443 protein-coding genes, 1 tRNA gene, 1 other RNA gene and 1 pseudogene (2 of these 446 only partly in view) are annotated in these 461,373 nt (G+C 41.2%); 206 read left to right on the top strand and 240 right to left on the bottom strand.

Annotated elements, in window-relative coordinates; all coding sequences use genetic code 11:
• Positions 1–24: the 3' end of a replication restart helicase PriA gene (priA, locus tag J0654_RS06450; RefSeq protein WP_207026889.1), read on the top strand. The gene continues 2,433 nt to the left of window position 1, outside the view; the window shows 24 of its 2,457 coding nt (coding positions 2,434–2,457); the start codon falls outside the window, past its left edge; its stop codon occupies positions 22–24.
• On the opposite strand, the gene J0654_RS06445 is transcribed toward priA, so the two are convergent.
• Positions 25–717 (bottom strand): LytR/AlgR family response regulator transcription factor, encoded by a 693-nt coding sequence (locus J0654_RS06445; RefSeq protein WP_207026886.1) that lies wholly within the window; start codon positions 715–717, stop codon positions 25–27.
• 236 nt (positions 718–953) lie between these two features.
• Here J0654_RS06445 and rpsF point away from each other — a divergent pair, with 236 nt between their 5' ends.
• From rpsF to rplI, 3 genes are read left to right on the top strand one after another with little or no spacing between them, the layout of a single operon-like run.
• Positions 954–1,292, top strand: a complete 339-nt coding sequence (gene rpsF / locus J0654_RS06440; protein ID WP_207026884.1) for a 30S ribosomal protein S6 — start codon at positions 954–956, stop codon at positions 1,290–1,292.
• 4 nt (positions 1,293–1,296) lie between these two features.
• Entirely contained in the window at positions 1,297–1,593 is a 297-nt protein-coding gene (gene rpsR / locus J0654_RS06435) for a 30S ribosomal protein S18 (RefSeq protein WP_014031368.1), read from the top strand.
• Between the two features lie 13 nt (positions 1,594–1,606).
• Positions 1,607–2,059, top strand: coding sequence for a 50S ribosomal protein L9 (gene rplI, locus J0654_RS06430; RefSeq protein WP_207026882.1), 453 nt, complete (start codon positions 1,607–1,609; stop codon positions 2,057–2,059).
• 73 nt (positions 2,060–2,132) lie between these two features.
• On the opposite strand, the gene J0654_RS06425 is transcribed toward rplI, so the two are convergent.
• Positions 2,133–2,597, bottom strand: a complete 465-nt coding sequence (locus J0654_RS06425; RefSeq protein ID WP_207026880.1) for a DUF4168 domain-containing protein — start codon at positions 2,595–2,597, stop codon at positions 2,133–2,135.
• A gap of 184 nt (positions 2,598–2,781) precedes the next feature.
• On the opposite strand from J0654_RS06425, the gene J0654_RS06420 reads away from it, so the two are divergent.
• A complete protein-coding gene (locus tag J0654_RS06420) occupies positions 2,782–3,255 on the top strand; it encodes a DUF6495 family protein (protein WP_207026878.1) in 474 nt (157 codons plus the stop codon).
• Between the two features lie 176 nt (positions 3,256–3,431).
• Positions 3,432–4,820: a histidine--tRNA ligase gene (gene hisS, locus J0654_RS06415; RefSeq protein ID WP_207026876.1), complete on the top strand. Its 1,389-nt coding sequence runs from the start codon at positions 3,432–3,434 to the stop codon at positions 4,818–4,820.
• Here hisS and J0654_RS06410 read toward each other — a convergent pair.
• Together J0654_RS06410 and J0654_RS06405 are read right to left on the bottom strand one after the other, a co-directional pair.
• Positions 4,804–5,352, bottom strand: a complete 549-nt coding sequence (locus tag J0654_RS06410) for an NUDIX hydrolase (RefSeq protein ID WP_207026875.1) — start codon at positions 5,350–5,352, stop codon at positions 4,804–4,806. The genes hisS and J0654_RS06410 overlap by 17 nt on opposite strands.
• A gap of 85 nt (positions 5,353–5,437) precedes the next feature.
• Complete coding sequence (locus tag J0654_RS06405) at positions 5,438–6,526, bottom strand: M42 family metallopeptidase (protein ID WP_207026873.1); 1,089 nt, start codon at positions 6,524–6,526, stop codon at positions 5,438–5,440.
• A gap of 102 nt (positions 6,527–6,628) precedes the next feature.
• On the opposite strand from J0654_RS06405, the gene J0654_RS06400 reads away from it, so the two are divergent.
• Entirely contained in the window at positions 6,629–7,348 is a 720-nt protein-coding gene (locus tag J0654_RS06400; RefSeq protein ID WP_207026871.1) for a DUF4294 domain-containing protein, read from the top strand.
• Here the strand turns inward: J0654_RS06400 and J0654_RS06395 are convergent.
• Positions 7,345–7,581 carry a DUF6095 family protein gene (locus tag J0654_RS06395; protein WP_207026869.1) on the bottom strand — a complete coding sequence of 79 codons (237 nt, stop codon included), beginning with the start codon at positions 7,579–7,581 and terminating at the stop codon, positions 7,345–7,347. The two genes, J0654_RS06400 and J0654_RS06395, sit on opposite strands and share 4 nt — an antisense overlap.
• A 57-nt stretch (positions 7,582–7,638) precedes the next feature.
• Between J0654_RS06395 and J0654_RS06390 the strand changes: the two genes are divergently transcribed.
• Positions 7,639–8,961: a GntP family permease gene (locus tag J0654_RS06390; protein WP_207026867.1), complete on the top strand. Its 1,323-nt coding sequence runs from the start codon at positions 7,639–7,641 to the stop codon at positions 8,959–8,961.
• A 69-nt stretch (positions 8,962–9,030) separates the two neighbouring features.
• Here the strand turns inward: J0654_RS06390 and J0654_RS06385 are convergent, their stop codons facing one another.
• From J0654_RS06385 to J0654_RS06350, 8 genes are all read right to left on the bottom strand, one after another.
• Positions 9,031–9,927 carry a DUF4249 family protein gene (locus J0654_RS06385; protein WP_207026865.1) on the bottom strand — a complete coding sequence of 299 codons (897 nt, stop codon included), beginning with the start codon at positions 9,925–9,927 and terminating at the stop codon, positions 9,031–9,033.
• Positions 9,928–9,931: 4 nt separating this feature from the next.
• Positions 9,932–12,331: a TonB-dependent receptor gene (locus J0654_RS06380; RefSeq protein ID WP_207026864.1), complete on the bottom strand. Its 2,400-nt coding sequence runs from the start codon at positions 12,329–12,331 to the stop codon at positions 9,932–9,934.
• 148 nt (positions 12,332–12,479) lie between these two features.
• The gene (locus J0654_RS06375; protein WP_207026862.1) at positions 12,480–14,699 is read right to left on the bottom strand and encodes an NADP-dependent isocitrate dehydrogenase; all 2,220 of its coding nucleotides are present in this window, start codon (positions 14,697–14,699) and stop codon (positions 12,480–12,482) included.
• 621 nt (positions 14,700–15,320) lie between these two features.
• Complete coding sequence (rplS, locus tag J0654_RS06370) at positions 15,321–15,671, bottom strand: 50S ribosomal protein L19 (protein ID WP_207026859.1); 351 nt, start codon at positions 15,669–15,671, stop codon at positions 15,321–15,323.
• A gap of 132 nt (positions 15,672–15,803) precedes the next feature.
• A complete protein-coding gene (trmD, locus tag J0654_RS06365; protein ID WP_207028000.1) occupies positions 15,804–16,481 on the bottom strand; it encodes a tRNA (guanosine(37)-N1)-methyltransferase TrmD in 678 nt (225 codons plus the stop codon).
• Positions 16,482–16,580: 99 nt separating this feature from the next.
• Entirely contained in the window at positions 16,581–17,186 is a 606-nt protein-coding gene (locus J0654_RS06360; protein ID WP_207026856.1) for a tRNA (guanine-N1)-methyltransferase, read from the bottom strand.
• Between the two features lie 108 nt (positions 17,187–17,294).
• Positions 17,295–18,743 carry a glyceraldehyde-3-phosphate dehydrogenase gene (locus tag J0654_RS06355; protein WP_207026854.1) on the bottom strand — a complete coding sequence of 483 codons (1,449 nt, stop codon included), beginning with the start codon at positions 18,741–18,743 and terminating at the stop codon, positions 17,295–17,297.
• Positions 18,744–18,872: 129 nt separating this feature from the next.
• Complete coding sequence (locus tag J0654_RS06350) at positions 18,873–20,273, bottom strand: S1C family serine protease (RefSeq protein ID WP_207026852.1); 1,401 nt, start codon at positions 20,271–20,273, stop codon at positions 18,873–18,875.
• 133 nt (positions 20,274–20,406) lie between these two features.
• Between J0654_RS06350 and dapF the strand changes: the two genes are divergently transcribed.
• The 4 genes from dapF to J0654_RS06330 all read left to right on the top strand — a co-directional run bounded on the left by dapF (position 20,407) and on the right by J0654_RS06330 (position 23,550).
• Positions 20,407–21,189 (top strand): diaminopimelate epimerase, encoded by a 783-nt coding sequence (gene dapF / locus J0654_RS06345; RefSeq protein ID WP_207026850.1) that lies wholly within the window; start codon positions 20,407–20,409, stop codon positions 21,187–21,189.
• Positions 21,177–21,710: a GNAT family N-acetyltransferase gene (locus J0654_RS06340; protein WP_207026848.1), complete on the top strand. Its 534-nt coding sequence runs from the start codon at positions 21,177–21,179 to the stop codon at positions 21,708–21,710. Before dapF ends, J0654_RS06340 begins: the two co-directional genes overlap by 13 nt.
• Complete coding sequence (gene mltG, locus J0654_RS06335) at positions 21,700–22,743, top strand: endolytic transglycosylase MltG (RefSeq protein ID WP_207026846.1); 1,044 nt, start codon at positions 21,700–21,702, stop codon at positions 22,741–22,743. Before J0654_RS06340 ends, mltG begins: the two co-directional genes overlap by 11 nt.
• A 159-nt stretch (positions 22,744–22,902) precedes the next feature.
• Positions 22,903–23,550, top strand: coding sequence for a lysozyme family protein (locus J0654_RS06330; protein WP_207026845.1), 648 nt, complete (start codon positions 22,903–22,905; stop codon positions 23,548–23,550).
• Between the two features lie 49 nt (positions 23,551–23,599).
• Here J0654_RS06330 and J0654_RS06325 read toward each other — a convergent pair whose 3' ends face one another.
• The 3 genes from J0654_RS06325 to dnaA are packed head-to-tail and all read right to left on the bottom strand — an operon-like array spanning position 23,600 to position 26,229.
• The gene (locus J0654_RS06325; RefSeq protein WP_207026843.1) at positions 23,600–24,328 is read right to left on the bottom strand and encodes an SAM-dependent methyltransferase; all 729 of its coding nucleotides are present in this window, start codon (positions 24,326–24,328) and stop codon (positions 23,600–23,602) included.
• 4 nt (positions 24,329–24,332) lie between these two features.
• Complete coding sequence (locus J0654_RS06320) at positions 24,333–24,785, bottom strand: low molecular weight protein-tyrosine-phosphatase (protein ID WP_207026842.1); 453 nt, start codon at positions 24,783–24,785, stop codon at positions 24,333–24,335.
• Positions 24,786–24,804: 19 nt separating this feature from the next.
• Positions 24,805–26,229 (bottom strand): chromosomal replication initiator protein DnaA, encoded by a 1,425-nt coding sequence (dnaA, locus tag J0654_RS06315; protein WP_207026839.1) that lies wholly within the window; start codon positions 26,227–26,229, stop codon positions 24,805–24,807.
• Between the two features lie 202 nt (positions 26,230–26,431).
• Here dnaA and J0654_RS06310 point away from each other — a divergent pair, with 202 nt between their 5' ends.
• Complete coding sequence (locus J0654_RS06310; protein WP_207026837.1) at positions 26,432–26,830, top strand: acyl-CoA thioesterase; 399 nt, start codon at positions 26,432–26,434, stop codon at positions 26,828–26,830.
• Here the strand turns inward: J0654_RS06310 and J0654_RS06305 are convergent, their stop codons facing one another.
• From J0654_RS06305 to ribD, 4 genes are read right to left on the bottom strand one after another with little or no spacing between them, the layout of a single operon-like run.
• Complete coding sequence (locus tag J0654_RS06305; RefSeq protein ID WP_207026835.1) at positions 26,831–27,445, bottom strand: IMPACT family protein; 615 nt, start codon at positions 27,443–27,445, stop codon at positions 26,831–26,833.
• Positions 27,445–28,308, bottom strand: a complete 864-nt coding sequence (locus tag J0654_RS06300; protein ID WP_207026833.1) for a DMT family transporter — start codon at positions 28,306–28,308, stop codon at positions 27,445–27,447. Before J0654_RS06300 ends, J0654_RS06305 begins: the two co-directional genes overlap by 1 nt.
• Positions 28,309–28,911: an HAD family hydrolase gene (locus tag J0654_RS06295; RefSeq protein ID WP_207026831.1), complete on the bottom strand. Its 603-nt coding sequence runs from the start codon at positions 28,909–28,911 to the stop codon at positions 28,309–28,311.
• Positions 28,904–29,956 carry a bifunctional diaminohydroxyphosphoribosylaminopyrimidine deaminase/5-amino-6-(5-phosphoribosylamino)uracil reductase RibD gene (gene ribD, locus J0654_RS06290; RefSeq protein WP_207026829.1) on the bottom strand — a complete coding sequence of 351 codons (1,053 nt, stop codon included), beginning with the start codon at positions 29,954–29,956 and terminating at the stop codon, positions 28,904–28,906. The genes J0654_RS06295 and ribD overlap by 8 nt, the downstream gene beginning before the upstream one ends.
• A 31-nt stretch (positions 29,957–29,987) precedes the next feature.
• Between ribD and J0654_RS06285 the strand changes: the two genes are divergently transcribed.
• The 4 genes from J0654_RS06285 to J0654_RS06270 are packed head-to-tail and all read left to right on the top strand — an operon-like array spanning position 29,988 to position 33,701.
• On the top strand, positions 29,988–30,473 hold the full coding sequence (locus J0654_RS06285) for a GNAT family N-acetyltransferase (RefSeq protein ID WP_207026827.1): 486 nt from the start codon (positions 29,988–29,990) through the stop codon (positions 30,471–30,473).
• Positions 30,473–31,414, top strand: a complete 942-nt coding sequence (gene prmC / locus J0654_RS06280; protein ID WP_207026825.1) for a peptide chain release factor N(5)-glutamine methyltransferase — start codon at positions 30,473–30,475, stop codon at positions 31,412–31,414. The genes J0654_RS06285 and prmC overlap by 1 nt, the downstream gene beginning before the upstream one ends.
• Positions 31,411–33,411, top strand: a complete 2,001-nt coding sequence (ligA, locus tag J0654_RS06275) for an NAD-dependent DNA ligase LigA (RefSeq protein ID WP_207026823.1) — start codon at positions 31,411–31,413, stop codon at positions 33,409–33,411. The genes prmC and ligA overlap by 4 nt, the downstream gene beginning before the upstream one ends.
• A complete protein-coding gene (locus J0654_RS06270; protein ID WP_207026821.1) occupies positions 33,408–33,701 on the top strand; it encodes a hypothetical protein in 294 nt (97 codons plus the stop codon). The genes ligA and J0654_RS06270 overlap by 4 nt, the downstream gene beginning before the upstream one ends.
• Positions 33,702–33,720: 19 nt before the next feature.
• Here the strand turns inward: J0654_RS06270 and J0654_RS06265 are convergent, their stop codons facing one another.
• Together J0654_RS06265 and J0654_RS06260 are read right to left on the bottom strand one after the other, a co-directional pair.
• On the bottom strand, positions 33,721–34,632 hold the full coding sequence (locus tag J0654_RS06265; protein WP_207026818.1) for a metallophosphatase: 912 nt from the start codon (positions 34,630–34,632) through the stop codon (positions 33,721–33,723).
• Positions 34,633–35,454: a 5'-nucleotidase C-terminal domain-containing protein gene (locus tag J0654_RS06260; protein ID WP_207026816.1), complete on the bottom strand. Its 822-nt coding sequence runs from the start codon at positions 35,452–35,454 to the stop codon at positions 34,633–34,635.
• Between the two features lie 7 nt (positions 35,455–35,461).
• Here J0654_RS06260 and J0654_RS06255 point away from each other — a divergent pair, with 7 nt between their 5' ends.
• The 13 genes from J0654_RS06255 to J0654_RS06195 all read left to right on the top strand — a co-directional run bounded on the left by J0654_RS06255 (position 35,462) and on the right by J0654_RS06195 (position 47,857).
• Entirely contained in the window at positions 35,462–35,995 is a 534-nt protein-coding gene (locus J0654_RS06255; RefSeq protein ID WP_207026814.1) for a DUF6913 domain-containing protein, read from the top strand.
• 4 nt (positions 35,996–35,999) lie between these two features.
• Entirely contained in the window at positions 36,000–36,890 is an 891-nt protein-coding gene (gene dapA, locus J0654_RS06250; protein WP_207026812.1) for a 4-hydroxy-tetrahydrodipicolinate synthase, read from the top strand.
• A gap of 108 nt (positions 36,891–36,998) precedes the next feature.
• The gene (locus tag J0654_RS06245; protein WP_207026810.1) at positions 36,999–37,835 is read left to right on the top strand and encodes an outer membrane protein assembly factor BamD; all 837 of its coding nucleotides are present in this window, start codon (positions 36,999–37,001) and stop codon (positions 37,833–37,835) included.
• A gap of 24 nt (positions 37,836–37,859) precedes the next feature.
• Positions 37,860–38,186, top strand: a complete 327-nt coding sequence (locus J0654_RS06240; RefSeq protein ID WP_119608194.1) for a DNA-directed RNA polymerase subunit omega — start codon at positions 37,860–37,862, stop codon at positions 38,184–38,186.
• A 3-nt stretch (positions 38,187–38,189) separates the two neighbouring features.
• A complete protein-coding gene (gene coaBC, locus J0654_RS06235) occupies positions 38,190–39,395 on the top strand; it encodes a bifunctional phosphopantothenoylcysteine decarboxylase/phosphopantothenate--cysteine ligase CoaBC (RefSeq protein WP_207026808.1) in 1,206 nt (401 codons plus the stop codon).
• Positions 39,388–40,278 carry a type IX secretion system protein PorD gene (gene porD, locus J0654_RS06230; protein WP_207026806.1) on the top strand — a complete coding sequence of 297 codons (891 nt, stop codon included), beginning with the start codon at positions 39,388–39,390 and terminating at the stop codon, positions 40,276–40,278. The genes coaBC and porD overlap by 8 nt, the downstream gene beginning before the upstream one ends.
• Before the next feature lie 46 nt (positions 40,279–40,324).
• Positions 40,325–41,977 carry a DNA repair protein RecN gene (gene recN, locus J0654_RS06225; RefSeq protein WP_207026804.1) on the top strand — a complete coding sequence of 551 codons (1,653 nt, stop codon included), beginning with the start codon at positions 40,325–40,327 and terminating at the stop codon, positions 41,975–41,977.
• Positions 41,978–42,050: 73 nt separating this feature from the next.
• Positions 42,051–42,863 carry an enoyl-ACP reductase FabI gene (locus J0654_RS06220; protein ID WP_207026802.1) on the top strand — a complete coding sequence of 271 codons (813 nt, stop codon included), beginning with the start codon at positions 42,051–42,053 and terminating at the stop codon, positions 42,861–42,863.
• A gap of 55 nt (positions 42,864–42,918) precedes the next feature.
• Positions 42,919–43,926: a glycosyltransferase family 2 protein gene (locus J0654_RS06215; protein ID WP_207027998.1), complete on the top strand. Its 1,008-nt coding sequence runs from the start codon at positions 42,919–42,921 to the stop codon at positions 43,924–43,926.
• Between the two features lie 42 nt (positions 43,927–43,968).
• Positions 43,969–44,886, top strand: a complete 918-nt coding sequence (locus tag J0654_RS18395; RefSeq protein ID WP_207026800.1) for a CdaR family protein — start codon at positions 43,969–43,971, stop codon at positions 44,884–44,886.
• A complete protein-coding gene (gene coaE / locus J0654_RS06205) occupies positions 44,883–45,476 on the top strand; it encodes a dephospho-CoA kinase (protein WP_207026799.1) in 594 nt (197 codons plus the stop codon). The genes J0654_RS18395 and coaE overlap by 4 nt, the downstream gene beginning before the upstream one ends.
• Positions 45,477–45,540: 64 nt before the next feature.
• The gene (locus J0654_RS06200; RefSeq protein WP_207026798.1) at positions 45,541–47,130 is read left to right on the top strand and encodes a sensor histidine kinase; all 1,590 of its coding nucleotides are present in this window, start codon (positions 45,541–45,543) and stop codon (positions 47,128–47,130) included.
• 10 nt (positions 47,131–47,140) lie between these two features.
• Positions 47,141–47,857 (top strand): response regulator transcription factor, encoded by a 717-nt coding sequence (locus J0654_RS06195; protein WP_207026797.1) that lies wholly within the window; start codon positions 47,141–47,143, stop codon positions 47,855–47,857.
• 49 nt (positions 47,858–47,906) lie between these two features.
• On the opposite strand, the gene J0654_RS06190 is transcribed toward J0654_RS06195, so the two are convergent.
• The 9 genes from J0654_RS06190 to J0654_RS06150 form a co-directional block, all read right to left on the bottom strand.
• Positions 47,907–49,241 carry a GntP family permease gene (locus J0654_RS06190; RefSeq protein ID WP_207026796.1) on the bottom strand — a complete coding sequence of 445 codons (1,335 nt, stop codon included), beginning with the start codon at positions 49,239–49,241 and terminating at the stop codon, positions 47,907–47,909.
• A gap of 6 nt (positions 49,242–49,247) precedes the next feature.
• Positions 49,248–49,739, bottom strand: coding sequence for a gluconokinase (locus tag J0654_RS06185; RefSeq protein WP_207026795.1), 492 nt, complete (start codon positions 49,737–49,739; stop codon positions 49,248–49,250).
• A complete protein-coding gene (miaA, locus tag J0654_RS06180; protein WP_207026794.1) occupies positions 49,732–50,655 on the bottom strand; it encodes a tRNA (adenosine(37)-N6)-dimethylallyltransferase MiaA in 924 nt (307 codons plus the stop codon). The genes J0654_RS06185 and miaA overlap by 8 nt, the downstream gene beginning before the upstream one ends.
• Entirely contained in the window at positions 50,652–51,503 is an 852-nt protein-coding gene (locus J0654_RS06175) for an ion transporter (protein ID WP_207026793.1), read from the bottom strand. The genes miaA and J0654_RS06175 overlap by 4 nt, the downstream gene beginning before the upstream one ends.
• A gap of 3 nt (positions 51,504–51,506) precedes the next feature.
• Positions 51,507–52,838, bottom strand: a complete 1,332-nt coding sequence (locus J0654_RS06170; RefSeq protein ID WP_207026791.1) for an exonuclease domain-containing protein — start codon at positions 52,836–52,838, stop codon at positions 51,507–51,509.
• A gap of 12 nt (positions 52,839–52,850) precedes the next feature.
• The gene (locus J0654_RS06165; protein WP_207026789.1) at positions 52,851–53,510 is read right to left on the bottom strand and encodes a YggS family pyridoxal phosphate-dependent enzyme; all 660 of its coding nucleotides are present in this window, start codon (positions 53,508–53,510) and stop codon (positions 52,851–52,853) included.
• 80 nt (positions 53,511–53,590) lie between these two features.
• Positions 53,591–54,826 (bottom strand): DUF1015 domain-containing protein, encoded by a 1,236-nt coding sequence (locus tag J0654_RS06160; RefSeq protein ID WP_207026787.1) that lies wholly within the window; start codon positions 54,824–54,826, stop codon positions 53,591–53,593.
• Between the two features lie 6 nt (positions 54,827–54,832).
• Complete coding sequence (locus J0654_RS06155) at positions 54,833–55,720, bottom strand: 3-hydroxyacyl-CoA dehydrogenase family protein (protein WP_207026785.1); 888 nt, start codon at positions 55,718–55,720, stop codon at positions 54,833–54,835.
• A gap of 54 nt (positions 55,721–55,774) precedes the next feature.
• Positions 55,775–56,740 carry a Gfo/Idh/MocA family protein gene (locus J0654_RS06150; RefSeq protein WP_207026783.1) on the bottom strand — a complete coding sequence of 322 codons (966 nt, stop codon included), beginning with the start codon at positions 56,738–56,740 and terminating at the stop codon, positions 55,775–55,777.
• Between the two features lie 114 nt (positions 56,741–56,854).
• On the opposite strand from J0654_RS06150, the gene J0654_RS06145 reads away from it, so the two are divergent.
• Positions 56,855–57,496, top strand: a complete 642-nt coding sequence (locus tag J0654_RS06145) for a protein-L-isoaspartate(D-aspartate) O-methyltransferase (RefSeq protein WP_207026782.1) — start codon at positions 56,855–56,857, stop codon at positions 57,494–57,496.
• Here the strand turns inward: J0654_RS06145 and smpB are convergent.
• Positions 57,493–57,954: an SsrA-binding protein SmpB gene (gene smpB, locus J0654_RS06140; RefSeq protein ID WP_207026779.1), complete on the bottom strand. Its 462-nt coding sequence runs from the start codon at positions 57,952–57,954 to the stop codon at positions 57,493–57,495. The two genes, J0654_RS06145 and smpB, sit on opposite strands and share 4 nt — an antisense overlap.
• An 80-nt stretch (positions 57,955–58,034) precedes the next feature.
• Between smpB and J0654_RS06135 the strand changes: the two genes are divergently transcribed.
• The gene (locus J0654_RS06135; RefSeq protein ID WP_237685894.1) at positions 58,035–58,772 is read left to right on the top strand and encodes a DUF6503 family protein; all 738 of its coding nucleotides are present in this window, start codon (positions 58,035–58,037) and stop codon (positions 58,770–58,772) included.
• 4 nt (positions 58,773–58,776) lie between these two features.
• On the opposite strand, the gene J0654_RS06130 is transcribed toward J0654_RS06135, so the two are convergent.
• Positions 58,777–59,301: a SixA phosphatase family protein gene (locus J0654_RS06130; protein WP_207026769.1), complete on the bottom strand. Its 525-nt coding sequence runs from the start codon at positions 59,299–59,301 to the stop codon at positions 58,777–58,779.
• 71 nt (positions 59,302–59,372) lie between these two features.
• On the opposite strand from J0654_RS06130, the gene J0654_RS06125 reads away from it, so the two are divergent.
• The gene (locus tag J0654_RS06125) at positions 59,373–60,776 is read left to right on the top strand and encodes a PorP/SprF family type IX secretion system membrane protein (RefSeq protein ID WP_207026768.1); all 1,404 of its coding nucleotides are present in this window, start codon (positions 59,373–59,375) and stop codon (positions 60,774–60,776) included.
• Positions 60,777–60,967: 191 nt separating this feature from the next.
• Here the strand turns inward: J0654_RS06125 and J0654_RS06120 are convergent, their stop codons facing one another.
• Together J0654_RS06120 and clpB are read right to left on the bottom strand one after the other, a co-directional pair.
• On the bottom strand, positions 60,968–61,564 hold the full coding sequence (locus J0654_RS06120; RefSeq protein ID WP_207026767.1) for a TetR/AcrR family transcriptional regulator: 597 nt from the start codon (positions 61,562–61,564) through the stop codon (positions 60,968–60,970).
• Between the two features lie 120 nt (positions 61,565–61,684).
• Positions 61,685–64,285: an ATP-dependent chaperone ClpB gene (gene clpB, locus J0654_RS06115; RefSeq protein WP_207026766.1), complete on the bottom strand. Its 2,601-nt coding sequence runs from the start codon at positions 64,283–64,285 to the stop codon at positions 61,685–61,687.
• A 142-nt stretch (positions 64,286–64,427) separates the two neighbouring features.
• On the opposite strand from clpB, the gene ytxJ reads away from it, so the two are divergent.
• Positions 64,428–64,817, top strand: coding sequence for a bacillithiol system redox-active protein YtxJ (gene ytxJ / locus J0654_RS06110; RefSeq protein ID WP_207026765.1), 390 nt, complete (start codon positions 64,428–64,430; stop codon positions 64,815–64,817).
• Between the two features lie 31 nt (positions 64,818–64,848).
• Here the strand turns inward: ytxJ and J0654_RS06105 are convergent, their stop codons facing one another.
• Positions 64,849–66,033: a hypothetical protein gene (locus tag J0654_RS06105; RefSeq protein WP_207026764.1), complete on the bottom strand. Its 1,185-nt coding sequence runs from the start codon at positions 66,031–66,033 to the stop codon at positions 64,849–64,851.
• Positions 66,034–66,284: 251 nt separating this feature from the next.
• Between J0654_RS06105 and glyA the strand changes: the two genes are divergently transcribed.
• Complete coding sequence (gene glyA / locus J0654_RS06100; RefSeq protein ID WP_313783336.1) at positions 66,285–67,559, top strand: serine hydroxymethyltransferase; 1,275 nt, start codon at positions 66,285–66,287, stop codon at positions 67,557–67,559.
• 16 nt (positions 67,560–67,575) lie between these two features.
• On the opposite strand, the gene J0654_RS06095 is transcribed toward glyA, so the two are convergent.
• The 8 genes from J0654_RS06095 to J0654_RS06060 form a co-directional block, all read right to left on the bottom strand.
• Positions 67,576–68,283 carry a hypothetical protein gene (locus J0654_RS06095; RefSeq protein ID WP_207026762.1) on the bottom strand — a complete coding sequence of 236 codons (708 nt, stop codon included), beginning with the start codon at positions 68,281–68,283 and terminating at the stop codon, positions 67,576–67,578.
• Between the two features lie 120 nt (positions 68,284–68,403).
• Positions 68,404–69,072, bottom strand: a complete 669-nt coding sequence (locus J0654_RS06090; protein WP_207026761.1) for a response regulator transcription factor — start codon at positions 69,070–69,072, stop codon at positions 68,404–68,406.
• A 29-nt stretch (positions 69,073–69,101) separates the two neighbouring features.
• A complete protein-coding gene (locus J0654_RS06085; protein ID WP_207026760.1) occupies positions 69,102–71,201 on the bottom strand; it encodes a tetratricopeptide repeat-containing sensor histidine kinase in 2,100 nt (699 codons plus the stop codon).
• 73 nt (positions 71,202–71,274) lie between these two features.
• The gene (locus J0654_RS06080) at positions 71,275–71,490 is read right to left on the bottom strand and encodes a hypothetical protein (protein WP_207026759.1); all 216 of its coding nucleotides are present in this window, start codon (positions 71,488–71,490) and stop codon (positions 71,275–71,277) included.
• A gap of 36 nt (positions 71,491–71,526) precedes the next feature.
• Entirely contained in the window at positions 71,527–71,691 is a 165-nt protein-coding gene (locus J0654_RS06075) for a hypothetical protein (RefSeq protein ID WP_207026758.1), read from the bottom strand.
• Between the two features lie 138 nt (positions 71,692–71,829).
• A complete protein-coding gene (locus tag J0654_RS06070; RefSeq protein WP_207026757.1) occupies positions 71,830–72,564 on the bottom strand; it encodes a LytR/AlgR family response regulator transcription factor in 735 nt (244 codons plus the stop codon).
• Between the two features lie 373 nt (positions 72,565–72,937).
• Positions 72,938–73,330 carry an acyl-CoA thioesterase gene (locus J0654_RS06065; RefSeq protein WP_207026756.1) on the bottom strand — a complete coding sequence of 131 codons (393 nt, stop codon included), beginning with the start codon at positions 73,328–73,330 and terminating at the stop codon, positions 72,938–72,940.
• Positions 73,327–74,373: a glutaminyl-peptide cyclotransferase gene (locus J0654_RS06060; protein WP_207026755.1), complete on the bottom strand. Its 1,047-nt coding sequence runs from the start codon at positions 74,371–74,373 to the stop codon at positions 73,327–73,329. The genes J0654_RS06065 and J0654_RS06060 overlap by 4 nt, the downstream gene beginning before the upstream one ends.
• 99 nt (positions 74,374–74,472) lie before the next feature.
• On the opposite strand from J0654_RS06060, the gene ffs reads away from it, so the two are divergent.
• From ffs to fsa, 3 genes are all read left to right on the top strand, one after another.
• Positions 74,473–74,571: signal recognition particle sRNA small type (gene ffs, locus J0654_RS06055), an RNA gene on the top strand.
• A 24-nt stretch (positions 74,572–74,595) separates the two neighbouring features.
• Positions 74,596–75,405, top strand: a complete 810-nt coding sequence (locus tag J0654_RS06050) for an SDR family oxidoreductase (protein WP_207026754.1) — start codon at positions 74,596–74,598, stop codon at positions 75,403–75,405.
• A 39-nt stretch (positions 75,406–75,444) separates the two neighbouring features.
• On the top strand, positions 75,445–76,101 hold the full coding sequence (fsa, locus tag J0654_RS06045; RefSeq protein ID WP_207026753.1) for a fructose-6-phosphate aldolase: 657 nt from the start codon (positions 75,445–75,447) through the stop codon (positions 76,099–76,101).
• A 55-nt stretch (positions 76,102–76,156) separates the two neighbouring features.
• Here fsa and J0654_RS06040 read toward each other — a convergent pair whose 3' ends face one another.
• Positions 76,157–77,545 (bottom strand): TlpA family protein disulfide reductase, encoded by a 1,389-nt coding sequence (locus J0654_RS06040; RefSeq protein WP_237685893.1) that lies wholly within the window; start codon positions 77,543–77,545, stop codon positions 76,157–76,159.
• Between the two features lie 172 nt (positions 77,546–77,717).
• Between J0654_RS06040 and J0654_RS06035 the strand changes: the two genes are divergently transcribed.
• Positions 77,718–79,346: an ABC-F family ATP-binding cassette domain-containing protein gene (locus tag J0654_RS06035; RefSeq protein ID WP_207026751.1), complete on the top strand. Its 1,629-nt coding sequence runs from the start codon at positions 77,718–77,720 to the stop codon at positions 79,344–79,346.
• On the opposite strand, the gene J0654_RS06030 is transcribed toward J0654_RS06035, so the two are convergent.
• The gene (locus J0654_RS06030; protein WP_207026750.1) at positions 79,343–80,062 is read right to left on the bottom strand and encodes a hypothetical protein; all 720 of its coding nucleotides are present in this window, start codon (positions 80,060–80,062) and stop codon (positions 79,343–79,345) included. The genes J0654_RS06035 and J0654_RS06030 overlap by 4 nt on opposite strands.
• A 213-nt stretch (positions 80,063–80,275) precedes the next feature.
• On the opposite strand from J0654_RS06030, the gene J0654_RS06025 reads away from it, so the two are divergent.
• On the top strand, positions 80,276–80,803 hold the full coding sequence (locus J0654_RS06025) for a fasciclin domain-containing protein (RefSeq protein WP_207026749.1): 528 nt from the start codon (positions 80,276–80,278) through the stop codon (positions 80,801–80,803).
• Here the strand turns inward: J0654_RS06025 and pheT are convergent, their stop codons facing one another.
• Entirely contained in the window at positions 80,804–83,215 is a 2,412-nt protein-coding gene (gene pheT, locus J0654_RS06020; protein WP_207026748.1) for a phenylalanine--tRNA ligase subunit beta, read from the bottom strand.
• Positions 83,216–83,344: 129 nt separating this feature from the next.
• Between pheT and J0654_RS06015 the strand changes: the two genes are divergently transcribed.
• The gene (locus tag J0654_RS06015) at positions 83,345–84,604 is read left to right on the top strand and encodes a peroxiredoxin family protein (protein WP_207026747.1); all 1,260 of its coding nucleotides are present in this window, start codon (positions 83,345–83,347) and stop codon (positions 84,602–84,604) included.
• Here the strand turns inward: J0654_RS06015 and leuB (J0654_RS06010) are convergent.
• Both leuB (J0654_RS06010) and J0654_RS06005 read right to left on the bottom strand, forming a co-directional pair.
• Entirely contained in the window at positions 84,597–85,715 is a 1,119-nt protein-coding gene (gene leuB, locus J0654_RS06010; RefSeq protein ID WP_207026746.1) for a 3-isopropylmalate dehydrogenase, read from the bottom strand. The genes J0654_RS06015 and leuB (J0654_RS06010) overlap by 8 nt on opposite strands.
• Positions 85,716–85,729: 14 nt before the next feature.
• Positions 85,730–86,902, bottom strand: coding sequence for a 2-isopropylmalate synthase (locus J0654_RS06005; RefSeq protein ID WP_207026745.1), 1,173 nt, complete (start codon positions 86,900–86,902; stop codon positions 85,730–85,732).
• 147 nt (positions 86,903–87,049) lie between these two features.
• On the opposite strand from J0654_RS06005, the gene J0654_RS06000 reads away from it, so the two are divergent.
• Positions 87,050–88,594 (top strand): hypothetical protein, encoded by a 1,545-nt coding sequence (locus J0654_RS06000; RefSeq protein ID WP_207026744.1) that lies wholly within the window; start codon positions 87,050–87,052, stop codon positions 88,592–88,594.
• Here the strand turns inward: J0654_RS06000 and J0654_RS05995 are convergent.
• The 3 genes from J0654_RS05995 to panB all read right to left on the bottom strand — a co-directional run bounded on the left by J0654_RS05995 (position 88,584) and on the right by panB (position 90,574).
• The gene (locus tag J0654_RS05995; RefSeq protein ID WP_207026743.1) at positions 88,584–89,309 is read right to left on the bottom strand and encodes an RluA family pseudouridine synthase; all 726 of its coding nucleotides are present in this window, start codon (positions 89,307–89,309) and stop codon (positions 88,584–88,586) included. The genes J0654_RS06000 and J0654_RS05995 overlap by 11 nt on opposite strands.
• Positions 89,306–89,656 (bottom strand): four helix bundle protein, encoded by a 351-nt coding sequence (locus tag J0654_RS05990; RefSeq protein ID WP_207026742.1) that lies wholly within the window; start codon positions 89,654–89,656, stop codon positions 89,306–89,308. The genes J0654_RS05995 and J0654_RS05990 overlap by 4 nt, the downstream gene beginning before the upstream one ends.
• 99 nt (positions 89,657–89,755) lie before the next feature.
• Entirely contained in the window at positions 89,756–90,574 is an 819-nt protein-coding gene (panB, locus tag J0654_RS05985; protein ID WP_207026741.1) for a 3-methyl-2-oxobutanoate hydroxymethyltransferase, read from the bottom strand.
• 70 nt (positions 90,575–90,644) lie between these two features.
• Between panB and J0654_RS05980 the strand changes: the two genes are divergently transcribed.
• Positions 90,645–91,124, top strand: coding sequence for a nuclear transport factor 2 family protein (locus J0654_RS05980; protein WP_207026740.1), 480 nt, complete (start codon positions 90,645–90,647; stop codon positions 91,122–91,124).
• Here J0654_RS05980 and J0654_RS05975 read toward each other — a convergent pair.
• Positions 91,121–92,545 carry an L-serine ammonia-lyase gene (locus J0654_RS05975; RefSeq protein ID WP_207026739.1) on the bottom strand — a complete coding sequence of 475 codons (1,425 nt, stop codon included), beginning with the start codon at positions 92,543–92,545 and terminating at the stop codon, positions 91,121–91,123. The genes J0654_RS05980 and J0654_RS05975 overlap by 4 nt on opposite strands.
• A gap of 232 nt (positions 92,546–92,777) precedes the next feature.
• Between J0654_RS05975 and dnaK the strand changes: the two genes are divergently transcribed.
• Positions 92,778–94,703 (top strand): molecular chaperone DnaK, encoded by a 1,926-nt coding sequence (dnaK, locus tag J0654_RS05970; protein ID WP_207026738.1) that lies wholly within the window; start codon positions 92,778–92,780, stop codon positions 94,701–94,703.
• A gap of 72 nt (positions 94,704–94,775) precedes the next feature.
• Here the strand turns inward: dnaK and J0654_RS05965 are convergent, their stop codons facing one another.
• The 4 genes from J0654_RS05965 to J0654_RS05950 form a co-directional block, all read right to left on the bottom strand.
• Complete coding sequence (locus J0654_RS05965; protein WP_207026737.1) at positions 94,776–95,420, bottom strand: response regulator transcription factor; 645 nt, start codon at positions 95,418–95,420, stop codon at positions 94,776–94,778.
• A gap of 695 nt (positions 95,421–96,115) precedes the next feature.
• A complete protein-coding gene (locus J0654_RS05960) occupies positions 96,116–96,964 on the bottom strand; it encodes a TolB-like translocation protein (protein ID WP_207026736.1) in 849 nt (282 codons plus the stop codon).
• 277 nt (positions 96,965–97,241) lie between these two features.
• On the bottom strand, positions 97,242–98,273 hold the full coding sequence (locus tag J0654_RS05955; protein ID WP_207026735.1) for a DUF4421 family protein: 1,032 nt from the start codon (positions 98,271–98,273) through the stop codon (positions 97,242–97,244).
• Positions 98,274–98,321: 48 nt separating this feature from the next.
• Positions 98,322–98,705 carry a DoxX family protein gene (locus J0654_RS05950; RefSeq protein ID WP_207026734.1) on the bottom strand — a complete coding sequence of 128 codons (384 nt, stop codon included), beginning with the start codon at positions 98,703–98,705 and terminating at the stop codon, positions 98,322–98,324.
• 155 nt (positions 98,706–98,860) lie between these two features.
• Between J0654_RS05950 and J0654_RS05945 the strand changes: the two genes are divergently transcribed.
• Entirely contained in the window at positions 98,861–100,051 is a 1,191-nt protein-coding gene (locus tag J0654_RS05945) for a TlpA family protein disulfide reductase (protein ID WP_207026733.1), read from the top strand.
• Positions 100,052–100,136: 85 nt separating this feature from the next.
• On the opposite strand, the gene J0654_RS05940 is transcribed toward J0654_RS05945, so the two are convergent.
• From J0654_RS05940 to J0654_RS05915, 6 genes are all read right to left on the bottom strand, one after another.
• On the bottom strand, positions 100,137–101,099 hold the full coding sequence (locus tag J0654_RS05940) for a DUF4382 domain-containing protein (RefSeq protein ID WP_207026732.1): 963 nt from the start codon (positions 101,097–101,099) through the stop codon (positions 100,137–100,139).
• A gap of 163 nt (positions 101,100–101,262) precedes the next feature.
• A complete protein-coding gene (locus J0654_RS05935; protein ID WP_207026731.1) occupies positions 101,263–102,201 on the bottom strand; it encodes a TolB family protein in 939 nt (312 codons plus the stop codon).
• An 84-nt stretch (positions 102,202–102,285) separates the two neighbouring features.
• Complete coding sequence (gene arsB / locus J0654_RS05930; protein ID WP_237685891.1) at positions 102,286–103,338, bottom strand: ACR3 family arsenite efflux transporter; 1,053 nt, start codon at positions 103,336–103,338, stop codon at positions 102,286–102,288.
• Positions 103,338–103,955, bottom strand: a complete 618-nt coding sequence (locus tag J0654_RS05925) for an arsenate-mycothiol transferase ArsC (protein ID WP_207026730.1) — start codon at positions 103,953–103,955, stop codon at positions 103,338–103,340. The genes arsB and J0654_RS05925 overlap by 1 nt, the downstream gene beginning before the upstream one ends.
• A gap of 15 nt (positions 103,956–103,970) precedes the next feature.
• On the bottom strand, positions 103,971–104,435 hold the full coding sequence (locus tag J0654_RS05920) for a DUF6428 family protein (RefSeq protein WP_207026729.1): 465 nt from the start codon (positions 104,433–104,435) through the stop codon (positions 103,971–103,973).
• Positions 104,436–104,484: 49 nt separating this feature from the next.
• Entirely contained in the window at positions 104,485–104,814 is a 330-nt protein-coding gene (locus J0654_RS05915; protein ID WP_207026728.1) for an ArsR/SmtB family transcription factor, read from the bottom strand.
• A 149-nt stretch (positions 104,815–104,963) separates the two neighbouring features.
• On the opposite strand from J0654_RS05915, the gene J0654_RS05910 reads away from it, so the two are divergent.
• Genes J0654_RS05910 through J0654_RS05865 form a run of 10 tightly spaced genes read left to right on the top strand, consistent with a single transcriptional unit; the run spans position 104,964 to position 113,357 of the window.
• Complete coding sequence (locus tag J0654_RS05910; protein WP_207026727.1) at positions 104,964–106,118, top strand: cysteine desulfurase family protein; 1,155 nt, start codon at positions 104,964–104,966, stop codon at positions 106,116–106,118.
• Positions 106,115–107,269, top strand: a complete 1,155-nt coding sequence (locus tag J0654_RS05905; protein ID WP_207026726.1) for an XdhC family protein — start codon at positions 106,115–106,117, stop codon at positions 107,267–107,269. The genes J0654_RS05910 and J0654_RS05905 overlap by 4 nt, the downstream gene beginning before the upstream one ends.
• Positions 107,266–107,871 carry a nucleotidyltransferase family protein gene (locus J0654_RS05900; protein ID WP_207026725.1) on the top strand — a complete coding sequence of 202 codons (606 nt, stop codon included), beginning with the start codon at positions 107,266–107,268 and terminating at the stop codon, positions 107,869–107,871. The genes J0654_RS05905 and J0654_RS05900 overlap by 4 nt, the downstream gene beginning before the upstream one ends.
• A complete protein-coding gene (locus J0654_RS05895; protein ID WP_207026724.1) occupies positions 107,868–108,104 on the top strand; it encodes a MoaD/ThiS family protein in 237 nt (78 codons plus the stop codon). Before J0654_RS05900 ends, J0654_RS05895 begins: the two co-directional genes overlap by 4 nt.
• Positions 108,101–109,114, top strand: a complete 1,014-nt coding sequence (locus J0654_RS05890) for a HesA/MoeB/ThiF family protein (RefSeq protein WP_207026723.1) — start codon at positions 108,101–108,103, stop codon at positions 109,112–109,114. The genes J0654_RS05895 and J0654_RS05890 overlap by 4 nt, the downstream gene beginning before the upstream one ends.
• Positions 109,107–109,550: a molybdenum cofactor biosynthesis protein MoaE gene (locus J0654_RS05885; RefSeq protein WP_207026722.1), complete on the top strand. Its 444-nt coding sequence runs from the start codon at positions 109,107–109,109 to the stop codon at positions 109,548–109,550. Before J0654_RS05890 ends, J0654_RS05885 begins: the two co-directional genes overlap by 8 nt.
• Complete coding sequence (gene moaCB / locus J0654_RS05880) at positions 109,551–110,447, top strand: bifunctional molybdenum cofactor biosynthesis protein MoaC/MoaB (protein ID WP_207026721.1); 897 nt, start codon at positions 109,551–109,553, stop codon at positions 110,445–110,447. It abuts the gene before it with no gap.
• The gene (gene moaA, locus J0654_RS05875; protein ID WP_207026720.1) at positions 110,440–111,432 is read left to right on the top strand and encodes a GTP 3',8-cyclase MoaA; all 993 of its coding nucleotides are present in this window, start codon (positions 110,440–110,442) and stop codon (positions 111,430–111,432) included. Before moaCB ends, moaA begins: the two co-directional genes overlap by 8 nt.
• Positions 111,432–112,598, top strand: a complete 1,167-nt coding sequence (locus tag J0654_RS05870; RefSeq protein ID WP_207026719.1) for a molybdopterin molybdotransferase MoeA — start codon at positions 111,432–111,434, stop codon at positions 112,596–112,598. Before moaA ends, J0654_RS05870 begins: the two co-directional genes overlap by 1 nt.
• A 3-nt stretch (positions 112,599–112,601) precedes the next feature.
• A complete protein-coding gene (locus J0654_RS05865) occupies positions 112,602–113,357 on the top strand; it encodes a sulfite exporter TauE/SafE family protein (protein ID WP_207026718.1) in 756 nt (251 codons plus the stop codon).
• Here the strand turns inward: J0654_RS05865 and J0654_RS05860 are convergent.
• The 3 genes from J0654_RS05860 to J0654_RS05850 form a co-directional block, all read right to left on the bottom strand.
• On the bottom strand, positions 113,354–113,701 hold the full coding sequence (locus J0654_RS05860) for a winged helix-turn-helix domain-containing protein (RefSeq protein ID WP_207026717.1): 348 nt from the start codon (positions 113,699–113,701) through the stop codon (positions 113,354–113,356). The two genes, J0654_RS05865 and J0654_RS05860, sit on opposite strands and share 4 nt — an antisense overlap.
• Before the next feature lie 67 nt (positions 113,702–113,768).
• A complete protein-coding gene (locus tag J0654_RS05855) occupies positions 113,769–114,893 on the bottom strand; it encodes a DUF4932 domain-containing protein (RefSeq protein ID WP_207026716.1) in 1,125 nt (374 codons plus the stop codon).
• Positions 114,894–114,979: 86 nt separating this feature from the next.
• Positions 114,980–116,059 carry a helix-turn-helix domain-containing protein gene (locus J0654_RS05850; RefSeq protein WP_207026715.1) on the bottom strand — a complete coding sequence of 360 codons (1,080 nt, stop codon included), beginning with the start codon at positions 116,057–116,059 and terminating at the stop codon, positions 114,980–114,982.
• A gap of 555 nt (positions 116,060–116,614) precedes the next feature.
• Between J0654_RS05850 and J0654_RS05845 the strand changes: the two genes are divergently transcribed.
• On the top strand, positions 116,615–118,048 hold the full coding sequence (locus J0654_RS05845) for an MltF family protein (protein ID WP_207026714.1): 1,434 nt from the start codon (positions 116,615–116,617) through the stop codon (positions 118,046–118,048).
• A gap of 401 nt (positions 118,049–118,449) precedes the next feature.
• Here J0654_RS05845 and J0654_RS05840 read toward each other — a convergent pair whose 3' ends face one another.
• Positions 118,450–119,226 (bottom strand): hypothetical protein, encoded by a 777-nt coding sequence (locus J0654_RS05840; protein ID WP_207026713.1) that lies wholly within the window; start codon positions 119,224–119,226, stop codon positions 118,450–118,452.
• Between the two features lie 1,090 nt (positions 119,227–120,316).
• Here J0654_RS05840 and J0654_RS05835 point away from each other — a divergent pair.
• From J0654_RS05835 to J0654_RS05795, 9 genes are all read left to right on the top strand, one after another.
• Positions 120,317–120,784 (top strand): hypothetical protein, encoded by a 468-nt coding sequence (locus J0654_RS05835; protein WP_163624464.1) that lies wholly within the window; start codon positions 120,317–120,319, stop codon positions 120,782–120,784.
• 445 nt (positions 120,785–121,229) lie between these two features.
• Positions 121,230–121,499 (top strand): helix-turn-helix domain-containing protein, encoded by a 270-nt coding sequence (locus J0654_RS05830; protein ID WP_207026712.1) that lies wholly within the window; start codon positions 121,230–121,232, stop codon positions 121,497–121,499.
• 75 nt (positions 121,500–121,574) lie between these two features.
• On the top strand, positions 121,575–122,780 hold the full coding sequence (locus tag J0654_RS05825; RefSeq protein ID WP_207026711.1) for a primase-helicase family protein: 1,206 nt from the start codon (positions 121,575–121,577) through the stop codon (positions 122,778–122,780).
• A gap of 205 nt (positions 122,781–122,985) precedes the next feature.
• A complete protein-coding gene (locus tag J0654_RS05820) occupies positions 122,986–123,888 on the top strand; it encodes a CHC2 zinc finger domain-containing protein (RefSeq protein ID WP_207026710.1) in 903 nt (300 codons plus the stop codon).
• Between the two features lie 45 nt (positions 123,889–123,933).
• The gene (gene mbpA / locus J0654_RS05815; RefSeq protein ID WP_207026709.1) at positions 123,934–124,230 is read left to right on the top strand and encodes a mobilization protein MbpA; all 297 of its coding nucleotides are present in this window, start codon (positions 123,934–123,936) and stop codon (positions 124,228–124,230) included.
• A 5-nt stretch (positions 124,231–124,235) separates the two neighbouring features.
• Positions 124,236–125,096 carry a relaxase/mobilization nuclease domain-containing protein gene (locus J0654_RS05810; protein ID WP_237685890.1) on the top strand — a complete coding sequence of 287 codons (861 nt, stop codon included), beginning with the start codon at positions 124,236–124,238 and terminating at the stop codon, positions 125,094–125,096.
• A 10-nt stretch (positions 125,097–125,106) separates the two neighbouring features.
• Positions 125,107–125,562: a DUF6730 family protein gene (locus J0654_RS05805; protein ID WP_207026707.1), complete on the top strand. Its 456-nt coding sequence runs from the start codon at positions 125,107–125,109 to the stop codon at positions 125,560–125,562.
• A 195-nt stretch (positions 125,563–125,757) separates the two neighbouring features.
• The gene (locus tag J0654_RS05800) at positions 125,758–126,549 is read left to right on the top strand and encodes a type IV toxin-antitoxin system AbiEi family antitoxin domain-containing protein (RefSeq protein WP_207026706.1); all 792 of its coding nucleotides are present in this window, start codon (positions 125,758–125,760) and stop codon (positions 126,547–126,549) included.
• Positions 126,546–127,337 carry a nucleotidyl transferase AbiEii/AbiGii toxin family protein gene (locus J0654_RS05795; protein WP_207026705.1) on the top strand — a complete coding sequence of 264 codons (792 nt, stop codon included), beginning with the start codon at positions 126,546–126,548 and terminating at the stop codon, positions 127,335–127,337. The genes J0654_RS05800 and J0654_RS05795 overlap by 4 nt, the downstream gene beginning before the upstream one ends.
• Positions 127,338–127,595: 258 nt before the next feature.
• On the opposite strand, the gene J0654_RS05790 is transcribed toward J0654_RS05795, so the two are convergent.
• The gene (locus J0654_RS05790; protein WP_207026704.1) at positions 127,596–128,825 is read right to left on the bottom strand and encodes a site-specific integrase; all 1,230 of its coding nucleotides are present in this window, start codon (positions 128,823–128,825) and stop codon (positions 127,596–127,598) included.
• Between the two features lie 251 nt (positions 128,826–129,076).
• A tRNA-Ser gene (locus J0654_RS05785) sits at positions 129,077–129,161 on the bottom strand.
• Between the two features lie 154 nt (positions 129,162–129,315).
• Here J0654_RS05785 and J0654_RS05780 point away from each other — a divergent pair.
• Together J0654_RS05780 and J0654_RS05775 are read left to right on the top strand one after the other, a co-directional pair.
• Positions 129,316–130,122 carry a sulfite exporter TauE/SafE family protein gene (locus J0654_RS05780; RefSeq protein WP_207026703.1) on the top strand — a complete coding sequence of 269 codons (807 nt, stop codon included), beginning with the start codon at positions 129,316–129,318 and terminating at the stop codon, positions 130,120–130,122.
• A 21-nt stretch (positions 130,123–130,143) separates the two neighbouring features.
• Positions 130,144–131,337, top strand: a complete 1,194-nt coding sequence (locus tag J0654_RS05775) for a DegT/DnrJ/EryC1/StrS family aminotransferase (protein WP_207026702.1) — start codon at positions 130,144–130,146, stop codon at positions 131,335–131,337.
• Here J0654_RS05775 and ribB read toward each other — a convergent pair.
• From ribB to J0654_RS05735, 8 genes are all read right to left on the bottom strand, one after another.
• Positions 131,334–132,473: a 3,4-dihydroxy-2-butanone-4-phosphate synthase gene (ribB, locus tag J0654_RS05770; RefSeq protein WP_207026701.1), complete on the bottom strand. Its 1,140-nt coding sequence runs from the start codon at positions 132,471–132,473 to the stop codon at positions 131,334–131,336. The two genes, J0654_RS05775 and ribB, sit on opposite strands and share 4 nt — an antisense overlap.
• The gene (locus J0654_RS05765; RefSeq protein ID WP_207026700.1) at positions 132,470–133,969 is read right to left on the bottom strand and encodes an LptF/LptG family permease; all 1,500 of its coding nucleotides are present in this window, start codon (positions 133,967–133,969) and stop codon (positions 132,470–132,472) included. Before J0654_RS05765 ends, ribB begins: the two co-directional genes overlap by 4 nt.
• Before the next feature lie 3 nt (positions 133,970–133,972).
• Positions 133,973–134,620 (bottom strand): outer membrane lipoprotein periplasmic chaperone LolA1, encoded by a 648-nt coding sequence (lolA1, locus tag J0654_RS05760; RefSeq protein ID WP_207027994.1) that lies wholly within the window; start codon positions 134,618–134,620, stop codon positions 133,973–133,975.
• Positions 134,621–134,624: 4 nt separating this feature from the next.
• The gene (locus J0654_RS05755; RefSeq protein WP_207026699.1) at positions 134,625–137,012 is read right to left on the bottom strand and encodes a DNA translocase FtsK; all 2,388 of its coding nucleotides are present in this window, start codon (positions 137,010–137,012) and stop codon (positions 134,625–134,627) included.
• Between the two features lie 62 nt (positions 137,013–137,074).
• The gene (locus J0654_RS05750) at positions 137,075–137,440 is read right to left on the bottom strand and encodes a diacylglycerol kinase (protein WP_207026698.1); all 366 of its coding nucleotides are present in this window, start codon (positions 137,438–137,440) and stop codon (positions 137,075–137,077) included.
• Positions 137,441–137,630: 190 nt separating this feature from the next.
• Positions 137,631–139,127 carry a Na+/H+ antiporter NhaC gene (nhaC, locus tag J0654_RS05745; protein WP_207026697.1) on the bottom strand — a complete coding sequence of 499 codons (1,497 nt, stop codon included), beginning with the start codon at positions 139,125–139,127 and terminating at the stop codon, positions 137,631–137,633.
• Between the two features lie 195 nt (positions 139,128–139,322).
• Positions 139,323–140,030 (bottom strand): DUF4386 domain-containing protein, encoded by a 708-nt coding sequence (locus J0654_RS05740; RefSeq protein ID WP_207026696.1) that lies wholly within the window; start codon positions 140,028–140,030, stop codon positions 139,323–139,325.
• A 96-nt stretch (positions 140,031–140,126) separates the two neighbouring features.
• Positions 140,127–141,347, bottom strand: coding sequence for an aminotransferase class I/II-fold pyridoxal phosphate-dependent enzyme (locus tag J0654_RS05735; RefSeq protein WP_207026695.1), 1,221 nt, complete (start codon positions 141,345–141,347; stop codon positions 140,127–140,129).
• Positions 141,348–141,498: 151 nt separating this feature from the next.
• Here J0654_RS05735 and J0654_RS05730 point away from each other — a divergent pair, with 151 nt between their 5' ends.
• A complete protein-coding gene (locus J0654_RS05730; protein ID WP_207027992.1) occupies positions 141,499–141,957 on the top strand; it encodes an Lrp/AsnC family transcriptional regulator in 459 nt (152 codons plus the stop codon).
• A gap of 269 nt (positions 141,958–142,226) precedes the next feature.
• A complete protein-coding gene (gene lpdA / locus J0654_RS05725) occupies positions 142,227–143,630 on the top strand; it encodes a dihydrolipoyl dehydrogenase (protein ID WP_207026694.1) in 1,404 nt (467 codons plus the stop codon).
• 58 nt (positions 143,631–143,688) lie between these two features.
• Here lpdA and J0654_RS05720 read toward each other — a convergent pair whose 3' ends face one another.
• Positions 143,689–144,945 (bottom strand): heparan-alpha-glucosaminide N-acetyltransferase domain-containing protein, encoded by a 1,257-nt coding sequence (locus J0654_RS05720; protein WP_470299776.1) that lies wholly within the window; start codon positions 144,943–144,945, stop codon positions 143,689–143,691.
• A 70-nt stretch (positions 144,946–145,015) separates the two neighbouring features.
• Here J0654_RS05720 and J0654_RS05715 point away from each other — a divergent pair, with 70 nt between their 5' ends.
• From J0654_RS05715 to J0654_RS05690, 6 genes are all read left to right on the top strand, one after another.
• Positions 145,016–145,549, top strand: coding sequence for an NADPH-dependent FMN reductase (locus J0654_RS05715; RefSeq protein WP_207026693.1), 534 nt, complete (start codon positions 145,016–145,018; stop codon positions 145,547–145,549).
• Positions 145,550–145,556: 7 nt separating this feature from the next.
• The gene (locus J0654_RS05710) at positions 145,557–146,840 is read left to right on the top strand and encodes an anthranilate synthase component I family protein (RefSeq protein ID WP_207026692.1); all 1,284 of its coding nucleotides are present in this window, start codon (positions 145,557–145,559) and stop codon (positions 146,838–146,840) included.
• A gap of 22 nt (positions 146,841–146,862) precedes the next feature.
• Entirely contained in the window at positions 146,863–148,170 is a 1,308-nt protein-coding gene (tilS, locus tag J0654_RS05705; protein WP_207026691.1) for a tRNA lysidine(34) synthetase TilS, read from the top strand.
• Positions 148,167–150,146: a protein-disulfide reductase DsbD family protein gene (locus tag J0654_RS05700; RefSeq protein WP_207026690.1), complete on the top strand. Its 1,980-nt coding sequence runs from the start codon at positions 148,167–148,169 to the stop codon at positions 150,144–150,146. The genes tilS and J0654_RS05700 overlap by 4 nt, the downstream gene beginning before the upstream one ends.
• Positions 150,147–150,227: 81 nt before the next feature.
• Positions 150,228–152,615, top strand: a complete 2,388-nt coding sequence (locus tag J0654_RS05695) for a penicillin acylase family protein (RefSeq protein ID WP_207026689.1) — start codon at positions 150,228–150,230, stop codon at positions 152,613–152,615.
• 106 nt (positions 152,616–152,721) lie between these two features.
• Positions 152,722–154,257, top strand: coding sequence for a YifB family Mg chelatase-like AAA ATPase (locus J0654_RS05690; protein ID WP_207026688.1), 1,536 nt, complete (start codon positions 152,722–152,724; stop codon positions 154,255–154,257).
• A gap of 2 nt (positions 154,258–154,259) precedes the next feature.
• Here the strand turns inward: J0654_RS05690 and J0654_RS05685 are convergent, their stop codons facing one another.
• Complete coding sequence (locus tag J0654_RS05685; RefSeq protein WP_207026687.1) at positions 154,260–155,687, bottom strand: M20 family peptidase; 1,428 nt, start codon at positions 155,685–155,687, stop codon at positions 154,260–154,262.
• Between the two features lie 209 nt (positions 155,688–155,896).
• Between J0654_RS05685 and J0654_RS05680 the strand changes: the two genes are divergently transcribed.
• On the top strand, positions 155,897–156,307 hold the full coding sequence (locus J0654_RS05680; protein WP_207026686.1) for a hypothetical protein: 411 nt from the start codon (positions 155,897–155,899) through the stop codon (positions 156,305–156,307).
• On the opposite strand, the gene J0654_RS05675 is transcribed toward J0654_RS05680, so the two are convergent.
• Positions 156,304–156,747 (bottom strand): hypothetical protein, encoded by a 444-nt coding sequence (locus tag J0654_RS05675; RefSeq protein WP_207026685.1) that lies wholly within the window; start codon positions 156,745–156,747, stop codon positions 156,304–156,306. The two genes, J0654_RS05680 and J0654_RS05675, sit on opposite strands and share 4 nt — an antisense overlap.
• 180 nt (positions 156,748–156,927) lie before the next feature.
• On the opposite strand from J0654_RS05675, the gene J0654_RS05670 reads away from it, so the two are divergent.
• From J0654_RS05670 to J0654_RS05625, 10 genes are all read left to right on the top strand, one after another.
• Entirely contained in the window at positions 156,928–158,124 is a 1,197-nt protein-coding gene (locus tag J0654_RS05670; RefSeq protein WP_207026684.1) for an Nramp family divalent metal transporter, read from the top strand.
• Positions 158,124–158,867, top strand: coding sequence for a 5-oxoprolinase subunit PxpA (pxpA, locus tag J0654_RS05665; protein ID WP_207026683.1), 744 nt, complete (start codon positions 158,124–158,126; stop codon positions 158,865–158,867). The genes J0654_RS05670 and pxpA overlap by 1 nt, the downstream gene beginning before the upstream one ends.
• Positions 158,864–159,598, top strand: a complete 735-nt coding sequence (gene pxpB / locus J0654_RS05660) for a 5-oxoprolinase subunit PxpB (protein WP_207026682.1) — start codon at positions 158,864–158,866, stop codon at positions 159,596–159,598. The genes pxpA and pxpB overlap by 4 nt, the downstream gene beginning before the upstream one ends.
• Positions 159,591–160,430, top strand: coding sequence for a 5-oxoprolinase subunit C family protein (locus tag J0654_RS05655; protein WP_207026681.1), 840 nt, complete (start codon positions 159,591–159,593; stop codon positions 160,428–160,430). The genes pxpB and J0654_RS05655 overlap by 8 nt, the downstream gene beginning before the upstream one ends.
• Positions 160,431–160,792: 362 nt before the next feature.
• Entirely contained in the window at positions 160,793–162,469 is a 1,677-nt protein-coding gene (ilvD, locus tag J0654_RS05650; protein ID WP_207026680.1) for a dihydroxy-acid dehydratase, read from the top strand.
• A 36-nt stretch (positions 162,470–162,505) separates the two neighbouring features.
• Positions 162,506–164,239, top strand: a complete 1,734-nt coding sequence (gene ilvB / locus J0654_RS05645) for a biosynthetic-type acetolactate synthase large subunit (protein WP_207026679.1) — start codon at positions 162,506–162,508, stop codon at positions 164,237–164,239.
• Between the two features lie 67 nt (positions 164,240–164,306).
• The gene (gene ilvN / locus J0654_RS05640) at positions 164,307–164,834 is read left to right on the top strand and encodes an acetolactate synthase small subunit (protein ID WP_207026678.1); all 528 of its coding nucleotides are present in this window, start codon (positions 164,307–164,309) and stop codon (positions 164,832–164,834) included.
• 24 nt (positions 164,835–164,858) lie between these two features.
• Positions 164,859–166,334, top strand: coding sequence for a ketol-acid reductoisomerase (gene ilvC, locus J0654_RS05635; protein WP_207026677.1), 1,476 nt, complete (start codon positions 164,859–164,861; stop codon positions 166,332–166,334).
• A gap of 19 nt (positions 166,335–166,353) precedes the next feature.
• Positions 166,354–167,619, top strand: a complete 1,266-nt coding sequence (gene ilvA, locus J0654_RS05630; protein WP_207026676.1) for a threonine ammonia-lyase — start codon at positions 166,354–166,356, stop codon at positions 167,617–167,619.
• Positions 167,620–167,779: 160 nt separating this feature from the next.
• Positions 167,780–169,372 (top strand): NADP-dependent glyceraldehyde-3-phosphate dehydrogenase, encoded by a 1,593-nt coding sequence (locus J0654_RS05625; RefSeq protein ID WP_207026675.1) that lies wholly within the window; start codon positions 167,780–167,782, stop codon positions 169,370–169,372.
• Positions 169,373–169,446: 74 nt separating this feature from the next.
• Here J0654_RS05625 and leuB (J0654_RS05620) read toward each other — a convergent pair whose 3' ends face one another.
• From leuB (J0654_RS05620) to recG, 5 genes are all read right to left on the bottom strand, one after another.
• A complete protein-coding gene (leuB, locus tag J0654_RS05620) occupies positions 169,447–170,505 on the bottom strand; it encodes a 3-isopropylmalate dehydrogenase (protein ID WP_207026674.1) in 1,059 nt (352 codons plus the stop codon).
• A 41-nt stretch (positions 170,506–170,546) separates the two neighbouring features.
• On the bottom strand, positions 170,547–172,064 hold the full coding sequence (locus J0654_RS05615; RefSeq protein ID WP_207026673.1) for an alpha-isopropylmalate synthase regulatory domain-containing protein: 1,518 nt from the start codon (positions 172,062–172,064) through the stop codon (positions 170,547–170,549).
• A gap of 31 nt (positions 172,065–172,095) precedes the next feature.
• The gene (gene leuD / locus J0654_RS05610) at positions 172,096–172,692 is read right to left on the bottom strand and encodes a 3-isopropylmalate dehydratase small subunit (protein WP_207026672.1); all 597 of its coding nucleotides are present in this window, start codon (positions 172,690–172,692) and stop codon (positions 172,096–172,098) included.
• An 82-nt stretch (positions 172,693–172,774) separates the two neighbouring features.
• Positions 172,775–174,187 carry a 3-isopropylmalate dehydratase large subunit gene (gene leuC / locus J0654_RS05605; protein ID WP_207026671.1) on the bottom strand — a complete coding sequence of 471 codons (1,413 nt, stop codon included), beginning with the start codon at positions 174,185–174,187 and terminating at the stop codon, positions 172,775–172,777.
• A 201-nt stretch (positions 174,188–174,388) separates the two neighbouring features.
• Positions 174,389–176,494, bottom strand: a complete 2,106-nt coding sequence (recG, locus tag J0654_RS05600; RefSeq protein WP_207026670.1) for an ATP-dependent DNA helicase RecG — start codon at positions 176,492–176,494, stop codon at positions 174,389–174,391.
• Positions 176,495–176,540: 46 nt separating this feature from the next.
• On the opposite strand from recG, the gene J0654_RS05595 reads away from it, so the two are divergent.
• Both J0654_RS05595 and J0654_RS05590 read left to right on the top strand, forming a co-directional pair.
• The gene (locus J0654_RS05595; RefSeq protein ID WP_207026669.1) at positions 176,541–178,631 is read left to right on the top strand and encodes a M1 family metallopeptidase; all 2,091 of its coding nucleotides are present in this window, start codon (positions 176,541–176,543) and stop codon (positions 178,629–178,631) included.
• Complete coding sequence (locus tag J0654_RS05590) at positions 178,628–179,542, top strand: patatin-like phospholipase family protein (protein WP_207026668.1); 915 nt, start codon at positions 178,628–178,630, stop codon at positions 179,540–179,542. Before J0654_RS05595 ends, J0654_RS05590 begins: the two co-directional genes overlap by 4 nt.
• Position 179,543: 1 nt before the next feature.
• On the opposite strand, the gene J0654_RS05585 is transcribed toward J0654_RS05590, so the two are convergent.
• From J0654_RS05585 to J0654_RS05565, 5 genes are all read right to left on the bottom strand, one after another.
• Positions 179,544–180,065, bottom strand: a complete 522-nt coding sequence (locus J0654_RS05585) for a DUF7935 family protein (protein ID WP_207026667.1) — start codon at positions 180,063–180,065, stop codon at positions 179,544–179,546.
• Between the two features lie 74 nt (positions 180,066–180,139).
• The gene (locus J0654_RS05580) at positions 180,140–180,913 is read right to left on the bottom strand and encodes a hypothetical protein (protein WP_207026666.1); all 774 of its coding nucleotides are present in this window, start codon (positions 180,911–180,913) and stop codon (positions 180,140–180,142) included.
• A gap of 38 nt (positions 180,914–180,951) precedes the next feature.
• Positions 180,952–182,526, bottom strand: coding sequence for an FMN-binding glutamate synthase family protein (locus J0654_RS05575; protein ID WP_207026665.1), 1,575 nt, complete (start codon positions 182,524–182,526; stop codon positions 180,952–180,954).
• 112 nt (positions 182,527–182,638) lie between these two features.
• Positions 182,639–183,919, bottom strand: a complete 1,281-nt coding sequence (locus J0654_RS05570; RefSeq protein ID WP_207026664.1) for an amidohydrolase — start codon at positions 183,917–183,919, stop codon at positions 182,639–182,641.
• A 12-nt stretch (positions 183,920–183,931) separates the two neighbouring features.
• Positions 183,932–184,432 (bottom strand): DsrE family protein, encoded by a 501-nt coding sequence (locus J0654_RS05565; RefSeq protein ID WP_237685888.1) that lies wholly within the window; start codon positions 184,430–184,432, stop codon positions 183,932–183,934.
• Between the two features lie 179 nt (positions 184,433–184,611).
• On the opposite strand from J0654_RS05565, the gene J0654_RS05560 reads away from it, so the two are divergent.
• Both J0654_RS05560 and J0654_RS05555 read left to right on the top strand, forming a co-directional pair.
• Positions 184,612–186,942, top strand: coding sequence for an ATP-dependent helicase (locus J0654_RS05560; RefSeq protein ID WP_207026662.1), 2,331 nt, complete (start codon positions 184,612–184,614; stop codon positions 186,940–186,942).
• 141 nt (positions 186,943–187,083) lie between these two features.
• Positions 187,084–189,300, top strand: a complete 2,217-nt coding sequence (locus tag J0654_RS05555; RefSeq protein ID WP_207026661.1) for an alpha/beta hydrolase — start codon at positions 187,084–187,086, stop codon at positions 189,298–189,300.
• An 11-nt stretch (positions 189,301–189,311) separates the two neighbouring features.
• On the opposite strand, the gene J0654_RS05550 is transcribed toward J0654_RS05555, so the two are convergent.
• Positions 189,312–190,550, bottom strand: a complete 1,239-nt coding sequence (locus tag J0654_RS05550; protein WP_207026660.1) for a hypothetical protein — start codon at positions 190,548–190,550, stop codon at positions 189,312–189,314.
• A gap of 82 nt (positions 190,551–190,632) precedes the next feature.
• The gene (locus J0654_RS05545) at positions 190,633–191,244 is read right to left on the bottom strand and encodes a hypothetical protein (protein ID WP_207026659.1); all 612 of its coding nucleotides are present in this window, start codon (positions 191,242–191,244) and stop codon (positions 190,633–190,635) included.
• Between the two features lie 237 nt (positions 191,245–191,481).
• On the opposite strand from J0654_RS05545, the gene J0654_RS05540 reads away from it, so the two are divergent.
• Positions 191,482–192,102 carry an L-threonylcarbamoyladenylate synthase gene (locus J0654_RS05540; protein WP_207026658.1) on the top strand — a complete coding sequence of 207 codons (621 nt, stop codon included), beginning with the start codon at positions 191,482–191,484 and terminating at the stop codon, positions 192,100–192,102.
• A gap of 55 nt (positions 192,103–192,157) precedes the next feature.
• Here J0654_RS05540 and J0654_RS05535 read toward each other — a convergent pair whose 3' ends face one another.
• The 3 genes from J0654_RS05535 to J0654_RS05525 form a co-directional block, all read right to left on the bottom strand.
• Entirely contained in the window at positions 192,158–193,030 is an 873-nt protein-coding gene (locus tag J0654_RS05535) for an OmpA/MotB family protein (protein ID WP_207026657.1), read from the bottom strand.
• Positions 193,031–193,125: 95 nt separating this feature from the next.
• A complete protein-coding gene (locus J0654_RS05530; protein ID WP_207026656.1) occupies positions 193,126–194,127 on the bottom strand; it encodes a glycosyltransferase family 2 protein in 1,002 nt (333 codons plus the stop codon).
• 12 nt (positions 194,128–194,139) lie between these two features.
• Positions 194,140–194,586: a type I restriction enzyme HsdR N-terminal domain-containing protein gene (locus J0654_RS05525; RefSeq protein ID WP_207026655.1), complete on the bottom strand. Its 447-nt coding sequence runs from the start codon at positions 194,584–194,586 to the stop codon at positions 194,140–194,142.
• Positions 194,587–194,612: 26 nt separating this feature from the next.
• Between J0654_RS05525 and holA the strand changes: the two genes are divergently transcribed.
• The gene (gene holA / locus J0654_RS05520) at positions 194,613–195,614 is read left to right on the top strand and encodes a DNA polymerase III subunit delta (RefSeq protein ID WP_207026654.1); all 1,002 of its coding nucleotides are present in this window, start codon (positions 194,613–194,615) and stop codon (positions 195,612–195,614) included.
• 1 nt (position 195,615) lies between these two features.
• Here the strand turns inward: holA and J0654_RS05515 are convergent, their stop codons facing one another.
• The 6 genes from J0654_RS05515 to J0654_RS05490 form a co-directional block, all read right to left on the bottom strand.
• On the bottom strand, positions 195,616–195,993 hold the full coding sequence (locus J0654_RS05515; RefSeq protein WP_207026653.1) for a DoxX family protein: 378 nt from the start codon (positions 195,991–195,993) through the stop codon (positions 195,616–195,618).
• Positions 195,994–196,091: 98 nt separating this feature from the next.
• Positions 196,092–198,503, bottom strand: a complete 2,412-nt coding sequence (locus J0654_RS05510) for an alpha-ketoacid dehydrogenase subunit alpha/beta (protein ID WP_207026652.1) — start codon at positions 198,501–198,503, stop codon at positions 196,092–196,094.
• Between the two features lie 158 nt (positions 198,504–198,661).
• Positions 198,662–201,496 (bottom strand): gluzincin family metallopeptidase, encoded by a 2,835-nt coding sequence (locus J0654_RS18265; protein ID WP_313783283.1) that lies wholly within the window; start codon positions 201,494–201,496, stop codon positions 198,662–198,664.
• 10 nt (positions 201,497–201,506) lie between these two features.
• The gene (locus tag J0654_RS05500) at positions 201,507–202,193 is read right to left on the bottom strand and encodes an LOG family protein (RefSeq protein WP_207026651.1); all 687 of its coding nucleotides are present in this window, start codon (positions 202,191–202,193) and stop codon (positions 201,507–201,509) included.
• A gap of 23 nt (positions 202,194–202,216) precedes the next feature.
• The gene (gene uvrA / locus J0654_RS05495) at positions 202,217–205,078 is read right to left on the bottom strand and encodes an excinuclease ABC subunit UvrA (RefSeq protein ID WP_207026650.1); all 2,862 of its coding nucleotides are present in this window, start codon (positions 205,076–205,078) and stop codon (positions 202,217–202,219) included.
• 104 nt (positions 205,079–205,182) lie between these two features.
• On the bottom strand, positions 205,183–206,931 hold the full coding sequence (locus tag J0654_RS05490) for an APC family permease (RefSeq protein WP_207026649.1): 1,749 nt from the start codon (positions 206,929–206,931) through the stop codon (positions 205,183–205,185).
• Between the two features lie 83 nt (positions 206,932–207,014).
• Here J0654_RS05490 and J0654_RS05485 point away from each other — a divergent pair, with 83 nt between their 5' ends.
• A complete protein-coding gene (locus tag J0654_RS05485; RefSeq protein ID WP_207026648.1) occupies positions 207,015–207,542 on the top strand; it encodes a hypothetical protein in 528 nt (175 codons plus the stop codon).
• Here J0654_RS05485 and J0654_RS05480 read toward each other — a convergent pair whose 3' ends face one another.
• Both J0654_RS05480 and J0654_RS05475 read right to left on the bottom strand, forming a co-directional pair.
• A complete protein-coding gene (locus tag J0654_RS05480) occupies positions 207,543–208,319 on the bottom strand; it encodes a TIGR03915 family putative DNA repair protein (protein WP_207026647.1) in 777 nt (258 codons plus the stop codon).
• A gap of 31 nt (positions 208,320–208,350) precedes the next feature.
• Positions 208,351–209,613: a putative DNA modification/repair radical SAM protein gene (locus J0654_RS05475; protein WP_207026646.1), complete on the bottom strand. Its 1,263-nt coding sequence runs from the start codon at positions 209,611–209,613 to the stop codon at positions 208,351–208,353.
• A gap of 157 nt (positions 209,614–209,770) precedes the next feature.
• Here J0654_RS05475 and J0654_RS05470 point away from each other — a divergent pair, with 157 nt between their 5' ends.
• A complete protein-coding gene (locus tag J0654_RS05470; protein WP_207026645.1) occupies positions 209,771–210,523 on the top strand; it encodes an XRE family transcriptional regulator in 753 nt (250 codons plus the stop codon).
• Between the two features lie 4 nt (positions 210,524–210,527).
• Here J0654_RS05470 and J0654_RS05465 read toward each other — a convergent pair whose 3' ends face one another.
• From J0654_RS05465 to J0654_RS05455, 3 genes are read right to left on the bottom strand one after another with little or no spacing between them, the layout of a single operon-like run.
• Positions 210,528–211,445, bottom strand: coding sequence for an ATP-grasp domain-containing protein (locus J0654_RS05465; protein WP_207026644.1), 918 nt, complete (start codon positions 211,443–211,445; stop codon positions 210,528–210,530).
• A gap of 10 nt (positions 211,446–211,455) precedes the next feature.
• The gene (gene ggt / locus J0654_RS05460) at positions 211,456–213,141 is read right to left on the bottom strand and encodes a gamma-glutamyltransferase (RefSeq protein ID WP_207026643.1); all 1,686 of its coding nucleotides are present in this window, start codon (positions 213,139–213,141) and stop codon (positions 211,456–211,458) included.
• Positions 213,129–213,722, bottom strand: a complete 594-nt coding sequence (locus tag J0654_RS05455; RefSeq protein ID WP_207026642.1) for an acyl carrier protein phosphodiesterase — start codon at positions 213,720–213,722, stop codon at positions 213,129–213,131. The genes ggt (J0654_RS05460) and J0654_RS05455 overlap by 13 nt, the downstream gene beginning before the upstream one ends.
• A 91-nt stretch (positions 213,723–213,813) precedes the next feature.
• Between J0654_RS05455 and glmM the strand changes: the two genes are divergently transcribed.
• Positions 213,814–215,202 (top strand): phosphoglucosamine mutase, encoded by a 1,389-nt coding sequence (glmM, locus tag J0654_RS05450; RefSeq protein ID WP_207026641.1) that lies wholly within the window; start codon positions 213,814–213,816, stop codon positions 215,200–215,202.
• Here the strand turns inward: glmM and J0654_RS05445 are convergent.
• Positions 215,199–216,116 (bottom strand): lysophospholipid acyltransferase family protein, encoded by a 918-nt coding sequence (locus J0654_RS05445; protein ID WP_207026640.1) that lies wholly within the window; start codon positions 216,114–216,116, stop codon positions 215,199–215,201. The genes glmM and J0654_RS05445 overlap by 4 nt on opposite strands.
• Before the next feature lie 53 nt (positions 216,117–216,169).
• Here J0654_RS05445 and J0654_RS05440 point away from each other — a divergent pair, with 53 nt between their 5' ends.
• Positions 216,170–216,820, top strand: coding sequence for a rhomboid family intramembrane serine protease (locus tag J0654_RS05440; protein ID WP_207026639.1), 651 nt, complete (start codon positions 216,170–216,172; stop codon positions 216,818–216,820).
• Positions 216,821–216,883: 63 nt separating this feature from the next.
• On the opposite strand, the gene J0654_RS05435 is transcribed toward J0654_RS05440, so the two are convergent.
• Positions 216,884–218,005 carry a TlpA disulfide reductase family protein gene (locus J0654_RS05435; protein ID WP_207026638.1) on the bottom strand — a complete coding sequence of 374 codons (1,122 nt, stop codon included), beginning with the start codon at positions 218,003–218,005 and terminating at the stop codon, positions 216,884–216,886.
• A 97-nt stretch (positions 218,006–218,102) separates the two neighbouring features.
• The gene (locus J0654_RS05430) at positions 218,103–218,600 is read right to left on the bottom strand and encodes a hypothetical protein (protein WP_207026637.1); all 498 of its coding nucleotides are present in this window, start codon (positions 218,598–218,600) and stop codon (positions 218,103–218,105) included.
• Positions 218,601–218,687: 87 nt separating this feature from the next.
• Here J0654_RS05430 and J0654_RS05425 point away from each other — a divergent pair, with 87 nt between their 5' ends.
• Positions 218,688–221,603, top strand: a complete 2,916-nt coding sequence (locus J0654_RS05425) for an FAD-binding and (Fe-S)-binding domain-containing protein (RefSeq protein ID WP_207026636.1) — start codon at positions 218,688–218,690, stop codon at positions 221,601–221,603.
• Here J0654_RS05425 and J0654_RS05420 read toward each other — a convergent pair.
• Positions 221,574–222,491 carry a UDP-2,3-diacylglucosamine diphosphatase gene (locus J0654_RS05420; protein ID WP_207026635.1) on the bottom strand — a complete coding sequence of 306 codons (918 nt, stop codon included), beginning with the start codon at positions 222,489–222,491 and terminating at the stop codon, positions 221,574–221,576. The genes J0654_RS05425 and J0654_RS05420 overlap by 30 nt on opposite strands.
• Positions 222,492–222,685: 194 nt before the next feature.
• On the opposite strand from J0654_RS05420, the gene aroC reads away from it, so the two are divergent.
• On the top strand, positions 222,686–223,750 hold the full coding sequence (gene aroC / locus J0654_RS05415) for a chorismate synthase (protein ID WP_207026634.1): 1,065 nt from the start codon (positions 222,686–222,688) through the stop codon (positions 223,748–223,750).
• A gap of 56 nt (positions 223,751–223,806) precedes the next feature.
• Complete coding sequence (locus J0654_RS05410; protein ID WP_207026633.1) at positions 223,807–225,132, top strand: dicarboxylate/amino acid:cation symporter; 1,326 nt, start codon at positions 223,807–223,809, stop codon at positions 225,130–225,132.
• Positions 225,133–225,192: 60 nt separating this feature from the next.
• Here J0654_RS05410 and J0654_RS05405 read toward each other — a convergent pair whose 3' ends face one another.
• The 20 genes from J0654_RS05405 to J0654_RS05310 form a co-directional block, all read right to left on the bottom strand.
• A complete protein-coding gene (locus tag J0654_RS05405) occupies positions 225,193–227,247 on the bottom strand; it encodes a DUF4139 domain-containing protein (RefSeq protein ID WP_207026632.1) in 2,055 nt (684 codons plus the stop codon).
• Positions 227,248–227,357: 110 nt separating this feature from the next.
• Complete coding sequence (locus J0654_RS05400; protein ID WP_207026631.1) at positions 227,358–227,765, bottom strand: thiol-disulfide oxidoreductase DCC family protein; 408 nt, start codon at positions 227,763–227,765, stop codon at positions 227,358–227,360.
• A gap of 63 nt (positions 227,766–227,828) precedes the next feature.
• Positions 227,829–228,374 (bottom strand): hypothetical protein, encoded by a 546-nt coding sequence (locus J0654_RS05395; RefSeq protein WP_207026630.1) that lies wholly within the window; start codon positions 228,372–228,374, stop codon positions 227,829–227,831.
• 150 nt (positions 228,375–228,524) lie between these two features.
• Entirely contained in the window at positions 228,525–229,268 is a 744-nt protein-coding gene (locus J0654_RS05390; protein WP_207026629.1) for a DUF2268 domain-containing putative Zn-dependent protease, read from the bottom strand.
• 199 nt (positions 229,269–229,467) lie between these two features.
• The gene (locus tag J0654_RS05385) at positions 229,468–231,303 is read right to left on the bottom strand and encodes a phytoene desaturase family protein (protein WP_207026628.1); all 1,836 of its coding nucleotides are present in this window, start codon (positions 231,301–231,303) and stop codon (positions 229,468–229,470) included.
• Between the two features lie 151 nt (positions 231,304–231,454).
• A complete protein-coding gene (locus J0654_RS05380) occupies positions 231,455–232,093 on the bottom strand; it encodes a hypothetical protein (protein ID WP_207026627.1) in 639 nt (212 codons plus the stop codon).
• A 207-nt stretch (positions 232,094–232,300) separates the two neighbouring features.
• On the bottom strand, positions 232,301–232,783 hold the full coding sequence (locus tag J0654_RS05375) for a hypothetical protein (RefSeq protein WP_207026626.1): 483 nt from the start codon (positions 232,781–232,783) through the stop codon (positions 232,301–232,303).
• 4 nt (positions 232,784–232,787) lie between these two features.
• Positions 232,788–233,531, bottom strand: a complete 744-nt coding sequence (locus J0654_RS05370) for a DUF6090 family protein (RefSeq protein WP_207028059.1) — start codon at positions 233,529–233,531, stop codon at positions 232,788–232,790.
• A gap of 119 nt (positions 233,532–233,650) precedes the next feature.
• Entirely contained in the window at positions 233,651–234,688 is a 1,038-nt protein-coding gene (locus tag J0654_RS05365) for a methyltransferase (protein ID WP_207026625.1), read from the bottom strand.
• Positions 234,689–234,783: 95 nt separating this feature from the next.
• A complete protein-coding gene (locus tag J0654_RS05360; RefSeq protein WP_207026624.1) occupies positions 234,784–235,551 on the bottom strand; it encodes a DUF6090 family protein in 768 nt (255 codons plus the stop codon).
• Between the two features lie 206 nt (positions 235,552–235,757).
• Positions 235,758–236,648 carry a hypothetical protein gene (locus J0654_RS05355; protein WP_207026623.1) on the bottom strand — a complete coding sequence of 297 codons (891 nt, stop codon included), beginning with the start codon at positions 236,646–236,648 and terminating at the stop codon, positions 235,758–235,760.
• A 126-nt stretch (positions 236,649–236,774) separates the two neighbouring features.
• Positions 236,775–237,161, bottom strand: a complete 387-nt coding sequence (locus J0654_RS05350) for a VOC family protein (protein WP_207026622.1) — start codon at positions 237,159–237,161, stop codon at positions 236,775–236,777.
• 70 nt (positions 237,162–237,231) lie between these two features.
• The gene (locus J0654_RS05345; protein WP_207026621.1) at positions 237,232–237,732 is read right to left on the bottom strand and encodes a hypothetical protein; all 501 of its coding nucleotides are present in this window, start codon (positions 237,730–237,732) and stop codon (positions 237,232–237,234) included.
• A 102-nt stretch (positions 237,733–237,834) separates the two neighbouring features.
• Positions 237,835–239,037 (bottom strand): serine hydrolase domain-containing protein, encoded by a 1,203-nt coding sequence (locus tag J0654_RS05340; protein WP_207026620.1) that lies wholly within the window; start codon positions 239,035–239,037, stop codon positions 237,835–237,837.
• Between the two features lie 109 nt (positions 239,038–239,146).
• Positions 239,147–239,740 carry a hypothetical protein gene (locus J0654_RS05335; RefSeq protein WP_207026619.1) on the bottom strand — a complete coding sequence of 198 codons (594 nt, stop codon included), beginning with the start codon at positions 239,738–239,740 and terminating at the stop codon, positions 239,147–239,149.
• 149 nt (positions 239,741–239,889) lie between these two features.
• Positions 239,890–240,363, bottom strand: a complete 474-nt coding sequence (locus tag J0654_RS05330) for a hypothetical protein (protein WP_207026618.1) — start codon at positions 240,361–240,363, stop codon at positions 239,890–239,892.
• A gap of 16 nt (positions 240,364–240,379) precedes the next feature.
• Complete coding sequence (locus tag J0654_RS05325; protein ID WP_207026617.1) at positions 240,380–240,862, bottom strand: hypothetical protein; 483 nt, start codon at positions 240,860–240,862, stop codon at positions 240,380–240,382.
• A 79-nt stretch (positions 240,863–240,941) separates the two neighbouring features.
• On the bottom strand, positions 240,942–241,634 hold the full coding sequence (locus J0654_RS05320) for a hypothetical protein (protein ID WP_207026616.1): 693 nt from the start codon (positions 241,632–241,634) through the stop codon (positions 240,942–240,944).
• Positions 241,635–241,730: 96 nt separating this feature from the next.
• A complete protein-coding gene (locus J0654_RS05315; RefSeq protein WP_207026615.1) occupies positions 241,731–242,642 on the bottom strand; it encodes a nucleotidyltransferase domain-containing protein in 912 nt (303 codons plus the stop codon).
• Positions 242,639–243,580 carry a pentapeptide repeat-containing protein gene (locus J0654_RS05310; protein ID WP_207026614.1) on the bottom strand — a complete coding sequence of 314 codons (942 nt, stop codon included), beginning with the start codon at positions 243,578–243,580 and terminating at the stop codon, positions 242,639–242,641. The genes J0654_RS05315 and J0654_RS05310 overlap by 4 nt, the downstream gene beginning before the upstream one ends.
• Before the next feature lie 360 nt (positions 243,581–243,940).
• Here J0654_RS05310 and J0654_RS05305 point away from each other — a divergent pair, with 360 nt between their 5' ends.
• Positions 243,941–244,246, top strand: a complete 306-nt coding sequence (locus tag J0654_RS05305; protein ID WP_207026613.1) for a hypothetical protein — start codon at positions 243,941–243,943, stop codon at positions 244,244–244,246.
• 164 nt (positions 244,247–244,410) lie between these two features.
• Here J0654_RS05305 and J0654_RS05300 read toward each other — a convergent pair whose 3' ends face one another.
• From J0654_RS05300 to J0654_RS05260, 9 genes and pseudogenes are all read right to left on the bottom strand, one after another.
• Entirely contained in the window at positions 244,411–244,635 is a 225-nt protein-coding gene (locus J0654_RS05300) for an SHOCT domain-containing protein (RefSeq protein WP_207026612.1), read from the bottom strand.
• A gap of 62 nt (positions 244,636–244,697) precedes the next feature.
• A complete protein-coding gene (locus J0654_RS05295; RefSeq protein WP_207026611.1) occupies positions 244,698–245,111 on the bottom strand; it encodes a hypothetical protein in 414 nt (137 codons plus the stop codon).
• A gap of 426 nt (positions 245,112–245,537) precedes the next feature.
• Positions 245,538–247,214, bottom strand: a complete 1,677-nt coding sequence (locus J0654_RS05290) for a hypothetical protein (protein WP_207026610.1) — start codon at positions 247,212–247,214, stop codon at positions 245,538–245,540.
• A gap of 96 nt (positions 247,215–247,310) precedes the next feature.
• Complete coding sequence (locus J0654_RS05285; protein WP_207026609.1) at positions 247,311–248,231, bottom strand: leucine-rich repeat domain-containing protein; 921 nt, start codon at positions 248,229–248,231, stop codon at positions 247,311–247,313.
• A gap of 69 nt (positions 248,232–248,300) precedes the next feature.
• A pseudogene (locus tag J0654_RS05280) lies at positions 248,301–248,477 on the bottom strand (DUF6090 family protein); the annotation flags it as partial.
• Complete coding sequence (locus J0654_RS05275; RefSeq protein WP_207026608.1) at positions 248,461–249,225, bottom strand: DUF6090 family protein; 765 nt, start codon at positions 249,223–249,225, stop codon at positions 248,461–248,463. The pseudogene J0654_RS05280 and the gene J0654_RS05275, both read right to left, overlap by 17 nt.
• Positions 249,222–249,998, bottom strand: a complete 777-nt coding sequence (locus J0654_RS05270) for a DUF6090 family protein (protein ID WP_207026607.1) — start codon at positions 249,996–249,998, stop codon at positions 249,222–249,224. The genes J0654_RS05275 and J0654_RS05270 overlap by 4 nt, the downstream gene beginning before the upstream one ends.
• A gap of 4 nt (positions 249,999–250,002) precedes the next feature.
• Positions 250,003–251,049, bottom strand: coding sequence for an FG-GAP repeat domain-containing protein (locus J0654_RS05265; RefSeq protein WP_207026606.1), 1,047 nt, complete (start codon positions 251,047–251,049; stop codon positions 250,003–250,005).
• Between the two features lie 192 nt (positions 251,050–251,241).
• Positions 251,242–253,134 carry a tetratricopeptide repeat protein gene (locus J0654_RS05260; protein ID WP_207026605.1) on the bottom strand — a complete coding sequence of 631 codons (1,893 nt, stop codon included), beginning with the start codon at positions 253,132–253,134 and terminating at the stop codon, positions 251,242–251,244.
• A 313-nt stretch (positions 253,135–253,447) separates the two neighbouring features.
• Between J0654_RS05260 and J0654_RS05255 the strand changes: the two genes are divergently transcribed.
• Entirely contained in the window at positions 253,448–255,061 is a 1,614-nt protein-coding gene (locus tag J0654_RS05255) for a thiol-activated cytolysin family protein (protein WP_207026604.1), read from the top strand.
• Between the two features lie 67 nt (positions 255,062–255,128).
• Here J0654_RS05255 and J0654_RS05250 read toward each other — a convergent pair whose 3' ends face one another.
• From J0654_RS05250 to J0654_RS05235, 4 genes are all read right to left on the bottom strand, one after another.
• Positions 255,129–256,349 carry a permease gene (locus tag J0654_RS05250; protein WP_207026603.1) on the bottom strand — a complete coding sequence of 407 codons (1,221 nt, stop codon included), beginning with the start codon at positions 256,347–256,349 and terminating at the stop codon, positions 255,129–255,131.
• Positions 256,350–256,520: 171 nt separating this feature from the next.
• Positions 256,521–257,987 (bottom strand): Gfo/Idh/MocA family protein, encoded by a 1,467-nt coding sequence (locus tag J0654_RS05245; protein ID WP_207026602.1) that lies wholly within the window; start codon positions 257,985–257,987, stop codon positions 256,521–256,523.
• A gap of 131 nt (positions 257,988–258,118) precedes the next feature.
• Positions 258,119–259,327, bottom strand: coding sequence for a serine hydrolase domain-containing protein (locus J0654_RS05240; protein ID WP_207026601.1), 1,209 nt, complete (start codon positions 259,325–259,327; stop codon positions 258,119–258,121).
• Positions 259,328–259,623: 296 nt separating this feature from the next.
• Positions 259,624–261,795, bottom strand: a complete 2,172-nt coding sequence (locus J0654_RS05235; RefSeq protein ID WP_207026600.1) for an endonuclease MutS2 — start codon at positions 261,793–261,795, stop codon at positions 259,624–259,626.
• Between the two features lie 239 nt (positions 261,796–262,034).
• On the opposite strand from J0654_RS05235, the gene J0654_RS05230 reads away from it, so the two are divergent.
• Positions 262,035–262,700: a uracil-DNA glycosylase gene (locus tag J0654_RS05230; RefSeq protein ID WP_207026599.1), complete on the top strand. Its 666-nt coding sequence runs from the start codon at positions 262,035–262,037 to the stop codon at positions 262,698–262,700.
• Positions 262,701–262,842: 142 nt separating this feature from the next.
• Here J0654_RS05230 and J0654_RS05225 read toward each other — a convergent pair whose 3' ends face one another.
• The 5 genes from J0654_RS05225 to J0654_RS05205 all read right to left on the bottom strand — a co-directional run bounded on the left by J0654_RS05225 (position 262,843) and on the right by J0654_RS05205 (position 267,012).
• Complete coding sequence (locus J0654_RS05225) at positions 262,843–263,691, bottom strand: substrate-binding domain-containing protein (protein WP_207026598.1); 849 nt, start codon at positions 263,689–263,691, stop codon at positions 262,843–262,845.
• A gap of 71 nt (positions 263,692–263,762) precedes the next feature.
• Positions 263,763–264,650, bottom strand: coding sequence for a nucleoside phosphorylase (locus J0654_RS05220; protein ID WP_207026597.1), 888 nt, complete (start codon positions 264,648–264,650; stop codon positions 263,763–263,765).
• Positions 264,651–264,653: 3 nt separating this feature from the next.
• On the bottom strand, positions 264,654–265,586 hold the full coding sequence (locus J0654_RS05215; protein WP_207026596.1) for a DUF1835 domain-containing protein: 933 nt from the start codon (positions 265,584–265,586) through the stop codon (positions 264,654–264,656).
• A gap of 143 nt (positions 265,587–265,729) precedes the next feature.
• Complete coding sequence (locus J0654_RS05210; protein WP_207026595.1) at positions 265,730–266,059, bottom strand: translation initiation factor; 330 nt, start codon at positions 266,057–266,059, stop codon at positions 265,730–265,732.
• 2 nt (positions 266,060–266,061) lie between these two features.
• Entirely contained in the window at positions 266,062–267,012 is a 951-nt protein-coding gene (locus J0654_RS05205; RefSeq protein WP_207026594.1) for an isopenicillin N synthase family dioxygenase, read from the bottom strand.
• Between the two features lie 110 nt (positions 267,013–267,122).
• On the opposite strand from J0654_RS05205, the gene J0654_RS05200 reads away from it, so the two are divergent.
• From J0654_RS05200 to J0654_RS05170, 7 genes are all read left to right on the top strand, one after another.
• Positions 267,123–269,102 (top strand): alpha-ketoacid dehydrogenase subunit alpha/beta, encoded by a 1,980-nt coding sequence (locus J0654_RS05200; RefSeq protein ID WP_207026593.1) that lies wholly within the window; start codon positions 267,123–267,125, stop codon positions 269,100–269,102.
• Between the two features lie 87 nt (positions 269,103–269,189).
• A complete protein-coding gene (locus tag J0654_RS05195; protein WP_207026592.1) occupies positions 269,190–269,675 on the top strand; it encodes a lipocalin-like domain-containing protein in 486 nt (161 codons plus the stop codon).
• Between the two features lie 4 nt (positions 269,676–269,679).
• Positions 269,680–270,372 carry a YiaD family glycine zipper/OmpA-like lipoprotein gene (locus tag J0654_RS05190; protein ID WP_207026591.1) on the top strand — a complete coding sequence of 231 codons (693 nt, stop codon included), beginning with the start codon at positions 269,680–269,682 and terminating at the stop codon, positions 270,370–270,372.
• 164 nt (positions 270,373–270,536) lie between these two features.
• Positions 270,537–270,854: a hypothetical protein gene (locus J0654_RS05185; protein WP_207026590.1), complete on the top strand. Its 318-nt coding sequence runs from the start codon at positions 270,537–270,539 to the stop codon at positions 270,852–270,854.
• Between the two features lie 94 nt (positions 270,855–270,948).
• Positions 270,949–271,866 carry an EamA family transporter gene (locus J0654_RS05180; RefSeq protein WP_207026589.1) on the top strand — a complete coding sequence of 306 codons (918 nt, stop codon included), beginning with the start codon at positions 270,949–270,951 and terminating at the stop codon, positions 271,864–271,866.
• Between the two features lie 68 nt (positions 271,867–271,934).
• Positions 271,935–272,492 carry a DUF4251 domain-containing protein gene (locus tag J0654_RS05175; protein ID WP_207026588.1) on the top strand — a complete coding sequence of 186 codons (558 nt, stop codon included), beginning with the start codon at positions 271,935–271,937 and terminating at the stop codon, positions 272,490–272,492.
• Between the two features lie 95 nt (positions 272,493–272,587).
• Positions 272,588–273,787, top strand: coding sequence for a PQQ-dependent sugar dehydrogenase (locus J0654_RS05170; RefSeq protein WP_207026587.1), 1,200 nt, complete (start codon positions 272,588–272,590; stop codon positions 273,785–273,787).
• A 3-nt stretch (positions 273,788–273,790) separates the two neighbouring features.
• Here the strand turns inward: J0654_RS05170 and J0654_RS05165 are convergent, their stop codons facing one another.
• Positions 273,791–274,027 (bottom strand): hypothetical protein, encoded by a 237-nt coding sequence (locus J0654_RS05165; RefSeq protein WP_207026586.1) that lies wholly within the window; start codon positions 274,025–274,027, stop codon positions 273,791–273,793.
• Between the two features lie 547 nt (positions 274,028–274,574).
• On the opposite strand from J0654_RS05165, the gene J0654_RS05160 reads away from it, so the two are divergent.
• The 8 genes from J0654_RS05160 (at position 274,575) to J0654_RS05125 (ending at position 281,356) form a co-directional block, all read left to right on the top strand.
• The gene (locus J0654_RS05160) at positions 274,575–275,120 is read left to right on the top strand and encodes a carboxymuconolactone decarboxylase family protein (protein ID WP_207026585.1); all 546 of its coding nucleotides are present in this window, start codon (positions 274,575–274,577) and stop codon (positions 275,118–275,120) included.
• A gap of 29 nt (positions 275,121–275,149) precedes the next feature.
• A complete protein-coding gene (locus J0654_RS05155) occupies positions 275,150–275,617 on the top strand; it encodes a YHS domain-containing (seleno)protein (protein WP_207026584.1) in 468 nt (155 codons plus the stop codon).
• Positions 275,618–275,687: 70 nt separating this feature from the next.
• Entirely contained in the window at positions 275,688–276,104 is a 417-nt protein-coding gene (locus tag J0654_RS05150; protein ID WP_207026583.1) for a nuclear transport factor 2 family protein, read from the top strand.
• 88 nt (positions 276,105–276,192) lie between these two features.
• Positions 276,193–277,077 carry a helix-turn-helix domain-containing protein gene (locus tag J0654_RS05145; protein WP_207026582.1) on the top strand — a complete coding sequence of 295 codons (885 nt, stop codon included), beginning with the start codon at positions 276,193–276,195 and terminating at the stop codon, positions 277,075–277,077.
• 9 nt (positions 277,078–277,086) lie between these two features.
• Positions 277,087–277,464 carry a DUF302 domain-containing protein gene (locus J0654_RS05140; protein ID WP_207026581.1) on the top strand — a complete coding sequence of 126 codons (378 nt, stop codon included), beginning with the start codon at positions 277,087–277,089 and terminating at the stop codon, positions 277,462–277,464.
• Positions 277,465–277,707: 243 nt separating this feature from the next.
• Positions 277,708–277,998, top strand: a complete 291-nt coding sequence (locus J0654_RS05135; RefSeq protein ID WP_207026580.1) for a WYL domain-containing protein — start codon at positions 277,708–277,710, stop codon at positions 277,996–277,998.
• Entirely contained in the window at positions 277,995–280,322 is a 2,328-nt protein-coding gene (locus J0654_RS05130; RefSeq protein WP_207026579.1) for an AAA family ATPase, read from the top strand. The genes J0654_RS05135 and J0654_RS05130 overlap by 4 nt, the downstream gene beginning before the upstream one ends.
• Complete coding sequence (locus J0654_RS05125; RefSeq protein WP_207026578.1) at positions 280,319–281,356, top strand: hypothetical protein; 1,038 nt, start codon at positions 280,319–280,321, stop codon at positions 281,354–281,356. The genes J0654_RS05130 and J0654_RS05125 overlap by 4 nt, the downstream gene beginning before the upstream one ends.
• Here J0654_RS05125 and J0654_RS05120 read toward each other — a convergent pair.
• Together J0654_RS05120 and J0654_RS05115 are read right to left on the bottom strand one after the other, a co-directional pair.
• Positions 281,353–281,973 (bottom strand): JAB domain-containing protein, encoded by a 621-nt coding sequence (locus J0654_RS05120; protein ID WP_207026577.1) that lies wholly within the window; start codon positions 281,971–281,973, stop codon positions 281,353–281,355. The two genes, J0654_RS05125 and J0654_RS05120, sit on opposite strands and share 4 nt — an antisense overlap.
• Positions 281,974–282,107: 134 nt before the next feature.
• The gene (locus J0654_RS05115) at positions 282,108–284,303 is read right to left on the bottom strand and encodes a transferrin receptor-like dimerization domain-containing protein (protein ID WP_207026576.1); all 2,196 of its coding nucleotides are present in this window, start codon (positions 284,301–284,303) and stop codon (positions 282,108–282,110) included.
• A gap of 388 nt (positions 284,304–284,691) precedes the next feature.
• Here J0654_RS05115 and J0654_RS05110 point away from each other — a divergent pair, with 388 nt between their 5' ends.
• Positions 284,692–285,066 (top strand): group I truncated hemoglobin, encoded by a 375-nt coding sequence (locus J0654_RS05110; protein ID WP_207026575.1) that lies wholly within the window; start codon positions 284,692–284,694, stop codon positions 285,064–285,066.
• A 76-nt stretch (positions 285,067–285,142) separates the two neighbouring features.
• Positions 285,143–286,420, top strand: coding sequence for an aminotransferase class V-fold PLP-dependent enzyme (locus J0654_RS05105; RefSeq protein ID WP_207026574.1), 1,278 nt, complete (start codon positions 285,143–285,145; stop codon positions 286,418–286,420).
• Between the two features lie 70 nt (positions 286,421–286,490).
• Here J0654_RS05105 and J0654_RS05100 read toward each other — a convergent pair whose 3' ends face one another.
• A complete protein-coding gene (locus J0654_RS05100) occupies positions 286,491–289,883 on the bottom strand; it encodes an amidohydrolase family protein (protein ID WP_207026573.1) in 3,393 nt (1,130 codons plus the stop codon).
• An 89-nt stretch (positions 289,884–289,972) separates the two neighbouring features.
• Positions 289,973–292,036 carry a helix-turn-helix domain-containing protein gene (locus tag J0654_RS05095; protein ID WP_207026572.1) on the bottom strand — a complete coding sequence of 688 codons (2,064 nt, stop codon included), beginning with the start codon at positions 292,034–292,036 and terminating at the stop codon, positions 289,973–289,975.
• 222 nt (positions 292,037–292,258) lie between these two features.
• Here J0654_RS05095 and J0654_RS05090 point away from each other — a divergent pair, with 222 nt between their 5' ends.
• The 9 genes from J0654_RS05090 (at position 292,259) to J0654_RS05050 (ending at position 301,194) form a co-directional block, all read left to right on the top strand.
• On the top strand, positions 292,259–292,846 hold the full coding sequence (locus J0654_RS05090) for an ankyrin repeat domain-containing protein (RefSeq protein WP_207026571.1): 588 nt from the start codon (positions 292,259–292,261) through the stop codon (positions 292,844–292,846).
• 20 nt (positions 292,847–292,866) lie between these two features.
• Positions 292,867–293,958 carry an acyltransferase family protein gene (locus tag J0654_RS05085; protein WP_207026570.1) on the top strand — a complete coding sequence of 364 codons (1,092 nt, stop codon included), beginning with the start codon at positions 292,867–292,869 and terminating at the stop codon, positions 293,956–293,958.
• A 105-nt stretch (positions 293,959–294,063) separates the two neighbouring features.
• Positions 294,064–295,497, top strand: coding sequence for an amidohydrolase family protein (locus J0654_RS05080; protein WP_207026569.1), 1,434 nt, complete (start codon positions 294,064–294,066; stop codon positions 295,495–295,497).
• A gap of 129 nt (positions 295,498–295,626) precedes the next feature.
• Positions 295,627–296,055, top strand: coding sequence for an FKBP-type peptidyl-prolyl cis-trans isomerase (locus tag J0654_RS05075; protein WP_207026568.1), 429 nt, complete (start codon positions 295,627–295,629; stop codon positions 296,053–296,055).
• 281 nt (positions 296,056–296,336) lie between these two features.
• Positions 296,337–298,034, top strand: coding sequence for a gamma-glutamyltransferase (gene ggt, locus J0654_RS05070; RefSeq protein WP_207026567.1), 1,698 nt, complete (start codon positions 296,337–296,339; stop codon positions 298,032–298,034).
• Between the two features lie 162 nt (positions 298,035–298,196).
• Entirely contained in the window at positions 298,197–298,787 is a 591-nt protein-coding gene (locus J0654_RS05065) for a Crp/Fnr family transcriptional regulator (RefSeq protein WP_207026566.1), read from the top strand.
• 64 nt (positions 298,788–298,851) lie between these two features.
• Positions 298,852–299,952, top strand: a complete 1,101-nt coding sequence (locus tag J0654_RS05060) for an alkene reductase (protein ID WP_207026565.1) — start codon at positions 298,852–298,854, stop codon at positions 299,950–299,952.
• A gap of 31 nt (positions 299,953–299,983) precedes the next feature.
• Positions 299,984–300,406: an OsmC family protein gene (locus J0654_RS05055; protein WP_207026564.1), complete on the top strand. Its 423-nt coding sequence runs from the start codon at positions 299,984–299,986 to the stop codon at positions 300,404–300,406.
• Positions 300,407–300,522: 116 nt separating this feature from the next.
• Entirely contained in the window at positions 300,523–301,194 is a 672-nt protein-coding gene (locus J0654_RS05050) for a ferredoxin reductase domain-containing protein (RefSeq protein WP_207026563.1), read from the top strand.
• A gap of 75 nt (positions 301,195–301,269) precedes the next feature.
• Here the strand turns inward: J0654_RS05050 and J0654_RS05045 are convergent, their stop codons facing one another.
• Entirely contained in the window at positions 301,270–302,130 is an 861-nt protein-coding gene (locus J0654_RS05045; protein ID WP_207026562.1) for a sigma-70 family RNA polymerase sigma factor, read from the bottom strand.
• A 286-nt stretch (positions 302,131–302,416) separates the two neighbouring features.
• Between J0654_RS05045 and J0654_RS05040 the strand changes: the two genes are divergently transcribed.
• Entirely contained in the window at positions 302,417–302,800 is a 384-nt protein-coding gene (locus tag J0654_RS05040; RefSeq protein ID WP_207026561.1) for a hypothetical protein, read from the top strand.
• A gap of 114 nt (positions 302,801–302,914) precedes the next feature.
• On the opposite strand, the gene J0654_RS05035 is transcribed toward J0654_RS05040, so the two are convergent.
• Together J0654_RS05035 and J0654_RS05030 are read right to left on the bottom strand one after the other, a co-directional pair.
• A complete protein-coding gene (locus J0654_RS05035; RefSeq protein ID WP_207026560.1) occupies positions 302,915–304,129 on the bottom strand; it encodes an FG-GAP repeat domain-containing protein in 1,215 nt (404 codons plus the stop codon).
• Between the two features lie 117 nt (positions 304,130–304,246).
• On the bottom strand, positions 304,247–304,474 hold the full coding sequence (locus tag J0654_RS05030) for a hypothetical protein (protein WP_207026559.1): 228 nt from the start codon (positions 304,472–304,474) through the stop codon (positions 304,247–304,249).
• Positions 304,475–304,665: 191 nt separating this feature from the next.
• Between J0654_RS05030 and J0654_RS05025 the strand changes: the two genes are divergently transcribed.
• The 7 genes from J0654_RS05025 (at position 304,666) to J0654_RS04995 (ending at position 309,142) form a co-directional block, all read left to right on the top strand.
• The gene (locus J0654_RS05025) at positions 304,666–304,869 is read left to right on the top strand and encodes a helix-turn-helix transcriptional regulator (RefSeq protein WP_237685887.1); all 204 of its coding nucleotides are present in this window, start codon (positions 304,666–304,668) and stop codon (positions 304,867–304,869) included.
• Between the two features lie 628 nt (positions 304,870–305,497).
• Positions 305,498–306,091 carry a hypothetical protein gene (locus J0654_RS05020; protein WP_207026558.1) on the top strand — a complete coding sequence of 198 codons (594 nt, stop codon included), beginning with the start codon at positions 305,498–305,500 and terminating at the stop codon, positions 306,089–306,091.
• Positions 306,084–306,848: a hypothetical protein gene (locus J0654_RS05015; protein WP_207026557.1), complete on the top strand. Its 765-nt coding sequence runs from the start codon at positions 306,084–306,086 to the stop codon at positions 306,846–306,848. The genes J0654_RS05020 and J0654_RS05015 overlap by 8 nt, the downstream gene beginning before the upstream one ends.
• A gap of 2 nt (positions 306,849–306,850) precedes the next feature.
• A complete protein-coding gene (locus tag J0654_RS05010) occupies positions 306,851–307,375 on the top strand; it encodes a hypothetical protein (protein WP_207026556.1) in 525 nt (174 codons plus the stop codon).
• Positions 307,368–307,778, top strand: a complete 411-nt coding sequence (locus J0654_RS05005; RefSeq protein WP_207026555.1) for a hypothetical protein — start codon at positions 307,368–307,370, stop codon at positions 307,776–307,778. Before J0654_RS05010 ends, J0654_RS05005 begins: the two co-directional genes overlap by 8 nt.
• A gap of 579 nt (positions 307,779–308,357) precedes the next feature.
• Positions 308,358–308,648: a type II toxin-antitoxin system TacA family antitoxin gene (locus J0654_RS05000; RefSeq protein ID WP_207026554.1), complete on the top strand. Its 291-nt coding sequence runs from the start codon at positions 308,358–308,360 to the stop codon at positions 308,646–308,648.
• Positions 308,645–309,142, top strand: a complete 498-nt coding sequence (locus tag J0654_RS04995) for a GNAT family N-acetyltransferase (protein WP_207026553.1) — start codon at positions 308,645–308,647, stop codon at positions 309,140–309,142. The genes J0654_RS05000 and J0654_RS04995 overlap by 4 nt, the downstream gene beginning before the upstream one ends.
• A gap of 372 nt (positions 309,143–309,514) precedes the next feature.
• On the opposite strand, the gene J0654_RS04990 is transcribed toward J0654_RS04995, so the two are convergent.
• Together J0654_RS04990 and J0654_RS04985 are read right to left on the bottom strand one after the other, a co-directional pair.
• Positions 309,515–310,885: an aldehyde dehydrogenase gene (locus J0654_RS04990; protein WP_207026552.1), complete on the bottom strand. Its 1,371-nt coding sequence runs from the start codon at positions 310,883–310,885 to the stop codon at positions 309,515–309,517.
• A 103-nt stretch (positions 310,886–310,988) separates the two neighbouring features.
• Positions 310,989–311,777, bottom strand: coding sequence for a hypothetical protein (locus J0654_RS04985; protein WP_207026551.1), 789 nt, complete (start codon positions 311,775–311,777; stop codon positions 310,989–310,991).
• Positions 311,778–311,922: 145 nt separating this feature from the next.
• On the opposite strand from J0654_RS04985, the gene J0654_RS04980 reads away from it, so the two are divergent.
• A complete protein-coding gene (locus tag J0654_RS04980; RefSeq protein WP_207026550.1) occupies positions 311,923–312,393 on the top strand; it encodes a hypothetical protein in 471 nt (156 codons plus the stop codon).
• A gap of 6 nt (positions 312,394–312,399) precedes the next feature.
• Here J0654_RS04980 and J0654_RS04975 read toward each other — a convergent pair whose 3' ends face one another.
• The gene (locus J0654_RS04975; protein WP_207026549.1) at positions 312,400–313,986 is read right to left on the bottom strand and encodes a trehalase family glycosidase; all 1,587 of its coding nucleotides are present in this window, start codon (positions 313,984–313,986) and stop codon (positions 312,400–312,402) included.
• An 86-nt stretch (positions 313,987–314,072) separates the two neighbouring features.
• Here J0654_RS04975 and J0654_RS04970 point away from each other — a divergent pair, with 86 nt between their 5' ends.
• Together J0654_RS04970 and J0654_RS04965 are read left to right on the top strand one after the other, a co-directional pair.
• Positions 314,073–314,711 (top strand): GntR family transcriptional regulator, encoded by a 639-nt coding sequence (locus tag J0654_RS04970; RefSeq protein WP_207026548.1) that lies wholly within the window; start codon positions 314,073–314,075, stop codon positions 314,709–314,711.
• A 57-nt stretch (positions 314,712–314,768) separates the two neighbouring features.
• Positions 314,769–314,915, top strand: coding sequence for a hypothetical protein (locus J0654_RS04965; RefSeq protein WP_207026547.1), 147 nt, complete (start codon positions 314,769–314,771; stop codon positions 314,913–314,915).
• Here J0654_RS04965 and J0654_RS04960 read toward each other — a convergent pair.
• Both J0654_RS04960 and J0654_RS04955 read right to left on the bottom strand, forming a co-directional pair.
• The gene (locus J0654_RS04960) at positions 314,912–315,541 is read right to left on the bottom strand and encodes an NTP transferase domain-containing protein (protein WP_313783259.1); all 630 of its coding nucleotides are present in this window, start codon (positions 315,539–315,541) and stop codon (positions 314,912–314,914) included. The two genes, J0654_RS04965 and J0654_RS04960, sit on opposite strands and share 4 nt — an antisense overlap.
• 16 nt (positions 315,542–315,557) lie before the next feature.
• Positions 315,558–315,809: a MoaD/ThiS family protein gene (locus J0654_RS04955; protein ID WP_207026546.1), complete on the bottom strand. Its 252-nt coding sequence runs from the start codon at positions 315,807–315,809 to the stop codon at positions 315,558–315,560.
• Between the two features lie 216 nt (positions 315,810–316,025).
• Between J0654_RS04955 and J0654_RS04950 the strand changes: the two genes are divergently transcribed.
• Positions 316,026–317,108 (top strand): vWA domain-containing protein, encoded by a 1,083-nt coding sequence (locus tag J0654_RS04950; RefSeq protein WP_207026545.1) that lies wholly within the window; start codon positions 316,026–316,028, stop codon positions 317,106–317,108.
• 72 nt (positions 317,109–317,180) lie between these two features.
• On the top strand, positions 317,181–318,128 hold the full coding sequence (locus J0654_RS04945; RefSeq protein WP_207026544.1) for a 3-keto-disaccharide hydrolase: 948 nt from the start codon (positions 317,181–317,183) through the stop codon (positions 318,126–318,128).
• Between the two features lie 59 nt (positions 318,129–318,187).
• Here J0654_RS04945 and J0654_RS04940 read toward each other — a convergent pair whose 3' ends face one another.
• The 7 genes from J0654_RS04940 to J0654_RS04910 are packed head-to-tail and all read right to left on the bottom strand — an operon-like array spanning position 318,188 to position 324,261.
• A complete protein-coding gene (locus J0654_RS04940; protein WP_207026543.1) occupies positions 318,188–318,787 on the bottom strand; it encodes a 3-keto-disaccharide hydrolase in 600 nt (199 codons plus the stop codon).
• A gap of 44 nt (positions 318,788–318,831) precedes the next feature.
• The gene (locus J0654_RS04935; protein ID WP_207026542.1) at positions 318,832–319,296 is read right to left on the bottom strand and encodes a hypothetical protein; all 465 of its coding nucleotides are present in this window, start codon (positions 319,294–319,296) and stop codon (positions 318,832–318,834) included.
• Positions 319,297–319,336: 40 nt separating this feature from the next.
• On the bottom strand, positions 319,337–320,782 hold the full coding sequence (locus tag J0654_RS04930) for a M14 family zinc carboxypeptidase (protein ID WP_207026541.1): 1,446 nt from the start codon (positions 320,780–320,782) through the stop codon (positions 319,337–319,339).
• Positions 320,779–321,447: a peptidoglycan recognition protein family protein gene (locus J0654_RS04925; RefSeq protein WP_207026540.1), complete on the bottom strand. Its 669-nt coding sequence runs from the start codon at positions 321,445–321,447 to the stop codon at positions 320,779–320,781. The genes J0654_RS04930 and J0654_RS04925 overlap by 4 nt, the downstream gene beginning before the upstream one ends.
• Positions 321,444–321,881, bottom strand: a complete 438-nt coding sequence (locus J0654_RS04920; protein ID WP_237685886.1) for a 3D domain-containing protein — start codon at positions 321,879–321,881, stop codon at positions 321,444–321,446. The genes J0654_RS04925 and J0654_RS04920 overlap by 4 nt, the downstream gene beginning before the upstream one ends.
• Positions 321,878–323,365, bottom strand: a complete 1,488-nt coding sequence (locus tag J0654_RS04915; RefSeq protein WP_207026539.1) for an FG-GAP-like repeat-containing protein — start codon at positions 323,363–323,365, stop codon at positions 321,878–321,880. Before J0654_RS04915 ends, J0654_RS04920 begins: the two co-directional genes overlap by 4 nt.
• Before the next feature lie 23 nt (positions 323,366–323,388).
• Positions 323,389–324,261, bottom strand: coding sequence for a pirin family protein (locus J0654_RS04910; RefSeq protein WP_207026538.1), 873 nt, complete (start codon positions 324,259–324,261; stop codon positions 323,389–323,391).
• 51 nt (positions 324,262–324,312) lie between these two features.
• Here J0654_RS04910 and J0654_RS04905 point away from each other — a divergent pair, with 51 nt between their 5' ends.
• Together J0654_RS04905 and J0654_RS04900 are read left to right on the top strand one after the other, a co-directional pair.
• A complete protein-coding gene (locus J0654_RS04905) occupies positions 324,313–325,647 on the top strand; it encodes a serine hydrolase domain-containing protein (RefSeq protein WP_207026537.1) in 1,335 nt (444 codons plus the stop codon).
• A 720-nt stretch (positions 325,648–326,367) separates the two neighbouring features.
• The gene (locus J0654_RS04900) at positions 326,368–327,528 is read left to right on the top strand and encodes an ATP-grasp domain-containing protein (protein WP_207026536.1); all 1,161 of its coding nucleotides are present in this window, start codon (positions 326,368–326,370) and stop codon (positions 327,526–327,528) included.
• Here the strand turns inward: J0654_RS04900 and J0654_RS04895 are convergent.
• Positions 327,525–328,367 carry a 1,4-dihydroxy-2-naphthoyl-CoA synthase gene (locus J0654_RS04895; protein ID WP_207026535.1) on the bottom strand — a complete coding sequence of 281 codons (843 nt, stop codon included), beginning with the start codon at positions 328,365–328,367 and terminating at the stop codon, positions 327,525–327,527. The two genes, J0654_RS04900 and J0654_RS04895, sit on opposite strands and share 4 nt — an antisense overlap.
• A gap of 174 nt (positions 328,368–328,541) precedes the next feature.
• Here J0654_RS04895 and J0654_RS04890 point away from each other — a divergent pair, with 174 nt between their 5' ends.
• From J0654_RS04890 to J0654_RS04875, 4 genes are all read left to right on the top strand, one after another.
• The gene (locus tag J0654_RS04890) at positions 328,542–329,513 is read left to right on the top strand and encodes a carbon-nitrogen hydrolase family protein (protein ID WP_207026534.1); all 972 of its coding nucleotides are present in this window, start codon (positions 328,542–328,544) and stop codon (positions 329,511–329,513) included.
• 94 nt (positions 329,514–329,607) lie between these two features.
• A complete protein-coding gene (locus J0654_RS04885) occupies positions 329,608–331,257 on the top strand; it encodes an AMP-binding protein (RefSeq protein WP_207026533.1) in 1,650 nt (549 codons plus the stop codon).
• A 325-nt stretch (positions 331,258–331,582) separates the two neighbouring features.
• Positions 331,583–331,966, top strand: a complete 384-nt coding sequence (locus J0654_RS04880) for a hypothetical protein (protein ID WP_207026532.1) — start codon at positions 331,583–331,585, stop codon at positions 331,964–331,966.
• Between the two features lie 70 nt (positions 331,967–332,036).
• On the top strand, positions 332,037–332,660 hold the full coding sequence (locus J0654_RS04875; RefSeq protein ID WP_207026531.1) for a class I SAM-dependent methyltransferase: 624 nt from the start codon (positions 332,037–332,039) through the stop codon (positions 332,658–332,660).
• A gap of 64 nt (positions 332,661–332,724) precedes the next feature.
• Here J0654_RS04875 and J0654_RS04870 read toward each other — a convergent pair whose 3' ends face one another.
• Entirely contained in the window at positions 332,725–335,139 is a 2,415-nt protein-coding gene (locus J0654_RS04870) for a glycoside hydrolase family 3 C-terminal domain-containing protein (RefSeq protein WP_207026530.1), read from the bottom strand.
• A gap of 83 nt (positions 335,140–335,222) precedes the next feature.
• Here J0654_RS04870 and J0654_RS04865 point away from each other — a divergent pair, with 83 nt between their 5' ends.
• The 4 genes from J0654_RS04865 to J0654_RS04850 all read left to right on the top strand — a co-directional run bounded on the left by J0654_RS04865 (position 335,223) and on the right by J0654_RS04850 (position 339,463).
• Positions 335,223–335,936 carry an NUDIX hydrolase gene (locus J0654_RS04865; RefSeq protein ID WP_207026529.1) on the top strand — a complete coding sequence of 238 codons (714 nt, stop codon included), beginning with the start codon at positions 335,223–335,225 and terminating at the stop codon, positions 335,934–335,936.
• Between the two features lie 70 nt (positions 335,937–336,006).
• Positions 336,007–337,689 (top strand): N-acyl-D-amino-acid deacylase family protein, encoded by a 1,683-nt coding sequence (locus J0654_RS04860; protein ID WP_207026528.1) that lies wholly within the window; start codon positions 336,007–336,009, stop codon positions 337,687–337,689.
• A 16-nt stretch (positions 337,690–337,705) separates the two neighbouring features.
• Positions 337,706–339,019 carry a serine hydrolase domain-containing protein gene (locus J0654_RS04855; protein ID WP_207026527.1) on the top strand — a complete coding sequence of 438 codons (1,314 nt, stop codon included), beginning with the start codon at positions 337,706–337,708 and terminating at the stop codon, positions 339,017–339,019.
• Positions 339,020–339,073: 54 nt separating this feature from the next.
• Positions 339,074–339,463 (top strand): hypothetical protein, encoded by a 390-nt coding sequence (locus J0654_RS04850; protein WP_207026526.1) that lies wholly within the window; start codon positions 339,074–339,076, stop codon positions 339,461–339,463.
• A gap of 37 nt (positions 339,464–339,500) precedes the next feature.
• Here the strand turns inward: J0654_RS04850 and J0654_RS04845 are convergent, their stop codons facing one another.
• The gene (locus J0654_RS04845; RefSeq protein WP_207026525.1) at positions 339,501–340,736 is read right to left on the bottom strand and encodes a glycosyltransferase; all 1,236 of its coding nucleotides are present in this window, start codon (positions 340,734–340,736) and stop codon (positions 339,501–339,503) included.
• A 138-nt stretch (positions 340,737–340,874) separates the two neighbouring features.
• Positions 340,875–342,386, bottom strand: coding sequence for a DEAD/DEAH box helicase (locus J0654_RS04840; RefSeq protein WP_207026524.1), 1,512 nt, complete (start codon positions 342,384–342,386; stop codon positions 340,875–340,877).
• A 243-nt stretch (positions 342,387–342,629) separates the two neighbouring features.
• Here J0654_RS04840 and J0654_RS04835 point away from each other — a divergent pair, with 243 nt between their 5' ends.
• Positions 342,630–343,493, top strand: coding sequence for a sigma-70 family RNA polymerase sigma factor (locus tag J0654_RS04835; protein ID WP_207026523.1), 864 nt, complete (start codon positions 342,630–342,632; stop codon positions 343,491–343,493).
• Positions 343,494–343,903: 410 nt separating this feature from the next.
• Here the strand turns inward: J0654_RS04835 and J0654_RS04830 are convergent, their stop codons facing one another.
• On the bottom strand, positions 343,904–344,263 hold the full coding sequence (locus J0654_RS04830) for a hypothetical protein (RefSeq protein WP_207026522.1): 360 nt from the start codon (positions 344,261–344,263) through the stop codon (positions 343,904–343,906).
• Positions 344,264–344,275: 12 nt separating this feature from the next.
• Positions 344,276–345,079, bottom strand: a complete 804-nt coding sequence (locus tag J0654_RS04825; RefSeq protein ID WP_207026521.1) for a hypothetical protein — start codon at positions 345,077–345,079, stop codon at positions 344,276–344,278.
• Positions 345,080–345,179: 100 nt separating this feature from the next.
• On the opposite strand from J0654_RS04825, the gene J0654_RS04820 reads away from it, so the two are divergent.
• Entirely contained in the window at positions 345,180–346,463 is a 1,284-nt protein-coding gene (locus J0654_RS04820) for a dipeptidase (protein ID WP_207026520.1), read from the top strand.
• On the opposite strand, the gene J0654_RS04815 is transcribed toward J0654_RS04820, so the two are convergent.
• The 4 genes from J0654_RS04815 to J0654_RS04800 form a co-directional block, all read right to left on the bottom strand.
• Positions 346,460–346,879 (bottom strand): acyl-CoA thioesterase, encoded by a 420-nt coding sequence (locus tag J0654_RS04815; RefSeq protein ID WP_207026519.1) that lies wholly within the window; start codon positions 346,877–346,879, stop codon positions 346,460–346,462. The genes J0654_RS04820 and J0654_RS04815 overlap by 4 nt on opposite strands.
• Before the next feature lie 172 nt (positions 346,880–347,051).
• Positions 347,052–347,936 (bottom strand): DUF72 domain-containing protein, encoded by an 885-nt coding sequence (locus tag J0654_RS04810; protein WP_207026518.1) that lies wholly within the window; start codon positions 347,934–347,936, stop codon positions 347,052–347,054.
• Positions 347,937–348,098: 162 nt separating this feature from the next.
• Positions 348,099–348,482: a hypothetical protein gene (locus tag J0654_RS04805; RefSeq protein ID WP_207026517.1), complete on the bottom strand. Its 384-nt coding sequence runs from the start codon at positions 348,480–348,482 to the stop codon at positions 348,099–348,101.
• A 329-nt stretch (positions 348,483–348,811) separates the two neighbouring features.
• Entirely contained in the window at positions 348,812–349,207 is a 396-nt protein-coding gene (locus J0654_RS04800; protein WP_207026516.1) for a hypothetical protein, read from the bottom strand.
• 424 nt (positions 349,208–349,631) lie between these two features.
• On the opposite strand from J0654_RS04800, the gene J0654_RS04795 reads away from it, so the two are divergent.
• Complete coding sequence (locus J0654_RS04795) at positions 349,632–349,895, top strand: hypothetical protein (RefSeq protein WP_207026515.1); 264 nt, start codon at positions 349,632–349,634, stop codon at positions 349,893–349,895.
• Here J0654_RS04795 and J0654_RS04790 read toward each other — a convergent pair.
• Both J0654_RS04790 and J0654_RS04785 read right to left on the bottom strand, forming a co-directional pair.
• Complete coding sequence (locus J0654_RS04790; RefSeq protein WP_207026514.1) at positions 349,892–350,518, bottom strand: hypothetical protein; 627 nt, start codon at positions 350,516–350,518, stop codon at positions 349,892–349,894. The genes J0654_RS04795 and J0654_RS04790 overlap by 4 nt on opposite strands.
• 15 nt (positions 350,519–350,533) lie before the next feature.
• Entirely contained in the window at positions 350,534–350,995 is a 462-nt protein-coding gene (locus tag J0654_RS04785; protein WP_207026513.1) for a hypothetical protein, read from the bottom strand.
• Positions 350,996–351,161: 166 nt separating this feature from the next.
• Here J0654_RS04785 and J0654_RS04780 point away from each other — a divergent pair, with 166 nt between their 5' ends.
• The gene (locus J0654_RS04780) at positions 351,162–351,395 is read left to right on the top strand and encodes a hypothetical protein (RefSeq protein WP_207026512.1); all 234 of its coding nucleotides are present in this window, start codon (positions 351,162–351,164) and stop codon (positions 351,393–351,395) included.
• 83 nt (positions 351,396–351,478) lie between these two features.
• Positions 351,479–352,054, top strand: a complete 576-nt coding sequence (locus J0654_RS04775; protein WP_207026511.1) for a hypothetical protein — start codon at positions 351,479–351,481, stop codon at positions 352,052–352,054.
• A 308-nt stretch (positions 352,055–352,362) separates the two neighbouring features.
• Here the strand turns inward: J0654_RS04775 and J0654_RS04770 are convergent, their stop codons facing one another.
• On the bottom strand, positions 352,363–353,214 hold the full coding sequence (locus J0654_RS04770) for a hypothetical protein (RefSeq protein WP_207026510.1): 852 nt from the start codon (positions 353,212–353,214) through the stop codon (positions 352,363–352,365).
• A 1,063-nt stretch (positions 353,215–354,277) separates the two neighbouring features.
• On the opposite strand from J0654_RS04770, the gene J0654_RS04765 reads away from it, so the two are divergent.
• The 4 genes from J0654_RS04765 (at position 354,278) to J0654_RS04750 (ending at position 356,196) form a co-directional block, all read left to right on the top strand.
• A complete protein-coding gene (locus J0654_RS04765) occupies positions 354,278–354,997 on the top strand; it encodes an SOS response-associated peptidase (RefSeq protein WP_207026509.1) in 720 nt (239 codons plus the stop codon).
• Positions 354,997–355,149, top strand: a complete 153-nt coding sequence (locus J0654_RS04760) for a hypothetical protein (RefSeq protein ID WP_207026508.1) — start codon at positions 354,997–354,999, stop codon at positions 355,147–355,149. Before J0654_RS04765 ends, J0654_RS04760 begins: the two co-directional genes overlap by 1 nt.
• A gap of 227 nt (positions 355,150–355,376) precedes the next feature.
• A complete protein-coding gene (locus J0654_RS04755; RefSeq protein ID WP_207026507.1) occupies positions 355,377–355,604 on the top strand; it encodes a hypothetical protein in 228 nt (75 codons plus the stop codon).
• A gap of 139 nt (positions 355,605–355,743) precedes the next feature.
• Positions 355,744–356,196, top strand: coding sequence for a hypothetical protein (locus J0654_RS04750; protein ID WP_207026506.1), 453 nt, complete (start codon positions 355,744–355,746; stop codon positions 356,194–356,196).
• A gap of 21 nt (positions 356,197–356,217) precedes the next feature.
• On the opposite strand, the gene J0654_RS04745 is transcribed toward J0654_RS04750, so the two are convergent.
• From J0654_RS04745 to J0654_RS04730, 4 genes are all read right to left on the bottom strand, one after another.
• Positions 356,218–356,763 (bottom strand): tyrosine-type recombinase/integrase, encoded by a 546-nt coding sequence (locus J0654_RS04745; RefSeq protein ID WP_207026505.1) that lies wholly within the window; start codon positions 356,761–356,763, stop codon positions 356,218–356,220.
• Positions 356,764–356,928: 165 nt separating this feature from the next.
• Positions 356,929–358,659 carry a recombinase family protein gene (locus J0654_RS04740; RefSeq protein WP_207026504.1) on the bottom strand — a complete coding sequence of 577 codons (1,731 nt, stop codon included), beginning with the start codon at positions 358,657–358,659 and terminating at the stop codon, positions 356,929–356,931.
• A gap of 83 nt (positions 358,660–358,742) precedes the next feature.
• Positions 358,743–358,925 (bottom strand): hypothetical protein, encoded by a 183-nt coding sequence (locus J0654_RS04735; RefSeq protein WP_417948592.1) that lies wholly within the window; start codon positions 358,923–358,925, stop codon positions 358,743–358,745.
• A gap of 44 nt (positions 358,926–358,969) precedes the next feature.
• Complete coding sequence (locus J0654_RS04730) at positions 358,970–359,986, bottom strand: hypothetical protein (RefSeq protein ID WP_207026503.1); 1,017 nt, start codon at positions 359,984–359,986, stop codon at positions 358,970–358,972.
• A gap of 204 nt (positions 359,987–360,190) precedes the next feature.
• Between J0654_RS04730 and J0654_RS04725 the strand changes: the two genes are divergently transcribed.
• Positions 360,191–360,604, top strand: a complete 414-nt coding sequence (locus tag J0654_RS04725) for a glyoxalase (RefSeq protein ID WP_207026502.1) — start codon at positions 360,191–360,193, stop codon at positions 360,602–360,604.
• On the opposite strand, the gene J0654_RS04720 is transcribed toward J0654_RS04725, so the two are convergent.
• On the bottom strand, positions 360,590–361,273 hold the full coding sequence (locus tag J0654_RS04720; protein WP_207026501.1) for a DUF2461 domain-containing protein: 684 nt from the start codon (positions 361,271–361,273) through the stop codon (positions 360,590–360,592). The genes J0654_RS04725 and J0654_RS04720 overlap by 15 nt on opposite strands.
• 92 nt (positions 361,274–361,365) lie before the next feature.
• On the opposite strand from J0654_RS04720, the gene epsC reads away from it, so the two are divergent.
• From epsC to J0654_RS04705, 3 genes are all read left to right on the top strand, one after another.
• Entirely contained in the window at positions 361,366–362,157 is a 792-nt protein-coding gene (gene epsC / locus J0654_RS04715) for a serine O-acetyltransferase EpsC (protein WP_207026500.1), read from the top strand.
• A complete protein-coding gene (gene cysM, locus J0654_RS04710) occupies positions 362,150–363,034 on the top strand; it encodes a cysteine synthase CysM (protein WP_207026499.1) in 885 nt (294 codons plus the stop codon). Before epsC ends, cysM begins: the two co-directional genes overlap by 8 nt.
• A 150-nt stretch (positions 363,035–363,184) precedes the next feature.
• The gene (locus tag J0654_RS04705; RefSeq protein WP_207026498.1) at positions 363,185–363,667 is read left to right on the top strand and encodes a hypothetical protein; all 483 of its coding nucleotides are present in this window, start codon (positions 363,185–363,187) and stop codon (positions 363,665–363,667) included.
• Position 363,668: 1 nt separating this feature from the next.
• Here J0654_RS04705 and J0654_RS04700 read toward each other — a convergent pair whose 3' ends face one another.
• From J0654_RS04700 to J0654_RS04595, 22 genes are all read right to left on the bottom strand, one after another.
• The gene (locus J0654_RS04700; protein WP_207026497.1) at positions 363,669–365,138 is read right to left on the bottom strand and encodes a magnesium chelatase; all 1,470 of its coding nucleotides are present in this window, start codon (positions 365,136–365,138) and stop codon (positions 363,669–363,671) included.
• A gap of 8 nt (positions 365,139–365,146) precedes the next feature.
• Positions 365,147–366,310: a vWA domain-containing protein gene (locus J0654_RS04695; RefSeq protein ID WP_207026496.1), complete on the bottom strand. Its 1,164-nt coding sequence runs from the start codon at positions 366,308–366,310 to the stop codon at positions 365,147–365,149.
• A 63-nt stretch (positions 366,311–366,373) separates the two neighbouring features.
• A complete protein-coding gene (hisIE, locus tag J0654_RS04690) occupies positions 366,374–366,970 on the bottom strand; it encodes a bifunctional phosphoribosyl-AMP cyclohydrolase/phosphoribosyl-ATP diphosphatase HisIE (RefSeq protein ID WP_207026495.1) in 597 nt (198 codons plus the stop codon).
• A gap of 1 nt (position 366,971) precedes the next feature.
• Positions 366,972–367,727: an imidazole glycerol phosphate synthase subunit HisF gene (hisF, locus tag J0654_RS04685; RefSeq protein WP_207026494.1), complete on the bottom strand. Its 756-nt coding sequence runs from the start codon at positions 367,725–367,727 to the stop codon at positions 366,972–366,974.
• Positions 367,727–368,251 carry a DinB family protein gene (locus tag J0654_RS04680; RefSeq protein WP_207026493.1) on the bottom strand — a complete coding sequence of 175 codons (525 nt, stop codon included), beginning with the start codon at positions 368,249–368,251 and terminating at the stop codon, positions 367,727–367,729. Before J0654_RS04680 ends, hisF begins: the two co-directional genes overlap by 1 nt.
• Positions 368,244–368,975: a 1-(5-phosphoribosyl)-5-[(5-phosphoribosylamino)methylideneamino]imidazole-4-carboxamide isomerase gene (hisA, locus tag J0654_RS04675; RefSeq protein ID WP_207026492.1), complete on the bottom strand. Its 732-nt coding sequence runs from the start codon at positions 368,973–368,975 to the stop codon at positions 368,244–368,246. Before hisA ends, J0654_RS04680 begins: the two co-directional genes overlap by 8 nt.
• A gap of 3 nt (positions 368,976–368,978) precedes the next feature.
• Positions 368,979–369,395, bottom strand: coding sequence for a GNAT family N-acetyltransferase (locus J0654_RS04670; protein ID WP_207026491.1), 417 nt, complete (start codon positions 369,393–369,395; stop codon positions 368,979–368,981).
• A gap of 1 nt (position 369,396) precedes the next feature.
• A complete protein-coding gene (gene hisH, locus J0654_RS04665; protein ID WP_207026490.1) occupies positions 369,397–369,981 on the bottom strand; it encodes an imidazole glycerol phosphate synthase subunit HisH in 585 nt (194 codons plus the stop codon).
• Between the two features lie 264 nt (positions 369,982–370,245).
• Complete coding sequence (hisB, locus tag J0654_RS04660; protein WP_207026489.1) at positions 370,246–371,382, bottom strand: bifunctional histidinol-phosphatase/imidazoleglycerol-phosphate dehydratase HisB; 1,137 nt, start codon at positions 371,380–371,382, stop codon at positions 370,246–370,248.
• A complete protein-coding gene (gene hisC / locus J0654_RS04655) occupies positions 371,382–372,428 on the bottom strand; it encodes a histidinol-phosphate transaminase (protein WP_207026488.1) in 1,047 nt (348 codons plus the stop codon). The genes hisB and hisC overlap by 1 nt, the downstream gene beginning before the upstream one ends.
• Positions 372,428–373,711, bottom strand: coding sequence for a histidinol dehydrogenase (hisD, locus tag J0654_RS04650; RefSeq protein WP_207026487.1), 1,284 nt, complete (start codon positions 373,709–373,711; stop codon positions 372,428–372,430). Before hisD ends, hisC begins: the two co-directional genes overlap by 1 nt.
• Positions 373,711–374,568, bottom strand: coding sequence for an ATP phosphoribosyltransferase (gene hisG / locus J0654_RS04645; protein WP_207026486.1), 858 nt, complete (start codon positions 374,566–374,568; stop codon positions 373,711–373,713). Before hisG ends, hisD begins: the two co-directional genes overlap by 1 nt.
• Positions 374,569–374,768: 200 nt before the next feature.
• Positions 374,769–375,584, bottom strand: coding sequence for a prohibitin family protein (locus J0654_RS04640; RefSeq protein WP_207026485.1), 816 nt, complete (start codon positions 375,582–375,584; stop codon positions 374,769–374,771).
• A gap of 12 nt (positions 375,585–375,596) precedes the next feature.
• Positions 375,597–377,633, bottom strand: coding sequence for a VWA domain-containing protein (locus J0654_RS04635; protein WP_207026484.1), 2,037 nt, complete (start codon positions 377,631–377,633; stop codon positions 375,597–375,599).
• A gap of 4 nt (positions 377,634–377,637) precedes the next feature.
• On the bottom strand, positions 377,638–378,387 hold the full coding sequence (gene fabG / locus J0654_RS04630) for a 3-oxoacyl-[acyl-carrier-protein] reductase (protein ID WP_207026483.1): 750 nt from the start codon (positions 378,385–378,387) through the stop codon (positions 377,638–377,640).
• A 193-nt stretch (positions 378,388–378,580) separates the two neighbouring features.
• On the bottom strand, positions 378,581–379,453 hold the full coding sequence (sucD, locus tag J0654_RS04625) for a succinate--CoA ligase subunit alpha (protein WP_207026482.1): 873 nt from the start codon (positions 379,451–379,453) through the stop codon (positions 378,581–378,583).
• 62 nt (positions 379,454–379,515) lie between these two features.
• A complete protein-coding gene (locus J0654_RS04620) occupies positions 379,516–380,451 on the bottom strand; it encodes a UDP-3-O-(3-hydroxymyristoyl)glucosamine N-acyltransferase (protein WP_207026481.1) in 936 nt (311 codons plus the stop codon).
• A 5-nt stretch (positions 380,452–380,456) separates the two neighbouring features.
• On the bottom strand, positions 380,457–381,023 hold the full coding sequence (efp, locus tag J0654_RS04615; RefSeq protein WP_207026480.1) for an elongation factor P: 567 nt from the start codon (positions 381,021–381,023) through the stop codon (positions 380,457–380,459).
• Positions 381,024–381,027: 4 nt separating this feature from the next.
• A complete protein-coding gene (lpxA, locus tag J0654_RS04610) occupies positions 381,028–381,813 on the bottom strand; it encodes an acyl-ACP--UDP-N-acetylglucosamine O-acyltransferase (RefSeq protein ID WP_207026479.1) in 786 nt (261 codons plus the stop codon).
• A complete protein-coding gene (locus J0654_RS04605) occupies positions 381,814–383,226 on the bottom strand; it encodes a bifunctional UDP-3-O-[3-hydroxymyristoyl] N-acetylglucosamine deacetylase/3-hydroxyacyl-ACP dehydratase (RefSeq protein ID WP_207026478.1) in 1,413 nt (470 codons plus the stop codon).
• The gene (gene lpxD / locus J0654_RS04600) at positions 383,210–384,244 is read right to left on the bottom strand and encodes a UDP-3-O-(3-hydroxymyristoyl)glucosamine N-acyltransferase (RefSeq protein WP_207026477.1); all 1,035 of its coding nucleotides are present in this window, start codon (positions 384,242–384,244) and stop codon (positions 383,210–383,212) included. The genes J0654_RS04605 and lpxD overlap by 17 nt, the downstream gene beginning before the upstream one ends.
• Positions 384,245–384,267: 23 nt before the next feature.
• On the bottom strand, positions 384,268–385,491 hold the full coding sequence (locus J0654_RS04595; RefSeq protein WP_207026476.1) for an HD domain-containing protein: 1,224 nt from the start codon (positions 385,489–385,491) through the stop codon (positions 384,268–384,270).
• A gap of 37 nt (positions 385,492–385,528) precedes the next feature.
• Between J0654_RS04595 and porX the strand changes: the two genes are divergently transcribed.
• From porX to J0654_RS04565, 6 genes are all read left to right on the top strand, one after another.
• A complete protein-coding gene (gene porX, locus J0654_RS04590) occupies positions 385,529–387,073 on the top strand; it encodes a T9SS response regulator signal transducer PorX (RefSeq protein WP_207026475.1) in 1,545 nt (514 codons plus the stop codon).
• Between the two features lie 7 nt (positions 387,074–387,080).
• On the top strand, positions 387,081–387,497 hold the full coding sequence (tsaE, locus tag J0654_RS04585) for a tRNA (adenosine(37)-N6)-threonylcarbamoyltransferase complex ATPase subunit type 1 TsaE (RefSeq protein WP_207026474.1): 417 nt from the start codon (positions 387,081–387,083) through the stop codon (positions 387,495–387,497).
• A 403-nt stretch (positions 387,498–387,900) separates the two neighbouring features.
• Positions 387,901–388,449, top strand: coding sequence for a hypothetical protein (locus tag J0654_RS04580; RefSeq protein WP_207026473.1), 549 nt, complete (start codon positions 387,901–387,903; stop codon positions 388,447–388,449).
• 44 nt (positions 388,450–388,493) lie between these two features.
• Positions 388,494–389,693 carry an alanine dehydrogenase gene (locus J0654_RS04575; RefSeq protein WP_207026472.1) on the top strand — a complete coding sequence of 400 codons (1,200 nt, stop codon included), beginning with the start codon at positions 388,494–388,496 and terminating at the stop codon, positions 389,691–389,693.
• A gap of 5 nt (positions 389,694–389,698) precedes the next feature.
• On the top strand, positions 389,699–390,076 hold the full coding sequence (locus J0654_RS04570; RefSeq protein ID WP_207026471.1) for a DUF4258 domain-containing protein: 378 nt from the start codon (positions 389,699–389,701) through the stop codon (positions 390,074–390,076).
• A 101-nt stretch (positions 390,077–390,177) separates the two neighbouring features.
• A complete protein-coding gene (locus J0654_RS04565) occupies positions 390,178–390,666 on the top strand; it encodes a helix-turn-helix domain-containing protein (RefSeq protein ID WP_207026470.1) in 489 nt (162 codons plus the stop codon).
• Here J0654_RS04565 and J0654_RS04560 read toward each other — a convergent pair.
• From J0654_RS04560 to J0654_RS04520, 9 genes are all read right to left on the bottom strand, one after another.
• Positions 390,663–391,523, bottom strand: a complete 861-nt coding sequence (locus J0654_RS04560; protein WP_207026469.1) for a CPBP family intramembrane glutamic endopeptidase — start codon at positions 391,521–391,523, stop codon at positions 390,663–390,665. The two genes, J0654_RS04565 and J0654_RS04560, sit on opposite strands and share 4 nt — an antisense overlap.
• Positions 391,524–391,634: 111 nt before the next feature.
• Positions 391,635–391,784 carry a hypothetical protein gene (locus tag J0654_RS04555; RefSeq protein WP_207026468.1) on the bottom strand — a complete coding sequence of 50 codons (150 nt, stop codon included), beginning with the start codon at positions 391,782–391,784 and terminating at the stop codon, positions 391,635–391,637.
• A gap of 22 nt (positions 391,785–391,806) precedes the next feature.
• Positions 391,807–391,983, bottom strand: a complete 177-nt coding sequence (locus tag J0654_RS04550; protein ID WP_207026467.1) for a hypothetical protein — start codon at positions 391,981–391,983, stop codon at positions 391,807–391,809.
• Positions 391,984–392,121: 138 nt separating this feature from the next.
• Positions 392,122–393,393 (bottom strand): hypothetical protein, encoded by a 1,272-nt coding sequence (locus J0654_RS04545; protein ID WP_207026466.1) that lies wholly within the window; start codon positions 393,391–393,393, stop codon positions 392,122–392,124.
• 597 nt (positions 393,394–393,990) lie between these two features.
• On the bottom strand, positions 393,991–394,131 hold the full coding sequence (locus J0654_RS04540) for a hypothetical protein (RefSeq protein WP_207026465.1): 141 nt from the start codon (positions 394,129–394,131) through the stop codon (positions 393,991–393,993).
• 12 nt (positions 394,132–394,143) lie between these two features.
• Entirely contained in the window at positions 394,144–394,308 is a 165-nt protein-coding gene (locus J0654_RS04535) for a class IIb bacteriocin, lactobin A/cerein 7B family (RefSeq protein ID WP_207026464.1), read from the bottom strand.
• 131 nt (positions 394,309–394,439) lie between these two features.
• The gene (locus J0654_RS04530) at positions 394,440–394,613 is read right to left on the bottom strand and encodes a hypothetical protein (protein ID WP_207026463.1); all 174 of its coding nucleotides are present in this window, start codon (positions 394,611–394,613) and stop codon (positions 394,440–394,442) included.
• Between the two features lie 655 nt (positions 394,614–395,268).
• Positions 395,269–395,910 (bottom strand): hypothetical protein, encoded by a 642-nt coding sequence (locus J0654_RS04525; protein ID WP_207026462.1) that lies wholly within the window; start codon positions 395,908–395,910, stop codon positions 395,269–395,271.
• Positions 395,911–396,019: 109 nt separating this feature from the next.
• Positions 396,020–397,192 carry a proline dehydrogenase family protein gene (locus J0654_RS04520; protein WP_207026461.1) on the bottom strand — a complete coding sequence of 391 codons (1,173 nt, stop codon included), beginning with the start codon at positions 397,190–397,192 and terminating at the stop codon, positions 396,020–396,022.
• Between the two features lie 91 nt (positions 397,193–397,283).
• Between J0654_RS04520 and aroB the strand changes: the two genes are divergently transcribed.
• Positions 397,284–398,339 (top strand): 3-dehydroquinate synthase, encoded by a 1,056-nt coding sequence (gene aroB, locus J0654_RS04515; RefSeq protein ID WP_207026460.1) that lies wholly within the window; start codon positions 397,284–397,286, stop codon positions 398,337–398,339.
• Between the two features lie 94 nt (positions 398,340–398,433).
• Entirely contained in the window at positions 398,434–398,760 is a 327-nt protein-coding gene (locus J0654_RS04510) for a hypothetical protein (protein ID WP_207026459.1), read from the top strand.
• 1 nt (position 398,761) lies between these two features.
• Here J0654_RS04510 and J0654_RS04505 read toward each other — a convergent pair whose 3' ends face one another.
• The 3 genes from J0654_RS04505 to J0654_RS04495 form a co-directional block, all read right to left on the bottom strand.
• Entirely contained in the window at positions 398,762–399,280 is a 519-nt protein-coding gene (locus tag J0654_RS04505; RefSeq protein WP_207026458.1) for a DinB family protein, read from the bottom strand.
• Between the two features lie 12 nt (positions 399,281–399,292).
• Entirely contained in the window at positions 399,293–399,772 is a 480-nt protein-coding gene (locus J0654_RS04500) for an Lrp/AsnC family transcriptional regulator (protein ID WP_108246105.1), read from the bottom strand.
• Positions 399,773–399,871: 99 nt separating this feature from the next.
• The gene (locus J0654_RS04495) at positions 399,872–400,972 is read right to left on the bottom strand and encodes a M14 family metallopeptidase (RefSeq protein WP_237685884.1); all 1,101 of its coding nucleotides are present in this window, start codon (positions 400,970–400,972) and stop codon (positions 399,872–399,874) included.
• Positions 400,973–401,257: 285 nt separating this feature from the next.
• Between J0654_RS04495 and J0654_RS04490 the strand changes: the two genes are divergently transcribed.
• From J0654_RS04490 to J0654_RS04480, 3 genes are read left to right on the top strand one after another with little or no spacing between them, the layout of a single operon-like run.
• Complete coding sequence (locus J0654_RS04490) at positions 401,258–401,647, top strand: helix-turn-helix transcriptional regulator (RefSeq protein WP_207026457.1); 390 nt, start codon at positions 401,258–401,260, stop codon at positions 401,645–401,647.
• 32 nt (positions 401,648–401,679) lie between these two features.
• Positions 401,680–402,057: a DNA topoisomerase IV gene (locus J0654_RS04485; RefSeq protein WP_207026456.1), complete on the top strand. Its 378-nt coding sequence runs from the start codon at positions 401,680–401,682 to the stop codon at positions 402,055–402,057.
• A 2-nt stretch (positions 402,058–402,059) separates the two neighbouring features.
• A complete protein-coding gene (locus J0654_RS04480; RefSeq protein WP_207026455.1) occupies positions 402,060–402,878 on the top strand; it encodes a TerC family protein in 819 nt (272 codons plus the stop codon).
• On the opposite strand, the gene J0654_RS04475 is transcribed toward J0654_RS04480, so the two are convergent.
• The 7 genes from J0654_RS04475 to J0654_RS04445 all read right to left on the bottom strand — a co-directional run bounded on the left by J0654_RS04475 (position 402,875) and on the right by J0654_RS04445 (position 412,578).
• Positions 402,875–403,837: a sterol desaturase family protein gene (locus J0654_RS04475; RefSeq protein ID WP_207026454.1), complete on the bottom strand. Its 963-nt coding sequence runs from the start codon at positions 403,835–403,837 to the stop codon at positions 402,875–402,877. The genes J0654_RS04480 and J0654_RS04475 overlap by 4 nt on opposite strands.
• Positions 403,838–403,907: 70 nt before the next feature.
• Positions 403,908–406,535: a DNA gyrase/topoisomerase IV subunit A gene (locus tag J0654_RS04470; protein ID WP_207026453.1), complete on the bottom strand. Its 2,628-nt coding sequence runs from the start codon at positions 406,533–406,535 to the stop codon at positions 403,908–403,910.
• 15 nt (positions 406,536–406,550) lie between these two features.
• Positions 406,551–408,419: a DNA topoisomerase IV subunit B gene (locus J0654_RS04465; protein WP_207026452.1), complete on the bottom strand. Its 1,869-nt coding sequence runs from the start codon at positions 408,417–408,419 to the stop codon at positions 406,551–406,553.
• A 102-nt stretch (positions 408,420–408,521) separates the two neighbouring features.
• The gene (locus J0654_RS04460) at positions 408,522–409,424 is read right to left on the bottom strand and encodes a DMT family transporter (protein ID WP_207026451.1); all 903 of its coding nucleotides are present in this window, start codon (positions 409,422–409,424) and stop codon (positions 408,522–408,524) included.
• Positions 409,425–409,504: 80 nt separating this feature from the next.
• On the bottom strand, positions 409,505–410,842 hold the full coding sequence (locus tag J0654_RS04455; protein ID WP_207026450.1) for a fibronectin type III domain-containing protein: 1,338 nt from the start codon (positions 410,840–410,842) through the stop codon (positions 409,505–409,507).
• A gap of 54 nt (positions 410,843–410,896) precedes the next feature.
• Positions 410,897–411,991 (bottom strand): redox-regulated ATPase YchF, encoded by a 1,095-nt coding sequence (gene ychF, locus J0654_RS04450; RefSeq protein WP_207026449.1) that lies wholly within the window; start codon positions 411,989–411,991, stop codon positions 410,897–410,899.
• A 233-nt stretch (positions 411,992–412,224) separates the two neighbouring features.
• Positions 412,225–412,578, bottom strand: a complete 354-nt coding sequence (locus J0654_RS04445) for a 4Fe-4S dicluster domain-containing protein (RefSeq protein ID WP_207026448.1) — start codon at positions 412,576–412,578, stop codon at positions 412,225–412,227.
• 85 nt (positions 412,579–412,663) lie between these two features.
• Here J0654_RS04445 and J0654_RS04440 point away from each other — a divergent pair, with 85 nt between their 5' ends.
• The 8 genes from J0654_RS04440 (at position 412,664) to J0654_RS04405 (ending at position 420,684) form a co-directional block, all read left to right on the top strand.
• Positions 412,664–413,710 (top strand): acyl-CoA reductase, encoded by a 1,047-nt coding sequence (locus tag J0654_RS04440; protein WP_207026447.1) that lies wholly within the window; start codon positions 412,664–412,666, stop codon positions 413,708–413,710.
• A gap of 70 nt (positions 413,711–413,780) precedes the next feature.
• Positions 413,781–414,845, top strand: coding sequence for a 3-phosphoserine/phosphohydroxythreonine transaminase (gene serC, locus J0654_RS04435; protein WP_207026446.1), 1,065 nt, complete (start codon positions 413,781–413,783; stop codon positions 414,843–414,845).
• A gap of 33 nt (positions 414,846–414,878) precedes the next feature.
• Positions 414,879–415,214 (top strand): four helix bundle protein, encoded by a 336-nt coding sequence (locus J0654_RS04430; protein ID WP_207026445.1) that lies wholly within the window; start codon positions 414,879–414,881, stop codon positions 415,212–415,214.
• 26 nt (positions 415,215–415,240) lie between these two features.
• On the top strand, positions 415,241–416,197 hold the full coding sequence (locus J0654_RS04425; RefSeq protein ID WP_207026444.1) for a D-2-hydroxyacid dehydrogenase: 957 nt from the start codon (positions 415,241–415,243) through the stop codon (positions 416,195–416,197).
• Positions 416,198–416,270: 73 nt separating this feature from the next.
• On the top strand, positions 416,271–416,912 hold the full coding sequence (locus tag J0654_RS04420; RefSeq protein WP_207026443.1) for a DUF937 domain-containing protein: 642 nt from the start codon (positions 416,271–416,273) through the stop codon (positions 416,910–416,912).
• A 69-nt stretch (positions 416,913–416,981) separates the two neighbouring features.
• Positions 416,982–417,440 carry a DUF6146 family protein gene (locus J0654_RS04415; RefSeq protein WP_207026442.1) on the top strand — a complete coding sequence of 153 codons (459 nt, stop codon included), beginning with the start codon at positions 416,982–416,984 and terminating at the stop codon, positions 417,438–417,440.
• Positions 417,441–417,471: 31 nt separating this feature from the next.
• Entirely contained in the window at positions 417,472–417,987 is a 516-nt protein-coding gene (locus tag J0654_RS04410) for a DUF6787 family protein (RefSeq protein ID WP_207026441.1), read from the top strand.
• A 438-nt stretch (positions 417,988–418,425) separates the two neighbouring features.
• Positions 418,426–420,684, top strand: a complete 2,259-nt coding sequence (locus tag J0654_RS04405; protein WP_207026440.1) for a TonB-dependent receptor — start codon at positions 418,426–418,428, stop codon at positions 420,682–420,684.
• Positions 420,685–420,713: 29 nt separating this feature from the next.
• Here the strand turns inward: J0654_RS04405 and J0654_RS04400 are convergent, their stop codons facing one another.
• Genes J0654_RS04400 through msrA form a run of 3 tightly spaced genes read right to left on the bottom strand, consistent with a single transcriptional unit; the run spans position 420,714 to position 422,200 of the window.
• The gene (locus tag J0654_RS04400; protein WP_207026439.1) at positions 420,714–421,010 is read right to left on the bottom strand and encodes a hypothetical protein; all 297 of its coding nucleotides are present in this window, start codon (positions 421,008–421,010) and stop codon (positions 420,714–420,716) included.
• A 40-nt stretch (positions 421,011–421,050) separates the two neighbouring features.
• On the bottom strand, positions 421,051–421,650 hold the full coding sequence (folE, locus tag J0654_RS04395) for a GTP cyclohydrolase I FolE (RefSeq protein WP_207026438.1): 600 nt from the start codon (positions 421,648–421,650) through the stop codon (positions 421,051–421,053).
• Complete coding sequence (gene msrA / locus J0654_RS04390) at positions 421,637–422,200, bottom strand: peptide-methionine (S)-S-oxide reductase MsrA (RefSeq protein WP_207026437.1); 564 nt, start codon at positions 422,198–422,200, stop codon at positions 421,637–421,639. Before msrA ends, folE begins: the two co-directional genes overlap by 14 nt.
• A 231-nt stretch (positions 422,201–422,431) precedes the next feature.
• Here msrA and J0654_RS04385 point away from each other — a divergent pair, with 231 nt between their 5' ends.
• The 3 genes from J0654_RS04385 to J0654_RS04375 are packed head-to-tail and all read left to right on the top strand — an operon-like array spanning position 422,432 to position 424,533.
• Positions 422,432–423,100: an ABC transporter ATP-binding protein gene (locus tag J0654_RS04385; protein ID WP_207026436.1), complete on the top strand. Its 669-nt coding sequence runs from the start codon at positions 422,432–422,434 to the stop codon at positions 423,098–423,100.
• A 2-nt stretch (positions 423,101–423,102) separates the two neighbouring features.
• Positions 423,103–423,867 carry a TIGR02757 family protein gene (locus tag J0654_RS04380; protein ID WP_207026435.1) on the top strand — a complete coding sequence of 255 codons (765 nt, stop codon included), beginning with the start codon at positions 423,103–423,105 and terminating at the stop codon, positions 423,865–423,867.
• A 30-nt stretch (positions 423,868–423,897) separates the two neighbouring features.
• Positions 423,898–424,533: a transglutaminase-like domain-containing protein gene (locus J0654_RS04375; RefSeq protein ID WP_207026434.1), complete on the top strand. Its 636-nt coding sequence runs from the start codon at positions 423,898–423,900 to the stop codon at positions 424,531–424,533.
• 18 nt (positions 424,534–424,551) lie between these two features.
• Here the strand turns inward: J0654_RS04375 and J0654_RS04370 are convergent, their stop codons facing one another.
• A complete protein-coding gene (locus tag J0654_RS04370) occupies positions 424,552–425,691 on the bottom strand; it encodes a Gfo/Idh/MocA family protein (RefSeq protein WP_207026433.1) in 1,140 nt (379 codons plus the stop codon).
• A 130-nt stretch (positions 425,692–425,821) separates the two neighbouring features.
• Here J0654_RS04370 and J0654_RS04365 point away from each other — a divergent pair, with 130 nt between their 5' ends.
• The 11 genes from J0654_RS04365 to J0654_RS04315 all read left to right on the top strand — a co-directional run bounded on the left by J0654_RS04365 (position 425,822) and on the right by J0654_RS04315 (position 438,865).
• The gene (locus J0654_RS04365; protein WP_207026432.1) at positions 425,822–427,306 is read left to right on the top strand and encodes a S10 family peptidase; all 1,485 of its coding nucleotides are present in this window, start codon (positions 425,822–425,824) and stop codon (positions 427,304–427,306) included.
• Positions 427,307–427,416: 110 nt separating this feature from the next.
• Positions 427,417–428,109 carry an SGNH/GDSL hydrolase family protein gene (locus J0654_RS04360; RefSeq protein WP_313783224.1) on the top strand — a complete coding sequence of 231 codons (693 nt, stop codon included), beginning with the start codon at positions 427,417–427,419 and terminating at the stop codon, positions 428,107–428,109.
• A gap of 150 nt (positions 428,110–428,259) precedes the next feature.
• On the top strand, positions 428,260–430,041 hold the full coding sequence (locus tag J0654_RS04355; protein WP_207026431.1) for a tetratricopeptide repeat protein: 1,782 nt from the start codon (positions 428,260–428,262) through the stop codon (positions 430,039–430,041).
• A 78-nt stretch (positions 430,042–430,119) separates the two neighbouring features.
• A complete protein-coding gene (locus tag J0654_RS04350) occupies positions 430,120–430,893 on the top strand; it encodes a sterol desaturase family protein (protein WP_207026430.1) in 774 nt (257 codons plus the stop codon).
• 10 nt (positions 430,894–430,903) lie between these two features.
• A complete protein-coding gene (locus tag J0654_RS04345) occupies positions 430,904–431,353 on the top strand; it encodes a hypothetical protein (protein ID WP_207026429.1) in 450 nt (149 codons plus the stop codon).
• A gap of 31 nt (positions 431,354–431,384) precedes the next feature.
• Entirely contained in the window at positions 431,385–432,392 is a 1,008-nt protein-coding gene (locus J0654_RS04340) for a glycosyltransferase family 2 protein (protein ID WP_207026428.1), read from the top strand.
• Positions 432,393–432,922: 530 nt separating this feature from the next.
• Positions 432,923–434,875 (top strand): BatA domain-containing protein, encoded by a 1,953-nt coding sequence (locus tag J0654_RS04335; protein WP_207026427.1) that lies wholly within the window; start codon positions 432,923–432,925, stop codon positions 434,873–434,875.
• The gene (locus J0654_RS04330; protein ID WP_207026426.1) at positions 434,872–436,125 is read left to right on the top strand and encodes a dihydroorotase; all 1,254 of its coding nucleotides are present in this window, start codon (positions 434,872–434,874) and stop codon (positions 436,123–436,125) included. The genes J0654_RS04335 and J0654_RS04330 overlap by 4 nt, the downstream gene beginning before the upstream one ends.
• Complete coding sequence (locus J0654_RS04325) at positions 436,125–436,448, top strand: hypothetical protein (RefSeq protein WP_207026425.1); 324 nt, start codon at positions 436,125–436,127, stop codon at positions 436,446–436,448. Before J0654_RS04330 ends, J0654_RS04325 begins: the two co-directional genes overlap by 1 nt.
• 9 nt (positions 436,449–436,457) lie before the next feature.
• On the top strand, positions 436,458–437,117 hold the full coding sequence (locus tag J0654_RS04320; protein ID WP_207026424.1) for an alpha/beta hydrolase: 660 nt from the start codon (positions 436,458–436,460) through the stop codon (positions 437,115–437,117).
• Between the two features lie 245 nt (positions 437,118–437,362).
• On the top strand, positions 437,363–438,865 hold the full coding sequence (locus J0654_RS04315; RefSeq protein ID WP_207026423.1) for a BspA family leucine-rich repeat surface protein: 1,503 nt from the start codon (positions 437,363–437,365) through the stop codon (positions 438,863–438,865).
• A 299-nt stretch (positions 438,866–439,164) separates the two neighbouring features.
• Here J0654_RS04315 and J0654_RS04310 read toward each other — a convergent pair whose 3' ends face one another.
• Both J0654_RS04310 and J0654_RS04305 read right to left on the bottom strand, forming a co-directional pair.
• Positions 439,165–439,656 (bottom strand): hydrolase, encoded by a 492-nt coding sequence (locus tag J0654_RS04310; protein ID WP_207026422.1) that lies wholly within the window; start codon positions 439,654–439,656, stop codon positions 439,165–439,167.
• 5 nt (positions 439,657–439,661) lie between these two features.
• Positions 439,662–440,426 (bottom strand): MBL fold metallo-hydrolase, encoded by a 765-nt coding sequence (locus tag J0654_RS04305; RefSeq protein WP_207027975.1) that lies wholly within the window; start codon positions 440,424–440,426, stop codon positions 439,662–439,664.
• Between the two features lie 89 nt (positions 440,427–440,515).
• Between J0654_RS04305 and J0654_RS04300 the strand changes: the two genes are divergently transcribed.
• Positions 440,516–441,967 carry a TonB-dependent receptor gene (locus J0654_RS04300; protein ID WP_207026421.1) on the top strand — a complete coding sequence of 484 codons (1,452 nt, stop codon included), beginning with the start codon at positions 440,516–440,518 and terminating at the stop codon, positions 441,965–441,967.
• A gap of 34 nt (positions 441,968–442,001) precedes the next feature.
• Here the strand turns inward: J0654_RS04300 and bcp are convergent, their stop codons facing one another.
• On the bottom strand, positions 442,002–442,454 hold the full coding sequence (gene bcp, locus J0654_RS04295) for a thioredoxin-dependent thiol peroxidase (RefSeq protein ID WP_207026420.1): 453 nt from the start codon (positions 442,452–442,454) through the stop codon (positions 442,002–442,004).
• A 55-nt stretch (positions 442,455–442,509) separates the two neighbouring features.
• Here bcp and J0654_RS04290 point away from each other — a divergent pair, with 55 nt between their 5' ends.
• Positions 442,510–443,172 carry an endonuclease III domain-containing protein gene (locus J0654_RS04290; RefSeq protein WP_207026419.1) on the top strand — a complete coding sequence of 221 codons (663 nt, stop codon included), beginning with the start codon at positions 442,510–442,512 and terminating at the stop codon, positions 443,170–443,172.
• Positions 443,173–443,204: 32 nt separating this feature from the next.
• Here the strand turns inward: J0654_RS04290 and J0654_RS04285 are convergent, their stop codons facing one another.
• Positions 443,205–443,375 carry a hypothetical protein gene (locus tag J0654_RS04285; protein WP_207028054.1) on the bottom strand — a complete coding sequence of 57 codons (171 nt, stop codon included), beginning with the start codon at positions 443,373–443,375 and terminating at the stop codon, positions 443,205–443,207.
• A gap of 50 nt (positions 443,376–443,425) precedes the next feature.
• Positions 443,426–444,010: an RNA polymerase sigma factor gene (locus J0654_RS04280; RefSeq protein ID WP_207026418.1), complete on the bottom strand. Its 585-nt coding sequence runs from the start codon at positions 444,008–444,010 to the stop codon at positions 443,426–443,428.
• Positions 444,011–444,261: 251 nt separating this feature from the next.
• Here J0654_RS04280 and uvrA (J0654_RS04275) point away from each other — a divergent pair, with 251 nt between their 5' ends.
• The 5 genes from uvrA (J0654_RS04275) (at position 444,262) to J0654_RS04255 (ending at position 453,679) form a co-directional block, all read left to right on the top strand.
• Complete coding sequence (uvrA, locus tag J0654_RS04275; RefSeq protein ID WP_207026417.1) at positions 444,262–447,042, top strand: excinuclease ABC subunit UvrA; 2,781 nt, start codon at positions 444,262–444,264, stop codon at positions 447,040–447,042.
• Between the two features lie 298 nt (positions 447,043–447,340).
• Entirely contained in the window at positions 447,341–449,401 is a 2,061-nt protein-coding gene (locus J0654_RS04270; RefSeq protein ID WP_207026416.1) for a gliding motility-associated C-terminal domain-containing protein, read from the top strand.
• 23 nt (positions 449,402–449,424) lie between these two features.
• Entirely contained in the window at positions 449,425–450,405 is a 981-nt protein-coding gene (locus J0654_RS04265; RefSeq protein WP_237685883.1) for a PorP/SprF family type IX secretion system membrane protein, read from the top strand.
• A gap of 10 nt (positions 450,406–450,415) precedes the next feature.
• A complete protein-coding gene (locus J0654_RS04260; protein WP_207026415.1) occupies positions 450,416–452,347 on the top strand; it encodes an OmpA family protein in 1,932 nt (643 codons plus the stop codon).
• A gap of 117 nt (positions 452,348–452,464) precedes the next feature.
• Positions 452,465–453,679: a hypothetical protein gene (locus J0654_RS04255; RefSeq protein WP_207026414.1), complete on the top strand. Its 1,215-nt coding sequence runs from the start codon at positions 452,465–452,467 to the stop codon at positions 453,677–453,679.
• Between the two features lie 51 nt (positions 453,680–453,730).
• Here the strand turns inward: J0654_RS04255 and J0654_RS04250 are convergent, their stop codons facing one another.
• From J0654_RS04250 to J0654_RS04235, 4 genes are read right to left on the bottom strand one after another with little or no spacing between them, the layout of a single operon-like run.
• Positions 453,731–455,191, bottom strand: a complete 1,461-nt coding sequence (locus tag J0654_RS04250; RefSeq protein WP_207026413.1) for a lipopolysaccharide biosynthesis protein — start codon at positions 455,189–455,191, stop codon at positions 453,731–453,733.
• The gene (locus tag J0654_RS04245; RefSeq protein WP_207026412.1) at positions 455,191–456,459 is read right to left on the bottom strand and encodes a glycosyltransferase family 4 protein; all 1,269 of its coding nucleotides are present in this window, start codon (positions 456,457–456,459) and stop codon (positions 455,191–455,193) included. Before J0654_RS04245 ends, J0654_RS04250 begins: the two co-directional genes overlap by 1 nt.
• Positions 456,459–458,891, bottom strand: a complete 2,433-nt coding sequence (locus J0654_RS04240; RefSeq protein WP_207026411.1) for a YfhO family protein — start codon at positions 458,889–458,891, stop codon at positions 456,459–456,461. Before J0654_RS04240 ends, J0654_RS04245 begins: the two co-directional genes overlap by 1 nt.
• A gap of 24 nt (positions 458,892–458,915) precedes the next feature.
• Complete coding sequence (locus J0654_RS04235) at positions 458,916–459,176, bottom strand: DUF4834 family protein (RefSeq protein ID WP_207026410.1); 261 nt, start codon at positions 459,174–459,176, stop codon at positions 458,916–458,918.
• 87 nt (positions 459,177–459,263) lie between these two features.
• Between J0654_RS04235 and J0654_RS04230 the strand changes: the two genes are divergently transcribed.
• Together J0654_RS04230 and J0654_RS04225 are read left to right on the top strand one after the other, a co-directional pair.
• Positions 459,264–460,247, top strand: a complete 984-nt coding sequence (locus tag J0654_RS04230) for a transporter (protein WP_207026409.1) — start codon at positions 459,264–459,266, stop codon at positions 460,245–460,247.
• A 66-nt stretch (positions 460,248–460,313) separates the two neighbouring features.
• Positions 460,314–461,373: the 5' portion of an N-acetyltransferase gene (locus tag J0654_RS04225; RefSeq protein ID WP_207026408.1), read on the top strand. The gene runs 59 nt beyond the window's last position; the window shows 1,060 of its 1,119 coding nt (coding positions 1–1,060); the start codon lies at positions 460,314–460,316; the stop codon falls past the right edge of the window.

Below are 461,373 nucleotides of genomic sequence, written 5' to 3'. Positions count from 1 at the left end.
GTCTACAATGTGGACCACATATAATTATACATTGGCCAGCGCTTCTGCTAGTTCTGTCTTTTTGTTTCTACTTAAAGGAATCTGTCTGCCCCCTACTTCAACATTTTTACTGTTGAATTTTTCAATCTTCTCCAGATTCACAATGTAAGATTTATGGATACGAAGAAATTTTTCGGAAGGTAATTGCTTTTCGAAAGATTTCATGGTGGAAAGGATTACGATATTGGCCTCATCTGTGACCAATTTAATGTAATCTCCCAATGCCTCGATCCATTTGATGTCATTTAGGATCACCTTACGTTTTTTAAGGTTACTCTTAACAAAGATGTGCTCTTCGTCCTCATCTACCCTGTTCATTTGTTCGTATTTGGCAACGGCTCTTTTTACAGAGGCTTCAAAACGTGCCAAAGTAATGGGTTTATGAAGGTAATCGGTAACGTCGTAATCGAACGCTTTAAGCGCATAATCAGGTTTTCCGGTGATCAGAATAACCTGTGGTGGGTTCTCTAGGGCCTCTAAAAGGTCAAAACCGCTGATGATTGGCATTTCAACATCTAAAAAGATAAGGTCAATTTCATGGTTTTTCAGGCCATTTTTGGCTTCAATGGCGTTGCTGTACTCAGCAACCAAAGCTAGGTGTGGATGATTGTTGACCAACTTTGCAACAGCCATACGCTGCATCGAGGAATCGTCTACAATTATACTTTTTAATTTCATAGAATGGGGTGATTTGTAGGGTTTTAAATCATCGGCAAATTACATAAAAAAGCCGTTTAAGAGCAACAAAAGATGTAAACATGGTATATTTTGTTGTGTAAATTGCCATATGTGTTATTTAGGTTCATTAGGTTTTTTATTGTTGATAACTCTTGTACTTAAACGAAGTTTTTTTACTTTTCTTGCAGGATGAAAGAAATAATGTTAATTTTGCGCTCCTTTAAAAATATATTATAATGAACCATTACGAAACTGTTTTCATTTTGAATCCCGTTCTATCTGAGACCCAGATAGAGGAAACAGTCAAGAAATTTGAAGATTTCTTGATTAAGAATGGTGCCAAAATGGTCTCCAAAGAAGATTGGGGACTTAAGAAATTGGCCTATCCCATTCAGCACAAGAAAAGTGGATTTTACCACTTGTTCGAATTCCAGGCTCCAGGTGAGGCTATTGGCCCATACGAGTTGGAATTGAGAAGAGATGAGCGCGTTATGCGTTTTTTGACCGTTAAATTGGACAAGCATGCGATTGCTTGGGCGGAAAAAAGAAGAAACAAACTAAAAGCAAAGGCATAAGGGTATGGCATCTATTGAGCAACAAGCAAAATCGAAAAAAGACGGGGAAATCAGATACTTGACCCCGCTTAACATTGAAACCAGCAAGCAAAAGAAGTATTGTAGGTTCAAGAAATCAGGAATCAAGTACATTGATTACAAAGACCCGGATTTCTTGATGAAGTTGGTAAACGAGCAAGGTAAATTGCTACCAAGAAGACTTACAGGTACTTCCTTGAAATACCAAAGAAAAGTGGCGCAGGCCGTAAAACGTGCCCGTCACCTAGCGTTAATGCCGTATGTTGGCGATATGTTGAAATAAAAAACACCAGAGAATGGAACTTATTCTAAAAGAAGATGTACAGGATTTGGGATTTAAGGATGATATCGTCACCGTAAAGAACGGTTACGGAAGAAACTTCCTTATCCCTCAAGGGTTGGCCGATTTGGCTACTCCTTCTGCCAAAAAAGTTTTGGCGGAGAACCTTAAGCAAAGAGCTCACAAGGAGAAAAAAGTTATTGATGAGGCTACTAAGATTGCCGATGCATTAAAGCAATTGGAAATTAAAATTGCTGCAAAGGTTGGTGCAGGCGACAAACTGTTCGGATCTGTAACAAACATCGACCTTGCTGCTGCCTTGGACAAAGAAGGACACCAAATTGATAGAAAATTCATCAACATTAAAGGTGGAGCCGTCAAAAGAGTTGGTCCTTACGAAGCTATTATCAGATTACATAGGGAAGTTATTGTAGAATTCCCTTTTGAAGTGGTAGCTGAGGCAAAATAAGCTTTACATCCTATGATATAAAAAAGCCCTCCAAAATTGGAGGGCTTTTTTTATGCAAAGTTTTTCACTTGCCTTATTGTTGCTGTTCCAAAGCGGTTCGTAATCTACCTTGGAGGTCGGCATCTGTTTGCAAGGCCATAGCTATTTTTTGGTAGCGTTCCATGGTCAAGCCTTCGTTTCCAATTATTTCTTCGATCTGTTGGGTGAAACCAACCTGCATTTGTTGAATCTTGTTCATTAGCATGCCAAAACGTTCTTTTTCCTCATCACTGGCATCAACTGTTTTTTCGGGAGAAGCCGAGGCTTGGTACATTTCGTTGAATCGGTTGGGGTCAAACCCACTCTCCTTAACAGTTTGCATTACCTGTTGCTGGGCTTCCATATTTACTTTTTGAATATCTTGAAAAGCAGAAGCTATTTTATTCAGTTCGGCATCGCTAACCTCCACCTGCTCTTGCGCGTTCACATGCGAAAAACCACATGCACCAATGGCTGCTATACAAACCACTAAAGTTTTAAATGATTTTAAAAATCTCATTCTCTACGTATTTTATTAATAATGTTAGTTTCCGAAACTACAATAAATAAAAGGGCTTGCCAAAAATCAAAGCCAATAAGGATGTTAATCTAAACTTAAAGGAAATGCCGTAAAATCAGGTATTTCATGGTTTTCTTAATGTAAAAACAAGGCTGTTCTCCCTAGCCTTTTATATTTTTGCAGCATGAAGTACAGACGATTGACAAAGGAGCAATTAGAGGAGCTCCATCCTGAATTTATCAACTTTTTGGCGACCCAATCCATCACGGCAGAAGAATGGGATACCCTAAAAAAAGAAAAGCCTGAAGTTGCCGAGGAGGAGATAGATGTTTTTAGTGATTTAATCTGGGAAGGTGTGTTGAGCAAAGTGGAATATTTGGAAAATGTATCCGAGCGGCACATGAACCTATTTCATTTGACAGAAAAGGAAATGAAATTATTGTCGGTAAAGATTTTGAATCCTGAAATTGATTTAAGGACCGAGGTGGGCTTCGGTTGGTTCAAGCGTAATTACCAATCCGATTTTGTAGAATATCTGTCCGCTTCCAAGGCCTATAGTGAAGACAAGAACGTGGATAAGTTTGAGTTGATCAAACAGGGTGCTGTAATCACAAAAGGGGAGCTGTACCAATGGTTTGAGCAGATCATGGAACATTGATGGATAATATTTTATAAGTAATATTATCCGGTGAAAGTTAAGCGACCATAGAACCCTAAACCCTTTCACCTTTCACCCTCGACCTATGGTCCTTGACCTATGGTCCTTGACCCTTGACCTCTTCACCCTATTGACATCGACCAAAAACGTATATTTGCACGAGAATTTAAAACCACATGGCAAAGAAACCATCTATACCCAAAGGAACCCGCGATTTTTCACCTGCAGAGGTAGCCAGGCGCAACTATATTATCCAAACCATAAAAAAGCATTTCGAAACTTACGGTTTTCAACCGATCGAGACCCCTTCTTTTGAGAATTCGGAGACCCTGATGGGCAAATATGGGGATGAAGGTGACCGTTTGATATTCAAAATCTTGAATTCAGGGGACTTTATCTCCAAGGTGGATGATGTAACCTATAGTTCCAAGAACTCAGCCTCTTTAACTCCTAAGATTTCAGAAAAAGCCCTGCGTTACGATCTTACCGTTCCTTTTGCCCGTTATGTGGTCATGCACCAGAACGAGATAGATTTTCCGTTCAAGCGATATCAAATTCAGCCTGTGTGGCGTGCGGACCGTCCACAAAAGGGGCGTTTTCGTGAGTTTTACCAATGCGATGCCGATGTGGTGGGAGCGGACTCCTTACTTCAAGAAGTGGAGTTCGTACAGCTATATGATGCTGTTTTTGCTGATTTAGGACTAAACGGGGCAACCATTAAAATCAACAACCGAAAAATATTATCGGGTATTGCCGAAGTGATCGGGGCCAAACATTTGTTGGTGGACTTTACCGTGGCATTGGACAAATTGGACAAGATAGGAGAGGAGAAGGTAAAAGCGGAAATGATGGAAAAAGGTATTTCCGAAGCAGCCATTGCCAAAGCGCAGCCTTTGTTCGAAATGACCGGTACCGCTTCCGAGCAATTGGGAAAGCTAAAAACCATCCTTGCCGACTCTGAGGTCGGAATGTTGGGTGTCTCCGAATTGGAAGAGATTATCTCCACCGTTGATATGGTTGGTCTGCAATCTTCTAGTCTTCAATTGGATGTGACGCTCGCCCGTGGCTTAAACTACTATACCGGAGCCATTTTTGAAGTCGCTGCTCCTGAAGGAGTGAAAATGGGTTCTATTGGTGGTGGAGGCCGTTACGATGACCTTACTGGTATTTTTGGACTCAAAGATGTGAGCGGCGTAGGCATATCCTTCGGACTGGACCGTATTTACTTGGTTTTGGAAGAATTGAATCTGTTCCCTGACAGCTTGGATACATCGTTGGATGTACTTTGCCTCAATTTCGGAAAGAAAGAAGGGACAGCGGCCTTAAAACTGGTGTCTGGACTGCGTAAACAAGGTCTAAGGGCTGATCTGTACCCTACGGACACCAAAGTGCAGAAGCAGTTCAAATATGCGGATAAAAGGGGAGTGCCTTACGTGATTCTTTTGGGAGACCAAGAGTTGACCAATGGTAAATTTGTGGTCAAAAATATGAAGACAGGCGACCAGAAGGACTATTCTTTGGATGCAACCGAAGTGTTTGTGGAAAAGGTCAAGTCCGGTTTTTAATCTCTTTTATGATGGTTTTGTAATACGTAGGTCCGTGTGGCACATATTTGCCCATGCTGGCCAAGCCCCAAGTTTCCTCAGCGAATTTAAATAAAGGAACCAAGGCCAGATCCGCCACCTCATTTTCCTGTTTTTTAAGTTGATTCAAGGGCACCTGCAACTTGCACAAAAAAATGTGATGCAGTTCGGCATCAATAAAATTTTCTGAGATTTTGTGAATGGCCTTATAAGTGCCCAAGGGCTCCAAATCGGATTCCGAGATGGTCAGGCCCACTTCTTCCTCGACTTCTCGAATGGCCGCGGTAATAACTTCCTCTCCTGCAGAAACGTGCCCAGCGACCGAAACATCCCAAAGTAGGGGATGGGAGGCCTTGTTTTCGCCCCGTTGTTGAATCAAAACTCGGCCATCTGGAGTGTAGAGCCAAACATGGATGGTCGGATGAAGCAAACCATTGCGGTGCGCTTCCGATTTTAAACAGGACTCTCCTGTTGGTTTTCCTTGTTCGTCCAAAATGTCAACCCGCTCATCCATATTACATAAAGATAAAAAAAAGTCACCCTGAAGATGTTTCAGGGTGACATAATTTTAAATCTGATCAAGGATGATGCTTGTTCAGTTAATCAAAATAACTGAAGGTTTCTCCTTCTTTAATGTTCAATAAGGTTTCGTAAATCAAACGGATAACGTTCTCTACGTCATCTTTATGGACTGTTTCCACCGTGGTGTGCATATAGCGCAAAGGCAACGAAATCAAAGCGGAAGCTACACCTCCGTTGCTATAGGCAAAAGCATCGGTATCCGTTCCCGTGTACCGTGACGATGCATTGCGCTGGAATGGAATTTTATGGGACTCCGCGGTTTCCAAAATACGCTCGCGCAATTTGTTCTGTACGGCAGGCGCATAGGAAATTACGGGACCATCTCCAATTTTGGTCTCGCCCTCGGTCTTTTTATTGATCATAGGGGTAGTGGTGTCGTGGCACACATCCGTTACAATAGCCACATTGGGTTTAATGGTCTGTGTGATCATTTCGGCACCCCGCAGTCCTATTTCTTCCTGTACCGAATTGGTAATGTACAACCCAAAAGGAAGTTCTTTTTTATTTTCTTTGAGCAAACGGGCCACCTCGGCGATCATGTAGCCTCCCATTCTGTTGTCCAATGCCCTGCAAACAAATTTGTCCTTGTTCAATATCTGGAATTGGTCGGGGTAGGTAATCACACAACCTACGTGTACGCCCATTTTTTCCACTTCTTTCTTGTCCTTGGCACCTATATCTATAAAGATGTTGTCCAATTTCGGTGGTTCCTCCTTGGACTTGTCCCTGGTATGGATGGCCGGCCATCCGAACACACCTTTTACAATACCCTTTTTGGTATGAATGTTCACCCATTTGGAAGGTGCTATTTGATGGTCGCTTCCTCCGTTTCGGATAACGTAAAGTAAGCCTTCATCAGTGATATAATTAACGTACCAAGAAATTTCATCGGAATGCCCTTCGATCACAACCCTGTATTTTGCATCTGGATTAATGACTCCTACGGCAGTTCCATACGTGTCCGTTATAAACTCGTCCACATAGGGTTTCACGTAGTCCATCCAAATTTTTTGCCCTTCCCATTCATAACCTGTGGGAGAGGGGTTGTTCAAATATTTTTCTAAAAACTCGAGGGATTTTTTCGTGATGATTTTCTCTTTTGCCATGAATCTGATTTAGTACACAAACATAAGAATATTCACTTTTATTTAATAACCAAATCATACCTTTATACGTACTTTTGGCAAGACTATTGAGGAAGAAATGTTATGCTGCGTAACTGTTTTCTTATTGTTTTTCTGGCATGTACGGCCCTTGGGTTTGCTCAGGAACCGCAAAAGGATTCCATTGTAAGCCAAAGGGATTCCATTGCCAATGATTCCATAGAGGATTATTACGTTCGGTTCGAAGGCGACTCTATTTTGATGAGCTCCATTGAATTGGATGAAGTGTACCTTTTTGGCAAGCTCGATTTTGCCAACCGAAAGGATAAATTGCGTTACTACATTCTCCGTAGAAAAACTTTAAAAGTGTATCCCTATGCCAAATTGGCCGCTGAACGATTGGTAGAGTTGAACGATAGTCTACAACATATCAAAAAACGTCGGCACCAAAGACGATACACCCGAAAGGTTCAAAAGTATATTGAAGGTGAATTTTCTGAAGAGCTCAAAAAACTGACCCGTACCGAAGGACAGATATTGGTGAAATTAATTCATCGTCAAACAGGAACGACCGCCTTTGATCTGGTCAAGGATTTGCGGAACGGATGGCGCGCCTTTTGGTACAACACTACGGCAAGTTTTTTCAAAATCAGTTTAAAGGAAGAATTTCTTCCGGAAGAAGTGCACGAGGATTATTTGATAGAGGATATTCTACAACGTGCCTTTGCGGCAAGTAGGTTGGAGCGACAAAAATCAGTACTGGATTATGATTACGCCCAGCTTACAAACAAATGGAACAACCGACCGCCAAGTACGGGCAATTAGTTTTTGGATTTTTTTCCAAAAACGGCTTGCATGACAATGCTAACGGACCTAAACCCTAAATATATGGCTAAAATGGCACAGATAAAGCCCAAGATCAAAACAGGCCAATAAAAGGGGTGTCCTTCATTTTTAAATGCTTCGTAGATTAAAAATGGTCCCATAAACATGGCTAGCACCGTGTATCCAAACGATTTTATTCCTTTTACAAGAAGTTCCTTGTTAGTTCGCTTCATAGGACCAAAGTAGGAATATTAGCTTATATTTAGGGGATATTGCACTAAAAATCAACCATGGAAATATTAGTTCTGGGGGTAGTGGTCCTCTTCATTATTGTTGCTACCGTAAAATTTAAAATGCACCCCATTTTCTCCCTCACCATCGCTGCTATAGCTTCTGGTTTTTTATTGGGGATAACACCAAAAGATATCATGTCTACCATGGCCGAAGGTTTTGGAAATACCCTATCGGGCATAGGATTGGTAATTGCTTTCGGGACAGTTATCGGTATTTATCTTGAAAAAACAGGGAGTACGCAAGTTCTCGCCAATAGTATTTTAAAAGTAATTGGCCTAAAACGTTCTCCTTTGGCACTGAATTTGGCAGGATTTGTCATTTCCATACCAGTATATTGTGACTCGGGTTACATCATACTTTCTTCCTTGAACAAAGCTATCAGTAAAAAAACGGGTATTCCCGCCTTGGTTTTTGCCATCGCCTTGGCTACCGGATTATATTCTGCCCACGTTTTTGTACCGCCCACACCGGGACCATTGGCCGCAGCTGCCATCTTGGATGCTGATTTGGGAATGGTACTGATCTTTGGGTTAGTGGTGGCCATCCCTGTTTCCATTTCAGGATATTTTTGGGCACGGTTCATTGGAAAATCATTACAAGAGGATTTAACTGCCCAGGATGATGTTGAAGAAACGGAAGAGGTTTTGTCCTCTGTAAAGCCATTTCAAGCTTTCCTGCCCTTACTTGTTCCCATAATTTTGATTGCGATGAAATCCGTAGTGGATTATCCGACCCACCCTTTGGGTGAAGGTTTGGCATTCAGTATTTTTAATTTTCTGGGCAGCCCTATAATTGCATTGTTAATCGGTGTTTTCTTTGCCTTTGCCTTGGGTGGAAAAGTTCCTGCTGAAGATAAAAAGGGATGGGTTCCAGAAGCTTTTAAGCAAGCCGGGGCCATTGTATTGATCACAGGTGCGGGTGGAGCTTTTGGGGCCATTCTTCGTACCATGGACATTGCCTCCATCATCAATTTGGAATCCAGTACTGGTATTGGAGGGCTTTTGATCGCCTTTGTGATTTCTGCTGTACTAAAAACTGCTCAGGGATCATCAACAGTTGCCATTATCACCACTTCGGCCATAATTGCCCCTTTACTGGAAACCTTCGGCTTGGTTTCCATTACCGATAAAGCGTTGGCTGTTCTTGCCATTGGAGCAGGAGCCATGACGGTCTCCCACATTAATGACAGTTACTTTTGGGTAGTTTCACAGTTTTCCAATATGAAAGTGAAAACCGCTCTACGAGGACATACGCTAGGTACATTGGTTCAGGGTACCGTTGGTATTTTGATGGTACTATTGCTTTATGCAATTGTGTAATGGTCGATTATTGAATGGCCCGTGTTAAGCAAGATCTTAATTCACCCATTAAGGTTATTCTTAAAAGAACTACTCAGTAATGGTCAAGGTTCTGGAAAACTCTTGAACTACTGCAAAATATCCCAGTGCATAATCGTTGGGGCGCTCCACATTATCCAAAACGGTTACATTGTCGAGCCCTGTTATATCAAAAACATTACCTCGAACAGTGGCAACGGGCGTTTGAAAAACACCGCCATTGTTTTCTGTTTGCTCCAATATTAAATCCATGTAATTGTAGAAGTCTTCGGTAGCCCCCAATATGCTCACGGTAATATCTTGTCCTACCTCTAAATTTTCATCATAGAAATAGGAAAACTCAAATTGTTGTCCCTGAAAAAATTCATCTTCGACAGTTTGAAATTCACTGTTCATAAAATCGAACACGTAAAAGTTGTCATTGTCCCCATCATCGGTAAATGTTACGATGATTTCTGTTTCCTCTTCATCAAAAAGCGTATCGTTTCCCTGTTCCAAATTATCCAATGGAACGGTTGGGGCATATTTTGTCTGGGCAAAATATTGTTTTCCTTTATGGGTGACCTGCAAAATAAATGTCACGTCAGGTTCGGCTGCAGCGGTCCTGATGCGTTGGTCTGTTGTAAAATCGGGGTCCGGAACATAAACTCCTGTCCCTGGCGATTCTTCGGTAAGGTTCGAGAACGCTAGGCTTTCAAACAGTCCGTTATCGTTGAGCACTCCATAAACAATTACGGCACTTTCAACTTGTGTGGGTTGGTTCTCATCGAAAAAAACACTGGTTTCGCGCATGGTAATCCTCACATCCACAAACTCTTCACTTTTATCCACGCGCAAGAGCCCATCCACAACCAATCTGGTCTCCACTTCCGGCAAATCTACATCCACAACGTCTTCACAGGAGCCGAGGAACAAAACGATAAGCATATAAGCCATTAGATTCTTCATACCCTTAAAATTTAAAGTTATAGGTTACCGATGGGATAATGCCAAATATCGAAGTCCGTATGGCCTCGTTTCTTCCCGTATCTTCATTTTCCCTAAAATTAATGGATGCTGCATTTCTACGACTATAGGCATTGTAAATGCTGAACACCCATTCCGATTGTATTTTTTTACGTTTGTTGCGTTTAGGGGTTAAAATTGCGGAGATATCCAGTCGATGGTAGTCTGGCAGCCTTTCTTTGTTTCTTAATCCATAATAAGGAACATTTACGCCTTCAAACTCAAATTGGCCTATGGGATAATTGGTGGGTTGTCCTGTTTGATAGATGAAATTGGCATTAAAGCTCCATTTTTCATTCAACTCAAAACTTCCGTATAAGGATAGGTCATGTGTTTTGTCGTAAGGAGTACTGTACCAGTCGCCCAGATTGATCCCTGTTTCCAAATTGGAACGACCGGTATCAAAGTCTTGGGTTCGTCCCGGTGTTCTTTGTTCCGATCGGGACAGCGTATAGGCCAGCCAACCCTGAAAGCGGCCTTGATTTTTTCTAATAAGAAGTTCCAGCCCATATGCTCTTGCCTGGCCATTCAGTATGACTTGTTCAATGGCATTGTTGGCAATGAGGTTGGCCCCATCAATATAGTCTATCCTGTTTTGGATATCCTTGTAAAAGACCTCTGCCTCCAAACTATACGCTCCGCTATTTATATTTCTAAAATAACCAAGTGCATATTGATCTAACAACTGTGGTTCCACAAAAGGCCCGCTGGGTGTCCAAACATCCAGTGGGGTAGGGGAACTAGTATTGGAAAGTAGATGAAGATATTGTGCCAATCGGGTATAACTGGCTTTAATGGAGTTGTTTTCCTTAAAGCTATATGACATGGAAATCCGAGGTTCCAAATTGAAAAAGCTTTTGAGCGTATTACCTCTTCCCGGATTGATGGTGTCAATGGGCTCACCTTCTCGATACGTTAATGTAAAGGGGTCAAACTCGACAGGGTTGTCGTTTTCGTAAACAAAGAATTCGTCTTGCCCCAATCTGGTAAACTGACTTGCCCTTAATCCATATTCAACACTTAAATTATCCGTAATTTGATGTTCAATATCTACATAGGCCGCATTTTCGTTGGCATATTTTTTTGTGAGTTGTTCTTCCACAATTCCTGAATCTGGACTGTTAGGAACTATTTTACCTGGATTAAACACATAGTAAATGCTATTAATGCCATAGTTAAGCTGAAATTTATCGTTCAGGTAGTGTTTTAAATCGTATTTAACATTGAAGTTTTGGATTCCTGAATTCCACTCAAATCCAACAAAATCGAGTTCTAAGCCATAGTAATAATCCGAGTAGATCAGGGAAAGGTTGGAGAATAACCTGTCGGAAAACAAATGGTTCCATCGAAAGTTCCCAACCGCATTTCCATACACATTCACAAATCTATCACTAACATTAAAAAGGTCTCTTCCGAAGTAGCCTGATAGGAAAACACTGTTGTTCTCGTTGATTTTATGGTTGATTTTGGTATTAAGATCGTAGAAATAGGCTTTGTTGTTCACATCGAACAATGGCAAAAATAAATGTGCGTAAGAGGCCCTGCCACCTACCAAAAAAGCGGTTCTATCTTTTTGGATCGGTCCTTCGATCAACAATCTACTTGCCACAGCCCCAATTCCTCCATTCACTTTTAATTCTTTACTGTTTCCTTCTTTCTGAAAGATTTCAAGAACAGATGAAACCCTACCTCCGTACCTCGCGGGAATCCCCCCCTTAAATAGTTTGACATCTTTTATGGCATCGGGGTTGAAAACCGAAAAGAAACCGAATAGGTGGGAAGAGTTGAAGACGGTGGCTTCATCCAATAAAATAAGGTTCTGGTCTGCGGCTCCGCCCCTTACATTAAATCCGGAAGATGCCTCCCCCGCACTAGTTACTCCAGGCAATAGGACCAAGGATTTTATGACATCCGCTTCGCCCAAGACCACAGGGATTTGCTTGATGGTTTGGGAAGCCAGCGAGGTAACGCTCATTTGTGGTTTTCGAATATCCAATTTTTCGACATCGTCTGTCACCACGACTTCCTGCAATTCTTCCGTTTTCTCTATGAGGTTAAAATCCAACTTTAGGTTTTTATCAAGGGTAATGGTTTTTACAACTTCTTGGAAACCTAAATAACTAACAATTACTTGATATTCTCCTTCGGGAAGGGTGATGGAATAAAAACCGTATTCATTTGTGGTTGTTCCCGTTTTTAGTTCGGAAATGGCAATGGTTACGCCAATTAATGATTCGTTACTGGTAGCTTCGGAAACAGTGCCACTAAGTGTATGTTTTTGTTGGGCCTGTAGTATGAAAAAATGCCCAAACAGGGCTAGCAAAAATGCAAGATAATGTCTGGACATTTGATTGGTTTCTTTAAAAATACATATTTATGGAGTAGAGAAAAAATCTAAGTTCTGGCCAGAGCATATTTTAACATATGGTGTTATAAAAAATTAAGGCAGTCAAATCAATGACTGCCTTATTAAACTATTGCTCTCTTGTTCTTGATTATCCAATAGAACTCAAAATACTGTTCAAAGTTTCGCTTGGCCGCATAGCTTTTGATGCCATTTCTGGATTTGGAAGGTAGTACCCCCCAATATCTACAGGCGAACCTTGGGCATCTATCAATTCTTGAGAAATTTGATCCTGGTTGGAGGACATTGTTTCGTGAGCTTTGCTAAATATTGCTTTTAACTCCTCATCCTTGTCTTGATTTGCCAATTGCTCAGCCCAATAAAGTGCGAGGTAGAAATGGCTTCCACGGGTATCGATCTCGTTTACCTTTCTAGATGGTGATCTATCTTGGTTCAAGAACTCCTCGGTTGCTTTGTCCAACGCATCGGCTAGTACCTGAGCTTTTTTGTTGTTGTTTTTTTCTCCGAAGAATTCTAAAGAAACGGCCAATGCCAGGAATTCACCAAGGGAATCCCACCTCAAGTGACCTTCTTCCAAGAATTGTTCAACGTGTTTTGGAGCGGAACCACCGGCGCCGGTTTCGAACAACCCACCACCGTTCATCAAAGGAACGATAGAAAGCATTTTTGCACTGGTTCCCACTTCTAAAATAGGGAAGAGGTCGGTCAAGTAGTCTCTTAATACGTTACCGGATACAGAAATAGTATCTTTTCCTTCCTTCATGCGCTTCAAGGTGAACTTGGTCGCTTCAATTGGTGAAAGGATTCTAATGTCCAATCCTTCAGTATCGTGGTCTTTTAGGTAAAGGGTTACTTTTTTGATCAATTCGGCGTCGTGCGCCCTGTTTTCATCCAACCAGAAAACGGCCGGAGTATCTGTGGCCCTTGCTCGAGAAACCGCCAATTTGACCCAATCCTGAACGGGGGCATCTTTAACTTGGCACATTCTCCAGATATCACCCTCTTCAACTGGGTGCTCTATTAATGTTTCACCTGCTGCATTCACCACTTTTACCGTTCCGCCTTTCTCAATTTCGAAAGTTTTGTCATGGGAACCATACTCTTCGGCTTTTTGAGCCATTAAACCAACATTGGGCACCGTTCCCATGGTTTTGGGATCAAAAGCTCCGTGTTCTTTGCAAAAATCGATAGTGGCTTGATAAACCCCGGCATAACTGCTATCAGGTATAATGGCCTTGGTATCTTGAAGTTCTCCGTTCTTGTCCCACATTTTACCGGAATTCCTGATCATGGCGGGCATGGAGGCATCAATGATCACATCGCTGGGTACATGAAGGTTGGTAATGCCCTTATCGGAATTTACCATGGCCAGGTCAGGTCCGTTTTCAATACTTTCCTTTATGGCCCCTTCAATCTCTTTGTGTTGATCTTCGGGCAATTTTCCAATTTTATCCAACAAGGTTTCCAATCCATCATTTGGATTGATTCCCAGTTTTTCGAAGGTGTCCCCGTAGTTTTTGAACAATTCCGAAAAGTAAACTTGTAAAGCATGACCAAAAATGATAGGGTCGGAAACCTTCATCATGGTCGCTTTAAAGTGCAATGAAAGTAAGATGTTGTTTTTCCTTGCATCGGCAATTTCTTTGGTCAGGAATTCGACCAATGCTTTTTTGCTCATTACCGTGGCATCGATGACCTCTCCTTTTAAAAGGGAGAGCTTGTCTTTTAATACGGTTGTACTTCCGTCTTTACCTATCAACTCAATACGGATTTCATCCGGATTGGTCATGGTCAAGGATTTCTCGTTCGATTTAAAATCACCATGAGACATGGTGGCCACATGGGTTTTGGAGTCCGAAGACCATTCGCCCATACTATGCGGGTGTGCCTTGGCGTAATTTTTAACGGCCTTGGGTGCGCGCCTGTCCGAGTTTCCTTCTCGAAGTACTGGGTTTACCGCACTACCTTTTACTTTATCGTATTTGGCCTTAATTTCTTTTTCTTCGTCGGTTTTAGGTTCGTCCGGGTAGTCTGGTAATTTATATCCTTTTCCCTGAAGTTCCTCAATGGCTTCTTTTAGCTGAGGAATGGAAGCGCTGATGTTGGGAAGTTTGATGATGTTGGCCTCAGGGGTCTTGGCAAGTTCGCCCAAAATGGACAAATCGTCCGGAACTTGCTGTTCCTTGGTCAACAATTCTGGAAACACAGCGGCAATTCTACCGGCCAAAGAAATGTCTTTGGTCTCCACTGAGATATTAGCGGTTTCGGTGAATGATTTTACAATAGGTAAGAAGGATAACGTTGCTAAGGCAGGAGCCTCATCTGTTTTGGTATAATAAAGTTTAGCCATTTATATGTATTTGTTTGAGCGATTGCAAATATACAATTTATGGACGGTGAAGTATGGATGGAAATAACTAAAAGTGTGGGTTTTTAATGAGAATTTGTTAAAAAACAAAAGCCATATCTATGTTTTCACTTAGATATGGCTTTCAGAATGGGATCAAGTTTTCTTTGTATTGCTACAAAACCAAACAATCTATTGATTGCCCTTGAAGCCCTTCGACGTTTACTCTGCTATGTTCTTAATTTTTCAACTAAACTACATTCTGCAAAGTGTACTGTTGTATTCCTAAACTTTATCAAAACAGGAAATTGCTCTCCTGTTCGCACATAAAATTTATTATTTCTCATCAGATGTCGCCGAAGCTAGACCTCACTTGAAATTCCTTTTGTGATCAGTAGTGTTACCAATTAAAAGGGAATCCACAGTTTTAAAGAACGTCAACTTTAAATCGACATAATCGTGATGGTATCACTATCATATCTTCGACTAAAATAGAACGCAAAACTAAAATTTGCAACTTTTCAAAGGATTAGAAATCAACATGATATGAACCATGGTTATGAACAATTGTTCATAAAAAAAGCACCCTTTTGAGGTGCTTTTTCCTGTTGTATGGAATATGGATTATCCCTTAACTTCTTTGATACGGGCCTTTTTACCGGTAAGACCTCTAAAGTAGAAGATTCTAGATCTACGTACTTTACCTTTTTTGTTTACTTCAATTCTTTGCAAAGCCGGCATGTTTACTGGGAAAATTCTTTCCACACCTACTGTACCTGATATTTTGCGAATGGTGAAAGTTTCGGTGGCACCGCTTCCTCTACGTTGTATCACTACACCCTTAAAGAACTGGGTACGTGTTTTTTCACCTTCCTTAATTTCGTAATAAACAGTGATGGTGTCACCAGCTGAAAATTTTGGAAATTCTTTTTTTGGAACAAATTCGTCTTCAACAAATTTTACTAAGGATTCCATTTTTGTTTTTTTTAGTGTTTTTACAAGACCAACTTTCACGGATTTCGTCAGAGGTTGATTTTGAGATTGCAAAAGTAATGCAATATTTAGAAATAGCAAGCAGTTTTTTGCGTTTTTGAATTTTGAGCGGCCTTATTCTTCCAAAAGGTCGGGTCTTCTTTCTTGAGTGCGCTCCAAAGCCTTTTGTTCCCGCCACTTTTCAATCTTAGGGAAATTACCGCTAAGCAATATTTCTGGGACCTTGAAACCCTTATAATCCGCAGGTCGTGTGTAAACGGGCGGAGCCAACAAATTATCTTGAAATGTATCGGTAAGGGCAGAGGTTTCATCGTTCAGAACACCTGGCAACAGTCGGATTACGGCATCGCACAATGCGGCGGCGGCCAATTCACCTCCCGACAATACATAATCACCAATGGAAATCTCACGGGTAACGAACATATCCCTCACCCGTTGATCCACCCCTTTATAATGTCCGCAGAGAATTATAATGTTCTTTTTCAGTGATATCTCGTTGGCCATGCCTTGATTAAGGGTATTGCCATCGGGTGTCATGTAAATGATTTCGTCGTAATCACGTTCGGACTTGAGCTTTGAAATACACTTGTCAATAGGTTCGACCATCATCACCATGCCGGCGCCACCGCCAAACTGGTAGTCGTCCACTTGCTTATAGTTCCCGATTGAAAAGTCTCTTAAATTATGAAGATGCACTTCGACCAATCCCTTTTCGATGGCACGTTTTAAAATGGATGCTTCAAATGGGCTTTTTAAAAGTTCGGGCAGTACGGTGATAATGTCTATCCGCATGGACATTGTTGCTGTCTATTGATTTGCCGCAAAAGTAAGGAATGCTAGCACAATTATGGCATAAAAAAGAAAGGCTTCCTTTTTTGGAAGCCTTGATTCTTATTTTTTCTGCTTGTTCAGCTCATCCTGAAGCTGTCGGCTTATTTTCTGTTCCCGCTCCAAGGCTCTTCGTCTATGGTTCTGGTATTCTTCCTCCAAATCTGCAAGGGCGGATTTGGCCTGCTGTGTCAAGAAATTACTATTTCTAAACCTGTATATAAAGAACAACAACAGCAATAACAGTCCAAAAATAATGGACCACAATATAAAATTGTAGGTTCCTTTACTGATCATAGCACCAAAAAATGAGATACTATCCTTTTCTTCGGTAACCGCATTTAAGTTGTTGGTAGTTTCCTGCAACTTATTGTTAAGGTCTTCTATTTCGGCGTTGTTTGCGGAAATAGTGGAAGAAAGGTCTTTAATGGTCTTATTGGCCGTATCAAGGGAATCGAATATGTTGTTCTTGGTTTCATAAAGATCCGATAATTTGATGACCTCATAACGGATGCCATTGGCCCGATAGTTTCCGGACTTTCTTTCCAACTCTTCAAATTGTCCTCTAAGGGTGTTGTCCGTTTCATCGGAGGACCCATCTTCTTGAGCTTGGATTGCCAAGGTCGGGATAAGTAAGGCTAAGACGAATAAAATGCGTAAATACTTCATGTTCAATAATGTTCTCGTATTAAATTTAGATTAAGGGCGGGACGAAATTACATCAATATACCAAATTTCAAAAAAAGAAAACAGGTTCTTTGAACAAATCGCACTCCACTAATAATACGTATAACGCCTAACTTTCGCTATATATTTCGCCAAACGGATAACTTGATGGGAATATCCATACTCATTATCATACCAAATATAGAGCACCACATTTTTTCCACCGGGAGCTACAATGGTGGCCTTGCTGTCATAAATTGATGGCGCTGTGGTTCCTACGATATCGGAAGAGACCAATTCATTGCTCAGTGCATATTTTATTTGCTCTACTAAATCGCCCTCCAAAGCATACTTTTTAATTATGGTATCAATACTTTCTTTGGATGTCTTGTTCTTCACTTCCAAGTTTAGAATTGCCAAAGAGCCATTGGGAACGGGAACCCTAATGGCATTGGAAGAAAGTTTTCCTTTTAAAGACGGCAAAGCTTTGGCAACGGCAGAACCTGCTCCTGTTTCCGTTATTACCATATTGAGGGCCGCTGCACGCCCACGACGGTACTTTTTGTGCATGTTGTCCACCAAGTTTTGATCATTGGTGTACGCGTGAATGGTTTCCAAGTGCCCTTTTTTAATTCCGAGCGAATCCTCTATTACCTTTAGGATAGGGGTAATGGCATTGGTGGTGCAAGAGGCTGCGGAATAGATTTTGGTCTTGTCCGGGTCAAAGTCCTTGTGGTTTACACCGTGAACAATGTTGGGGACTTCTTTTCCGGGAGCGGTCAACAATACCTTGCTGGCACCTTTGGATTTTAAATGTCGGGACAATTCCTTGTTATCCCTAAACGCACCGGTGTTATCTATTATTAAAGCATTGAAGATGCCATATTTGGTATAATCAATGTCTTCGGGTTGATTGGCACTAATAAACTTTACTGTTGTTCCATTAATGATGAGTGCTTGTTTTGCCTCATCAATATCCACGGTACCCGTAAAGGGACCATGGACGGAATCGGTTTTTAGCAATGCGGCTCTTTTTTCCAGAACTTCTTTGTTCAATTCACCTCGGATTACAATGGCACGCAATCGCAACTGACTTCCACGACCTGTTTTTGCCATTAGCTCCCTTGCTACCAAACGACCAATACGTCCGAAACCATAAAGAACCACATCTTTTGGTTTTATGGCTTTGGAAGATTGTGCGCCCTTGAGCTTATCAATAACAAATGCTTTTACATTAAGGTGGGAGTTCTCATTGGAATTGTACTCATAGGTCATTTTTCCTATATCCAACTTTGCTGGAGGTAGGTTAATATCGTTGATCGCCCTAAGGATTTCAACGGAATCAAAAATCGACATTGGTTTTTGTACAAATTCCCCCGCATATTCGTGCAGGTTAATGATATCGCTTACATTTTTATCGATGATCTGGTTTTTGAACAGGACCACTTCAATGGCCTTGTCGTACCATAGGTCGCTGATAATTTTTATGAATTCTGTAGTTGCTTTTCGTCTATCTGCCTGAAAGGCAAGCTCTTTTTCGTAAGATGAAATATCACTCATGGGTTATGGTTGTGATTGTGTCGTTTATTTTGCGGCTAAATTATATATTTCAAACGTTTTCGTAAAACATATTCGATATAAAAAAAGCGCCTTTTTAAAGGCACTTTTAAGTGTTTCTTCAGCACTTTTTTACTGAAGTATCATATGTTCCTTCTCACCATTTTCGTTGATCATGGTAAAACTGGTTCTGCCATATCTGGATAATTGCCCAAAACGTTCCTTGGCATCATCAATATCATTGATCGGCTCACCATCCAATTCAACAATGACCTTGTTCTTCAAACCGTATCTGGAATAGCTTTCAGGCACATTTGTGATTTTCACGCCTTTTGAGATTCCGAATTTTTTCATATCCGCTTTGGATAAGTTTTTGACGGTAAATCCAGTGGAGGGCAAAACAACGCTAAGCTGCTTTTTAAGCACCACATTTTTAACAAGGCTTTTTCCGTCCCTGCTCAATGTAACCTCTACTTTATCACCGGGTCTTTTGGATGAGAGGTATCCTGAGAGCTCAGAAAATTTACTCACTTGGATGTTGTCTATTTGCTTTATGATGTCACCTTCCTTTAAACCGGCTTCAGCAGCTCCGGATTCTTCTTCCACACTGGCAATATAAACCCCTTCCAGGTCATCTATTCCCATTTCGGTCGCAGCTTCTGGATTAAGGTCTCCGCCTCTGATTCCCAGGAGTCCTTTTTGAACATTGCCGAACTCCATAATATCCTCGACTACCTTTTTGGCAATATTACTGGGTACTGCAAAGGCATAACCCACATAAGAACCGGTCTGTGATGTTATAGCTGTGTTGATACCGATAAGGTCACCATTGGTGTTTACTAAGGCACCACCGCTGTTCCCAGGGTTTACGGCAGCATCGGTCTGTATAAAGGATTGTGACCTTCTTGGCGATAATGACCTAGCTTTCGCACTTACAATCCCTGCTGTTACTGTGGACGTAAGATTGAAAGGGTTGCCTACCGCAAGCACCCATTCTCCGATTTTGGCATTGTCCGAATCACCGAAAGCTAAATAGGGAAGTGCTTCTTCAGCATCTATTTTTAATAGGGCGATATCGGAATCGGCATCGGTTCCAATGACTTCTGCCTCATAGGATTTATTGTTGTTCAAGGTCACTTCCAACTGACTGGAGTTGGCGATAACGTGATTATTGGTCACAATATATCCATCCGGAGATATGATAACCCCGGAACCTGTCCCCACTTGCGGGGTTTGTTGACGTTCATACCCATAAAAGAATTCAGCTATACTGGAAGGGCCTCTACTACTAAGGGTCATATTTTTGACATGTACCACGGAATTGACGGTTTTTTCAGCCGCCAATGTAAAATCAGCTTCATTGATTCCGGCCCCTCTTGCAGAAGTATGCAGATTGCTGGTGGTCACCAAAGGGGTTTCTTGCTCCGAAGTGACCCATCTGTAGCTTTCTTTCTCAAAAAATAATTTGTAAGATCCTAGTGTAATTGCGCCTGCAAATACAGATACTAGGAATAAACTCGCTATTTTCTTCATAATTCTATAATTATTTAACATTTAGCTTTACCAAAATTAAAGTTTTCAATTTTTGATCAGGTCGGTTTAACGCTGTTTTAACTCCAAAAAAAACCTTAAAGAATCCCATATATTTGTTCCTTTGCAGATAATCATGGAACTACAGTTTTTTAAATATCAAGGAACGGGAAACGATTTTGTAATCATTGACAATCGTCAACAGATATTTCCCAAAAACAATACCAAGCTTGTTGCAGCACTTTGTGACCGAAGATTTGGCATAGGGGCGGATGGTCTGATACTGCTCGAAAATGACAATATGGCGGATTTTAGAATGGTCTACTATAATGCGGATGGCGCGGAGAGCAGCATGTGTGGTAACGGAGGTCGCTGTTTGGTGGCCTTTGCCCATTATTTAGGGGTTATTGAAAAAGAGGCCAAGTTCAATGCAGTCGATGGACTGCACCATGCTACGGTTGAAGGAGACATCGTTAACTTGAAGATGATCGATGTGGACAAAATCCACGAAAAACAAAACCATAGCTTTTTGGATACAGGTTCCCCGCACCATGTGCAAATGGTCAAAGAACTGGAAAAATTTGATGTACAAAAGGAAGGGAAAAAACTCCGCTATGGAATTTATGGCGAATCTGGTAGCAATATCAACTTTGTGGAACAGACAAACGACAATACTTTTGATGTCCGTACTTACGAAAGGGGAGTGGAAGGCGAGACTTTTTCATGTGGAACTGGCGTAACGGCCGTTGCCTTGGCCATGCACGAGTCGGGCAAAACCGCTGCCAACGAGGTGCATATACATACGATTGGAGGCGATTTGACCATTTCTTTTGAGAAAAAGGATGGGAAGTACAGTAATATCTTTTTAAAAGGACCTGCCATACAGGTATTTAAAGGAACCATAGAATGCTCAGTCTAAAAGGAGAACAAATCTATTTAAGAGCTTTGGAGCCTACCGACCTCGATTTCCTTTACAACTTGGAAAACGACACATCGGTTTGGGAGCTGAGCGGTACATTGAAGCCCTACTCCAAAAAAGTACTCCAATTGTATTTGGATAATGCCCACAGGGATATTTATGATGTAAAACAGTTACGTCTTTGCATCAGCAATCACCAAGATAATTGTATCGGTCTGATCGATTTATTCGATTTTGACCCCAAACACCGTCGAGCGGGCATTGGAATCATCATAGTCGAACCTGGGGATCGAAACAAAGGTGCTGGAGCGGAAGCATTGTCACTATTGTGCGATTATGCCTTTTCCACATTGGACATGCATCAGTTGTATGCCAATATCTTGGAGGAAAATGAGGCAAGTATCCATTTGTTCCAAAAAATGGGTTTTGAGGAAATTGGTGTCAAAAAAGAATGGATAAGAACCAGTCAAGGGTTCAAGAACGAAATAATGTATCAAAAGATCAATACGGATGAATCTTAAAAAAGTACTTTGGGCAACGGCCATTCTAGGTCTTGTGGTTTGTGGTTTTATTGCCTATCAAATTTATAGCGCGATATTTAGTCCCAATACCCAATTCAATAATAATGAGGCATATGTGTACATTGCTTCGGACGCTACTTTTTCCGATGTAAAATCTTCTTTGGAGCCTTTGCTGAAGGATTTGTCCTCTTTTGAAGCTGTTGCCAAACGTAAAGGCTACATTTCCAACATAAAAGCAGGTAAGTATGCACTGAAAAAGGGGATGAACAACAACGAGATTGTCAACACCTTGCGCAGTGCCAACATTCCTGTTCAGGTATCTTTTAATAATCAGGAATCACTGGCCTTGTTGGCGGGTAGGATATCGGAACAGATTGAGGCCGATAGCTCATCGCTGCTCAAAACATTCAACGATACTAGTTTTTTAAAGGATTCCAAGTTTGATGAAGATACCAAACTGGCAATGTACATTCCCAATACTTACGAGTTTTTTTGGAATACCGATGCAGAGCGTTTCCGCGACAGGATGAAGACCGAGTACGATCGTTTTTGGAACGAGGAACGCCTGCAAAAAGCAAAAAACTTGGGCTTAACTCCTAATCAAGTTACTTCCTTGGCGGCCGTAGTACAAAAGGAAACCGCCAAAGTGGATGAGCGTCCACGCGTTGCGGGCGTATATTTAAATAGAATTAGAAGAGGAATGTTGCTCCAGGCAGACCCCACTGTTATCTACGCTATCAAAAAAGAAACGGGCAATTACGATACTATTATAAAAAGGGTCCTTTTCCGCGATTTGGAAATGGATTCGCCCTACAACACTTATAAATACGCAGGGGTTCCACCTGGTCCGATTACTATGCCGGATATCTCATCCATTGATGCGGTTTTAAACCCCGAAAAGCACGACTATTTATATTTTGTTGCTGATGTTTCCAACTTCGGATATCACATTTTTGCCAAGTCTTTAGCGCAACATAACCGAAATAAAGTGCAATATACCCGTTGGTTGAACCAACAAAAGGTACTTCGATAGTGTTCTTTACCGTTGATTTTCATCACTTTAACGGATTTTAGGCCTGATTTATGAAATCTTTAAGAGCTTTAGGGTACCCATTAACTTATCTCCACCTATATTTGCCGGCCAAATTGATTTTTGATACATATATGTATCGAGATCACAAATATGAACATTATGAAAAGATGGATAGGTTTTATACTGCATCTTGCCATGATCGTAGTTTTGACAAGTTTTGGTTCTTATACCGTAATGAAAAAAGGGGATGTTGAAATTCCTGAATCATTGAAGGTAACAACCAATTTGGAATTCTTTGCACCGCAAGATTCCATTGCACTTCTTGACGAGGACGAGGTTACACCACCTCCTTTTCTGGGTAAAGCTTTTAATGGCTTTAAGGAAGCACTTGCTTTTAAAGAATCCCAGGGTAAATATCATAGCGTAAACACATTGGGTTATTTAGGGAAATACCAGTTTGGTAGCAGTACCTTGCATTTGATGGGAGTTTATGATATGGATGAATTTTTGGACAACCCAGAACTTCAGGAAAAGGCCTTTGAGGCCAACATTGCCCGTAACAAATGGATTCTTAGAAGGGATATCAAGCGCTTTAACGGAAAAACTATCGGAGGAATAAAGGTAACGGAATCAGGTATTTTGGCTGCGGCGCATTTGGCTGGGGCCGGAAACGTGAAGAAGTATCTAAGATCATATGGACAAAACGATGTAACTGATGCTTACGGAAGTAGTATCTCGTATTATATGAACAAATTTGCGGGCTATGATATTTCCAACATCAAGCAGCAGAAAAACGCCAAAGTATAATTGGTAAAAGGATTGTTACTAAAAAAAGCCCCGAAGTTCGGGGCTTTTTTTATGCTTGAATAACGTATATCGTTGGTCTTTTATCCAGATCTATTTCTATTTCACTCCATTCGTGTACACTTTTCGTGCGGATAAATTCAGTGGGTAAAGTAATGTCGCAAGCTATGCACAAACGGGTGGATTTTTGCAAGGTTCTTAAAAGCTCTTTGACCAATTTGTTGTTCCGGTAGGGGGTCTCCATAAAAATTTGGGATTGTCCTTTATCACGGGACAATCGTTCCAAACTTTTTACCATCTTTTTACGTTCGGAATTGTCAATGGGTAAATAACCGTTAAAAGCAAAGTTTTGACCGTTCATCCCACTGCTCATCATAGCCATTAAAATAGAGGAAGGGCCTACCAAGGGAACGACCTGTATCCTTCTTTCGTGGGCAACCCGAACCACATCTGCACCGGGATCTGCAATTCCTGGGCACCCGGCCTCGGATAAAACCCCAATATCGAAACCGTGTATGCATGGATCTAAAAACGAAGGTATTTCTTCAGGATTCGTGTATTTGTTCAGCGATTGTAAATGGAGTTCAGGTTGGGGCTTGCTCGGGCTTACCCGTTTAATAAATCGTCTGGCGGTCTTTTCATTTTCCACAATATAGTGGTCGATACGTTCGATGGTCCCTTTTACGGAGATGGGCAGTACCTCCAAAGGGGCGTTGTCTCCCAAGGTGGTGGGAATCAGATAGATTTTCCCCATGACCAAACCAGGTTTTTCCTCTTCCATGGGCTTAATTTAGTTTTTTCGCAATTGCCTCACAAGCCCTGTCGATCATTTGATAGACATTTTCAAAACCATCATCGCCGCCATAATAGGGGTCGGGAACTTCCTTGATGCCCAATTCCACTTCGCTTAACAACAGTTTTACTTTACCGGCTTCTTCTTGATTTTTGGCAAGACTGGCAACATCGGAAAAATTGCTTCGGTCCATCACGTAAATAAGGTCGAATTCCGTAAAATCCTGTTCAGAAAATTTTCTGCACTTCTGATGGGTGATGTTTAAACCATATTTACGCGCCACTGCAATGGAACGTTTATCGGGAGGATTACCAACATGGTATCCAGCCGTACCAGCGGAATCCACAAAAACGGAATCAGCATCCACTTTGGATTGTAGAATACCTTCTGCCAATGGTGACCTGCAAATATTTCCCAAGCAGACCATCAAAACTTTGGTTTTCATAAAATATGTTGTGAGGTAATTAAGAGAATTTCTTGTTCAAATCCTCGATGTACTTTCTGAATTGCTTATCGGTTTCCGCCAGATTGTCCACAGTTTTGCAGGCATGGAGTACGGTCGCGTGGTCGCGTTTTCCTATTTGTGAACCAATGCTGGCCAACGATGCCTTGGTAAACTTCTTGGCAAAGAACATGGCCAACTGCCTAGCTTGAACTATATGGCGTTTTCTGGTTTTGGATTGAAGCGTTGCCACATCCATTTCAAAGTAATCCGAAACTACTTTTTGGATATAATCAATGGAAACTTCACGTTTGGTATTCTTTACAAACTTCTCTACCACTTGTTGTGCCAGTTCCAGGGTAACCTCACGTTTATTGAACGAAGATTGGGCAATCAACGAAATGATAGCACCTTCCAGCTCACGAATATTGGTTTTGATGTTCTTGGCCACGTGGTCGACGATTTCCTCTGGCATCTCAACCCCATCGCGGTACAACTTGTTCTTTAATATGGATACCCGGGTTTCGTAATCAGGACTTTGCAATTCTGCGGATAGGCCCCATTTGAAACGGGACAATAAACGCTGCTCAATATCCTGCATATCCACGGGAGCTTTGTCCGATGTCAAAATTACCTGCTTGCCATTTTGGTGCAAGTGGTTGAAAATATGGAAGAACACATCCTGCGTTCCAGATTTACCGGATAAAAATTGTACATCATCAATAATGAGTACATCGATCAATTGGTAAAAATGTATAAAATCGTTTCGGGTATTCTTTTTTACCGACTCTATATATTGTTGGGTAAATTTCTCCGCCGAAATGTAGAGTACGGTCTTTTCCGGATACTTGTCTTTTATCTCAACACCAATGGCGTGGGCCAAGTGGGTTTTTCCCAAGCCTACACCCCCAAAAACCAATAAGGGGTTAAAGGATGTTCCACCAGGTTTATTGGCCACAGCCATACCTGCAGATCTTGCCAAGCGGTTGGAATCACCTTCTAGAAAATTGTCAAAATTATAATTGGGATTTAACTGGGACTCGATTTTAATATTTCGAATTCCAGGAATCACAAATGGATTTTTTAGTTCAGGACTTTTGGAAGTAATGGGCACGTCCAATTCCTGAGGCCCCACAGCGGTGCGGTTGGAACTTGGAATCTGTTCCGTAAAAGGTTCCTTGTTACCGTACTTGTTTTCCATTTTTATAACGTAGATCAGCTTTGCATTGGTCCCCAACTCACGTGTCAAGGCAACTTTTAAAAGCTTTACATAATGTTCCTCGAGCCATTCGTAGAAAAACTTACTGGGCACCTGGATACTGAGTGCCTTATCGGTCAACTTTATAGGTTTGATAGGTTCAAACCATGTTTTGAATGCCTGCGGTTGGATGTTATCTTGGATAAAAGCCAAACAGTTTTTCCATACGGAATTAGCAGTAGCACTCATAGAAGTTTTTCCTTGTTTTAATGGTTAGCTTTAATATTTAAGAGTAAACATCTAAAGGGTTATAAGATGCTTATTGGATGCGACAAATATGTGAACAAATCTTTTAAAAAAAAAATCAAATTGTCATTGAAAGTTTTATTTTTTTTTCGCATGTTACCCTCAAAATAAGCAAGCCTCTAAATATATAATTTTTCAGTTAAAAATGGGTCTAAATTCATATTCTTTTCGGGTTCGATATGCAGAAACTGATCAAATGGGGGTTGTTTACCACGGGAATTACGCACAGTATTTTGAATTGGGCAGAGTTGAGTGGTTAAGAGCCATGGGGATCACCTACAAGAGCATGGAAGATAACGGTATCATGTTGCCCGTAATTTCCTTACATATTGATTACAAAAAGTCTGCGTTATATGATGATTTACTTACTGTACGCACGCACTTAAAATCCAAACCTTTGGTGAAAATTGAATTCGATTACGAATTGATCAACGAGTCGGGTGAATTATTGGCCACTGCAAACACCGTTTTGGCATTTATGGATAAAAAAACGGGCAGACCTATTAAGTGTCCTCATTATATTTTGGAAAAATTGGAAGACTGATCAATCCAATTGAGAAATTTCCACATGTTGCATTTCATCGAAAATTTGAAGTGTTTCCTCTGATTCGGTCATACGGACCGAAATAACAAGTTCACAATCCAACTCCATTTTTTGGGAAATAATGTTCAGGTTTTTCTGTTTGATGATGCGCATGACTTTGTCCATTTCCGGATATCCAAATTGCAATCGGAATTTAGCTTTAATGGTTTTCTTGACAATTTTGGCACTTTCCAAGGCCAATTGAGCCGCAGTTTTGTAGGCCTGGATCAATCCACCGACCCCAAGTTTAGTACCGCCAAAGATTCGGGTTACGGTAATCAGAACATTGGTGACATCAAAAGATTGTATCTGCCCATAGATTGGCATTCCCGCAGAATTGTTTGGTTCACCATCATCGTTGGCCCTGTAAACTGGGTTTTCGGTTCCCAATTGCCATGCGTAACAAACGTGGTTGGCCGTATGGTACTTTTTTCGGAGTTCTTCGACGATTGGTTTTACATCATCTTCCGAAGCAATGGGATGGATCTGGGCATAAAATTTACTCTTTCGGTCCTTATATAAAATCTCGGGTGAAGTTTTGGTTACTGTTCTGTAAACATCTTCTTTTTTCTCCATCAGAACAAAGCTACCAATATTATGCTCAAAACGGCCAATGCAACACCGCTCCAGTTTTTAAGGCTTAATTTTTCTTTAAACAACAATATCCCGAAAAGGGTAGAGAACATCACAATGGCAACATTATTTAAAGTAAAGATGGCAGCACTGCTTAAAATGTCCGCCCGCAGTGCACGAATCAAAAAATAAATGGAGAAATAATTGGGAATACCAAGGGCAATTCCTCCTAATATATTTTTCAGGTTGATTTTCAATGGTGTTTTTATCGCTTTTGTACCAATAAATATGAATCCAGTCAGGGCCGCAAATCCAAATATCATGGAAGAGAACACGGGAATCTCCTGGTCGGTCAAATGAATCTCTTCAAAATATTGGATGCTCGTATCAATAATGCCAGAGCCCAGAAACACAAGTAAAGGAAGAACAAGGGCTTTTCGGTTTATTCGTATGCTCTTTTCTTTGATGGAAGCCAAATACACGGCGACCAAGGCCAAAACAATTCCTATGATTTGCAGTGAGCTTAAATGTTCATTGTATAACAGAACCCCCATCATTACGGGAATGGCCAACGACATTTTAGTGGCCACCGAGGCTACGGACACACCAGAGACCTGTGCTGTTCGGGCCATTAAATTGAAGATGACAATAAAAAGGACCCCTAATAATATAGGGCCGATCAACCATGGTTTGTTAGTGAGGTCGTCCACACCGACCGGGCCGTCGTACAAAAAGAAACCAACCGTGCAGGCCACCACATAATTGGTGATGATGGCGTAAAGCGTCTGGATTTTAAAGACATCAAATAGCTTGAAGACCACAAAAATCAGGGTGGAGCTAAGTACGCTCAGTACAAGGTATATCATTTACAATTTTGATTTTAATTGGGTTATTTCCTCTTTGCCCACCTGTAGGTTCCATACCTTAATACCCAAAGTAGCTGCAGAATTGGTGTTCTCTTTTACATCATCCACAAAAAAGGTTTCTTCAGGTGTTAGCTGGTTCTCTTGCAGCACAAAGTCAAAAATCTCCGTATCCGGTTTCCGCATTCCCATTTCGTAACTCAGATAAAACACATCAAAAGCATTTTTAAACCTGTTGTACCGTTCTATTCCCATTTGTGCTTTAACACATTTGATATGTAAGTCGTTGGTATTGCTCAGCAGTATCATTTTATACTGATTCTCTGCGGCGAGCTGTTCAATAAATTCCAGCCTGTGCTCGGGGAAATCCAATAAAATGGAATTCCATGCTTCCGTTAAATATTCCCTGCTGGCCTTGGGGAAGTGTGTAGATACTTTATCCAAAAAATCCGAAGATGTGATAAGTCCTTTCTCATAATTTTGAAACAAACCTTCCAGATTTGGGGTCACTTTGGTAAACCCGTGCTGTACCATAGCTTTTGCTGTCGCAGGTTTGTCCAGGTTGATGAGCACATCACCAAAATCAAGAATAATGTTTTTAATCATTGCCGTAAATGGATAAGGTATCGGTCAATATCTTTTTTTGATGCTGTAAAGTTCCTTTTAATTTAGGAGCTGGCAAACCATGTTTAAAGCAAAGGGTGCCTTTAAAAACCCACGCTTCGTCCCACAAGTTTTCATCCATAAAGGTTTGAAGCGTTTTTGCCCCACCTTCAATGATCACGCTAGTAATGTTGTGTTGATGTAGCACATCGCAGATTTGTTGTCCCAAGTTCTTCGAATAGTCGATTACTGCATAATCAACACCTTCCATATATTTTGATGTGTCCCCTACCGCTGTCAAAATAAGGGTTTGCACGGATTTGTCCAAAATGTGATAGCTTGAATCAATTTTTAAATCCCTATCCAAAACAATACGAATCGGGTCTTTGCCTGTCCAGTTTCGGGTGGTTAGTTTGGGGTTGTCCTCCAAAACGGTTTTGGTTCCAACCAAAATGGCCTGTTCTTGGCTTCGCCATTGATGTACCAATTGTTTGGAATAGGAGTTGGTTATCCAGAAAGGCTCAGGGGCGTTGCTTCGGAAGGATGTATCGGGGGCCAAAAACCCATCATCCGATTCTGCCCATTTTAAAATAATGTACGGACGATTCTTCTCTTGAAAGGTTAAAAAGCGTTTATGGTGTTCCCTACATGCATCTTCCAGAACGCCTACCGAAACAAGGCAACCTGCATCCTTCAATTTTTGGATGCCTTTGCCGGATACTTTATCATGTGGGTCCTGTAGGCCTATCACAACTTCTTTGAGCTGGTGTTTGGCGATCAAATCTGCACACGGAGGCGTTTTTCCGTAATGGGAGCAAGGCTCCAAAGTGACATATAGCGATGCGTCTTTGAGCAAATCCTTGTCCTTTACCGAGTCAATGGCATTGACCTCGGCGTGCGGACCTCCGTAGGGACTAGTGAAACCTTCGCCAATAATTTTATTGTTGTGTACGATCACACATCCCACCATAGGATTAGGGGCTGTTGTTCCCAGTCCTTTTTTGGCTAGTTCTATGCAGCGAAGGATGTATTTTTGATGTATATTCACCCCGCAAAAATAGAACAATAAAAACACAATAATGGGAGATACGGTGATTCGTGAAATAACCCCCGAAGACAACGCACAGGTGGCCCAGGTAATCCGAAAAGTTTTTGAGGATATGGGCGTTCCCAAGGTAGGCACGGCTTATGCCGACAAAGCTTTGGATGATATGTATTCCAATTATAACGTGCCAAAGGCCGCTTATTTTGTGGTAGAGCACAAGGGCAAGATAATCGGTTGTGCCGGCGTGGCGCAATTGGACAATTATGAAGGAAACGTCTGTGAGCTTCAAAAAATGTACTTTTTGGAAGAAGCCAGAGGTAAGGGACTTGGTGCCAAAATGATCAAGGCCTGTTTGGACAAGGCGAAGGAATTCGGGTTCGAAGCCTGTTATCTGGAAACGATGCCCTACATGGAAGCTGCCCAAAAATTATATAAAAAGAACGGTTTTGAATATATAGATGCTCCAATGGGAAATACGGGACATTATTCCTGTCCCGTTTGGATGCTTAAAAAACTGTAATGCTCCTAAAAGAAATCAAAAATATTTTCCATAAGGAGTTGGGCACCATCTATCCCAAAGAGGAAATTGATTCCTTTTTCTACGCCTGTATTGAGCATTACTTGAAACTGGAACGGTTTATATTGGCCATTCGACCAGGCATTACATTGACCAAAGAAGAGGAGCAACCTCTTTTTGAAGCATTGTCGGAGTTGAAACTGGAAAAACCCCTTCAATATATTTTGGGAACCACCCATTTTATGGATTTGGAGCTTCAGGTCGATGAAAATGTGCTGATACCACGTCCGGAGACGGAAGAATTGGTGCAATGGATTTTGGATGACACCAAAAGTGGGATGTCAGAAGTTAGAAGTCAGAAATCAGGAGTAAAGAACCTAAAATCAGGAGTTAAAGATCAACATGGGGATGATGCAAACCTTCACATTTCACCTTTGAACATTTTAGACATTGGAACCGGAAGTGGTTGTATAGCCATAGCTTTGGCAAAAAACCTTCCGGATGCTAACGTATTTGCTTTGGATGTTTCCGAAGATGCGCTGTTGGTTGCTCGAAAAAATGCAGTATCAAACGGAGTGGATATCGGTTTTTTGCATCAGGACATCCTCAATGCTCAACTTGATACTACACTTGTTTTTGATGTTATCGTATCCAACCCGCCCTACGTCAGGGAGCTGGAAAAGAACCGAATCCAAAAAAACGTTAAGGATTTTGAACCCGATACGGCCTTATTTGTGCCGGACGAAGACCCGTTGTTGTTTTACAGGGCTATCATTGAATTTTCAGAAAAGCATCTATCCAAAAACGGAAAGTTGTATTTTGAGATCAACCAATATTTGGGAGAGGAAACCAAAGCACTTTTCAATACCCGTAATTTTTCAGAAATTGAACTTAGAAAAGATATTTTTGGCAACGACAGAATGCTAAAAGCAATTAAAAAATGAACATCAAAGATAAAATAACCTCCTTACGTGATGAGCTAAGGGAACACAATTATAAATATTACGTGCTCGATGAGCCGTCCATTTCGGATTACGAGTTTGACATGAAACTCAAGGAACTTCAAAGATTGGAGGCGGAGCACCCTGAATTTCAAGACCCGACCTCGCCAAGTTTGCGAGTGGGGGGGATGGTCACTAAAAATTTCGAGACCGTAGTCCATGAGCATCGCATGTACTCCATGGATAATTCATACTCCAAAGAGGACTTAGAGGATTGGGAGAAGCGTATTCAGCGAATTTTAGGGGGTGTTGATGTACAGTTTACGTGTGAGATGAAGTATGATGGAGCTTCCATAAGCCTTACTTATGAAGACGGGAAATTGATAAGAGCCGTTACTCGTGGGGATGGCTTTCAAGGGGATGATGTGACCAACAATATAAAGACTATAAAATCGGTTCCTTTGCAGTTGAAAGGGGATTATCCGCCAAAATTTGATATTCGAGGAGAGATTATTTTAACGCTGGAAGGTTTTACAAAAATGAACGCGGAGCGTGTTGAAGCGGGAGAGGATCCCTACATGAACCCACGGAACACGGCATCGGGAAGCTTAAAACTCCAAGACAGTGCCATGGTGGCCCAAAGACCTTTGGAATGCCTATTGTATAGTATAGCTGGCGATAATTTAGGAGTAACATCCCAGTTCGAAGTACTGGAAAAAGCAAGGTTGTGGGGTTTTAAGGTGCCAACGGTGGCCAAGCTTTGCAAATCAACCGAGGAAGTGATGCAGTTCGCGGATTATTGGGAGGTAAACCGCCACAATCTACCTTATGAAACGGATGGGGTTGTGGTAAAGGTGAACAGTATCCAACACCAAGAGGAACTCGGATTTACTGCCAAATCACCAAGGTGGGCCATGGCGTATAAGTTCAAAGCTGAGCAAGCCATCACTACCTTGAACAAAATAACATATCAGGTCGGCCGTACCGGAGCCATAACTCCTGTGGCCAACCTAGAGCCCGTTTTATTGGCAGGTACTACGGTAAAGCGAGCCTCTTTGCACAATGCAGACCAAATAGCAAAGCTCGATGTTCGCGAGGGAGATACCGTTTTTGTGGAGAAGGGCGGGGAGATCATCCCAAAAATTGTGAAGGTTGATTTTACCAAACGAGATGCTGATTCCCAAACCACGGAGTACATTACCCATTGTCCTGAATGTGGCACAGAGCTGATTAGAAAAGAAGGGGAAGCGCAGCATTTTTGCCCTAATGACATTGGTTGCCCACCCCAAATTACGGGAAGAATTCAACATTTTATATCCAGAAAGGCCATGGATATTGAAGGCTTGGGCGCGGAAACGGTAGAATTGCTTTTCAATGAAGGGCTGATTGACGATTACGCGGACCTTTACACCTTGACCAAAGAACAGATTTTGCCTTTGGAACGAATGGCGGACAAATCGGCCGAGAATTTGGTAAATGGCGTTCAAGCATCAGTTAAAATCCCGTTTGAACGCGTGCTTTTTGCATTGGGTATACGGTATGTGGGGGAAACGGTGGCCAAAAAATTGGCCAAAGCCTTTAAAAATATCGATGCTTTAATCGCAGCTTCACAAGAGCAATTGATGGCTGTAGACGAAATAGGGGAGCGTATCGCAGAGAGCGTTGTCAACTTTTTCTCTGAGCCTAAGAACATGGATATTATTAATCGTTTAAAATCCCATGGATTGCAGTTCTCCCTATCCGAGGAACAACTGGAAAATCAAACCGAATTGCTCAAGGGGCAGACGTTTGTGGTGTCCGGGGTATTCGAGACCATCAGTAGGAATGATTTGAAGAAAATGATAGAGGACAATGGTGGTAAGGTGGCATCATCGGTATCTTCAAAAACCAGTTTTTTGGTGGCCGGCGATAAAATGGGGCCCAGCAAGCGGACGAAAGCGGAAAGCTTGGGAGTGCCCATTATTTCAGAACAAGAATTTTTACAAAAATTGGAATCATGATACCCAAAACTTACGAGGAATTTGTATCAACATTGAATCAAAGCACGCCTCCGAAGGAATGGTCTGAACCCTTAAAATCGCTTTGGTTTGATGCAAAAGGGGATTGGGAAGCATCGCATGACATTGCCCAGGATCTCCGTTCCCCAATGGGCAGTTGGATTCATGCTTACTTGCACCGTAAAGAAGGGGATAAGTGGAACGCAGGCTATTGGTACAATAATGCGGGCAAGCCTTTCCCGGAATATAGTTTGGACGACGAACTGAAAGTTCTCGTGGAGGCCAATCTATAAACCATCCCCAGCCCCGATACTAAACAGTGATGCTTACGCCATTGGCCGAAGCATTTTTATCCGAATCAAAATAAAAATCAATTCTACCTAGGTTTATTCCGTAACAGCCTACTTGGTTTACGAGCACAGAATTTCCGTTTTGGTTGGTTCGCACATCTGGTTTGTCCAAAAAGGTATGGGTGTGTCCACCGATAATCAGATCAGTATGGAAGGTTTGTTGTGCCAAACGGGTGTCGCATGGCCTTTCTGGATTTTTGTAATCGTATCCCAAGTGTGAAAGACAAACGATCAAATCACATTTTTCTTCTTCCTTGAGTTGCTTTTCCGTATCCAAGGCAATCTCATAAGGATTCAGATATTGGGTCTCTTTGTACAATCTTTTGGTCACCAAGCCATCTAGCTCAATGCCAACGCCATAAACTCCGATTTTAATCCCATCAACCATATAAATCTTATAAGGCTTTACGTAACCATCCATTACCGTATTGGAAAAGTCGTAGTTGGCGCTGATCATCTCAAAAGTGGCATATGGCATTTGGGCCAACAAACCATTAATTCCATTGTCAAAGTCGTGGTTTCCAATGGTAGCTGCGTCATAGTTCAGCTTGCTCATCAACTTAAACTCCAACTCACCTCCATAAAAATTGAAATAGGGCGTGCCTTGGAAAATATCCCCAGCGTCAAAAAGTAGCGTGTTTGGGTTTTCATTCCTAATCTGTTCCACCAAGGTGGCCCTTCTGGCAATTCCACCCAAATTTGGATACCTGGAGTGGGAAGATGGGAATGTGTCGATATGGCTGTGCACGTCGTTGGTGTGCAGAATGGTGATTTGCTTTTTTCCAAGATTGGCGCACGAGCTCAAACTTAGCCCCCCCAAACCGATTAGGGTAGAAGCCGCTGTGGTATTGGTAATAAAATCCCTTCTTTTCATCTAATTCAATTGTTTTATGCGATCATCTGCCACTGCCTTTAGGGTGTCCACTTTTTTAAAGTAGTCGATCAAAGCATTTCTTAATAGGTAATCGGTTTCCGTTGTTGAGATAATTTCGTCAAAAAATCCTACACTTGGGCCTCCGTTTACTAGGTAGTCGGAAGTGGCCACATAGTAATTTCGGTTCTCGTCAAAAGGTTGCCCCTGAATGTTTACCGATTCCAGCGAACGGTTTTTACCAATTACAATCTGAATACCGGACACAGGATGCCTACGGGAAGACTTGGCTACAAAATTGATTAATTGTCTTGTGGCCGAACCGCTAAGTTCCACCACTTCTATATAATTTTCAAAAGGCATTACTTCATAAGCGTTACGAGCGCTTACATCGCCCTCTGAAATTACGGAACGCACCCCGCCGGCATTAAGCACTACAAAATCCAATTCCTTGCCCGACCTGGAAGTAAAAACGGTAGCGGTTTGCTCAAAAACAATATCCGCCATAAGGTTACCCATGGATGAGGTACGTTCACCATCCTTTAATAATAATGGGTTGGGTGCATATGCCAACGTACTGTCCAGCACCTCATTAATTCTGTTTCTATAGGGTTCCACAAAACTGGCAATGGAATCCGTTTCAGTTATGGTGGAATCAATGGGAATTTGTCTGCCCTCAATTTCAGTGAGTTTCTCTGTGTCGGTTTTACAGGAAATCAAAAAACAAAAAGTTGTAAATACAACAAATTGTTTGAATTTTAGATTGTTCACGTGCGTATATTTGTTAAGTCGTCTTGGTAGATTATTTACCTTTGTAAAAATCATCAAAAATATGTTTTTGAAAGGACTCCAAGACAAATTTAAGGTTAAATCCGGGCTTAAATATTTAAAGGAGGAGATGGAAAAGCCTCCAAAGTCCGTGGCCAGGGAACAGGGGATTACCAGCATCGGTTGTATTGTAGATGTGGATAATTTTCAGAAAGCAGAGGCCTTTTACGAACTTATTGATGAGTTTGACTTGCGCCCCAATGCTATAAAAATAATAGGATACAAGCGCGAATACGACAAAAGTTCACCTTATGCCATCCAAATGTTTTCCGATAAGGACCTGGGATGGAAAGGTCAAATTGAAAATGGTTACGTACTTGAGTTTTTGGGCAGGGAGTATGATATGTTGATCAATTATTATGAAGATGATAATTTAATGATGAAGCTATTGTCGGTTAAAACCCGAGCGCGTCTCAAGGTAGGTCTTGGCGCACAAGACCCCAAGGTCAATGATTTGATTTTAAATACGCCCTTAAATGATTTTGAGTTGTTTAAGAGTGAATTAAAAAAATATTTAAAGGTCTTAAAAGAAATTTGAACGAATGGAACAATTGATCGGAACAGGAGTGGCACTGGTAACTCCGTTCAGAGAAGATTTAACGGTTGATGTAGAAGCTTTGGAAAGCGTGGTGGAGCACAATATTCAAGGCGGTGTGGATTATTTGGTGGTGTTGGGAACAACGGCCGAATCGGCAACACTCTCACCTGCAGAAAAGCAGTTGGTGGTCGATGTTGTGGTGCGTACCAATGCAGGAAGACTTCCGTTGGTACTGGGTGTAGGAGGCAATAATACCATGTTAGTGGCAAATGAGTTGAAAACATTGGATTTATCCGATTTTGATGCTATTCTATCCGTTTCTCCCTATTACAATAAACCTACGCAGGAAGGAATATACCAACATTTTAAAGTTATTTCAGAGGCATCACCAATCCCAATCGTGTTATATAATGTGCCGTCAAGGACCGGGAGCAATATGTTGCCCGAAACCACCTTGCGGTTAGCTCATGATTTTTCCAATATAGTAGGGATAAAAGAAGCTTGCGGTGATTCTTTACAAACGGATAAGATCATAAAAAACAAACCAGATGGCTTCTTGGTGATTTCTGGAGATGATGGTACTGCTTTGCCTACTGTTTTGGCGGGCGGTGCCGGGGTTATTTCGGTCTTGGGGCAGGGACTGCCCGCACTTTTTTCCGAGATGATCAAGTTGGGCCTGGAAGGCCATGTCAAGGAAGCATACGCGATCCATCACAACCTATCGCCTTTAATGGCCTTAATTTTCGAAGAAGGTAACCCAGCAGGCATTAAAAGTATTTTTGAAAGCAAGGGCATTTCTAGAGCAACCGTAAGATTGCCATTGGTAGAGGCAACTTCTGGTTTAAAGGGAAAAATCGCATCTTCCTTGAAGACGTTAGGCAGGGCACATGCATAAAATTCGTTAAATGTTGCCCAATTTATTGGGCATTGGTATTGCTGCCCTTTACATTTGAATGGTGAAAATTCTTTTTTTATATCCATTCAATATCACTAATTTTGCAAAATGTTTTTGAAAATGAGGTCAATACTCCTTTTTTGTTGTGCAACACTGCTTCTCTTGTCCTGTAGCGAGTACCAAAAGGTACTCAAGGAAACCGATGCGAAGGCTAAATACGATATGGCCGAAAAGCTCTATGAGGAAGGTGATTATAAGAGAGCGGTTCGCTTGTTTGAGCAAATTGCGCCTAAATATGTAGGGAAACCTCAAGGGGAGCGTGTAATGTTCTTCTTTGCGGACAGTTACTTCAAGAACGGCGATTATTATTTATCGGGTTACCAATTCGAAAGATTCATAAAGTCCTATCCAAGAAGTGATAAAATCCAAGAAGCAAGTTTTTTGGGAGCAAAAAGTTACTATATGCTTTCTCCCAGGTATTCATTGGACCAGTCGGAAACCGACAAAGCCTTGTTAAAGCTCCAAACATTTATAAATAATTATTCTGAATCGGAATATTTTGATGAAGCCAACAACATGGCAAGGGAGTTGACCACCAAAAAAGAAAAAAAAGAGTTGGAAATTGCCAAGCAATATGGTAAAATCGGTTCTTGGGATTTGCCAAGACTTATTTCTGCCATAACTGCTTTTGACAATTTTCTTTTGGATAATCCAGGTTCCATTTACACGGAAGATGCCTTGTATTATCGGATTGAAGCAGCTACCAATTTGGCTGTGAACAGTACAGAGGACAAGAAGAAAGAGCGATTGGAAGATGCTCTTGACTCATATAACAATTTATTACGTTATTTTCCAGAATCGAAATTTAAAGAAGAGGCAGATAAACTAGCCGAAACAATTCAAAAGGAATTGAGCGTATATAACACTACTTCCGTATCCAAATAAAAACAAGTTTTTAAACCACTGCATATGCAAGATTTGAAAAACACAAAGGCCCCAGTTTCCACGGTAACACTCAATAGAAACGAGTTTGACGAAAAAACTGGCAATATTTATGAAGCCATTTCCATTGTGGCAAAACGAGCTATCCAAATCAATTCTGAAATAAAAAAGGAATTGTTGGAGAAGCTAGAGGAGTTTGCCACTTACAGCGACAGCTTGGAAGAGGTATTCGAAAACAAAGAACAGATCGAGGTTTCCAAATTCTACGAAAAGTTGCCAAAACCACACGCTTTGGCGGTACAAGAGTGGTTGGAAGACAAAATCTACTACAGGAATACAGAGAAAGACGCTTAAGAAATGCTTAGCGGTAAAAATATCCTTTTGGGAATTTCCGGGGGAATTGCCGCGTACAAGACCACATTTCTTGTTCGTTTACTGATTAAAGCTGGCGCCCAGGTCAAAGTTGTTATGACCCAGAGCGCCAGTTCTTTTGTTACGCCACTTACACTTTCCACACTCTCTAAAAATCCAGTTTTGATGGATTTTATCAACGAGGAAGATGGAAGTCTTTCTTGGAACAATCATGTGGAGCTTGGTCTTTGGGCCGATATCATGCTGATTGCCCCGGCAACGGCCAATACACTTTCCAAAATGGCCAACGGGACGTGCGACAACCTTCTTTTGGCCACCTATTTGTCCGCAAAATGCCCCGTTTATTTTGCTCCTGCTATGGATTTGGATATGTACAAGCATCCATCCACTAAGAACTCTTTGGATAAACTGGAATCTTTTGGCAATACCATGATTCCTGCAGAATCAGGAGAACTCGCCAGTGGATTGCATGGGGAAGGACGTATGGCTGAGCCTGAGAATATTTTGGCCTTTTTGCAAGAGGATTTGGCCAAAGGCTTACCGCTATCAGGAAAAAATGTGCTCATTACTGCCGGGCCAACACAAGAAGCTATTGATCCCGTTCGATTTTTGGGGAACCGTTCCACGGGCACCATGGGATTTGAATTGGCAAAGAAGGCGGCCAATTTAGGTGCAAATGTAATCTTGGTTTCAGGACCGACCCACTTGAGCATTGACCATTATAATATTCAATTGATTCGCGTGACCTCTGCACAGGAAATGTACGATGCCTGTCGTGAACACTACGCGGACACGGATATTGCCATATGTGCTGCTGCTGTGGCGGATTATCGACCTAAAACCATTGCTTCGGAAAAAGTGAAAAAGCAAGAGGGTGATATGAGGATCGATTTGGAACGAACCCCGGATATTCTAATGTCCCTTGGGGAGGCCAAAAAGAATCAGTTCTTAGTAGGGTTTGCTCTGGAGACCCAAAATGAGCTGGAAAATGCCAAAGGCAAGCTAAAAAGAAAGCATTTGGATGGCATTGTGCTCAACTCGCTCAAAGATGATGGCGCTGGGTTTGGCGGAAGCACGAATAAAATCACCTTTATAGATAAGAATTCGGAGATAAAAACGTTTGATGTAAAAACGAAGCCCGAAGTGGCTTCCGATATTTGGGAAGAAATCATCTCCAGAATCCATGCGTAACATACTTTTTTCCGTTTTTCTTTTATTTACTGCCTTCGGGACGTGTGCACAGGAACTGAATTGTGAGGTGACCGTGAACTCGGATCAAGTAGGGCAGACCAATCAACAGATTTTTAGGACTTTGGAGCGTTCGCTCAACGATTTTGTGAACAAAACCAAATGGACAAACCGGACCTATCGTGAAAATGAACGCGTGAACGCGCGAATGTTCATCACGGTAACCCAATACGAATCGGACCGTTTTGAAGCCAATATCCAGATACAGTCCACACGCCCCGTTTATAATACGACCTACGAAAGCCCTGTATTCAACTATAAGGACAATGCTTTCAATTTTCAATATCAGGAGTTTCAGCCTTTGGTGTACAATCCGAACAATTTCAATTCCAATTTGGTGGGCGTTATTTCGTACTACGTTTACGTTATTTTGGGATTGGACGCCGACACATTTTCTTTGGAAGGCGGCAACGATTTCTACCGACAGGCCCAGAATATCGTCACTCAGGCACAAAGTTCCAGCTACAGCGGCTGGAGTCAGGAAACTGGGGACCGCAGTCGTTTTGAATTGGTGGATAACCTATTGAGCAATTCTTTCAGGGAATATCGGATTGCCATGTACAATTACCACAGAAAAGGGCTCGATATATTGGCGGACAACAACAGTACGGGCAAGCAAATCATTATGGGAAGTCTTCGCTTGTTTGAAACACTCATTAGCCGTAGACCCAACGCCTTCTTGATTCAGACCTTTTTTGATGCCAAATCTGAGGAAATACAGAATATATTCTCCGATGGTCCCAAGGTGGACATTGTAAAACTCAAGGAAACCCTCAATAAAGTGGCCCCATTTTATTCTACTACGTGGAATGAAATAAATTACTAGTGCAGTTCTCTAAAGAAATTTATCTTTACGGGTAAATTCTTCAATATTGCTAGCAAATCTATCCATCCAAAATTATGCACTCATTGATGACGTAAGTGTGTCTTTTTCCAATGGTTTCACAACTATAACTGGGGAAACCGGTGCTGGAAAATCCATACTGTTGGGAGGTCTTTCCCTGGTTTTGGGAAAGCGTGCCGATCTATCGTCCCTTAAGAACCAAGAACAAAAGTGCGTAATAGAGGCAGAGTTCGATGTTTCAAAATACCAACTCCAATCGTTTTTTGAGGAAAACGACTTGGATTATGAAGAAACTACGATACTTCGGAGGGAAATATTGCCCAGCGGTAAATCCAGGGCGTTTGTAAACGACTCTCCCGTTACTTTGGATGTGATGCGGGCATTGGGCGATCAATTGGTGGATGTACACTCACAGCACCAGACGATGCAGCTTACCGATAATGATTTTCAGATGAAAGTGCTTGATGCTTTGGCAGGGAATACCGAAAATCTTTCCGGATACGCCCAAGAACTGGAAACGTTGAGAACAGCCTCGAAAGAGCTTCAAAAGTTGGAGGATTTTCAAGCGGACGCCGATAAAGAACATGACTACAATAGCTTTTTGTTGAAGGAGCTGGAGGATGCAAAGCTCAAAGAAGGTATGCAGGAAGAGTTGGAAGAGGAGTATGAGCAGCTGAGCAATGTGGAGCAGATCATGGAGCAGTTGTCCGCGGGGCATCAGTTGTTGAACGATGAGCAATTGGGTATTGTCGGCCGGCTTACAGATTTAAAACGAGCGTTCCAAGGGCTAACCGATTTTGGGTCGGACTACAAATCTTTGTATGATCGGATTCAATCGGTTTTGATTGAAACTGATGACATCGCTTCAGAATTGGAGCGTTTACAGGAAGGGGTAGAGGCCAACCCTGAACGATTGGAAGTGGTCAATGGACAATTACAGCAACTGTACGACCTTCAGAAAAAGCACCAGACCGATTCAGTTTCGGAGTTGATGGATATTCGCGAAGATTTGGCCCAAAAAGTGGATGCCGTGGCCAATATCGAGTCCAAAATCAAGGAAAAACAAGAAGAGGTCGATGCCATCACCGAAAAAGTGAATGTATGGGCCAACAAAATAAGCGATGGCAGAAAATCTGTTATCCCCAAATTAAGCGAAAGACTTCAACAGAACCTGTCATCTTTGGGAATGCCATCCGCTACTTTTAAAATTGAGGTAAACCCGTCTAAGTCATTCAAAACCAACGGGAAAGATGATTTGGTGTTCTTGTTCTCTGCCAACAAGGGTTCCAGTTATGGCGAATTGAAAAAGGTGGCATCAGGAGGGGAACTTTCACGAATCATGCTGACCATAAAATCCATTTTAGCGGAGTACGAAAACTTGCCCACCATGATGTTCGATGAAATAGACACAGGGGTCTCTGGGGAAATATCCAATCGAATGGGAGAGATCATGCAGCAAATGAGCGGCACCATGCAAGTGTTTTCCATAACGCACTTACCGCAGGTCGCTTCAAAGGGGCGTTATCAATTCAAAGTGTATAAGGAAGAAGGGGTAGAAGGAACAAGTACGCATATCAAACAATTAAGTACAGATGAACGCGTACGGGAATTGGCGGAAATGTTGGGCGGCAAGTCATTGTCCGAATCCGCTTTGGCGCACGCCAAGGAACTGTTGCAATAAAACCGTTGAGCAGCTTCCCAAACTTCAATTAGTTTAAATATCTTTGTCACACAATCAACAATTGCAAGAAATTATGGCATACAATCTTTTAAAGGGTAAAAAAGGAATCATTTTTGGCGCATTGGACCCTAATTCCATTGCTTGGAAAACCGCTGAACGCGTTCACGAAGAGGGAGGCGAATTTGTTTTGACCAACGCACCTATTGCTATGCGAATGGGACAGATCAATGAACTGGCGGAAAAAACCAATTCAGAAATTATTCCCGCAGATGCCACTAACGAAGAGGATTTGAAGAACTTAGTGGAGAAGTCCATGGAAATTTTGGGCGGAAAACTGGATTTTGTGCTTCATTCCATAGGAATGTCCGTAAACGTTAGGAAAGGAAGACATTACACAGATGAGAACTATAGCTTTACTGAAAAGGGGTGGGACGTATCCGCACTATCTTTCCACAAGGTAATGCAATCACTTTACAAGGCCGAGGCCATGAACGAATGGGGAAGTATTGTTGCTTTGACCTACATGGCAGCACAAAGAACATTCCCAGATTATAATGACATGGCGGACAATAAAGCCTATTTGGAGTCTGTTGCAAGGAGCTTTGGCTATTTCTTCGGAAAAGAACATAAGGTAAGGGTGAACACCATTTCCCAATCTCCGACGCCTACAACAGCGGGTCAGGGTGTGAAAGGATTTGATGGATTCATCAATTACGCAGAAAAAATGTCGCCACTTGGTAATGCCACGGCGGATGATTGTGCCAACTATACCGTGTCACTTTTCTCCGATTTGACTAAAAAGGTGACCATGCAGAACTTATTCCACGATGGAGGTTTCTCCAATACAGGCGTAAGTCAAGAGGTAATCGATGAATTTTCGGAATAAACTGTAAAAAATACATGAGAAGCCATCCTTTTTCGGGATGGCTTTTCTATTTCAAATGAATATTCTTTTCTCCATAGTAGTTCCTGTATACAACAGGCCCGAAGAGGTCAGGGAGTTGTTGGAAAGTCTTCAAAAACAAGATTACCAGAAGAATTTTGAAGTAGTTATCGTGGAAGATGGCTCATCAGAATCTTCGGAGGACATTGTACGCAGGTTCCAAGACAAACTCAACATATCCTATTACTTTAAAGAAAACTCGGGTCCGGGCGATTCCAGAAATTTTGGAATGCAAAACGCCAAAGGGAATTATTATATCATCTTGGACTCGGACTGTATACTTCCTAAACAGTATTTGTCCGAAGTTGACAAGGAACTTGAAAGAGGTTTTGTGCATTGTTTTGGGGGACCTGATGCAGCCGATGCATCGTTTACCACCGTACAAAAGGCAATAAACTATGTGATGACCTCCTTTTTGACCACTGGAGGCATCCGAGGAGGTAAAAAAGCCGTTGGCAAGTTTCAGCCACGTAGCTTTAACATGGGCATTTCCAAACAAGCATATGAAAAAGCAGGAGGGTTTGGTAGAATCCATCCAGGAGAAGACCCAGACCTGACCTTTCGTATATGGAAAGCAGGTTTTGATACAAGGTTGTTCCCCAAGGCTTATGTTTACCATAAAAGACGAATTGATTGGAATAAATTTTACATTCAAGTGAACAAATTTGGTATGGTGCGCCCTATCCTCAATAAATGGCATTCAGGAACTGCAAAGCCTACCTATTGGTTTCCTACTTGGTTTATGTTCGGATTATGCGTTGCCGTTGTTTTTGCATTTTTCGGACTTTGGCTTCCCTTGATACTGTATGTGTTCTATTTTTTTATCCTTTTCTTGGATGCATTGATCAAGAGTAAGAGACTAAAGGTTGCCTTATTGGCCATTTTTGCTGCTTTGGTTCAGTTCACTGGATATGGTATTGGTTTTTTCAAGTCCACAATGTTGCTTAACTTTAGTAATAAGGAGCCCGAAGAATTGTTCCCAAAACTATTTTTCAAGAAAAAGTAAAAAGTGTTTAAAAAAGTATTGCGCGGCCTCAACCAAAAGAAAGTGAAAATATTTTCGCTGTTCTTGCTATGCTCTTTTTTGGCTTGGTTCATCAGTAACCTATCCGAAACCTATGAATCCCGCGCGTATTTTACACTAAATTATAGAAACCTTCCAGACTCGTTGTTGTTAGGTGAAAATTCGAATGATCAGATTGAAGCTAAACTTAGGACCAGTGGCTTTCAGTTCTTGTATTATAAAATTTTCAAAAGCAGAATGGATATTGATGTGTCCCAGGCTGAATTGTTTAATGGGGAGTATGTGCTAAGTGAAGATGCCTTAAAGAAGCAGATGGACCAACAATTGTCCCAAAACATCTCCCTCTTGGAATTGGACCGAAGTCAACTGGTGGTGGACATGTATCAAGTTGATACTAAAAAAATTCCAATTAGTGCGAAACTGGACCTCCAACTACAGCAAAACTATATTCTTGATGGTAAAGTTAAGATTACCCCTGACTCGGTAGAGGTAAAAGGACCTAAAAGTGAGATTGATACCATTCGAACAATCAATACATCCCTCATACAGTTAACCAATGTTAACGATGATTTTTCCAATGAAGTCACCTTGGTTTTTCCCAAAGGGTTGGACAACAGCATTTTTTCGATAGGCCGAGCCACTGTTTCCGGCAAGGTGTCAAAGTTTTCCGAAAAAGTATTCGAAGTGCCTGTTCAAGTCATAAACATTCCCGAAGGTTATCAAATAAAGACGTTTCCCAACCAGGTTACTATACTTTGTAAGGCAACAATAGAACGATTAAAGGAGATATCCGCTTCTGATTTTGAAATTGTTGCAGATTATGGTCAGCTTAAAGGTTCGGAGAGCAGTTCGTTGTTTTTGGAGGTTACAGAAAGCCCTCAAAAAGTTTATGATGTTCGGTTGGAAGAAAATACGGTAAACTTTGTTTTGAAACAGCAATGATGATAGTTGGACTTACAGGAGGAATAGGAAGCGGTAAAAGTACTGTGGCCGGTATGTTCAAAGAGCTTGGGGTTCCTGTGTACGACTCCGATTTGGAGGCTAAAGCATTGATGGCCAACTCAAAGGAGGTGAAAACCGCCATTACTGATCTATTGGGCAAGGAAGCTTATACGGAGAAAGGGCTGAATAGATCTTTTATAGCCAACAAGGTCTTTAAGGACCCGGAGCTTTTGGAAAAACTGAATGGCATTGTGCATCCAGCGGTAAGGAAACACTTTTTGGATTGGGTCAATCGTCAAGATTCGCCTTACGTTATACAGGAAACTGCGTTGATTTTTGAAAACAGTGCCCAGGACAAGTATGATTGCACCATCTTGGTCACAGCCCCGGTAGAAACTCGAATTGAAAGGGTAGTGGATAGGGACCAAATTGAAAGACAGGCTGTTGTTGACCGTATGAACAATCAGCTGGATGATGAACAGAAGCTTGATTTGGCCGATTATTCAATTGAAAACCTCGAATTGGACAAAACCAAGGACAAGGTTAAAGAACTACACCTCAAACTTTTAGCGGTAGCATCTAAATTTTAACATTTATGTTAAGTTTTGGTTAAACGCTAAAATTACTAAATGTTAAATTTTTAATTTTACAAAAATGAACAAGAAGCTATTCGTTCTTCTGGTTGTTCTTATGAGCTTATCCCTTTTAGGGATAATTTTTGTGCAAGTTTATTGGATTCGAACCTCAATAAATGACAAAGAAGAACAATTCTCAAGGACAGTTACGGACATACTGGATAAAGTAGCCAGTAGGGTAGAGAAGCGCGAGATGAAGGAGTACTCAGATCGTTTGGCTTCTATTGCGGATAGTGTTGGCGAGCCTAAAAGTGCTCAGTTCAAAAATTTCATGTTCGTAGAAAGGGATTTGGATTCAGATGAAATTCTCTTTTATTCCCATGGGATTCTTGAAGAGGATTACAATATAACCTCAGCGTTCTTTGATATTAACAATACTTTAGGTGGTGAGGACAGCACAACGCTGAAGAACTATACAAGTAGAAGAACCAAGCAGGTGTTTAAGCGGGAAACAGGGCTTGATGGTCAAAGCTACAGCTTAACTCCTATCGAGAAAGTGACCAGTATTGGAAAGCTGGACAAAATAGAGATAGCGGCATGGGAAGATGTATTTATGGAATACGCCAAAAGCCAACCCATACATAAAAGGGTTTCCAAACAAGAGTTGGAACTGCTACTTAGTCAAGAGTTAAGCAATAGAAACATTGATATAGACTATGAGTATGGGGTATACAGTCAAGGTTACCCGACCAAGGTCCGGTCCAGGAAATTCAAGTTTTCTGGTTCTAAAATTTATAAATCCCCCATTTTCAAAGACAGTGAGGGAGTATCCAATTTCTCACTATTGCTAACATTCCCAAGCATGAAGAGGTATATTTTTGGGTCGGTAATGGGAATGGCAATATTGTCTTTGGTTTTCACATTGGTAATTATGTTGGCCTATTCCAGTGCTATCTATCAGTTGATCAAACAAAAACGGATTTCTGAAATCAAGTCCGATTTCATCAACAATATGACGCACGAGTTCAAAACTCCGATAGCGACAATAAACTTAGCTGTGGAAGCGATTCGAAACCCTAAATCCATCGAGGATAAGGAAAAGGTATTGAGGTATTTGGGTATGATTCGTGATGAGAACAAAAGAATGCACGCCCAGGTAGAAAATGTACTCAGAATATCAAAACTGGAAAAAAACCAGTTGGACATTAGCAAGGACAGGGTCAATATGCATGATATAATTACAGATGCCATTGCCCATGTTGAACTGATTGTTCAAGACAGGGGAGGATATGTAAATGCCCACTTGGATGCTGAACGATCAGAAGTATTGGCCAATGAGATGCACATGACCAATGTGGTGGTAAACATTTTGGACAATGCGGTGAAGTATTCGCCAGAGACCCCTAAAATTGATGTGTACACCGAAGTGGTAAAAAACAGCATCATTATAAGAGTTGAGGACCAAGGTGCGGGTATGAGCAAGGCAGTGCTCAAAAAAGTATTTGAAAAATTTTACCGGGAACATACCGGGGACATACATAACGTTAAGGGGCACGGATTAGGGTTGGCCTACGTAAAAAGAATTATAGACGACCATCAGGGTGAGGTTTATGCGGAAAGCGAAAAAGCAAAAGGAAGTACTTTTTTCATAAAACTCCCTTTAATTTAAAAAGCGAACTATGGATACAGAGAAAAAAAAGATACTATTAGTTGAGGATGACCCGAATTTTGGAATTGTCCTAAAGGATTATTTGACCATGAACGACTTTGATGTTGTTCTGGCCAAAAACGGAATGGAAGGATTTGAGAAGTTCAAAAAAGACAACTACGATGTGTGTATCTTGGATGTCATGATGCCTTACAAGGATGGGTTTACCTTGGCAAAGGAAATCCGTGAAAAGAACGAAAACGTCCCGATTATATTTTTGACCGCTAAGACCATGAAAGAGGATGTTCTTAAGGGCTACAAGGCAGGTGCGGATGATTATTTGAACAAACCTTTTGATTCCGAGGTTCTTTTGATGAAGCTTAAGGCAATACTTCAAAGAAAAGCATCAAGTTCTTTGGCCGATAGTAAGCAGTTTGAATTCCAGATCGGAAATTTCCATTTGAACTCAAAACTACGTTTCTTAAAGTACAAAGAAGAAGAGCCGATAAAACTGTCACCAAAGGAGAACGAGTTGTTGCGCTTGTTGGCGCTACACGAAAACGACCTGATGCCACGTGAATTGGCGTTGACCAAAATTTGGAGAGATGATAATTACTTCACTTCCAGAAGTATGGATGTATATATTGCCAAGTTGAGAAAGTATCTTAAGAAAGATGACTTGGTTGAAATCCTCAACATTCATGGAGAAGGATTCAGGCTCGTCGTAAAAGCAGAAAACGAGCAATAATTATCAATTTTAAAATAATTGAAAAAGCCACCTTTTAGGGTGGTTTTTTTTATACCAAAATGTAGACTATGGATACAGTGATGACCCCGGTAAATGCAAGAATAGTGGTCATTATGGTCCAGGATTTAAATGTTTGCTTCTCCGTTATCCCTAAATATTGGCCAACAAGCCAAAAACCACTATCATTGACATGGGAAAAAATACTGGCCCCAGAAGCAATGGCAATTACCATGCAGGCCAATTCCAAAGGGGCAAGGGATGTGTTTGCCAATAAAGGGGAAACCAGTCCTGCAGCCGTGATCATGGCAACGGTAGAAGAACCCTGGACGATACGTACAATTGCTGCGCTGATAAAAGCAAAAGCTAAAATAGGGATACCTGCATCGCTCAAAGAAGTAGCTAAAAGTTCACCGGCACCGGTGTCGGTCAAAACCTGCTTGAAAACCCCGCCAGCACCTGTCAATAGGATAATGGTACCAGCCGGCGCCAAAGATTTCGTTGAAATCTTCAGCAGTTGATCTTTGGTAAACCCTTTGCGTAATCCAAAAAAGTACCACGCCAATAGATTGGCAATGATCAAGGCCGAAAACGGATGCCCGATCAAGGCAATAGTGTTTAAAACCAGTGGATTGGTGATTCCGAATGTGCCGGCAGCGACAATAGTATTGAGTAGGATCAGTACAATGGGCAAACCAATGATCGACAATGTCTGACCTATGGGAGGGAGCTCTGGGTGATTTTCCTCTTCAATTTCTTCGGGAGCGGCAACAAAAATCTTTTTTGAAATCCGTTTTCCGAACCAGAGCCCGGCAATCAAAGCCGTTGGAATACCAGCTATAAACCCCATTAAAATAACCCAACCCAAATCCACTCCGATAATATCGGCAACCGCAATGGGTCCGGGGGTGGGGGGTATAAAAGCATGTGTAATGGCCAATCCGGCCAAAAGGGGAATGGCATATAGCAACAATGATTTTCCCGTTTTACGTTGAAGGGCATACATCATCGGCACCAATATGATGAAAGCCACATCAAAAAAAACCGGAATGGCGATCAAAAACCCCGAAACTACCATTGCAGACGGAGCTCTTTTTAGTCCAAACTTGGATATCATAAAATTGGCAATGGTCTTTGCTCCCCCGGAAGCTTCAAGTATACCGCCAAAAATAGCACCCAAGCCCACGACTGTGGCAACAAAGCCCAGAGTGCCACCCATGCCCGTTTGGATGGTATTTATAATTTGGTTTGCATCTAAACCAGCAATGAGTCCAACAGCAATACTACCGATCAATAAGGCAATAAAAGCGTGTATTCGTAACTTTAGAATAAGAAACAGCAGGATGGCAATTCCTATAATGACTGCCATGAACAGATTGAATTCCATGATGTGTTAGAGTTGTTTTACAATTTCCTTGACAATCTTTTCCGGTGTCTTATCTATGGAAACTTTAATTGCTTTGGATGGAGGTTCCAATGTATCAAATTGTGATTTTAATAAGTCAATGGGCATAAAATGGCCTTTTCGCTCGTCCAGCCTGGATTTTATCAAATCAAAGGAACCGTCTAGATATACAAATGCCAAACAACTTCCCATGCCTGCCCTTAGTAGGCTTCTATAATTTTTTTTTAGGGCAGAGCATGCAATGATGGCACCCGTATGTTTATGTTCCACGGCAAGCTTGTTAAGTTGAATCAGCCATTCCTTCCGGTCGTCATCATTCAATGGATTGCCAGAACGCATTTTTTTTATGTTAGCTTTGGGATGAAAGTCATCACCATCGAAAAAAGGTCGGGATAATTCTTTTGATAGCAGTTTTCCAATTTCGGTCTTACCCGAACCACTGACTCCCATAACCACAATCACAGTTTTACCGTTAGGCATAAAGGTCGGTTTTAAGTCGGTCTGTAACCATTTGGAGCACCTCTTTTGGTTCAGCATTGTAGGGTACCCACAAAATAGCATCATTTTTTCGCAACCATGTAAGTTGCCGTTTGGCGAAGCGCCTGGTGTTCTTCTTTATTTCAGAAACGGCAAAATCCAACGTGCAATGACCTTCAATATATTCAAAAAGTTCTTTGTAACCAACTGTTTGTAGTGCATTCAGTTCTTTATGGGGATAAAGTTTTTTGGCTTCTTCCAGCAGTCCTGCATCCATCATCAGGTCCACTCGGGTATTTATCCGCTCGTAAATCGTTTCTCGGGGGGCGTCAATGCCAATATAAAGGGTTTTGAACCGTCGTTCTGCTTTGGGCTGGTTCAAATATGATGAGTAAGGTTTATCAGCCGACAAACATACCTCTAGAGCCCTGATCAATCGATGCGGATTGTCCAAGTCAACAGTTTTATAATATTGGGGGTCTCGTTGTTCGAGTTCTTTTTGAAGAGGTTCCAAGCCCTCTTCTTCCAGTTGCTGATTGAGCTGTTTCCGTATTTTGGGGTCAACCTCTGGAAAATCGTCCAATCCAGATACAACGGCATCAACATACAGTCCACTGCCCCCGACCATAACTACGATATCTTTTTTCTGGAATACATCATCCAACAAATTGATGGCCTCCCTTTCAAAATCACCGACCGAGTAGGGTTCAAAAATACTTTTATGTTGAATAAAATGATGAGAGGCCTCGCTCAACTCTTCTTTGGAAGGTACTGCAGTACCAATTTTCATCTCTTTAAAAAACTGGCGGGAGTCGGCAGAAATTATTTCTGTATCAAAATGCTTGGCCAATTGAATGCCCAACGAGGTTTTTCCAATGGCTGTGGGCCCTACTACGGCTAACAAAACTTTTGTGTTCATAAAGGGTGTCCGCAATTAAAGCAATGTGTGGCATCATCCCTATGGCCTTCTATTCCGCAACTAGGACAGGCCTGGGTATTTACATGCACCATAAAACCATCATCATCTTCGTGATTGCTATTATTTTTGTTTCGGGCAAATTCTGCCGTAACTATACCGGTGGGGACTGCTATAATACCGTAACCCAAAATCATGATCACGGTTGCCAAAAACTGCCCTAGATTGGTTTGAGGGGCAATATCGCCATAACCTACCGTGGTAAGGGTTACAATGGTCCAATAAATACTTTTAGGAATGCTTGTAAAGCCGGACTCATCACCTTCTACAATATACATGATGGTGCCCAGGATCACGGATAAAATCAAAACCACATAAATAAACACGGCGATCTTGGCCCGACTTGATTTTAACGCTGACTGTAATTGTGAGGCTTCGCCCATAAATTTAACGAGCTTTAGTATTCTGAAAATCCGTAGCAAACGAAAAGCCCTTACGGCCAATAGAACCTGTGAGCCCGCTAAAATGTATGATAGGTAAAGTGGTATGGTGGATAAAAAATCAATGATGCCGTAAAAGCTGAAAACATATTTTAAAGGCTTTTTTATGCTTATCAGCCGTGCAATATACTCTAGGGTAAAGAAAACAGTAATTATCCATTCAAGGCTCAGTAACGTATCGTGGTGATGCTCATCAAAATCATCAATACTTTCCAACATCACCAAAATTACACTGATGATGATCAGTATAAAAAGCAGGATGTCAAAAAACTTGCCCGATGGAGTGTCTGCTTCATAAATAACTTCATGAAGTTTATTTTTCCATTTGGGAAGTGGTTTGTTGTCTTTCAATGATCAGGAGGTTAATGGTATAGCTTTAAGTCGATTGTTTTTTCTCAGATAGGTTTCAACAATAAATGTGGTGTTTTCATCACTCCTCATGGGAGTCATTATAGATTCTAAGATATGAATATTATTGATTTGATGGTTGAGTTCTACATAACCAAACCCATGAAGCCTACCGTTTTTTATCAAAATAAAACTACGCTCGCCTGTTTCCCTGCCTCGATCCGTTAATGCAATGCTCTTTTCTCGAATACTGTACTTCTCAAAAGCGGACAGCACTTTTTCATTACAGTTGGATGCATTTAGTTCGGATTTCTCGTGAACGCATTTATTTTCTGTTCCCAGTGAGGATGGACAAAGTTCAAATTCTGTAGATAACTTCTCCAAAAAGTTTTTGGCAGCTTCGGTTCCATTGAAGGCCATTTTTTTGTGTTCCAGCGACCGATTCTTTTCAACCTCCAATTTAATATGTTCGGTTCCGTTCTGGTTAAAGTCTATCGTATGCGTAAAGAGTTTGCTTTTGGAAACGTGATTATGGCGAGGCTTGTTCTTTTTTTGCTCTACATAGGCCTTTAAAATGGCGATGAGTTCGCTGCCCGTGGTTTCATAGGTGACTTTCTTGGTTTCTTTTTGAAGTTTGCGTGCCAGTTTGCCCACATTCGTAAAATGCTGGTTCACCCTTTTTTTAATGTCCTTGGTTTTTCCCAGAAAGATGATTTCACCATCCTTATCGTGCATATAGTACACCCCGGTTTCCGATGGGAGGCTGAAAACCATATCCAATTGGTTTGGGGACAGTTCGCCATGCGTCTCTTCTCGGATAACTTCGGTAATGATTTTCTTATCCGAATCCTTGTCCAACAACAACTTGAAGAGTTTCAAGGTGGCAAGTGCATCTCCATTGGCGCGATGTCTATCGCTCATAGGAATGCCCAAGGAACGCGCCAATTTTCCCAAGCTATGTGATTCGGCCTCCGGAATGAGTTGTTTGGATAAATCTACGGTACAAAGGGTCTTTCGCTGAAAATCATAGCCCAATCTTCGAAACTCGGTTCTAAGAATACGATAGTCGAACTGAGCATTGTGCGCTACCAAAACGGTACCTTCGGTAATCTCCACAATGCGTTTGGCCACTTCGTGAAATTTGGGTGCCGAACGCAACATCTTATTGCTAATGCCCGTGAGTTTGACCACAAAGGGCTGGATTTCCCTTTCTGGATTGATCAAACAGATGAATTTATCTACGACCCGGTGCCCATCAAACCTGTGGATGGCGATTTCGGTAATTCCTTCCTCATTGTATTTTCCTCCTGTGCTTTCAATGTCGAGTATCGCGTACATGGAAATTACTGGTTATGAATAGTTTCTAGCCCCAAATATACTGCTTCCGATCCGTACCATGTTGCTGCCTTGCCCAATAGCTATCTTATAATCACCGCTCATGCCCATGGAGAGGATGGTAATGTCGTTCAGTTTTGTTTTAAGGTCGTCAAACATGGATTTAAGTTGAGCAAACTCTTTACGGACCTGTTCTTCGTCATCCGTAAAAGTGGCCATGCCCATTAAACCAACAATTTTGATGTGCTCCATGGCCTTAAATGCATCAGACTCGATGAGTTCGTCCAGTTCTGCTTGATCCAGACCAAATTTGGTGTCCTCTTCAGCAATATGGATTTGAAGCAAACAAGGAATTACACGATCGTACTTTTTTGCTTGCTTGTTGATTTCCTTCAATAGGCGAGGACTGTCAACACCATGGATCAGAGAAACAAATTCGGCCATATATTTAACCTTGTTTCGCTGCACGTGGCCTATCATGTGCCATTCGATGTCCTTGGGCAGATCTTCCCACTTTTGGACCATCTCCTGTACTTTGTTTTCCCCAAACACCCGTTGCCCTGCTTCGTAAGCCTCCATAATATCCTTATTGGGCTTGGTTTTGGAAACGGCGACCAGGGTAACCCCTTCGGGGAGTTCGGATTTTATTGTATTTAGATTATCTTTTATGGACATAGTTTAAAATGATGTCATTCCGCATTTGATACGGAATCTTTTAAATTTCTGGAGTCCTGCTTTCGCAGGTATGACATTTATTACAATTCATAAATAGCCAGCCCACTACGGAGCTTAGGTTCAATATACGTGCTTTTTGGGGGCATTACCAAACCGGCATCGGCAATTGCCTTTATTTCTTCCACTGTCGTGGGAACCAGACTGAAACCTACTGCATAACTGCCAGAATCCACCAAATCCTTCATTTGGATCAGGTTGTTTTTGCCATAGCCGTAGCAAATACGCTTATCGTTCCTGAGGTCTGTGATGCCCAAAATAGGCTCTAAAATGGTTTTGTACAGGATTTGGGTGTCCAATTTGCTCAGGGCATCGGTAAACTCATGATTGGTTTTCCTGAAATGCAGGGTGTAGAACTCTCCCTCCAAATACATGCTGAATTCATGTTTCTTGGATGGTTTGCACAGTCCGTCCTCCCTTTTCTCTATTCTGAAATGCGCGTCCAACTGAATCAAGAACTCCTTTTTCGAATATCCGTTCAAATCTTTGACCATGCGATTGAACTCAGAAATCCTCATCTGTGATTCAGGAATCAGATAGGCCATAAAATAATTATAAGCCTCTTCTCCGGTATGATTATCGTTTTCGGACGTTTTTAGGTCTGCTAATAAGCTGGATGATGCGCTGCGGTGGTGTCCATCGGCAATATAGAGCGTGTCGAGTTCCCCAAAGGCCTTTTCCAGTTTTTCAATCCCTTCGGGATACGAGATTTTCCAAAGTTTATGGTTCACCCTATCCGTTGTAGTGAAGTCGTATTCGGGTTTTCGTTCAATTTTACGCTGAAAGATTTCATCCACCAAGGCATTGTCCTCATAGGTCATTAAAACAGGCTCTGCGTTAAAACCTACGGTATGTAGGTAGTCCGCAAAAAGCTCCTCACGGTCCTGTATGGTGTCCTCGTGTTTTTTAATGACATTGCTCCTGTAATCATCAACACTGCAGGCACAAAAGAATCCCAAGCTCTTTAAGTCATCTTTTTCAATTTGATACAGATAAAAACTGGGCTCATCATCTTTCTGAAAAATGTTTTCCTCCAAAAACTCCAAATACCTATTGTGAACAAGTCCAAACCGTTCCTTGCCTTTGATGTTCTTTTCAAATTTGAACCCTGGGTTGATGATGTGCAGGAAAGAGAACGGGTTGTACTGCAATACCGCTTTCAGTTCCTCTTTGGAATATTCCTCGTAGGAGCGCGATGCTACAAAAAAAGCTTTGTCCTTTGTTGGGCGTATGGCCTTAAAAGGTTTTACAATGGCCATGAGATCTTATTTGAATTGTTCGGAAACGTTTTCAGCTTTTCTGGATTCGGAATAATCGTAAAAACCTTCGCCTGACTTTACCCCCAATTTACCTGCCATTACCATATTTACAAGCAGGGGGCAGGGGGCGTATTTTGGGTTTTTAAACCCATCGTACATCACATTTAAAATGGAAAGGCATACATCCAACCCGATAAAATCCGCCAATTGGAGCGGACCCATGGGGTGTGCCATGCCCAATTTCATTACGGTGTCGATTTCTTGAACACCGGCAACGCCATTGTACAGGGTTTCGATGGATTCGTTGATCATTGGCATTAAAATGCGGTTGGCCACAAATCCAGGATAATCGTTTACCTCGGTAGGGGTTTTTCCCAATTTTTTGGAAAGCCCCATAATGGTTTCCGTTACTTTGTCCGAGGTACTGTAACCGCGAATGATCTCTACTAGCTTCATGATCGGAACAGGGTTCATAAAGTGCATTCCGATTACTTTTTCCGGCCGATTGGTGACGGCACCAATTTGCGTGATGGAAATAGAGGACGTATTGGTGGCCAAAATGGTTTCTGCTTTGCAGGCCTCGTCCAAGTCCTTGAAAATCTTGAGTTTGATGTCTAAATTCTCTGTTGCCGCCTCGACAACCAAATCCGTATCCGATACACCATCTTTAAGATTCGTGTAGGTGGAAATATTGCCGAGCGTAGCCTCTTTTTTGGCCTCGTCGATTGCCTCTTTGGCAATCATCCGGTCCAAATTCTTGGTAATTGTGGCCATTCCCTTGTCCAAGGATGCTTGTGCAACATCCACCAAATTGACCTTATATCCATTTTGTGCAAAAACATGGGCTATTCCGTTCCCCATGGTTCCAGCACCAATCACTGCTATTTGTTCCATAGTATGTTATTTACAACTGTTGTCAATTCGAACAAGGTCGAATAATGACGACGATTAATTTTCAAAAGACTCGATTATCTGAAGGGCCACGCGCAGGGCATTTGTGCCTTGTTCCAAACTTACGATCGGGGTGGTGTCGTTGTTGATGGCATCCGCAAAAGTTTCCAACTCGTCCAATATGGCATTGTTGACATCTATTTCAGGGTTTTCAAAATAGATCTGCTTTTTTTCGCCCTCGGCATTTTGAAGGATCATATCAAAATCTCCAGGGTTTTCAGGAGCGTCCTTCATTTTTACCACCTCCACTTTTTTCTCCAAAAAGTCAACGGAAATATAGGCATCACGCTGAAAGAAACGTGACTTTCGCATGTTTTTCAGAGAGATTCGGCTAGAGGTCAAATTGGCGACACAGCCATTTTTGAACTGAATGCGCGCATTGGCAATATCCGGGGATTGACTGATGACGGAGACCCCGCTAGCGTTGATTTTCTCAACTTCTGAAGGAACAACGCTCAAAATGGCGTCAATATCGTGGATCATCAAATCCAAGACTACAGGAACATCGGTTCCGCGCGGATTGAATTCGGCAAGTCGATGGGTTTCGATGAACATGGGGTTTTCTATTTTGCCCTTTACAGCCAAAAATGCGGGATTAAATCGTTCCACATGCCCAACTTGGCCTTTTACGCCATGTTTTTTGGATAATTCCAATAATTGCTCCGCTTCTTCAAGCGTGTTGGTAATAGGCTTTTCTATAAAGATGTGCCTACCTTTCTCAATGGCTTTTTTAGCACAATCAAAATGAGACAATGTCGGTGTTACAATGTCGACAACGTCCACGGCATCTATCAAATTATTGATGTTGTCGTAATGGGTATAACCAAATTCGGCGGCCACTTTTTTGGCATTGATCTCATCGGGATCATAAAACCCCACAAGTTCATATTTGTCCGATTGGTTTAAGAGCCTAAGGTGTATTTTTCCTAAATGTCCCGCTCCCAGGACACCAACTTTTAGCATATTACCTGTTTTTGTCAAAAATACGGATATGAAGCCAGTTTCCATAAATTTTTGAGTGGAACTAAGCGGATATTTTTAGGAACTTTTTAAATTCGTGGCACCAGACCACAGACCATGAAGGATACGCTCAAACATAGGGGAATGCGCAAGAACTTGGCGGAGATTGTTGCCACCAAGGGTGTTACGGACAAAAAGGTGCTCGAAGCCATAAAAACAATTCCAAGACACTTGTTTTTGGATAGTGGTTTTGAAGATCATGCGTATCAGGACAAGGCGTTTCCCATAGGTGCGGACCAAACCATTTCCCAACCATATACCGTTGCATTTCAAACAGAGTTGTTGGAGGTGGCACCCAATGCCAAAATTTTGGAGATTGGCACGGGCAGTGGATATCAAACTGCTGTTTTGTTGCATTTGCGCGCCAAGGTTTACACCATTGAACGTCAATTGGAACTGTTCAAGACCACGCGATTGTTCTTCAATAAAATGCATTACCGACCCAAAAAAATGATTTTTGGGGATGGTTACAAAGGTTTGCCCGAGGAGGCTCCTTTTGATGGTATCATAGTAACCGCTGGCGCGCCCGAAGTGCCAAGACCACTTTTATCCCAGCTGAAAGTAGGGGGTAGGTTGGTGATTCCCGTAGGGACGGACGAACAAATTATGACCTTATTCGTGCGAAAGTCCGAAAAGGAATTCGAAAAGAAAGAGTTTGGCTCATTCCGCTTTGTGCCCTTGTTGGAGGATAAAAACTAGTTGTTGAAACTCTTTTTGATTCGGTCAAGGTTCCGTTTGTTGTCCCTGCTTTTGATGGTTTCCCTTTTATCATATAGTTTTTTACCCCTGGCCAGGCCAATGTTCATTTTGGCCAGACCTCTATCATTGATAAAAACTTTGAGCGGAACAATGGTAAGTCCCGTTGTTGCCACCTCTTTTTGAAGCTTTTTTAATTCCCGCTTATTGAGAAGCAATTTACGCGTGGCTTTTGGGGCGTGGTTGAAATGACTTGCATGGCTGTATTCATCAATCTGCATATTGACCACAAAAAGCTCACCTTTGTCGTTAAACTCACAAAAGCTTTGGGAAATGGAAGCCTTGCCCAATCGGAGCGATTTTATTTCGGTACCTCCCAGCACAATTCCTGCGGTGTAGGTGTCCAAAATTTCGTAATCAAATCGGGCTCTTTTATTTTTTATGTTGATATTTTGCTGCATTGTGGACAAAAATATAAACTCTTTGCCAAGAAAATTGTAATGTTATGCTAGATTTTACGAATAAGTACCAAAACAATCTCATGAGAAAACTTTTAATTCCCCTGATGCTTGTTTTTGCCATTGGATGCAAACAAGAGCCGAAAAAAGAACTGACAACACAAGAAATTGTGGACAATTCCATTGCCGATAGTGGTGGAAAACTGTTCAATGACCATAAGGTAACCTTTGATTTTAGGGACAAGAGCTATGTTTCAGAAAACGTTGATGGTCAACGTGTTTTTAAACGAATATCGGATTTGGACTCCACAATCATTACAGATGTAAAGCGAGGAAATGATTTTGAACGTTACATGAACGATTCTTTGGTCATGGTTCATGATACCATGGCCGTCAAATATGCCAACTCCGTCAATTCCGTACATTATTTTGTGCGCTTGCCGTACGGTTTGAACGATGGTGCCGTAAACAAGGAACTTTTGGGCAAGGAGACCATCGACAACAAAGAATATTATAAAGTAAAGGTAACTTTTGATCAACAGGGCGGAGGAGATGATTTTGAGGATACATATCTGTATTGGTTTGATATAGAGTCGTTTAAACCAGAATACCTAGCATATGACTTTCATGTAAATGGCGGTGGACAGCGTTTCCGAAAAGCGTATAACGAACGCTACGTCAACGGCATTCGATTTGTGGATTATGAAAACTATAAGCCCAAAAACGATGGCACGGACATCTTAGAAATCGGTCAATTGTATAACAAAGGGGAACTTGAGCTTTTAAGCAAAATTGAGCTCAAAAATATTGCGGTGGAGTAGATGTTTAGTCCATTTTTAGACGTATATCCGTAGGGACTCCATCAATTATTCTTACGATAAATAGGCTGCTGTTGTCCGTATCGTCCATTTGATCGTACTTTTCCATACCAATCATTTTATTTACGAGCATTGGGGTGGTGTTACTATGGCCAACAACCAGTACACTTTTACCTTCGTTCTCCATTTTAAACTCTTCGATATCGAAAGATCGGGGATCATAGTACGCAATATCGATGTCTTTTTTTATTGATGTTGGTGCTGCCGTCATTGATGTGCGCTCGTAATTGGTGGAATAAACCATGTCCAAGGGAATAGGGTCAAATACTTCTGCCCATCGGATGGCCCTGTCCAGTCCGTCTTGATTTAATTCTGGGTCTGGGTTTTCAGGGTCGGTCCTATCTTTTTCTGCATGTCTGATAAAATAGAAGGTGGAAATAACCGGATCTTCTGCAAATTTCGTATCTTTTTTGCAGCCGATACTTCCAACGAGTATAATTGCTAGGGCAATTAGAGGTTTGATGGTTCGCATAGTTCTATTCAAAGTTCCCGTGTGTTTTTGTTAATCAGTTTAAAAGTAACGTTTAATTTTCATTTTCTCGTATGCCCAAGTTTTTGGTTTATTTGTTTGCATTAACAGTATGCACTTTGGTTTGGGGGCAAGAAACAACATTGCCGTCCGATTTTAGGCAGCATTCCCTTACTCAATTCAATGCCAGTCTGTTCAATCCTACCTATGCCTTGGATTGGAACAACCCGAATTCCCTTTCGGTATGGACCCGTTGGCAATGGCAGAGCATAGATGGTGATCCAACGACCATTTTTGCCAATTATACCCATCAACTAAATAGTGGGTCGGTAGCAGCGGCCGGTTTTTTACAACATAACACCGGAGTGTTTCTTTACACGGGTGGAAATTTGAATTTTGCCCAAACCTTTGAATTGGATGACGGTATACGTTTAATGGCTGGATTGAACGCTTTTGCTTACCAACAGACCGTTGCCGATGAACTATATGTTCAAGGGGATGTATTGGACCCAGTTGCATTGGAAGATTTTGAAGGCTTTAAGGTCCAATTTTCACCTGGATTACGTTTGTCGGTGAATACGTTTAGTGTGGGTTTGGCCATGGAAAATGCCATTGGTTTCAACGTTTCAGGAAATAATGGTGAAAGTATGGAAAGCTTCCAAAGTTTTACGGGAACACTGAGCAACGACTTTCCTTTGATGCTATCCGAAGGTTTGGGTGATAGTTACCTTCGTCCCATAGCCTATGTAAAATCGGTTCCCAATGGTGATACCCAATTCGGATTGAACGGTTTGTTCTCCACTTCAAAATTTTGGGTACAGGGCGGATACAATAGTTTTTATGGTGTTTCGGGAGGATTAGGCGTCACTATCTCGAATACATTTTCCATCGGAGGGCTTATGGAGTTTGGTACGGACAGTTTAATAAGTGAAGAAGACCCCACTATCGAAATTGTTGCATCCTATCACATTGGAAAAACAAAATTCAGGGAGAAGGAAGAGAAAAATGAAGAATCGAATGAACTTGAAGAGGAAATTGAGCAACAAAGGTTAGAGCAGGAGCAAAGAGAACTTGAAGCAAGGAGGCAAGCTCAACGCGAAAAGGATTCTTTGGCGGAAGTGCAGAGAATGAAAGAACAGTTGGATCTGCAGCGAAAAAAGGATTCTTTGGCCGAAGTGCAAAGAACAAAAGAGCAGTTGGAACTGCAGCGAAAAAAGGACAGCATTGATCGCCTTCAAAATCAAAAAGTGGAAGTAAAGCCCAATGAACGTTATGAGGAAGTGGAAAACGAAGAAGGCCTGGAGCCTGGCTTCTATTTGATAGCCAATGTTTATGGCACCAAAAAGTACTTTGATAATTTTATGAAGACGCTCAGGGAAAAAGGTTTGGAGCCCAAATCATTCTACAGAAGTTTCAACAAGTACAATTATGTGTATTTGGAGCGATACAATAGCATGGACGAGGCCAGAAAGGCCTGAGACAGTAAGTTTTTTGGAAAGTATAGTGGTGATACCTGGATATTCAGGGTAAAAGGGAATTGATTCAGGGTATTATGTCATTTCGAACATGGTGAGAACCTCTTTCTAAATTCAACAATGTGAGCTTCCTCGTCGCTTGGCTCTGTCGGAATGACAATTGGTTCTAATTCTATAAAAAAAGATAGTTCGCCTTACTTTTTAAGCTCTTGCTTCACCAAGTATTCCAAATAAGTTATGGTATTCACCAAATACTTTCGGTCCTGTGTCATGGTGCTCATGGCAACGGCTCCTTGGATCATCGTGAAAAATTGCTTCGCAAATTGCAAAGGCGACACCGGCAATTTAATTTCTTCTTTGTTTGCTCCATTTTCCAAAACAAGAGCAATTTTACCTTCTATCTCTTTAACGGTTTCCTTAACCGCAGCGGCCAAAAGTTTGTTGTTGCCCTGGGCGTCTACCCCGACATTTAATAGGGGACACCCTCCCATTGGTAGCGTGAAAACATCATATTGTTTATAAAAGTTCAATATGGAGAATAGTTTGTCCAATGCTTCCACACCGATTTCCAACTTATTGTCAATCGCTTCCAACAGAATATTGCGATTGTGCTCAAATGCGGATAATGCCAATGCCTCTTTGTTCTCAAAATTCCCATATATAGCACCTTTGGTTAGACCTGTGGCTTCGGTCAAATCACTCATGCTGGTGCCTACATAGCCGAATTTATTGAAAATAGGGGCCACGGTCTCAATGATATAAGCGGTGGTCCTTTCTGCTTTCTTAGTCATTGTAGTATGGTTGGTATTGGTGGAAACTAAGATATAAAAAATTAGATACTGTATGGTATTTTTCAAAACAAAAGCCCTTACTTTAACACAGTAAGGGCTTGTTTCTAAAGTGATTTGATGTTATTCCACCAATTCATTCTGATTTCTGAACACTAATTCATCATCGAAAGAATCCAAGAGTACAATACTGTCTGCGGTTATTTTTCCTGACAACAATTCTTTGGAGAGGTTGTTCAAGACCTCTTTTTGAATCAATCGTTTTACGGGTCGTGCACCGTACTGGGGATCATATCCTTTTTCAGTCAAATAAGCTACAGCTTCTTCGGTCGCATCCAAGGTGATGTTCTGCTTGGTCAACATTTTCTTCAAGTTATCCAATTGGAGTCTCACAATATCCTTAATGTCCGATTTACTCAACGGAGTGAACATGATAATATCATCAATACGGTTAAGGAACTCCGGTCTAATGGTTTTGCGGAGCAATCCCAAGACTTCGACTCTTGCGGCCTCTGAAGCACTTTCCACGTCCACTGCATCCTCAAACTTCTCTTGAATAATATGGCTGCCCATATTACTGGTCATAATAATGATGGAGTTCTTGAAATCCGCCACACGACCTTTGTTATCGGTCAACCTACCTTCATCCAAGACCTGCAATAGGATGTTGAAGGTATCCGGGTGTGCTTTTTCAATCTCATCCAACAAGATTACGGAATAGGGTTTGCGCCTTACGGCTTCTGTCAACTGTCCACCTTCATCGTAACCCACATATCCTGGAGGTGCACCTACCAATCTACTCACCGAGTGACGCTCTTGGTATTCGCTCATATCTATCCGTGTGATGGCATTTTCATCATCGAACAGATAGGCGGCCAAGGTTTTTGCCAACTCGGTCTTACCTACACCGGTTGTACCTAGAAAAAGGAAGGAACCTATCGGTTTCTTGGCATCCTGTAATCCGGCCCTGCTTCTTCGAATGGCATCGGAAACGGCAATGATCGCCTCATCTTGGCCCACTACTCGTTTGTGCAGTACATCTTCCAGTTTCAAAAGTTTTTCCCGTTCACTCTGCATCATCTTGTTCACGGGAATACCAGTCCACTTGGCAACTACTTCGGCAATATCCTCATAGGTTACTTCCTCTTTGATCAAGGTGCCCGCAGATTGTTGTTCCGCTAATTCCTCTTGAAGTTTATCCAGTCTTTCTTGGGATTCCTTGATTTTACCATATCGCAATTCCGCTACTTTTCCGTAATCGCCATTTCGCTCGGCGCGTTCTGCCTCGACCTTGTAATTTTCAATATCCTCTTTTGTTTTTTGGATGTTGTCCACCACGGCTTTTTCACTCTCCCACTTGGCAAAGATTTCATTGCGCTCTTCTTTAAGGTTGGCGAGATCCAAATTCAAGGTTTTTAATTTGGCCTGATCATTTTCTCTTTTAATGGCTTCTATCTCAATTTCCAGCTGCATTATCTTTCTGTCCATCACATCCAATTCCTCGGGTTTGGAGTTGATTTCCATGCGAAGTTTGGAAGCGGCCTCGTCCATAAGGTCGATGGCCTTATCGGGCAGGAACCTGTTGGTAATGTAGCGTTGTGATAGCTCCACGGCACCGATTACCGCATCATCCTTGATACGGACCTTGTGGTGTGCCTCATATTTTTCTTTGATTCCCCTTAGGATGGAAATGGCACTCTCGGTATCGGGCTCGTCCACCATGACCTTTTGGAACCTACGCTCCAAGGCCTTGTCTTTTTCGAAATATTTTTGGTATTCGTCCAACGTGGTGGCACCTATGGCTCTCAATTCGCCACGGGCCAAAGCAGGTTTCAGGATGTTTGCGGCATCCATGGCACCTTGTCCGCCACCTGCACCTACCAAGGTGTGAATCTCATCAATAAAGAGAACAATGTTCCCATCGGATGAGGTTACTTCTTTAATTACCGCTTTTAAACGCTCCTCGAACTCACCTTTATATTTGGCACCCGCTATAAGTGCACCCATATCCAAAGAATAAATGACCTTATCCTTAAGGTTTTCGGGCACATCGCCCTGAATAATCCGGTGGGCCAAACCTTCGGCAATGGCAGTTTTACCCACACCGGGCTCACCTACCAACATAGGGTTGTTCTTGGTACGTCTGGATAAAATCTGCAAGACTCTTCGGATTTCCTCGTCCCTACCGATTACGGGGTCCAATTTCCCACTGTCGGCCAGTTGGTTAAGGTTGTTCGCGTATTTGTCCAAGGAATTGTAAGTCTCCTCCGCACTTTGTGAAGTGACCTTACCGCCCTTGCGAAGTTCCTGTATGGCAGCTTTCAAATCTTTTTCGGCCACACCTTGATCTTTTAGGATTTGCGCGATCTTACTTTTAGATTTAAAAATGGCCAATAGCAAGTGCTCAACGGAAACATATTCATCGCCCATATTTTTGGCAATGATACTTGCTTCGTTCACTGTTTTACTTGCTTCCCTGGAAAGCATTATTTCTCCTCCCGATACTTTTGAAAAGCTTTGGAGTTCCTTGTCCAATATTTGGTTGATGAGGTTGGTGTTGACGTTCAATTTTTTCAATATGAAAGGCAGCACGTTTTCATCGACTTCGGCAATGGCCTTGAACAGGTGTTCGTTCTCGATCTGTTGATGCCCAAATTCTTGGGCCAATTGTTGGGCCCTCTGAATGGCTTCCTGTGATTTTATTGTAAAATTATTAAAGTTCATAGTCGTTGTTTTTTTCTATAATGTCAACAACCTTACCAATGCGCCTGTACCGTCAAAATGTCCGATAAACCCTTTAAATACAAGACATTTAGTCAGCTGTAAGCTTTTTGTTCACTCACGACTTATCCCATAAATTTGCATTATGGGAATATTTGACAGCGTCTTCGGAAAGAAGGAGAAAACAAAAAAGGAAAAGAAAGCATTACCGTGGATCCAATTGGAGTCTATAGATCAATTGGAAGCGATTGCCGAAAATTCAAAAAACAAACCTCAGGTGATCTACAAGCACTCCAGCACGTGTGGTATAAGCAGAATGGTATTGAACATGTTTACCGAGTCTTATGATACGGATTTGGATATAGACCTGTATTTTTTAACGATACAGCGCCATAGGGATGTGTCCAACGCAATTGAGGATACGTTCGGAGTTAGGCATGAGTCACCTCAATTATTGGTTGTTAAAAACGGAGAGGTGGTTTTTCACACTTCGCACGGAGCCATTTCGGATACGGACCTTACAAAGTTTTTATAAAACGAAAGCCCCGGATCAACGGGGCTTTTTATTAATTGAACTGATATTGTGAGACAATGCTCTTGAGGCGTAATTTTAGGTCCTCCCCTGCATCGTAGACCATTTGCTCGTTAGAAGGGAATGGAACTTCCCTAGCGTTCAAGTATAGCATTAAATCGTCTTCCAAAGCCCTTTTATCACCTTGATAATTGGCGAAAATATGCTCAAAGATAAATTCGCTGGATAGGGGATAGGAGTTGATTTCCTGCCCGCTTCTAAGATCCGTAAAGCTGATCTTTGCTCCGATTTGGGCACTTTTGGTTTGTGTAAACTGGAACAATTTACAAGTAACTGTTCGCATTTTGTCAACTTTAATTTTGTTGCCCAAGCTATCCTTTACCACATTTCCATCAGCATCCAAAAGGTATTGCCATCCATCTTTGATTTGTCTTTCTTTAATAACCTGTGTTTCGTTGATACGCTCAGGGGACACATTGATCTCCATGAAATCCAGATTCATGGCATAATCATATTTTACGTTTTCCAAAGGATTGGTATGGTATTGCAACCAGAAATTATCAATACCGAAAGCATTAAAATCCAAAAGTTCAGTTTCCAAACGCTCAGGAATGATCTGTTGGGTCTGGTTTGCGATATCGACTCTCACGAACTCCAATCCTTTATTGTAGGCTTCATCCATTTTGGCGACGGTTTCCCTATATCCTGGATTTATCTCCTGCAAATACTTTAAATCTTCGTAAGCGGTTCTGTAATCGGTTTTGTATTTCGCAGAAGCCAATAAATCCAAAGCATTTTGGTACAAGTGCTCGGAAAGGTCGTCCTTGGTGTTCAAAATTCTGTTGTCGTAGTTCACAAAACTGAATTCAGCCGTTCTTCCTTCGTCTTCAATGTAGAGGGGCAATAACGGTCTGATCCGTTGTTGAATCTGCTTTAATTGCAAATACTTGTTGTAGATGGTCTCCAAGTTGGCCGGGTTACCATCATTTTGGAGAAAAGCAATTTCCTGCTGTTCCCTTGCCGTGTTTTTGGCAAATGCTTCTTCCAATAAAATAATATATTCCTGATGTCCTTTTTTGGTCTTGTTCTCGGCCAAGTTTTTAATGGCCTTGTTCATAGCCGCGGAATAATTACCGGTATTCAGGGCCTCCTGAGTTTTCTTTACGCCACTACAAGCGCTTAAAACTATAATCGTGGTTAAGAGTAAAACTTTTTTCATACTGGTCAACTTTATGGTTGTTTAGGGGGATTCAATAGCTGTGCCAAAAATCCTCATCCTATTAACGAAAAAGGACGCACGGTAGTATATTTTTTATAAAAAGCTTTGAAAACAGTGGTCTTTGGCCTCATTCCATTTTTTTTGAAAATTGTTAATTGTCGTTTGATAAAATTAGGTCCCAATCGCATTTTAATAGATGGAAATCCCCTTTCAATTCGTAATTTTACGCCCTTAATTAAACAATGGGCAACATGCAACGAGACCAGAAAATTTTTGAACTTATAGCGCAAGAGAAAGAAAGACAGTTGGAAGGTATTGAACTGATAGCTTCCGAAAACTTTGTAAGTCCACAGGTAATGGAAGCCGCTGGATCCGTACTTACAAACAAATATGCCGAGGGATACCCTGGAAAGCGCTATTATGGTGGTTGCGAAGTGGTGGACCAAGTGGAACAGTTGGCCATAGACCGCGCCAAGGAATTGTTCGGTGCTGTTTATGCGAACGTTCAGCCTCACTCGGGCTCTCAGGCCAATGCGTCCGTTTACCATGCTTGCCTTAACCCAGGAGATACTATTTTAGGTTTCGATTTGTCCCACGGAGGGCATTTGACCCATGGTTCGCCCGTTAATTTCTCAGGGAAGTTGTACAACCCCGTTTTTTATGGTGTTGATGAGGAAACTGGTTTGTTGAATTATGACAAAATCCAGGAAATCGCCGACAAGGAAAAGCCCAAATTGATTATTGCCGGCGCCTCTGCCTATTCCAGGGATATGGATTTTAAACGTTTCCGTGAAATCGCCGATAGTGTCGGAGCCATTTTATTGGCGGACATATCCCACCCCGCAGGATTGATTGCGAAAGGTATTTTGAGCGATCCAATCCCACATTGCCACATTGTTACCACTACAACCCACAAAACCCTACGTGGACCGCGTGGAGGCCTTATTTTGATGGGCGAAAACTTTGAAAATCCATTTGGTATCAAACTAAAAAATGGAAACTTGAGAAAAATGTCGGGTCTTTTGGATTTGGCGGTATTCCCAGGTAACCAAGGAGGTCCATTGGAGCACATAATCGCTGCCAAGGCCATTGCCTTTGGTGAAGCACTCTCCGATGAATTTTTGCACTACATGGTCCAAGTAAAGAAAAATGCTGCCGCTATGGCCAAAGCTTTCATGGACAAGGATTACAAAGTAATTTCTGGAGGAACTGACAACCACATGATGCTGATAGACCTTAGAAACAAAGGTATTACGGGCAAAGATGCAGAAAAAGTATTGGAGCACGCGGCTATTACTGCCAATAAAAATATGGTTCCGTTCGATGATAAATCCCCATTTATCACCTCTGGAATACGCTTTGGAACTTCGGCCATTACCACAAGAGGTCTTAAGGAAGCCGATATGGAAACCGTTGTAGGCTTTATAGATGAGATCATTACCGATGCGGAGAACGAGAAAAAGGTAGCCGAGATAAAACAAAAGGTCAACGACTTAATGAAATCGCGACCTTTGTTCAGTGTTTAGTATTTGCTACAGGAGTTTATTCGTATAGGGAAATACCCTCTTCATAAAGTTTCTTTTTACCAAGAGAGTAAATAAGGGCTTCGTGCTCTTGTTTTTTGTCAAAGTATAAGCCCCAATAGTCAAAGTAGTTGCATTCTTTGCAGTCGCCGCTATTTATGGAGGTGTCTTCAAAAACAGGGACAAAAACTTCATATGGCATTTCGGTCAATCCTTTGGTGAAGTATATAAAGTGCTTACCAATGGTGGTTAAAATAGCACTGATTTGTTCAGGAATGCTGTATGGATAAAGTCTTGTTATAATAATGGAGGTATCCAAAAAATGCAAGGATATTTCCATGATATCCGCTGGGTAGGCACTTTGTTCATTTAATTGTTTTAATGCTCCACTTACTACAAGGGACATGTCGAAGCTGCTTTCTTCCGATAAAGAATAATTGACCCAATCACCATTGTTAAAATGTCTCAGGCAATCTGTTATGCCGAAATTAAAATGTAGGTCAATCACCAAATCCAGCTTTCCTTCAACCCTATTTTGCTTGCAACGAAGTTTGGCGTTCGCAAAAAAGTATTTTTCCAAGACTTTTAAAAAATCATCCAAGCCCTCTGCGGCCTCGTAAGTTTTTGCACCTTGAGCGTTGTTTTTATTGTTGAATTTGTTAGGGAACGGCATGTTGATTGAATTCCAATTTTCTTTCAACATAAAATTAGAATGAATCTTTTGCATAGGATTGCAGATAATCCTTAAAAATTCTGGGGTTTTCCCCTTGTTTGTAGGATTTTTTGGTGATTTTAAACTTAAACCAACCACAAATGGTATCCGCTTACCTTTTTTAAGCTTGGGCCATTAAATAAAACCTCTGTTTTTTGCCGCCAAAATCAAGGCTAAATCATTTTCGTTCTCAGTGCCGAACAATGTTTTTAAGTGGCGCTTCCTATTTTCAATGGAGGAGGGGGAGAGCCTAATGAATTTTTCCAGATCCTTGTTTTTGGTTCCCTTGGAAAGGTGGTAGAGAATCTGTTTGTCCTTTTCATCAATTTCAATGTCGTTGGCCATTTTCTTTCTAATGGCGCCCAACGCCTTGGATGAATAATACGGCGGATCCAACATTATGGTTTTTACGGCATCTTCAAGCGTTTTGGGGTCTATGTCGGTCTTTACCAAATATCCATCGGGATCCACGGATTTTAGAATACTGTTGATTCGAAAATTGTCGCTAAAAGAAGACATAAAAACTATTTTGCTTTCGGGTACGATCTTGCGGGCCAGTATGCCCAAGTCCTCACCGGTGTATGGTTGTTCCTCATTTGGAGCAAACAATTGAACATCCAAGAACAAGATATCGTACTGAAAAGAATTTACGGAATCCTCGATCAGTTTTTTTCCAGTATCATATGAGGTGGCTGTATCAACAATTATATTGTATCCTTCAAATTCGATGCCTTCGAGTATAAACTTATACCCTAACATTGTCATTTCGTGATCATCGATTGCCAGTATTCTCAGTGTTTTCATTGTAGGTTTTATCTTTTTTAATGGGGGATTTAGGCATTTAGTGCATTTATTTTCTCGGCGATACCCAATTCCATGTATTTGGCTGGTATCATTACTTTAATCTCAGTTCCTTTTCCTGGTTTACTATCAATGTCCAACTTTCCTTTGATCTTTTTCACCCTGGAAATTATATTTCTAAGACCGATTCCTTTCTTTTTCCTATCGATATTAAATCCAACACCATCGTCTTCAATGGTAAGTTTTAACATATCGTCCACTACGGTAAATGAAATGGATACATTTTTACTTTTTGCGTGCTTCACACAGTTTTTCAAGGATTCTTGAATAATCCTGTAAGCATTGATCTTAATGTCCCCGAGTAAATTGTCCCACGGTATTTTATTGTCGTAGATAAAGGAACAAGATATCCCGGAAGATTTTTCAATACCATCGATCATATCTTCCAACGATACTATAAAATTATGGAATTTTTCATAGGAGGCATGGTTAAGTTCATGGGAAATGGTCCGTATTTCTTCTTCAACCCCCTGCAATTTTTCAATAAGCGAGGCCCGTTGTTCAATGGCAGCTTGGTCCTCCCGTTCGTTAAGCCCACTCAAAATCAGGCGTATGCCCAACATTTCTCCCAAAATACCATCATGTAGCTCTTCAGAAATACGTTTTTGCTCCAACTGTTTCCCTTCCTCCAGCTTTCCTTGTTGCGAGAGCATCAAATTATAGATTTCTTGGTTGCTTTCTTGTTGACGCTGTTTAAATTTTAATTGATTATTGCTTACATAAAGCGAAACAATGACCATAAAACCTAACCCAAAAACAACGAGGAGCACTGCGGCATATATCCATACTTGCTTTTCCTTGGCCAAGATTTGATTTTCTTCGATAATGTCATCGGTTTCCATTCGAATTCGGGCAAATTTGTCGCGTTTGGTGCGCTCCTCCTCTTTGATGGCTTCATTTAATTGAAAATATTCCTCGAAATACGATTGTGAATGGGCAGGGTCCAATCTGTTCAGTAATCTCAGGGCATCCAATGATCGATCGTTGTTGTAGGTTTCACGCGCAATGCTGTAGGCTTCTTTGGCCTGTGCTATCGCTTGTGCACTGGCACCTTGGGCCGCCAAAACCTCGGCTTGATAGTAGTGTATCCGGGCCCTATCATATTTATCACCAGATTCGATATTGAATGCAAATGCCTCTTGCAGGAGCTCATTTGCTTTTTCTATGTCGTTATCCACGTTAAGAATGGAAAAGGCCAAACTGCCCAATGCTTTTTCATAGGTTTCCGGTTTTTCCTCTTTTAAATTGGGACTGGAAAGTAGCTGTTGGTAAGCCTGTTTGGCCTTATCAAAATTTTCGGTGTTCAAATAAACACTGGCAATGTTATTTTGGTTTTGCAGGATTAGATCAGCTTTGTTTTTTCTTGTGGATTTATCCAAATACTCTCGCGCTTTTCCGTAAGATTTTAGCGCTTTTTCACTATCCCCCATGCCATTCGCCAACATTCCAAGGGCAGAGTAACTATTATATAACCGATAATTATCTTTCAGCTCATCAAAAATTTTAATGGCTGCTGTGGCACTGATTTCGCCGCCCAAATAGTCTTTGTAGGAATCCTGTACCCTGGCCATACTATAAAACATTCTAGCCCTGAGCGATTTTGATGTGGAATCCACAGCTAATTGCTCAAAATTTTGCAATGCTTTTTTATAATGGTAAAAGGAACTGTCCGTGACCCCGTGGGAATTGAAAAATCCAGCTAAGTCCCAATGTGAGTACCCTAGAATGGTATTGTCTTTCAAGTCTTGCGACATTTCCAAGAGCAATGCATTTGTCCTCCTAAATGCTAGGGAATCCTCTAATCTTTTATAAGCAAGCGAAATTGCTGAAAGTTGTTTTAACTGAACGGTGTCCTTCGGTAATTCCGCAGTCAGTTTTTCGGCATCCGTCAAGTATACTTTTCTGTCCTGTAACGGTAGTTCCTTGGCCGTTTGGGCAACATTGATCAGTTCTTGAATAGAATCTACCTTAGGATTGGAAACCGACTCTTTTTCGGAGATTTGCTCTGTACACCCCCATAAAAGAAGCATCACTACTAAATAGGTACGGTTTTTCAAGTTGAATAGGTTCATTAATTAAATTCAAGGTAACAAAAAAGCCCCAAATCGTTTAAGGTTTGGGGCTCTGATCTATATATATGTCTAATTATAGTTGACGCTCATCGCTCAAACTACTGGCCAAACGCCTTCGACTTTTATTTTCGATGCCAATACGTACCTGATGAATTAAAATATCCCTCTTGGCAAAAGTGGATATTCTTTCTTCATTAGTTTGGATGCCTTGATTGTCCATAACCATTGTATCCGTTACATTGAGGAACATAATACATGAAACGGGCAGGTACAAAGTTGTCCGTAGCATTGTTTTCATCTTTTTAAAAAGTAAATTGGCTGGGCATTAAGTGCGATCATCTGGGTCTAAATCCTCCCCATCAGTAGCATTCTGGTCCATTTGTAGTTGTTCGAACATTGCTTCGGTGTCCTGTACATCACTTTCTGCTTCGCAAGAGTAGAATCCAACGGTCAATAGTGCCAATGCTAAAATGCTAAATACTTTTTTCATAATGTCTGTTTTTAGGTATAAATATTAGGTCTATACCGCTAAAATAAATGGCATTTTGAGCAGAAAGGTTACTTACGAATGGGGGATAGTATTTTTGGGAAATCTGAAAGAATTCTAACGGAATCTGAAAGAATTCTGCTAATTAAGGGCGTTTGTCGCTGTTTTGGAGAGTATTTCTTTAAGTCTATCCACTTTATCCTTATAGGTTTTGGAAAAAGGAAGTTCCTCTTCCTCACCATTTTTTAGGCTGCAGATAGATTTACCGTAGTTGATACGCGAAACATAGCTACTATTAAGGATATAGCTTTGGTGCACACGTATAAAATTCTTGGGCAACTTTTCTTCGAAGGACTTTAAGGTCTTGAACGCACTGATGACACTGCCGTCTTTCATAAAAAAATCGGTGGTGTTGTTATCGGATTTTAGGTACAGAATGTTATTGGTGTCCAAATACCGATAATCTTTATAGGACTTTAAACAAATTGTAGAGGGTGTATCCTGTTTTGGGTGGAGTTTTCTTAACCTTAGAATCGTTTTTCTGATATCGAACTCGTTGTGCGGCAAAATCCAATAATCGAAAAAACCGCTTTTGATCGCATTGTAAGCGTACTCTTTTGATTTTGCATAACCTATGATAAGGGGTAGGGTCTGCATATACTGGTTGAGTTCGGTAACCATTTGGAAGTAATCCATACCATCTTCCCCAAGATTTACAAGCACCAGGTCCGGATTGTATTTTAAAATGGAATTAAGGCCTGAAGGAGCAGTGGTATCAACACCCGCACAAACCAAATCCTGGTACTCCTCCAAATACAGTTGCAACTGTAGTTTTGAGGATGCATCCGAATCGATTATGTTGTAGGTGTATTCCATGTGCAATTTGCTGATTGCAAGTTACTAACGCACGAAAAAAACTCATTGCAGTTTTCCCTTAAAAAAACTATGGGTTTCTTCCTAAAACGGGCTATTTTCCTACACTTTCCCATAAAAAATCGTTAAAATGGATTCAACTGTAACGAATCCCATGATTTTTTAAACCCATTTTATGGAGTGGAATTCCGGAAAATTTGGAATGTCAATTGGATAAAGGTTGCGTTTAGTTGGTTCAACAAATAGGATTAGTTTATATTTGGTTTACTACTATATTACAATTTGTTGGACCCGCTTCAAAATTTTGGGTGGTGGATTTTAAAATATACGCCTATATTTCGATGAAATACAGCATCTTATAACATTTGGAAGGGTTTTAATCCATAAAAAGTGCTTCAATTTCCTCTGGAACCCGTTTGGGGCGAAAGGTTTTGGCATCCAATAAGCACCATTCTGTAATCGCTTTTACCAAAAGCTCATCTGTTTCCTTGTTCTTTATTTCCACGACTCGAGTGGAAATCGGCCCTTTGTTACTTGCTATAAAGGTGTTTATTAGTATGGTGTTTCCCAATACGGCGGATTTATGATAGGTGATGTTGTGGTTCCTGACCACCCATATCATGGAATTTTGAATCTCTTCCGTTGTCACATGCATCCAATGCTTTTTGGAAATATCCTGAATCCACTCCACATATCTGATATTGTTTACGTGGTTGAGGTCGTCCAGGTCATTTGGGGTTACATCAAAGGATTCCGTATATGTTTTCATTGGTCTTTTTTACGGATTTCCACTTCGAACAACTTGTCCCAGTTTTTTCCTGTCACAAAAAATGTCTCCCGTTCCGGATGATAGGCCACTCCATTCAATACCGAGTTGCCCTCGTCCCATTCAGGACCTTTTTTTACTTTGCTTTTGAGTCCACTAAAGTTGATGACCCCCTCAATAGCACCAGAGACCGCGTCAATGATCATCATGCTTTCCTTTTGGTACACGTTGGCATAGATTTTTCCATTGACATACTCCAACTCATTGGCCATATTAAAAATGGATTTGTTGGTCACCGTTTCTATATAGCCTTGTTCTTCCAAAGTTTCCGGGTCCAAGAACCAGATTTTTTCGGTACCGTCGCTCTTGAATATTTTTTCATCATCGTGGCAAAGGCCCCATCCTTCGCGACTTTTACCATAGGTGAAGTTTTTGATTTTTTCCAGATTGGATATGTTGTACACATAACCTAAACCGCTTTGCCAGGTTAGTTGGTAAAGCTTATCGTTCATTATAGTGATGCCTTCTCCAAATACGGAAGCATCCAAATCTATTTGCTGAAGCACTTCACCTGTTTCAAAATTGACTTTCCTAACCGTGGATGCGCCTTTTTTTCCAGTGCTTTCGTATAAAGTGTCCTCATGGAACTCCAAACCTTGAGTGTAAGCCCCCGTATCGTGGGGGTAGGTATTGATGATCTCATAGGTATATACTTCTGGTGCGGTAGCGGCCAAAACACGTACTTTTTTCTCAACTTCCACAGCTTGGTCCTCAATATTGAACTTGGCCACCAATATTTTGTTTCCCAAGGTGGGTAGGTCCAACGTCAATTTGCCATTTTCTACGGGCATTTCCCTGCCGTCTATATAATAGTGCAAGTCAGAAATTTCGATGTCTTTTTTGTTCTTGAGGGCCACGCCTAATTGCCCGTTTTGCTGTATAGTTTTGTTTTCCAATTGAATGGAAAAATTCTTGGCCGGGTCTGCATTTCCGCCACAGGCCAAAAAGAAGAGCAATGCTCCTGAAATGGAAAAAAGTTTGCCCATTGTTCTTATTGCTTGTATCATAAATTATTGATCGTAAAACACCGAAATTAAGAATGAATTGGGATTGCCACAAATTTAAAAGGTCGTATATTTGCGGCCGGGCAAGTCCTACACGACCAGCTCCTGCAGAATCCCCCAGGGCGGGAACGCAGCAAGGGTATGCGGTCGTAGCGGTGCGATGTAGGTAGCTTGCCCTTTTTTGTACCCAAAAATCAGATGATCATGGATAAAAAAGTTGTACTGATCACCGGCGGTTCTTCAGGTATTGGTAAATCTATCGGGATATACTTGACCCAAAAGGGATTTACCGTTTACGGTACTACGCGTAATCCAAAAAACTATCCCGATTTTACAGCATTTGAACTTGTTCAATTGGATGTGAAAGATGTCGAAAGCATTCAAAATGCCGTTTCCTACGTCATTTCCAAGGAAAACAGATTGGATGTATTGATCAACAATGCAGGTGTGGGTATCACGGGACCCATTGAAGAGACGCCCCACGAAGAAATTCTACACGTGTTCGACACCAACTTTCATGGCCCCGTACATGTAATGAAAGCCGTTTTGCCGCAAATGCGCAAGCAGGGGAATGGAGTTATCATCAATATTACATCCATTGCAGGCTATATGGGACTGCCCTATAGAGGGTTTTATTCTGCCACCAAAGGTGCTTTGGGGCTTATCACTGAAGCACTGCGCATGGAAACCAAGGATTTTGGCATAACCATAACCAATGTGGCCCCGGGTGATTTTGCCACCAATATTGCATCGGGCAGATACCATTCCCCAGTAATCAAGGGTTCCGCTTATGAAGAAAAGTACAGTCAAACCCTAAAAGGAATTGACGAGGACGTTGATAGTGGGGGAGACCCCATCCAAGTGGCCGAGGCGGTTTACAAGATCATCAACAAGAAAAAACCAAAGATACATAACCCGGTAGGTGCGTTTTTACAAAAGTTCTCCCTTAGGTTAAAGAAGATTTTACCCGACAAAGTCTACGAAAAATTGCTCCTCAACCATTATAAGTTGTAATTTTACACTTATTAGCGAACCAATTATAAATACTTAGAAATGAAGTTTTTTATTGATACTGCCAACCTTGACCAAATTAAGGAAGCCCAAGAGTTGGGCGTGTTGGATGGTGTGACCACCAACCCTTCCTTAATGGCGAAAGAAGGTATTACAGGAAAGGATAATATTTTAAAACACTACGTGGATATCTGCAATATTGTTGATGGTGATGTTTCTGCTGAGGTAGTGGCCACTGAGTTTGATGGAATGGTCAAAGAAGGTGAGGAGCTAGCAGAGCTGCACGAGCAGATTGTAGTGAAAGTTCCTATGATCAAGGATGGTGTAAAAGCATTGAAATATTTTTCCGATAAAGGCATCCGTACCAACTGTACCTTGGTGTTCTCACCGGGTCAGGCCCTATTGGCTGCCAAAGCGGGAGCAACCTACGTTTCTCCGTTTTTGGGCAGATTGGACGATATTTCCACCGATGGTCTTAATTTGATAGCGGAAATCCGTTTGATCTATGACAACTACGGATTTGAAACTGAAATCTTGGCTGCATCCATCCGACACACCATGCACGTAATCGATTGTGCCAAACTTGGCGCCGATGTGATGACAGGTCCATTGTCTTCTATTGACGGGTTGTTAAAGCACCCATTGACCGATATTGGATTGGCCAAATTCTTGGAAGATTACAAGAAAGGCAATTCCTAAATAAGGATAAAATAAAAGTAAAATAGAGGCCCTGAATGAAAATTCGGGGCTTTTTTTATAGGGAAGTGTAAAGGTTGGCAAACCCATCGACTACAACAGTGTCCTTTGCGATGACACATTTGTTGAGACCATCGATAATCATGGCCATTTGTAACTCTTTAAAATTCTCGCCAAAAAACTGCTTGCTCGTGTCCAGATTGTAATCGTGCATGAGTTGCTTCCATTGGCTAAAATTGGTTCTTAAGTTAATGCCAACAAAGTTATAGTGGGGGTATTTCTCTTCGAGGGAGGTAATATGTTTATTTACGTTTCTAAAATGGCTTTTTTGATCGGCCGTCCAAAAATAGAAAACTGTATTTTTCTTATTGTTGGTCAAATCTTTTAAGGAAACCGACTCATTATTGATGTCCTTTACCGCAACATTGGGAATGGCAGTGTTCGGTTGCAAATTTTTAATGCCCTTGTACAATAAATCTATTTCCTCTTGGTGTTCTTCGTTTGTGGAAAGGGATTTGAATTTATCTATAAATACAGTGGCCTCTTCACTTGGCTTGTGTTCCCTTAACAGATAATCCATGGCAACATTTCTGAAAAGGATATCCCTTAGATCCGTCTGTTTCACAATACTGTCCACCAAAGTGAGCTTGTGTTTATTGAAGTGCAAACGGTCGCTGACAGGTTGTTTGTTGGTAGAGCAGTTTTCCAAACAAGTCATGTAGGACATGTTTCCGAAATGCCATTTCATAAAATCAAAATAAGGTCTAAAATACGTCAGGTCCTTATTATTGAGGTCGATATTTTTTCGGTAACCATAAAAACCCTCATCAAGTTCATGAATGGTTTCTTCCCCAGTTTCCTTTTTATGGTAGAAAGGATACTTTTCCTTATTAATGTAAGTGTTGTAGTCAATTGAAGCTTCGGCCATGGCCAAGGCCTTGGGCGTAAATTGGTTGTCCGCGTTCAGTTCGTTCAACAATGCGACCTTAATGGCATGCAAGGAATCTATTTTTTCACTAAATGCTTCAGGAGCTAAGTTGTAATACTCTTTTATAAGAGGTTCTTCTTTCTCATTGGTCAAGAAAATCTCTATCAAAAAGTTGTTGATTTCACTTCCTTTTCCGGAGTAAACCAAAGATTCGTCAAATTCTACGGTATTCAAGCGGGCCAGAAGGCTATCACCCTTGGTCAAATAAACGTATTGAAGTTCCGGTGTATGGTCAAAATGATAAAGACCATCCTCTATTCCGTCAAGTTCAAAGGCAAAGTGATTGTTATCATCGAGCTTTACGGAGTCCACATAAGAATCATTGTGGTAAAGCACCACATATTCGCTTGTAGGGTTTACAATTTCTCCGCCAAAAAATACTGAAGAACCGTTTTCTGGAGAACCAGAACACGATACGAGCGATGACAATAAGATAAGGCCGAGTAAAAATCTTACCATATATAGGGAACGATTCATTTGACTATCAAAAGTAAGCAACCTAAGAAGCCAAACTTGTTAAGGGGTAGTTAAATGTTGTTAAACGGCGATTTTTCATCGTTCAAATATGCGCTTTTAAATTAGAATTACGAATCCTATTTAGCTACTTTTGCAAAAAAATAAAGATAGTTGCATGTTATCAGTATCGAATTTATCCGTACAGTTTGGCAAAAGAGTTTTGTTCGATGAGGTCAATGTAACCTTTGCCCAAGGGAATTGTTACGGTATTATTGGTGCCAATGGCGCTGGTAAATCTACATTTTTAAAAATATTATCCGGGCAAATCGAACCTACTTCGGGCCATGTACATTTGGAACCTGGAAAGCGGATGTCCATTCTGGAACAGAACCACAATGCATACGACGAGTACCCTGTATTGGAGACCGTGGTCATGGGAAATAAGCCCTTGTTCGAGATAAAAAAGGAAATAGATGCCCTTTACGCGGACTATACCGATGAGAACGCTGAGAAAATAGGGGAGCTGCAGGTAAAGTTCGAGGAGATGAACGGATGGAATGCCGATAGTGATGCAGCTGCGATGCTTTCCAACCTTGGGATTGCCGAGGACCTGCACTATACCAACATGGGCGATTTGGATTCCAAACTTAAGGTACGTGTCCTCTTGGCACAGGCCCTGTTCGGAAACCCTGATGTGTTGATCATGGATGAGCCTACCAACGATTTGGATTACGATACCATCAACTGGTTGGAGAATTTCTTGGCCAACTACGATAATACGGTAATCGTGGTATCTCACGACAGGCACTTTTTGGATGCCGTTTGTACCAGTATTGCGGATATCGATTTTGGAAAAATCAACCTGTTTTCAGGAAACTATACGTTTTGGTACGAGAGTAGCCAATTGGCAGCGCGCCAAAGAGCCCAACAGAATAAAAAAGCCGAGGAAAAGGCGAAGGAACTTAACGAGTTTATACAGCGTTTTAGTGCCAACGTGGCCAAAAGTAAACAGGCAACTTCCCGTAAAAAGATGTTGGACAAACTCAAGGTTGAAGATATTAAGCCTTCAAGTAGAAGATATCCTGCCATTATTTTTGACCGAGAGCGCGAAGCTGGAGATCAGATTTTGAATGTAGAAAAATTATCGGCAACTTCGGAAGATGGGGATTTATTGTTCAAAGACGTTAACATCAACTTGGCCAAGGGCGATAAAGTGGCCATTTTATCCAGGGATTCTCGTGCGACCACGGCTTTCTACGACATAATCGCGGAAAAAGCAAAGGCGGACAGTGGTAAGTTTCAATGGGGTGTGACCACTACGCAATCCTATTTGCCTGCGGATAACTCCGATTTCTTTCAGGAGGATATCAATCTGGTCGACTGGTTACGTCAATGGGCCAAAACGGAAGAGGAAAGGGAAGAGGTATATCTAAGAGGTTTCTTGGGCAAGATGTTGTTCAGTGGTGAAGAGGCCCTAAAAAAATGCACTGTGCTTTCCGGTGGAGAAAAAGTACGTTGTATGCTAAGCCGTATGATGATGCTCCGTGCCAACGTTCTTATGTTGGACGAGCCCACGAACCACTTGGACCTGGAAAGCATTACCGCCTTCAATAACTCCTTGAAGAACTTTAAAGGGACGATTTTGCTTACCACCCATGACCATGAGTTTGTGAACACGGTGGCAAACAGAATTATTGAGTTGACACCCAACGGCGCCATTGACCGTTACTTGAGCTTTGATGATTACATGTCCGACAAGTCCATAAAAGAGCAGCGTGAAAAAATGTACGCAGTTACGGCCTAGGCATTAAAATACTTGCTTTTCCAAATAGCGGGGTTAAAGTTTTTTCCCAGTGCAAATCCGTAGAAAATTACTATGGATGCTATGCATTTGAACATAAAAAAGTAGATGATCCAAAACTCTGCTGTGGTATTTTTTTTGGAGAACAGGCCCTCTGGGACCATTAATGTTACAAGGTAACTGAACAATAGCACCACCAGCGTAAGGTTTGCAATGTTTTTAAATGGCCATGCAAACAATTTTCGCAATGGGTGAAGATCGTTTCCCCATTTGTGAATCAAATAGAAATAGTCGTTCCCAATGGGAGCGAAGAGCAAAGGGTCGTCCTTATCTTCCAGCTTGAACAATTTGGAAGGAGCCATAATTTTAAATCCCTTGATTTCGGTATTATGGGCAGATTCCAAGTGTTTTATTTTGGAAATGGCTTCCTGTGGAATTTTACCTTTAAAGTAAGAACTGTTCAAAAAACGTAACCGGTAATCAATACAGATGTCCTTGATTTGATCGATATGGAAGATTTTATCGGTTTCCAACAAATCAAAATCAAACTCATTGCTACGAGTATTGTTTTTGGAATTGAGCTGATCGGATATTTTCGATTCTTTCAAAGCATCTTCCTGCAAAATTTGCTGGACTTCCGCTAAAATCTTCTCATGGCTTCCTTTCTTTTCTCTAATGTTTTGAAGTTTGTGTTCAATGTTTGTTCCTTTCAAAATCACGTATTTTTTTAGTAATCAACTCAAATTTAAGGATTTGAATTTTCGATACTGACATTTGTCATAAAAACGCAATGTTAAGTTTTTGTTAAATGAAATTTTGAAATGTTGAAATAGATGTGATGTCATCAAAAAAGATGTATCTTATCGACGTTTTTGGCAGTTAGTCGTATAATTATACTAAAAAGAACAAGCCCTAAAATTTTGACCAATTATATGAATACCCCCGCAACTAAACTCTTGCTCGGCTTTTGCTTGGCTTTTTCTATCTATACGACCGCCCAAAATACTTCCAATGCGCTTTCGTACACCAGTAAACTGGACAACCATAAAATTCTATTGAGTGCGGTAAATGCAACAGAGTTGGGTACATTGCTCAAAAAATCAGGGCCCTTTACCATTTTTGCACCTTCCGATGCAGCATTCGAGAAATTTTCGAACAACAAAATGGCAGAGCTGATCAATGCAGAGGATAAAAGCGCCTTAAAATCCTTGTTGTCCTATCATATTGTAGCCGGTCAACTGACGGCATCTCGCATGCTTCGAGCTATAGGCAGAGGTAATGGAATTGCTCGTTTCACCACGGTACAGGGCAAAAAATTGACAGCACATTTAGATGGGTACGATATTGTGCTCACCGATCCTGTTGGGAATACGGCAAGAATAACCACAGCCGATCTTAATTTGGAAAATGAAGGTGTGGTTCACGAAATAGACAGTGTTATTTTACCTGCCCAAATGTAATTAGCGAAGTTCCGCTCCCAATTCCTTTTGATACTGGGCCAATAGTTTGCCCATGATCTTGTCGATTTGCTTGTCCGTCAAGGTTTTCTTTTCGTCCATCAAAGTAAAGCTTACCGCATAGGATTTTTTACCTTCAGGAAGTTTCTCACCTGTATACACATCGAAAAGGTTCACTTTTTTAAGCAATTTTTTCTCTGTATTCCAAGCTATATCGTATACTTTTTGGAAAGAGACCGAGTCATCGAGTAACAAAGCAAAATCCCTGGTTACTTCCGGGAACTTGGGAATTTCCTTGAAAACCACATTTTGAGTGCTCACTGACCCGAGAATGGCGTCCCAATTCAAATCGGCATAAAACACCTCTTGCTTAATGTCGAATTGTTTTAGAGCGGCTTTTCCGACCAATCCAAGCGACACCATTGTTTTGTTGTTTTTCACATACGAAATGCCTTCAGCATAATCCGATTGTGATAAAGGTTTTGTATCGATGTCCGTAATGCCCAAGCGCTCAAAAACATTGTCAACAATGCCTTTCAAATAGAAAAACTCCGATTTTTTTGAGGCAACGGTCCAACTATTCTGTTCGCGGTCACCAGAAATGAAAATAGCCAAGTGCTGCTTTTCTTTATGTTGGCCATCTACTTTGTGATAGGTTTTGCCAAACTCGAACAATTTAAGGTCTGTTTTTTGCCTGTTGTGGTTGTAGCTTACCGTTTGTAGGCCAGAATGAAGCATAGAGGTCCGAAGCACTGATAGGTCGGAACTCAAAGGGTTCATCATTTGAACAGCGCTATCATCATCCGAAGTGATCTCCGATGAAACCAAACTGTTGGTCATGATCTCATGAAAACCTTTGGAGGCCAGCATACTTCCGATAACATCTTGAATTCTGTAGTTTTCGAATCGTGAAGTTTTGGCGATGGAGGCGTTCAGTTTTTCCTTGAAATCAATATTGTTATAGCCAAACACCCTTAGAATCTCCTCAATTACGTCAACTTCTCGGGTAACATCGACCCTATAGGTCGGAATGGTCAATCCGAGACCTGACTCGGTAACGTTGTTGATTCGGATTTCGAGCGACGAAAGAATGGACTTAATTGTATCCTGTGGGATTTCTTGACCAATCAGGGAGTTTATTTTACTGAACGTCAAGAACACCTGTCTTTCTTGTGGTTTCTTCGGGAACAAGTCGGCAATCTCAGAAGTAATATATCCTCCAGCGATTTCCTTGATCAATAAGGCAGCCCTTTTTAGGGCATATTTCGTTACATTGATATCGATACCTCTTTCAAATCTAAAGGAAGCATCGGTGTTCAATCCATGTCTTTTTGCCGTTTTTCTTATGGAAACTGGGTCAAAGTAGGCACTTTCCAAGAAAATGGACGTTGTGTGCTCTGTAACGCCCGAGTGGATTCCACCAAAAACACCGGCAATACACATCGGTTTTTCGGCATCACAGATCATCAGGTCATCCTCGTGCAGTTCACGTTCAACTTCATCCAAAGTGATGAACTTTGTTCCGGCGGGCAAGGTTTTTACCTCAACCTTGTTGCCTTTGATTTTAGAAGCATCAAAAGCATGCAACGGCTGGCCCAGTTCGTGAAGTACGTAGTTGGTAACATCCACCACGTTGTTTATAGGGGCCAGTCCAATGGCTTTCAACCTATTTTTTAACCAATCCGGGGAGTCCTGCACCAACAGATTACTAATGGTAACACCGCAATATCGTGGAGCAAGGTCACTGTCCATGACCTCTACATCAACTTTTAGCGAGCGATTGTCAATGGAAAAATTACTGACCGATGGGGTAACCAGTTCCTTTTGTATTTCCTTTTGTTCCAAACCTGCCTTTAAATCGCGCGCCACTCCAAAGTGACTCATGGCGTCGGCTCGGTTAGGGGTGAGGCCTATTTCAAAAACTTCGTCATCCTCGATTTCAAAAACTTTGGAACAAGGGGTGCCAGGAGCCAATTCTTCATTGAGCACCATAATACCATCGTGGCTTTCACCAACACCGATTTCATCTTCGGCACAGATCATTCCCTGGCTCACCTCTCCGCGAATTTTACCTTTTTTGATAACCCAGGCTTCACCTTCTTTGGTGTATAGCGTAGTACCTATAGTGGCAACGGGCACTTTTTGTCCAGCAGCTACGTTGGGAGCGCCACAAACAATTTGTGCGGGGGCTTCCTGTCCTATATCAACAGTGGTTAATTTAAGTCTATCGGCATTTGGGTGTTTCACACAGGTAAGCACGTGTCCTACCACAATGCCCTTTAATCCACCCTTAACTGATTCGAATTCTGAAATGCCCTCGACTTCCAGACCTAAATCCGTTAAAAGTTCACCTGTTTTTTGAGCATCCCAATCAATTTGTAAAAATTGCTTCAACCAGTTATAAGAAATCTTCATACTCCATTTTTAGAGGGCACAAATATATAACAATAGGGGAACAGATTCAACGATAATAATCACCATAAACCTTAAGGAGTGGTTTGTTTTAAAATGTATTTCCTACATTTAGGTTAAATCTTTCATTTTATGAACAACCTAAGAATAGCTATTATAGGATTTTTGGTTTTATGCGCTTCTTGTAAAAAAGAAGAAAAGCCCCAATTGATGACAGGTGATTGGTTGGCTAAAATTGAAGTTTCCGAATCTCAGGAGTTGCCTTTTGAGTTCACACTTTCCAAAAATGAAGATGGTGGATACGAAATGAAGGTCTACAATGCCGAGGAAGTGGTCACTATAGATGAATTCACGTTCAACGGGGATTCCATCAACATTCGCATGCCAATTTTTGAAGGCCATATCTCTGGCACGTACACTGCGAATGGTATTACCGGTGAATTTATAGAAGAAAGTAAAGAACGTAGAGTTCCCTTTAGGGCCGAACATGGAACAAGCGATCGTTTTGAAGTGAAGGAGGGTGCAGCGGTCAACATTTCTGGTGTTTGGGAAACCTACTTTAAAGTAAATACCGAAGACGAGTATCCGGCAAAGGGCATCTTTATGCAGAGCGGAAATAAAGTTAAAGGTACGTTTAGAACCAAAACAGGTGATTATCGTTATTTAGATGGTGTCGTGACCGGGGACAGTATGAAGCTTTCTGCATTTGACGGTTCCCATGTATTCTTGTTTTTGGCCCATGTAACGGATAGCACTTTAAATGGTAAATTTTATTCTGGTAAACATACGGTTCAGGAATTTATGGGGGCAAGGAACGAAGGGTTTGAGCTTCCGGATTCCGATGAACTGACTTTTTTAAGGGAAGGGTACGATAAATTTGATTTTGCTTTTCCAAATGAAAAAGGAGATATGGTGGATTTGGACGACCCTATGTTCCAGGGTAAGCCTGTGCTCGTGCAGATTATGGGCACATGGTGTACCAATTGTTTGGACGAAACACGTTTTTATGTGGATTTCCTTAAGAACAATCCCGATTTGGACTTGCAGTTTGTTGGCTTGGCGTTCGAATATGCAAAGACAGAGGAGAAAGCTTTTGAGGGCATAAAAAGACTTAAAGAGCGTGAGAATGTCCCTTACCCAATACTATTGGCGCAATACGGGACTTCGAACAAACAAAAGGCCAATGAGAAATTACCAATGCTGAACCATATCCTTTCCTATCCTACAACTATTTATATTGACAAAACGGGAGAGGTACGTAAAATCCATACAGGGTTCAATGGTCCTGCAACAGGTGAAAAGTTTGTTGAATTCAAAGAAGAGTTTAATAAGACCATTCAGAAATTGACTTCTTCGGAAGAATCGGAAAAAGAAACCAGTGAAGCTATATAATGGTTGATTTGCCCAAATCGATATTTTCATCGTTCATGAGGGAGTCATCTTCAATATCCACAATGTTGTGAGCAATAAAATCTCCGACTTGATTGGTGCCGTATTGGCTGTTTTCCTTTAAATCAGGGGTAACAACACCTTTTTTCAACGATTTGTCGACCGCTTTTTTAACGGCCCAAGCCTCTTCGGTCAATCCAAAATGCTCCAATAGCATAGCTGCGGATAGGATGGAAGCAATCGGGTTGGCTATGTTTTTTCCCTTGGCTTGTGGATATGAGCCGTGAATAGGTTCGAACAAGGCGTTTTCCTCACCAATGGAGGCAGAAGCCAACAATCCGATAGAACCACCGATCACGCTACCTTCATCGGAAATAATGTCCCCGAACATATTTTCCGTCAAAATTACATCAAACTGTTTGGGGTTGAGTATGATTTGCATTGCGGCATTGTCCACAAACATAAAATCCAAGGCAACTTCAGGATAGCTTTCGCCAATTTTGGTGACCACCTTACGCCAAAGCCTTGAAGACTCAAGAACATTGGCCTTGTCAATTAAAGTGAGTTTCTTTTTTCGTCCCTTGGCAGCTTTAAATGCCAAATGGGCTATACGGCTTATTTCATCCTCGGTGTACTCACAAAGATCGGAGGCTTTGGTACCATCGTCGTTCAATTTTTTCTCCCCAAAATATATACCGCCGGTAAGTTCTCGGTAAATCACAAAGTCGGTTCCGTTGATCACTTTCTTTTTTAAAGGGGATTTATCCAACAAAGTCGGATGGGACAAAACAGGCCTGATATTGGCAAACAGTCCAAGTTCTTTGCGCAATTGCAGTAAACCTTGCTCAGGTCGGACCTTCGCATCCGGATCATTATCATATTTAGGGTCGCCAATGGCACCGAAAAGAACCGCATCCGACTCTTTGCAGAGCTTTAGCGTAGCATCCGGTAGTGGAGTTCCTTTTTTATCGATGGCAATGGCGCCAACAGGAGCTTCCTTAAAAATGAAATGTTGATTAAAGGTCTCTTCCACGGCCTCCAAGCATTTTACTGCCTGGGCCAACACTTCGGGTCCTACACCATCTCCAGGAAGCAATGCAATTTTTAATGCCATATGGTATGCGTAATTTAAGCTAGGCTTTTCATTCCGATATTGCTGGTCTCAACAATTTCGTGGATGTCCTCATCCAATATTTCTTTTTTAACATCGGCATACTTCAAAAAGTTTTGGTAAACGGCATCCAATTGAACTTTTGTTAGTTCGTAGCCAACATTTTTTGCTCTATAAGCCAAAGCGGCGCGACCACTTCTTGCTGTCAATACAATGGAAGATTCACTCACTCCCACATCTTTTGGGTCGATGATTTCGTAGGTTTCACGTTGCTTGATCACTCCGTCTTGGTGAATTCCTGAACTATGCGCAAATGCATTAGATCCCACAATAGCTTTATTGGGCTGGACAGGCATTCCCATTTTTTGTGAAACCATGGTACTGGTGTCCCAAAGCAGTTTACTGTTGATGTCGGTGTCTAAATTTAAATAAGGGTGTTGCCTCATGATCATAACAACCTCCTCCAAAGAAGTGTTGCCCGCTCTTTCCCCGATACCATTGATCGTACATTCGATTTGTCTGGCTCCGTTTACTACCCCCGCGATGGAGTTTGCGGTGGCCAATCCTAAATCATTGTGGCAATGGCAGGAAAGAATGGCCTTGTCGATACCCTTTACATTTTCTTTCAAGTATTTCATCTTGGCACCATATTCCTCGGGCAAGCAATATCCTGTTGTATCGGGAATGTTCAGTACTGTTGCCCCGGCCTTGATGGCCGCTTCACAGATTCGTGCTAAAAACTCATTATCGGTACGGCCAGCGTCTTCGGCGTAAAACTCAACATCTTCCACAAAAGTTTTGGCATAGGATACAGCTTCTACTGCACGCTCTATAATTTTATCCTGTGTGGAGTTGAATTTGTATTTGATGTGAGATTCAGAAGTACCGATTCCAGTATGTATTCTTGGTCTTTTGGCATCTTTGATGGCTTCAGCTGCCACTTCAATGTCCTTTTTCACTGCGCGGGTCAATCCGCAGACCGTTGCATTTTTGACCAGTTTGGCAATCTCGTTCACCGATTTAAAATCACCAGGGCTAGATATGGGAAACCCTGCCTCGATTACATCAACTCCCAGTTCATCCAATCTTTCGGCAATGATTAATTTTTGTTCGGTATCCAGTTTACAACCAGGTACCTGTTCTCCATCTCTTAGTGTTGTGTCAAAAATTTCTACCTTATCTTTACCCATTATATCAACCTATTTTTTTCTATGACTTACGAAAATAGGGAAGGTAGGCTGAAGGGGAAAAGCAGTTGAGAGTATGTTACAACGTTAAACTGCTTTTTGAATAATTTAAATAACTGAAAAACAATAGTTTAAATAATATTTTTTACGATGACAAATGCCCATAAGGATGCTTTGTTTGTACTGGTAAAATCGCTTTCTAAGTCCGAAAAACGCCAATTTAAGCTATATGTTGGCCGTTTAGGGGTGAATACGGATGCCAAGTTTTTGGCCCTTTTCAACCTTTTGGACAAGATGCGTAAGTACGATGAAAAGCAGATTCTGGATAGTGGCATCGTTAAAAAATCACAGCTTTCCAATCTTAAGGCACATTTGTACAAGCAAATTTTGGTAAGCCTTAGGTTGAATCCCGTAAACCAAAATGTTCGAATTCAGATTAGGGAACAGTTGGATTTTGCCACTATTCTTTATCAAAAAGGGCTCTACAAACAGAGCTTGAAGATTTTGGAAAAGGCCAAAAGCTTCGCCATAGAAAATGAGGAGAAGAACGTGGCCTACGAAATTGTGGAGCTCGAAAAGGTAATCGAAACCCAATACATTACCCGTAGTATTCCTGATAGAGCAGATGAGCTAGCGGTGGAGGCCAAGGAACTTTCCGAGCAGAATGTTATTACAAGCAAACTTTCCAATCTTTCGTTACAGTTATACGGTATGATGTTGAAAGTGGGCTATGTGCGCAGTGATGAAGATCTTCAAAAGGTAAAAACCTACTTTGAAGAGCATTTGCCCAAGTACGATATTGAAAAGTTGGGCTTTCGTGAAAAATTGTGGTTGTACAAGGCGCATTTGTGGTACAACCTTTTGATTCAGGACTTTTTGTCAGCCTATAAATATGCCAGTAAATGGGTCGACCTGTTTTATGAAAACGAACATATGATTCCGTTGAATCCCGTGTTCTTTTTAAAGGGAAACCATTATTTGTTGGAGTCACTTTTCTTTGTGAAATACGCATCCCAGTTCAGGGAAACATTGGAAAGATTGGAAGAGCAGGTAAAAGACCCTAAGTTCCCCAAAAACGATAACATTTCTTCGCTAGCCTTTTTGTACATCAACACCAACAAATTGAACCTCCATTTTCTGGAGGGGACTTTTGATAAAGGGATTTACTTGGTAAACATTATCGAGTACGGAATCAAAAAGCACCGGCAACAGATTGATGAGCACCACATTATGTTGCTCTATTACAAAATCGCATGCCTGTACTTTGGAAATGGGGACAACAAAAACTGTATCGCCTACCTCAAAAAGATCATCTCCAACAAAAAGTTGAAGATGCGTGAAGATCTTATGTGCTTTGCGAGGGTCTTGAGTCTGGTGGCGCATTACGAGGCTGGAATGGACTACCACTTGGAAGTGCAGCTTAAAAGTACGTACAAGTTCTTGTTGAAAATGAACGACTTGCACGAAGTACAAAAGGAAATGATCAAGTTTTTGAGAAACCTCGGGGACATTTACCCGACAGATTTAAAAGGAGAGTTCCAGAAGCTGTACAACGAACTCAAAAAGTACGAGAACCATCCCTACGAAAAAAGGGCATTCTTGTATTTGGACATCCTTTCCTGGTTGGAAAGCCATTTGCAAAACAAACCGGTTTCCGAGATCATTAGGGAAAAGGCTTTGGCACTTACTCGCTAAGGCAGGCGTTCCAAACGGGGTCCTCTGGTGGAGGCGCCAAAAAAGCAATGGCCTCTTTTTGAACCGGGTGCATAATGGCCAGACTTCTTGCATGTAAATGTATGCCACCATCCTTATTACTTCGGTCGGCTCCATATTTTAAATCTCCTTTTATGTAACAGCCGATAGCCGCCAATTGTGCCCTAATTTGATGATGTCTACCTGTTTTCAAATCAATTTCCAGCAAGAAATAATTATCCAGTTTTTTTATGATCTTATAGTCCAACTCAGCCTTTTTGCTATTGGGAACTTCTTTGTTGTGCGCATAAGACTTGTTCTGCTTTGGATTGCGTACCAACCAATGGATCAAAGTACCGCTTTCCTGTGGAGGGGCATTTTTTACGACCGCCCAATACATTTTTTTAGTCTCCCCTTGGGCAAACATTTTATTGAGACGGGGCAGGGCTTTGGAGGTTTTGGAAAAAAGTACAATCCCCGAAGTGGGTCTGTCCAAACGGTGCACAACACCCAAATATACATTACCGGGCTTGTTGTATTTTTCCTTTAGATATTGTTTTACGACCTCACTCAAAGGATCGTCACCTGTTTTATCTCCTTGAACAATATCCCCTACGCGCTTATTAACCACAATAAGGTGGTTGTCTTCATAGAGCACTTGAAGGTTGGAGGGAGTGGACCTGTTGGAGTCTTCGATTTTTGCATTTTTTGATTTCACTTTAGCGTGGACTTAAATTTTGAAGTCATTTTAATTATAGAATCTAATTTTTGTAGAAGACAGTTCAATTCATTTTTTTGAATGAAATCCAAATCATTGGAAATTAATAGTTGGGTTTCAATTTCATACATTGAACCCAGGGCAATTTCCAAAAACCTTGAAAAATCTCTTTTGGATTTTCTTGAGCAACCTTCAGCAATGTTTGATGGAACTGATACTGAAGCCCTTCTCAGTTGATTGGTAATCCCAAATTTTTCAGTTTCAGGGAATGATGATGTGGCTTCATAAATATCTGAACAAAACTTCCTGCTTAACCTCCATATTTCCAAATCTTTAAATCGGTGCATTTCATATGATATTTGGTTTGGAGGTCGATGCTCAAAAATAATCATTCAGATCAAAAACAGAAAAATCCAAAAATCGAATTATCAAAAAATCCAACCTATCTAGTAGGACTCATCATCGTTCGGGAAATCCCGACTTTTTACATCATCCACATATTGGGAAATGGCATTGCTCATTTCATCATAAAGGTTCAAATACCTTCTCAAGAATCTTGGGTGGAATTCGTGTGTCATTCCCAACATATCATGCACTACCAGAACCTGTCCGTCTACATGTCCACCAGCACCGATTCCAATAATGGGTATGGAAACACTTTCTGCCACCTCTTTGGCCAATTTTGCTGGAATCTTCTCCAGAACAATGGCAAAACAGCCCAATTCTTCCAATAGTTTGGCATCCGACTTTAGTTTATCGGCCTCTTCCTCTTCCTTGGCGCGGACCGTATAGGTGCCAAATTTATAAATGGACTGTGGGGTCAGCCCCAAGTGGCCCATTACAGGGATTCCTGCCTCCAAGATTCGGCTGATGGATATTTTGATTTCTTCACCACCCTCAACTTTTACCGCATGCGCACCACTTTCTTTCATGATCCGAATAGCGGAGCGCAAGGCTTCTTTGGAATCTCCTTGATAACTCCCAAAGGGTATGTCCACAACTACCAAGGCTCTTTTTGCAGCCCTGACCACAGAGGTGGCGTGATAGATCATTTGATCTAGGGTGATGGGCAATGTAGTCTCATGACCGGCCATTACATTACTGGCAGAATCACCGACCAAAATGGCATCTACATTGGCACCATCCACAATTTTGGCCATGGAATAATCGTAGGAGGTAAGCATACTGATTTTCTCACCGGTCTTTTTCATATCCACCAACGATTTTACCGTTACCCTTTTATATTCTTTTTTAGCTATAGACATCGTAATTACATTTGAAGGCTAAAAGTAAGCAGATTTGTTTAATTTAGGCTTCAATCAAAAAACTAATAAAATGAGAAAACTGTTCAGTTGTGTAGTGCTGTTTGCTATGGGAGTGTTCGGATATGCCCAAGGACCAAATCCTTCAACCGAAGAAACCAAAGCCGAAATAAAACAGGTTGTCGAAACTTTTTTTGATGGCTTCCACAAACAAGATTCCACCATTATCAAAAGTACCGTGGCCGATAATATAGTCCTCCAAACCACAGGAAAAAATCAAGAAGGGAAGACGCTTTTTAGGACGGAAGAATTCTCCAAATTTCTAAAATCCATTGTCGGCATTCCGGAAACGACAAAGTTTGAGGAAAAGCTCACTTCATTCTCCATTCAGGTAGATAGGACGATGGCCAATGCTTGGGTAGGTTATGAGTTTTGGTTGAACGGAGAGTTCAGTCACTGTGGCATCAACTCCTTTCAGCTCATTGATTTTAATGGCGAATGGAAGATTATCTACCTTATTGATACCAGGGGCAAGGAAGGCTGCATGGATTAGCAATCACTTAAGAATACGCCCACTGCGAGCCCGCCCTCGGAAGTCTCCTTGTACTTGGAACTCATATCCTTAGCGGTCTCCCACATGGTGTTCACCACTTTGTCCAAAGGCACTTTACAATCTTTAGGGTCGGTGTCCAAAGCCAATTCCGCGGCATTTATCGCCTTTATGGCCCCCATTGCATTGCGCTCAATGCAAGGAACCTGTACCAAACCGCCAATGGGGTCACAGGTAAGTCCAAGATGATGCTCCATTGCAATTTCTGCGGCAATCAACACCTGCTCGGGAGTGCCGCCCATCAGTTCCGTTAATCCAGCTGCGGCCATAGCGGATGAAACCCCGATCTCTGCTTGGCATCCTCCCATAGCTGCGGAGATGGTGGCCCCTTTCTTAAAGATACTTCCGACTTCACTGGCCACCAATAAAAATTGTTTTACATCATCAAAATTGGCATCGTGGTTTTCGATCACCATATAATACATCAATACAGCAGGGATTACGCCTGCGCTTCCGTTGGTTGGAGCGGTAACCACTCGACCCAAGGAAGCATTCACTTCATTGACGCTGAGTGCAAAACAGCTTACCCATTTAATAATTTGTCGAAATTTGACCTCCGTGTCCCGAATACTTTCCAACCATTCATGCGGATTGGAGTAGGAGACGTCCCCTTTCAGTTTTTGATGTATCTCGTAGGCACGTCGTTTCACGTTCAATCCACCGGGGAGCTTTCCTTCGGTATGACAGCCAACGTACATGCAATCCAGCATGGTATTCCAGATGCGGGCAATACCTTCATTGATTTCAGTTTCGGTTCGCAGTGACAGCTCGTTTTCCATCACAATGGTAGAGATGGATTTGTTTTGTGCGGTGCAGTGCTGGAGCAGTTCATCGCCGGTCTTTACAGGATGTGGAAAGGTTTTAAAGGTTTCTTTGTTCTCTTTGGCGTGTATACGCTCTTCCTTTACCACAAATCCGCCACCTATGGAATAGTAGGTTTCCGATATTTTTTTACCGTTGGACAGCTCCGCTTCAAACTGGATACCGTTGGCGTGAAAGGGAAGAAATTCCTTCTTGAAGAGGATATCGTTCTGAAAATTGAATGAAATCTCCCTTTTTCCACCAAAGTTGAGTTTGTTTTCTTCCTTGATCCTGTCAATTCTTCCTGTAATGCTGTCAATATCCACAGTCTCTGGATCGGTGCCCAACAAGCCCATGACCACGGCAATATCGGTGGCGTGTCCTTTGCCCGTTAAACAAAGGGAACCATACAAATAGGCTTTGATGGATTGCACGTCATCAAATACATGCTGCTCTTCTAGTTCGGCAATCCAGCGTTCGGCGGCACGCCAGGGTCCAAGGGTGTGAGAGCTAGAAGGCCCTACACCGATTTTTAGCATATCGAACACACTAATACACTCCATAAACTCAATTTACAGTTCCAAATATAGGAAGCTAAACGGGATAAAATTGCGAATATTTAAATATACGGGTCGCTTTTTCAATTTTCATTGTAGCATCTTCAATACAATCATGGTATTCAAGGGTTTTGGTAATAATCTGACACCTTGTCATATTCTTGGTCATGGCATAATCATTGACATTTTAAGAGCGAGATAAAAAAGGAATTTGTAAACAGATATAACTTTAGATACGATGAGCAAGATTATAGGTATAGACTTAGGTACGACCAACTCCTGCGTCTCTGTAATGGAAGGTAACGAACCCGTGGTAATTCCAAATGCCGAGGGTAAACGAACCACTCCATCGATGATCGCATTTGTTGAAGGTGGGGAGATCAAGGTCGGTGACCCTGCAAAAAGACAAGCGGTGACCAACCCTCACAAAACGATTTATTCCATTAAACGATTTATGGGTAACAAATACTCTGAATCCAGCAAGGAAGCGCAAAGAGTACCTTATAAGGTGACAAAAGGTGACAACGATACGCCACGTGTAGATGTGGACGGCCGTTTGTACACTCCACAAGAATTGTCTGCCATGATTCTTCAAAAAATGAAGAAGACCGCAGAGGATTACTTGGGACAAGATGTTACGAGAGCGGTAATTACCGTTCCCGCATATTTTAACGATTCACAAAGACAGGCCACCAAAGAAGCTGGTGAAATTGCCGGTTTAACAGTGGAACGTATTATTAACGAGCCCACTGCCGCATCTTTGGCATACGGACTCGATAAAAAAGACACGGACCAGAAAATAGTGGTGTTCGACTTTGGTGGTGGTACGCACGATGTTTCCATTCTTGAATTGGGTGACGGAGTGTTCGAAGTATTGGCCACGGATGGTGATACCCACTTGGGTGGTGACGATGTTGACCAAAAAATAATTGATTGGTTGGCCGAAGAGTTCAAGAAGGATGAAGATATGGACCTTCGTGAAGACCCCATGGCGCTTCAGCGTTTGAGGGAAGCTGCCGAAAAGGCCAAAATCGAGTTGTCTTCTTCTGCACAGACAGAAATCAACTTGCCTTACGTTACAGCAACGTCTTCAGGACCAAAACACTTGGTAAGAACATTGTCCCGCTCCAAATTTGAGCAATTGATTGCCGATTTGGTAAAAAGAACAATCGAACCATGTGAGAAAGCATTGAAGTCCGCAGGACTTTCCAAAAGCGATATTGACGAGATTATCTTGGTAGGTGGTTCTACCCGTATCCCTGCGGTACAAGAAGCCGTTGAGAAATTCTTCGGTAAAAAGCCATCCAAAGGTGTAAACCCAGATGAGGTTGTGGCCATTGGTGCCGCTATCCAAGGTGGTGTGTTGACAGGAGATGTAAAAGATGTACTCTTGTTGGATGTAACCCCACTTTCTTTGGGTATCGAAACCATGGGAAGCGTGTTCACCAAATTGATTGAGGCGAACACAACCATCCCGACCAAGAAATCACAGGTGTTCTCCACGGCAGCGGACAATCAACCTTCGGTTGAAATCCACGTTCTGCAAGGAGAAAGACCTATGGCAGCGGATAACAAAACAATTGGTAGGTTCCACTTGGACGGTATTCCACCGGCACCAAGAGGTACGCCTCAAATTGAAGTGACCTTCGATATCGACGCGAACGGTATCATCAAGGTTTCTGCAACAGACAAGGCCACTGGTAAATCGCAAGACATCCGAATCGAGGCTTCTTCCGGTTTAACCGAGGAAGAAATCGAAAAGATGAAAGCAGAAGCGGAGGCCAACGCCGAGGCAGATAAAAAAGCCAAAGAAACCGCTGATAAACTGAACGAGGCAGATGCCATGATCTTCCAGACCGAAAAGCAATTGAGTGAGTTTGGCGATAAATTGTCCGACGACAAGAAAAAGCCGATCGAGGAAGCTTTGGAAGAGTTGAAGAAAGCCTACGAAGGTAAAGACCTAGCGGTTATTGAGCCTGCTTTGGAAAAAATCAACGAAGCTTGGAAAGTAGCATCCGAAGAAATGTACAAAGCACAAGCTGAAGCTCAAGGCGGTGCAGCCGGAGCAGGAGATTCATCTGCAGGTGCCGATGATACGGCCAGTAACGGTGGTGCTTCTGAAGGTGACAACGTTGAGGATGTTGACTTCGAAGAAGTGAAGTAATTTAATTAGGTTATATAAATAGAAAAACCCTGACGATTTCGTCAGGGTTTTTTGTTGGATAAAGTTTTTGATTTAAGCCGCATTCAACTGCTGCATTTCCATTTCCTTGAGCTTTCGCAAAGCTTCCGATTTTGAGTTTACATTGAGCTTAACGTAAATGTTCTGAATGTGGAAATTGACCGCGCTAGGGGTCACAAATAGTTTGTCGGCAATCATCTTGTAAGTAAAGCCTTGGGTAAGGAGTTCAATGATCTCGTTTTCCTTTTTAGAGAACACATCGAACGACCTGGTTTGGAACGAATCAATAATTTTTTTCGCTACATCCAGTTCCAGAGCAATGCCATGTTGGCCAAGGGCATCAAGTGCATTGAACAACCTATCCTTGGTGATTGGTTTGATCAGGTAGCCGCTAGCTCCTTTTTTGAAGGCTTCTTTTATGATTTTGAAATCATTTTCTTGGCTCATCATCAATACCTTGAGGTCTTTGTTTTTGCGATAGAAATATTCAAGGCCATCAATGCCTGAAATTCCGTTCAGCAATGCCTCACAGATGATAATGTCCGGATGGGACCGTCCGAAATTGGACAATAGGCTGTGAACAGAGCTATAAACTCCATGAAGTTCGTACTGCTCATTGCCCTGAAAGTACTGATTGTAAATGCCGCCCAGCTTGTCATCATTGTCGATGACGGCAATTTTTAAAACATTCGTTTTCATGATAAGAAAGATTAGGGGGATTAATACTGTTACATATTTGTATTGTAGGTTAAGTTTTGGACAAAATTGTCCGTATCCACGTTTTTGAAGTTGGGATAATCCAATCAGAAACCGGTGTATAACCCTAATAGGACAATACCAACGACAGTTTTATTTTGGATTTCTTCAAAAAAGGGTGTAATCCACAAAGGGATTAAGCGCTAAAATCTGTGTTTAGTTGAGGATGGTTACCTCATCAAAAAAGTAAGGTGAAAAGAGGTTTTGGGACGCCTTTTTTTCGAGTGTTGTAGTTTTTGTTCATGACTTAATAGATTTGGGATTGTATTATTTCAAGAGTTAAATTATCATTTTTTACCAATTGAGCAGAATTTTTGTAGTGATTTTCGTTCAAATGCACTTTTTGCAAATCCCATCTACATGGAACAGTGAAGGAAAGAAAAGAGGAGTTTATTTGTAAACAATTGCCTTTCAGTTTATTGCATAAAAAAATAGGATGCCGTCCCATCAGCATCCTATTCTTGGAGTAAATCGGTCAGATTGAAATAATACAACCCGCTTTCTATGATAGTCTGTCAGTTTCCCCCTGTCTTTCTTATCATTGTCATGAGTAGTGTTTCTAAATTCGGCTAAGAAACAACATCATTGGACACTTCAGGTTTGTTGACCGATTCAATACGTTATATAGTGAGCAGTTGTTATTCTTCGTCCTGGAATGAAGTATCAACGTATTCGTAGGTTTCTTCATTCATTGCGGCTTGGAGTCCTGCATCTCGCTCAGCAACATCGTTGTACTGATTCTGCTTACTTGAACGTCCATATGCCACAGTATATTGTGATATGGTGTTATTGAATCCTCTGTTGGATACCACAAACCCTAATTTTTTCTCTGGGCTCAACTGAATGGCGTACTCATCGCTATTGCTATTGATGTGGGCACCAAGGTTCACCGATGTGGTAAGCGTGTTCTTCACAACTTGGGAAGCATAAAGGTCCAATCCACCAAAACCATCTCGTCCTTCGGAGGCAAAGAACAGCAATGTTTCGTTATAAATACTAGGATATAGTTCATCTTCTTTTGTATTCACCTTAGGACCAAGGTTTTTGGACACACCCAAAGTTCCGTCTGCAGCAATGTCGGCCACATAGATATCGTATTTGCCAAAGGTGCCTTTCATGTTGGAGGCAAAGAACAAACGAGATCCATCAGCGGTAACGGTAGGGTGTTTGGCCGAATAGTGTTTGGGGCATACATCCATTTTTGTAACGTTGGTCCATTCCCCGTTTACTTTTTCGGCACGGTAAACATGATATATCAATTCTTTTTTCGAGAAGACACCGTAAAGTGGCTTTTCGTACGTACCCTTACTAAAGTAGGCTGTTTTTCCATCCTTGGTGATTGACATGGAGGGTACATAACCATCAATAGTGGAAACACTTCCTTCCATGGTGTCGTTGATTATTTTTTCATCTGCCTGTGCAAAAACATTTTGACTGGCCAGTATTATTCCTGAAATAAGTAGACTGTAAATCGTAGATCGTGTCATGATGTATAGATTTGGGGGTTAATACATAACAAAGATCAAAAACAATCGGAGTGATTACTTATTAATTTTTCATAGGTTTTTACTTTTAACGACTAAAAAGTGCATTTTATCGAATATTTTTTAGGTGTTTAACACTCGCTTAGGCTTAAAAATGCGTTTAAACGTTCATTTTGTGTCGTTTATCCACTAAAAGTTGCGATTCTTTAGAATTGAAACATCGGCTAAATATGGGCGGTGAAAGACTTGAACTTAAACGTAGACCCTATAAGACAATGTATTAATTTGATTTGTCTGGATGAAAAATTTGATCAATGGCCCTGGGAGGGTCGAATCGATAACCAAAGTAGAGCACTCCGTAAAATTGGTCGTTTTCCGTGGTCGAGACATTATCCTCATTGTACCAATTTGTACTGAAATTGATATTTACTCCATAAATCACTCTTTTTGAGCTGTAGCCTAAGTTTAGCCCGCTGGATAGTGCCCGAGTGACATAAGCGTTGTTTTCAACATCTAGATTGTTTTCCAGGCCCGATTCAGCTGTGGAGATTCGCAAGCCCAGGGAAGGGGACAAATTAGCGGACAAAAACCAATTTTCATGAAGTACAAAGGTGTAATAGTAGGCGGGTGCCAATCGTATATTAAAAAACTTCTCCCTGTTTACCACGTTGGGTTCGTTCAAATCAAAAATATTGTAATCGTAAAACAAGGAACCAATAATGCTCCCGCTACTTACCTTCTGCCACTCATTTTGGTACACTATATTTCTGTAGGAGAAATTCGGATTAAAAACATAGGAAGTTGACATTCCATAGGTTTTAATGTATAGATTATTGAATTGAATATATGGGTCCGAACCCTCCGTCCAAGTGGGAGCAAAATCTTTGGTATTTCTCACATAGTATCCAGAGGTCTTTCTGTAGGATAGTCCTTGAACCCATCTTCCTAGAAAAAACCTGAACTGATAATCGGTAAAGGAAGATTCTCCCTTTAAGTTTTCATCACTGTTCGCCCCTAAAAATTTCGGCACTATCCCTACACTAACACCTATAAACTCATAATCCAAGGAAAGGAACATTCGATATCTGTTATTGGGTTTTATATGGAGCCGACTGCCATCTTCGTTATTCTTGTAGAAAAAGGCATCGGTTTGGGTGTCAATATTTGCTTTGAGAATTATTTTGTCCCCATAGTTGACAATGGCAGTGGTATCCGTCTGTGCATATAACGGGAACACAAAGACGGTAACGAGCAGCACAAGACTTGCCGTAATGTGATGGGTAAAACCTCCAGAAAAATCACAATATTCCATACAAGTACAAGATACACTGCTATTTGGATTAATCTGAATAGTAGCGTTCTATTTGTTCAAATATGTAATTTGGTTTCGGTTTGTCCATACTAGGATTACACAGAAAATAAAGGTAACCAATGCCAGAAAAAACAAGGCACCTCCGTCATTTTGTACAACAATGCCCAATGTGGTAAAGTGCGAGAAGATGGCGCCGCCCATAATGCCAATACCGATCAATGCGCCCAGCCAGGTAGTTTTGGGAATAAGTATCAGTACGGCCACAATTAGTTCAAGGACCCCCAGTCCTATTCTTCCCCAGGGTTCAAGACCAAGTTTTTCAAAGATATAGACAGATTCCGGGGCTGCGGAAAACTTAAAAAACAGCGTTTGCAATAAAATTACAGCGGGAACTATCCTTAAAATAGCGTTTACAATGGATTTTGTTCTCATAGTTGTGTATTGATAAGGTTGTTGTTTTTTGGTCGGAAAACTTGGATTCACATAACCTTTGATGCACAAATAATTCTACCCCAGGTTGATTTTTGTATGCGGTGATGATGAGTTTGATCGCAAAATCATCTTCAGAAATGGTTAATTTTACCGGCATGAAAAATTTGTTCCTTGTATCCATATTATCAGTACTGTTTCTACAATCCTGCTCTCAAGAGGCATGGCTTTCCGGTACCTTGAACTTGAAAGAGGCGGATGATTGGAAACCTATGGTTTACCTGGTTTATCCGGAAAAGTTTGAAGCGGTGGCCCAAAGTTTTGTGGGAAAGGTGTTGGATTCCGCTCAGGTAGATGAACACGGTCGATTTGAATTTAAAAACAAACCAGGGTTTCAAGAACACGTCTTACTTGAAATAGTGGTTCAAAAGATGGGGGAGAAGTATCCCAACCGATTATTGAACAAAAACCCTGAAACTGATAATTATTTCCCTTTGGTTTACAAACCAGGCGACCACCTGGTGGTTGAGGCGGATATAGCCCATTTTCAATCCACTTTTTCGATTATGGAGCCATCCCAAAAAAATATGGCTTTATTGGAATTGAGAGATTTGCGTTCAACGGCCTTTAAAAAGCACCTCGAAGGTCAGCAAGATGGGCACGGAGACGATGAGGATTTGTTGGAACGGGAAAGGAACCAATATGAGTTTCGAAAAGAATTGATTGATTTTGCAGATATGGCGGAAGAGTTGATGCCTGCAATGGTGGCTTTGCGATGGGCCAGTCCTGAGGCAGATTACGAACGAATCGCTGAACTTGCTTATGCACAATCCAGAAAATGGAACAGCTTATACCCGGAACATTCATGGACAAAGGAACTGGCTTCACTTGTAAGCAAGGATAACCTTCCCATCTTAATCGGGGATACCATTCCTGATTTACAATTACCTATTAAGAATAATGGAGCGGTTAACTTGATGGAAATACTTAAAGGAAAAAAGTTGGTCTTATTGGATGTATGGGCATCCTGGTGCGCTCCTTGTAGGGTTGAGAACCGCAATATTTTGGTACCGCTTTGGGAAAAATACAATACTGAAGGTTTCCAAATTATGGCATATGGATTGGAAAGCAGTGAAAAAGCCTGGAATAATGCAATAGAAAAAGATGGCGCCCATAGATGGTTACATGCTTCGCACTTGCAGGGTGATCAAAATTCTTTTATGGAAACATTGCGATTAAAAACAATTCCCGCCAATTTCTTACTGAATGAGGAGGGGGTCGTGCTGGCCAAAAATCTTCATGGGCAGGATTTAATCGATTTTGTGAATGATTATTTGGCCAACCCTTAAAAACTTAAACACCTGTTTGTTAGCATAACTAAAATAAAAAAGCCAGGTTATTAGCCTGGCTTTCTTGATTGTTTTAAAGCTTGTTTTAATTACCACCCTCGGTAGTATCCGTACTGTCGTCAGTGGCATCTGGATCCACTTCGAGCACAAAATCCTGTGTGGTAACATTAGCGGCATCAATCTGCACATCCAATGTATCGCTGGAAATGTAACCTTCCAATTCCGCAACTACTTCATACATGCCTGCCTCAAGACCGAGAACTGCATAATTGCCATCTACATCGGTAAACGAAGTGGTATTCAAGGTATCTGCGGCAAAAACGGATATTTGGGCACCTTCCAAGGCAACGGATGTCTCTTCTTCAATGGTACTTACATTGCCGGAAAGAGTACCTGCCGTTGACATATTGCTTGCCTTTATCACTGGTTTAAAATTGAAACCATTTATGCCTGCAGCGGTGTCCATGTTTCCTTTTGCAACAAAAGAACGACTTACGTCGAAATCCAATAGGAGGTCAGCCGAAAGTCCACCAACAACTGTAATTGCGGGTTCAACAAAAACCTTGATACCGGAAGCATCACCGCTGGGTACTTTTAAATCATAAACAGTCCCATCGGTCAAAACCACATTCACTCCTTTTACATAAACACGGATCAAATCATAGGAACCTGCTGGAACATCGATTTCTGCCAATTGTTGTGTAAGTCCATTGGTCAATTCCAAAAGATTGACATCCATCTCTTCCTCCATCAAAATAATGTAAGGGGAGCTGTCATCAGAAGAATCATCGTTTGAATCATCATCGGAGGAGTCATCATCAGATGAGCTATCATCGTTCATATCATCCGAATCACCATCTACCAAGCGAGCTTCGACCTTATAAACGGTGACGTTGGCTTCTGCAACAAGTTCAGTGGGGAAAGGGGCATCTGTTAACTGAACTGATAAAGTACCAGTGCCTTCAGCGTTTCTACCTTCACCATCTGAACAGCTCATTATAATAAGAGCCATTGCCATTAAAAAACTGAAAATAAATTTTGTTCTCATAGTATGGGGTTTAAAAATTTTAGGGCATAATTATCCCTGCTTTGACTTTATCTTAATTCAACAATCAAAGTTTAAAAAACCCTACTGAATTCCATGAAAAAACCAATTTAATCGATGAAATGCATATTTAGAAGAGATATAAGTAGTCTTATTCTCACAAGAATTAATTTTTGTAGATAAAATTTGGTGCCTGTTGATATTTATAGGTGGTGTCCGTTAGCATCTTCATTTCTTTTGTTTCCCAATTCATTAAACCAATATGAAACTGGGATTGTTCATCATCAAAAAGTTCAATGACCAGCCATTTTCCATCTGGGCTCCAATCATGCCAACCTTCATTTTCCGTGTTATCGGTCAATTTCCATTGCTTCTTACCATCGAGGCTAACAGCATACAGGCTATATTTTCCATTCTGTTTGCTTTGATAGGTAACAAAATTTTCGGTAGGATGCAGTTTCGGCGCTCCCGCCCTATAACCATATTTACCCGCAGTGGAATCTGCTTCAGGATAATGTGTCAGCTGTTTTCTATTTTGTCCATCAACATCGATAATGTACAGTTCCTCATTAAACCCATCAATTAGTTTGTTTTTTGACAAACCACCTCTGAATACCACCTGGTTGCCATTGTTTACAAATAGGGGATCAGCGGCAAAGGGTAGATCGGTATCTACTTCCTGAATCACCGTACCCTCTTTATTGAGAATATAAAAAGTAGATTCAAACAAGGTTTTTGGTTTCACAATAATTTCGGTACCGTTCTTTCTACTGCTCATCCAGCTATCGGTAAGCTCAAGACCCGACACTTTTTGCGGGTTTTCTCCATTAAAATTTGATTTGTACAGGAAAAAGCAACGCTTGCAGCTGTTTCTGTCCGAGATAAAATACAGGGTATCTCGGTGTGAAAAATAAGACCATTCCACACCATAACGATTGGTGATGTTTTTTTTGTTCGAACCATCAAGGTTCATGGAAAAAACTTCGTAGTCGTCAATTTCAGCATCTCGAAGCACGTTGTACACAATGCCCAAATCCGGCTCATCAGTTGAATTACAGGCAAAAAAGAGCGTGGTCAGCCCAAAAAGCACAATCATTCTTACCATAATCGAATTATTTTAAGGTTTCAATGTGGTTATTAGCGGGCTGAAGTTACTAAACTCTACGAATTTTTAAAATGTTCTTTTGCGTTACACTTTTACCTTATTGAGGTTAAAATATTTCTTTTTAAACCAAAATGATACTTTGACCAATAATATCAGTGCCGGTACTTCCACCAAAGGTCCGATGACCCCTGCAAAAGCTTGACCAGAGTTTAATCCAAATACTGCAATGGCAACGGCAATCGCCAGCTCAAAGTTGTTTCCGGCAGCCGTGAACGCCACGGAGGCGGTTTTGTCATATTCCGCGCCCATTGTCTTGGTAGCAAAGAAACCGATAAGGAACATTAATGCAAAATAAATCAATAGAGGAATGGCAATGATCAAAACATCCATGGGTATTTCAACGATCAACTCTCCTTTTAAGGAAAACATGATTATGATGGTAAACAGAAGAGCAATCAAGGTAATGGGCGAAATAGCAGGGATAAACTTTTGGACATACCATTCTTCCCCTTTCAGTTTTACCAAGATTTGACGGCTCAAAATTCCCATCAAAAAAGGAATACCCAAGTAGATGGCCACACTTTCGGCAATAGTTCCAATGGAAATATCAACTATGGCCCCTTCAAAACCAAAATAGGGCGGAAGTATGGTGATAAAAATCCAAGCATAAAAGCTGTAGGCGAATACTTGAAAAACGCTATTGAGTGCTACCAGACCAGCGCCATATTCGCTGCTCCCTTCGGCCAAGTCGTTCCAGACCAGCACCATAGCAATACAGCGTGCCAAGCCAATTAAAATAAGGCCTACCATATACTCCGGGTGGTCCCTCAGAAATATGATGGCAAGGGCAAACATTAATACCGGACCCACAATCCAGTTCAAAACGAGCGAAATGGATAGAATTTTAGTGTTTTTGAACACTTTCGGCAGCAAAGCGTATTTCACTTTGGCCAAAGGCGGGTACATCATCAATATCAATCCGATCGCAATTGGGATATTGGTGGACCCACTACTAAAGGAATTGACAACATCGGGGAAGTTTGGAAAAAAATAGCCGATACCGACTCCTAGGGCCATGGCCACAAAAATCCAAAGAGTCAGGTTCTTATCTAAAAAGCTTAGTTTTTTGATGGCCATTATTTTTGAATTTGGGAAAAAACATAAAACATTTCGGTAGCAATATGTTGGCTCCGTTCGCTGTATTTTTGGGCTTGTTGAGGTGTGTTGTCGAACGCTTTAGGGTCTTCATATGTGATTGGAATACGTTTTTCGGCACCGGGAACAAACGGGCAACCTTCATCGGCCTGCGAACAGGTCATAATAGCTGCAAAGTCTGATTCAGGGTTGAAACCATCATCCATTTTTTTGGAAAAACAAATAACAGGGTGTTCGTTCTCCGAAAACTTGATGCTATAAACAGGATTGCGTCCTTCAGAAAGCGTATGTACCTCAAAACCCGTGTGTGCTAAGGTAGAGGCCACCATAGGGAATAGGGCGGTCGCCTCTGTTCCACCTGAATAGCAGTTCACATTGTTGATTCCAAAATGATGTGCCATGGTCTGTGCCCAAACCTGGGACAGATGGCTGCGTCTGGAATTATGGGTGCAGATAAAGTTGAGACGAATGGGTTTCCTGCGGTCCACTTTTTGTTGAATAAACGCTACAAGTGCTAACAAGATTTCCTTTCTGTCTCTTGAAATGGAGGCGATATCCAAATTAGAGACAAAATCGTTCAATGAGTTATTAAGGGCCATGTTGATGTATTGAAGTTAACAGCAACCGTTTCCTGGAACGCATCCAGAATCTTGAAGTTCGGATAGTTTCACTTTTGGCTTTTCGGCAGGAACACCACATTTGTCCCTGGCCAAACAATCGGTTTGTTTAGTGGTCAACAAAAAGTTGGTGCCGTCAAAGTCCAGGGCGAATTTCTCGATGGTCTGACCTTGGTACTCCACTTCAACCTCCAAATTTCCGATATCCAATGTTTTTTGGGACAATTCAATAATATGGACCAATTTTTCGGGATGAAGCCTATGGTCGTAATCATTGGCGTTCCAAAGTTGGAAGTTGACAACCTCTTCATGGCGAACGGTTCCGCCGCAATCGATAAAATGTTTGGTGATCTTACCCACTTCGGTCACGTGAAAATGATTGGGGACCAAATCGCCATTGGGCAATTGAAAAGCAATGGTGTCCAACTGGGCCAATGCTGATTTAATTTCTTCTAACTTCATAATTAGTTCTATTTATTGTAATATTACGATTAATATGTTCAAATTTTTTTTAGCAACAATCCCCCTGGTCGATATCTTGGTTTAAGAACTCGGACATGACGCTCTTCATCTTCTTCCAGTTGTCGGCATCAATACAATAGCAAACACTTGTGCCCTCAACATTGCCCTGGATCAACCCTAAATGCTTTAATTCCTTTAAATGTTGGGAAATTGTGGGTTGTGCCAAACCGATTTCATCTACAAGGTCGCCACAAACACAGGCATTCAGTTTATACAAATACTGAAGGATTGCCACACGGGCAGGATGACCAAAAACCTTCGCATATTGTGCAATCTGGTTTTGTTTGTCGGTAAATATTTCAGTTTTCGTTAAACCCATGGATAATTTTATTCATTGCAATATTACGATTAATGGTTGATAAAGCAAAGATTTCCTTCAAATTTTTCACAATGGTTTCAAAAATGTATGGAATTCGTCGTTATTCTTTTTAAATTGCGTTATGCACGCCCATACATAACGATATAGATTTGTCACTGAAAGAAAAAATATATCTGGATTATAACGCAACTACCCCTGCCGACCCCAAGGTGGTGCAGGCGATGCTCCCTTATTTTACCGAAAACTTTGGTAATGCGAGTAGTGATCATTCATTTGGTTGGTACGCTGATGATGCTGTGGAAACGGCACGTGGTCAGGTGGCAAAGCTGGTAAATTGTAGACCTGTGGAAATAACTTTTACCTCGGGGGCAACGGAAGCTGCTAACCTAGTCTTGTTTGGATTTTGTAAAAAGAACAGGGGCAAGGGAAATCATATAGTTTCTTGTAAAACAGAGCACAAAGCGGTCTTGGATACATTGGAAGCGTTGGAGTCCGATGGCTTTGAAGTCACTTATTTGGATATAGATGGACAAGGTAATATTGATTTGAATGAGTTTGAAGATGCGATCAGGCCATCGACCTTATTGGTCTGTTTGATGCTTGCCAACAACGAGACAGGTCTTATACACCCTATAAAAAAGCTAACCGAAATAGCACATTCCAAAAATGTTCCCGTCATGTCGGACATTACACAGGCCGTGGGCAAAATTCCAGTTGATTTACAGCATTTAGGAATTGAGTTGGCTGTTTTTTCTTCACACAAACTTTATGGCCCCAAAGGTGTTGGCGCCCTTTATTTAAATAAAAGGAACCATATTTCTATCGATAAACATCTTTTTGGTGGAAACCACGAAAAAGGAGTACGGCCAGGTACCTTGAATGTTCCCGGGATCGTTGGTTTTGGGGAAGCCTGTAAAATTGCCCAGCAAAGCTTGGAGGAAAACCATCAAAAATTCAAAGTTTTGCAAAACCATTTGGAGCAGGGGCTTTCGACTATGGAAGGAGCAACCATCAATTGCCGAAATCAAGACCGTTTGCCCAATACCACCAATGTATCTTTCAAAGGTGTGGATGGAACTAAATTATTACGCCATTTGAACAAGTTGGCTTTATCCCGTGGCTCTGCATGTACTGCCAATCAAGTGAATCCATCCCATGTGTTAAAAGCCATGGGGATTACAGATGAGGTGGCCTTAGCCAGTTTACGGATAAGTACCGGACGATATACCACTTTGGAAGACATTGATAAAACCGTGACGGAAATTGAAAAAGCAGTCGACCAACTAAAAATCAGCATCGTATGAGGGAGTTGGATGTCATTATAGAGCGATATCAGGAGCTAAAATTACAGAGTGTCCGCTGTATTTTGGCCACCGTTGTCCACGTTGAAGGGTCATCGTACCGTAGGGCAGGTGCACGAATGTTGGTGGATGAATACGGAAATATAACTGGAGCTATCAGTGGGGGCTGTCTGGAGGGCGATGCGCTCAGAAAGGCACTTTTTGCCTTGGACAGACAAGAAAATAAATTGGTGACGTACGACACCAGCGATGAGGATGATGCAGTAATCGGTGCTCAGTTGGGCTGCAACGGAATTATTCAAGTGCTCTTTGAACCCATTGCTTATGAAGAGGTATACAATCCCTGCGAACTTTTGAAAGTCGTTGCCGAACAAGAAGTTCCCACGGCCATTTCTGTAGTTTTTGATTTGGATAAAACCAGGCAACAGCTTGGGACCAGTATGGTTGTGGATGAAAATCAGACGGTTTTTGGAAAAAAACTACATGATGATCTGCACAAAGCTTTGCTTGTTAAAAGTAGGGAGGTCATCCACGAAAGCGCTTCTTGTTTTGTAGAGCTATCAACGGAAGGGAAAACGCATTTTGTTTTTATTCAGATACATCAACCATCAGTAAAGTTGGTTTTGGTAGGAGCAGGAAACGATGCCCAAATCTTGGCACAGCAAGCCGAATTGTTGGGCTGGAAAGTCACCGTGACCGATGGGCGACCTACCCATGCAAACAAAGAACGTTTTGTCGGGTCTTGCCAGGTAATTGTGACCAAACCAGAGGAAACGCTCAAGAATATCAACATAGATAATCGAACCTGTTTTGTGCTGATGAGCCACAATTATAACTATGATCTATCGGTTCTCAAGCTACTGCTGGGGAATTCGGAGTCACCCTATATCGGCATACTTGGACCATTGAATAAATATGACCGTATGCTCAACGAGTTAGCGGATGAAGGTTTCGAAGTTTCAAAAGGGGACTTGGCCAAGATTCATGCACCTGTGGGGTTGGAAATCGGAGCTGAGACGCCCGCTGAAATCGGATTGTCCATTTTGGCAGAAATCCAAAGTGTATTGACCAACAAAGGGGCTCGACCGTTAAAACAGAAAACCGAGCCGATTCACGATACAAAAGAAAATCAATTTCAAAAAATATCCATTTGAGCGCAGAAGAAAACATAGCAGTAGTTGTTTTGGCAGCAGGAGGCTCCACTCGTTTGGGACGACCAAAGCAATTGGTGGAATTCAGAGGAAAAACGCTTTTGGGCCATACAGTTGACAAAGTGGATATGCTGGGATTTCAGACCAAGATTTTGGTGCTGGGCGCAAAGCGGGAAGAAATTTTGGATAAGATTGATTCAAACGGGTTTAAAGTGGTCATTAATACCGATTGGGAGCAAGGAATGGCATCCAGCATCAAAGTGGGACTGCAAGCTGCTTTGGCGGAAGAAGCCGGGTTGGACCATGTACTCTTCTTGGTATCCGACCAACCCTTTTTGGAGCGTGCCAACTTGATCAAGCTGGTCCACACCCAATTGATCAACAACCCAAAAGCAACGTATTCCCAATACGGTGATAATATTGGTGTGCCGGCCATTTTTGGTAAGGCCGCATTTCCATTGTTGTTGCAACTGGAAGGAGACGAAGGCGCCAAGAAATTGATTCGCTTGGAGGATTTTGATTACTGTACGGAAACATTTAAAAAAGGTGGTTTTGATGTGGATACCGAAGAGGATGTGCAGCAACTAAAACAAATGGATGTATGAAAGTGACCGTTAAATATTTTGGTTTGGTGGCCGAAGCTGCCGAAAAGTCCGAAGAGGTTTTGGAAATCAACGAAGCACTTACGGCTTCGGAACTAAAAGCACGATGCTTGAACGGCTTGGCCATAGCGGAAAAAGATTCCGTGCAGATTGCCGTAAATCAAAATTTGGACGATAAAACAATTATTAACGATGGGGACGAAATAGCCCTATTGCCACCATTTGCTGGAGGATGAGTAGATACGACCGACAAATAAAACTCACGGAAGTTGGCCCAGAAGGCCAAGCAAAGCTTCTCAATGCCAAGATATTGATTGTTGGTGTTGGAGGATTGGGCTGTCCTGCTGCCATGTATTTGTCGGGCGCCGGAGTTGGTAAAATAGGTTTGATGGACCATGACAGGGTCGATGTGTCCAACCTGCACAGACAAGTTTTATTCCAAGAATCGGACGTAGGAAAACCGAAGGCCCTTGTTGCCAAGGAACGTTTGGAAAAACAGAACAGTGATGTACAGTTTGAGGTATACAAAGAGCCTTTGACCATTGAAAACGCGGAAAAAATCATTCAGCAATACGATGTTATATTGGATGGCACTGATAATTTTGAGACAAAATACCTCATTAATGATGCTTGCATACTTGCTGATAAACCTTGGGTTTTTGCCTCCATTTATAAAAATGAAGGACAATTATCGGTCTTCAATTATGAGGATGGGCCCACTTACCGTTGTGTGTTTCCGAAAAGCACTCGGCAGAATATCAGTTGTGAAGCTACCGGGGTTTTAGGTGTGCTACCGGGCATATTGGGAACATTGCAGGCTGCGGAAGTCCTTAAAATTGTTCTAGGGGCGGGCCAAGTGCTATCCGGTAAGCTAAAGCTTATCAATATGATGCAGGCCAGCGAGCAGGTCATCAAAATAAACAAGCGTCCAGAGCAGGTTGAAAAAATACGAAAAGAAGGAATAGCACCCGTTTATATAGATTGCGATTTAAAAAATAAAGAACAGTGGTACCTCGATGTACGAGAAGTGTTCGAACAGCCCAAACCAAAAGGGAAAAAAGTACTGAGCATTCCTCTGGGCGATCTCACATCACGACACCAAGAGATACCGAACAATAAAGAAGTTTTTGTATTCTGCCAGTCCGGAAAGCGAAGCAAAAACGCTATAGAAATCCTTAAGAATGAATTTGGCTTTCACAACTTGAAAAATGTGGAAGGCGGCATAGAAACAATTATTGATGGATAAGAAGAAACCAAAAAAAGTATTTGTACAAGGAGCGATTCCTCCCGAAAAAATAGCCAATTCGGTGGCCAACCACCAAAGCAAGACGAATATTGGCGCACACAGTATTTTTTTGGGACAGATCAGGGCCGACGAGGTGGAAGGCAAAACCGTGACCGCCATCGATTATACAGCGTATGAGGAAATGGCTGAAAAAGTGTTCCACGACATACGTGAGGCCGCTTTTGCCAAGTTCGACATTACCTGTGCCCATATTTATCATAGTTTGGGCAAAGTGAAGGTAGGGGAACTCTGTTTGTTTGTATTTACATCATCGGCACATCGAAAGATAGCTATAGAGGCCACCAACTATTTTGTGGAAGAAATCAAGGCGAAAGTACCCGTATTCGGCAAAGAGATTTTTGAGGACGAAACCCATCAATGGAAAGTAAACAAGTAAATGGTAGATATTACACATAAAGTGACCACCTTGCGCGAAGCCACCGCGGAAGCCATCGTAAAAACGAGTAGCCAGTCAACTATTGATGCCATACAAAACAATGAGGTTCCCAAAGGGAATGTGTTTGAAATGGCCAAGGCGGCAGGTTTATTGGGCGTAAAGAAAACACCGGACCTGTTGCCCGACTGTCATCCGTTGCCCATTGAGTATACAGGAATCGATTATGAAATCATTGGTTTGGAAATCATCATTTCAATGACGGTAAAGACCATTTACAAAACAGGGGTGGAGGTAGAGGCAATGCACGGAGCCAGTGTTGTGGCCCTTACCATGTACGATATGCTAAAACCCATTGACAAAAATGTGGAAATCGGTACCATTCGCCTTAAATCGAAAAAAGGAGGAAAATCCTCATACAAAATCAATTCAGAAGGGTTGACTGCCGACGTTGTTGTCTGTTCCGACACCATTTCCCAAGGAAAAGGAGAGGACAGGGCAGGAGAGGCTATCATTGAAAAATTGAAGGCTTTGGGAGTGGAATCCCAAAAAAGCATTATCCCTGATGAAGCTGAGGAAATCATCAAAAAGCTGGAAAGCACCTCCGCAGACCTTGTGATTTTTACGGGAGGTACGGGTGTGGGGCCACGAGATGTCACCCCACAGACCTTGGAGCCATTACTGGACATCAAACTAAAAGGAGTAGAAGAACAAATGCGAAACTACGGGCAAAATCGAATGCCGTATGCGATGTTCTCGCGTTCCATTGCGGGCATCAAGGACGGTAAACTTATTTTGGCGCTGCCGGGCTCCACCAAAGGAGCAGCGGAATCAATGGATGCGATTTTCCCCCATGTGCTGCATGCATTTAAAGTGATAGAAGGAAAAAGACATGATTGATACAAAACCACAAATAATAGACAATTTCGGTAGGCCACATACCTATCTCAGGATTTCATTGACAGACCGATGCAACCTGCGGTGCTTTTACTGTATGCCCGAAGAAGGTATTGAGTTGATGGAAAAGCCGAGCATCATGACCTTGGAAGAGATCATTGAAATGACAAGGAGATTCCGTGATTTGGGTGTGGATACCGTGCGGTTGACGGGAGGCGAGCCCTTGGTTCGTAAGAATTTCGGCTATTTGGTCGAGGAGCTCGCCAAGCTGGGCGTAACCCTAAAATTGACCACCAACGGAATTGTACTCGACAAATACCTGGACCTTTTTGACAAAATCGGGCTACGCAAGATCAATTTTAGTCTGGATACACTGGACAAAGCTAAATCTGTGTTCATTACCAAGCGTGATTATTACGAGCGAATTATGAGAAACCTGAACATGGCCTTGGATATGGACATGGACATTAAACTCAACATTGTACTCATAAAAGGTGTGAACGATAAGGAAATCAATGATTTTATCGCCTTGACGAAGGATAAAAATATTACGCCAAAGTTCATTGAGTTTATGCCCTTTAAAGGCAATAAGTGGGACTGGAGCAAGGGAGTATCCAAAGAAGAAATCTTAAAGACCGTTGGCAATAAGTTTGGTGAAATCGAGACCTTGCAAAATCCAAAACACAGTACCTCCACCAATTTTAAGGTGAAGGGACACAAGGGCAGTTTTGGCATTGTGAGTACGATTACAAATCCGTTTTGTGATGAATGCAACCGGATTCGTTTAACCGCGGATGGTAAAATGAAAAATTGTTTGTTTGCCACTTCCGAAACCGATTTGTTGACACCTTTACGCAATGGAGAACAAATTGAAAACACCATTTTGGAGGCCATTAAATCCAAAAAGCAATCCCGTGATGGCATGGACGTGAAAATGGACGCCGACCATTACGAGCAAAACCGTTCAATGATTTCAATAGGAGGCTAATGGTTACGATTGAAGAAGCACTTCGCATTATTAAAGACCAAAAGATTAGTTTAAAAAGTGAACCGAAACCTCTTGAAGAGGTACTCGGTTATGCACTTGCATCAAATACGGTATCCCCTTTTGACGTTCCGGAGTTTGACAATTCCGCGATGGACGGTTATGCCCTTTGTGGACTTTATCAGGAATACCAATTGGTAGGGGAGGTGGCCGCTGGCGATTCAAAGGACGTTTCGTTGAAAGATGGTGAAGCGGTTCGAATTTTTACAGGCGCAAAGGTACCCAAGGACACTATGGCCGTGATGATGCAGGAGAAAACCTCCGTTAAAGAAAGCATTCTTTATCTTGATGAGATGCCCAAAACTGGGCAGAACATTCGAAGAAAAGGAGGCCAATTGACCGAAGGACAAGCAGTGTTTGAAAAGGGCCATATTTTGAATCCACCCTCCTTGGCTTTGATGGGCAGTTTGGGATTGTCGCAATTGGAAGTTTTTTCCAAGCCACAGGTCAACATTATCACTACAGGAAATGAACTTGTAAAACCAGGCGACCCCAAAACCGCGGGACAGATATACGAATCCAACAGCTACGCGATTTCGGGAGCGTTACAACAATTCGGATTTCAGCACCATCAAAAAACACAAATAAAGGATGATTTTGAGGCTACAAAAGCGGGTATTAAGACCGCATTGGAATCCTGTGATGTGTTGATTATCTCAGGTGGAATATCGGTAGGCGATTATGATTTTGTAAAACAATCCCTCGAAGAAAATGGGGTCAATGAGTTGTTTTACAAGGTATTTCAGAAGCCTGGAAAACCGCTTTATTTTGGCAGAAAGGGCAATCAGTTTGTGTTTGCGCTCCCTGGTAACCCGGCATCTTCATTGACCTGTTTTTATGTGTATGTGCTTCCTTTGCTCCAGAAACTATCAGGGTATGGGAACTATGGTCTACCCACCTATCAATTCCCCATAAAACATGCATATGAAAACCGTTTTGGACGTCCATCGTTTTTAAAAGCCGCTGTTGTTGATGGAAAAGTGGAAGTTTTGGACGGCCAAGGTTCTTCCATGATTCAATCTATGGCAAAAGGTAATGCACTTGCTTTTGTAAATGAGGGCGAAGTATTGAACGAAGGCGATTTGGTGAAGTGCAAATTAATAGCCTAGGGAATGAGCGTTGAATATTTGCCCATAGTCTTCTTTTTGATCGCATTGTTTTATAGCTCGGTCGGATTTGGGGGCGGGTCCAGTTATTTGGCAATTTTAAGCCTTTTCCTGACCGATTTTTACGAAATCCGTTCCACCGCACTTATTTTGAACATTTGTGTGGTAACCATTGGAACCATTGTATTTATCAGGAACAGGGTATTTGATATGAAATTGTTCTGGCCTTTTTTGGTGATGAGCATTCCGTTTGCCTATTTAGGAGCTCAAATTCGCTTATCACAAACCGTGTTCTTTCTGGTATTGGGAAGTGCCTTAGTGATGGCAGGTTTTTTTATGCTACTTCGCTTTGCAAAGAAAAAACTGGACTCCAAACAATTTTCCAACTCTAAAAAGTTGCTGTTGGGAGGCAGTATCGGCTTGCTTTCAGGTATTTCGGGGATAGGTGGTGGTATTTTTCTATCCCCCGTGCTTAACCTTTTAAAATGGGCAAACCCAAGAGTGGTGGCCTCTTTGGCCTCCGTATTTATTTTGGTGAATTCCATTTCGGGTTTGATCGGCCTCAATGTGGCAGGAACTTTCAAACTAAATAATGAATTGATGCTGCAATTGGTGGTTGCCGTGGTTATTGGTGGAAGTATTGGTTCTTATTTGTCCAATAAAAAGTTCAATCTTAAGTTTTTGGGCGTGCTTACCAGTATTTTGGTACTTTACGTGGGATTACGTTTGATTTTGCTACACGGTTTTGGAATTAAAATTTAAATCAAACCCAACATTTCATCCTTATGTTGCTCTAGGGTTTCATTTATGTCATCATTCATTTTTTGGAAGGTGATCAGCACTTTTTTACCGGTCTCTGTTAATTCAGCCCCACCACCTTTGGTACCGCCTTTATGCAGTTCCACATAAGGTTTTTGGCCTCTTTGGTTCATGTCTTCAACCATTGCCCATGCCTTCCGGTACGACATCCCCATTTCTTTGGCAGCTTTGGATAAAGAACCGTTTTTCTCAATCATTAACAACAGTTGCGCGCGTCCTGGCCCAAAAAACTTTTTCCCGTCAATATCGACCCAACATCTTGTCCGTAATTCCTTTTTACTTTCCATTACAGTTCAATTTAAGCATATAATTTTGAAAAAGACAGCCCTGGAGTTTTTACCTTATGGTATGCCATCATTTCTTCTTGGCAAGTAGCAAGAGGCCCTTTTTTACGGCCTCACTGTAATTATCATATGCTCCCCGATCGTATTTTTTCAACGCGTTCAAAATATCCGGGATGTACTTAAAACTACGTTTGTTAATATAATTGTATCGCAGACGCTCTGCACGTTCCAGATTCCCCATTTTTTCCGCAATGATGATTTCACCTGCCCTAACAAAATGTTCGTAAAGGGATGCCTTCCAGGTATTGTAGCCTTGATCGGCCATTGCTGACTTTATTGCTGCAAATAGGTGCTCCGATTTATTGAACAATTCGTTTGGTTGATCTGCAACCACGGGGTTTACAAAGGAGTGACCGTACTCATGGATGGTGAGTTCGGAAAGTTTGTCCAAATTGGCAAAGCCCATATCCAAGTTTTCGGGATTCTCAAAATGTTGAAAGTCGACAGCTCCGAACACACTGTAGATCACATCATCACTTTTTATTCCAAATCCCATTCCCTTTGGTATGGTCAAACTTGGTATCAAACGGTAGGAATCGAATTCGTTTTTATAGAATTTCTCCATTGCGGTGATAAAACCGTTATCGGATAAGGTCGTGGAAATCTCTTTTTTTGCCTGTACGTAATACGGTTTGGCATTTTCCATGTAGGAGTCAAGATCAATCTCTTGGGCAAAACCGTTCATTCCCTCCAGAAATATCTGTGCATTTTTCAAGGCTTCTTCTGGATTTTTATCCTTTGAAAAATTGAGGTAGTACCCCACATCCAGAGCATCGTTGATTTTTGCGTTCGGCACATCATCCAGTTGTAGTAAAAATGCGGTCAGGTAGTCGAGCCACAGGTGGTCTGCCACCGAGAAAGCCTTGAGTAGATTATCACTGTTCTGATAGGGCTCAAATTGCTGGTATATTTTAAAACCATAAGAATGCCATTCCTTTTTGGGTATGGTCTTGCCATCGACCTCCACGGTTTTATTCTCAATATCGATACCTTCAAACCCGATAAAGTAACCGATTCCCAACAACTCTATGTTCTTGTTTACTTCAATGTCCATTTTGGAAGATCTGATCGGACCGATTTGGGCACTTGTAATAATTGGCAATAAGAATGTAAATAGGATTGAAATTCGTTTCATTTTGTTTTTTTGGACAAAGCAATATTGATTTTTGGTCATTATCGCCTTTTGGGGGTTTCCGGACGTCCGAAAACGTGTTTCCGCACCTATTTGTTGTTTAGGTAGTCCGAGGGGTTTTTACCGGTTTGGACCTTAAAGGACTGGTTAAAGGTGGATTTGGAATTAAAGCCCACATCCATGGCAATTCCCAAAAGGCTTTTATGGCGTTGCTGTGGATTCTGTATACGTTCAATGGCCTCGTTTACCCTAAACTGGTTCACAAAATGCCTAAAACTTGTTTTGTGGTGGGTATTGATCAGTTCAGAAAGATATCTTTCGGGAAGGTTCAATTGTTCTGCCACTTGCGCCAAGGTCAACTTTTGCTTCAGGAAAACCTTTTCTTTTTCGAACAAATGCCTTAATCTTTCCAATTCCGTTGAATCATCCAGGTTTGGATAGTTGTTTTTTCTTTTTTGAAACTTGATGATTTCGGGGACATCAAAAAATCGAGGCTGAAAATAACCGAGGTAGCCCATGGCAAAGATGAACAGCAGCAACAGTGTTTTTATAATATTGAACACTTCGATTTGGAAAAAGGATTGCAATGCCCAGAGCAGGGTCAAGAAAAGGAATACAGCAAAGAAGATGTACAGCTTGGTGAGCGACTGTAACCCCATCTTTGAACGATAGTTTTTGTATTGAGCCGTTAATTGTAACAAAACGAAGCCGAAATATGCCAGAACCGCGACCATTCCGATAAGGGGGAGTATTTCCGTCAGAAAAAACCAGAATTGATTTTCGATCAAATGATAATCGGTGCCTAAAAGCCTATTGGAATAAAAGACAAAGCCGGCCAACCCAATTTCAATACAGGCAGGAACAAAGTAAAGGATATCTTTTCCTCGGAACAGGAAGGAGGCTTTTGTATTGGCTTTCACAAAAAAGAAAAGCGCTGACGGTAATATCAAATAAGATCCAAGAATCCAAAAAGGGAGCATGTGTGGTGTGCTATGGTAACCAATGCCCGTGGCCCAAGCGTTTAAAATTTCCAGCGTAAAAACCAGAATGATCAGCCCCAAAAAAAAGGTTGACCACCTTCTTTTTAAAATGGTGGACAATAGGGCAAGACTTAAAAGAATCCCCTGACCCGAAATCAATAAAAGAACGATTTGTTCAAAATTCTTCAATACGGAACTTTTTTGGTAACAACTGAATTTCGTTTAGAATACGGCAAAATACAGAATTTGGGACGATTACCCATTTTTGAAATTACTGGTAATTTATACATTAGTGGACAACAGCACAAACAAATGGTTATCACAAGTTGTACATTGAACAAAGTGTTATATGTACGATCGCTAAAATCAGATTGGATACCCAAATGGCCTTTTATACCCAGTATTGTAATCTTGTTCACAAAAAAATAAATGGTCATAGATAATGTTATTTCGCACTTTTAGCATCTTCAAAAAGTCGAGTTAAGGCCGATGTATGATGTCCAATTAAGGTTAGCGCCGGTTCTTTAAACAGTTTTAACCTTGATTAAACCCACCATTTTATTTATTTTTTAGGAATCAACCAAAAAGACTGAACATTTATAGACCATTTCCACAATGCACTTATGGGTTCATATTAAGCACCCAGAAAATCAATGATATGGATTTATTTGACAAGGAAATAAAAAACCGATCGTGCATACAAAAGGAAACTTTCAAAGTTTAAATGTCCAGTCACCCTGAAATATGAAAATAAAAACCTTTATTGTAAGTCTTTGTAGTTTGGTTTTACTAGCCTGTAATACCAAAAACAAAGAAATTGATTCCAGTGTAGATAATTCAAATCATGTAAGCAAGGATTTTGAGGATATAAAAGAAGATGGGAAATTAAGAGCGCTTCTTGCCTACAGCAGTACAAGCTATTTCTTGTACAAAGGGAGGCCCATGGGTTACGAATATGAACTGTTGGAAAGACTCGCGGAACATTTTGATCTTGAGTTGGAAATCACCGTTTCAGAAGACTTGAATTCATTACTATCAGAGTTGAACAAAGGCACGGTCGATATCGTTGCTTATGGTTTGGCCATAACTACCGAACGCAAAAAAAAGGCAGCGTTTACGGATTACCTATATCTGACCAATCAAGTGCTTGTGCAGCGAAAGCCATCAAACTGGAGAAAATTGACCTTGGATAATATCAAAAAAAGATTGGTGCAGGACCCTGTTCAGTTAATAAACGACACGGTATCGGTCAGGTTTAGCTCTTCATACTTCGACCGTTTGCAAAATCTTTCCAAGGAAATTGGGGGGCCTATTGTTATAGATACCCTGAAAGGAAAATTAGCTACAGCGGAAATTATAAAAATGGTTGCAGACAAGGAAATTAAATACACCTTGGCCGATAAAAATCTGGCTCAAATCAACGCATCCTACTTTCCAATTTTAGATGTGTCGGTACCCGTTAGTTTTTCTCAGCGAATAGCCTGGGCGGTAAATAAAAACTCCAAGGAATTTTTGGCCAAGATCAATAAATGGATTGAAAGCGAGAAGAAAAAAAACGACTATTATGTGATTTATAATAAATACTTTAAAAACAAACGAAACTTTAATCGTCGCATAAAAAGTGAATTTTATAGCCTTACCAACCATCAAGTAAGTAAGTATGATAGTATAATTAAAAAGAATGCAAAAAAATTGGGATGGGATTGGAGACTTTTGGCTTCATTGGTATATCAAGAATCCCGGTTCGATCAAGAAGCCAACTCTTGGACAGGAGCAGAAGGTCTAATGCAACTTATGCCAAACACAGCTGAGGAATTAGGTGTGGAAAACAGCTTGGATCCCGTTGACAATATAAATGCAGGGTCTAAATACTTAAAAAGCATTTACGAAAATTTTCAGGAGATTACGGATACCGTTCAGCGCATAAAATTTACGATGGGTGCTTATAACAGCGGTTACTACCACATTAAAGATGCTCGAAAACTTGCGACATTGAACAAGTTGGACCCAAATGTTTGGGATGGGAGTGTCAATGAAATGCTTTTGGAGCTTTCTTATCCTAAAAACTATAATCACCCCTCAATTAACTATGGCTATGTGAATGGAATTGAACCCTATAATTATGTGAACCAAATTTTTGAAAGGTATGAGCATTATGTGAATGTTATTGAGGAGTAGCCGAATGACCACAATTTTTCAATTTGTTTTTTTTGGAAGAAACGGAGGATAACCACGCCGAAGAATCGAATTGAAAACGAAAATTAAAGTTGATTGGGAGCTTGTTTTTGATTTATCATGAAGTATCGATTTACAAAAACTTTCAACCAAACAAAGCAAACGTGAAAATGTGGAGTTAGTTGATAAGAGGGCCGGTAATTACCGGCCCTCTATCTTCATTTGTATGTAAGACCTTGGAAGTAAATTCCTGATGTTTTGATCAAGGTCCTGCACATCAACTCCAAAGTCTGTGATACAAGAATCATTGTACTTACACAACTGGCTAGTCGCAGAGGCAACTAAGGCCGGTTTAACTCAGTAAGTACGGTTTTTATTGGATTAAATTATTTGTTGTTACACAATTAATCGTCCAACAGATCTATGTGTGCCTTAATGGCATTTCGGATGCTTTGTGCCAAATCGTTGTTTCCATCGGGGTCTGATGGACTGATTTCAATGGTGCCATCTCCATTTCCATCGGTTGCCTGTGATAGGTCCACACCTGCAGTACCGTCAAATATCAAACTCAGATCAAAATCTATAACAATGCCCCCGGGGGTCGAGGAAATAGCGATATCGAAGGTCGGATCTTCAAAATCCACTTCGACCTCATCCTCAAAATTGTGCCAAAATATAAATGGGGTGTCCTGAACGGTACCCTGGATCAGTACCGATTTGCCAAAAAGATCACTAGTGGCATCTGTACTTTCATCAAACTTGAACTCCAATTCCTCAAAATTTCCCATGGGCATGGTCACGTTGATAAAACTGATCTGACCCGCCATGAGGTCTAGTTCAAAAGGCCCGGCCAGTTCAATTTCATCCTCGAAATCGTAATAACCATCGTCGTCCCATAGATCATCATCGGAGCCTTCTAGGTCATCACCTGAATCTTCAAGATCAAGCTCCAATTCAAATTCCTTAAGGTTCATTCGAAAATCAGTGACAACGACATCACTGTTGACCGTTTTGGAAGTAGTAGACTTTCCGGAAGCACTTGTGAAGGTACTTTTTGCACTTACACTCAGCCTACCTGTGTTTTCGGGCATTTCGTCCTTGGAACAACTGAAAAGTCCCATAAAAGAAAGCAATAATACAAAAGCTAAGGATTTCTGTGTAGATACATTAAAATTTTTCATGTTAAATAATTTGGGGTTTACCTATAAACAACTTGTACTGAATAAACCCTACCGGAATGAAAAAAAAATATTGATAATGTAATAGTTGGCACGAGAGATGTGATGTTTTTGACGGAATATGAAGAGAAAGAAGGGGAGTTAAATCCTAAGCGACTTCGTAAATTCAATTATATTTTTGATCAATATCGATTGGATTAATAGTTGAAAAACAGAGTCAGCTAAACGATTTGTAAATCTAAATCAGTATAAAATTGGAAGTTCTGTCAACTAGACTAGCACCCAAAAAACAAAAGCCCCTAAAAAAGGGGCTTTTTACGTAATTAAGCGGAGGAAGAGGGTCTTCTTTAAATTGAAAAAACCACTGTTTTTAGGGGTTGTAAAGGGTGGGGAATTGATACTGACACCGAAAGGGACACCTTTTTAACAGTAATTTAACAATTATGGGCTTTTTAAATGCCAAATGGATACAATGAGATTTAAAATAAATTAAAGAGCTTCAAAATGACAGAATTTAAAATTGGGTAATACCAGATAACGAAATCAAAATTTAAAATAGAAAGTCTATTTAACCAGGATGTTAAAAACTTTCAATAGGTCACTTAATGAAATCTCTATCAAAGAAACCTAACTTTCCTGGTAGGCAAGAGGCCACCGGTTCGAATCCGGTATTCTCCACTAGGATTTATAGGGCTTGAAGAGTTTTTAACTTTTGAAGCTTTTTTTATTTGCACGCAATTTGCACGCAAACTCAGGTCAAATTTGTTTTTGATTATTTGTTGCAAATTGGACTATTTCGATGTTTTTTCACTTATTTCTGAGTAATTTGAAAAAGTTATATACCCATTGGATATCTTTGACCTTCTTTTCCTTTTATCAACCAGATTCCCGGCCATAGTAACTTTTGCCAACCAATCCTTACCGTTATTGTACAGATAGCCGAATTCTAAAAAAAATGATTTCACAACTATTAGGGCACGATTCACAACAAAAAAAGATGATTTTATATCATCAGGGTAGGGAATTCGTTAGTATGATTGTTTAACCTATGGAAACTATAAAACAACAATTCTTAATTAATCAATAGTAAAGTATGAAAACCTCAAATCTATTTAAATACTTAATAGCCGGAGTAATGGTCCTTACCGTCATTGCCTGTAGCAAAGATGATGACCCTTTTGCGAGTGTAACGGTCAATGGAACAACATTAAGAACAAGCCCTTCCGACTTTACCGTTGGTGACCGGTCGGATTTCAATGGTGACATCGATGCAAGTTTTACCGGCAACGGTGGTTCTACCACCCGTATATTCAGCTGGAACAACAACCTCAGTACAGCGGATTATAATGCCGATATCACTGCGACTACGGAAGGTACCTTCAATATGGTGGTAACAGATGCAGATGCAAATATCGTGTTGAATAGATCATTGAACGGTGCGGTTGAGCCCGATTCTTTCTCTGGAGTAACCGACGCAGGCACTTCCGGAATATGGACCGTAACGATTACAGTAGAATCTTTTAGTGGTGATGGCAGCTTTTCTTTGAGTGAAGGAAACTAGTCAATTCTCCTACTTGTAAATACATAAAAGCACCTCATAAACGGGGTGCTTTTTTTTGAAGTAAAGTGAACAGGTTTAAAAAGCTAACCCTTTTCGAGACAGTATTCCAGAGCTACCTGAATGTTTTCATCCAATAATCAATCGTTTATTGGTGCCCAAAATTTTATATCTGTTTATTTCAATTGTTGATAACTCAATATCCTTGTATTCTAAGAAAATTCGATTGATGTCATTTGATTTGATTTAGAACAAAATTTTATTTGCCATTTTTCATTTGGTTTGATATGAACTGATATGATGTAAGTGTTTGCACATCAATTTTTTGTGGATAAAATTCAATCCATAAACCTTACTTTCCCTCCGCCCTCTATTATCTTTATCCAAAGAATTCTTCAAAGGAAAACAAAAGCGCTTTTGTTCATTTCTAATCGTTAAAAGGAACAAAATGGACAATTTTTTGATACTCGAACGGCTTGACCGTTTGGAACGACTTATGATAGCCAATAAAGAAGTACTGACCTTTGATGAGACCTGTGATTACACCGGCATATCAAGAAGTTATCTGTACAAGCTTACCGCTGCGGGGCAAATCCCGCACTCCAAGCCCAATGGAAAACTTATATTCTTTGAAAGGGAAAAGATAGTCAGTTGGTTGCTACAGAACCAAAGTAAGCCATTGCCGGAAAGCGAAACGATTGTGGATTCAAATCCTTAGTCGCGTATTCATCTTTAAATTATTTGTGGATTCACCAAAAGTGGAAGTAATCACAAAATTCCAAAAAGCACCAATATGGAAACAGTACCCTACATAAGGGTCGGGACCACTTTTTACAAGTTGGTAAGGATTCCGACCATTTCCGGACATTTCAACGAGCAGCTGCTCCCGTGGAACGAGCATATCATAAAACAGGACCATGGCAAGGACTATCTGGGCAAGGTTCCCAAATATGACGGGTTCGCCTGTATTCCCTGTCATGTCGATTTTAAAAAAGAGCACCACGGTTTCTACAACACCTATTCCCCTTTGGCGCACGAACCGAAAGAGGGAAGCATCAAAAGAACATGGGCCTTTTTGGGGCATATCTTTGGTAACCAACTGGAACTGGGACTGGACTATCTGAAACTCCTGTACCAAAGACCGGTGCAGGTGCTCCCCATCCTTTGTCTGGTCTCCGCCGAAAGGAACACGGGGAAAAGCACCTTTCTCAAATGGCTCAAGGAAATCTTCGGAAACAACCTTACCTATCTGACCAATGACAGCTTTGCAAGCCAGTTCAATGCGGACTGGGCCAACAAGCTGTTGATATGCGTGGACGAGGTGCTGTTCAACAAGGAGGAGCTCACCGAGCGCATCAAATATCTGAGTACCACCAACAGGAACAAGCTGGAGGCCAAGGGCAAGGACAAAAGGGAAGTGGAATTCTTTGGAAAATTTATCCTCTGCAGTAATAACGAGGACAGTTTCATCAAGATCGATGCCCATGAGACCAGGTTCTGGGTTAGAAAGATTCCTTCACTTAAAAGGGAGGACACCGATTTCTTGGACCAGTTGTCCAAGGAAGTGCCCGCTTTTTTGGATTTCCTTTCAAAAAGGGAATACAGCACAAAACAAAGAACCCGAATGTGGTTCACAGCTAAACAGGTTTATACCCCTGCCCTTAAGAAGCTGGTGAACAATAACCGAAATAGGGTGGAGAAGGAACTGGCCAGTCTACTGCTCAGTGCCATGGAAAAGTTCGAGATGGACTCGGTGGACCTTTGTCCCATCGATGCCCTGCACATGCTCAACCGCACACGGGTCAAGACCGACCTGACCCAATTGAGGCGGTTGCTGAAAAAGGATTGGAAACTGGACAACCAGCCAAATTCAAACAAGTACCAAAAAATCACCATTTGGAACAACGGCGAGATCAACACCGAGGACGCCAAGGGAAGGTACTTTACCATAAAAAAGAATTTTTTGGTCCAAAATTTTGATGATTTGATGACAGATTGATATAAGCCCAGTGTTTATAAGGGTTTAGGCTGTCATCACTTTGTCATCATTCTGTCATCAAAATAAAAAATGATGACAGGGACAATGAAGAAAAAAACAAAAGTGATGAAACGATGACAAAATGATGACGGGGGAACAACCAGTATTTACAGGGTCTCCCAGAGGTTTGTCATCAAATCATCAAAAATCGATTAAAAACAGAACCATGAAAGAAAAGAGATTGGACTGCGAAAAAGCCCGCAACATTGACATCGTTTCCACGCTTGCCAATTTGGGGCACTTTCCAATCCGGAAAACGGAAAAAGAAGCTTGGTTCCTCAGCCCGTTCCGGATCGAGACCCAAGCCTCTTTCAAGGTATCATTGAAGAAAAACTATTGGATAGACTTCGGGACCTTCGAAGGGGGCAGTACCATAGACCTTATCATGAAAATGGAGAACTGTTCCGTAAAGGAGGCATTGGAACGATTGTCCGGGAACATGGACCATTTTTCTTTTCACCGGCGGCCGAATCCAACCAAAACAGAACACCGGTCCAATCCGATTGAAACCATCCAGGAAGAGGAAATCGAACACCGGGCCCTACAAAACTATCTGAGCTCCAGAAAGATCTCGATCACAACAGCCAGAAAACTTTGCAAGGAGATACATTATCGAATAGGGGAGCGGATATACTTTGGCATCGGACTCCAGAACAGGTCTGGAGGCTGGGAGCTGCGGAACAGCTATTGGAAAGGGTCCACATCGCCAAAGGATGTTTCATTGATAAAGAACGATTCCAAAAACTTGACCATTACCGAGGGCATGTTCGATATGCTCACCCTATTGGAGCTGAAGCCGGATATCGTAAACAGCCATGACCTTCTGGTATTGAACACCACGGCCTTTGCAAAACGAATGATAAAAGAAGTAGGGGAATATGAAAATGTGGAGCTGTTTCTTGATAGGGACAAAACGGGAATGGGGATGACGGAACTTTTATTGGAAAAGTGCCCGAACAGTAGGGATATGTCCTCTCCCTATGAAGGATTCAAGGATATCAACGAATGGAAGGTAAAAAGCGCGAAGAATGAAGTTCGGCAACGAATTCAAGATGTGTCATTGTCATGACAAATCTTGCTTTTGCTCCCGAAGGTCGCAAAAGATGATGTGAAAATGAAGAAAGAGTTCGTCCAGTTCCGGTGCTCGGTCTACGAGAAGAAACTGCTGAAGGTCAAGGCCCGGAAAAGCGGTCTTTCCGTCAGCGAGTACTGTCGCCGTGCGGCCTTCGATGACCGTATCGTGGAGCGGATGACGGACGAACAGATAGAGGCCTATAAGCTATTGGTCAAATACCAACGAAATTTTAGGCTGATCACCAATATGTTCCGGAAGCGGAACCCCAGGTTGGCCGAGGAAACGGCGCAGCTGGCCAAAGAGATAAGACAACACCTTTTAAATTTCAAGAAATGATAGGCATGGGGAAATCCATATCGCACACCGCAGCCTCCATGAGCTACGGTATGAACGAGGAGAAGGAATCGGAGATCATCCACAGCCAATATCTGGCGGGGGAGACCCCAAGAGAGATCACCGAGGAGTTCAAGGTCATCCAAGAACAGAACGAACTGTGCCGTAAGAACACGCTCAGCTTTGTGCTCAGTCCCACCATCGAGGACGGCAGGAAATTCGAAAGCGAACGGCTCAAGGAAATGACCGAACGGTTCCTTAAGGAAATGAGGTTGAAGGAACGACAGGCTGTGGCCTTTGTACACAGGGATAAGGAACACGTACATGTCCACCTGTATGTGAACCGGATAAACTTTCAGGGCAAGGCCTATAACGACAGCTTTATCGGGAAGCGGAGCCAACAAGTGGCGGAGCGGGTGGCCAAACAAATGGACCTGACCACGGTAAGGGAGGTACAGCAGGAAAAACTCTACCGGATGCAACATGTCCGCTCTGAAATACAAAAGATCCATGAAAAGGTCATGGCCAGGGAACGGCCAAGGGATTTTGACCAGTACATCAAATCCATGGAGCAGAACAATGTAAAGGTCATTCCCAGCATCAACAGGCAGAACCAGTTACAGGGCTTCCGTTTTGAGTATAAGGGAACCAATCTCAAGGGAAGCGAGGTGCACCGGTCCATGTCCATGGGCAGGATTGCCCGTCAAATGAACTTTGAAAGAAATATGGCACAGCGGATTGCCAAGGACAGGAGCATGCAGCTTTTGGGCAGGACAGTGAATGTCCCAACAAGTCTGACCCAGACCATCATAAAGAAAACCATCAAATTGGCCATCAAGGTGGTCAGGGACACAGGAATAGGAATTTAAACATAACATCATGGCAAAAATGGATGAAATAGCGGAACTGTTGACAGAGGAGATCAACGGATTTGAAAGGAGTATCGGCCGATTGGAAAAGGTTCATGAGTATTTCAAAAACCATCCATTAAGGCCAGATACCAGCGAATTAAATGCGCTTCTAAAAGACTATGGCAACAACCAAAATAACAACATTAAGGAACAACAAAGACTGATGGAAAGGATTCTTCATAAAGTAGAGCGGTCCGTTCTCTTGCCCAGTTGGGCCATAAAACTTACTTGGGGGTTGTTGGTCACGGTCCTGTTGGTCCTTGGTTTTTCCATCTATCAGGTATCAAGAATTTCCAAGAAAGAAGAGGCAGCATTCATCAAAGGTCAGGATGATGCAATTGAACACTACGGGACATTCTTTAAAGAAAGCCCAGAGGCAAAGGAACTCTACCAAAAATGGCTGGAGGTAAAAGGCAAAAAGTAGGACAGCGCCCTAGCCTATTTTTGCTTTACGCTTATCTTTCCGAATCGCTGCAAAAATAGGCCAGGGTCCATGCGCTGAAGTTGGAGGTAAGGATTTGGGGTTTATCTAAGCTGAAACCGTAATTTTGAGTAGACTTATTATATATTTGTTTGCGATTAACTACATTTATCATAAATTTACGCAAACAGATTTGAGGTGATAGGCCACGATATTTCAGATTATTTATATGAAATCCAAGCTCAAGGCAGGTATTCTGTTAGTCTGCATGAGCTTAGGAAACGCTTTGGCCCCAACGAAAACGCGATAGCCCAAAAACTACACCGTTTAAAAAAGGAGAACAAACTTGCCCAGGTACGAAAGGAATTTTATGTAATTATCCCTCCTCAATATTCCCATATGGGAATATTGCCCACTATCTATTATTTAGATGATATGATGAATTTCCTTAATCGGGAATACTATCTTGGGCTATACTCTGCTGCTGCACTTCATGGCGCAGGACACCAACAGCCGATGCAATCGCAGATTATTATTAAAAAACCGGCACTTAGGGACATCAAGACCAAAAATCAACATTTAAAATTTTTTACGAAAGGTTCTTGGAGGGGCGATTGGTTGGAGCAAAAGAAAACCGATGCCGGATATGTCTTGGTCTCAAGCCCTGAATTGACTGCTGTAGATTTAGTACATTATCATAAGCAAATAGGAGGATTAAATAGAGTGATTCCGGTTCTAGAAGAACTAAGCGAGAATTTTAAGTCGTCAAGAATTTTAGCTATTGCCAAGGAATCATCCCTACCCACCTTACAGCGATTGGGCTATCTATTGGAGCAGTTGTCAGAAACTAAACTTGTAGATAATCTATCCAATTTTTTGAGGGCAAATAAAACCAATACGGCTCCATTATCATTGTCCCACAAAAACAAGAGTGGTTTCATGGATGATAAATGGAACTTGATCATGAATACTGAACTGGATTTTTCATGATACCGAGGAGATATATTACCGAATGGAAAGCAAACGCCCCATGGCCGACAGACGCACAAGTGGAACAGGACTTGGTCATAGAGCGCGCTTTGGTGGCTTTGTTTTCGGACCCTTTTTTAAAGGAGCATGTAGCGTTTCGTGGTGGTACGGCCTTACATAAAATCTATTTGAAACCCCAAGCCCGTTATTCCGAGGATATTGATTTGGTTCAGATAAAGAAGGGCCCCATAAAGCCAATTTTGCAAGCTATAGGAAAGCAGCTTGATTTTTTGGGAACCAAAAGAAACATTAAGCAGAATGTTAATATGAATACGGCGACCTACCGCTTTGAATCTGAAATTCCACCGGTTGTCAACATGCGGTTGAAGATTGAAATCAATACTCGAGAACACTTTACTGTCATGGGCTATACCGAGTTAGAGCATAGTATGGAAAACGGTTGGTTTTCTGGAAGTTGTACCATGAATTCCTTTTCTATTGAGGAGTTGTTGGCCACAAAACTACGAGCATTATATCAACGCAGAAAGGGGCGGGATTTATTCGACTTGAACCATGCAATAAGTCTACTGGATGTTGATACAGATAAATTGATATCTATATACAAGCACTATATGGATTTTTCTAGAGGGCAATCACCAACACAAAAACAGTTCTTGTTAAATATGGATGAAAAAATAGAGGCTCCGGATTTTGGAGGTGATATCTATGCGCTGTTAAGGCCCGGCATTGAATATGACCAAAGAAACGCCTACGAGATCATAAAAAAACAACTTCTCTCAAAAATATAGAAATAGTAATTCGGAAGAACGAAAAAAAACAATTTTAAAAACAATTATGAGCCATAGTCTGGCACGGCGAATCGCCAAGAATAAAAGTATGCAGCTTTTTGGTTAGGATAGTGGATGTCCCAACAAATCCCACCATATGCTTTGTGAATACTTTCATAAACGAAAGTCAAGTTTTTTGCGAAAAAAACTTGACTTTTAATTTTTTTTGGAACTTAGTTGCTTTGTGTTTGAGTTATGTATAATTATAGGATAATGATATCAAGCATTTTTTGACTTAACTTTTTCTTGGAAACTCAACTTCTTTTTTAACAGTTGCATATCCTCACTGACCCTACGGTTCAATATTTTCGCATAATGTTGTGTGGTTCGAAGTGATTTATGCCCCAGCATTTTACTTACCGATTCGATGGAGACGCCATTGGAAAGTGTTACGGTAGTTGCAAAAGTATGCCTAGCCAAATGTGTGGTCAGGTGTTTGTTGATTCCGCTAAGGTCTGCTATTTCCTTTAAATAGGCATTCATTTTTTGATTGGTCAATACGGGTAGTACCTTTTTATCTACAAGTAAGGAACTGTGCTCGTATTTTTCGAGAATCATCAATGCAGTGGGAAGAACAGGAATGTTACTTTTGGTTTTTGTTTTGGTACGTTTGGTATTTATCCAAAGATCTCCGTCAATCCCTATCACAAAATCATCATGGGTAAGTTTTTTTACGTCTGCATAGGCTAATCCGGTAAAGCAACAGAAAACAAAACAATCCCTTACATGCTCCAATCGCTCATTTGTAAAAGCATGATTCATCAGTCGTTGAAGCTCTTCATCGGTCAGGAATTCCCGCTCAACCGTTTTCAATCGTGCTTTCCAATTGGCAAAGGGGTCTGTTCTGATCCAACCATTGGCATAGGCAATCCTAATGATCTTTTTAAAGTTCACCACATATTTGATGGCCGTGTTATGGCTGCACTTTCTTTTTGTCTTTAGATAATATTCGAAACCAGAAATAAAGGAATGGTCTACATCCACGACTGGAACATCTTTCTTTCGAAGCTCGTTCTGTAAATATTCGGCCAAATGACTTTTTGCGGTTTTGTATCGTTCTGCTGTACCTGGAGCAAAATCTTTCCCAACTAATTTTTCAACCCTGTCATTGTGCTCTTGAAAGATTTCCAATAACATTTTTGAGGGCTTATCGACACCTAGGTAAGAATTTTTAAGTGAAACAGCGGTCAATGGTCGGCCCTTGTCTTTCAATTTATCCGCATGCCGAAACAGGTCGGTACGTATTTTCATTAATTGCGAATTCAGTTGACGTACTTCTTGCGAGAACCCCAACACCTTTCCATTTGTGGCATCCCAAGTGTTGGGATAAATTTTGCGACCTGTGCTGAATTCGGAACGCTTTCCATTTACAGTGATTCTGATATAGATCATTGCCCGACCTACTTTGTCGGTTTTGTGCTTTTTGATGTAGAATAAGAGAGATAACATAAAAGGGACACCTATTTTAACATTATTTACCTTGAATTTAGTAAAAAAATATTAAAAAATAATTCCTGTAATAAATTGATTAACAATATTTTAAATGGTATTAGGTGTCCCTTTTTGGTAAGATTACAGGTGACACCGAATTGGGCACCTATTAGGATGATATTTAATGATATCATTTGATATCAAAAAAAATAAAAACCCTGTAAATCAATAATTTACAGGGTTTAATGTGTTGAGATGTTATTTCTCAGCGGAGGAAGAGGGATTCGAACCCCCGGAGGTGTGACCCTCAACAGTTTTCAAGACTGCCGCATTCGACCACTCTGCCATTCCTCCTAAGCGGGTGCAAATATATAAAGCTTTTTGTTATCCCAAAAGACCTTTTTGCATTATTGTTTAATTCACTGGTTCAAATCATTTTACCTCAACTATATAAAAGTTTGTAAAAATCAGTTGGTGGGTTAAAAACAATGGTCATACCTTTGTTTTTATGCTAGAATGGTACCACTATTTGCTTTTGGTGGCTGTAGGTTTTGCGGTCGGATTTATAAACACGGTAGCAGGAGGTGGGTCTCTGTTGTCTTTGCCCACACTTATCTTTTTAGGCTTGCCGCCCGCCGTGGCGAACGGTACCAATCGAGTCGCTATTGTTATCCAAACAGCCATGGCAACTGCCGGTTTTAAGAGCAAGGGCATTTCTACCTATCCCCTTAATATATATTTGGGAATCGCTGCCTTTTTGGGATCTATTATAGGGGCCTATATTGCCGTGGATATAGATGGGGAAACCTTTAATAGGATTTTGGCCATTGTAATGCTGGCCGTAGTGCTCATTATCATATTTAAACCCAAGATGAGGGTGGGGGAATTAGAGGAACGACTTACAGGCAAATATCTTTGGGTAAGTTTGATCGTATTTTTCTTCTTTGGAATTTATGGAGGTTTTATAAACGCCGGTCTTGGTTTTTTAATGATGTTGTTCATGCATTTTTACAACCGAATGAACTTGGTTCGGGTCAATGCCACCAAAGTTGCGGTTGTGTTTATATACATGTTGGCCGCCTTGGCCGTTTTCGCCTTTAATGATAAGATTGATTGGAAACTGGGGTTTATACTGGCCATCGGTAACGGTTCGGGAGCATGGTTCGCCAGTAGGTTCTCCGTAAAAAAAGGCGATGGATTTATAAAAACATTTTTAGTGGTTGCCGTAATCGTGATGGCTGTCAAACTATGGTTTGGAGACCAATTAATGGATTGGATCTGCAACTATATTCTAAGTGATGATTATTGTAGTTGAACATTTTTTTGATAAAGTAATATGCCTGGATTTGAACTTTTTGGAGACAAGGAAAGAAAAGAAGTACAAGATGTAATGGACTCTGGAGTGCTGATGCGCTATGGGTTCGATGGCATGCGCAACGGACATTGGAAAACCAAGGAACTTGAAGCCGGTCTGTCCAAGCGTATGCAAGCTAAATATACCCATGCCGTAAGCAGTGGTACAGCAGCCTTGACGGTTGCATTGGCAAGTGCCGGCATTGGAGCGGGGGATGAAGTAATTATGCCCACCTTTACCTTTGTTGCCAGTTTTGAATCCATTCTAGCCCTCGGGGCTGTGCCGATTTTGGTCGATATTGACGAAACCCTTACCTTGAAGCCCGAAGCGGTGGAAAAAGCCATCACACCCAAAACTAAAGTGGTAATGCCCGTGCATATGTGCGGTTCCATGGCCAATTTGGACGCTTTGCAGGCCATTTGTGACAAACATGGGCTCTTGTTGCTCGAAGATGCTTGCCAAGCTATTGGCGGCACTTACAATGGAAAACCTTTGGGCAGCATTGGCGACCTTGGATGCTTTTCTTTTGATTACGTAAAAACCATTACCTGCGGAGAAGGAGGGGCGGTAATTACAGATAATAAAAATTACTACGAAAATGCACATAAATACTCCGATCACGGTCATGATCATGTTGGAAATAATCGAGGAGCAGAAGAACATCCATTTTTAGGATACAATTTCCGAATCTCGGAGATGAACGCTGCTGTAGGAGTAGCCCAATTGGCCCGATTGGATGAGTTTGTCGGCATTCAAAAAAGGAATTATACCATTTTACGGGATGCATTGTCAACTATTTCTGAAATTGTTTTTAGAACGGTGCCAGATGGAGGCGAGGAGAACTATTCTTTTCTCAATTTCTTTTTGCCAAGCGAGGATTTTGCCCAAAAGGCGCATCAAACTTTGAGCGAAGCCGGTGTTGATGGTTGTTTTTATTGGTACAACAACAATTGGCATTATTACAAAAAGTGGGAGCATTTGACCGAAATGAAATCCTTGGGCAGGCTACCAAAAGATGTCCAAGAGTCTTTGCCCGATTACAGCAAGGCTGATTTCTCCGAATCCGATAAATGGATGTCCAGAAATATTTCCTGCTTGATCAAATTAGGATGGTCGGAAGAGGAAGTAACCGATCGGGCCAGTAAAATGGTGGAGGCTATTAAGTCGGTTCTTTAATATTTTACATACTCCACAATCTCCAGGCCGTAACCTACCATTCCCACACGTCGGGTTTGACCGGAATTGGTCAATAATCGAATCTTCGATATATTAAGGTCGTGCAAAATTTGGGCACCGATACCAAAATCCTTGTTGTCCATTTCAATTTTGGGCGCTTTGCTTATGCCTTCCTTTTGTAATTTTTTGAATTCGGATAACCTGCTCAACAAATTCATGGATTGGTTGCCCTGATTTATAAAGATCATGGCGCTTTTTTCCTCTTTGTTCAACGCATCGAACATACGTTGTAAGCCTTCATCCGGATTGTTGGTCAAGGTTCCCAACATATCGTTGTTTACCAACGTAGAGTTGATGCGGGTCAGCACGGGTTCCCCACTTTTCCAATTTCCTTTGAGCAAAGCAATATGGACTTGGTTGTTGGTGGTTTGTTGGTATGCCCGTAATCTAAACTCACCAAATCTAGTGTTTATGGTAAAGGCTTCTTTAAGTTCGATCAAGCTATCGTGCTCCATACGGTAGGCAATCAAATCCTCGATGGAAACAATTTTAAGATCGAACTTTTTGGCAACTTTAAGTAGTTGTGGCAGTCTGGCCATGGAGCCATCCTCGTTCATAATTTCCACAATTACTCCAGCAGGTTCCAATCCGGCCAGTCGTGCAAAATCAATCGCGGCTTCGGTGTGCCCTGTTCGGCGTAAAACGCCACCTTCTTTAGCAATTAGGGGAAAAATGTGTCCGGGTCGGGCCAACTCATGTGACTTTGTGGTTTTATTGGTGAGTGCGAGAACTGTTTTTGCTCTATCAGCTGCCGAAATCCCTGTGGTTACCCCATTGCCCCTTAAATCTACGGAAACCGTAAAGGCCGTCTCTAACGGATCGGTATTGTGGTTTACCATTTTATGGAGTCCCAAATCCTTGCATCGCCCTTCGGTAAGTGGGGCACAGATCAGTCCTCGACCATGGGTGGCCATAAAATTGATGGTCTCTGGGGTGATCAGTTCAGCGGCTGCCAAAAAATCACCTTCATTCTCCCTGTTCTCATCATCCACAACAATAATCACCTTACCTTGTCTAATATCGGCAATGGCTTCTTCTATGGCATTTAGCTGTATTTTTTTGTCTTTGGCGATCATTGGTCTTCAGCTTCTTTTGCTTTCTTTTTAAATATTGATTTGATACGGTCAATAAAATGACCAAACCCGATTAATCCTTTATCTGCAGTGGCACGTCTGGTTAACGATATGCCCAGAGGCAACATGATCAATGTGGGTAGCCAAGCCCCTATGGCGGGATGAATGTTTCCCTCTTTGGCATAGTTACCTGCAAAGACCCCAATAAAATAATAGGTCAAAAATAAGATGATCGCAACTACCATGGGCAATCCCAGCCCTCCTTTGCGGATTATGGCCCCTAAAGGCGCTCCTACAAAGAACAAAATAATACAGGAAAGTGCAAGCGCATATTTTTGGTGTAGCGATAAAATATGACTGTTATAGAACTTATATCTACTTTGCAGCTCATCTTTTTTGGCAACTACTGTATTTAAGATACTGGAAACCTCGTTTTGGGCTTTTTTCATTACTTGAATTTGCTCCCACTGCACTAAACTCTTGATGAACTCATCTATAGTTTTAATGGAATCTTGTTTGGCCTCTTCTATAGTGTCTCGTTTAATGGGGTCCAAGTTTTTCTGGGTACTGTCTTGAGGTACGGTATTTTGAAAAGCTCCCATGCGGTTCACTACGTTTTTGGAGAATGCCGCTACTTTTTCCAAGTTGTTTTCGCGCAGAGAATCAATATCCTTGATGAGTCGCCCTACGTTTTTCATCTTATTTGTGGTGATATTTTGATCCTCTTCCAAATCTTGTTCATTGAGCTCCGAAATGTCAATATTAATGGTGTAGGTTTCGAAATTCGACTTAGCAAAAGGCTGTTTCCGCTTTTCTTTGGAGTCTTTTGGCAAAACTTCCTCATAATAATGTCCATCCTTCAATACCAGTTGAATAATATCGGATTCCTCACTACTGATCAATTCCCCTGATTTTGCCTTGATCACCGTGTTGTTGATGTTCTGTTCTGTTTTTTTATGGATGATGACATTGTCCAAAAAACGGTCTTGCTCTCCGTATTTTTTATCCACTTTTATGTTCATTCCCTCGCCAGTCCCTTCAAAATCACTGAAAACCCCTTCGGTGATGGCAGCTGCAGGCTTTACTTTAGCGATATTTCGCCTAAGGTTGAACATTTTTTGCTCAGATTTCGGTATCACATCATTTGCAAAAAAGAAGGTTACTAAACCTAAGAAGAGTACAAATACGATTAGACTTCGCATCCCACGTTGGAGCGATATCCCAGATGCTTTCATGGCGGCAAACTCGTAGTTTTCCGCAAATGTACCAAAGGTAAGGATGGAGGAGAGGAGTACCGTAAGGGGCAGTACCTTGTCCACCAATGTAGGGATAAAGTAGAAAATAAACTTGCCAATAATAACCATGCCCAGTCCTTTTCCCGCCAAATCATCGATGAACAGCCATATTCCCTGAAAGATGAATATGACGATCAGAATGAAAAAAGAACTGAAGAAGTTGTAAAGAAATCTTCTTAGTATATACTGATCAAGTATTTTCAATGCCTAGTTTCTTATGATATAGTACCCTTTGTCCTCGTACTTTTTCTCGTCAAAGGTAAACAGAGTACTTGATATGGGCTGATTGGTTTTGAAAGAATTAACGGTAATGGTGGTTTTGGTTCCGTTATTGCCTGTTTGAATCAGCTTGTAGATATGCTTTGTTTGCGTATCGATCCCCAATAAAACTGATTTGATTTCTGTATTGGAATCAATCGGAATCAATTTTACATATTGAATTTTTCTACCACCTACATTTTGAAGTATGTCCCATTGGTAATTGTGTCCCGTTTTGTAGAAGGTCAACATTTTAGATGGACTCACGTTGTCTTCATCCTCGTTTACGTCCTCAATGGTCACCTCTTCGTTTTCTGGAACCACGGTATATACTTTGTTTCCGTCGTACAGTTGTGTGGCCCCGAAATAATTCAACAAATACTTTTCTCCTTGGAGTGTGACATTTCCGTTGGTTTCCTGTTTTAAATTAGCTTCGGTGTTTTCCAAAGTGGACTGGAAGTCAATATAGATATTGTCGTAGCTCTGCACTTTGTTGTATACTTCGTCCAAAAGCGCTTTGGCCTTATCTGAGTTTTGTCCATAGGAAAATAGCCCTACGGTAAACAATGCTATTAAAAGAATACTTTTCTTGATCATGGTCTTATTTTGCTTCATTTTCTAATAGTTGATCTAAGGAATACATATCGGGAACCAGAACTTGTCGCGCCTTGCTTCCTTCAAAAGGGCCTACAATTCCTGCAGCCTCCAACTGATCTATGATTCGACCAGCTCTATTGTACCCCAATTTTAATTTTCGTTGTATCAAAGAGGCCGAGCCTTGTTGGGCCGTTACAATTACTTCCGCAGCTTCCCTGAACATGGCATCTCTGTCCGCGATATCATTATCAAGACTTGTGCCAGATTCTTCGCCCACATACTCTGGCAATAGATGTGCTTCCGGGTAGGCGCGTTGTGACCCAATATAGTCTGTTATTTTAGCCACTTCTGGCGTATCCACAAAGGCACATTGTAGCCTTGTTACATCATTCCCTTGCGTATAGAGCATATCACCTCGTCCGATAAGTTGGTCGGCTCCCTGTGCGTCCAAAATGGTCCTGGAATCAATTTTTGAGGTTACCCTGAACGCTATCCTTGCTGGGAAGTTGGCCTTAATGATACCTGTGATGACATTCACCGACGGTCTTTGCGTGGCTATGATCAAGTGAATACCGATGGCACGGGCCAATTGTGCCAATCTGGCAATAGGTGTTTCCACTTCCTTGCCAGCCGTCATGATCAAATCGGCAAATTCGTCTATGACCAGTACAATGTAAGGCAAGAATTTATGCCCGTCGTTCGGGTTTAATTTTCTGGCTTTGAATTTTGTATTATACTCCTTTACGTTCCGTACCATAGCTGATTTGAGCAACTCGTAACGGTTGTCCATTTCAATGCAAAGGGAGTTCAACGTGTTGATCACCTTGGTGTTGTCCGTAATGATGGCTTCCTCGGAATCGGGCAGTTTTGCCAAAAAGTGACGCTCAATTTTGTTGTACAGCGTCAATTCCACCTTTTTCGGGTCGACCAAGATAAATTTGACCTCCGCGGGATGCTTTTTATAAAGTAGGGAGGTGATGACAGCATTCAACCCTACCGATTTACCCTGACCGGTAGCACCAGCCATGAGCAGGTGTGGCATTTTGGCCAGGTCCACAACAAAAGTCTCGTTGCTGATGGTTTTTCCGAAAGCGATGGGCAGTTCCATCTCCGCTTTCTGGAATTTGTTGGAAGCGATTACCGAGCGCATGGAAACAATGGTCGCGTTTTTGTTGGGCACCTCTATACCCACGGTTCCTTTTCCGGGGATAGGGGCAATGATACGGATTCCCAATGCAGCCAAGGACAGGGCGATGTCGTCTTCTAAATTTTTGATCTTTGAGATACGGATTCCAGCCTCGGGAACAATTTCGTATAGGGTTACCGTTGGGCCAATGGTCGCTTTGATTTGGGCAATTCCGATTTTATAGTTTTTGAGGGTGCTTACAATCCGGTTCTTGTTTTCCTCAAGCTCTTCTTGATTAATGGTAATGCCCCCCGAAGCTCCGTGGGCCTCCAATAGGTCCAATGTTGGGAATTTGTAGTTGCCTAATTCCAATTTGGGGTCAAATTCCCCAAAATCCTCTACCAACTTGGCGGCTTTGGCATCGGTTTCTTCCTCTATGGTGGTTTCTTCGACCTTTAGGTCGATATCGGATTCCTCTTCTTCTGGAATGTTGACATCAAGTCCTGCTTCATCCAAAGGAGGAATATCCTTTTTATGGGTGTAGGTATCTATTTTTTCGGGAACGGTATCCTCTGTGGTCAGCTCAATGCTTCCCTCGTCATTATCCAATGTGGATTCCGTAGTGGTTTGGGTTGATGGCTCTTCATTAAAGTCCGACTTGATTTTTTGCTTTTGCCTTTTGAAGAAATTGGCGAATCCTTCGGGTGTAAAATTGAACAGCCTTACCAAAATCACCATCAAAACAAATATCAGAATCAAGAACACACCGATCTTGCCCGTATAATCTTGGAGAAAATCGTTCATTTCATAACCAATGAGTCCTCCCAGTAGCGGAAACTCGGCAGCGAAAAAACCTAGGGCAACGGACACCCAGATAACCCCGACCAAGCCCCAAATCCATTTAGAGATCAAACGTGTTCCGTTTAGGCCAAGAAATAGATAAAGCCCAGTAATGGCCAATAAGATGGGAAATATAAAAGAGGCCAGGCCAAAGCCCTTGTACATGAAAAAGTGGCTTACGTTTGCCCCGAATTTGTTCAGTAAATTACTGGCTTCGGCATTGCGGTCCGCAAACTGGGACAGCATACTCTGATCCTCCTGCCATGTAAAATAAAATGACATAAAAGAGAAGAAAAGAGCAATGCTTAGAACAATCAAAAGGCTACCAAAAATAATCTTGTTCTGCTTGGAAGGCTTAAAGGAAACCTTCTTCTTGGCAGTTGTGGCAGTTTTTTTTGATTTGGATTTTGTTCGTTTTTTGGCCATTAATCAATTTTAAGCGGGGCTAAGTTACAAATTTACGTTGCTACTAGGGGTCATGGATTTCACTAAAAGATTTTGGGCACATAGATGATCAAACCAATAATACTTGCTATAACCGATACGATCATAACGGCTCCTGCGGAAATATCTTTTATTATACCGATTTTAGGGTCCATATGGGGTTGAATGTAGTCACAGATTTTTTCAATAGCTGTGTTCAATCCTTCGACACCCATGACCAGACCAATGGCCAACAGCTGTAATATCCATTCTGTATTGGAGATTTGAAAGTAGAAACCGAAGACTGTAACGACCACGGCAATAACAGCTTGAATTTTGATGCTGGATTCTGTGCGCAATAATAGAAACATGCCTTTTAGGGCATATCCCACACTTTTTATCCTGTTCCTAATAAAAGACTCTTTTGGCATTTAAAATGCTTCAAGTATGTTTTGAAAATGGTTATTATGCTTCATTAAAGAGCAAGTTCGGTGCCAAAAATACTAAAAAACTCTCCTAAAAGTGTGTTATAAAAGTACCTGGTCCACAACTATTTTTAAGGGTGGCTCCCATCGGTATTTGATACCAGAAAAAACACAACTGAAAAAGTTGATCGGAATACTAACTGCTTGGACTATTACTTGTGGCCAATTGCTTGATCTTGATTCTGAATGCGGCAAAAAGCAATGTCATAAACGGACTTAACCAGTTAAAGACGGCATACATGGCATACTCCCCGACACCAACTCCCAAAACACCACTATGGTAGGCTCCACAGGTGTTCCAAGGTACCAAGACCGAGGTTACAGTACCTGAATCCTCCAAAGATCGGCTGAGGTTTTCAGGGGCTAGTCCACGTTCCTTATAGGCCTTGGCAAACATTTTACCGGGTACTACAATGGCCAAATATTGGTCGGATGCAGTTACGTTTAAAGCCAAACAACTCCCTACGGTACTGGCAAAGAGTCCAAAAGTGGTCTTGGCCAATTTTAGAAGGGACTCGGTAATACGCTCCAAAGCACCGATACCGTCCATGATACCTCCGAATACCATGGCGCATACGATCAGCCAAATGGTGCCGAGCATACCGGACATTCCGCCCGAAGAGAATAGGTCGTTCAAGGCTGGATCGTCGGTAGCTATGTTGGTATCAACAGTTATCGCGTTTAAAATGCCTTTGTAGCCTGTTTCAAAGTTCAATGTGCCCCCCCCACCAATGTTGGCGACAATATCGGGCTGAAAAATAAGTGCAAAAACACCGCCCAACAAGGTCCCGATCAAAAGGGCCATTAACGGAGGTGCTTTTTTTACGATCAATAAGATTACCACTAATGGCACTAAAAACAACCAACCATTTATGTTAAAAGTGGCACCAATATTTTCGAGAAGAGAACTTGTATCTGCCACACCCGACGTATCAATGGTAAAACCAAGTATGATGAACACGATCAAGGTGACCACGATAGTTGGAACCGTGGTATAGGTCATGTAACGAATATGGGAGAACAAATCCCCACCAGCCATGGCAGGTGCCAAGTTGGTCGTATCGCTCAATGGCGACATTTTATCACCGAAGTAAGCACCAGAAAGTACAGCTCCCGCCGTCATCCCCAAAGAAATGCCCAAGGCGTCACCTATACCAATCAAAGCAATACCTACTGTTGCTGCCGTGGTCCAACTACTTCCGGTAGCTATGGATATTATGGCGCAAATAATTACGCTGGCGGCCAAAAATATGGTGGGATTCAGTATTTGAAGTCCATAATAGATCATAGCGGGAATAATACCGCTGACCAACCAAGTGCCCGACAGTGCACCGACCATTAAAAGGATGAGCAAAGCTCCCGTGGTAGACCTTACATTTTCGGCCACTTCCGCAATCATCTGTTTGTAGGATACCTTATTGAAAATGCCGACGATGGCGGCTACGGCACCACCCATCAACAAAATGAATTGGTTGGAACCACTTAGGGCATCATCCCCAAAAACATATACATTATAGGCCAACATGGCAACCAGGGCAAAAACAGGTATCAATGCTTCGCCGATGGTTAAATCTTTATTTTCTACAATGCGTTCATTCTCCCTAAATTTTGGCTTTTCCGTTTTTTTCGGCATTTGGTCTGAGTTTGTTAGAAGGTAATATTACGATTTTGCACTATGTTGTGCAAACAACATACATTTGGTCCCGCTTAATCGTAGGTTAAGCGAATAAAGCCAATGTTCCGATATGTGTACTGGTTTTGGTAATTCAGAGTGGATTTAGTGGTAGTGGAATTTGGGTGTTTAAAATTTGTTGTGAACGGTTTTAACTCAATCTTCTTTAGTTAGAGGTCTTATTCCAAAAATCAATAAATACCCTATCATCCAGAATTCCCCGATTGTGGCAGGTAAAGTGAGTATTCTTGTCCAAGAACCTGTTGTAACACCTGAATAGTTGATCATGGTACTTACCAGATAGCCAACACCACCTATGATCAAGGTTCTGCCCAACCACACAGGCATTCTTTTTGAACTGGTAATGATGTATCCCAATGGAATGAGCCAAAGGCCAAAGAACAATCCGCCAACGCTCCAAGAATTTGATATTACGTTGGATAGCAAATCAATGGATAGTACCTTATTTTCCAACAATTGAGAGGATAGGGCTATTTTAATGGAAGCACCCATAGCTATGGCGCTGACCATGATAACAACTGCATTAACGGTACCCCATATTGCTGTTGCGAGTGCAGCCCATTCATTACAACTTTTAAATAGGCGATAAAACCAAATGGCAGTAAGTGCTTGTGAAACGATAATCACAAACTCCAACAGCAACCTAAGTCTCGCCACTGTTTCTGCCTCTAGGATATTGCTCAATGTTTGTTCGGGGTTGGCACTGAAGACCTGAGGGTGGAATATGAGAAACCCTAAAACGCCGGAAATAGCCATAATTAGGTACCATATTCCGGCTGTTCTTGCTGTTGCCAATAACTTACTTCGTTTATCGTCAATGTTCAGATTCAAACCTTTTTCCATTCGCTCCTAAAATTTCAATTTAGCTGATTAAACTAATATTGGACGATAAAGAGTGCATTTTGATACAAGAAAACTAAGATTTTGTACAACTGTTGCCTATGTCAAACTAGTTTCGGGCGATAAAATATCCAGCTTTTCCATACAGCTTCGCATGGTGTTGTAGGTTTTATGGATATCATTGTCCAAGCCAATGGAAAAACGGATAAGCCCTTGGGACAGTCCGAGTTCTTTTTGTTCTTCTTCAGGTATTTCGGAAGAGGTGGAAGTTCCCGAAGCACTGAACAAGGTTTTGTAGAAACCAAGGCTTACCGCCAAATATCCTAACTTTTCCTTTTGCATCAATTCCATGAGTGCGTTGGCTCTTTCCACCGAACCTACATCGAGGGTAAGCATACCGCCAAAACCGTATTCGTGGTTCATTTGTGACTTCATGAGATCGTGGCCAGAATGACTTTCCAATCCAGGGTATACCACTTTTAGTCCATCCTTCTCAAATTGTTTGGCCAAGTAATGGGCATTTTCACTGTGTTTTTTGATTCGAATGTGCAGGGTTCGCATATTTTTTAAAATGGAAGCGGCACGTAAACTGTCCAAAGTACTTCCCAATAGCATTCCAGCTCCATTGTTCACATCTTTTAAACTCAAGCAGAAATCCGCCGTACCACAAACAGCGCCTGCAACACAGTCGCTACTGCCATTGATGAATTTGGTAAGACTGTGCACTACAATATCGGCACCTAATTGTGCTGCATTTATGGTCAACGGAGAAAAAGTGTTGTCCACTATTAAAGGCATATCATTTTTCTTGGCGATTTTTGATAATGACCGGATATCGGCAACTTCCAACAATGGGTTGCTGATGGCTTCACAATAAATCATTTTGGTTTTGGGCGTGATGGATTTTTCCACAGTATCCAAATCGGTGATGTCAACAAAGGAAACATCAATATTGAATTTCTTCACAAAATTCTTGAGAAAAGCATAGGTCCCTCCATAAATGGTTCTACTGCATACAATATGATCGCCCGAATCACATAATTGCAGAATCACAGCGGTGATGGCACCCATTCCACTGGCGTACACATTGGCAGATTCCGTTCCTTCCAATTGTGCCATGGCTTCCCCCAAATATAGGTTGGAAGGGGAGGAGTGACGGCTATACAGGTAGCAGCCTTCCGTGTTTCCTTCGAATGTATCGAACATGGTTTTTGCCGACAGGAAGGTGTAGGTGGATGAATCTGAAATAGAAGGGTTTACACCTCCGAATTCACCAAAATATTGAAGGTCTTGTATGTGTTCTGATGCTTTATAGTCCATATATGTACAGTTTTTAGTAAAAATATGAATTTGTAGACCCTAAGTCAATAGTATTGTTTAAATGAAGATTATTTGACATTAAAAATGATATTATTAGGAAAATAATCTATAAAATATGATTTTAGCCATATGGACTAGAAAATTCGTCGGTATGAAATTGGATGGTATAGACATTGAACTGATAAGATTGCTTCAAGAGAACAGTAAAAAAACAACCAAACAATATGCAGATGCGCTGCATTTGTCCAAAACAGCCGTTTACGAGCGTATCCGCCGGTTGGAGCGCAATGGGGTGATTACACAATACACGGCTTTGGTGGACAAGGTAAAGGTAGGGCGTGATTTTATGGTGCTTTGTCAAATTCGATTGGTGCAACATACCAAAGAAAATGTCCTAAAGTTTGAACGTGAAGTACTGCAATTAAAAGAAGTCTCCGAATGTTTCCACGTGGGTGGGGATTACGACTACATTTTAAAGATCTATGTAAAGGATATGAAGAGCTATCGGGAGTTTATGGTCACCAAGCTCACGGCCATAGCCAATATCGGGAACACCCAAAGCTCTTTTGTGATCAACGAAGTGAAGAACAGCCCATCCGTTCATATCTAATGAACAATCAACAATGAACAATCAACAATGAACAATCAACAATGACCAATGAACAATCAACAATGACCAATGAACAATGACCAATAACCGATAATCCAAACGATCTGACCATCTAGAAATCGAACCATCCGAAAATCAAATAATCCCCCTTCATCCTTAACCCAACAATCCAACAGAATTGATTGGGACTGTCCCGAAAACATTTGTATTTTTACGCTTGTTTTAACGAAACACAGTTTTTAAGCAATTATCCTTACAAACCATACAATATGAATCAATATGATGTAGCCATCATCGGCTCTGGACCAGGAGGCTATGTGGCGGCCATTCGATGTGCCCAATTGGGAATGAAAACGGCAATTATAGAAAAGTATGCCACCCTTGGTGGAACCTGTCTTAATGTAGGTTGCATTCCATCCAAGGCGCTTTTGGACTCATCACACCATTACGAAGATGCGGTAAAGCACTTTGAGGAGCACGGTATCGATATTCCAGGTGAAGTAAAAGTGAACTTGGAGCAAATGATTGCCCGTAAACAAGGTGTAGTGGACCAGACCACCAAGGGCATCGAGTTTTTGATGAACAAAAACAAAATCGATGTATACCACGGAGTGGGAAGCTTCAAAGATGCCACGCACATCAATATTGCAAAAGAAGATGGGGAGGAGACCATTGAGGCCAAAAACATAATTATAGCTACAGGTTCAAAACCTTCGTCCCTACCGTTTATTGAAATTGATAAAGAACGAGTGATCACGTCTACCGAGGCGTTGAAATTGAAAGAAGTTCCAAAACACCTGATCGTGATTGGTGGTGGGGTCATTGGACTGGAGCTCGGACAAGTATACAAACGTTTGGGTGCCGATGTAACTGTGGTGGAGTACATGGACCGCATTATTCCGGGGATGGACGGTGCACTGTCCAAGGAACTCACCAAAGTGATGAAAAAGCAAAAGGTGAAGTTCAATCTTTCCCACAAAGTAAAATCCGTGGAGCGCAAAGGTGACGAGGTAATCGTAAAGGCAGATGACAAAAAGGACAAGGAAGTGACCATAAAAGGCGACTATTGTTTGGTCAGCGTTGGCCGTAAGCCCTATACCGATGGATTGAACGCCGAAGCCGCGGGAGTGAAATTGGATGACAGGGGCAGGGTAGAGGTAAACGAACACCTACAGACCAATGTTTCCAACATTTACGCTATTGGCGATGTGGTAAAAGGAGCCATGCTGGCACACAAAGCTGAAGAAGAGGGAACCATGGTTGCAGAAATATTGGCGGGACAAAAACCGCATATCGATTATAATTTGATTCCCGGGGTGGTTTATACTTGGCCAGAAGTAGCCGCTGTGGGTAAAACGGAAGAGCAATTGAAGGAGGAAGGCGTGGAATACAAATCAGGTCAGTTCCCCATGCGTGCTTTGGGCAGAGCTCGAGCCAGTATGGATATTGATGGTTTTGTGAAAATTCTTGCCGATAAGAACACTGATGAGGTATTGGGTGTCCATATGATCGGGGCGCGTTGTGCCGATTTAATCGCAGAAGGTGTCACGGCTATGGAGTTTAGGGCATCCGCAGAGGATATTTCCCGCATGAGCCACGCTCACCCGACTTTTGCGGAAGCAGTTAAAGAAGCTGCTTTGGCTGCAACCGATGACAGGGCGCTGCATGTTTAGTTAGAGAAGAAAAGTCAAGAATATTTAAAGCATTCAATCTTAGGGTTGGATGCTTTTTTTAGCTCCTAACAGTACGTAATAGACGACGGAGAAAAAGCCAGATACGAATAATACTTTCACGAAGTACGGGAACAGAAATCTCCTTCAGTTCAATGAGCTGGGACTTGGTAAACAAAATGCCCCATGAGATTTGTGATTTGATGTTCGCTTCGTATTTATTGTACTGCAAGGCCAAAAACGTACAGGCGACCATAAAAGCAAAGGCGCCTGGGATCACAATTTCCGGTGATAGTGAACGATTGAAGAAGCGATACAAGCCCAATCCGGTAAAACTGCCATAAAGGATAATAAAGTGAATCACGTAGATGGAAAGCGTGCTCGCCCCGATTTTCAAAACGGTTTTGTTAGTCATAAGTTGACGAAGTACCATAAATACGGCAAATACCACAAAAACATTCCCCAATCGTATGAATAAGTAGTTGTTGGACAAAATCAATTTAAGGAATTCAAAACCTGTCCAATCATACCAAACCGCAAAAGCCGCAGAGGATTGATAAATCAGCAAATAACCGATAACCAATGCTGTGGAAATAGCAGCAGGGTACAAATATTTGTAATTTTTGAATCGGGTAAAAAGCACGGAGATAAAAGCACCTATGGTGGCATAACCAAACCATGGGACAATGGTGAACACCGAACCATTGGCCTTGGTAAAGTAATTGGCCAAAAAGTCGGGCAAAAAGGCAAAGGACCAGTCCTTATAAACTCTTTCGAACAAGAAAAGCACCATTGTGACAATTACCAACACAGTAGGGAATACATACTTTTTCTTTTTAGCGGTGAGCACATATATGCCAATAAGCCCTAAAATGGACAGCCCAATGCAGTGGAGTACATCAATAAGATAGAAACCACTGTAGATCTGGCCCTTTAACAGCCCGCCAAAATTCAACCGAAGCAAATAGCCAATGGCCAAAAGTTGCAACCCTCGACGAATTCCTTTGGAAACTCTCGGATTTTCGATTCCGGTCTGGGGTACCCGGATCAACAAATAGGTGAAGATAAACCCAGAAACCGTAAAAAAGACAGGAGCTGTAATTCCCCGAAAATAAAGCCAAATATTATAAATGGTATTGCTGGAATCCCTAAAAACAGGGTCCAACAATCCATCGATGAAGTGGCCTTGGAGCATCATCAAAATGGCCCATGCCCTCATGGCATCGATAAAAAATAACCTATTGCTTTTGGCTGTCATCTGGTTCACGTTCACCCTATATACTTGTTTTGCAGGCCGTTTGGATGTTTGTCGCGCCAAAAATATGCAAAATAGTCGCACCTATGTTTTTATTGAGGTATTTTAGCGAAACAATCAATCATTTTAGGGTATGGCTGAAATTTTGGCATTTGCTGGTAGTAATTCTTCCACTTCTATCAATTTTAAATTGGTAGAACACACTGTTTCTTTGGTACAAGATCATGATATTCAGACCCTCAACATGGCTGAATATGATTTTCCCATATACAGCGAGGATCATGAAGCTGAACAAGGATTTTCCGGTTCTTTGGTGGAATTAAAGCAGAAATTGGAAAATTCGGATGCCATGGTACTATCCGTAAATGAGCACAATGGAAACCCTTCGGCCTATTTTAAAAATATATTGGATTGGCTTTCGCGTATGGACCGTAATTTTCTTCTTAACACGAAGGTCATGTTGATGTCCGCTTCGCCGGGTCGTTTTGGAGGAGTCAGATCTTTGGTTGTTGTGGAAGGTATGATTCCCAAATTTGGAGGTGAAGTAGTGTCCACTTTTTCCCTAAAATCATTCAATGAAAATTTCGGGGAAGCCGGTATTCTGGACGAGGACATGAAATCGCAACACCAAAAGGCATTGGACATATTCTTGAATTCCTTAAAATAAATAGGTATTGCGAACACAACGTTCCTTTAAGATTGATTCCCTTGCACAAAGTAAAAAGGCTGTTTTTGAATGGTCACGAAATCATCGGCATGCGGTTTGGTTGGATAGTAATTCGCACGTTGATAACTACTCGAGTTTTGAAGCCTGTCTTGCGGTTGGCGCTCCTAAAATATTCAAGGTGGCTGATGAACTCCACACTTTTTTAAAAGAAGAAAACGAATGGCTTTTCGGATACTTTTCATATGATTTTAAAAATGAACTGGAGAATTTGTCTTCCGATAACTTGGATTCTTTGGCCTTTCCGACGATACAGTTTTTTTGCCCGAACAAACTTATCATTGTAGCGGACGGACAACTTCATTTTAAGTATTTGGAAACTTTTGCCGATGAAATTGAAGTTGACCATAATGAAATAATCAAGAGTAAGCCACTTGAACCATCAAACAAAAAGGAGACCTCCATCAACATAAAAATGCGCATTCATAAAGATGCTTATTTTGAAAAAGCCAACCGTTTTTTGGAACACATTCGCAGGGGAGACATTTACGAGGCCAATTTTTGCCAAGAGTTCTATGCAGATGAAGTTGACATTGACCCTTGGGAAACTTATCGTAAACTTAACGGTATATCCGAACCGCCCTTTGCGGCTTTCGGAAGGCTGGAGGACAACTATTTGATATGTGCATCACCCGAAAGGTACCTTAAAAAAATGGGTGAGAAAGTGATTTCCCAGCCCATAAAAGGTACAGCGCGAAGGGGGAATGATGAGTTGGAAGATGAAAAAATCAAAAAAGAACTATCCCAAGATCAAAAGGAACGTTCTGAAAACATTATGATAACGGATCTGGTCCGTAACGATTTATCTAAAAGTGCATTACGGGGCTCTGTTGAGGTCGAAGAACTTTGTGAACCATACACCTTTAAGCAAGTGCATCAGTTGATCTCTACCATAGTTTCAAAAGTTTCGCTGGATAAAAATCCATTGGAATTGATCAAGGAAACCTTTCCGATGGGGAGTATGACGGGCGCTCCAAAAATCTCCGCAATGAAAATCATTGAAGAACAAGAAGAGACTAAACGGGGCCTCTACAGTGGGGCTGTCGGTTATTTTGCTCCAAATGGCGACTTTGATTTCAATGTAGTCATTAGAAGTATTTTGTACAATGCCGCTAAAAAATATGTATCCTTTTCCGTGGGGAGTGCCATTACCTCAAAATCCAATCCAGAAAAGGAATATGCGGAATGTTTGCTTAAGGCCAAAGCTATGCGAACCGTTTTGGAAGAAGGCTAAGGTTTATTCGTAAATTCGCAACATGTTCCCAAAGTTCAAACAGCATATAACCAATGCGATGCCCTTCCTTAAAGGACAAAGGCTTCTATTGGCCTGTAGTGGAGGGGTTGATAGTGTTGTGTTGACCCATTTATGTGTTGCAGAGGGAATGGATGTGGCCTTGGCCCATTGCAATTTTAATCTCCGCGGCGAGGAAAGTGATGGGGACGAGACATTTGTACGAGAGTTGGCCTCAAAATTAAAGTTGGAAGTCTTTGTGAAGCGTTTTGATACCGAGCAATATGCCGAAAAAAAGCGTTTGTCCGTACAGATGGCAGCCAGGGAACTGCGCTATCAATGGTTTGATGAACTTTTACGGAACAAAGGCTTCGATTATGTGTTAACGGCCCACCATGCTGATGATAGCTTGGAAACGTTCCTGATCAATTTGTCCCGTGGTACTGGCATCGAAGGATTATCTGGAATTCCTGAAGTGAACAAAAAAGTAGTCCGACCCTTGTTGCCTTTTTCCCGGGGCGAGATTTTGGGGTATGCCCAATCAGAAAACCACCATTGGCGCGAGGATAGCAGTAATGTCAGCACCAAATACCTTCGCAACAAGATTCGTCACAATATTGTGCCTAATTTAAAGGAGTTGCACCCGACCTTTCTGCAAAATTTCCTCCATACACAGCATCATCTGCAACAAACCAATGGCATGGTCAACCAGCATTTACATGAATTGAAGTCCGAATTGTTTTTAGAAGGTGAAGATGTCACCCATATACCGATTGCCGAACTGCAAAAACTGTACCCCTTGGAATCCTATTTGTACGGATTGTTCAAGGATTATGGTTTTACCGAATGGAATGACGTAAAAAACCTGTTGACGGCCATGAGCGGCAAACAGGTGTTTTCCAAAACGCATCAATTGCTCAAGGACAGAGACCATCTTATACTATCTGAAATAAAAAATAGGGTCAATGAGACTTATACTGTCTATTTGAATGTGGACACTTCCGAATTGCCCGTTAGTTTAAAACTGGAAGAGATTGAAACCGTCGAAAAACAGGGTAAAAATGTCGTATTTTTGGATAAGGAAAAGTTAAACTTTCCTTTAGCGTTAAGGAAATGGGAAAAAGGCGACTATTTTTACCCCTTTGGAATGCAAGGGAAGAAAAAGTTGTCCAAGTTTTTCAAGGATGAAAAAATGAATCTTGTTTCCAAAGAAAAACAATGGCTGCTCTGCTCAGGAGATGATATTGTCTGGGTAGTGGGCAAAAGAGCCGACGAACGATTTAGGGTTGAGGATTCAACCGAAGGAATTATAAAGATTACATTAGTTCAATGAGATTTTTAATACTCTTTTTAGGATTATTTTTTGTCAATACAACCATATTCGCCCAAACGGATGAGAACCCTGCAGTTTGGAGTCACGAAGTTCATAAACTGTCCGATACCGAATACGAACTGGTGTTCAAGGCTAAAATTATGGACGGTTGGCATATCTACTCACAATACACTGCCGAAGGTGGTTCGCTTCCAAGTGAGTTTACCTATGAACAAGCTGGTGTGGATTACGAACTCATTGGGAAAACGGAGGAAAGCGAGACCATAAAAGAGTACAGTGAAATCTTTGAGGTGGAGGAAACCTTTTTTAAAGAAGAGGCCATTTTCACCCAGAAAATTAAGTTGTTGGATCCTGCGGTCAACCAGATTTCAGTGAACCTCTTTTATCAAATTTGTAAAGAGGTTTGTCTTCCCGTTGATGAGTATTTTCAAATTTCGTTGGATGGAAGCGGGTTTGTTTCCGAGGAAGCTTCTTTGGATGAACGAAGCGTAGCACTGGGAGAATCCCTCAAAGTGGATTTAAAGAACAAACAACTGCTCAACCAAGGTGGAGTCACGGATTCCGAAGGAAAATCCAATCTATGGGTAATCTTCGGACTGGGCTTTATAGGCGGATTGATTGCCTTATTGACCCCCTGTGTTTTTCCGATGATCCCTTTGACCGTTTCATTTTTTACGAAGCAAACACAAAATAAATCAAAGGGTATCGGTAATGCCTTACTCTATGGTTTCTTTATTGTCTTGATTTATTTCTTGTTGAGTTTGCCTTTCCATTTGTTCAACTCGGTGGATTCGCAAATATTGAACACCATTGCCACGAACATTTGGCTTAATGTGTTCTTTTTTGTCATTTTTGTATTCTTTGCCTTTTCGTTTTTCGGATATTACGAATTGACGCTGCCCAGCTCTTGGGCAAACAAGATGGATTCGGCCTCATCCAAAGTAGGCGGAGGACTCGGTATCTTTTTTATGGCGTTGACCTTGGCCATTGTGTCTTTTTCCTGTACGGGACCTATTTTGGGAGGACTTTTGGGAAGTACCACATTGGCAGAGGGTAATGTGGCTACCAATTTAACTTCGGGAATGGTTGGTTTTGGTTTGGCTTTGGCCTTGCCATTTGCCTTATTCGCCATGTTTCCGGCTTGGTTGAATTCCTTGCCAAAATCTGGCGGTTGGATGACCACCGTAAAAGTAGTGCTCGGCTTTTTGGAGCTTGCTCTTGCATTCAAGTTCCTATCCAATGCCGATTTAGTGGGGAACTGGGGCATTTTTAAACGTGAAATCTTTGTGGGGATTTGGGTAGTGCTCTTTATTTTAATGACGCTTTACCTTTTTGGAATCTTTAGATTTCCGCATGATGGACCTCGAAAAAATCTTTCTCCAGCAAGAAAAATAACGGGATTGTTGAGCTTTGCCTTCACCCTGTATTTGATTCTTGGGCTATTCAACATCAGTAATTTAAAGCTGTTGAGCGGTTTTCCACCACCAAGTTTTTATAGTGTTGTGGAAACAGAAAGTGATTGTCCGTTAGGATTGGATTGTTATAAGGATTTTGAAGAAGGGGTGGCACATGCACAAGAAGTGAACAAGCCCATTCTGCTCGATTTTACGGGTTGGGCCTGTGTGAATTGTAGAAAAATGGAAGAGAACGTATGGAGCGATGCAAAGGTATACCCCATCCTCAAAGAGGATTATGTGTTGATTTCCCTTTATGTGGATGATAGAAAAGAACTTCCCGAATCCGAACAGTTCGATTTTAAATATGATTCTGGCCGGATAAAATCCATAGAGACCATTGGTCAGAAATGGGGAACGTTCCAAACAATCAATTTCAACGCTGCATCACAGCCCTATTATGTTCTATTGTCCCCACAGTTGGAAATTCTTAATGAGGCTGTGCAATACGTTGACGTTGAAACCTATGAGGAGTGGTTGAAATCCGGCTTGGAAAAACACCATCTTTCCATGAACAAATAATTGACATTTGTCAAGATATTTTTTCAGTCATCCGAAAAAATAGTTATACCTTAGGATGGACTAATTAACTTGACCCCATCTGTGAAAAAGTACAAAAAGATTCTCCTTGTTCTTGCAGGATTTATTTTACTTGTTGCTATTGGCATTGCTATATTTATCAATAGCCTAAAACCCGATTATGGCGGCAAAAAATCCCTGCCAGGCATTTCCGAAGAAGTAACCACTTATTTTGACCCCTATGGGATTCCCCACATTTATGCTGAAAATGAAATCGATGCAGTAAAGGCATTGGGCTATGTTCATGCGCAGGATAGGCTGTGGCAAATGGAGCTGTTGCGAAGGGTTGCAAAAGGAAGACTTTCCGAAGTTTTTGGCAAAGACATGGTGAAGACCGACAAGTTTTTCCTTTCGCTGGGAATAGACGATCATACAAAGGAAACCATTTCCAGCCTTGACGATCAAAGTGAAGCCATACTGCTTTCCCAAGCCTACCTGCAAGGTGTCAATGAGTTTATAAAGAATGGACCTACACCTGTCGAATTTTATTTGACAGGGATTGAAAAGGAGCCATTTACTATTGAAGATGTCTACAATGCAGTGGGTTATATGGCCTTTAGTTTTGCCATGGCCCACAAGACCGATCCTTTATTGACCAGTCTTCACAATAAATTGGGTGAAGAATATTTAAGTGGTTTGGCTATAAGTTCAGATACTTCCACAGTGTGGATCAAAAACTACAAGGGAGTGGATACGGATACTTTGGGAGCCAATATTACGGCAAGTGTTACCGCTGCTCTGGACAAACTCCCCGTTCCCCAATTTGAAGGCAGCAACAGTTGGGTAGTTGCACCACAGAAAACCAAAAATGGCAAGGTGATTTTAGCCAACGATCCCCATATTGGATTTGCTCAACCATCGGTTTGGTACGAAGCCCATGTGAGCACACCTACCTACGAAAAATATGGTTATCATCTCGCAGGAGTACCTTTCCCTTTATTGGGGCATGATAGGAACTTGGCCTATGGCCTTACCATGTTCGAGAACGATGATATTGATTTTTATTATGAGGAAACCAATCCATCTGACAGTACACAATACAAAACTGTTGATGGTTGGGGGAATTATGAATTTGTAAACAAAACCATCAAAGTAAAAGATGGCGATGATGTTACGTTTACGTATAAGAAAACGCATCATGGTCCGGTTTTAAACAATATTGCGGATCAAATTTCTGGCGAACGCCCTGTAGCTATGTCTTGGATGTATACCAAACCCAAGAATATGATAATGCACGCATTATATGGGTTGAGCCATGCCACCAACATGGAAGAGTTTAAAGGCGCACTGCCCAATATTCATGCGCCCGGCCTTAATGTAATGTATGGTGATGCCGAAGGGAATGTGGCATGGTGGGCCACTGCCAAACTTTATGAAATGCCCGATAGTCTATCCACTAAGTTTATTCTGGACGGGGCATCAGGGAACGAGGAACCATTACGTTTTCTCGATTTTTCGGAAAACCCTATGGCGGAGAACCCTCCGTGGAACTATGTGTATTCAGCAAACAATCAACCCGATTCCATAGCAGGAATGTTGTATCCGGGGTACTATTTGCCCGAAAATAGGGCAAAGCGAATAGTTTCATTGCTGGATTCCAAGGATGATTGGGACAAAGAGGCCATATCTAAAATGATACTGGATGTGACTTCTCCAGTCAATACAGAGGTGGTTTCTGAATTGATAAAGCTTTTCGACGTAACCCATTTTACAAGTGAACAACTGGTTTTGTTGGATTCCTTAAAGAATTGGAACGGTAAATATTCGCTAAATACGACCAGCCCGGTTATTTATCACAGAACATTGTATTATATAGTCAAGAACACCATGGAGGATGAGATGGGTCCAGAAATGTTCAAGCAATTCTTGTCCACTCACCTGTTTAAAAGACAAATTGCATGGGGAGCGAACATGGAAAACGGAAAATGGTGGGATAATGTAAATACTCCCGATGTAGTGGAAACCAGGGAAGATATTGTGCTGATGTCCTTTAAACAAACATGGGAGTCCTTGGTAAAAGATTTTGGCGAGGATACTAGCCAGTGGACTTGGGATAAGGTTCATACTTTGGAGCACCAACATCCTTTTGGTCAAGTAGAATCACTCCGTAAATACTTTAATGTTGGTCCTTTCCCGGTAGAAGGCACCCGTGAGGTGATCAACAATCTTGCTTTTCCTTATGACGGCACCGGTTTTTACAAAGTGAATTCTGGTCCATCAACTCGCAGAATCATCGACTTTTCAGATATAGAAAACAGCATTAGTATATTACCCACAGGGCAGTCGGGCAACCCTTTAAGTAAACATTACGATGATCAAGCCGAAATGTATGTCAAGGGTGAGTTCCGCAAAATGATGATGAACAAAGAGGAAATAGAGGAGAAAGCGGAATCCGTTTTAATATTCCGTTAATCCAGAAGATACTTTCATCAATTCAAATCGGGGTATTCATCAAAATGAAATTCTTTTTGAGATTGGATTGGCTATTTTTTCAGTCATATTCAATTAGAAACTCCATATGCTCATTAAAGTTTACGGAAGTGCTGTATTTGGCATTGAGGCAACCACTATTGTTGTCGAGGTGAATGTAGACAAAGGTATTGGGTATCATTTGGTAGGATTGCCCGATAATGCGATTAAAGAGAGCAATTATCGTATTGCGGCCGCTCTCCAAAATAATGATTATCGAATTCCAGGAAAAAAAATCACCATAAACATGGCGCCTGCCGATTTAAGAAAGGAAGGTTCAGCTTATGATCTTACCTTGGCCATTGGTATTTTGGCCGCATCCAACCAGATTCGTTCAGATAACATTGATAAATACCTAATAATGGGAGAACTTTCCTTGGATGGAAGCCTGCAACCGATCAAAGGTGCCCTTCCAATTGCCATAAAAGCAAAAGAAGAAGGTTTTGAGGGATTTGTTCTTCCAAAATTAAATGCCAGTGAAGCTGCTATTGTCGATGGTTTAAAAGTTTATGGAGTCGACAATATTAAAGAGGTGATCGATTTTTTTGATGCAGAGGTTCCGTTGGAACAAACCTATGTGGATACTCGACAGGAATTTTACGAACACCTACAGTTTCCAGAGTTTGATTTTGCTGATGTAAAAGGGCAGGAAAGTATAAAGCGATGCATGGAAATTGCCGCTGCAGGCGGGCATAATATTATTTTGATCGGTCCGCCCGGTGCGGGTAAAACAATGTTGGCAAAGCGCCTGCCATCCATTTTACCCCCGATGACTCTTCAAGAGGCCTTGGAAACCACCAAAATACATAGTGTCGTTGGTAAGGTCAAAAATAATGGGTTGATGAGTCAGCGGCCTTTTAGAAACCCCCATCATACCATTAGTAGCGCCGCTTTGGTAGGTGGGGGCAGTTATCCTCAGCCTGGTGAAATATCACTTTCCCATAACGGAGTGCTTTTTCTGGATGAACTCCCGGAATTCGAGCGTAGGGTATTGGAAGTGATGCGACAACCAATGGAAGATAGGGAAGTGACCATAGCCCGGGCTCAGTTTACGGTAACCTATCCCAGCAGTTTTATGCTGGTAGCCAGTATGAACCCGAGTCCTGGAGGCTATTTTAACGACCCCGATGCACCTGTAACTTCTTCACCTGCTGAAATGCAACGTTATTTAAGCAAAATATCGGGTCCTTTGCTGGATAGGATAGACATTCATATAGAGGTTACACCTGTTCCTTTTGATAAACTATCGGATGAACGGAAAGGAGAGGGCAGCATTGTTATCAGGAAAAGGGTAGAGGTGGCACGAGAAATCCAAACCCGAAGATTTGAAGGAATGGAAGGCATACATTACAACGCCCAAATGGGAACAAAACAAATACGTAAGTTTTGTGAGTTGAACGCGTCTTCCAAAAATCTATTAAAAGATGCAATGCAACGATTAAACCTTTCAGCCAGGGCCTACGATAGAATTTTAAAAGTAGCCAGAACCATTGCCGATTTGGAACAATCCGAACAAGTCGAACAAAATCACATTTCCGAAGCCATACAATACCGAAGTTTGGATCGGGAAGGTTGGTTGGGTTAACTTTAATTAAATCTTTTGATCAAATTATAGGTGAAAATTATCATTTCCTTGTAATTGTCCTTGCCGATTTTTTCATCTATCCCATGGAAACGTGTCATGCTATCGGGACCTAATCGAATAGGGTAGAATCGGTATACGTCGTCAGAAACACCATAAAAATACCGAGCATCTGTTCCACCTCCTATCAAACCCGGAACCACAACAGCTTCCGGAAAAACGGAACGAATGGTTTTTTCAAGATTTTTAAAGGCATCCGAATCTATACCGGACACAGGGGACGGATTAGTGGCAAAACCGGCCAGCTCCACTTTGACCTTATCCCCGACAACTTCAATAATATGTTCCTTGACCGATGCAATGGTCTCACCGGGCAAAATCCTGAAATTGATGGTTGCTTTTCCGACAGTAGGAATAACATTGTCCTTTACACCGCCCTCAATTATCGTGGGGGCCGTGGTGGTATGCGCATTTAACGCTTTGAGCACGGGTCCTTTGAACAACCACGGATTGGCAAATGCCATTTTTTTTAAAAAAGGCATTTCAGCACCCATATATTCAAATTGATAATCAATGGGTTTTACCAACTTATAAGGAAGTTGATTGCCTTCCAGATCCACGATTGCCTGTGCCAACATGCCAAGGGTATTATCCTCAGGAGGAGCAGAGCTATGTCCTCCGGAGGTTTCAACAACAAGGTTAAAGGATGCATAACCCTTTTCTGCCAAGTTCACCATCGCTACGGTTTTGTCAAAATCCGGAACCATATGTTGCGCAAGGAATCCACCTTCGTCCAAAGTCATGGCAGCATGCACATCTTTTTTTTCCAAATGGGCAGCTATTGCTTTGGCTCCATGTTCCCCGCCCAGTTCTTCATCATGTCCAAAGGCAAGATAGATGGTTTGTTTTGGAGTAAATGACTCTTCCAGTAACACTTCCACAGATTCCATAAGTGCCATTAGGGAACTTTTGTCGTCCATTGTTCCGCGTCCAATAATATGACTATCGGTAATTGCCCCCTCAAATGGTCCCGCTTCCCAATCATCTAGGGTGGGCTGATCCACTGGTACCACATCTTGATGGGAAAGCAGAATAATTGGTTTTTTGGATGCATCACTCCCTTTCCAAGTATAGAGCAGACTATAATCATTAATTTTTTCCAATGTCAGGTTTTGATGAATCAGCGGGAAAGATTCTTCCAAAAATTGATGAAACCCATTAAAGGCAGTGGAATCAGGTATGGCGTCTTCACTAAAGGAAATAGTTTTGTACTGCACAGCTTTCGAGAGGTTTTCGAACGCATTATCAGGAAAACTCATAGCTTCCAAAGCTTCAGGCTCGACTTGTTTTGAGCTAAGGGACAAGGTGTTGAAAATCAATACTGCAGCAACAATTACGAATAGGCCTAGAACGGCAATGAGAATTTTTTTCATGGTTGGTTTGGTTGATTGCCCCAAATTAGATAAAAATTGGTAGGTAATCAATCAGAAAAAAATAATTTAATTCATTGTTCTTGAATAATTTCTCAATAAAAGCGACTTTAATGACAACAAGTTCATCGATAACGTTAAATATTATTTAATGAGCTGTAATCAAGTGGTTTAAGACGTAATTTTGCACGGTTTTAGAAAATTTGGAGAACATGCAGTTTGTGGAGTTGAACCCAGTAGGCAATTTTGACCCTTGGGAGCAGGAGAGGATTGATGAGTTGCTACATCATGAAATTAAAGAGTCGTTGAGCAACCGATTGGTTTTTGAAAATGAAGCTATGAAGCTCTGGGACCTTCGTCTTTTTCCTGGAGAACGACTTTCTTTTAGGAGGCACAATACCAATTATGGGTGGATATGCACCACGGGTGGACTGGTGATCACCCGGTATGGAAATGGAAAAATCGATATGGTAAAGCTCAATCAGGGCGATACCGAATATTTTGAAAATAGTGGTAAAAACCATATCAACGATTTGGAGAATATTGGCGAAGAAATTGTCGTTATCAATATTTTGGAATACAAACAGACCAAAAAAGAAAACATCGCACAGTTCTGGAACTAAATGGCCTTGATATTTGCTTTTAGCCCAGAGATGATTCCCAAAATATTTTCCACGGTCTCATCCAGGTAATATTTAATGGCCAAGTGTGGTATTCTAATGGTCGTAAACCCGTTTTTGAAGGAGTGCATGGCATCTTCGAGATCGTTTATGGCCTGCTCATGGGTGATCATATTGTAATTTTCGTCAATCTCGATATTGAGCTTAACTCTAGAAATTGCAATATCCACGGATTTTTTACCATCCCACCATTCCAGCATCGGGTAGACTCCAGCATCTTTCAGTGCATAAAATAAGTGAATGGCATCAATTGGGGTATTGTTGTCCAGGATTACCTTTTTAATCAGGCGTGTGTGTCGTTCGCAAAGCGCTACACCTAAAGACTCTTTTGAGTCCTTAAACTGTTGAGGGTCAATGTCTTTGCCGCAATCCTTACATGTCATAAGTTTTGTCAGGTTTAAGTCTAAGTATGATTTGGGACTATTATAACTTTGAGATTTTTGAAATCGTATAAAAATTCGACGTACTGCATTTCACTTTTAGACGAAATACACTTTTTCGGATGAAATGCATGATTTGTCCATTTATCCTTTTAATTTAAGCGCACCAAAACCAAAGAATCCATGTTTAAAAAAATAGGACCTGGTGTTCTTGTCGCAGCAGCTTTCGTAGGACCCGGAACCATAACCATGTGTACCTTGGCAGGTGTGCGTTTCGATTATGCCTTAATTTGGGCTTTGTTGGTTTCCATTATCGCAACTATGGTATTGCAGGGCATGGCCGGGAGAATTGGGCTTATCACACAAAGTGGGCTTGTGGATGTGGTGCGCACCGAACTTAAGACCCCATGGGTCAGAAATCTTGTAATTGCCATAGTTTTAGGTGCTATTTTGGTCGGTAACGCTGCTTACGAAGCTGGTAATATTGGAGGTGCTACGCTGGGGCTTGAACAATTGTTGCCGCAACCCGGGTTAAGACCTTTTTTGCCCGCAATTATTGGAAGTATAATATTCATGTTGTTGTGGTTCAGTAGCTATAAGGTATTGGAAAAAATATTCGTTGGTCTGGTCGGTATCATGGGTGTCAGTTTTGTTCTTTGCGCCATTATCACACAACCTTCCATTACGGAAATTTTAAAAGGAATGTTTATTCCCAGATTGCCCGAAAACGGATTGCTTACCGTGATTGCTCTGGTGGGGACAACCGTGGTGCCCTATAATCTTTTTTTACACGCTTCATTGGTAAAGGAAAAATGGAATTCCAAAAGTGATTTAAAAGCGGTGAATTGGGATACCCTTATTTCCATTGGATTGGGAGGATTGGTTTCCATGGCCATATTGATCACTGCTTCTGCCGCACCTATTTCGGAAATAAACAATGCTTTGGATATGGCCAAAGCATTGGAGCCCTTGTTTGGCAGCATAGCGTTCCTTTTTATGGCCATAGGGCTTTTGGCAGCGGGCATTACATCGGCCATTACCGCTCCCTTGGCCGCAGCTTACGTGGCTAGTAGTTGTTTTGGCTGGGAAGGTGGCATGCAGAATAGAAAATTTAAAATAGTATGGACCATTGTTCTTTTATGCGGCGTGGTTTTTCTTTCTTTTGATATAAAACCTATCGAGGTGATTCAATTTGCACAAGTGGCCAATGGTATATTGCTTCCGGTGATGGCTTTGTTGTTATTATGGGTGGTGAACAAGAAATCGGTAATGGGCGAAAATAAGAACACTTTGGTTCAGAATGCATTTGGGGTGGCCATTGTGGCTTTTGCGATATTCCTCGGTGCAAAAAGTATATTTAAGGTAATTGGATTGTTTTGATGCATAAGTTCAAGATAGATATTAATTGTGATGTTGGCGAAGGGGTTGGCAATGAGGCCGACATTTTCCCTTTTATAAGCTCATGCAATATTGCTTGTGGCGGACATGCAGGCGATAAGAAAACCATGTTGAAGGTAGCTTCACTTGCTAAGCAGCATAACATTAAAGTAGGTTCGCACCCTTCATACCCCGATAAAGCCAATTTTGGCAGGGAAGTGATGGATATTTCAAACCAAGATTTAATACAAAGTATTAAGCGGCAATTATCGGATTTTGACGAGGTCTTGGAGCAGGAAGGAATCCCATTGCACCACATAAAGGCTCATGGGGCACTGTACAACAAAACGGCAAAGGACGAAAATCTGGCAAAAGTGTATCTGGACGCCATCAAAGATTATAAAGAAAGGGCCATGCTCTATGTGCCTTTTAATTCAGTGATCGCAAGAATAGCAGAAGAGTGCGGATTTAAAATTTGGTTCGAGGCCTTTGCGGACAGAAATTACAATTCCGACCTGTCCCTTGTTTCCAGAAAAGAAGATAACGCACTCATCGAAGCCCCCGAAGCCGTTTTAAAACACATAATACCGATCATTAAAAACAAAGAGGTTTTAGCTTTGAATGGCGAATCGTGCAAAATTCAAGCAGATACGCTTTGTATACATGGCGATACGGTTTCTGCCTTAAAAATATTAACGTATCTTTCTAAAGAATTACCCAAGAATCAGGTAGAAATACAAAAGTGAAAAGTTACCCCATCAGTATCAAACCATTTGGAGAACGAGCTGTTTTAGTAGAATGGCCAGAAAAAGTGAGTGAATCCATTTTGGCGGACATCCTCGATTTTATGGACGCTTTCAAGGAGCTGGAAATTCCGGGTTGGGAAATGTCCGTGGCCTATAATTCCTTGACGATGGTCTATAACAAAGACCATATTGATTTTGAGGAGACCAAAAACATGATTCTGGAATGCCAAGAAAAGCAGGCTAAATCCAAAACGGAACGCGTACAACATTTATGGACATTGCCTGTGTGTTACGATCTTGAATTTGGTATGGATATCGAAGAGACTGCCAAAACATTGGGTCTATCGGTCGAAGAACTTATTAAACAGCATACATCGCATCAATATGTGGTGTACGGCATCGGTTTTTTACCTGGCTTTATGTATTTGGGCGGACTCCCACCTTCTTTGGAGATTCCCCGTAGAGCCGAACCAAGGTTGAAAGTCCAGAAAGGTTCAGTGGGTTTGGCCAGTAAGCAAACGGGCATATATCCGCAGGATTCACCAGGTGGTTGGAACATAATCGGCAATTGCCCAGTTGATTTGTTCGATCCCGATAAAGAGGATCCTTGTTTTGTGAAAGTCGGGGACAAGATACAGTTTGAAAGTATTTCCAAAGCCGAGTATGAACTTCATAAAATTGAAGGCGAAGTAGGTATTTACGAACCCGAAAAAGTTGTACTGAATGCTTAAGGTGTTGAAAGCTGGCCTTTATTTGAGTATCCAGGACCTTGGAAGGTTCGGCCATCGGGACATTGGCGTGCCCATTGCCGGTGCCATGGATGTGGAATCGGTGAAAAAGGCCAATCTTTTGTTGGAAAATGATGAGAACGATGCGGTACTGGAAATTACCATGACAGGTCCTACGCTTCAATTTGATACTGATACCTATATTAGTCTGTCAGGAGCACATATCGTTGCTACACTGAACAATGAACCCGTGGATAATTACACCGTGATCAAGATTGGTAAGGGGGATATTCTCTCCTATGGCCGTCTTGAGAAAGGTTTTAGGGGATATTTAGCTGTTAAAGGTGGTTTTCAATCCAAAAAGGTACTCGATAGCCGTTCGCAGTTTTATCCCGTAACCCAAGCGGCGCGACTTAAAGATGGGGATGAGGTGCCTTATGAAGAGACAACGGATTACACCCCTAAAATTACCGAAGTAAAAATTGAAGAGCATTTTGAAAATACCACTTTAAAAGTATATAAAGGGCCTGAGTTTTCAATGTTGTCCGACGCTCAGCTCACGGAAATATTTGCAAGGCCCTACACCGTTTCCAAGGAAAATAACCGAATGGCCTACCAACTTTCCGAGTTGATTACAGGACATTCCCATTCCATGTTGACATCGGGAACATTACCAGGAACTATCCAACTCACCCCTGCAGGTCGAATGATCATTTTAATGAAGGATGGCCAAACCACTGGTGGCTACCCAAGAATACTTCAACTAAGCGAGGAATCCATTTCGGTACTGGCCCAGAAAAAGTACGGGGATGAGCTGAAATTTAAACTGGTCTGAGAAATATACCTTAGTTGTCAACCCTAAATTCATAATATTTTTTCGTACCATTGATGTATGAAAGTAAATCAACAAGTCATTATCGAAGTAACTATTATCCCAAAAATGGGATGATACGGACTTTCTATTGACTGAAAAAGGCCTGTATCCCATACGATACGGGCCTTTTTCATTACAATAAAATTAATTGAATGTTGGAATTTTAATCAATCTAAAAACCTGAAATACAGTAATTTATGTTTATTATGTTTCCAGTGGATTTAAACAGCCAACAACTGTTAAAAATCTAGGGCTTTTTAAACATTTATCTTTGAATTGCGGTATATATTCAGAAGAATACTGTATTTGAATGAAATTTGACAATGGAATTGAACAAGTTTAGTAAGAAAGTAACTCAAGATCCAACGCTGCCAGCCGCTCAGGCCATGTTGCATGCGATTGGACTAACAGACGAAGATCTACAAAAACCTTTAATAGGAATAGCGAGCACCGGTTACGAGGGCAACCCCTGCAACATGCACCTAAATGATTTGGCCCTCGAGGTAAAAAAGGGAGTGGAGTCCTCCAATTTGGTGGGGCTTATCTTCAATACCATTGGGGTGAGTGACGGAATTTCCAACGGAACCCCGGGGATGCGATATTCTTTGCCGTCAAGGGATATTATTGCGGATTCCATTGAAACCGTAATCCATGCGATGAGTTACGATGGTTTGGTAACGGTAGTGGGCTGCGATAAAAATATGCCGGGTGCCCTAATGGCCCAATTACGATTGAACAGACCTTCCATTTTGGTTTATGGTGGAACCATTGCGCCAGGATGCCACAACAACAAAAAACTCGATATTATCTCAGCTTTTGAAGCTTACGGACAAAAAGTGGCCGGAGCTATTGATGAGAAAGAATATAAAGAAGTCATCCACAAGGCCTGTCCAGGAGCAGGAGCCTGTGGAGGGATGTACACCGCCAATACCATGGCATCCGCCATTGAAGCCATGGGCATGTCCATGCCGTTCAATTCTTCAATTCCTGCAGTGAACGATAAAAAACAAGCAGATTGTGAAGCGTCGGGCGCTGCCTTGTACCATTTACTGAAAGAGGATATCAAGCCAAGGGACATCGTGACCAAAAAGTCCTTGGAAAACGCATTTAGGTTGGTGACCGTGCTTGGTGGGTCAACCAATGCCGTACTTCACTTTATGGCCATAGCACACGCCGCCGAGGTGGACTTTACATTGGAGGATATCACAAGAATTAGTGAATCCACTCCTTTGTTGGCCGATTTAAAGCCAAGTGGAAAGTATTTGATGGAGGACCTTCATAAAGTTGGAGGAGTCCCTGCCGTTTTGAAATATATGTTGAAGGAAGGTATGCTTCACGGTGATTGTATGACCGTTACAGGAAAAACCTTGGCAGAAAACCTGTTGGATGCCCCGGATTTGGCCGAAGGTCAGGACATTATCAGAAAGAAGGACCAACCCATTAAAGATACAGGTCATATTCGTATATTATATGGAAACCTTGCTTCTGAAGGTGCCGTTGCAAAAATCACAGGTAAGGAAGGTCTCGAATTTACAGGGACTGCCCGTGTTTTTGATAGTGAAACAGCTGTTAACGAAGGCATCCATACAGGCAAGGTCCAAAAGGGCGATGTGGTGGTTATCCGTTACGAAGGCCCAAAAGGAGCACCGGGAATGCCCGAAATGTTGAAACCCACTTCCGCCATTATGGGAGCAGGCCTTGGAAAAGACGTAGCCTTGATCACGGATGGAAGGTTCTCTGGTGGTTCCCATGGATTCGTAGTGGGCCATGTTTCCCCCGAAGCACAGGTGGGTGGTGGAATTGCCCTTGTGAAAGATGGTGATGAAATTACCATTGACGCCGTCAAGAACACCATTAATATTAACATATCGGACGAGGAGTTCGAACAACGAAGAAAAGAATGGAAGCAACCCGAACTTAAAGTTAAATCGGGAAGCTTGTACAAATATGCCAAAACGGTATCATCCGCAGCAAAAGGCTGTGTAACCGATTTGTTTTAATTATTATGATAGGGGTATCTCCCTAAATACAGGCTTATGGAGACATTAAAAGCAGAAAAAAAAGATAGTAAAAGTCAAAAAGCGATCAGAATTACTGGTGCAGAGGCGATTATCCATTGTTTGCTCGCCGAAGGCGTGGATTTGATATATGGCTACCCAGGCGGTGCCATTATGCCCGTTTATGACGAATTATATAAGTTTCAAGACAAACTGACCCATATTCTGACGCGTCACGAGCAAGGCGCTACACATGCCGCTCAGGGCTACGCCAGGGTCACGGGTAGAGTAGGGGTTGCCATGGCAACATCTGGGCCTGGTGCCACCAATTTGGTCACGGGAATTGCCGATGCACAGATAGATTCCACGCCAATGGTATGCATTACCGGGCAGGTGACGAGAAGTCTTTTGGGCTCGGACGCCTTTCAGGAAACGGATATTGTAGGTATTTCCACACCAGTGACCAAATGGAACTACCAGATTACCAAAGTCGAAGAGATTCCGGAAATCATGGCGAAGGCATTTTACATTGCCCGGTCAGGAAGACCAGGGCCCGTATTGGTGGATATTACCAAGAACGCGCAGTTTGATGAACTTGACTTTGTATATGAAAAGTGTACCGCTGTACGAAGCTACAAACCCGTTCCTAAACCGCAACCAAGCAGTCTTGAAAAGGCAGCAGAGCTCATCAATAGCGCTAAAAAGCCTTTTATCGTATTTGGTCAAGGGGTGATTTTGGGCGAAGCCGAGGCCGAACTCAAAGCTTTGGTGGAAAAAGCTGGAATCCCTGCAGCATGGACCATTCTTGGCCTTTCTGCCATGGATACCGACCATCCGTTAAATGTGGGTATGGTGGGCATGCATGGGAATTATGGCCCCAATATGTTAACGAACGAATGCGATGTGCTCATTGCCATAGGAATGCGTTTTGATGATCGTGTAACAGGTGATTTGAACACTTATGCTAAACAGGCTAAGATCATTCATTTTGAGATAGACCCTGCAGAAGTCAATAAAAACGTAAAAGTCGATGTTGCTGTTTTGGGCAATGCCAAGGAAACATTGGAACAGATCCTGCCAATGCTCGATAAGAAGGAGCATAAGGAATGGAAGGCCGAGTTCGACAAAATGTACCAAATTGAATACGATACGTTGATCAACAAAGATATTTATCCTACTAAGGAGGGCTTGACCATGGGAGAGGTGATCGAACAGATCAATGTGGCCTCGGGACAAAAAGCCGTGATTGTTTCCGATGTAGGGCAACACCAAATGATCGCATGTCGCTATGCCAAGTTCAAGCAATCCAAGAGCAATATAACCTCAGGAGGCCTGGGAACTATGGGATTTGGGCTTCCAGCCGCCATTGGTGCCAAAATGGGTGCCATGGACCGCGAAGTGGTCGCTATTATTGGAGACGGTGGGTATCAAATGACCATTCAGGAGCTCGGTGTTATTTTTCAACACAATGTACCTGTAAAAATCGTGGTATTGAACAACGATCACCTGGGAATGGTACGCCAATGGCAAGAACTTTTCTTTGACAGACGTTATGCATCCACGGTAATGACCAACCCGGATTTTGTAAAAATCGCGGAAGGATATCATATCAAATCAAGAAGAGTTACGGAAAGAGGAGACCTTCAGGACGCAGTAAAAGAAATGATGGCATCCAAAGACCCCTACTTTTTGGAAGTGAAAGTGGAAAAAGAGGACAACGTATTCCCTATGATACCATCAGGAGCATCCGTTTCAGATATCAGATTAAAATAAAAACACATTAACCCCGATAGAGCAAAATACGCTTTTGCTTTATCAGGGCACAAGCGTATAAAACACTATGGAAAAACAATGGTATACCATCTCGGTGTATTCCGAAAATCATGTGGGGTTGCTCAATAGAATATCAGGGATATTCTTAAAGCGACATATCAATATTGAGAGTTTAAATGTTTCAAAATCAGAGATTGAGGGTGTTTCGAAATTCACGATTGTGGTTTTTACTACCGAGGATTGGACACGAAAAATCGTAGGTCAGATAGAAAAACAAATAGAGGTCATCAAGGCATATTATCATACCGACGATGAAACCATTTATCAAGAATCTGCCTTGTTTAAAATTGCTTCACATTTGTTGTTCGATGAACGCCAGATACAAAACATTATCAAAGAAAGCAATGCACAGATCGTTACCGTGAACCGTGAGTTTTTTGCATTGGCCAAAACGGGGCGTAGGCACGAAATCGACGAAATGCACGATGCATTGGAACCTTACGGTATTATGCAGTTTGTACGTTCGGGCAGGATAACGGTGACCAAGGCAGCAATGCCCATAAGTGAAATATTACAGGAATTTCAAGAAAACTAAATAGCGTAAAATCAAATATTAAAAATGGCAAATTACTTTAACACACTATCACTTCGCGAACAACTGACACAGTTGGGAAAATGTAGATTTATGGATTCCAGCGAGTTCGCTGATGGTGTTACCGCACTAAAAGGAAAGAAAATTGTAATTGTTGGGTGTGGTGCCCAAGGGTTAAACCAAGGGTTGAACATGCGTGACTCTGGATTGGACATTTCGTATGCCCTTCGTCCAGCAGCTATAAAGGAAGAAAGACAATCCTTTAAAAATGCAAAAGAGAACAACTTCGTAGTGGGTACTTATGAGGAATTGATTCCGGATGCTGACTTGGTCATCAACCTTACACCGGATAAACAACACACCAATGTGGTAAGCACAGTAATGCCTTTGATGAAAAAAGGGGCCACCCTATCGTACTCCCATGGTTTCAATATTGTGGAAGAAGGAATGCAGGTGCGTGAGGACCTTACCGTGATCATGGTAGCACCAAAAAGTCCAGGTTCCGAAGTGCGTGAAGAGTACAAAAGAGGATTTGGCGTACCAACCTTGATTGCCGTTCACCCAGAAAATGATCCAGAAGGAAAAGGTTTGGAGCAAGCCAAAGCATATGCTGCAGGAACCGGTGGTGACAAGGCCGGAGTCCTTGAGTCATCATTTGTGGCGGAAGTAAAGTCAGATTTGATGGGAGAGCAGACCATTCTTTGCGGTTTATTGCAAACAGGATCTATTCTTTCCTTCAACAAAATGGTCGAAAAAGGAGTTGATGAAGCATATGCCTCCAAATTGATTCAGTATGGTTGGGAAACTATTACGGAAGGTTTGAAACAAGGAGGGATCACCAATATGATGGACCGTTTGTCCAATCCAGCCAAGATCAAGGCTTTTGATTTGGCAGAAGAGTTGAAAGAAATCATGCGTCCATTGTTCCAAAAGCATATGGACGATATTATGAGCGGACATTTCTCCAAAACCATGATGGAGGACTGGGCCAATGGCGATAAAAACCTGTTGGACTGGAGAGCTGCCACAGGGGAAACTGCTTTTGAAAAAACACCGGCCGGAGATATGGAAATCGCTGAGCAAGAATATTACGACAATGGTGTTTTGATGGTCGCTTTTGTAAAATCCGGTGTGGAATTGGCCTATGAGACCATGACCGAATCCGGGATTATCGGTGAGTCCGCTTACTACGAATCGTTGCACGAGACGCCCTTGATCGCAAACACCATTGCAAGAAAGAAATTGTTCGAAATGAACCGTGTAATCTCTGATACGGCAGAGTACGGCTGTTACTTGTTCGATCATGCTTGTAAGCCACTTTTGACCGATTTTATGAAGAAAGTGGATACGGAGATCATTGGCAAGCACTTTGGTGAAGGTAAGGATACCGGGGTGGACAATGTAAGATTGATCGCAGTGAACAAGGCTATCCGTGAGCACGATGTGGAAGTTGTTGGTGCCAGATTACGTGCATCGATGACCGCAATGAAGCCAATCGGATAATCCAAAAACCATCGGCCCCATGAACGAAACTGTGGAAATCTATTTTCCGCAAATAGCGGATATTTATCAAGCAGCGAAGACCATTGCCCAAGTGGCAGAAGTAACGCCTTTGCAGCAAAGTATCCGCTATTCCAAAACCCATGGGGCCAATATTCTTCTTAAACGGGAAGACCTTCACCGTGTACGTAGCTATAAAATACGTGGGGCATACAACAAAATAAGCTCCCTTGGTCAAAATCAATTGGATAGCGGTGTGGTGTGTGCCAGCGCTGGGAACCATGCGCAGGGCGTTGCCTTTGCCTGTAGCCATTTACAGGTGAAAGGCACTATTTATATGCCCGTAGTGACCCCAAAGCAAAAAATAGACCAGACAAAGATGTTCGGTGGGGAATGGGTCGATGTGGTTCTGGAGGGGGACACCTTCGACGATTCTAAGAAAGCAGCTGAATTGTTCTGCGAGCAAGAAGGCAAAACCTTTGTCCATCCGTTTGATGATGAAAAAACCATTGAGGGCCAAGCAACGGTCGGTTTGGAGATATTGCAACAATCCAACGGGCCCATCGATTATGTTTTTGTGGCTGTTGGTGGCGGTGGATTGGCATCGGGACTTTGCGGTACGTTCCAGGCATTATCGCCCAATACAAAAATAATAGGGGTGGAGCCTGAAGGAGCACCATCCATGCTAAAATCCATTGAGCAGGGGGAGTTGGTGGAACTGGAAAAGATAGATAAGTTTATTGATGGAGCGGCAGTTCAGAAAGTTGGGTCGCTGACCTATCCCATTTGCAAGGAATATCTGTACAAAATGGCAACTGTTCCCGAAGGAAAAGTATGCCAGACCATTTTGGACCTCTATAACAGGGATGCCATTGTAGTGGAGCCCGCAGGTGCCCTGACTATTGCTGCCCTGGACTATTTCAAGGAAGAAATCAAGGGCAAAAATGTGGTTTGTGTGGTAAGTGGAAGCAATAATGACATTACCCGTACCGCCGAAATCAAGGAAAGAGCCTTGCTATACGCCCAATTAAAGCACTATTTTATTGTGAGGTTTCCGCAGCGTCCAGGCGCTTTGAAAGAATTTGTGGTGGATATTTTGGGTCCAAATGATGATATCACACATTTTGAGTATTCAAAAAAATCGAGCAGGGAAAATGCACCTGCCATTGTTGGGGTGGAACTAAAATCGCCCGACGACCTAGAGCCTTTGGTTCAAAGGATGAAGGAAAACAATTTCTTTGGGGATTATCTCAACAATAAACCTGATCTGTTCCAGTATTTGGTGTGATGCCACCAACATTTTCAAGTATCATTATTATAAAGTTTGGTTTTCAATAGATACAAAAGGCCACCTATAAAAACAGTGTGATTTTCAATGGTTTTTATGTTAGCTTTGTGTAAGAAGAGTGACCATACATCAACACTAATCGCTTAAAAAACAACAACTAATGGCAACAACTACAACAGAAATACCGGAAGCTTTTCAAATTACCGAAGAGATCCATCAAAAAACATATCTGGTCAACGGAGAACTGCGCAAATGGGAAGGGGATACTACTCCCGTGATCTCCACTATATCATCCACGGAGGAATATGCACCTACTGCTTTGGGAAGTGTCCCTGATATGGGAGAGCCTGAGGCAATGGATGCTCTGGACGCAGCTCTGGCGGCATATGATAGGGGGCAGGGACTTTGGCCTACCATGAAGGTGAAGGACCGTATTGAGTGTATGGAGACGTTTGTGAAGAAAATGGAGCAAAAGCGAGAACAAGTAGTAAAGCTTTTGATGTGGGAGATAGGGAAGTCCAAACCAGATTCTTACAAAGAGTTTGATCGTACCGTTGAGTATATTTACGATACCATCGAAGATTATAAGCAATTGGATCGTAATTGTGCAAAGTTTGAAAAACACGATGGTGTTTACGCCCATATCCGCAGAGGTCCACTTGGGGTGGTGTTGTGCCTTGGACCCTACAATTACCCATTGAACGAAACCTTTGCCCTTTTGATTCCGGCCATCATAATGGGGAATACTACCATTTTTAAACCGGCAAAGCATGGAGTTCTATTGATTACACCTCTTTTGGAGGCGTTTCAGAGCAGTTTTCCCAAAGGAGTGGTAAATATACTTTTTGGTAGGGGAAGGGCTGTAGCGGCGCCTATAATGAAAACAGGAAAGGTGGATGTGTTGGCCTTGATCGGTAACAGTAAATCGGCCAATGCCTTACAGGACCAGCATCCAAAAAGTAACAGGTTGCGATTGGTTTTGGGTCTAGAGGCCAAAAACCCGGCCATTGTGCTTCCGGATGCCGAGTTGGACCTGACCATCAACGAATGTATTTCGGGTACGTTGTCCTTTAATGGACAGCGCTGCACCGCTTTAAAGGTGGTGTATGTGCACGACGAGGTAAAAGATGATTTCCTGAAGCGTTTCGCAGAGAAAGTGGATGGATTGAAATTCGGGAACCCTTGGGACGATGGTGTGAATTTGACCCCACTCCCCGAGCCTGATAAACCAGCCTATATTCAAGAGTTGTTGGATGATGCTTTGGCCAAAGGTGCGAAGATCATCAACAAAAAAGGAGGGAAGCATTTTGATAATTACATATGGCCTGCAGTACTGTACCCTGTGACAAAAGATATGCGAGTATACCAAGAAGAACAGTTTGGCCCTATAATTCCTGTGCTTTCTTTTAAAGATATAGAAGAGCCTTTGGACGATATGGCAGAATCCAACTACGGACAGCAGGTAAGCTTGTTCGGAAAGGATGTCTATACCTTGTCTCCGCTTATTGATACTTTGGCAAACTTGGTTTGCCGCGTAAACCTGAACAGTTCCTGTCAACGTGGACCGGATGTGTACCCATTTACGGGCAGAAAAGATTCCGCGCAGTCCACATTAAGTGTACACGATGCGTTGCGTTCGTTCTCCATCCGAACCTTTGTAGCGTTCAAGGACAACAGTTTGAACAATCAGACCGTAGAGCAATTGATGGAAGCTAAAGTGAGCAACTTCTTGAGTACGGATTACATTTTGTAGTGAAAAAGTCGATATAAATAAAGAAAGCCCCGGATTATCGGGGCTTTCTTTTTTGGTTGTTAAAAGTGGGTTGATTAAATATTCTTCGCCAACCAGTCACCAACTTCGCTGGTCTTGTATGATTTTCCACCATCGGCTAGATCTTCGGTAACCACACCATCGGCCAATGATCTGTTCACTACCTCGCGGATAGCTTCGGCTTCGTCCTTAAGTCCAAACGCTGTTTCGAACATCATTGCGGCAGATAAAACGGTCGCCAATGGATTGGCAATATCTTTTCCAGCTGCCTGTGGGTAAGAACCATGGATGGGCTCGAACAAAGATGTTTTTTCGCCTAAAGAAGCTGATGGCATCAATCCCATAGATCCGGAAATCACAGATGCTTCATCTGTTAGAATGTCTCCGAACAAGTTTTCTGTAATTAAAACATCGTAAGCACTTGGCCATTGTACCAAACGCATGGCTACGGCATCCACAAATTCATAGGATACTTCCACTTCGGGATACTCTTTTTCCAGTTTCTGAACGGTTTCCCTCCACAAACGTGAAGTTTCCAAAACGTTGGCCTTGTCCACGCAACAAAGCTTTTTTGAACGCTGCATGGCCATTTCAAAACCTTTTTTAGCCAAACGCTCTACTTCGGCACGTGTGTAGGTACAGGTATCATAAGCGGTATTGTCGTTATCCTCACGGCCTCTTTTACCGAAATATATGCCCCCTGTCAGTTCACGGAGGAAAACAAGGTCGGTCCCCTCAATTCTTTCCTTTTTCAAAGGAGATTTTTCTATCAAGGAAGGAAATGTAAAGGTTGGACGAACATTGGCGAACAATCCCAGTTTTTGGCGCATTTTCAACAAACCTTGCTCGGGGCGTACCTTGGCAGATGGGTCATTGTCAAAACGTGGATGACCGATGGCGCCAAAAAGAACGGCATCGGCAGCAACACAGGCTTCGTGGGTTTCGTCCGGGTAAGGTTCACCAACGGCATCAATCGCTGCAGCGCCTGTTAGGGCAGGGGTCCAGCTAATTTCATGACCGAACTTTGCAGCTACGGCGTCGGATACTTTTACGGCTTGATCAATTACTTCGGGGCCAATCCCATCTCCGGCCAAGAGCGCTATGTTTAGTTTCATTATATCAATTATCTATTATCAATAAAAATTATCAAAGTCTGTTATACTAAATTCAACATTTTTTCCGTGGCTTTAATGGCTGATACCGTTTGGTCCGAATCTAGCCCACGAGTGGTAAAGTCCTTTTCTTTGGTCTGCCATGTGATTACCGTTTCGCAAAGTGCATCGGAATTACTGCCTGGGGGAATCCGCACGGCATAATCTACTAGTTTGGGTAATTCCCGCCCCTCTTTTTTATATACTTTTTTCAACGCGTTGATAAAGGCATCGAATTGTCCATCTCCTTGAGCATTTTCCTCGTAAGTCTTCCCTTCAATCTCAATGGAAAGGGTGGTTGAGGGTTTCAGTCCTTTGGAATGTGTTAAGACATAGGATTTTACAAAAACCTTTTGCTGATGCAGATTGCTGTCCAATACATCGGAGATGATGTAAGGTAGGTCATCTTTTGTGACGCGTTCTTTCTTGTCACCAAGCTCAATGATCCGCTCTGTGACCTTTTTTAGTTCGTCATCGTTCAAGGTCAATCCAAGTTCCTGAAGGTTCTTTTGAATGTTTGCCTTTCCTGATGTTTTGCCCAACGCATATTTACGCTTTCTACCAAAACGCTCCGGCAATAAATCGTTAAAGTATAAATTCTTTTTGCTATCCCCATCTGCATGTATACCAGCTGTTTGCGTAAACACATTATCTCCGACAATAGGTTTGTTGTCAGGTATGCTGAAACCTGTAAAGGCGGACACCAGTTTACTTACTTTGTAAAGGGATGATTCCTTTACGCCAATCTTGATTTCGGGTAAAAAGTCATTGATTACCGCCACGGCGCTAGCCAGAGGTGCGTTCCCTGCACGCTCGCCCATCCCGTTCACGGTAAGGTGCAACCCGTGGGCGCCAGCTTTTAAGGCTTCCATCACGTTGGCTACGCTCAAATCGTAATCGTTGTGGCCATGAAAATCAAAATGGGTATTTGGGTACCGTTCAATGATTTCCTTGAAAAATTCCCCAGTCTCGGTATGTGTCAATACACCTAAAGTATCCGGAAGCAGAATTCGTTTAATGGGTTGTTGGGTTAGAAAATCCAAAAACTGAAAAACATACGCTTTGGAATTCCGCATCCCATTACTCCAATCTTCCAAGTATACATTGGTTTCAATACCGAGCTTTTGTGCTTCAGAAACTACATTTTCAATTTCCGTAAAATGCTGTTTAGGAGTCTTTTTGAGTTGATGGGTTAAATGGTTGAGTGAACCTTTTGTAAGTAGGTTTTGAACTTTTGCCCCTGCTTCTTGCATCCACTTCAAGGAAACCCCATTGTCCACAAAAGTGAGTACTTCAACTTTGGAAATATATCCTTCGGTAGCGGCCCAATCGGTTATGTTTTTAACCGCTTGTAGCTCTCCTTCCGAAACACGTGCGGAGGCCACTTCAATGCGGTCCACCTTGAGTTCTTCCAACAAGAGTTTGGCCAAGGTAAGTTTTTCCGAAGCCGAAAAGGAAACCCCAGAGGTTTGCTCACCATCCCGTAGGGTGGTGTCCATAATTTCTATGGTACGTGTTTTCATTTTTTAGTGCCGTAGTGTTCCGAGCAATTGATTATAAGGGCGTGCTTTCGGCGTATTTCTCAATATCTTTCTGGATGTTCAGTAAGTAATCGATATCATCAAAACCATTGAGCATATTGCCTTTTTTATAATCGTTGATATCAAAGCTTTCGTGTTCTCCCGTGGCTAGAATGGTAATCTTTTGTTCCGGTAGATTGATTTCCAATTCAGTTTTTGGGTCTGCTTCGATAGCCTTGAAGATTTTATCCAAAAACTCAGGACTCACTTGAACTGGAAGTACACCGATGTTCAAGCAGTTGCCCCTAAAAATATCTGCAAAAAAGCTGGATACCACACAGCGGAAACCATAGTCATAAACCGCCCAAGCTGCGTGCTCTCTGGAAGAACCTGAACCGAAGTTTTTTCCTCCCACCAGGATTTTTCCTGAGTAGATGGGATTGTTCAGTACAAATTGTTCTTTTGGAGTTCCATCGGAATTATATCTCCAGTCTCGGAACAAATTGTCCCCGAATCCCTTACGCTCGGTAGCTTTTAGAAATCGTGCAGGGATGATCTGATCGGTATCCACATTTTCGATCGGTAATGGTACCGCTGTACTTGTTAGTATGTTGAATTTATCGTAAGCCATTTTTGTTTCAATTATCTGTTATTCAATTATCAATTGCCAATTGATTGTTAATTGCCAATTGTTTATTGCTCATTGTTTATAGTTACGCCAATACTTCTTCTCTCATTAATTCCCTTGGGTCGGTTACTTTTCCTGTAACGGCCGCAGCTGCAGCCACCAAAGGACTAGCCAATAGTGTACGTGCTCCAGGACCTTGTCGTCCTTCAAAGTTTCTGTTGGAAGTACTTACGGCATATTTCCCGGCTGGGATTTTATCATCGTTCATGGCCAAACAAGCAGAGCAGCCTGGCTCTCTCAATTCAAAACCAGCTTCCGTCAAAATATCCAAGATACCTTCTTCTTTAATGGCTTCTTCCACTTTGTGGGAACCAGGGACCAACCAAGCAGTCACGTTGTCGGCTTTTTTCTTTCCTTTTATGATAGAGGCAAAGGCTCTAAAATCTTCAATTCTACCATTGGTACAGCTTCCAAGGAATACAAAATCAATAGGTTTGCCTACCATGGCTTCACCTTCGTTATAGTTCATGTATTCCAAGGATTTTTTGTAGGTGGCAGGAGAACCGTCGATGCTTTCTGCCATAGGAATATCCTTGCTGATACCGATGCCCATCCCAGGATTGGTACCGAAAGTGATCATAGGTTCTATCTCGCTGGCATCAAAAGTCACCTCTTTGTCAAACTCGGCGTCATCATCAGAATAAAGGGTGCTCCAATATTCCATGGCAGCGTCCCAATCCTTGCCTTTTGGAGTGTATTCCCTTCCTTTAATGTATTCAAATGTGGTTTCGTCGGGAGCGATCATACCTCCACGGGCACCCATTTCAATACTGAGGTTACAAACCGTCATACGGCCTTCCATGGACATATTTTTGAAGACATCTCCTGCATATTCGGCAAAATAGCCAGTTGCACCAGAGGTGGACAGTTTAGAAATGATGAAAAGTGCCACATCCTTCGGTGTAACAGCTTCACTCAATTCCCCATTTACATTGATACGCAAACTCTTTGGTTTGGGCTGCATAATGCATTGTGTGGATAATACCATTTCCACTTCACTGGTTCCGATACCAAAGGCGATGGCCCCAAAAGCACCATGTGTAGAGGTATGGGAATCACCGCAAACAATGGTGGCACCGGGGAGGGTAATTCCGTTTTCCGGGCCAATTACGTGTACAATTCCATTTTTCTTATGTCCAAGTCCCCAATATGGAATGTTGTGGGCGTTGGCGTTTTCTTCCAAAGCCTTTAGTTGATTTGCGGACAATGGGTCCTTAACGGGCAAGTGTTGGTTTCTTGTTGGTGTATTATGATCTGCCGTTGCAAAAGTGCGCTCTGGGTACAATACTTTTATTCCTCTGTTTTTTAATCCTAAAAAAGCTACGGGACTCGTTACTTCGTGGACCAAATGCCTGTCTATAAAGAGTACATCCGGACCGTTCTCAATATGCTTCACCACATGGGAATCCCAAACTTTATCAAATAATGTCTTGCTCATTGTGTCTTCAATAATTTGTAAGCCTACAAAGTTAAAATTTGTATGTAAAACCGATTTTCGGTTAGTGGTAAAATTACGATGTTCAATCGCAATTTCAAGTGATTGTTTTTAAAGTTAACAAATCTTAAGGGTTGATATTCAGTTTGTAACAAAGAAGTGTAGAGAAACGCACTATCTCCCAATTACAAACCTAAATCGCTACTAACTAATATAATTCCAAATGGTTTTGTTGGCCATCATTTTGGAATAGGCGTTTAAGATGGGCGCATTTTCGGCTTTTTCCAGTTTTGGGTCTTGCTTCAGTAGTTGAATCGCATGATAACGAGCCGTTTTTAGAATTTGATTGTCCTTAACGATGTCCGCTATTTTGAGGTTCAACATGCCACTCTGTTGTGTGCCCATTAAATCGCCAGGCCCACGAAGTTTAAGGTCGACCTCCGCGATTTCAAAACCATCATTGGTGCCCACCATGGTTTGTAAACGGGTTTTGGCATCTTCGGATAGTTTGTGGCCTGTCATTAAAATACAAAAGCTTTGTTCTGCACCCCGGCCCACTCGGCCTCGGAGCTGGTGCAATTGAGACAGTCCAAACCGTTCGGCGCTTTCAATGATCATAACGGAGGCATTCGGTACGTTCACGCCAACCTCAATGACCGTCGTAGCGATCATGATTTGGGTTTCGCCCTTAACAAAACGCTCCATTTCGTAATCTTTGTCGGCAGGTTTCATTTTTCCGTGCACAATGGAAATTTGATACTCGGGTTGCGGAAAATCACGGACAATGCTATCATAGCCATCCATCAAGTCCTTGTAATCAAGAGCTTCAGACTCTTGGATAAGTGGATATACAATATAAATCTGTCTTCCTTTCTTGATTTCATCTTTGATGAACCTAAACACCTTGAGTCGATTGCTATCATATCTATGGACCGTTTTAATGGGTTTTCTACCAGGAGGAAGCTCATCAATCACCGAGATATCCAAATCACCGTACAGACTCATCGCAAGGGTTCTTGGGATAGGAGTGGCCGTCATCACCAAAATATGGGGAGGCGTTTGGTTTTTATGCCAAAGTTTGGATCGTTGTGCCACACCGAACCGATGCTGTTCGTCCACTATGGCCAAGCCAAGGTTTTTGAACTGCACTTTGTCCTCTAAAACCGCATGTGTGCCTACCAATATGTTCAAATTGCCATTTTCGAGCTGATTGTGCAGCAAGGTGCGTTCGGATTTTTTCGTGGAGCCGGTCAACAAGGCAATCTTTACATCCATGTTTTCCAAAAGTTCCTTGAGACCATTATAGTGCTGTGTAGCCAGAATTTCGGTAGGGGCCATCAAACAGGTTTGGAAACCATTGTCAATGGCCAGCAGCATGCACATTAAGGCCACAATAGTTTTACCGGAACCCACATCACCTTGTAACAAGCGGTTCATTTGAGCATTGCTGCCCAGATCGTTTCGGATTTCCTTGATAACCTTTTTTTGTGCCTTGGTAAGTTCAAAAGGCAGGTGGTTTTCAAAGAATTCGGTAAACTTTTCGCCCACGGCCCCAAAAGGCATTCCTTTGATTTTTTGCTTGCGGAGCATTTTTTTGGAGATAAGCTGCAATTGCACAAAAAACAACTCTTCAAACTTTAACCGAAACTGCGCTCTGGCCAATAATTCCTGATTCTTCGGAAAATGGATGTTGAAAAGGGCGGAACTCTTGGAAATCAACTTTAATTCTTCCAAAATGTTGGGCGATAAGGATTCTTGAAACCTGCCCTTGCACTCCAAAAACAATTGTTGGATCATTTTGCCAATGACACGATTTGTGATGCCCTTATTGCTCAGTTTTTCCGTTGAAGGGTATATGGGCTGCATCACCATTTTTAACCCTTGTTGATGCTTTTGTAAGGTCTCCATTTCGGGATGCGGCATCGAGAATGTGCTTCCGTATTTATTGACCCTGCCAAAAACCACGTAGGGTTCGTTCAATTTTAAATTTTCCTTGATCCATTTATGGCCACGGAACCAAACCAGGTCCATTTGTCCTGTTTCATCCACAAAGGTGGCCACCAAGCGCTTGCCACGTTTTTGTTCTACCGTTTTTATATGAACAATTTTGCCCACTATCTGCACATCGGCACCACTGGGCTGTAGTTGATTTATCTTGTAGTAACTGGTCCGGTCTAGATAGCGGTTGGGGAACAGGTGCAACAGGTCCCTAAAGGTCTCAATGCCCAATTCGGCCTTTAGGGCATCGGCCCGGTTGGGGCCAACACCTTTCAAATATGCTATGGGAGTTTGCAGAAAATTGGGATTCATCGAACTAAAATATGTAATTTGGAAGGACTTTTGATAAGATGATGGTATGAAGCTGAGCCCCATAGTTGTTTTTTTCTTATTAGTACAGTTCCTGTCCGGCCAAATTCAGGATAAGGTCAACTTTGTACGTGCCGATGTTTTGATCGAACCCACACCTATTGAAAACCGCATAAATGGGAGGGTAACGTATCAATTCGATGTATTGGAAGATGTGAAATCCATTTTTTTGGATGCGGTAAACCTTGAATTTTCCAGCGTTTCTTTGGATGGTGTAAAAGTTGATTACGATTACAATGGCAAAAGAATCACCGTGAATAAAGAGTTTAAAAGCGGGGGGAACCATACCGTGTCAATGGCTTATGTGGCAAAACCAAAACAAACGGTATATTTTTTAGGATGGGACGATGCCGTTCGAAACAATGAGCAGGTTTGGACCCAGGGCCAAGGAAAATATACCAGTCATTGGTTGCCCAGTTTTGATGATATGACCGAAAAGGTCGAGTTTGACCTAGAAATTATCCTAAAAGAGGATTACACCGTTATCGCCAATGGAAATCTCATGAAAAAGGAGATATTGCCCGATGCCAACGGCTATTCATGGCAGTTTGATATGGAAGAGCCGATGAGCAGCTATCTAGTCGGTTTTGCTATTGGGGACTATGATAAGAAAACAATTGAATCATCCTCGGGAATACCGATTGAACTGTATTACGAACCTTCAGACTTCACAAAAGTGGAACCCACTTACCGACACACCAAACATATTTTTGACTTTTTAGAGGAAGAAATCGGGGTTTCGTATCCATGGCAGAACTACAAACAGGTTCCTGTTCAGGATTTTCTGTACGCTGGGATGGAGAACACAACCTGCACCATATTTTCCAATCAATATGTAATAGATTCCATAGCTTTTGTGGACAAAAACTACGTGAACGTCAATGCGCATGAACTGGCCCACCATTGGTTTGGCGATTTGGTAACAGAAACCAGTAGTGAGCACCATTGGCTGCACGAGGGATTTGCAACATTTTACGCTTATTTGGCGGAAAAAGACATTTTTGGTGACGATTACTTTTATTGGCACTTATTGAATACTGCACAAGCATTGCAGAACTTTTCTGAGGATGATCAGGGCGAAGCATTGCAAAATTCAGGAGCTGGCAGCCTCACCTTTTATGAAAAAGGAGCTTGGGCCTTGGTGATGCTGCAAGATAGAGTGGGAGAGGAGACCTTTAAAAAAGGGGTCCAAAACTATCTGAACAAATTCGCATTTAAAAATGTGACCATTCCAAACTTTATGGAGGAGCTGGAAAAGGTATCGAGCGCTAACCTTAAAGATTTTGAGAAATTGTGGTTGAAGAATCCCGATTTCCCTTACGACCAAGTGGTTTCGTTTTTGCAGAAGAAGAATTCATCTATCGAAACCTATTTTGATCTGAAAGATAAAATGGCGGAACGGCCCGATAAAACAGAAGGGATATTAAAACGTAATTGGAGAAAACTGAAATCGAGTCAATTAAAGGAAAACCTTGTTTTAGATTATGGGGCAAAGTTGTCACCTGAGTTTTTGGGTTCCATTCTGCAGTCTGCCGATTTAAAAACACGGCAAGCGGTAATCCTGTCCCAGAACAAGATTCCTTCAGAGCTCAAGATTGCTATGGAAGGCCTTTTAAAAGATAAAAGCTATAAGACGGTTGAGGCTGCTTTATATCGTTTGTGGACAGACTTTCCTGAAAATAGGAGTAAATACCTCAATGAAACCGATGGAATTACAGGTTTCCCCAATAAGAACATTCGATTATTATGGTTAACGCTGGCCTTGGTGACGCCGGAATATAACACCGATTCAAAGGCACTTTATTTTGATGAATTGAGCGGGTATACTGGTTCCGAACATCATTTTGAGACCCGTTTGATTGCATTTCAGTATTTAAAAAGTATTGGAGGTTTTACGGATACGGTGCTAAAAAACCTTGTAGAATCCTGTAGTCATCATGTGTGGCACTTTAGGAAATCGGCCAGGGAAATATTGAACGACTTTCTGCAATCCGAAGGGAACACCGCCCGTATTAAGGGACTTTACCCTTTGTTAAGTCAGGAAGAAAAACAATATTTGGAGAAAACTTTAGGTGAATGAGGGCATTGGTCATTTCGGGAGGTGGTAGCAAGGGTGCCTTTGCAGGCGGAGTTGCTCAATTTTTGATTCAAGAAGCCAAACACGACTACGATCTTTTTGTGGGAACATCCACCGGGAGCCTTTTAATTTCCCATTTGGCACTGAACAAACTGGATAAGATCAAGGACATTTATTCAAATGTCAATCAACATAGCATTTTTAACAATTGTCCTTTTATCATCAAGAAAAAACATGGGGTCGAGACCATTGCTATCAACCACTGGAACGTACTCAGAAATTTTTTAAAGGGCAAAAAAACCTTTGGTGAGAGCGAAAACCTTCGGAAACTGATCAGAAGGTCCATTACCGTTCAAGAGTTCAACAAACTCAAAAAAAGTAAAATGGATGTGGTGGTCACGGTTTCCAATCTATCTTTGAACCAAGTGGAGTACAAATCCATAAACGATTGTACTTACGACGAGTTTTGCGATTGGATCTGGATATCCTCCAACTATACGCCCTTTATGAGTTTGGCCAAAAAGAACGGCTGTGAATATGCTGATGGTGGTCTGGGAACTTTAGTCCCCATCGAAGAAGCGTTGAATCGCGGAGCGACCGAGGTGGATGTTGTGGTGCTACATACCGAAGTGAACCATTTGAACCGCATGTCGACCAAAAACCCATTTGATCTGATTACCACTATTTTTGGGTTTATGCTCGACCGTATCGAGAACCAAAATATCAGGATCGGTAAATTGGTGGCGAATCAAAAGGATGCCATAATCAATTTTTATTATACGCCAACGGTTCTCACCACAAACTCACTGATCTTCAATAAGGAACGAATGACCTTGTGGTGGAAGCGGGGTTATTTGTATGCCAAGAACAAAAATGAGGAAACCAGTCCCATTGAACCTGAAAAGCAGGAATAGCTTATTTCCAAAGTTCGCTCACCTCTTTTTTAACGAAGGCCAAGGCTGCGTTGGATGGTGATTCCTTTTCCATGGTTTGGTTCAGGATGTCCTCTCGCAATTTGTCAGGTGAATCGGTTTCGCTCATTCCAGCGGAACGGATAATCTGTATGGTCGTGTTTTTTGCGGTCTTGATGATGTTCCAGCAGGAATCCGACATATAAATCTGTTGCGATAAATTGTGTTCAAATTCCGTTTCAATCTGTTTGATCAAAAGGTTTTCGTAATCACTTTTGTTTTTCCCCGTTGGTGCTACGCGAACCACTAGACTGTTCAAGGCAATGCGTTCCAAAAAAAGGGCCATACGCTCATACGCCTGTAATCTAATAGGGAGGGTTTCCTTTTGGGAATCCTTGTGCAACAAAAATCGTCTGCGGCCATCTTCGTTTCGGGTGTGCAATCTAAAAAAGTAGAATGCAACAGCACCGGTAACAACGGCTGGCAGTAAATAAGAAAATAACTGAAGGATTTGATCTCCACTCATAAGGTAGTCTGGTTTTTATTGATTTTACACTACCAAGAACGCATCAAAACCACAAAAATTATGTTGGATGAAGGTTATTGGGCTGCTTTGGAGCTTTCTTTGGCCTTGGCATAAAAACCTTTGTAATCGGGCTGTAATTTAATGTTGATGCCTTCCCTGAAATTACCGTCCTTGGCAGAAATTGAAAGACTTTCTGCAGGAACCTCCAAAGTGCTCACCAATGCTGAAGCAACAGATGCCACCTGATTATAGGTAGGGCCAAATTCGCCCGTAATGTTCAATCCTTCAATTTCAGCTTTAAAGTTGGGGTTGGCCTTGATCACATTGGCAACACCGGCCAACCAAGTTTTTCCCTCTTCGGTCAACTCAGCGGAGGTGTCCGAACCAAAAAGTGTATTCAAGCTATTACTGATAATGATAATACCTCCCTCAACACCTACTTTGGCGTTTTCGCCCAAGGTCTGCTTTATCCGTGTCAACGATACAATGGCGGTAGAGTCGTTGGCGGAAATCATGTCGTTGATGCCACTGAGCTGCTTTTCTTTTCTGGAAAGGGCGGCCATGGCCTTGTTCACGTTTTCAGAATTTTGCTTGGAAAGTTCAGAGAAGTTACTCAGGTTGCCCAATAACGTAGCGTTGGCATCTCGCAGACTTACATTTTCGGCTCTTAAAGCCTCGGCCTCCGCACTGCTGGAAGATATTTCCCGTTTTGCCTTGGCCAATTCCTGCTCCACTTTGGAAATTTTCGTTTTTAACGTATCAATTTCAGCAAAAAGCTCACTTTTTCGTTGAGAAAAAGCACTTGTGGCTATCACTAACAACAGGATCAAGGGTAAATTTCTTTTCATAAGTAGTATAATTTGGTGTTTAAATATCGGGGTCTAAATTATAATGTTTTTTCCAATGCCGGTTTTCCGCCCAAGTGTTCGCAATCAAAAAGGTGCTGCATCGATTTAAATGCCACTTGTTCCTTTTGATACCCATAAACGGATTTCAAATCGCTGCTAAGATAATCATCATCCACGTTTACTTGCACATCATCCATCTTAAATTGACAAGGATGTTCGTAGCCCGCGGCATGGGTGATTTCCAAAAACTCTTTCCTGAAAGTTTTAAAGTATTGGGCCAATCTATCCGACTTTAAGGGCACATTTATGCCATTTTGAAGCCATTTCTTTTGTGTGGCAACACCTGAGGGACATCTATTGGTGTGGCACACTTGTGCTTGTATGCACCCTATGCTCATCATGGCTTCCCGGGCAACATTAATGCAATCGGCCCCCATGGCAAATGCCATTGCGGCCTTTCCTGGGAAACCTAATTTTCCACTGCCGATAAATACGATTCTTTCCGTAAGTCCGCGCTCCATGAACAAGCTATATACTTTGGAAAAACCATAAGTCCATGGAAGGGAAACGTGATCGGCAAAACTTGGTGGAGCTGCTCCAGTGCCCCCTTCACCTCCATCAATGGTAATAAAATCCGGTCCTTTGCCTGTTTTTTTCATTAAATCGGCCAATTCGATCCATTGATCAACTTTTCCAATAGCACCTTTTATGCCCACGGGCAACCCTGTTTTATCCGCGATGGATTCTATAAAATCCAAGAGCTCTGGAATTGTGGAGAATGCTTTGTGGGTGGGTGGGGAAATTACATCTTTGCCGACTTCAACACCCCGTATCTCGGCAAGCTCAGGCGTTATTTTTGAGCCGGGAAGTACACCCCCTTTGCCAGGCTTAGCTCCTTGGGAAAGTTTGATTTCTATAGCTTTGATACAAGGGTTTTCATCGACCAGGACTTTTAACTTGTCCATGGAAAACCCTCCATCTCTCGACCTCACTCCAAAATATCCCGTTCCAAAATGAAAAATAACGTCACCTCCTTGTTTGTGATAAGGGGAAAGTCCACCCTCACCCGTATTGTGGTAAGCACCGCACTTTTCCACCCCTCTGTTCAGTGATTCGATGGCCGCAGCGGACAACGAACCAAAGCTCATGGCCGAAACATTGATGATGGAGCCGGGCCGATAGGGTTTTTTCCGCTTGTTATAAGCACCCATTACCTTGGCACATGGCATAAAATATGGGTGTTCTTTATTGGGATGGTTTTCGGGGACCTGAAACCCGATCATGGCATTTTTAATGAAGATGTGCTGGTGTTTGTAAATATCCCTGTCGGTACCAAAACCCTCATAATTGTTCTCTTTTTTGGCAGAAGCATAGATCCAACTGCGCTCTATACGGTTAAAAGGAAGTTCCTCACGATTGTTGGCAACGAAATATTGGCGCATTTCAGGGCCGATACTTTCCAACCAATACCGAAGATGGCCTACCACGGGGTAATTGTGACTGATGGTATGGGCTTTTTGGAAAAAGATATCACGTATGGCGACCAATAACAGAAAAATCAAAACCCAGGCCCACCAAGGGATATCACCCAAAAAATCAAGGAATGCTTCCATTTTAATATTATAAGTAGTGGTTACAAATATCAAGCCCCAATATCCAAATTCCAAATAATGGAGGATATTGGGGCTTAGCGGATGTTCTGTTCTTTAAATAATTATCCGAGTTTTATTTTCTATCCAAGAAATCCAACGCGATGTTGGTCATGGCCTTTACGCCCAACAACATTCCACTGTCATCAATTTTAAAGTCCGGTGTATGGTGTGGATAATGCTCGTCCGGACCTGCATTTGGGTCTTTACCTCCCAAGATAAAAAAGAAACCGGGCACCTCTTTTTGATAGAATGAAAAATCTTCTGCTCCAGTGGTGGCATTCACCAAGTTAACATTTTCATCGCCAGCAACTTCTTTCAGGCTTCCTATAGATGCTTCTGTCAATGCTGGATCATTGTATGTGATCAAAGTACCTTTTGCAATATCCACAGTGGCTTCCGCACGGTAAGCTTTGGCAATATTGGCGGCCATTTCCTTCATTCTCGCATTCAGTTTTTCCTGCATATCGTAATCCAAAGTACGGATGGTACCGACCAATTCGGCACTCTCTGGTATGATGTTGTTTCGAACTCCACCAGAAATTTTACCAACGGTGATCACGGCAGCTTCTTTTGTCAATTCCATTTCTCGGCTGATGATGGACTGAAAGCCATCGATAATTTTAGCAGCCACGTATATTGGGTCAACTCCGCTCCAAGGTGCAGAGCCATGGGATTGTTTTCCTTTGATGCTGACCACAAAACGTTGTGCTGCTGCCATGGCACCGCGCGGTTTATAGGCAATTTGGCCTACGGGAAGGTAGGAGCCAATGTGAAGACCGTAAATCGCGTCCACTTTTGGATTGTCCAAGACCCCTTCTTTTACCATTAATTCCGCACCACCTTCTTCTCCCGGAGGCGCTCCCTCTTCAGCAGGTTGGAAAATAAATTTTACAGTTCCACGAATCTTGTCTTTGTTTTTGGCCAATATTTCTGCGGTACCCATTAAAATGGCAATATGAGTATCGTGCCCACATGCGTGCATTACGCCAACCTCTTGCCCCAAATAATCGGATTTCACTTCCGATTTAAAGGGAAGGTCGTTTCTCTCGGTTACGGGTAGGGCATCGATGTCCGCTCTGAGGGCAACTACTTTTCCTGGTTTATTTCCTTTCAGTATTCCCACAACTCCCGTATGGGCTACACCTGTCTGCACTTCAATCCCTAGAGATTCAAGGTGTTCGGCAATTTTTTCGGCCGTTTTGAACTCTCGGTTGCTCAACTCGGGGTTTTGGTGAATATCGTGTCGCCATTCGATTACTTTGGATTCAATGGCAGCAATATCTTTTTCCAACCCGTGTTGGGCATACATGGATAAACTTGCAGTACATAGTGCAAGTGCTAAAATTTTCTTCATAATAGAGTTAGTTTATAATTTAATTGGACGGTATCCTTGGTTTTGTAATTGAATGTTGGCGGTCATTGCTGAGAGGGCAATTTTCACACCGGGGATCAAGTCTTCCTTTGGAAGGTCCCTTGTTTTGGAGGATTGTCCGCACATGATCACTTCTACCTCAGCATCCAATAATTTTTCGACAAGCTCTAGATTGGGGTTTTGTACCTGATACCTTTTTTGATAGGCTTCATCCGAAAGCAGGTTTCTGGCCGCTGTTCCATGAACAATCAATGCGACCTTTAGTTGGGATAATGGTATGCCATTTTGTGCATGCAAGTTTAAAAAACGGGCAACCGTATTGAGATTTATATTGATCTCGGTGTCAGACTCCGGTCCGTCCTTAACATCAAACACTACTTTGAACTCCTGTGAAGTATCCGTTTTGAAATCAGGATTTTCAATGGCCCAAACTTGACCATAACCTTCTACAACGGGACCAGATTTTTTTTCTTGGGAAATACCAGAAAATGTCATAAAAATTAAAAGAAATAGGGGGAAAGGGTAATAATTCATCAGCAAAATTAATTGAGGGCTTAAATATATTTAAAAATAAGTCCAAATCCGAAAAGGATGTTTATAAAAATTGAAAGCTTGATTTTAGCAAAAGGTCAATATTGGCTAATTTCACGCCTACTTTTAAAAGCTTCTGGCCCTTGAGTAATTTTATAGATGAATTGAACGATGCGCAGCGCGCTCCTGTGCTGCATAAGGATGGACCGCTAATGGTGATTGCAGGCGCAGGCTCTGGAAAGACCCGTGTACTAACCTATAGGATTGCCCATTTGATGGAGCAAGGGGTGGATTCCTTTAATATTTTGGCTTTGACCTTTACCAACAAGGCAGCGCGGGAGATGAAAAAGCGTATTGCGACCATTGTGGGTAATTCGGAAGCAAAAAACCTTTGGATGGGTACCTTCCACTCCGTTTTTGCCAAATTACTTCGTTTTGATGGTGACAAATTGGGGTACCCCAGCAACTTTACCATTTACGACACCCAGGATTCCCAACGTTTGATTGCTTCCATCATCAAAGAAATGGGGCTCGATAAGGATATTTATAAATACAAGCAGGTCCAGAACCGAATCTCATCCTATAAAAACAGTTTGATCACCGTAAAGGCTTATTTCCAGAACCCGGAGTTGATGGAGGCGGATGCCATGGCCAAACGGCCAAGGTTGGGGGAGATTTATCAGAACTATGTGGATCGGTGCTTTAAGGCGGGAGCCATGGATTTTGACGATCTTTTACTTCGTACCAATGAACTATTGACACGTTTCCCGGAAGTGTTGATGAAGTATCAGGACCGTTTCCGATACATTTTGGTGGATGAGTACCAGGATACCAACCACTCCCAATACTTGATCGTGAAGGCACTTTCCGATCGCTATCAGAACATTTGTGTGGTAGGGGATGACGCGCAGAGTATTTACTCTTTTCGGGGGGCGAACATCAGCAATATCCTCAACTTTCAAAGAGATTATGATGATGTTGCCGTATATCGTTTGGAACAGAACTATCGTTCCACCAAAAATATAGTCAATGCGGCCAACTCCATTATTGCCAACAACAAAAACCAGTTGGAGAAAAATGTGTGGACCTCCAATGACGATGGGGGACTCATAAAAATACACCGTAGCGTTACCGATGCGGAGGAAGGGCGCTATGTTGCAGGTTCCATTTTTGAAAGCAAGATGCAAAACCAGATGCAAAATGGGGATTTTGCCGTGTTGTACAGGACCAATTCACAATCCCGTGCCATTGAGGATGCATTGCGTAAAAGAGATATACCATATCGTATTTTTGGGGGGCTGTCCTTCTATCAGCGTAAGGAAATCAAAGATGTATTGGCTTATTTGCGACTGATCATCAACCCAAAGGATGAAGAGGCCCTGAAGCGGGTCATTAACTTTCCAACCCGGGGGATAGGGCAGACCACGGTCGATAAATTGGTGGTGGCCGCCAACCATTACGGGCGTTCCATTTACGAGGTGATGGACAATTTGGACAAACTCAATCTGAACATTAACGCGGGAACCCAGCGTAAGTTGAAGGATTTTGTTACCATGATCAAGAGCTTTCAGATCATGAACGAAGGCTCTGATGCCTTTACGTTGGCAGAGCATGTGGCCAAAAAAACGGGACTGTTGTTAGAGTTCAAAAAAGATGGTACTCCTGAAGGAATAGCCAAAATGGAGAACATTGAGGAGCTATTGAACGGTATCAAGGACTTTGTGGAAGGACAGAAGGAAGTTGCCGACGCCACAGGAAGCTTGACCGAGTTTTTGGAAGATGTGGCACTGGCTACCGATATGGATAAAGAGGTGGAGGATGATGACCGAGTGGCTCTGATGACCATCCACTTGGCCAAAGGACTTGAGTTTCCTTACGTGTACATAGTAGGGATGGAGGAAGACCTGTTTCCGTCTGCTATGAGCATGAACACGCGAAGTGAGTTGGAAGAAGAGCGAAGGCTCTTTTATGTTGCACTCACACGTGCAGAAAAACAGGCATTTCTTACCTATACCCAAAATAGGTATCGATGGGGTAAACTGATCGACGCGGAACCCAGCCGTTTTTTGGAGGAGATAGAGGAGCAATATGTGGAGAATCTAACACCCGTCAATGACGGCTATCGTTATAAGTCCATGATCAACAAGGATATTTTTGGCGAGGTGGACAAAAGCAAGCTACGACAGGTAAAGCCCAAAAATGGTACGCCGCCAAGTGTGCAAAAACCGAACGAAAACCAACTGCGCAAGCTACGAAAGCTAAAACCCGAAATATCCTCTCCCGCCAAGCCCATGGACCTCGACCCCGGTTTGGTTATCGGGGCCCGTGTTAACCATACCCGATTTGGAAGAGGGAAAATACTGAATATAGAAGGAGCGGGGAACGATAAAAAAGCAGAAATTCATTTTGATCAAGGCGGTATCAAAAAACTATTGCTTCGTTTTGCCAAACTTGAGGTTTTGGACAATGCCTAATGCATATTTTCGCTTTCCAATAATGAAACCGTTACTGGTTTAGCAATTTTCCAATTAATTTTCGAGAGTTCAGTTGAGTGGTTAAAAATCATTAAATTCAAATCCATTATTTTGAATTTTTAGACCAAACCGACCAACTCTATGAAGAATCTATTTCTCAAACCTGTTTTTTTGGCAGTTGCTATACTTGTGATCACCCTTTTTGGAGTAGCAGGTTATCATTACGCTATTGGTTATCCCGCTTGGGTTACTATGGTTATAGGCATATTGATAGGTATTGTGCTGCTCGTTGTTTTAAAACTGCTACTTAACTGGTTGGTACCCTTGATAAAAAAGATACCCTTACCGTTTGTTACAACTTTTACAGCTGGACTTTTGGCCCTTTACCTTATGCGGATGTATGCCTTTAGGTGGCCACCCATTTTGTTTTATGGCCTCGCATTGTTCGGTTTTATCTGTTTGGTATTGCTCACCTTTGGGATTTGGCAAATCATCAAAAAGAAAAACAGGGGAACTGGAGGCATTCTTGTTGTTTTAGGGGTCGTGCTGATGGTTTTAGGGTTTTATGGATTCAATGCTTTGGATGGTGATCCTTATGTGGATGCATCATCGGAATCGGAAGCCGCAGATAGTAGTACATTAAGTGAAATGGGTATCGATGACCCATCAACAAAAGGCAAATTTGATGTAGAGGTTTTTACCTACGGTAGTGGAACCGATGAAAAAAGACCGGAATATGCCGATGGTGTAAAAATAAAGACACCTACCGTGGATGCATCAAAATTGCTTCCTGACTGGAAGGGAAAAAAGAAAAAGTGGCGCGAAAAATATTGGGGGTTCGGGGTGGATAGTTTCCCGTTGAATGCCCGTGTTTACATGCCCAAAGGCGAAGGTCCTTTCCCCATGGTGATGATGGTACACGGCAACCACAGTATGCTCGATTATTCTGATGGTGGCTACGCTTATCTTGGGGAGCTTTTGGCCAGTAGGGGAATGATAGGTGTTTCCGTTGATGAAAATTTTATCAACGGGCACTGGTCCGGTGATTTTAGAGGAAAGGAAATGCCCACTCGTGGATGGTTGTTGCTCAAACATCTGCAGCAATGGAAAAAATGGAACCAAGACAGTAATTCCGAATTGGCTGGTAAAGTAGACATGGACAATATCGTTCTTGTGGGGCATTCCAGGGGCGGGGAGGCTGTATCCATAGCCGCTGCGTTCAACCAACTGGATAGATTTCCGGATAACGCCAACGAAAAGTTTGATTTTGGTTTTGGTATAAAAGGCATCATAACCATCGCTCCTACCGATTATAGGTACAATCGTGAAATTAGTTTAAGAGACATCAATTATTTGTCCATACAAGGTGCTTACGATTCGGATGAAACCAGTTTTTGGGGCATGCGCCCTTTCCATCGTTTACAGTTTTCGGATGGTTTTGATGGTTTTAAAGCAGGTTTGTATATGAACCATGCGAACCATGGCCAGTTTAACTCTACTTGGGGACGCTCCGATTTTGGGGCTCCCATGAAATGGTTGCTGAATCTCGGACCTTTGGTCAAGGGTGAGGAACAACGTCAAGTTGCCAAGGTGTATGTGAGCGCTTTTGCGGAAGCTGTGCTAAACGGGAGCAAGGATTATCAACCCATGTTCAAAAATGTGGATTTGGTGAGTAATTGGTTGCCCCAAGAAGATTATAGAAGCCAGTACAGCGATATTCATAAAAGTATACTTGTCAATTTCGAAGGAGGTCTGGATGTGACCAAGGCAGCCAATGGAATACAGCTGCAGGCGGAAAATTTTAAGGTCTGGCGTGAAACAGAACTGGATGCCAGGGATGGGGGAAGCCAACAAAACAATGCGTTGGTCCTTGGTTGGAGCCATGGCAAAGAGGTGCAAAGTGATTCCATCCCCATATATAAAATCGGATTGCCAGATACTTTAAAGAATTTAGGAAAAGCCGATACCTTGGCGTTTTCCTTGGCCATGGGCGACATTTCCGAATTGGAAGTCAATAAAGGGAAAGAAAAGACCGAGTCACCAAAAGCCGGATATAATTTCAGCATTATGCTCAAGGACAGTATTGGCAATTCGGCAGCAGTGGAAATAGCTGAAACAAATAAGCTTCCAGGAGTCATTAAGACCAAATTCACCAAGTTTAAGTTTTTGGACAAGGATATGATCGGTAAAAATTCGGAAACCCAACTGAAGAGTTGTTACGTCCCCATCTCTGCTTTTCTGAAACAGAACGATAGCTTGAAGTTGAATAACTTAAAAAGCATCGACCTGATTTTTGACAAAGATACTTTGGGGGTTGTTGTTTTGGATGATATTGGGTTTTACAGTAAAGAGGATTGATTATAAAAACATTATTCAGCGAATCCGCAATATGTCTGTCCTGTTGCTTTTACCGTAGGATAGGTTGACCTGTATTCCAGTAGAAAGGTTTTATAATAACTCGTTTGGTCCCCAAATGCTGGATTACAGTTAGGCTTATTCCCTAACGAATCCATTTGGCTGATAGGTTGTGCAAACAGTAGGGCATCCTCGTAAAGTTTGATTCCTGATTGGGAGATGCTGGAAACATATTGCTGTTTTTGAATGTCATAAATCAATAAAGGGGAACTAGTTGGGGTTCCGGATAGTTCCACAAACAAATATTGGTTTTGCTTGGCCAATAGCCGAGCATTGTATGCACTGTAAGAAAGTACTATGGGTGGTTGGTTTATGTAATTTGCCTTAATCTTCAATTCGGTTATTTCTTCATTTGGATTATAGCTATAGTCAATTTTGGTACTATCCTTAAAAATGAGTTTGTAAGAAGACGAATCTCCGTTTTGTATGGTAACGATAGGCTTTTCCGAGCCATTTAAAAATCCGTTCTCATAATTTTCAACTCCGTTAAAAACACCTTCTATTAGAGGTTCATCTATTTGTGCCATTTCTTGTTGATAGCTTTTTCCGTTAAAGTAGAGCATTTCGTAGGTTAATCCCCAATTGTTGTCTGGATAGGCTTTATTTGGAATATATATTTTGGAGGCACCATCAATTACGATAAAGTCCATAGGGTCATCCAAAATATGGTTGATGTACATCGAATGCTGATTTTCAGGAAAAATATGGGCTTTTTTTAAGCCATTATTATCCATAACAAAGGCATTGAGTGAGATAAAAATGTCGACAACTGATGATCGACCGGAGCCTTTGAACAGATAAACGGGTTCTTGCGTTTTACGGTCAAGCGTGTAAATATCGGTGAATCTTGGAGATGCTTCATTTAAAACAAATGATTCCAACCCATGAGTGCTGCTATACAATACAATGGATTTTACTTCAGGACTTGAACCTCCCAATCTGGTGTCCCAAGAAAAGGCAATGATTGAAGTATCTCTCGAAATAGCAATGGACAACTCTTCCCCAATGTCTTCTTTCAAAAATTCATAAACAGTATCAGGGTGATCTATAGCATTTAGAAACCCAGCTATTTTCTGGTTTATTGTTACAGCTTGTTCGTAAAAATCAGTGTCTTCTGTATCAAGCTGGTTTAGTTTGATGAAAAGATTGGAAATGGAATCAGTCCCAGAAATGCTGTTGTTGGAACCAGGCATATCTGGGGCCTTATTTTTGCACTGAAGAAACAATACAGCTAAAAATGGGAATACGATTACTAATTTTATAGGTTTCAAAGCATTAGTTATGTAGGTTGTTAACATAAGTTTTTTCTGCTACCGGTATTGTTGATTCCACCAAGTACCCATTGGTTATGGTATACCCCATAATAGCTGGTTCTTCCGAGGTGGTTCCCCCATTCAAGAGGTAAACTACGTTGCCATTGTCTTTTTGTATTGAACCTATACTATTGAATATCAATGATTTTCCGTATAGGGAAGAGGCAATGACCTTACCATTGGATTTATAAAGGGAAATATTTTTAATAATGTGTCCCAAACAGTCCATTTTTGTGTGCCAAGAGAAAACCCCTATCTGTTTGTCTTCGGAAAATGAAAAAGTAATTTGATGCTCCTTGGCTTGATATGCTTCGACCAGCCTATCAAATTCATCAATGCTTCGAATGTTTTCCACTATTCTTCGCATATCTTCATTAATGGTGACTATCTCATCCAGATTTTTACAATCAAAGCTGTCTATACCTTGGAGTTGGCCCAGTAGTGTGTCCAGTTGCTCCAAAGTTGCATTTGCATTGAAAGGTTCTTTATTGGATTTGGTGGAGCTGTTACAACCAGATAGATATAGCAGTAACATGAGGCATATCAATGGCGTAACCATTTCCTTTAATTTCATTGGGATGTGTTTTTATTTAAAGGTGAGGCATTTTTCGTGTAAAAATTGGAGTAGATTAACCAATAGGCGGTATGAATTGATGAATGGCTCTTTTCCATTTATATCGATTTCAAGATTATTGGAGGTTAGGTGCTTTTTATATGTTCAATAGGCTTTGTGCCTATGTTATGCACGCCGTAATAAGTAGTATCTTTGTATTCAATTCCTTATGCTTATTTGCACTTATTTGGACAAAGAATGGCTGAGCTTATAAAACTTTACGAAGAAAACCCTAACCCAAAGCAGGTTCAGCAAGTAGTGGATGTGCTCAAGAAGGGCGGGCTTGTAATTTACCCTACCGATACGGTGTACGGACTTGGTTGCGATATTACAAACTCCAAGGCACTACAACGAATTGCCCGTATAAAAGGAGTAAAGCTGGAAAAGGCGAATTGGTCCTTTATTTGTGCAGATTTGAGCAATTTATCGGATTATGTTAGGCAAATAGACACTCCTACATTTAAGATTTTGAAAAGAACCCTACCCGGACCATATACTTTTATTCTACCTGGAAACAACAATCTTCCAAAGGATTTTAAAAAGAAAAAAACAGTAGGTATCCGTGTTCCTGACAATAATATTGCCCGCGCATTGGTGAAAGGATTGGGGCATCCCATTGTTTCTACTTCCATTCGTGATGATGATGATATTTTGGAATATACCACAGACCCCGAACTTATTTTTGAGAAGTGGCAGAACCTTGTGGATGTTGTGATTGATGGGGGATATGGTGATAATGTGGGCTCTACCGTAATCGACCTCTCCGGAGATGAACCGGAAGTGATTCGTGAAGGCAAGGGAAGTCTTGAGATATATTAAATAAAAAAGCGGCCGATTGGCCGCTTTCCTATTTTAAGCTTATTAAGCTTAGTTCTTATTTTCCTGTACCACCGATAGCAGGATCTTTCATTCCTTCTTCGATCATGTTATAGAACTGATCGATTTTTGGAAGTACAACAATTCTTGTTCTTCTGTTTTTGGCTCTATTGGCAGAAGTATCGTTATCAACAAGTGGTACGTAGTAGCTACGTCCAGCTGCTGTCATTCTTGCTGGGTCTACACCAAAATCGTTTTGAAGGATTCTCACAACGGATGTTGCTCTTTTGGCGCTCAAATCCCAGTTGTCCAATAGAACACCGCTTCTGTAAGGTACATTATCGGTGTGTCCTTCTACCATAAACTCGAAGTCAGGCTTGTTGTTTACCACTTTGGCCACTTTTCCAAGCACTTCTTTAGCTGCACTTGTTACGTTGTAGCTTCCGCTTCTAAACAACAATTTATCAGAAATGGATACGAATACCACACCTTTTTCAACACTGATTTCGATGTCTTCGTCATCCAAGTTGCCCAGCACACCTTTTAGGCTCTGTACCAAAGCAAGGTTTACAGAGTCTCTACGTGTAACGGCATCTTGTAATTTTCTGATGGTAAGGTCTTTTTCTCGTAGACTTTCCAATGATTTTTCAAGGTTTTCAGCACCTTTTGTAGTAAGCGTTGTCAAGTTACCCATGTTGTTGATGAGCTCTTGGTTGTTCGCTTTAAGGAATGCATTTTGATCTTCGAGGGTTTTCAATCTGGAATCAGCAGTTGCTTTTTCTTCCAAGCAATCGTTCAACTTAACGGTTGCTGAATTCAATAGGTCTTGGGTTTCTTTGTGTTTGGCTTCCAGATCAGCATATTTCTTCTGCGATACGCAAGAGGATAATAGAACTGTCATTGCCAATGTTCCTAGAAAAACTTTTTTCATAGTTCAGAGTATAATTTAAGGATTGTTAGATTATCAAATGTTAAAAAACTACACCAAAATTAGATAAAAAGCAAGGTACCTATCTTTCGGCTTCGTTAATCTTTTACTAAAATGTTAAAATTCTTTACTTGATGTACGAAGTAAGACCATACTATGGATGTCGTAACATAGTACTTTAGTATAAAATTAGCTTTTTCCCGTTTTCTATACATTTTGATAAAGTTAGCATAAAAACTTAGATGTGCCTTTAAAATGGCAAAGCAGTGATCAAACTTTAATTGAAAAACAAAGCGCAAAGCAGCGATGGCATCAAAGATCAGTCTGGCAAATACCAATGGCAATGCCTTTTTTCTGGGAAGGTTTTTGGTAATGGAATACAGGGAGTTCCTAAAATTAAGAAAGGTCTTTTTGGGATTCATATTGGATAGGGTACTGCCTCCCAAATGGTACACATGGCTATGGCCCACATAATATACCTTGTGCCCTGCATTTTTGGCCCTCCAACACAGGTCGATTTCCTCTTGATGTGCAAAATAGTCCTCGTCAAAGCCCTCCAATTCCCGGAACACCTCACTTTTTATGAACATACAGGCTCCTGTGGCCCAAAAAACTTCCTTGATGTCGTTGTATTGGCCCTCATCCTTTTCTATGGTCTGGAAGATACGTCCCCTGCAGAAGGGATATCCGAACATATCAATGAATCCGCCTGCGGCCCCAGCGTATTCAAAATGGTCCTTTTTGATCAGGTCTAAAATCTTGGGTTGTATGATAGCGGCCTCTGGCAGCGTTTCGAAAGCATTTTTGATGGGCTCCAGCCAATTAGGTGTCACTTCCACATCAGAATTCAAAAGACAGAAGATGTCGGCCTCAATATGTTTAAGACCATCGTTGTAGCCTTTGGCAAAACCGCCATTGGTATTGTTCTGAACAATTCCGACAGTTGGGTAGTGCTTTTTTAGAAAATCTATCGACCCATCGGTACTGGCATTGTCAACAACAAAAATATCCGCTCCTTTGGAATACTCCATTACCGAGGGCAGGAACCTTTCGAGCAAGGCTTCTCCATTCCAATTGAGTATGACTACAGCGATTTTCAAAACGGAGGCAAATTAACGGCTAAAATCAGGAATATCCTTCAAAAACGTATACTTTTCATTCTCGTGGTCCATTTTGCAGTAGTAATGGTCCAAACCATTGGTCACCATCAAATACTCCGCCTTTAGTTCGTAATTGTACCTCGCTATTTGGTCAAAAGTATCTTGGGTGATCTTCACCTCGGGCGCCTTGCACTCTATCAAAAGAAAAATGGAGCCATCGGGATTGAACACAACGACATCGTATCGTTTCTTTAAGTTGTTGACGGTGAGCTGCTTTTCCACATTGATCAAGCTTTTTGGATAATTTTTTGTGAACACCAAATACCTTAGCACATGTTGGCGTACCCATTCCTCAGGTTGGAGCACCACAAATTTTTTACGTAACCCATCAAAAATGTACTGCCTATTTTGGCTATTTTTGATTCGAAACGAATAAGGTGGAAAATTCAAATCTTGCATTCTACAAAACTGGTGATATAATTTGAATGGACAAAGTAAAAGAGATTGTATCGGAAATCAATAATGGAAATCCAAAACCCATCTATTTTTTAATGGGGGAGGAGCCTTATTACATTGACAGAATTTCCCAATATATTGCCGAAAATGTCCTCACCGAAGATGAAAAGGGGTTCAACCAAATGGTGCTTTACGGGAAGGATACCTCTGTTGATGAAGTTGTTGCAAATGCCAAGCGCTTTCCTATGATGGCGCCATACCAGGTAGTTATCGTAAAAGAAGCGCAACATCTGTCACGAACCATCGAAAACCTTGTTCCGTACGCAGAGAATCCGCAACCTACTACAATTTTGGTGTTTTGTTATAAGTACAAAAAGTTGGACAAGCGTAAAAAACTCTACAAGTCCATTCATAAGACCGGGGAGCTGTTTGAAAGTAAAAAACTGTACGATAATCAGGTAGCGGACTGGATCCGTAGGACCATGGCAAGTAAAAAATATAAGATTTCTCCCAAGTCCTGTGTCATGCTGGTGGAATTTTTGGGTACTGATCTAAGCAAGATCAGCAATGAATTGGATAAGCTGACTTTGATTGTGCCTCCAACCACGGAAATAACGCCGGAGTTGATCGAGGAACATATAGGAATCAGTAAAGACTTCAATAATTTTGAGCTAAAGAAGGCGATAGGGGAGCGAAATGTAAAAAAAGCGTCACGTATCATCGATTATTTTGCGCAAAACCCAAAGGACAATCCTTTTGTGGTCACAGTAACCCTGTTGAACACTTTCTTCACCCAATTGTTACAATATCACGGGCTCAAGGACCATTCCCCCGGTAATGTGGCCAAGGTACTTGGGGTCAATCCTTATTTTGTGAACGAGTATGTGGTGGCTGCTCGCAATTATCCTATGAAAAGGGTGAGCGGTATTATTTCCAGCCTTAGAAGATTGGATTTAAAAGGCAAAGGGGTAGGGGCCAGCAATATGGCGCAAGCCGATTTACTGAAAGAACTCCTTTCCGAAATAATCTAGATTACTTTTTGTCCACGCTGTATTTACCAGGACCCAATAACATAATTACCACAAATACGGTAAGGTATAGCAGTGCGGTTTCCTTTCTTCCGAATGGATCTGCTCCATGGATAACGAATCCAGCAACAAACATGGTAAATGCTGTAGGGATAGCTGCCCATCGGGTTTTAAAACCAATAATTATTAACAGTGGGCATACGAACTCGGCAATAACGGTTAAAAAAAGAGAAGGTGCCTGACCAATTCCAAAGGGGTTGGCAAACTCCGTATTACCGTTGATAAGATTCATGAGTTTGGGGTATCCGTGGGTAAGCATAAATGCGGATGGTACAATTCTTAACAGTGCCAATCCTAGGTGTATCAACGTATTGTTTTTCATGTGGGGAAATTTTAATCCACGTGAAAATATAAATTATGTTTTAAAAAACGCAACAATAATTGATGAAAGGCATTTTTGAATTGATCCCACGTAACATTTTATCTTAACGCTGGATAAGATTTTGGGTCGGATTCGTTCATAATTTGGTATACCTTCTCAAAAACATCTTCTGCATTTGGTTTGGAAAAATAATCTCCATCCGACGCATATGCAGGGCGGTGGGCCTTTGCAGACAATGTTTGAGGTGCACTATCCAAAAACCTGTAACCACCTTGTTTTTCAACAACTTCCTGCATTAAATATGCTGAGCATCCACCTGGCACATCTTCATCAATTACCAAGAGGCGATTGGTTTTTTCCAAACTTTTCACAACATTGTGGTTTAAATCGAACGGAAGCAATGACTGCGCATCAATAACTTCTGCGTCTATACCGACTTCCAAAAGGTCTTGAGCTACTTTTTCAACTATTCTAAGGGTAGAGCCATAGGACAGCAATGTAATATCTGTTCCCTCTTTAAGTGTCTCCACTTCGCCGATCGGTGTACAGAATTCCCCTAAGTTGGATGGCATATTTTCTTTTAGTCGGTAGCCGTTCAAACTTTCTATAACCAAGGCAGGTTCATCACTTTTCATTAGTGTGTTGTAAAAGCCAGCGGCTTGCGTCATGTTTCTAGGAGCCAAAACATACATTCCTCGTAGCAAGTGAATCAATCCGCCCATGGGTGATCCAGAGTGCCATATTCCTTCCAAACGATGCCCTCTAGTGCGAACAATCAGTGGTGCTTTTTGTTTTCCGACCGTGCGGTACATTAGAGTGGCCAAATCATCACTTAAAGTTTGGATGGCATATAAAATGTAATCCAAATATTGGATTTCGGCAATCGGTCGCAATCCACGAAGCGCCATACCGATTCCTTGTCCTATGATCGAGGTTTCCCTAATTCCGGTATCGGAAACCCTTAGTTCCCCATATTTATTTTGAAGCCCTTCCAATCCTTGGTTTACATCGCCGATGTTACCGGTATCTTCACCAAAAACAAGTGCTTCTGGATATTTACTGAATAGAGCGTCGAAATTGTCTCTTAATATGACTCTTCCGTCCACTTGATTTGGCTCGTTCGAGTATGTTGGCGGAATCGCCTGAACCTTAGTAGCTTTATTATCCAACTCGTTGTATAGATGGGAACCATATTTGAATTCATTGGTGCGAACAAAATCGTTTATCCATTGTTGGAGCTGTTCTTTCTCTGGGTTGGACTCCCCTAACAGATAGCGTAATGCTTTTCTTGATTTCGAAGCCAAATCCTTTTTCAAAGGTTCTTCCGTGGCAATCAAATCGTTCTTTATTTTATTGATAAAGGCGCGATTCGGACTTTGTTTGGCAACTTTTTCGAGCAATTGCACCAATTGCTTTTTAGCTGCAAGTTGCGGTTTTAAGAACTCGGACCAAGCCTCTTTTTTAGCAGCACGGACCTTATGTTTAATTTCCCGTTCCACTTTTTTCAGCTCCTCTTCGGTACTTATACCGTTATCAATGATCCATTCTCTAAATCGCTTGTTGCAATCATTTTCACGTTCCCATTCCAAGCGTTCGGAGGATTTATATCTTTCGTGCGATCCGGAGGTAGAGTGGCCCTGTGGCTGGGTTAGTTCCGTTACATGTATCAAGACGGGTACGTGTTCTTCACGGGCAATGTCCGACGCATTTTCAAAAGCATGGATAAGCGCAGTATAGTCCCATCCTTTAACTTTTAATATTTCAAATCCATCATGGTCTTCATTTCTCTGTAATCCACTAAGCGCCTCGGAAATGTCACCTTTGGTGGTGTGGTATTCAGATGGAACAGAAATACCATATTCATCGTCCCAAATACTGATTACCATTGGCACTTGCATAACACCGGCCGCATTTACGGTCTCAAAAAAGTGGCCTTCACTTGTACTGGCGTTTCCAATAGTTCCCCAGGCCACTTCGTTTCCATTATCGGAAAAGTTGGTCTGATCTATGCCATCCACATGCCTGTATATTTTGGAAGCTTGGGCCAGGCCTAGTAAGCGGGGCATTTGACCTGCGGTACAGGATATATCGGCACTACTGTTTTTTTGCGCTGTTAGGTTTTTCCATGAACCATCCTCATTTAAACTGTGGGTCACAAAATGACCACCCATCTGCCTACCGGCGCTCATGGGCTCTTTTTCCAAGTCCGTGGTGGCATAAAGCCCATGAAAAAAGGCTTTGGGACTCAAATAACCCAATGCCATCATAAACGTCTGGTCGCGATAATAACCGCTTCTGAAATCACCATCTTGAAAAGCACGGGCCATGGCCAATTGGGGAAGCTCCTTTCCATCTCCAAAAATCCCGAACTTGGCTTTACCTGAAAGCACTTCCCTTCGTCCCATTAAACTACATTCCCTGCTGGTTACAGCTGTCTCATAATCTTGAAGAATTTGAGATTTGAAATCGTCGAAGGAAATATCGTTACTTGTACTAGGGTTAGGTTTCATGTATTGTTGAAAGATTTCTGCGAAATTACTAAAAATCCGTCAAAAATGCAATATAGGGCAGCGTTAATAAAATGAGAATAATTTAAAAATACACTGTATTGATTCGCTATATAACAATAAATTATTTTTAAAATAGCCTTAAATTATCAATTTGATAATTAAAACCACTTTCTAGCGAATAGCCCAATTAAGGTTCTAGGGCTTATGGTAACCACAAAACGAATGCGCTGTCCGTAATCGTCATCGGCTATTTCCCAGCCTCTATTGGAATACACCGGAAAGTATAATTCAAAATAATCGGTTACCAAATTCAAACGTATGCCGGAATCATAAACAAAACGTGCGTTGTCACCTTTGTTTTTTAAAAAGCCAAGGTCTCCATAGGCCTCTACCCATCTCCAAATGTTAGTGCTTGCATTCGTTGTCGCGATCCAATCGTTGGCAAATGGATTTTCCAATTTGGATTTAAATCCACCCTCGGCAATAATCACTTGCTGACTGTACAGGCCGGAATCTTCGGATCTACCCAAATACGCAAGATCGAACATGTAATCTGTTGGTCTGTCCAGGGCAAAACTAAAAAAGTCCGATTCTGTCTTGTTTCGCAAAAACTTTCCGGCATAAAACCGCAGGTTTAACTGCCGATTACTTTGGAACAGTTTTCGATATTCCAATTCAAAGGCAAGTTTGGTAAATTCACTGGAATGCTGTGCATCCACAGACCACGATGAATAATTCAAAATATTATTGTCAACATCGGTATAGCGTACATTCATTACCCCATAGTCAGGGTCTGTATCCAGTTCACCTATCAAACTATCGTCGATACTTCTAAATACGCTCCTATACCTCAACAAAAGGAATTGTCTTCGGTTGGAGAGCAGGTCATTGGGACGCCAACCAAAGCTTACTGCTGGTGTTAAGGTTGAGAACCGTGAGTTTTCCTGAAAGTGGGAAGTGGATGCGGAAAATGAATAATTGGTTACGTACAAACCTGTTTTTTTATGATATTTACGGTACCTAAAACTAGCCTTGCCCACCATGGTTCGCTCTAAAAAGGAGTAGGTGGGGGATATGTCATATTGAAATGGTCTCTCCAAAAAAGTTTTGTTGTAAAGCCTTAGCCCTGGGGTTATACCATCATAAAGGTTAAAATTGGCTATAGGAACATAAAAGACCTGATTGTAATAAGGGTTCTCCGTATCTTTAAAAAATTGAAATTTCAATTTTTTATTACTGGAAAAGAATCCATTCAATGTTTTCCAATTATCACGCTGATTGAATTCTGGGATGTTTTGGTCATAGTTGAGAACCAAGCGGTCTTCACTTTTTCTGGGAATAGTAATGGTTTTTGTGGTGTCTATATCTGAAAACCAATAGTTGGAAACAACAGAATCATTCTTAAGTCCAAAAACAGAGATTGGAACATTGGTCCCTCGTTTATTTTTTAGCACAAAAGTGATGGAATCTTCTGTTTTCTCGACTTTCTTGATTTTGAAATCAATTTTTTTATCTGTGGCCACATATTCTTCAAAAAACCAATCCACGTTTTTATGAGCATATTTTTCAATGGTTTTTCTAAAATCCAATGCAGTTACTTGCTGCTTTAGCTTGTAATTTTTATAAAAATCCAGCACTGTACTATCTATTTTTTTCTCCCCTAAATAGGCGGATAGATAAGACATGCCCAGTCCGGCCTTGTAGCCATTGGCGATTTTTTGATTGAATTTGATCAACGAATCATTGGAGACGGTAAGTGCTTGATCAATATTCTTTCGGGCAGATAGCATACTAAAGAGCGCATATTGTTCGTTGAAGTCCATCTTTGCAAAATGGAAGTTCTTTATCCCCCAGATTTTTGAGAGTTTTCCAGCCAGTTTTTGATTTGGATAATATTCCTCTATAAATTTGATCATTAGGTAATATCCAATGGCATCGTTTACCCATCGCTCTTTTCTTGGGTCTAGGTACAGTGATTCCTTCAAGTAACTACGGATGGCCGTTTTCAAAAATTTCATTTCAAATTGAAATTTCTCTTCATAAGGCCTTATAAATGAAGGTAGCTGACTTATTCCGTACAATGGGGATTTATTGTAGTGGAACTCACTTACCAGAAGGTTGTCATGGGGGTACCTGCCCAAATTTTCATACAGGAACTGGGCAATTTTATTAATCGAGATCCCCTGTGTAATTTCCTCATATTTATTGGACTCTATATCCGTTGTGATGGTCAAATAATCAGTCACATGTTTGGTGAACCTATCATCAATGGTCAGTATGAGTTCACAATTTTTCCTTTTGTTGCCAAAAAGCTGAACATGTTGACCTCCCGGGAAACTTGAAACGTTGGACCTTCTGTAATTTGAGGCTAGGAACAGGTTTTCAGGATAGGTAAAATTAATTCTTGTTTCGGTGACATCCGTATAGAGGTCATCTAGATTAATGTTGTTATATAACTTCCATTCACCATCGAACACGGCAGGGGTAAAATACCAATCTACTATATTGTAACCTAGGTTCCCATTATGCCCATACCCTGTAAATTTAGCTTCGGGCAATCTTATGGTATAGGTAAAGAACAGTTGGATCGATTCACCTGGTTTAAGGACTTCGTTCAAACTAACGGAAATAATGTCCATGTTGCCTTCGCGTTTCCAATCCATTCCTGCATAGTTGTCATCTACAATGGTCCTAATTGTGGTCTTACCACGTTCCCTGTCTTTGGCAAGGTGTAGGCTTCTGTTGAACTCCTCGGCAAATCGCTTGGCAAGTGCGGTGTTTTTATTGGAATAGGCATGGTTCCAATCATTGAAATAAAGGGTAGAAAGTCCTTTGTTCGAATGATTGATGTAGGTGAAGTGTTGCCGTATACGTATTTGATTGGTGGGACCATCGAGCGTAGCCACTATCTCATTTTGATGCTGCCCCCAAACCGTAGGACACATCATGAGGATGAGCAACGAAACGCTAAGTAATATTCGATATTTGGTCAATGCGATATGATTAAAAATTTGGGCTCAGTGTTCTGCCTTTGTAGAAGGCATCTATAATTTCAACAACTTCATCTTCAGTGTCCACTAATTTTATCAGGTCCAAATCTTTTGAGCTTATATTGCCCGCTTCAACCAAGGTGTTTTTAATCCAATCAAGTAAGCCTTTCCAGAACTCCGATCCCACAAGAATAATAGGGAAAGTGTGTATTTTATGTGTTTGGATAAGGGTAAGGGCCTCAAAGAATTCATCTAAGGTCCCAAATCCACCAGGCATTACAACAAACCCTTGGGAGTATTTCACAAACATGACCTTACGTACAAAGAAATAGTCAAAGTCGAGGCTCTTATCTTCGTCGATAAAAGGATTGTCGTGTTGTTCAAAAGGCAGGTCGATGTTCAATCCAACGGAAGTTCCTCCCGCTAAGTTGGCCCCTTTATTACCGGCTTCCATAATTCCCGGGCCTCCACCGGTGATGATTCCATATCCGGCCTCGGATATCTTTTGGGAAATTTTAACTGCCAAATCGTAGTAAGGATGGCCTTCGCGCACCCTTGCCGAACCAAAAATGGAAACGCATGGGCCGATTACGCTCATTTTTTCAAATCCATTCACAAACTCGCCCATAATTTTGAATATGGCCCACGAATCGTTTGTCTTTATCTCATTCCATCCTTTGGAATGTTTTTCTCTTCGCATGTGCATCGTTGTTCCGTGTTTTTTTAAACCGCTCGTTTAATTTTTTGATTTGTATTGTCCAATTCTTTCTTTAAGAACTTAGCCGTGTAGCTTTTGTTGTCTTTCGCAACTTCTTCTGGACTACCTGTTGCAACAACTCTTCCGCCTCCTCTTCCTCCTTCGTATCCAATGTCTATAATATGATCCATCATTTTTATAACGTCCATATTATGTTCTATCACTAATATGGTATTGCCTTTATCCACTAGGCGTTCAAGTACTTCCATAAGTACCCGGATATCTTCAAAGTGTAAGCCTGTGGTCGGTTCGTCGAGGATGTAAAACGTATTTCCAGTATCTCTTTTGGAAAGCTCTGTTGCCAATTTCACCCTTTGGGCCTCTCCTCCAGAAAGGGTAGTGGATTGTTGTCCTAATGATATATAACCCAAACCTACATCTTTTATTGTCTTAAGTTTACGATGAATTTTTGGAATATTCTCAAAGAAATCCACTGCTTCGTTGATGGTCATCTCCAACACATCTGCAATGGATTTTCCCTTGTAGCGTATTTCCAAGGTTTCCCGGTTAAATCTTTTGCCATTACAAGTCTCGCATTCCACGTAAACATCTGGCAAAAAATTCATTTCTATGACTTTGAGCCCCCCACCTTGACAGGTTTCGCATCTTCCGCCTGCTACATTAAAGCTAAATCGGCCAGGTTTATAGCCGCGAATGGTAGCTTCCGTGGTTTTGGAAAAAAGGGAACGTATTTCACTAAAAACACCTGTGTAAGTGGCTGGATTCGACCTTGGTGTACGTCCAATCGGTGATTGGTTAATATCAATGACCTTGTCTATGTGCTCCAGCCCTTTAATTTTTTTGTAAGGCATCGGTTTTTTAACGCCATTAAAGTAATGGGCGTTCATAATAGGGTAGAGGGTTTCGTTTACCAAAGTGGATTTGCCACTGCCCGATACTCCCGTGACCCCTATTAGTTTTCCCAAAGGGAAATCCACGGTCACATTCTTAAGGTTATTGCCCGTACAACCAGAAAGCGTTATTTTTTTGCCCGTTCCCTTGCGTCTTTCCTTAGGTACGGGAATTTCCATCTCGCCTGTAATGTATTGTGCCGTGATGGTGTGGTGGTCGATAAGTTCTTTTGGACTTCCTTCAGAAATGATTTCACCCCCATGTTTTCCTGCTTTTGGGCCAATGTCGATAACATGGTCCGCACATTCGATCATGTCCCGGTCGTGTTCCACCACGATCACAGAATTACCAATATCGCGAAGGGCTTCCAGGGAATGGATAAGGCGTTCGTTGTCACGTTGGTGCAAACCTATACTTGGTTCGTCCAAAATATAAAGTACTCCCACCAATTGTGATCCAATTTGGGTAGCCAACCGGATACGCTGTGCTTCACCTCCCGACAACGATTTGGAGCTTCGGTTCAAGGAGAGGTAGTCAAGCCCCACATCCAACAAAAAACCAACCCGGGCCTTAATTTCCTTAATGATTTCCTCGGCGATTTTCTTTTGGTTCCCCTCCAAGGTATCTTCCAAATGTTTGAAGAAGTTGGCAAGTTCGGCAATGTCCATCTGGGCCAACTCGGCAATGTTTTTACCGTCGATTTTAAAATAGAGGGATTCTTTTCGCAACCGGGAACCTTCACAAGCAGGACATTCTACTTTGTCCATATAATCCTTCGCCCATCTTTTTATAGATGTGGAGTTGGCTTCTTCATACTGTGTTTTGATGAAGTTGGAGATACCTTCGTAATCAATTTTGTACTGTCTTTTTACACCCAGGCTTTTGGAATCCACTTCAAAACTTTCTTTGCCTCCGTTTAAAATAACGTTCATGGCTTCCTCTGGAATCTTTTCAATTGCATCCGATAGATCAAATTTGTAGCGTTGTGCAATAGTTTCCAGTTGTTTGAAGGCCCAGGATTTTTTGTATTCGCCAAGGGGAGCAAGTCCACCGGATTTGATGGATACTTTTCTGTTCGGGATGATTTTGCGCTCGTTCACCTGGAACACGTGGCCCAATCCGCTACATTCGGGACACATCCCTTTAGGCGAGTTAAAGGAAAATGTGTTGGGCTCAGGAGTTGGGTAGGAGATGCCCGATGATGGACACATTAAATCCCTACTGAAATACCGTGGCACAGCTTCACCCTCCTCCAGAACCATAAGGACGTTGTCCCCACTGTACATTGCTGTGTTGATGGTCTCGCTCAATCGTTTGTGGAAATCTTCACTGTCGCCCACCTTTAAACGATCTATTACAATCTCGATGTCGTGGGTTTTGTACCGGTCTACTTTCATCCCCTTTGTGATGTCCATGATCTCACCATCCACACGTACCTTTACAAAGCCTTGCTTTGCAATCTGCTCAAAAAGTTCGCGATAATGCCCTTTACGCGATTTGATAACAGGGGCCAGTACATTTATTTTCTTGTCTTTGTACGATTCAATGATCAAATCTTTGATTTGCTCGTCGCTGTAGCTCACCATTTTTTCGCCCGTGTTGTAACTGTAAGCGTCACCAGCTCTGGCAAACAAAAGTCGGAGAAAGTCGTAGACCTCGGTAATGGTGCCCACTGTAGAGCGAGGAGATTTTGAGGTGGTCTTTTGTTCAATGGCAATTACAGGGGACAAACCGTCTATCTTATCCACATCGGGGCGTTCCAATCCGCCCAAAAACTGTCTGGCGTAGGCCGAAAAAGTTTCAATGTACCTACGTTGGCCTTCGGCGTAGATGGTATCGAAGGCTAAAGAGGATTTTCCACTCCCGGAAAGCCCAGTGATCACCACTAGTTTTTCGCGTGGTATGGTAACATCTATATTTTTAAGATTATGGACCCTAGCGCCCTTAACCTCAATATTTTCTTCGTAATTGATCATAAATCATAGCAAACCTCAAAAGTAGCGATTTGAGATGTAAAAAGGAAGTGGCCCCGAGTTTCGTTTTTAATACCGAAAAATACGAGGAGCCTTATTTTTTCACATCAAATTATAAGTCGTACCCCGCCCAAATCCTGTAATGGGTAGGGGAACCTGTCACCAGGGCTTCCAATGAACATGAAATTGATGGGAATGTTCCATCTTTCGGACAATTCTTTGATCAAATCAGGTGTAAACTCCCCATGTAATTGGATAAACTCAACTTTGATTTCGGGATACTCCCTGTCCAATACATTCAAATCAGACACAAAATTATCAGTAGCATTTTCCCCTTCGGGAAAAACGGATACAATTTTTAATTTTCGCGTATGTTCATTGTTTCTGATGTAAAGCAACACTTTGTTTAGGGCAGCCACATCATCCTTTTTAGTGAAATAAACAAACTCTTGGTCGTTGATGCGGTCGATCACCTGATTGATGCCACGATAGGATTTAAGCAAAAATCGGTTGACGGGATCGAGAAAATATCGAATCAATCGCAACAACAACTTTAAAAGGGCGGTTCTGTTGAGCATTACCAAAACCAAGGCGATGGTGGGAATAAAGTATTCCATGAATACAGCCAGGTAATCCGGGTTTAGCAATATGTTGCCCACCAAGGCCAAAATTACCGCAGCAATGGCAATCAATAGGGATAACCAACCAGAACGCTCAGGTCTAGGTAGATTTTTGCGTCTAACCTTCAACAAAATATTACCAATGCCAAAAAGTGCCATAACCGACAAAAATGCTATAGTGTAAACGCCCGCCAATGCCTCCAGGTTTCCTTCGGTAATCAATAGGATGGAGACACACAGCATAAAGAAAACGATGGCGATGCGATAGGTACTTCCATTTCTATTTCTTTTTAAAAGAAAAGGGGGTAAAATTCTATCCAAGGTAATACGTTCCACCAAACCAGACACACCAATAAAAGATGTGAGTACGGCACCACTGAGCACTAAAACTGCATCCACGGAAACTAAAAACGATAGCCAAGAACCGCTTACTTGGTTCCCCATGATGGACAACAGGGCTTCACTGTTGGATTCTATATCCGAGATCGGTAGCACGGCCAGGGCCAAAAACGCGATCAAAGGATTAAAAATGGTGACAACCACCCACATATTGCGCAAAGTTTTTGGGAACACACCTTTTTTTTGTTCCTCAACAAAGTTCGCTGAACTTTCAAAACCGCTGATTCCCAACATGGCGGCGGAAAAACCAAAAAATAAGGCCATGGGCAATGCTCCGTGTTTTACGGGCAGCGCATTGTTGTTGGAAAACACTTCCCATCCATGTTCAAAAAGGTAAATGCCTGCAAAGGAGGACAATAATATCAAAGAGGATAAGTGAAAAATGAATATAGCGATAGCAACTTTTGAGGATTCACCAATACCGATGATCACTAACCCCATAAAAATGGCCAACAGACAAATGGTGGATAAAATAACGGGAAGTTGGGGTACGATATTCTTCAGATAAGCCATGGCTTCATTGGCGGAAATTACAGCAGTTGCCATGTACGATAATAAGGTAAGGGATGCGGCCAAAGATGCCATGCTCTTACTGGTAGTGTTGAGCAGGGCATTGTATGCGCCACCATTCATAGGAAGGGCCCCGACCACTTCGCCATAGATTTTTCGAAATAAAAAGAGAACGACTCCTACGATAAGTAAAGAAATCCAAGCGTACTGACCGGCATGTAAGACGGCCAAGGCCGACACGTAAAGGCATGATGAACTGATGTCGTTACCACTAATGGACGTTGAGGCCAACTCTCCGAGCTTTGCCCTAAGTTTGTGTGGTTCCATGAATGCTGGTTTATAAAACCGACAACTAAGTTAGGGCTTACAACCAAAAATTCTAAATTTGATAACAGAAAATAATTATAATTATGAAATTATTGGGTATTGGCTCCAGAATAGATCACCCGGAATATGGCAAGGGTGTGGTCACTAACGTATCATCCAAACATTATTGGGTTACCTTTTTGGAAAACGGGTTGGAAACCATAGACCTCGACGCTGATTTTGATGTGATCGAAGGTGTGGAGGACGAAGTGGACAGTGTAAGTTTTTTTGATGTGGAACGCTCCTTGGTTAAAATACTGGAGAAATGGAGCGACACCCATGAAAAAGTGGCCATAGCGGATAAATGGAAAGGCGGGAAACTGATATTGGAACCCGATGATGGCACGGCTAACAAGGAAATGCCCATTGAGACTTTTTTCCATAAAATTGTGATGGTGCGCGATCGTATCCGCGTGATGGAGCAAAAGATCAACAGCAGCAAAAATCTGGACGACCAAGAAAAAGTAGATCTACAACAATATATTACACGCATTTATGGCAGCTTGACCAGTTTTAATGTGTTGTTTAAAACCAAAAGCGACCATTTTGTGGGGGAGAGGGGAAAAGGATAATTAAACCGCCTCCTTTTTCTCACTCAAATATTTCCAATATCGTTTTGGCACATGTTGGGTATGTAATTTAGGATTGATACGTGAAGCGATATTGGTACTTTTAAAATAATCGTTCCAAAGGGTCTGGTATTCGTATTCCTCATGTGTAAAGACGTCACTTTTCGCGGTTTTGTTGTGGTGTATGTCCTTTAAGTTCAAGGAAACCATCTCCACATGGTCCAAATCGTAATAAATACCATATTTGCGTTTTACATCGTAGATCAGCCATTTTTGGTCCGCGTAGCGATCACGAAAATGCTTGGAGATCAGGGGTAATACATCAAAATCAGGTTCAATATTGGCAAAATATATATCGTCATTGGTCAATTGAAATCGAACAAAAGCTTCCATTCGATGCTTTTCACGCCCCACTTTTCTGGCCAGTTGGGCGATGTATAGCACAGTACTGTCCGAATAATCCAAATACTTGCCATTTTTGGTGCGCATTAATTTTTGAATATAGGAGTAAAGTATCATTTCCACGCCTTCGGCTTCGCTCAAAAAAGCAAAATAGACGTTCGAAATGGCGTTGTGGCTCCTGTTGCGGATACCGTTCCAAACACGTTTGGCTTTTTCTACATGGGTGAAAATGGTTTCGGTTTCGGAAAACAATCCACTTTGGGATTGATTGTTCTTTTGAATGTCGGCCACATTGATCTTTTCATCAAAGGCGACGAAAACGGCGGTCAAAAATCCGTTAAAACTACCGTCATAAATTAAGGTTGTTGAAGCATTCATAGTGCGTATATTTTGTTTTTTCATATCACTACTAATTGAACAATGACAATTGCGTACTGTACTGATTTCGAAATTTCCCAGAGGAATTTTGCAAAATCATACCTTTTATTTTATCCGCGTCCAAGTCACGACGCTCCCAATGCCGGGAGTCGCAAACCATAAAATATTGTGCACGGTTGAGGGCCACACCAATCTTTTTGAGATGGTCCCAGTTCAACTTTCTAAACTTTCTTGCCTTTATGATTTTGTCCACGGACCGCATGCCAATGCCCGGAATTCGGGCCAAAAGGCGCTTATCTACCGTATTTACATCCACTGGAAAATGATGTAGGTTGCGCAAGGCCCATGAGAGTTTCGGATCCACATCCATGTCCAAGTTGGGATGCCGGTTGTTCAAGATTTCCCCGATGGAAAAGCCATAAAAACGCAATAGCCAATCCGTCTGGTACAAACGGTTTTCGCGCAACATCGGCACTTGCGACCCAATGGCGGGTAAACGCGAGTCGTGGGTCACGGGAACGTAGCCGGAATAGTATACACGCTTCATATGGAACGTTTTGTAATAATAGGCCGCAGAATACATGATATCCTTGTCCGATTCTCCAGTTGCTCCTACAATCATTTGAGTGCTTTGACCCGCTGGGGCATATTTTGGGGTGCTTTTAATGATTTTATGCTCCGATTTGTATCGTACGATCTCGTTTTTCACTTTTTCCATTGGCTTGGTAAAGTCTTCGTGCTTTTTATCCGGCGCCAATAATTTGAGCCCAGAGATAGTGGGAACTTCAATATTTACGGAAAGCCGGTCTGCATAAAGCCCTGCTTCGTACATTAATTCATCGCTTGCCCCAGGGATTGACTTTAAATGGATGTATCCATTAAAATTCTCCTCTTCACGCAGCTTTTTGGCCACGGATACCAAGCGCTCCATGGTATGGTCGGGACTTTTAAATATGCCGGAACTCAAAAAAAGTCCTTCGATATAATTCCTTCGATAAAAATTGATGGTGAGGTCGACCACTTCCTGCACCTTGAAAGCAGCTCTGGGCACATCATTGCTTTTTCGAGTAACACAATAGGCACAATCAAAAATACAATGGTTGGTCAACAATATCTTTAATAGGGACACACACCGGCCATCTGCTGTATAGCTATGACAAATTCCCATTTTGGAAGCATTGCCCAACCCTTTTCCTTTATTGGTTCTATCGCTTCCGCTGCTGGCACAGGAGACATCGTACTTGGCTGCATCCGCCAATATATTTAGTTTTTCACGTATCCTATCAAAATTCATAACTTGGAAATATTCCAACCAAATATATGGATATAATCCAAATAATGGAAATAATCCATAAAAGTTTTTGGAAATATTCCAAAATAGCTATATTTGAGAATGGATTGTCAATTTCTTGTGGAACGGATTTGCTGGAATTGACCTTATCAATTTGATGATGGAAAACGAAATAACCTTAAAACGATTTACCGATATCCGCAGGGAACTCGGCTTTACCCAAACCGAGTTTGCCAAATTATTGGGTGTCAAAAACACCACAGCGGACATAGAGCGCGGGAGGACCAAACTTTCAGGTAAAGTAGTGGCCGAACTATTAAAGCAATTCAAAATAAATCCGTTATGGCTGTTCGGCGAAAGTGACCAAAAACATTTAGACACTTCCAAAACCAGTGTTATTCCAAAAGTAGTAACGGTTGACAATTCCGAAAATGACAACATGGTGATGGTTAACGCCAAAGCTGCTGCAGGGTATCCACAGAATATATCGGACACTAGTTGGTATAGGCAATTACCTGCTTTTGATATGCCCATTCCCGAGTTCCGAAATGCAACTTACCGTGGTTTTCAGGTTGAAGGAGACAGTATGCTTCCCAATTTAAGGCCCAATGATTGGGTATTAGCGCGTGCCATTGAACATATCGATCATGTGAGTCCCAATAAAATGTATGTTGTGGTGTTGCAGGATTCCGTAATGGTTAAAAAAATAGAGCGCAAGCCCAACTCCAACAACATCACCTTGGTTTCCTTAAACGAAACCTATCCACCTTACGAAATCAAGCCCTTTCAAATACAGGAAATCTGGGAGGTGAGCAGCAAGCTCACATTTAACGTAGATGCTACTACCGAAACAGGCTTGTTAAAACAACTTCAAGAATCCATGGAGGAGTTGAAAAAACAAATTGCCAAGTAAAGTTTTAAGTAAAAAATTTGTTTTTGATCGCTTTTGCCATGGTGTGGGCCGCACTCTGGTTTAAACGAAACCAGAGCTCAGGTTCAAAAATTTCCAGTTCGGCCAACGCCCAGTTACCATCATTGTCCTTAAAAATATCGACTCTTGCATAAATAGGCAGCTCAGGTGCAGCATGTACAACACTTTTGGCAAATGCTATTTGCTCTTGACTTGGTTCATAACCATGAACGGTCCCTCCAAAGTCATCCTGAACCCTGAAATCACCTGGTTTGGCAATCTTTAATACGGCGTGGGTGAACTCTCCGTTAAAAACCATCATGGAGATTTCACCTTCGGAAACGATGTTCCCTTGAAACTCCTGAAGCATCATGGCCTCGTTCCCCACCAATGCTTTAAAGATGGATTCGTGATTGTTAACTTCGTCTCTTCCTATTTTGTAGGTGTGTCGAGCTGCTCCAGATACACAGGGTTTTAAAATATAGGTATCGGCAGTAAAACCATATTCCGATTTAGCCTTTGCAATGGCATTGGCGAGTGTTGTCTCTGAACTCTTTTCCACAAAAACCGTTTTGGGAATCGTTACTCCAGCGTTGGATAGATCTTGCAAATAGTGCTTATCAATGTTCCAATAAATTAGTTCTTTGGAGTTGATGAATTGTGTTTGTTTTGAAGCTTTCTCCAACCATAAGGAAAACTCCGCATAACGGTCAAAATAGTCCCAAGTGGTTCGGAACAGGGCGTATTTGGTGTTTGACCAATCAAAATCTGGGTCGTCCCAAGCTTTACGCACCACATTTAATCCTTGACTTTGCAAAGCGTCCAAAACAAGTTGGTCTTCTTGCAGTACATTTTGGATGTAGGGTGTCTTTTCTTTTGGGGCCACGTATCGGTGGTCCGTCAAAACAACAAGGTCGAATTTCATTGAATGCTAATTAATAACCAACTGCGGTATCATCTCCGCGTTTGTCCGCTCCACCTTCCAATTTTCCGTTGGGCAGTACACGTATTGCATCTACCTTTCCGATGATAGGTGTACGCTCTTCGTTAATGATGTACCCTTTGGATTTTAATTCAGCTTTGAGCTCTTCGGTGAAACCTTCGGGCTCAAAAATCACCATATCGGGTAACCATTGATGGTGGAAACGGGGTGCGTTCACCGCTTCCTGCATGCTTAGGTTAAACTCATAAACATTTAAGATAGTCTGTGCAACCGCTGTAATTATTGTTGAACCACCAGGTGTGCCCACAACCATGTATAGTTTGCCATCTTTTTCCACAATGGTAGGGGTCATGCTGCTCAGCATACGCTTTTCCGGTTCAATGCTGTTGGCTTCGGCGCCGATAAGCCCAAACATATTGGGAACACCCGGTTTGGCACTAAAATCGTCCATTTCGTTATTCAAAAAGAAACCGAGTTCGGCACAGTATAGTTTGGAACCGTACCCTCCGTTTAAAGTAGAGGTAGCTGAAATGGCATTTCCTTCGCTGTCCACGATGGAGTAGTGAGTGGTCTGTGCGCTTTCAATGATTTCTACTTCACCATGGCTTACATCTGAAGACAATGTGGCCTTATCAAACGAAAAGTCGGCCATTCTTTCTTGCAAGTAGTCATCGTTTAAAAGCACATCATAAGGAATGTCCACAAAGTCTGGGTCTCCAAGAAAGAAGTTTCTATCGGCATATGCCCTTCGTGAAGCTTCGGTGAACAGTTGTATGGTCTTGGTAGTGTTATGCCCAAACTTTGAAACATCATAAGGCTCCATCATTTTAAATATTTGATTGATGGTGACCCCTCCGCTACTGGGCGGACTCATGGAAATCACTTTAATGTCCTTATAATTAAAAACGATAGGGTCCCTCCAGACGGCTTCGTACTTTTCCAGATCTTCTTCGGTGATGAGTCCCCCATTTTCTTGAACAAACGCCGCTAATTTTTGGGCGACCTCACCCTTGTAGAAACCATCACGTCCTTCTTCCATTATTTTTTGGAGTGTTTTGGCATAGGCAGGGTATTTTATGGTATCCCCTGCAGCAAAAGGACCGGCGAACTTTGTGCTGTCACCATTGGCTTCGATAAAGCGTTCACGTGTTCTTTCCAATCTATTGGCCTGCTTCTCGGTAACCACCACCCCTTTATTGGCAAGTGCGATAATGGGCTGTATAATCTCTTTTAACGGAAGCTTTCCAAATTTTTCGTGAACCTTGATCATTCCTGCAACCGTACCTGGCACTCCCACAGCGGTTCCTCCCGATGTGCTCAAACCAGGGATCACATTGCCCAAAGAATCCAAATACATGTCCTTGTGAGCGGCCAACGGGGCTTTTTCGCGATAATCGAGGCCACCGACTTCACCATCATTTTTACGATATACCATAAACCCGCCACCGCCAACGCTTCCTGCGAATGGATAAGCGACAACAAGGGAAAGTTCCGTAGCCACCATGGCGTCAAAGGCGTTTCCACCTTTTTTCATAATATCAACCGCCAGTTGAGAAGCTTCTTCACGGGCGGATACCACCATGGCCTTTTCGGCAACCAGTCCGGTAGGTGCTGCTGGTTGTTGCTTACAATTGATAAAAAAGATAAGGGGGAGGAAGAGGAGTATTAGTCTTCGCATAGAGAAATAAATTTTTGGTTGGAAAAGGTAATCAATTCTTTAAAAAAAGAGGTAAACTCATTTTCGAATTCTGTATAGTGTTCTTCAAGGTCCAAAATGGCAAAATTCATTCGCGATTTGTTTTTGGTCCGTCGGTTCATACCATTGAGCACCCGATCAATTCCTGTTAAATTGGCATAATTGAGCAACCAATTGTCCGCAATCATGTATGGCATCATCCGTTTGGTGGCCATGGGAAGGATGTCGTAATTGTCCTCCAAGAGAATATAGAAATTTTCAACAAACTCCTCCAAGGGAATAGTGGAATAATCGCTCCAGTTCTTTGCTAAAAAATGGTCGTAATAGATATCAACGATCACCCGACTATAATGATGATAATTCTCGTGCAGGCGCTTACTGCTTTTTCTTGCGGTCGGATGCGCATCGGTGAAGGTGTCGATTTCCCGGTGCAGTAGGATACCTTTCTGGATTTTATCCGGCAAATGTTTGTACCTGTTGCCGCGAATGTGATCGGCAAAGAAATTACCCAAAGTTATTTCCTCATCATCAAAAGATAAATAGATATGCGCTAAGAAGTTCATCGGGGCAAATTCCTTTTCTGTCGAAATTTACAAATTCAAAACATGGAATCCGTTAAGCCCGATTATATTTGCAAAAACTTTTTTAACAATTATGACACTGATCAAATCAATTTCTGGTATACGAGGCACCATTGGAGGCCGAACAAACGACAACTTGACCCCCGTAGATGCGGTTAAATTCGCAGCAGCCTATGGCTCATGGTTAAAATCGTATGCCAAGAAAGATAAATTAAAGGTCGTAATTGGGCGAGATGCTCGTTTGTCGGGCGAGATGATCCAAAATTTGGTGGTCTCTACTTTGGTTGGACTTGGAATTGATGTAATTGATTTAGGATTGTCCACCACACCAACAGTAGAAATTGCGGTTCCTTTGGAAAAAGCAGACGGAGGTATCATTTTAACCGCAAGTCATAACCCCAAGCAATGGAATGCCTTAAAACTCTTGAATGAAAAAGGGGAGTTTTTGGATGCTGAGCAAGGAGCAAAAATTTTGGCTTTGGCCGAAAAGGAAGATTTTGATTTTGCCGAGGTCGATGATTTAGGAGAAATCACTAAAAATGATTCCTATATCGACATTCATATTGATGAAGTCCTGGAATTGTCCTTAGTAGAAGCCGAAACAATTAAAAAAGCAGGCTTTAAAGTAGTTATTGATGGTGTGAACTCTACGGGGGGCATTGCCATTCCCAAATTGCTTGAAGAATTGGGGGTGGAAGTGGTAAAGCTCTATTGTGATCCAACAGGCCACTTTCCGCATAATCCGGAACCTTTGAAAGAGCACTTGGGTGACATCTGTAAAAAAGTAGTCGAGGAAAAAGCTGATTTTGGTATCGTGGTCGATCCCGATGTGGACCGTTTGGCCTTCATCAGCAACGACGGAGAAATGTTCGGTGAGGAATATACTTTGGTGGCCTGTGCCGATTATGTATTGTCCAAAACCAAGGGAAACACAGTTTCCAACCTATCATCTTCCAGAGCTTTGCGAGATATTACGGAAAAACATGGAGGAACCTACGAAGCCGCTGCGGTAGGAGAGGTGAACGTTGTGACAAAAATGAAAGCCAATAACGCCATTATTGGTGGCGAAGGTAATGGCGGAATCATTTATCCGGAAAGCCATTACGGTCGTGATGCCCTGGTAGGAACAGCCTTGTTCTTGATGTTGATGGCAGAGCGTGGAGGGACGGTTGCCGAGCTACGCGCCAGCTACCCCAGCTACTTTATGAGCAAAAAGAAAATTCAACTGACCCCGGATTTGGATGTGGATGCGCTTTTGGAAGCCATGCACAACAAATACAAAGATGAAGATGTATCGACCATTGATGGAGTAAAAATTGATTTTCCAGAAAACTGGGTACACTTAAGAAAATCGAACACAGAACCTATTATCCGAATTTACACTGAGGCAAAATCCCAGGAAGAAGCAGATGGATTGGCCGATAGAATCATCGGCGAAATAAAGGAAGTGGCGGGAATCTAGGTGTTCGCCACTTTAGCAGGTGTTTCCTGGAACTCTTTTGGCACTTTGTCTTTGTGTTTCCAGCGTTTGTGCGTCCAGAAATAATATTCCGGTGCCTCTCGAATGGATCTTTCCGTTTCACGTAGAAAGGCATCGGTAATTTCATAATCAGGAACTTCGGTGGGGTTTTCAGACAGAATTTTAAAGGTGCCTTCGTAATATCCTCTTTTCTTTTTACGAACCTTGAGGTAGACTGGTATAAAGTCGTTGGCTTTGCATATTTCTTCGCCGCCAACATGAGCAGGTACCACAATTCCCATAAAGTCTGTCCAGTACTTTGTTCTGCTGACCATAGGAGACTGATCGCTGATTATACCGACCATCAACAATTCTTTGCTTTCTTTTGCAGCTTTAAGAATTTTTCTGGATTCTCTGGTGGATATGAGTTCAGTATTGTATTTGCCCCTGATGTCTCTGACCAACTTATCAAAATACTTGTTTTCCACTTTTTGATAAATACCGTAGCCTTTGGATTTGATTTGTAAATTCAACGACAGAACCCATTCCCAACTGGCATAATGGGGAAGCATTAGCATGGTATTGAGACCTTTTTCTTCCAATCCGTTGACGAGCTCAATATTGGTTACCGTGAAGCGTTCTTGAATTTCTTTTTTGCTCATGCCCATGGTCTTCATCATTTCCAGAAATATGTCGCACATATGCTTGTAGAACTTTTTCTCTATCAATGATCGTTCTTTTTCCGACTTTTCGGGGAAAACCAAAGCTAAATTGTTGCGCACCACTTTTTTACGGTAACCGATCACATGATATAGTAGCATGTAAACACCATCAGAAATAAAATAAATGATTTTAAATGGAAGTCTGGATATCAACCAGAGCAATGGATAAACAAGGATAAAAACTACGAGCTGCATAGACTATTCTTGTGTGCAAATATAGCTATATTTGGACCCAAACCTTTATTTACATGCTCAATTTACATATTGCCACTATTGCCATTATGGTTGCTAATGTTCTAGTTTCCCTGCGTGGATTCAATAGCGCTGCTTTTTTTGATAGATACAAGTTCAGTATCAATGCTATACAGGCCGGTCAGCGAGAACGAATGGTGACTTCGGGCTTTTTGCACGTGGATATTTCGCATTTGTTCCTGAACATGTTTACCCTTTATTTTTTTGCTCCCGTGGTCATCGGATGGTTTGGTCCCATAAAATTCTTGATCATTTATTTTATCAGTTTGATTGCAGGGAGCCTGTTGGCGCTTTTCTTTCACAAAAACGAACCTTTTTATAGTGCCGTTGGTGCCAGTGGGGCCGTTATGGGTGTTTTGTATGCAGCCATTTTATTGAACCCGGATATGCAATTGGGCATCATGTTCATCCCTATTCCATTGCCAGCTTATGTGTTGGGTATTGCTTATTTGCTATATTCCATTTGGGGGATGAAGAGCAGGATGGGCAACATTGGCCATACCGCACACTTTGGTGGCGCCATTGGGGGCTATGCAACCACCTTGCTCTTTAAACCGGAACTTTTTGCTACGGACACTCTTATTGTGGTATTGTTGGCCATTCCGATCATTATACTTTTTGTGTTGGATAAAATGGGCAAAATATAGTTTACAAAAAAAAAGGCCTTGAAATTATCAAGACCTTCTTTTACTTTACTTAAATTTTATCGTTTAGCTCTTTCCAAGAATTTCAGCTACTTTTTCTTCCAAGGCTGGACCTCTGAGGTCTCTGGCTACAATAACGCCATTTTCATCCAACAAAAATGCCGCAGGTATCGCATTGATGTTGTACATGCGGGCAATCGGGTCTTGGAAACGTTGTAAATTGGAAATGTGGTTCCATTCCAACCCATCGGATTCGATGGCATTGGTCCAATGCTCTGCTTTGTTGTCCAAAGAAACACCCAGTACATCAAACCCTTTGTCGTGATACTTCTTATATACGGAAACAATGTTTGGGTTTTCGGCACGACATGGTCTGCACCAAGCTGCCCAAAAGTCTACCAAAGTAAGTTTGGCATTGCTGGTCACATCACTTAGAGCAAGTACTTCACCGCTTGGAGTAGGGGCTGAAAAGTCCGGTGCCACGGAACCTATTTCAGTTGATTTAAGATTTTCGAGTTGTTCTGCGATTCTTTTACCTGGCTCCGTGGCCTTCATTTCAGGTGAAAGTCCTTCGAACAGTGCTTTGACTTCGTCTACAGGAAGTGCCTTTGTGGCCAAGAAATTACCAACAATAAGCACTGACACAAAAGCATTGGGATGCTCTTTGGCGTAGTTTAAATTAAAGTCCTTTGCATCTTCTTGAAACTCCATGAACTCTTCGCGAAGCGCTGCAACCGTAGCAGTATCTCTCTGTTGTGCCGCCATACGCATATCGTCTTGCATTGATCGCGCACGTTGCGATAGTTTCCTGGACTCCGTTAAAAAGTCCATGAACATTTCGTTCTGTTCGGTACCTTTTATTTTGGCCTGATCAATACTATCTTTCTGGAATTCCACTTCAATGGCTCCGTTTTCAACAATTACAGGAACATTACCGCGAACTTGGTCCACAAAAATGTAATGCATTTTAGGTTCAACTTGGTTTCCACTGAAACTGAACATACCATTTTGTACAGAAGCTGTGTCAATATCTACCAATTGATTAATGGAGTCCGTGGTTTTTAAGAATATTTGGGTACCATTTTCGGGTTCACCATTTATGGTACCGTTCAAAGTGTATCCTTTAGGGTCGGAATTACAGGAAGTTAGAAATATAACCCCAAGGGATAGTGTAACTAGTCTTTTCATTTAAAAATGTTTAGGGTGCTAAGGTATTCAATGTTTATGGCATAAAAAAACCCCTGGCCGTATTGAGCCAAGGGTTAACTTTTTATTTAGAACAGATTTAGAACTGGTATCGGATACCCAGCGCTATATCAAAATCAAAATCATTGTCAAAGCCATCATAACCAAGTATGCCAATTTCGGGCCTAAAGTCCAAAGATAGCAGCAATGGGATGTCAAAATCGTATTCTACACCAATATCACCTGCAGCGAATACGAACAATCCGTCGTTATCATTGTTAAAATCTGGATTAGGTTCAAAATCCACGCTTCCTAATCCTCCACCAACACCGTAATACCAATTAAAGTTACCGTCCAATTGGTGTACCCATTGGTAGACACCTGCCAACTTAAAGGCATCAAAGTCTCTACTGTCTCTCCAGCCAAGATCGAACTCGGCTCGATTGTATTGTCCTATGGATTTTTGATAGGAAATCTCGGCCCCGAAGCCGTCGCTATCGCCCAAACGCAATCCCAAGGCATGCTCGGAAATATTCTGTGCGCTAAGGCCAACTGTTGCAAACAAAAATAAAACTGAAAATAATGTGGTAATCTTCATAAGGGTCTCATTAAGTTAAAAATTAGAGATAGTTTTGTATTAGATTTACGTTGTAAAACTAGTTTTGGTTCCCAAAAGTATTCCGAATTGGATAAAAATTTGTTAAAAGACCTCTCATTGGCCTTAAAAGGTGAGTTGTTGTTCGATGATTTGAGCAAGGCCATCTATGCCACAGATGCTTCCGTATATAGAAAATTGCCAACAGCGGTGGCCTATCCCAAAAATGCTGATGACCTTAAGGTTTTACTGGATTTTTCCAATAGGAATAACATTGGATTGATTCCAAGAACGGCGGGAACGTCTTTGGCCGGACAATGTGTGGGAGAAGGAATTGTGGTCGATGTAAGTCGTTATTTTACCAAGATCATTAGTCTGGACAAGGACAAAAAACAAGTTACGGTACAGCCTGGAGTGGTACGTGACGAGCTTAACCAATATTTAAAACCTTTCGGTCTTTTCTTTGGGCCCAATACCTCTACATCCAACCGATGTATGATTGGCGGCATGGTCGGCAACAATTCCTCTGGGACAACGTCCATCCAATACGGCGTTACCAGAGATAAGGTTATTGCCATGCAATGTGTGCTTTCGGACGGAAGCGATGCCTATTTCTCCGATATTTCCAAAGAAGAGTTTGAAAAGAAGAAACAAGGGCATTCGTTGGAAGCCAAAATCTACAATGAACTTTACAAGGAGCTTTCCGATCCAGAAGCGCAACACCATATCAAATCCGAATTTCCGAAACCCAGTATTCACAGAAGAAATACGGGTTATGCAGTGGATGAACTGCTCAAAAACAACATTTTTGGGGATGATGCAGCAGACTTCAATATGTGTAAATTGTTGTCCGGGAGCGAAGGCACCCTTGCCTTTACCACGGCGGTAACACTGCAACTTGATGACTTGCCTCCACCATTTGCAGCCATGGTGGCCACGCATTATAAAACATTGGAGGATTGTTTAAGCGACGTTGCACCTGTTATGCAACACAGTCTCCACCTATGTGAAATGATGGACAAAGTAATTCTAGACTGTACCAAAAACAACAGGGCCCAATTGGCCAATCGTTTTTTTGTAGACGGTGACCCAGCGGGTATTTTGATGTTGGAAGTAAAGGCCGATTCCAGGAAAGATCTGGACCAACAGCTCGATGAGTTGTTAAAAACGATTGAAAAGTCCGGCCTGAGCTACGCCAACCCAATTCTGTACGGAGAGGACATCCATAAGGCGATTGAACTGCGTAAGGCAGGTCTTGGCCTGTTGGGCAATATGGTGGGGGATAGGAAAGCGGTGGCCTGTATCGAGGATACGGCCGTGGCTTTGGAGGACTTAAAAGATTTTATCGGGGAGTTTTCCCAGATCATGAAAGGGTACAACCAAGACGCAGTGTATTATGCCCATGCGGGTGCTGGAGAATTGCATTTACGGCCCATTCTTAATTTAAAGAAATCAGCGGATGTGGTGTTGTTCCGGAGCATTACCACCGATGTAGCCAAGTTGACCAAAAAATATCATGGAAGCTTTAGTGGAGAGCACGGGGATGGAATTGTCCGTGCAGAGTTCATTCCACTGATGATTGGCGAGACCAACTATGAGCTCTTGAAAAGGGTAAAAGCACTTTTTGACCCAAATTTGGTGCTGAACCCGGGGAAAATCGTGGATGCATACCCAATGGATGAGTCTTTACGCTACAAAGTTGATCGCAAGGAGCCCGAAGTAAATACGTTACTGGATTTTTCTGATAGTGAGGGAATTTTAAAAGCTGCCGAAAAATGCAATGGTAGCGGTGATTGCAGAAAGAGCCATAACATGAACGGTGGTATGTGCCCGAGCTATCAAGCCACCAAAGATGAAAAGGACACTACGCGAGCTAGGGCCAATGCATTGCGTGAATTTTTGACCAATTCTGAAAAAATCAATCGGTTCGACCACAAAGAACTTAAAACGGCATTCGACCTTTGTTTGAGCTGCAAGGCCTGCGCCAGCGAATGTCCCAGCAATGTGGATGTTGCCGCCCTAAAGGCCGAATTCTTATACAATTACCAAGAGGCCAACGGATATTCCTTGCGAAGCAAATTGTTTGCCCACAACACCCGATTGAATGCTATGGGGAGTAAGGTTTCCGGCATCACGAACTGTATGTACGAGTCCAAAATGGTCGGGGGAATGCTTAAAAAGGCGGTAGGGGTGGCCCCGGAGCGCAACTTGCCCAAGGTAGGTCGATTCAATTTTAAAAATCACCTGAAAAAGCACCGTGTAAAGCGAACCGACCTCTCCAAAAAGCAGGTCGTCCTTTATATTGATGAGTTTGTGAAGTATCTGGATATCCAGATCGGGAAGGATGCCATAGAGCTATTGTGCAAATTGGGATATGATGTAGAGCTTTTTTATGGTGAAAGTGGGAGAACCTATCTATCCAAAGGATTTCTGAAACAAGCCAAAAAGTTGGTGGCCCGGAATATGGAGAACCTTAAAGAGGTTTTAAATACAGGAACTCCAATTCTAGGACTGGAGCCCTCTGCAATTCTTTCGTTCAGGGATGAGTACCAGCGATTGTATGATGACAAGGAACAATTACAGAAATTGGCATCCCAATCATTTTTGATAGAAGAGTTTTTGGCCGCTGAAATCGCAGCGGGCCATATCACCTCCGATAGCTTTACAGATCAGGAAAAGACCATCAAAATTCACGGACATTGCCATCAAAAAGCGTTGAGCAATCAAAAAGTGACCTTCGATGTTTTGAATCTCCCAAAAAACTATAAAGTGACGATTATACCATCGGGTTGTTGTGGTATGGCAGGTTCTTTTGGTTACGAAAAAGAACATTTCGAAGTAAGTATGCAGGTAGGTGGACTAAAGTTGTTTCCCGCGGTGGAGAAAAGTACTGCGGACACTTTGATCGCGGCCAACGGAACAAGTTGCAGGCATCAAATAAAGGATGGGACGAAAAGGGAGGCACTGCACCCTGTTTCAATCTTGAGACAGGCCCTTGTCGTCTAGGTAATCCTGATCTACATTTTCTTCGCTTTCGCCAGAGTATTCCTCGGTAACGTCCTCAATCTTGACTTCTTTATCGGTTATCGAAGCGATGAGGTCGTTCATATCCATTTCCTTTAAATCCTCGTCCACAAAGAAAGGGGAAAGTCTATCGTGATTGTAATGGTATATTCTCCAGCGTTTGAAAGAATACTCCAAAGCTGTCAGGTTTTCCACCCAATCCCCTGAATTTAAATAGGTGCAACTACCGTATTTGTTCTCGTACACCTCTTTTTTGGGTTGATGGATGTGTCCACAGACCACATAATCATAATTGTTTTCTATGGCCAATTCGGCTGCGGTCTTTTCAAAATTGTTGATATGCTTAACAGCACTCTTAACACTGTTTTTTATCTTTTTTGACAACGAATATTTCTCACGTCCCATTTTGGCCAAGCACCAATTCAGGAAGCTATTGATCAAAATAAGGATGTCATAGCCATAGCCGCCCAACTTTGCCAACCATTTGGCATTTTGTATGGAGACATCAAACACATCACCATGAAAAATCCAAGCTTTTTTACCATCCAGATTAAGCACCAACTTGTTCATGATTTTAAAATTTCCCATTGAAGTATCACTGAACTTACGAAGCATTTCATCGTGATTTCCAGTGATATAGTAAACCTCGGTCCCTTTGGAGGCCATCCCGATGATTTTTCTCAACACTTTGAGGTGGGAAGGCGGGAAATACCGTTTGCTAAATTGCCAGATGTCAATAATATCCCCGTTCAAGACCAGCTTTTTTGGCTGTATGCTATTTAGATATGTAATGAGTTCATCTGCATGGCAGCCATAGGTTCCCAGGTGTACATCTGAGATAACCGCCAATTCTATCTTCCTTTTTTTCAATGGTATAGGGTTTACTGCAAAATAAAATGGTTGGGATAAAATAAAAATGAAATCGAAGTCATCAATTCATGAGGATAATGTTAAAAAATCATCATGCTGAATCTAAATATGTTACAATAATATTAAGGCATGACATCGTTTTTGAATTAGATTTGTATCGTCTACCTTTGGGGACATCATAATTTATATACCGAATGGCAGGAAATTCTTTTGGACAACTTTTTAGGCTCACCACCTTTGGTGAATCTCATGGAAAAGCATTGGGAGGTATCATCGACGGTTGCCCTGCAGGGATAACATTGGACTTGGAAAAGGTTCAAGAGGAATTGAACAGAAGAAAGCCCGGGCAATCTGCCATTGTTACCCAACGCAAGGAACCTGATACGGTGGAGATTTATTCGGGTGTGTTCGAAGGAAAAACTACTGGAACGCCCATTGGTTTTGCCATTCACAATACCAATCAGAAGTCCAAGGACTATTCGCATATCAAAGACTCGTACCGACCATCGCACGCGGATTATGTGTACGATAAAAAGTATGGTTTCCGTGATTACCGTGGTGGAGGTAGAAGTTCTGCACGTGAAACCGCGAGTCGGGTTGTGGCAGGTGCCATTGCAAAGCAATTTTTAAGTGATATAAAAATAAACGCCTTTGTCTCCCAAGTTGGGGAGATGAAGTTGGAAAAGCCTTATCAGGAATTGGACTTTTCCAAGATCGAGTCCAATGCCGTTCGTTGCCCCGATACCGAAATGGCCCAAAAAATGGAGGATTACATCAAATCCATAAAGAAACAAGGCGACACCATTGGTGGAGTGATCACATGCGTGATCCAAAATGTACCAATTGGTCTGGGAGAGCCTGTTTTTGATAAGCTCCATGCCCGTTTGGGTGAAGCTATGCTTTCCATTAATGCGGTAAAGGGTTTTGAATATGGCAGTGGGTTTGCAGGAGTGGCCATGAAGGGTAGTCAACATAATGATGCCTTCAATGCCGACGGCACCACAAAAACCAACCGTAGCGGTGGTGTGCAAGGTGGTATCAGTAACGGAATGGACATCTACTTCAGTGTGGCGTTTAAGCCTGTGGCAACCGTACTGCAATCCTATGAGACGATCAATAAGGAAGGTGAAAAAGTAACCACCCAGGGCAAGGGGAGGCATGACCCCTGTGTAGTTCCAAGAGCTGTGCCGATCGTGGAGGCCATGGCTGCATTGGTTTTAGCCGACTACTCGCTATTGGCCCGCACCAACAAAATCTAGTCCACGTTAGGACGTTTCCATTCAAAAAAGTATCTTTCCATCCATAATCTTACTTTATGAAGAAATTGGAATTGCACTGGCAAATCCTCATAGGAATGCTAATTGGTATTGTTTTTGGATTTGTGATGACCCAAGTTAGTTGGGGCAAGGAATTTGTAAATGATTGGATCCAGCCTCTGGGAACCATTTTTGTAAAACTTCTTAAGCTTATTGCCATACCACTTATTTTGGCATCCTTGGTCAAAGGGATTTCCGACCTCAAGGATATATCAAAATTTAGGAATATTGGTCTTCGAACCATTGGAACCTATATCGTGACAACCGTAGTGGCGATAACCATTGGGCTATTGTTGGTAAATGTCCTGAATCCGGGTAGTGGTATTGACGAAGAAACGGTGACCAAGCTTACCGATACCTATGCAGGTGATGCTGGGGTTACCTCAAAATTGGAAGAAGCTTCGCGTCAAAAAGATAGTGGGCCCTTGCAATTCTTAGTTGACATGGTGCCGGACAATGCTTTGGCGGCCATGACGGACAATGCCTTGATGCTGCAAGTAATATTCTTTACTATCTTTTTGGGCATTTCCATGTTATTGATTGGTGAGAAAAAAGCAAAACCACTTAAAGATTTTTTTGATGCTCTCAACGATGTGGTTCTTAAAATGGTCGATTTGATCATGTTGACGGCTCCTTACGCCGTATTCGCCCTGTTAGCGGGTGTTGTAGTGTCATCCAGTGACCCAGACTTGTTATTGGCCCTTTTGAAATATGCAGGAGTTGTTGTCTTGGGTCTTTTATTAATGATTATTTTCTACGCCACCATTGTAGGTCTGGTTACCAAAAAGAATCCGTTGTGGTTCTTAAAAGAGATAAGTCCAGCGCAACTATTGGCTTTTTCTACCAGTTCCAGTGCAGCTACTTTGCCGGTGACCATGGAAAGGGTAGAGGAGCATATTGGTGTGGATAAAGAAGTATCCAGTTTTGTACTTCCTGTAGGTGCCACTATCAATATGGATGGGACAAGTTTGTACCAAGGTGTTGCCGCAGTATTCATTTCGCAGGCTCTTGGGTTTGATTTGACTTTTGGAAATCAATTGACCATAGTATTAACCGCTTTGTTGGCCTCTATTGGTTCAGCGGCAGTTCCCGGAGCAGGAATGGTCATGTTGGTGATTGTTTTGGAGTCCATCGGATTTCCACCGGACAAATTGGCGATTGGCCTGGCCTTGATTTTTGCTGTAGATAGACCGTTGGATATGTGCAGGACCGTAGTGAACGTTACCGGTGACGCCACCGTTTCTATGGTTGTTGCAAAATCTGTGGACAAACTTGGCGACCCACATGTGGAAGAATGGGATGACCATTATGATGAGGTCAAGTAAACCAAAGAAAGAAACATTTGAAATAAAAAAGACCTCCATTTTTGGAGGTCTTTTTTGGTTTTAGAGGGAGATATATCTTCCTTTTGGGAACCTTACCTGAAAAGAGAAGCTTTCCTTTTCCACGGATTTAGGTTCCATTGCCATATTCCAGGTCAATAAACCTTTGTTCTGGTCATACGTCGCATTATTGGTCACAATATCATCCACTTTGATCTCCTTGTTCTGTGATTTAGGTATCCTATCCATAAGTTTTAGATTGATGGAGCTGTTCTTGTTATTTTTAACCTCCAGTACATAACTGCGATCTAATATCCGGTTACTGCCCACAAAGGGTTTACTTTTAAAATTACGTTCCTGCTGCCTTGTTACCGTGATATTGTGCTCAATACCCAACGATAAGATCATTTCTTTTTTTGTTGTATACGGGTCCAAAACGGTTTTACCGGCATAGGAACCTTCAAAGTAGATATTGGCTTCACCTGGTAATAGCTGGTGTTTCTCCCAATCTTTAAAACTGGCGGTGAGATATACATTTTCATTCAATATGGGGGCAGCAAAATATTCGTAGGTAGCCGGTATGTTATAGGTATTCACTTCAACGGACGTAATATCGCCATCGGACAAAACGGTATAGGGTTTTTTAATGGTAAATTCTGTTCTGGTTGCTCCTTCTTGGGTATCACTTTTCTTGGTTGTTATGACCACGACACCATTGATTCCCCGGTTTCCATAAATGGCAGAAGCATTGGAGCCTTTCAGCACCTCAATATCCTGGATTTCGTTTGCGTCCAAGTCACCCTCAACAAAATTGTCAACAGGTACTCCGTCTATAATGTAAAGGGGTTGGGGGGTGCTGGTCGCCTTGGAAGCACCTCTAATGGAAACCCCTGCTACTCTGCCTTGTAAACTTCGTTCGCCGGTAACCGCCCCTGCAGCAGCAGTACCATAAGCTGTTACCACCACTTCATCCAAATGTTGTGCATCTTCTTCCATACGAACGTTCATAATGGAGGAGTAAATGGGCAATTCGTAAGGACGCATCCCGATATAGGAAAAGGTCAATTCTTGACCAAAGGGCACCTCCAAAGCATAATTGCCATCAAAATCGGTTTGTGTGCCCTTTGTGGTGCCTTTGATCACAACGTTTACTCCGGGCAGTGGAGCACCGGATTCGTCGGTAATGGTCCCAACCACTTTTTTTACATTGGGATTAAAGGCATATCCCTTTTTCTTTGTAGCCGGGGTGTACCTTTTTTGATAGGCACTCACAAAGTTCAAATAATGGACCTCAATTTTGGGTTTGCTGATATTGTGATTTGGATTGCCTGTGGACAAAGCGATCTTTACATTTTTCCAATCCTGCCCCGTATTTTGGTATACGTTGCCCTTGTATGCCAAGGAAAGCGGTGCGTTCAATCCAGAGGATTTAATGTTGTAATTGGGCACCCACCCCGCATCTTTTACCAAGTAGGACAGTGAAGCGTTCAGGTTGGTGGAAATCGGTGCATCAAAAGTAATGGTTATTTCCCCTTGTGGAGTCGCTTTGGCATTGTTTGCCTCGGCCAACTGTTGCTGTAGATCGTTGATTTCCAGCTTTAGTTTATTTATTTTTAAATGGGCCTTGAAAATTTCATTTTTAATGCTGGTAATGCGCTCTCTGTAATATTGACCAACCTGTTTGATTCTTTCCAGATCTAAAACCTGACTGTCGCCATTTACAATTCTATTGGAGGTGATTACCTTTTCTTCTTCCTCGAGACCTGCAATGGTATTCTTTACCAATGAAACTTCATATTCCAGTTCTTCAATAGTGTTTTCCCATGCTTTGATCTTCGGGTTGCTCTCGGTTTTTTCAAGGAAATTGGTGTCGTATGCGATAGCTAAAATGGAAACGGCACCTAGTCCTGAAATTTGAATGCTGCTCTCATCAATTTTATGGGATAGCCCTGTAAAAACCACTTCGTTCGACCCCTCTTTTAGCAGACAGGAAGCTGTTCGTGTTATCTGGGCCCCATTGAGATAAACGGTGACTTCCTTTATTTTAGAAGGAGTTTTTATCGTATTGGCAAATAGTAGGAAGGGTACACACAAAAATAGAATGACTGTATTCTTCATAATGGTTGGATTTTAATTGTTTATCCAAACCTATACTTCAAATGTTCCAATTAAAACCGGGAATAGTGTGAATGGGTCAGTTGGCTTAGGGAACCCTGGGTTTTGATGAGTCAATCCAAAAATTTGGCTTTTAGCTCCGGGGTCGGAACCATGCAAGACTCCTGTTTGCCAAACCATTTATAGCGATTTTTGGCCACAAAGTCATAGATAGCGTTTCGGATAGAGGAGGGAATCCATGTGAAAACGGAGGTCAATTTCCATAAGCCTCCCAGGTCTTTTGCGATTTCCAGGGCAGCGTCGGATTTGGTATAATAGGCCACGCCGGGCTCAATAAGGATAATGGAATCCACTTTGCTGGTATCAATATGGCGTTGACCCACCAATTGTTGCCCCGCTTCGCTCTGTAGGGCCGCATACCGGAATATATCCTTTTTGTCCCTTTTAATTACAAATTGGACAGCGTTGTTGCAGAGGTTGCAGACCCCATCGAACAAGATGATCTTTTTACCGTTTTCCACGCTGCAAAGATAGTGTGGAAGTAGCTGTATTGGAAATATTAACCCATAACACCACGTGTACTATTATAAACGATAAAAAAGACCGAACGATAAAGCGGGCAACACTTTGGAGTCGGCCGTGGAGGATCCCCAGTCAAAATTGAACCAATAGGGGAGTACCACGGGTTCTTTTTCAGTTCTGTTATACGAAAGCTCCAACAAGAGCCCAAGATCTAAAGTAATCCCAAACCTTTTGGATAGATTAAAATCCCTGCCCATCCGAAGGTTCGTATACAGGTAGGTGTCCTTAAAACTGCTTGTTTCATCTACCAGGTAATTGAGTCCACCCCTAAGGTACCAAGGTCGTCTATCCGTATATTTGGATTGCCCACTAAAGTGATTGAAATAATCCAGTGAGATGACATAAGTAGTATTGTAGGAATCATTTATGGTCCCAAAACCATAGCTTAGCCCCAGTTGGGATTGCTTCATTTGAAATCGGGCTCCGATACTTATTAAATCAGGTACTCCGATAGTTGCTGCCAGGTTTACTTTCTCTTGACCGGAAACACTTAAAAAACAAAGTGTACATAATCCGGTAACGATAAAAATCTTAAACGGTTTTTTCATCTTACTTATAGGTTTGGTTGCTCTATTTTGAGCCAAAGAAGTAGGACGAACGTTTTTAGACTACCGGGCAGACTATTAAGATACAAATAATGTGCTTGTATTCAGTAAATTAATTTGATTTCCGACAATGAAAAACAATACCGTTTCTTTTCAATACCCGGCCAACTGATATATTTCATCGGGAGTGAGTTCACTAAGTTCTAGAACGTCCTTGCCCGATTTTGTCATGGCCTTTCTGATCAGATAATTTCCGGTACGGTATCCGACCGCCAACCGGCCATCGGGGTGTTGGAACATCCAATGTTGATAGTTGGCATTTAGGGGCAACGACCTGATCTCTTCCACCCATTGCTCCGCAATAGCTGCTTCTGGCGGGGTATCCGCTTCCATGCTTTCACCGGTATAATCCTCGGAGAATACAACGGCCAGGCCTTCGTTTATGGCCGCTATGGATATGCCGGGTCCATATTTGTTGTCCTGAATGGCCCAACCGCGTGATAAATGGTGGAATTCGTGGAAAATAGTATGCTTAAGTGCCGTTTGCGTTGCTTGGGTAACGCCTCCCGGGTATTTCTCCGAGATTTGAATGAGCACTACAGGAGGAACATTGGTTTCCGTACGTCCGGTAACGCCACCTACCATATCAAGGTCCCAATCCACAATTTCCAAGGATACCTTTATGCTGTCCGGTAGGGTGGGCAATAGGGCTCTGATTTCTTTTTCCGATTCCAATGCCACTTCGCGAATGAGCTCTTTTTGTGAAGGGGTGAATTTTCCACCTGCTTCGGTAAAGGAGATAATGGAACTTGTGGTTTTTGTGCTGTTCGATGTGTTTTTACAATTGCTGATGACTAATAGCGCAAGAAGGAATGATAGGATTTTGATTGATTTCATTGATGTTTGTTTTACCTGTAGACTCTGTAGAAGCAAAAATGTTACATCAAAAGGAAATGGAACGCTAGAAATTGTCATTCGGAACCAACCGAAGGGCGTGCAAGAAATCTAGATTTCCCAATCGATGCGTTACATCTCCTATCGAAATGACTCGGTACTTGTACTTATGGCCAATGTTGTGATTTCCTGCTATTTTTAACTACCCAAAAGGTCCATACACAATAGCCTTATCCCCGATATCGATATGTTCGCAACTTTTAGAGAAGCTGCTGTTATCCTTTTTAATTTGGAATCTTACGTTTTTGTCCTCCCCATTGGAATCTATAGGAAGCCAACGATAAGGTAAATCCAGTGTTGATTCTTTTGGGTTTATAAGTTCTAGAATAGCATGCTCACCGTTTAGGTTTTCAAAAGAGGCTGGTTTAGCAAAGGATAATTCCAGTGTGTTGTCATCCACTATTTTGCGTTCCATTAACTGAACTAACCTTTCATCAACATACTTTTCATCATCACATTCGGACCAAATTTTATCCTGGTTCATTTGCAATGCAGCCAAGAAACCTCCCTGAATCGACCCTTCGAAACCACCTCCTGGGAAAGCCCATGCCGATGCAAAGTATACATTGGGGATCAAGAAATTGTTTCTAAATCGCTTATTTGCTATCTGGTCTTTAGTTTGAGCGTAGCCATAGACCGAACCGCTTGGGTTAAGGGTATAGCGTTCAATGGTCATGGATGTGGATACTTCGTAGTACGCTATACTCTTTCGAATTCCTGGATATTGCTTTTCCAAACGTTGCAATAAAATTTGGGCTACTTCTTCTTTTTTGGCATCGTACTCTTCTTTGCTTAAAGTTTCCCAGTCTTCAATATAGTCAACCGTACAAATCACACCTTCAGATTTGTCAGGTGGTGCAAGTCCGGCATCTACCTTGTTATAGTCCACAAAAATGAATCTACGTTTGGCCCAATCACCGTGATGGTTATTTTTAATATCCTTTAATGTCATTACACCATCCCCTTGAAAAACGTTCGAATAGTATTTTACGCCAAACTGTTCCACATCGGTATTGAAGCCAAGATACATGCACAACAGCGAACATGAATTAATTTTCGAGCTAATTTTTTGTTGAAGCTGGGTCGAATAAGGTTCATCCAACATCGATGATACCAAAGGAATGGCGCAATTGGCTATCACATTGTCACATAAAACCGTAACAGGTTCTGAATTCGTATTAAAGCTATCACGAAACATAACCCCAGTTGCCTTGCCATTTTCCGTAATGATCTTTTCCGCTTTTTTACCCAAGAGTACGGTACCGCCGTTATTTTCGATATAGGATGCAAGGTAATTGGAAAGCTGTTGTGACCCACCTTTTATAAAATGGCCGCCATTCTCAATAAAGCCCGAAAATGGTACAGCAAAGTAGAACATTGACAGTGTATAAGGATCATCTCCCCAATAAACAATATGGGCTATGAGGTCTAATTTCGCATCTTCATTGGCAATGTACTTATCCAACCAAGATCCAACGGTATGTTTGGTTGCCTCTACTAGATTAGGGTAAAGTAATGGCATCAATGGATAAATCAGTTTTTGTACCAAAGGCGAACGTGGAAGACTGGTGGCATCCTTTCGTGTTCCTGCTATCAACTTCATAAAACGTTTGATCCCTTTTTCCTCTTCCGGGTATTTATCTATCAATGCCTTGGCAGCTGCAGCATATCCATGTGGCATCACAAAATCCTCTTTATCGGAAACCACCCCATAAAACTCAGGTACTTTTTGGAAATCCACATGTTTTTGCACGTCGAGCATTTTAAATATTCGCGTTATTGAACCATTTTCTGTGAGTCCGCTCATTTCGTGTAGCCCAACTTCTATAATAAAATCTCCTCGTTTAAATGTGGTTGCACAGCCACCAGGCTTGTGATGCTGCTCTAATAAAAGAACTTTCTTTCCAAATTTTGAGAGCGTCGCTCCAGCGGTTAATCCTGCCAATCCGCCTCCTATGATAATGGTATTGTATTTCATGACTGATAATAGGTTATAATTGATTGATAGTTAATTGTTTAAATAACCTTTAAAACTATCTATTTAAACCCTATTAAGTAATGATGATCGTCAGTTCCCTGTCTTTTTCTAAAAGCAGGAAGTTTAGTTTAAGGAAAGAAGAAACAATGCATTATAGCCTTTGTTTTAATGCACTTTTATTGATGGTCAAATTAAGGCAAACCGTCCAGGAAAGAATCAGGACAAAAGCAATTTTCTGAATGATAGGAGAATATTGAGTTAGATTTTCATTGTAGTAGAAGAAGTTGTTCAACCCAACAATTAGAATACAAAATACTCCCATTACCATTAAAAAGATCAACCGGTTTTTGTACAGGGCCCGTAGCATTCCGATGATGACCATGGTGCCAAATACACTTAAAATGGTTGTCATAATATTATGGTATATAGTAAAAATGAAACATGCTGATAACATGGCCAAAGTCCCCGAAATTCGAATTATATTTTTCCAATTTCCATTTTTTTCAAAATGGTCCGCAAACTGAAAGAAAAAGATGATCATACTACCGCAAAGGATGGTTATACCGGCAATGGCAACGGGCCTTGCTCCATTTTGAACTCCATTCAAGCCATTTTCACGCATTAAATTGCACCAATGATTGTTGAGCCAATCAAAACCTGCTGAATTTACATCTACCAGCGAACCTCCAGGGTATAGTTTGGAAGCATAAAAGTAAATACCTATAAACACCAGAATCCCTATGGTGGGAAGAAATTTAAATAATCCTTTTTGGTTTATCGTATTCCTCATTTTAAACAAATGTATGGTGACAATCTCGGCTATGGATTCTTTGTGATTGGCGGCCGGTACGATTTTCCAGTGAGTCAAGGCCGCAGTACGAAACCATTCCTTTGGTTGTTTGCTTACCTAAAAGTAGGGAATTTAGTTCAAGGCAGGAGGGAACAATTACTTAAAGCTATTATTGGATATAGTGCTTTACTATTTTGACAGTCAACATTATTCTTTTATCCCGTGTTTTTTTCTTTGATTCCTGCCATACTCTATAAATGAGCCATCAAAAAATTTGCTGAACGGATGTTTTAACAATGCTCCAAATCCAGCGGAGAGTACAACTCCATCGACCAGTGCTTTTCTAGATCTCCAATTTTTGGCGCTCAACATTTTGTTCTCGTTTTGCAAAAATAAATTTTCGACGTGCCGAACTTCTGCACCGAACAGGTAAAAACCATGAATTTGTTCTTCCTCGCTCAAGGAGTCGGGATCATCTCTAAATAATGTTATCAATCTTGCCAATTCTGGAGAACTGCTAAAATTGAGCAGTATGTTGATGTCCAAAGCTGCAATTTCATGAAAAGTTGATGCCTGTGTTGCTTTTGTATTGGCTTTGATTTGAACACCAACAAATATCAAGGATATAATAATGGCAACCGCTGATATTATTTCAGCGATCAATGCATATTCTTCCAGTGTTTCTAACATATCCTTAGTTTTTTTCCAGTTCTGATGTTATTTCTTTTGCCTGGGATTTCATTTCTTTTATTGCGTAACTGATATTTCTAACGGCAATGGGTATATAACCACCAGAAGCAACTAGAAAGTCATCGAATTGATCGTTGGTATAAATCAACTCATGATTTATGATATATTCCACTTTTATACCATCTGTTGTGTCGGGGATAATTTCTTTTTCAAATATGGCAGCGACCAAGTCATTTTTCTCATACAGTTTTCTTCTAATAAATTCATTGACCCAAAACTCAACTGCTTTTAATTTTACCTCGTATAAATCCGTAATGCTATTTCTAAGTTCGGAATTTGAAATTTTATCCAATCCTGTGGACTTGATGGACTCGTATGGACTATAATTGATTGCAAGCGCAATACCTCCTTGTCTTACATTGTTAAAATGGTAGACCAGTGAATCGTGAGGGTAAGTTGATCCATTTCGAACAGTTGTCAATACAATAACGCTTTGTTTTAATTCTTCAAGATTTTTAATTCCGCCCTCCATGTTGTATATGTCTTTATCCAGGGCCTCCTTAATTTCATTCAGCATCGTTAGTTCATAATCTCTATTGATTCTTTCCTGATTCTTGTTATTGATCTGTAGGGCAATCAAAATTCCAATAACCACCAATACAATTTCCCCAATGGCATAGGCTAGGTATTTTCTAAACTTATTTTCTACTAGTAGTTGTTGGCGGATTTTCCGGAAGAACTTGATCATCTTGGGTTGGTTTCCCTAAAGATATGGTTTTTAATGAATTGGATATTGAATCAATAAGTAGCAAAGACGTGTATAAAACAGGCTTTAATGCTCTTTTTCCCTCATTGGCAAAGAGACATTTACTTTATAGCGATAATAGCACTTGACGGACCGGTCAAGGGCATCACACTCGTTTGGCCAAATCCTGCCTCTTTTGCCCATTGATCAAAGTTGGAGGCTGTAAAATCAAAACCGTGTTCTGTTTCGATAGCCATATTCAATGACATCATTAATCCGAATGCATTCTTATTTCTTTGATCATCAATAATATTTTCAATAACAATAAGGGCTCCTCCCTCAGGTAAGGCTTTATAAGCCTTTCTTATCAACATTACTTTGTCCTCATAACCCCAATCATGGAGAATATTTCCCATAGTGATTACGTCTGCCTTTGGTAGGTCATCTATGAAAAAATCGCCTGAAACGACCACTATTCTATCACTTAATCCAAATGCTTCTACATTTTCTTTTGCAATTGGACTTACAGGGGGAAGATCAAAAGAAATGCAATTCATGTGATTGTTGTTTTTTGTAACATGAATCGAGAAATTGGCACCGGATCCCCCTACATCACAAAGCGTTTTATACTTCGAAAAATCAAAATCATGCGCCAGCTTCATAAAGTTCCCGGCTTGAACACCTCCCATACCGTGTATGAATTCCCTTAGTCTATTTTCATTTGCATAAATAGCTTCAAAAAGTGGTTTACCTCCATCTTTCATCTCATTTTGTGGCTTGCCTGTTTTTAGACACGTTTCCAAATCGTTCCAAAACGGGTACAATCTATTGTTCGACATTTCTAAAATGCCTCCAATGTAGCTTGGTTTATTTTTATCCAAAAACAAATCTGAATCGCCTGAATTACTATATACAGCATTCTCTTTTAGTCCCGAACGTTGCAAAAAACCCAATGCTACCAAGGTGTCTAGAAAATCGTATAGGGATCTTTCATTCAACCCCAAAGCATTTTTAATTGCCTCGCCCGATAACGGTTCATTGGCCAGATGGGTGAACAGGCCCATATTAACAGCTGTAAGCAAGGTTTTTGAAGCCCAAAATCCCATTCCGATTTGAATTATTTTAGAAGGGTCGATTTGATGTTTAATGGTAGTTTCCATAATGCAGTTGTTTAGTTAGTATATATTTTTCAATTTGTGCCCACGGTTCATATACGAACTGTTATAATGACTTATATACATTGTTTGTACTTTCGTTAATTTTTGATATTATTTTTTCTTAATTCCAGTTCTATTTCAGCTACCAATTCTTTGCTATTTGAAAGTATTTCCGTGATGTACCTTCGCTGGACTCCATTAACAGCGTTTATCACATGACTATAGAATCTGGATAAGGCTAAATAAGTAGGAGAATTATGATTGCTGATCCAGGTAGTATCAATACTTGTAACATCGAATGATCGATCGCCATAGTGCCTTTTTATAAAATCAAAATGGTCTAAATTGGAGGCTTTATAATACTCCCGTGAATCTTCATTAATCTCTCTAAAGTTTTGTTGGTACAATTCTATTAAAGCATAATGATCACTCAAATCATTTAGCAAATCCCTGTTCGTAATAATGTAAATGCCACTGGTATTGATCATTTCATCATAGGTCTTTCTATTTACTGCAAAACTTTGCCAACGGAATTGAATGAGAGAATCAAGGGTTAACATGTCCTTTACTGATTCTGCTTCAAGAAATAATTCCCACCCTTTTTCTTGATTGGATTGATAAACAGCCAAAATGGAATCTCTCAACGTTAAATCCTGTATATCCAAATGGATATCATCTTTCAGTTTTTGAAGAAAGGATAATTCCTTTTCACGTTCTTTTCTATCTCCATTAAAATCGTTTAGTTGAATAGCTATTAGAATACCGATTACTACTAGAATGATCTCACCGATAGCATAAATCAGATACTTGCTGAATTTATTTTCAGAGAGTAATTTTTGCCTAATTTTTCTAAAGAACTTGATCATTGGAGGTTGGTTTCCTCTAAAGATATGATTTTTAATGAATTGGATGCTGAAGGAATGTGGTACAACCCTTTCGGCCATGGATTCGCCCTTGGGTTGTTTGTTTTCTTAAAAGTAGGGAATTTAGTTTAGGGGAGGAGCGGGCAATGGATTATGGCCAGTGTTGACGGTAGTTGTATTTTATACGCTTAAATTTTTACATGAAATGATTATTGAACTTTAAAGGTTTCAATAATCTTGGCATCGACCCAATAGTTTGTACTCTCCCAATATGTGCTGCCATCTTCTCTTTCTTTTTCTTCCGACCTTCCAAAAAGCAAATATTTTCCATCTGGGGTTAACCTTGCACCATTTTCTACTAGTTCTGAATTTATCTTATCCCCCATATTAATGGCAGGACCCCATGAACCATCTTGCTGTCGAAAGCTGATATAATTATCGGACATACCATATCCATCTTCGCGCTCACTACCCCATATTAAAAATGATTCATCAGGAGCTATAAATGGGTGAGCTGTCCATTTTCCTGTATTAATATGTTTACCAAGTAATTTAGGTTCTTCACGTTTACCGTCTATAATCCTTGACATTCGGATTACGTCGTTACTTTTATAGTCATCAAAAACCAAGGTGCCTTTAGCCGAAACTGACATCACCATAATGCCCCAATCTTCCCTATCGAACATTGGGCCGAGGCTTTTAATTTTTGACCAACCAGAGTCTGTACGTTCTATGTAATTCCATCTAGAATATAAGATATTACTGTCGCTGGGATTATGTTTGAAGCTATACTTATTGACCCTGTAATAACTACCCTCATTCCGATACACAACTACTGGGTCCTCAAAGGGGTTGTTCCCCGTATATGTAAAATAAAACTCATCCATATCCAAAGAGTCGGTATTTCCTAATTTCCAATCTTGGGAGGTACCCTTTTTGGGAACAAAAATTTCGGGTGTTAATCCTGGTGGTTTGTAACCAAAGTATAGGTTTTCTTCTATTGTAGAGTCATTCTTCTTTGATTCTGATTTTTCAGTTTTGCAAGCATTTAAAAATATTATAAATGCAAATGCTAAAAATTTAATTCCAATATTTCTCAAGGTTAATTTTGTTTTAATTACCGCCACCAAACGTCTCGGCTATCAGTGTTTGTTTTCTTAAAAGTAGGGAATTTAGTTTAGGGGGAGGATGGTACTATGAATTATAACTGTTACCCCTGTACCGCTTTATTCCGTTATTTCAATCAAATTTCCTTCGGGGTCGGCAATCACACTTTCATAATATCCATCTCCGGTAGTTCTAGGTTCTCCGATGACCTTAAATCCGTTTTTACGGATGGTTTCGGTAATGGCATCCACTTTGTTTTTCGAACCAACGGATATGGCAAAATGGGTCAGGCCAAGTTTGGCATCCAGGTTATCCATGAAATCTGAAATATCGGGCCTGTGCATTAATTCGATGCGTGCTCCTTTTTTAAAGGAGAGAAAATAGGAACTGAATTCTTTCTTTGGATTGTAATATTTTTCATTGGATTCCAGTTCGAAAAAATTCAGATAAAATTCTTTCATTTTTTCCAAATCCGAGGTCCATAGGGCGATATGTTCAATCTTCATTATACTTCTTTTCTTAAAAGTAGGGAAATTTGTTTAGCGGATAGGAGCAATGGATTATAGTCATTGTTGGCTAGCGTTTTTTATAAAACGTAACGGTGTCGATTCCATCAATATGGTCCGGAGCATTCCGGTAATATTCACTGTATTTTCTTTCTACAACCATTATACTGTCAGTAACGTTTAAAATCCGCCATTTTTTCTGATATCCAATAGTGTATGTCCACAAGCCTTCAGGCATAACAAGTACATCGGAATTATCGAATTTATATTTTGCTGAATCAATCCCCAAGAAATAGTGCCTGATTTCATTTTTGTCAATCTCATAATATGGAGGCCATATCGAATCATGTTCAGGAATAATTGCAGGTGGGGGTGGCGGTAAATTTTTATTTTCAACTCCGACCCATACCTCTTCAGTCCATTTTCCAAATACTTTTAAGGAATCAAGAATTCTTTTTTTAGATTCTAACTTGATGTTGGTTGCGTTTACATTCTCAACGTCATTATTATTTCCAGTATCTGGTTTACAGGAACAAATGAATAGGATTATAAGAAAGGTTTGTAAACGCATTTTAAATGATAGGCCTCGGCTATGAATGGTTAGTTTTCTTAAAATAGGGAATTTAGTTTAGGGGAGGAGAGAGCAATAAATTATATCTGGTGTTGTAAACAGTTATTTTTGTTCATAATTATAGGGAATATAACTTTCCCATTTCCATGGCGTATATGTATCTCTAATTGATATTTCTAAAAGTTCTTTGAAGATACTTTCCGCATTATCACTATTGGATAGAATTATAATTCCTATATTTTTTTCTGGGAAAATAATAGAATAATGTTGATATCCTTCTCCATGCCCTTCTTTAAATGCCCCTTTGCCATAAGGCGAGGTGAGCAATCCCCAGCCAAGACCATAACTCAATTCTATTGAATCATTCTCGTTTGTGTCTTCCCATGCCTGATGTCCAAATTGTGTTTTTGATTTTATTCTAATGTTTGGCCTGAATAACAAATCAGTTATGGGTAAATTGTGACTGGTTTGTTCGAGTATGTGTTTGATCAATTTTGAATAGTCTTCAAGTGTTGTCGACAAAGAACCTGCTGCATTTGCTTCATCTTCTTTATCTATTGGAATAATTTTTTCTTCCGTTGTGTGGCCATTACAATATTTGTTATTGAATTTATCCTGCCATACATAGCTTGTCATATTCATCTGAAGTGGATGAAATATGAGTTCCTGTGCCAGTTTTTCAAGTTCTTGTCCAGTGATTTGTTCAATAACAAATTGTAGTAATTGAATCCCTTCTCCGGAGTAAGAATATCTTGTTCCCGGTTCCACTGTAAAACGAATTTTACCCTCCCGAAAAAAATCATTTTCTTTTGTCATCCATCTCCAGTTGGGGAAACCAGTGGTATGAGATAAGCACATCCGGGCAGTAATTTTTTCATATCGTTTGTCTTTCTTAAGGTTTTTGTATCCTCTCCATTCCTTTTCGAATTCAATGGTGGGAAGCGGTTTGTCAAGATAGTCTTGTAAAGGTTTGTCAAGGTCCAATATTCCTTCGGTCACCAGTTGAGCAACCAAATATCCAAAAACAGCCTTACTTAAGGATGCTCCATAAAAAACGGTTTGATTGGTTAATGTGTCTTTATTATTGATATTGGCATACCCAAAAGAATTTTGGTAAGTAATTTTGTTGTTATTGAAAATGGCTATTGAAATTCCAGTTACGTTGGCAGAATCAACAAGCGATTTAATTTTAGCTGTTAATTCTGATTTAGAAATTTGAGAATCGTCTATTCTTTTTATTTGTGGTCCACTGTTTATGCACCCAAATAAATTGAAGAGTATAAATAGTACTATTAATTTTTTCATAATTGTTGCCAATGGCCTCGGCTATAAATGGTTAGTTTTCTTAAAAGTAAGGAAATTAGTTTTGGGGAGGAGCGGGCAATGGATTATGGCTAGTGTTGGCGAAAGATTTTTAATTCAATTCATATTTGGTCAATTCTTCTGTTAGCTCTTCCCGTGTTATAAGCGGTCTCCTTTCCAAATGAGCAAACCCATATCCGTTTCCTCGAACAAAAGCAGGCAAAAATTTATCCCCAATGGATAAAATTATGCCAACATCTATCAAATTGGAATATGCTTCTTTTACCTTTTTGGATTCTTCCGAATTTGGTTTGCATATAATTTGATCGTGATAGCTACTTGAAGACTCCTCGAATATTTTCTTTATTTTTCTTTCAGTTGTTCCCCCAATAATACTCAAGATCTTATTCCAGTGAGCATCCAGGTCAGGTGATGTCATCGAATCGGTAAAGTATAATAAAGTCCGAACACATTTGATGTCCGTTATGGGTTTGTTTTCTACAAGTACTTTGGCATTGTTACAGGGCAGGTATTGTTTGTTATGTTTTCGAACTTCAACGGTCATAGCTTCGTCAGCTCTATTTTGTGAACTCGCAATTTTAGGCACACATTCCAATTCTACGTAATATTGCTCAAACTCAAATATGACTTTTATAAATTCAGTCCATATTCGAATGGGCTTAGAATTATTAAGCCGCTGTAGCATATCCTTTTCTATGTTGCTGAATGTGTAGTTCAATTTGTGTTGGAGGCACAACGGCCTCGGCTATGAATGGTTGTTTTCTTAAAAGTAGGGAATTTAGTTTAGGGGAGAAGGAGGGGCAACGGATTATAGCTAGTGTTGCCTGTAGTTTTTTAATATTCAAGTTTGTTTTTCAATTCATTATTTTCAATAATTATGAACCATTTATATCCTGAACTAATATATCTTTTCTGGCTTTCCAAATAACCCGGTTCTATATTTTTTAAATCAGAAATAGCTTCAGGCACAATCTTTTTCAAAGACTCATTTGAAGTAATATTATCTAAAATTGTTAGAGTTCCGTTTTCATTTACTCTAATTCCAATTTGTAACGTGTCTTTTTCTAAAACTAAATTTCTTTCATTCGCTTTATTCAATATTATTTCACTTATTGAGTTTTGAAAACAAGCATCAGTCTGATTATTTTCACAGTTTTCTATAAATGGAACGCTAGATTTGTTTTTAAAATTTTGTTCTGTTTTGGATTCCGTCTTACTAGCTCTGTTGGGTTTGTTAGAAAAGCAAGAAGAATTTAAAATCAGAATAAATATTCCGATAAAATAGGTAATCAGGTTTCGATAGTTCATTCAGCATTCTGTTTTTTTATTCGTTCCGTTTATAATTCAGTCCAGTTTTTATTCCGCTTACTGTGAGCAGTAGTATTAAAATCAGCTGTATCGCTCCCAAAATATAATAAGCGTTGTTCCATCCATTTCCTGCGTTTTCCACCATTCCGCCACTCAAAGAGGCATATTCGCTGGCACTGGGAACTTCTCGAACAGCATTTACCAACGAAATTAAAAATGTGAAAACCACGATCAGGGTGATGTCCGAAACCATAAAAATAAGATTGACGGTCAGGTTTTTAAAGTTTCGCCCTAACATTCGGATGAGGTAAACACCAAAGAACATCAGCGTTGTAATTAAAGCGATCAGATGGATTTTCGCAACCACAAAATAGGTGTCGTACACATTGATGTCGGTAACTGCGTCCAATGTCAAGCCATCAATTCCGAAAATCCAAAGTAAGGCGAGCAGCACTAAACCTAGTGTTCCGATAAGCCAAAATAGTTCCTTTTTTCTCAAAATTTTAATTCGGATTGTGTTTTCTTAAAAGTAGGGGATTTAGTTCAAGGCAGGAGGGAGCAATGGATTATAGTCTTTATTATTTGCGGGTGCTATCTTTCCTTTCTATTATTTGTTCAGCAGTTTCAGAAAGAAAATCGGTCAGTTTATTAATCAGAGTTTTCAAAAATTCGATTGATTCTATTTTAATTCTGGATTCTTCCATATCAAATGATATTCCATTCGAGGAATTAATAAAATTCAAAATATCTTGATTTGCTGATTTTATTACTCCATTATTATGAGCGATTGAATTTCTAATTATTTGATATTTTCTTATTTCAGCCCATTTTTCATTTAGATTATCCAAATTCACATCCAACACTTTCATAACGAATTTTCTACATTGTCCGATATAATTTAGGTCTTTGATGTCTTTGGGTCCGATTTTAATATTCTCCGCTCTTCGACACCATTCACACAGTTTAAAAAATTCATTTTCAAAAGTCGAGTAAATAGTAAGATAAACGGATTGATTTAGAATATTGGGAAATTCAGAACTGTTTAAAATGTCCATTTCATAAACATCGAATGCGCTTGGCATTTCAGGTTTATTTCCGTGCTTTTCATTCCATTTATTATATTTTTCCGCTAGTTTTTTTTCTTGTTGAAGAATCATTTCCTCCGTGCTTTCTAAATATGCCTTGATTGGGTCAAACTTAAAGTCATAAATAATCCTTGAACTTTGAAGAGCCCAATACTTACTTCCTTTAAATCTACTTCTTATTGACATAGTTGTTTTCCCATTGGAGGTAGCGGTCTAGTGTATGAGTAATAGAGGATTCCTACTCACTAGCTTTTTAGTTTAGCGCAGACCTTCGTTTCATAATTATACTTTGGTTTTGCCACTTAAGCCGCTATTACTTAAACACATTTTTGTGGGGCGTTTTTTTATTTCCGATATCAAATTGAGGGTAAAATCATTATCTTTCATTTTACAAGCATAAAATTGGGGATTACTAATGATTTTTTTCAATTCTGGAATATTCAATGCTTGCGAGCAATAATAACCTTCTACCAATCTTAATCTTTGATAAGGATTAAAATTTCTCTTGATAATCGATTTTTCAATGATATTTTGAAATTTTTGTGAATTGACAAACTTTACAGATTCTAAAATTCCTAAACCTTTTGCAATTGGTATTACTTTTTTTATGAAGTCCAATGATGGTAACTCGTCAAGAATTTCTTCTCTATAATTTCTTTTTACAACTCTTAATTCTCTTAATATATTAATGTCAGACTGATTTATTAATCTTTGCTCTTTCAATCTTTTCAGCAGTTTTATAAATGAAAATTCAAAAATTCCATCTTCGGCATTTTTAAAAACCAAATAATTCCTTAATCCAACAAAAAGACTATCACAAAACCACGCATAACCTAAAGTAGTTTTAGGCACTGTCTTAATTATGTCAAAATAACTCTCACAATCTTTAATGTCCTTTTCATAATTATTCTTTGGAATAAATTCATTTAATATATCTTTTAATCTATCATCTTTATCAATAATGATTTTCGACTCTTTTTGTAAATGTTTTATAAATAGGCTGCCGTTTTCTGACAGATATTTAAGTTTTGAGTATGTATAGAAAGAGATAGACCAATCATCTTTTGAATAGATTTTTGTTAAGTTCTCCATAGTTTCATAATCATCTGCTACAATTAATAAATCCTTATCGCTGTATTTATCAAAGTCTGACCTTAAAGAACTACCAAATATTGCTATACTATAATTTTTCATCTTACAAATTTGTTTAGAATAATAGTGATTAAAGCACTTAATAGAAGGAAGCCAAATAAACTCTGTGCGGTAAGCCACCCCATTCCAAAAGTTGTAGTGGCTTGAAATTGAGAGTCAATAAGCTTAGTTGTGCAATCTAAAGTGTAATAAAGTGTTGAACTTATATTGGGTTCTATTGGGTCAAATACATCTATTGACAAATCTTTTTGTTTAAGGCCATAACCTTTCCAATTTAAGTGATTTTTATATGCAAAGAAGCTAAAACCCGCTATAAAGACTATGAGAAAGTTTGGTATTCTGTAGCCGTAACCCGTTAAAAGGTAAAGACTTAAATTTGGAAAAAACTTTTTAATAAACATCCAATTAGATGTTCTTCTGCTATCTTTCTCGGGCTTAAACTTTTTTTGAATATAATTTAGGCCTTTCCATTTTCTGAAATGATAATCTGCCTGTTTTGTATGCTCTGGTTGTCCTTCGTCTTTTGAATTGTCAAGTATTTCTTGAAAAAAAGTAACGCACATATTCGCGTTAGTAACACAACCGATAAAGTCTCTTATGTTTGGTATTATATTCCTAAAAGAATTTGGTTCTATATAAGTCTTTTTGACTGTAACTTTAAACATATTCACATATTGAAAGTTACAATCGTGAAACCTACAATCCTTAATTATCGAGTGATTAAATTTGCAATTATAGAATTTACAATTTTGAAAAATTATATTCTCAAATTTAGTGAAAGCGAAACTACAATTGGTAAAAGTTTTATTTTCAATTTTGTATTCGTGCTTTTCTTTAGGGCTTAACTCATTAGGCCAATAAACAAAATTTTTAAAGTCATCTGCACTTTTGAGCGCCGTGTAGAATTCAACTTGAGAAACAATTTTTCTATTGAATTCTTTTTCGTCTAAATCCCAAAACTTTTTAATTATTTTACTCATCTTTTGTTTTCAAATGCTACATAACTTATTTCTAGGAATGTAAAACCCATCCCTTATCCCCGAAATAGGAGTATTACCGATATTTCTAACCATTAGCCCCCTAATATCACCGAAATTTCCTTCAAAAACAATAAGGTAACCTGCCTAGTTGTAAGAAGTTATCAACGAACTCCAGTTTTTCCATTTCCAGATAAGGTGTATATTTGGAGTGCTACACTTATCGAAATTAAGGTGTCCTATCCAACCTCATTTGAATAATTAAAGGACAGGCAAAAGGGTGAAAGTCCCCAGACCTTCAAGGCACCGCTTTGATGAGTGTAGCAGTGACCTGTCCTCAATTTAACTTAATTTTCTTTTGTTATGCTACACTCAAAAGGTCAAGAAAACTGCCCAAAAGGCAGTAGCGCGGAGGCGCAAAGCGCTCCCAAAATTTCCCAAATGCTTACCCCGGCCCAAGTACAATTGTTGGACTACGCCAATTATTTGGATGGTCCCGATCTGGTAAAATCCCTAAAACTGCTGCACGATATTGCCGTGTATTTTTCCAACGAACCTATTGATGAAAAAGAAAAGTATGCGCTCTTCAGTGTTAAAGTACTGTGGGAGTGTATTGAGGAGGTTGTTGGTGAGACGGGGAAAGGGCGAAGGGTGAAGGGTGATGGGTGATGGGTGATGGGTGAAGGGTGAATGGTGATGGGTGATGGGTGATGGGTGATGGGTGATGGGTGAAGGGTGAATGGTGATGGGTGAAAGGGTGGGCCATAAGCCGACCAGGGCGACAACGTAATCGTTTACAGCATCGCCTACCTTAAGGCATTGGGCCACATCCCTCAATCCTTCTCGATCATCTTTTTCCGCTGCTCATATTCTTGCGTGGAGATCTCACCGTTGGCATATCTTCTTTTGAGGATCTCCAACGGTGATTCCTTTTTTTGCTCGTTGAACCCATTGGTTTTCATGAGCTTAAGAATGATCCACACGCCAACAAGAATCAGCGGAATCCAAATAAACCACATCATGCCCGAGCCCCAATTATGCCAGTTGAAATCATGCATGGCATTGTTGTTTTACTGCTTTTGTCCATACGTTGGAAATTGTGTGTGCTACGCCAACCATTTTAATGTTCCATCATGTCCATCATGTCCATCATGTGTTGGTTGCCCATCATCCTATGGGACATTCTGCTGCCAAAAGCGGAATCCTGCTCCATCATTTCCAGCATATTGCCCATCATCATATTGGAAAATGTGCTGTCCTTCATCATCATGTTCATCATGGCCTGCCTGTTTCCCATCATGCTATGCATCATATCTTGGTTTTGCGCCATCATTTGCATCGCATGTTCATTATTTACCATATGCCCCATCATGTTCATCATCATTTGATGGTCGCTGGCAATGTTTTCCATAATGGCATCCTGCATATTGGGATCCCTTAATAGCTCCTCGGCACTTTGGTTTTGTGCCTGTGAACACCCCACAAGAATACATGTGAGTGCCAAAATCACTGCTGAATTAAATTTTATATCCATAATCATCTGATTTTATTTCAAAATCTCAATCAACTACATTAAAGTTACTGAATATCAATAGGTTTATGAAATTTTACGGCATGAAATTGGTGCGGGTGGGAGGTTGATGGGTTAAAGGTGAAAGGTGAAGGGTGAAGGGTGATGGGTGAAGGGTGATGGGTGAAGGGTGAAGGGTGAAGGGTGATGGGTGATGGGTTGAAGGGTGAAGGTGAAAGTGAAAGGTTATAGGTTATAGGTTATAGGTGATGGGTTGAGGGTGAAGGGTGAAGGGTTATGGGTGAAGGGTTATGGGTGAAGGGTGATGGGTGATGGGTGAAAGGTGATGGGTGAAAGGTGAAAGGGTGAAAGGGTGAAAGGGTGATGGGTTGATGGGTAAAGGGTGGGAGGGCCTTGTACGGCCCTCTTTCCTTTTGTTTTATGCTGCGTTTACTCTATAATGGGCTTTAAATGCTCCTTGGAGCCCGTCATTTGCCAATGCCCCAACGAAATAGGGATGTTCCCAATGCTGTTCAACGTATCAAAAAAGTCCTTTACTACAAAGGGTTCGCCCTGCAGCTCTTGCAGTCGGGCATAATCGGCCAGGGCGGTTTCCAACAGATATTTACCGGTAATATAACTTGTTCCGTACCCGGGTTGCCGCAAATAGAGATGTTGCTCAAAAATGAGTAGCTCTTTTTCGGTCTTCATCCAACCACGCGGGGTGTATTCGCTGTGGATGCCCCCGGCCTCTTCCATGGTCATTTCGTTGGCGTGGGCATATAACGAGCCCAAACCTCTGGCCGCACGCTGCGCGATCATAATGTATACGATCTCCTTGGCCCTTGGGCTATCGTTGTACAGACCGGCCTGCATAAACATTTCTTCCACGGCCGTGGCGGTCCCTTCGTTTCTGGAATCCCAAATGTTGTACAACAAGGGGCCTTTCCGTATCTCACTTTTATGGGGCTCAATATCCATGCGCGCCAGTTCAAACCAATGGTAAAAATGGGAGTAGAGGGGCCTGGCATCGTAATGCTCGCCGATCTCGAAGAAATTACGTTTTTCCTTGGGGATAAATTCCCCCAAATGCTCGCGTAGGGCGGGATCAAAATACGGTTTTACGGTAACAATGTCCTGTTGCGCCAAAAAGTCCATCAAGCTTTTGGCAGAAACATCAGCCATGTTATCATAGGCTTCGGGGGAGTCCACTGCTTCCAGTTCCGGTAGCTTCCTGTTGTTGTGCTCCACCAATTTCAAGGAGGCCCACGCCCGGGCGAGCTCCCGTTTTAGGATCATGACCTCATCTTCCCAAGTCAACGGCACCAAGTGCACATGTTGCAAATACCAGGTGTAATTATCCTTCCCAATGCCCGAAGGGCCGGTTTTGGATTCGGATTCGGCCTGCAGCCATTGAACAAGGTCGTTGGTAGCAGCTATACCCTCATCGATAACGGCCACCAGTTCGGCATCGTTGGTAACGGCATCGTTCTTTTTTAAGTCGGTGAGTACCACGCTCTGGTTTTGGATATCCCGAATACCGGTGATCCATAGATCGCGGGCGTTCCCGGTCAGGTTTTTCTTGGCCTGGGCATAAAAGGGTGGAATTACCTGTAGGTCGGTCAGGAGCCTAGCCCGTTCCTCCTCGGATAAGGGGAAGGTATAGGTCCATAGTTCCGTAGTACCGTGATTGGTGGGCCCTTCGTGGGCGGGCACATCGCTTTTGTATTCCCAAACCACTTTGTAATAAGCGGGATCGCGGACCCAAGGTTGTAATACGCGTTGGTTAAAGTCATACCCGTTCATTTCGGCCCAAACGATCATCCAATCCACTTGGTTCTCCACGGACCAATCGGTGGTGTCGATAGCCTGTAGTTGTGATTGCAGCTCCTTGAACTTGGGCCAACGCTTCTCGAAGGTTTCCGCTCGGTAATCGGGAGCTCCATTCAACAGCGGAGGATTTTCGAAGGTTCTCCATTCCTTGAACAGGGCCACTAGATCTTGGTAATCGTTGGTGGTGAAATTTTCGGTTTTGGTCGAGGTTTCCGCGGTACTTTCTTTTGTATCGGTTTGGCAGCTGAGCAAGAACAGCATTACCAAGGAGAGGAGGGTGGTGGTTGTTTTCAATGGGTTGATGTTTTTAGAGGATTTCAAGTTCGGCGAAATATCCGTTAAAAACAAAAGTTCGTTTACATGATCATGGAGTTGTTACTTGAGAAACATTTAGTTGCAAAGCTCGTTGAGTTCTTGATATTCGGATAAAAATACCGTAGGTATTTCCTGTCCGCTATGGATTTTGATGCAGCTTAAATCCGGGTTTCTATCCACTCGTAAATCGATAAGCGCAGTATTTTGGCTTACATCCAAAGTGCTCAATACATTGGAAGAGGCATAAAAATACATCAGGTTTGGATTGTCCTCTAGACTGATGTTTTGCAACGCATTATTGGAGATCACCACGGTTTCCAAGGATGGATTGGAGCTTAAATCCACCGTGCTCAGTTGATTGGTGGTCAACAATATACTTTTTAGATGGGGTGCTCCAGAGGAATCAAAAGTCGTTAAAAGGTTGTCGCTCATCAGCAAATGTTCAATGGATGCATTGGTAAGGCTAAAATCCTCAAAGTAGTTGTACGATAAGTTCAACCGCTTTAATCGGGTTGCTTGCTCCAGTCCGGTAATGGCGGTCAATTCGTTTACCAATAGATTGACCATGATCAGATCGGTATTCTTACTCAAGTCCAAAGAGGTGAGGTAATTGTTCTGAAGATATAAGGTGTCCAATTGGGTGTTCGCACTTAGATCGATGTCTTTCAGGTTTTGGCCAGCCACCGATAGAAAAGTAATATTTGTAAATCCTTCGATTCCCGTGAGGTCTGCGATTTCACCAAAGTGACTGTTACTGTTTAAATCCAATCGATGCACTTGTTCGGCATCTGCCCTTAACATGCGCTGATTCACGATACCATCGGAATCTATACCCTGTTCCATTAAAATCGTTTCAAAATGATTGTCGGGTATATTCAGATATTTATTGATGATCGGGTCTTCGCTGGAATTATCCTTTGAACATGAGGTAATTAGGAAGGTGAATGTAGCCAGAACCAATCCAATGTTCTTTGGGCTTTTGATTGAATGTATCACTTGTGTTTTTTGATGATGAACCCATAAGACTGCATATCCATTGAACTGTTACATGTATTCAGACGGATTTAACATTTTAATTGGCATTCGGGCATTTTTTCGATTCTCGTTCCAATTGTTGATCTGCAGGGCGATCAAGATGCCGATCACCACCAACAGAATTTCCCCCAGGGCATATTTCAGGTACTTACCGGTTTTACCTTCGTTGAGGAGCGATTTGCGGATGTTCCTAAAAAACTTGATCATTGGCGTTAATTTTTAATAAAAGCTGATTGGCCTGGTCTATCGCCTCTTTATAAAGCACATGTTGTTGTTTTATCTGAAAATGCCTTCCAAAAACCATGGCCTCAAATGGATTGTCGTTTAAAAAACCTGCGCTGTCAAGGGCTTTAGGTGTTCGTGGGTCCTCTTTGTAATAATCCTGAACCGTTTTCCAACGTGTTTTTGGATTTACGGTAAAACTGTAATGTTCAAAAAAATAGGGTTCGTACCTATTCTTGATAAACGTATTGGAAATTTCTTCACGAGCCAAAATATGATCAAGAGTGGTGTAATAATTTAAGATCATATCCTGAATGTTTTTATCCACAAAGGATAATTCACCTGAATTATTAATGGTTTCCATACCACTTTTATTGGGCGATGTCGACTTTTCCAGTAAAAGGTAAAACATATACTTTGTTGTTTTATCGTCTACAGGATCCAATGTCTGGAATTGTCTGGCAAGTTTCTTGGAATACGTTAAGGTAGTATCGGTAAACTTATGCATGTAATTGAGTTGAACAAGATCTTCCTTGATATTTTGGGATACCGTTTTTAAATGAAGATTCGCCAAAGCTGTACTGCTTCTGTTTTGGTTCCAGTTGTTAATGGCCAGAGCGATCAAGATCCCTATCACCACCAATATGATTTCCCCCAGGGCATATTTCAGGTATTTACCTGTCTTCCCTTCGTTGAGAAGATTTTGTCGGATGTTCCTAAAGAGTTTGATCATAATTCGTTCAATTCTTTATCAATTAGGTCGAGAGATTGTCGGGTAAGGGAAAGGAGTCCGTATTTCACCCAAATTTCTTCGTCCCTAAAGTTTTTATAAAGACTTTTCAGCGCCAGATAGGTTTCAGGTTCTTTTATAAGTGTGACCAGGGCGGCATCGTCCAATACAAATTCGGGATGCATGGGGATTAGGGGATGAGCTCTAATTCGCTCCGGTACAGTTGGTTCTATGGATAATTTGGCCATTATCACTGCAAGCTCATCTGTACTGTTGTAATAGTAATTCTTTTGAATCTGATCAGCGATGGAGTTTCTTGCATTGGCATAATCCTTTAATAAGGAAAGCCTTTGCCTAAGGCTATCGCTCAATAGCTCAAACTTTCCGGATGAAATGGCTTCTTCTTGAACGGTAGTTAAAAAGGACAGTGTAATTGAATATACCATTTGAGATAAATACTGCCTCAGACTATCTGTGGGCAGCAAAGTGTTATCTGCTGAGAAGCTGAGTACTTTATTGAATTTGGAATTGCTTTGGTTTAAACCGTGATCGTAATCCTCTAAAGTCTCCAGGTTGATCAATAATTCTTTTTTTATGGCCAGCATCAAATTCACCTTGCTGTTTTCCAGCTTTCGGTTTTCATTCCAATTGTTGATCTGTAGGGCGATCAAGATCCCGATCACCACTAAAACGATTTCCCCCAGGGCATATTTGAGGTACTTGCCGGTTTTACCTTCATTGAGGAGCAACTTGCGGATGTTCCTAAAGAGTTTCATTCAATTATTTTTCCAGGTTTTTGATGACGTTCAATAGATATACATTAAAATCGTCCGAATTGGCAAAGGCTATATCCATCCACCCATCATTATTGATATCGCCCAAGGTGACATCATAACTTTTAAAGGTGTCCTGCATAAGGTTCACTTTTTCGAACACTTCGCCTTCCTTGTTCAGAAATACCGTATTTGCCGTACCATAATTTGCGTTGACAATATCCATTAAACCATCCTTGTTAAAATCGGCCAAAGCAATGGCGTAGGTATGCTCCAAATCATTGTCGTAATTCATTGATCGGTCGAACTTTAAGTCGTTGTCTCCCCAATAGATTTTGTTTTCACCACCCACATTACCGGTAACAATATCCAAAAAGCCATCCAAGTTCATATCGGCAACGGCCACGGACCTTGTATCCAATTCCCGAAAGCCAAAATCAATCAATTTCCCAAACTTGCGTTGGCCTTTGTTGATGTAGATGGTATTGAGGTTATTGTCCCTATTGGCGAGGATAATATCCAATAACCCGTCCTTGTTCAAATCTGCCAGTGCAATATCTATGGTCGAATTATTTTCGGTTATCAATTCTTCGCAAGAATAGGTGAGGTCACCATTGCTGAAGCACAAGGTATTCCGTGCACCACGATTGCAGACAATGATATCCAAATAGCCATCTTGGTCCAAATCGCCTATGTTTACGTTTCTGGCATTGGAGTAGGAGGAGAAATAGGAGTGGAATGTAAAATTTCCATCACCATCGTTGCTATAAATTTTGTGGGGCGCATTATCATTCACCTCAACGATATCCAAATCCCCATCGTTGTCCATATCCGCTAGTTCTGCAGCATAGCTCGTAGCATGTTCGGTGCCAAGAAATTCCATGGTGTTGAAATTACGTCGCTCGTAGGTGAAAATGAGATTGGTTTCGGGCCAATGTCTGCCGTTTGCTATGATGGCATCCAAGTCTCCATCATTGTCAATATCTCCTAAACTAATGGAAGCGCTGCGATTTTTTCCGGTACCGAAGGAAAATCGCGGTTCTTCAAAGTTCATATCTGTCCGAATTAGGAATAATTCCTCTTGAGCTGTAGAAAAATGTGAAATACAGAGGAATAGCAACGGGGTTAAAAATCGCATAATTTAAAGGAAATGCTTAGGTTGAACTACCAAATTCGTTTATTTCCAGCTTAAAATCAATAGATTATATGTAATGATCTAACTTAATTATCAACAATCCAGTTAATTTTACAAGGAATTGAGAAAGTCGGATAAATCCGTTTCCTTGTCCAGTCCCAATTTCTTCTTTAATCGGTATTTGGATTTAAGAATACTATCGGGCAACACATTGAGGGTTGCCGCAATCTCTTTGGTGGTCAGGTTCATCCGTAAAAAAGCGGCCAATCGTATTTCTTTTTCCGATATGTCCGAATAAATGGTCTTTAGTTTCTGGTCAAAGTCGTTGTGGACCTCAGCGAAGTAAGTTTTGAATACTTCCCAATCCTTGTCTGAGGCGTTTTCCTTTTTAAGGAGCATTACCATACGCCTAAACTCCATTTTAAATTTTTCGGGGGAGTTTTTAATGTTCTCCAAGTTCTCCATCAGCTCTTGGATAAAGGTGTTTTTTTGAACCAAATGGAGGGTTTGGCTGGCGAGTTCCTTCTTTTTGTGTGCTATTTCCTGTTGATAGATTTCCTCTTGCTTTTCCCGTTCAATTTTGTTCTTTTTCATTTTTTGACGGTAACCGAACACCAATAATCCGGAAAGGGCTAGGGCAGAGGCCATGCCTCCGGCATAGAGCCCTTTGGTGAGCTTATCCACTTTGGCTTTTGCATTCAAAGTGTTGATCTCCTCTTCCTGCAGAGCGATTTCAGCTTCTTTTTTCTCGGTTTCGTAAATGGTTTGAAGCTCGGATAGCCGTTGACCGTTTTCAATGTTGTAAATACTGTCGTTCACTATTTTATACTGTTTAAAATAGCGTAAAGCATCACCTTGTTTGTCTTCCCTTAGCGCAATTTCCGACAGAAGCTGATAGGCTTGCGCCTGATCTTCCAATAAATCTGTTTTTTTTGATAGCGTCAAGGCTTGTTGCGACCAGGACTTGGCTTCATTAAGACTATTTTCTTGAAGGGCAATCTCAGCCAATTCCAATTGGTTGTCCACTACACTGCCTATTTGGTTCAATGAATCAGCGAGGCTCAACGATTCCTTAAAAAGGGATTGGGCCCGTGCCATATCATTCTTTTTCACATAATACTTGCCCAAACCCAAAAGGGTGAAAACTTGGCCGCTGGGGAATTTCATGGACTGCGATAGCTCCCAACTTTCGTCCAACATTTCTTTGGCGATTTCCAGACTGTCGCCTATGCTAGTGTAAAGTATCCCCAAATTGCTTAAATCGGAGATTAAACCATGTTTGTCATTATCCTCCCTATTCATCTGCATCAATCTTTTCAGATACCTTACGGTGTTGGTGGTATCCTTCATTTTGAGGTAGTTTTGGTGAATGTTTCTTAGGGAAGTTTTGGCATCACGACGGTCGTTATGCCGTTCCGATATCCCCATAGCCTTCAGGGAACTTTCCAGCGATAATTTATATTGACCTTTATTAAAATACATGCCCGCAATAACGTTGTAGCAGGCAGCGATTCCCGTAGAGTCATTCTCTTTTGCGAAATTTTCGATGGATTTGTCGGCATAGATCAACGTGCTGTCATGTTGGTTCATAATGGAATGGTTGATGGCAATATTGATTTGCATGGCAGCTGTGGAGCTATAACGCTGACGCTCCTCACTCAGTTTCATGGCTTTTCTGTAATAGATATTGGATGAAGGGTAATCGTCAATGTAGGAATAGGCAATTCCCATTCTTTGATAGCCTGTATGCTGAATGGGTACATTGTCCAACTGTTTCCCTAAATCAATGAGTTGGTCGGCATATCCGAAGGCCTTGTCAATATCACGATCAATATGGGCTCTCCAGAGATTAACCAATATAGGGGTTCTGGAGGAATCAATAGGGGTGCTGGCCAATACTTCCAGAAGACTATCGATTTGTTGTGGGGTGGCATCATATTGGCCAAAACTTAAGCTGGGTGCCAAAACAAGTAAAAAGAGGATGTGTAAGACTGATTTTCTCATAGTTAAGGTTGCATGTTGTCCTACAAGGTAGAAATATTATGCCTTTGAATCCCAATGGATTATAAAACCCAAAAAAGGCTTGTCCATATAAAATCCATGTTTCCTTTCTTCGATTCTGATTTCAAAACCTCTTTAAAGTATTGATTTTGTTAGTGTTAATCGATGAACTGCACAAATTTTAAAATCAGGCTGTCCATATGGTTTTTGGGTATCGTCCATGGTGGCTGTCCATACTTTGTCCATGCCCGAAAATAGGTTTGAGGAGCGTACGCCTCTAATTTCGAGCGTGTTGAACCTCAAAAAACTAAAAATTATGAAAACAAAGCAATCACTTTTTAAGAACAGTGCCTTACTAATGGTGCTGTCATTGAGCTTGATCATCTGTGTCGGATGCTCAAAGGATGAATCCTCTGAACCGCCGATTACGGGCACCGAACCTCCTACTGAAGAAGAGCAAACGAACTTCAATACCGTATTGGCAAGTCTACAATCGTTTGAACAGGAAAGCGAAGCGGCTACCGAAGAAGTGGGCGAACCGGAAAACCCAGAGCGAAATCCAGATGATGTCACGGAGGAATGTGTGGTACAGCGTTACAAAACATCTCCAGGCTTTGACGAAATGCTTTCGTTGGATCCCACCACCGATGTGATCTATCCTGGGGCCATGCTCAAAGGTGAATCTATTCCAACAGGGGAATATATTGGCATCAACGGTGGACGGGCACCAATTACGTTATCGGTTTCCTTGCAGAATATCGATGGAACATCATCGGTTGAGATCGAGGACCCTAAACTGTCCACTGTCAGGGAAGGGGTCAATAGCGTATTGCAACAAGGGGTCACTGGTGCCACCGCTGCCAAGTTGAACTTCACTATTGAAGAAGTGTACTCCGAGCAACACCTCAGTGTAGCCTTGGGAGCTAACTATCGCACCAAGAACAGGGATGTTTCGGCCTCTTTCAATTTTGACAATTCGCAATACAGCTATAAATACGTCATCAAATATTTTCAGGAATACTATACGATTGATCTAGACCTGCCACCCAATAACAACCCGGGTTCCTTGTTCTATGAAATGCCTGTGCTAAATTCCACGAGCCCCGTAATTGTGTCCTCGGTAAAATATGGACGTATGGTGCTATATACCGTGGAGTCCAACTCCAGTATCACGGATGTACAATCCGCGTTCAATGCCTCGTTCAATTCAGCGGACGCCAATGGCAATGCCGAATACCAGAGTATCATCAATAACTCTAAAATTGAAGCTTTGGTCGTAGGGGGCAGTGGTTCCGATGCCGCCGGGGCAGTAAGTGGTCCTGCCGGTGTATACGAGTACATTACCAATGGGGGCAACTACTCGGCAGATTCCCCTGCCGCACCTTTGGCCTATACGTTGCGCTATATCCGAAATGATTTTCCGGTGGCGAGAGTTGTGTTGAGCAGTGAATACAACATTAGGACCTGTTATGAGGCCTATCAAAAATATCGAATTGAATTGGGAGGTATCGAAATGATTTCGCACGCCGGCGAAAGCGGGGATCTGTCCTTGCGCGGCAATCTGAACATCAAACTGTTCCAAGGAGGTCAGCAAATGGCTAGTGAATCCTACACCAGAACCTCAAACAATTATATAAGCATCAGGGAAGGCGTGTTTTGGTCGATTCCGGGAGGCGAAGCCAGTGAAGTTGAGCTTTATAAGCCTGATTTGGAGAATGATTATGTTCAGATTGAAGCGGAATTCTCTGAAGATGATTTATTTAGTTCGAATGAATACTTGGGCAAGAATTCACGCAAAATATATTTAAAGGACATCAAAATGAACTTTGACGATAATGGCAACGCCATACTTCAAAATGAGGTGTTGAAATTAGAAGAGGATTCTGGAAGTGATTTTGAAGTAACATTTTACATGTCCAGAATATATTGATTTAGTCATTTACTAGGGCAGTCGGCCGCTCAAGTGGGGTTCAACCATTTGATGCCGGCTGTTTTATTTAAATAGTAATGAACTTCAACACAATTCCAATGGTTAGCCAGAAATAGCTTAGTATAGCTATCCATTTTAAGGTTTTCTCCAATAAAGGGCTTTTCGGTGCCATTTCTTTATGGTAATGAACATCCTTCCCTTTAAAAAGACCGAGGTAGATCATTATTCCTGATATGGCCAGAAAAGCGATGTTCAGGAAAAAAGTATAATCAACCGAAAAATATTCCTTTCCTGATATTTTATCGGCAGCGGCACTGGGTATGGCATCGAAAAAATCAAAGCCATAGTGGAGTAGCAAGGAAGCCCCTATAAGAGATGTGAACAATAGGAAAAGTATAAATAAGGACATTTTCCAACCATAATATTTAGCATTGATGCGAAGCACGGGAAAAACAACCAAATCACTAAAAATAAAGGCCATTACACCAGCAAAACTTACACCTTTACCAAATAATAAAGCAGCCAAGGGAATGTTTCCCATGGAGCCAATAAAGGTAAGAAAGGCTGCAACAGGACCTACGATTACATGTTCCAGCAGGGTGAAAAAGTCAAACGATTGTTGCCCTTGTCCCGTATTGATAAAAAGTGTTTCAAAAAAAGCATCCGGAACAAAGGCGGCCACTATTCCGGCAATGGTAAAACCTACGGTGACATCTTTCCACACCATTTTCCATTCCATAAAGTATTGCTTTCCCACCTTCGCCCAATTTTCTTGCAAGGTGATTTTTTCCCGCAACGAAGCTTGCTCAAGGTGTTCTTCCTTGGCTTCATCCAAACGTTTTCTAGCATTTTGGATCAACTTTTTCGGGTTGATAATCCGAATCAGCAACCAACTGCACAAAATAAGTAACACCCCGCCAACATATTCACCAACAACAAATTGCCAGCCCAAAAAGATGGATATGATGATCCCTAATTCAATCACCAGGTTAGTGGATGCCAATAAAAAGGCGATTGATGAAACAAAGCTGGCCCCTTTTTTAAATAGGGATTTTGAAGTTGCCAGTGCGGAGAAGCTACAGGAACTGCTTATAAAACCAAAAAAGGTGCCCAGTAGGACACTTTTCCCGCCTTTGTCACCCATCACCTTTTGCATTCGCTTTTCCGTAACAAAAACTTGTATCATGGAACTTATGAGGTAACCTAGGGCAAATGCCCATAGCGCCATCCAGAAAAAGCCTAGACTGGTATAAGCGGCCTCTCCCCATTCATGCAAAAATGTATTCATGTAAACTGTTTATTTAAATATGGTTTCTTGATTCAGAATTCGTGTACTCCTATAAGTTCAGGGATTTTTTGTCCAATTCAAAAGAATCCTTTCTCTATTTTGTAATACATCCGCATCTAACCATAAAAAAAAGCCGCTATTCAGCGGCCTTTTTTAATGTATGGATTCAGTTTAAACATCTTGCATACTCCACCCTTCGCGGTAGGTGCGGGTGACAAACTGGTTGGCATCCTCAAAATTGGTGATTTCCATATTGTCTCCATCCCAAAGCAGTTTTTTACGGCCATAAAACTCCATGTTGCCTTTGTCGTTCTCCCTGCGCAACATATAGCTGCGTATGGCCAGGTTGCCCATCAATACGGTTTCTGTCATCGGGCCCGCATAGTCGAACGAGGAGGTCAATCCTTGGTGTTCTTCGCTGCCAAATCCGGCCTTACAGGCATCCACCCATTTACGTTGGTGGCCATATTCCGGTTCGGGCATTTCCTCTACCTCTGGACCAAACTCGGTAACCCCATTGCTCATGTATAATTTAGGGGTCAAAGGGGAGCTGTCGTTTATATTCGTGGAGATTACTCCGTGCTCTCCGTGAATCAAAACTCCATTGTAGCTACCAGGGCCTCCTATGTCGCTATCAGCGGGAATAATCTCTGGGTGGGAGGGGCGTATACCACCATCGCTCCAGGTCATGGTCAATGGGGCGGCCGTTTTGTCCGTGGCCTCATAATTCAAAGTGATGAACGAGGATGGGGGACACCCTTCCGGATGGTAGTCCGGATTCCACATTTGCGAAAATACCGTTCCTACGCTACATTCGGCCGCAGTGGGATATCCCAATTTCAAAGTTCGGTATGGGATATCGATCAAATGACAGCCCACATCACCCAAAGCCCCAGTTCCGTAATCCCACCAACCTCTCCAATTAAATGGATGCAGATTGGGTGTGTAGGGGCGCATGGGGGCTGGGCCTAACCATAGGTCCCAAAACAAATCATCGGGTTTGCTTGCAGGGTCTGGTTGTGGCATTGCATTTCCTTGTGGCCAAACAGGGCGATTGGTCCATATTTCCACTTTGGTGATCCTTCCCAAGGCTCCAGAATCCACCCATTTTTGAACTAAGCCCAATAACGGATTGGACGCCCCTTGGTTTCCCATTTGGGTCACCACCTGTTTGTCTCGGGCCATTTGGGTCAGCATGCGTGCCTCGCTGATATTGTGGGTCATGGGTTTTTGCACATACACATGTTTACCCCTTTCCATGGCATAGGCCGCTGCAGGTCCGTGTACATGATCGGGGGTACTTATGGTAACCGCATCGATATCCTTCACAGTATCCAGCATTTCGCGGTAATCATTGAATAGTTTGGCTTTGGGAAAACGCTCTACGGATTGCTTTGCGGACCCGGAAAAGTCAACATCGCAAAGCGCAACAACATTTTCCCGACCATTAACGGATGCGTTGGCAATATCAGACGCACCTTTACCTCCAGCGCCTATGGCGGCAATGTTCAAGCGGTCGCTAGGGGCCAAAAATCCAGGACCTCCCAAAACGTGGCGGGGAACAATAAAAATACTGGAAGCGAGTGCGGTGTTTTTTACAAAATTTCTTCTACTGGAAGAAGTCAGTGGTTTCTTCATTTCTTGTTTAGGTTGGTTTAATTCTTATTGCCAAACAAGATAGGAAAAATACAATTGGGAATAAATACGTATTTTTTGCTGTAGTTCCTCAAAAAACTCCACACTAAAGGAAGTTTATAATGTAAAGTTTATCATTCATGCATCCACATCGGTGGCCAATTATACGCTTTGGAAACAGCCCTTACTATTTCATGAATAAAAGGAAAACCGTTATCCGAATTGGTCATTACAACAACTCCACGTCCAGTATCTGCAAAAGATACAGCATAACAAACAAAACCAGCATTTCCACCAGTGTGTCTAAAACGAAAAGCTCTGCCCTTTCCATCGATACCTATTCCAATTCCGCCAGCGTTGGGTACACGGGTCATCATAGTTCGTGCAGATTCTTGACTTAAAAACCGGGTGTCTTCTCCTCGATATGATTTACCCAGTGCTATCATAAATTGTGCTAAATCCGTAGGGGTGCTCCAAAGGCCTGCTGCTGCTTTTTCGGGATAAAGATGATAGCCTCCGTCAATCACATTACCATTTTCATCGTGGCCAAAAGCAGTTAATTTGCTTAGTTTTTCTGGTAGGGGATAAGCAAAGGAACTATGGCTCATTTCAGCAGGATTAAGAACCAATTCTTTTAGAAGCTGAGAGAATTTTTTTCCGCTCACATCTTCCATTAGCAATTGTAATACTTCCATTCCACCACCGGAATACAACTCGGATTCCCCAGGTTTTTGTAGGACACGTACAGGTTCTGAATTGATTATGCTACTTCCTTGTAAAATCTCTACTAAGCTTGGTATGGAATCTTTTTTGTTGTAACCTTGAAAACCAGAGGTGCTTAATCCCGAAGTATGGCTCATTATTCTTCGAGGTGTTACTTTTTCAGTTCTTGTAAATTCATTTTCAGGTACTTTCCATCGTATCAATTTGGAGTTAACGTTTTCATGGAGTGAAAATTTATCTTGCTCTATCAATTTAAAGGCGGCCACACTGGTAACAGGCTTGGATATTGAGGCAGCTTGGAAAATGGTCTCTTCATTTACATCTTCTTCCGTTTGCATATTTTTTTTACCATAACCTTGTGACCAGAGGATTTTGTTGTCATCGAAAACAGTAATGCTTGTCCCAGGTATGTTTAAAGCTTTCATTCTCGACTCAAGTGTAGTAGCAATTGAGTCGCTTTTACCGTTTTCGTCTATGGGATGGATATTGTTCTCAATCTTATCCTGAATTGCTGTATTGGTTTCGATAGAGGGGGATACTACTTCTTTTTTCTTGTTTGATTGGCACGAGAGTATAGCAATGGAAATAAAAATTAGACTTGACCTCATTTTTTTCATCATATGATTGTTTTGATCATTTTAACAAGGACGAGTTTGATTTTACAATGTTGCAACCCTCTTATCTAACCATATTCTTAAACTTAGCTCTGTTTTCAAATTTTTTTGGGATGAATAGAGACTGTGGTAAAATAAATTGCCAAATGATTTGAGATGCATAACCCACTGTTGGCAGTTTCCAACTTAATATGCAATCTAATGCCTTGTTTACAAATGCTGAGGATGGTCGTAGTAAGGTGCCTCACCCACCATATGGAAAATAATGATTGGATTCCTGCTTTCGCAGGAATGACATTGAATTACTTCTTAGCCTCCACCAAGTCCAATTGGTCTACGCTTACATTGGTTGTAAACATGCCATAGTTGACCACTGCTTTTCCTTTTTCCAAAGTGTCGATGGTGCCTACGGCCTTACCGTCCATTAAACGAACACGGTCTCCAATTTTAAATACTGGTCGCGGTTTGTTCTTTTCGGCCTGGATGGCTTTTTTCTTTTTGATTTTCTTCTCTACACGTACCTTCTTGATCTTTTGCTCCAGTTCTTGGGCCACCTGTTTCTTTTCCTGCTGTTTGGCCTTGGCCTTTTTAGCCGTGGTTTTTTTACGCTTACTGTTTTCCGTTTCCACAATGCGAAGCATTTCCGAGATCAACGGGCGTTTCTTTTTATCAATGAAATACTTTTCGGCAGCGGTATTCAATTTGTTGCCCAATTGAATCATACGCTGGTTGTGGTCGTACATTTCCTGATAGCTCTCCAACTTGGATTTGATCTTGGAATTGAGTTTCTCCAAACGTTCATTTTCCTCACGGGCCTTGGATTCCTCTTCTTTGAGTTTGGAGCCCGTCTCCACCATTTTACTACGTTCTTTTTGCAGTTTGGCAATGGTGGCATCAAAACGGACCTTTCCACGCTCTATCTTCTTCTTGGCCTTGTTGATCAAAGAGTAGGGGATGCCGTTCTTTTGGGCAACCTCAAATGTAAAGGAGCTTCCTGCCTCGCCCAAAACCAATTGGAAGGTCGGTTCCAGTGTTTTGGAATTGAACAGCATATTGGCATTGGTGGCATGCGGTAGTTCGTTGGCCAAAGCCTTTAAATTGGCATAGTGTGTTGTGATGACCCCGTAAGCTTCACGTTCGTAGAACACTTCCAGGAAAGCTTCGGCAAGCGCACCACCCAATTCGGGGTCACTACCTGTTCCGAACTCATCGATCAAGAACAGGGTTTTATCGTTGCACTTTCGAAGAAAGTAGTTCATGTTCTTGAGTCGATAACTGTATGTGCTTAGATGATTTTCAATGGATTGATTATCTCCAATATCCGTCAAAATTTTATCAAAAAAGCAAACGGAACTGCGTTCGTGCACGGGAATCAGCATGCCACTTTGCAACATCACTTGAAGCAACCCGATGGTCTTTAGTGTGATACTTTTTCCTCCGGCATTCGGTCCCGAAATCACAATGATTCGATTCTCCTTATGCAGTTTTATGGTCTGTGGCCAGGTTTTCTCGTTCTTTCGTTTGTTGGACAAATAGAGCAGGGGATGAAAAGCATCGCGTAGGAACAGTTCTCGTTCCTCATTGATTTCGGGCAACAACCCGTTCATCTCGTTGGCATATTTTGCCTTGGCCGCGGTAATATCGGTATCGGACAAATGCTTTTGATACTGCTGAAGTACCTCGATATATGGCCGAATTTCGTCCGTTAGCTTGTTTAAGATACGTTGAATCTCCTCTTTTTCCTCAAATTCGAGATTATTGAGCTCTCGAGTGTAGGTCAATGTGGCCTCTGGCACAATATACACGATGCTTCCCGTTTTGGAGGTACCCATCACGGTACCCTTCACCTTTTTGCGGTGCATCGCTTTAACGGCCAATACCCTACGGTTTTCCATTACGGACTCCCGGATTTCATCCAAAAAATCGGAAGATTGATAACGGCCCAGCGCAGCACTAAAACTCTGATTGATCTTACTGCGCACATTATTGATCTGGCTTCGAATGTACCGTAGCTCATCCGAGGCGGAATCTTTGATTTCTCCGAATTTGTCGATGACATCATCAATGGCAGCTGGGATTTCTGAGTGCAGTTCCAGTGCATTCACTTTATTAAAAAGCAGCGGATAGTACTCCTTGAATTTCTTAAAGAATTTCTGGTGAATGGCCACGGTTTTGCAGATACCTCCAATTTTTCGAAAACCGGCTATCTCCAAAGTGCTGTTGTCGATTTTGAGCAGCCCCAATTCATTGTTGATATGGTCAAAACCATGATTCGGAATACGATTGTAATTGGAAAAAGAAGCCAAATACTCCGAAGTTTGCCCCAGTACATCCATCAGTTCCTCCTTATCTCGGAAAGGTTGTATGGACAAGGCATCTTCTTTTCCCAGTTCTGTATTGCATCGCGAGGCGATTTGGCTCAATACCGTCGGAAACTCTAGATCTTGAAGTGTTTTGGAGTGAATGTTTTGCATCTTTTTCTACTAGCAGCGCAAAGATAGGATTTTGATGTGTTTTTGAGGTCTTCCCATTTAGCAAAAACAATTCGCTTTGTGTACTTTTGATCTGCCCCTGTGTTATTCAGTAAAATCCAATTAAAATGAGGAGCGACAATACGGTGATCTATATTATTGCAGGCGTTGTTCTGCTCCATTTTGCCGTGGGCATTGGGTATTTGATTTATAAACTGACCAAAAAGAAGTAAAATCATCGCATGGACGTAAACATTGAGCCGAGCTGGAAAGGGCAATTGAACAACGAGTTTGAACAGCTTTATTTCCAAGAATTGACCACTTTTGTGAAACAGGAATACCAACAGGCTACCTGTTACCCAAAGGGTAAGGATATTTTTGCGGCCTTTGACCATTGTCCGTTTCAAGAAACCAAAGTGGTGATCATCGGTCAAGATCCTTATCATGGGCCCAATCAGGCAAACGGATTGTGTTTTTCCGTGAAAGATGGTGTACCGCATCCGCCATCCTTGGTGAATATCTTCAAAGAAATCAAAACTGATATGGAAAAACCCTATCCAAAGAGTGGTAATCTGGAACATTGGGCAGACCAAGGAGTGTTGTTGTTGAATGCAACTTTAACGGTTCGTGCGCATCAGGCTGGGAGTCACCAAAAAAAAGGATGGGAGCAGTTTACCGATGCCGTGATCAAAACGGTTTCCAGCGAACTGGAAGGTGTTGTTTTTTTACTCTGGGGCGGATTTGCGAAGAAAAAATCATCCTTGATAGACAAAACCAAGCATCACATCTTAACCTCGGGTCATCCCTCGCCTTTGAGCGCCAATCGCGGATTATGGTTCGGCAACCAGCATTTTAGCAAAACAAATAGCTTATTGGCCAAAATGGGTAAAGAGCCCATTGATTGGTAATTAATTGGGATTGTTGGAACCTTGGATTTTTCGATTGTTGGAACGTTGGAGCGTTGGATTGTTGGAAGGTTGGGTTTTAATGTTGCCCCATTTCCAAATAACCTAAACCATACCCCTTACCTCTTTGGCCTCAATTGGACCTCTATTCCCAAAGGAATTCTGATGCCTTCCTGACTTCATCGATCAATTTAAGGTTGTGCAATCTGGTCTGTACCTCGTTTACCGTTGCTTCGGAGAGTTGTTCCTGTCCCCAAGTGGTTTTGGACAACCATTCCTGTATGTCCTCCAGTTTTTGTTCGTACCGGTTGGATAAGGTTCTATCGATACTTGGAATTTGTTTGAATTCGGAAGTATAGGTGTTAATGACTTCCAATACATGTTTTAGTAAACCTTCATTTTCTTTAATGAACTTTTCCGAAGCTGCAATCACAAAACAGGGCCAAGGGGTAGGGCAGTCACCCACACGTTTAAAGGTGCCATTGTCCACTAGGGGCTTTGTGGTAAAATGCTCCCACATAAAATAAGCATTGGACCCACTTGTGAGGTTGTCCACGGCACCATCGAGATTGTTGATGATCTCGAACTGGAGCTTTTCCGTGTCCCATCCTTGGTTTTGGGCGTTGATATAGGCCATTAAATGACTCCCGCTGCCCATCCGGCTGATGGCTACTGTATCGTCTTTTAAATCTCCAATTGAGTTGCGCTCACTGTTGGCATCCACGTGAATGCCCCAAAGTAAAGGAGAGGAAACGTATTCCTGAACAATTTTACTGGGATTACCCTGCGAGATACTTTTAATGATTCCTTCAGTAAGGATAATCCCTAGGTCGGCTTCACCATCTTGAAGCATCTTGGTCATTTTTCCCGTTCCTTCGGGAACATCGGTCCATTCCAATTGAATGCCTCGGTCTTCAAAAGCATTGTCTTCCATTGCCAAGTGCCAAGGAAGGTTAAAATGCTCGGGGACTCCGATTATTTTTATCGTTTTCATTTGTTTGGCTTGTTTGTACAGTTAAAGTTATGATGCCATGCGGTATTTTTCAAAAAATGCCCTTCGAAAAATTATACCAATTGACTTTTGGCTATGCAGCCCAAGGTGTATTGGATAAGTTCATCAATGGTTTGATGACCTTGCTTGGAGAACTCACTTGTGGCCCTGTTGGCCAATATGGCGTTTAAAGAAACAGCTCGATGTCCATGCAGTTTTGCAATTCCGTACATGGCTGCGGTTTCCATTTCCAAGTTGGTTATACGTGTTCCCCTAAAGGAAAAGGCCGCTAGTTTGTCGTTAAAGTCTTGAATGGCGGGAGATATACGAAGCGTTCTTCCTTGCGGGCCGTAAAACCCTGAATTTGTACCTGTTAAGCCTAATCGTATACGATTTGAAGAAAAAACATCACCCAAATCCGAATCAAAATCCACCGCGTAAGGATGGATGTTATGTTTGCCCCAGCCCAAGTAATCGGTAACGGCCAGTTCCAGCTCTTGATTTTTGATGTGTCCACAGTCATAAAAATGCAAAAGATTGTCGAAACCGATACCGGCCGTACTCATTAAAAAGGAATCAATGGGTATGTCGGGTTGTAGGGAGCCGGATGTACCAACCCGTATATAATTGAGTTGTTTCTTATTGGTTTTTATCTGGCGTGTGTCAAAATCTATGTTGGCAAGAGCGTCGAGTTCATTAAAAACAATATCTATATTGTCCGTTCCTATACCCGTGGAAATTACAGTGATTCGTTTGCCCTTATAAACTCCGGTATGAGTGACAAACTCACGTTTGTTTTTTTGCACCTCAACGGAATCAAAGTATTTGGATACTTCGTGCACACGATTTTGATCACCTACCGTAATAATGGTGGTGGCGATGTCTTCTGGAAGAAGGTTGAGATGGTAAATGCTCCCATCAGGATTCAGAATAAGCTCTGAACTGCCCAGTGATGAGCTCATGAATTATAATTTTAGGATTCGGTCTATCTCAGTATTGTATAGGAAGTTATACTTTAAGGAACCGCCTAAATACATTTGATTATCACGTAGTTCCGAATAATAATTTGCTTCTTGTTTTAGCACGTCCAATCCTTTTTTGGTCAATTTGACCGGGTCAAAAGAACTGAATAAAGGTTTTAACGAAGTTACCATGCGTTCGTACTGTGTGTCCCCAAAACCGTAAAATCCTTGATCGGTCAATAAATTATGAAGTAATTCTTTTTTGGACCTTGGCTTTTCCTGTTTGGCCACTTCCAAAATATGGTTCTCCAAGTCGTTAAGTCCGTTTTTAATGGTAGGGAATCGTTTTAGATGTGTTTTAAGTGCATCCGACAAGTACTCGAATTGAAAATCGTTGTTGTCGATTTGGTTTTCCAATCGGATGGGATTGTCGCTACAGTATAATTGCCAAATATAATCGGCGTATTCTATATCGTCTTGTGAAAGCACTTTTCTATTGTCGTAAAGCTCCATCAACTTGTCGTCGTCGAGCTCGTTTAACCCATAGAGTTTAGTGGAGCCTTCCACTTTGCCACTGCACACCAAAGAAATTTCCGCGTGTCTCCGATGCTGTTTCAACCAGCTTATTACGGCCAGCATATTGATTTGGCAAAAAAGGTCGTATTCGAACCAAAGAACAATTTGGTCCTGTTGTTTGTGGTTACAAAGCGATCGATATTCCTTGAGGGTTTTCTCGATAAACCAAGACTTGGAAACTTTGTAATTCTTGTTTAGGAACTCGAACCTTGTTTTCCAGAACGATTCGCTTCCTACTGTGGAGAGGGTTTTGCCTTCGCAAAGCATTTCCCTCCAAGTGATTACATCACCTTTAAATTCCAAAGATTGTAATCTAGACGTGAAACTGTCCCCGTTGGTTATGTGCAACAGTGATTTCATTTTCAGCTATGTTTTCGTTGGTTAGGAATAATAAAAATAAGGTTTAAAGCAGGAACAGAAAAATTTTTTCACAAAACATTGGTATTCTGGCCAACTTTTTAACATGTGGAAAAAAGCAATTCTTTTTTTTAAAGAATCAGCAGTTATCCACCAACGCGCTTAACAGAAAACCCGTTATCCTTTAGGAAATCCATGATTTTATCCCGGAAATCACCTTGTATGATAATGGTTTCGTTTTTAAAACTTCCTCCTACGCCCAAGAGTGTTTTTAGGTCTTTCGTCAGTTTTTTAAAATCACTATCCGCCCCATTGTACCCTTCCAGGATGGTTACAGGCTTTCCTTTGCGCTTTTCATATTTGCAAATAATCGGGTCATCCTGAAGCCAATAAGGGGATTTTTCCTGTTCTCCGTTGGAATCCTCTTCCGGAACATGATCTGGGAATAAATCTTTGAGCTGGTCTCCTAAATCCATACTTACTTTTTAATCAATCCTAGGTCTATCAATCGTTCGTGTAAATAAGCGCCTGCAGTAATATTCGCAAAGGCTTTTGGGTGTTCCTCGTCGATACAGTTTTCCAGGCAGTTGAGCGGCATATCGCTTATTGGGTGCATAAAAAACGGAATAGAGTATCTGGATGTGCCCCAAAGCTCCTTTGGAGGGTTCACAACTTGGTGAATAGTGGATTTAAGCTTGTTGTTGGATAATCTGGACAACATGTCCCCCACATTGATCATCAATTGGTCCGGTTGGGCAATGGCATCCACCCAGTTTCCTTGATGGTCCTTTACCTGAAGCCCCTTTCCGTGAGCGCCCATCAACAAGGTGATCAAATTAATGTCGCCATGCGCCGCTGCTCTCACTGCGTTTTTGGGTTCTTCGGTAATGGGGGGATAATGAATCGGCCTTAAAATGGAATTGCCATTTTTAATATAGTCGTCAAAATAGGTTTCTTCCAGACCCAAGTGCAAGGCCAATGCCCGCAATACGTATTTTGCTGTTTTTTCCAGCATTTTATAGGTTTCCTTTCCAACTCGATTAAAATCGGGAAGTTCTTCTACAGTAACATTATCCGGGTATTCCGCTTCCAATTTGGGATTATCTTCCACATACTGGCCAAAGTGCCAGAACTCTTTCAGGTCTCCTTCTTTTTTGCCCTTGGCATGCTCTTTTCCGAAGGAGGTGTACCCGCGCTGCCCTCCAATACCTTCAATCTCGTATTTGTCCTTGGTTTCCTGTGGTAGGTTAAAGAACTTTTTTATTTCTGTATATAGGTCTTCGACCAGTTCATCGGACAGGAAATGTCCGCTTAGGGCCACAAAACCGATATCCTCGAAAGCAGCACCTATTTCTTTGACAAACTTTTCTTTTCTTTTTGGGTCGCCTGAAACAAAATCTTTCAGGTCCACGCTTGGAATAGCACTCATATTGTCATATTTGGAATCTGCCCAAAAATAGGGAATAATGCCGAAGGTTTTGGAATTTTAAGGTGTTTTGAAAGGCTTTTTACTACATTTAACGAACAGAATTTTATTGTATGAGGTATCATGTTGGCAGCTTCGAACGCGAAAAGTTGTTGGATTTGTACAAAGGCATGCTGAAGCCCAGATTGATAGAGGAAAAAATGCTGATTCTTCTTCGGCAAGGCAAAATTTCCAAATGGTTTAGTGGTATAGGGCAAGAGGCAATTTCCGTGGGCGTTACCAAAGCGCTCAAGGATAGTGAATACATTCTTCCCATGCACCGGAACCTTGGGGTGTTCACCTCAAGAAACATTCCCCTGAACCGACTTTTTGCACAGTGGCAGGGCAAACAAAGTGGTTTTACCCAAGGCAGGGACCGAAGTTTTCATTTTGGAACCCAGGAATACAAGATTGTGGGGATGATTTCCCATTTGGGCCCTCAATTAGGGGTGGCCGATGGGATTGCCTTAGCGGATATGCTACGTAGAAAAAAGCGTGTCACCGCTGTTTTTACCGGGGAAGGTGCTACCAGCGAAGGAGATTTTCACGAAGCTTTGAACGTAGCCTCGGTATGGAACCTACCTGTGTTGTTCTGTATTGAAAACAACGGTTACGGGCTTTCCACGCCCACCAACGAGCAATACAACTGTGAGCATTTGGCAGATAGGGCCAAGGGGTATGGTATCGAGTCTAGAATTATTGACGGAAACAATATTCTCGAGGTATTTGCCAAAGTGGACGAATTGTGCAAAGCTATTCGGCGAAGGCCAAGACCTGTGTTGTTGGAATTCAAAACTTTTCGCATGCGCGGGCACGAGGAGGCGAGTGGCACCAAGTATGTTCCCGATAAGTTAATGAAAGAGTGGGGCAAGAAAGACCCAATCTCCAACTACGAAAGCTTTTTATTGGAAGAAGGTGTGCTCACCGAGGAGTTCGTTGAGGAATACAAGGCGGAAATCATGGAAGAAATCAATTCCAATCTGCAGTTGGCCTTTGATGAGCCTGATGTTTCTTCATATGAAAGTAAGGAGTTAAAAGAGGTATATCAAGAATTTGATTATCAAGAAATTAAACCAGAATCAAACACAACACAAAATGTAAGGCTCGTGGATGCCATTTCCCAAGGATTGGAGCAATCCATGTACAGGCATAACGAACTCATTATCATGGGGCAAGATGTGGCGGATTATGGAGGTGTTTTTAAAATCACCGAAGGTTTTGTGCCCAAATTTGGGAAAAGTCGGGTGCGCAATACACCCATTTGTGAGTCAGCGATAGTTTCCACCGCCATGGGATTGTCCATTAACGGGATGAAGGCTGTAGTTGAGATGCAGTTTGCTGATTTTGTAAGCTCTGGGTTCAACCCAATAGTCAATTATTTGGCCAAGATACATTATCGATGGAATGAGAACGCCGATGTGGTCATTCGAATGCCTTGCGGTGGTGGAGTGGGGGCAGGTCCCTTCCATTCACAGACCAATGAAGCCTGGTTTACCAAGACCCCGGGCTTAAAAGTGGTGTACCCCGCTTTTCCTTATGATGCCAAAGGTTTGTTGAACACGGCCATAAACGACCCGAACCCTGTCTTGTTTTTTGAACACAAAGGATTATATAGAAGCATTAAGGGCGATGTACCTACCGATTATTATACCTTGCCTTTTGGTAAAGCAAAGCTTTTGCAGGAGGGGGAGTCCATTTCCGTGGTCACGTATGGCGCTGGGGTGCATTGGGCTCTTGAAGTATTGGAAAAACACCCGGAGATCGATGTAGATCTGATTGATCTTCGAACCCTTCAACCATTGGATACGGAAACCATTTTCAAATCGATCAAAAAAACAGGCAAGATGATCATTTTGCAAGAAGACACTTTATTTGGAGGTATAGCAAGCGATATTTCTGCCATGGTAATGGAGAACTGTTTTGAGTTTTTGGACGCCCCAGTGAAAAGAGTAGGGAGCTTGGAAACCCCAGTGCCCTTCGCAAAATCGCTGGAAGCCAATTTTTTGCCCAAAAAGCGATTTGAATCGGAATTAATTGAATTATATCAATATTAAAACCAGTTGGTTAGCTAATTTTTTAATAATTTAACAACTATAAGCATATCCCCAATCGTATATTTTTTGAACATTAACTTAACACCTATGATGAAACGATCAATTTTAATGATTGCAGTGATGGGACTTTTGCTCTCGTCATGTTCAATTTCCAAAAGCGCTAGAACGCAACGAAATCTTTTCAGCGGCACTTGGAATTTGGACAATGTCTACTACGAAAACAATTCAGGTAACTTTAAGTCTGTCATTTTTAACGATGCAGACGATATCTGTTTTGAGGACAGTGAATGGTTCTTTAGGGATAATAACAGTACAGGACGCTATACCATCGCTCCAAGTTCGCTCTGCCAAGGAGGGGACCGTTTTTTTAGATGGTCCGTGGTGGAACCCGAACAAAATTACCAGAGCCAACTTCAATTCAAGTTTATTGACGAAAACCGAAAAGATATCTCGGGAGGCTACGGGTATCGGTTGAACATTGTTAGTTTGTCCGAACAAGCCATGACGCTTAAATCCAATGTTTCCGTTGAAGGTCAGCCCGTGACCATAGTTTACGAATTCTCAAAAAAATAATTTCATGAAAAATATAGTATTAAAAGGGGCAACGGCTTTTTTGGCGTTGACCATGATTATTAGTTGCGATGCCATTAAAAATGCCAACAACACTCAAAAAGGTGCCGCTATCGGTGCTGGTGGTGGCGCTGTAATCGGTGGTGTCATCGGTAACAACGTAGGAAAAGGAAATACGGCCTTGGGTGCCATAATCGGCGCCGTAGTAGGTGGTGCTGCCGGAGGTTATATAGGTAATCGAATGGACCGCCAAGCCGAAAAAATAGAACAGGAGATTCCAGGGGCCGAAGTACAACGTGTAGGTGAGGGTATCAACGTTACCTTCAGCGGTGAGAACGGTGTTTATTTTGACACCAACAAATCCGACATTAAGGGTGCTTCCGCCAACACATTGGATAAATTGGCCGGGATCTTTAAAGAATATCCAAAAACAAACATCTTGGTGGAAGGCCATACCGATAGCGATGGTGCAGCGGAATACAACATGGGACTTTCCCAGCGTAGGGCGCAGGCCGTAACCGGTTATTTGGTGGCCAAAGGTATTTCAAGTGGACGTTTCACTACCAAATGGTACGGAGAGGAGCAACCTGTTGAAAGCAACGAAACTGCTGCAGGCAAAGCAGCAAACAGACGTGTAGAGCTTGCGATTATTGCCAGCGATGAGCTGAAACAGGAGGCTTACGAGCAAACCAAAAACTAGGAGGATTTCCTTTTAAGTATATAAAGCCCGGTCGTTACCGGGCTTTTTTATTGATAGATGTTAAATAAACCATTAAATCTGGGTTAAGCCGACAAGATTTTGACAGAAATTAGTTAACTTCAAGGGTGTCAATTTCTTAGTACTTAAAAATCTTTTCTAAGTATATGCAAAACGCCACCCAAAATAGTATCAAATACCAACAGGAACTACTGGTAAAGGTGGAACGAAACAATAGAATGGTGCAGCGCCTGTCAGAAAAACTGAGCTCATACACCTACGAACCCAAATGTCCCCAACAGTTTGAAAAGTATTACGAGCTCAACAAAAGCATTCAAAACTATAAAAAGTACCAGAAACAGGTGATGTCCAAAATCAGGAAGCACGAATTGGACTTATCTGACGCCAACAACAAAGAAGTGGTGAATCACTTAAATCGATTTAAGGAGCTTGAGCGGGATTTTGCTTCATATCTACGTGATTAAAAAACCCGTGTAAATAATTTCCAAAATTTTTGGCACACCCTTATTTTCTTCCGTAAACATACGTAATATTGCAGGGCAGTTAAACTGTCTTTGAATGGGAAAATCCTCAAACTCCGCTCTCGTCGTAATGGCTTTTTTTGCCATCTATGTTATTTGGGGGTCTACGTATTTATTGAACAAGATAGCCGTTCTGGAGTTGGAACCGTTTATGCTGGCCAGTTGTAGGTTTACCTTGGCGGGTCTTTTCATTTTCCTACTGGCAAAAATCATGGGGATTTCGCTCAGGATAACACAAAAACAACTTTTCAATACCATAATAGCTGGAATTCTGTTCCTGAGTATCGGCAACGGATTGGTAGTTTGGGCCTTACGATATGTGGATACCGGTTTTGCCGCCCTCGAAATTTCCTCTCAACCGCTTATTATCCTATTGCTGATGCGAATCCTACAGGGCAAAAAAATACAGCCCATGTCCGTGGTCGGCGTTGTTTTTGGAGTGGTCGGAATTTATTTATTGGTGAGTCAAAAGCAAATTATAACACAGGAAGAGTCCATTGTGGGCATGATCATGATTTTTTTCTGTATGCTCTGTTGGGCCTATGCCAGTCTTTTTGTGGCCAAAGCGGACTTGCCCACCAACTATTTTGTGAATACGGGCTATCAAATGCTTTTTGCCGGCATTATTTTAAGTTTGATGAGCCTTGGTTTTGGTGAGGAATGGTCCTCTCCGATGGCTTGGAGTGGAGAAGTACAGATTGCCATGCTTTTGCTCATCTTTTTTGGGAGTATTGTGGCCTTTACCTCCTTCAATTACTTGCTTAAGGCCGTTTCCCCAGAAAAAGTGGCTACATCTACCTACGTAAATCCCATAGTGGCCCTGCTACTGGGATGGTATTTTTTGGATGAACAAATTACCCTACAATCCATTATCGCGGCTGCCGTTCTTTTAACGGGGGTGTATTTTATCAATACCAAAAAGACATTGGCCATTTTTGAACGTTTTAAACGTTAATACACCGTTATTTATCTCGGAATTGGTTCTTGGATTTTGTAATTTGTAGGAAGTTAATTCTTACACCAATGAAGTCCCTGATAAAAATTGGCGCCTATATGCTATTGTTGTTTTCGATAGCGTGCGCTTCGAGCAAAAGCAAGGCCACTCCGGAAGAGCTTGCCGCTTTCGACAACATGATCGCGCAAAAACATTTTGAAGTCAAAGTTCTTCTGGCGCAACCCATGGCCACCCAAAGTTTAAACAGTATAGCAAATGCAGGATTATTGCCACCGGGCAGTACCGCCAGCCGAATTGATGTTTCGGGAACCGGGGGCTATTTTCGCATGGTAGGCGATAGTGTTATGGCCGACCTGCCCTTTTATGGGGAACGCAGAATGGGCGGCTACTACAATCAGAACAATACAGGGATCCTATTTGAGGGAATTCCCGAAGAACTCTCGTTTTCACCCATCAAAAATGGAACGGGCCAAACCATGCGTTTCACCATAGACCACGAGTCCGAAGGATTTCAGGTGATTGCCCAGCTTTATCCCAATGGCAGGGCAAGGCTTACCATATCCAGTACGCACCGAACAAATATGTGGTACCAGGGCGATCTTTCCGAATTTAAGGACGAAGAGTAGGTCAAATCACAAAAGAATGCCGTAAGGGGCATGAGGGTTCCATCATTTTATTATAGCTTTATTGATTCAAAAACCAAAACACCTAACATAACAAGATGAGAATGTATACGTTGACCTTAAGGTCTGTGCTGATGCTGCTACTTTCAGTGGGATTTATAGCATGTAAAGGAAACAAAGAAAGTAAAGAGGAGGAAACTACCGAGGAAGTAGCGGAGAATGCAGAAGAAGCACCGGAATATACCGGTGACCTGCCCTTGGACCGCCTCAATCTACCAGAAGGTTTTAGCATAGATGTTTATGCGGAAAACATTGAAGGAGCCCGTTCCATGGCTATGGGTACCGATGGAACCCTTTTTGTAGGTACCCGAAATGAAGGAAGTGTTTATGCATTAAAAGATGTGGATGGGGATTACCGGGTAGATGAAACCTATACCATAGCCACGGATTTGGAGCAACCCAACGGAATGGCCTTTAGGGACGGTGCTTTGTATGTTGCCGCAGTTAGCCGTTTGTACAAGTATTCGGATATTGAGTCGCAGTTGGAAAACCCTGCGGAGCCCGAATTGATTTATGACGATTACCCGACCGAATTTCACCATGGATGGAAATACATCGCCTTTGGGCCCGATGATAAATTATATGTTCCCGTAGGTGCCCCTTGTAATATTTGTGACCGCACCGACGAAGATGAACGTTTCGGGACCATCACCAGAATGGATCCCGATGGGAGCAACAGGGAAATTGTGGCACATGGGGTTCGGAATACCGTTGGCTTTACCTGGCACCCGGATACCAACGAACTTTGGTTCACCGATAACGGTAGGGACATGATGGGCGACGATGTACCTCCGGGCGAATTGAACAAACTTACCGAAGTGGGCCAACATTTCGGCTATCCATTTTGCCATGGGGGAACGGTAAAGGACCCAGAGTTTGGTGATCAGCGTCCATGCTCCGATTTTGTGCCTCCCGTACAACAGCTCGGAGCCCACGTAGCAGCTTTGGGGGTTAAATTTGCTCAAGGGCCCATGTTTCCGGATGCCTACACAGGACAGGCATTTTTGGCGGAACACGGTTCTTGGAACCGCTCTTCCAAAGTGGGGTACAGGGTAAGCTTAGTAACATTGGAAAATGGTGAGGCCGTAAGTTACGAGCCATTTATTGATGGCTGGTTGGATGAAGCATCACAAGAAGCCTTTGGTAGACCTGTGGATCTATTGTTCTTGGAAGATGGCTCTTTGCTGATTTCCGACGATGAGGGCAATGCCATTTACCGGGTGACCTATAAAGGATAATCATTAAGAAATATCAATTAAGTACTTGGGTATGGGCATTTGTTCCATTTTCCAAGTACTTTTTTTATGGCTTTCATCCGATACCTCTAGAAAAAAGAAATGGGCACCCCCATTTGTTGTCGGGGGGATGTGCTCCACGGTAAAAACCTGTTCATCGTGCAGGAAAATATATTCGGTGGTTTCACCATTGGAAGCCTTTTTTGTTTTTCCGTTCCTTAATATTAGATTGGGTTTCGCCAAAATACTATTGCTTTTGTGCCAGCATAAATACCGTATTTCCCCGGTGTGTAATCGGTCTATTTTAACGGTAAACTGCCTATCTCCAAAGTAGGCCAGTATGCATGCAATATGGGGGTCTTTCCAAAAAATGGCAATGTAGGTTTAAGTAGGTTTGGATTGGGTTCAACGTGTATAAAGTTAGCGTATTGTCCTAAAACCTATTTCTTTTCCCCCAAATGGCACCGGCCAACCAACCTACCATAAAAATGATCCATCCCAACAACACCAAACAGATGATCTGCAAGGTGTTTATAGTTTCCAAGGTAGTCATATCCTATTTTTTTGGGCAAACTACAGTATACGCAATTATTTTGCGCACTTAATTGATGCATACCTCCTTTGGATTGAGGAATGCCCTATTTGAAATGACCAAAATTCAGCAAGTTTAAATCTAAAGGAAAATTGTCCAAGGACTTGCGACATCTGTCCATTTTATTCACGACAACATCACCGCACCTTTGTAATGTCAATATTGACAAACGAATTATTCATTAAAAAACAGAAAGTTATGACACGTTTACAAGCATTAGATCCAAAGGAAGCAACCGGAAGATCAAAAGAATTATTTGAAGGCATCCAAGGTAAATTGGGTATGGTGCCCAACATGATGAGAACCATGGGGAACTCCTCCGCCGTTTTGGAAGGTTATTTGAACCTTAGCGATATTTTGGGCAAAGGATCTTTGGGTGGTAAACTGGGCGAATTGTTGGCCTTGACCGTAGCAGAGTCCAATTCCTGTAACTACTGCCTGTCCGCGCACTCCTTTATCGGTGAAAAATTGGTGGGTATCGATACCAACACCTTGCAATCGGCAAGAGAGGCCATTAATGCGGACCCTAAAGTGGCTGCCGCACTTCAGTTTGCCCAAACCTTGATCGCCAAAAACGGACGCGTTTCCTCTGAAGATGTGGAAACTGTAAAAGCGGCCGGGTATACCGATGGAGCCGTGGGGGAGATCGTGGCACACGTGGCCTTGAACGTATTCACCAATTACTTCAACAATACGGCCAACACCGATATCGATTTTCCAGTAGTGGAAGCCGCTACGGTATAATCAATCAGTAATCTTAAAATCAAATACAAATGAAAACATTTAGAAATCTTTTTCTTTTTGGGATCCTATGGTTTGCTGCTATCAGTGTACAGGCCCAAACCCCTCCGGTAGACGATAACGGTCTGGCCATTGGTGGGTACGATGTGGTCTCCTATTTTTCTGGAGAAGCACAAAAAGGCAGCAAAAGTTATGCGGTAAAGCATCATGGTGCTACGTATTACTTTGCCAGCAAGGCGAACCAGAATGCCTTTAAAAAATCCCCGAACAATTATTTACCCCAGTTTGATGGCTATTGTGCCTGGGGCATTGGTGCAAAAGAGGCTAAGTTTCCCATCAACCCGGAAACATATGCGGTGATCGATGGTAAACTGTACCTGTTCTTTAACGGACCTTTTAACGGAGAGCCCTTTAATACCTACGAAGATTGGGCACAACGTACTTCGGTGCTAAAAAAGGCGGCACACGCCAATTGGCCCAAAGTGCAACGTAGCAAGTAGTTTTAATTAGCTCATAGGGTAGGGCCCCGCCATAGGTCCTGCCCTTTTTTTGTTTTAAAAATTCATGACCATGGAAATAGAAAAAAAATATCCCCTGCCACCCTTTACCGAGGAAACCGCACGCGAAAAAGTACAATTGGCCGAAGATGCCTGGAACAGCCAAGACCCCGAAAAGGTAAGCAAGGCCTACTCGGTGGACACCGAATGGCGCAACCGTTCGCAGTTTATCAACGGGCGCAAGGAAGTAGTTTCCTTTTTGACGGAGAAGTGGCAAAAAGAAAAAAATTACAAATTAAGAAAGGAATTGTGGGCCTATACCGACAATAAGATTGCAGTTCGTTTTGAATACGAATACCAAAATGCCGAAGGAGCGTGGATTCGCGCATATGGGAACGAGAATTGGGAATTCAACGAACACGGGCTTATGCAAAAGCGCTTTGCCAGTATCAACGACCTGCCCATAGACGAAACCGAAAGGCGACTTTAATCAAGATGTGTCAGGTCGAGTGCAGTCGAAAGGCTCGACAAGACATTTTTTTGAGGGGTTGCCGATATTCAACCTATACAATCAAAAAATGGACATCTACAACACCCACACGCTCATCGACGAACAAACGGGCAACCTGGCCTTTAAACTATCCTCTTTTGACGATAGCTGCCAGTTCTGCGATACGCAACGGTTGAATCACTATTCCTTGATCTGGATAAAAAAGGGGAGGGGCACCGCCCATGTGGACTTTTTGGAGTACACCTTTACGCCAAATACCTTAATTGCCGTAACGCCCTATCAACCGTTTACCATTACCGAGGAAGAACCGTTGGAGGGCGTGGTGTTGCATTTTCACCCCGATTTTTTCTGCATCCACAAGCACCACGAACAGGTGGCTTGCAATGGGGTGCTCTTTAACAATATTTACAGTCCGCCCATGCTCTGTGTTACCGAAGAAATGTGTCACAATTTTGAACTGATGCTGGAGCAGATGTACACCGAGGTGCAAAAATCGGAGCTGGCGCAGTACGAGCTGTTGGTCTCTTACCTTAAAATATTTTTGATCACGGCCTCCCGTGCCAAGGCCAAGCAACAGCCCGAAGCCTTGGAGGGCACCCCGGACGAAAAGGAGCCCTTTATCCTCCAGAAGCTCAAAAACCTGATAGAGACGCACTACAAGACCATACACTCCGCCGGCGAATATGCCGACCTGTTGAACATAAGCCCCAAGGCGCTGGCCAAAATGACCAAGAACCATTTTAACAAGACCATGACCAACCTGATCAGCGAACGGATCATAATCGAGGCCAAGCGCGAACTGTACCTGACCAACAAAACGGTAAAGGAGATCGCTTACGACCTCGGGTACGACGACGAGCACTACTTTAGCCGATTTTTTAAGAACAATGCGGACATCTCGCCCAAAACCTATCGCGAAACCGTGGGCTTTGCCCGTTCCGCCATGGCGTAACCTTTTGTTATGAAAGCACATGTAATACACCAAACCCTGCCCGTGCCCTTTGGGCAATTGTACGGTGCGTTGAAAAAACGCATTGTGGAGCACGGCTTTTTGCTCCTGCACGAGATAGACACCCAGGCCATTGTGGCCCAACAGGGCATAACCATACCCCCGTTAACCCAATTGCTCTTTTTTGAACCCAAATACATTGCCCAGATCATGGCGAACGATCCTTTGGCCATAAACGATATCCCCTTAAAACTGGTACTGCACCAAGTGGATGCCCACACCACCCAACTGAGTTTTAAAAACCCTGTGGGCAGTTTACAGGATTATGGGTTGAAGCCTGAAATGGCCGATGAGCTGTTGGAACGGGTGCAGGGGATTATTGCTTTTTAGGGAAGGTGGGATAGTTGGATTTTTTGGAATAGTTGGTAAAGCCCTTTGGGGGCTTTTTTTGTTTGTATTAGGGGAAAACCCCAGTTTTTATGACGCTTTTCTGTAATTGTTTAACAAATTGAAACCCTATATTTAAATGCCTCATTTTTAAGGTCAAAGAAAAATACATTTTTAATGACCGCCTTCACCATTTAAGCTTAACGTTTGAATTGACGCAAACACTAACCTTTAAATTTATAAAATATGGAAGATTTAATTTCTGAAGCAATTGAAAATCAAAAAATTATTGAGTTTGACTATGATGGATATTCTAGGACAGTTGAACCTCATTGCTTAGGTGTTTCCACTGCTGGAAACACTGTTTTGAGGGCATATCAAGTAGATGGATTTAGCAGCTCTGGAAGAATGGGTTGGAAACTTTATGACTTAAACAATGCAGATGGACTTGAAATATTGACTGAAACCTTTAATGGTCCACGAGATGGCTATAACCCAGATGATAAAGCAATGGATGAGATTATTTGTGCTTTATGATAAGTAAAATTGAGTTTATTAAGGATTTTGGAATATTGAAAGATATTTCAAACACTGGTCAAATTCAAGGTTTTGAAAAATATAATCTCATTTATGGTTGGAATGGAAGTGGGAAATCTACTTTTTCAAAGTTGTTTAATTGTTTGAAATCTAAAACCTTAAATGATTCATTTAAAAAAGGAGCATTCAGTTTTAGAACAGATGATGGAATAGTTCTTAATTCAAAAAGTATAGATAACATTCCCGAGGGATTAAAAATAGAAGTATTTAATGAGCATTTTGTAGATGAAAATATTGATTGGGATAATATAACTAAGAAACTGCTTTATATATCAAAAAAGAAAGTTGAGGATAAGAAGAATTTGGATAATCTGACCGACGAATTTAATTCGCTTGAAGTTGAGATTAACAAAAAGGAAAATGAAATTGAAAAAACTGCAAATGAACTGGACACATTTCTCATAAATGGAGCAAAAGAAATAAAAAATGAATTTAAAATTTTAAGTACTGAAGACAAATATTATCTCAATTACGATAAAAGACGTTTAAAAAAATTAATTGACGATAACATCTCAGAAATAAAAAAGACTAAACTTATTGCTAAAACAAAGGAAATTGACAGTTTGAAACTAACTGCAAGATTAGAATATTTGGATAAAATCGATGCTCTAATTCCTGAAAAAATTGATTATGATTCAATTCGAGAACTTCAAACTGAGGCTAATTTACTAATTAAAAAAAATATAGTTGCTGACACTATTTCCTCTCTTCAAAAAAACACACAGGTTAGTATGTGGGTGGAGGAAGGCTTAAAGTTTCATAACAATTCAAAGCGATGTAAATTTTGTAAAAATCCAATTTCTGAAAGCAGGTTAAGTGAATTAAACGCCCATTTTAATGAAGACTTCAGAAGTCTGCAAATGGATTTGGAAGTAGTTATTAGGAAATTCGAAACATTTAAAAGTGAAATACTAACTGATTTCTTGTTGGATGTTGAATTATATCCATTTTTAAGGAAGGAATATCTAAAATTTCTTTCAGAGTTTAGGTCGTTAAAGGTAAGTATAGAGAATTCCTTAAATAAATCAATTGACACGTTAAATTTAAAATATAAGAACCCATTCAATTATGAGATTGGAGTAATTGAAATTGCACATGAAGAGATTAATAAATTTAATGCGACTATAGATGGTATAGTAGATATTGTTAAAAGACATAATGAAACTTCCGATGATTTTGAAAACTTTGTTGATAAAGCAAAGAAAAAGTTAGAATTGTCAATAGCTCAGAAAGAGGTTAAGAAAAGCAAGTATTTTTCAAAAATTAGATTAAACAAAGCCAATGAGAGACAATTGGAAAAATTAAGTGAGAAGAAACCTGTTTTAACTAAAAAGATTAGGGTGTTAAATGCATCTCTAAATGATGAGATTCTAGGTGCAGAAGAATTTAATAATAAGCTCCATAGATTTTTAAATCATAGCGATATCAGTTTAAGATTTAATTCTTCAAAGAACGGTTATGAAATAATCAGAAGAGTTGGGAAAAAAAGTGAAAAGGGAAGTAATTTAAGTGAAGGCGAAAAAACAGCAATCTCTTTTGTTTACTTTTTGACAAAACTTTTGGAAAAAGAAGGTGAATTAAAAGAAACCATAATTGTAATAGATGATCCTATATCGAGCTTTGATTCAAATCATTTATTCAATGCATATTCTTTTATAAATAATATTTGTAACGATTCAAAGCAATTATTTGTGTTGACACATAACTTCACATTTTACAGACTTGTTCGTGATTGGATGATGAAAAAGACTAAAAAGAAGAAAGATTCAACTGGAAAAGTATTTTTTCAAAGAAAGTATAGTATTTATAATATTATTAGCGATTACAGAAATGGAGTAAGACAATCATCTATTGAAAATGCAGATAATACTTTGTTACTTTACAGCACTGAATATCATTACTTGTTTATGAAGTTAAACACTTTTTTAAATCAATCAAAGTTATCGGTTGAACAGTGTTTTTCAGTTGCAAACATATCGCGTAAACTTTTAGAGATTTTCTTGAACTTCAAATTTCCAAAGAAAAGAAATGATTTCGCACAATTACTCAATAATGCTTTGCCCAGTAAGTCTGATGATATAATGAGAGAAAGAGTTTATAGATTTATAAATAAATATTCACATAGTGATCATATTGAGGCATTTGATAACTCTATTGATAACATTTTAAGTGAAAGTGACAACATTGTAAAGGATGTGATGAAAATTATTAAAAAACTTGATAGGAAACATTTTGATGAACTTGTTGAAATTGTAGGTGAATGACTAAAATCAAATTGAATCAAAAATTAAATAGGGTAGAGGTCAAAGACTTTGAAGTAGATAATGCTATTGTTTTCAATTATTTCGATAATCTTCCTGTTTCTGAAAGAGAAGAAAATTTGTTCAAGGCTCTTTATATAGGTGTTTTGGCTTTAATGGAAGATCGTCTTTCTGCCTTTCTTTCCAAAACAACTAATGAACTTGGTACAGAGTTAGAAAGTTTAAAGATGATCTTTGAAATGAAAAAGGAGCTTTTTTATAAAACGACCATAAAAGGTTCTTTGGCAGAAGATGATATTGCGGAGTTTTTAAACGAATATTTTAAGGAGAAAAGAATAAAAGACATTGCTTTATTAACGGGCAATGAAGCGGGTAATCTCCAAAGAAACAAAACAGGAGACATTATTTGTAGAATAAATGGCGACTCTGATTTAAAAATTTCCATCGAGTGTAAATTTGACAAAAGCATCAAGCTCGGGGACATTGACAGTAAAGACGTTTTTACCCGAAAATATGATACGGCTTGGAGTCAGTTGATAGAGTCAGATGCTAACCGAGCTTCAAAAGTGAGCATCATCGTTTTCGATATCTCATTAGTGGATAATAGTATCCTTAAAATATTCGAGAACGTCGGCTTTATCCAATCGATAGGGTTTGTGGCTATCATCGATTCACAAAAAGGAGATTATTCAAACCTTGCGATTGCTTATATGTTGGCTCGTGATATTGCCATGAATGCTAAAGATGTGGAATTGGATAAAGACGTTTTAGCCATCATTGTTAACCGAATAATTAAGGACATCAACCAAATTACCAGCATCAAAAGGATGGTAGAGGGTAACATCGAAAACAACAAATCAATATTAAAGCAATTGGAAAAGAGCATTCTGCTCATGAATTTCAATCAAGAGTATCTTTCCAAGTTCTTGGAGGATGGAACGCTTACTAAAAAGGACTTATTGGATTTTTATATGGGTGAGGATGTAAAGGATAAATACAAGTTAATTGAAAAGGAGATTAATGGGTTGTCGGATTAAATCCCCCCAATCTCCTTCTTGCTCAATCCAGTATACTTTTTAATGGTATCGGCATCAAGTCCGTCCTTCTTCATCTTTTTGGCAATAGCTTTTGCCTTTTCTTTTTCTGCACGTTTGCGTTCCGTTTCCAATTTAAAGGCTTCCAACTCCTGCCTTTCGGGCCCCATAATTTCAAACAGGCCGTTTTTTAGGAGCTCGTCCATTACGCCTTGGTCGGCAAAACTGGTGTAGTTGGTTTCGGTGATCACCAAATGGTCCAACACCTCCACCTTGATCAATTTTCCTGCTTTTAGCATGTGATCGGTAAAGGTAATATCGGCATCGGTAACCTCGTGCGAGCCGCTGGGGTGGTTGTGCACCAAAATCAGTTTACTGGCCAGTTTGTAGATCGCCATGCGGAACACATCGGGCGGGTCGGCATTCACCCGGTTGCTGGCCCCCAGACCGATCAGTTCCACAAACAGGATCTTGTTGTTGTGGTTAAGGCCCACCACCCAAAAATGCTCTTGGTTGCGGCGTATCTTGTTTTCGCGCAGCAATATCTGCTGCATGATCTTATATATGTCCGCGGAGTTGAGCACTTTGATCTTTTGTTCTTTGGTAAGCCGTACGTTCATGGTAGGTGTTTATAACATTTGGGTCTGGGCAAGGTAGTCCATGCCCGCGAAAAAAGCAAAAATGGCGGTCGGGCATAAAAAAACCGCCCTAACGCTATTTGCTGGGGCGGTTTTGGGTTTTCAGTGGAATCCAATTACTGCACTATGCTGTTCAGTTGTTGTACCTGCGCATTAAAATTCTTTAGGGTAGTGGCCAATACCCCGATTTGTTCCTGTGCTTCTTTCCATTCCTTCTGTTCAATGGCCTCGCGCACGCCTGGAAGTGTTTTTACCCCATAGCCAGTGTAAAATCCGGGGGCGTAGATCTGGTGCTTGAACCAATCCCTACGGGGCAGTCCCTTATCCTGCAGCAATACCTGCTCCATGCCCATCAACTCTTGGTTCAGTTGTGCCTTTTTGGCGCTGGACAGGGCAAGTACATCGGCCTTGGAAAAGGTGGCTATACTTTTCTTTAGTTCGGCAACCACATTTTGTATGGGCGAAAAGTCCAAATACGGTACTTCGTCCTTCATTGTTGCGGGTGCCACGGGTTTTTTGGGGTCCATGGTCAGTTGGTAAGCGTCCTGCTTTACCAGTTTGTTGTGTTTTTCCACTTCGGCACGCATGTCCTCCAATGTTTTCATGACTTCGCCCAAATAGCCTTCAATGGTGCTGTGCCATTGGGTAAGTTCAAACGGCAATACCTCGGCATTCGCCAAACGTAACGAAATACGCCCTGCGGTGTTGGCCAAAGCCACACCATAGTCAAAACCAGGGTCTTTAAAACGGGTGTAGTGGGTGTAGGTATCGTAAATGGTGTGGTATTCCCCACCACGGCCTTCGCCACCGTAGCCCAAGTTCAACGAGGCAATGCCCGTATGCTGTATAAAAGGCGTATAATCCGAACCAGAGCCCAAAGCAGACAATTTAAACGAGTTGTCGCCACCGCGCATGACGTTGGCGGCCTTGCGACGTTCCGCAACGGAAACGCCTTTTTGTGGGTCGGTCACCGCATTGGCCACCTGGCCCACCATGGCCTGTAGGGAGTGGGAACCTCCAACGCCCAAATACCCACGGCTGTTACCATCGGTATTAATGTAGGCCACGGCCTTTTCTTTTAATTCTGGAATATGGTCCTCCACCCATTCGGTGGAACCAATCAATCCAGGCTCTTCAGCATCCCAGGCACAGTAGACCATGGTACGTTTGGGCTTGTTGCCTTCCTTGGCCAATTGGGCCACTACGCGGGCTTCTTCCATTAGGGCGACCATACCACTAATGGGATCGCTGGCACCATGTACCCATGCATCGTGGTGGTTGCCACGGATTACCCACTCGTCTGGGAATTCATCGCCTTCCAAAGTGGCAATCAGGTTGTGGGCAGGCTTCAATTGCCAGTCGAACTCCAATTTCAGGTGCACCTTGGCAGGTCCGGGCCCAATATGATAGGTAAGGGGCAGGGCGCCTCGCCAAGAAGCTGGGGCCACAGGGCCTTCCAATGCCTCCAACAACGGTTGTGCATCCTCGTAGGAAATAGGCAGTACCGGGATTTTGGTGATGGTCGGGGCCTCTTCGCGGTCCAAACGCTTCGCATTTTTGGTAGCGGCATAGCCGGGCGTCAATACATCACCGGGATACAGGGGCATGTCCATTACGGAACCACGCTGCACGCCTGTTTTGTTTTTAAAGGCACCTTTGGGGTATACATCGCCTTGGTAGTAGCCATCATCCTCCGGATCGGAATAGATGATACAGCCAATGGCCCCTTTTTCGGCGGCCAGTTTGGGTTTGATGCCTCGCCAAGAACCATAGTATTTGGCAATAACGATCTTACCTTTTACATCAATCCCCATTTTTTCAAGTTCCTCATAATCGCTAGGAATACCGTAGTTCACAAAGACCAGTTCGGCCTCTACGTCGCCATCGGTGGAGAAGGCGTTGTAGCTGGGCAATAGTTTGTCGCCCTGGGCCGTGTACGGGTCGCCCTCTACGGGAATGGCTTCCAAAGAGGCGGTGTATGTGGTGGGAGCGGTCAGCTCCAGCACCCGTACCTTGGGATAGGGAAAAAGCACTTGGTAGGTATCGATACGGGTCTTGTATCCCCACGATTTAAACTGCTTTTCCATCCATTTTACGTTCTCTTCGCCATATTCGGTACCTACCCAGTGGGGTTCGGCGGCCATGCGCTTCATCCATTGGTCGAGATTGTCGGCGGAAAGTTGTTTTTCGTATGCTGCTTCGAGCTGTTCTTGTGCTTCCGAAGCTGTTTCACTGAACCCAATAATGTTGTCCTGGGCCGAGACGCTGATTACTCCTAAAAGAAGGAGTAGGGAAAGTAATTTATTTTTCATTGTTTTGAATTAGCTCCCTAAATTTAAGGGATTGTTTAAAGGTAATGAAGTAAAAAGGCAAGAAGTGATGCCAAATTTTCAAAGAATTTGCATTTTCGTTGAAAAGGACCTCTCAAATTATAAGACACGAAATGTTTTTCAAAGTGGATTTCTTTTTTGAAAAGATGTTTTGCTTTCTTGAGCTTCACAAGAACATTTTTTGTGCCTAGATATCTATTAATCCCAGCGAACCTCCATGGTTTAATATATTTTAATTAACTTGTTGAAATATAGGTAGATAAATATCTGCTCAATAAAATTCCCCTTCCCATCTCTATTAATTTAATTATTGTTTACCCTCTGCCACGAACGATATTTTGGTACAAGTAACAACCTAAACAAACATAACATGGAACGCACACTTTTTGAACGACTTGGAGGAAGAGAAGGTATTTCCGCCATTGTGGACACCACTGTAAACAATCATATGGAGAACCCTGCAGTAAATGCCAGGTTTCTGCCTTTAAAGGACCAACCGGAGCGTTTACGGATAATAAAAGATCATACTATTGATTTTTTCAGCATGGGCAGTGGTGGTCCAGCAAATTATACCGGTTTGGACATGGTAGCTGCTCATACAGGAATGAATATTAGTCCTGGTGAATATTTTCATGTAATGGATGATATTATGCTTGCTTTGGATGCAAACGGAATTGATGAGGATTCCAAGAAAGATGTTCTTTCTGTTTTATGGTCCTTAAAGGGTATGATTGTTTCCAAATAGACCTTTGCCAATGTCCGAGTCGGTTGTTTAACATTGGGGAATATTGGTTATTTTAGAACCAATCAACCCAACCGATATGTCACAACGCAGAAAATTTCTTAAGCAAGGTGCGGCAGCGATGCTGTCGATGCCCTTTATTTCTTTTGACCCTCAAAAAGATTGGTCCATTGCACCCTTGCAAACCAAGGCTCCCAAAGATGAAGCGTACTGGAACATGGTGCGTAAACAATTTCCATTGAAAGAAGGACAGACTTATTTTAACAACGGAACCATGGGACCTACTCCCGGTTATGTGCTAGATAAAATGTTCGATCATATGATGCACTGGAACGTGGAAGCCGCTACGGTGGACTATAAAAATGGTTCCGGGCCTGAGTTGTTGACGGGCTATTTCCCTTATGAGGAACTGCGAACCAAATTGGGCAAGATCATCAACTGTGATTTTAAGGAAATCTCCCTCACCCAAAATGCCACCTTTGGCATGAACTACGTGGGCATGGGGCTCAATCTAAAAGCAGGGGACGAGTTGCTCAATACCAACCAAGAACACGGCGGTGGATTTGGTGCGTGGCAATTGTTGGCCAAACGCAAAGGCTGCGTCTACAAACAGGCCACCATGCCCGAACCTGCAAATGACCCCCAGGAAATTGTGGATGCCATTTTTAAAGAAGTCACTCCAAAGACCAAAGTAATCGCTATTCCACATATCGTATCGGGCTTTGGAACGGTTATGCCCGTAAAGGAAATCTGTGCCGAGGCGAAGAAGCGTGGAATCTTTACCGTGTTGGACGGAGCGCAGTGTGTTGGTCAAATTCCGGTGGATGTTAAGGATATTGGTTGTGATGCCTATTATTCCAGTTTGCACAAATGGTTGTTGGCCCCTTCGGGCAGCGGGTTGTTGTACATCAATAAAGATGTGGTGGGCGATATTTGGACGACCATTGCGAGTTATAACTGGGACAATCAAGAGGACCATGGTTTCCGTTTGATGCAAAACGGAACAGGCAATGCTGGACTTATGGCAGGGTATGATGCCGCTGTGGATTTCTTTAATACCATCGGTCATGATGTGTGGTTGGACCGGGTAAAGGAATTGGGCAACTATTTGCGTGATGGCCTTAAAGAAATGAAACATGTTACTTTTTATTCCTCCACTAATGAAGACATGGCCGCGGGTATCACTACCTATGGCGTGGAGGGCATGAGCGGGCCGGAACTACAGAAATATATGTGGGAAAAAGAAAGGTTGCAGCCCCGCTCTGTTGGGAGTAAGATGCTTCGGCATTCCGTTCATATTTATAATTCCAAAGCAGAAATTGATACCGCCTTGAAACTGGTAGAGAGGTTGGGGTAGTTGACAAAGTAAAGACATTAAAAAAGGCGCACTGATCAGTGCGCCTTTTTCTTTTTATAAAGGTATGTTCTTATTTCTTCATGCCTGGCACGCCTTCCGGTTTTTTGGTTTGCCAGTGGAAGGGTTCTGCTTCCTTTGTCACAGGAGCCACTTCATCAAGCGTGTCCGCATCGTAGACCTTACCGTTTTTGATCACATGGGTAAGCGTATTGGTATTTCGGATATCCTCCAACGGATTTTCATCCAGAATGAGCAGGTCTGCCAATTTACCTTCTTCGATACTTCCCAAATCCCCGTCCAAGCCAAGGGCTTCGGCACCCAAAATGGTGGCTACTTTTAGGGCATCCATGTTCTCCATGCCGCCACTGGCGACTGACCATAGCTCCCAATGGTAACCCAATCCTTGCAACTGGCCGTGGCTTCCAACACCGCCAAGTCCATTATCTTCTACCAAATCTTTCATAAACTCGGCATGCTTGGGGAATACATGTTCCTCAGGCATAAACCAAGCGCCTCTTCTGCGTGATTTTTGTGCCAACTCTTCATAAGGCGTGAAGTATTGGAGCTTTTGATCGTGATAGGGTTCTTCGGTTGCATAATAATAGTTCTCTGCCCATGGTCCACCGTAGGATACCAAAAGGGTAGGGGTCACAGCCATTTTGGACTCGGCAACGGAATGCACCACATCATTGTAAATGGGATAAATAGGGAACGAATGTTCATGCCCCGGGTATCCATCCAACATTTGTGTCATGTTCAGTTTAAAATCCAATCCACCTTCGGTAGTGGGCATTAATTCCAATTCTTTGGCCGCCATAATGATCCATTGGCGCATTTGACGATTTCCTACCAAATACATTTTTATGCTTTTGGTGTCGTAGTACTCGCTGTATTGCTTCAACACTTCTTTGGCATGCTCCAAGGATTTGATCTTATAGGCCCAATAACCAACACCGGGTCCCGTGCTGTATACACGTGGCCCGTGCATCATACCGGCATCCACCATATCGGAATAGGTCAACACATCGGTAGTTGCCGTTTGTGGGTCGCGGGTAGTGGTTACACCGTAGGCCAAGTTGGCGGAATAGATCCATATCTGATTTTTATGGATTCCCCAATTGGGCCACATGTGGGCATGGGTATCCACAAAGCCCGGGGTAATCGTTTTGCCGTTCGCATCTATTTCAACGGTTCCTCTGGGTACATCCAAAGAGCCCGATGTTCCTACTGCTTTTATGCGATTGTTCTCGATTAGGATATCACCGTTTTCAATAACCTCATCATCCTTCATGGTAATGATCCTAGCGCCTTTAAGCAGTACCGTACCTTCCGGAATATCTTTGGTGTAGGTTACTTTTACCTTCAATTCCTTCGCTGTGTACCCTTTATCCTCTTCCTTGTCTTCTTTATCCTCATCTTTTTCATCATCCTCATCCTTTTCTTCATCCTCCAATTTTTCGGCCTCTTTTTTGGCGGTAGCTACGCTGTCCGCATAGGCTTTAGCTGCTGGGATGTTATAAATAAAATGGCTTGCTCCCAAGGACCAATGTACATCTTTGCTGTTACCGGCCCATGCAGGGAATTCACCCCCCATCACCGTTAGTTTTTTGGCCGGAAATGCCGCTTTATCGGCGTTGGCGACCGAAATTTTAGGAGTTTTTCCAAATTTTGGAATGGTCACCGTATAAATATCATTGTTGATCTTGGCCAGTGCAGTGGTTCCATCAGGGGATATTTTTATTTCCGATGGTGAAGACGATTTATCCTGTGGTTCTTGGTATTGCTCTGAACCCGGCAGGATATTGTGCCCACCATTTTCATCATGAAACCCAAAAGAGGAGGAGCCATAAGTTGTGATACCGCTTAATTTTAAATGTTCTTTTTGGTCGGTACCGTCCCAACGAATGGAGAGTAGGTCTTTTCCTTTGTTTAAGTAAATACGATCGTCCACTTTGGTAAAGTGCGGATTTGAACGCCCCTCTGCTTTGTCGATAACGGTAACTTTTCCACCATTTGCAGAAATCCATGCCAAATCTTCTTGCGCGCCTCTGGCCCTTGGTCCGATAGCGTCCCTATAAACTTGCGCGGAACCTTTTGTAAATACAATCCGGTTGTTTTTATAGGACCAGGCCGGGTTGCTGTATATAGCTGCTTCTTGGGTCAACCTTTCGACCCTTCCACGTCCATTGGCATTCACTTTGTATAAATGGCCACCATCTGTTTCCCAAGAGGAGAAAACAATGTTTTCCCCATCTGGCGACCAAGTGGGCTGGGCTTCTGTAAAATCGTTTTTGGTCAATCGCTCCGGTGTTCCGTTGGGCAAGTCCATCACATACAGCCTATTTAAAGCTGTAAAGACCAATTTGCTCCCATCTGGCGAGGGTACTCCATCACGAATCTGTGTGACCAAAGCTTCAGGGGTATCTTCAATGGGGTATTTAAATTTGAGTTGTGGTCCCAACTCAATGTTTACATCTACTTCAAAAGGTATTTCTGTGGCCGTATTGGACTCAATATTGATCGTATAAATTTTACCTCCGTAGCTGGCCACCAAATTTTTACTATCTGGAGTAAAGGCCATACCTGGCAATACACCAAGGGGAGCAATGGATTCCTGTTCGTCCCTTTGAACCGGATAGGCCAACCAGCGCTCATCACCATTCTCCAGGTTTCTCAGTACTAGTCCTGTTTCTGTTTCAAATCGGCTTCCGTACACTAACCATTTGCCATCTGGGGAAAGGGTAGGGGTAAATGCAGAGCCATATCGGGAGGTAATGGTAGAAACGCCACCATCACTCATACTATAAGTGCCCAATTGATATTGCGGCAGTTGTGCATTATAGTTCCATGCCCTCATCCTTCTTGAAAAATAAATGAGCTTGCCGTCCGGGGCAAACTCCGGGTCGATGGTTTTCAGGTTGTCGGGTTTATCGATCAGCTGTGCACCGCTGCCACCATCTTTATGGTACATGTGCAGTTTTATGTTTCGGCGACCGCGTGCACCAACGATATATTCACCATCGGGACTCCAATCGGCTGAAAAGAAGTTCTGATTTTTATCCTTGGTGATCTGTTTGGTTTCTTCGGATTCCAAATCCAAAGTCCAAATATTATCGGAGCCACTTTTATCGGAAATAAATACAATGGATTTTCCATCGGGGCTATACCTTGGGTGTACATCATAGGCCATTCCTTCGGTGACTTTGGTGGCTTTTCCTCCTTGTACCGGGATGGTGTATAAATCGCCCATCATATCAAAAATGATGGTTTTGCCATCCGGGCTAACGTCCAAAGAAAGCCAAGTGCCTTCTTCGGTGGTAAAGGAGATTGTTCTTTCAGGTTCTAGGGGAAGTTCCTTGGTTGCTTTTTTGGTACTGTCGGTTTCTTGCTTTTTGTCCTGCGCGAAAAGCGTTGAAAACCCTAAAAACATGGCCAAGGCCAAGAGGTAGAGATTTTTTTTCATTTAGTTAGTTTATTGATGACTTAAGCTACCAAGATATGAAAAAATGAGATAGTTCTTGAGGAGGTTCGGATTGTTGAAAAAAACCACGTTCAAAGCAACTCTTTCTCTTGCAGGATTTCCTTGAGCCGATCATGGTTCTCCCAAAACCTATCCTCTATTTTTTGCATCACCTTTTCGTATTTTGGGTTAGTCTCAAGTTTTTGAAGGTTGGGGTCCAATCCCATAAACAAAAGGATCCAATATTGAAAATGGTTCTTTTTGGCAAATGCCTCCAATTGTTCAATGGCTTGGTCCGTTTTTCCTTCGTAGGCATATTTTACGGCCATACTTGCCGGTTGATACATGGATTGGTCGTTTTCACAATACTCGGTGTAGGATTTCAATAATTCATCGGCTTCTTTTTGGAATCCCATTTTCTCATAAACAACCCCGATTTTAATATCCTCCTGCGGGTAAATAGTTAACCCTCTTTGCTCTCTAATATCATGAAAGGGCTTGTAGTAATGATACGCACTATCATACTCCTTTTGAAAATAATGTAGTTTGGCCACTTCCTGTAAAAGATCCAATCGGGAAGTATCTTTTTGAAGTTCTCGTTTAAGGTCATTTAAGGTTTGCTCGATGTCCCCGTTCTTCGCATACTGAATATAGGCTTTTAGGTAAGGGGCATAAGGGTTTTGGGGAAATAGTTCAAGTGACTTGTCGATATATTCCAAAGCCTCATCTGTAAATCCAGACTGTATCAGGGCATTGCTCAGATGCAGATATATAAAGCTCTTGGCCGTATCGTTATCCGCAACATCCAGTTGAATGCCCTTTAGGGCATATTCCAAATACTTTCCTGTATCGGGCAGGCTATTGGCGTAAAGGGAGGATAACATATTCACTACCGCCGAAGAATTGGGGTTGTATTCCAAAGCTTTTTCCAAATGCGGGACTGCTAATCTATAATCCCCGATGTGCATATAATACAAGGCCTTTGCAATCAAGCTTTCGGTCAGTTTGGAATCGTGCAAGAGCGCCTTGTCAGCATAGTTATTGATGATTTCCGTATACTGTTTTTCCTTTTTGTAGATATCAAGATAATAGTAAGCAATCGCCAAATCTGCGTAGACCAATGCAAAGCTTGGGTCTTCTTCCAGGGCTTTTTTGAACAATGGAATCGCTTCTTCGAGTCCTTCGGCAGTTCCCCGGTTAAATGGCTCCATTGCCTGTAGATAATAATCGTAGGCCGCTATATTTTCGGTAGGCTTTTTATCGATTTGTTCCAATTCCGACGGAGTCACCTTCGCCTTGATGGCGTCGGCAATTTTCTTGGCCACTTCGTTCTGCACGGCAAAAATATCCACCAATTCGTGGGTATATTGTTCGCCCCAAATTCGAGTATCGGTAATTGCATCTATCAACTGGATGTTGAGCATTACTTGATCGCCCACTTTCTGACCACTGCCTTCCACAATGTAATTTACATTCAATTCTGAAGCAATATCACCTATGTTCTGATCGGAATTTCGATACTTTTCCACCGATGTCCGACTGATTACCCGCAAATCTTCAATTTTTTGAAGGTTGCCCAACGAAGCTTCCATTAAACCATTTACAAAATATAAGTTAGTGGTATCACTGCTCTCATTTTTAAATGGAAGTACCGCAATGGATTTTTCCAAGCTCGTTTTTTCCACTGTATCCGCAGTACGAGGGTAGGAGGGCATTAGGATATATGCGATACCACCACCGATTAAAATGGCCAAGGCTACAAAAGCCCATCTATAGATTTTTAGAAAAGAAGGCGATACCAGCTCTTTTTTTTCTTCCATGCCCTGTTTGCCAACTTCACCGGGAGGGTAACCGTAATGTTCCCGAAAACATTTGATAAAATAAGAGGTACTGCCAAAACCTACCTGATAAGACACTTCCGAAACAGTAAGATCGGAATCATGGAGCAATTCCATAGCCTCCTCCAAACGTATTTGCCGAATAAACTGACTGGCCGACAATGTTGTTTGTTTTTTGCATTTACGCAGCAGACTGGAGCGGCTCATGTTCATGGCATTGGCCAGTTCCGATACGCCAAAGTGTTCATCGCTAAGATGTTGTAGAACAATGGATTTGGCTTCCTCGGTAAATTTCTGCCCTTTCGGTTTGTCTAGCATGGTGGTTTGCAGATTAATAGCTGCATGGACTTAACAAAGATAAACGATTCCTTTTCAGGGCAAAAATGAAGGTTTTGCCGCATAATTCATATCACTGCATCATAATTTTTATGGACTGTGCAGGACTTATATACAACGCAGCATAGGTGATTAGTGCTGCATCATGTTTTGGGGAACCTTTGTAATGTAAAATTTATTGTTCAACACTTAAAACGAAAAGTCATGAAAAATTTTAAAAACAATTCAATGAAAAATGTAATGTATGCGCTCCTTATTGTAACGACAAGCTTGTCCGCTTGCGGACAAAAAAAGTCAGGGTTCGATAGGGTATCAACAGCCCAAACAGAAGTTAAAGCGCCAGACATGGCCCTTTCTGCTGCCGTGGTCGCTGGAAACTTGGATGCGGTTAAACAGCATATTGCGGCAGGAACCGATATTAACGAAAAGGATGCGTTGAGCGGATCTACCCCATTGATTACGGCCATTACTTTTGATAAAAGGGATATTGCCCAAGCATTGGTCGATGCCGATGCAGATTTGACGATCAAAAACAACGATGGCGCCACTGCGCTTCACGTGGCCGCTTTCTTTGGTAGGGTTGAGGCCGTTCAAATGTTGATGGATGCCGGAGCCGACAAGTCCGCAAGAAACAATTTTGGCGCGACTCCGCGCGAGACCGTTATGGGTTCTTTTGAGGATATGAAACCTATTTATGAAATGATGCAGCAGCAATTGGCTCCGATTGGACTACAACTGGATTTGGCCGAGGTAGAAAAAGCACGTCCTACCATTGCCGTAATGCTACAGTAATCAAACAAAAAACAACAGTCATGAAAACAACACGTAGACACGATATTGATTGGTTAAGGGTCATCACCATTGCCCTGCTTTTAATGTATCATATTGCGATTATTTTTCAGCCTTGGGCCATGTTTATAGGCTTTGTAAAAAGTGAACAACCTTTGGAGGGTTTATGGATACCGATGACCATGCTCAATGTGTGGCGTATTCCGATCTTGTTCTTTGTATCGGGCATGGGACTTTATTTTGCCATGCGCAAACGGAACTGGAAACAATTGATAGGCGAAAGGTACAGACGGATCTTGTTGCCCTTGTTATTCGGGATCGTTGCCATCGCCCCCTTGCACATGTTCATCTTTCAAAAATTCTATAATTTGCCATTAGGGTATTATCCGCACATGGGCCACTTGTGGTTTCTGGGGAACATTTTTAGCTACGTGTTGTTGTTTTTGCCCATCTTCTATTTGTTAAAGCATAGGGAAGGAGGGAAGTTCAAGCAAATTTTGAACAAGCTGATGTCCAATCCCTTTGGCCCATTGTTGGTGTCCCTGATTTTTATGTTGGAGGCCATTTGGGTAAAGCCACAGATATATTCCTTGTATGCGGAAACCTGGCACGGCTTCTTTTTAGGAGGATTGGCTTTCTTTTTTGGTTATCTATTGGTTTACAGCGGTCAACATTTTTGGGACACCGTTAAAAAATGGCATTGGGGCTATTTGGCCCTTGCCCTGGTATTGTATGTGGTGCGTTATCTTGAATTCCAATTGGAAGCACCGGGTTATCTTATGGCTTTGGAGTCCAATTGCTGGATTTTTGGCGTGTTCGGACTTGGATATCGCTATCTTAACAAACCGAACCGAATATTGGGTTATTTGAGCCAGGCCGCCTATCCGGTATACATCATCCATATGTTCGTCATGTATTTTGGAGCTCTGTTGATCTTGCCTTTAAGGATTGACCCATGGATTCAATTGTTGGGAATAATTGTTTTCACTTTTGCCGTGTGTTATCTTATTTATGAGTTCCTGATCCGTAGGGTTTGGTTTTTACGGCCACTGTTCGGTTTAAGAACAAAGCAAAAGATGGTGACTGCAAAAAAAGTCTTGGTGAATGAACCTTGAAAACTTTGGATGGAAAAGGTTGACTAAGGAAAATTTTGCTAAATAACGTAACAGATTTGAAATCAAAGCGTCAGATAGGACAGTAAAAATTTATTTAATATATCCATGAAAATTCTAAAACGATTCGTAAAGATTGTTTTTGCTCTTGTTGGTCTTCTGATCATCGCCGTTCTTATCATTATCGGGGTCGATTCCCAAAAAACGAGTTATTTGAAAATTGACAATCTGTCCGATGGGAATGTCGACACTTATCTGATCACGCATGCGAATGTTATCCCGATGACTAACGACACTGTTCTTAAAGATCAAATGGTGTACATCAAAGATGGAGTTATTCAGGACGTTGCAGCAAATATTGCTATCGAGGGTGTGGATGTCATTGATGCTGAAAACAGCTATCTAATGCCGGGTTTAATTGATATGCATGTCCATGTTTGGGACAGATACGAATTGGGGCTTTACCTTTCCAATGGCGTTACTGCCGTTCGAAATGTATGGGGCATGCCCATGCACTTACGGATAAAGGAAGATGTGAATTCCAATGAAATTGTTTCACCCCTGTTCTTTACTTCCGGTCCAAAACTTACAGGGCCTGAGTTTATAGGTGATGATAACTTGAATTTGACAACTCCAGAAGAGGCAAAGGACAAAGTGGTTTCCTATAAGGAGCGTGGTTACGATTTTATCAAAACCTATTACGGGTTGACCCCGGACATATTTGAAGCCGTTCTTGAACAAACCAAAGTATCAAATGTGGATATTGTTGCCCATCCTTCGCAAAAAGTACCGTATTCCTATCATTTTGACCCTCAGATTAAATCCATAGAACATACGGAAGAGTTTATTCAACAACCACTGAATTATACCTTGGATACGGTTAAACTAAAAGAAGTGATCGATCTGTATGCGGGAGCAAAATACAGTGCCCATTGCCCAACATTGGTTGTTTACCATAATATCTATCAGATGTTGATAGACGATAATATCTTGGAATCCAAGGCATTGGAATATATCAACCCATTGATCAGAAAGGAGGATAGCAAGGCGCAGTTTGATAGATGGCACAATAGCAAACTGGAAGACGCTTCGGTAACGGAACGGATTAAGGATCAACATGAATTTCATTTGTACATCATAAAAAAACTGCATGAAGCCAATGTGAAGATCATTTGCGGCACCGATGCCGGTATCGGTGTTACAGCCCCTGGGTTTTCCATTCATAAAGAACTGGAGTTTTATAAAGAAGCGGGGCTGTCCAATTACGAAGTACTGAAAACGGCTACCGTAAATGCTGCCCAAACACATTCGATCATGCACAACATGGGAACCATTGAAGGAGGGAAGGTCGCAAATTTCATATTGGTGGACCGTAACCCCTTATCGGATCTTTCTACATTGCAACATCCATCCACGGTTTTTATAATGGGCAGAAAATTGGATAGAAGTACCCTGGATTCTTTTGAAGCAAAAGCCAAAAACCGTAAAAACATGATCGCCTCGGGGATACGCTATGCCGAAAATTTGATTATTGAAAAATAAATGGGCTTATACCGTTAAATATTTGTTTAAAATCCCATTTTTCAGAAAGCAAGGGCCAACTCTTTCGTTTAACCATTTTATACCTCATATATTTGCAACGTTTTGATTTTAAAACTGTAAACAAACATTATGAGTAAAGTAAAAGAAAATGACACTGTAAAAGTTCATTACACGGGTAAATTGACCAATGGGCAGGTTTTTGACAGCTCATTGCAAAGAGATCCGTTAGAAATAAAATTGGGCGAAGGTCAGTTGATACCTGGTTTTGAAAAGGGACTTATAGATATGGCCGTTAATGAAAAGAAAACCATCACCATCGATAAAAAAGATGCGTATGGAGAGGTAAACGATGCACTTTTCCAAAAGATATCCAAGTCACAATTGCCGGAAGACCTTACACCAGAAGTTGGAATGGGCTTGGTTGGAGCCAATGCTGCTGGTCAAGAGCAACAATTTAGGGTAGCTAAGGTAGAGGAGGAAGACATTATCATTGATGCCAACCATCCTTTGGCCGGACAAGATTTGGTATTCGACCTAGAAGTGGTTGAGATTCTATAAGCATACCATTTTAATATACGCTCTTTTATAAAAGAGTAGAAAAGCCACCCTTTGGGTGGTTTTTTTTATGGTTAAATATTATAGGTTGGGAACAAAAGCGATAACCTATCTACAAGTAATTAAAATGTCTTAACTCTGATTTCAATAGCAACTTTTTTCGGATAGCCAAGTGAATTGGCTCTACTATGCCTATATTTAAAGGAACAAACCAACAATTGAATTAATCCAATGATTTTGAATCACTTTGGTTCAAATCGGAACTACCTTTTAAAAAGTTGAAAATGAAAATTTTATCTTCCTTCATTGCCATGGTCTTCTTGGGAGGCATGGTTAATGCACAAGACCGATTGACAGGGGAAACCTTCACCACACGCTCTGAAATTTTAGCACAGAACGGTATGGCCGCAACAAGTCAACCCTTGGCCACACAAGTTGCTTTGGATATCCTAAAAAAAGGAGGTAGCGCAATTGATGCTGCCATAGCGGCCAACGCTGTACTTGGGCTTGTAGAACCAGCAAGTTGTGGTATCGGGGGAGATGTATTTGCCATAGTTTGGTCTGCCGAAGAACAGAAATTATATGGTTTAAACGGTAGTGGCAGGGCACCCCAATCCTTATCCATTGATTATTTTATGGAAAAAGGGATGAAATATGTCCCTCTTTATGGTCCATTACCGGTATCGGTTCCAGGATGCGTAGATGGCTGGTTCACATTGCATGAGAAATTTGGACGGTTATCCATGGAGGATATTTTGCAACCGGCCATAGATTATGGAAACAATGGATTTCCGGTATCGGAGGTCATTGCCTATGAAATGGCGTCCAGTTACGAAGGACTAAAAGATCAACCGGGTTTCGCCCAAACCTATATGCCTTCTGGAAGACCTCCCGTTAAAGGAGAAGTATTTGTAAACCAGGATTTGGCCAACACGTATAAACAAATTGTCCAAGGGGGTCGTGATGCCTTTTATAAAGGTTCCATTGCGAAGACTATTGACAGCTACATGAAAAAACATGGCGGATTTTTAAGTTATGAGGACTTGGCCAGTCACACCTCCAATTGGGTAACGCCGGTTTCCGTGAACTATCGGGGTTACGACGTTTGGGAACTTCCACCCAACGGACAAGGTACCGCTGCGCTGCAGATGTTGAATATTCTTGAAGGCTTTGATATCGGCGAAATGGGTTTTGGTAGTGCCGAATACCTACATGTGCTCACAGAAGCCAAAAAGTTGGCCTATGAGGACAGGGCCAAGTTTTATGCCGATCCGGAATTCAACAAGATTCCTTTGGAAACGCTGTTGTCAAAGGAATATGCTTCGCAACGAAGGAACCTTATGAGCCCCGACAAACCGGCTGATACCTATCCCGCTGGTGATATGGAAATAGAAACAGGAAATACAACCTATTTGACCGTAGCCGACAAAGATGGTAACATGGTTTCGTTTATACAAAGTATCTATTCCGAGTTTGCATCCGGGATGGTGCCTGATGGATTGGGCTTTGTACTTCAGAACCGCGGTCAAATGTTCAATGTTCAAGATAGAAGCCATGCCAATGCATTGGAGCCCGGTAAACGCCCATTTCACACCATTATCCCAGCATTTATAACCAAAGATGGTAAACCGTGGATAAGTTTTGGTCTTATGGGTGGAGCGGTGCAGCCTCAGGGCCATGCACAGATTGTAGTGAACATCGTTGATTTTGGAATGAACTTGCAAGAAGCTGGGGATGCTCCAAGAATGCGGCACCGCGGTAGTTCGCAACCTACAGGGTCCAAAATGACCAATGGGGGTACCTTATATCTTGAAAGCGGTTTTGATACGGAAACACTGAGGGAATTACGTAAAAAAGGCCACCGTATTGGCTTTGGCGTGGGGATGTTCGGTGGATACCAAGCTATAGGGGTTGATTTGGAGAACCGAGTTTATACAGGTGCATCAGAATCAAGAAAGGATGGTCAAGCTGCTGGGTATTAAATCCGAAGCACAGGCTGTCAAGGAAATGAATGCCGACAATCTACCATGGCAGCACTGTATGGTCTTTATGAAAGAATAGTGTTCTTGTTCGTGCACATGCGCTACTTTCCATTGAACACAACCATAAGAATATACCCCTAACACTAACTTTTTTATAGTTTTATGACCCATGAACCGCTAATTGAGCACGTGAAGAACCAGGTGGCTGCAAGACCAGAGGATTTGCTTTTGTTCGCCTCAAAACTTAGGGAAGTCGCTGTTGCCAAAGGCAAATTTTTATTACGTCCGAATACCTATGTAAAACACGAGTATTTTGTGGTAGAGGGCTGTTTAAGCGCTTATTATTTGGACAAGAAGGGAAACAAGACCATTGTTCAATTTGCCATAGAGAACTGGTGGCTCGGCGATTTTGACGCATTTTACAATGGGGTGCCTTCCAAATTGTATATTGAAGCCCTGGAAGATTCCACCTTATTGGCCATCAATCACGATGATTTACAGACCCTATTTCAGCAAGCTCCCATATTTGAACGTTATTTTAGGCTATTGGTCACCAGTGCGTTTATCTCGCTCCGTAAACGTATTCTATCCTCCTTGGGAAAAAGCGTTAAAGAACGGTATATGGAATTCTGCGAAAGTTATCCAAATATTGAGGACCGTGTTCCCAACTATCAAATAGCTAATTACTTGGGTGTTTCCGCAGAGGGCCTTAGCCGTGCTCGAAGAAAAATGAAAGCGTTAAAAAAAACCTAATTGATCTAGGTCAATCATTTTGGCTTTTTCTCATTGTATATTTCTGGTGAACAAAATTAGAAATATGCAAAACTTACTTACTCCTTACAACAAGAATATAAGCTTAAAAAACCGTGTCGTTATGGCACCAATGACCCGAAGCAGGGCTGTTAACGACGAAAATAAGCCGACCGACGAACTCCAAGGGCTATATTATGAACAACGTGCCTCTGCGGGTTTAATCATCACCGAAGGTTCCCAAGTATCCGAACGTGCGGTAGGATATGTAAACACCCCCGGAATACATACCAAAGCCCAAGTAGAGGGATGGAAAAAGGTGACCAAACGGGTTCACGACAAAGGCGGTAAAATCTTTATCCAGTTATGGCATGTCGGTAGAATATCACATCCGGATTTTCATGATGGGGAATTGCCTTTGGCGCCATCAGCGATAAATCCAAACGAGCAATCGTACACCCCCGATGGTTTTAAAGATACCGTAACCCCAAAGGAAATGACCAAAGCCGATATTAAAACCACGGTGGAAGATTTTAAGAATGCTGCCAAAAATGCAGTAGAAGCAGGGTTTGATGGCGTAGAGATCCATTCCTCCAACGGCTATCTCTTCCATCAGTTTTTTAATGGCACCTCCAATAAAAGGACCGATGAATATGGTGGAAGCCATGAGAATAAAGCAAGGTTCTTTTTTGAAGTATTGGACGCGGTCAAGGAAGTTATTCCAGAGGAAAAAATCGGAGCTCGATTCAATCCTTCGCTAAACGGGGTTTTTGGAATGACCATGGATGAAGACACCATTCCCACATTTGAATACATCATCAAAAAATTGAATGATTACAATTTGGCCTACATCCATTTATCTGAGCCATTTACGGATGTTTCCGATATACCCTACGCGGTAACGGAAATTGCGAAACATTTTAGGCCTTTGTACAATGGTACATTAATGATCAATGCAGGATTCGACCAGGATTCCGGAAATGAGGTCATTGCCTCGGGAAATGCGGATTTGGTGGCCTTCGGTAAACCATTTATTTCCAATCCGGACTTGGTAGAGCGGTTTGAGCAAGGTCTTGAACTGGCCGAATGGGACAAGGATACTTTTTACACCCCCGGTAAAGAAGGGTATACGGATTATCCCATGGCCAATGCCAAACAAAACGCATAAATAGATTTAAATAAAATTAAAAAGATAATACATGAAATTTACAAGAAACGCACATGCCCAGTGGAAAGGTTCGGGCAAAGAAGGAAAAGGAACATTAAGCACAGCAAGTGGGATATTGGACAAAACGTCCTACTCGTTTCACACCCGCTTTGAGGATGGAAAAAAAGGTACCAATCCCGAAGAATTGGTAGGGGCGGCACATGCCGGTTGTTTTGCGATGCAGTTAAGTTTTTTATTGGGTGAGGAAGGATTTACGCCCGATAGCTTGGATACAGCTGCCACCGTAACCTTTGAAGATGGAGAGGTGACCACCATCAATTTGGATTTAGAGGGTGACATTCCCGAGATAGATGCTGAGCAATTCCAGCAAATTGCACATAAGGCCAAAGAGGTATGCCCCATTTCAAAATTGCTAAAAGCGGATATTCATCTAAAAGTCACTTTAAAAAAGTAGTGCTGGGCATCCGTTGATAGGAGAAGGGTGCTCACGTTTAAAAGGTAACGTAGCTTTTTAAGGGCGGACACCCTAAAAAAGAAGAGAATACATTTTTTAACGACCAAAAACACTACATGCCACATAAAGTAAAAATTCAAGAAATAGGTTTTATAACCCATAACGTACTTCAAATTCGGACCCAACGACCGGCCGATTATGATTTTGAGCCCGGTCAGGCTACCGAAGTTGCGCTGGATAAGGAAGGCTGGCGGGAAAAAAAGCGCCCGTTTACCTTTACGGGACTTCCCGACGATGGCTTTTTGGAGTTTACCATAAAAGTATATCCCGACCATAATGGCGTAACCGATATGTTACAAACGCTGGAACAAGGCGACCATTTGTTGTTGGAAGACGTTTGGGGCGCCATATCCTACCAGGGTCCCGGCGTATTTTTGGCCGGTGGGGCAGGGGTAACCCCCTTTATTGCCATCTTTAGGGATTTGGCCCAAAAGAACCAGTTGGAAGGAAATCGGTTGTTGTTCGCCAATAAGCGCGAAAGGGATATTATAATGCAAGCGGAATTTGAAAAATGGCTGGGTAAGGATTTTATCAATATTCTTTCCGATGAGCAGAGCAGTAAGTATCCGCACGGTTTTATAGACTCCCAGTTTTTAAAAGAGCACATTACGGATAAGGACGCCAAGTTTTATCTCTGCGGACCACCACCCATGATGAAGTCCGTACAAAAAGATTTGGAAGCACTCGGTATTACAAAAGACCAAATGGTAGCTGAAGAGTTGTCCTAAAAGGAAATGCCAGTATAATCAAAAACAGAAAAGCCAACCTTAAGGTTGGCTTTTCTGTATATTATTTGCCGCTCACTACAAATAGGCCTGTAATACCTGGTTGTGCGAACGCTTTCTCAATATTCGGATGGCTTTTTCCCTAATTTGTCGCGCACGTTCCCGGGTAATACCAAATAGTTCGCCTATCTCACCTAGACTTTTTGGAGTCCGTTGTCCAAGACCATAATAAAGTCGTATAATTTCGCTCTCACGATCTGGGAGGGTTTTTAATGCTTGGTTAATATCGGCGCTTAGGGAATCCTTTATCATTTTATCATCGGGGCTCGAAGCGTTCTTTGATTCTATGACATGGTAAAGGTTGGAAGATTCACCATCCCTAAAAGGCGCATCCATGGACAAGTGTTTTCCTGTATTTTTCATGGCCAGTTTTACCTTGGCGGAACTCATATCAAGCTCATTGGCTATTTCGGCCGCGCTTGGAGTTCTTTGATGGGTTTGTTCCAAAGATGAAACGACCTTCTTTATCTTACTTATTTCACCGATTTTATTGAGGGGTAACCGTATCATTCGGGAGTTTTGTGAAATGGCCTGTAGTATGGACTGTCTGATCCACCAAACCGCGTAGGAGATAAATTTAAATCCCCTTGTTTCATCAAAACGTTTGGCTGCTTTCACCAAACCTATGTTTCCTTCGTTGATCAAGTCGGAAAGCCGTAATCCACTTCCTTGGTATTGTTTTGCGGTGGACACCACAAAACGCAGGTTGGCATTTACTAATTTATTAAGTGCAGCTTGATCACCTTCACGAATTCTTCTGGCCAGTTCTACTTCTTCTTCTGCAGTTATCAAATCGATTTTGGAAATTTCTTGAAAATATTTTTCCAATGATTTGGTATCCCTGTTCGTAATTTGTTTGGTAATCTTTAGTTGCCTCATATATTAATTTTAGTTTACAATTCCTTATTATAATCTAATACTTTTTTGCAGAAATCCTAGTAAAAAAGGATTTTCTTTGAATATTTAATGGTGTAGTATCCAAATTTGATTTGTTTTTTATTAAAACTGTACACTTTTCTTCCTTTTTCACATGGTAAACCCTCAAAATAGGACACCACTACGTTTGTGTTGAAGCTGAAGCATAAGAACAAATTACAGGAGATACGCTACTACCATTGGTTTTCTTCGTTTTTTTATACATTGTTCTGTATTCAATCATTGCAATATGAAAATAGCAGGAAGGCTCCTCTTGATGCTTTTATCATTATTGGTCGTATTTCATGTATTGGTACTATTGGATGTGCTACCCTACGATCAAACTTGGGGTGGGTCAATTCAGGACAAATCGCAAGTAATCGCCTATGAGGGATTTGCTATTGTGTTGACCCTTGTATTCATTTTGATGGTTAGCATTAAATTGGATTACCTTAAGATCAAGAGATTACAAAAGGTTGCGGATATCGCTATTTGGATAATGGGGGGCTTTTTTGCCATAAGTCTAATAGGAAACATAATGGCCAAGGGAGCTATGGAACGAACCATTTTTACCCCTTTATCCATTGTATTGGTATTATTGAGTTTTAGGCTGGCCGTATCCAAAAGGAAATAAACAAAGTAATGAAGCGTTGGCCTAAGACAAGCAAAGCTTACTGCCCGATCCTGATGAAAAGTTAATCTAGCACTTTCTAAATAAAGGTGTGGTTTAAACTACCTTGTCCAATGCTTATTTTTTGACACCCAAAAGCAGAAAATCCTGTGAACCGCGATTGCTTAAGAAAAGATCATTGATGCCATCCCCGTTCAAATCCACAAAATCGATATCAAAACCTCTACCGGATATGCCCTCTGGAATGATCTTCTCAGTTCCTTCGGTAAACTTTCCTTCACCATTGTTCAGGTAAACGCTGTATGGTGTGTTGCCGCCAAATCGGGGCCCATTTGTATTTCCGGTCATAATGTCCGGATCACCATCACGATCAATGTCCAAAAAGGCCACTCCAAAACAACGATTGTCATCTTTGGGTAAATGGGTGGCAGTAATATCCGTGAAAAAGCCTTTTCCGTCGTTCAGTAATAACCGGTTTTGCCTCAGGGCATTGTCCACAAAAGCCTGAACATTGCCGTATAGGATGTCCAGATCACCATCCCCATCTATATCCGCTACAACCACTTCGCGGGTTTCCTCGGGTTCACTGCGGTAGGGGAGCCTATCGGAAGATTGATCTTCAAAAAAGCCATTTCCGGTATTGATCAATATTCTATTGGCATCCTCATTGCCCACCAGTACATCTTGGTCCCCGTCCTTGTCCACATCGGCAAGGGTAAGGTCTTGTGTAACATCTATAAATGCACCAAACCGCTCAAGGGTCTCATCTTTAAAATGACCCGTTCCGTCATTGATCAACATATTGTTCTGGCCATTGTTGCCGATCAAAATATCGGGGCTACCATCGGAATTGATATCAAAAACAACTACGGAATTGGAAGTTCCGGTCACCGGAATCCTGTCGCCACCATCGCTAAAAGTACCATCGCCATTGTTCAAGTAGAGCTCATTGGTCTTGTCGTCCTCACTGACCACGATGATGTCCAGGTCGCCATCCAAGTCAAAATCGGCAAAGCCGATATCCTCACTATCATGATCTACCTGAGGTATCCGCAAGGCACTCTCGTTAGTGAAGCTTCCTTTTCCATTATTGATGAGCAGAATGTTGGGCCTGTGCTCATTGGCGATCAAAATATCCATGTCCCCATCCTGGTCCAAATCAGCGATTCCGGCATCCATGCTGAGCAATTGTAGGTCTTTGTATGGCAAATGCGATGTGGTGACGTCTGTATAGTAAGCGGTCGAACCAGCAGGGGTTCCTTCGTTCTGTTGGCCATGACCGGTCTGCAAAACAACAAGGGCCAAGCTCAACAGTATCATTTTCTTGTACATGGGTATTTTTTAGAGATCCGCTACTAATATAAGCTATTTGCACTTCGGCTTGTACTATAATGTGCCCAGAGCGAAGTCCAAGGGGAGTGGGGGAGTTGAAAGTGTATGGAATGGAGTTTAGGCAGAATTGATTTGCTCCATATGGATTTTTAGAACAGCCTCTTTAAGCTCCATAAGCACATGACATACATTTTGGCGCTCCGTTTCTGTAAAAGCATCTACAGGTAGGTAATGCAACATATAAATGGTCTTGTCCAACCATTGGACAAAGCAAAGCAAGTCTCCTTCATGGCAAACTTCAAAGTAGGAGATAAGGGGGAGTAGGTTAATCTCTTTGGGAATCATATGACTATTAGTGTAAAGTTATTAACAACTAGAGGTTAACCATGACTTTTATTTATATAAAACAGAATTAAATAAAGTTAAGATAAACTTATATAAAAATATTTTAAGAGCAAAGTATTGGTTATATAAATGAAAGTTGAAGTTACATTTTAACAAGCCTGAATTATATCTTGTAGTATCTAAACAATATCATGGCAGATAGAATTAACAGGATAAAAGAAGTGTTGGTAATCCAAGGAAAGTCACAAGTTTGGCTTGCAGAGAAACTTGGAAAAAGCACGACTTCAATAACCGCTATCTGCAACAATAAATCCCAACCACATTTAAAAGATCTCAAACGAATTGCAGAAATTCTTGATGTGGATATTCGGGAGCTTTTGGTTTCTACAAAATAGCGCTAACGCATCAGCTGTATTTACATTATAATGTTCTGCATTATGGAACTTTAGCTTTGGTACGGCATAAAAGTGAAGGTCTGTTAGACCTTTTCTTTTTTGAGCGAGATGGTGCGTTGGCAAAGTTTGTACTGCACTTCCTGAAAAATTTCTTCTAAAAATTTCCTTTTAAAAAATGTAATGGAATACTGTTTTGCCGAACCTGAACCTATCCTGAGAGAAGTCGAAGGAGAGTGGGGGAGGTGAAAGTGTATGGAGTGGGACGATTTAAATTTTAATATTTTACTTTAAAAAAACATTTAAAATACATGTTTATAAATAATAAAAATATTTTTATATTTTATTATAATAATCTTATAAACAGCATTTTGTAAAGTATAAAAATATAAAAAAATATTTATTTAGATTAATTATTTTATTGTGAATGACAGTTTAGTCCTTATTCAAAAGTGAATTTTTGTCATGTTAATCTTGAAAATGTCAGTAGCATTGTCAGTAACTGACACTTAATCAAATTTATATGCTTATTGTCGATAAAATATACTGAACTTAAAAAGCCCTGCCACAAATTATTAATTATGGCATACATATTGATAAAATGTTTTCATTAATTAAAAATATTTTTATCATGAGTGAAAATGAGAAATCACATAAGGCCAAAATAAGGTTCTCATTGAAGAGCAAAGAATTTGAGATTTCTGGCAATGAAAATTTTGTTAATGAACAGATTGAAAATTTTAAGTCTATTATCCAGGGTAGTCTTGAAAAACTGGTTATACAGGATGAAATGTCCATACCTCCTAAATCTAAGATGTATTTACCCTCTACTGAGGAAATCGATGTGGTAGATTATGTTGAAGAAAAGAATACTGCCTCTGAAAAAGATATTCTTGATTTTCAAGATGTTGTGGTAATTGACGGTGAGATTGTAAAGGTGATAGCTGACGTACCAGGAAATACCACATCTAAGAAAATGATTAGTGTCATTCTACTTTATATGTGGGGGAAAATGAAACTTGGACATAACGAAATATCATTTAAAGAATTGAGAGAGGTTTGTACAGATTATGGCGAAATTGACCGGGGAAATTTTTCGGCAATTATGAATAATCAAAAAAAGTATTTTTTGATTAGTGGCTCGGGACAATCCCAATCCGCAAAATTAATTAGGCCAGGAATTAAAGCTGCAGAGGAATTGATATATAAGCTTAAGGATGAGTAGAGGCAAGGTTCATACTATATTGGAGTCTAAGTATGGTACTGAGGTTGCGGATAAACTTCTCGATTCATATAAAGAAATCGAAGAAAATTATGTCTTACAAAAGTGGAAACCAAGTGAACTTGATGCGGGTCATTTTGTTGAATCAGCAAGACGTATATTAGAGATAGAATTATTCGGCAATGCTACCTCTTATAATGATAAGCTTGCAAACTTTAGTGATCAAGTACTTAAGGGATATGAAAACTGTTCTGGCATCCATGAGTCATATAGAATCTTGATACCAAGAACACTTAAAGCAATTTTTAATATTCGAAATAAAAGAGGAGTAGGGCATGTTGGGGCAATTTCTCCAAATAAAATGGATGCTACTTATATTTTCTATTCCGTCAAATGGGTGCTTGCAGAAATTGTGCGACTAGCATCTGGACTCAGTATCTCTGATACCCAAGAGTTAATTGATAAAATCATTGAGAGAAATTTAGACTTAATATGGAAAGAGGATGGTTTTGAAAGGATTCTTGATACCAAGCTTCCTGCAAAAGACCAAGTATTGATTCTCTTATTCGATTCAAGCCCTAGAGAAATTGAAGATATGAGGAGTATAATAGAATATAAAAATCGGCCTAATTTTTCCCAACTAGTGCTTAAGCCTTTACATAAGGAAAGATTAATTGAAATGAGGGGGGATGGCACATGTGATATTTCTCCGAAAGGAATTTTAGAAGCAGAAAAAATAATTTTAAAATTAAAATATTAGAAATGAATGATTCATCAAAGATTAGAATTAATCTAACCACGCGAGAAGTTGAAATACAAGGAAGTGAAGAATTTATTGCCAAATACAATCTAACCATAGATTCTTTTTTAGAAAAAATTTATGATGATGGTAATTATCAAGGTAACTCTCAAAAAACTAATCGAACTTTGCCAGACGAACAAGATTCTTCGCCCATAAGAAAAGATGATGATAGCAAAAATAAGTCTAGCTATGAAATCGAGGAAGAACCATCATTTGGAGAGTTATATAACAAAATGCCTAATAGTGCTAAAGATGTAGATAAAATGCTGTTAGCCGGTTATTTTGCCCAAAAGAATTCTGATGACAGGATTTTTTCTACAAGAGATGCTTCTTCATTATTGGTAGAACAAGGGGTAAAATTGAGTAACCCATCGGCGTCTATGCAAGCTAATATGGCAACCAAAAAAGTATTCAAGCATAAAGGTGGCTACCGTATATCTGAAACAGGCATGAATTATATTAAAAATAATTTCAACGGTGAGTAACAGTGATATGTTTAGTGCAGGTGACATCTTGATGGCAAGGAATCGAAAAAGAAATGCAGGATTTCATTTTATTATTTACATCGAACCATTGGATAAGGAATGTTTTGTAGGTTCAATCATAACTACATCTGGTAAATACCCTGAAAATATTGCTATGGAAGATAATTTTTTCGAAAAGGTTGACGAAAACGGCAAAAAATATAAAATAATCAACAAAAATTCCTTTTTAATACCTGCCAAACTCATAAAATTAGAAAATTGGGGTCCATTTTCAAAAAAAGGACGTTTGTCGAAAGAAGGGTGTGACTTCGTTGATCAACATGTTGGACATTTAGAACCTCAAATTTGGGAAGATTTGGTTAAAAACTACAGAGAATTGGGCACAGCTGACATTGATAAATGAATGATTGGCTAGAAGAAAATGCGGGCTGGCGTTGGGGTGAATTTACTCATGGGCTTGTCTATTGTTTTTTTAAGGAATTCATGAATGCTGCGCATTTGTGGCTTGGCACACGCGATAAAAAGTGATTATCCAGTGGATGATTGCTTTTTTCGGCGAGATGGAGTAGTGGAGCATTGCCGCCAACGCACCACCTGGCTCCTACACTAAAAAGGTCTACCAGACCTTTTCTTTACGTTTCGGCCCTGTGCATGGGTGTTTACGCCCAAATAGCGAAGCTATAAGACACAAGGCACAATAAAAAGGAATTAGCCTCAGGCTGATTGCTTTTTTTGGTGAGATGATGTGGTTGTGAAGCATATTTTACTCATATCACTTTTATTATTTTCAAAGGTATTCGTGAATGCTTCGCATTTCTTTTTGATTTTTTTGATTCTTTTTTATCAAGGAAAAAGAAAGGGAATGGATAATATTAGAATGTGGTAATAGATTTTTTATAATAGTAGTTGTTGTTGTACGGAAAAAAAGCGTACAATTATCTGTATTGTATGGAAATTATACGTACATTTGAAAAAAATAATCATGAAAGCAAAAGCGATTAACGAAGAAAAAGCCAGATTCGATACTAGACTTCCTAAGAAGCAAAAAGTATTTTTTGAGAGGGCAGCTAGTTTAGGAGGCTTTCGCAGTCTGACTGATTTTGTTATATCTGCTACTCAAGAAAAAGCAAAATTAATTGTTAGCGATTGGGAAAAAGTTATTGAAAGTGAAAAAGATAGCGAAATTTTCTTTGATGCTATTGTTAATGCAGGTAAGCCTAATGAAAGTTTAATTGAAGCTGCCAAACACTACAATGAATCAGTTTCGAAATGAGTTTCCTAACAGAAACTTTAGATAGTTCTCATATTAAAAAGGAGTTTTCTTGCGGAAAAGAAATGCTCGACAATTATATTCAGAAACAAGCAAGCCAAGATGTAAAAAGAAAATTATCGGCTTGCTTTGTTTTTGTTGGGGAAGATAAAATAGTACAAGGATATTATACCTTGTCAAATAATGGGATTCCTCTTGAACAGGTTCCGGAAAGCTTTAAAAAAAAGCTTCCTAAGTCGTACGCTTCAATTCCAACAACTTTATTAGGAAGGTTAGCAGTTGGTAAGAAGTTCAAGGGAAACGGTCTTGGAAAACTACTCCTAATTGAAGCACTGAAAAGGAGTTATTTGATTTCAAAAGAGATTGGGTCATTTGCTGTTATTGTGGATCCAATCGATGAAGACGCGGAAAACTTTTACACTAAATATGGTTTTATAAAGCTTCCAGATAGTGGTAAAATGTTTTTGCCAATGAAGACAATTCAACAACTATTTTAATTTCTAAAAAATCAAAATAAAGTTAAGCAAGGGCTAAGAAATTTTCTCGCAGAGAAATTTTAAGCTTTTGCGACAAGCGGACGAAAAGATTGTGAAATTTTTCTTTCCAAAATTCACTCTTAAACCAAAGGTTTCAATAAATACGAAATGATGAGCTTTTAATGGCGCTGGACACATGGCGAATAAATTCATCCACTGGATAATTTTATTTGATGGCGAGATGAGGCGTTGGAGATATTAGCAGAATTTCTTTTTACATCATATCAAATAGCAAAGCTATACGCAATTTACTATACGTTAATGTTTGTACTATAATTTATGTTATGTAAAATAGAAAATGTCAAACTCCACTACCCAAAGGTGCAAAACCAATCAAAATAAATGCTTTATTCGCTTTATCAAACCTATGGGAATGGTATATGGCGGATATCGCAATGGTACATCCAACCAAGTGCCTCTTTTGGAAATTGCTTTGTGATGGGAAAATAGATCAAACGTATATTTTCCGTGGTAACCGCCAATTCCTGACCGGCCCACGCCGCCAAACGGTAAATCCTTATTGCTGATGTGTACCACGGTATCGTTTATGGTTCCGCCACCAAAGGAATAATGGTCCATCAACCGTTTTTGAAACTTTTTATTGCCCGAAAACACATAAAACGCCAGCGAATTCGGGTATTTGGAAATATAGGTATCCAGTTCACTTTCATCCTCATAACTGATGATCGGTAATATGGGACCGAATATCTCGCCTTCCATAATGGTACTGTCCAGTTCGGGCTCATCCACTAAAGTGGGCGCTATATATTGGTCTTCGTCCTTAAAATCCCCTCCAAACAACACCTGCTGTCCTTCAAGCATTGCTTTAAGTTCCTCATAGTGTTTATGGGTCGCTATTCGGGCAAAATCGCTGGATGCTTCTATGTTTTGACCATAAAACTCCGTGATATGCTGTTGGATATGGTTCACCAGCTCATCTTTTACGCTTTTGTGCACCAATATATAGTCTGGCGCAATACAGGTTTGCCCTGCATTGATCAATTTTCCCCATGCAATTCGTTTGGCGGCCAGTTTTATGGAAGCCGTTTCGTCCACAATACAGGGATTTTTGCCGCTCAGCTCCAGGGTAACGGGAGTTAAATGCTCGGCAGCGCTTTTATAGACGATCTTGCCCACTTTGGTACTTCCCGTAAAAAAAATGTACTCCCATTTTTCGGCCAGTAATTGCGTAGCGACCTCTACTCCACCTTCGACCACCGTAACGTATTCGGGCGGAAACACTTTTTTAATGATCTGCGCAAGCATCTTGGAGGTGTGCGTACTGAACTCCGATGGTTTTATGATGGCCGTGTTCCCTGCCACCAATGCACCGATCAAAGGGGAAATGGCCAACATGAACGGATAGTTCCAAGGGGAAATAATGAGCACCTTTCCATAAGGTTCGGGCTGTATCCATTCTTTAGCGGGAAAATTGGACCAAGAGGCCGAAACCCGCTCAGGTCTGCTCCAGGTATCCATGTTTTTTATGGCGTGCTTTAGTTCGGCCAGTGCCAATTGGGTCTCGGTGGCCAGGCTCTCGAACTTTGGTTTTTTAAAATCGGCATACAGTGCATCGCAAATGGCATCTTCTTGTGCTACAATCTCTTGCTGTAGTTTTTTGAGATACTGTTTTCTAAAGCCGACATCCTTGGTTTTCTGTGTGGCAAAAAAGTCGTTTTGGGCAGCCACCAATTCCTTCACCATAAACTGATTGTTTCTTTAAATATAACCAAACTAAACAGGAATGCTATCAAAATAAAAAAGCACCAGGGTTACTGGCGCTCTTTCACATATATTTTGCAGGAAATTACAACGTAATCTCTTCGGTAGCTCCGTTCGGATAAATGATGGTGGCCACATTGTCGCACTCTCCGCTCCCGAAATCAACGGTAACGGCCAATCCATTTTTGGATACACTCATGGAACCGGTGGTTATAAATTCACAGGAAGCGTTTCCTTGAAGGTCTTCCAAGGTGGTTACGGAATACGTGTTTCCATCGGCCTCTACGGTCCAATTACCGGAAAGACTGAAAATGGTGGTTTCCAACGAATCACCAAAGGTGATGCTAAATGTTTTGGTACCATTTTCGGAAATAATACTGCCGTCTTCCATTTCTACGGACATATCGCTCACCACCGTAAAGGAAACGGATGTTTGGTCTCCACTTGCGGTGATTTCGTAACTTCTTGTTCCGTTGATTTTAACAGTGCCCACATAAAAATCCTGATAGGTCGCTGTAAAAGAGGAAGCCTCCTGCCCTGCTTCATAGGTTACGGTAACGGTTCCGTTTACATTGTCCGTTCCGTTGAGCACGCAATTGTTAAAGGTTGCCACAAATCCGGTTTCGGTATACTCGGCCATATAACAATCCCCTTCTTTGGCTGTGGACACTTTGGCCGAACTTCCAACAAAAAGCTCTGCCAGAGCAGTATCCGCAGTTCCTGCGATTTCATCGGTGGTCAAAATAGTTTTTAATTCCGCTTGGGTAAGTTCTTCGCCTTCTCCTGGTATGGCATCTTCGCTACAGGATTGAAAACCAATTAGCGTGGCACCAATGAAAGCAATCGATAAGATTTTTTGGGTAAGTTTTTTCATTTTATTGGTTTATTATTTATGATGCAGTAACGAGTTTCCGAGAATTTTAGTGCTTTAAACTATTCCTGATCGATGAAATGCGGGGGCAATTCAAATAATATTCTTGAAATTGTAGTATTTTCATCAAAACCTAAAAAGGGATTTCATGAAAAAGATCAAGTCGTTTTTTGTTTACCTCTCCATGTTTCTGATTATTGTTTCCTGTAGCGATGACGATGGCGGCAACGGTGGTTTTTCCAGTGCAGCGCTTGTGGGAACATGGGATTTGGTTGCGGTAAACGTGAGTTCAGCGGTGGATGTTAACGGAGATGGAAGCTCATCAAAAAACTTATTGGATGAAGAGGATTGCATCTCTGGATCTATTATTTTACGAGATGACACCACGTATCAATTTGAACTATCAAATTTTAATCTTACCCCAATAACCAACAACCAATATGCTGTGCAGTGTTCCGGTGCGTCGCGTGCCACTGGCGCTTGGGCCAGCGATGGAATGGAGATTGTTTTCCAGGGCAGTTCCTTGTTGGGAACATTGCAATTGAGCAATAATACCATGATCAAAGTGGTGGCCAGTGAACTGCCGGGAATCGCTACGTATGTTTACGAACGTAGGTAGCTTGTTTTAGTTTGGGCGATTCAAATCCTCCAATATTTTTTTAAATCCCAAGGCCACACCGTTGGTCCAACCAAAACCATCCTGTGTCGGGTACTCCCCTCCTCCGGATAGTAGGGACAAATCCTCTACGTTGTATTTCTCCATCATTTTACCTGTGTTGGCGTAAACCTTTTCGTTGAGTGTCAACCATCGTGTCATAATTTCCTTGGCCTCGTCCACATAACCATAGTTCAGCAATCCGTTCACGGCCAACCATTGCAAAGGTGCCCAACCGTTCGGTGCGTCCCATTGTTGCCCACTGTGCTCCAATGTGGTGACCAACCCACCTTCTTTTAAAAAGGTGTTCATGATCACATCTTTGACTTTTGCTGCTTGCTCTGGAGTGGCAATTTCAAAAAATAAAGGGGTAACACCTGCCAAGGTAAGTTGAGGGGTCATGGAATTGTCCTCAACATTGTAATCGAAATAAAACCCTTCGGTCACGTTCCAAAAATACGCTTGAATCAAAGCCTTTCTGGTCTCGGCCAAAGCCAAATAGCGTTGTTGGGATGCTTCGTCACCTTTTAAGCCATGGCCCTTGGCTATTGTTTTTTCCATAAAATAAAGCAGACAATTAAGGTCTACGGGCAATATGGAAATGGTTTCCGTGGAGGCAAGTCCCCCTGCTTCACCAAACCATCTGCTGCTAAAATCCCAACCCGATGCGGCGGCAGAACGTAAATTTTTATAAAGCTGTTGTTTTAACGAATCTGACTCCAAATGTTCAGCAAGCAGATAATCTTCTTTGTACGATTCGGGACGGGGCGTATTGCCAGCATCCCAATATCGGTTCAAGGTGTGACCATCCCCAAGGTTCACCACCCGTTTTGTTGGATTTAGGCTATCCCCTACTTTGGCACCGTCCATCCAATAGTTGTACTCTTTGGTCATTTGCGGAAGGTATTCGAGCAGTAATGCTTCATTGTCACGGGCAATGGCATCCACCATCAAGGAAAAATAAGGCGGTTGCGAACGTGTTTTGTAATAATCTCGAGTGCCATTGGGTATGAATCCCAAGGAATCTATCAAAAACGCAAAATTGTCCACCATTCCTTGGGCAACTTCCTCTTCACCATCTACCATAAGCCCTTCCAAGGTAAAATAACTGTCCCAATAATAGATTTCCTGAAAACGTCCTCCGGGAACAATATAGTTGTACGGAAGGGCAATACGGGATGAATTGGCAATGACACTATCCGGGCTTCGCTTTAAAATATCCCACATATTAGAGATATGTTCGTACATGTTTTTGGTGGTATCCAGCTTAAACTGAAGCCCTTCGAGGGATTTGTCCTCAAAATTTTTGAGTACAAAAATATCTAGTCTAAATCCCTGATTATCTTTAGTATTAAGGTACTCTTCCTCAAGTGTTGCTATATCCTTTTTGGGAACTAGGTCCACAAAGGTTTTGGAATCCTCAAAAACACCCGATAGCTGCACAGCCTTGAACAGTTCTGTTTCGTAGAGACCGATAGGTTCTTTTGTGGTGGTTTCGGATTGTTTACATGCCACAATAAACAATGGTACCAATAGACCCAACAACAGTTTTTTCATGATTTTTAGAATTTTATAGGCTTAAATATATAATAATAAGCCCAATAGGATTCCGTTTAATCGTATACGATTTCTATTTTAGTGCTATGGGCAAAAGACATGTTTTAAGGGATAGCATCAAGGAACATCTGTTGTTTCAGATACAAAATGGTGAATTACAGGTGGGCAAGACCATTAATTTGGCAGCGCTTTCCAGAGCTACGGGGATTAGCGTCACCCCTATTCGCGAAGCCTTGAGCCAATTGGAGCATGCGCAGGTGTTGCAAGCCGTTCCCAATCGGGGTTTTGTGGTAGCAAAGCTTTCCAAGACCGAAGTCAAGAACCTTATCGAAATTGTGGCCCAGTTGGAAGTAATGGCATTGGAGCAATCCGAGTTCAAGCCAGAAGAAATGGAAGTTTTGGCCAAACTGCATTCTGAAATGGAGGCTACCACAACTATTGCGGAAGGACTTAGGGCCCGATTCAATTTCCATAATCACTTGGTTCAACATTGCACCAATAAAGTGCTGTTGCAAATTTTGAAGGACCTTAAACTGCGACTCCATTTTTACGAACACGATTTTATCGAAGATTTTGAATTCTTCAAAAAACTGAATTCACAGACCCGTTCGGTTGTAGAGGCGATCCAACAAGATAATGTACCTACAGCGGCCCTGATCCTGCGAATGCATTGGATGTCCATTTTGGAGCATATCGAAGCACAAATTCAAGTTAAAAATGGTTAATCTTCTGATTGTCAAAATAAAATAACGCTAATTTCGTTTTAGGAAAAATAGTTCACAATGAATTACCTGAACAAAGAAATAGAAACACGCACCAAGCGAAAGAAATCCAAATCGCTTGTAAAAAGACAGATTTCTTGCGGAACTTTTCAAGATTTAGAGACTTTGGATCTGGACGGTCATAAAAGTAGGGCCACTAAAATCTAGCTTCCCTCCCGCTCCAACAATTTCTTCTTTACAATGTCATGATCCGACACCGAATTGGCATTGAAAAGTACTTGGTCATCTTTTGCATGCACCAAGGTGCTATCAGTATTCATCAAAAATTTTTTTGGGCTTTTTTGATCAGAGTTTTGCAAAAAGGCTTTGGCCTTTTCCAATCCTTTGGGTTCCCAAATACAGGCCAACGGTTCCGGTTCCCCGGTTTCGGGGCTTGCGAAGGCGGTTGCTGATGTATTGGGTTGTCTTTCCGCTACCAGGTGTTGCAAAGCTTTCAAATTCATCAAAGGAAGATCACAGGCCAGCACGAGCCAGCCCACATCGGGATACGCATCAAAAGCACTTAAGATACCATTGAAAGGCCCCTTGTACCTGTTTTGGTCCACGATGGTCTTGAACCCTTCGGGCACGGTTTCCAACTGTTCGTTTCTAATGCTTAAGAATACTTTATCGCATACTTGGTCAAGGAGGTTGTACACGTACTCACGTTGTGGGATACCATGGTAATCCAACAGGCCTTTGTCCCTCCCCATCCGGGTACTGGCGCCACCCGACAACACCAACCCAAATAATTTGGATACATTTTCACGTGATGATGTGGATTTTAGCTTCACAATGTTGGTTTACATATCACACCCGAGGCGGAGGAATGAGGGCAATTTCGTCGTAAGAGTTTATTTGATCATTATCCGAAGCGTAATTTTGGTTCACGGCAACGGTTACCTTGGAGATGGATTTGAGTTCCGGGTACGTATGTTCAAGAAACTTTTTAAGCTCTCCTACCGTATTTGGAATTTTTTTGCCGCTTAGGCTAGCTGTAGGAACAGAAAGCGTTGGGGTTCCGATAATATCTTTGGTAGCTCCAAACAAAAGTATTGTCATAGTATCAACCTATTAGTGTTATTGTTTATTTTGATTTTTGGTTAGATAGGTCGGTAGGTTTTGTTGAGGGTGAAAATATTAAAAATTGATGGGAACCCTATCATTTTAACAAGTGCAAATTTCTTTTAACTTTTCTTTAGTTTAATTCTTTGGATTATGCATACTTTTCCGCCTTATTCAGCGTTGTGCATGGTGGACCCTAACTTTAATATGAAAATGAAACACATACTTCAATTTACAATCCTATTATCATTTAGCCTTATTTTGTTTTCCTGCGGAAACTCGGATGACGATGTCAGTTTTGATATAAACGACAGGGAACTTGGCCTTGGTGAAGAACCTGATGATTGCCTTGGATTTGGAGAGAATGAATTGCTATTGTCCATTCAGGATGAATTTACAACCTTGCCTGGTAAGGTTTCCATACTGTTTCGGGTGTCAGATTTAATGGGCAACCCCATTTCGGGCTTATCCGCAGACCAATTTTCCATTTATGAACAAGGAAGAAACGATGACTGCTTCAATTCCATATCCTCTTCGGAATCCTTTGCGCGAATTTCCCCAAACTCACAGGTGTTCAACAACAACACCCTATTGGTACTGGATTTGAGCAATAGTGTATTGGAGGGCAGTTTGGATGAGTTAAAAGCGGCCACCACGAGCTTTATCAATAATGTAATGCCATCACCAGGCTCCGAATCTTATAGAATGGCCATTTATTGGTTCGATGGTGAGGACGAACTTCATTTATTGAACCCGTTGACATCGTCGGCTGCCGAATTAACCGCGTCCGTGGACGGAATAACTGCCGACATCAGCAACGATCCATCAACGGATCTATATGGTGCTGTGATAAAATCGACAAACATCGCAGCCGATTTGTTGGCCGAGAATGCCGAAGTCATCAATGCGGCTTCCGTGGTATTGTTCACCGATGGAACGGACCAAGCATCTCGCTACAGGGAGTCCGACGCCCTACAGGCCGTTGAGGAGGCAGATAGAAACATCTCCTTCTTCACCATTGGATTAGGTGCCGAAATCGATACCGAAGTGTTGACACAAATTGGAAAGACCGCCAGTGTATTTGCCAGTAATTCCGAGGAATTGGAAAATACCTTCAACGATATCTCACAGCGGGTCGAGGAACAGGCAGGTAGCTATTACCTGTTCGAATATTGTACCCCAAAACGTGATGGTAGCGGTGAAAGCAACTTGGTGATCCAGCTTGCACACAATGGACTCCAAGGAGCCGTACAGACCAAGTTCAGCGCCAATGGCTTCACCGGAGGTTGCGAATAGATCAAGCGCTTCTGGAATCAGTTAATTTTTGGATTATACGTATCTTGTTCTTCAATTTAACTAAACATACGTATGAATACCCAAAGAAAAACAGTTTACACTTTTATTTGCGCCTTACTTTTAGGTTTTACAAGCCATATATACGCCCAGCATATCAGTCCTTTAGAGGGCCGATGGGACCTGGAAATGGATTTTATGGGGAAGACATCCCCTTCTTGGTTGGAAATTAGACATTCGGGAACTGCTACACTCGTAGGCCGTTTTGTTTTTGCTTTTGGTAGCGCAAGGCCCGTTGCCGAAGTAAAAACCTTTGGTGAGAACAAATTCACTTTTAGTATTCCCAACCAATGGGAACCAAAGGGTAGCGATATGATTTTCCACGGTGAGCTGGACGGTGATACATTAAAGGGAACCATGATTTATACCGATGGTTCCATTATTCATTGGACCGGTGTAAAAGCACCTGAATTGGAGTACACGGAAAACCCGAAGTGGGGAAAGACCATTGATGTCTTCAACGGTAAAGATCTTTCGGGATGGCATGTAGATGGGGAAAAGAACCAATGGATGGTAAAAGATGGTATTTTGACCAGTCCCGAATCCGGTTCCAACTTGATTACCGATGAAAAATTCCAAGATTTTAAACTACACGTGGAATTCCGCTACCCCGAAGGAAGTAACAGTGGTATTTACTTGCGTGGACGTTATGAGGTTCAGATTGTGGATAGCGAAGGGTACGAACCTTCCGATATTTATCTAGGTGGTGTATACGGCTTTTTGGAACCGAATGAAAATGCTTCCAAGCCAGCGGGTGAATGGCAGACCTACGATATCACTTTAATTGGACGAAGGGTTACCGTAACGCTGAACGGGAAAACCGTAATTTCCGATGCCACTATCCCTGGAATCACAGGAGGCGCTTTGGACAGTAAAGAGGGGGAACCAGGTCCGTTCATGATTCAGGGAGACCACGGCCCTATTGAGTACAAAAGCTTTGAAGTAACTCCTTTGAAAAATTAACAGCTATTGGTTTAGAGATAAAAAAAGCCCGATTTGAAAATCGGGCTTTTCTTTTGTTGTTAATCCAAAGGAACGAGCTGAATGTTTCTCCACTTTACTCGTATACCGCCACCATCATGTATCTGGAGGGCAATGGCACCTTCGCCTTCCCCAATTTTTTCATCTTTTAGATGAACCATTTCCACACCATTGAGCCAAGAAGTGACCTCAGGGCCTTTCACACGGATTTTCATGGTGTTCCACTCCCCCATTTTTAGGGCTTTGTCTTTTTCGGGGTCAGGTTTTATCAACCAACCACGACCGTAGGATTCATAAATACCACCCGTATCTTTTCCAGGAGGAGCCACTTCAACCTGCCAGCCACTTACTTTGGTGCCTTCAAACGTGGATCGGATAAAAACACCACTATTACCGTCGGCCTCTTGCTTAAATTCCAAGGTCAATTCAAAATCCTTATAGAATTTTTCCGTGGATAAATAGCCATACTCAGCTTTTGGGCCACTTTCGCAGATGAGTTCGCCATCCTCCACAAACCATTTTTCTTCTCCGTGATTGATCCAACCATCCAGGTTCTCCCCGTTAAAAAGGGCAATGGGTTCTTGGGCGAAAGTCAATTGTGCCACCAACAGGCAAAGTCCTACCAAAATTTGTTTTTTCATTTGATTTAAAATAAGGTTGTTTAGTTTATAATTAAGTTTTTATATTATTTGTTCAGCAGAAAGGGGGAATAATCCCCTCCCGATTTTTTAAGAATATTACTTTGAAAAGAGATAATCCTATTGTTTTCGATAATAATGGGCAATACTATTTCTCCACTACAGATGATAAAATATACTTGTTTAAATTTCGAATAATTTTTTTCGTATTGATGAAAAGTACTCAAGTTGGAATTTTCAACTTCGTCAAAGCTTAACACTTCGTAATCCATGTTGCAATCATCCACCAATTCCTTCCTCATATATATAAAGTACTTTTCTAAAAACGCAAGATAGTTAGGCTTGGACTTAACTTCTTCACCTAGACCTAGAAATTCTTCAATGTTTTCAATTTTACCAGAAACAACCAATTCATCAACAAAGTTATTGATCAGAAGTTTTGATCGATCTTGGCCACAACCATAGAACAGTATCACAGTCAAAAGACTTAATAAAATCGCTCTTGTTTTCATATAGGAATGAAGTTTTGGGATATAATTAAACCCATAAACATTAATCTAGAATCAAACCATTACCGGTATGCTGTGCATCCAAAGGTTTAGATAGGTCTATCAGAAAACCATTGACCACGGCGTGTGTCAGTTTTCCATCTTTCTTTAAAAAGAAGGTCGGGTTGATGCCGGGCTGAAGCCTAAAGTCCGTTATTTCGAATTTTTCGTCCACCAACATCAATGGAAAATGCACAAAGGCACTCTTTTCCGGCCTTTCTATTTTAACATAGGCAACACCATCTTTTAATAAACGCATGGGATCTTCAATCCGATCCACTTTCGAGACTTTTGGTGGAACTACGGTGTAGCCTTCGGCATCAAAAGTTTTGTAGGCGTAGTAAGTGGACAGGTCACCTTGATCGGCAACTGTGCTTCTGAAATAAAATTCGTTGTGGTTTTCCAAATCCACTTCATTGTTAAAAATCCCCAGGTCAAGAATATAATCATCCCCTAAAAGCTCGTAGCTCACATTTTCAATTTTAAGATCGAACAACATTCGATTGTTACGTGGAATTTTTTCATAATCCTCTATAGGAATATCCTTGTAAGACTCGTTGGCCATGGTGTATAGGGCGGAAAGAATGGATACATAATTGAGTTTACGGATCTCCTGCTTTTCCGGATCCCTTGGGTACCCTCCAGATTCAATCAAGATCAAGCTTGTGCCCCACTTGGCAATATTATCACCAAAGGCCCTAGGCTCAAAATCGTCACTATAGCGGCCTACTTGACCTGGGGCATAGTTTTGTATGATCTTGTTCATGTACACAATCACTTTCATGGCATTGGCACGTACTTCGTTGATGTCCTTTTCGTAATTGTAAGCCGTGGCCAAATACGATATGGTGGCGGGTTTTTCGGTACGTTCGGCATTGTAGTATTTGCTCTGATCATGAAGGTTAAAACCGAAATCGGCATCCAGACTGTCTCGAAGTCGTTTTAGGGTCTGTCCTTCTGGAGACTGTAACCGAAGGGCATCTCTGTTAATATCGACTCCCAGGGCGTTTCTTCGAGTGAACACTTCCGCCCCATCAGGGTTGAGCATAGGTAAAAAGTGAAGCTTCAGTTTGGAAAGTATCGCTTCCTTCTCTTCTTTGAACTCAGGGGCATCCAAAAAATTAAGAATGTCAAAAATCGCTTGGGTGGCAGTAGGTTCATTTCCGTGCATTTGCGACCATAAAAAAATATTGCTGTCCCCCGAACCTATACTGATCAAGTGTAAATCCCTGCCTTCAATGGAGGCTCCAACTTTTTGAACCTCAAACTTGGGATTGGCCTTAAATTTTTGAATCAAAGGTTGAATGTCGGCATGTTTTATTCTTCGTTCCCCAATGCTTGATTCTTTGTAGTTCTCGTACGTCTCGTAGAGTTGGGATGTGAGTTTGTCCTGTGCTTGCAGGGAAAATCCGAACAGTACTATCAATAAAGGTAAAAGCTGCTTTTTCATTCGTGTTTTTTTCTTGGTACAGGTTTAAAATTAAATTTTTTAGTGGCATTCCTTACTTTTTCAACAAAATCCATTCCTGGGTCTGTTTTTTCGGTTCGATACCCATCGTCCACTTCCAGCCAAAGGGGGTGCCCTTCGAACAAGGTGTATTCTTGATGACCGATCACATAGTCAATGTCATATTTTGATGCCAAATAGTCCACCAAAAAAATATTGGATTTGAGCTGTTGCCTGGTCAAGGGCATTCCATCGGTACCGCCAACATTTTCGATGCCAATGGCACAATGGTTCAAGCCAATGGTATGTCTTGCCATGGTGGTTTCGGGCATTAACCGGTAAATGGTGCCGTCTTGATCAACAAGGAAGTGCGAGGAAACATTCAAGCCGCTCACATTCTCCAAATCGGGCCGCCAATTGGGCAATGTAGATCTATTAAAGGCTTCAAACGATTTTTTTAGGGAAGGTATGGCGGTCCAATGTAGGACTACCATTTTGGGGACTATCTCGGGAGTATCCTGATCAAGTTCGTACCTGTTCAACAAGTATTCCTTGGTCAATTCAATCCGTTGCTCATCAAAAATAATGGGAATATCCACGATTTCCCTATGCGTGGAGCATGCCCCAAAAACAATCAAAAATGTTATAGCAATGCCAGCTTTTTTCATTTAGTGGTATTATTTGTGTCAATATCCATAGGAACCGCGTAACATATCATTACTTGTTTTTTACCCCATTCCCTTGCTTTTTTTACGTCTTTGCCCATATAAATATCGATTCGGTTTTTCCACCGATAATGCATTTTGTCCTTTACATAAAACGTATCGGGAAAAGTATCTATTTTGACCATGGTGTTATGGGTCAGCCCCAATTCTACAAGGTCTCTTGAGACAGCAATACTTTTCATTCCAGGTTTTAATGTATCTCCCCAGGCCGCTACTGTTGGGCTAATACTATCAGTTTGCCAATAAACGGAATTGTAGGCCGATGCCGTAACTTGGTGACCGTACCACTTATATTTTGAAATAGGCTCTGCCGGTGCTTGCTCTTTTGGTGAACAAGCAATGAATATTATAAATGCTGTGGCGATCCATTTTTTCAATGCAATAAATTTTCCAAAACCACAATATCGACATTGCTTTCTTTCCATCGTTCCGATAAAACCTCGGGAACCGGTGTAAAGCCCAGTGTAAGGGAACTTAAAACGATGTCTTCATCCCCATCATTGTCAATATCAGCGGCGTCCATTAAAAACCAACGAGCTAAAGTGGGGTCTTCCAGAATCTTAGTGGAAAAGACATAATTTTCGGAGTCCTTGTTTTCCAAGTAAACAAAAGTGAGCTCGGGAAACTCCAAATAATTAGGGAAGGTACTGATCAATGCAAAGTCTAGGTCACCATCTTGGTCATAATCCCTGGATACCACTCTTGTAGCTCCATATAACGGATAAAAGTACGATTCGGAATATGTGCCATCCCCATTATTGAGATGTATTCTCATTCCGTGGTAGGGTTTGTTCACATAGGAAATATCGGCATTGTCCCCCTGTACAGTGATAATATCCTCGAGGCCATCACCATTATAATCGACGAGCTCGAACCAACTGGTCCCATAAACTGGGCTAAATTCCAATACTTTTTTGGCTTGGAACTCCAAATCGTCGGTTTGATAAAAAATAGTGATGCTTTCATTGCTTTGGGTCATTAAGGCCACAATATCCGTTTTTCCATCACCGTCCATATCTCGAGCTACCGTTCTTATTGCTCCAGGTAGGTTCAATAATACTTTTTTGTCATATTGTCCCGATTCGTTTTGAATCAAAAGGGATAATCTCCCGGCCTCATTTCCGAATTCACTGACCACAATTTCGTTTTTGCCATCGCCATTTAAGTCTTCCAGAAGGGTATGCACTGGCCTGTGAAAGCTGTTTTGTAAGGATATGGTGTCTTTTCCAATTTTACGGGTCAGTTTTCCTTTTTCCAATTCGGATGGTCCCAAAATCCCCACTTCACTGATAATTTCAACCGAGTCTTTTTTGCTATACCAGGTGACTGGGGTTTTTCCTTGATAAAGTTGCTCTGTGGTTTCTTCTGAAAAATCAAAAGAGCTCAAATTTCCTGTAAGGTCTCCAAAGAATAAGGGATTCTCTCCGTTCATGAACTCCACATAGGTGATAAGGGCTCCGTTCTGACTATCCAAGGCATATGGTCTGACCGTGAAAGATTGCAGGGTGTCCGCCTTGGGAACTTGTATTGTTTCCAACTTTTCCGGAGCATTGGATATGATATAATTTTCCAGTTGCGCCCACTCTTTTAAAGTGATTTGTGGTCTAAAACCAGGCTTGACTTCATTCGGGTCCTGATACATTCCTTCAACATCCATGCGAGCTACCATGGCCGGTAGTACGGATTTTTTCCAAACTTCTTTGGTCAATTCTTCAATTTTTGGGGCTAAATGGCAACTTGCGCAGTATTTGTTGTAAAGTTGTGCTTCTTCTTGTTTTGGTTTTTCTTTTTTGCAGGACCCCATTAAAACAAGGAGCGCAAGCATGGTAATCGAATAAGATACTCTTAATTGGTCTGGCATTAGTTGGTTTTGGTGTTAAGATTTTAGTTTGGCAATGGAACATAGGTGCCATCATTCTGCATCATCGGAAAAGTTTTATCCCTCCATGACTTTTTGGCCCGTTCCAGCTTTTCTTTACTGGAAGAAACAAAATTCCAATAAATATAGCGTTCTTCAGGAAAAGGCTCTCCACCAAACAACATTAAATGGGTGTTGGGTTTAAGCTTGATGTTACAGGTGTCCTCCACTTTGGATACCAAAATGTTTCCTTCCTCCACCGTTTCACCGCAGGCCTCTATACTTCCCTCTACAATGCAAATACCTATTTCTCCTTTTAAATCTCCATTTACATTGAGGGTGTAGGCATCTTTGTTTTTGACCTCTACCATAAAAAGATTGGAGTGAACGGGGACGGGCGATTTTTTGCCATAACCTTCTCCGGCCACCAATTTAAATTCGGTATTGCCGTCGGTCCATTTCGGTATATCCTTTTCATCAATATGGTGGAATTGTGGCTCCATATCTTCCAATTCTTTTGGTAGCGCCACCCAAATTTGATAACCATGGGCGATAAATGAATTGCCATTGCGTAAATCCTCAGGTGTTCTTTCCGTATGGGTCACCCCCTTCCCTGCCGTCATCCAGTTTACAGAACCGGGTTTAATACGTTGATGGGTACCAAGACTGTCCTCATGGATCAATTCCCCTTCCAACATAAAAGTCAAAGTGGATAGACCCAGGTGCGGATGCTGGTCTACATCCATATACTTTGTGGGTCCCAATTTTGTGGGTCCCATGTGGTCTATAAAAATAAACGGACCGATCATCCGCTTTTTTCGGAAAGGAATAAGTCTCCCCACTAAAAAATCGCCGATATCCCTACTCCGTTCTTCAATAATCAATCCGATGTTGGACATGTATAAATGTTTATATTTAGACGCAGAAAGTTACAAATACATCCTATAACCATGAAACTACTTAAGCGTGTTTTACTGCTCCTTATTATCGTAATCGGAGCAGCCATCTATTTTAATTATCCCAAATTGAATATTATCTCTGGTTATGCGGCCAAAAATATGGCCTCCGGGGTATTTGTGGCCCAGCGTTCAGCAGCTAGCATGAACCAATATGATAATAGTGCTCCCCTTATTGAAATAGCTTCGACCGAGGTGAATGAAAGTGAAGAATCCGCATCATCAACGGTTTACGGTCTTATGGAACGTACAGCGGTTTATAGGGATGGGCTTGGAGCGGTTTTGATCAATGACGATTACGACCCAGAAAAATTGACCATTCGTCCACAAAGAACCCAACTAGCAGATACTATTCCGTATCCTTATGGACAAGCTGCCCCTATTGACAGTGTTCTTCCGGAAGTAAATATGGACCAAATCAATAAGGCGATTGCCATGGCATTTGCGGAGCCTGAAACACAAAAAACAAGAACGCTACTAATTCTTTACAAGGGCCACTTAATCGCTGAAAAATATATTAATGGTTTTGATAAGGACACCCCTATTTTAGGTTGGTCCATGACAAAAAGTGTTTTGGCCACTTGTTATGGGATTTTGGAACACCAGGGAAAATTGGAAATGGATTGGCCGGCTCCTATTCCAGAATGGAAAGATGATGAGCGAAAGAATATAACCTTGAACCACTTACTTCGTATGCAAAGTGGTTTGGCCTGGGATGAAGATTACACAGGGATATCCGATGTTACCCGAATGTTGTTCTTGGACAGCGACATGACCCAGGCCCAGCGTAATAAAAAAGCAATTGCAGAACCTACAGAAGTTTGGAACTATTCTTCTGGAACAACCAATCTACTATCCGGAATTCTAAGGCAACAGTTTCGGAGTCACCAAGAGTATTTGGATTTCCCTTACTCCGCTTTGATCGATAAAATTGGGATGTATTCCATGGTTTTGGAGGCAGACATCGCAGGAAATTATGTAGGATCTTCCTACGCATGGGCCAGCACTAGGGATTGGGCACGATTTGGACAATTACATTTGGATAGGGGTAACTGGAATGGAGAGCAACTGTTCGATTCCACTTGGGTTGATTATATAAGCGAGCCCACTGCTAATTCCGACGGCACCTATGGAGCTCATTTTTGGCTCAATGCCGAAGGCAAATATCCCGATGTGCCCAAGGATATGTTTTCCTGCAATGGTTTTGAGGGTCAGCATGTTTTTATGATTCCTTCCAAAGACTTGGTCGTTGTGCGGACAGGTTTGGCCGAGGAACCATATTTTGATATAAACGGCGTACTGTCAAACATCGTAAAAGCGGTACCTTAAATCGATGAGATATACTAAAACGTCCAAAAAACCACAGGATACGGCCACTTCACAACAATAATTTCGTTTACGGGAACACTATGGGTAGTTTTACCATGTAATAAAAACGAAAGTAATTTTTTCATTTTCATATAGTGTTCTCGTAAAAGAGTCTTGACCCAAGTGGCAGGGCTCTTTTCAATTTTGGGCCACCCTTAAGTTGTTATGTGCCATCTCGACTGCGCTCGATGTGGTAAAATAGATGTCATTCTGAGCAAAGCGAAGAATCTCAACCTTCAAATTGATTCATATGCTACAGTCGCTATTCTCCTTTAGTATAACCTTGAATTGATTCAAACAGGAGTGTTCATGTACACGATTTCCACGAATTGCTCTAATTGATTCAAGAGCCAAGAGAATGTGCATTCTTTTTTTATTTAGATTTCGATTACAGTCGAAAAATCTATATTCTTCCGTAGTTTACTCTTTCCGAATGACCCCTTACCATGTCAAAAATGAAGCACAGGATTACAGAAAATGTTCAGATGACAACAAGTAAATGGCACTTCACAACAATAATTTCATCAAAGCGGAGTTACGAGGTACATTTACATTGTAATTAATTCAGAAAGTAATTTTTTCATTTTCATATAGTGTTCTCGTAAAAGAGTCTTGACCCAAGTGGCAAGGCTCTTTTCTTTTTTAGTAACTTTCCCTGCTACAACTCTACAATCCACAGGTATGCAATCAAAACCACCTGAGAGGCTCACTACCATACTGCTTTTGGATGGAGAAAACTATCATTTGATGGCCGTACTCCAATGCTTGTCCAGAGTTAAAAACACAAAACTTGTTGTTATATCTGATAAGCCTACTTCGAGCATGCGATATTCGCGTTTTGTATGGAAGTACATACACTGTCCCATCAATACAAAAAGTTGGGTAAATAAGGTCAATGAGTGTATTGAGCGTTATCAAATTGATGTTGTCATGCCCATTTCCGAGGACACATTGGAAGAACTGATTTTAAATAGACATAAATTACATGTTAAAAACAAAACACTTATCCCCGATACGCTAAAACAGCTGGACACCATTCGTAATAAGCGCCTTTTGGCACTTCACCTGTCCGATATTGGTATTACACCGCCAGCTTATTGGGTGCCGATAAAAAACTGTCCCGATGGATCAAAAATTTTGCAAAAACACTATCCCGTATTGGCAAAACCGGCAATTACCAGTGGAGGAGGATTGGGTATTTTGAAAATAAAAAATGAGGAGGAACTGGATGATTTTCTATCAAAGCATGATTCAGGTAAGGACTATCTAATACAAGAGTTCATTGAAGGGCATGATTTGGGTTGCAATGTAATTTGTATGGATGGGGAGGTTATGGCCTATACCATTCAGGTGGGGAACATGTTTTTGAAAAAAGCATATACTCCACAAGTTGGATTGGACATCGTACATAACGAAAAGGTAATCAAAATAGTAAGAGATCTTATGAAATCACTACGTTGGAACGGGGTTGCCAATGTAGATATGCGTTATGACAACCTGACCGGTCAATATTATGTGTTGGAAGTAAATCCACGATATTGGTTAACCCTCTTGGCATCCTGTATGGCAGGGATCAATTTCCCCTGGTTGTATTGTCGGATAGTTCTTGATGATAAATTCCAATTGCCCGATTATAAGGAAATTGAATACTGGAACCTCAAAAGGCTACCGTACCGATTAAAAAAAGAACCTTTGTTGTTGTTTCGGTGGAAGTATTTATGGAACAATACCCCTTTTTCTTATTTGATAAACGATCCTATCATGACGGTTTATCATTACTCATGGACTTTAAAAAATATTATTGTTTCCCTATCGAAGAGGGTCTTCAATCGACAGGCTTAAGGTATCCATTTATCCTTGCCAAAATCTGGTTTTCGTTTTTCCAGAAACGCATTCCTTCCTTCTTTGGCCTCCTCGGTCATGTAAGCTAAACGTGTAGCCTCACCTGCAAACACTTGCTGTCCTACCATACCGTCGTCGGTAAGGTTCATGGCAAATTTTAACATCTTTATGGATGTTGGGGACTTGGCCAGAATTTCCTGAGCCCATTGGTAAGCGGTATCCTCCAATTCATTATGCGGTATAACGGCATTCACCATTCCCATTTCGTAGGCTTCCTGTGCAGAATAGTTTCTTCCTAAAAAGAAAATTTCACGCGCTTTTTTCTGCCCCACCATTTTGGCTAAATAAGCTGAGCCGTAACCACCATCAAAACTGGTCACATCGGCGTCGGTTTGCTTAAAAATGGCATGTTCTTTACTGGCGAGGGTCATATCGCACACTACATGCAGGCTATGTCCGCCTCCCACGGCCCAACCAGGAACTACCGCAATAACAACTTTTGGCATAAAACGGATCAATCGCTGTACCTCTAAAATATTCAACCTGTGGTAACCATCATCTCCAACATAACCTTTGTGCCCACGTGCTTTTTGGTCTCCACCACTACAAAATGCCCACTTTCCATCTTTGGAAGATGGTCCCTCGCCGGATAGCAATACTACTCCTATCGAAGTGTCTTCTTGGGCATCATAAAATGCTTTGTAAAGCTCACTAGTGGTTTTGGGGCGAAACGCGTTTCGAACATCGGGTCGGTTGAAAGCGATACGTGCAACGCCGTTACATTTTTTATAGGTAATATCCTCAAATTCCATGGCGGTTTGCCAGTCGGGTGACTCCATAACTGTATATTTTATTGTGTCACAAAATAACGGAAAATCTAGGTTATGACCATTGTAGAAAAAGGGGTTTAAATTTTTAAGACATCAAAAATGTTATCTTTAATCCAATACAACATCCGATCTGAGCAAATAAAATAAGGATACCCTGATGTTGGTTTAAATTTTTTATTGAACATGAATGAACCAGTGGCAAAAGGCAATGAACTTAAAGTTGCGTTGGCGCAGATAGCGCCAGTTTGGCTCAATAAGGGCAAAACCATCGAAAAAATTAAATCCTCCATAATTGAAGCCGGAAAAAGTGACTGCGAACTCATTGTTTTTGGTGAAGCCTTGTTGCCAGGTTATCCGTTTTGGGTTTCCATTACCAATGGCTGTGAGTTTGATTCATCATATCAGAAAAAACTGTTTGCACATTATGCCAACAATTCGGTTCAAATAGAAAATGGAGATCTGGATGAACTTTGTTCGTTGGCAAAAGAGTATAAAATCGCCGTGTATTTGGGAATCATAGAAAGACCGAGAAACCGCGGCGGACATAGTCTATATTGTTCTTTGGTATATATTGATGCCAATGGCAGCATAAAATCGGTCCACAGAAAACTACAACCCACCTATGAGGAACGATTGGTGTGGTCCCCCGGCGATGGCAATGGTCTACAGACCCATAATCTTAAAAAATTTACTGTCGGTGGACTAAACTGCTGGGAAAACTGGATGCCTCTTTCGAGAACGGCCTTATATGGATTGGGGGAAAATTTACATATCGCTGTTTGGCCCGGTTCTGATTATAATACGCGAGATATTACAAGGTTTATTGCCAGAGAATCGCGTTCATTTGTTATTTCGGTATCCGGTCTAATGCGTAAATCGGACATTACCTCGGATATTCCAGGTTTTGAAAGGATCATCGAAAATGCCCCCGAAGTTATGGGGAATGGAGGTTCTTGCATTGCAGCTCCTTCAGGTGAATGGATTCTTGAACCAGTGGTGGACAAGGAAGGTCTAATAATACAAACCATTGATTTTGACAGGGTTTTGGAAGAGCGGCAAAATTTTGATCCTGTTGGACATTATTCCAGACCGGACATTACAAAATTGTCTGTGAACAGGGAGAGACAAGCGATTGTGGATTTTGATGATTTTTGAGTGAACACTAAAGATAAGTCATCGTTCTCTGAACATACTTAAAATGGTATTAACAGAAAATAAAGTACCTTTAAGTACCAACCGCCAGACTATTATGGAAACTTTCAAAACCCCTCTAGAGGCATTTTTGCACTGGTTGCAAAAAGACCCGAATCATATTTTTTTAAGACAGCCCATTAACCGAAAGTTTATTGAGTACTCACGTCAGGATGCCTTTGAAGAGGCTTTGAAAATTGCCGGTGCTTTGCATCGTATGGGATTGAAGCGAGGCGATCATGTAGCACTTTTATCCAAAAACTGTGCACATTGGTTTATGGCCGATTTGGCCATTATGCTGGGAGGGTTTATTTCCGTCCCTTTATATCCCACCCTGGACGGCGATAGTATTCACGAAATTTTGGTGCATAGTGAAAGTAAGGCCATTATAGTGGGGAAACTGGATGATTATGGTTCCCAAAAACCAGGGATTCCCCATATTCCAAAAATTGGGGTAGGGCTCTACGAAATCCAAGAGGAACATACATGGGAGGATATTGTAAAAACACCTACTGATTTTGAACCTTTTGAACAAAATCCGGAGGACCTTATCACCATTATGTACACTTCAGGTACCACTGGAAACCCAAAAGGAGTGATGCATAAGGTAAAGTCGTTCAACCAGGTCACCAATACAGGGGTCGAGGTACTGAACATTAAAAACCAATCAAAAATGTTCTCCTATTTGCCTTTGTCGCATATTGCGGAACGTATTGGAATAGAAATGGTTTGTTTGTACACCGGAAGTACAGCTAGTTTTCCGGAGTCTTTGGAAACATTCCCCGAAGATTTGGCATCCGTGCAACCGGATACATTTTTTGCTGTTCCGAGAATTTGGCAAAAATTCAAAGAAGGCGTGTTGAGTAAAATCCCTCAAAAAAGATTGAACATATTCCTATCCATTCCAGTCATCAATAACATTATCAAGAAAAAAATCGTGCATAAGTTGGGACTTTCCAAAGCCTCTTTCTGTGGTTCTGGAGCTGCACCATTGGCAGTAAGTCTTCAAAATTGGTACAAGAAACTTGGCGTTGAGATTCAACAATGCTATGGTATGACGGAGGATTGTATCCTTTCTCATTTCAATCTTCCAACAACCAATAAATTTGGCACTGTGGGCAAGCCGTTGCCAGGGGTTACTTCCAAGCTGTCGCCCGAAGGCGAAATTCTTATAAAAAGTGACACACTGATGGTGGGATATTATAAATCCCCTGATCAAACGGCTGCTATGTTCACCGAAGATGGATTTTTAAAAACGGGTGATCTTGGTGAATTTGACCATGATGGATTTTTGTCCATTGTTGGGCGAATCAAGGATCAATTTAAAACCGATAAGGGTAAATATGTAACCCCATCTCCTATTGAGTTGGAGTTATCAAAAAACACCGATTTAGAGCATATTTGCTTGGTGGGCACTGGGATTTCACAGCCCATTGTTTTAATTATTCCGTCAGAGGCTGGGTGGGCCAAAGGCAAAGAACTTTTAAACTCATCAATTCTGGCATCCATTAATGCTTTGAACCCTCAGTTAAAAAAGCATGAGAAAATTGAAAAAGCGGTCGTTATGAAAGAAAATTGGACCGTGGACAATGGTTTGATGACTCCCTCCATGAAAATTAGGCGAAACCGGATAGAAGCTATCCATCAGCCCATGTATTTGGATTGGTTTTCCAGAAAAGAACGGGTGGTTTACGAAAGTGACCAATGATTAGGTTGCGCCATTAATTCTTCAAAACGACCCCATTGATAAGATCAACACGGGTATTCATCAATTATAGCAGGGCACATATTGGATTTCGAGATATCTTGACGATATGTCGCGAAATAAAAAAATGTGGATTCTGTTTTGTTTTTTAATCTGCTTGGGGGTTTTAGGGTATTTAATGATCACTCGGAAAATAAACCCTGATCATTATTTTAAGCATAGCATAGATCCCATCGAACTATCCTATATTTCTGTTAAGCAGTCCGAAAGTAGGATTCTTATAACCTCAGACCTTGATAACGTTACGAAACCTGTCCCAAACAAAACAATGAAATACCCTATTAACAGGGAATATCCACTATATGCTAATGAATACTCCTTTGAGATAGACCAAAACAATAATTTTAGATTAACGCAATTAAAAGACAATAAATCCATGCTATTGGGGACCATTGTTGAAAAAACGTATCTGGATTACCCTCAATGCCATCTTTATAAAATAAAATTACCGAAAGCGTATAAAGCTTCCCACGAATATTCAAGAGGTATATTCCCCTATTATGTCCCTGTTGGATTTAGCATAATGTCCAGTGGAGGTTTGAAATATAGCTCAGAGACTCGAATAACTTTAATATCCGCCGAAGGAGATACACTCAAGCTTTATACAAGTTCCGGCCATATAATGAGCAATGAAAAGACAGGTATTTATTAAGCTCCACACTATATTTTTTTCGAAAGCTCTGTGAATAGGTGTAATTTTAATACCTAATTAAATTTGCGCAATGGATAGTGAATGGCTTAAGATGTGGAATACCAAGTTTGGACAGACTACCTATTTTTATGGTACCAAACCTAATAAGTATTTAAAAGAAAAGCTTAAAGGCATTGAGCCAGGCTCCATTCTGTTTGGTGCTGAGGGAGAGGGAAGAAATGCCGTTTATGCCGCACAGTTAGGTTGGGATGTTTCCGCTTTTGATATCAGCGAGGCAGGACAACAAAAAGCCCTGAAACTAGCAAAGAAAAAAGGGGTTTCCATAGACTACAAAATTGGAGAACTTGGCAGTTTGGCCTATCAACCTGAGCAGTTTGATGCCATAGCTTTGATCTATGCCCATTTTCCTCCGAATATTCGTGCCGGGTATCATAAATTGCTTCATACGTACCTAAAAAAAGGCGGTATCATCATATTTGAAGGTTTTAGCAAAGATCATTTGGAATACAAAAAGAAAAACCCAAGCGTAGGTGGACCTGGAAATTTGGATTCCCTTTTCTCCTTGGAAGAGTTGAAAACCGATTTTAAGGATTACGAAATATTGGATCTTAAAAAAACAATCGTTGAGCTCAATGAAGGCAATGGTCATGTGGGTAAGGGGGCTGTCATCCGATTTTTAGGGAAGAAAAAATAAAAAAGGAACCCTGGCTAAACTTCATGTAGCCAGGGTTCCTTTCTTTAATAGTGGAAGCTGGGGATTATTCCAAGTCCACCTCTTTTGTTGATTGAATATCTCTTGAAGAAGCCCCTGCTTCAACTATATATTTTCCGGGCTCCAAACTCCATTTTGAGCTGCTTTCGTTCCAATATTTAAGATCCTTTACAGGAATGTTTACTCTTAAGGTATCGGTAGCACCTGCTGACAGTAAACCTGTTTTGGCAAATGCTTTTAACTCCTTTATAGGTCTATCTATCTGGGCGGAATCTTTGGAAACATAGAACTGCACCACTTCCTTACCGGCAATATCGCCAGTATTGGTGATAGGAATAGCCACTTTGATGGAATCATTTTCATGGACCAAGTCCATTTCACCATACTCAAAATTGGTATAGGTCATACCAAAACCAAAGGGATAGGAAACATCCAAACCATCTTTATCAAAGTGGCGATAGCCTACATAAATACCTTCTTCGTATTCGGTATAATCCACATTTCTCACCATTTCACCTTCTGGCACTTCATCTTTTCCAAATAGCATATCGGTCATTTGCATGGGCAAGCCGTTCTGCGGAAAGTTGGCGTTGCTCGCATGATCATCGACATTGATCGGAAACGTCATGGTCAATTTTCCACTTGGGTTCACATTTCCGCTTAAAATATCCGCTACGGCATTACCACCTTCTTGACCTCCTTGCCAGGCCAAAACAATGGCATCGGGTTGGTCTTTCCACGAAGCAGTTTCAATGACCCCGCCAATGTTTAAAACTACGATAACTTTTTTGTTGGCCTCGTGGAATGCTTTGCATGTGGCACTCAGCATATCCTTTTCTTTGTTCGAAAGTAAAAAGTCGTCAGCTACCACTCTATCACCGCCTTCTCCACTGTTTCTTCCAATAGTGATGATGGCCAGATCACTTTCTGTCACAATATCCTTCATCATTGCTTCGTCATAAGACATTTCTGGTGGAAGGTAAGGATTGAACATCGCCGCCATCCCTTCTGGCTTAACAAAGGCCTCTGGGTTGGAGTTTTTATGTTTTTGGTAAGCTTCTTTTGCCTTTTGATTCACAGTAAAACCGGTATTGGTCAACCCTTCTTCCAAAGAAACGGTGTACGCTTCGTTTACATCCCCGGAACCTGTTCCTCCAGCAATAAAATCGTAGGAGTATACTCCAATGAGTGCTATATTTTTGCCTTTATCCAACGGTAGTGCCCCATCATTTTTCAACAATACCATTCCTTCGGATGCTGACTTTCTGGTGATGTCGGCATGTGCTTCCAGATCAGGATTTTCTCCATAGGTATAATCTGTCATCTTTTTGCTTTTAAAGATCAAGGTCAAAATTCTTTTTACCGAGGTATCCACTGCATCCATATTCAAGGTGCCATCCTCATACCCTGCTGTTAAAGCTTTCCATTGTTTTTTGGTGCCTGGCTCCAATAGATCGTTCCCTGCATTTACCATGGCCACAGCATCATTTCCGCCGAACCAATCGGACATAACCAAACCTTCAAAACCCCAATCGTCTCTAAGAATATCGGTGAGTAAATCACGGCTCTCGGCAGTGTAGGTGCCATTTACCTTGTTATAAGAAGACATAATCGTCCAGGGTTGTGCATCCTCCACAATAATTTCAAATCCTTTCAGGTATATTTCGCGCATGGCACGATCAGAAACTCGAGTATCGTTAAAATTCCTGTTGGTTTCTTGGTTATTGGCAACAAAGTGTTTTACCGATGTACCTATTCCATTGGATTCGATACCATTGACCATTGCGGCCCCAATTTTACCCGTTAGTAAAGGATCCTCGGAATAATATTCAAAGTTACGTCCACAAAAAGGATGGCGATGAATATTGGCACCAGGGCCTAATATCACATCTATGCCATATTCAAGAGCTTCATTGCCCATGGCATCTCCCACATTTTCCACTAGTTCGGTATTCCAAGTAGATGCCAATAAAGTGGCAATGGGAAAAGCTGTTGCATAAAATGTTCGGTCCACTCCTTCACGTGTCGGTTCAATGCGAAGTCCTGCAGGGCCATCGGAGAGATTTATTGCGGGAATTCCTAGTCTGGGAGTCGCTACAATGGTTCCCACAACTCCGGGAATACCTTCTTCCGGGTCTACTCTTCCCATGGCAGAAGCCAATCCAGAACCTTTGAGCAAATGGATTTTCTCTTCTACGGTCATCTGGGAGAGTACATCCCCTACTCTTTCTTCAATGGATGTCCTATCATCTTCATACACATCCAAAGTTCCATTTTCGTTTCTGTCCAAAAAAGTATAACCATCCACGGTTAATTCAGGGATATCCTTCTTTTCGGCATAATCGTCTTCAAAACTTAAAAATTGTGAACTTAGGTACCACCATCCGATTAGTCCGCCGATAATTAGGATGATCAATATGACCCCTAATGTTTTTAATGTAATTCGAAAGAATTTTTTCATAGTCGTTTAGTTTGTGACAATAAGCCACAAATATATAAATCTTTTTTTTGTGGCAAAGTGACACAAATCATTATTTTTGTGAAATGGATTTTAAGGAATTTATAGAAAACGGTGAGAAATTATATCTGCCCAACCTTTCGGTAGATATGGTTATTATAGCATTTCATCAAGGTCAAATTAAATGTTTGTTGCTGCAAATTGGTGACAAATGGCTGTTGCCTGGAGGGTATATTCTTCGGACAGAATCTGTTGAAGATGCCACTGTAAGAATATTAAGGGAACGTACGGGATTGAAGGATCCACATTTTAAGTTCTTGTCCGTATTTGGTGGTGAAGACCGAAAATTCACAGAGGAATGGAGACAGTTTCTAGAAAATAACGATATTCATTTTACCGAAGGTTGCTGGTTAAACGACCGCTTTGTAACCCTTGCCCATTACTCCTTGGTTGATTTTGAAAAGACCCAACCTGTGCTAGGGGATATTGATGCTGCGTTTCAGTGGTTCAATATGGATGACCTCCCTAACATGTGGATGGACCACAAGGATATTGTTCTAACGGCCAAGGAACGATTGAAGGAAGACATCAAGCAGGAACAACTCACCTATAATCTACTTCCCAATGAATTTACGATGCCTCAACTGCATCAATTACATGAAGCTATTTTGGGAGAGCCTCTAGATCGTAGTCGTTTTCAAAAGAAAATGATTGCATCGGGTATTTTTGAAAGATTGCCTAAACTTAAAAAAGAGTCGCCCGGACGAAACCCTTATCAATATCGCGTGAAAAAAGCTTAGCATCAGCAAGTTCCTCTTGGCTTTGCGGTTAAAATAGTATAAATTGGTTATCTCACTAAATAACCAAACTATGAAACCAACCAAGCTCTTTACAGTTTTAATGATCCTTCTTTTTTTTGCCAGCTGTTCGCAACCCCAACATTTTGATATTCTAATTAAAAATGGGCAAATCGTGGATGGTTCTGGGAAACCGTCGTATACCGGAGATGTTGGGATAAATGCAGATACCATTGCCGCCATTGGGGATTTGGGGAATGCTACCGGAACACAGGAAATCGATGCCTCAGGTTTGGTAGTGGCTCCAGGGTTCATCAATATGTTAAGTTGGGCCACAGAATCCCTGATCGAGGACGGACGATCCATGGCCGACATCAAACAAGGTGTAACCCTCGAAGTCTTTGGTGAAGGTTGGTCCATGGGGCCGCTCAACGAGGCTATGAAAAAAGAAGAGCAGGAAAGTCAGGGGGACATCAAATTTGATATTGAATGGAACACCTTGAACGAATATTTGGAATACCTTACCAATAAAGGTATATCTCCCAATGTAGCGTCATTTGTGGGCGCAACCACTTTACGCATCAACACGGTAGGTTTTGAAGACCGTGCCCCTACTCCACAGGAATTGGATTCCATGAAGCTAATGGTAAAACAAGCCATGGAAGAAGGTGCTTTGGGCGTTGGTTCTTCTTTAATATATGCACCTGCATTTTATTCCAGTACCGAAGAATTGATCGAACTCTGTAAGGTTGCCTCTGAGTATAATGGCATGTACATCAGTCATATGCGAAGTGAAGGTTCAAGATTATTGGAAAGTTTGGATGAATTGATCCGTATTGCAGATGAGGCCGATATCCGCGCAGAAATTTATCACCTTAAACAGAGCGGCAAGGAAAATTGGCACAAGTTTGACGATGTAGTGGCCAAAGTTGACTCTGCCAATGCTGCGGGACTCCACATTACCGCCGATATGTACAATTATGTAGCAGGAGCAACAGGATTGGATGCCTCCATGCCGCCTTGGGTTCAAGAAGGCGGGTATGATAAATGGTCAGAACGCTTACAAGACCCTGAAATTCGAAAAAAAGTAAAAGAAGAGATGACCACTCCTACGGACGAGTGGGAAAGTTTGATGCAAGCCGCAGGCGACCCCAGTAAAATTCTTTTAGTGGGCTTTAAGGCAGATTCCCTAAAATATCTCACAGGAAAAACATTAAAGGAAGTAGCGGAAATGCGAGGCACCTCACCCGAGGAAACAGCCATGGATTTGGTAGTACAAGATGGTAGCCGTGTTGGCACCATCTATTTTTTAATGTCCGAAGAAAATGTAAAGAAGCAGATTGCGCTGCCTTGGATGAGTTTTGGTTCCGATGCAGGCTCCCCTGCCACCGAAGGTGTTTTCTTAAAGTCTAGCACCCATCCCAGAACGTATGGGAACGTTGCCCGTTTATTGGGTAAATACGTTCGTGAAGAAAATGTTATCCCATTGGAAAGTGCCATTCATAAATTGACGCAGTTGCCGGCCACCAATCTTAAAATAAAAAAACGGGGCAGTCTTGCCGAGGGGAATTATGCCGATGTGGTCCTTTTTAATCCTGAGACCATCATAGACAAGGCAACTTTTGAGGATCCCCATCAATACTCCGAAGGAATGCAACATGTTTTTGTAAACGGCACCCAGGTTTTGAAGGATGGTGAGCATACGGGCAATATGCCCGGCCGGGTCGTACATGGTCCCGGATATATCAAAAAATAAACACTAACCGTTGTATATGAAAAATTGGATAGTATCAGGCTTATTGTTTTTAAGCTGTTTGGCGTGGTCGCAAGAGTTCGATTCCGTCAAACTAAATCAATATTTTGATCTTCTTGAGGAAAACGACAAGTTTATGGGAAGTGTCGCCGTTTCTAAAAATGGGGAATTGGTCTATACAAGGTCTGTGGGCTATTGCGATATGGCTTCTGAAACCAAGGCAACTTCCAATTCCAGATATAGAATTGGTTCCATTTCCAAAACGTTCACCACAGTACTTGTATTTAAGGCTGTAGCAGCAGGTAAACTGGCTTTGGACCAAACATTGGATGATTTTTTCCCTGAAGTGCCCAATGCAGCTAATATCACCATTGAACAAATGCTGGGGAACCGGAGCGGCATACACAATATTACCGATGATTTTGTATACATGACTTACATGACACAACCGAAAACGGAGGACGAAATGGTTGAAATAATTGTAAAAGCAGGCAGTGATTTTGAACCAGACAGCAAATTTCAGTACAGCAACTCCAATTTTGTGTTGTTGACGTATATTTTGGAGAAAAGCACGGGAAAACCGTACGCATCATTATTACAAAAATATATCACCGAACCTTTGGAACTTACAGACACCTATGTTGGCGGTAAAATTGGAGCAAAGGACAACGAATGCAAGTCGTACATGTATCTGGATAGTTGGCAGGAACAACCAGAGACCGATATGTCCATTCCCGTAGGGGCAGGTGCCATAGTTTCAAATCCAACGGACATTGTTAAATTCGGTCATGCCCTTTTTGGTGGTGACCTGCTCAGCATGGAGTATGTGGAACAAATGAAGAACATTCAAGAGGGTTACGGATTGGGATTGTTCCGTTTTCCTTTTGATGGACGAACCAGCTATGGTCACACAGGTGGTATTGATGGTTTTTCTTCCATATTCGGACATTTTGACGATGGTGATGTCACTTTCGCCATGACCTCGAATGGGGCCAATATGGTCACCAACGATATAGCCATTGCGCTTTTAAGCACCGTTTATAATGAAGATTTTGAAATGCCCGAGTTTAACACCTACGAAGTGACCCCGGAACAATTGGAGGTTTATGTTGGCATATATTCCGCTCGCGAATTTCCTTTGGATATAACAATAACCGTGGAAAAAGGTGTGTTAAAAGGAAGAGCTACGGGCCAGCCAGCATTTACATTGGAAGCTATAGATGAAAATGAGTTTGAGTTTATTCCAGCAGGCATCAACATGACCTTTGATCCAGAAGAGCACACCATGCTTTTTAAGCAACGCGGAACCACCGTAAAGTTTACAAAGGAATAACATAAGTCCAACCTAACTTTTAGGAATAGATTTAACTTTATATGGAAAAAAGCTATGAAAAAAGTATTTCTATTGCTCCTGTTCCCATTTTTGATGGCGTTTCAATGTGAAGACGACTTTGTTGACTCTGGATTTGAGACCTATTATAGTATTGAAAACAGTACCGATACCGATTTGTTTTTAATTGATGATTCCAATCAAATTACGGAAATAGCGAAGCAATCTTCAATTACCATTGGGTCCACCCTTAATACCGAAACCATTTCCGTAATGCCGTCTGAATCCCTCTTGTTTGAGAGCATTAAAATATACAGCTCGGAAAACGATGATTTTTTCTTGAGGTATGAACAAAATCCTATTGACGACGAATCATGGATTTTGAACGAACCCATGGAAAATGCATTTGAATACACCTTGATCATTACAGACCAATTGCTGGATTGACGTCCCAGATAATTAAGTGTATAGGGAGGGCAATGCATTAACCCCTATTCTTTTTCTCGATCCATTTGGCCATATACTTGGTGCTGGACATTGTTTGGTGCTGTAATAATCTCCCTATAAAATTTTGCTGACGATGGGTTTCTAAAGATTTGCTTAGTTGTTGTACCTGCTCTTTAAGTTGGTCCTGCAAAATTTGTTTATCATAAAAAGTTCGAAGCAATTCAATACCCTGTTTTTGGGCTTTTTCCCATAGTTCTTGACCTTGGTGCAATTCCACCGCAGCTTGGGCAAATTCATCCCAATCATCCGCAATGGTTCCATTCCAAGGTAGGTCGCCATGCATGCCCTCTGCTCCTATCTTTGTTGTGACGCTAGGAGTGCCTGCCCGCATTGCATCCAATAATTTGCCTTTGATGCCTGCACCAAACTGCAAAGGGGCCAATACTGCTCTTGCATTTTCCAGTACAGTATTCACATTTTTTGCCCAACCTTCAATATAGAACCCTGATTTGGGATGGTGCATTTCATTCACTTGTTGTGGCAAATATGCGCCATAAATATGGATTTCCGCATTTGGCAGTTGCTTCCGCACTCTGGGCCAAATCTCTTGCTTCAGCACTTTGACCGCATCAATATTGGGTGCGTGTTTGCCATTGCCAATGCTGACAAAACCTTTTCTAGCTTCAAACGGTACAAATTGGTCTTTGGATGTGGCCGAAACATCTACCATAAAAGGCAAATGCAGCAACAATTCCGATGGAATATGGAGTTCTTGTTGTAAAATTTCCATTTCGTACGTGGAAATCATCAAACTTAGGTCACAACGATACATACTGGCCGTCTCCCGTAAAGTCATGGGATGGTTTTTCCAATCATCAATCTCAAAGGGTTTTCCTTTTTTGTGGTTCTCTTCCCTAGCCTTTCGCAAAGCGTGGAGGTCTTCCGTATTGAGAATTCGAATGGCCTGAGGGGCAAATTCCGCCACTCTCCAGCCAAATTGTTCTTCGACCATAAAACGATCGAAAAGCACAAGGTGGGGAGAAAGTTCCTTCACAAAGTCATCAAAACTGGAATGGTTGAGCTGTATGGCAGCTTCGGTGATTCCCATTTTTTCCAAATCCAGACTGTACTTGGTTTTACTGGCCGTACTGGCAAAGGTAATCTGGTAACCAAAAGTTAATAATGCTTCCAATAGCTGTTGCATGCGGCATCCCGCAGCCGTTGTTGTGGGCTCTGGCCAAACATAACCAATGACGAGCAGTTTTTTTGACATGTTAAATTACAGGTACAAGGGAAAAGGGTAAAAGTACTAAGTGTAAATTCAATAATCAAAGCCATTTCGATGCACTTTGGACTGCGCTCAGGATGATAGCTCTATGTGTCAAGAAATCGACCCATTCAAAAATCTGCCTTACATTTTCGCCGCGAACATTTTGGAGATGCTGGAACGCAGTTTTCGCTCATAGTCCTCCTCTAACCACTCCTTGTAGTTTTTGGTATTGTTCATAATACAATAGGAGTACTGTTTTACTCGATATTGAATTTCATCCTTCAACTCCTTGGCTAAAATACGGGCATCGAATACATCCTCGCTATTCTCCACGCAAATCTGGGCATGCTGTTCTATACTTTTTTCCAATACGAGCTTGGATTTTTTGCCTTGTGCAAAGATTTTCTTGTATTCCTCTTTCACATCGAAGGAGATGTTGTCGGACTTGCTAAACTTGGCACGAAGTTCTTCGGGCATCTCGTAAACAAATTCCCGTTCGATTTCTTCATCATTCTTGATATTCTCCAAATAAAAATCTGGAAAATGAAAGATTTCTTGCCAATCCACCGGTGCATCCCATGGTCCAAAACGGGCAATATTATTACCCATATCTATTACATTGAACTCATTTTTATTCGGCAAAACCCTGGATCCCCTACCGATCATTTGAAAATATAATGTAAGCGATCGAGTAGCCCTGTTCAATATGATGCTTTCTACCGTTGGTTCATCAAAGCCAGTAGTCAAGATACTTACCGAGGTCAAAATAGCATCCGGGGTTTCGGCAAACCACTCTAAAATCTCTTTCCGTTCGGTCGCCGTGTTTTTATTGTCCAAGTGCCTTACGTTGTACCCAGCCTTTTTAAAGGTCTCGTACACGTAAAGGGACGTATTGATACCGTTATTGAAAATAAGCGTTTTGGTGCCTTTGGCAATTTCCTCGTAGGCTGTCAGCAATTTGCCCAACATGCTGTGAGCACTATAAAACTCGTCCGATGATTTTACGGTATAATCCCCGTTGATGCCCAGTTTTAGGGTGCGCAGGCTTACATCGTAATTGTAAAGATTGGCCTTGGCCAGGAAATTTTTATTGATCAACGATTGTATGGATTCGCCAATGATCAAGTGCTTGTAGTTATCCTTCATCGGGAGTTTGATGTTGGAACTCAGCGGGGTTGCCGTTACGCCCAAAATGGTGGATTTATCAAAGTACTTAAACAGCTTTCTAAAAGAATTATAGTGGGCCTCATCGATGATCACCAAGCCGATATTGTTGATTTTCACCTTTTCTTCCTGCAGTCGATTGTTCAAAGTTTCCACCATGGCCACAAAGCACATGTAATCATCTTGATCGTAAAGTTCCTTTACTTCACTATTGATGACCTTGTTGGCCACTCCGAAGCCTTTCAGCATTTTAGAGGTTTGTTTACTGAGCTCAATACGGTGCGTCAGCACCATTACTTTTTTCCCCGTACGCTCAATAAACCGTCGGGCAATCTCAGAAAACACCACGGTTTTACCACCACCCGTGGGCAATTGGTACAAAATGTTGGTGCCCTCCGGAAGCTTGTCCAGCTGGGTAAAGATTTTATTCAGGTCTTCTTCCTGGTAATCGTATAATGTTTTCTTCTTGATTTCTTTGTTTACCTCCAAAGGGAAAATGCGTTATGGATTCTTAAATAAAAAACCCTACAAAATTAGCGGTTTTTTGTGCTTGAGACCAATACTCGGAGGCTTTTATATCAAAATTGTATCAACAATTAAAAATTGACCCCTTTTTGACACAGATTCCTTATTTGCTCATAACATTTTGATAAGAATAACATTTTCGACTTGGAAAAATGGAGATTATAATGTATAATGATAGCTTATAACACTAGAAAACCAGATATTAGAATGAGGCAGCTAAAAATCATCAAACAGGTCACGAACCGAGAATCTAAATCACTTGACAAATACTTGCAGGACATCAGTAAGATCGATTTGATCACTGCGCAGGAAGAAGTTGAGCTAGCACAGAAGATCAGGGCCGGTGACCAAGCTGCTTTGGAAAAATTGACCAATGCCAACCTCAGGTTTGTGGTCTCCGTGGCAAAGCAATACCAAAACCAAGGACTAAAATTGCCGGATTTGATCAACGAAGGTAATGTTGGGCTGGTAAAAGCGGCCAAACGTTTTGATGAAACCCGTGGTTTTAAGTTTATTTCCTATGCGGTTTGGTGGATACGCCAGTCCATTCTGCAGGCCTTGGCAGAGCAATCCCGTGTGGTTCGACTTCCCTTGAACAAGATCGGGTCCATCAACAAGATAAAAAAGACCTTCTCTTACTTGGAACAAGCCCATGAGCGTCCACCATCTCCAGAAGAGATTGCCAAAGAATTGGATATGACGGTTTCCGAAGTAAAACAATCATTAAAGAATACTGGGCGTCACGTGTCCATGGATGCTCCGCTAAAAGAAGGGGAAACATCCAATTTATATGATGTACTGAATGCCGGCGACTCGCCAAAACCGGATAAAGGCTTAATGCACCAGTCTTTGAATACCGAAATAAACAGGGCTTTGGATACCTTGTCGCCAAGAGAAGCAGATGTGGTCAGGCTCTATTATGGGATTGGTGACCAACCATCCATGACCTTGGAAGAAATCGGTACTACCTTTGATTTAACCAGGGAGCGTGTGAGACAGATCCGTGAAAAGGCAATTAGAAAATTGAGGCACACCTCAAAAAGTAAAATTTTGAAATCTTATTTAGGATAAGATATTAAACTGCTGAAAATAAAAAAGGGGATGTTGACAACAGCATCCCCTTTTTTATGATATAAACTTAAACATCATGGTTTGCTCAAAAGACTAATATCAAAATCAGTGAGCAGGTCTTTCAAATCTTGAATAAAATTCAAATAAGCTGTGTTTTCTTTGTTATTGTTTTTCATGGTAACAAGTTTTGGGGTGGTTGTCTACTATAGGTAATCAAGTTCGGCAAGCTCGTTAACTGTCAAAATTTCGTTCAGTTCTTGTAAAAAGGCCAAATACTCTTCTCCGTAGGTGTCGTATAACATGATAATCTTTGGTTTTTGTTCGGGGTTTTAGGTATAACGTTATTTCATTTTAAAGATTATTCCATAACCAAGAAATGTGGTGTACATCCTATTTTGAGTGGTGTAGTCCTATTCTTTTTTCATATTTAAAATGTCCAGTTCAACTTCAAAGTCAAGGTCCTTATCAACTTTACTTGGCCTTATATTAAATTCATCGTAGATAAAGCAAAGGTTCATCGGCAACCTTCTTCTCTCTGTATTGGACATTACACCAAGTTTGGATTGCAATTCCTTTTTTATTTCAAAAGCTTTATTACTTATTTTGGGGTTGTCATGAGACTCCAGTTCGGCAAGAAAAGGGATTTCTTTCCTATCCCCCACTTCCAGCATTTCATCCATCAACATTAATCGGCACTCCATATCCTTGGCATGCTGAAATAATGGATAAAATATACTTTGTAGGTACTTTGGAAGTTCTTTGCTTGCCATGGTCAGGGTATTTTACATAGTTCTGAATATTTCCATTTCAAAATCTATCTGCTCCTGAATACGTGGATATTCTTGCAGAAACTGGTCGTACAGAAAATTAAGATGCTTTACATCTTTGTCCGTTTTACACAATCTTGAAACCTGTTGGATAACTTCCAAAAGACCATAAGCCTTCATCATTCGAAGTGATGGTATGATTTTTTGGCATGAAAGTTCCAGTTCCGTAAAGTTTTTGTTGATCAGATTGACTTTGGCACTACCAATAAACTCAAAAATATTTTGTTTGAACATGCGCACCAGTTCTTCCAACAATTCCATTTGCCCCATACAGTCCTCCAAAACAGGTTGCAGGTCAACACTTTGAGAGGAAAACCCAGCCTGAAGGCTTTTTTCTATAAATTCAAAATCGGACATACGCTCTGTATCTTTACGCTGACCTTGATCTTTTTCAGCTGTTTGCTGCACCAGTTTTTTTAATTCTTCTACTATTTCTTGCTGATCTTTGGAAAGGGGTGTCCCTTCCAAGGCCTGAATCAACGATAAAAGTTTAACACTACAGTTTTGGTCGGAGTCTTTGGTGTCAAGACTTTGAATACCTACTTTTTTGTAGATGCTTTCGAGCTGTTTCATTTCAGAAACACCAAAAACCTTATTCTCCAGTCCTGTTTTAAAGACTTCAAAGGATTTTTTGAGCTCTCCGGCCTCAACCACACCCAATTCTTCATAGGAGAACGAGCTCAATCCGATTTCCAACTTTTCTAGATATGTTAACAGTTCACGTGTTCTCAACTTATTGCTATAAAGGTTATTAATCATTCTAAAAATGTTGATAATACCTAGGGATTACAATTTATTGTTCCGTAGCATTCGTATTTTGTTGTCAAATTGCTTTATTTGTATGTGTAAAAAGCCAACCATGAAATATTTTTATCTACTCCTAAGCATTACGTTATTTATCTCCTGCGGAGAAAAAAAACAAGAAAAGACCGAAACCTTGGAAGAAAAAGCCCAACGGATTCACGATTCCGTGATTACGATTGACACGCATGATGACATCAACGTTCAAAATTTTACGGACAGTATCAACTATACCCAAAACTTGGACACCCAAGTCAACCTTCCCAAAATGAAAGAAGGTGGTTTGGATGTAGCTTGGTTGGTGGTGTACACCGGCCAGGACACCCTAACTACCGAAGGTTATGCCAAAGCTTCGGAAAACGCAATCTCCAAATTTGAGGCCATACATAAGTTATGTGAGGAAATTGCTCCGGATCAAATTGAATTGGCACTTACTTCCGACGATGTGAGAAGAATTGTGTCGGCTGGAAAAAAAGCGGCCATGATCGGTGTGGAGAATGCATATCCTATTGGCGAAGACCTCTCTAAAATTGAAGAATACCAGCAACGCGGTGCCCGCTATATGTCCCTTGCTCACAATGGACATAGCCAGTTGAGCGACTCCAACACAGGAGAGCGAGACAGTGTTTGGCTTCACGATGGATTGAGCGAACTTGGTAAGAAGGCCGTTGCAGAAATGAACCGTGTGGGAATAATGATCGATGTTTCCCACCCGTCCAAAGAAGCCATGAAACAAATGATCGAACTTACCAAAGCCCCGATCATTGCTTCACACTCTTCCGCCAGAGCACTTTGCGGCCATAGCCGTAACTTGGACGACGAGCAATTAATGCTTTTGAAAGAAAATGGAGGGGTTGTGCAGACCGTAGCCTTTAGTTCTTACTTGAATACTGAAAAACACGAAGCCCGTGCTGCCTACATGACAGAAATCTATAAAAAAGTGGCCGACTCCTTGGGTGTTACTTGGTACGAACGTTCTCAATTTGGTTCTTTAACGGACGAGCAGCGCGAAGAATTCTTTGCCAACTACCGAAAAATTAGAAATGTTGGCGAAGATATGGCAGAAACTGACCCCAATGTGCCACCTGCAGTTAGCGTTTCCGATTTTGTGGACCACATAGACTATATGGTGGATTTGATTGGGATTGACCACGTGGGCATCAGTTCCGATTTTGACGGAGGCGGTGGCATCGAAGGATGGTCGGATGCATCCGAAACCTTCAACGTAACCTTGGAACTGGTAAAAAGAGGCTATACCGAAGAAGAAATAGCCAAATTATGGGGTGGCAACTTGTTGCGGGTACTGGACGAGGTTCAGGCCGTAGCCAAAACCATGGGCTAAGAAGTAGCTTTTTGCTCTTCTTTTTCCTTTTTGGCCAAACGGTCCTTAACGTATTCTATCTTCGTTTTGCCGTGGGCCTTGGGATTACCATTATCATCCAAATTGACCATAATAATATTGTCTACCGTGACAATACTTTCGTGGGTCATCTTATTTCTAACTTCACAGTTGAGTGAAATTGAGGTGACCCCGAATTTTATGACTTCGATACCAATTTCTATGATGTCCCCCTCTCGGGCAGTGCTCATAAAATTGATTTCGGACATATATTTTGTTACGATTTTTTTGTTCTCAAGTTGTATAATGCTATACAATGCAGCCTCTTCATCAATCCAGGCCAATACCTTCCCTCCAAAAAGAGTTCCATTGGCATTCAAATCCCCTGGTTTTACCCATTTTCGTGAATGAAATCGCATAGTTGAAACGTTTAGAATTCTAATGCAAAGTTAAATCAATCCTTGGAAGAAGATTCTTCTTAACCCCTTTAATTTATGCGAATTACGAATTTGAAATATTTCGCACTGGGCAAGTATTGAGTAAATAATTTTAAATACCCAAGATTTTAAACTTGATCAATTTGGGGCCTTTTTAATCAAATAAACGCTTTTGTGGGGGCAAAGTGGTTTTGGGAATGTGCAAATCAAAACCTAATTTGTCGTTTAGCCGCTTTATGAAATAGGCGGACAACAAAGGTGATTCCAACTCAAGGTTTTGATGCACAAAGAAATGAATGTTCTCCAATCCCATGGACATCCAAGAAGATAAACGATCGACCCAATCATCCAAACGGGGATAATCGGATTCGTGATTGGCACCAACATATCTAACAAATGCCTCATTCTTGGTCAATCTCATGTGCATAAGGTCCCTCCTACCGGCCGTATCCACCAAAATATTGGCAATGTTGTTTTCTTCCAATAAATGATAAAGTTCATCGGCAACTTTTTGATCGTTGAACCAATCGGTGTGCCGAAACTCCATGGCCAAAGGAAACTCTTTGGGCCAGTATTCCACAAAACGGACTACCCTATCCCAATTTTTAGGTCCGAAGTTATTGTGCATTTGCAGAAAAATAGTCCCCAACTTTTCTCTCAATAGAGGGGTTACTTCCAGATATCGGTCTGCTGCTTCCAATGCCTTGTCGTTCATTCGTCGAAGATGGCTTACTTCCCTGGTCATCTTAGGAAAGAATTTAAAACCCTCTGGAGTCTTGTCATACCATTTTTCATACTGTTCGGCAGGAAATATACGATAGAAGGAGGCGTTCAATTCAATACTGTTGAACTGAGTGGAATAATAAGCCAATTCATCCTTTGTTAAACTTGATGTTGGTAAACTCCATTTTGGGTGCCCCACTCTAATATCCAGAGGCTTATTGCTTGAAGTTTCTGTTAATATCGGATGTGTGTCTGGATGGTCGGGCGGAATGGTGAAATCTATAAGTTCTGGATGGTCTACTTTTCCGAATTTCATTAGGATTTATTATAAAGTTAAATAAAGTTATAGATTTAAAGGTTGACTACAAATAATAAACCCCTACCTTACTGGAGGGGCTTTTATAAATAGGTTTTTATATAAAATATCACAAATTGAAAAAAAGAGTTTTTAATAACTGAGTTGACCTGTACCTCTGCTTTAATACCCCCAACCCGAACTCAGATTACAGTTGAGGATGTTCTTTACCACACCGTTTTTTATCTCTACAACATATGCGAACTCAGGCTTTGAGTCTTTGCCGTAGAATTCATAGGTGGAATGACCTCTTGCGCAGAAATGACAGCGCCCAGTTTTAACGATCATTTTATTTAGGCCCTTTGCCTTTGCCGAATCGAATTGCTTGCTCAGAAACGCTAAGAATCGATATTTGTCCAAGTCATCAAAGTATTTATCCTCCTCTATTAGTGAATCCAGAATTGCTGCATCGAGCATGACGCATGCTTCAATAAAGCTGTTAGCGATATTTTTAGCGCTTGCACCTGTTGCCGTCTGTTCTTTGACCTTAAGTTTAATGAGTTCCATAACAATCTTGTTTTATGGCCGCAACTTTGAACTAATCATTAAAAGATCCTAAAGCTGAAGGTGTTTTTCGATCAGATGCAAGAAAAAAGGATTAAATGATATTTAATGGACCTTATCCAATATTTAATGGTGAGATTTTCTGAAGTTTGTGTCTTGTGTCAAGGTTAAGGTAAAGGGATATTACAAAGTGCGGTTTTGCTTTCGGTCTTTAGTATTCAGAAAGTTTCATTAGTAACGTATTATATGTGGTTTACAGATTTTAGCATCATAATAATTACTTTATGAAACATTTCTTATAAATAGTTGCAATAAATTGTTTTACTATTTTCTTATTCATAAAATTCTCTAAGCTCAGCAATTAGATTAATAAACTGGTATGATTTATCCTTCGATGCAAAGGGAACATAAAACCCAACTGCATTTTTGTTGGTAGGGTCAATCATGCACTCATTATTGTATTCACACTCAAAATGCACATAATCACTATATTCAGGGTATGTATCGTTAAATACATAATTTACCTTTACATCTAAAAAAGGTATTTGATAACCATCTAACTCCAAAATTCTCTCCACTTTATTAAAAAATACCGTCTTTTCAGATTCTGCTTGACAATGTTTTTGAAAAAACACTTTTACTTGATTGATTTTTTCATTTACGGTTGTTTGTGAATATAAGTTGTTTGAAAAAGCAACAATTAAGATTAAAATTATGATTTTTTTCATTTTAAATTGATTTGAATATATCTTACAATTTTGGCAATTAATCTGTTTTAAGATAACTGAAAAGTTTTTAATTTCTTTTAGAGGCCTTCTTAATTTGTAGAATGTTCATTTTGAACTAAAACAATATGTGAGTTTAAATATGTAATTCAATTTTGATTACAAGTAATGTGTAAATGTTTTATGGATTAGCTACTAGTTACTAGACTTAATGCATGTTCCTGCTATCAAGATAAAGGGGTATAAAAAAGCACTGTTTTTCTAGTATAAATTAAGGGCCTTTGGTCGCCCCATTATTATTATATTGCAATTTAGTGTTATTTTCTGTTTATGTTAACTCTAACCATTTCTCATCTACAATCACTCCCTTTTTAATTAATGCGGAATTAAGTTTATAGTCTTCTATTGTGTCAAGAAAATTAGATGATTGCAAATTCAATTATATTTGGGTATGTGGGTCAAATATGTCAAAATCTTTATCGATGAAATGGTCACTTTGGAAAAGGTGGACGGCGAAAGTATCCAAGGTATTATCCAATCCGCTAAAAATAGTATTGACCACATAGAGAAACTTTCATCAGACTTACAGGATTTGCATGAGATTGTTGTCACGGTGAAATTGGAGGGTAAGGGAAGATTAGATTTACCAATTAAAATTAAGGACATACACTCCATTGAAAGAAAGGATTAATTTGAAATGGAATCCGACTCATAGGTTTCCAACATCATTTCAGCTTTATCTAACCATTCCTTTATCTCTTCCAGTTCTTTGTTCTCTATGACCTTGACTTTGTATGGTTGCACGGGGGAATTGCTGAGAGCCACCCAATCAATAATGATACTGGATATCCCCACGGCTGCACTGACCACAATTGCCCATATAGCAAGCCTTATGGATTTTGAAGCTTTCTCATTTGCCTTCGTTGAAGCTTTACGGGCATCTTGAGCGGTCTGTCTAGATTCAACCAGCTCTTGATAATCGAGGTATTGTTTTGCAGCGTGTCCATCTAAACGAAACGATTCATTAAGAATACGCATTAGTTCTTTATAGCTTCCGAATTCAGGGTCAATATCATTTATTTGCTTATCCTCCAAATAGCGCAAAAAGTGCCTTCTGTAAAAATTCTTGTTTAACTTACCTATTCCAATACTAAAATTATCAATAAACCATTCAAAAAAAGAACTTTCCGCTCCAAAGCTAAATTTATACCCTAATTCGTATTCTATTTGACTCAACAATTCGAGATAGGTTATACCTTCTTTTTCGTGGGCAAGCCCGATTTCCATTGCTTTTATGTATCTGTTCGGTTTCATTTGCTTGATTGTTGATTAGACTACAAAAAACTTGTTCTTTTCAATATGGATTAATTTCAAATAAACTTTTTCCCCTTTAACCTTGTCCACCAATCCAGTGACTATGAATTTATCACCTTCCTTGGCACTTTTGATAATTGGAAATTTCTTCAGGTCAGTTTTGAAGTTCACAAAAAGTAATCTTTTGTAAGCACTTATCACCTTTACAACCCTTCCCATTTGGTATGTTTCGGCAATTGCACAGAAACTCACATGCCATTTGACCTTCACACCTTCATAGCATGACTTGAACTTTTTCCTTTGAAGCGGGGTGACATTGTTGTATTCTTCCAGTATCTTATCAAAGCTGACATCTTCCACGGGCATTTCTTTTAGCTTCTTTTCTTTTCTATCCTGCAAGTAATGGGCGAACTTCCAAACCAAGAACACAAACCCCACTAGTGTAATGATGGCGGTAGCCACCTTCCAATATTCCATAATCCAAGTGTTTTGAAGTGAGCAAGATAGGCTCATATCCCAATTTTGTGAAATTTTTCTGACTTCGGTTCTTAACACTTTTATCAACATCCGTACAAAAAAGGGAGCAAAAATACATAAGCATAATTTATCGTACCTTTGTATTTTAATAAAAAAAAACTATTTTATGAAATTTTCTGAAAGACTTTATGGGCAGGATTACACTGCCAAATTGGAAGAGTTTAACAGCAAGGTGAGTGCCATCAAAGAATCTTATGATGGTGAATTTGACACCACTGATGCAATGTACATAATGCAGACCCACCCCACCAAAGGAGAGGTCAAATTGATTGTTGATGAGAATGTGCCAACTGACCTAAAGCGTCAGATTGTGGAGGCATTTGATTCTGTTTGGAACTAGTTTATTATACACCCCTTGCAACTTTGGGAGGGGTTTATTGTTGGTGTCCAATTGGTTATCTTTGAGAAACACTAATCATATCTATGACAACCTTCACCATAAAAACCGCTTGGAATAATTTTGGCAGGAACTTGGAAAGGATTTCAGGTATGAATAGGGAAGAGTTTGAGCAGGACTTTGAACAGTTCAAGTCAATGCAACCAAAAGGCTCTGTAAATGATTATTTGTGGGGATTGTTCAACAGGTTGATAATGGAAAATGCTCATAGACCACAAACTCAATCAAGCATATATCATTTAATGTCTGTTTTTATATCTAGATACGAGGGCAAGAACAGTAATCAATACACTAGGCTTAGATTGGCTCAGGAGGTATTTATGGCTCAACAGCAAATCAAGGATGGACAGGGAAAGGATGTGATATTGGAGTTGGCGGTTATTCCAGACCCCGACTGTGAACACGCTAAATCAGTGGCGAGGCAAAGATTTCCCATCACAGATGATTTGGTTTTGCCTTTAGCAAATAAAGATTGTACAAGGGACTTATGTAGATGTTCAACCAGTGTTTCAGCTAGAAGGGATGAGAATGGTAGAGTAATATACACAGATAGACCTAAACTCATTCCCAAAAAGAAACCGTTTTGGGAATTTTGGAAGTAAGTTAATTGAAACAAATATTTATATAAGATAAAGAGCTAAATTTAAAAGAAAATTACCCGTTGGTAAGTAAAACTTAATACTTCGAAGGAATATAGGTTGACCTAACATAGTGTCCGTCTGACCAGAAGAACCTACCCATTGAAGACCCCGCCCCCCTAAATCCAATTTTTCCCACCGCCCCGTCCAATCTCACAGCTTTTTTCTCTCACTAGGAGCAATGGGCGACACCGTTTAAAAAAGTTGAAGTTATATGGTCCTTTGAAATGTCGGGAAAGTATCGGGCATAAAAAAAGCCATTCAACTGATTTTCAATGACATAAATTTTGTCTAATAGTTAGGGTAGTTGGGTTGGAGTGTTCTTTGATGTTTTCTTGAAGCTGTTCCTTGTTCATGGAGAAGAGGTTGAATGATTCTCCCAATTCTTCCCTGTTCGGTTCAGTCATTTCCTTGAAGAGGACTTCTACCATGGTCTTGGTGGGATTTACCTTGCACCTTTTACCTTCTATGGTCAATTGGCAGAACCCGTCCTTGTCAACGCTCATTACCTTGTACTGACCTTTTTGGTTCTTCTTGCAGATTTCCCCAAAGTTGTTGACGGTGTACTTTCCATTGAGTGGGAAGTATAGTTTTTCATTGGTTCTCATTAGGTATCCGTGGTCATACCCTATTCCTTTATCATCGTAGTAAAGGGATATCTTTTTTCCGATATCCGACCTCGAACCTCTATTCTTTCCTTCCTTTGCAAGCCTTTTTTCCTCCTTGATTAGGGTACTGTAACTTCTTGTGATGGTGGATTCTTTGATGCCCACATACTCTGCCAAGTTTTTGTTGGTTGGCATTCCTTGCTTTTTGATGTCCCAATTGGTCAGGACTGCCTTCAATTGGTCAACCCTCTTGGTTTGAGTATATTCACCTTTGGCCTTTTTATACAGCGCTTTGTACTCATCTGAATTTGTTTCTATGGAAGTGTCAATCAACCAAGCTCTTTGAAGACCCACCTGCTTGATGGCTCTCTCATCCTTCAGCATCTCATTGATTATACCCTCAACAAGATTCTCGTTCATTATACAGGCAACCTCGGTATGAATCTCATCCTTGACCCATTGAGGAATGGACAACCTCCTGTCAAGTATGTCATACTGCCTTAGGATGTCATTCATTGTGAAGTTTGGGTTGCAGTACAGAAGTCCAATAAGTGAGTTCATTATAAAACTGACTCCCCAATGGTCAAAAAAATCTTGGCTTTTGGATATGGTGTTAAACCTTTCAAGCTGATTTAGCTTGACCTCTACGAACATCTTATTTGGGTGGAATACCTCGTATTGTTTCCCTTGTAAATCGTGTAAGTGTAGGTTGTTGAAATGAATTTTTTTGGAGCGCATTTATTTTTGGCGTTGCCCGAATCCAGAACCAAAATATGGCTCATGTACCACCGTGACTATGCGTATAGCTCGGATTGGCGTACCCCTTGGGGTAACTCTAAAGATTCAGAAGTTAAAAGTCCGTAACATACGGAAAATATGTTAAAAAAACAAAGTTTAACAAAAAATGTTTTGTTGTCTTATTTATTTTACAGTTCAAAGATCGGAAGAATATCTGAGAATACCAACAGGATTAAATATTAGTAAATACTCCATAATGTTTTTCCGACAAATCCCTATTTCTACTGGTATAAGGAAAGAATAGGTTAATAGCTTGGGTAAACTAACTTGATCAAATGCTGATTGTTCTGCTCCGACACCCTAAATGAAAAAATCAAAATGCCCCGTAGCCAAAATCAATCAGGGGGCAAAAAGGGTCGATTTTACCCCAAAACATGTAGGTTTACTCACTAATATATATAAGTGGGCAGAACTACACTTTTATAGGCCTTTTGAGAATTAATTGCCCCGTATACTTCCAAATTGAAACTCAGACTGCTTTTCCAAGCTGTTTTATTTAATATTCTCAAGGGGAGGGAGATGAGTTGGCCTAATATGCACATCACCTGCCCAGTTACTTTATGGATAACCAAACTAAAGAGCTTGATTGGAATTCTATCACTCAACCTTCCAAGATAAGGGGTGCGTCTAGTGAGCAAACCTACATAAGCCTTGTTCCGCTTCCATTTACATTAAAACCTTTTTGTAATGAGTGTTTTACCATACAAAATCAACAGGGATAAGGGTTGAGGGGGATTTTGAGTAAAATTGTCGATTTTGACCTTTTTTGTACCTTGGAACCATGTGCTTCAGTACCACATTACGGAAAGAGGAAAAGGATGTGACCAAACGCTTTAGGGCAACCTTGGCTATACAATTCGAATTCACATCCTATCACCATCTAAACGGTTTTACCCACGGCAACCTTTATATTATACCAATGGACAACCCTGAAGAAATCTATCCAGCCATGTGGGGTTATGTACCTCCATTCGGTATGAATGACCCTGATACTTTTTGGAAAAAATACAACACACTGAACGCCCGTAGTGAGTCCGTATTCACATCCAATACCTACAAGCATTCCATTTATGATAAACGCTGTCTAATAGTCGCAGATGGCTTCCACGAGCCTCACCACCATAAGAATGTATCATACCCATACTTCTGTCACTATAAAGATGATTCTCTATTCGCTTTTGCAGGCCTGTACAGTGAATTGGATGACGAACTGTTTTCCTGTACCATCTTGACGGTGGAGGCTAATGAGCAGTTTGCTGAAATCCATAACAGGAAAAAGAGGATGCCTTTAATACTTGATGAGCATTGGGAAGAAGATTGGTTGTCACCAGACCTACATGAGCTAGGTATAAAGGAACTAATGAAAACAGGTTTTACCACATCTGAAATAGAAGCTTATCCTATCAGTAGGGACTTATATAAGAGAGGCGTTGACACCAACCACGAGATCGCAGTTACCAAGGTCGATTATCCCGAATTGAACCAACAGAGCCTCTTCTAGTGTCCGAACTGGTCAAAATCAATAGCAACCAACTTGACTCCATGGTCTATAATGCTGTATATGGGTATGCTCGGATGGTGGTATATGGTAAAAACGGTGACAAGGCCATTGTGGACAATGGCAAGTACATGGTGAAGAGAAAAGTGGTATAAGACATCCAAGGTTCAGTGTTGCCAAGGGAGAAAGTGTCCAAAGTTTTGTTGGGACTCATTAACAAGTACAAGCACTTTGAATACGATGGTAGCCAATACCACAATGAGAGTTTTGGAATATGGTTGAAAGAGAAGCTGTGAACAAAAATGTGAATAAAATCCTTATGTAGGATAAAATATACTTTGTTGAATTCATAACTTTGTGTTAGATATATAATATTTTTGTTATGAAACGCACAGTCTCACAGTACGATGACAATTTTAGAATTGGGTTAAAAGGGAAAGTTTACCATGGGAATCGCTTGATTACCTTTTATTTTGAAAAGGGTATTTTTAAAGCGGTGTCTACATTTATCAAGGCAAAGGGGTATGAGTTCATCCAAATTGAACAATCTCCCAACAGTTCAGTTTTCGATGTAGGTGAGAAGTATGTGTTTGAACAGTTTGGAAATTAATAACGCTTCCATAGGTTCAAGTATATTATCTTGTTTTTCACAGCCTTAATCCCTAGACAATTAACTTCAACTTTAGAAGGGGAAGGGTTGTTGTTATTCAATTGGTTGGTTATATTTGAAAGAACACTAACCATTGAATATGAAAACAGTTTTACTATCCCTAGCCTTTTTGATGAGTTTCAACCTAGCAACTTCCCAAGTGGGGGACGTTGAAGTAAGGGAAGAGCCAGTTTTAGTCGGTACTGGTCACAGAAATCAGCGATATCTTCCAAAACTACAATATCAAAATACCTCTGAGGGTAGATATTACATATTGTCATATCTTAATGCTGAGTATCCTAACTTAAATGATGCGAAGGTTGTGGGGTTCTTTGCCACTGAGGATGATATTGAATACGTTTACGACTTCTTAAAAGGGGGGTATGACAACGATGAAGATAGAAGTTTAAAGGTTGGGGAAGATGTAATAAGAACAGAAAAAACTGTTTCAAAGAAATCCATTATAGTATTTGTTGACCATAAGGATGAGCCAAGCGGATTCTTCTATCTTACCACCAAACAGCTTGATAGGCTCTTTGGTAAAGCTGATTAACTATGAAAACTTATCAAATTTCTATTCAAAAAAATCGAATACCGAATCCATCTCGTCCTGTGTAATCCCCAAATACCTTTTCGTGTCGGAAAAGTTGGCATGGCCAAAGTGCTGGTTCAAAAGAGTTAATGCTTTTGGACTGTGATTGGAGGATTCCCATATAAAACGGCCCCAGGTCTTTCGAAGTGAATGAGTGCTTATCCTTTTCCCCTTAAAATGGTCCTTGAGCTTCCTGTTTATTTGCTGGATGGAATAGACGGTTCCTTTTTGCGATGTGAACGGATGGCCGCCCAACTCATATGCCAGGGAGTCCTGGAAATGTTCCATGGCCCTTTTGATAGGTGCCGTGACCTTTATCTTTCTTTTGTTGCCGTTCTTCTGTTCAACAATATTGATCACGTCCTTTTTAAGATCGGCAAATGACAGGTTCAACAGATCCCCGACCCTTAGACCGACATTGATGCCGACAACGATCAACAATCCAAAATTGGGATCCGCTCCAGAACGGATCAACCTCATGCCCTTGGCCAGGGCCTTGTCATAATCCAGGTAAGTACTTCCAGTCATCCTTAAAGTTTTGAATGACCGTAAATTATGTTCAAATTATAACCGATCCAAACCAAACTGAACATTTTCGATCAAGTGTTCGATTCTAACGATCATATTCACTGGAAATGTTCATTTTCATGGGTTTCTGAACATTTATAATGAAATGAAACAATTACATGAATACTACGTGCTAAACACATCATGATGTATTTTGCCTCCCCCTGTCAATTTCTCGAATTTTTTCTTAAAGTGGTTAAACTTTTTGAATACATTTTGACCAGAGGGATATGGACTGTAGTCTTTCATTGGCTTAATGGGAAAAATATCCTTAGTCTTTTTGTTTCCCGCAAAGTCCTGTAGATCATTGATGATATAGATTTCATTGGGTATGGGAATGTTGAAGGCCACTTCTATTCGGAAGAACTTTCTTTTGTGTTCGAATGTCACCTTAATCTGTTTAATGTACTTGCCGATGATCTCCTTCTTTTCTGAGAATGGGATGGAGCTGTCGATTATCAGTTTATTGCTCTTCAATTCGGCTTTTGCCAGACTTTTTCTCCAAAGCCTTTCGTTGTACTCCCTATAGTATTGGTCATCACTGTGACCCATCCATTCTTTTGGCATTGGTATATCGTTCTTTATTTCCGTGAGGAAGCGTTTCTCATCATTCAACAACTGCTGTTCCTTTTCAAGCGTCTCCAGTAGCTCCATTGCCCTCTGTAGTTTTGACTCCAAGCTGTTCTTTGTCGAGATGTAGTTGTCCTTGTCCACTAGCTCCTCAATGAAGTTCTGGTAATTGTTGCTGATCTTCTTCTTGATCTCTTTGATGTTTTTTTTATTCTGGTTAAGCTTTAGGTTATTTGATTTTGATCTTTCTTCACTATCACCCTTCTTAAAAGCTTGCTTGACCCTTTTGTACATTTCATCGTTCCTGAATAAGTTGTTCCAGACAAAGCTTTCAAACACCTCTAGGTTCAATGCCCTGTTGTGGCAATCTTCCAATCTTGATTTTCTGCTGGCACATAGATAGTAGGCCCATTTGGAGTTGCTGTTCTTCCTTCCAAAATAGTTCTTGCCGCAAACTCCGCAAACTATCATACCCTTGTTCAATAGATATTTGTGGTCGACTCCCCTGCCAGAAAAGATTCTGTTCTTTTTAAGGTTGTCGTTAACCTTCTGCCAATAGGTCTCATCAAATATTGAAGGCACCTCGTACTCTACCCCGCCCTGAATCCTGACCCCTTTATAGTATGGGTTCTTGATGATATCCAAAATAGTGTTGGAGGCCCAGAACTTCTTGTTTCTTTGGGTTGGTATGCCCTCCTCGGAAAGCTCATTGGCTATTGCTCTGGATCCTTTGCCCTTCAAAGAATCCCTGAATATCCTTTTGACAAGTTTTGAGCGCTCTGGATCAATTTCCACTTTGCCGCTCTCCCCTTTTCTATATCCTATTGGAGGTCGTCCCTGAACAAATCCGTTCATTGCGTTGCGTTTCAAGACGGTCTTGATCTTCTCTGAGGTCAACTTTGCGTAGAACTCATCATAAGCTGCTTTTTGGGTGTAAAACATGTATTGTTGGGGATCAGAAAGGTCTATGCTCATTCCATTGTCATATAGGACAACATTGTTGTCCTTCAATATGTCGGCAAAAACAAGCCAGCTTTTAGTATTCCTTGCGGCCCTAGACGTTTCCCAGATGAAGATACCTTCTAGCTTGCCTTTTTCGATGTCCGAAATCATTTCCTTGAACTTTGGTCTTTCCGCCGAAATGTCGGCTCCTGATACGATGCCCTCATTGTAAATTGTGTAGGGCTTATCAATTCTATTCGCAAGTTCAATACCAAGAAGTTCCTGCTCTCTGAGGGACTTCTGCTTATCGTGGTCAACTGATTTTCTAATGTAGATTCCTAGCATGATTTTTTGTTTTTCGTTCACTTTAGGACGACGATAAATAAAAAATATGCTGGGAAGATATAGTGAAGTTTACCAATAGATAGTTAAACCTTTGTGCCTCTTGGATAGAAATTTTTGAGTTCCTGCCTGTTCCACTTGGCGCAGCCAAGATGTATTTTGGTTTTTGCACCTGTCTTGTTTTTAGATAGTACTACATGGGTGTCGGGATGATCGGGTGGTATGGTAAAATCTATAAGTTCTGGATGGTCTACTTTTCCGAATTTCATTTAATATAATCTCTGTGGTTATTGGTTGTCCCGCAAACTCTTTGTCATGAATTTTGGTGTAATGCAATTTCCATTTTTTCTATAAAGTCATGGGGTTCATCAACATAAAACCCGATGGTTTTATACTTTTTCTTGATGCCGTAAAGACCTCGCAACGTATTTTCTTTTTTCAAATTGATTACAACATTGTGCTGTTCCAGTTCTCCTACAGGGGACAACTTTAAAGTTGATTTGTCCTTTTTCAGGTCCGTTGTCGATAAAACTACATCATCTATAATGGAAAAGGGAATCTCTGTTTCTCCCATGATGCCATATCGTAATATAAGCGATTTATCCGCCATAAATATTGGCCTTTTGGACAAGGATTTTGCAAAACCCAATAGTTGGAACACACAGTAAATGCTAAGGGCAGTCATAATCCAAGCTACTGTTTCACTCCATTTGGAAAGTAAAAAATGTAAACCCACGGTTTCAATGGCCGCGACCATCAATAACCCCATAAACAATGAAGGTGCGCCACTTTTTTTGTGATAGGTAAACTCACCATCTTGGACTATCCTTTTTTTCCAATTGATTAAGCCATAATAAAACACGGCCACTTCCATAGCAAAGATGGATGCCAAGTTTTTGGGCAAGATTTCATGGGAACTGTTCTTTAGTGCATCATAAAAGTCAAGAGTTAAATCCATCTTCGCATTATAATGCTTTACTGCTTTACGAACCTTGAATATCACGAAAGTCAAAATGGAAATTTCAATTAAGGGCAAAATCCATTTTTTAAATAATTCCAAATAAGTCTGACTTTCCTTTGGCAAAAAATATGAGCCGACCAACAATCCAAGGATCAGTACTGGAACAATTGTTGTTTTTGGTGTTTTTGTTTTTCGGATGAGCAGGAAATAAACCAATGGAACAGTAAATAGTAGATCAATGGTAATAGATAGGTCCAATATATCGTTCCCGACCATCTGGGAGGATTGTGTAATAATTATTAGAATTACCAACAAACCAATTGGAATTCCCAGATTGATAATGTTCCGGGTTAATTGTGCACTTTTCATAAGGGCTAAGTTCAATAATCTTTAAAGGTGCCATTGGATTCTTGCTCTCATTTTGACAGATGAATCACATTGATTTCAAAAGCTGGATATATTTTGACACTAAGGTAATTAAATAAAAAGGTTGTTCATAACATCGTTGACAACTATTGCGATATTTAAAAGTGTGCGGTTCATCATTCTGTAATTTTATTAAAAATCACAATCATGGATTCACAGTCCGACCGTCGATTGGACATTCGTCCAAACATTCCCAAGTCACATTTTAATAGCCAAATGGGGTTTGATGAGCATTTTCAGAACAAGACCCTTCGTCCTGTCATCAAACTTCAAAACTTTTTGTTGGTAGAGGCTTTCAAGAATTATGCAAACAAGCATAAAGGGGTTTTTTACGAGCTCTCTTTGGAGAAAAAATTCCACTACATTGAGCGGGCCATCCAAAAGGACATCAAATTCAGGAATTCCCTAAAGGGAATGATCATTGGTCAGTTTACCGTAGAGGAATATCAGAATTATATCACCAATTCCTCCGCCTTGAACAAAAGAATGATGAATATGGTGGTGGAACGCCTGAAAGATCAGATCCAACTTTTGGAAGAAGAAGCCTTATTCCAAAATTGATTCCCCGTTTAAGTTGGTGGTAAGGATATCGCTCATCAAATCAAAGTAAGGGCGTATGGCCCTATACGACCTATCCACTTCATCCAAAAAGGAAGATGAGAGCACTTGATCGTCAGAAAGTTGACGCATGAAAACGAACTGCTTTTTTCGAATCAGGTCAATATCCGGATGTTCTTTGTCAAAACCTTTTGGGGCCGTTTTTACCCCCTCTCCCTGTAATTCTCCCCAAACGGATTTCAGCTCTTTTTGGTTAATGACCTCCCGAAATTCATCGGCGTCCATTTCCAGTTCCTTTCGTATTCTGAAAAGGTCTTCTTTGTTCGGCGCCCAAAATCCAGCTCCTAAAAAAGATTCGCCTGGCTTAATATGAATGTAGTAACCACCCCTTAAATGTGCCCCTAACCGGGAAAAGAATCCGGCAAAATGGGTCTTATATGGTGTTTTGTCCTTGGAAAAGCGCACATCCCTATAAATACGGAACAGCTTCATTTTTTCAATATCATCATGATGGCTTAAATTAACCTTTGCTGCTTCAAGAAAATTCTTGATTTCGGATTGATGTTTTTTAAAGCTTGGCTTCTGTTCTTCAAACCACTCCCTATTGTTATTGTTCTTAAGTTCGGTCAAAAAATCAAAAATTTCCTTTGATATTGTAACATTAGACGCCATATATCGATAATATGTTATTTTTAAATTAAAGTTACCCTTTTATACTGTCGTATGGTAAGGATTTGTCTAATTTTAAGACAATAAAGTGTAGTATGGACAAGGAAAAAATTATCGCCGAACTCAACAGACACAAAAAACTGCCCTATCTCGATTTTAGGTTAAAGCAGGAAACAGAGGATTTCACAGACACTCTTTTTTATACTTTATTTGATGCCAATACCCCTGTGGCCGTTAACTTAGAGTTGTTGGAGAATAAATTCAATAAGCTTATGGATATGGCTTGTTGGGATTTGGAAAAACCAAGTGAGGAACTGTGGGGCAATTATATCTCACATTTACCACAGATCTTGGAAAATTTAAATCTGGATGCCGAAGCCATTTTGAATTGTGACCCGGCATCATTGTCCATTCAGGAAATATATATGGCATACCCCGGTTTTTATGCTATCGCCATATACCGATTAGCACATGAGCTCTATGAAGAAGGTGTGCCTCTGATTCCGAGAATGATGACGGAATACGCCCATAGGCAAACAGGGGTGGATATAAACCCAGGGGCCAAAATCGGAAAATCGTTTTTTATAGATCATGCCACTGGTGTGGTCATTGGAGAAACAGCCGTTATTCACGATAATGTGAAAATTTATCAAGGTGTTACTTTAGGAGCGCTTTATGTGGCTAAGAATTTGGAGAAAACAAAACGTCACCCTACCATAGAAGACAATGTAACCATATATGCCAATGCCACGATTTTGGGTGGTGATACCGTTGTAGGAAAAAATTCAATCATCGGTGGTAACGCATGGATTACTTCGTCTGTTCCGGCCAACTCCAAAGTTTATCATACACCAGAAATTAAAATAAAGACAACCCCAAATGTCTAACAGCATACTAGATCTTATTGGAAATACACCTTTGGTGGAATCCAAAGTATTGAACACCAATCCCAATGTAAGAATCCTGTTTAAACTTGAAGGGAACAATCCTGGAGGTAGTGTAAAGGACAGGCCCGCTTACAATATGATCAAAAGTGGTCTGGAACGTGGGGATTTTACCAAAGAATCCAAATTGATAGAAGCAACGAGTGGAAACACGGGCATAGGATTAGCCATGATTGCTGGTCTTTTTGGGCTTGATATTGAATTGGTAATGCCCGAGAATTCTACCAAAGAGCGCGTTCAGACCATGCGTGCCTATGGAGCCAAGGTTACTTTAACACCAGCTGATGTGGGTATTGAAGGGGCTCGGGATTATGCAGAGGCCAAGGTCAAGAATGAAGGTTTTAAAATGCTGAATCAGTTTTCCAATAATGATAATTGGAAGGCACATTACAAAACCACAGGTCCAGAGATTTGGAGAGATACAGAAGGTAAAATCACCCATTTTGTTTCGAGTATGGGGACCACAGGCACTATAATGGGTACATCCACTTATTTAAAAGAACAGAACCCAAATGTTCAAATTGTTGGTGTTCAACCCACCGATAATTCCAAAATCCCCGGAATCCGTAAATGGCCAAAAGAATACCTTCCTAAAATTTTTAATCCAGATAAAGTGGATACCGTAATGGAGGTGAGTGAAAAGGACGCCACCGAAATGGCAAAAAGATTGGCGAAAGAAGAAGGTATATTTGCTGGAATGAGCAGCGGAGGAGCTGCAACTGTAGCATTACGACTTGCCGAAAAATTGGAAAGCGGCACCATAGTTTCCATAGTTTGTGATCGTGGCGATCGTTATTTATCCTCTGATTTATTCGATTAAACAAGACTTTATTTCGTATCGGTTTTTTGGGCTTTCATGTCGGATTTTTCGCATTATCCAACATAGTTTGCCTGTTATCGATTTCTTTAAAATAGTACTTTAAAAATCTCGTTCTTTATATCAAATATTAGTCCCAAATCTAAATTTGACATGAATAACATTTCTAAAATCATAACTTGGAAAAGAAACATATTGGCTAGTGCATTGGTTTTGCTGACCCTTGCCATACTGAGCTTTTATGGTGTTTATACCAATCAATTTTACTTTTTAAAAGTGGACAACTATATTTTTCCGTTACTTACTTCGGTACATTTTGTCTATTTGTACGTTATTTGGTTCAAGATTTCCGAGGATGAACTTCCAGACCCAAAAATGCGAAATATAGAGTATACCCTTTATTTTATTATGATTGTCTACGCCTTTAAAATCTATGACAGTGCTGTTGTGTTGAACTCCATAGACATTTTTGATGAGCATGTAATCCCAGCTACCTTTAAACCAATAGCCACCCTATCCTTGGTCTTTTACAGTATATTACCAATCCTGACGCTTTACACTTTTTGGTTGAGAAAGCGCTTTATTGGCATCTACAATTTTGAAAACTACAACGACAATCTAAATATTTGGCAATAGTTTAAAGTCCTCGGATGTAACTTCCGTAAAGGTCCTTAAACTGATACCCTTGTTGAAAACGATGCTTGCTCAGTTTTTTATGGGCCACCAAGCCCCAAAGCAATAGTTCTTTCAAGAAATAGGCGTCTTCTTCCGACACTTCTGGTTGATATTCTTTTATAAGGTTATTGAGTGGACCGATAGAATCCAGTTTGGATTTGTAATCCGCTTCTTTTTCATCATCCAAAAGGTCAAAGCCTTCTCCATCAAAAAACCAGCTGACCAATTCATCATATTCATTTTCTTCTTCCTTTCTTTGGAGTTTATCGATTTTTGGGAAAAAATTTGGGAACAGGGATTTTGCAGCATCTTCTATCAAATTCTCCGCTACGGAACCTGCCCCTTCTTGCTCTCCCTCATATACCAACTCAATTTTTCCCGTGATGGATGGCACAACTCCCATAAAATCACTTAAACGAACGGTGGTCTTTTTATCACCGGCCACTATAGCCCTACGTTCGGCAGTACTCAATAAATTTTCAAAAGCCGTAATGCTCATACGTGCACTTACACCACTTTTAGCATCCACATATTCACTGTTTCTAGCCTCAAAACTGATTTGTTCCAACAGGTCCATCGCAATTTCAGGTACGTATACAAAATCAGATTGACGTTTATCGAGTTGCGCTTCTTGTTTGGTAATTTTCTTGGCTATCTCGATACTCTCAGGGTAGTGGGTCAAAATTTGTGAACCAATCCTATCTTTCAACGGGGTTACAATGCTTCCCCTATTGGTGTAATCTTCAGGATTTGCGGTAAACACAAACTGGATGTCCAAATGCAGACGAAGTTTAAACCCTCGAATCTGTATATCACCCTCCTGCAGTATATTAAATAGGGCTACTTGAATTCTTGCTTGAAGGTCAGGGAGCTCATTGATCACAAAAATGCAACGGTTGGCCCTTGGAATCATTCCGAAATGGATCACCCGATCATCTGCATAGGATAATTTAAGGTTGGCCGCTTTGATCGGGTCTACATCTCCTATCAAATCCGCTACCGTAACATCGGGCGTAGCCAACTTTTCATAAAAACGTTCGCTTCTATGTACCCAACTTATGGGAGTATCATCCCCCTTTTCCTTGATGAGTTCCGTAGCATATCGGGATATCGGGTCCAATGGGTCGTCATGGATTTCGGAGCCTTCCACAATGGGCATCCATTCATCCAGCAGCTGCACCATTAAACGGGCCAAGCGTGTTTTTGCCTGTCCTCGCAAACCCAATAAATTAATGTTGTGACGGGATAAGATAGCTCTTTCCAACTCTGGTATCACCGAGTTCTCGTACCCCCAAACACCTTCGAACACCTGCTCTCCCTTGGATATTTTCTCCAAAAGGTTTTCCCTGAGTTCGTCTTTTATACTCTTACTTGTATAACCAGTTGATTTAAGCTCGCCTAGTGTTTTAATGTTGGTGTGATCCAATTTCATATGTTGTGTTATCCTTTTATTCTTCTTTTTCTGTTTTGTTCATAGTCTTCGAAAATCATTTCACCCAAACCTTTAAGTCCCGTGTAAAAGGCCTTTCCTTTGTTTGCTTTGGTAAATTCACGTACAAATTGCATCAGATATGGATCTTCTGCAATCATAAAGGTGGTTATGGGAATATGAAGTTTTCTGGCCTGTTGGGCCATGGCGTAGCATTTTTCAACGATATACTCATCCAATCCTACACTGTTCTTGTAATAATCCCCATTCGGAAGTCTTAAGCACGATGGCTTTCCGTCCGTGATCATAAAAATTTGCTTGTTGGTGTTCCGCTTTCTACGCAGCATGTCCATAGCGAGCTGTAATCCTGCTACTGTATTGGTATGGTATGGCCCTACTTTTAAATAAGGCAGGTCTTTGATGGGAATGGGCCAAGCATCGTTTCCGAACACCAAAATATCCAAGGTATCCTTTGGATAACGGGTCGTAATCAGCTCAGCGAGTGCCATCGCCACTTTTTTGGCGGGTGTAATTCTGTCCTCGCCATACAAGATCATACTGTGACTGATATCGATCATCAATACAGTGCTCATCTGGGCCTTGTACTGCGTATCTTCCACCACCAAATCCTCTTCACTCAAGGGAAAGTTATCCAACCCATGGTTCACTTGGGCATTTTTGAGACTTTCCGTCATACTGATATGCTCCAGCGAATCCCCAAAACGGTATTCACGGAACTCACCTGTATGTTCATCGCCTTTACCGGATTTCCCTGTTTTGTGGTTGCCAGAACCACTTCGCTTGATCTTTCCAAAAATTTGGTCCAAAGCTCGTTGGCGGAGCATTCGCTCCAACTTGGCAGTAATAGAAAGACTTCCGCCTTTGCCAGTTTCGTCACCCTCTTCGCCTTCGCCTCCTTGTGGACCTTCCATGTCAAATTCCTCGCGGATGTATCCTTTGGACTTAAGGTCTTCTATAAAATCATCAATGGTGTAATCATCGTCGGTAAGTTCGTATTCCTTGTCCAATTCACGGAGCCAGTCCAGAGCCTCCTCCACATCACCCGAAGTGTGGGTAACAAGTTCCTGAAAAATCTCAAAGAGTTTTTCGAATGGAGTTTGGTCCGGCGCCTCATAATTGGTAAAACGAAACCCTTTTCTTGTGTTCATAGCCATTACATAAATTTACGGTATTTCGCTGTAAAGGCTAAACGTTTAGAAAAAACTTAACGGATTTGTTTAATGTCGCTTTTCCAGTACTCGGGCAATATCGCTCAATGAATAGCCTTTCGCCTGCAACAAAATCAGGTAGTGAAACAGTAAGTCAGCACTCTCGTTCAGAAAAAGTTCCTCGTTGTCGTCTTTGGCTTCTATCACCGTTTCCACAGCTTCCTCCCCAACTTTTTGGGCTATTTTGTTGATGCCCTTTCTAAACAGCGAAGCGACATAACTATCTGGATTCTCCAGGTCGTTCTTTCTGGACTCGATAACTCCTTCCAAAGTTGATAAAAAACCGTATCCTTGAACATTTTCCTCGGCCCAGCAGGTATCGGTTCCTTTGTGGCAAGTTGGTCCAACGGGGTTTACTTTTACCAAAAGCGTGTCGTTGTCGCAATCTACTTGCATATCCACAAGGTTCAAAAAATTGCCGCTCTCCTCGCCTTTTGTCCATAAACGTTGTTTGGAACGGCTAAAAAAGGTGACTTTTTGGGTTTTCTTGGTTTTTTCGAACGCTTCTTGGTTCATATAACCCAACATCAACACGTTTTTAGTGCTTGCATCTTGAACTATGGCCGGCACAAGGCCGTCTGAGCTTTTATTGAAGTCTATTTGCATATTATATTCTTACAGGAATCCCTTCTTCCTTTAATTCTTCTTTAAGTGTATTGATTTCGATTTCCTTAAAATGAAAAACACTGGCAGCCAAAGCCGCATCGGCCTTTCCATCTTTAAAAGTATCGGTAAAGTGTGCTATGGTCCCCGCTCCACCTGATGCGATTACGGGAATGTTTACCAAGTCCGATAATTCCGCCAGAGCTTTGTTGGCAAAACCGTTTTTGGTACCATCGTGGTCCATGGAAGTAAATAAAATTTCTCCCGCTCCCCGTTCTTCCACTTCTTTGGCCCAATCAAAAAGATCTAGTTCTGTGGGGACCTTTCCTCCTACTAAATGGACTTTCCATTGTCCGTTAACCTGTTTGGCATCAATGGCCACAACGATACATTGCGAACCGAATTTGGCCACCAATTCATTAATAAGGTCAGGTCTCTTTACTGCTGATGAGTTGATGGAAACTTTATCGGCTCCGTTTTTCAGGAGAATATCTACATCTTCCACAGATGAAATTCCTCCTCCCACCGTAAAGGGTATATTGATGGTCTCTGCTACGTGATAGACCAGTTCTGCCAAGGTCTTTCGCTTTTCCTCGGTGGCTGAAATATCCAGGAACACCAATTCATCCGCTCCTTCTTTGGCATAAATGGAAGCCAGTTCCACCGGGTCTCCCGCATCACGCAGATCCACAAAGTTGATTCCTTTTACAGTCCGTCCGTTTTTGATATCGAGACAGGGTATGATTCTTTTTGTAAGCATTAATTTTTAGTTTCATTCTTGACGTTAAGGTCTACATCTCCATAAAACCCAAGGTCCTTGTTCTGTAAAATTTTGGTCCAAAGTGCTATTTGACCTGTGTGATAGGATAAATGCTCCGTAACATGGATAATGTTGCCCACACCCGAAAAGTTGAAGCCCTGAACATTTCTTTTACGTAAAAGCTCTTTGAGCGGTGCATCGTAAAAAGCCCTTTTGGCATCAGATATGGTGTCCTCGAGTTTTTTTATGAGTTCTTCCTTGGTGTAGCCAGATTCTGTTGAAAATTCTTCATCCCGTTTACGTTCATCTTCCAAATTTTGGATGGATGCAATCCCGTACTGGGTAATGTTTCCACATAGATGAAGTATGAGATTGGCAATACTATTGCTCGATTCGTTAGGTTTCTCCCAAACCTGCTCCTCCGATAACTGCTCCAAACAAATTTTAATCATACGCAGGCTTTCGTTCATACGGTACCCCGCATTCCATACCAATTCCTCCTGAAGTTCTTTTTCCTTATCCATTTTCAAGAATATAATGTTCCAATTGCTTTAAACTGATCTTGCCTTCATAAATAGCTTTTCCTATGATTGTTCCTTTACAACCAATTTCGGCAAGTTTGGGGAGTTCGTCAAAGGTGGATATACCACCACTGGCTATTAAATTTAAGCCTTTTTTGGTTTCGGATAACATTTTTTGATACAAGTCGAAAGCAGGACCCTGTAACATGCCATCCTTGCTGATATCGGTACAGATAACATATTGGACACCTTCGGATTGATACTCCTGAACAAAAGGAATCAGGTCCAAATCTGATTCTTCTTGCCAGCCAGAAACTGCAACCTTTTCATTATTGGCATCAGCACCCAGAATAATCTTCTCGGATCCATATAATGACAACCAGCCCAGAAAGGTTTCTCGGTCTTTTACGGCAATGCTTCCGCCCGTAATTTGCTGTGCTCCACTTTCAAAAGCGATATGTAGATCTTCGTCGGATTTCAAACCACCACCAAAGTCGATTTGCAAACTGGTTTTAGATGCAATCGTCTCCAAAACTTTATGGTTGACAATATGTCTGGATTTAGCACCATCCAAATCTACCAAATGCAAATATTGAATACCATGGGCCTCAAACTCCTTGGCGACTTCCAACGGGTTTTCGTTATATACTTTTTTGGTATTGTAGTCGCCTTTGGAAAGACGAACACATTTTCCATCAATGATATCTATGGCTGGAATCAATCTCATTTTCTAATCATATTTTACTCGTTCTATCGACATCCACATTTTTGAATTGCCCACGCTTTTAAACCCTAATGCTTCATAAAATCTGTGGGTATCCATTGTTTTAAGAGCAACTGTATTAACCTTTTTAACATCGGGGCGTTCCAAAATATGTTTCACCAATTTTTTCCCGAGTCCTTTGCCTTTGTATGGATCAAAGACAACAACATCCATAATGTAGGCAAAAATCAGCCCGTCTGTCATTATTCTGGCATAAGCAATCTGTTCGCCTTCTTCAGTGTACATACCAAAACAAATGCTGTTGTTTATTGTCATCAGCGTTTGTTCCTTGGTTCTGCCCTTTCCCCAGTATGTAGACGAAACTTGTTGATGAACCTTTTGGATATCCAATTTATCCTTCTCCGTTGAAATATGGAATTCCATCTTAGGTAAGGGTTAAAAAGTTATTCAGTATTTCACTGCCCACATCACTGCTCTTCTCAGGATGGAACTGGACTCCATAAAAGTTATCTTTCTGCAAAGCGGCACTATAATGGACGTCATATTCTGATACGGCTATGGTCTCTGCCCCAATGGGTGCATAAAAACTGTGCACCAAATAGATATATGATTTATCAGGAATATTAGTGAACAGTTCACTTTTTAAATTTGAAATCTGGTTCCATCCAATTTGTGGAACCTTAACTTTATTAGAAAATTTTACCACATCCAAATCAAAAATGCCCAACCCCTCGGTGTTTCCTTCTTCGGATGAATGACACATGAGCTGCATGCCCAGGCAAATGCCCAAAACAGGTTGTTTCAGCGTTGGAATCACCTTGTCCAATCCGGTTGCTTTTAATTTGGCCATTGCGGAACTCGCTTCCCCCACCCCTGGAAATATCACTTTATCGGCATTTTTAATTTCTTCGGCATCGTGACTTAAAACAGCTTTGTAACCTAGCCGTTTTATGGCAAACATGATGCTTTGGATATTGCCTGCTCCGTAATCGATTATTACAATTTTCATAACAAAGTACAAGGTTTGAAGTTAGAAGTACGAAGTTCCATTCTATTTTCCATTTCCTTTTGCAGTTTTGATAGATGAAACAACAATGGCTAAAATTTCGCTTACCTCGGTATGCAACGATTTCATTTCTGTCAAATTATCTTTACTTATTTCCAATAAAAGCTCTAAAAAGTATCCAAGTGCTAATTGCAAATGTTTTTGTTCTGTCTTTCAAATCACTTCTCATTGGACTCCTTCTAACTTTTTACTTTGTCCTTTCAACCTTCATAGCATCCCTTTAGTTGATGGCAATACCATTTTTTCTGCATCCCGTTTTACTGCCATTTTAATGGCCTTGGCAAATGCTTTGAAGATTGCCTCGATTTTATGGTGTTCGTTCGTGCCTTCGGCTTTGATATTCAAATTGGCTTTGGCACCGTCCGTGAAGGATTTAAAAAAGTGCATGAACATTTCCGTGGGCATATCTCCCACCTTTTCGCGTTTGAATTCAGTGTCCCAGACCAACCAATTACGTCCGCCAAAGTCAATGGCTACCTGTGCAAGGCAATCATCCATTGGCAAAGCAAAACCATAACGCTCTATGCCCAGTTTGTTGCCCAAAGCTTTGGAAAACAACTCGCCCAAAGCAATAGCAGTATCCTCGATAGTATGATGTTCGTCCACCTCTAAATCGCCATCTACCTTGATGTCCAAATCCATTTGACCGTGCCGGGCCAACTGGTCCAACATATGGTCAAAAAAGGCCAGGCCTGTGTTGATGTCACTTTTTCCGGTTCCATCTAGGTTTATCTTGATTTGAATATCGGTCTCATTTGTTTTTCTGGATATTTGGGCTAAACGGTTCTCCAATTTTAGGAATTCGTAGATTTTCTGCCAATCACTGCTTTCCAGGGCGATATAGTCATCCAATTCTTCACGTTTTACCGTGATTTCCCCTGTGCCCAAATGAGTTTCATCGTTAATGAATATTCCTTTGGCGCCAAGGTTTTTGGCCAATTCCACATCGGTCAAACGGTCACCGATCACAAAGGAGTTTTCTAAATCATATTCCTCGGAAAAATAAGTAGTCAGCATGCCTGTTCCTGGTTTACGGGTGTCTGCATTATCTTTTGGGAATGTCCTGTCGATAAAAACATTGTCGAATACCACTCCTTCATTTTCAAAAGATTTGATGATGAAGTTCTGTATGGGCCAAAAGGTATCCTCTGGAAAAATATCGGTACCCAACCCATCTTGGTTGGTAATCATCACCAATTCATAATCCAGTTCCTTGGCAATTTTACCCAAATAGGTAAAGGCCTTGGGATAAAAAACCATTTTTTCAAAGGTGTCTATCTGCTCATCGGCAGTCTCCTTGATGATGGTTCCATCACGGTCAATGAATAGTACTTTTTTGCCCATTAGTTCAATTCTTTTAAAATAGCTATCAATTTTTTGTTCTCCTCGGGTGTGCCAACGGTAAACCGCAGTGTGTTTTCACAGAGTGGCTGTGTACTTCGGTTACGCACCACAACCTGTTTTTTTAATAATTGTTCATAGCGTTTGTTGGCATCGTCTACTTTGGCCAATACAAAATTGGCATCGGTTGGATATAAAACTTCCACAAATTCCAAACGGCGCAATGCTTTGATCAATTCTGCTCGTTCGTTGAGAATCTTTTGCACCTCTTGATTCACCAAATCTTGGTTCAATACACGCTGTAAAGCCCGTTGCTGCGTTAATTGATTGACGTTATATGGAGGCTTGATTTTATTTAAAACACCAATGATTTCCTCGGATGCATAGCATATTCCCAATCGGATACCTGCCAATCCGTATGCTTTGGACAAGGTTTGGGTCACAATCAAATTAGGATACTTGTTGAGTTGGGACAACCAACTTTCATCTTTTGAAAAATCAATATAGGCCTCATCAATGACCACCAATCCATTGAAAGATTTCAGTAATTTTTGAATTCCTTCTTTTTTGAAAGAGTTCCCTGTGGGGTTGTTCGGCGAACAAATAAAAAGCAGTTTGGAATTGGAATCCACCGCTTTTAAAATTTCATCCACATTGGGTTCAAAATCAGTAGTTAGCAATACTTCTTTGTTCTCTACCGCATTGATGCCGGCCAGTACCTTATACATTCCGTAAGTGGGCGGTAGGGTGATAATGTTATCTACATTCGGTTCACAAAAACCCCTGTAAATCAAATCCAGTACCTCGTCACTGCCATTGCCCAGTAAAATTTGGTTTTCCGATACTCCTTTTTGTTCCGACAAAAGCGATTTTAAGCTTCGCTGGTACGGGTCTGGGTAGCGGTTGACCCCGTTATCAAAGGGGTTTTCATTGGCGTCCAAAAATATCATCTCAGAGCCATCGGAGACATACTCGTCACGTGCCGAAGAGTACGGCTGTAGCTTACGAACCGACTCCCTGACCAATTTATTTAGATCAAACCCTTCCATTATCTCAAACTTTTTAATCTAAGGGTCACTGCATTTTTATGTGCTTGCAATCCTTCGGCTTCGGCCATTAACTCAATAGCACTTCCAATGCCTTGAATGCCTTTTTCGGATATTTTCTGAAAGGTCATACTCTTCATAAAACTATCCAGATTCACGCCGCTGTATTGTTTGGCGTAACCGTTGGTCGGTAAGGTGTGATTGGTCCCCGATGCATAGTCACCCGCACTTTCTGGGGTATAGTTTCCAATAAAAACCGAACCTGCATTCTGGATGTTCTCTATAAAAAAAGCCTCATTTTCTACACAAACAATAAAGTGTTCCGGACCATATTCGTTGATGAGTTCCAAAGCTTCTTGGTCATTTTTGACCAGGATAAGCCTGCTGTTGCCAATGGATTTCCGGGCAATTTCTTTTCGAGGCAGCTGTTGTAACTGGTTTTCAATTTCCATTTCAACCGCTTCAATCAAGTTTTCTGATGTAGAAACCAATATCACTTGGCTATCCACGCCGTGCTCGGCCTGACTGAGCAAATCCGAGGTAACGAACGCTGCATTGGCGGAATCATCCGCTACCACTAATAACTCACTTGGACCCGCGGGCATATCGATTGCTACGCCATGTTTTGTGGCCAATTGCTTTGCAACGGTCACATATTGGTTTCCAGGGCCAAAGATTTTATACACTTTCGGAATACTCTCCGTTCCGAATGTCATTCCCGCAATGGCCTGGATGCCTCCAACCTTAAATATTTGCGTAACCCCACATAATTGGGCCGCATATAAAATCGCTGGATTGATATCGCCATTATTGTCTGGCGGAGTGCAAAGTACAATTTCCTTACAACCAGCTAGTTTGGCTGGAATGGCCAACATTAAAATGGTTGAGAATAGTGGGGCTGTGCCCCCAGGAATGTACAACCCTACTTTTTGAATAGGACGTTTCTCTTGCCAACATTTCACACCGGGCATGGTTTCAACGTCAACTTTTGATGTTTTTTGTGCAGCGTGAAATTTCTCAATATTTGATTTAGCAAGCGTCATGGCCTGCTTCAACGCATCGGAAACGGTATTGTTGGCCCTTTCAATTTCGACATTCGTTACCAAAAGGGAATCCAATGTAACCTTGTCAAATTGAGCTGTATATTTTTTGATGACGGCATCGCCATCTGCTTGCACCTCTTTGAAGATACTGTTTACAATCTCCTCAATATCTGAAACGGTCTGGGTAGGGCGCTTTAAAATCTCCTCCCATTCCTTTTGCTGTGGATAGTTGATACGCTGCATTACAATACCATTTTTTCAATTGGACAAACCAAAATTCCTTCTGCGCCAGCTGCTTTCAGCTCATCGATCACTTCCCAAAAGGTCTCACGGTTGATCACGGTGTGCACGGAGCTCCACCCCTCTTCTGCCAATGGCAAGACCGTTGGACTTCGCATTCCCGGAAGTATGGAGATGATCTTATCCAATTTGTCGTTTGGGGCGTTCATTAAAACATATTTGTTCTGGCGAGCCTGTAACACTGACTTGATCCTGAACTGGATTTTCTTCAACAGTTCCTTGCGCTCTTCAGAAATGGTGGGCGATACCGCCAATACGGCTTCACTTTTCAGCATTACCTCCACTTCTTTCAGATTATTTTTAAAGAGTGTACTGCCACTGGAAACAATATCACAAATTCCATAAGCCAAGCCAATATTAGGTGCAATTTCCACCGAACCGTTGATAATGTGCAAATCAGCTGTAACACCTTTTGAAGCCAAGTATTCCTTCACCGTGTTCGGGTATGAAGTGGCTATCTTTTTACCTTCAAAATCCTTGATGGAATTATAGTTTACACTCTTTGGTATAGCGAGTGAAACACGGCATTTGGAAAAATTCAAACGCTCTGCAATGGAAATGTCCTTTCCTTTTTCGATCAAAACATTTTCACCGATAATGGCTATGTCCACCACCCCGTCCCTTAAATATTGGGGGATGTCACCATTACGCAAATAAAATACTTCCAAAGGAAAATTTCGGGAGGTAGCTTTCAACTGATCCTTCCCATTGTCGATGGAAATGCCGCAGTCTTTTAAAATTGCGAGGGAATCCTCGTTTAATCGACCACTTTTTTGAACAGCAATTCTAATTTTTGTCATTTTTCAATCGTTTTGTCTGAAAAAACCAAAAGGGTACAAAAAATAAACCCGTTTGATTTCTCAAACGGGTTAGAATATATTTTAAAAACAACAATACATTTCTATCTCGCTTGAGGGCAAGTATAAAAATGATGATGTGTGTTTTTGTTTCTCATGTTAGTTCAAAAATAGAACATATTTTTATATCAAAAAAGGGGAATTTAGTTATTTCCCAAAATTAGTGGCAATCCACTATCTCCAGATCCTACAATTACTGTCTTGGCATTTGGGGATTCTGCCAACTTCAATGTCGCATCTATACCCTTGTCCTGTAATATCTTATCTGTTAAAGAAGCACTTAAAATACGGTTGGCATCTGCCTTACCTTGTGCTTCAATCCTAACTTTTTCAGCTTCTTTTTCCGCCGTTACCAGTCTAAATTCGTATTCTAAAGACTCCTGTTCTTGTTTTAATTTACGTTCAATGGCATCCTTGATGGTTGCCGGTAAGGTTACATCCCTAACCAAAATTTCGTTTAATTGAATATATTGCCCATCCACAATGTTTTTGGTTTCCTCAAAAATCTCTTGCTGAATGGCATCCCTTTTGCTGGAGTATAATTGTTCTGGGGTATACCTGCCCACAACACTACGCGCAGCAGATCTGATGGCAGGAAGTAGAATACGGTCTTTGTATTGCTCACTTTTTTCTTGGTGGAGCTTTCCTAAAAATTCATATTTAGGCTGAAACCAGGCAGAGGCATCCAATTGAATATCCAGTCCATTAGAGGAAAGAACCTTCATTTTTTCAAAAACCTCTTGTTGTCTTACTTCATAAATAAAGACATTATTCCAAGGTGCCACCAAGTGGAAACCTTCTCCCAATGGGGGTTCCTCGGTAACTACACCGCCTCCAAAAGTTTTGTAGAGAACACCAGCTTCACCCGATCCGATGGTAATAGCTGATTTTGAAATAATAATAATCAAGAAAATAATCGCTGCCAATGCTGGTAACGCAATCTTTGGTAATCTATCCATTAGTATATGGTTTTATATTAGTCCATTATATTTTCTGATAAACCATTCCAAGGTTAAGGAAAGTGCTATCAGTCCGAGTAAAATACGGAAATCTATTAAAGATACAACATTATCTCTGCTCTTTTGAACGGGAAGGAATTCCTGGGTCGTTGATAAATTGGTCTGTAGTTCTTCCAAGTTGTCCAAATAATATACTTGTCCCTTGTTTTTGGTGGCCAGACGCTCCATTTTTTTATAATTGGCCGAAATCAATTGCTTTTCTGGATTGAAATCCATTATACGAAAAGTTCCCGAGCGGTTGAGGTTTTCGTCCTGAATCGTTACGGTAAACTCATATTCCCCTGCTTCCAAATCGCTTAAATCCACTTCATAAAAAGAACCTTTCAACAACATTGGCGAGACCCGTGAAAAATCGTTTTCCCTACCCTTTATGTTGATGGAAATGTTGGCATTGGAATCGAATTGATAGCTTTCATCAAAATAGGAGGCTCTGACCTTGGCCATGCTGGCATTGTCAAAAAACAGTTCATAATCCAGTTCCAAACGGTCTCTTTGTTTATTGGAGCTGAGATACACCATTAAATTCCCCATGAATTCATCAAAAGTATCAAAGCTTTGCTCGTTTCGGTACACCTGTGCGCGCCAGCGCCAAATATCCTCTCCAAATAGGGCAGCTTCCTTAGTGTTGGATTCGGTTAAAATGGCAAACAAGGGTTTTTCCAAATTGACGCCCTGCAGTTGCTGATACATTAAAATCTCGCTATCCTTGTTCAGTTGAATATCCGCAAGGGTCCCCTTAAGCGGCGGGAACCCATCCAACGTAAAATTACCAAGCCCAAACAACCCGAAGGCATTGTTTAAAACGGGTAGAATATCTTCTGTTTGTCTACTGCCTGAAATGGTAAAACTTTCTTGGACACCATTTAAAAAGTTCCAATCCGTTTTACTTCCCGTGATGGTAAAATAGTTGGCTCCGGAATTGTTCAGATATTCGTAAACACTTCTAAAATTACGGTTGGGCTGATATAAGATCAGCAATCCCTTATCTTCCAATTCAGGTTGACTGGCATTAGGTTTTAAAAGGGTAACGGAGCGTTGCTCGTTGGATTCGATGGATTTTTTCAGTGCCCCAATATCAGGATGCAGCATATCGGTAATGATGGCCACATTGGTTTTTTCATCAATTACCTCAATGGCGGTTTCTTTGGAGTTGTTGGCAGTATTGCGCTCATTTTCCAAAGACTCTACTTCAATTTTGATGGTTTTGATACCAACGCTCTGTGCCTCGACCAGGGTGTTCAAAGTTTGACTGTTCCTTGTTTCGCTAAGGTTTATCCGTTCTTGATGTATCCTATTCCCGTTAATGGAAACGGTTACGGTACTGGAGATTGGTCGGTTTCCCTGGTATCGAATAGTGGATTCTATAGGGAAGCTATTTCGTAAAAAGGCATATTTGTTGACATTGATGAGTCCAACGGAAATATCTTCATACTGCGTAGTATCCCCTATTACAACAGAGTGTACGGTTGAATTTTTATTCAGAGTAATGTATTCGTAATCCCTGCCAAGGGTCTGGTTTCCATCAGAAAACAGCACTATGGCATTGTTCCCGTTCACAAAAACATCATTCAACGTAAGGAGTGCATTGGAAATATCTGTATTTCCTTCTTCAAATTGAATAGCGTCGGTAGCAGAAATAAGATTTCCAAATCCGTATTGATGAATGGTAAACCGCTGGCTAATATCATCATTCCCACTGATTTGTCCCACAGCTTTGGCAATCTCGTCTTCGGAAGAAGCATCTTCCATAGAGATGGAATTGTCCACCAACAAAATCAAATTCGCTTTTTCAACAAAATAATCCTTGCTGACGAACTTTGGGTTGATCAAAAGTAAAAGGCCGCAAAACAAGGTAATAAACCTTAGTGCGGCCAAAATAAATTTAAGAGAACCCTTTTTTCTAGGGTTTTTATAGAAGTATTGAAAATAGACAAGCGTAAGCGCGGCAGCAACTGCTAAAACAATAAAAAACACCGTGCTCAACTCCATTCATCTATGTTAACATTCCACCATCAACGTTCAAAACCTGCCCTGTAATGTAGTCGGATAGGTCCGAAGCCAAAAACACGCAGGCATTGGCAACGTCTTCAGGGCTTCCGCCACGTTTCAACGGAATACCTTCTCTCCAACCTTGAACAGTTTTTTCGTCCAACTTCTCGGTCATTTCTGTTTCTATGAAACCTGGTGCTATTGCATTACAGCGAATGTTTCTAGACCCCAATTCCAATGCTACGGACTTGGTAAAACCAATCATTCCTGCTTTGGAGGCAGCATAGTTGGTCTGTCCGGCATTACCTTTTACACCTACCACACTGCTCATATTGATTATTGAGCCTTTGCGCTGCTTCAGCATGGTGCGCTGTACAGCCTTGGTCATATTAAATACGGACTTTAAGTTGATTTCAATTACTTTATCGAAATCAGCTTCGCCCATTCGCATCAACAAGTTATCCTTGGTAATCCCTGCATTATTGATCAACACATCAATTTTACCATCAAAATCTTCCAAAACCTTGGCCACTAGTGCTTCGGATTCTTCAAAACTGGCGGCATTACTTTTATAGGCCTTCGCCTTTACGCCCATTTCGGTCAATTCCTTTTCCAATTCCAAAGCTGGAGCTTCACTGGAACTATAGGTGAACGCCACATTTGCTCCGTGCTTTGCAAATACTTGGGCAATTCCTTTGCCAATTCCCCTACTGGCTCCTGTTATAATTACGTTTTTCCCTTCCAAAAGTTTCATCTGTTGATATTTATTTGTTTAACAGTCAGGTGTAATAGCCAACTAAAATCTTGGTTGATATCCAAAATTCCCATGGCTCATTTCATACAATGATTGTATTTGAATGGTTATTAACCAAATATAGTCGTTGTTTTATGTTTAGACGAAAAAAAATCCCGCATAAAACGGGATTTAGTATGGTTTTAACGGTTGGTTACCCAACCACTTCCTTCACTTTTACGCCTATTTCGGCAGGTGAATCCACTACGTGGATACCACAATCGCGCATAATTTTTTTCTTGGCTTGGGCCGTGTCATCACTACCTCCCACAATGGCACCGGCGTGTCCCATGGTACGTCCAGCAGGTGCTGTCTCTCCGGCGATAAAACCAACAACTGGTTTTTTACTACCGCTTTCTTTGTACCATTTCGCTGCTTCGGCCTCCAATTGACCACCAATTTCTCCAATCATCACAACACATTCGGTTTCTGGGTCATTTATTAAAAGCTCAACAGCTTGTTTCGTTGTAGTTCCGATGATAGGGTCACCACCAATTCCGATGGCTGTTGTGATTCCCAATCCTTGACGAACCACTTGGTCGGCAGCTTCATATGTAAGTGTTCCAGACTTTGAAACGATTCCCACTTTTCCTTTTTTGAAAACGAATCCTGGCATAATACCAACTTTAGCCTCACCCGGAGTAATTACACCTGGACAGTTTGGGCCGATCAATGTACAGTCCATATCCTTGATATAATCATTGGCTTTTACCATATCCGCTACGGGAATACCTTCGGTAATGGTTATGATCACCTTGATTCCTGCATCGGCAGCTTCCATAATGGCATCCGCAGCAAATGCTGGTGGAACAAAAATAATAGTGGTATCGGCACCAACTTCTTTTACAGCATCTTCCACTGTATTGAAAACTGGTTTTCCCAAATGTTCTTGACCACCTTTACCTGGGGTCACACCACCAACTACGTTGGTTCCATATTCAATCATTTGTTCGGCGTGGAATGTTCCTTCACTACCTGTAAATCCTTGTACAATTATGTTTGAATCCTTGTTTACTAAGACGCTCATATATTTAACTTAATGTAGAGATACAAAAATATGGTTTACTAAAGTTTTTTTCTATTGATTTCCTAAATCTTTTTCAGTTTTTTCAAGATTTCCGGAATCTTTTTGATAGATGCGATTTGTTTGAATTTTTCACGTGCTTCCTCGGCAGGGTAACCAAAATAGGTTTTGCCTCCTTCAAGCGATTTTGAAATACCTGATTGTGCCAAGATCACCGCTTTTTTACCAATGGTGGCTCCGCTTGTGATACCGACTTGCCCCCAAAGGGTAACTTCATCCTCAATAATGCAACAGCCTGCAATTCCTACATGGGATGCAATCAAACATTTTTTTCCGATAACGGTATCGTGCCCCACTTGGATTTGGTTGTCCAATTTGGCACCCTCTTTAATAGTGGTTGAACCGGTTACTCCACGATCAATTGTGCATCCAGCTCCAATATCCACGTTGTCCCCGATTACAACGTTTCCACCAGAAAGCAGTCTATCAAAGCCCTCGGGCCTGTTTTTGTAATAGAACGCATCCGCTCCCAATACGGTTCCTGCATGGATGGTTACATTATCGCCCAGCATACATCCGTCATAAATGGTCACGTTCGGATGGATCACACAATTTTTACCGATTTTTACGTGGTTCCCGATAAATACATTGGGCTGAACAACGGTCCCTTCGCCTATCTCGGCTGAATCAGCAATCGAAGAGGCTGCTGTTTCAAAGGGTTTGAAATGACGGGTCAACTTATTGAAGTCCCTAAAAGGGTCGTCCGAAACCAGCAATGCCTTGCCTGCGGGGCACTCTACCTCTTTATTGATGAGTACCACCGTAGCATTGGATTGCAGGGCCTTGTCATAATATTTGGGATGATCCACAAATACAATGTCACCTTCTTCCACTACATGGATTTCATTCATGCCCAATACAGGGAAATCATCATCCCCCACAAAATCGGCATCAATGATTTCCGATATTTCTTTTAAGGTATGGGTTTTAGGGAATTTCATGTAGGCTACTCTTTGGCACGTTCCAAATAAGCTGCTTTCTCCGTATCAATTTTAATTTTGTCGCCTTCGTTGATGAAAAGCGGCACATTGATCGTTGCTCCTGTCTCCACAGTAGCTGGTTTGGTGGCATTTGTAGCGGTATTCCCTTTTACGCCCGGCTCGGTATGGGTTACTTCCAATACCACACTTGCTGGCATTTCAACGGAAAGGGGCATATTGTCCTCTGCGTTGAATATGATGGTTACCACTTCACTTTCTTTCAACAGGTCGGAAGCATCCAAAGCATCTTTTTGCAACGCGATCTGGGTGTAATCGTCCGTGTTCATAAAGTGGTAGGTTTCCCCATCGTTGTATAAAAATTGATAGGAACGTGTCTCTACACGAACATCTTCGATCTTGTGACCGGCAGAAAATGTATTGTCAACTACCTTGCCGGTAGTTACACTCTTTAACTTTGTGCGCACAAAAGCTGGTCCCTTACCTGGTTTTACATGAAGAAACTCTACAATCTTGTAGATATCGTTGTTGTACTTGATGCACAATCCTTTTCTTATATCAGAAGTACTTGCCATAAATTTAATTTGAACTAAAATAACCTTTCATAATTCCACGCTGCGAATCTCTTATAAATTGAAGGATTTCGTCCCTCTCGGGAGTAGCCTCCATCTCAGCTTCAATAATGGATGCCGCTTGGGAATTATTATAGTTTTGTTGATATAGTAGTCTGTAAATATTTTGAATCTCACGAATCTTGTCGGATTCGAAACCTCTTCTTCGCAATCCAATCGAATTAATGCCCACATACGAAAGAGGTTCTCTTGCTGCCTTCACGTAAGGAGGTACATCTTTACGGACCAAGGAACCACCTGTTACAAAAGCGTGGTTTCCAATGGATACAAACTGGTGTACGGCAACCATTCCTGCCAAAACTACATTTTGACCAATGGTTACGTGTCCTGCCAAGGTTGAATTGTTACTGAAAATACAACCATCGCCCACTAAGCAATCGTGTGCAATGTGGCAATAGGCCATGATCAAACAATTGTTTCCGATCACCGTTTTCATGCGGTCGGAAGTACCTTTGTTGATGGTAGCGCACTCACGAATAGTGGTATTGTCCCCAATGTGGACCGTGGTGTCCTCGCCTTGATATTTTAAGTCTTGTGGCATTGCCGAAATTACTGCCCCCGGGAAAATACTACAATTTTTTCCGATACGGGCACCTTCCATAATGGTTACGTTGGAACCAATCCAAGTACCCTCGCCAATGGTGACGTTGTTGTGTATTGTGGTGAAGGGCTCTATTACCACGTTTTTGGCAATTTTGGCCCCTGGATGTACATATGCTAATGGTTGGTTCATCTACGAATCTGTATTTTTTGTTTTCACGATTTGGGCCATCAACTCGGCTTCGGATACCAATTTCCCATTAGCATACGCATAAGCTTGCATGTGGCAGATTCCTCTTCGGATGGGAGAAATCAAATCGCATTTGAATATTAAAGTATCCCCGGGTACTACTTGTTGTTTAAACTTTACCTTGTCAATCTTCATAAAGAAAGTCAGATAGTTCTCAGGGTCCGGAACTGTACTCAGCACAAGAATACCTCCTGTTTGAGCCATGGCTTCTACTTGCAAAACACCTGGCATTACAGGCGCTCCGGGAAAGTGGCCCACGAAGAACGGTTCGTTCATGGTCACGTTTTTCACTCCTACCACATGGGTATCAGAGAGTTCCAAAATTTTATCCACCAACAAAAATGGTGGGCGGTGAGGCAACCTGGCCATGATTTCATTCACGTCCATTAATGGCTCTTGATTTAAATCATAGCTGGGAACCTTGTTCCTCTTTTCTATTTTAATGATTTTGGACAGTTTTTTCGCAAACTGGGTGTTCACAAAATGTCCTGGCTTGTTGGCAATAACTTTACCACGAATACGGGTTCCCGATAGGGCCAGATCCCCGATTACATCCAGCAGCTTGTGACGTGCAGCTTCATTGGGGTGGTGCAGGGTCAAGTTGTCCAGGATACCGTTTGGCTTAACAGAAAGCTTCTCTTTGCCAAATGCTTTTTCCAATTTCTTCATTGTGGATTCTGATATTTCCTTATCCACATACACAATGGCATTGTTTAGGTCACCGCCCTTGATCAAGCCATTTTCCAACAACATTTCCAATTCATGAAGAAAACTAAAGGTACGGGAGTCCGCAATCTGTTCCTTAAAGTCGGACATTTTCTCTAATGTGGCGTTCTGCGTGCCTAAAACTTTGGTCCCGAAATCCACCATGGTCGTGACTTGATATTCATCCGCAGGTATGATGGTGATTTCGCTTCCTGTGGTTTCGTCTTTATAGGTAATCACATCTTTTACCACATATTCTTCACGCTCTTGCTCCTGTTCCACGATACCCGCTTCTTCTAGAGCTTCCACAAAAAATTTGGAAGAGCCATCCATAATGGGAGGTTCTGGAGCGTCGAGCTCAATCAATACATTATCGATGTCCAAGCCCACGAGTGCAGCAAGCACGTGTTCCGAGGTATGGATCTTAACTCCGTTCTTTTCCAAATTGGTCCCACGTTGGGTATTCACCACATAATTGGCATCTGCCTCGATTATGGGTTCTCCTTCCAAATCAATTCTTTTGAACGCAAAACCGTGGTTCTCGTCCGCAGGAAGAAAACTCATGGTTACCTGTTCCCCCGTATGCAGCCCTACACCTTGTAGCGTTACTTTTTTTGCAATGGTGCGTTGTTTGTTACTTGGTTTGCTCACCTTCAACTTTTTTTTCTATGTTGGAGATTTGATTTGCCAATTTCGGCAAATTCTTAAAGTGTACATATGATTTGTTGAAGTCTCCATAGTTCAATGCTGGCGATCCTTGGAGAACTTCATCATCTTTTACGTTTCTGCCGATTCCGGATTGGGCCTGAATGCGGACCCTATCACCTATAGTGATGTGCCCTACAATACCGACTTGCCCCCCGATCAGACAGTTTTTTCCGATTTTGGTTGACCCTGCAACCCCAGTTTGTGCAGCAATTGCGGTATGTTCGCCTATTTCAACGTTATGTGCAATCTGGATTTGATTGTCCAACTTAACACCTTTTCTTAAAATGGTGGAACCTAATGTTGCCCGATCAATTGTGGTTCCTGCACCCACATCCACATTGTCTTCTATAATAACATTACCGGTCTGTGGTACTTTGCTGTACTCGCCATCCGAATTGGGTGTGAATCCAAATCCATCTGCTCCGATAATCGCTCCTCCATGGATTACACAATTGTTGCCAATAATGGTCTCGGAATATATTTTGGCACCCGCAAAGACAATGACGTTATCGCCTATACTCACATTGTCTCCAATATAAGCGTTGGGGTATACTTTTACATTGTCCCCAATTTTTACATTTTCTCCCAAGTAGGCAAAAGCGCCAAGATAGAAACCTTCTCCGTAGCTGGCGCTTTCGGAAATATAGCAAGGGTTCTCCACCCCTACCTTGTTATTTTTAACCTGATTGTAGTATTCCAGTAATTTGGAAAAAGATTTATACGCATCATCCACTTTTATCAGTGTGGTGGAAACTGACTGTTCAGGAACAAAATCTTTGTTTACAATGGTTATCGATGCCTTGGTGGAATAGATATAAGATGTGTATTTTGGGTTGGCCAAAAAGGTCAATGATCCTTTTTCACCTTCCTCGATCTTGGACAGTTTATGGACAGCGATTTGAGGATTTCCCTCAACTTCCCCTTCTAAGATTCCGGCAATTTGGGTAGCTGTAAATTTCATTGGTGCAAAAGTAACAAAATTTGTTAAACGGCTTTCTTTGGATAGCAGCTATAATATTTGGTGACGGTTTTGGCCAACGCTTTTAAGCTAAGCTGGTCCGACTCCTTTAAAACATCTGAAATTTTACCGTTCTTTTTTAAAATTCTAATGGCTTCGTCTTTACTGTAGGCCCTGTTCGATATTTCTCCTTGAAACACGAAATTTGAAGCATCCTCCACAGAAAGTCCGTACTTATCTATGATCCAATCAAGTTTCTCATTCAATTTTTCAGCGGTCAATGGTCGCTTTTTTACCTTAACGTGAAGCAACCTTCTGTCCAGCAACATCTTACATAGCTTGGAAAGCACAAAATCATCATGAAATTGCCAACTTTTCAGGGCGCCAAGAATATCGATGTCATCAAGTTCGGCAAAAGTTTTTAAAACTTCCGCATCAAAAGTTAAAGTACCGTTTTGTTGTAGAAAAAACAACAAGGGTCGACTACCCTCCAAGTTATCGCCTTTACTTAGTAAAAACCGTGCTCGCTGCATAATTCGGACAAGCAATTGCTCCGCGACCAAACCTGTTTTATGAAGATACACCTGCCAATACATAAATCTACGGGCCATCAAAAACTTCTCTACGGCATAAATAGCCTTCTCTTCCACTACCAAAGTGCCATCCACTACATTAAGCATGGAAATCAACCGGTCGGAATTGATGTTTCCTTCGGTAACCCCTGAGTAAAAACTATCCCGTTTAAGGTAATCCAACCGATCCATATCCAATTGACTGGATACCAATTGATTTAAAAATGGCTTGGCATAATCTCCCTGAAAAATGGAAATGGCCATATCCAACTGTCCATTGAACTCCTTGTTCAGCTCCTTCATGAATTTCAAAGAAATCTGCTCATGACTGATTTCCTCAGCTACAAAACCTTCAAGTGCATGTGAGAATGGTCCGTGACCTATATCGTGAAGCAAAATCGCGCACAACAATCCCTTTTCTTCCTCTGGTGTGATTTCAATTTTCTTTAACCTTAAAACCTGTATGGCCTTCGTCATTAAATGCATACTGCCCAGCGCATGATGAAATCGAGTGTGGTGTGCTCCGGGATATACCAAATAGGACAGCCCCATTTGGGATATTCGTCTCAGCCTTTGAAAGTAAGGATGCGAGATCAGACTAAAAATTAGTTCGTTGGGAGTTCCAATAAAACCGTAAATTGGATCGTTGAAAACATTAAGTTTATTGGTTTTTACCAAGGATTTTTGTTTTAATTCCCACAAAGATAACTACTATATGAACAAGATAACAATTCTTTGGGTCGATGATGAAATAGACCTATTAAAACCTCACATATTATTTCTGGAAAGCAAAGGTTATAAAGTGGTGACCAGTCAAAGTGGACAGGATGCCATCGAAGAAATCAAGGAAACTTTTTTCGACATTGTTTTTTTAGATGAAAATATGCCGGGCCTATCAGGGTTGGAAACCTTGACCGAGATAAAAAAGTACGACGGGTCCATTCCTGTGGTGATGATCACCAAAAGTGAAGAGGAATATATTATGGACGAAGCCATCGGCTCCAAAATAGCGGATTACCTCATAAAACCGGTTAACCCCAATCAAATTTTACTCTCGCTTAAAAAAAGTTTGGACAATTCCCGTTTGGTTTCCGAGAAAACCACCGCCAATTACCAACAAGAGTTCAGAAAAATCGCCATGGACCTCTCCATGATCAATACCCAGGAAGAATGGGTGGACCTCTATAAAAAATTGATTTATTGGGAACTCGAACTAGAGCAAATCGAAGATTCAGGCATGTTCGAGATATTGGAGTCCCAAAAAGTGGAGGCCAATTCGCAGTTTGGAAAGTTTGTGGACAAAAACTACAAAAATTGGTTCAAAGATGGCGATGCTCCCGTAATGTCCCACACCCTGTTCAAAAATAAAATTCAGCCTGAATTGGAAGAGAGCAAAACCTTGTTGGTGGTCATAGATAATTTAAGGTACGACCAATGGCTCGCTTTTGAGAAAACGCTCTCGGTCCATTACAAAAAGAAACAAGAATGCGCTTATTTCAGTATTCTTCCAACAGCTACACAGTATGCCCGTAATGCGTTGTTTTCTGGACTAATGCCTTCGGAAATGGAAAAACGTTATCCGGATTGGTGGAAAAACGATACCGATGAAGGCGGCAAAAACCTACATGAAGCAGAGTTCTTGGGAGAACAATTAAAACGATTGGGGTTGGACCTCAATTGGGAATATCATAAAATCAGCAACCTTAAACAGGGGAAACAATTGGCCTCTAATTTTAAATCACAAAAGGACAACGACCTTACTGTGGTTGTCTACAATTTTGTGGATATGCTCTCCCATTCCAAAACAGAAATGGAAGTGGTAAAGGAACTTGCCTCCAACGATAAAGCATATCGATCACTTACTTTGAGCTGGTTCAAGAATTCGCCCTTACTGGACATCATACAGCAGGCACAGGATTTGGGCATGAAGCTGATACTGACCACGGACCACGGTACCATCAATGTGAAACAGCCCTCCAAGGTAATAGGAGACCGGGAAACGAGCTTAAATCTCCGTTACAAAACCGGACGAAGCCTTACGTATCAAGACAAAGATGTTTTGGCCACCAAAAACCCACAGGAAATTCACTTGCCGAACATTAACTTGAGCAGTAGTTTTATTTTTGCGAAGAACGATCTGTTTTTTGCATACCCGAACAACTACAATCATTATGTGAGCTATTACCGGAATACCTATCAGCATGGGGGTGTTTCTTTAGAGGAAATGATTGTTCCTTTTGTAGTTTTGGACCCAAAATAAGACTGGAGTGAAGCGAACTTTTCAATTGAATGGGATTCAGGAGGTAGCCAAAGAATTATTGCACAAGGCACCAAATAAGATTCTTTGCCTGTATGGCGATATGGGTGTCGGCAAGACCACATTGGTCAAGGCTTTGGTTAAAGAGCTTGGTGCCGTGGATGTGGCCAACAGCCCCACCTTTGGTTTGGTCAATGAGTATTATGACGAAAATGACATGCCCCTGGCCTACCATTTTGATTTTTACAGGTTAAATGATGAAATGGAGGCCTTGGACATGGGGTTTGAGGATTATTTGAGTTCCGATGCATGGTTGTTTATAGAATGGCCCGATAAAATTTCTTCCTTACTTCCAGAGGATGCTGTACGGGTATTCTTGCAGTTTATCGAGGAAAACACTCGTTCAATCGAGTTAAATGTTTCTTAAAAAGCAATCCCTATATCTTCAGGGAAATTATTGCACAGAACAAGCCGATTTCGATAAAAGGACCGTTTTTTACGTTTAAATTCCAATTTTATCGATAAAAGGTATGGTTAGTTGAAATATTTTCCTACATTTGTTTTGTGAATTAATTCATTTATTAACCAAAAACTCTTTTACGATGAACACTAAAAAAGTTTTTTTTGGATTGCTAGCCGTTGCATTTTTGGCAATGACCGCTGTTTCAACCAGCACTATTTCCATTGACAAGGATCAGACAACTAGCATTAGAAAAGATCAGCTAAAAAAGCTTTAGTAATCTTTTTCCAAACCGAAACAATAATCCCTTTTTTCGAGAAGGGATTATTTTTTTTACAATAATCTTTCATTTTTCTAGTTATCTACAACAATGAAGGATAAAACTAGAATCAGGAAGAAGTTTGTAATTGAAGGGGTGGTAGCTTTGTTTATTGCTATTTCCCCAATACTTTTTTATGGCTACAAGTATTTACCAGTAGGTACCGATACATGGACATTTTTAGGTATTGAGTTTACGGAGAATGGGTTTGACAATGATGTAAGTCTAGCTTTCTATTATTATTTGAACAAATTAGTACCCTTACTTCTTTTGGTCATATGGTTCGTTACCTCAAAAAATTGGTGGTACCATGCCATATTGATTCCCATTTCGATGTATAGTTTTCAACTTTTCTATGTGTTGAACTATTCCAATAGTGAACGAATCGATGAAAACGAAATTCTTTATGTGATTGCAGTGACTATGGTCGTGGTTCCCATAGTTTATTTTATTAGGGTAAAACTGGTGGATAAGCACGTTCATGGGATAGACCTGGAAGCCATGGATACAGAACTTCAAATCCTAAAGGAAAAAGAGGAATTGCGCAAGGAACGTGAGAAACTGGAACAACGACAAAAGACGGTGTCAAAAAAAATGTAAATTTGTTTTAATACCCTATGGTATTTTGAATAGATTTACCCTTTATGAGCCAAGCTTCCTCTCCATTTAGCAAACAGCAATTACTTCCACAAGAAGAAACCCTCGAAGTTGTCACACAAAAAGGGGAGCTTTTCATAGGAATTCCAAAGGAAAACCAATATCAAGAAAAACGGGTATGCCTTACACCGGATGCGGTCAATGCCATCACGGCAAATGGGCATCGCGTTCTTTTGGAATCGGGAGCTGGTGAAGGCGCCAATTTTTCGGATATAGATTATACCAACGCGGGAGCAGAAATAACCCGGGATACCAAAAAGGTATTTTCATGCCCCATTATTTTAAAGGTAGAGCCCCCTACCCTTTCAGAAATTGATTTGTTGAACCCACAGACAATCATAATTTCCGCCTTACAGATAAAGACCCAAAACAAGGAGTATTTTGAAATAATGGCCAAAAAAAGACTTACGGCCATTGCTTTCGAGTACATTAGGGACGACGACGGGAACTACCCCGCAGTGAGGTCACTCAGTGAAATTGCCGGGATTTCCTCCATTTTGATTGCGTCCGAACTAATGTCCAATCCCAATACGGGCAATGGGCTCATGTTTGGAAATATAAGTGGTGTGCCCCCAGTTGAAGTTGTAATTATTGGAGCTGGAACTGTAGGTGAATTTGCCGCACGTTCGGCTTTAGGGCTAGGTGCGAACGTTAAGGTTTTCGACAACTCCATCAGTAAACTCAGAAACCTTCAAACCAGTTTAAACCAGACCTTGTACACATCAACCGTACAACCAAAAAACTTGATCAAATCCTTAAAACGCTGTGATGTTGCCATTGGCGCTACCCGTGGAAAGGACCGTTCTCCGGTGGTTGTATCGAGCTCCATGGTCGAGAACATGAAAAAAGGGGCGGTGATCATTGATGTGAGCATTGATATGGGGGGCTGTTTTGAAACCTCGGAAGTCACCACCCACAGAAAGCCCACCTTTGAAAAATTTGGGGTTGTCCATTATGGGGTCCCCAATATTCCATCGCGCTATCCAAGAACCTCTTCTATTTCTATAAGTAATATCTTTACACCCTATTTATTGAAAATTGGCGAAGAAGGAGGCCTGGAACATTCCCTAAGGTTTGATAAGGGCCTGCGCAACGGGCTTTATATGTACCACGGCATCTTGACCAACAAATCCGTGGGGGATTGGTTCGGTTTGAGCTATAACGATATTAATTTTCTTATTTTTTAATGTAGATGGCATTTTTGAAACGATTGGGATGGTACTTGGTTGGACTGTCCATTGGATTGATTTTTTTGGTTTTCTTTTTAAAGAAAAAATCAGGTGAAGAAGGATTGGATTTCTGCTATTTCCCCAATTGTAGGGTGCTCAAGGACATGCGCTCCAAAACATTGGTCTTTTCTGAAGACCTTCCAGAACAATATCGTGATACCCTTATGGTACAAGCATTTTTAAATGACGGCGATGTGGATTTTGGCAAGAGTGACACCAAATCCGAGCCTTGTAAAACATACTTTATCTCACATGAGTACAATGGGAAAGCATTGGAATTAAAGGCCAAAAATTGTGAAGAAGAGGTTACAGTGGAAAATATTGAAAGGATTACCCCATAGACTCATTTATCAATTCAAAAGGGGTATCCGTCAATTTGTAAGCTTATTACACTAGATTAAGTATTATATTTCTGACTAATGAGGGATTAATACATTTATTCATGATTAGTTTGGAGGTAATTGGGCAAAAACTAAGGAAAATATCAAAAAAGAAATTACAATTCAAGCCGTTTTTGCCAACCGCCAAGAAATCAAAAATAAAAATCGAGTTGATTTTAGAAATATCGAGGAAACTCGGTTCTTGGGAAGAACAAAAAGGTTTTTTGAATAACAAAGTAACCTTGCACAGTTTATCCGAAACACTCCACACCAACAGTACCTACTTATCCAAGGTAATTAACCTACATAAAAATAAAAATTTCTCGAGTTACCTTAAGGACATCAGGATCACCTATGCAATAAATCATTTAAAGGATAACCCTGATATAGTGAAAACCAAATCCATGATTCAGATTGCTGAAATGTACGGGTTTAACTCCTTAAGTGTTTTCACCAAGTCTTTTAAAAATAAAACTGGGGTAACGCCTGGGGTATTTTTTAAGCAAATTTTGGAGGATGAGTGGAGAAAATCTTCACAATCAAAATTTTAGATCCCGATTCTTAATTTTTCTCTTTTCTTACTGTTGAATACTATGTAGAAGGCTACAATTAAAATTATTTGAAGAACAGAAGCTAAAACAGATCTTTCAAAACAGAAATCGCCCCCGCTGACCCAGGTGTCCTGTGTGTTTTTAAACTCGATTAGAGAATAGGAATCAAGACCACTTACATTAAACCCGAATAGGGATTGAAAGAAATTCCAGCTAAAATGAAAAGCAATGGGAAACATGAGGTTTTTGGTATAGACATAAGGTAACCCCAATAAAACTCCAGCAAGAAAAAGGTTGATGTTTCCAATTAAGGAAAGATTGGGGTTGGCTGCATGCACAAGTGCAAACAAAAATGCAGATCCGAATAGGGCTACAAATTTGTTCATAGATTCCATAAAATTTCTGAGAACATATCCCCTAAAAAATATCTCCTCCGATATAGAAACTATGAGAAATAAGAGGACAGTCATTAAGAACTCACCACCCATGAAGGTGGTCTCAGCAAACTCTATTTGATTTAATGTATCGAGAACTAGATATCCAGCTACCATAATGAACAAACCCGTAGTTAGCCCTAATAAAATACCTTTTTTATGATTTTTAAGATGTAGACCAATTTCAATAAACTCTTCATTGTCAAGTCTCTTCATAAAAAGGTAGACCACCAATAAAGTTCCTAAAAAACCAAAAAATGAAGTTAGAAGGTGTTGACCTGTTGACTCATTAATTAATCCAGATGTGATTTCTTGTCCTGTTAATAATTCACCAAAAACTTGAAGAAAACCAGTTATAAAGAAATAGGGTAAAATTATCAGGAGAACACGCTTCCAGCCAGCAAAATATGTAACCTCATTCATTTATTCGTATTATGCAATTCCTCTAATCTAAATAGATATAATTTAACAAACGCATTTAACTGTAAAAAGGGTGTGAATACACCCTTTAAGTTTATAATGATTTGAGTTGTATTAAAACAGGCCGTTTTCCAATCCATCCTTAAAACCCTTTACAAAATCACCTGCTTCCTCTACTACAATTCTATAAGTGTCATAAAGCCAACCACCTCCGTTAATATCAGCCAGCTCTTTTGAGTTTAATTCTTTTAATTTAAAATTCATTTTATATAATTTTTAGTTAAGATTACATTTGAGATATTGTATAGTCTACAAGAAAATAGGAAGCACCATATGGGCCGGAATATTTTGCAGCGGCACCAAGGAATTTCCCTACTGCCTCACCTAGCCAAGTACCACCCTGTGTTGATGTCTTTAAAGAATCAGAAATTTCTTGAACACCATAGATTTCTAAATTTTTCATAAAAGTAAAATTTTAATTAAACAATAATTTTTTGCAACCAAAGCCAGAAATTCTGTTGCGCGCTGCTTTGTGTTACATTTCAAAGATGAGACATGTCACTCTCAAATTTTGAGAGTGATAAGGGAAAAATGTTAAAATTCACCAAACTAGAGAGAATCCTAAATTCAGCATCGTTCTATTGTCCAAACTCGCATATTCTGGCAAAAAACCTTGAGTCTTTTGGCTAAGGCCGAGGTTTAAGTATAGATTTGAAGTGTTTTCTAAAGAATTCAAAATTGAGTACCCAACATTCAATACTCCTCCCACACCTGATTTTGAGATGGAAGTAAAGAAATCCAAGTTCTCTGGTTGGTTCCAAAAATGTAATTCTGAGTTTAAAATAATCTTATCAGTAAATAGTGAATGATTAAAAAGTTTGATGCCCGTACCGAAAAATAGATTGTCTTTATTATGGAATTGTCTTAAATAAAAATGTATTCTATATTTATTTTTAAAGTTGAACCAAAAATTTTCATCCAAAAAGCCACCAAAGGGAGCCATGGTATAACCCAGCCCTGCATTAACTTTTAAATTCTGACTTACTTTAAAGTTATTCTTACCCAACAACATTGGGTTAATTAGATTCAAAATGGATAACCAACCCACTGTTCTAGCAAACTTTCTTTCATCTTTGGTTAAATCATCAAAGTTGGTGTATCTATAAAACTCTATACTTGGACGGTGAAGATTTTTTATGGCTCCGAACAAGTCATGTCCCACAATATCTCTTTCCAATTCATTTTCTTCTTCTTCCATTTTTGAAAATAAACCAGGAATCAAGTTTGTTAGATAGTAACCAATCAAGGATGCTTTCCTTGTTAAATAATCTATTCCAAGGTTTTCAAAATTATCTTCCCCAAAAGCCAAAAGAGTTTCTGTTCTGGTAAGAATCGCATAATCCGATTCCAATCCTGCAGTATGTAACCTTACGTAATCATCCAGATTATTGTTTCTTAAATCAATCAATGTTTCATCTGTCACACCCTTAACGTACGCTACCCCTTTGAATATTGAAAAGGGTTGACTTACCGACCCTATCTCCAAGTCCGTTAATATAGATCGATGACCCTCTTCGTGGGTGACCGCGATACCAAGAAATGAAATTCCAAACTGTAAAAACCTATCAACTTTAGAGGTTTTTTTATTGATTAACCTAGCCAATATCCTATTTGTAGACACATAGTTTGTATTTATCTGTCGTATGGTAAACAGATTTCGGCCATTAATAATGGAGAAGTCGTAAATACGGGCAGGATAAAGACTATCGTGTGCTTGTGTGTTTTGGCCAAAACCAGTTAGAAACGTGAAAATGCTGAATACACTAAAAACTAAGGTTAAACGGAAATGCACAAAATATTCCAATAAACGCATTGTGATTTCTAAATCAAAACAAATTGGAATATCGTTTTAAAAGCAACTTTCTTCTTTTATTCATGATAAAAAAGAATTTTTGGAAAAAATAAATAATCTTAAATAGAATATTTTTTGCACTGATTTTTTTATCGTCATAAACTTTATCAGCTTCAAGAAAAATGGTTTTAAGTTGCTCAGCATAATTTCTAGATAGCAGAAACTCTTCAGTATGCTGATGGATGATATTTTGTCTTTTAGTACTGCCCATAGTTTTTACTCGTATAATGACCAACCGTAAAAAGCAAAATCAATATTATATTATAAGTCTTAATTTTTTTTGATTCTTAGAATCTATGAATTCCGTAAAACATTTAGTGGCTTAAATAAAAGAAGGCTTTGTAACAAAAAAAAACAATTAATGCCAATGTTGCCAGCACAGGTAAGAACAATATGAGTTTCTTTGAAATAGTAGACCTATTTTTTTTCGCCCCTAATGCGGAGAAAGATAAAAGAACTATAGTCGCCACAAGGAGAAAAAACATTTCTGTATTCATGTTTTCAAGTAATTATTATAACCTTGAGTCATATTATATCTGACTCAAGGTTATATGTTATTTAATCATGCTTTCCACCAGAAGCATCATGATAGCCTACGTAAAAGGCTATTCCTGCTAATCCAAATAAAAGCGACCACTCTTTACAACCACCATTAATTATAAAAAGATCTTTCTTTTCTAACTTAGATAAATTTTCCATAAGTTTTATAATTTAATGAGTTGAATAGTAATAAGCTTTCCCTGCATAATAACCCGCAGCCATTCCAGCAATGGCTATACCACATGCCGCCGCAATTATGGGCCAAACACCGCCTTTTATTTGATTTAGTTCTTGAGCATCGAGCTCTAAAACTCCAAAATTTTCTAGATTTTTCATTTTTTAAATTTCTAATTAAACAATAATTTTTTGCACCCAAAGCCAGAAATTTCTGTTGCGCTTTACTTTGTGCTACATTTCAAATATGTGGTTTGCCACTCTCAAAATTTGAGAGTGTAGTGCAAAAAATGTTAAAATTTCAGTAATCGTTTCATATTGCCAAAACCATACCCACCGGAAAGGTTCCGTTCAGACGTTTCATCCAATTCTTCCACATAAAAACCACATTTAAAATTTGTGCTTTCGGTGTACACATAACTTTGGCGCGACAAATCATAACAAATGGGAGCATTAAGTTCTTTCATCGTCTCAATCATTCTAAAAACTGTAGCTTCCGATACTTCAGTGTAAACTTTTATCTTAATAAAGGGCAAGGCACAAATAGCTACTAAAATGGGGGTTAATAAAAAACCATAAACAGCCCTACTTTTTTACTCCATTTTTTGGAATGTAGGTTTGAATCGTATCCTCAATGATTTCTTTGGGAAATATCTGCAAGGACTAAATATCGCTGCAAATAAAAAAGTAAACAAACTGATATGTACGCGATTTATAAATATGAAGTCAGATTTATAAATCCGGCTTATTTACTGAATAAAATTAACCCTGTTAGGATATAGAATGGAGTAATCTATGTAAAGTACAATGGTAAAGCATTGGAATTAAAGGCCAAAAATTGTGAGGAGGAGGTAGTGATTGAAAGTATAAATTAATTTGTCAATTGATATGGTGCATAAGTCAACTCACGCTAGGCATCCATCAATTTTTACAAAGTAAACCATTCATGCTGCTTTACGTTTCTTGTAGTAAGTGAAGTAAAACCTTCACAATTGTTAACCTACAAAGTTTATGTATTATGGCAGCACTTGCTAAAAAAGCAGTTGATGTCCTGATTGACATCATTGACGTTTTAATATAAACCAAACGTATTTGTGAAAAGGCCGGATTACCTGGCCTTTTTTATTTTCGATCAATTAAATGTTTTAAATTCTGTGTCAAATCATCAAAATTTAAAATAAATCTGCCATATATAAAGTTGTAAGCTCTATATACTAATAAGGTGAAAATTATAGCGAAGGTAGCACCAAAAAGTAGTAGTGCCAGATACATGAAACTCGATTCATTTTTTAAGATTTCCGCTATCTCTTCATTGTTGTTCAATTCCCAAATATAACTCATCAAGAATGTCAGGTTAAAGATAATTAGGTTATATGTAATATACCCTTTGACCACTTTTTTCACTCTAAAAATTCTTGTGATTAAGTTTAGAACATTATTCGTTGTATTAATTGATTTGAAGTTCCAAAAGAACAAGGCAAGAAATGCAATTAGAACCACAAAATTTAATTTTTCAATATAAATCAACGGTTGAAAATCAAGAAAGGATTGTGGCGTAAATTCTTGAAAGTAGTACTGTAGCCCTATTGCTGCCACTCCCCAGAGTGAAAATTCTATCAGAGAATATCGGAAAAGTTTTTTTGTAATGGTCTTGGCCGTAATTATTGATTTAAGCCCTTTAATCTCTTTTATAGAAGATGCGTTTTTCTTTTCTAAGTCAAAATCTATTTTTTGCCAGTTTTTTTTAAGTAGGTCCAATTCCATATGGGCATGTTTATCCCATTGGTATATAATTTCTCCCTATTGTTACATAAATCTTAAAGAAAAATTGGCATGACCATTTTTTATAGGTCTGACAGTGAAGATATTGCTATCAGTCCGCCAACTTCCTACGCTTCCGTTCTTTGGTGATCAGGGCGAGCTCCCGAGACGTTTGTCCGGCCACCGAAGTGTTTTCCTCTGCCCTTCTAATCAAATAGGGCATTACATCACGAACTGGTCCGTAAGGCAAATATTTAACGGAATTGTATCCGCTGGCCGCTAAATTATAGGTGATATGGTCACTCATACCGAACAATTGACCAAACCACACCCTTTCATCATTGGAAGGCAAACCATATTTATCCATCAAATCTATCAAGCGTAAACTGCTTTGTTCGTTATGTGTACCGGAAAAAATGACGAATTTATCCAAATGCTCCATCATATAGTCCAAGGAAGCATTGAAGTTTTCATCGGTCAAGCTTTTGTTTGCACATATCGGGGTCTCATACCCCTTATCTTCGGCCCTATCGTTCTCTTTTTCCATATAGGCGCCCCTAACTACTTTTGCGCCGATTTTAAAGCCTTCGTCAACTGCTAGTTTATAGAGTTTTTTAATGTAATCCATTCGGTCCCAACGATACATTTGGAAGGTGTTGAACACAATGGCCTTCTCCTTGTTGTATTTTCGCATCATATCCAGTACCAGGTCGTCCGCAGCATCCTGCATCCAACTCTCTTCTGCGTCAATGAGCAGGGCAACATCCAGGTCATGCGCTTTTTTGCAAACCCTTTCAAACCTATTGACAATCCTATCCCACTCTCCTTTTTCATTTTCAGTCAGTTCGCTGCCTGCGGTGACTTTCTCAAATATCTTAAAACGCCCAAAGCCCGTAGGTTTAAAAACAGCAAAGGGCATGGCATCTTTTTCCTTGACAAAATCGAGTATATCCAACGTCTTTTCCATGGCAAAATCAAACTGATTGTCCACCTCTTTGCCTTCGGCCGAATAGTCTAAAATGGAATACACACCGTTACCGTACATATTGTCAATTATGGGAAGGCAATCTTTTTCGCTCACCCCGCCACAGAAATGGTCGAATACGGTGGCCCTTATCAAACCTTCTACGGGCAAGTGTGCCTTAATTGCAATATTGGTCACCGCTGCCCCAATACGGACCAAGGGTTCCATAGAAATCATTTTAAAAAGAAAATAGGCTCGCTCCAACTGGGAGTCCGACTTAAGCTCAAATGCTATTGCAGTATTCTCAAAATTTGGTCGCATTCTTAAATATCCATTAAAGATTCAAAGATAAGTACGCAAACTAGAACCTTATATATAAAAATAATCTTTATTTAGCAGTGTAAATAAATTTATGGAATCGGTTAAATCACAGTCTTACGACGTACATATTAACGAATTGGCAGAAGCCTCTCTAAACCAACACGTTGCCAATAGGGATTACTCCAAAATATTTGTTTTGGTGGATGAGAACACCAAAACGCATTGTTTGCCCCTATTTAAAAAAATATTTCAGCATCCCATTGATGCCATTTTGGAAATTCAGTCCGGAGAAGAGAACAAGCATATCCATACCTGTTTACAGCTCTGGGAAGATTTGTCCAATTTAGGAGGGGACCGAAAAAGTCTGTTGCTCAACTTAGGCGGGGGTGTGCTGACCGATATGGGAGGTTTTGTGGCTTCTACCTTTAAACGTGGCATCGATTTTATCAATATCCCCACTACCCTACTATCTATGGTAGATGCTTCCATTGGCGGAAAAACCGGCGTTGACCTCGGTTCGTTAAAGAACCAGATCGGCGTGATCAACCAACCGGAAATGGTCTTGATTTTCCCTGAATTCCTAAAAACACTGGATCCACGGCAAATAACCAGTGGATATGCGGAAATGTTAAAGCACGGACTTATCCAAGATAAAGCATATTGGAAAGATTTAACTGAAAAAGGAGGTTTTACGGATGCATCCTGCATTCAAAGGTCCATAGCCATAAAGAACTCCGTTGTTCTGCAGGATCCTACCGAAAAAGGACTGCGTAAAATCTTAAACTTTGGCCATACGCTTGGCCATGCCATTGAGTCTTATTGTTTGGACAATCCCGACAAAAAAACTTTGTTGCACGGAGAGGCCATCGCTGCGGGAATGGTGCTGGAAGGGTATTTATCGCATGAACTGCGAGGACTATCCAAATTGTCCCTGGACGAAATCAAAAAGGGTTTTTCAAAGTATTTTGATAAGGTAGACTTTACTCCGGATGACATTGAAGCGATACTTCAACTCCTGAAATACGACAAAAAAAATTCTCACGGCAATGTGAATTTCGTACTGCTGCAGTCCATTGGCGAAGCAGTTACCGATGTTAAAATTCCAGAAGAATTGTTTCATAGGGCATTCGCTTACTACAAAGAATAAACACTTCGCATACTTATTTTTTGCTTTTGCAACTCTAAGAGTCCATCAAATTCAAAAATTCCTAGTTTAGGAATGCTATTAATAACTAACCATTATGAAACGAATTTTGATTGACTACAAAAAGTTGGACCACAAGGTGGCCGCCAAATTAATTGACTCCTATCCAGATGGTTATGGTGATGATGACATGATTACCATTAAAAAACCAAATGGTGAAGTAATCGAAGCTGTTGAAGTGAAAACGGCAGATACCATCTACATGGTAAAGATCAGTAAAAGTCTTTCGAGTTTTATGGCCAATTTCGAGGAGACCATAGAAAAGGAACTGGACAAAGAACTAGTTGCTTCTGAATTTGAGGCAGATTCCTTTGAAGGAATTGTCTCCCCTTCCGAAGAAATAGAAGATGATGATCAATATTGATTTAGGCTAAATATCGTTCTTTTATAATTCGAACATGGTGCGCTTGGTGTCCACTAATAATAAAACCCAGCGCTCGAACACTCATTTTTGAATCACTGGCCAAACCAATTCTTTTTATGGCTTCTTTGTCAAACGAATTAAAGAGTGCTATTGTGGAATCCCTAACCGCTTTATATTCTTGGGCCAAAGAAGCTTTGGAACGGTTCGTTGCGTTGGAATACGGTACGTAAGCATCCACATCGAAACCTGGAAGCGGTGTTTTGTCGTTCCTTGCAAAACAAAGTGCACGATACTGGAAAACCCTTTCGGTATCGATTACATGAATCAATGCTTCCGCCAAGGACCATTTGCCCTCAGCGTAAGCATAATCAAGTTTTTGTTCGGGTATTTCTTTTAACAGGGACAATAACTCGTCTTTGCCCCTTACCAATTCTTCGATCAATTCCACATTGCCCAATGCCATGACATAGGTCTGGTAAAATGGGTTGTATTCAGAAGATGGCAGTTCCGAAAGTACCATAAAAAAGAAATATTATAGCTCGTTAAAGATGGTATGCATCAAACGTCTTTTATCGTTAATGCTTTCTTCCAAGGAGATCATTGTTTCTGTACGGCTGATACCTTCAATATCATCAATCTTGAAAATGATGTTTTTGGCATGTGTTGTATCCCTTGCCCTGATTTTACAGAAAATATTGAATTTGCCCGTTGTAATGTGAGCCACGGTCACGTATGGAATTTGGCTCAATCTTTCCAATACAAATTTGGTCTGATGTGTTTTTTCCAAGAATATCCCAACATAGGCAATAAATGAATAGCCCAATTTGACATAGTCAAGAGTCAGGGAAGAACCTTTGATGATACCTGATTCTTCCATTTTTTTGACTCGGACATGAACCGTACCTGCGGAAATCAACAATTTTTTTGCGATATCCGTAAATGGTGTACGGGTATTATCGATTAACATGTCCAATATCTGGTGATCTATCTCGTCTAGCTTAACTTTGTTCATTACATTGAATTTTGCAGCAAAAGTAGTTAAAAAAGGAAATTTACGTAATAAAAATGGTTCTTTTTTAAATAAAATGCAAGAACGAAGAAAAATTGGTTCTTATTTATTGAAATTTAGAAGTAAATCTAGAATTTCTTTTTGTGAAGTTGTAAAGCCAAAATCCTTGTTATCAACACATTCTATGGTTTGGTGTCCATAAAACCCCTCAAGTGGGCCTATTTCGGCAATTTCGGGTTTAAAACTAATTTTATGGTCATCCAACACCTCTTTATATCTGATGCCCACAGCATGTCCTGTTTCTATTTCAGGGTTCACAATCGTTGGATTGATGATCAAAACATCAAAAAACAATTTTTGGTTGTTGGGTATGGAAAAGTAATCCCCTGTCTTATAAAGATCTATTTTGTTTTCCGCAATAGTTTTGAGCGCTTCTAAAATCGACAAAAAGATATACTCCCTGGTTTTCTCGCGGCTATAATCCCTTGGGTAATGGCCTGACTCGAATAAAACGGTGGGAACACCCAGTTTTTGAAATGCATCCCCCACGCAATTGTCATTAAACCCATCGTCGTACCTTCCCACCTGTCCGGGAATATGGTTTTGAAGCATGGAATCCATGGCCACGATCAACTTCATGGCAACTTCCCGTGTTGGGGTAATATGGCGTTCTTTATTACTTGCTGGAGACAAGAAGGAAACCGTTGCCGGTTTGTTGGTCTTTCCAGCACTAAATAGTGTTCGTTGGTCATGTAGATTAAAGCAAAAGTCAGGTTCAAAGGATTCGAACAATTCTCGCAACGCCCTGCTTTCTGGTTGGCTCAAATTTTTTGCGTCACGGTTCAAGTCTATTTTATTAATGTTCTCCCTAGTATACACAGTTGCTCCGTCAGGGTTTAATATAGGAACAATCATAAGCGTACAATGCTTCAATATGGTATGGGCCAGTGGCTCTTTGGAACCAAGGAAGTTGAACATATCGCAAAGGGCCTTTGTGGTGGTGGATTCATTGCCGTGCATTTGGGACCACATGAGTATTTTTTTATCGCCCGCCCCTAATTTAAAAGCATTAATTACAACGCCGTTTACGGAATCACCTATAGGAATAGGAGCTATAGATAGTTTGGATAAACAGGAACCAATGGATTCCATAGTAATGTATCTTCCCTCAATAGATTTCTCCTTGTAAACGCTATAGTCCATTATAAGATTCCCAATTAAAGTTTACAAAAGTAACCATAGTAAAATTTACAAATGTAACTGTCTTGTTAGTTCTTCAATATACATTTGTAACGTTTTTTTATACGTGCACCACCTATCTCGGTACAATTGTCAACTAAATGATATTTATAAGTATATATTACAGTATATCAGTATATTAATATTGTATACTTGAATTAAAACTTCTAGATTATTTACTTTATTTATATTGAGGGTTATTAATTGGGATATTATTTTAATATCTTAGATGTATATAAATTTACATTTGTGAACAAAGGAATTGTATCGCGTATAGAGACCATTATAGAACATTTGGAATTGACTGTTTCTGCCTTTGCTGATGAAATCGGGGTGCAACGCTCGAGTATTTCCCATTTATTGAATGGCAGAAACAAACCCAGTTTGGATTTTGTGATGAAATTGGTCGATACCTACCCTCAGGTAGATTTGTATTGGCTTTTAAAAGGCGAGGGTAGTTTTCCTAAGGAGGCAGAGAGTGGAAATCAAACACCGGAGCCGCTAGAAAAAGAAATAGAGAATCAAGGGAGAGCCCCTAGAATATTGAAGGAGGAAAAAATCAGTGAACAAGAACCTTATAAAATAGTGTTGTTTTACAAGGATGGTACCTTTAGAACATTCAACACAAAAAAGGATTGACCCTTTCCCCTACTTTCCGTTACTTTGCAAGTATGATAAAATATCTTTCTTTAGGGTTCATCGCACTTTTATTTATTGCGTGCGGACAACCACCAGAGCGTAATTGCATAGATTTTAAAACTGGTGAATTTTCGTTCACGGCCACTATCAATGGCGAAGAGAAAGAAACTACATTTTACAGGACTCTTGAATTGGAAGTGGATGAGTTTGAAGGAAAGAAAGACTCTTCTTCCATTCGCTGGATAAACGATTGTGAATACATTCTAAAAAACCTTAACCCAAAGAACAAGGCTGAAGAAAAACCTATCCATATTAAAATATTGACCACTAAGGATTCTTCCTATACTTTTGAATATAACGTAGTTGGCGATAATCGAAAATTTAAAGGTGTTGCCCATAAAATAAACTAACCATGTTCGACATATTTGCAAGTCCCGATGCCTGGATGGCTTTGCTGACCCTAACTTTCTTGGAAATCGTCTTGGGTATTGACAATATCATATTTATTTCCATTGCTGCGGGCAAGTTGGAAAAAAAAGACAGGAGAAGGGCAACAAATATCGGATTGGTCCTGGCCATGCTGTTACGAATTGTTCTATTGTTCGGGATTACATGGCTTACAAAAATGAAAAAACCATTTTTAGTGCTGAACGAATCCTGGTTGACCGGGGGTATTAGTTGGCAAGCCCTGATTTTATTTGCAGGCGGGCTTTTCCTGCTCTACAAAAGTACTCGGGAAATCCATGAGAAAATTGAAGACCGTGGTCACGATGAGCGAGAAGTGAAAAAATCACGCTCTACGTCCTTGATGAATGCCATCATTCAAATTACGGTAATCAATATTGTGTTTTCTTTTGACTCCATTTTGACTGCTATTGGAATGACCAACGGGATTTCTCCAAACCCAACAGATGCTTTGGTTTTGATGATAACTGCAGTGGTGATCTCTGTATTGATCATGATGTTGTTCGCCAACCCCGTAGGGGAATTTGTGAATCGTCACCCATCCATACAGGTATTGGGATTATCGTTTTTGATTCTGATTGGATTTATGCTGATAGCGGAATCGGCACATTTATCGCATTTACAGGTTTTCGGAAACGAAGTTGGGGCTATTCCAAAAGGATACCTCTACTTCGCCATTGCCTTCTCCTTAATGGTTGAATTTTTGAACCTTAGAATGCAAAAAAATGTTCAAGAGAAAGAAGACCACTCCTTAAATGAACACTAATTAGGTCTTTGGTAGACCAGCTCGGGACTAGCTTCCTTGTGTTTTTTGAATAGCCGTTGTTGTTGCTTGACCGTCAAAGTGCTTCCGTCGTGGCTCCAACCAGGAGGTCCAAAGATGTACATTAATTTATGGGAAAGCTTTTTGGATTTTTTGACATCGTTCCAAATATCTTTAAACTCATGTGTTAGGATAACTATGGGATTGTAAGAGTTTGGAGCGTGGATCACTCCATATTTGACATCGATATCATCATCCAACTCCTTCCAAGTACCGAACATTTTATCAAAAATATTCAAGAAACCACCATGGTTCTTATCCAAATACTCGACGTTTTGCGCGTGATGTACCTGGTGCATGGTGTGGGTATTGAATATCTTTTCCAAAAAGCCAAGTTTTGGAACGTAAACAGTGTGCAATTGGAATTGCCACAAAGCCTCTATGCCCAAACAGACCAATACCATTTCTGGAGGAAATCCGATGGCCGGCATCCAAATGTAAAAGAAAGGTTTGTACAAAATAGTGAACCATCCGTTTCTGATAGCGGTTCCCAAATTAAAATTGTCGGAAGAGTGGTGTACAATGTGTGCTGCCCACAAAATACGTACTTCGTGGTTCGCTCTGTGAAACCAATAATATGTAAAATCATCGGCTAATTGGCAAATGATCCAAACATACCAAGCATATCCAAAGGATTCATATCCCAAAAAGTTTGTTCGAACTCCATCTAGAACGGGATTGAAAAGTTCATACGCACCTTCAAAAAGAAGAATGGCAAAAGCTACTTTGAACAAAGGTCCGAGGATTGCAGAACCAATACCCATAAAACCACTAGCTGCTAAGTCCTTCCAATTATAAAGGTCGTTATGTTCATGGTCGTGGGTTTTGCTGTATGTTAATTCTAGTAATATAAAGGCAATGAAAACTGGTACACCATACACCAGCGGGTTTGTAAAATCCATAAATATGTATATGTATTAAGCGGTCTGCTTTGGGTATTAAATCGATTGGGCAAATTAGCCATAAAAAGCTTTAAAACAAAGTTGTTTGATCAGAACTGTCATTCTTTGTTTCTATATCATCATTATCACTGTCTATCTGTTCTTCATCCACTACCTCAATATCCTCGGCTTTTTGTTGTTCGGGCTCTTCATAAGGTAAGGAATCTAAGGCATTTATGTTTTTAACTTTATCCGTTGTGAGCTGGTTTCCAATAGCTTTAATTCCTTTTACCGCTATAAAATCCTCAACGTTCACTTCGAGGTTCGGTTTTGGGTCCTTTCCACGGGGTTTCACAAATTCAATTTCCAGCATGGGTCTCCAATCTGTGGACACCAACTCCAAATAGGATTTCGAATCCTCATCGATCACCACTTCTTCCTTATTCGGGTTCTCGATTAAGAATCTTTTCAAATAAAACCGTTCTTTATCCCCAACATAATGTACAACCGAGATAGGCTTCTTTGGGTTCCATTTTTCCAGCACGATCATATCATCATTAAAACGAGTAAGCAAATCGGGCGGAATTGTTTTAACGATTCCTTTTTGATCTATTACCAAAAGTAGGTCGTCACCCTTGAATTCACCCAGCAACTCCCCTCTTCCATCAACATTGAGGCGGCTTACCACATCGTCAAACCAAATTTTTCTAGGTTTCAACGTGGATACACCTTTCTCCTTGAGTTCAATGCGTTTAATGGCATATTTGGTCACTAAATTTCCTTTGGAACTTCTTCCTTTGATCAGAACATCGGAAAAATCAAGGTCCCATTTCAATTTTTTAATGCTTCCCGATTGCCGCAACATAACGGTAACCACTTCCGCTTCTCCATTGGGATTCGCCGAAAAGTACAGCACTTCAGAGGAAGCTTTGTCCCCTGCAAGCTGATATATCTTATCGCGGGTCATGCTGGTAACATTGAACCGCTTTACGTAACTCGGTCCACCTTTCATGCTCTTGTAGATCATGTTGTAGGTAGTTCGCTTATCTTTCTTTTTAAAGACCGCGACGTGGATAATGTTTTTACCGACAAAAACTTTGGAATCCACTTTGGTGACCATCATTTCCCCTTTTTGGGTAAAAACGATAATATCATCAATATCGCTGCAGTCGGTTACATACTCGTCACGTTTCAAGGAAGTTCCGATAAAGCCTTCCTTTCTGTTCACGTAAAGCTTCGTATTTCTGATAACGACCTTGGTCGCTTCAATGTCATCAAAAATCTTTATTTCTGACTTACGCTCTCGTCCTGCCCCGTATTTCTTTTTAAGTTCTTTGAAATAATCAATGGCAAATTCCACTAAATGTCCTAAATGGTGCTTGGTCTGAGCAATTTTATCTTCAAGGCTTTCAATAAGTTGTTGCGCTTTATCTAAATCAAATTTTGAAATACGTTTGATTCGGATTTCAGTCAAACGAACAATGTCATCCTTGGTTACTTCCCTTTTTAAATGGGAAATGTGTGGTTTCAAACCTTTGTCAATGGCTTCGATTACCCCTTCCCAGGTTTCCTCTTCTTCTATTTCGCGATATATCCTATTCTCGATAAAAATTCGTTCCAATGAAGAAAAATGCCATTGTTCCTCCAGTTCATCCAATTGGATTTGAAGCTCTGCTTTAAGTAATTCCACCGTATGATCTGTAGATCTTTCGAGCATCTCCTTGACACCGATGAACAAGGGTTTATTGTCTTCGATAACACAGCCTAATGGTGAAATGGAAGATTCGCAAGCGGTGAATGCGTATAGCGCATCAATAGTTTTGTCCGGAGAGATACCATTGGGCAAATGCACCAAAATTTCTACTTCGGCTGCGGTGTTGTCCTCTATCCTTTTTATCTTGATTTTCCCCTTATCATTAGCTTTTAAGATAGAATCAATTAAAGAGGAAGTATTGGTGCCATATGGTATTTCGTTGATGACCAAGGTATTTTTGTCCAAAGTCGAGATTTTGGCCCTAACCCTGATCTTACCACCGCGCATGCCATCATTGTAATTGGTCACATCAATGATTCCCGCTGTAGGGAAATCTGGCACTAAGGTGAAACGCTTGCCTTTTAGGTGTTTTATCGAGGCGTCAATAAGTTCGTTAAAGTTATGCGGTAAAATTTTTGTTGATAGCCCTACCGCGATACCCTCTGCTCCTTGCGCGAGCAAGAGCGGAAATTTTACGGGAAGGTGAACAGGTTCCTTTTTTCTACCATCATAAGAGAGCTGCCACTCCGTAATTTTTGGACTGTAGACGACTTCCAGGGCAAATTTTGACAATCTGGCTTCAATATAACGCGATGCTGCGGCTCCATCACCAGTCAAAATGTTTCCCCAGTTACCTTGGGTGTCTATAAGTAAGTCCTTTTGACCAATTTGAACCATGGCGTCTGCAATACTGGCATCGCCGTGCGGGTGGTACTGCATGGTATGCCCTACTACATTGGCCACTTTGTTGTATCGGCCATCGTCCAGTTCTTTCAGCGAGTGCATAATTCTTCGCTGCACAGGCTTGAAACCATCTTCGATAGCAGGTACGGCACGCTCCAGAATTACATAGGAAGCGTAATCCAAAAACCAATCCTTGTACATGCCCGTAACCTTTACCAGGCTATCTTGTGACTCGTCTTGGTTTTCTAAACTTTCATCGTTCAGTTCTTCGTTCTCTTCCATTTAGAAAGGCGGCATTTATTTGGGTTGTAGTTGGTTTTCCTCAACAAGGTCAAGTTCCACTTTAAGATTGTTGATGATGAATTCTTGTCTGTCCGGCGTATTTTTGCCCATATAAAACTTCAAAAGGGCATCTATGCTCATCGCTTTATCCAGCATCACGGGTTCCAAACGGATATCATCACCAATAAAGTTTTTAAACTCATCTGGGGAAATTTCACCCAATCCTTTAAATCGGGTAATTTCAGGTTTCCCGGAGAGTTTTTCAATGGCCTGTTTTCTTTCTTCATCACTATAGCAATAAATCGTCTCTTTTTTATTGCGCACCCTAAACAGTGGGGTTTGAAGAATATATAAGTGATTTTCTTTGATCAATTCCGGGAAAAATTGCAAAAAGAAGGTAATCAGTAACAAGCGGATATGCATTCCGTCCACATCGGCATCTGTTGCGATCACAATATTATTGTAGCGCAAGTCCTCCATCGAATCCTCAATGTTGAGCGCGGCCTGCAATAAATTGAATTCCTCGTTTTCGTAAACGATTTTTTTGGACATACCGTAGGAGTTCAACGGTTTTCCCCGTAAACTGAACACTGCTTGTGTGTTTACATCCCTGGATTTGGTAATGGAGCCGGATGCGGAATCCCCCTCGGTTATGAACAAGGTGGTTTCCAGACGGCGGTCCTTTTTCATATCCTGCAGGTGGACACGACAATCTCTTAGCTTTTTATTATGAAGGCTAGCTTTTTTGGCTCGGTCCCTTGCTAGCTTTCGAATGCCGGAGAGTTCCTTGCGTTCTTTCTCCGCCTGAACAATTTTCTTCTGTAGCGCCTCGGCTGTTTGAGGGTTTTTATGAAGGTAATTGTCCAAATGCGTGCCGATAAAATCATTGATGTAGGTACGCACCGTTGGCAGATCCCCTCCCATATCGGTAGACCCCAATTTGGTTTTGGTCTGACTCTCGAACACCGGTTCCATCACTTTAATGGAAATCGCGGATATGATCGATTTTCTAACATCCGAAGCATCATAGTTTTTTCCGTAGAAATCACGGACGGTTTTTACGATGGCTTCTCTAAATGCAGATTGATGTGTACCCCCTTGTGTAGTATGTTGCCCGTTTACGAAGGAATGGTATTCTTCGCTATACTGGGTTTTACTGTGGGTCATCGCGACCTCGATATCATCGCCCTTTAGGTGAATGATGGGATAAAGAAAGTCCTCGTTATTATTGTTGTCCTCCAATAAATCCTTCAGACCATTTTCCGAATGGAATTTTTCCCCATTGAAAACAATGGTCAAACCTGGATTTAGGTAGACATAGTTTTTGAGCATGCGTTCCACATACTCGTTTCTGTATTTGTATTTTTTAAAGATGGATTCATCAGGTATAAAACTCACCTTTGTCCCCTTTCTTCGGGATGATTCCTCCAGAAGTTCCTCATTGACCAGATTACCCGTCTCAAACTCGGCAGACTTGGACTGTCCGTCCCGGTTGGATTCCACTCTGAAGTAGGTGGAGAGCGCATTCACAGCTTTGGTACCCACCCCGTTCAACCCAACGGATTTTTTAAAAGCTCGGGTATCGTACTTGCCGCCTGTGTTCATTTTGGAGACAACGTCCACCACTTTTCCAAGTGGAATACCGCGGCCGTAGTCACGAACATGAACGGTATTGTCCTTGATGTTGATTTCGATGGTCTTCCCGGCTCCCATCACAAATTCGTCGATGGAGTTGTCGAGTACTTCTTTTAAAAGAATATAAATACCATCATCTGCGGAGGAACCGTCGCCCAATTTTCCAATGTACATCCCTGGACGCATACGAATATGCTCCTTCCAGTCCAGCGAACGGATATTATCTTCAGTATATTGGGTATCTGCCATTAGTTAAGGGTTAATCATTGCAATATAAAATTTAGGAGCAAAAATAAAAGGGTGTAGGGTAGAAAGTAATCAACAATGAAAAACAATAATTGTTAATATATATCAGCCTTTAGCCCGCTTTTTGCCTTGGATTGACAGGTAGGTCACCCCAAAAATAACAACCGACATTCCAACCAACTGCCAATATGTGAGTTTTTCGTCCAAAAACACATAGGCGAGCAAAATTGTGGAAATGGGCCCTAAACTTCCCAAAATTGAAAAGTTGGAAGCTCCCAACCTTTCGATTGCCGCCGACACCAAAAACGAAGGAATGAACGTAGCGAAAATAGCCATTGCAAAACCATATGCATATACAGGCCATGGATAATCCATAAATCCCCAATGGCCCGATACCAAATAGTGCATTACAATACAGATTGTGGACACGATCATCGCGTAGCAGGTAAATCGGAGCACACCGAATTTGGGAATCAACCATCCGCTTCCCACCAAATAAGAGGCATAGGTAATGGCACTCAGCAATACCAGAAACCCTCCCAGCAGTACTTCGTTGCCAGAGACCTCCAATTCGTCCCAAAAGGTAATGAGCACTCCCACATACGTAACCAGAATGGCGATAAATTGAACCTTGGATATTTTTTGCCTAAATATCAGCCAACTTAGAAATACAACAATGGTTGGATACACAAAAAGAATGATGCGCTCAAGGCCTGCCTTGATGTAATTCAGCCCCAAAAAATCGAAATAACTGGCCAAATAATAGCCCACGAAGCCAAAAAGTAACAGCCACGCATAATCTTTGCCCACAATTTTTGTGTTTGCTGATTTTTTTCGAATCAAAAACAATATAAAAATGTAAAATGGAAGTGAAAACAACATTCGAAACAGCAGCAAATCGAGCGTATCGACATCGTAACGGTACGCCAATTTCACCATTACTGCCTTAGAGGAGAACATCACTACTCCCAGGACCCCGTAAAAAACCCCCAAGCTTTTACTGGACATATAGCAAAGCTATTACTAATATAAATGCAATAGCATACCTTCCGTATATAAATACGACACCCAAACGCTTATATCAACATTTAAAGTTTGCAATTACCGTCTATCATATCCTGCAAAGTAGGATTGTATGCATTTCCAATAGTTGAAAAAGAACCTGTATATTCTGCGGTAATCAAATTATTCAGTATACAGAAATCCTGCAGAACCTGGTTATATCTTATCTGCACATCTGTACCAAATGATGTTATATTTCCAAAAGCAGTTATAGAAGTTAAAAGAACATTTGAGTTAATACGAATACCCCCATCCACATTTGTTAAAGATTCGAAACCCTGAATTGAAGTCAAAGAACCATTATTGGATATTTCAATAGAGGTCAAACTTGTAAATGGATTGAAAATGGTGATTGCTTCTAAAGATGCATTTCCATTTATAACAATTTCCGATATAGATTCCAAAGAACTTAATGGTGTTAGGTCCGTTAAAGCATCATTATTGTTTAGCCATAGTCCATTGCCTATTGATGTTAATTTCGAAAGTCCATTTAAATCCACTAGACTAGCGTTATCGGTTATTTGAAAATAATTACCTGTTGTTTCCAAATTCTGAAAACCTGATATTACTTCAAGGTTTGTATTTTCGCTGATTTTTACCAATCCACTCACGTTAACTGTTTGTGAGAATCCAGAAATGGTTTTCAAAGCATCATTCCCTTGAAATATAATGGCATAAGATGCATTTAGACTTTCCAAAGCGGAAATATCAGTCAAGGCATCATTGTTAATAAACTGAATAGATTCTCCAATTTCCAAAACATTTTCGAGCCCATTCAAGGAAACTAGATTGTCGGCGTTAGATATCAACAGGTCCTGTCCAATTAATTCCAAATTGCTCAAGGGTGTCAAATCATTCACAGAACCATAAATTCTGACTTCCCCAGTTACCTCGGTATAATTTTCAGCACCAAAGGAATCGACCAAACTTTGATTGGAAAGATCAATGGTTCCCTCATAAACCTTTGACTGGGGTTCTTGAATCAATGTAGTAAAAGTAACTTCGTTCCCATAAGCGGTTCCCTTGGAATTTACAGCGTAAGACCTTGCGTAATATTTAGTGTCGGGTTCTAAATTGTCCACTATGGCAGAAAAATTATCATTTCCACTACCAATACTTTTTTTGTTGTCATTTATGGTAGGGCCTGAGGCTACATCCCAAACAACACCTTTGTCTATGATGTTGGCACCTCCGTTGTTAGATATACTTCCTCCAAGTTGTGCGGAAACAGCGGTTATTTCGTTTGGGGAATTGGTTGCTATTATAGGTAAGTCTACAGTTGATTGTGGTTCGTTTTCTGATTCTGAAGATGAGGAACAGCCCAATAGAAAAATCAGGGCTAGGCTAAGTATGGGGTATTTCATGAAACATATATTTAACAAGAAATATACTACTTAAATACAGTCCTGCAAAATATATCAAACATTAAACCTAAAATGCATCACATCACCGTCCTTAACAATATATTCTTTGCCCTCAACACGCATACGGCCAGCTTCTTTTACCTTGGCTTCGCTGCCGTATTTCACGTAATCGTCATAGGAGATGACCTCAGCGCGGATAAAGCCTTTTTCAAAATCGGTATGGATAACACCCGCCGCTTGTGGAGCTGTTGCCCCAACGGGAATGGTCCAAGCACGGACTTCTTTTACCCCTGCAGTAAAATAGGTTTCCAGGTTAAGTAGTTTGTAAGCACCGCGAATCAATTTAGCGGAACCAGGTTCGGAAAGCCCCAGATCTTCCAAGAACATTTGACGCTCTTCATACGTTTCCAATTCGGTTATGTCGGCTTCCGTACCAACCGCCAAAAAGATAACCTCCGCATTTTCTCCAGCTACGGCTTCCTTTACTTTTTCAACATAAGCATTTCCATCGACCGCTGCATCTTCATCCACATTACATACATACATTACAGGCTTATCCGTAATCAATTGCATGGGTTTTACAAATTCTTCACGGTCATCTTCATTTATAGAAATGGCCCTTACGGATTTTCCGGCTTCGAGCCCTTCTTTAAGGGCAGAAAGGACGGCTTCTTCCTTTTGGGCTTCCTTATTCCCGGTTTTGGCTGCACGCTTCACTTTGTCGAGTTTCTTTTCAACACTCTCCAAATCTTTCAATTGCAATTCCATATCAATGGTCTCCTTGTCCCTGATCGGGTCTACAGAACCATCAACATGAACCACATTATCGTTATCAAAGCAACGTAGCACGTGCAGAATGGCATCGGTTTCCCGGATATTTCCCAAAAATTGGTTGCCCAATCCTTCTCCCTTACTGGCACCTTTTACCAGACCAGCAATGTCAACAATTTCTACGGTAGCAGGTATCACACGCTCGGGATTCACCAGTTCTTCCAATTTTTCCAAACGCTGGTCAGGCACATTTACCACGCCAATATTAGGTTCAATGGTACAAAAAGGGAAGTTGGCACTTTGTGCTTTTGCGTTGGACAAACAGTTGAAAAGTGTTGATTTTCCTACGTTTGGTAATCCTACAATACCTGCTTTCATCTAAATTCTTATGTTTTGAGGCTGCAAATATAAGTTGAAGTTTTGGTACTCATGACTAATAGCCTTTAATCAATAAATAAAATCCCATGATCATCAAGGCAATGATGCCAAAAATCGCGATAAGGGATAATATACACCCCGCTTGCTTCCAAATACCGTTATAAGCTTTCTCTTTTTTCTGCATAAAAAACCCCGAACATTGGTTCGGGGCTAAATTAATTGTTTTTTATTGCTTAACCGTTGGGGTGCATAAACTTTTGCTTGCCCAATAGCTCCTCTTCGGTTTCTTCGTGGTCTTCATCGGGAACACAACAGTCCACTGGGCATACTGCCGCACATTGTGGTTCTTCGTGAAATCCTTTGCATTCGGTACATTTATCCGGAACTATGTAATAAAGCTCATCACTCACAGGTTCCTGAACTTCATCGGCATTCACCTCTTTCCCGTTGGGCAAAACCACATCTCCGTTCAATGAAGTTCCATCACTATATCTCCATTCATCTGCACCCTCATAAATTGCTGTGTTGGGACATTCTGGCTCGCAAGCACCACAATTTATGCACTCATCTGTAATAATAATTGCCATAATTTTCTTTTCCTTTTGGGCTGATTCTTATCAGCATGCTTACTTTTGACAAAAATAAACCCTACTAAATTAGTGTACAAATTTAATGGCACCAGATACAAATACCATAGATGCTTTTGTTAAACTTGGAAAATACCTAACGGATTTTTGTGATAAATGTTATTCCAACAACCCTGAAGTTGATCAAGAGTTGAAGGAAATCATTGCGCGGGCCGGCCACCACAACGGGTGGTTTACCGAGGATAACATTCTATTCTCCTTAAAGCAATGGGGCGATCTGCTTACGGAGGAAAATATAAAGGATTGGTTGGGCAACTATTCCTTTAACAAGGATAGTAAACCAAAAACCGTGGGCATTATTATGGCAGGAAACATTCCATTGGTGGGTTTTCACGACTTTTTATCAGTGTTGCTATCTGGCAACAAGGTCTTGGCCAAACTATCTTCCAACGACAAAGTGCTCTTGCCTTATCTTTCCAATTATTTGATTGAACAAGAGCCATCACTCGTGGATAAAATTGAGTTTGTGGACGAGAAACTAGAAAACTTTGATGCAGTGATCGCTACGGGGAGCAACAACACCAGCCGCTATTTCGAATATTACTTCGGAAAGAAGCCCAACATCATCAGAAAAAACAGAAACTCTGTCGCCGTGTTGACCGGAAAAGAATCGGAAGAAGAATTAAAAGCACTCGGAGAGGATATTTTTAGGTATTATGGATTGGGTTGCCGCAATGTGTCCAAAATATTTGTGCCAAAGAATTATGATTTTGATGCATTGTTCAATGCGCTCTTCCATTATAAGGACATTATCAATCAACATAAGTACGCCAATAACTACGATTACAATAAGGCGGTCTATTTAATGAGCGAATTCAAGATTCTGGATAACGGGTTTTTAATTTTAAAAGAGGATGAGGCACTCACCTCCCCTATTTCTGTTTTATTTTATTCTTTTTATGATGATGAATCCGGTTTAAGGAACAAGTTGCAGGAAATGGACGAGCAAATCCAATGTGTGGTTTCCGGTGGAGCAAAAGAAAATGAAGTGAATTTTGGTGCCACCCAAAAGCCAAGTTTGAGCGATTACGCAGATGGAATTGATACTATGAAATTCCTTTTGAACCTTTAACAAATCCTATACTTTGGAATCGTTTATAGATCCAACAATTTTTAAGACCTTTACTCCTTAAACCAAGGAAATGAAAAAGCATAATTTTAGCGCAGGCCCGTGCATTTTGCCCGCAGAGGTAATGCAAAAGGCATCCGAAGCCATTATTGAACTGGATGGCATTGGACTTTCACTTATAGAAATCTCTCACCGTAGCAAGGAGTTCGTAGCCATTATGGAAAAGGCTCGCTCACTCGCACTAGAACTTTTGGGGCTCGAGGGCAAGGGTTATCAGGCTCTGTTTTTGCAAGGAGGGGCAAGCATGCAATTTTTAATGACGGCTTTTAACCTTTTGGACAAAAAAGCTGGGTATGTAAATACAGGCACCTGGAGTCAAAAAGCCATTAAGGAAGCTAGATTGTTCGGCGAAATCATAGAAGTCGCTTCCTCTCAAGAAGATAATTTTAAGTATATCCCAAAAGGTTTTGATATTCCATCCGATTTGGATTATCTGCACCTTACCTCCAACAATACCATTTACGGAACCCAGTTTAAAGAATTTCCAAAAACCGATGTGCCATTGGTATGTGATATGAGCTCAGATATCTTTTCCAGACAAATGGACTTTTCCCAGTTTGATCTGATCTATGCCGGTGCACAAAAAAACATGGGTCCGGCAGGGACCACGCTCGTGGTGGTAAAAGAAGATATTTTAGGAAAGGTATCGCGTAAAATACCATCCATGATGGACTACTCGGTTCATGTGGCCAAAGATAGTATGTTCAACACACCGCCCGTTTTTGCTGTGTACGTTTCCATGCTTACCATGCAATGGTTGAAGGATTTGGGAGGAATTGCTGCGATTGAAGAAATCAATGAACGAAAAGCCAATTTGATCTATTCGGAGATCGAACTTAACCCTGTATTCTCTGGGATTGCTGCAAAAGAAGACCGTTCCAACATGAACGCCACCTTCAATATCACCGATGATGAGTTAAAGGATGTGTTCGATGCTATGTGCATTGAAGCGGGAATTAACGGCATAAATGGACATAGGTCTGTTGGTGGTTATCGGGCCTCCATGTACAATGCGCTTCCTTTGGAAAGTGTAGGAGTTTTGGTGGACATTATGAGTGAACTTGAAAAGAAAGGATAATTTTAATCAATTTTAGGTTCTAAATGTTGAGTATTGATTGAAGAAAGAAGTTTTCAGTTCTCTTTACGTATCATCAAGTTAGTAAAAGACTTGAAGGAAAACAATGAGTATATATCCGCGAACCAACTTTTGCGTTCTTCCACGAGCATCGGAGCTAATGTAGCGGAAGCAGGAGCGGGTCAGTCCAAGAAAGATTTTATTTCAAAAATGGCAATCGCTTCGAAAGAAGCAAGAGAAACCAGATACTGGTTAAGATTGATAAAGGAAGCCAATCTATCGCAATTGGAGCTATCCGAATACTTGGACGAAATTGACCAAATCATTAAAATCCTAACTAAGATTGTGAAAACAAGTCAAAATACTATTTAGAACTTAAAACTTATAATTTAATATTTATGAAGGTCATACTGGCTAACGACGGAATCGCTCAAGAAGGGGTGGATTTACTTGAAAAAGAAGGTTTCGAAGTTAAAAACACACGTGTTGCCGAAGAACAATTGGCGAACTACATCAACAAAAATAGTATTCAGGGACTATTGGTGCGCAGTGCGACCAAAGTTGATAAAAAACTTATTGATGATTGCCCTGATTTAAAATTGATTGGACGTGGCGGTGTTGGTTTGGACAATATTGATGTAAAATACGCCGAGTCCAAAGGAATTAGTGTTTTCAATACGCCCGAGGCATCTTCCGAGTCAGTAGCGGAATTGGTTTTTGCACACCTGTTGAATGGTGTTCGATTCTTGCACGATGCTAACCGAAACATGCCTCTGGAAGGTGATAGTCAATTCAAACAACTTAAAAAGAGCTATGCAGGAGGCCTTGAACTTCGAGGAAAAACCTTAGGTATTGTAGGCTTTGGAAGAATTGGACAAGCTACTGCAAAAATGGCGTTGGCCTTGGGCATGGAGGTCTTGTTCACTGATCATCATACCAAAGAAGCTAGTTTGACACTTTCTTTTTTTGATGGACAATCTGTTGATTTTACTTTAAAAAGCAGCGATGTTAAAGAAGTTTTGGCCAACTCCGATTTTGTAAGTCTTCATGTACCGGCCCAAGAAAAATATCTGATCGGAAAGAAGGAACTTGGACTTATGAAGCCAGGTGCTGGAATCATCAATACATCAAGAGGTGGTGTATTGGACGAAGTTGCCTTGGTCGAAGCCTTGGATACCGACCATTTGGCCTTTGCTGGACTGGATGTTTACGAATCGGAACCCCATCCGGAAATCAAGATATTGATGAATCCCAAAATTTCCCTTAGTCCGCATGTTGGAGGCTCTACTCTTGAGGCACAACAGCGTATAGGTGTTGAATTGGCGCAGAAGGTTATCAAATTACTCAAACCATAGGTTTTTTAAGGTAGTTCCTACTTTCAAAACCCACTTTTTTGTACATTGTTACTTTAACCTTAACACTAACACAATGTCAGGATTATTAGACTTGATCAACAGCCCCATGGGCAAACAGTTGGTCAGCGGAGCTGCTAGCCAAACTGGGCAACCCGAAAATAAAACAGCAGAAGTTTTGAGTATGGCCATGCCACTATTAATGGGAGCCATGAAAAAAAATGCATCCACGCCGGGCGGGGCACAAGGACTCATGGACGCCCTTTCTTCCAAGCACGACGGTGGTATTTTGGATGATTTAGGTGGCCTTTTTGGTGGTGGCGTAGACCAAAATGTAATGGACGATGGGGCAGGGATTCTCGGCCATGTATTAGGTTCCAAGCAACCACAAGTCGAAAATGCCTTGAGTACCAAATCAGGGATTGATGCAGGTTCCATATCACAAATTTTAAAAATCGCGGCCCCCATCCTTTTGGGGTATTTGGGAAAACAGACCAGACAACAAAACGTGAGCAGTCCTGAAGGCCTTAACGGACTATTGGGCGGATTAATGGGCGGCAATAAGGCAGCGGCCAAGCAGCAATCCTTGGTCGAAAGCTTTTTGGATAGCGATGGTGACGGCAGTGTTATAGATGATCTGGCCGGAATGGTGTTGAATGGTGGTGGCCAGAAAAAGAGTGGTCTTGGCGGTATGCTGGGAGGACTTTTTGGGAAATAGAAAATCAGCTTAACTATATTTAACAGAGCCACTTGCGTTTTCAAGTGGCTTTTTTTGTATTTTAATAATATGAAAAAGAAAATAATAAATCCATTACTGTTCGGTCTGATGCTGTGCATAGGCTTAGCATCTTGTACAACCCAAAAATCCACATTGGATGTCACCAACGAAGAAAAGGCGCTTTTCGAATCTGATGATGATGCGCCGGTCGAAATAGCAGATGATGACACGGAATACGAAATCATCATTATAGAGCCAGGTTTTTATACTTGGTTAATGTCCATTGCACGACCTGAAGGATATTATTCACAATCGTTTCTGGAAAACCGAAACGCAATCATGGTGATTACTTGGAATCAAAGGGTTTTACAACCACAACGATGGAATCCCAACCTGTATGAAATGCAGATCAATTACGACCCAAGTATTGATTATGGCTACGAAGTCAATTATAAACTTTACAATTACTTCATTTATTTTCAAAGAAAATACAATCAGCGTTTAGGGCCCTTTCTGCCCAGGATTTAATGTGCTATTTTTGCATCAATTAACTTGAACAATGCAAAAACTAAAACAGCGCTGGGAAATACAAAAGAACTGGCAAATCCTTTTTCCCATACTGGGTGCACTATTGGTTTTATTGACCGCCTATACTATTTCTAGAAGTTTTATGCACTTTTTTGGCCTAAACAACACCATCTTTGAATGGTTTGTTACCATTGGAGGCTCGGTGATACTCTACTTTGTGTTAGTGAAATTTTTCCTCTGGTGTTTTAAAAAGGTGGAGAACAGATGGAAAGTAGACTACAAATGGGAAATGATCGCCATTTTTATTGTTTTCGCAGTAACAGGCAGTGCAGCAGGAAAATTGGCAGGTCCATTGGTACACTGGATAGGCTTGGACAATGAAAATGTCCATGGTGCCGTCTACTGGACGCTACGCATTCTTCTTATTTTCCCCATTTATCAAATTTTATTGGTTGGTATTGGATGGCTGTTCGGTCAATATCAATTTTTCTGGAATTTTGAGAAAAAGATGCTTAAACGTATGGGATTAGGCTCTTTCCTTTCATAGTTTATGGTTTTCTTAACATAAAAAGAGGGAAAACCTTGGTTACTTTTGCGAAAGTATGATTACCAACCTCCACAAACGTATACTGATATTTGCTTCCCTTTTGATGGCTGTGGCAATTTTAGCTCCTTCCATTATTAAATTGGGACATGCTTTGTATGAGCATAGTCAGGAGGAGCAATGTATTGCATATGGTACAAATCATATTCACGATGGTAATCTGGATTGTGACTTCCATGATTTCACCCTTGCCAACAAGGTACTTTTCAACGCTAATTTCACCTACATACCGGTTGAGATTCCCGAGATAAAGTACACAAACACTCTCTACTCTTTTACATATAAGCCTCAAGAAGTTTCTTTTCGGGCTTTACGTGGTCCCCCATCAGTTTCATAGTGATTATCTACTGATTTAAGTTTTTAAACCATTTATTTTTTACAATGAAACAATTTTATATTTCAGTGCTTTTAGCATTGACATCAATTTATACGTACTCACAAAACACACTTTCAGGAAACATTTCAGATGCTGAAACTGGAGAACCTTTGGAACAGGTTTCGGTGTATATCCCGCAATTGGAAAACGGTACCGTAACGGATGCGGACGGAAACTATACATTGAAAAATTTACCGGAAGGAAACTACAAACTGGTCATTTCCTACATAGGTTTTGAAACCTATTCCACTTCTTTTGAAATCAGCGAAGGAAGCAATCAATTCAATTATCAAATGTTTCCATCAGTTATAGAAATGGACGAGGTCGTGCTTTCTACCCCGTTCCATAAATTACAACGTGAAAACGTAATGAAAGTGGAACAAAAATCCATGGAGGAACTCAAACAACAAGGGGGTATTACACTATCCGAAGGGATTACGAATATTCCTGGTGTTTCTTCGGTTTCAACAGGTGTTGGGATTGGAAAACCAGTTATCCGCGGGTTGAGCTTTAACCGTGTTTTGGTTTACACACAAGGCGTACGACTCGAAAACCAACAATATGGGGGTGAACACGGTTTGGGCATTAACGATGCGGGAGTATCCAGTGTAGAGGTGATCAAAGGTCCCGCATCCTTGCTTTATGGTTCCGATGCCCTCGGTGGGGTACTCTATTTGAATCCAGAAAAGTTTGAAACTTCCGGAGAGACATCAGGTGATGTAAACATGAGGTATTTTACCAACACATTGGGTTACAATGCCAATGCTGGATTTAAGACATCGGGGGAAAAGCTGAAATTTTTGGTTCGTGGTGCCTACGCGTCAAATGCAGATTATGAAACCGGCGATGGAACCAGTGTAACAAATTCCAGGTTCAATGAAGCCGACTTAAAAACAGGGTTGGCGTATCAAACGGCAAAGTTCAAAACAGAACTTAGATATAACTACAATACTGCCGACCTTGGTATTCCTGAGGAAATCGGCGTCCAAAACAACGATCGTGAACCACTGGAACCTTACCAAGAACTTTCCACCCATATTTTAAGTGCTAAAAACAACTTCTTTTTCAAGAAATCGAGTTTGGAAGCCACTTTTGGGTACACGGTAAATAACAGAAAAGAGTTTGAGGAGCATCACGAAGAACACGCTGGGGAAGAACCTGTGGAAGAACCTGCCGAGGAAGAGGAAGGTGCTGCTTTGGATATGAAGTTGAGCACCTTTAATTACAATATTCAATTTAATCCTCAATGGGGTAAAATGACCACTATTTTTGGTGTCCAAGGCATGCATCAAACCAATGAAAATTTTGGAGAGGAAGTGTTGGTGCCCAATGCCATAACAAACGATTTTGGTGTGCTGGCCACATCCCATATCCATTTTACCAAAAGTGACCTTCAAATAGGTTTACGTTACGACCTTAGATCCATAAACGGTGAAGCTAGCGGTATAGAGGGAGATGAAGAGTACATCCCTGCTTTGGACAAGAATTTCAATAGCTTTAATGCAGCTTTGGGATATCGTATGGATTTGACCAATAACATTATGGGACGATTAAACTTGGCCACCGGATTCAGGGCTCCCAACCTATCGGAATTGTCGTCCAACGGATTGCACAGCGGGGCCAACCGTGTGGAAATTGGCAATCCTGAATTGGATAGCGAACAAAATTTCCAAATAGATTTGGCCTTGGAGTACGGAAATAGGCATATTGAAGCTTATGTGAATACATTTTATAATATCGTAAACGATTACATCTATTTGGAACCAACAGGTGAGTTCCGAGAATTGGACCCTGTTTATGATTTCCAACAACAAAATGCTATTTTATATGGTGGTGAATTTGGATTCCACCTGCACCCCCACCCCATTGATTGGTTGCATTTGGAAAGTAGTTACGATATAGTTTTTGGTGAATTAAAAGACAACTCAAATCTACCATTGATTCCTGCTAATCGTTGGACAAACACTTTCCGTGTGGAATGGAAAAAAAGAAACCAAGATTATAAATGCTATGCATTTGTAACCCTTCAAACCTTCTTTGATCAAAACAAAGTAGCTGATTTTGAAACAAAGACCCCGAGATACAATCTGTTCAATGTAGGTTTTGGTGGCGATATGAAAATCTTCAATCAAAAAGTAGGGTATTCCATTACTGGTAACAACTTATTTGATAAGAATTACATCTCCCACCTATCCAGGTTAAAGGCGGATGGCATTGCCAATATTGGAAGAAATATATCTTTTAATTTGAATGTGCCGTTATAATGGCAAGAAAACAACAAGTTACATCAAGGTCAATCTTTTATAGGTTGACCTTTTTTCTTGCTCAAAAGATACGTGTAAATCCAAGTTAGGGTAAAAGTGGGAATCACGTCGGTACCGGGCACCAACTCTTCTGCAAAGGTGACCAAACCTGCAGCTTGCCCCACCCTGCCCTTGTACAAACGTGTCATGAGCCAGCCTGCAACAGGAGCCCAAATCACATCAGAAAACTCCCCGATGCCCGGGATTACAAAGGATAGCATACCGATACCATCGAACAGTAACCCTAAAAGGAGGTTTTGGTACTTCTTGTTTTTTTCTGCTGCCATATGGGAAAAATAGCAATTCCCGCTTAATTGGGAAAGTGCTTTAGGACAAATCGGCGCTCACGAGCTTTAGAAACTCGTTTCGTGTTTCAATTTTTTCAAATTGGCCTCTGAAGCCCGAGGTAGTGGTAACCGAATTTTGTTTTTGTACCCCTCGCATCATCATGCACATATGTGCTGCTTCAATAACCACGGCAACGCCCTTTGGTTTCAATGTTTTGTTGATACATTCCAAGATGTCGTGCGTTAAACGTTCTTGCACCTGCAACCTACGGGCAAATATATCCACGACCCGCGGTATCTTGCTCAAACCAACAATATGCCCGTTTGGAATATAGGCTACGTGAGCTTTACCAAAAAATGGTAACATATGGTGCTCGCAAAGGGAGTAGAGTTCAATATCCTTTATAATCACCATATCGTCGTAATCTTCGGCAAACATGGCACCTTTAAGAATTTCCTCGGCATCCTGTTTGTAGCCCTGGGTAAGGAAAAGCATAGCTTTGGCAGCTCGCTCTGGAGTTTTTATCAATCCCTCTCGGGTAACGTCTTCCCCAATATCCCCTACGATTTTGGAGAAATGATCTTTCACCTCATTGGTAATTTCAATATTGTACTCCTCGAGGTTCCTATACGGTGCCATGCTTTAGCTTTTTTGAAAAATAATTGTTCAATTTTTTGATCTTAGGATCTATAATGATTTGGCAATATGGTTGTTGCCTGTAATTGTTATAATAATTATGGTGCTCCTCCTCGGCCACATAAAATGGTTTGGCTTCAGAGATAGCGGTCACAATCGGGGAATCAAAAATATTTTCTTTTTCCAACAATTTAATGAAATCTTCGGCCAATTGTTTTTGTGTTGGGCTGGTGTAAAAAATCTCACTTCTATATTGAGTGCCCACATCATTGCCCTGTCTGTTCAGGGTTGTGGGATCGTGGGTGGCAAAAAACACCTCTAACAACTCGGCAAAGGATATTTTTTTTGGGTCAAAAGTGATTTTAACACCTTCCGCATGTCCTGTTCGTCCAGTGGTTATTTCGCGATAGGCTGGATTTTTAATAGTTCCTCCAGTGTAACCAGAAACTACTTCCTCCACGCCATCCAATCGTTGAAAAACAGCTTCGGTGCACCAAAAACAACCTCCTGCAAAAATAGCGGTTTCCAATCCTAACTTATTTTGTTTATTCATTTTGAATCAAAGTTAAACAATATTTGTCTGAGAAAATTAATTCTAACAAATATTTATAGGTTCCTTGGTCGAATTTACGTGCATAACCTTATTTATTTAAATTTCCAGAGAAATTTCGCTGTTCCTTAATTGATGTAAGGATACTTGATGAAAATTTGTAGAAATAATGTCAAAACCATCATCTTTGCGATACAACAGTAATGATTATCTTCGACCAGCGAAGTTGTACTTATGATAAAGGCCACAAATATTCAAAAAAGTTACGGAGACCTCAAAGTTTTACAAGGAGTCGACCTAGAGATTAAAAAAGGAGAGGTAGTTTCCATAGTTGGAGCCTCTGGCGCTGGAAAAACTACCTTGTTACAAATTTTGGGCACTTTGGACACTCCTACCAACAAAGGGGAAAGCACCTTATTGATCAACGATACCGATGTGAATCAACTGAATGATAAAAGTTTGGCCCAGTTCAGAAACGAGCATATTGGGTTTATTTTTCAGTTTCATCAATTGTTACCAGAGTTTACGGCTTTGGAAAATGTTTGTATTCCCGCCTTCATCAAAAAAACACCCAGAGCAGAGGCTGAAAAACGCGCCAAAGAACTGTTGGACTTTTTGGGCTTAAAGGACCGTTATGATCACAAGCCCAATGCATTATCGGGAGGAGAACAACAACGTGTGGCCGTGGCCCGCTCTTTGATGAACAACCCTTCGGTGGTTTTGGCAGATGAGCCCAGTGGAAATTTGGATTCCGAAAGTGCGGACAATCTGCACAAACTGTTTTTTCGGTTACGGGACGAGTTTGGGCAGACCTTTGTTTTGGTAACCCACAACCTGGAATTGGCCGATATGGCGGACAGAAAGCTCACTATGGTGGATGGATTGATTGTTTCCAAGGATTGAATATGACCAAAGCGGAACTCAAAGAATTTTTGGATGCCAAGGTATTGGAATACAATCATCCCAAGTTTTTGGAGGATGATCCCTTGCAGATTCCGCATGTATTCACGCAGAAAGAGGATATTGAAATCAGTGCTTTTTTAACGGCTACCATTGCGTGGGGCAACCGAAAGAGCATCATCAACAATGCGAATAAGCTTATGGGGTTGATGGGCAACGTACCCTACGATTTTATAATGAATTATTCCGAAGATGATTTGGAACACCTCTCCAGTTTTGTGCACCGCACCTTTAACGGCATCGACCTTGCTTACTTTGTAAGCAGCCTTCAACATATCTATAAAAATCATGGTGGCTTGGAGACTGTTTTTTCCGAAAACCAGACTAAGGATTCCATGCAGCCTGCCATTTCCAAGTTCAAGGAGCTGTTTTTTGAATTGCCACATCAAAACAGAACACAAAAACACGTTTCTGACCCCAATAAAGGTTCCGCGGCCAAACGTATTAATATGTTCTTGCGCTGGATGGTTCGTGATAATAGCACGGGTGTGGATTTTGGATTGTGGAAAGGCATCGACTCAGCTAAACTCTCCTGCCCTTTGGATGTGCATTCGGGTAATGTGGCCAGAAAATTAAAACTGCTCAACCGCAAACAAAACGATGCCAAGGCATTGCAAGAACTGGATAAAAACCTAAGAAAATTGGATGCCACTGACCCTGTGAAATATGATTTTGCCTTATTTGGTTTGGGGGTTTTTGAAAAGTTTTAGGTATTTTAAACATTCTTATTATTTAATAGAATGAAATACTTGGAGCCTTCTTATTTTTTTGATTTTGAAAACAATTCCATTCAAGAACTTATATCCGAATTCACGGAACGATCATTAACGGATAAGGAAAAAACGATAGGATTGTACACCAGAGTTCGCGATGATTGGAAGTACGACCCTTACAGCATCAGTCTTGCCAAAGAAAATTTTCGGGCCAGTAGCATTGTACAAAAAACAACGGGTAATTGTGTGGAGAAATCCATTTTATTGATAGCTGGGCTTAGAGCAATGGGGATACCTGCAAGACTCCATTTAGGAAAGGTGAAAAACCATATTGCTGTGGATAGATTAACGGAAAAGTTTGGTTCCAATGAACTTACACCTCATGGTATGGTAAACGTTTTTCTTAACAAGAAATGGTTGAAAATGTCGCCTGCCTTTAATAAAAGCCTATGCGAGAAATTAAATGTAGCACCCTTGGAATTTGACGGTGAAAACAATTCATTCCTACAAGCTTATAACAGCTCTGGCACTAGATTTATGGAATACACTGGTGACTATGGACATTTCGAGGACGTTCCGCTGGAATTCATGAAAAAAAATATCAAGGAACATTATCCGCATATTTTTGACACAACGGAAAATATTACTGAATTTAAGCTATAGGCGAATTACCTCAAAAAATTAACCCCCAAACCCAAAACCAGGTTCGAAATCCAAAGCAATGGTCGCTCCCCCATTGGCGATGGATTTATAAATGGCCTCAACGATCATCATATCACGTTTACCCATCTCACCCGGTGCTTTATTCGGTTCGTTGAACAAAACATGCCGTGCGAAATCGTCCATTTGTAGTTTCTGTTGACTCTCGTGTGGAAATTTAATTTCATCCCCATTGGAGGTCACACCACTCAATGGCCCGTAGTTATTGGCGGGTTGTAATCTAAACCAGCCCGAAGTTCCCGAGGCGTACATCGCATTTGCATTAAAATTATGGGAGGTGGAAATATTGCCAATAGCACCGCTCGGAAATTCAAATTGTGCTGTAATGGTCTCGTCAGTTTCTTTAAAATATTCAGGTCGGGTGCTAAACTCCTGAGCCGCCACCGAAATCGGATTTTCGCCCGTACCATAAATCGTACTTTGCACAGCGTACACACCCATGTTCATTAAAGCACCGCCACCGGATAGTTCCTTGTTCAATCGCCATTGGTTTGGATTCCCTGTAGAACGGTAGGCAGCATCCGCAGAAACAAATAAAATGTCCCCAAAGGTCTTTTCCCTTACAAATTCCTTGACCTGTTGCGTATAAGGTTCGGAATGCAAACGATAGCCCATCCCCAGTTTTACGCCGGCTTCCTCACAGGCATTGATAATGGCATCACATTCGGCAACGCTTATTCCCATAGGTTTTTCACAGATGACGTGTTTTCCTGCTTTTGCGGCGCGAATACTGAATTCGGCATGCATACTGTTGGGAAGCACTACATACACTACATCAATATCCTTATTATTGGCGATATCATCAAAATTTTGATAGTTGTAGATGTTCTTTTCAGGAATTCCGTACTTATCAGCCCAAATTTTCTCTTTATCAGGGGTTCCGGTCACAATTCCGGCCAAGTAGCAATATTGGGTGTCCTGCAAAGCAGGGGCCAACTGATATGTACTATAACTCCCAAGTCCTACCAAGGCAATACCCAGTTTTTTCTTATCCTGATTGGCGCCCATGGCACAGGCAAATGGTGCCGATGATAGTAAAGCGGCTCCGCCAACTCCTTTTATGGTAAGACTATTAAAATTTCTTCGGGTAATTGTTTCCATGAATTTTGATTTAGTGAATGTCCTTTAAAATTAAGAATAATAGCTTAATTCGGGCATTTAGAATTCTTTTAACAAGGTAAGAACTTTCAAATTCCCTATTTTTATGGCTAGACTAATTCAACCATATAAAATGAAAAAACTCTTACTATTAGGTATGGCGTTTTGCGCGTCTATGACCTTTGCTCAAGAAAGAAAAATTCCTGTTGACACTACGGTAACTACACAGCATTCCGTGACCATTAATGGCGCTCGTATCAATTACACGGCCACCACCGGTACGCAGCCTGTTTGGGACGAAATGGGCAAACCCATTGCAGCCCTTCACTACACCTACTACACCAAGAACGATGTAAAGGACAGAGCATCGAGACCTTTGTTGATTTCATTTAACGGAGGACCGGGTTCCGGTTCTGTTTGGATGCACTTGGCCTACACAGGTCCCCGTATCCTTAAAATTGATGATGAGGGATACCCCGTTCAACCTTATGGGGTTAAGGAAAATCCATACTCTGTTTTGGACGTAACCGACATTGTTTACGTAAACCCGGTGAATACAGGTTATTCACGTACCATTCCTGAGACAGGAAAAGAAGTAGATCGTAAAAAATTCTTCGGGATCAATGCCGACACCAAATATTTAGCCGAATGGCTTAATACCTTTGTTTCGAGGAACAACCGATGGAGGTCTCCTAAATACATAGTCGGAGAAAGCTATGGCGGTACCCGTGTTATGGGACTTTCCTTGGCACTTCAAAACCAACAGTGGATGTATTTGAACGGTGTGATCATGGTTTCTCCTGCCGATTATAAGGTGTTCCGTGACAACGACCCTGTTTCCAGCGCATTGAACATGCCCTATTTCGCAGCTACAGCATGGCACCATAAAGCATTACCTGCCGATTTGCAAAGCAAAGATCTATTGGAAGTGCTGCCAGAAGTGGAAGAATTTACCATCAACGAATTATTGCCGGCCATTGCCAAAGGTGGTTTTATAGCTGATTCCGAGCGTAAAGCCATTGCTGATAAAATGGCGCGTTATTCTGGATTGGATGTACAAGAAATACTAGATCACAATTTGGACGTACCTACCCAATTTTTCTGGAAAGCCTTGATGAGAAGAAACGGGGGATACACCATTGGTCGTTTGGATAGTCGCTATTTGGGAATTGATAAAACATTGGCAGGTACACGCCCAGATTACTCACCGGAATTGACCTCTTGGTTGCACAGCTTCACTCCTGCCATCAACTATTATTTACAGGAAGAATTGAACTTTAAAACAGACATTAAGTACAATATGTTTGGCCCAGTTCGTCCTTGGGATGACAGCAATGATAGTGTTCGTGACGATTTGCGTCAGGCCATGGCGCAGAATCCCTACTTGAACGTTTTGATACAATCGGGTTATTATGATGGTGCCTGCACCTATTTTGCCGCCAAGTATACCATGTCTCAAGTAGACCCAAGCGGTAAAATGAAAGACAGGTTCGATTGGAAAGGCTATCGCTCTGGACACATGATGTATCTGAGAAAAGAAGACTTAAAAACAGCCAACGAAGATATTAGAGCGTTTATTTTAAGAACCCAAGCCAACGGGAAGAGCGCGAAATATTAATTAGAACAACATTTAAGCTTATACAAGCGGTAAGACTTTTTAAGTCTTACCGCTTTTTTATGGAATTGGTTTTACTTGAAATTTCATACTTTTAGCAAAAACTACTTATAGTGAAAAAACAAACCATACTCTGGATCATGCTCTCTTTTTTAGGATTGTCGAGTGCCTCAAAAATCAATGCCCAAGATTGGCCCAATTTGGAAAAGTACAACAATGCGAATGCAGAACTTCCCGCTCCCGCGAATGGTGAAAACCGGGTGGTATTCATGGGCAATTCCATCACAGAAATGTGGATAGGTACCCATCCAGAATTTTTTGCGGAAAATCCATATGTAAACCGCGGTATTGGCGGGCAGACCACCCCACAGATGTTACTACGTTTTCGTCAAGATGTGATTAATCTAAATCCCGAAGTAGTGGTTATCTTGGCAGGAACCAACGATATTGCAGGCAATACAGGCCCCATGACGTTGGAACAAATCCATGATAATATGTTATCCATGGTAGAACTGGCAAAATCAAATGACATAAAGCCGATTGTATGTTCAGTGCTTCCTGCCTACGATTACCCGTGGAGGCCAGGTTTGGAACCAAATATCAAAATTCCAAAACTGAATAACATGCTCAAGGATATGACCGAAGACCAAGGTGTAATGTACTTGGACTATTTCTCGGAAATGGCCGACGATAGAAATGGACTGCCATCCGAACTTACCACAGACGAGGTTCATGTAACCAAAGCTGGGTATGAGATTATGGAAAAAATGGTCAAGGAAGCCATTGAAAAAGCCCTTGCAAATTAACATAGCCAATCCCTGACAATAGCTTTTGCTCCCTTGCTCAATTCAGACAACATCCGATTTGCACGGCATGCACATTAATTATGCGATTTGATACATTGAACCTGAGCTTAATAGGTATCTTTTGTATATTAGTCCCATAATCAAATCCAAGTGGAACTTATTGACAATAGGGAAATTACAATTGCAGTTTTACCCTTTCAAATTATTGGGCAAACGGAAAATATCAGCCCAATAATTAGAGGGTTTACGGACGACCTTATTGTAAGTTTTTCAAAATTCATTGGTTTATCTGTCATTTCCCAGTACTCAAGTCTGGGCATCAAGGACATTTATGATTCCGAATCCATTTCTCGATTGGGGGCCGATTATCTTATTACCGGAAGTTTTAGATCTACGGAGACCGGTTTTAGAATCAGTGTTAAGTTAATACGTACCAAGGACAATAAAGTAGTTTTTGCAGGAAACCATGATGAGACCTTGGATACCATTCTGAATACGCAGGATACGATAACCCAACAAATAGTAAGCGTACTCTCAAAACAAATTCAGCACGATCTTCTCTCCTATTCCTATAAAAAGGAGTCCGTGGAACGCGCAGCTTATGAAAATTGGCTCATGGGAATGGACGAAGTGAAAAAAGGAACCATTGAAAGTGATCTAAAAGCACGTGAATACTTTGAGTCTGCCCTTAAAATCAATCCTTCTTTTGCAAGGGCTTATACTGGCATTTCACTAACTTATTTTAATGAGTGGAGCTGCCAGCTGTGGGACCGTTGGGAACTCAGTCAAAAAGGAGCACACGATAATGCCCTTAAAGCTATTGAATTGGATGAAAACGATTATGTTTCTCTTTCAGTCCTGGGACGCACCTATCTTTATTTGGGCGATTACAAAAAATCCGAACACTTGTTGCGAAAATCGCTACGGATGAATCCAAGTGATGCCGATAACCTAATTTTGGTTTCTAACTGTTTTGTATGGTTGGGATATTTGGAAGAAGCAGAACAATTATATGATAAAGCCAGAAATTTAAATCCATTACAGCCCGAAGCTTATTTGATATCAGGATTACTTGTCTATTTTGAAAAAGGAGCCTATAACAAAGCCTTGGAAATTGGTGAAAAGGTTTCCAATTTGGCCATTTGGATTGATTTTACGGCATATCTCGCGGCCACCTGTTACCATTTAGGTGAATACGATAGCATGCATAAATATTGGGAAAAATACTTAGCTATTTTCAAGCAAAATATCAACAAAGGGAAAGAACCTACCAATTTAGAGGCGGTGGAATGGCAAAAAGTAGTAAATCCAAATAAGAACAAATCCAACTTGGAGCCATTTTGGAATTTTATTTTAGGAAAAGATATCGGGAAAACCAGACTTGCTGCCATAAATTCCAGCTCACCCCCCAAAGGTGCTTTTGCAAATCAAGGAGATTTTTGGGAATTACAATATAACGATGAGACCATTACCATAAAAGACTCCAAGGGTTTGCATGACATTGCTAAATTATTGCAACAACCAGAGGAAGATTTTTACTGTATGGATCTTATGGGGGCGGTATTATTGGATGGCGGTTCCCAAATAATCGACGACAAAGCAAAATCTTCGTACAAACAAAAAATTCTTGAAAAGCAAATTGCAATCAGTGACGCTGAAGAAATGGGTCTGTATGAAAAAGCAGAGCAGGAAAAAGAACAGCTTGATATATTGCTTAGTGAACTATCACAAAGCGTGGGCTTATCAAATAAAACCAGAAAAACAGGTTCATCCATAGAAAGAGCAAGGGCCGCAGTGACATGGCGCATCCGAAATGCAATTAAAAAAATTGAAAATGCACATCCACAGTTGGCCAAGCATTTGTCAAATTCCATAAAAACGGGAAGCTACTGTAGTTACAGACCCGAGGTTGCTCATGAATGGACGGTTTAAATAAATTTTAGTCCCAACTTACAATGTAAGGTAAAAACTTCCGCATAAAGGGTAAGCAATCCAAAAAACAACGGACAAATGCTAGAAATTTTAAAAAACTTACCGAACCCTTGGGATGTATTAATAGATCCCGTTTCACTGGTAATTTTGGGCATGTATGCGGTCTTAATGCTTTGGGAAGGTCTTTTTCCTGCAAGGGAACTTCCTGAAATTAAAAATTGGAAATTAAGAGGACTCACCTCCTTCGCCATATTTTTCTATTTATCCACCTATTTTCCTTTAATATGGGATACCTATTTAGTGGACTATCAAATATTTGACCTTACGTCATTAGGTACTTTTGGAGGGGCTTTTGTTGCACTTATGATCTATGAGTTTGGGCTGTATCTTTGGCATTATGCCATGCATAAAAACGATACGCTCTGGAAAATTTTCCATCAAATGCATCACAGTGCGGAGCGTATGGATAGCTACGGAGCTTTTTATTTTAGTCCCATGGATATGATTGGTTTCAGCTTATTGGGAAGCCTTTGTTTGGTCGTCGTTGCCGGTTTTACTGCCCAAGCCGCTACGCTTTTTATATTGATCACCACTTTTTTAGCTATATTTCAACATGCCAACATAAGTACCCCCACTTGGATAGGTTATATTGTGCAGCGCCCCGAAGCCCATACGGTTCACCATGCCAAAGGAATTCATGCCTATAATTATTCCGATATATCACTTTTCGATATTATTTTCGGAACGTTCAATAACCCTAAAAGGTACGAGCATGAAACCGGATTTTACAATGGAGCCTCAACTAGGGTATGGGATATGTTGACTTTTAAGGATATCAATAAAAATAGATAACTAATATACAATGGCCTGTACCAGACCTAATATGGAAATGCAACGTCCCTATCATCATTCACAATTCACGGATAAGGGATTTATAGAAGCCTTTGAAAATGGGGGTTTTCCCCCGAACCTCTTCACTCATGAAGCACATATTCGATTGGCTTGGATTTATCTTGAAATGTTCGATGAGGAAACCGCTATTTCCAAAACCTGCGAGGCCATCAAAAATTTTGACCTGCTCCATGGCGATGGTACCAAGTACCACACTACGCTGACAGTGGCTGCCGTAAAAGTGGTGCATCATTTCAGACAAAAATCAAATGCAACCACATTTGATGAATTTGTTACTGAGTATCCACGTCTTATTACCTCATTTAAAGAATTGCTTTACCAACATTATGGAAGAAGTGTCCTTGCAAACCCAAAAGCAAAAACAGCTTATTTGGAACCGGACTTGCTTCCCTTCGATTAAACTGCTTGTCAAGATTTAGTTACATTGCAGCATGCAAAATGGTAAGATCAGCATCATTATTCCCTTTAAAAACACTGCTCATTATCTACCCGAATGTTTAGATTCCATTGTGAACCAAACCTACAACGATTGGGAAGTTTTGGCAGTAAACGACCATTCTACCGATAAAAGCTTTGAACTCCTCTCCTCCTACTCCAAAAAAGATGAGCGCATCAAAGTTTTTCAAAACAAGGGGACCGGAATAATTCCAGCGCTTCAAACTGGCTACGCCGAAAGTCATGGTCAATTTGTAACACGGATGGATTCGGACGATATCATGAAACCGAACCGTTTGGAGGTCATGATAAATTCGTTAAAAGAAAATGGAATTGGTCATGTTGCTGTAGGAAAGGTAAAATATTTTTCACATCGGGGCATTAGTAATGGTTATGAGCGCTATGAACAATGGTTGAACCAATTGACAGCTGAAGGAAACAACTTTGATGAGATTTACAAAGAGTGCGTTATTCCTTCCCCTTGCTGGATGGCCCACCGTGAAGATTTTGAAAAATGTAATGGTTTTGAGCCCCACCGCTATCCTGAAGATTACGACCTCACATTTCGATTTTACGAACATGCACTTAAAATTATTCCTTGCCATCAAGTGCTTCACCTTTGGCGCGACTACGATACCCGTACTTCCAGAACCCACGAGCACTATGCCCAAAATTATTTTTTGGACATCAAGCTCCATTATTTTTTAAAACTAGATCACGATATCCAACGACCATTAGTGGTCTGGGGTGCTGGATTTAAAGGAAAAAAGATTGCAAAAGGATTAAAAAAGAAAGGTTTGGATTTTGTTTGGTTATGCGACAATCCGAATAAAATCGGTAAAAAAATCTATGGAAAAGTACTGGTTCATTTTGAGGCTTTACAGGATTTGAAAAATCCACAGAGTATCATTACTGTGGCCAATGAGGATGCACAACAAGAAATCCGAAGTTATTTTTCCGAACTGGGTCAATCCCCAATGCAGGATTACTTCTTTTTTTGTTAGACATTGATTTTTTTTAGAAAAGGGATTCTTCGCTTCGCTCAGAATGACAAACCGTATCTCCTTACTTATTTTCAACCTGAAATTCTGAAGGAGCATAGCAATTGAAGCATCCAGATTTCTCGACTGCGCTCGAAATGACAATCGACCATAGTTGAGGTGTTTGTGAAACTCATGTCAAAAAGATTCTTCTCTTTGCTCAGAATGACAAACCGTAACTCCTCATTTATTCTCCACCTGCCATTTTGAAGGAGCATAGCGATTGAAGCATCCAGATTTATCGACTGCGCTCGAAATGACAATCGACCATAGTTGAGGTGTTTGTGAAACTCATGTCAAAAAGATTCTTCGCTTTGCTCAGAATGACAAACCGTAACTCCTCATTTATTCTCCACCTGCCATTTTGAAGGAGCATAACGACTGAAGCATCTGGATTTCTGAGTCCCGATGGTCATCGGAGCGTTCGAAATTGCAATAGATTCTAGATTGTTGATTGATCATTGGTAAATGAAGTTTGAAATCAGAATGTTTTAATGCCTATCTTTGATCAAGCAATGTTGGGAATGCAGTTTAAACATCCAGAAATTCTTTGGGCACTTTTTCTTCTAGTCATACCCATTTTAATTCATTTATTTCAATTACGGCGCTTTACGAAAACACCGTTTACCAATGTGGCCATGCTACAAAAGGTGGTCTCGGAGTCCAGAAAAAGCAACACCCTTAAAAAATGGTTGCTATTGTTCACCCGTTTGTTGTTATTAGCTGCCATTATCATTGCTTTTGCCCAACCTTTCACCTCGGCGAACACGGCCCTACAAGAAAAAGAGACCGTAGTTTATTTGGACGATTCCTTTAGTATGCAGGCCAAGAACAATGGCATTTCACTTTTGGAGAAAGCGGTCCAGGACTTGATCAAGAATATTGATGGGGAATCCGTATTCAGTCTGTTTACCAACGAAAAAACATTTAGCAATGTTCGAGTGTCGGATATCCAAAACTCATTGTTAGCGCTCCCCTACTCCTACAAACAGTTGAATCTCAACGAAATTAGCCTAAAGGCTAAAAGCATGTTTTCCCAAAACAAGGGTACGGTCAAAAATCTGATTGTGGTATCAGATTTTCAAGAAAGGATATCATCAGGAAACACCGATATAGACACTACTTTGTCAACATATTTTGTTCCAATGCAATCTCAGGAAAATCAGAATATCTCCATCGATTCTGTTCATGTGGATGAAAATGTCAACGATCAGGCTACGCTCCATGTATTCCTTTCCGGCGGCAATGAAGATGAGGCCTTGCCCATTTCACTTTATAATAATACAGAACTGATTGCCAAAACAGCAGCAAAATTTAAGTCGGATGGAGATGCGGAAGTCGAATTTACCATTCCTGCCAATAAAGCATTGAACGGACGTTTGAGCATTATTGATAATGCATTGGGGTACGACAATCGTTTTTACTTTAACATCAATTCCAAAGAAAAAATCAATGTACTGGCCATTAGCGAATCGGATGGTGATTATGTAAACCGTCTTTTCCGAGGTGATGAGTTCGATTTTCAAAAATATCGATTAAACCAGCTGGACTATAGTAATTTGGACAATCAAAATGTGGTGATCTTGGATAATCTGAAAGCAATTCCAAGTAGTCTTCAGAATACGCTACGTTCATTTAAAAATGAAGGGGGAACCTTGATCGTTGTTCCCGCCACCAACTCCGATATTTCATCGTACAATAGCTTGTTATCCAGCTTATCGTCCACTCAATTTTCAGAAAAAGTTGTTGTAGATCAACAATTGACCACCATAAGCTTTGATCATCCCTTGTATCGTAATGTTTTTGAAAAGGAAGTAACAAATTTTCAATACCCATCCGTTAAAGAGCATTTTGGAATCCAGACGAGTCTTCCCATGGCATTGTCCATGGATGGTGGTGACGCCTTTTTGGTCGGCGATGATGGATTGTATGTATTTACGGTCCCTTTGGAATTGGAAAATTCAAATTTCATCAACTCCCCATTGATTGTGCCTACCTTTTATAATATGGCACAATCAAGTTTGCGGGTATCAAAAACTTATCAAACCCTTGGCAACATCAACACAGTGGATGTTTCTGCCGAAATCGGTACAGAGAATATTTTAAAAGTTTCCAAGGAAGGATATGAGTTTATTCCGCTCCAGCAGATTTTTCGCAATCGAGTACGACTTACTTTTGACCAGAACCCTGCGGAAGACGGGATTTACTCGATTGTACAGAACAATAAAACTTTACAAAATATAAGTTTCAACTATCCGAGAAGTGAAAGTCAGCTAAAATATTTGGATCTGGCTACATTGGAAAATATAAACACCATGGATTCCATTCCTGCCCTGTTCGAGTATTTGGAAGCGGAAAGCAACATTACCGCATATTGGAAATGGTTTGTTATTTTAGCGTTGCTTCTGGCGCTTATTGAGGTATTCATTCAAAAATTTGTTACATGAACATTCTGCTGAAGTCTGCAAAAATTGTATGCCCTGGGAACAAGGAACTTCACTTGAAAAAACGTGATATCCTTATCAAAAAAGGGATAATAGAAAAGATTGGCGTCTCTGTGGAAGCTCCCACCAATATAAAGGTGGTGGAAAAAGAGAACCTGCACGTTTCATTGGGATGGTTTGATAGCAGTGTAAGTTTTGGCGAACCAGGATTTGAAGAACGCGAGACCATAGCCAATGGACTTTTTACAGCGGGCAAAAGCGGTTTTACCAATATTGTGCTCAACCCGAACACCCATCCCGTTCCCGATACCAGCTCAGATATCGTGTTTTTAAAGGAACGCGGACATGGAAAAGCCACCAAGGTGCATCCTATTGGTACATTGACCACAAATTCGGATGGGGAAGCGCTTGCCGAACTTTTTGATATGAAAAATGCAGGTGCTGTTGCTTTTTACGATTTCAAAAAGCAGATTTCCAATCCCAATCTGCTCAAAATAGCACTGTTGTATGCCCAAAATTTTGATGGATTGGTGTATTCCTTTCCCCAGGATGGCGATATCAAAGGAAAAGGTGTCGCCCACGAAGGCGAAATATCCACAAAACTGGGACTTAAAGGAATCCCTGCTCTGGCCGAAGAACTTCAGATTGTAAGGGATTTGTTCGTATTGGAATATACGGGAGGAAAACTCCATATACCTACAATTTCCTCGGCAGGCTCGGTAAAACTGATAGCCGAGGCCAAGAAAAAGGGCTTGGATGTGACCTGTAGTGTTGCGGTACATAATCTCTTCTTTTCGGACGAGAACTTGATAGGTTTTGACACTCACTTTAAGGTATCCCCCCCTCTACGGACCGGTGCAGATTGCAAAGCCTTGATCAAAGGGGTAAAAAACGGAACCATTGATTTTGTGACCTCGGACCACATACCAATGGATATTGAGCATAAACGTGTGGAGTTCGATAATGCAAAAAGCGGTAGCCTTGGACTGGAATCTACCTTCGGAAGTTTGAATACCATTTTTGAGCTTGAAGAAACCATCGACATATTGACCAAGGGTCGAGAACGATATCATATAGAAGTTCCAAAGCTGGAAGAAGGTGCTGAAGCCTGTCTTACCCTTTTCAATCCTGAGGGGGAGTATATTTTTGATACAAAAGATATCCTGTCGACATCAAAAAACAGCATGTTCGTAGGCGCTGCCTTAAAAGGAAAGGTTTACGGAATTATCAACAATGATCAAAGTACATTATAATGAGTGATTCCAAACCCGGCAAAACTACCGCGATTGTAGCTTACATTACCATAATTGGCTGTTTAATAGCCATCACCATGAACATTGAACCCAAGAATGCTTTTGCCCGGTTCCATATTCGGCAGGCTTTTGGGATTCATGTACTTTTTCATGCCCTGGCCATTTTGCTTACTTACTCCGGTTATGTGTATTTGTCTTTACCCATCTATATCTTTTATCTGATTATATGGGTTTTTGGCTTTTTACAAGTTCTTAATGAAACGACCAAGCCATTACCTGTTTTGGGCAAATACTTTCAAAAATGGTTCACATTCATATCCTAAATTAAAATAATGTCCCACAAACCCTTATCATTAACATATTTACTACGTCCATCCTCAATTAAATCCGAAAAAGCTCCTGCACTTTTTATGTTCCATGGTTACGGTAGCAACGAGGAAGACCTTTTTTCATTTGCATCTGAACTACCGGAGGAATTGATGATCTTTTCGGTAAAGGCCCCCTATGGTCTGGAACCTTTTGGCCATGCGTGGTATGCCATAAATTTTGATGCGGAACAAGGTAAATGGAGTGATGATGAGCAGGCCAAGGAATCCAGGGAAAAAATAGTTGCTTTTATGGATGAGGCCATTGAAGTGTACAACTTGGATAAAGAAAACATTACGCTTTTAGGATTTAGCCAAGGCACTATTTTGAGTTATGCCGTAGCATTATCGTATCCGGAAAAAGTAAAAAATGTGGTCGCCCTTAGCGGATATATCAACGAAAATATTTTGGTGGACAACTATGCGGATAAGGACCATAGCGGTCTAAATATTTATGCTTCGCACGGGCAGGTGGACCAAGTGATCCCATTGGAATGGGCCCAAAAGTCCCCGGAATTTCTGAAAAACTTAAATATTCCAACGACTTACAAGGAGTTTCCTGTGGGGCATGGAGTATCCCAGCAGAATTTCTTTTCCTTTAAAAACTGGTTGCAGGAGCATATTTGATTGTGGAACTGGGTCACTCCCAACTCCTAAATTTGTTTTTACCCGACAAAAGTTCCACAGATGTACACTAACGGGTTTAACCGTGAACTTTCCCTCCCAACTTCCAACTCCTTAATCTCAAGTCATAGGATCCCATAAACCCAGAACCCTTCTCTGTCAACCCAAACGGACCATTGGTAAATCCCCCTCCCTATTTTTTTATAAAAATGGCATTCTTGCAGAGATAAAAACTTTAAATAGAGAATATGACATTGAAAGCAAGAAGATTCAGTATTGCCCTAACGGCCTTGGTTTTGGCATGGTCCTGTGGCAAGGATCACGGCCGCGAACCGGTAAAGAACAGTGTCCCGGTAATCGAGGCTCAAGAGTTCACAGTCCAAGAGGACATAGCGGACACCGAGACCATCGGCACGATAACGGCCACCGATGCCGACGATGATGCCCTCACCTTTACAATATCCGAGAACGACAACGACCTCTTTGAGATTACCGAGGCCGGCGCACTGAGCCTGGCCTCCGGCAAGGCCCTGGATGCGGAGAGCAAGGTCCAGCACACCATAACGGTGAGCGTCACCGATGGGGAGGAAACCGCTAAAGCCACGGTGACCATAAAAGTGACCACGGCCCCCAACGTGCCCCCCGTGATCGAGGACCAAGAGTTCACCGTCCAAGAGGACATAGCGGACACCGAGACCATTGGCACGGTAACGGCCACCGATGCGGACAATGACGCCCTCACCTTTACGATTATCGAGAACGAGAACGACCTCTTTGAGATCACCGAAGCAGGGGAGCTCAGCCTTTCCCCCGGCAAGAACCTGGACTTTGAGACGGCAACGGAGCATGTGATCACGGTGCAGGTAAGCGATGGGGAGGACACCGCCACCGCCACGGTGACCGTTAAGGTGGAAAACGTGATAGAGAGCGTGTTCGAGGACCCCGCCTCCTTTATCACTGTTTGGAAGACCGATGTCGATGGGGAGCTAGTACGAATCGGTACACGGAATGAATACACCTACGACTATACCATAGGCTGGGGCGATGGCACGGTGGAGGAGATTGCCACGGCAGATACTCCCTTCCATATATATGCCACAGCGGGCACCTATACCGTGGCCATACAGGGAGAGTTCCCGGCAATATGGATGTTTACAGAAAATGAAAGTGCCCTGAAGTTGATGGGCATCGAACAATGGGGGAGCATACAGTGGAAAAGTTTTGCTTATGCTTTTGCATTGTGCAAGAACATGGAGTACCATGCCACGGACGCGCCCGACCTCTCCAATGTCACCGATATGTCGTATATGTTCAAAGATGCCATCTCCTTTAGCGGGGACATCAGTGGGTGGGACACAAGCAATGTCACCACAATGGAGGGCATGTTCCAAGATGCCACCTCCTTTAACGGGGACATCAGTGGGTGGAACACAAGCAATGTCACCAATATGTCGTTTATGTTCCTTCTTGCCACCTCCTTTAACGGGAACCTAGGGGGATGGGACATTGGCAGTGTAACCGACATGACAAGTATGTTGGATAATTGTGGTATGTCGGAAGCCAACCTTAGCGACACATTGATAAGCTGGAACACTTTTGTGGAGAACAACAATGGCCCCGATGGAATAACGCTGGGATTGGATAACCTTTCCGTCTGTATAGAAAACACAGATTTGATCGACGCCATCACTAATCTGGTAAATAACCATTCATGGGTCTTTACAGGTCAATTTCTTCAACAATGTAATTGATATTGAAATAGTTCCTTGGAAACACCAAACAACTGGAACCATTTTTTGCCACCGGGAGGCCCAAGGGTCTTTCGGTGGTTTTTTTGTTCTTACTTGGTTACTGATGACTGCAAACTGAATACCGCATTTGTCATTCTGAAAGAGCACAGCGATTGAAGAATCCCACGTATTGGTATGGATTTCCCACGACACGCCCACTACCTCACCCAACACACAAAAGCCAGGACCATTTGTAAAAACCAGTGAGATTTTTGGCCATTGGGACACTTCCAAAAGGATACTGCGAAACCGCTATCTGATTACTGCGGTGCGTAGAGCAAATGTTCTGCCAAGGTGAAGTCCACACTTAGATCATCCTTTAGCTCATACTTGATAATAAGGTCTCCCCAATATTTTCCATCGGAAAAATCGGCCAGAATCCATTTATGGTTGAGCACTTTGATCTTGTTGATCTTAAAGTCACTTTCCATTCCTTCGTACGGAATCAACGGATTGTCACCTTTTTGTTCATTGGTTTCCAATAGTTTATCCTGAATATACAACGATGGGTTTTCTAAATTCAAATGATCGTAGTAGGCCAAAGCATCATCATTGTTTTCCAATGTAAAGTATTGCATGTCCAATACCTTTAAATGCATGGTCTGCAAGGAATCTTCAAGCTTCACCACCTCTTCTTCAAGTTGTTTTACATCCGAGGTCAATGCTTTTTGCATATTGTTTCCCGTAACATATTGGAAAAGTGCCAATAAAGCTGCAAAAACAAATAGGTATAGAAAAATGCTGTTTTTCATCAAATCTAAATTTTTATCTGTAGGTTATCGTAGGCCAAATGTATGTTTTTGGGCAGACTTTTTTCCACTTCCTCATGAAATCCCAATAGCGCACTGATATGCGTAAAATACGTTTGCTCCGCTCCTACCCTTTCGGCAAATTCCAGAGCTTCTTCCAAATTAAAATGTGAATGGTGGGGCTCACGTCGCAAAGCATTCACCACCAACACTTTGGCCCCTTTCATTTTTTTGATCTCCTCTTCCTCTACCCGTTTTACATCCGTCATATAGATAAATTCACCAAAGCGGTACCCAAAAACCTGCAATCTGTTGTGGAAAGCTTCAATAGGTACTACATCCAAATCGCCCAGAGGAATGTTTTCATTTTTGAAAACCTCATGGACTTGAACGGCAGGAGCTCCCGGGTAACGGTCTTCATCAGCAAAAATATAGTCGAAACGTCTGCGAAGGGAATCCAACACCCGCGGGTGCGCATATACGGGGATATCGCCCTGTCGAAAGAAAAAGGGACGTATATCATCGATTCCCGCAGTGTGATCGGCATGCTCGTGGGTAAACAAAATGCCATCCAACCTGTCTATCGGATTGGTAAGCATTTGTTGCCTAAAATCTGGTCCGCAATCAATTACATAATTATAATTATTCCAAGAGATCAATACGGATACACGCAGTCTTTTGTCCTTGGGGTCCGGACTTAAGCAAACGGGATGCTCGCTTCCGATTACCGGTATTCCCTGTGAAGTTCCCGTACCCAAAAAAGTAATGGTCATCTTATCATCCATTAAATCCAAAATTATAACTTATTTATTTAATAGATTGTTTGAAGAGTGTAACTTTGCTATACATTAAAAAAACGGACATGCCGAGCATACCAAGCAAAGAAAATGCTTTTGAAAACATCCCTTCCATAAAGGCGAAAACCCTTAGGATCAACTTGAATCAAGATATTTACGGAACCTTTGCCGAAATTGGGGCCGGCCAAGAAACCGCTAGGCACTTTTTTAGAGCAGGAGGAGCTTCCGGGACCATTGCAAAGGCCATGAGTGCTTACGATAAATCTTTTAGTGATGCCATTTACGGTATCGAGGAAGATGGGCGTTATGTTACCCAATCCCGATTAAAAAAGATGTTGGACCATGAGATGCGTTTGGTCGAAGAACGAATCAGTAGGGACAGTAACCCGGACTATTTATTCTTTAGTTATGCCAACACCGTGGCCACCATTGATTTTTCCAAAAGGTACAAAGGGCATGGCTGGGTTGGACTTCGGTTTCAGTTAGATCCGGACCAGAAGGAATATGATGAAATTGTACTGCATATCCGGTTCAAACAAAACGAAGCCAGATTACAACAGGAAACCCTTGGTATTTTAGGTGTAAACTTGATTTATGGTGCATTTTTTAAATTCCATAAGCCCAAAAAGCTATTAAAATACTTATATGATCATATTGACCATGATACTTTGGAGATTGATATGATCAACTTTACAGGACCTAATTTTGCTGATGTCGATAACCGCTTGATGAGCCTTCAGCTTATTAAAAACGACATGACGGATGCGGTAATGTTCGGTCCTGATGGGAACAACTTGCTTCCGGCAGCCGTGCTTTACAAGAAAAATATCTTGGCACTGCGTGGTAGTTTTAGACCTGTGACCAAGGTAAATATGGACATGTTCCAGAAATCGTACGATATTTTTATCAGGGAACAGACGGTGGATATGGAAAATGCGATCGTTGTTTTTGAGATAACACTTTCCAACCTTAAGGCCGCTGGTGAAATTGATGAACAGGATTTTATGGATCGAGCGGAATTGCTTTGTTCCCTTGGCCACACGGTATTGATCTCCAAATTCCAGGAGTATTATAAACTTGTGGAATACTTTAATAATTACACCAAGGCCAAAATTGGATTGACCATGGGCGTCAACAACTTGGTGGATGTATTTGATGAAAAATATTATCGTCACTTAAGTGGTGGTATTTTGGAGGCTTTCGGTAAGTTGTTCTTTAAAGATCTGAAGGTTTACCTGTACCCGATGAAGGATCCAGAAACGGGTCAGATACTTACCAGTAACAATGTAAAGGTTCACCCACGAATGAAGGAATTGTACAAGTTCTTTAAGTACAATGGCAAGGTGATGGATATTATTGACTACGATCCTGAAGTACTTCATATTTTTTCAAGGGACGTACTCAAAAAAATCATCAAGAAAGATGAGGGATGGGAAAAAGAATTGCCTGAAGGTATTGCAGAGATTATAAAGGAGAAAAACCTATTTACCAGAAAAGTTCTGGAAGAAAAGGAATAGAAATAAAAAAGGCGCTGGTTCAGCGCCTTTTTTATTAAGCCAATATTTGGGCTGCGTGATCTTTTGTCTTTACCTTTTCGATAACATTTTCAACAACGCCATCACCATCAATAACAAATGTGGTACGGTGGATGCCATCATATTCCTTGCCCATAAATTTCTTTGGTCCCCAAACACCAAAGGTGTTGATCACCGTATGGTCCTCATCGGCCAATAAAGGGAAAGGAAATTCGTATTTGTCCCTAAAATTGGATTGTTTCTTTTCCGAATCGGCACTTACGCCCAAAAGCTCGAAACCTTGGTCCTGTAATTCTTTATAATTGTCTCGCAAATTACAGGCTTCCGCAGTACAACCAGGCGTATTGGCCTTGGGGTAGAAAAAAACCACCAATTTTTTGCCTTTGTAATCACTAAGATTAATTGTGTTGCCGTCTTGGTCTTTTGCTGAAAAATCAGGTACTTTATCCCCTACTTTTAACATATTCATGTGCGTTGCTATTGAATTAATTGTTTAATATTTACATTATCAAAGTTAAACAAATATGACCAAACAAGAAAAGGTTGATTTTGCTATCAAAACCTTGGACGATCTCTATCCTACAATTCCGATTCCTTTAGACCATAAAGATCCCTATACCTTATTGATCGCGGTTTTACTATCTGCCCAAAGTACCGATGTTAGGGTCAATCAAATCACCCCCTTGTTATTTGAAAAAGCGGACAATCCCTATGATATGGTCAAACTATCGGAGGACGAGATTCGAGAAATCATCAAACCAGTTGGCCTCTCCCCTATGAAATCCAAAGGTATCTATGGGCTTTCCAAAATACTGATCGAAAAATATAATGGTGAAGTACCCAGAGACATAGCGCTACTGGAAGAATTGCCCGCAGTAGGACACAAAACCGCTAGTGTTGTAGTTTCGCAGGCCTTTGGAATCCCCGCATTTCCAGTGGATACCCACATACATCGGTTGATGTACCGGTGGGGTTTTAGCAGCGGTAAAAATGTGGTACAAACAGAACGCGATGCCAAAAGATTGTTCCCCGAAGAAATCTGGAATCGATTACATCTTCAAATTATTTGGTATGGTAGGGAATATTCCCCTGCCAGGGGCTGGGACTTGGATAAAGATATAATTACCAAGACCATTGGAAGAAAATCGGTCATCAACGAATATTATAAAAACAAAAAGAGCCGCTAATCGCGGCTCTTTTCGTCAGTTTGATCCTTAAATTAATTTAATGTTGCTTCAAACTGGTGTTCTTTGTAGTCAACTACATGAATCGATTTTGAAAAGCTAAGTAAAAAATCTACTGTTTTCCTGCTTGCTTTTACCGTTTTAACGGATTTTTGTTCTTCAGAGTAAATGTTTTCCATATTTCTAGCGTAAGTAATTGTTTCCATTATATAACGGCGCTAGATTGGAAATATTGTTGGCTTCGACGTAATGCCGATTAATTCGTTAAAACGATATTTTTACGCTCTACGATTTTTCTTAGGTTTATAAGGGCATATCTCATTCTACCCAAAGCTGTATTGATGCTCACATTTGTGTTTTCGGATATTTCCTTAAAGCTCATATCCTTGTAAATACGCATGATCAATACTTCACGCTGGTCATCCGGCAATTCATCGATTAGAACCGTAAGATCACTTTCTATTTGGTCTTTGATCAATTGCTTTTCCGCGTTCAACTTTTCATCCTTGATTACGGAGAAAATGTTGAAATCGTCGCTACCCTCAAATTTGGGCATTCTTTTATTTTTACGGAAGTGGTCTATTACCAAGTTGTGAGCAATACGCATCACCCAAGGTAAAAATTTACCTTCTTCGCTGTATTTTCCTTTTTTAAGGGTTTTGATCACCTTGATAAAAGTATCCTGGAAGATGTCCTCTGCAACATCTCGGTCCAAAACTTTGCTGTAAATAAAACTGGTGATTCTTTGGTTGTGCCTGTTGATCAGGATTTCAAGAGCCTTCTCGTCTCCGTCAATATAATTCTTTACTAAAATCGAGTCTTTAATCTGTAGTTGTTCCATACAAATTACTTTTTTTGGGTTAAAATCACAGTCCTCCCTTTGTCAAGAAAGACTATAGTTATTCAGTTTTTAATCTTTAAAAAGTAATTATTCTGTATAGGCCTATCAGGATTTTAATTACACTTCGAATATAGATAATTAGGCAGGCGACCTAAAATCTATGTTGTGAGTTGACGTTTTTTATATGTTAACTGCTACAATATACGTATTAAGTGTGGTGTATCGTATCTTTGAAACCCTAATTTTAACAAATGGCAATCAATATCAACGTAGATCCCAAGCAGAATATTATCATAAAGGGTGCCAAACTGCATAACCTAAAGAATATAGATGTCGTCATCCCAAGGAATAAGTTGGTGGTAATCACGGGTTTATCCGGTTCCGGGAAGTCCAGTTTAGCTTTTGATACTCTGTATGCCGAAGGACAACGAAGATATGTGGAGAGCCTTTCTTCCTACGCACGACAATTTTTAGGTAAGCTGGATAAACCTAAAGTGGACTATATAAAAGGTATAGCCCCAGCGATTGCCATTGAACAAAAGGTAAACTCCACCAATCCCAGATCCACTGTCGGGACCACAACCGAAATCTATGATTACCTAAAGTTGTTGTATGCCCGGATCGGGAAGACCATTTCCCCTATCTCTGGTAGAGAAGTAAAAAAGCATACAGTAACTGATGTAATCGATTATATAAAGGAGTTGAACGAGAGAGATAAGCTCCTATTGTTGGCTCCTATCACTATTACCGAAGAGCGGGAACCTTTAAAATCGTTGGAACTTTTCTCCAAGCAAGGGTATGCCCGTATTAAATATAAGGGAGAAGTTATCCGAATCGATCAAGCTCCAGAAGATATTGGTAGGGAATTCGATCTTGTAGTGGACCGCATTATTGTTAAGGATGATGAGGACTTTTACAATCGCCTAGCCAATGCAGTAGACAATGCATTTTTTGAAGGAAAGGGCCAATGTGCCATTGAAAACCTTCAAACCGGGGACATAAAAACCTTTAGTAACCAGTTTGAGCTTGACGGGATGAAGTTTTTGGAACCGAACGTTCACTTGTTCAGTTTCAACAATCCGTACGGGGCCTGCCCAAAATGTGAAGGCTATGGGGATGTTATCGGTATTGATGAAGATTTGGTGATTCCCAATACAGCTTTATCCGTTTACGAAAATGCCGTTTTTCCTTGGCGGGGCGAAAGTATGGGCTGGTACCGTGATCAATTGGTGAATTCAGCTTACAAGTTCGATTTTCCCATACATAAACCCTGGTTTGAGCTTTCCGAAGAACAAAAACAATTGGTTTGGGACGGGAACGACCATTTTATAGGAATCCACAAGTTTTTTGAGCAGCTCGAGGAAAAAAGTTATAAAATCCAGAACAGGGTGATGCTTTCCCGTTACCGCGGCAAGACCAGATGTACTGTATGTAAAGGAAAACGACTGCGAAAGGAAGCGGATTATGTAAAAGTAGGCGGTAAATCCATTTCAGACTTGATCGAACTGCCCATCAACCAATTGATGCCCTTTTTTGAAGCCTTGCAACTTTCCGAGCACGATACCTCCATTTCCAAAAGACTGCTTAAAGAAATTACTACGCGTTTGGACTTCTTGGACAAAGTAGGTTTGAGCTACCTCACCTTAAATAGAAAATCCAATACGCTATCAGGTGGGGAAAGTCAACGCATCAATTTGGCCACTTCTTTGGGAAGTAGCTTGGTGGGCTCCATGTATATTCTGGATGAGCCCAGTATAGGATTGCACCCACGAGATACAGAAAATTTGATTGAGGTTTTAAAGTCGCTTCGCGATCTGGGCAATACCGTTATCGTCGTGGAGCATGACGAAGATATTATGAAGGCCGCAGATGAAATCATTGACATTGGCCCAGAAGCGGGAACCTTAGGCGGTAAAGTTGTGGCCACGGGAGATTGGGCAACCATCCTTACCTCCGATTCCTTAACGGCATCCTACCTCAACGGAACAATGGAAATCCCTGTACCCAAAGAGCGTAGGAATTCCAAACATTACATTCAGATCAAGGGTGCACGTGAGAACAACCTCAAAAATATAGATGTCACGTTTCCTTTGAATGTGCTTACTGTTGTTACAGGAGTCTCGGGAAGTGGAAAAAGTACCTTGGTAAGAAAAATACTGTATCCTTCCATTTTAAAAGAGACGGGGGGGTACGGTGAAAAGGCAGGCCAGTTCTCTGCCATGGAAGGAAAGTATTCCCATATCAAACACGTTGAATTTGTGGACCAAAATCCCATAGGCCGTTCTTCGCGTTCCAATCCTGTTACCTATATAAAGGCCTACGATGATATCCGGAGCCTGTTCGCATCACAAAAATTAAGCAAGCTACGTGGCTATAAGGCCAAGCATTTCTCTTTTAATGTGGATGGTGGCCGTTGCGAAAAATGTAAGGGCGAAGGTGAAATCACTGTAGAAATGCAGTTTATGGCGGATGTTCATTTGGAATGTGACGCCTGTGATGGCAAACGGTTCAAAAAAGATATTTTAGAGGTCCAGTTTGAAGGCAAAAACATCGACGACGTACTCAACATGACCATTGATGATGCCATTGAACACTTCTCTACCCATAAACAAGATAAAATAGTGACCAAACTTAAGCCGCTACAAGATGTTGGGTTGGGTTATGTGGCCTTAGGCCAGTCCTCCTCTACCCTGTCCGGTGGTGAAGCACAGCGTATAAAGCTCGCATCGTTTTTGGTGAAAGGCCATACCAAGGAAAAAGCCCTGTTCATCTTTGATGAGCCCACAACGGGACTACACTTTCACGATATTAAAAAGTTACTCAAATCCTTTGACGAGTTGATAGGCAAAGGACATTCCGTTATTGTGATAGAGCACAATATGGAATTGGTGAAATGTGCCGATTATATTATAGACCTTGGTCTTGAAGGCGGTGAAAAAGGTGGTAATTTGGTGGTAGAGGGAACTCCTGAAGAAATCATCAAGAATACAGAATCCTACACCGCACAATACTTGAAAAACACCTTATCGTAATCGGTTTTTTGTCGAGTTAAAGTCGATAATATTTTAAATTCCAGAATATCCTCTCTGTAAAATTTATATTCCGAAAGTAGGTATAAGCCTACTTTCAATTCTTCTCATCATCAGATCATATAGGGCATTCATCAATTGAAAAGAGGGTTTCAAAAAGTCTACTCCTGATATATTATTCCCTTCATTGATATTCGCGGCCAAATCAAATTAATCTCCAATCTGTATTTGAATTACAGGTAGCTGTTTTCTCTAAAAAATCTTCAAAGTTGGTACTAATCGATAATATAATATACCTATCATGATTCTTTATTTCTATCTCTGCAAAAAAAAGAAGCCCCTACTTCTCCCTTGTGTTCTTTTTATTCTGGTTTTCACAAATGCCAGTGCCCATATTTCATCATACGACCGAATTTTGGATTCCGATGAAAATCCAAATTTTAAGAATGTTTGTTCAAATGAAATATTCGCACCTGAAATTTCCCTAATAAAAACGGGAACAGTTAGCCAAAGCTGTAGGCAAATTACGTTCAACTTCCAAGTAGTGAACCAGAGTACCTCTGGCGAGGTATTGGAGAATGTGGTTCTCAACGATCCTTTACTGGGTGGTGATATCGTAGGTCCGGTTTCAGGTGATGTTAACAACAATACTTTTTTAGATCCTGGTGAGATTTGGATATACTCTTGGATTTATCTGATCACCAATGCTGATATTTCAAATGGGGAAGTGGTCAACCAAGCAACGGTTACAGCGGACGTACAGGGGCAACCTGGCGTTACGGTTCAAGACCTATCGGATGACAATAGCATAGCGGAAGACGATTCAACTGTTATCGATTTGTCTTCCTGCCAACCTCGGATAGCTGTTGTAAAAACAGGATATGCCATTGCGGGCTTTGAGGCTGGTCCTGGGTGCGACCTTATTCTGTACGAGTTCACCGTGACCAATGAAGGACCGGAAATTTTAGAGAATGTAGTTCTCAACGACCCATTGCTTGGTGGTGATATACCAGGCCCGGCTGCTGGCGATGACAACAACGATGGATTTCTTGACTTGAATGAAACATGGGTCTATTCCGCATCCTACAATACCTTGCAAGGTGATATAGATAATGGTTTTGTGGAAAACCAGGCCACGGTCACCGCAGACGTGCAAGGGCTACCTGGCGCTACGGTTCAAGATCTGTCCGATGACAATAGCATATTGGAGGATGACCCAACTGTTATCATTTTGTCTTCCTGTGAACCAAGGATAGCTGTTGTTAAAACAGGAGATGCCCTTGAAGGGGTTGATGGCGGTCCTGGGTGCAACCTTATTCTGTACGAGTTCACCGTGACCAATGAAGGACCGGAAATCTTAGAGAATGTAGTTCTCAACGACCCATTACTTGGCGGTGATATACCAGGCCCGGCTGCTGGCGATGACAACAACGACGGATTCCTTGATTTGGATGAAACATGGGTCTATTCCGCATCCTACAATACCTTGCAAAGTGATATGAATAATGGTTTTGTGGAAAACCAGGCCACAGTCACCGCAGATGTGCAAGGGCAGCCTGGCGTAACGGTCCAAGACCTTTCAGATGACAATAGCATATTGGAGGATGATCCTACAATAGTGGATTTATCTTTCTGTCCAGGTGAAGGTGGTATAGGAATTATAAAAACAGGAACTTTAATTAACACCAATGGAGATCTTTGTGAAGATAGTATTAGATACATTTTTTCGGTTACCAATACAGGTGATGTTGATTTAGATAATGTCATCATTGAAGACGAGCTTGTAGACGGTACTATCCAAGGTCCATTGAATGGTACTGATATCGGTAATGATGGTGTGCTATCCGTAGGGGAATCATGGGATTTCGAAGCGTTCTATATCATTCAACAAGTGGATATAGATCAAGGTCTCGTAGAAAATCAGGCTGTAGTAACTGCACAATTGGTTGGGTCTGGAAGTCAAGTATTGGATCTTTCAGATCATACCAACCTTTCAGATGATAATCCAACAATTACCCTTGTTCCAGATAATATTTGTGAAGATGAACCTGTAGCATTTGAAATATTCAATGGTATTACCCCAAATGGGGACGGTATCAATGATTACTTCCAAATCGAGGGCATTGAAAACTACCCGGACAATAATGTGAAAATATTCAATCGTTGGGGTGTTCAAGTTTATCAAGTCGATGGTTATGGACAGGGTAACAAGCTTTTCTACGGAATCTCGGAAGTAAGGGCCACCCTTCAAAAGGATAGGGAATTGCCAAGCGGGACCTATTTCTACATTCTAACATTTACAGGAGAGAACAACCCTGGAGAAGAAAACTATTCTGGCTACTTATATATCAATCGGAATTAATACAACCAACCATTAAAACAATCATGAACCAAGAATTTGCCAAGAAGATGATACATCTTAAAACCTATAGAAACCATTGCCTATTAGCATTATTGTTTCTATCCGCCCTTGTAACAATAAAGGCACAGCAAGACCCACAGTACACTCAATATATGTACAATACCCAAGTAGTAAACCCTGCATACGCTGGCAACAGGGAAGTATTGAGTTTTGGTCTTTTGGGCAGAACACAATGGGTAAGCCTGAAAGGCTCGCCAGAAACAGGAACTTTCACAGTCAACTCCCCTATCGGATTATACGATAATATGGGACTTGGACTATCCATTGTTTATGATCGAATTGGTCCAGCAATGGAATCCAATATAGTAGTGGACTACTCATATTCCTTAAACCTATCGTACAACACAAAATTGGCATTCGGTGTAAAAGCTGGGTTGGATATGTTGGATGTGGACTATAGCAAATTGAACATTTATGATCCGAACGATGCCTATTTTCAAACCAATGTGGATAATGAGCTCAAACCCCAAATTGGTGCTGGTTTATACTTGAACACAGACAAGTTTTACGCTGGTTTATCCGTTCCAAATTTTTTGAATTCCAGGCATTACGATGAAAGTGCATTGGAAAACACAGATACTAATGATATAGCCATAGAACGTTTACACTATTTCTTCATAACCGGTTATGTATTTGACTTAAATGAAAATTTAAAGTTTAAACCGGCAACCTTAGTGAAATATGTAAGCGGCTCTCCTTTACAGTGGGATTTGTCCGCAAATTTTTTGATCAACGAAAAGTTTACCCTAGGAGCTTCTTATCGGTGGAGTGCTTCACTTAGTGCGTTGGCTGGATTCCAAATAACACCTAATTTCTTTGCCGGGGTTGCCTACGATTACCAATCGACAGATATAGAACAGTACAGCGATGGCTCTTACGAAGTATTCCTTCGTTTCGACATCTTCAAAAAGTCAGATCGAATTTTAACCCCAAGGTTCTTTTAATACAATCACCATGAAAAGAAGTATTTTAATTCATGTGTTTTCCATCTTTCTATTGTTTGGGAGCACATTCGCACAAGAAACCAAAATAAAAAAAGCTAACCAGCAATACGATAATTACGACTATATAGACGCCCGAAAAATATATTTAAGCGTAGTGGAGGATGGTTATGAATCTGCTCAAGTATTCGAAAAATTGGGCGACACCTATTATTTCAACAGTGAATATGCCGAAGCCTCCAAATGGTATCAAAAACTCGTTGACAACTATCCTAATAAAGTAGAGCCCGAATATTATTTCCGAGCTGCCCAAACACTAAAAAGTATTGGAGACTATGAAAAGTCCAAGGTAATGATGGAAAAGTTCATGGAATCCTCACCTTCAAATAATGAGAATAGCCAAGTGGATGATTGGAACTATCTTGAAAGTCTTGCCGAAAATCAAAATAAAAAATTCAAGGTGACCAATATTACCCCAGAGATGACAGGTTCGGACTTTGGACCTTCGTTCTATGGTGACAAAATTGTTTTTTCATCATCTTCAATCAATACTGAGGGTAGTAAAATCCATGATTGGAGTGGTCTCCCCTATGTAGATCTTTTTGAGGCAAAAATTGATGAAAATGGAAAATTGACCAATATACTCCCGTTGGAAGGTGACATCAACTCTCCATATCATGAGTCGTCCGCAGTATTTACCAAAGACGAAAAAACATTATACTTTACACGAAACAACTATATAAATGGTAAAAAGAAAAAGGGCAAAAAACGATTAGTGAGCTTAAAAATTTACAAAGCCTCAAAAAATGAAGATGGAAGTTGGGGAAATGTACAAGAACTTCCCTTTAATAGCGATTCCTACTCCGTGGCTCACCCAGCATTGAATCCAGAGGAAACCCGATTGTACTTTTCTTCCAACCGACCAGGAACCATAGGTGAATCCGATATTTGGTATGTAGACATTCTTGACTCCAACGGATATAGCGAACCTGTAAACTTGGGACCCATAATCAATACAAAGCAACGAGAGACATTCCCTTTTATAAGCGACAGAAACATCTTGTTTTTTTCCAGTGATGGCCATGTTGGACTTGGAGGTTTGGATATATTCAAGGTTTCCGATACTAACGATTCGAAATCCCAAGAAGTAATCAATCTAGGCAAGCCTATCAATTCAAGTCAAGATGATTTTGGTTTTATCGTAAAGGAAAATGAAAGGAAAGGCTATCTATCGTCTAACAGAGATGGGAATAGCGGAAGTTCTTCAGACAATATTTACGCAGTATCAGAAGCGTGCTCACTGGTTATATATGGCGCAATTACAGACGCCAACACAGGAGAACCTTTAGATGGGGCATTAGTACACCTTATAGATAAGGATAATAATGTGGTTTCCATAAATGTCACAGAAGCAAATGGTAATTACAGGTTTGAAGAAAATATTGATTGCGACAACCAATATGTAGTAAGAGCATCCAACGATGAAAAAGAATATGAGCCACTAGAACAATTGGTAATGACACCGAAAAGTTCCTCCATGCTCCAAGTGGACATAGCACTAAACCCACCCGATTGTCCTGTAAACGATTTGGGCTGTAGATTAGACCTACAACCCATTTATTTTGATTTCGACAAACATGACATTAGACCTGATGCTGAAGTCGAATTGGCCAAAATATTGCAGGCTATGAAACAATACCCACAATTGAACATTCATATAGCGTCCCACACCGATTCTAGAGGAAATGATGCATATAACATGCAACTTTCCGAAAAAAGAGCGAAATCTACGCTTGAATGGCTAGTGAACCAAGGTGTCGATCGTAGTAGATTATCTTCCAAAGGATATGGTGAATCACAGCTGATCAACAACTGTTCCAATGGTGTAAACTGTTCAGAAGATGCACATCAATTAAACCGAAGATCAATGTTCATTATCAAATAAATCATTCAATTTTCATTTTTTTATACTGATAATCAGCGTGTTAATTTTTTTGGCACGCTGATTGCACTAAACAGGGTGGATGTAAATAGTTGCATCTAGAACTTAAAACCTTGTAGTATGAAAAAGTTAGTACTCATTATAGCAGCGGTTGTTTTTGGAATACCGAGTATCCAAGCAGAAACAACCAATACAGTGGCTACAACCACAAATTATAGATATGGAAATTCTTTCATCTTTGTTGAAGGTGGAGTTACATTCTCCGTGTATCCTGATGGTGAGTTCGATTTCTACATGGACAACAGGGTTAATGTAGGTGTTGGAGCACGAATCGGAAACGTTGGAATCACTTTTAACTCTGGGTATAATTACAATCCTTATGTCCAGTACGATGACTATGGTGCTGTAATCCAGGTAGAGAACACCCCAATTTTTTATGACTATTATGGTCGTGTATCTCAAATTGGAAACGTAAATGTATGGTACAATAATGGTAGGGTCCGTAGAATCGGTGGACTACATGTGTACTACAACGGAGGCGTTTTTAGTCACTACACAGGATTCATCAACATTTACAACAGAAGATATGTGTACAGACCATTCCATAGGTATTTTGTAAGACCTTCCGTAGGATTCTGTAATGTATATGCAAGACCTTACAGAAGATATTACAGACCTATCCGATATACCTATTATGCACCTTACCGACACAATAACAGAAGGGCCTATGCCAGATTGGGTAGAGTGTACAGAAACGACAATAGATATAGAAGGGAAAACATCTATAGGAATGATAGAAGAGTCTCCGTAAGGGACAGTAGAGCAAGAAGAGCGGATTACGGTAGAAGTAACGCAAGGATTTCAAACAATTCTTCAAGAAGAGGAAACACAGCGGTAAACCGTTCCAGTAATGCTGTAAAAAGACAAAAAGTCGCTTCCAGAGATGCTAGAAGCAATGCATATAGAAAGTCAAATAATGTAAATAGATCTGGAAGAACAACGGCTTCCAATAATAAGGCAAGACGTGCTTCTAACAATAGAAGTTCCAATGTCAGAAAAGTGGACCCACGTACAAACAATAGAACCGTGAACCGTTCTGCAAAAAGTACGTATAGAAAACCGAAGACCACATCGAGAACACCAAGTAGGTCTACGGTGAGCAGGGGAAACTCTTCTTCAAGGAAAGCCGTTTCCAGAAGCTCTAGACCTAGTGTAAGGAAAAGTTCTGTTAGCAGAAAAAGTAGCTCTAGGCCTAGCGTGAGCAGAAGTTCAAGTGCAAGAAAAAGTAGCGCAAGAACTAGTAGCTCCAGAGGTTCTTCCAGAAGAAATAATTAGATAGATTTTTTTAGGTTGGTTAGTTGTTTACCCCGTGGTTGAATTTATTCGCTACGGGGTATTTTTTTTTAGCCATTTGGACAAAAAGCCGGTTACATCTTCGGAAATATTGAAGCGGTACAAAATACCTACGTACATAACTACCACAAGAAGTGACTTTAAGCCGATATTGATAATAGGGTGAAACTGAAACTGCAATAGGTCGAAAAGAACTGCCAATAACAACAAAGTTGCGAACACCTTAAACGTGGCCGGAGTAAAAGGAAGAATTCCATACTTCATTTTCACAAAAACAAGCTTGACCAGATTAAAGATGAAAATGGAGACAAAACTGGCGAAAGCAGCTCCTTCAAGACCAAACCTTGGTATCAGTAAATAATTCAATAGAATAGTTAAAGCGGCCAAACATACCCCGAATACCAAAACTGTTTTATAGTATGGGGAATTGTACAAAATGGAATTAATGTTCCCCAACAACGAATCCATTACTTTGGCCAACCCGATCAAGAATACAATGGTAAACCCATTTCTATAATTCTCGGGCAACATTAAATACAAATCGTTCAAATTGAGGATAATCAGGACGAACAATATTCCCGAGGCAATAAACAAGGTGAGCGAAGTCTTTTTGTACAATTGGTTGAGCCCCTTATCATTGTGTGTGTTCAACAATTCGGCGGTCAAGGGGTAGGTGATTTGGTGCATCGCACGCGAGGGCACAATAATCACCGTAGCAATGTATACGGACACCCCATAATATGCCACATTCTCAATGCTGATGAACTGGTTCAACATTACCTTGTCAATTTCAAGCAGGATCAAAGCTGCCGAACCTCCCAAAATAATCAAAAAAGAATAGGATAGAATTTCCTTGGTAAAGGGCGGAAACTTAAAATCCAATTTGGGCTTCCGTAGCGTAAACGCATAAATTTTAATGATAACCGTCCGCAACAAATACAATCCCACCAAACATTTAAAGAAGATATCCAACGTGATCACATCAAAATAAAAGAGAATAAGAAGGATGGATACGCCCACCCTAGCGAAGACTTCTTTCATAAAATTGCCAAAAACCGACTTTAAATGCACCTTGGTCCAGGAATAGAAAACCTCAAAATACCCCATCGCCAGTCCCACAAAAAATACGTACCACAAATAATCCTTCACCATGGGGTTCACTTGGGATACCCAGTCACCAATGGGATCGTACCATAGTATACCGACCAAGGCTACGGGCAGTATGCCCAACAAAGGAATCAACAACATCAAGGTAAAGAACCCGTCTTTTTCCACCTCTTGGTGGTTACTGTAGTATTTTACCATGGTATTGTGCACCCCAAAGGTCATCAAAGGCATAAGAATGGCACCCGACGCCAAAATGAAAGTAACAAGACCGTAATATTCATCCGGCAGAATCTTGGTGTAGAGAAACAACGTATTGATGGCCCCGAAAAAGAACCCCAAATACGTTATCACGGTATTTTGTATGGATTGTTTTAAAACAACGCCCATTAGATAAAATTAGCCAAAGATTCCGTTAATGCCTTTCTGTGATATTGTTTCACCCCTTCGGAATTACAGACCAGCATACCTTCTGTATATTGATGGAACGCCTCCAAAAGTACACTTTTTAAGGTCGCAACGCTGGTATGCAAGCACATAGTTCCAGCATGGTGCTGTTCCACCATGGCACCTGCTTCCCATCCTTTTGGGCCAATGGCCAAAATGGGCCGCTTGGCGTTCAAATATTCAAATAATTTTCCCGGGATAATGCCTTTTGTCTCTTCCGAATCAATCTCCAACAACAAAAGCAGCCGCGATTTTTGTTGGGTTTCCAAGACCTTGTCGTGCGGTAGATAGCCCAACTGCTCCACATAATCGGACAATCCAAAGTCTTTGATGGATTGCAGCACTTCCTCCCCCACTACTCCTGCCAATTGTATGCTGAGCGCTTTTTTTAAAGCTTCATTTTCAGCAATCAATTCTTGTACTGCTTGCCAAAAGCCTAATGGGTTTCTTCCGGTCAACAAAGAACCAATATGCGAAATGGTAAACTTGGAATCCAGTTCCACCGGCTGTAACTCATCATCAAAACCATTGGTGATCACTTTTATGGGTTTTGGGGTAATGGCCTCAAATTCAGTTTTCGTGGTGTGGCTTGTGACCACAATTTTATCGGCTTTCAAAAGCACTCCCTTTTCCAAAGCTTTGTGCTTTAGCCTAGAATATTCGGTTAATCGTAATTTTTTATGATAGCCTATAGATGTCCAAGGATCACGAAAATCGGCGATCCATTGAATATTGTATTTCTTTTTAAGGCCCAGACCTATCAAATGTAAACTGTGTGGCGGGCCTGTGGTAATAATGCTTTCAATACCCTCATCCGCAATCACTTTTGCCAAGTAGGTAATAGATGGTCTTACCCAAAGCTTCCGCGCATCGGGAATAAAAAGGTTGCCACGAATCCACAATAATAATTTTTCAATAAACGATGGATCTTTCTCTTTGATGATTCCCGAACTTATGGTCTTGGTCTTTTTTTTGGAGAGCAGTGAAGCCCAACCATAGGGTTCATTTATGCGCCTTTTGAGTATTTTGATGGACGTCGGAACTTCCTCTACCAATTTTTCATCCACTAAAGGATAACTGGGATTTTCAGGAACGTAAACGATGGGTTCAAACCCAAACTCTGGCAAGTATTTGGTGAACTTGAGCCAACGTTGTACCCCTGGTCCCCCAGCGGGAGGCCAATAGTACGCTATGACCAAGACTTTTCGCATTAGGATTCTTCCTTTTTTCCACGGAACAAGGTAAAGCCCAATCCCCCAACAATGATCACTCCCAAGAGAATATTGGACGCCAAAGTAATCTGGCTTCCCGTTTCCACCACTTCCGGCTCAAATTTGAACTCGATTTCGTGCTGGCCGGCAGGAACTTTCATACCGCGAAGGGCATAATCCACTTTGTAATGTGCCGTAGGCTCACCATCAATAAAGGCATTCCAACCGGATGGATAATGCATTTCGGAGAAGACCGCAAAACCATCATTGGAGTTGTTGGAAGTGTATTTTAAATAATTTGGTCGATACTCCACCAAATCAATACGTACCACCGAGTCCACCATATACCTTAATTTGGTCAATTCTGGGTACTGTTTGGTGTTTACCACCGCTTGTGTTTTGGAGTTGAAATCCTTGAGTTTCAAAATTTCCTCATTGGCAGATGAAACCGGAATCAATTGATCTACGAACCAAGCATTGCCATTGGCGTCTGGGTTTACAGCGGGATAACTGTTCCCTTCCTCATCTTGTTGAACGATGTATTTTACGTTCAACATATTCAACACCTGGAGATTGTTCTGGTACAAATGGTATTCGAACAAATTTTGAAGTGCCCTGGGCTTTGCAGCGTGATATCCACCAATCGATTTATGAAAATAAGAAGTGCGGGCCCCATTGATTCCCTCCTCTGGATTAAAAACCCGATAAATGGAATCGTCCTGTTGAATGATTTGATCTAGCTGACTGGCTTGGAACGGTTGGTTTACCTGACGCTGACGTACAAAATCGTCCTCGTTTACATAGCGGAGGTCCACTCCCACCAAATCGAACAGGATAAGTGCTCCCAAGGCGAACACCAATACGTTTTTGTTGATTTTATCTTTGATAAAGAACCATAAGGCCGCAGCGGCCAACGCCACATAGATCAAGGAACGGAAAGTATCGTTCACATACACCGCCTCCCGATCTCGCTGGATCATGGCCATCAATTCGTCACCAAAATAGCCGCGGTACATTTCGTCGCGCATTCCCTCAAAGTCAAAGAAGCCTTTCAATAAGAAAATTACGATACCGAGTCCTACCGAAACAAAAAAGCTCAGTTTTAAAGCACTCAGCTTTTCTTTCTGGTCCACGGATGATTTAAACAATTCACGAATGCCCAAAATCCCCAACACGGGCAAGCACAGTTCCAACACCACTTGAATGGAAGAAACGGCCCTGAACTTATTGTACATCGGGAAGTAATCTATCATAAAATTGGTGAGTAACGGAAAGTTTCTCCCCCAAGAAAGCAATAGCGATAAAATTGCTCCCGATAAGAGCCACCATTTCTTTTTGCCATCTACCAGGAACACACCCAGCATAAACAGGAAAAACACAATGGCGCCCACGTAGGCCGGTGCAGCAACGATGGGCTGGTCGCCCCAGTATAAGGGCAAACTGCTCGAAAGTTCCAGTGCTTTGGTCGGTGATAATCCCTGATTGGTCAAATACTCGTAGGCTTTGGAATCCTTGCCCAGATCCTCACCTCCCGATCCTCCGAACAAACGGGGTGCAAACAAGTTTAGGGATTCGGCAATTCCGTAGCTGTATTGGGTAATGTATTCTTTGTCCAACCCAGTTGAAATCTCCTTTTCGCTTCCATCGGGATTAACGGTTAGTTCCGATTTTCCCCGTGTACTCCAATCGGCATACTCCTTGGTGGCCATTAGGCTGGTGGCATTCGTGAAAACGGACAGCACTACGGCCAAAACCAATAGCCCTACCGAAGCAAAAAAGTGTTTGAGTTCCTTTTCTTTGATGGCATAGATCAAATACACTAAGCCCATTACCAACACCAAAAGCATAAAATAATATGTCATTTGGTAGTGATTGGCGTTAATCTCCAGCGCCATGGCCAATGCGGTCAGTATAAATCCGAGGATGTATTTTTTCCGAAAAACCAGGACTATACCACCCAAAACCATTGGGATGTACCCCAGAGCGTGTGCCTTGGCATTGTGCCCCACGCCCAGAATAATGATCATATAGGTGGAAAATCCAAAAGCAATGGCTCCAAGGGCTGCCAACCTAAAATCAACTTTTAAACATAAAAGCAGAATGTAAAATCCAATGAAATAAAGAAAGAGATAATCTGCCGGGCGTGGTAAAAACCGAATCAAACGGTCCAATTCCTTTACGTAATTATGTGGATAATTCGCTCCCAGTTGATAGGTGGGCATACCGCCAAAGGCACTGTTGGTCCAATACGATTCTTCGCCCGTTACATCTTTGTAGGCATCCCGTTCTTGTGCCATGCCCTTGTACTGGGCAATATCTGACTGATAAATGGCTTTTCCCTGCAAAACTGGATAAAAGTAGACCAGTGAGGCAAGAATGAATAAAGCAATAACACAAATATGGGTGATAATGGCTTTTGGAGAAAGATTCATGGATAGGTTTTGATTCGGCAAATATTAATCAATTTCCTCAAAATCTATGTATTCTCCAACTTTTTTTGAGGGATTGGATTTGCGGGGCGTTTTTTTGGAAATGGTGGTCTCCCCTTCCTCAGGTGCTTCATTACCAAAATCTTGATGGCTCCCAAACTGCTGCTCAAAACGTTCGTTCGTCTTCTTTACAGCGTAATTCAAGAGCTTCGGGGCCAACCATTTCATCAGGAATTTGAGCCCGTAGTATACTAATATGACAATTAAAATCGTTTTCAGTAAAACCATATAACCTTAGTTATCGAATCAAATTTACACTGTTAGTAGCGTAAACCCATCAAACGTATCTTAAAATAGTATTAAAAACCCAGTTATATGGACATTTCCATGATCAAAAAGTCATTTTTCCTTTTCGTTCTATTCCCAACCTTCATTTTTGCGCAATATACCGATGTGATTAATTCCAATAGACCTGGAAGGGCTGCCAGTGCCTATTCCGTTGGTAAAAATGTGATTCAGGCCGAAGTTGGAATGCTGTATGAACAACAGGACAATGCCGAGCTAAATTCCGACTCCAATATTTTTGGGGCCGATTATGCCTTTAGGTACGGATTGCTTTTTGAAGAGCTGGAAATAATTGCCGAAGGGTCCTTTATTACACAAAACATAACCTATCCCGATTTTGGCATAGAAGGCAAACTGACCAACTTTTCGCGCAACCGGGTAGGTTTAAAATATTTGGTTTTTGATCCCTACAAAGATCCTGAGCGCAACAAACCCAATTTATATAGTTGGAGAGCCAACAATCTGTTCCAATGGAAGAATTTGATTCCGGCCATATCAGTGTACGGTGGTGCCAATTTTGTAGTCGGCGATAATCCATTTTACCCCGGGGAGCCCACAGTTTCCTACCGAGGGGGCATACAAACACAGAGCAGGCTTTCCCCGAGGTTTGTGTTGATTTCCAACATTGCGTATGATCGCATTACCACCGATTTTCCGGAATGGCGCTACGCCCTGTCCATAACCCATGCTTTTCGCGACCCCCGATGGAGCGTTTTCTTTGAAGGCCAAGGAATTTCCGGGGACCGTTATTCCGACATTATTTTAAGAACCGGTGTGGCCCGCTTGATCAACCCCAATTTTCAGGCAGATTTCCATTTGGGTTCCGGCTTTAAGAACGACCCTTCCCGATTATTCGTAGTGCTTGGGTTCTCTTACCGTTTGGATTTCCATAAAGATGAGCTCATCCCCATTAACGAGCAGCAATCGGGCGTCAATGGAAAAATCAAAAAGAACAGCAACCGAAAAAAATCGAGAAATCGCAGAAAAAACAAAGGTGGGGGCATAGATTTTTAAGTTTTGCACAAACTTCATTTTTCTACTGCAAGTAATATTCATAATATTGGGGATTAATTTGCAAGTATGGTTTCCGTTAAACAGGTTCAGTCCAAATCCGACCTTAAGCGTTTTGTAAAATTTCCATTTTCCCTGTACAAGGATTCCCCATATTGGGTGCCACCCATCATCAAAGATGAAATGGCTTCTTTTGACAAGGACAAAAATCCTGTTTTTAAAACGGCGGAGGCCCAATTCTTTTTGGCTTACCGGGACAACAAAATCGTGGGGCGCGTAGCGGCTATCATCAATTGGCTGGAAGTAAAGGAACAAGGACTCAAAAAAATGCGGTTCGGTTGGTTCGATTTTATCGATGACATGGAGGTTTCCAAAGCCTTGTTGGACAAGGTCCGTGAAATAGGAAAATCCAATGACTTGGAATATATGGAAGGCCCCGTTGGCTTCTCGAATTTGGACAAAGTGGGCGTACTTACCGAAGGTTTCGACCATATCGGGACCATGGTTACCTGGTACAACCACCCCTATTACCAATCGCATTTTGAGCAGCATGGCTTTACCAAGGAAAAGGAATACCGCGAAAGCAAGTTTTTGGCTTCCAATGCAGACCCAAAACTATTTGCCAAGGCCAATGTATTGATCAAAAAGCGCTATGGACTTCGGGAGATGAATTTTGAAAAAAGTTCGGAAATTATGCCCTGGGTGGACAAGATGTTCGACCTTTTTAACGATACCTATGCCAAGCTGTCCTCCTTTGTAAAGATTACCGATATCCAAAAGGAATATTTCAAGAAAAAGTACATCAGCTTTATCAACCCGGAGTATATCAAGTTCGTGGTGGACTCAGATGATAATTTAGTGGCTTTTGCCATTGTGATGCCCTCTTTCTCTGAAGCCTTGCAAAAGGCCAACGGTAAGCTGTTCCCCTTTGGTATTTTCCACTTGCTCCGTGCCCGAAAACACAGCAAAGATGCCATTTTCTACTTGATCGGCATCCACCCCAAATATCAGAACAAAGGGGTGACCTCCATAATTTTCAACGAGTTCCACGATACCTTTAAAAAGCGGGGCGTGGTGAATTGTATTCGTACCCCCGAACTGGAAGATAATTTGGCCATACAGCAAATGT

Source organism: Flagellimonas profundi (genome assembly GCF_017313275.1).
Classification (GTDB): Bacteria; Bacteroidota; Bacteroidia; order Flavobacteriales; family Flavobacteriaceae; genus Flagellimonas; species Flagellimonas profundi.
This window is presented reverse-complemented; position numbering and strand designations above follow the sequence as displayed.

Coding starts and splice junctions, on each gene's coding strand:
- J0654_RS06445 (WP_207026886.1), bottom strand. CDS start 717: ATGAAATTAAAAAGTATAATTGTAGACGATTCCTCGATGCAGCGTATG.
- rpsF (WP_207026884.1), top strand. CDS start 954: ATGAACCATTACGAAACTGTTTTCATTTTGAATCCCGTTCTATCTGAG.
- rpsR (WP_014031368.1), top strand. CDS start 1,297: ATGGCATCTATTGAGCAACAAGCAAAATCGAAAAAAGACGGGGAAATC.
- rplI (WP_207026882.1), top strand. CDS start 1,607: ATGGAACTTATTCTAAAAGAAGATGTACAGGATTTGGGATTTAAGGAT.
- J0654_RS06425 (WP_207026880.1), bottom strand. CDS start 2,597: ATGAGATTTTTAAAATCATTTAAAACTTTAGTGGTTTGTATAGCAGCC.
- J0654_RS06420 (WP_207026878.1), top strand. CDS start 2,782: ATGAAGTACAGACGATTGACAAAGGAGCAATTAGAGGAGCTCCATCCT.
- hisS (WP_207026876.1), top strand. CDS start 3,432: ATGGCAAAGAAACCATCTATACCCAAAGGAACCCGCGATTTTTCACCT.
- J0654_RS06410 (WP_207026875.1), bottom strand. CDS start 5,352: ATGGATGAGCGGGTTGACATTTTGGACGAACAAGGAAAACCAACAGGA.
- J0654_RS06405 (WP_207026873.1), bottom strand. CDS start 6,526: ATGGCAAAAGAGAAAATCATCACGAAAAAATCCCTCGAGTTTTTAGAA.
- J0654_RS06400 (WP_207026871.1), top strand. CDS start 6,629: ATGCTGCGTAACTGTTTTCTTATTGTTTTTCTGGCATGTACGGCCCTT.
- J0654_RS06395 (WP_207026869.1), bottom strand. CDS start 7,581: ATGAAGCGAACTAACAAGGAACTTCTTGTAAAAGGAATAAAATCGTTT.
- J0654_RS06390 (WP_207026867.1), top strand. CDS start 7,639: ATGGAAATATTAGTTCTGGGGGTAGTGGTCCTCTTCATTATTGTTGCT.
- J0654_RS06385 (WP_207026865.1), bottom strand. CDS start 9,927: ATGAAGAATCTAATGGCTTATATGCTTATCGTTTTGTTCCTCGGCTCC.
- J0654_RS06380 (WP_207026864.1), bottom strand. CDS start 12,331: ATGTCCAGACATTATCTTGCATTTTTGCTAGCCCTGTTTGGGCATTTT.
- J0654_RS06375 (WP_207026862.1), bottom strand. CDS start 14,699: ATGGCTAAACTTTATTATACCAAAACAGATGAGGCTCCTGCCTTAGCA.
- rplS (WP_207026859.1), bottom strand. CDS start 15,671: ATGGAATCCTTAGTAAAATTTGTTGAAGACGAATTTGTTCCAAAAAAA.
- trmD (WP_207028000.1), bottom strand. CDS start 16,481: ATGCGGATAGACATTATCACCGTACTGCCCGAACTTTTAAAAAGCCCA.
- J0654_RS06360 (WP_207026856.1), bottom strand. CDS start 17,186: ATGAAGTATTTACGCATTTTATTCGTCTTAGCCTTACTTATCCCGACC.
- J0654_RS06355 (WP_207026854.1), bottom strand. CDS start 18,743: ATGAGTGATATTTCATCTTACGAAAAAGAGCTTGCCTTTCAGGCAGAT.
- J0654_RS06350 (WP_207026852.1), bottom strand. CDS start 20,273: ATGAAGAAAATAGCGAGTTTATTCCTAGTATCTGTATTTGCAGGCGCA.
- dapF (WP_207026850.1), top strand. CDS start 20,407: ATGGAACTACAGTTTTTTAAATATCAAGGAACGGGAAACGATTTTGTA.
- J0654_RS06340 (WP_207026848.1), top strand. CDS start 21,177: ATGCTCAGTCTAAAAGGAGAACAAATCTATTTAAGAGCTTTGGAGCCT.
- mltG (WP_207026846.1), top strand. CDS start 21,700: ATGAATCTTAAAAAAGTACTTTGGGCAACGGCCATTCTAGGTCTTGTG.
- J0654_RS06330 (WP_207026845.1), top strand. CDS start 22,903: ATGAAAAGATGGATAGGTTTTATACTGCATCTTGCCATGATCGTAGTT.
- J0654_RS06325 (WP_207026843.1), bottom strand. CDS start 24,328: ATGGAAGAGGAAAAACCTGGTTTGGTCATGGGGAAAATCTATCTGATT.
- J0654_RS06320 (WP_207026842.1), bottom strand. CDS start 24,785: ATGAAAACCAAAGTTTTGATGGTCTGCTTGGGAAATATTTGCAGGTCA.
- dnaA (WP_207026839.1), bottom strand. CDS start 26,229: ATGAGTGCTACTGCTAATTCCGTATGGAAAAACTGTTTGGCTTTTATC.
- J0654_RS06310 (WP_207026837.1), top strand. CDS start 26,432: ATGGGTCTAAATTCATATTCTTTTCGGGTTCGATATGCAGAAACTGAT.
- J0654_RS06305 (WP_207026835.1), bottom strand. CDS start 27,445: ATGGAGAAAAAAGAAGATGTTTACAGAACAGTAACCAAAACTTCACCC.
- J0654_RS06300 (WP_207026833.1), bottom strand. CDS start 28,308: ATGATATACCTTGTACTGAGCGTACTTAGCTCCACCCTGATTTTTGTG.
- J0654_RS06295 (WP_207026831.1), bottom strand. CDS start 28,911: ATGATTAAAAACATTATTCTTGATTTTGGTGATGTGCTCATCAACCTG.
- J0654_RS06285 (WP_207026827.1), top strand. CDS start 29,988: ATGGGAGATACGGTGATTCGTGAAATAACCCCCGAAGACAACGCACAG.
- prmC (WP_207026825.1), top strand. CDS start 30,473: ATGCTCCTAAAAGAAATCAAAAATATTTTCCATAAGGAGTTGGGCACC.
- ligA (WP_207026823.1), top strand. CDS start 31,411: ATGAACATCAAAGATAAAATAACCTCCTTACGTGATGAGCTAAGGGAA.
- J0654_RS06270 (WP_207026821.1), top strand. CDS start 33,408: ATGATACCCAAAACTTACGAGGAATTTGTATCAACATTGAATCAAAGC.
- J0654_RS06265 (WP_207026818.1), bottom strand. CDS start 34,632: ATGAAAAGAAGGGATTTTATTACCAATACCACAGCGGCTTCTACCCTA.
- J0654_RS06260 (WP_207026816.1), bottom strand. CDS start 35,454: ATGATTTTTACAAAGGTAAATAATCTACCAAGACGACTTAACAAATAT.
- J0654_RS06255 (WP_207026814.1), top strand. CDS start 35,462: ATGTTTTTGAAAGGACTCCAAGACAAATTTAAGGTTAAATCCGGGCTT.
- dapA (WP_207026812.1), top strand. CDS start 36,000: ATGGAACAATTGATCGGAACAGGAGTGGCACTGGTAACTCCGTTCAGA.
- J0654_RS06245 (WP_207026810.1), top strand. CDS start 36,999: ATGTTTTTGAAAATGAGGTCAATACTCCTTTTTTGTTGTGCAACACTG.
- J0654_RS06240 (WP_119608194.1), top strand. CDS start 37,860: ATGCAAGATTTGAAAAACACAAAGGCCCCAGTTTCCACGGTAACACTC.
- coaBC (WP_207026808.1), top strand. CDS start 38,190: ATGCTTAGCGGTAAAAATATCCTTTTGGGAATTTCCGGGGGAATTGCC.
- porD (WP_207026806.1), top strand. CDS start 39,388: ATGCGTAACATACTTTTTTCCGTTTTTCTTTTATTTACTGCCTTCGGG.
- J0654_RS06220 (WP_207026802.1), top strand. CDS start 42,051: ATGGCATACAATCTTTTAAAGGGTAAAAAAGGAATCATTTTTGGCGCA.
- J0654_RS06215 (WP_207027998.1), top strand. CDS start 42,919: ATGAATATTCTTTTCTCCATAGTAGTTCCTGTATACAACAGGCCCGAA.
- coaE (WP_207026799.1), top strand. CDS start 44,883: ATGATGATAGTTGGACTTACAGGAGGAATAGGAAGCGGTAAAAGTACT.
- J0654_RS06200 (WP_207026798.1), top strand. CDS start 45,541: ATGAACAAGAAGCTATTCGTTCTTCTGGTTGTTCTTATGAGCTTATCC.
- J0654_RS06195 (WP_207026797.1), top strand. CDS start 47,141: ATGGATACAGAGAAAAAAAAGATACTATTAGTTGAGGATGACCCGAAT.
- J0654_RS06190 (WP_207026796.1), bottom strand. CDS start 49,241: ATGGAATTCAATCTGTTCATGGCAGTCATTATAGGAATTGCCATCCTG.
- J0654_RS06185 (WP_207026795.1), bottom strand. CDS start 49,739: ATGCCTAACGGTAAAACTGTGATTGTGGTTATGGGAGTCAGTGGTTCG.
- miaA (WP_207026794.1), bottom strand. CDS start 50,655: ATGAACACAAAAGTTTTGTTAGCCGTAGTAGGGCCCACAGCCATTGGA.
- J0654_RS06170 (WP_207026791.1), bottom strand. CDS start 52,838: ATGTACGCGATACTCGACATTGAAAGCACAGGAGGAAAATACAATGAG.
- J0654_RS06165 (WP_207026789.1), bottom strand. CDS start 53,510: ATGTCCATAAAAGATAATCTAAATACAATAAAATCCGAACTCCCCGAA.
- J0654_RS06160 (WP_207026787.1), bottom strand. CDS start 54,826: ATGGCCATTGTAAAACCTTTTAAGGCCATACGCCCAACAAAGGACAAA.
- J0654_RS06155 (WP_207026785.1), bottom strand. CDS start 55,720: ATGGAACAAATAGCAGTGATTGGTGCTGGAACCATGGGGAACGGAATA.
- J0654_RS06150 (WP_207026783.1), bottom strand. CDS start 56,740: ATGCTAAAAGTTGGTGTCCTGGGAGCGGGACATTTAGGAAAAATACAC.
- J0654_RS06145 (WP_207026782.1), top strand. CDS start 56,855: ATGAAGGATACGCTCAAACATAGGGGAATGCGCAAGAACTTGGCGGAG.
- smpB (WP_207026779.1), bottom strand. CDS start 57,954: ATGCAGCAAAATATCAACATAAAAAATAAAAGAGCCCGATTTGATTAC.
- J0654_RS06135 (WP_237685894.1), top strand. CDS start 58,035: ATGAGAAAACTTTTAATTCCCCTGATGCTTGTTTTTGCCATTGGATGC.
- J0654_RS06130 (WP_207026769.1), bottom strand. CDS start 59,301: ATGCGAACCATCAAACCTCTAATTGCCCTAGCAATTATACTCGTTGGA.
- J0654_RS06125 (WP_207026768.1), top strand. CDS start 59,373: ATGCCCAAGTTTTTGGTTTATTTGTTTGCATTAACAGTATGCACTTTG.
- J0654_RS06120 (WP_207026767.1), bottom strand. CDS start 61,564: ATGACTAAGAAAGCAGAAAGGACCACCGCTTATATCATTGAGACCGTG.
- clpB (WP_207026766.1), bottom strand. CDS start 64,285: ATGAACTTTAATAATTTTACAATAAAATCACAGGAAGCCATTCAGAGG.
- ytxJ (WP_207026765.1), top strand. CDS start 64,428: ATGGGAATATTTGACAGCGTCTTCGGAAAGAAGGAGAAAACAAAAAAG.
- J0654_RS06105 (WP_207026764.1), bottom strand. CDS start 66,033: ATGAAAAAAGTTTTACTCTTAACCACGATTATAGTTTTAAGCGCTTGT.
- glyA (WP_313783336.1), top strand. CDS start 66,285: ATGCAACGAGACCAGAAAATTTTTGAACTTATAGCGCAAGAGAAAGAA.
- J0654_RS06095 (WP_207026762.1), bottom strand. CDS start 68,283: ATGCAAAAGATTCATTCTAATTTTATGTTGAAAGAAAATTGGAATTCA.
- J0654_RS06090 (WP_207026761.1), bottom strand. CDS start 69,072: ATGAAAACACTGAGAATACTGGCAATCGATGATCACGAAATGACAATG.
- J0654_RS06085 (WP_207026760.1), bottom strand. CDS start 71,201: ATGAACCTATTCAACTTGAAAAACCGTACCTATTTAGTAGTGATGCTT.
- J0654_RS06080 (WP_207026759.1), bottom strand. CDS start 71,490: ATGCTACGGACAACTTTGTACCTGCCCGTTTCATGTATTATGTTCCTC.
- J0654_RS06075 (WP_207026758.1), bottom strand. CDS start 71,691: ATGAAAAAAGTATTTAGCATTTTAGCATTGGCACTATTGACCGTTGGA.
- J0654_RS06070 (WP_207026757.1), bottom strand. CDS start 72,564: ATGGAATACACCTACAACATAATCGATTCGGATGCATCCTCAAAACTA.
- J0654_RS06065 (WP_207026756.1), bottom strand. CDS start 73,330: ATGAAAACATATACGGAATCCTTTGATGTAACCCCAAATGACCTGGAC.
- J0654_RS06060 (WP_207026755.1), bottom strand. CDS start 74,373: ATGGGCAAACTTTTTTCCATTTCAGGAGCATTGCTCTTCTTTTTGGCC.
- J0654_RS06050 (WP_207026754.1), top strand. CDS start 74,596: ATGGATAAAAAAGTTGTACTGATCACCGGCGGTTCTTCAGGTATTGGT.
- fsa (WP_207026753.1), top strand. CDS start 75,445: ATGAAGTTTTTTATTGATACTGCCAACCTTGACCAAATTAAGGAAGCC.
- J0654_RS06040 (WP_237685893.1), bottom strand. CDS start 77,545: ATGGTAAGATTTTTACTCGGCCTTATCTTATTGTCATCGCTCGTATCG.
- J0654_RS06035 (WP_207026751.1), top strand. CDS start 77,718: ATGTTATCAGTATCGAATTTATCCGTACAGTTTGGCAAAAGAGTTTTG.
- J0654_RS06025 (WP_207026749.1), top strand. CDS start 80,276: ATGAATACCCCCGCAACTAAACTCTTGCTCGGCTTTTGCTTGGCTTTT.
- pheT (WP_207026748.1), bottom strand. CDS start 83,215: ATGAAGATTTCTTATAACTGGTTGAAGCAATTTTTACAAATTGATTGG.
- J0654_RS06015 (WP_207026747.1), top strand. CDS start 83,345: ATGAACAACCTAAGAATAGCTATTATAGGATTTTTGGTTTTATGCGCT.
- leuB (WP_207026746.1), bottom strand. CDS start 85,715: ATGGCATTAAAAATTGCATTGCTTCCTGGAGATGGTGTAGGACCCGAA.
- J0654_RS06005 (WP_207026745.1), bottom strand. CDS start 86,902: ATGGGTAAAGATAAGGTAGAAATTTTTGACACAACACTAAGAGATGGA.
- J0654_RS06000 (WP_207026744.1), top strand. CDS start 87,050: ATGACAAATGCCCATAAGGATGCTTTGTTTGTACTGGTAAAATCGCTT.
- J0654_RS05990 (WP_207026742.1), bottom strand. CDS start 89,656: ATGCACCGATTTAAAGATTTGGAAATATGGAGGTTAAGCAGGAAGTTT.
- panB (WP_207026741.1), bottom strand. CDS start 90,574: ATGTCTATAGCTAAAAAAGAATATAAAAGGGTAACGGTAAAATCGTTG.
- J0654_RS05980 (WP_207026740.1), top strand. CDS start 90,645: ATGAGAAAACTGTTCAGTTGTGTAGTGCTGTTTGCTATGGGAGTGTTC.
- J0654_RS05975 (WP_207026739.1), bottom strand. CDS start 92,545: ATGGAGTGTATTAGTGTGTTCGATATGCTAAAAATCGGTGTAGGGCCT.
- dnaK (WP_207026738.1), top strand. CDS start 92,778: ATGAGCAAGATTATAGGTATAGACTTAGGTACGACCAACTCCTGCGTC.
- J0654_RS05965 (WP_207026737.1), bottom strand. CDS start 95,420: ATGAAAACGAATGTTTTAAAAATTGCCGTCATCGACAATGATGACAAG.
- J0654_RS05960 (WP_207026736.1), bottom strand. CDS start 96,964: ATGACACGATCTACGATTTACAGTCTACTTATTTCAGGAATAATACTG.
- J0654_RS05955 (WP_207026735.1), bottom strand. CDS start 98,273: ATGGAATATTGTGATTTTTCTGGAGGTTTTACCCATCACATTACGGCA.
- J0654_RS05950 (WP_207026734.1), bottom strand. CDS start 98,705: ATGAGAACAAAATCCATTGTAAACGCTATTTTAAGGATAGTTCCCGCT.
- J0654_RS05945 (WP_207026733.1), top strand. CDS start 98,861: ATGAAAAATTTGTTCCTTGTATCCATATTATCAGTACTGTTTCTACAA.
- J0654_RS05940 (WP_207026732.1), bottom strand. CDS start 101,099: ATGAGAACAAAATTTATTTTCAGTTTTTTAATGGCAATGGCTCTTATT.
- J0654_RS05935 (WP_207026731.1), bottom strand. CDS start 102,201: ATGGTAAGAATGATTGTGCTTTTTGGGCTGACCACGCTCTTTTTTGCC.
- arsB (WP_237685891.1), bottom strand. CDS start 103,338: ATGGCCATCAAAAAACTAAGCTTTTTAGATAAGAACCTGACTCTTTGG.
- J0654_RS05925 (WP_207026730.1), bottom strand. CDS start 103,955: ATGGCCCTTAATAACTCATTGAACGATTTTGTCTCTAATTTGGATATC.
- J0654_RS05920 (WP_207026729.1), bottom strand. CDS start 104,435: ATGAAGTTAGAAGAAATTAAATCAGCATTGGCCCAGTTGGACACCATT.
- J0654_RS05915 (WP_207026728.1), bottom strand. CDS start 104,814: ATGGGTTTAACGAAAACTGAAATATTTACCGACAAACAAAACCAGATT.
- J0654_RS05905 (WP_207026726.1), top strand. CDS start 106,115: ATGAGGGAGTTGGATGTCATTATAGAGCGATATCAGGAGCTAAAATTA.
- J0654_RS05895 (WP_207026724.1), top strand. CDS start 107,868: ATGAAAGTGACCGTTAAATATTTTGGTTTGGTGGCCGAAGCTGCCGAA.
- J0654_RS05890 (WP_207026723.1), top strand. CDS start 108,101: ATGAGTAGATACGACCGACAAATAAAACTCACGGAAGTTGGCCCAGAA.
- J0654_RS05885 (WP_207026722.1), top strand. CDS start 109,107: ATGGATAAGAAGAAACCAAAAAAAGTATTTGTACAAGGAGCGATTCCT.
- moaCB (WP_207026721.1), top strand. CDS start 109,551: ATGGTAGATATTACACATAAAGTGACCACCTTGCGCGAAGCCACCGCG.
- moaA (WP_207026720.1), top strand. CDS start 110,440: ATGATTGATACAAAACCACAAATAATAGACAATTTCGGTAGGCCACAT.
- J0654_RS05870 (WP_207026719.1), top strand. CDS start 111,432: ATGGTTACGATTGAAGAAGCACTTCGCATTATTAAAGACCAAAAGATT.
- J0654_RS05865 (WP_207026718.1), top strand. CDS start 112,602: ATGAGCGTTGAATATTTGCCCATAGTCTTCTTTTTGATCGCATTGTTT.
- J0654_RS05860 (WP_207026717.1), bottom strand. CDS start 113,701: ATGGAAAGTAAAAAGGAATTACGGACAAGATGTTGGGTCGATATTGAC.
- J0654_RS05855 (WP_207026716.1), bottom strand. CDS start 114,893: ATGAAACGAATTTCAATCCTATTTACATTCTTATTGCCAATTATTACA.
- J0654_RS05845 (WP_207026714.1), top strand. CDS start 116,615: ATGAAAATAAAAACCTTTATTGTAAGTCTTTGTAGTTTGGTTTTACTA.
- J0654_RS05840 (WP_207026713.1), bottom strand. CDS start 119,226: ATGAAAAATTTTAATGTATCTACACAGAAATCCTTAGCTTTTGTATTA.
- J0654_RS05835 (WP_163624464.1), top strand. CDS start 120,317: ATGAAAACCTCAAATCTATTTAAATACTTAATAGCCGGAGTAATGGTC.
- J0654_RS05830 (WP_207026712.1), top strand. CDS start 121,230: ATGGACAATTTTTTGATACTCGAACGGCTTGACCGTTTGGAACGACTT.
- J0654_RS05825 (WP_207026711.1), top strand. CDS start 121,575: ATGGAAACAGTACCCTACATAAGGGTCGGGACCACTTTTTACAAGTTG.
- J0654_RS05820 (WP_207026710.1), top strand. CDS start 122,986: ATGAAAGAAAAGAGATTGGACTGCGAAAAAGCCCGCAACATTGACATC.
- mbpA (WP_207026709.1), top strand. CDS start 123,934: ATGAAGAAAGAGTTCGTCCAGTTCCGGTGCTCGGTCTACGAGAAGAAA.
- J0654_RS05810 (WP_237685890.1), top strand. CDS start 124,236: ATGGGGAAATCCATATCGCACACCGCAGCCTCCATGAGCTACGGTATG.
- J0654_RS05805 (WP_207026707.1), top strand. CDS start 125,107: ATGGCAAAAATGGATGAAATAGCGGAACTGTTGACAGAGGAGATCAAC.
- J0654_RS05795 (WP_207026705.1), top strand. CDS start 126,546: ATGATACCGAGGAGATATATTACCGAATGGAAAGCAAACGCCCCATGG.
- J0654_RS05790 (WP_207026704.1), bottom strand. CDS start 128,825: ATGTTATCTCTCTTATTCTACATCAAAAAGCACAAAACCGACAAAGTA.
- J0654_RS05780 (WP_207026703.1), top strand. CDS start 129,316: ATGCTAGAATGGTACCACTATTTGCTTTTGGTGGCTGTAGGTTTTGCG.
- J0654_RS05775 (WP_207026702.1), top strand. CDS start 130,144: ATGCCTGGATTTGAACTTTTTGGAGACAAGGAAAGAAAAGAAGTACAA.
- ribB (WP_207026701.1), bottom strand. CDS start 132,473: ATGATCGCCAAAGACAAAAAAATACAGCTAAATGCCATAGAAGAAGCC.
- lolA1 (WP_207027994.1), bottom strand. CDS start 134,620: ATGATCAAGAAAAGTATTCTTTTAATAGCATTGTTTACCGTAGGGCTA.
- J0654_RS05755 (WP_207026699.1), bottom strand. CDS start 137,012: ATGGCCAAAAAACGAACAAAATCCAAATCAAAAAAAACTGCCACAACT.
- J0654_RS05750 (WP_207026698.1), bottom strand. CDS start 137,440: ATGCCAAAAGAGTCTTTTATTAGGAACAGGATAAAAAGTGTGGGATAT.
- nhaC (WP_207026697.1), bottom strand. CDS start 139,127: ATGCCGAAAAAAACGGAAAAGCCAAAATTTAGGGAGAATGAACGCATT.
- J0654_RS05740 (WP_207026696.1), bottom strand. CDS start 140,030: ATGGAAAAAGGTTTGAATCTGAACATTGACGATAAACGAAGTAAGTTA.
- J0654_RS05735 (WP_207026695.1), bottom strand. CDS start 141,347: ATGGACTATAAAGCATCAGAACACATACAAGACCTTCAATATTTTGGT.
- J0654_RS05730 (WP_207027992.1), top strand. CDS start 141,499: ATGAAATTGGATGGTATAGACATTGAACTGATAAGATTGCTTCAAGAG.
- lpdA (WP_207026694.1), top strand. CDS start 142,227: ATGAATCAATATGATGTAGCCATCATCGGCTCTGGACCAGGAGGCTAT.
- J0654_RS05715 (WP_207026693.1), top strand. CDS start 145,016: ATGGCTGAAATTTTGGCATTTGCTGGTAGTAATTCTTCCACTTCTATC.
- tilS (WP_207026691.1), top strand. CDS start 146,863: ATGTTCCCAAAGTTCAAACAGCATATAACCAATGCGATGCCCTTCCTT.
- J0654_RS05700 (WP_207026690.1), top strand. CDS start 148,167: ATGAGATTTTTAATACTCTTTTTAGGATTATTTTTTGTCAATACAACC.
- J0654_RS05690 (WP_207026688.1), top strand. CDS start 152,722: ATGCTCATTAAAGTTTACGGAAGTGCTGTATTTGGCATTGAGGCAACC.
- J0654_RS05685 (WP_207026687.1), bottom strand. CDS start 155,687: ATGAAAAAAATTCTCATTGCCGTTCTAGGCCTATTCGTAATTGTTGCT.
- J0654_RS05680 (WP_207026686.1), top strand. CDS start 155,897: ATGCAGTTTGTGGAGTTGAACCCAGTAGGCAATTTTGACCCTTGGGAG.
- J0654_RS05675 (WP_207026685.1), bottom strand. CDS start 156,747: ATGACATGTAAGGATTGCGGCAAAGACATTGACCCTCAACAGTTTAAG.
- J0654_RS05670 (WP_207026684.1), top strand. CDS start 156,928: ATGTTTAAAAAAATAGGACCTGGTGTTCTTGTCGCAGCAGCTTTCGTA.
- pxpA (WP_207026683.1), top strand. CDS start 158,124: ATGCATAAGTTCAAGATAGATATTAATTGTGATGTTGGCGAAGGGGTT.
- J0654_RS05655 (WP_207026681.1), top strand. CDS start 159,591: ATGCTTAAGGTGTTGAAAGCTGGCCTTTATTTGAGTATCCAGGACCTT.
- ilvD (WP_207026680.1), top strand. CDS start 160,793: ATGGAATTGAACAAGTTTAGTAAGAAAGTAACTCAAGATCCAACGCTG.
- ilvB (WP_207026679.1), top strand. CDS start 162,506: ATGGAGACATTAAAAGCAGAAAAAAAAGATAGTAAAAGTCAAAAAGCG.
- ilvN (WP_207026678.1), top strand. CDS start 164,307: ATGGAAAAACAATGGTATACCATCTCGGTGTATTCCGAAAATCATGTG.
- ilvC (WP_207026677.1), top strand. CDS start 164,859: ATGGCAAATTACTTTAACACACTATCACTTCGCGAACAACTGACACAG.
- ilvA (WP_207026676.1), top strand. CDS start 166,354: ATGAACGAAACTGTGGAAATCTATTTTCCGCAAATAGCGGATATTTAT.
- J0654_RS05625 (WP_207026675.1), top strand. CDS start 167,780: ATGGCAACAACTACAACAGAAATACCGGAAGCTTTTCAAATTACCGAA.
- leuB (WP_207026674.1), bottom strand. CDS start 170,505: ATGAAACTAAACATAGCGCTCTTGGCCGGAGATGGGATTGGCCCCGAA.
- J0654_RS05615 (WP_207026673.1), bottom strand. CDS start 172,064: ATGAAAACACGTACCATAGAAATTATGGACACCACCCTACGGGATGGT.
- leuD (WP_207026672.1), bottom strand. CDS start 172,692: ATGGCTTACGATAAATTCAACATACTAACAAGTACAGCGGTACCATTA.
- leuC (WP_207026671.1), bottom strand. CDS start 174,187: ATGAGCAAGACATTATTTGATAAAGTTTGGGATTCCCATGTGGTGAAG.
- recG (WP_207026670.1), bottom strand. CDS start 176,494: ATGAATCCCAATTTTCTGCAAACTCCCATAGCATATTTGAAAGGTGTT.
- J0654_RS05595 (WP_207026669.1), top strand. CDS start 176,541: ATGAAGCTGAGCCCCATAGTTGTTTTTTTCTTATTAGTACAGTTCCTG.
- J0654_RS05590 (WP_207026668.1), top strand. CDS start 178,628: ATGAGGGCATTGGTCATTTCGGGAGGTGGTAGCAAGGGTGCCTTTGCA.
- J0654_RS05585 (WP_207026667.1), bottom strand. CDS start 180,065: ATGAGTGGAGATCAAATCCTTCAGTTATTTTCTTATTTACTGCCAGCC.
- J0654_RS05580 (WP_207026666.1), bottom strand. CDS start 180,913: ATGAAAAGAAATTTACCCTTGATCCTGTTGTTAGTGATAGCCACAAGT.
- J0654_RS05575 (WP_207026665.1), bottom strand. CDS start 182,526: ATGGAAGCATTCCTTGATTTTTTGGGTGATATCCCTTGGTGGGCCTGG.
- J0654_RS05570 (WP_207026664.1), bottom strand. CDS start 183,919: ATGAAGAAAATTTTAGCACTTGCACTATGTACTGCAAGTTTATCCATG.
- J0654_RS05565 (WP_237685888.1), bottom strand. CDS start 184,432: ATGACATTTTCTGGTATTTCCCAAGAAAAAAAATCTGGTCCCGTTGTA.
- J0654_RS05555 (WP_207026661.1), top strand. CDS start 187,084: ATGAAGAATCTATTTCTCAAACCTGTTTTTTTGGCAGTTGCTATACTT.
- J0654_RS05550 (WP_207026660.1), bottom strand. CDS start 190,550: ATGCCTGGTTCCAACAACAGCATTTCTGGGACTGATTCCATTTCCAAT.
- J0654_RS05545 (WP_207026659.1), bottom strand. CDS start 191,244: ATGAAATTAAAGGAAATGGTTACGCCATTGATATGCCTCATGTTACTG.
- J0654_RS05540 (WP_207026658.1), top strand. CDS start 191,482: ATGGCTGAGCTTATAAAACTTTACGAAGAAAACCCTAACCCAAAGCAG.
- J0654_RS05535 (WP_207026657.1), bottom strand. CDS start 193,030: ATGAAAAAAGTTTTTCTAGGAACATTGGCAATGACAGTTCTATTATCC.
- J0654_RS05525 (WP_207026655.1), bottom strand. CDS start 194,586: ATGCAAGATTTGAATTTTCCACCTTATTCGTTTCGAATCAAAAATAGC.
- holA (WP_207026654.1), top strand. CDS start 194,613: ATGGACAAAGTAAAAGAGATTGTATCGGAAATCAATAATGGAAATCCA.
- J0654_RS05515 (WP_207026653.1), bottom strand. CDS start 195,993: ATGAAAAACAATACGTTGATACACCTAGGATTGGCACTGTTAAGAATT.
- J0654_RS05510 (WP_207026652.1), bottom strand. CDS start 198,503: ATGAAACCTAACCCTAGTACAAGTAACGATATTTCCTTCGACGATTTC.
- J0654_RS05500 (WP_207026651.1), bottom strand. CDS start 202,193: ATGCGAAGAGAAAAACATTCCAAAGGATGGAATGAGATAAAGACAAAC.
- uvrA (WP_207026650.1), bottom strand. CDS start 205,078: ATGATCAATTACGAAGAAAATATTGAGGTTAAGGGCGCTAGGGTCCAT.
- J0654_RS05490 (WP_207026649.1), bottom strand. CDS start 206,931: ATGGAACCACACAAACTTAGGGCAAAGCTCGGAGAGTTGGCCTCAACG.
- J0654_RS05485 (WP_207026648.1), top strand. CDS start 207,015: ATGAAATTATTGGGTATTGGCTCCAGAATAGATCACCCGGAATATGGC.
- J0654_RS05480 (WP_207026647.1), bottom strand. CDS start 208,319: ATGAATGCTTCAACAACCTTAATTTATGACGGTAGTTTTAACGGATTT.
- J0654_RS05475 (WP_207026646.1), bottom strand. CDS start 209,613: ATGAATTTTGATAGGATACGTGAAAAACTAAATATATTGGCGGATGCA.
- J0654_RS05470 (WP_207026645.1), top strand. CDS start 209,771: ATGGAAAACGAAATAACCTTAAAACGATTTACCGATATCCGCAGGGAA.
- J0654_RS05465 (WP_207026644.1), bottom strand. CDS start 211,445: ATGAAATTCGACCTTGTTGTTTTGACGGACCACCGATACGTGGCCCCA.
- ggt (WP_207026643.1), bottom strand. CDS start 213,141: ATGCGAAGACTAATACTCCTCTTCCTCCCCCTTATCTTTTTTATCAAT.
- J0654_RS05455 (WP_207026642.1), bottom strand. CDS start 213,722: ATGAACTTCTTAGCGCATATCTATTTATCTTTTGATGATGAGGAAATA.
- glmM (WP_207026641.1), top strand. CDS start 213,814: ATGACACTGATCAAATCAATTTCTGGTATACGAGGCACCATTGGAGGC.
- J0654_RS05445 (WP_207026640.1), bottom strand. CDS start 216,116: ATGCAGCTCGTAGTTTTTATCCTTGTTTATCCATTGCTCTGGTTGATA.
- J0654_RS05440 (WP_207026639.1), top strand. CDS start 216,170: ATGCTCAATTTACATATTGCCACTATTGCCATTATGGTTGCTAATGTT.
- J0654_RS05435 (WP_207026638.1), bottom strand. CDS start 218,005: ATGAAAAGACTAGTTACACTATCCCTTGGGGTTATATTTCTAACTTCC.
- J0654_RS05430 (WP_207026637.1), bottom strand. CDS start 218,600: ATGAAGATTACCACATTATTTTCAGTTTTATTTTTGTTTGCAACAGTT.
- aroC (WP_207026634.1), top strand. CDS start 222,686: ATGGCAGGAAATTCTTTTGGACAACTTTTTAGGCTCACCACCTTTGGT.
- J0654_RS05410 (WP_207026633.1), top strand. CDS start 223,807: ATGAAGAAATTGGAATTGCACTGGCAAATCCTCATAGGAATGCTAATT.
- J0654_RS05405 (WP_207026632.1), bottom strand. CDS start 227,247: ATGAAGAATACAGTCATTCTATTTTTGTGTGTACCCTTCCTACTATTT.
- J0654_RS05395 (WP_207026630.1), bottom strand. CDS start 228,374: ATGAAAAAACCGTTTAAGATTTTTATCGTTACCGGATTATGTACACTT.
- J0654_RS05390 (WP_207026629.1), bottom strand. CDS start 229,268: ATGAAATCAATCAAAATCCTATCATTCCTTCTTGCGCTATTAGTCATC.
- J0654_RS05385 (WP_207026628.1), bottom strand. CDS start 231,303: ATGAAATACAATACCATTATCATAGGAGGCGGATTGGCAGGATTAACC.
- J0654_RS05380 (WP_207026627.1), bottom strand. CDS start 232,093: ATGAGGAATACGATAAACCAAAAAGGATTATTTAAATTTCTTCCCACC.
- J0654_RS05375 (WP_207026626.1), bottom strand. CDS start 232,783: ATGTTAGAAACACTGGAAGAATATGCATTGATCGCTGAAATAATATCA.
- J0654_RS05370 (WP_207028059.1), bottom strand. CDS start 233,531: ATGATCAAGTTCTTCCGGAAAATCCGCCAACAACTACTAGTAGAAAAT.
- J0654_RS05365 (WP_207026625.1), bottom strand. CDS start 234,688: ATGGAAACTACCATTAAACATCAAATCGACCCTTCTAAAATAATTCAA.
- J0654_RS05360 (WP_207026624.1), bottom strand. CDS start 235,551: ATGATCAAGTTCTTTAGAAAAATTAGGCAAAAATTACTCTCTGAAAAT.
- J0654_RS05350 (WP_207026622.1), bottom strand. CDS start 237,161: ATGAAGATTGAACATATCGCCCTATGGACCTCGGATTTGGAAAAAATG.
- J0654_RS05345 (WP_207026621.1), bottom strand. CDS start 237,732: ATGCGTTTACAAACCTTTCTTATAATCCTATTCATTTGTTCCTGTAAA.
- J0654_RS05340 (WP_207026620.1), bottom strand. CDS start 239,037: ATGAAAAAATTAATAGTACTATTTATACTCTTCAATTTATTTGGGTGC.
- J0654_RS05335 (WP_207026619.1), bottom strand. CDS start 239,740: ATGCTACAGCGGCTTAATAATTCTAAGCCCATTCGAATATGGACTGAA.
- J0654_RS05330 (WP_207026618.1), bottom strand. CDS start 240,363: ATGAACTATCGAAACCTGATTACCTATTTTATCGGAATATTTATTCTG.
- J0654_RS05320 (WP_207026616.1), bottom strand. CDS start 241,634: ATGTCAATAAGAAGTAGATTTAAAGGAAGTAAGTATTGGGCTCTTCAA.
- J0654_RS05315 (WP_207026615.1), bottom strand. CDS start 242,642: ATGAAAAATTATAGTATAGCAATATTTGGTAGTTCTTTAAGGTCAGAC.
- J0654_RS05310 (WP_207026614.1), bottom strand. CDS start 243,580: ATGAGTAAAATAATTAAAAAGTTTTGGGATTTAGACGAAAAAGAATTC.
- J0654_RS05305 (WP_207026613.1), top strand. CDS start 243,941: ATGCTACACTCAAAAGGTCAAGAAAACTGCCCAAAAGGCAGTAGCGCG.
- J0654_RS05300 (WP_207026612.1), bottom strand. CDS start 244,635: ATGCATGATTTCAACTGGCATAATTGGGGCTCGGGCATGATGTGGTTT.
- J0654_RS05295 (WP_207026611.1), bottom strand. CDS start 245,111: ATGGATATAAAATTTAATTCAGCAGTGATTTTGGCACTCACATGTATT.
- J0654_RS05275 (WP_207026608.1), bottom strand. CDS start 249,225: ATGATCAAACTCTTTAGGAACATCCGACAAAATCTTCTCAACGAAGGG.
- J0654_RS05270 (WP_207026607.1), bottom strand. CDS start 249,998: ATGAAACTCTTTAGGAACATCCGCAAGTTGCTCCTCAATGAAGGTAAA.
- J0654_RS05265 (WP_207026606.1), bottom strand. CDS start 251,049: ATGAACTTTGAAGAACCGCGATTTTCCTTCGGTACCGGAAAAAATCGC.
- J0654_RS05260 (WP_207026605.1), bottom strand. CDS start 253,134: ATGAGAAAATCAGTCTTACACATCCTCTTTTTACTTGTTTTGGCACCC.
- J0654_RS05255 (WP_207026604.1), top strand. CDS start 253,448: ATGAAAACAAAGCAATCACTTTTTAAGAACAGTGCCTTACTAATGGTG.
- J0654_RS05250 (WP_207026603.1), bottom strand. CDS start 256,349: ATGAATACATTTTTGCATGAATGGGGAGAGGCCGCTTATACCAGTCTA.
- J0654_RS05245 (WP_207026602.1), bottom strand. CDS start 257,987: ATGAAGAAACCACTGACTTCTTCCAGTAGAAGAAATTTTGTAAAAAAC.
- J0654_RS05240 (WP_207026601.1), bottom strand. CDS start 259,327: ATGATGAAAAAAATGAGGTCAAGTCTAATTTTTATTTCCATTGCTATA.
- J0654_RS05235 (WP_207026600.1), bottom strand. CDS start 261,795: ATGCAAAACATTCACTCCAAAACACTTCAAGATCTAGAGTTTCCGACG.
- J0654_RS05230 (WP_207026599.1), top strand. CDS start 262,035: ATGGACGTAAACATTGAGCCGAGCTGGAAAGGGCAATTGAACAACGAG.
- J0654_RS05225 (WP_207026598.1), bottom strand. CDS start 263,691: ATGAAAACGATAAAAATAATCGGAGTCCCCGAGCATTTTAACCTTCCT.
- J0654_RS05220 (WP_207026597.1), bottom strand. CDS start 264,650: ATGAGCTCATCACTGGGCAGTTCAGAGCTTATTCTGAATCCTGATGGG.
- J0654_RS05215 (WP_207026596.1), bottom strand. CDS start 265,586: ATGAAATCACTGTTGCACATAACCAACGGGGACAGTTTCACGTCTAGA.
- J0654_RS05210 (WP_207026595.1), bottom strand. CDS start 266,059: ATGGATTTAGGAGACCAGCTCAAAGATTTATTCCCAGATCATGTTCCG.
- J0654_RS05205 (WP_207026594.1), bottom strand. CDS start 267,012: ATGAGTGCTATTCCAAGCGTGGACCTGAAAGATTTTGTTTCAGGCGAC.
- J0654_RS05200 (WP_207026593.1), top strand. CDS start 267,123: ATGAGGTATCATGTTGGCAGCTTCGAACGCGAAAAGTTGTTGGATTTG.
- J0654_RS05195 (WP_207026592.1), top strand. CDS start 269,190: ATGATGAAACGATCAATTTTAATGATTGCAGTGATGGGACTTTTGCTC.
- J0654_RS05190 (WP_207026591.1), top strand. CDS start 269,680: ATGAAAAATATAGTATTAAAAGGGGCAACGGCTTTTTTGGCGTTGACC.
- J0654_RS05185 (WP_207026590.1), top strand. CDS start 270,537: ATGCAAAACGCCACCCAAAATAGTATCAAATACCAACAGGAACTACTG.
- J0654_RS05180 (WP_207026589.1), top strand. CDS start 270,949: ATGGGAAAATCCTCAAACTCCGCTCTCGTCGTAATGGCTTTTTTTGCC.
- J0654_RS05175 (WP_207026588.1), top strand. CDS start 271,935: ATGAAGTCCCTGATAAAAATTGGCGCCTATATGCTATTGTTGTTTTCG.
- J0654_RS05170 (WP_207026587.1), top strand. CDS start 272,588: ATGAGAATGTATACGTTGACCTTAAGGTCTGTGCTGATGCTGCTACTT.
- J0654_RS05160 (WP_207026585.1), top strand. CDS start 274,575: ATGACACGTTTACAAGCATTAGATCCAAAGGAAGCAACCGGAAGATCA.
- J0654_RS05155 (WP_207026584.1), top strand. CDS start 275,150: ATGAAAACATTTAGAAATCTTTTTCTTTTTGGGATCCTATGGTTTGCT.
- J0654_RS05150 (WP_207026583.1), top strand. CDS start 275,688: ATGGAAATAGAAAAAAAATATCCCCTGCCACCCTTTACCGAGGAAACC.
- J0654_RS05145 (WP_207026582.1), top strand. CDS start 276,193: ATGGACATCTACAACACCCACACGCTCATCGACGAACAAACGGGCAAC.
- J0654_RS05140 (WP_207026581.1), top strand. CDS start 277,087: ATGAAAGCACATGTAATACACCAAACCCTGCCCGTGCCCTTTGGGCAA.
- J0654_RS05135 (WP_207026580.1), top strand. CDS start 277,708: ATGGAAGATTTAATTTCTGAAGCAATTGAAAATCAAAAAATTATTGAG.
- J0654_RS05130 (WP_207026579.1), top strand. CDS start 277,995: ATGATAAGTAAAATTGAGTTTATTAAGGATTTTGGAATATTGAAAGAT.
- J0654_RS05125 (WP_207026578.1), top strand. CDS start 280,319: ATGACTAAAATCAAATTGAATCAAAAATTAAATAGGGTAGAGGTCAAA.
- J0654_RS05120 (WP_207026577.1), bottom strand. CDS start 281,973: ATGAACGTACGGCTTACCAAAGAACAAAAGATCAAAGTGCTCAACTCC.
- J0654_RS05115 (WP_207026576.1), bottom strand. CDS start 284,303: ATGAAAAATAAATTACTTTCCCTACTCCTTCTTTTAGGAGTAATCAGC.
- J0654_RS05110 (WP_207026575.1), top strand. CDS start 284,692: ATGGAACGCACACTTTTTGAACGACTTGGAGGAAGAGAAGGTATTTCC.
- J0654_RS05105 (WP_207026574.1), top strand. CDS start 285,143: ATGTCACAACGCAGAAAATTTCTTAAGCAAGGTGCGGCAGCGATGCTG.
- J0654_RS05100 (WP_207026573.1), bottom strand. CDS start 289,883: ATGAAAAAAAATCTCTACCTCTTGGCCTTGGCCATGTTTTTAGGGTTT.
- J0654_RS05095 (WP_207026572.1), bottom strand. CDS start 292,036: ATGCTAGACAAACCGAAAGGGCAGAAATTTACCGAGGAAGCCAAATCC.
- J0654_RS05090 (WP_207026571.1), top strand. CDS start 292,259: ATGAAAAATTTTAAAAACAATTCAATGAAAAATGTAATGTATGCGCTC.
- J0654_RS05085 (WP_207026570.1), top strand. CDS start 292,867: ATGAAAACAACACGTAGACACGATATTGATTGGTTAAGGGTCATCACC.
- J0654_RS05080 (WP_207026569.1), top strand. CDS start 294,064: ATGAAAATTCTAAAACGATTCGTAAAGATTGTTTTTGCTCTTGTTGGT.
- J0654_RS05075 (WP_207026568.1), top strand. CDS start 295,627: ATGAGTAAAGTAAAAGAAAATGACACTGTAAAAGTTCATTACACGGGT.
- ggt (WP_207026567.1), top strand. CDS start 296,337: ATGAAAATTTTATCTTCCTTCATTGCCATGGTCTTCTTGGGAGGCATG.
- J0654_RS05065 (WP_207026566.1), top strand. CDS start 298,197: ATGACCCATGAACCGCTAATTGAGCACGTGAAGAACCAGGTGGCTGCA.
- J0654_RS05060 (WP_207026565.1), top strand. CDS start 298,852: ATGCAAAACTTACTTACTCCTTACAACAAGAATATAAGCTTAAAAAAC.
- J0654_RS05055 (WP_207026564.1), top strand. CDS start 299,984: ATGAAATTTACAAGAAACGCACATGCCCAGTGGAAAGGTTCGGGCAAA.
- J0654_RS05050 (WP_207026563.1), top strand. CDS start 300,523: ATGCCACATAAAGTAAAAATTCAAGAAATAGGTTTTATAACCCATAAC.
- J0654_RS05045 (WP_207026562.1), bottom strand. CDS start 302,130: ATGAGGCAACTAAAGATTACCAAACAAATTACGAACAGGGATACCAAA.
- J0654_RS05040 (WP_207026561.1), top strand. CDS start 302,417: ATGAAAATAGCAGGAAGGCTCCTCTTGATGCTTTTATCATTATTGGTC.
- J0654_RS05035 (WP_207026560.1), bottom strand. CDS start 304,129: ATGTACAAGAAAATGATACTGTTGAGCTTGGCCCTTGTTGTTTTGCAG.
- J0654_RS05030 (WP_207026559.1), bottom strand. CDS start 304,474: ATGATTCCCAAAGAGATTAACCTACTCCCCCTTATCTCCTACTTTGAA.
- J0654_RS05025 (WP_237685887.1), top strand. CDS start 304,666: ATGGCAGATAGAATTAACAGGATAAAAGAAGTGTTGGTAATCCAAGGA.
- J0654_RS05020 (WP_207026558.1), top strand. CDS start 305,498: ATGAGTGAAAATGAGAAATCACATAAGGCCAAAATAAGGTTCTCATTG.
- J0654_RS05015 (WP_207026557.1), top strand. CDS start 306,084: ATGAGTAGAGGCAAGGTTCATACTATATTGGAGTCTAAGTATGGTACT.
- J0654_RS05010 (WP_207026556.1), top strand. CDS start 306,851: ATGAATGATTCATCAAAGATTAGAATTAATCTAACCACGCGAGAAGTT.
- J0654_RS05000 (WP_207026554.1), top strand. CDS start 308,358: ATGAAAGCAAAAGCGATTAACGAAGAAAAAGCCAGATTCGATACTAGA.
- J0654_RS04995 (WP_207026553.1), top strand. CDS start 308,645: ATGAGTTTCCTAACAGAAACTTTAGATAGTTCTCATATTAAAAAGGAG.
- J0654_RS04990 (WP_207026552.1), bottom strand. CDS start 310,885: ATGGTGAAGGAATTGGTGGCTGCCCAAAACGACTTTTTTGCCACACAG.
- J0654_RS04985 (WP_207026551.1), bottom strand. CDS start 311,777: ATGAAAAAACTTACCCAAAAAATCTTATCGATTGCTTTCATTGGTGCC.
- J0654_RS04980 (WP_207026550.1), top strand. CDS start 311,923: ATGAAAAAGATCAAGTCGTTTTTTGTTTACCTCTCCATGTTTCTGATT.
- J0654_RS04975 (WP_207026549.1), bottom strand. CDS start 313,986: ATGAAAAAACTGTTGTTGGGTCTATTGGTACCATTGTTTATTGTGGCA.
- J0654_RS04970 (WP_207026548.1), top strand. CDS start 314,073: ATGGGCAAAAGACATGTTTTAAGGGATAGCATCAAGGAACATCTGTTG.
- J0654_RS04965 (WP_207026547.1), top strand. CDS start 314,769: ATGAATTACCTGAACAAAGAAATAGAAACACGCACCAAGCGAAAGAAA.
- J0654_RS04955 (WP_207026546.1), bottom strand. CDS start 315,809: ATGACAATACTTTTGTTTGGAGCTACCAAAGATATTATCGGAACCCCA.
- J0654_RS04950 (WP_207026545.1), top strand. CDS start 316,026: ATGAAACACATACTTCAATTTACAATCCTATTATCATTTAGCCTTATT.
- J0654_RS04945 (WP_207026544.1), top strand. CDS start 317,181: ATGAATACCCAAAGAAAAACAGTTTACACTTTTATTTGCGCCTTACTT.
- J0654_RS04940 (WP_207026543.1), bottom strand. CDS start 318,787: ATGAAAAAACAAATTTTGGTAGGACTTTGCCTGTTGGTGGCACAATTG.
- J0654_RS04935 (WP_207026542.1), bottom strand. CDS start 319,296: ATGAAAACAAGAGCGATTTTATTAAGTCTTTTGACTGTGATACTGTTC.
- J0654_RS04930 (WP_207026541.1), bottom strand. CDS start 320,782: ATGAAAAAGCAGCTTTTACCTTTATTGATAGTACTGTTCGGATTTTCC.
- J0654_RS04925 (WP_207026540.1), bottom strand. CDS start 321,447: ATGAAAAAAGCTGGCATTGCTATAACATTTTTGATTGTTTTTGGGGCA.
- J0654_RS04915 (WP_207026539.1), bottom strand. CDS start 323,365: ATGCCAGACCAATTAAGAGTATCTTATTCGATTACCATGCTTGCGCTC.
- J0654_RS04910 (WP_207026538.1), bottom strand. CDS start 324,261: ATGTCCAACATCGGATTGATTATTGAAGAACGGAGTAGGGATATCGGC.
- J0654_RS04905 (WP_207026537.1), top strand. CDS start 324,313: ATGAAACTACTTAAGCGTGTTTTACTGCTCCTTATTATCGTAATCGGA.
- J0654_RS04900 (WP_207026536.1), top strand. CDS start 326,368: ATGCAATCAAAACCACCTGAGAGGCTCACTACCATACTGCTTTTGGAT.
- J0654_RS04895 (WP_207026535.1), bottom strand. CDS start 328,367: ATGGAGTCACCCGACTGGCAAACCGCCATGGAATTTGAGGATATTACC.
- J0654_RS04890 (WP_207026534.1), top strand. CDS start 328,542: ATGAATGAACCAGTGGCAAAAGGCAATGAACTTAAAGTTGCGTTGGCG.
- J0654_RS04885 (WP_207026533.1), top strand. CDS start 329,608: ATGGAAACTTTCAAAACCCCTCTAGAGGCATTTTTGCACTGGTTGCAA.
- J0654_RS04880 (WP_207026532.1), top strand. CDS start 331,583: ATGAAATACCCTATTAACAGGGAATATCCACTATATGCTAATGAATAC.
- J0654_RS04875 (WP_207026531.1), top strand. CDS start 332,037: ATGGATAGTGAATGGCTTAAGATGTGGAATACCAAGTTTGGACAGACT.
- J0654_RS04870 (WP_207026530.1), bottom strand. CDS start 335,139: ATGAAAAAATTCTTTCGAATTACATTAAAAACATTAGGGGTCATATTG.
- J0654_RS04865 (WP_207026529.1), top strand. CDS start 335,223: ATGGATTTTAAGGAATTTATAGAAAACGGTGAGAAATTATATCTGCCC.
- J0654_RS04860 (WP_207026528.1), top strand. CDS start 336,007: ATGAAACCAACCAAGCTCTTTACAGTTTTAATGATCCTTCTTTTTTTT.
- J0654_RS04855 (WP_207026527.1), top strand. CDS start 337,706: ATGAAAAATTGGATAGTATCAGGCTTATTGTTTTTAAGCTGTTTGGCG.
- J0654_RS04850 (WP_207026526.1), top strand. CDS start 339,074: ATGAAAAAAGTATTTCTATTGCTCCTGTTCCCATTTTTGATGGCGTTT.
- J0654_RS04845 (WP_207026525.1), bottom strand. CDS start 340,736: ATGTCAAAAAAACTGCTCGTCATTGGTTATGTTTGGCCAGAGCCCACA.
- J0654_RS04835 (WP_207026523.1), top strand. CDS start 342,630: ATGAGGCAGCTAAAAATCATCAAACAGGTCACGAACCGAGAATCTAAA.
- J0654_RS04830 (WP_207026522.1), bottom strand. CDS start 344,263: ATGGCAAGCAAAGAACTTCCAAAGTACCTACAAAGTATATTTTATCCA.
- J0654_RS04825 (WP_207026521.1), bottom strand. CDS start 345,079: ATGATTAATAACCTTTATAGCAATAAGTTGAGAACACGTGAACTGTTA.
- J0654_RS04820 (WP_207026520.1), top strand. CDS start 345,180: ATGAAATATTTTTATCTACTCCTAAGCATTACGTTATTTATCTCCTGC.
- J0654_RS04815 (WP_207026519.1), bottom strand. CDS start 346,879: ATGCGATTTCATTCACGAAAATGGGTAAAACCAGGGGATTTGAATGCC.
- J0654_RS04810 (WP_207026518.1), bottom strand. CDS start 347,936: ATGAAATTCGGAAAAGTAGACCATCCAGAACTTATAGATTTCACCATT.
- J0654_RS04805 (WP_207026517.1), bottom strand. CDS start 348,482: ATGGAACTCATTAAACTTAAGGTCAAAGAACAGACGGCAACAGGTGCA.
- J0654_RS04800 (WP_207026516.1), bottom strand. CDS start 349,207: ATGAAAAAAATCATAATTTTAATCTTAATTGTTGCTTTTTCAAACAAC.
- J0654_RS04790 (WP_207026514.1), bottom strand. CDS start 350,518: ATGAAACCGAACAGATACATAAAAGCAATGGAAATCGGGCTTGCCCAC.
- J0654_RS04785 (WP_207026513.1), bottom strand. CDS start 350,995: ATGGAATATTGGAAGGTGGCTACCGCCATCATTACACTAGTGGGGTTT.
- J0654_RS04780 (WP_207026512.1), top strand. CDS start 351,162: ATGAAATTTTCTGAAAGACTTTATGGGCAGGATTACACTGCCAAATTG.
- J0654_RS04775 (WP_207026511.1), top strand. CDS start 351,479: ATGACAACCTTCACCATAAAAACCGCTTGGAATAATTTTGGCAGGAAC.
- J0654_RS04770 (WP_207026510.1), bottom strand. CDS start 353,214: ATGAATGACATCCTAAGGCAGTATGACATACTTGACAGGAGGTTGTCC.
- J0654_RS04765 (WP_207026509.1), top strand. CDS start 354,278: ATGTGCTTCAGTACCACATTACGGAAAGAGGAAAAGGATGTGACCAAA.
- J0654_RS04755 (WP_207026507.1), top strand. CDS start 355,377: ATGAAACGCACAGTCTCACAGTACGATGACAATTTTAGAATTGGGTTA.
- J0654_RS04750 (WP_207026506.1), top strand. CDS start 355,744: ATGAAAACAGTTTTACTATCCCTAGCCTTTTTGATGAGTTTCAACCTA.
- J0654_RS04745 (WP_207026505.1), bottom strand. CDS start 356,763: ATGACTGGAAGTACTTACCTGGATTATGACAAGGCCCTGGCCAAGGGC.
- J0654_RS04740 (WP_207026504.1), bottom strand. CDS start 358,659: ATGCTAGGAATCTACATTAGAAAATCAGTTGACCACGATAAGCAGAAG.
- J0654_RS04735 (WP_417948592.1), bottom strand. CDS start 358,925: ATGAAATTCGGAAAAGTAGACCATCCAGAACTTATAGATTTTACCATA.
- J0654_RS04730 (WP_207026503.1), bottom strand. CDS start 359,986: ATGAAAAGTGCACAATTAACCCGGAACATTATCAATCTGGGAATTCCA.
- J0654_RS04725 (WP_207026502.1), top strand. CDS start 360,191: ATGGATTCACAGTCCGACCGTCGATTGGACATTCGTCCAAACATTCCC.
- J0654_RS04720 (WP_207026501.1), bottom strand. CDS start 361,273: ATGGCGTCTAATGTTACAATATCAAAGGAAATTTTTGATTTTTTGACC.
- epsC (WP_207026500.1), top strand. CDS start 361,366: ATGGACAAGGAAAAAATTATCGCCGAACTCAACAGACACAAAAAACTG.
- cysM (WP_207026499.1), top strand. CDS start 362,150: ATGTCTAACAGCATACTAGATCTTATTGGAAATACACCTTTGGTGGAA.
- J0654_RS04705 (WP_207026498.1), top strand. CDS start 363,185: ATGAATAACATTTCTAAAATCATAACTTGGAAAAGAAACATATTGGCT.
- J0654_RS04700 (WP_207026497.1), bottom strand. CDS start 365,138: ATGAAATTGGATCACACCAACATTAAAACACTAGGCGAGCTTAAATCA.
- J0654_RS04695 (WP_207026496.1), bottom strand. CDS start 366,310: ATGGCTATGAACACAAGAAAAGGGTTTCGTTTTACCAATTATGAGGCG.
- hisIE (WP_207026495.1), bottom strand. CDS start 366,970: ATGCAAATAGACTTCAATAAAAGCTCAGACGGCCTTGTGCCGGCCATA.
- hisF (WP_207026494.1), bottom strand. CDS start 367,727: ATGCTTACAAAAAGAATCATACCCTGTCTCGATATCAAAAACGGACGG.
- J0654_RS04680 (WP_207026493.1), bottom strand. CDS start 368,251: ATGGATAAGGAAAAAGAACTTCAGGAGGAATTGGTATGGAATGCGGGG.
- hisA (WP_207026492.1), bottom strand. CDS start 368,975: ATGAGATTGATTCCAGCCATAGATATCATTGATGGAAAATGTGTTCGT.
- J0654_RS04670 (WP_207026491.1), bottom strand. CDS start 369,395: ATGGAATTCCATATTTCAACGGAGAAGGATAAATTGGATATCCAAAAG.
- hisH (WP_207026490.1), bottom strand. CDS start 369,981: ATGAAAATTGTAATAATCGATTACGGAGCAGGCAATATCCAAAGCATC.
- hisB (WP_207026489.1), bottom strand. CDS start 371,382: ATGGGCAAAAAAGTACTATTCATTGACCGTGATGGAACCATCATCAAG.
- hisC (WP_207026488.1), bottom strand. CDS start 372,428: ATGGAAGGGTTTGATCTAAATAAATTGGTCAGGGAGTCGGTTCGTAAG.
- hisD (WP_207026487.1), bottom strand. CDS start 373,711: ATGCAGCGTATCAACTATCCACAGCAAAAGGAATGGGAGGAGATTTTA.
- hisG (WP_207026486.1), bottom strand. CDS start 374,568: ATGACAAAAATTAGAATTGCTGTTCAAAAAAGTGGTCGATTAAACGAG.
- J0654_RS04640 (WP_207026485.1), bottom strand. CDS start 375,584: ATGGATAGATTACCAAAGATTGCGTTACCAGCATTGGCAGCGATTATT.
- J0654_RS04635 (WP_207026484.1), bottom strand. CDS start 377,633: ATGGAGTTGAGCACGGTGTTTTTTATTGTTTTAGCAGTTGCTGCCGCG.
- fabG (WP_207026483.1), bottom strand. CDS start 378,387: ATGAAACTTTTGGAAGGGAAAAACGTAATTATAACAGGAGCCAGTAGG.
- sucD (WP_207026482.1), bottom strand. CDS start 379,453: ATGAGCGTCTTAGTAAACAAGGATTCAAACATAATTGTACAAGGATTT.
- J0654_RS04620 (WP_207026481.1), bottom strand. CDS start 380,451: ATGAAATTCCCTAAAACCCATACCTTAAAAGAAATATCGGAAATCATT.
- efp (WP_207026480.1), bottom strand. CDS start 381,023: ATGGCAAGTACTTCTGATATAAGAAAAGGATTGTGCATCAAGTACAAC.
- lpxA (WP_207026479.1), bottom strand. CDS start 381,813: ATGAACCAACCATTAGCATATGTACATCCAGGGGCCAAAATTGCCAAA.
- lpxD (WP_207026477.1), bottom strand. CDS start 384,244: ATGAAATTTACAGCTACCCAAATTGCCGGAATCTTAGAAGGGGAAGTT.
- porX (WP_207026475.1), top strand. CDS start 385,529: ATGAACAAGATAACAATTCTTTGGGTCGATGATGAAATAGACCTATTA.
- J0654_RS04580 (WP_207026473.1), top strand. CDS start 387,901: ATGAAGGATAAAACTAGAATCAGGAAGAAGTTTGTAATTGAAGGGGTG.
- J0654_RS04575 (WP_207026472.1), top strand. CDS start 388,494: ATGAGCCAAGCTTCCTCTCCATTTAGCAAACAGCAATTACTTCCACAA.
- J0654_RS04570 (WP_207026471.1), top strand. CDS start 389,699: ATGGCATTTTTGAAACGATTGGGATGGTACTTGGTTGGACTGTCCATT.
- J0654_RS04565 (WP_207026470.1), top strand. CDS start 390,178: ATGATTAGTTTGGAGGTAATTGGGCAAAAACTAAGGAAAATATCAAAA.
- J0654_RS04560 (WP_207026469.1), bottom strand. CDS start 391,523: ATGAATGAGGTTACATATTTTGCTGGCTGGAAGCGTGTTCTCCTGATA.
- J0654_RS04555 (WP_207026468.1), bottom strand. CDS start 391,784: ATGAATTTTAAATTAAAAGAATTAAACTCAAAAGAGCTGGCTGATATT.
- J0654_RS04550 (WP_207026467.1), bottom strand. CDS start 391,983: ATGAAAAATTTAGAAATCTATGGTGTTCAAGAAATTTCTGATTCTTTA.
- J0654_RS04545 (WP_207026466.1), bottom strand. CDS start 393,393: ATGCGTTTATTGGAATATTTTGTGCATTTCCGTTTAACCTTAGTTTTT.
- J0654_RS04540 (WP_207026465.1), bottom strand. CDS start 394,131: ATGGAAAATTTATCTAAGTTAGAAAAGAAAGATCTTTTTATAATTAAT.
- J0654_RS04535 (WP_207026464.1), bottom strand. CDS start 394,308: ATGAAAAATCTAGAAAATTTTGGAGTTTTAGAGCTCGATGCTCAAGAA.
- J0654_RS04530 (WP_207026463.1), bottom strand. CDS start 394,613: ATGAAAGAACTTAATGCTCCCATTTGTTATGATTTGTCGCGCCAAAGT.
- J0654_RS04525 (WP_207026462.1), bottom strand. CDS start 395,910: ATGGAATTGGACCTACTTAAAAAAAACTGGCAAAAAATAGATTTTGAC.
- J0654_RS04520 (WP_207026461.1), bottom strand. CDS start 397,192: ATGCGACCAAATTTTGAGAATACTGCAATAGCATTTGAGCTTAAGTCG.
- aroB (WP_207026460.1), top strand. CDS start 397,284: ATGGAATCGGTTAAATCACAGTCTTACGACGTACATATTAACGAATTG.
- J0654_RS04510 (WP_207026459.1), top strand. CDS start 398,434: ATGAAACGAATTTTGATTGACTACAAAAAGTTGGACCACAAGGTGGCC.
- J0654_RS04505 (WP_207026458.1), bottom strand. CDS start 399,280: ATGGTACTTTCGGAACTGCCATCTTCTGAATACAACCCATTTTACCAG.
- J0654_RS04500 (WP_108246105.1), bottom strand. CDS start 399,772: ATGAACAAAGTTAAGCTAGACGAGATAGATCACCAGATATTGGACATG.
- J0654_RS04495 (WP_237685884.1), bottom strand. CDS start 400,972: ATGGACTATAGCGTTTACAAGGAGAAATCTATTGAGGGAAGATACATT.
- J0654_RS04485 (WP_207026456.1), top strand. CDS start 401,680: ATGATAAAATATCTTTCTTTAGGGTTCATCGCACTTTTATTTATTGCG.
- J0654_RS04480 (WP_207026455.1), top strand. CDS start 402,060: ATGTTCGACATATTTGCAAGTCCCGATGCCTGGATGGCTTTGCTGACC.
- J0654_RS04475 (WP_207026454.1), bottom strand. CDS start 403,837: ATGGATTTTACAAACCCGCTGGTGTATGGTGTACCAGTTTTCATTGCC.
- J0654_RS04470 (WP_207026453.1), bottom strand. CDS start 406,535: ATGGAAGAGAACGAAGAACTGAACGATGAAAGTTTAGAAAACCAAGAC.
- J0654_RS04465 (WP_207026452.1), bottom strand. CDS start 408,419: ATGGCAGATACCCAATATACTGAAGATAATATCCGTTCGCTGGACTGG.
- J0654_RS04460 (WP_207026451.1), bottom strand. CDS start 409,424: ATGTCCAGTAAAAGCTTGGGGGTTTTTTACGGGGTCCTGGGAGTAGTG.
- J0654_RS04455 (WP_207026450.1), bottom strand. CDS start 410,842: ATGAAATACCCCATACTTAGCCTAGCCCTGATTTTTCTATTGGGCTGT.
- ychF (WP_207026449.1), bottom strand. CDS start 411,991: ATGAAAGCAGGTATTGTAGGATTACCAAACGTAGGAAAATCAACACTT.
- J0654_RS04445 (WP_207026448.1), bottom strand. CDS start 412,578: ATGGCAATTATTATTACAGATGAGTGCATAAATTGTGGTGCTTGCGAG.
- J0654_RS04440 (WP_207026447.1), top strand. CDS start 412,664: ATGGCACCAGATACAAATACCATAGATGCTTTTGTTAAACTTGGAAAA.
- serC (WP_207026446.1), top strand. CDS start 413,781: ATGAAAAAGCATAATTTTAGCGCAGGCCCGTGCATTTTGCCCGCAGAG.
- J0654_RS04425 (WP_207026444.1), top strand. CDS start 415,241: ATGAAGGTCATACTGGCTAACGACGGAATCGCTCAAGAAGGGGTGGAT.
- J0654_RS04420 (WP_207026443.1), top strand. CDS start 416,271: ATGTCAGGATTATTAGACTTGATCAACAGCCCCATGGGCAAACAGTTG.
- J0654_RS04415 (WP_207026442.1), top strand. CDS start 416,982: ATGAAAAAGAAAATAATAAATCCATTACTGTTCGGTCTGATGCTGTGC.
- J0654_RS04410 (WP_207026441.1), top strand. CDS start 417,472: ATGCAAAAACTAAAACAGCGCTGGGAAATACAAAAGAACTGGCAAATC.
- J0654_RS04405 (WP_207026440.1), top strand. CDS start 418,426: ATGAAACAATTTTATATTTCAGTGCTTTTAGCATTGACATCAATTTAT.
- J0654_RS04400 (WP_207026439.1), bottom strand. CDS start 421,010: ATGGCAGCAGAAAAAAACAAGAAGTACCAAAACCTCCTTTTAGGGTTA.
- folE (WP_207026438.1), bottom strand. CDS start 421,650: ATGGCACCGTATAGGAACCTCGAGGAGTACAATATTGAAATTACCAAT.
- msrA (WP_207026437.1), bottom strand. CDS start 422,200: ATGAATAAACAAAATAAGTTAGGATTGGAAACCGCTATTTTTGCAGGA.
- J0654_RS04385 (WP_207026436.1), top strand. CDS start 422,432: ATGATAAAGGCCACAAATATTCAAAAAAGTTACGGAGACCTCAAAGTT.
- J0654_RS04380 (WP_207026435.1), top strand. CDS start 423,103: ATGACCAAAGCGGAACTCAAAGAATTTTTGGATGCCAAGGTATTGGAA.
- J0654_RS04375 (WP_207026434.1), top strand. CDS start 423,898: ATGAAATACTTGGAGCCTTCTTATTTTTTTGATTTTGAAAACAATTCC.
- J0654_RS04370 (WP_207026433.1), bottom strand. CDS start 425,691: ATGGAAACAATTACCCGAAGAAATTTTAATAGTCTTACCATAAAAGGA.
- J0654_RS04365 (WP_207026432.1), top strand. CDS start 425,822: ATGAAAAAACTCTTACTATTAGGTATGGCGTTTTGCGCGTCTATGACC.
- J0654_RS04350 (WP_207026430.1), top strand. CDS start 430,120: ATGCTAGAAATTTTAAAAAACTTACCGAACCCTTGGGATGTATTAATA.
- J0654_RS04345 (WP_207026429.1), top strand. CDS start 430,904: ATGGCCTGTACCAGACCTAATATGGAAATGCAACGTCCCTATCATCAT.
- J0654_RS04340 (WP_207026428.1), top strand. CDS start 431,385: ATGCAAAATGGTAAGATCAGCATCATTATTCCCTTTAAAAACACTGCT.
- J0654_RS04335 (WP_207026427.1), top strand. CDS start 432,923: ATGCCTATCTTTGATCAAGCAATGTTGGGAATGCAGTTTAAACATCCA.
- J0654_RS04330 (WP_207026426.1), top strand. CDS start 434,872: ATGAACATTCTGCTGAAGTCTGCAAAAATTGTATGCCCTGGGAACAAG.
- J0654_RS04325 (WP_207026425.1), top strand. CDS start 436,125: ATGAGTGATTCCAAACCCGGCAAAACTACCGCGATTGTAGCTTACATT.
- J0654_RS04320 (WP_207026424.1), top strand. CDS start 436,458: ATGTCCCACAAACCCTTATCATTAACATATTTACTACGTCCATCCTCA.
- J0654_RS04315 (WP_207026423.1), top strand. CDS start 437,363: ATGACATTGAAAGCAAGAAGATTCAGTATTGCCCTAACGGCCTTGGTT.
- J0654_RS04310 (WP_207026422.1), bottom strand. CDS start 439,656: ATGAAAAACAGCATTTTTCTATACCTATTTGTTTTTGCAGCTTTATTG.
- J0654_RS04305 (WP_207027975.1), bottom strand. CDS start 440,426: ATGACCATTACTTTTTTGGGTACGGGAACTTCACAGGGAATACCGGTA.
- J0654_RS04300 (WP_207026421.1), top strand. CDS start 440,516: ATGCCGAGCATACCAAGCAAAGAAAATGCTTTTGAAAACATCCCTTCC.
- bcp (WP_207026420.1), bottom strand. CDS start 442,454: ATGAATATGTTAAAAGTAGGGGATAAAGTACCTGATTTTTCAGCAAAA.
- J0654_RS04290 (WP_207026419.1), top strand. CDS start 442,510: ATGACCAAACAAGAAAAGGTTGATTTTGCTATCAAAACCTTGGACGAT.
- J0654_RS04285 (WP_207028054.1), bottom strand. CDS start 443,375: ATGGAAACAATTACTTACGCTAGAAATATGGAAAACATTTACTCTGAA.
- J0654_RS04280 (WP_207026418.1), bottom strand. CDS start 444,010: ATGGAACAACTACAGATTAAAGACTCGATTTTAGTAAAGAATTATATT.
- uvrA (WP_207026417.1), top strand. CDS start 444,262: ATGGCAATCAATATCAACGTAGATCCCAAGCAGAATATTATCATAAAG.
- J0654_RS04270 (WP_207026416.1), top strand. CDS start 447,341: ATGATTCTTTATTTCTATCTCTGCAAAAAAAAGAAGCCCCTACTTCTC.
- J0654_RS04265 (WP_237685883.1), top strand. CDS start 449,425: ATGAACCAAGAATTTGCCAAGAAGATGATACATCTTAAAACCTATAGA.
- J0654_RS04260 (WP_207026415.1), top strand. CDS start 450,416: ATGAAAAGAAGTATTTTAATTCATGTGTTTTCCATCTTTCTATTGTTT.
- J0654_RS04255 (WP_207026414.1), top strand. CDS start 452,465: ATGAAAAAGTTAGTACTCATTATAGCAGCGGTTGTTTTTGGAATACCG.
- J0654_RS04250 (WP_207026413.1), bottom strand. CDS start 455,191: ATGGGCGTTGTTTTAAAACAATCCATACAAAATACCGTGATAACGTAT.
- J0654_RS04245 (WP_207026412.1), bottom strand. CDS start 456,459: ATGCGAAAAGTCTTGGTCATAGCGTACTATTGGCCTCCCGCTGGGGGA.
- J0654_RS04240 (WP_207026411.1), bottom strand. CDS start 458,891: ATGAATCTTTCTCCAAAAGCCATTATCACCCATATTTGTGTTATTGCT.
- J0654_RS04235 (WP_207026410.1), bottom strand. CDS start 459,176: ATGGTTTTACTGAAAACGATTTTAATTGTCATATTAGTATACTACGGG.
- J0654_RS04230 (WP_207026409.1), top strand. CDS start 459,264: ATGGACATTTCCATGATCAAAAAGTCATTTTTCCTTTTCGTTCTATTC.